At 33.4% G+C, this 461373-nt stretch carries 433 protein-coding genes, 1 tRNA gene, 1 other RNA gene, 6 pseudogenes and 5 riboswitches (2 of these 446 running past the window's edge); of the genes and pseudogenes, 168 read left to right on the forward strand and 273 right to left on the reverse strand.

What is annotated here, in order from left to right; all coding sequences use genetic code 11:
- The 4 genes from NGI30_RS04960 to gcvPB form a co-directional block, all read left to right on the forward strand.
- Positions 1 to 119, forward strand: partial view of a shikimate kinase gene (locus tag NGI30_RS04960; RefSeq protein WP_251943924.1) — the 3' end only. The gene continues 355 nt to the left of window position 1, outside the view; 119 of the gene's 474 nt are visible here — the last part of the coding sequence; the start codon falls outside the window, past its left edge; it ends in the stop codon at positions 117 to 119.
- Positions 116 to 256, forward strand: a riboswitch (glycine riboswitch). Its footprint overlaps the gene before it by 4 nt.
- Positions 257 to 330: 74 nt before the next feature.
- Positions 331 to 1422, forward strand: coding sequence for a glycine cleavage system aminomethyltransferase GcvT (gene gcvT / locus NGI30_RS04965; RefSeq protein WP_251520668.1), 1092 nt, complete (start codon positions 331 to 333; stop codon positions 1420 to 1422).
- A gap of 17 nt (positions 1423 to 1439) precedes the next feature.
- Positions 1440 to 2789 (forward strand): aminomethyl-transferring glycine dehydrogenase subunit GcvPA, encoded by a 1350-nt coding sequence (gcvPA, locus tag NGI30_RS04970; RefSeq protein ID WP_251942895.1) that lies wholly within the window; start codon positions 1440 to 1442, stop codon positions 2787 to 2789.
- Complete coding sequence (gene gcvPB, locus NGI30_RS04975; protein WP_251942897.1) at positions 2779 to 4251, forward strand: aminomethyl-transferring glycine dehydrogenase subunit GcvPB; 1473 nt, start codon at positions 2779 to 2781, stop codon at positions 4249 to 4251. The genes gcvPA and gcvPB overlap by 11 nt, the downstream gene beginning before the upstream one ends.
- Before the next feature lie 195 nt (positions 4252 to 4446).
- Here gcvPB and NGI30_RS04980 read toward each other — a convergent pair whose 3' ends face one another.
- Positions 4447 to 4833, reverse strand: a complete 387-nt coding sequence (locus NGI30_RS04980) for a rhodanese-like domain-containing protein (RefSeq protein ID WP_251520677.1) — start codon at positions 4831 to 4833, stop codon at positions 4447 to 4449.
- A gap of 167 nt (positions 4834 to 5000) precedes the next feature.
- Here NGI30_RS04980 and lipM point away from each other — a divergent pair, with 167 nt between their 5' ends.
- On the forward strand, positions 5001 to 5831 hold the full coding sequence (gene lipM / locus NGI30_RS04985) for an octanoyltransferase LipM (protein WP_251520681.1): 831 nt from the start codon (positions 5001 to 5003) through the stop codon (positions 5829 to 5831).
- 55 nt (positions 5832 to 5886) lie between these two features.
- Here lipM and NGI30_RS04990 read toward each other — a convergent pair whose 3' ends face one another.
- Both NGI30_RS04990 and NGI30_RS04995 read right to left on the reverse strand, forming a co-directional pair.
- Entirely contained in the window at positions 5887 to 6108 is a 222-nt protein-coding gene (locus tag NGI30_RS04990; protein WP_251520684.1) for an SA1362 family protein, read from the reverse strand.
- 23 nt (positions 6109 to 6131) lie between these two features.
- Entirely contained in the window at positions 6132 to 6719 is a 588-nt protein-coding gene (locus NGI30_RS04995) for a hypothetical protein (RefSeq protein WP_251520687.1), read from the reverse strand.
- 102 nt (positions 6720 to 6821) lie between these two features.
- Here NGI30_RS04995 and NGI30_RS05000 point away from each other — a divergent pair, with 102 nt between their 5' ends.
- The 17 genes from NGI30_RS05000 (at position 6822) to NGI30_RS05080 (ending at position 22911) form a co-directional block, all read left to right on the forward strand.
- Positions 6822 to 7880, forward strand: coding sequence for a M24 family metallopeptidase (locus NGI30_RS05000; RefSeq protein ID WP_251520690.1), 1059 nt, complete (start codon positions 6822 to 6824; stop codon positions 7878 to 7880).
- Between the two features lie 28 nt (positions 7881 to 7908).
- Positions 7909 to 8466 carry an elongation factor P gene (efp, locus tag NGI30_RS05005; RefSeq protein WP_251520693.1) on the forward strand — a complete coding sequence of 186 codons (558 nt, stop codon included), beginning with the start codon at positions 7909 to 7911 and terminating at the stop codon, positions 8464 to 8466.
- A gap of 199 nt (positions 8467 to 8665) precedes the next feature.
- Positions 8666 to 9142, forward strand: coding sequence for an acetyl-CoA carboxylase biotin carboxyl carrier protein (gene accB / locus NGI30_RS05010; protein WP_251942899.1), 477 nt, complete (start codon positions 8666 to 8668; stop codon positions 9140 to 9142).
- Positions 9142 to 10491 carry an acetyl-CoA carboxylase biotin carboxylase subunit gene (accC, locus tag NGI30_RS05015; protein ID WP_251942903.1) on the forward strand — a complete coding sequence of 450 codons (1350 nt, stop codon included), beginning with the start codon at positions 9142 to 9144 and terminating at the stop codon, positions 10489 to 10491. Before accB ends, accC begins: the two co-directional genes overlap by 1 nt.
- 22 nt (positions 10492 to 10513) lie before the next feature.
- Positions 10514 to 10876, forward strand: coding sequence for an Asp23/Gls24 family envelope stress response protein (locus NGI30_RS05020; RefSeq protein ID WP_251520702.1), 363 nt, complete (start codon positions 10514 to 10516; stop codon positions 10874 to 10876).
- A gap of 139 nt (positions 10877 to 11015) precedes the next feature.
- Complete coding sequence (gene nusB / locus NGI30_RS05025; protein WP_251520705.1) at positions 11016 to 11402, forward strand: transcription antitermination factor NusB; 387 nt, start codon at positions 11016 to 11018, stop codon at positions 11400 to 11402.
- A gap of 13 nt (positions 11403 to 11415) precedes the next feature.
- Positions 11416 to 12756: an exodeoxyribonuclease VII large subunit gene (xseA, locus tag NGI30_RS05030; RefSeq protein ID WP_251520708.1), complete on the forward strand. Its 1341-nt coding sequence runs from the start codon at positions 11416 to 11418 to the stop codon at positions 12754 to 12756.
- Entirely contained in the window at positions 12746 to 12982 is a 237-nt protein-coding gene (locus NGI30_RS05035) for an exodeoxyribonuclease VII small subunit (protein ID WP_251943927.1), read from the forward strand. Before xseA ends, NGI30_RS05035 begins: the two co-directional genes overlap by 11 nt.
- Positions 12960 to 13841, forward strand: a complete 882-nt coding sequence (locus NGI30_RS05040) for a polyprenyl synthetase family protein (protein WP_251520711.1) — start codon at positions 12960 to 12962, stop codon at positions 13839 to 13841. Before NGI30_RS05035 ends, NGI30_RS05040 begins: the two co-directional genes overlap by 23 nt.
- Before the next feature lie 287 nt (positions 13842 to 14128).
- Entirely contained in the window at positions 14129 to 14581 is a 453-nt protein-coding gene (ahrC, locus tag NGI30_RS05045) for a transcriptional regulator AhrC/ArgR (protein ID WP_251942905.1), read from the forward strand.
- A 23-nt stretch (positions 14582 to 14604) separates the two neighbouring features.
- A complete protein-coding gene (recN, locus tag NGI30_RS05050; RefSeq protein ID WP_251942906.1) occupies positions 14605 to 16275 on the forward strand; it encodes a DNA repair protein RecN in 1671 nt (556 codons plus the stop codon).
- A gap of 286 nt (positions 16276 to 16561) precedes the next feature.
- Positions 16562 to 17983 (forward strand): dihydrolipoyl dehydrogenase, encoded by a 1422-nt coding sequence (gene lpdA, locus NGI30_RS05055; protein ID WP_251942909.1) that lies wholly within the window; start codon positions 16562 to 16564, stop codon positions 17981 to 17983.
- Positions 17984 to 17999: 16 nt separating this feature from the next.
- Positions 18000 to 18998 carry a thiamine pyrophosphate-dependent dehydrogenase E1 component subunit alpha gene (locus NGI30_RS05060; protein ID WP_251942911.1) on the forward strand — a complete coding sequence of 333 codons (999 nt, stop codon included), beginning with the start codon at positions 18000 to 18002 and terminating at the stop codon, positions 18996 to 18998.
- Entirely contained in the window at positions 18991 to 19974 is a 984-nt protein-coding gene (locus tag NGI30_RS05065) for an alpha-ketoacid dehydrogenase subunit beta (RefSeq protein ID WP_251942913.1), read from the forward strand. Before NGI30_RS05060 ends, NGI30_RS05065 begins: the two co-directional genes overlap by 8 nt.
- Before the next feature lie 12 nt (positions 19975 to 19986).
- Positions 19987 to 21270, forward strand: a complete 1284-nt coding sequence (locus NGI30_RS05070; RefSeq protein ID WP_251520728.1) for a dihydrolipoamide acetyltransferase family protein — start codon at positions 19987 to 19989, stop codon at positions 21268 to 21270.
- Between the two features lie 205 nt (positions 21271 to 21475).
- Positions 21476 to 21913: a bacilliredoxin BrxB gene (gene brxB / locus NGI30_RS05075; RefSeq protein WP_251520731.1), complete on the forward strand. Its 438-nt coding sequence runs from the start codon at positions 21476 to 21478 to the stop codon at positions 21911 to 21913.
- An 11-nt stretch (positions 21914 to 21924) separates the two neighbouring features.
- Positions 21925 to 22911 carry an aromatic acid exporter family protein gene (locus NGI30_RS05080; protein WP_251942915.1) on the forward strand — a complete coding sequence of 329 codons (987 nt, stop codon included), beginning with the start codon at positions 21925 to 21927 and terminating at the stop codon, positions 22909 to 22911.
- A gap of 131 nt (positions 22912 to 23042) precedes the next feature.
- Here the strand turns inward: NGI30_RS05080 and prli42 are convergent, their stop codons facing one another.
- Positions 23043 to 23138, reverse strand: a complete 96-nt coding sequence (gene prli42 / locus NGI30_RS05085; protein ID WP_251520737.1) for a stressosome-associated protein Prli42 — start codon at positions 23136 to 23138, stop codon at positions 23043 to 23045.
- Between the two features lie 222 nt (positions 23139 to 23360).
- Here prli42 and NGI30_RS05090 point away from each other — a divergent pair, with 222 nt between their 5' ends.
- Both NGI30_RS05090 and gnd read left to right on the forward strand, forming a co-directional pair.
- Positions 23361 to 24494, forward strand: coding sequence for a M20/M25/M40 family metallo-hydrolase (locus tag NGI30_RS05090; RefSeq protein ID WP_251942917.1), 1134 nt, complete (start codon positions 23361 to 23363; stop codon positions 24492 to 24494).
- Between the two features lie 68 nt (positions 24495 to 24562).
- Complete coding sequence (gene gnd / locus NGI30_RS05095) at positions 24563 to 25972, forward strand: NADP-dependent phosphogluconate dehydrogenase (protein ID WP_251942919.1); 1410 nt, start codon at positions 24563 to 24565, stop codon at positions 25970 to 25972.
- 116 nt (positions 25973 to 26088) lie between these two features.
- On the opposite strand, the gene NGI30_RS05100 is transcribed toward gnd, so the two are convergent.
- Positions 26089 to 26943 (reverse strand): AraC family transcriptional regulator, encoded by an 855-nt coding sequence (locus NGI30_RS05100; protein ID WP_251520743.1) that lies wholly within the window; start codon positions 26941 to 26943, stop codon positions 26089 to 26091.
- Between the two features lie 222 nt (positions 26944 to 27165).
- Complete coding sequence (gene zwf, locus NGI30_RS05105) at positions 27166 to 28650, reverse strand: glucose-6-phosphate dehydrogenase (RefSeq protein ID WP_251942921.1); 1485 nt, start codon at positions 28648 to 28650, stop codon at positions 27166 to 27168.
- Positions 28651 to 28799: 149 nt separating this feature from the next.
- Here zwf and rnz point away from each other — a divergent pair, with 149 nt between their 5' ends.
- Positions 28800 to 29720, forward strand: coding sequence for a ribonuclease Z (rnz, locus tag NGI30_RS05110; protein ID WP_251520748.1), 921 nt, complete (start codon positions 28800 to 28802; stop codon positions 29718 to 29720).
- A gap of 95 nt (positions 29721 to 29815) precedes the next feature.
- Here rnz and proC read toward each other — a convergent pair whose 3' ends face one another.
- A complete protein-coding gene (gene proC, locus NGI30_RS05115) occupies positions 29816 to 30637 on the reverse strand; it encodes a pyrroline-5-carboxylate reductase (protein WP_251942923.1) in 822 nt (273 codons plus the stop codon).
- Positions 30638 to 30782: 145 nt separating this feature from the next.
- On the opposite strand from proC, the gene NGI30_RS05120 reads away from it, so the two are divergent.
- Complete coding sequence (locus NGI30_RS05120) at positions 30783 to 31535, forward strand: SDR family NAD(P)-dependent oxidoreductase (RefSeq protein WP_251942924.1); 753 nt, start codon at positions 30783 to 30785, stop codon at positions 31533 to 31535.
- A 93-nt stretch (positions 31536 to 31628) separates the two neighbouring features.
- On the opposite strand, the gene NGI30_RS05125 is transcribed toward NGI30_RS05120, so the two are convergent.
- A complete protein-coding gene (locus NGI30_RS05125) occupies positions 31629 to 32543 on the reverse strand; it encodes an aldo/keto reductase (RefSeq protein WP_251520757.1) in 915 nt (304 codons plus the stop codon).
- Between the two features lie 190 nt (positions 32544 to 32733).
- On the opposite strand from NGI30_RS05125, the gene NGI30_RS05130 reads away from it, so the two are divergent.
- The 3 genes from NGI30_RS05130 to xerD all read left to right on the forward strand — a co-directional run bounded on the left by NGI30_RS05130 (position 32734) and on the right by xerD (position 34874).
- On the forward strand, positions 32734 to 33276 hold the full coding sequence (locus NGI30_RS05130; RefSeq protein ID WP_251942926.1) for an NUDIX hydrolase: 543 nt from the start codon (positions 32734 to 32736) through the stop codon (positions 33274 to 33276).
- 104 nt (positions 33277 to 33380) lie between these two features.
- Positions 33381 to 33827 carry a ferric iron uptake transcriptional regulator gene (fur, locus tag NGI30_RS05135; protein WP_251520762.1) on the forward strand — a complete coding sequence of 149 codons (447 nt, stop codon included), beginning with the start codon at positions 33381 to 33383 and terminating at the stop codon, positions 33825 to 33827.
- Positions 33828 to 33986: 159 nt separating this feature from the next.
- Complete coding sequence (xerD, locus tag NGI30_RS05140) at positions 33987 to 34874, forward strand: site-specific tyrosine recombinase XerD (RefSeq protein WP_251520765.1); 888 nt, start codon at positions 33987 to 33989, stop codon at positions 34872 to 34874.
- A 98-nt stretch (positions 34875 to 34972) separates the two neighbouring features.
- Here xerD and NGI30_RS05145 read toward each other — a convergent pair whose 3' ends face one another.
- Complete coding sequence (locus NGI30_RS05145) at positions 34973 to 35488, reverse strand: DUF309 domain-containing protein (RefSeq protein ID WP_251520768.1); 516 nt, start codon at positions 35486 to 35488, stop codon at positions 34973 to 34975.
- Positions 35489 to 35580: 92 nt separating this feature from the next.
- On the opposite strand from NGI30_RS05145, the gene NGI30_RS05150 reads away from it, so the two are divergent.
- The 6 genes from NGI30_RS05150 (at position 35581) to NGI30_RS05175 (ending at position 41058) form a co-directional block, all read left to right on the forward strand.
- A complete protein-coding gene (locus tag NGI30_RS05150; protein ID WP_251520770.1) occupies positions 35581 to 36312 on the forward strand; it encodes a segregation and condensation protein A in 732 nt (243 codons plus the stop codon).
- A complete protein-coding gene (scpB, locus tag NGI30_RS05155) occupies positions 36299 to 36847 on the forward strand; it encodes an SMC-Scp complex subunit ScpB (protein ID WP_251942928.1) in 549 nt (182 codons plus the stop codon). Before NGI30_RS05150 ends, scpB begins: the two co-directional genes overlap by 14 nt.
- Positions 36840 to 37580, forward strand: a complete 741-nt coding sequence (locus tag NGI30_RS05160) for a pseudouridine synthase (protein ID WP_251520775.1) — start codon at positions 36840 to 36842, stop codon at positions 37578 to 37580. The genes scpB and NGI30_RS05160 overlap by 8 nt, the downstream gene beginning before the upstream one ends.
- A 111-nt stretch (positions 37581 to 37691) precedes the next feature.
- The gene (locus NGI30_RS05165; protein WP_251942930.1) at positions 37692 to 38417 is read left to right on the forward strand and encodes a response regulator transcription factor; all 726 of its coding nucleotides are present in this window, start codon (positions 37692 to 37694) and stop codon (positions 38415 to 38417) included.
- A complete protein-coding gene (locus NGI30_RS05170) occupies positions 38401 to 40167 on the forward strand; it encodes an ATP-binding protein (protein ID WP_286009875.1) in 1767 nt (588 codons plus the stop codon). The genes NGI30_RS05165 and NGI30_RS05170 overlap by 17 nt, the downstream gene beginning before the upstream one ends.
- 151 nt (positions 40168 to 40318) lie before the next feature.
- Positions 40319 to 40448, forward strand: a riboswitch (FMN riboswitch).
- A gap of 40 nt (positions 40449 to 40488) precedes the next feature.
- Positions 40489 to 41058, forward strand: a complete 570-nt coding sequence (locus tag NGI30_RS05175; RefSeq protein WP_251520782.1) for an ECF transporter S component — start codon at positions 40489 to 40491, stop codon at positions 41056 to 41058.
- Between the two features lie 216 nt (positions 41059 to 41274).
- On the opposite strand, the gene NGI30_RS05180 is transcribed toward NGI30_RS05175, so the two are convergent.
- A complete protein-coding gene (locus NGI30_RS05180) occupies positions 41275 to 41523 on the reverse strand; it encodes a ferredoxin (RefSeq protein ID WP_017637952.1) in 249 nt (82 codons plus the stop codon).
- Between the two features lie 108 nt (positions 41524 to 41631).
- On the opposite strand from NGI30_RS05180, the gene NGI30_RS05185 reads away from it, so the two are divergent.
- The 4 genes from NGI30_RS05185 to ypdA all read left to right on the forward strand — a co-directional run bounded on the left by NGI30_RS05185 (position 41632) and on the right by ypdA (position 46757).
- Positions 41632 to 42582, forward strand: coding sequence for a helix-turn-helix domain-containing protein (locus NGI30_RS05185; protein WP_251520786.1), 951 nt, complete (start codon positions 41632 to 41634; stop codon positions 42580 to 42582).
- Between the two features lie 39 nt (positions 42583 to 42621).
- Entirely contained in the window at positions 42622 to 44001 is a 1380-nt protein-coding gene (locus NGI30_RS05190; RefSeq protein WP_251520789.1) for a RecQ family ATP-dependent DNA helicase, read from the forward strand.
- 151 nt (positions 44002 to 44152) lie between these two features.
- Positions 44153 to 45529 carry a LysM peptidoglycan-binding domain-containing protein gene (locus NGI30_RS05195; RefSeq protein WP_251942933.1) on the forward strand — a complete coding sequence of 459 codons (1377 nt, stop codon included), beginning with the start codon at positions 44153 to 44155 and terminating at the stop codon, positions 45527 to 45529.
- Between the two features lie 241 nt (positions 45530 to 45770).
- Positions 45771 to 46757 (forward strand): bacillithiol disulfide reductase YpdA, encoded by a 987-nt coding sequence (gene ypdA / locus NGI30_RS05200; protein WP_251520795.1) that lies wholly within the window; start codon positions 45771 to 45773, stop codon positions 46755 to 46757.
- 59 nt (positions 46758 to 46816) lie between these two features.
- On the opposite strand, the gene NGI30_RS05205 is transcribed toward ypdA, so the two are convergent.
- Positions 46817 to 47785 (reverse strand): asparaginase, encoded by a 969-nt coding sequence (locus NGI30_RS05205; RefSeq protein ID WP_251520798.1) that lies wholly within the window; start codon positions 47783 to 47785, stop codon positions 46817 to 46819.
- Positions 47786 to 47863: 78 nt separating this feature from the next.
- Between NGI30_RS05205 and cmk the strand changes: the two genes are divergently transcribed.
- The 25 genes from cmk to NGI30_RS05330 all read left to right on the forward strand — a co-directional run bounded on the left by cmk (position 47864) and on the right by NGI30_RS05330 (position 72949).
- A complete protein-coding gene (gene cmk / locus NGI30_RS05210; RefSeq protein WP_251942934.1) occupies positions 47864 to 48520 on the forward strand; it encodes a (d)CMP kinase in 657 nt (218 codons plus the stop codon).
- 308 nt (positions 48521 to 48828) lie between these two features.
- On the forward strand, positions 48829 to 50022 hold the full coding sequence (rpsA, locus tag NGI30_RS05215) for a 30S ribosomal protein S1 (protein ID WP_251520804.1): 1194 nt from the start codon (positions 48829 to 48831) through the stop codon (positions 50020 to 50022).
- Positions 50023 to 50245: 223 nt separating this feature from the next.
- Complete coding sequence (der, locus tag NGI30_RS05220; RefSeq protein WP_251520807.1) at positions 50246 to 51556, forward strand: ribosome biogenesis GTPase Der; 1311 nt, start codon at positions 50246 to 50248, stop codon at positions 51554 to 51556.
- Positions 51557 to 51573: 17 nt separating this feature from the next.
- Positions 51574 to 52572 (forward strand): NAD(P)H-dependent glycerol-3-phosphate dehydrogenase, encoded by a 999-nt coding sequence (locus NGI30_RS05225; RefSeq protein WP_251942935.1) that lies wholly within the window; start codon positions 51574 to 51576, stop codon positions 52570 to 52572.
- A 171-nt stretch (positions 52573 to 52743) separates the two neighbouring features.
- The gene (hbs, locus tag NGI30_RS05230) at positions 52744 to 53016 is read left to right on the forward strand and encodes a non-specific DNA-binding protein Hbs (protein WP_251520812.1); all 273 of its coding nucleotides are present in this window, start codon (positions 52744 to 52746) and stop codon (positions 53014 to 53016) included.
- A gap of 278 nt (positions 53017 to 53294) precedes the next feature.
- Positions 53295 to 53858 (forward strand): heptaprenyl pyrophosphate synthase subunit A, encoded by a 564-nt coding sequence (locus NGI30_RS05235; RefSeq protein ID WP_251520829.1) that lies wholly within the window; start codon positions 53295 to 53297, stop codon positions 53856 to 53858.
- 10 nt (positions 53859 to 53868) lie between these two features.
- On the forward strand, positions 53869 to 54570 hold the full coding sequence (locus tag NGI30_RS05240) for a demethylmenaquinone methyltransferase (RefSeq protein WP_251520832.1): 702 nt from the start codon (positions 53869 to 53871) through the stop codon (positions 54568 to 54570).
- A 26-nt stretch (positions 54571 to 54596) separates the two neighbouring features.
- On the forward strand, positions 54597 to 55550 hold the full coding sequence (locus NGI30_RS05245; protein ID WP_251520836.1) for a polyprenyl synthetase family protein: 954 nt from the start codon (positions 54597 to 54599) through the stop codon (positions 55548 to 55550).
- 138 nt (positions 55551 to 55688) lie between these two features.
- Positions 55689 to 56138 (forward strand): nucleoside-diphosphate kinase, encoded by a 450-nt coding sequence (gene ndk / locus NGI30_RS05250; RefSeq protein ID WP_251520839.1) that lies wholly within the window; start codon positions 55689 to 55691, stop codon positions 56136 to 56138.
- Positions 56139 to 56429: 291 nt separating this feature from the next.
- Positions 56430 to 57596, forward strand: coding sequence for a chorismate synthase (aroC, locus tag NGI30_RS05255; protein ID WP_251520842.1), 1167 nt, complete (start codon positions 56430 to 56432; stop codon positions 57594 to 57596).
- Positions 57597 to 57630: 34 nt separating this feature from the next.
- Positions 57631 to 58698, forward strand: a complete 1068-nt coding sequence (gene aroB / locus NGI30_RS05260; protein ID WP_251520845.1) for a 3-dehydroquinate synthase — start codon at positions 57631 to 57633, stop codon at positions 58696 to 58698.
- Between the two features lie 9 nt (positions 58699 to 58707).
- Positions 58708 to 60006 (forward strand): 3-phosphoshikimate 1-carboxyvinyltransferase, encoded by a 1299-nt coding sequence (gene aroA / locus NGI30_RS05265; RefSeq protein WP_251520847.1) that lies wholly within the window; start codon positions 58708 to 58710, stop codon positions 60004 to 60006.
- A 3-nt stretch (positions 60007 to 60009) separates the two neighbouring features.
- A complete protein-coding gene (locus NGI30_RS05270; RefSeq protein ID WP_251520865.1) occupies positions 60010 to 61254 on the forward strand; it encodes a tetratricopeptide repeat protein in 1245 nt (414 codons plus the stop codon).
- A 21-nt stretch (positions 61255 to 61275) separates the two neighbouring features.
- Entirely contained in the window at positions 61276 to 61824 is a 549-nt protein-coding gene (locus tag NGI30_RS05275; protein WP_251942936.1) for a YpiB family protein, read from the forward strand.
- Between the two features lie 18 nt (positions 61825 to 61842).
- Positions 61843 to 62445, forward strand: coding sequence for a DUF1405 domain-containing protein (locus tag NGI30_RS05280; protein WP_251520976.1), 603 nt, complete (start codon positions 61843 to 61845; stop codon positions 62443 to 62445).
- A 37-nt stretch (positions 62446 to 62482) separates the two neighbouring features.
- Positions 62483 to 63181, forward strand: coding sequence for a zinc metallopeptidase (locus NGI30_RS05285; RefSeq protein WP_251520894.1), 699 nt, complete (start codon positions 62483 to 62485; stop codon positions 63179 to 63181).
- Positions 63182 to 63421: 240 nt separating this feature from the next.
- Positions 63422 to 63739, forward strand: a complete 318-nt coding sequence (locus NGI30_RS05290) for a nucleotide pyrophosphohydrolase (RefSeq protein WP_251520897.1) — start codon at positions 63422 to 63424, stop codon at positions 63737 to 63739.
- A gap of 30 nt (positions 63740 to 63769) precedes the next feature.
- A complete protein-coding gene (gene bshA, locus NGI30_RS05295; protein WP_251520902.1) occupies positions 63770 to 64918 on the forward strand; it encodes an N-acetyl-alpha-D-glucosaminyl L-malate synthase BshA in 1149 nt (382 codons plus the stop codon).
- On the forward strand, positions 64911 to 66119 hold the full coding sequence (locus tag NGI30_RS05300) for a CCA tRNA nucleotidyltransferase (RefSeq protein WP_251520904.1): 1209 nt from the start codon (positions 64911 to 64913) through the stop codon (positions 66117 to 66119). The genes bshA and NGI30_RS05300 overlap by 8 nt, the downstream gene beginning before the upstream one ends.
- Positions 66103 to 67074: a biotin--[acetyl-CoA-carboxylase] ligase gene (locus NGI30_RS05305; RefSeq protein ID WP_251520906.1), complete on the forward strand. Its 972-nt coding sequence runs from the start codon at positions 66103 to 66105 to the stop codon at positions 67072 to 67074. Before NGI30_RS05300 ends, NGI30_RS05305 begins: the two co-directional genes overlap by 17 nt.
- Before the next feature lie 21 nt (positions 67075 to 67095).
- A complete protein-coding gene (locus tag NGI30_RS05310) occupies positions 67096 to 69783 on the forward strand; it encodes a helicase C-terminal domain-containing protein (protein ID WP_251942937.1) in 2688 nt (895 codons plus the stop codon).
- A 99-nt stretch (positions 69784 to 69882) separates the two neighbouring features.
- Positions 69883 to 71175 (forward strand): asparagine--tRNA ligase, encoded by a 1293-nt coding sequence (gene asnS / locus NGI30_RS05315; protein ID WP_251520910.1) that lies wholly within the window; start codon positions 69883 to 69885, stop codon positions 71173 to 71175.
- A gap of 78 nt (positions 71176 to 71253) precedes the next feature.
- Positions 71254 to 71940 carry a DnaD domain-containing protein gene (locus tag NGI30_RS05320; RefSeq protein WP_251942938.1) on the forward strand — a complete coding sequence of 229 codons (687 nt, stop codon included), beginning with the start codon at positions 71254 to 71256 and terminating at the stop codon, positions 71938 to 71940.
- A complete protein-coding gene (gene nth / locus NGI30_RS05325) occupies positions 71930 to 72583 on the forward strand; it encodes an endonuclease III (protein ID WP_251520914.1) in 654 nt (217 codons plus the stop codon). Before NGI30_RS05320 ends, nth begins: the two co-directional genes overlap by 11 nt.
- 33 nt (positions 72584 to 72616) lie before the next feature.
- Entirely contained in the window at positions 72617 to 72949 is a 333-nt protein-coding gene (locus NGI30_RS05330) for a YpoC family protein (protein WP_251520916.1), read from the forward strand.
- A gap of 85 nt (positions 72950 to 73034) precedes the next feature.
- Here the strand turns inward: NGI30_RS05330 and NGI30_RS05335 are convergent, their stop codons facing one another.
- Together NGI30_RS05335 and recU are read right to left on the reverse strand one after the other, a co-directional pair.
- Positions 73035 to 75389, reverse strand: coding sequence for a transglycosylase domain-containing protein (locus NGI30_RS05335; RefSeq protein ID WP_251942939.1), 2355 nt, complete (start codon positions 75387 to 75389; stop codon positions 73035 to 73037).
- Positions 75386 to 76012, reverse strand: coding sequence for a Holliday junction resolvase RecU (gene recU, locus NGI30_RS05340; RefSeq protein ID WP_251520921.1), 627 nt, complete (start codon positions 76010 to 76012; stop codon positions 75386 to 75388). The genes NGI30_RS05335 and recU overlap by 4 nt, the downstream gene beginning before the upstream one ends.
- Before the next feature lie 382 nt (positions 76013 to 76394).
- Here recU and NGI30_RS05345 point away from each other — a divergent pair, with 382 nt between their 5' ends.
- From NGI30_RS05345 to NGI30_RS05380, 8 genes are all read left to right on the forward strand, one after another.
- Positions 76395 to 76733 (forward strand): DUF1798 family protein, encoded by a 339-nt coding sequence (locus NGI30_RS05345; protein WP_251520923.1) that lies wholly within the window; start codon positions 76395 to 76397, stop codon positions 76731 to 76733.
- Complete coding sequence (locus NGI30_RS05350; protein WP_251942940.1) at positions 76730 to 77293, forward strand: SLOG family protein; 564 nt, start codon at positions 76730 to 76732, stop codon at positions 77291 to 77293. The genes NGI30_RS05345 and NGI30_RS05350 overlap by 4 nt, the downstream gene beginning before the upstream one ends.
- Before the next feature lie 13 nt (positions 77294 to 77306).
- Positions 77307 to 77639 (forward strand): cell division regulator GpsB, encoded by a 333-nt coding sequence (gene gpsB, locus NGI30_RS05355; RefSeq protein ID WP_251520927.1) that lies wholly within the window; start codon positions 77307 to 77309, stop codon positions 77637 to 77639.
- Between the two features lie 105 nt (positions 77640 to 77744).
- An RNA gene (gene rnpB / locus NGI30_RS05360) (RNase P RNA component class B) lies at positions 77745 to 78120 on the forward strand.
- Between the two features lie 139 nt (positions 78121 to 78259).
- Complete coding sequence (locus NGI30_RS05365; RefSeq protein WP_251942941.1) at positions 78260 to 79396, forward strand: THUMP domain-containing class I SAM-dependent RNA methyltransferase; 1137 nt, start codon at positions 78260 to 78262, stop codon at positions 79394 to 79396.
- Between the two features lie 300 nt (positions 79397 to 79696).
- Complete coding sequence (locus NGI30_RS05370; protein WP_251520930.1) at positions 79697 to 80311, forward strand: SDR family oxidoreductase; 615 nt, start codon at positions 79697 to 79699, stop codon at positions 80309 to 80311.
- 395 nt (positions 80312 to 80706) lie between these two features.
- The gene (locus NGI30_RS05375; protein WP_251520932.1) at positions 80707 to 84147 is read left to right on the forward strand and encodes a dynamin family protein; all 3441 of its coding nucleotides are present in this window, start codon (positions 80707 to 80709) and stop codon (positions 84145 to 84147) included.
- 19 nt (positions 84148 to 84166) lie between these two features.
- Positions 84167 to 85054, forward strand: coding sequence for a 5'-3' exonuclease (locus NGI30_RS05380; RefSeq protein WP_251942942.1), 888 nt, complete (start codon positions 84167 to 84169; stop codon positions 85052 to 85054).
- 194 nt (positions 85055 to 85248) lie between these two features.
- Here NGI30_RS05380 and NGI30_RS05385 read toward each other — a convergent pair whose 3' ends face one another.
- Together NGI30_RS05385 and NGI30_RS05390 are read right to left on the reverse strand one after the other, a co-directional pair.
- Positions 85249 to 85659: a ribonuclease HI family protein gene (locus tag NGI30_RS05385; RefSeq protein ID WP_251517078.1), complete on the reverse strand. Its 411-nt coding sequence runs from the start codon at positions 85657 to 85659 to the stop codon at positions 85249 to 85251.
- Between the two features lie 144 nt (positions 85660 to 85803).
- Positions 85804 to 86508, reverse strand: coding sequence for a queuosine precursor transporter (locus tag NGI30_RS05390; protein WP_251517076.1), 705 nt, complete (start codon positions 86506 to 86508; stop codon positions 85804 to 85806).
- 221 nt (positions 86509 to 86729) lie between these two features.
- Between NGI30_RS05390 and NGI30_RS05395 the strand changes: the two genes are divergently transcribed.
- From NGI30_RS05395 to NGI30_RS05510, 23 genes are all read left to right on the forward strand, one after another.
- Positions 86730 to 86924: a zinc-finger domain-containing protein gene (locus tag NGI30_RS05395; RefSeq protein ID WP_251517074.1), complete on the forward strand. Its 195-nt coding sequence runs from the start codon at positions 86730 to 86732 to the stop codon at positions 86922 to 86924.
- A 12-nt stretch (positions 86925 to 86936) separates the two neighbouring features.
- A complete protein-coding gene (locus tag NGI30_RS05400; protein ID WP_251517072.1) occupies positions 86937 to 87194 on the forward strand; it encodes a NifU N-terminal domain-containing protein in 258 nt (85 codons plus the stop codon).
- A 13-nt stretch (positions 87195 to 87207) separates the two neighbouring features.
- Positions 87208 to 88323, forward strand: coding sequence for a conserved virulence factor C family protein (locus tag NGI30_RS05405; protein WP_251942944.1), 1116 nt, complete (start codon positions 87208 to 87210; stop codon positions 88321 to 88323).
- Positions 88324 to 88351: 28 nt separating this feature from the next.
- A complete protein-coding gene (gene brxA, locus NGI30_RS05410; protein WP_251517068.1) occupies positions 88352 to 88789 on the forward strand; it encodes a bacilliredoxin BrxA in 438 nt (145 codons plus the stop codon).
- A gap of 482 nt (positions 88790 to 89271) precedes the next feature.
- Entirely contained in the window at positions 89272 to 89424 is a 153-nt protein-coding gene (locus tag NGI30_RS05415; RefSeq protein ID WP_251517066.1) for a hypothetical protein, read from the forward strand.
- 137 nt (positions 89425 to 89561) lie between these two features.
- Complete coding sequence (locus NGI30_RS05420) at positions 89562 to 89765, forward strand: hypothetical protein (protein ID WP_251517065.1); 204 nt, start codon at positions 89562 to 89564, stop codon at positions 89763 to 89765.
- Positions 89766 to 90340: 575 nt separating this feature from the next.
- Positions 90341 to 91297: a thymidylate synthase gene (locus NGI30_RS05425; RefSeq protein WP_251517063.1), complete on the forward strand. Its 957-nt coding sequence runs from the start codon at positions 90341 to 90343 to the stop codon at positions 91295 to 91297.
- Positions 91298 to 91394: 97 nt separating this feature from the next.
- Positions 91395 to 91871 carry a dihydrofolate reductase gene (locus NGI30_RS05430; protein WP_251942946.1) on the forward strand — a complete coding sequence of 159 codons (477 nt, stop codon included), beginning with the start codon at positions 91395 to 91397 and terminating at the stop codon, positions 91869 to 91871.
- A 19-nt stretch (positions 91872 to 91890) separates the two neighbouring features.
- Positions 91891 to 92730, forward strand: coding sequence for a DegV family protein (locus NGI30_RS05435; protein WP_251942948.1), 840 nt, complete (start codon positions 91891 to 91893; stop codon positions 92728 to 92730).
- Positions 92731 to 92839: 109 nt separating this feature from the next.
- Positions 92840 to 93373 (forward strand): peptide-methionine (S)-S-oxide reductase MsrA, encoded by a 534-nt coding sequence (gene msrA, locus NGI30_RS05440; RefSeq protein WP_251517057.1) that lies wholly within the window; start codon positions 92840 to 92842, stop codon positions 93371 to 93373.
- Positions 93366 to 93794 carry a peptide-methionine (R)-S-oxide reductase MsrB gene (gene msrB / locus NGI30_RS05445; protein ID WP_251517054.1) on the forward strand — a complete coding sequence of 143 codons (429 nt, stop codon included), beginning with the start codon at positions 93366 to 93368 and terminating at the stop codon, positions 93792 to 93794. Before msrA (NGI30_RS05440) ends, msrB begins: the two co-directional genes overlap by 8 nt.
- A gap of 17 nt (positions 93795 to 93811) precedes the next feature.
- Entirely contained in the window at positions 93812 to 94312 is a 501-nt protein-coding gene (locus tag NGI30_RS05450; protein ID WP_251942950.1) for a PTS sugar transporter subunit IIA, read from the forward strand.
- A complete protein-coding gene (locus tag NGI30_RS05455; RefSeq protein ID WP_251517049.1) occupies positions 94312 to 94533 on the forward strand; it encodes a YozE family protein in 222 nt (73 codons plus the stop codon). The genes NGI30_RS05450 and NGI30_RS05455 overlap by 1 nt, the downstream gene beginning before the upstream one ends.
- Before the next feature lie 175 nt (positions 94534 to 94708).
- Positions 94709 to 96172 (forward strand): S41 family peptidase, encoded by a 1464-nt coding sequence (locus NGI30_RS05460; RefSeq protein ID WP_251942952.1) that lies wholly within the window; start codon positions 94709 to 94711, stop codon positions 96170 to 96172.
- 20 nt (positions 96173 to 96192) lie between these two features.
- Positions 96193 to 96702 (forward strand): GNAT family N-acetyltransferase, encoded by a 510-nt coding sequence (locus NGI30_RS05465; protein ID WP_251517043.1) that lies wholly within the window; start codon positions 96193 to 96195, stop codon positions 96700 to 96702.
- A 9-nt stretch (positions 96703 to 96711) separates the two neighbouring features.
- Positions 96712 to 97785 (forward strand): undecaprenyldiphospho-muramoylpentapeptide beta-N-acetylglucosaminyltransferase, encoded by a 1074-nt coding sequence (gene murG / locus NGI30_RS05470; protein WP_251519032.1) that lies wholly within the window; start codon positions 96712 to 96714, stop codon positions 97783 to 97785.
- Between the two features lie 14 nt (positions 97786 to 97799).
- The gene (locus NGI30_RS05475) at positions 97800 to 98414 is read left to right on the forward strand and encodes a phosphatase PAP2 family protein (RefSeq protein ID WP_251942954.1); all 615 of its coding nucleotides are present in this window, start codon (positions 97800 to 97802) and stop codon (positions 98412 to 98414) included.
- A 547-nt stretch (positions 98415 to 98961) separates the two neighbouring features.
- Positions 98962 to 99624, forward strand: a complete 663-nt coding sequence (locus NGI30_RS05485) for a response regulator transcription factor (protein ID WP_251517037.1) — start codon at positions 98962 to 98964, stop codon at positions 99622 to 99624.
- Positions 99621 to 100976, forward strand: a complete 1356-nt coding sequence (locus NGI30_RS05490; RefSeq protein ID WP_251942957.1) for a HAMP domain-containing sensor histidine kinase — start codon at positions 99621 to 99623, stop codon at positions 100974 to 100976. The genes NGI30_RS05485 and NGI30_RS05490 overlap by 4 nt, the downstream gene beginning before the upstream one ends.
- A 197-nt stretch (positions 100977 to 101173) precedes the next feature.
- Positions 101174 to 103975 carry a 2-oxoglutarate dehydrogenase E1 component gene (locus NGI30_RS05495; RefSeq protein WP_251516987.1) on the forward strand — a complete coding sequence of 934 codons (2802 nt, stop codon included), beginning with the start codon at positions 101174 to 101176 and terminating at the stop codon, positions 103973 to 103975.
- Positions 103976 to 103988: 13 nt separating this feature from the next.
- Positions 103989 to 105263 carry a dihydrolipoyllysine-residue succinyltransferase gene (gene sucB / locus NGI30_RS05500; RefSeq protein WP_251942959.1) on the forward strand — a complete coding sequence of 425 codons (1275 nt, stop codon included), beginning with the start codon at positions 103989 to 103991 and terminating at the stop codon, positions 105261 to 105263.
- A 1437-nt stretch (positions 105264 to 106700) separates the two neighbouring features.
- Positions 106701 to 106880: a hypothetical protein gene (locus NGI30_RS05505; RefSeq protein WP_251516937.1), complete on the forward strand. Its 180-nt coding sequence runs from the start codon at positions 106701 to 106703 to the stop codon at positions 106878 to 106880.
- 141 nt (positions 106881 to 107021) lie between these two features.
- The gene (locus NGI30_RS05510) at positions 107022 to 107201 is read left to right on the forward strand and encodes a hypothetical protein (RefSeq protein WP_251516934.1); all 180 of its coding nucleotides are present in this window, start codon (positions 107022 to 107024) and stop codon (positions 107199 to 107201) included.
- Positions 107202 to 107639: 438 nt separating this feature from the next.
- Here NGI30_RS05510 and NGI30_RS05515 read toward each other — a convergent pair whose 3' ends face one another.
- Positions 107640 to 107843: a Mid2-like cell wall stress sensor domain protein gene (locus NGI30_RS05515; protein WP_251516931.1), complete on the reverse strand. Its 204-nt coding sequence runs from the start codon at positions 107841 to 107843 to the stop codon at positions 107640 to 107642.
- Positions 107844 to 108050: 207 nt separating this feature from the next.
- Between NGI30_RS05515 and NGI30_RS05520 the strand changes: the two genes are divergently transcribed.
- From NGI30_RS05520 to NGI30_RS05535, 4 genes are all read left to right on the forward strand, one after another.
- Positions 108051 to 108863, forward strand: coding sequence for a VOC family protein (locus tag NGI30_RS05520; RefSeq protein WP_251942961.1), 813 nt, complete (start codon positions 108051 to 108053; stop codon positions 108861 to 108863).
- Positions 108864 to 108880: 17 nt separating this feature from the next.
- On the forward strand, positions 108881 to 109084 hold the full coding sequence (locus NGI30_RS05525) for a DUF6501 family protein (RefSeq protein WP_251516925.1): 204 nt from the start codon (positions 108881 to 108883) through the stop codon (positions 109082 to 109084).
- Positions 109085 to 109350: 266 nt separating this feature from the next.
- Positions 109351 to 110142 carry an ATP-binding protein gene (locus NGI30_RS05530; protein ID WP_251516922.1) on the forward strand — a complete coding sequence of 264 codons (792 nt, stop codon included), beginning with the start codon at positions 109351 to 109353 and terminating at the stop codon, positions 110140 to 110142.
- A 12-nt stretch (positions 110143 to 110154) separates the two neighbouring features.
- Positions 110155 to 112044 carry a vWA domain-containing protein gene (locus NGI30_RS05535; protein ID WP_251942963.1) on the forward strand — a complete coding sequence of 630 codons (1890 nt, stop codon included), beginning with the start codon at positions 110155 to 110157 and terminating at the stop codon, positions 112042 to 112044.
- Between the two features lie 103 nt (positions 112045 to 112147).
- On the opposite strand, the gene NGI30_RS05540 is transcribed toward NGI30_RS05535, so the two are convergent.
- From NGI30_RS05540 to NGI30_RS05550, 3 genes are read right to left on the reverse strand one after another with little or no spacing between them, the layout of a single operon-like run.
- A complete protein-coding gene (locus NGI30_RS05540) occupies positions 112148 to 113299 on the reverse strand; it encodes a toxic anion resistance protein (RefSeq protein WP_251516917.1) in 1152 nt (383 codons plus the stop codon).
- A gap of 23 nt (positions 113300 to 113322) precedes the next feature.
- Positions 113323 to 113943: a 5-bromo-4-chloroindolyl phosphate hydrolysis family protein gene (locus NGI30_RS05545; protein ID WP_251516914.1), complete on the reverse strand. Its 621-nt coding sequence runs from the start codon at positions 113941 to 113943 to the stop codon at positions 113323 to 113325.
- Between the two features lie 13 nt (positions 113944 to 113956).
- A complete protein-coding gene (locus tag NGI30_RS05550; RefSeq protein WP_251516912.1) occupies positions 113957 to 114226 on the reverse strand; it encodes an acylphosphatase in 270 nt (89 codons plus the stop codon).
- Positions 114227 to 114493: 267 nt separating this feature from the next.
- On the opposite strand from NGI30_RS05550, the gene msaA reads away from it, so the two are divergent.
- The 3 genes from msaA (at position 114494) to NGI30_RS05565 (ending at position 116431) form a co-directional block, all read left to right on the forward strand.
- Positions 114494 to 114799, forward strand: coding sequence for a regulatory protein MsaA (msaA, locus tag NGI30_RS05555; RefSeq protein WP_251942966.1), 306 nt, complete (start codon positions 114494 to 114496; stop codon positions 114797 to 114799).
- Positions 114800 to 114983: 184 nt separating this feature from the next.
- Complete coding sequence (cspA, locus tag NGI30_RS05560) at positions 114984 to 115184, forward strand: cold shock protein CspA (protein WP_002507639.1); 201 nt, start codon at positions 114984 to 114986, stop codon at positions 115182 to 115184.
- Positions 115185 to 115468: 284 nt separating this feature from the next.
- Positions 115469 to 116431, forward strand: a complete 963-nt coding sequence (locus NGI30_RS05565) for an NAD(P)H-dependent flavin oxidoreductase (protein WP_251942968.1) — start codon at positions 115469 to 115471, stop codon at positions 116429 to 116431.
- Positions 116432 to 116538: 107 nt separating this feature from the next.
- On the opposite strand, the gene lysA is transcribed toward NGI30_RS05565, so the two are convergent.
- The 10 genes from lysA to NGI30_RS05615 all read right to left on the reverse strand — a co-directional run bounded on the left by lysA (position 116539) and on the right by NGI30_RS05615 (position 128013).
- Positions 116539 to 117804 carry a diaminopimelate decarboxylase gene (gene lysA / locus NGI30_RS05570; protein ID WP_251942970.1) on the reverse strand — a complete coding sequence of 422 codons (1266 nt, stop codon included), beginning with the start codon at positions 117802 to 117804 and terminating at the stop codon, positions 116539 to 116541.
- 3 nt (positions 117805 to 117807) lie between these two features.
- A complete protein-coding gene (locus NGI30_RS05575; RefSeq protein WP_251516901.1) occupies positions 117808 to 118881 on the reverse strand; it encodes an alanine racemase in 1074 nt (357 codons plus the stop codon).
- Complete coding sequence (locus tag NGI30_RS05580; RefSeq protein ID WP_251516899.1) at positions 118881 to 120035, reverse strand: amidohydrolase; 1155 nt, start codon at positions 120033 to 120035, stop codon at positions 118881 to 118883. Before NGI30_RS05580 ends, NGI30_RS05575 begins: the two co-directional genes overlap by 1 nt.
- 191 nt (positions 120036 to 120226) lie before the next feature.
- Positions 120227 to 120946, reverse strand: a complete 720-nt coding sequence (gene dapD / locus NGI30_RS05585; protein ID WP_251516897.1) for a 2,3,4,5-tetrahydropyridine-2,6-dicarboxylate N-acetyltransferase — start codon at positions 120944 to 120946, stop codon at positions 120227 to 120229.
- 23 nt (positions 120947 to 120969) lie between these two features.
- Positions 120970 to 121692, reverse strand: coding sequence for a 4-hydroxy-tetrahydrodipicolinate reductase (dapB, locus tag NGI30_RS05590; RefSeq protein WP_251942972.1), 723 nt, complete (start codon positions 121690 to 121692; stop codon positions 120970 to 120972).
- Positions 121689 to 122576 carry a 4-hydroxy-tetrahydrodipicolinate synthase gene (gene dapA / locus NGI30_RS05595; RefSeq protein ID WP_251516893.1) on the reverse strand — a complete coding sequence of 296 codons (888 nt, stop codon included), beginning with the start codon at positions 122574 to 122576 and terminating at the stop codon, positions 121689 to 121691. Before dapA ends, dapB begins: the two co-directional genes overlap by 4 nt.
- A 1-nt stretch (position 122577) precedes the next feature.
- Positions 122578 to 123567 carry an aspartate-semialdehyde dehydrogenase gene (locus NGI30_RS05600; RefSeq protein ID WP_251942974.1) on the reverse strand — a complete coding sequence of 330 codons (990 nt, stop codon included), beginning with the start codon at positions 123565 to 123567 and terminating at the stop codon, positions 122578 to 122580.
- Between the two features lie 50 nt (positions 123568 to 123617).
- Positions 123618 to 124820, reverse strand: coding sequence for an aspartate kinase (locus tag NGI30_RS05605; RefSeq protein ID WP_251942976.1), 1203 nt, complete (start codon positions 124818 to 124820; stop codon positions 123618 to 123620).
- A gap of 89 nt (positions 124821 to 124909) precedes the next feature.
- Positions 124910 to 125088, reverse strand: a riboswitch (Lysine riboswitch).
- A 301-nt stretch (positions 125089 to 125389) separates the two neighbouring features.
- A complete protein-coding gene (locus NGI30_RS05610) occupies positions 125390 to 126220 on the reverse strand; it encodes an aldo/keto reductase (protein WP_251516883.1) in 831 nt (276 codons plus the stop codon).
- Between the two features lie 179 nt (positions 126221 to 126399).
- Positions 126400 to 128013: an ABC-F family ATP-binding cassette domain-containing protein gene (locus NGI30_RS05615; RefSeq protein ID WP_251942978.1), complete on the reverse strand. Its 1614-nt coding sequence runs from the start codon at positions 128011 to 128013 to the stop codon at positions 126400 to 126402.
- 141 nt (positions 128014 to 128154) lie between these two features.
- Between NGI30_RS05615 and cvfB the strand changes: the two genes are divergently transcribed.
- The 7 genes from cvfB to NGI30_RS05650 all read left to right on the forward strand — a co-directional run bounded on the left by cvfB (position 128155) and on the right by NGI30_RS05650 (position 134873).
- The gene (gene cvfB, locus NGI30_RS05620; RefSeq protein WP_251516828.1) at positions 128155 to 129054 is read left to right on the forward strand and encodes an RNA-binding virulence regulatory protein CvfB; all 900 of its coding nucleotides are present in this window, start codon (positions 128155 to 128157) and stop codon (positions 129052 to 129054) included.
- A gap of 439 nt (positions 129055 to 129493) precedes the next feature.
- Entirely contained in the window at positions 129494 to 130486 is a 993-nt protein-coding gene (locus NGI30_RS05625; RefSeq protein WP_251516825.1) for a PstS family phosphate ABC transporter substrate-binding protein, read from the forward strand.
- A 203-nt stretch (positions 130487 to 130689) separates the two neighbouring features.
- The gene (pstC, locus tag NGI30_RS05630; protein ID WP_251516823.1) at positions 130690 to 131619 is read left to right on the forward strand and encodes a phosphate ABC transporter permease subunit PstC; all 930 of its coding nucleotides are present in this window, start codon (positions 130690 to 130692) and stop codon (positions 131617 to 131619) included.
- 2 nt (positions 131620 to 131621) lie between these two features.
- Positions 131622 to 132533 carry a phosphate ABC transporter permease PstA gene (gene pstA, locus NGI30_RS05635; RefSeq protein ID WP_251516821.1) on the forward strand — a complete coding sequence of 304 codons (912 nt, stop codon included), beginning with the start codon at positions 131622 to 131624 and terminating at the stop codon, positions 132531 to 132533.
- 85 nt (positions 132534 to 132618) lie between these two features.
- Positions 132619 to 133503 (forward strand): phosphate ABC transporter ATP-binding protein PstB, encoded by an 885-nt coding sequence (gene pstB, locus NGI30_RS05640; RefSeq protein WP_251516819.1) that lies wholly within the window; start codon positions 132619 to 132621, stop codon positions 133501 to 133503.
- Between the two features lie 6 nt (positions 133504 to 133509).
- Positions 133510 to 134160 carry a phosphate signaling complex protein PhoU gene (gene phoU, locus NGI30_RS05645; RefSeq protein ID WP_251516817.1) on the forward strand — a complete coding sequence of 217 codons (651 nt, stop codon included), beginning with the start codon at positions 133510 to 133512 and terminating at the stop codon, positions 134158 to 134160.
- Positions 134161 to 134294: 134 nt separating this feature from the next.
- A complete protein-coding gene (locus NGI30_RS05650) occupies positions 134295 to 134873 on the forward strand; it encodes an ATP-dependent Clp protease proteolytic subunit (protein WP_251516815.1) in 579 nt (192 codons plus the stop codon).
- 64 nt (positions 134874 to 134937) lie between these two features.
- Here NGI30_RS05650 and pepF read toward each other — a convergent pair whose 3' ends face one another.
- The gene (pepF, locus tag NGI30_RS05655; RefSeq protein WP_251942979.1) at positions 134938 to 136749 is read right to left on the reverse strand and encodes an oligoendopeptidase F; all 1812 of its coding nucleotides are present in this window, start codon (positions 136747 to 136749) and stop codon (positions 134938 to 134940) included.
- Positions 136750 to 136989: 240 nt separating this feature from the next.
- On the opposite strand from pepF, the gene NGI30_RS05660 reads away from it, so the two are divergent.
- Complete coding sequence (locus NGI30_RS05660) at positions 136990 to 137355, forward strand: DUF2651 family protein (protein ID WP_251516811.1); 366 nt, start codon at positions 136990 to 136992, stop codon at positions 137353 to 137355.
- 670 nt (positions 137356 to 138025) lie between these two features.
- On the opposite strand, the gene NGI30_RS05665 is transcribed toward NGI30_RS05660, so the two are convergent.
- The 11 genes and pseudogenes from NGI30_RS05665 to NGI30_RS05715 all read right to left on the reverse strand — a co-directional run bounded on the left by NGI30_RS05665 (position 138026) and on the right by NGI30_RS05715 (position 149232).
- Positions 138026 to 139285 (reverse strand): aminoacyltransferase, encoded by a 1260-nt coding sequence (locus NGI30_RS05665; RefSeq protein ID WP_251516809.1) that lies wholly within the window; start codon positions 139283 to 139285, stop codon positions 138026 to 138028.
- 27 nt (positions 139286 to 139312) lie between these two features.
- Positions 139313 to 140572, reverse strand: coding sequence for an aminoacyltransferase (locus NGI30_RS05670; protein ID WP_251942980.1), 1260 nt, complete (start codon positions 140570 to 140572; stop codon positions 139313 to 139315).
- 406 nt (positions 140573 to 140978) lie between these two features.
- Complete coding sequence (locus tag NGI30_RS05675) at positions 140979 to 141638, reverse strand: type 1 glutamine amidotransferase domain-containing protein (RefSeq protein ID WP_251942981.1); 660 nt, start codon at positions 141636 to 141638, stop codon at positions 140979 to 140981.
- Positions 141639 to 141768: 130 nt separating this feature from the next.
- Positions 141769 to 142515, reverse strand: a complete 747-nt coding sequence (gene trpA / locus NGI30_RS05680) for a tryptophan synthase subunit alpha (protein ID WP_251942982.1) — start codon at positions 142513 to 142515, stop codon at positions 141769 to 141771.
- Positions 142508 to 143722 (reverse strand): tryptophan synthase subunit beta, encoded by a 1215-nt coding sequence (gene trpB / locus NGI30_RS05685; RefSeq protein ID WP_251519030.1) that lies wholly within the window; start codon positions 143720 to 143722, stop codon positions 142508 to 142510. The genes trpA and trpB overlap by 8 nt, the downstream gene beginning before the upstream one ends.
- Positions 143712 to 144353: pseudogene (locus NGI30_RS05690) on the reverse strand (phosphoribosylanthranilate isomerase). The gene trpB and the pseudogene NGI30_RS05690 overlap by 11 nt, the downstream one beginning before the upstream one ends.
- Positions 144350 to 145132, reverse strand: coding sequence for an indole-3-glycerol phosphate synthase TrpC (gene trpC / locus NGI30_RS05695; RefSeq protein WP_251942983.1), 783 nt, complete (start codon positions 145130 to 145132; stop codon positions 144350 to 144352). Before trpC ends, NGI30_RS05690 begins: the two are co-directional and overlap by 4 nt.
- The gene (gene trpD / locus NGI30_RS05700) at positions 145116 to 146132 is read right to left on the reverse strand and encodes an anthranilate phosphoribosyltransferase (RefSeq protein WP_251943929.1); all 1017 of its coding nucleotides are present in this window, start codon (positions 146130 to 146132) and stop codon (positions 145116 to 145118) included. Before trpD ends, trpC begins: the two co-directional genes overlap by 17 nt.
- Positions 146110 to 146703, reverse strand: coding sequence for an anthranilate synthase component II (locus NGI30_RS05705; protein WP_251516797.1), 594 nt, complete (start codon positions 146701 to 146703; stop codon positions 146110 to 146112). Before NGI30_RS05705 ends, trpD begins: the two co-directional genes overlap by 23 nt.
- Positions 146700 to 148106: an anthranilate synthase component I gene (locus NGI30_RS05710; RefSeq protein ID WP_251942984.1), complete on the reverse strand. Its 1407-nt coding sequence runs from the start codon at positions 148104 to 148106 to the stop codon at positions 146700 to 146702. The genes NGI30_RS05705 and NGI30_RS05710 overlap by 4 nt, the downstream gene beginning before the upstream one ends.
- Positions 148107 to 148677: 571 nt before the next feature.
- Positions 148678 to 149232, reverse strand: a complete 555-nt coding sequence (locus tag NGI30_RS05715) for an NAD(P)H-dependent oxidoreductase (RefSeq protein ID WP_251516793.1) — start codon at positions 149230 to 149232, stop codon at positions 148678 to 148680.
- Positions 149233 to 149523: 291 nt separating this feature from the next.
- On the opposite strand from NGI30_RS05715, the gene NGI30_RS05720 reads away from it, so the two are divergent.
- Complete coding sequence (locus NGI30_RS05720; RefSeq protein WP_251942985.1) at positions 149524 to 150615, forward strand: prephenate dehydrogenase; 1092 nt, start codon at positions 149524 to 149526, stop codon at positions 150613 to 150615.
- Positions 150616 to 150709: 94 nt separating this feature from the next.
- Here NGI30_RS05720 and NGI30_RS05725 read toward each other — a convergent pair whose 3' ends face one another.
- Complete coding sequence (locus NGI30_RS05725) at positions 150710 to 151972, reverse strand: Y-family DNA polymerase (RefSeq protein ID WP_251942987.1); 1263 nt, start codon at positions 151970 to 151972, stop codon at positions 150710 to 150712.
- A 147-nt stretch (positions 151973 to 152119) separates the two neighbouring features.
- Between NGI30_RS05725 and thmT the strand changes: the two genes are divergently transcribed.
- A complete protein-coding gene (gene thmT / locus NGI30_RS05730) occupies positions 152120 to 152308 on the forward strand; it encodes a 2-hydroxymuconate tautomerase (RefSeq protein ID WP_251516786.1) in 189 nt (62 codons plus the stop codon).
- Positions 152309 to 152376: 68 nt separating this feature from the next.
- Here the strand turns inward: thmT and NGI30_RS05735 are convergent, their stop codons facing one another.
- Positions 152377 to 153393, reverse strand: a complete 1017-nt coding sequence (locus NGI30_RS05735; protein WP_502960378.1) for an LCP family protein — start codon at positions 153391 to 153393, stop codon at positions 152377 to 152379.
- 105 nt (positions 153394 to 153498) lie between these two features.
- Here NGI30_RS05735 and msrA (NGI30_RS05740) point away from each other — a divergent pair, with 105 nt between their 5' ends.
- Entirely contained in the window at positions 153499 to 154014 is a 516-nt protein-coding gene (gene msrA, locus NGI30_RS05740) for a peptide-methionine (S)-S-oxide reductase MsrA (protein WP_251516782.1), read from the forward strand.
- A gap of 449 nt (positions 154015 to 154463) precedes the next feature.
- On the opposite strand, the gene NGI30_RS05745 is transcribed toward msrA (NGI30_RS05740), so the two are convergent.
- The 4 genes from NGI30_RS05745 to parE form a co-directional block, all read right to left on the reverse strand.
- Positions 154464 to 155690, reverse strand: a complete 1227-nt coding sequence (locus NGI30_RS05745; protein WP_251943931.1) for an AI-2E family transporter — start codon at positions 155688 to 155690, stop codon at positions 154464 to 154466.
- Positions 155691 to 156083: 393 nt separating this feature from the next.
- Complete coding sequence (gene alsT, locus NGI30_RS05750) at positions 156084 to 157526, reverse strand: glutamine transporter AlsT (RefSeq protein ID WP_251516778.1); 1443 nt, start codon at positions 157524 to 157526, stop codon at positions 156084 to 156086.
- Between the two features lie 241 nt (positions 157527 to 157767).
- A complete protein-coding gene (gene parC, locus NGI30_RS05755; RefSeq protein WP_251516776.1) occupies positions 157768 to 160170 on the reverse strand; it encodes a DNA topoisomerase IV subunit A in 2403 nt (800 codons plus the stop codon).
- The gene (gene parE, locus NGI30_RS05760; RefSeq protein WP_251519027.1) at positions 160167 to 162161 is read right to left on the reverse strand and encodes a DNA topoisomerase IV subunit B; all 1995 of its coding nucleotides are present in this window, start codon (positions 162159 to 162161) and stop codon (positions 160167 to 160169) included. The genes parC and parE overlap by 4 nt, the downstream gene beginning before the upstream one ends.
- Positions 162162 to 162359: 198 nt before the next feature.
- On the opposite strand from parE, the gene plsY reads away from it, so the two are divergent.
- Both plsY and NGI30_RS05770 read left to right on the forward strand, forming a co-directional pair.
- Positions 162360 to 162968 (forward strand): glycerol-3-phosphate 1-O-acyltransferase PlsY, encoded by a 609-nt coding sequence (gene plsY, locus NGI30_RS05765; protein WP_251516774.1) that lies wholly within the window; start codon positions 162360 to 162362, stop codon positions 162966 to 162968.
- A 404-nt stretch (positions 162969 to 163372) separates the two neighbouring features.
- Entirely contained in the window at positions 163373 to 163669 is a 297-nt protein-coding gene (locus tag NGI30_RS05770) for a HesB/YadR/YfhF family protein (protein ID WP_251942991.1), read from the forward strand.
- A gap of 90 nt (positions 163670 to 163759) precedes the next feature.
- Here NGI30_RS05770 and menI read toward each other — a convergent pair whose 3' ends face one another.
- From menI to NGI30_RS05785, 3 genes are all read right to left on the reverse strand, one after another.
- On the reverse strand, positions 163760 to 164212 hold the full coding sequence (menI, locus tag NGI30_RS05775; protein ID WP_251519025.1) for a 1,4-dihydroxy-2-naphthoyl-CoA hydrolase MenI: 453 nt from the start codon (positions 164210 to 164212) through the stop codon (positions 163760 to 163762).
- A gap of 149 nt (positions 164213 to 164361) precedes the next feature.
- Positions 164362 to 167067 carry an aconitate hydratase AcnA gene (gene acnA / locus NGI30_RS05780; protein ID WP_251942994.1) on the reverse strand — a complete coding sequence of 902 codons (2706 nt, stop codon included), beginning with the start codon at positions 167065 to 167067 and terminating at the stop codon, positions 164362 to 164364.
- A gap of 355 nt (positions 167068 to 167422) precedes the next feature.
- Positions 167423 to 169078, reverse strand: coding sequence for a glycine betaine uptake BCCT transporter (locus NGI30_RS05785; protein ID WP_251516768.1), 1656 nt, complete (start codon positions 169076 to 169078; stop codon positions 167423 to 167425).
- A gap of 210 nt (positions 169079 to 169288) precedes the next feature.
- Between NGI30_RS05785 and mscL the strand changes: the two genes are divergently transcribed.
- Positions 169289 to 169648: a large conductance mechanosensitive channel protein MscL gene (gene mscL, locus NGI30_RS05790; RefSeq protein ID WP_251516766.1), complete on the forward strand. Its 360-nt coding sequence runs from the start codon at positions 169289 to 169291 to the stop codon at positions 169646 to 169648.
- Positions 169649 to 169848: 200 nt separating this feature from the next.
- Here the strand turns inward: mscL and sbcC are convergent, their stop codons facing one another.
- The 5 genes from sbcC to NGI30_RS05815 form a co-directional block, all read right to left on the reverse strand.
- Positions 169849 to 172878: an exonuclease subunit SbcC gene (sbcC, locus tag NGI30_RS05795; protein ID WP_251942996.1), complete on the reverse strand. Its 3030-nt coding sequence runs from the start codon at positions 172876 to 172878 to the stop codon at positions 169849 to 169851.
- Positions 172879 to 174009, reverse strand: coding sequence for an exonuclease subunit SbcD (gene sbcD, locus NGI30_RS05800; RefSeq protein ID WP_251516762.1), 1131 nt, complete (start codon positions 174007 to 174009; stop codon positions 172879 to 172881).
- 143 nt (positions 174010 to 174152) lie between these two features.
- Positions 174153 to 174620 carry a CcdC family protein gene (locus tag NGI30_RS05805; RefSeq protein WP_251516760.1) on the reverse strand — a complete coding sequence of 156 codons (468 nt, stop codon included), beginning with the start codon at positions 174618 to 174620 and terminating at the stop codon, positions 174153 to 174155.
- Positions 174621 to 174859: 239 nt separating this feature from the next.
- A complete protein-coding gene (locus NGI30_RS05810; RefSeq protein WP_251516758.1) occupies positions 174860 to 175045 on the reverse strand; it encodes a hypothetical protein in 186 nt (61 codons plus the stop codon).
- Between the two features lie 184 nt (positions 175046 to 175229).
- Positions 175230 to 175580, reverse strand: a complete 351-nt coding sequence (locus tag NGI30_RS05815) for a hypothetical protein (protein WP_251942997.1) — start codon at positions 175578 to 175580, stop codon at positions 175230 to 175232.
- 339 nt (positions 175581 to 175919) lie between these two features.
- Between NGI30_RS05815 and NGI30_RS05820 the strand changes: the two genes are divergently transcribed.
- Complete coding sequence (locus tag NGI30_RS05820; RefSeq protein ID WP_251516754.1) at positions 175920 to 176159, forward strand: YneF family protein; 240 nt, start codon at positions 175920 to 175922, stop codon at positions 176157 to 176159.
- A gap of 320 nt (positions 176160 to 176479) precedes the next feature.
- On the opposite strand, the gene tkt is transcribed toward NGI30_RS05820, so the two are convergent.
- From tkt to sosA, 3 genes are all read right to left on the reverse strand, one after another.
- On the reverse strand, positions 176480 to 178468 hold the full coding sequence (tkt, locus tag NGI30_RS05825) for a transketolase (protein WP_251943000.1): 1989 nt from the start codon (positions 178466 to 178468) through the stop codon (positions 176480 to 176482).
- A gap of 92 nt (positions 178469 to 178560) precedes the next feature.
- Complete coding sequence (locus NGI30_RS05830; protein ID WP_251516750.1) at positions 178561 to 178794, reverse strand: DUF896 domain-containing protein; 234 nt, start codon at positions 178792 to 178794, stop codon at positions 178561 to 178563.
- Between the two features lie 113 nt (positions 178795 to 178907).
- Complete coding sequence (gene sosA / locus NGI30_RS05835) at positions 178908 to 179141, reverse strand: DNA damage-induced cell division inhibitor SosA (RefSeq protein WP_251943002.1); 234 nt, start codon at positions 179139 to 179141, stop codon at positions 178908 to 178910.
- Between the two features lie 141 nt (positions 179142 to 179282).
- On the opposite strand from sosA, the gene lexA reads away from it, so the two are divergent.
- Positions 179283 to 179906 (forward strand): transcriptional repressor LexA, encoded by a 624-nt coding sequence (gene lexA, locus NGI30_RS05840; RefSeq protein ID WP_251943003.1) that lies wholly within the window; start codon positions 179283 to 179285, stop codon positions 179904 to 179906.
- A 199-nt stretch (positions 179907 to 180105) separates the two neighbouring features.
- Here the strand turns inward: lexA and NGI30_RS05845 are convergent, their stop codons facing one another.
- The 3 genes from NGI30_RS05845 to rpsN all read right to left on the reverse strand — a co-directional run bounded on the left by NGI30_RS05845 (position 180106) and on the right by rpsN (position 182708).
- Positions 180106 to 181089 (reverse strand): CAP domain-containing protein, encoded by a 984-nt coding sequence (locus NGI30_RS05845; RefSeq protein WP_418128581.1) that lies wholly within the window; start codon positions 181087 to 181089, stop codon positions 180106 to 180108.
- A gap of 52 nt (positions 181090 to 181141) precedes the next feature.
- A complete protein-coding gene (gene guaC, locus NGI30_RS05850) occupies positions 181142 to 182119 on the reverse strand; it encodes a GMP reductase (protein WP_251516744.1) in 978 nt (325 codons plus the stop codon).
- A 319-nt stretch (positions 182120 to 182438) separates the two neighbouring features.
- On the reverse strand, positions 182439 to 182708 hold the full coding sequence (gene rpsN / locus NGI30_RS05855; RefSeq protein WP_251943005.1) for a 30S ribosomal protein S14: 270 nt from the start codon (positions 182706 to 182708) through the stop codon (positions 182439 to 182441).
- Positions 182709 to 183039: 331 nt separating this feature from the next.
- On the opposite strand from rpsN, the gene rpmG reads away from it, so the two are divergent.
- Positions 183040 to 183189 carry a 50S ribosomal protein L33 gene (gene rpmG / locus NGI30_RS05860; RefSeq protein ID WP_251516740.1) on the forward strand — a complete coding sequence of 50 codons (150 nt, stop codon included), beginning with the start codon at positions 183040 to 183042 and terminating at the stop codon, positions 183187 to 183189.
- A gap of 197 nt (positions 183190 to 183386) precedes the next feature.
- Here the strand turns inward: rpmG and NGI30_RS05865 are convergent, their stop codons facing one another.
- The gene (locus NGI30_RS05865) at positions 183387 to 184874 is read right to left on the reverse strand and encodes a catalase (protein ID WP_251943007.1); all 1488 of its coding nucleotides are present in this window, start codon (positions 184872 to 184874) and stop codon (positions 183387 to 183389) included.
- 216 nt (positions 184875 to 185090) lie between these two features.
- On the opposite strand from NGI30_RS05865, the gene NGI30_RS05870 reads away from it, so the two are divergent.
- Both NGI30_RS05870 and NGI30_RS05875 read left to right on the forward strand, forming a co-directional pair.
- Positions 185091 to 186539, forward strand: coding sequence for an amino acid permease (locus NGI30_RS05870; RefSeq protein ID WP_251516736.1), 1449 nt, complete (start codon positions 185091 to 185093; stop codon positions 186537 to 186539).
- 351 nt (positions 186540 to 186890) lie between these two features.
- Entirely contained in the window at positions 186891 to 187205 is a 315-nt protein-coding gene (locus tag NGI30_RS05875) for a hypothetical protein (protein WP_251516734.1), read from the forward strand.
- A 65-nt stretch (positions 187206 to 187270) separates the two neighbouring features.
- Here the strand turns inward: NGI30_RS05875 and NGI30_RS05880 are convergent, their stop codons facing one another.
- Genes NGI30_RS05880 through NGI30_RS05895 form a run of 4 tightly spaced genes read right to left on the reverse strand, consistent with a single transcriptional unit; the run spans position 187271 to position 191390 of the window.
- Positions 187271 to 188074, reverse strand: a complete 804-nt coding sequence (locus NGI30_RS05880; RefSeq protein ID WP_251943009.1) for a Cof-type HAD-IIB family hydrolase — start codon at positions 188072 to 188074, stop codon at positions 187271 to 187273.
- Positions 188075 to 188119: 45 nt separating this feature from the next.
- Positions 188120 to 189040, reverse strand: coding sequence for a homoserine kinase (gene thrB / locus NGI30_RS05885; protein WP_251943011.1), 921 nt, complete (start codon positions 189038 to 189040; stop codon positions 188120 to 188122).
- Between the two features lie 2 nt (positions 189041 to 189042).
- On the reverse strand, positions 189043 to 190104 hold the full coding sequence (gene thrC, locus NGI30_RS05890) for a threonine synthase (RefSeq protein WP_251943013.1): 1062 nt from the start codon (positions 190102 to 190104) through the stop codon (positions 189043 to 189045).
- Between the two features lie 5 nt (positions 190105 to 190109).
- Positions 190110 to 191390: a homoserine dehydrogenase gene (locus NGI30_RS05895; protein WP_251943015.1), complete on the reverse strand. Its 1281-nt coding sequence runs from the start codon at positions 191388 to 191390 to the stop codon at positions 190110 to 190112.
- A gap of 187 nt (positions 191391 to 191577) precedes the next feature.
- Between NGI30_RS05895 and NGI30_RS05900 the strand changes: the two genes are divergently transcribed.
- On the forward strand, positions 191578 to 192945 hold the full coding sequence (locus NGI30_RS05900; RefSeq protein WP_251943016.1) for an aspartate kinase: 1368 nt from the start codon (positions 191578 to 191580) through the stop codon (positions 192943 to 192945).
- A 62-nt stretch (positions 192946 to 193007) separates the two neighbouring features.
- Here NGI30_RS05900 and NGI30_RS05905 read toward each other — a convergent pair whose 3' ends face one another.
- Complete coding sequence (locus tag NGI30_RS05905) at positions 193008 to 193601, reverse strand: hypothetical protein (RefSeq protein ID WP_251943018.1); 594 nt, start codon at positions 193599 to 193601, stop codon at positions 193008 to 193010.
- A 102-nt stretch (positions 193602 to 193703) separates the two neighbouring features.
- Entirely contained in the window at positions 193704 to 194162 is a 459-nt protein-coding gene (locus tag NGI30_RS05910; protein WP_251516692.1) for a sugar phosphate isomerase family, read from the reverse strand.
- A gap of 296 nt (positions 194163 to 194458) precedes the next feature.
- On the opposite strand from NGI30_RS05910, the gene NGI30_RS05915 reads away from it, so the two are divergent.
- Entirely contained in the window at positions 194459 to 195319 is an 861-nt protein-coding gene (locus tag NGI30_RS05915) for a hypothetical protein (RefSeq protein WP_251943020.1), read from the forward strand.
- A 148-nt stretch (positions 195320 to 195467) separates the two neighbouring features.
- Here NGI30_RS05915 and nucI read toward each other — a convergent pair whose 3' ends face one another.
- On the reverse strand, positions 195468 to 195998 hold the full coding sequence (gene nucI, locus NGI30_RS05920) for a thermonuclease NucI (protein ID WP_251516671.1): 531 nt from the start codon (positions 195996 to 195998) through the stop codon (positions 195468 to 195470).
- Positions 195999 to 196166: 168 nt separating this feature from the next.
- Here nucI and NGI30_RS05925 point away from each other — a divergent pair, with 168 nt between their 5' ends.
- Positions 196167 to 196346 carry a LapA family protein gene (locus NGI30_RS05925; RefSeq protein WP_251943022.1) on the forward strand — a complete coding sequence of 60 codons (180 nt, stop codon included), beginning with the start codon at positions 196167 to 196169 and terminating at the stop codon, positions 196344 to 196346.
- 78 nt (positions 196347 to 196424) lie between these two features.
- Here NGI30_RS05925 and NGI30_RS05930 read toward each other — a convergent pair whose 3' ends face one another.
- From NGI30_RS05930 to hflX, 5 genes are all read right to left on the reverse strand, one after another.
- On the reverse strand, positions 196425 to 196622 hold the full coding sequence (locus NGI30_RS05930; protein WP_251516665.1) for a hypothetical protein: 198 nt from the start codon (positions 196620 to 196622) through the stop codon (positions 196425 to 196427).
- Between the two features lie 271 nt (positions 196623 to 196893).
- Entirely contained in the window at positions 196894 to 198234 is a 1341-nt protein-coding gene (gene glnA, locus NGI30_RS05935; protein WP_251516662.1) for a type I glutamate--ammonia ligase, read from the reverse strand.
- Positions 198235 to 198251: 17 nt separating this feature from the next.
- Positions 198252 to 198623: a MerR family transcriptional regulator gene (locus tag NGI30_RS05940; protein WP_251516659.1), complete on the reverse strand. Its 372-nt coding sequence runs from the start codon at positions 198621 to 198623 to the stop codon at positions 198252 to 198254.
- A gap of 253 nt (positions 198624 to 198876) precedes the next feature.
- Positions 198877 to 200115 (reverse strand): methionine gamma-lyase family protein, encoded by a 1239-nt coding sequence (locus NGI30_RS05945; RefSeq protein WP_251943025.1) that lies wholly within the window; start codon positions 200113 to 200115, stop codon positions 198877 to 198879.
- A 15-nt stretch (positions 200116 to 200130) separates the two neighbouring features.
- Positions 200131 to 201366: a GTPase HflX gene (gene hflX / locus NGI30_RS05950; protein ID WP_251519021.1), complete on the reverse strand. Its 1236-nt coding sequence runs from the start codon at positions 201364 to 201366 to the stop codon at positions 200131 to 200133.
- Positions 201367 to 201469: 103 nt separating this feature from the next.
- Here hflX and NGI30_RS05955 point away from each other — a divergent pair, with 103 nt between their 5' ends.
- Positions 201470 to 201943: a glutathione peroxidase gene (locus NGI30_RS05955; RefSeq protein ID WP_418128572.1), complete on the forward strand. Its 474-nt coding sequence runs from the start codon at positions 201470 to 201472 to the stop codon at positions 201941 to 201943.
- A 155-nt stretch (positions 201944 to 202098) separates the two neighbouring features.
- Here the strand turns inward: NGI30_RS05955 and hfq are convergent, their stop codons facing one another.
- From hfq to NGI30_RS06040, 17 genes are all read right to left on the reverse strand, one after another.
- On the reverse strand, positions 202099 to 202311 hold the full coding sequence (hfq, locus tag NGI30_RS05960; RefSeq protein WP_251516650.1) for an RNA chaperone Hfq: 213 nt from the start codon (positions 202309 to 202311) through the stop codon (positions 202099 to 202101).
- An 8-nt stretch (positions 202312 to 202319) separates the two neighbouring features.
- Entirely contained in the window at positions 202320 to 203264 is a 945-nt protein-coding gene (gene miaA, locus NGI30_RS05965) for a tRNA (adenosine(37)-N6)-dimethylallyltransferase MiaA (RefSeq protein ID WP_251516647.1), read from the reverse strand.
- Between the two features lie 5 nt (positions 203265 to 203269).
- Positions 203270 to 204199: an alpha/beta fold hydrolase gene (locus NGI30_RS05970; RefSeq protein ID WP_251516643.1), complete on the reverse strand. Its 930-nt coding sequence runs from the start codon at positions 204197 to 204199 to the stop codon at positions 203270 to 203272.
- Positions 204200 to 204418: 219 nt separating this feature from the next.
- Positions 204419 to 206092, reverse strand: a complete 1674-nt coding sequence (locus NGI30_RS05975) for a glycerol-3-phosphate dehydrogenase/oxidase (RefSeq protein WP_251516640.1) — start codon at positions 206090 to 206092, stop codon at positions 204419 to 204421.
- Positions 206093 to 206236: 144 nt separating this feature from the next.
- On the reverse strand, positions 206237 to 207736 hold the full coding sequence (glpK, locus tag NGI30_RS05980; protein WP_251943027.1) for a glycerol kinase GlpK: 1500 nt from the start codon (positions 207734 to 207736) through the stop codon (positions 206237 to 206239).
- Between the two features lie 168 nt (positions 207737 to 207904).
- Positions 207905 to 208723 carry an MIP/aquaporin family protein gene (locus NGI30_RS05985; RefSeq protein WP_251516634.1) on the reverse strand — a complete coding sequence of 273 codons (819 nt, stop codon included), beginning with the start codon at positions 208721 to 208723 and terminating at the stop codon, positions 207905 to 207907.
- Between the two features lie 364 nt (positions 208724 to 209087).
- Complete coding sequence (locus tag NGI30_RS05990) at positions 209088 to 209621, reverse strand: glycerol-3-phosphate responsive antiterminator (RefSeq protein ID WP_418128566.1); 534 nt, start codon at positions 209619 to 209621, stop codon at positions 209088 to 209090.
- A 12-nt stretch (positions 209622 to 209633) separates the two neighbouring features.
- Entirely contained in the window at positions 209634 to 211598 is a 1965-nt protein-coding gene (mutL, locus tag NGI30_RS05995) for a DNA mismatch repair endonuclease MutL (protein WP_251516628.1), read from the reverse strand.
- A 12-nt stretch (positions 211599 to 211610) separates the two neighbouring features.
- A complete protein-coding gene (gene mutS, locus NGI30_RS06000) occupies positions 211611 to 214259 on the reverse strand; it encodes a DNA mismatch repair protein MutS (RefSeq protein ID WP_251943031.1) in 2649 nt (882 codons plus the stop codon).
- A gap of 418 nt (positions 214260 to 214677) precedes the next feature.
- Complete coding sequence (thiW, locus tag NGI30_RS06005; RefSeq protein WP_251516620.1) at positions 214678 to 215166, reverse strand: energy coupling factor transporter S component ThiW; 489 nt, start codon at positions 215164 to 215166, stop codon at positions 214678 to 214680.
- A gap of 29 nt (positions 215167 to 215195) precedes the next feature.
- Positions 215196 to 215555: a YlbF/YmcA family competence regulator gene (locus NGI30_RS06010; protein ID WP_251516617.1), complete on the reverse strand. Its 360-nt coding sequence runs from the start codon at positions 215553 to 215555 to the stop codon at positions 215196 to 215198.
- Positions 215555 to 217096, reverse strand: coding sequence for a tRNA (N6-isopentenyl adenosine(37)-C2)-methylthiotransferase MiaB (gene miaB, locus NGI30_RS06015; protein WP_251516614.1), 1542 nt, complete (start codon positions 217094 to 217096; stop codon positions 215555 to 215557). Before miaB ends, NGI30_RS06010 begins: the two co-directional genes overlap by 1 nt.
- 287 nt (positions 217097 to 217383) lie before the next feature.
- Positions 217384 to 217680, reverse strand: a complete 297-nt coding sequence (locus tag NGI30_RS06020; RefSeq protein ID WP_251943034.1) for a thiamine-binding protein — start codon at positions 217678 to 217680, stop codon at positions 217384 to 217386.
- A 70-nt stretch (positions 217681 to 217750) separates the two neighbouring features.
- On the reverse strand, positions 217751 to 218374 hold the full coding sequence (locus tag NGI30_RS06025) for a poly-gamma-glutamate hydrolase family protein (protein WP_251516608.1): 624 nt from the start codon (positions 218372 to 218374) through the stop codon (positions 217751 to 217753).
- 111 nt (positions 218375 to 218485) lie between these two features.
- Positions 218486 to 219352, reverse strand: a complete 867-nt coding sequence (locus NGI30_RS06030) for a 2-oxoacid:ferredoxin oxidoreductase subunit beta (protein ID WP_251943036.1) — start codon at positions 219350 to 219352, stop codon at positions 218486 to 218488.
- Positions 219353 to 221113, reverse strand: a complete 1761-nt coding sequence (locus tag NGI30_RS06035; RefSeq protein WP_251943038.1) for a 2-oxoacid:acceptor oxidoreductase subunit alpha — start codon at positions 221111 to 221113, stop codon at positions 219353 to 219355.
- A 111-nt stretch (positions 221114 to 221224) separates the two neighbouring features.
- The gene (locus NGI30_RS06040) at positions 221225 to 222016 is read right to left on the reverse strand and encodes a TIGR00282 family metallophosphoesterase (RefSeq protein WP_251516600.1); all 792 of its coding nucleotides are present in this window, start codon (positions 222014 to 222016) and stop codon (positions 221225 to 221227) included.
- A gap of 164 nt (positions 222017 to 222180) precedes the next feature.
- On the opposite strand from NGI30_RS06040, the gene NGI30_RS06045 reads away from it, so the two are divergent.
- Positions 222181 to 222396 carry a hypothetical protein gene (locus NGI30_RS06045; RefSeq protein WP_251516598.1) on the forward strand — a complete coding sequence of 72 codons (216 nt, stop codon included), beginning with the start codon at positions 222181 to 222183 and terminating at the stop codon, positions 222394 to 222396.
- A gap of 213 nt (positions 222397 to 222609) precedes the next feature.
- Here the strand turns inward: NGI30_RS06045 and rny are convergent, their stop codons facing one another.
- The 43 genes and pseudogenes from rny to ylqF form a co-directional block, all read right to left on the reverse strand.
- Complete coding sequence (gene rny, locus NGI30_RS06050) at positions 222610 to 224169, reverse strand: ribonuclease Y (protein ID WP_251943040.1); 1560 nt, start codon at positions 224167 to 224169, stop codon at positions 222610 to 222612.
- Between the two features lie 281 nt (positions 224170 to 224450).
- Positions 224451 to 225497, reverse strand: coding sequence for a recombinase RecA (gene recA, locus NGI30_RS06055; RefSeq protein WP_251516594.1), 1047 nt, complete (start codon positions 225495 to 225497; stop codon positions 224451 to 224453).
- A 171-nt stretch (positions 225498 to 225668) separates the two neighbouring features.
- Positions 225669 to 226811: a CinA family nicotinamide mononucleotide deamidase-related protein gene (locus NGI30_RS06060; RefSeq protein WP_251516592.1), complete on the reverse strand. Its 1143-nt coding sequence runs from the start codon at positions 226809 to 226811 to the stop codon at positions 225669 to 225671.
- Positions 226812 to 227110: 299 nt separating this feature from the next.
- Positions 227111 to 227695, reverse strand: coding sequence for a CDP-diacylglycerol--glycerol-3-phosphate 3-phosphatidyltransferase (gene pgsA, locus NGI30_RS06065; RefSeq protein WP_251516586.1), 585 nt, complete (start codon positions 227693 to 227695; stop codon positions 227111 to 227113).
- A 25-nt stretch (positions 227696 to 227720) separates the two neighbouring features.
- Entirely contained in the window at positions 227721 to 228113 is a 393-nt protein-coding gene (locus NGI30_RS06070) for a helix-turn-helix domain-containing protein (RefSeq protein WP_251516584.1), read from the reverse strand.
- 33 nt (positions 228114 to 228146) lie between these two features.
- Entirely contained in the window at positions 228147 to 228989 is an 843-nt protein-coding gene (locus NGI30_RS06075; protein WP_251516582.1) for a YmfK family protein, read from the reverse strand.
- Positions 228990 to 229143: 154 nt separating this feature from the next.
- Positions 229144 to 229848, reverse strand: a complete 705-nt coding sequence (gene ymfI / locus NGI30_RS06080) for an elongation factor P 5-aminopentanone reductase (RefSeq protein WP_251516578.1) — start codon at positions 229846 to 229848, stop codon at positions 229144 to 229146.
- A gap of 3 nt (positions 229849 to 229851) precedes the next feature.
- Positions 229852 to 231138 carry an EF-P 5-aminopentanol modification-associated protein YfmH gene (gene yfmH / locus NGI30_RS06085; protein ID WP_251516576.1) on the reverse strand — a complete coding sequence of 429 codons (1287 nt, stop codon included), beginning with the start codon at positions 231136 to 231138 and terminating at the stop codon, positions 229852 to 229854.
- A complete protein-coding gene (gene yfmF / locus NGI30_RS06090; RefSeq protein WP_251516574.1) occupies positions 231131 to 232402 on the reverse strand; it encodes an EF-P 5-aminopentanol modification-associated protein YfmF in 1272 nt (423 codons plus the stop codon). Before yfmF ends, yfmH begins: the two co-directional genes overlap by 8 nt.
- A 31-nt stretch (positions 232403 to 232433) precedes the next feature.
- The gene (locus tag NGI30_RS06095) at positions 232434 to 233147 is read right to left on the reverse strand and encodes a GntR family transcriptional regulator (protein WP_251516572.1); all 714 of its coding nucleotides are present in this window, start codon (positions 233145 to 233147) and stop codon (positions 232434 to 232436) included.
- 2 nt (positions 233148 to 233149) lie between these two features.
- Positions 233150 to 234847, reverse strand: a pseudogene (locus NGI30_RS06100) (DNA translocase FtsK); the annotation flags it as partial.
- Between the two features lie 297 nt (positions 234848 to 235144).
- Positions 235145 to 235516: pseudogene (locus NGI30_RS11510) on the reverse strand (cell division protein FtsK); the annotation flags it as partial.
- A gap of 401 nt (positions 235517 to 235917) precedes the next feature.
- Positions 235918 to 237591, reverse strand: a complete 1674-nt coding sequence (rnjB, locus tag NGI30_RS06105; protein WP_251943044.1) for a ribonuclease J2 — start codon at positions 237589 to 237591, stop codon at positions 235918 to 235920.
- Between the two features lie 251 nt (positions 237592 to 237842).
- On the reverse strand, positions 237843 to 239942 hold the full coding sequence (gene pnp, locus NGI30_RS06110) for a polyribonucleotide nucleotidyltransferase (protein WP_251943046.1): 2100 nt from the start codon (positions 239940 to 239942) through the stop codon (positions 237843 to 237845).
- A 349-nt stretch (positions 239943 to 240291) separates the two neighbouring features.
- A complete protein-coding gene (gene rpsO, locus NGI30_RS06115; RefSeq protein ID WP_251516562.1) occupies positions 240292 to 240561 on the reverse strand; it encodes a 30S ribosomal protein S15 in 270 nt (89 codons plus the stop codon).
- Positions 240562 to 240665: 104 nt separating this feature from the next.
- A complete protein-coding gene (locus NGI30_RS06120; protein WP_251516559.1) occupies positions 240666 to 241637 on the reverse strand; it encodes a bifunctional riboflavin kinase/FAD synthetase in 972 nt (323 codons plus the stop codon).
- A 13-nt stretch (positions 241638 to 241650) separates the two neighbouring features.
- The gene (gene truB, locus NGI30_RS06125) at positions 241651 to 242568 is read right to left on the reverse strand and encodes a tRNA pseudouridine(55) synthase TruB (protein ID WP_251943048.1); all 918 of its coding nucleotides are present in this window, start codon (positions 242566 to 242568) and stop codon (positions 241651 to 241653) included.
- A 123-nt stretch (positions 242569 to 242691) separates the two neighbouring features.
- A complete protein-coding gene (gene rbfA, locus NGI30_RS06130) occupies positions 242692 to 243039 on the reverse strand; it encodes a 30S ribosome-binding factor RbfA (RefSeq protein WP_251516553.1) in 348 nt (115 codons plus the stop codon).
- Positions 243040 to 243447: 408 nt separating this feature from the next.
- A complete protein-coding gene (infB, locus tag NGI30_RS06135; RefSeq protein ID WP_251943050.1) occupies positions 243448 to 245547 on the reverse strand; it encodes a translation initiation factor IF-2 in 2100 nt (699 codons plus the stop codon).
- A gap of 4 nt (positions 245548 to 245551) precedes the next feature.
- Entirely contained in the window at positions 245552 to 245869 is a 318-nt protein-coding gene (locus NGI30_RS06140) for a L7Ae/L30e/S12e/Gadd45 family ribosomal protein (protein WP_251516549.1), read from the reverse strand.
- On the reverse strand, positions 245866 to 246150 hold the full coding sequence (gene rnpM, locus NGI30_RS06145; RefSeq protein WP_251516547.1) for an RNase P modulator RnpM: 285 nt from the start codon (positions 246148 to 246150) through the stop codon (positions 245866 to 245868). The genes NGI30_RS06140 and rnpM overlap by 4 nt, the downstream gene beginning before the upstream one ends.
- Before the next feature lie 17 nt (positions 246151 to 246167).
- A complete protein-coding gene (gene nusA / locus NGI30_RS06150; protein WP_251943052.1) occupies positions 246168 to 247397 on the reverse strand; it encodes a transcription termination factor NusA in 1230 nt (409 codons plus the stop codon).
- A 20-nt stretch (positions 247398 to 247417) separates the two neighbouring features.
- Complete coding sequence (gene rimP, locus NGI30_RS06155; RefSeq protein WP_251943053.1) at positions 247418 to 247885, reverse strand: ribosome maturation factor RimP; 468 nt, start codon at positions 247883 to 247885, stop codon at positions 247418 to 247420.
- 150 nt (positions 247886 to 248035) lie between these two features.
- A complete protein-coding gene (locus tag NGI30_RS06160; RefSeq protein ID WP_251943056.1) occupies positions 248036 to 252352 on the reverse strand; it encodes a PolC-type DNA polymerase III in 4317 nt (1438 codons plus the stop codon).
- Between the two features lie 249 nt (positions 252353 to 252601).
- Positions 252602 to 254322 (reverse strand): annotated as a pseudogene (locus NGI30_RS06165) (proline--tRNA ligase).
- 18 nt (positions 254323 to 254340) lie between these two features.
- On the reverse strand, positions 254341 to 255627 hold the full coding sequence (rseP, locus tag NGI30_RS06170; RefSeq protein ID WP_251516536.1) for an RIP metalloprotease RseP: 1287 nt from the start codon (positions 255625 to 255627) through the stop codon (positions 254341 to 254343).
- 254 nt (positions 255628 to 255881) lie between these two features.
- Positions 255882 to 256664 carry a phosphatidate cytidylyltransferase gene (locus tag NGI30_RS06175; protein ID WP_251943057.1) on the reverse strand — a complete coding sequence of 261 codons (783 nt, stop codon included), beginning with the start codon at positions 256662 to 256664 and terminating at the stop codon, positions 255882 to 255884.
- Between the two features lie 16 nt (positions 256665 to 256680).
- The gene (gene uppS, locus NGI30_RS06180) at positions 256681 to 257445 is read right to left on the reverse strand and encodes an undecaprenyl pyrophosphate synthase (protein WP_251516530.1); all 765 of its coding nucleotides are present in this window, start codon (positions 257443 to 257445) and stop codon (positions 256681 to 256683) included.
- A gap of 223 nt (positions 257446 to 257668) precedes the next feature.
- Complete coding sequence (frr, locus tag NGI30_RS06185; RefSeq protein WP_251516527.1) at positions 257669 to 258223, reverse strand: ribosome recycling factor; 555 nt, start codon at positions 258221 to 258223, stop codon at positions 257669 to 257671.
- A gap of 16 nt (positions 258224 to 258239) precedes the next feature.
- Positions 258240 to 258962, reverse strand: a complete 723-nt coding sequence (pyrH, locus tag NGI30_RS06190; RefSeq protein ID WP_251516523.1) for a UMP kinase — start codon at positions 258960 to 258962, stop codon at positions 258240 to 258242.
- Between the two features lie 133 nt (positions 258963 to 259095).
- Complete coding sequence (tsf, locus tag NGI30_RS06195) at positions 259096 to 259974, reverse strand: translation elongation factor Ts (protein ID WP_251516519.1); 879 nt, start codon at positions 259972 to 259974, stop codon at positions 259096 to 259098.
- 92 nt (positions 259975 to 260066) lie between these two features.
- Positions 260067 to 260855: a 30S ribosomal protein S2 gene (rpsB, locus tag NGI30_RS06200; protein WP_251943059.1), complete on the reverse strand. Its 789-nt coding sequence runs from the start codon at positions 260853 to 260855 to the stop codon at positions 260067 to 260069.
- 443 nt (positions 260856 to 261298) lie between these two features.
- Positions 261299 to 262072: a GTP-sensing pleiotropic transcriptional regulator CodY gene (codY, locus tag NGI30_RS06205; RefSeq protein ID WP_251516513.1), complete on the reverse strand. Its 774-nt coding sequence runs from the start codon at positions 262070 to 262072 to the stop codon at positions 261299 to 261301.
- Positions 262073 to 262096: 24 nt separating this feature from the next.
- Complete coding sequence (hslU, locus tag NGI30_RS06210) at positions 262097 to 263503, reverse strand: ATP-dependent protease ATPase subunit HslU (RefSeq protein ID WP_251943061.1); 1407 nt, start codon at positions 263501 to 263503, stop codon at positions 262097 to 262099.
- A gap of 101 nt (positions 263504 to 263604) precedes the next feature.
- Positions 263605 to 264147: an ATP-dependent protease subunit HslV gene (hslV, locus tag NGI30_RS06215; RefSeq protein WP_418128544.1), complete on the reverse strand. Its 543-nt coding sequence runs from the start codon at positions 264145 to 264147 to the stop codon at positions 263605 to 263607.
- Between the two features lie 3 nt (positions 264148 to 264150).
- On the reverse strand, positions 264151 to 265074 hold the full coding sequence (xerC, locus tag NGI30_RS06220; protein WP_418128542.1) for a tyrosine recombinase XerC: 924 nt from the start codon (positions 265072 to 265074) through the stop codon (positions 264151 to 264153).
- Between the two features lie 84 nt (positions 265075 to 265158).
- Entirely contained in the window at positions 265159 to 266466 is a 1308-nt protein-coding gene (gene trmFO / locus NGI30_RS06225; protein ID WP_251516506.1) for an FADH(2)-oxidizing methylenetetrahydrofolate--tRNA-(uracil(54)-C(5))-methyltransferase TrmFO, read from the reverse strand.
- Positions 266467 to 266611: 145 nt separating this feature from the next.
- Positions 266612 to 268678, reverse strand: coding sequence for a type I DNA topoisomerase (topA, locus tag NGI30_RS06230; RefSeq protein ID WP_251516504.1), 2067 nt, complete (start codon positions 268676 to 268678; stop codon positions 266612 to 266614).
- A 159-nt stretch (positions 268679 to 268837) separates the two neighbouring features.
- Complete coding sequence (gene dprA / locus NGI30_RS06235; RefSeq protein WP_251943064.1) at positions 268838 to 269719, reverse strand: DNA-processing protein DprA; 882 nt, start codon at positions 269717 to 269719, stop codon at positions 268838 to 268840.
- Between the two features lie 211 nt (positions 269720 to 269930).
- Positions 269931 to 270836 (reverse strand): succinate--CoA ligase subunit alpha, encoded by a 906-nt coding sequence (gene sucD, locus NGI30_RS06240; protein WP_251516500.1) that lies wholly within the window; start codon positions 270834 to 270836, stop codon positions 269931 to 269933.
- Between the two features lie 21 nt (positions 270837 to 270857).
- The gene (gene sucC / locus NGI30_RS06245; RefSeq protein WP_251516498.1) at positions 270858 to 272024 is read right to left on the reverse strand and encodes an ADP-forming succinate--CoA ligase subunit beta; all 1167 of its coding nucleotides are present in this window, start codon (positions 272022 to 272024) and stop codon (positions 270858 to 270860) included.
- Positions 272025 to 272125: 101 nt separating this feature from the next.
- On the reverse strand, positions 272126 to 272896 hold the full coding sequence (gene rnhB / locus NGI30_RS06250; RefSeq protein ID WP_251943934.1) for a ribonuclease HII: 771 nt from the start codon (positions 272894 to 272896) through the stop codon (positions 272126 to 272128).
- A gap of 14 nt (positions 272897 to 272910) precedes the next feature.
- A complete protein-coding gene (gene ylqF, locus NGI30_RS06255) occupies positions 272911 to 273771 on the reverse strand; it encodes a ribosome biogenesis GTPase YlqF (protein ID WP_251516494.1) in 861 nt (286 codons plus the stop codon).
- 359 nt (positions 273772 to 274130) lie between these two features.
- Here ylqF and NGI30_RS06260 point away from each other — a divergent pair, with 359 nt between their 5' ends.
- The gene (locus tag NGI30_RS06260; RefSeq protein WP_251943066.1) at positions 274131 to 276701 is read left to right on the forward strand and encodes a YfhO family protein; all 2571 of its coding nucleotides are present in this window, start codon (positions 274131 to 274133) and stop codon (positions 276699 to 276701) included.
- A 61-nt stretch (positions 276702 to 276762) separates the two neighbouring features.
- Positions 276763 to 279390, forward strand: a complete 2628-nt coding sequence (locus tag NGI30_RS06265; protein ID WP_251943068.1) for a YfhO family protein — start codon at positions 276763 to 276765, stop codon at positions 279388 to 279390.
- A gap of 428 nt (positions 279391 to 279818) precedes the next feature.
- Here NGI30_RS06265 and rplS read toward each other — a convergent pair whose 3' ends face one another.
- The 6 genes from rplS to NGI30_RS06295 form a co-directional block, all read right to left on the reverse strand.
- The gene (gene rplS / locus NGI30_RS06270) at positions 279819 to 280169 is read right to left on the reverse strand and encodes a 50S ribosomal protein L19 (protein WP_251516488.1); all 351 of its coding nucleotides are present in this window, start codon (positions 280167 to 280169) and stop codon (positions 279819 to 279821) included.
- A gap of 103 nt (positions 280170 to 280272) precedes the next feature.
- Positions 280273 to 281010, reverse strand: coding sequence for a tRNA (guanosine(37)-N1)-methyltransferase TrmD (gene trmD / locus NGI30_RS06275; protein ID WP_251516485.1), 738 nt, complete (start codon positions 281008 to 281010; stop codon positions 280273 to 280275).
- Complete coding sequence (rimM, locus tag NGI30_RS06280; protein WP_251516482.1) at positions 281010 to 281516, reverse strand: ribosome maturation factor RimM; 507 nt, start codon at positions 281514 to 281516, stop codon at positions 281010 to 281012. Before rimM ends, trmD begins: the two co-directional genes overlap by 1 nt.
- A 214-nt stretch (positions 281517 to 281730) precedes the next feature.
- The gene (rpsP, locus tag NGI30_RS06285) at positions 281731 to 281997 is read right to left on the reverse strand and encodes a 30S ribosomal protein S16 (protein ID WP_251516480.1); all 267 of its coding nucleotides are present in this window, start codon (positions 281995 to 281997) and stop codon (positions 281731 to 281733) included.
- A gap of 182 nt (positions 281998 to 282179) precedes the next feature.
- Positions 282180 to 282683, reverse strand: a complete 504-nt coding sequence (locus tag NGI30_RS06290) for a hypothetical protein (protein WP_251943071.1) — start codon at positions 282681 to 282683, stop codon at positions 282180 to 282182.
- Positions 282684 to 282688: 5 nt separating this feature from the next.
- A complete protein-coding gene (locus NGI30_RS06295; protein WP_251516474.1) occupies positions 282689 to 282877 on the reverse strand; it encodes a helix-turn-helix transcriptional regulator in 189 nt (62 codons plus the stop codon).
- A gap of 153 nt (positions 282878 to 283030) precedes the next feature.
- Positions 283031 to 283130, forward strand: a riboswitch (TPP riboswitch).
- A 110-nt stretch (positions 283131 to 283240) separates the two neighbouring features.
- Between NGI30_RS06295 and NGI30_RS06300 the strand changes: the two genes are divergently transcribed.
- A complete protein-coding gene (locus NGI30_RS06300) occupies positions 283241 to 283993 on the forward strand; it encodes a 3-oxoacyl-ACP reductase (protein WP_251943072.1) in 753 nt (250 codons plus the stop codon).
- 27 nt (positions 283994 to 284020) lie between these two features.
- The gene (locus NGI30_RS06305; protein ID WP_251516468.1) at positions 284021 to 285325 is read left to right on the forward strand and encodes an LLM class flavin-dependent oxidoreductase; all 1305 of its coding nucleotides are present in this window, start codon (positions 284021 to 284023) and stop codon (positions 285323 to 285325) included.
- Positions 285326 to 285439: 114 nt separating this feature from the next.
- Here NGI30_RS06305 and ffh read toward each other — a convergent pair whose 3' ends face one another.
- From ffh to NGI30_RS06380, 15 genes and pseudogenes are all read right to left on the reverse strand, one after another.
- Positions 285440 to 286807, reverse strand: coding sequence for a signal recognition particle protein (ffh, locus tag NGI30_RS06310; RefSeq protein WP_251516465.1), 1368 nt, complete (start codon positions 286805 to 286807; stop codon positions 285440 to 285442).
- A gap of 23 nt (positions 286808 to 286830) precedes the next feature.
- Complete coding sequence (locus tag NGI30_RS06315) at positions 286831 to 287163, reverse strand: putative DNA-binding protein (RefSeq protein ID WP_251943073.1); 333 nt, start codon at positions 287161 to 287163, stop codon at positions 286831 to 286833.
- A complete protein-coding gene (gene ftsY / locus NGI30_RS06320; protein ID WP_251516461.1) occupies positions 287150 to 288382 on the reverse strand; it encodes a signal recognition particle-docking protein FtsY in 1233 nt (410 codons plus the stop codon). The genes NGI30_RS06315 and ftsY overlap by 14 nt, the downstream gene beginning before the upstream one ends.
- On the reverse strand, positions 288379 to 291948 hold the full coding sequence (smc, locus tag NGI30_RS06325) for a chromosome segregation protein SMC (protein ID WP_251943075.1): 3570 nt from the start codon (positions 291946 to 291948) through the stop codon (positions 288379 to 288381). The genes ftsY and smc overlap by 4 nt, the downstream gene beginning before the upstream one ends.
- A 74-nt stretch (positions 291949 to 292022) precedes the next feature.
- Positions 292023 to 292733, reverse strand: coding sequence for a ribonuclease III (gene rnc / locus NGI30_RS06330; protein WP_418129362.1), 711 nt, complete (start codon positions 292731 to 292733; stop codon positions 292023 to 292025).
- Positions 292734 to 292960: 227 nt separating this feature from the next.
- Complete coding sequence (locus NGI30_RS06335; protein WP_251516455.1) at positions 292961 to 293194, reverse strand: acyl carrier protein; 234 nt, start codon at positions 293192 to 293194, stop codon at positions 292961 to 292963.
- 160 nt (positions 293195 to 293354) lie between these two features.
- Positions 293355 to 294089 (reverse strand): 3-oxoacyl-[acyl-carrier-protein] reductase, encoded by a 735-nt coding sequence (fabG, locus tag NGI30_RS06340; RefSeq protein WP_251516453.1) that lies wholly within the window; start codon positions 294087 to 294089, stop codon positions 293355 to 293357.
- Positions 294082 to 295008: an ACP S-malonyltransferase gene (gene fabD, locus NGI30_RS06345; RefSeq protein WP_251943937.1), complete on the reverse strand. Its 927-nt coding sequence runs from the start codon at positions 295006 to 295008 to the stop codon at positions 294082 to 294084. Before fabD ends, fabG begins: the two co-directional genes overlap by 8 nt.
- Before the next feature lie 3 nt (positions 295009 to 295011).
- Positions 295012 to 295986, reverse strand: a pseudogene (plsX, locus tag NGI30_RS06350) (phosphate acyltransferase PlsX); the annotation flags it as partial.
- Positions 295979 to 296548, reverse strand: coding sequence for a transcription factor FapR (fapR, locus tag NGI30_RS06355; RefSeq protein WP_251516446.1), 570 nt, complete (start codon positions 296546 to 296548; stop codon positions 295979 to 295981). The pseudogene plsX and the gene fapR, both read right to left, overlap by 8 nt.
- 166 nt (positions 296549 to 296714) lie before the next feature.
- Positions 296715 to 298760: an ATP-dependent DNA helicase RecG gene (gene recG / locus NGI30_RS06360; protein WP_251943078.1), complete on the reverse strand. Its 2046-nt coding sequence runs from the start codon at positions 298758 to 298760 to the stop codon at positions 296715 to 296717.
- A 1-nt stretch (position 298761) separates the two neighbouring features.
- Positions 298762 to 299631 carry an L-serine ammonia-lyase, iron-sulfur-dependent, subunit alpha gene (sdaAA, locus tag NGI30_RS06365; protein WP_251516401.1) on the reverse strand — a complete coding sequence of 290 codons (870 nt, stop codon included), beginning with the start codon at positions 299629 to 299631 and terminating at the stop codon, positions 298762 to 298764.
- A gap of 13 nt (positions 299632 to 299644) precedes the next feature.
- Entirely contained in the window at positions 299645 to 300310 is a 666-nt protein-coding gene (gene sdaAB, locus NGI30_RS06370; RefSeq protein WP_251516398.1) for an L-serine ammonia-lyase, iron-sulfur-dependent subunit beta, read from the reverse strand.
- A 311-nt stretch (positions 300311 to 300621) separates the two neighbouring features.
- On the reverse strand, positions 300622 to 302283 hold the full coding sequence (gene fakA / locus NGI30_RS06375) for a fatty acid kinase catalytic subunit FakA (protein ID WP_251943080.1): 1662 nt from the start codon (positions 302281 to 302283) through the stop codon (positions 300622 to 300624).
- Between the two features lie 14 nt (positions 302284 to 302297).
- Positions 302298 to 302669 (reverse strand): Asp23/Gls24 family envelope stress response protein, encoded by a 372-nt coding sequence (locus tag NGI30_RS06380; RefSeq protein ID WP_251516392.1) that lies wholly within the window; start codon positions 302667 to 302669, stop codon positions 302298 to 302300.
- A 241-nt stretch (positions 302670 to 302910) separates the two neighbouring features.
- Between NGI30_RS06380 and rpmB the strand changes: the two genes are divergently transcribed.
- Positions 302911 to 303099 carry a 50S ribosomal protein L28 gene (gene rpmB / locus NGI30_RS06385; protein ID WP_002483503.1) on the forward strand — a complete coding sequence of 63 codons (189 nt, stop codon included), beginning with the start codon at positions 302911 to 302913 and terminating at the stop codon, positions 303097 to 303099.
- Positions 303100 to 303176: 77 nt separating this feature from the next.
- Here the strand turns inward: rpmB and NGI30_RS06390 are convergent, their stop codons facing one another.
- The 16 genes from NGI30_RS06390 to gmk all read right to left on the reverse strand — a co-directional run bounded on the left by NGI30_RS06390 (position 303177) and on the right by gmk (position 319306).
- The gene (locus NGI30_RS06390; protein ID WP_251516389.1) at positions 303177 to 303812 is read right to left on the reverse strand and encodes a thiamine diphosphokinase; all 636 of its coding nucleotides are present in this window, start codon (positions 303810 to 303812) and stop codon (positions 303177 to 303179) included.
- A gap of 5 nt (positions 303813 to 303817) precedes the next feature.
- Complete coding sequence (gene rpe, locus NGI30_RS06395) at positions 303818 to 304462, reverse strand: ribulose-phosphate 3-epimerase (RefSeq protein ID WP_251943082.1); 645 nt, start codon at positions 304460 to 304462, stop codon at positions 303818 to 303820.
- A gap of 1 nt (position 304463) precedes the next feature.
- Positions 304464 to 305339, reverse strand: a complete 876-nt coding sequence (rsgA, locus tag NGI30_RS06400) for a ribosome small subunit-dependent GTPase A (protein WP_251943084.1) — start codon at positions 305337 to 305339, stop codon at positions 304464 to 304466.
- Positions 305340 to 305574: 235 nt separating this feature from the next.
- Complete coding sequence (locus tag NGI30_RS06405) at positions 305575 to 305979, reverse strand: SRPBCC domain-containing protein (protein ID WP_251516381.1); 405 nt, start codon at positions 305977 to 305979, stop codon at positions 305575 to 305577.
- Positions 305980 to 306265: 286 nt separating this feature from the next.
- On the reverse strand, positions 306266 to 308293 hold the full coding sequence (pknB, locus tag NGI30_RS06410; RefSeq protein WP_251943086.1) for a Stk1 family PASTA domain-containing Ser/Thr kinase: 2028 nt from the start codon (positions 308291 to 308293) through the stop codon (positions 306266 to 306268).
- The gene (locus NGI30_RS06415; protein ID WP_251943088.1) at positions 308290 to 309033 is read right to left on the reverse strand and encodes a Stp1/IreP family PP2C-type Ser/Thr phosphatase; all 744 of its coding nucleotides are present in this window, start codon (positions 309031 to 309033) and stop codon (positions 308290 to 308292) included. Before NGI30_RS06415 ends, pknB begins: the two co-directional genes overlap by 4 nt.
- A gap of 4 nt (positions 309034 to 309037) precedes the next feature.
- Positions 309038 to 310132, reverse strand: a complete 1095-nt coding sequence (rlmN, locus tag NGI30_RS06420; protein WP_251516372.1) for a dual-specificity RNA methyltransferase RlmN — start codon at positions 310130 to 310132, stop codon at positions 309038 to 309040.
- Positions 310133 to 310135: 3 nt separating this feature from the next.
- On the reverse strand, positions 310136 to 311449 hold the full coding sequence (gene rsmB, locus NGI30_RS06425; protein ID WP_251943090.1) for a 16S rRNA (cytosine(967)-C(5))-methyltransferase RsmB: 1314 nt from the start codon (positions 311447 to 311449) through the stop codon (positions 310136 to 310138).
- The gene (fmt, locus tag NGI30_RS06430; RefSeq protein WP_251519017.1) at positions 311446 to 312378 is read right to left on the reverse strand and encodes a methionyl-tRNA formyltransferase; all 933 of its coding nucleotides are present in this window, start codon (positions 312376 to 312378) and stop codon (positions 311446 to 311448) included. The genes rsmB and fmt overlap by 4 nt, the downstream gene beginning before the upstream one ends.
- Positions 312371 to 312859 carry a peptide deformylase gene (locus NGI30_RS06435; RefSeq protein WP_251516366.1) on the reverse strand — a complete coding sequence of 163 codons (489 nt, stop codon included), beginning with the start codon at positions 312857 to 312859 and terminating at the stop codon, positions 312371 to 312373. Before NGI30_RS06435 ends, fmt begins: the two co-directional genes overlap by 8 nt.
- A 287-nt stretch (positions 312860 to 313146) precedes the next feature.
- Positions 313147 to 313839: a GNAT family N-acetyltransferase gene (locus NGI30_RS06440; protein ID WP_251516364.1), complete on the reverse strand. Its 693-nt coding sequence runs from the start codon at positions 313837 to 313839 to the stop codon at positions 313147 to 313149.
- A gap of 119 nt (positions 313840 to 313958) precedes the next feature.
- Positions 313959 to 314153, reverse strand: a complete 195-nt coding sequence (locus tag NGI30_RS06445) for a helix-turn-helix domain-containing protein (protein WP_251943092.1) — start codon at positions 314151 to 314153, stop codon at positions 313959 to 313961.
- Between the two features lie 256 nt (positions 314154 to 314409).
- The gene (gene priA / locus NGI30_RS06450) at positions 314410 to 316818 is read right to left on the reverse strand and encodes a primosomal protein N' (RefSeq protein ID WP_251516361.1); all 2409 of its coding nucleotides are present in this window, start codon (positions 316816 to 316818) and stop codon (positions 314410 to 314412) included.
- A gap of 1 nt (position 316819) precedes the next feature.
- Entirely contained in the window at positions 316820 to 318028 is a 1209-nt protein-coding gene (gene coaBC / locus NGI30_RS06455; RefSeq protein ID WP_251516358.1) for a bifunctional phosphopantothenoylcysteine decarboxylase/phosphopantothenate--cysteine ligase CoaBC, read from the reverse strand.
- 451 nt (positions 318029 to 318479) lie between these two features.
- Positions 318480 to 318683 (reverse strand): DNA-directed RNA polymerase subunit omega, encoded by a 204-nt coding sequence (rpoZ, locus tag NGI30_RS06460; protein WP_251516357.1) that lies wholly within the window; start codon positions 318681 to 318683, stop codon positions 318480 to 318482.
- Positions 318683 to 319306, reverse strand: a complete 624-nt coding sequence (gmk, locus tag NGI30_RS06465; RefSeq protein WP_251516355.1) for a guanylate kinase — start codon at positions 319304 to 319306, stop codon at positions 318683 to 318685. The genes rpoZ and gmk overlap by 1 nt, the downstream gene beginning before the upstream one ends.
- Before the next feature lie 159 nt (positions 319307 to 319465).
- On the opposite strand from gmk, the gene NGI30_RS06470 reads away from it, so the two are divergent.
- Positions 319466 to 321163, forward strand: coding sequence for an Rqc2 family fibronectin-binding protein (locus NGI30_RS06470; RefSeq protein WP_251516353.1), 1698 nt, complete (start codon positions 319466 to 319468; stop codon positions 321161 to 321163).
- Between the two features lie 101 nt (positions 321164 to 321264).
- Here the strand turns inward: NGI30_RS06470 and NGI30_RS06475 are convergent, their stop codons facing one another.
- The 30 genes from NGI30_RS06475 to bshC all read right to left on the reverse strand — a co-directional run bounded on the left by NGI30_RS06475 (position 321265) and on the right by bshC (position 354504).
- Positions 321265 to 321672, reverse strand: coding sequence for a VOC family protein (locus tag NGI30_RS06475; RefSeq protein WP_251516350.1), 408 nt, complete (start codon positions 321670 to 321672; stop codon positions 321265 to 321267).
- A gap of 396 nt (positions 321673 to 322068) precedes the next feature.
- Positions 322069 to 322446: a VOC family protein gene (locus tag NGI30_RS06480; protein WP_251516347.1), complete on the reverse strand. Its 378-nt coding sequence runs from the start codon at positions 322444 to 322446 to the stop codon at positions 322069 to 322071.
- 464 nt (positions 322447 to 322910) lie between these two features.
- Positions 322911 to 323096, reverse strand: a complete 186-nt coding sequence (locus tag NGI30_RS06485; RefSeq protein ID WP_251516323.1) for a hypothetical protein — start codon at positions 323094 to 323096, stop codon at positions 322911 to 322913.
- Positions 323097 to 323121: 25 nt separating this feature from the next.
- Positions 323122 to 323733 (reverse strand): orotate phosphoribosyltransferase, encoded by a 612-nt coding sequence (gene pyrE / locus NGI30_RS06490; protein ID WP_251516320.1) that lies wholly within the window; start codon positions 323731 to 323733, stop codon positions 323122 to 323124.
- Between the two features lies 1 nt (position 323734).
- Positions 323735 to 324427 carry an orotidine-5'-phosphate decarboxylase gene (gene pyrF / locus NGI30_RS06495; RefSeq protein ID WP_251943095.1) on the reverse strand — a complete coding sequence of 231 codons (693 nt, stop codon included), beginning with the start codon at positions 324425 to 324427 and terminating at the stop codon, positions 323735 to 323737.
- Between the two features lie 83 nt (positions 324428 to 324510).
- On the reverse strand, positions 324511 to 327684 hold the full coding sequence (gene carB, locus NGI30_RS06500; protein ID WP_251943097.1) for a carbamoyl-phosphate synthase large subunit: 3174 nt from the start codon (positions 327682 to 327684) through the stop codon (positions 324511 to 324513).
- Positions 327677 to 328777, reverse strand: a complete 1101-nt coding sequence (locus tag NGI30_RS06505) for a carbamoyl phosphate synthase small subunit (protein WP_251516311.1) — start codon at positions 328775 to 328777, stop codon at positions 327677 to 327679. Before NGI30_RS06505 ends, carB begins: the two co-directional genes overlap by 8 nt.
- Positions 328777 to 330051 (reverse strand): dihydroorotase, encoded by a 1275-nt coding sequence (pyrC, locus tag NGI30_RS06510; RefSeq protein WP_251943099.1) that lies wholly within the window; start codon positions 330049 to 330051, stop codon positions 328777 to 328779. The genes NGI30_RS06505 and pyrC overlap by 1 nt, the downstream gene beginning before the upstream one ends.
- 5 nt (positions 330052 to 330056) lie before the next feature.
- Positions 330057 to 330947, reverse strand: coding sequence for an aspartate carbamoyltransferase catalytic subunit (locus tag NGI30_RS06515; RefSeq protein ID WP_251943101.1), 891 nt, complete (start codon positions 330945 to 330947; stop codon positions 330057 to 330059).
- A gap of 28 nt (positions 330948 to 330975) precedes the next feature.
- Positions 330976 to 332283: a uracil-xanthine permease family protein gene (locus tag NGI30_RS06520; RefSeq protein WP_251943939.1), complete on the reverse strand. Its 1308-nt coding sequence runs from the start codon at positions 332281 to 332283 to the stop codon at positions 330976 to 330978.
- A gap of 293 nt (positions 332284 to 332576) precedes the next feature.
- Entirely contained in the window at positions 332577 to 333104 is a 528-nt protein-coding gene (gene pyrR, locus NGI30_RS06525; RefSeq protein ID WP_251516304.1) for a bifunctional pyr operon transcriptional regulator/uracil phosphoribosyltransferase PyrR, read from the reverse strand.
- Positions 333105 to 333483: 379 nt separating this feature from the next.
- The gene (locus tag NGI30_RS06530) at positions 333484 to 334401 is read right to left on the reverse strand and encodes an RluA family pseudouridine synthase (RefSeq protein ID WP_251516302.1); all 918 of its coding nucleotides are present in this window, start codon (positions 334399 to 334401) and stop codon (positions 333484 to 333486) included.
- A gap of 20 nt (positions 334402 to 334421) precedes the next feature.
- The gene (gene lspA / locus NGI30_RS06535) at positions 334422 to 334898 is read right to left on the reverse strand and encodes a signal peptidase II (RefSeq protein WP_251516300.1); all 477 of its coding nucleotides are present in this window, start codon (positions 334896 to 334898) and stop codon (positions 334422 to 334424) included.
- A gap of 223 nt (positions 334899 to 335121) precedes the next feature.
- On the reverse strand, positions 335122 to 337872 hold the full coding sequence (ileS, locus tag NGI30_RS06540) for an isoleucine--tRNA ligase (protein ID WP_251943103.1): 2751 nt from the start codon (positions 337870 to 337872) through the stop codon (positions 335122 to 335124).
- Between the two features lie 255 nt (positions 337873 to 338127).
- The gene (locus NGI30_RS06545) at positions 338128 to 338775 is read right to left on the reverse strand and encodes a DivIVA domain-containing protein (RefSeq protein ID WP_251516295.1); all 648 of its coding nucleotides are present in this window, start codon (positions 338773 to 338775) and stop codon (positions 338128 to 338130) included.
- Positions 338776 to 338920: 145 nt separating this feature from the next.
- Positions 338921 to 339700 carry a YlmH family RNA-binding protein gene (locus tag NGI30_RS06550; RefSeq protein WP_251516292.1) on the reverse strand — a complete coding sequence of 260 codons (780 nt, stop codon included), beginning with the start codon at positions 339698 to 339700 and terminating at the stop codon, positions 338921 to 338923.
- Positions 339701 to 339791: 91 nt separating this feature from the next.
- A complete protein-coding gene (locus NGI30_RS06555; protein WP_251516290.1) occupies positions 339792 to 340082 on the reverse strand; it encodes a YggT family protein in 291 nt (96 codons plus the stop codon).
- A 10-nt stretch (positions 340083 to 340092) separates the two neighbouring features.
- On the reverse strand, positions 340093 to 340695 hold the full coding sequence (locus NGI30_RS06560) for a cell division protein SepF (protein WP_251943105.1): 603 nt from the start codon (positions 340693 to 340695) through the stop codon (positions 340093 to 340095).
- A gap of 5 nt (positions 340696 to 340700) precedes the next feature.
- Complete coding sequence (locus NGI30_RS06565; protein ID WP_251943108.1) at positions 340701 to 341375, reverse strand: YggS family pyridoxal phosphate-dependent enzyme; 675 nt, start codon at positions 341373 to 341375, stop codon at positions 340701 to 340703.
- Positions 341376 to 341393: 18 nt separating this feature from the next.
- A complete protein-coding gene (gene pgeF, locus NGI30_RS06570; protein WP_251943110.1) occupies positions 341394 to 342182 on the reverse strand; it encodes a peptidoglycan editing factor PgeF in 789 nt (262 codons plus the stop codon).
- A gap of 180 nt (positions 342183 to 342362) precedes the next feature.
- Entirely contained in the window at positions 342363 to 343538 is a 1176-nt protein-coding gene (gene ftsZ, locus NGI30_RS06575; protein WP_251516280.1) for a cell division protein FtsZ, read from the reverse strand.
- Positions 343539 to 343567: 29 nt separating this feature from the next.
- Entirely contained in the window at positions 343568 to 344989 is a 1422-nt protein-coding gene (gene ftsA, locus NGI30_RS06580) for a cell division protein FtsA (RefSeq protein ID WP_251516277.1), read from the reverse strand.
- A 103-nt stretch (positions 344990 to 345092) separates the two neighbouring features.
- Positions 345093 to 345986: a cell division protein FtsQ/DivIB gene (locus NGI30_RS06585; protein WP_251516274.1), complete on the reverse strand. Its 894-nt coding sequence runs from the start codon at positions 345984 to 345986 to the stop codon at positions 345093 to 345095.
- Positions 345987 to 346001: 15 nt separating this feature from the next.
- On the reverse strand, positions 346002 to 347351 hold the full coding sequence (gene murD, locus NGI30_RS06590) for a UDP-N-acetylmuramoyl-L-alanine--D-glutamate ligase (protein WP_251516271.1): 1350 nt from the start codon (positions 347349 to 347351) through the stop codon (positions 346002 to 346004).
- A 1-nt stretch (position 347352) separates the two neighbouring features.
- Positions 347353 to 348318, reverse strand: coding sequence for a phospho-N-acetylmuramoyl-pentapeptide-transferase (gene mraY / locus NGI30_RS06595; protein WP_251943113.1), 966 nt, complete (start codon positions 348316 to 348318; stop codon positions 347353 to 347355).
- 211 nt (positions 348319 to 348529) lie between these two features.
- Positions 348530 to 350968, reverse strand: a complete 2439-nt coding sequence (locus NGI30_RS06600; protein WP_251943115.1) for a penicillin-binding protein — start codon at positions 350966 to 350968, stop codon at positions 348530 to 348532.
- Positions 350949 to 351347 carry a cell division protein FtsL gene (gene ftsL / locus NGI30_RS06605; protein ID WP_251516262.1) on the reverse strand — a complete coding sequence of 133 codons (399 nt, stop codon included), beginning with the start codon at positions 351345 to 351347 and terminating at the stop codon, positions 350949 to 350951. Before ftsL ends, NGI30_RS06600 begins: the two co-directional genes overlap by 20 nt.
- Before the next feature lie 12 nt (positions 351348 to 351359).
- On the reverse strand, positions 351360 to 352295 hold the full coding sequence (rsmH, locus tag NGI30_RS06610) for a 16S rRNA (cytosine(1402)-N(4))-methyltransferase RsmH (RefSeq protein WP_286009865.1): 936 nt from the start codon (positions 352293 to 352295) through the stop codon (positions 351360 to 351362).
- 14 nt (positions 352296 to 352309) lie between these two features.
- Complete coding sequence (gene mraZ / locus NGI30_RS06615) at positions 352310 to 352741, reverse strand: division/cell wall cluster transcriptional repressor MraZ (protein WP_251516259.1); 432 nt, start codon at positions 352739 to 352741, stop codon at positions 352310 to 352312.
- A gap of 149 nt (positions 352742 to 352890) precedes the next feature.
- Positions 352891 to 354504, reverse strand: a complete 1614-nt coding sequence (gene bshC, locus NGI30_RS06620; RefSeq protein WP_251516256.1) for a bacillithiol biosynthesis cysteine-adding enzyme BshC — start codon at positions 354502 to 354504, stop codon at positions 352891 to 352893.
- A 246-nt stretch (positions 354505 to 354750) separates the two neighbouring features.
- Here bshC and NGI30_RS06625 point away from each other — a divergent pair, with 246 nt between their 5' ends.
- Complete coding sequence (locus tag NGI30_RS06625; RefSeq protein WP_251516253.1) at positions 354751 to 355191, forward strand: N-acetyltransferase; 441 nt, start codon at positions 354751 to 354753, stop codon at positions 355189 to 355191.
- A 334-nt stretch (positions 355192 to 355525) separates the two neighbouring features.
- On the opposite strand, the gene NGI30_RS06630 is transcribed toward NGI30_RS06625, so the two are convergent.
- From NGI30_RS06630 to NGI30_RS06655, 6 genes are all read right to left on the reverse strand, one after another.
- The gene (locus NGI30_RS06630) at positions 355526 to 355660 is read right to left on the reverse strand and encodes a beta-class phenol-soluble modulin (RefSeq protein WP_251516251.1); all 135 of its coding nucleotides are present in this window, start codon (positions 355658 to 355660) and stop codon (positions 355526 to 355528) included.
- Between the two features lie 43 nt (positions 355661 to 355703).
- Complete coding sequence (locus NGI30_RS06635; RefSeq protein WP_251516249.1) at positions 355704 to 355838, reverse strand: beta-class phenol-soluble modulin; 135 nt, start codon at positions 355836 to 355838, stop codon at positions 355704 to 355706.
- 39 nt (positions 355839 to 355877) lie between these two features.
- A complete protein-coding gene (locus tag NGI30_RS06640; protein ID WP_251516249.1) occupies positions 355878 to 356012 on the reverse strand; it encodes a beta-class phenol-soluble modulin in 135 nt (44 codons plus the stop codon).
- A gap of 40 nt (positions 356013 to 356052) precedes the next feature.
- Entirely contained in the window at positions 356053 to 356199 is a 147-nt protein-coding gene (locus NGI30_RS06645; RefSeq protein ID WP_251516247.1) for a beta-class phenol-soluble modulin, read from the reverse strand.
- Positions 356200 to 356806: 607 nt separating this feature from the next.
- Positions 356807 to 358459 carry a glycosyltransferase family 2 protein gene (locus NGI30_RS06650; RefSeq protein WP_251943117.1) on the reverse strand — a complete coding sequence of 551 codons (1653 nt, stop codon included), beginning with the start codon at positions 358457 to 358459 and terminating at the stop codon, positions 356807 to 356809.
- Positions 358460 to 358705: 246 nt separating this feature from the next.
- A complete protein-coding gene (locus NGI30_RS06655) occupies positions 358706 to 358891 on the reverse strand; it encodes a hypothetical protein (RefSeq protein WP_251516240.1) in 186 nt (61 codons plus the stop codon).
- A 262-nt stretch (positions 358892 to 359153) separates the two neighbouring features.
- Between NGI30_RS06655 and NGI30_RS06660 the strand changes: the two genes are divergently transcribed.
- A tRNA-Arg gene (locus NGI30_RS06660) sits at positions 359154 to 359227 on the forward strand.
- Positions 359228 to 360290: 1063 nt separating this feature from the next.
- Here NGI30_RS06660 and NGI30_RS06665 read toward each other — a convergent pair.
- The 6 genes and pseudogenes from NGI30_RS06665 to NGI30_RS06690 all read right to left on the reverse strand — a co-directional run bounded on the left by NGI30_RS06665 (position 360291) and on the right by NGI30_RS06690 (position 364996).
- Positions 360291 to 361441, reverse strand: a pseudogene (locus NGI30_RS06665) (ABC transporter permease).
- Positions 361438 to 362118, reverse strand: a complete 681-nt coding sequence (locus NGI30_RS06670) for an ABC transporter ATP-binding protein (RefSeq protein WP_251943119.1) — start codon at positions 362116 to 362118, stop codon at positions 361438 to 361440. The pseudogene NGI30_RS06665 and the gene NGI30_RS06670 overlap by 4 nt, the downstream one beginning before the upstream one ends.
- A complete protein-coding gene (locus NGI30_RS06675; RefSeq protein WP_251943121.1) occupies positions 362115 to 362957 on the reverse strand; it encodes an efflux RND transporter periplasmic adaptor subunit in 843 nt (280 codons plus the stop codon). Before NGI30_RS06675 ends, NGI30_RS06670 begins: the two co-directional genes overlap by 4 nt.
- 507 nt (positions 362958 to 363464) lie before the next feature.
- Positions 363465 to 364076 carry a hypothetical protein gene (locus NGI30_RS06680; protein ID WP_251516232.1) on the reverse strand — a complete coding sequence of 204 codons (612 nt, stop codon included), beginning with the start codon at positions 364074 to 364076 and terminating at the stop codon, positions 363465 to 363467.
- A 138-nt stretch (positions 364077 to 364214) separates the two neighbouring features.
- Positions 364215 to 364838, reverse strand: coding sequence for a membrane protein insertase YidC (yidC, locus tag NGI30_RS06685; protein ID WP_286009866.1), 624 nt, complete (start codon positions 364836 to 364838; stop codon positions 364215 to 364217).
- A 14-nt stretch (positions 364839 to 364852) separates the two neighbouring features.
- The gene (locus NGI30_RS06690; protein WP_251943123.1) at positions 364853 to 364996 is read right to left on the reverse strand and encodes a lipoprotein; all 144 of its coding nucleotides are present in this window, start codon (positions 364994 to 364996) and stop codon (positions 364853 to 364855) included.
- A 165-nt stretch (positions 364997 to 365161) separates the two neighbouring features.
- On the opposite strand from NGI30_RS06690, the gene NGI30_RS06695 reads away from it, so the two are divergent.
- The 4 genes from NGI30_RS06695 to NGI30_RS06705 all read left to right on the forward strand — a co-directional run bounded on the left by NGI30_RS06695 (position 365162) and on the right by NGI30_RS06705 (position 368396).
- On the forward strand, positions 365162 to 365386 hold the full coding sequence (locus tag NGI30_RS06695; protein ID WP_251516226.1) for a putative cyclic bacteriocin: 225 nt from the start codon (positions 365162 to 365164) through the stop codon (positions 365384 to 365386).
- A 349-nt stretch (positions 365387 to 365735) separates the two neighbouring features.
- Positions 365736 to 367157 carry a hypothetical protein gene (locus NGI30_RS06700; RefSeq protein WP_251943125.1) on the forward strand — a complete coding sequence of 474 codons (1422 nt, stop codon included), beginning with the start codon at positions 365736 to 365738 and terminating at the stop codon, positions 367155 to 367157.
- Positions 367158 to 367176: 19 nt separating this feature from the next.
- The gene (locus tag NGI30_RS11455; protein ID WP_353505253.1) at positions 367177 to 367659 is read left to right on the forward strand and encodes a stage II sporulation protein M; all 483 of its coding nucleotides are present in this window, start codon (positions 367177 to 367179) and stop codon (positions 367657 to 367659) included.
- A gap of 17 nt (positions 367660 to 367676) precedes the next feature.
- Positions 367677 to 368396: an ABC transporter ATP-binding protein gene (locus NGI30_RS06705; RefSeq protein WP_251516220.1), complete on the forward strand. Its 720-nt coding sequence runs from the start codon at positions 367677 to 367679 to the stop codon at positions 368394 to 368396.
- A 215-nt stretch (positions 368397 to 368611) separates the two neighbouring features.
- On the opposite strand, the gene NGI30_RS06710 is transcribed toward NGI30_RS06705, so the two are convergent.
- The 12 genes from NGI30_RS06710 to zapA all read right to left on the reverse strand — a co-directional run bounded on the left by NGI30_RS06710 (position 368612) and on the right by zapA (position 381802).
- Positions 368612 to 369121 carry a YfcE family phosphodiesterase gene (locus tag NGI30_RS06710; protein WP_251516217.1) on the reverse strand — a complete coding sequence of 170 codons (510 nt, stop codon included), beginning with the start codon at positions 369119 to 369121 and terminating at the stop codon, positions 368612 to 368614.
- Positions 369121 to 369702, reverse strand: coding sequence for an XTP/dITP diphosphatase (locus NGI30_RS06715; RefSeq protein WP_251516214.1), 582 nt, complete (start codon positions 369700 to 369702; stop codon positions 369121 to 369123). Before NGI30_RS06715 ends, NGI30_RS06710 begins: the two co-directional genes overlap by 1 nt.
- Before the next feature lie 17 nt (positions 369703 to 369719).
- Positions 369720 to 370514, reverse strand: coding sequence for a glutamate racemase (racE, locus tag NGI30_RS06720; protein ID WP_251943127.1), 795 nt, complete (start codon positions 370512 to 370514; stop codon positions 369720 to 369722).
- Positions 370515 to 370874: 360 nt separating this feature from the next.
- Positions 370875 to 371693 (reverse strand): succinate dehydrogenase iron-sulfur subunit, encoded by an 819-nt coding sequence (gene sdhB, locus NGI30_RS06725; RefSeq protein ID WP_251516208.1) that lies wholly within the window; start codon positions 371691 to 371693, stop codon positions 370875 to 370877.
- Positions 371694 to 371695: 2 nt separating this feature from the next.
- Positions 371696 to 373459, reverse strand: a complete 1764-nt coding sequence (gene sdhA / locus NGI30_RS06730; protein WP_251943129.1) for a succinate dehydrogenase flavoprotein subunit — start codon at positions 373457 to 373459, stop codon at positions 371696 to 371698.
- Positions 373460 to 373501: 42 nt separating this feature from the next.
- On the reverse strand, positions 373502 to 374113 hold the full coding sequence (locus NGI30_RS06735) for a succinate dehydrogenase cytochrome b558 subunit (protein ID WP_251516203.1): 612 nt from the start codon (positions 374111 to 374113) through the stop codon (positions 373502 to 373504).
- A gap of 330 nt (positions 374114 to 374443) precedes the next feature.
- Positions 374444 to 376234, reverse strand: coding sequence for an excinuclease ABC subunit UvrC (gene uvrC / locus NGI30_RS06740; protein ID WP_251943948.1), 1791 nt, complete (start codon positions 376232 to 376234; stop codon positions 374444 to 374446).
- A gap of 183 nt (positions 376235 to 376417) precedes the next feature.
- Positions 376418 to 376732: a thioredoxin gene (gene trxA, locus NGI30_RS06745; RefSeq protein ID WP_251516200.1), complete on the reverse strand. Its 315-nt coding sequence runs from the start codon at positions 376730 to 376732 to the stop codon at positions 376418 to 376420.
- Positions 376733 to 376814: 82 nt separating this feature from the next.
- Complete coding sequence (locus NGI30_RS06750; RefSeq protein WP_251516197.1) at positions 376815 to 379163, reverse strand: endonuclease MutS2; 2349 nt, start codon at positions 379161 to 379163, stop codon at positions 376815 to 376817.
- A gap of 9 nt (positions 379164 to 379172) precedes the next feature.
- Positions 379173 to 380885 (reverse strand): DNA polymerase/3'-5' exonuclease PolX, encoded by a 1713-nt coding sequence (gene polX / locus NGI30_RS06755; protein ID WP_251516195.1) that lies wholly within the window; start codon positions 380883 to 380885, stop codon positions 379173 to 379175.
- Between the two features lie 128 nt (positions 380886 to 381013).
- Positions 381014 to 381535 (reverse strand): CvpA family protein, encoded by a 522-nt coding sequence (locus NGI30_RS06760; protein WP_251943131.1) that lies wholly within the window; start codon positions 381533 to 381535, stop codon positions 381014 to 381016.
- A gap of 3 nt (positions 381536 to 381538) precedes the next feature.
- Positions 381539 to 381802 carry a cell division protein ZapA gene (zapA, locus tag NGI30_RS06765; protein WP_251516190.1) on the reverse strand — a complete coding sequence of 88 codons (264 nt, stop codon included), beginning with the start codon at positions 381800 to 381802 and terminating at the stop codon, positions 381539 to 381541.
- A 276-nt stretch (positions 381803 to 382078) separates the two neighbouring features.
- On the opposite strand from zapA, the gene rnhC reads away from it, so the two are divergent.
- Positions 382079 to 383005 carry a ribonuclease HIII gene (gene rnhC, locus NGI30_RS06770; RefSeq protein WP_251516188.1) on the forward strand — a complete coding sequence of 309 codons (927 nt, stop codon included), beginning with the start codon at positions 382079 to 382081 and terminating at the stop codon, positions 383003 to 383005.
- A 103-nt stretch (positions 383006 to 383108) separates the two neighbouring features.
- Here the strand turns inward: rnhC and pheT are convergent, their stop codons facing one another.
- The 5 genes from pheT to NGI30_RS06795 all read right to left on the reverse strand — a co-directional run bounded on the left by pheT (position 383109) and on the right by NGI30_RS06795 (position 388643).
- On the reverse strand, positions 383109 to 385511 hold the full coding sequence (gene pheT / locus NGI30_RS06775) for a phenylalanine--tRNA ligase subunit beta (RefSeq protein ID WP_251943133.1): 2403 nt from the start codon (positions 385509 to 385511) through the stop codon (positions 383109 to 383111).
- Positions 385511 to 386569 carry a phenylalanine--tRNA ligase subunit alpha gene (gene pheS / locus NGI30_RS06780; RefSeq protein WP_251516185.1) on the reverse strand — a complete coding sequence of 353 codons (1059 nt, stop codon included), beginning with the start codon at positions 386567 to 386569 and terminating at the stop codon, positions 385511 to 385513. Before pheS ends, pheT begins: the two co-directional genes overlap by 1 nt.
- A 343-nt stretch (positions 386570 to 386912) precedes the next feature.
- On the reverse strand, positions 386913 to 387653 hold the full coding sequence (locus NGI30_RS06785; protein WP_251516183.1) for a TrmH family RNA methyltransferase: 741 nt from the start codon (positions 387651 to 387653) through the stop codon (positions 386913 to 386915).
- A 179-nt stretch (positions 387654 to 387832) separates the two neighbouring features.
- Entirely contained in the window at positions 387833 to 388006 is a 174-nt protein-coding gene (rpmF, locus tag NGI30_RS06790) for a 50S ribosomal protein L32 (RefSeq protein WP_002435373.1), read from the reverse strand.
- Positions 388007 to 388091: 85 nt separating this feature from the next.
- Entirely contained in the window at positions 388092 to 388643 is a 552-nt protein-coding gene (locus NGI30_RS06795; protein ID WP_251516181.1) for a YceD family protein, read from the reverse strand.
- 126 nt (positions 388644 to 388769) lie between these two features.
- Between NGI30_RS06795 and NGI30_RS06800 the strand changes: the two genes are divergently transcribed.
- Positions 388770 to 389906: a nucleotidyltransferase gene (locus NGI30_RS06800; RefSeq protein WP_251516179.1), complete on the forward strand. Its 1137-nt coding sequence runs from the start codon at positions 388770 to 388772 to the stop codon at positions 389904 to 389906.
- Positions 389907 to 389984: 78 nt separating this feature from the next.
- On the opposite strand, the gene coaD is transcribed toward NGI30_RS06800, so the two are convergent.
- On the reverse strand, positions 389985 to 390467 hold the full coding sequence (coaD, locus tag NGI30_RS06805) for a pantetheine-phosphate adenylyltransferase (RefSeq protein WP_251943134.1): 483 nt from the start codon (positions 390465 to 390467) through the stop codon (positions 389985 to 389987).
- A 1-nt stretch (position 390468) separates the two neighbouring features.
- Complete coding sequence (gene rsmD, locus NGI30_RS06810; RefSeq protein WP_251516175.1) at positions 390469 to 391011, reverse strand: 16S rRNA (guanine(966)-N(2))-methyltransferase RsmD; 543 nt, start codon at positions 391009 to 391011, stop codon at positions 390469 to 390471.
- A 66-nt stretch (positions 391012 to 391077) separates the two neighbouring features.
- On the opposite strand from rsmD, the gene NGI30_RS06815 reads away from it, so the two are divergent.
- The gene (locus NGI30_RS06815; RefSeq protein WP_251516149.1) at positions 391078 to 391467 is read left to right on the forward strand and encodes a DUF7147 family protein; all 390 of its coding nucleotides are present in this window, start codon (positions 391078 to 391080) and stop codon (positions 391465 to 391467) included.
- A 97-nt stretch (positions 391468 to 391564) separates the two neighbouring features.
- Here the strand turns inward: NGI30_RS06815 and NGI30_RS06820 are convergent, their stop codons facing one another.
- Entirely contained in the window at positions 391565 to 391816 is a 252-nt protein-coding gene (locus tag NGI30_RS06820; RefSeq protein ID WP_251516134.1) for a YlbG family protein, read from the reverse strand.
- 131 nt (positions 391817 to 391947) lie between these two features.
- Between NGI30_RS06820 and NGI30_RS06825 the strand changes: the two genes are divergently transcribed.
- Positions 391948 to 392868, forward strand: a complete 921-nt coding sequence (locus tag NGI30_RS06825) for a glycerophosphodiester phosphodiesterase family protein (protein WP_251516131.1) — start codon at positions 391948 to 391950, stop codon at positions 392866 to 392868.
- A gap of 79 nt (positions 392869 to 392947) precedes the next feature.
- On the opposite strand, the gene NGI30_RS06830 is transcribed toward NGI30_RS06825, so the two are convergent.
- The gene (locus tag NGI30_RS06830; protein ID WP_251516129.1) at positions 392948 to 393382 is read right to left on the reverse strand and encodes a YlbF/YmcA family competence regulator; all 435 of its coding nucleotides are present in this window, start codon (positions 393380 to 393382) and stop codon (positions 392948 to 392950) included.
- Between the two features lie 15 nt (positions 393383 to 393397).
- Positions 393398 to 394447 (reverse strand): CAP-associated domain-containing protein, encoded by a 1050-nt coding sequence (locus tag NGI30_RS06835; RefSeq protein WP_251516127.1) that lies wholly within the window; start codon positions 394445 to 394447, stop codon positions 393398 to 393400.
- A 171-nt stretch (positions 394448 to 394618) separates the two neighbouring features.
- On the opposite strand from NGI30_RS06835, the gene NGI30_RS06840 reads away from it, so the two are divergent.
- Positions 394619 to 396877, forward strand: a complete 2259-nt coding sequence (locus NGI30_RS06840) for an ATP-binding cassette domain-containing protein (protein ID WP_251943136.1) — start codon at positions 394619 to 394621, stop codon at positions 396875 to 396877.
- 59 nt (positions 396878 to 396936) lie between these two features.
- Here the strand turns inward: NGI30_RS06840 and NGI30_RS06845 are convergent, their stop codons facing one another.
- Both NGI30_RS06845 and cyoE read right to left on the reverse strand, forming a co-directional pair.
- Complete coding sequence (locus NGI30_RS06845; protein ID WP_251516123.1) at positions 396937 to 397398, reverse strand: DUF420 domain-containing protein; 462 nt, start codon at positions 397396 to 397398, stop codon at positions 396937 to 396939.
- 25 nt (positions 397399 to 397423) lie between these two features.
- Positions 397424 to 398335 carry a heme o synthase gene (cyoE, locus tag NGI30_RS06850; protein ID WP_251516121.1) on the reverse strand — a complete coding sequence of 304 codons (912 nt, stop codon included), beginning with the start codon at positions 398333 to 398335 and terminating at the stop codon, positions 397424 to 397426.
- 279 nt (positions 398336 to 398614) lie between these two features.
- Between cyoE and NGI30_RS06855 the strand changes: the two genes are divergently transcribed.
- Complete coding sequence (locus NGI30_RS06855; protein WP_251516119.1) at positions 398615 to 399523, forward strand: COX15/CtaA family protein; 909 nt, start codon at positions 398615 to 398617, stop codon at positions 399521 to 399523.
- Between the two features lie 50 nt (positions 399524 to 399573).
- On the opposite strand, the gene NGI30_RS06860 is transcribed toward NGI30_RS06855, so the two are convergent.
- The 3 genes from NGI30_RS06860 to NGI30_RS06870 all read right to left on the reverse strand — a co-directional run bounded on the left by NGI30_RS06860 (position 399574) and on the right by NGI30_RS06870 (position 405269).
- A complete protein-coding gene (locus NGI30_RS06860) occupies positions 399574 to 403023 on the reverse strand; it encodes a pyruvate carboxylase (protein WP_251943139.1) in 3450 nt (1149 codons plus the stop codon).
- A 420-nt stretch (positions 403024 to 403443) separates the two neighbouring features.
- A complete protein-coding gene (ftsW, locus tag NGI30_RS06865; RefSeq protein ID WP_251516115.1) occupies positions 403444 to 404664 on the reverse strand; it encodes a cell division peptidoglycan polymerase FtsW in 1221 nt (406 codons plus the stop codon).
- Positions 404665 to 404993: 329 nt separating this feature from the next.
- On the reverse strand, positions 404994 to 405269 hold the full coding sequence (locus NGI30_RS06870) for an Fpa/YlaN family protein (RefSeq protein ID WP_251516113.1): 276 nt from the start codon (positions 405267 to 405269) through the stop codon (positions 404994 to 404996).
- 291 nt (positions 405270 to 405560) lie between these two features.
- On the opposite strand from NGI30_RS06870, the gene NGI30_RS06875 reads away from it, so the two are divergent.
- Both NGI30_RS06875 and NGI30_RS06880 read left to right on the forward strand, forming a co-directional pair.
- Positions 405561 to 406043 carry a hypothetical protein gene (locus NGI30_RS06875; protein ID WP_251516111.1) on the forward strand — a complete coding sequence of 161 codons (483 nt, stop codon included), beginning with the start codon at positions 405561 to 405563 and terminating at the stop codon, positions 406041 to 406043.
- The gene (locus NGI30_RS06880) at positions 406044 to 406217 is read left to right on the forward strand and encodes a DUF2197 domain-containing protein (RefSeq protein WP_251516109.1); all 174 of its coding nucleotides are present in this window, start codon (positions 406044 to 406046) and stop codon (positions 406215 to 406217) included.
- A 51-nt stretch (positions 406218 to 406268) separates the two neighbouring features.
- Here the strand turns inward: NGI30_RS06880 and typA are convergent, their stop codons facing one another.
- Complete coding sequence (gene typA / locus NGI30_RS06885; protein WP_251516107.1) at positions 406269 to 408116, reverse strand: translational GTPase TypA; 1848 nt, start codon at positions 408114 to 408116, stop codon at positions 406269 to 406271.
- Positions 408117 to 408213: 97 nt separating this feature from the next.
- Between typA and NGI30_RS06890 the strand changes: the two genes are divergently transcribed.
- Positions 408214 to 408405, forward strand: a complete 192-nt coding sequence (locus tag NGI30_RS06890) for a DUF5325 family protein (protein WP_251516106.1) — start codon at positions 408214 to 408216, stop codon at positions 408403 to 408405.
- 90 nt (positions 408406 to 408495) lie between these two features.
- On the opposite strand, the gene NGI30_RS06895 is transcribed toward NGI30_RS06890, so the two are convergent.
- Positions 408496 to 409311 (reverse strand): inositol monophosphatase family protein, encoded by an 816-nt coding sequence (locus tag NGI30_RS06895; RefSeq protein WP_251516104.1) that lies wholly within the window; start codon positions 409309 to 409311, stop codon positions 408496 to 408498.
- 229 nt (positions 409312 to 409540) lie between these two features.
- Here NGI30_RS06895 and NGI30_RS06900 point away from each other — a divergent pair, with 229 nt between their 5' ends.
- Positions 409541 to 410152, forward strand: a complete 612-nt coding sequence (locus NGI30_RS06900) for a YktB family protein (RefSeq protein WP_251516102.1) — start codon at positions 409541 to 409543, stop codon at positions 410150 to 410152.
- Positions 410153 to 410214: 62 nt separating this feature from the next.
- Here the strand turns inward: NGI30_RS06900 and NGI30_RS06905 are convergent, their stop codons facing one another.
- The 8 genes from NGI30_RS06905 to NGI30_RS06940 all read right to left on the reverse strand — a co-directional run bounded on the left by NGI30_RS06905 (position 410215) and on the right by NGI30_RS06940 (position 418775).
- Complete coding sequence (locus tag NGI30_RS06905) at positions 410215 to 410694, reverse strand: DUF4064 domain-containing protein (protein ID WP_251943140.1); 480 nt, start codon at positions 410692 to 410694, stop codon at positions 410215 to 410217.
- A 273-nt stretch (positions 410695 to 410967) separates the two neighbouring features.
- Positions 410968 to 412143 (reverse strand): lipoteichoic acid stability factor AuxB, encoded by a 1176-nt coding sequence (auxB, locus tag NGI30_RS06910; RefSeq protein WP_251943142.1) that lies wholly within the window; start codon positions 412141 to 412143, stop codon positions 410968 to 410970.
- A gap of 374 nt (positions 412144 to 412517) precedes the next feature.
- Entirely contained in the window at positions 412518 to 412799 is a 282-nt protein-coding gene (locus tag NGI30_RS06915; RefSeq protein ID WP_251516096.1) for a UPF0223 family protein, read from the reverse strand.
- Between the two features lie 141 nt (positions 412800 to 412940).
- Positions 412941 to 414347 (reverse strand): dihydrolipoyl dehydrogenase, encoded by a 1407-nt coding sequence (gene lpdA / locus NGI30_RS06920; RefSeq protein ID WP_251943145.1) that lies wholly within the window; start codon positions 414345 to 414347, stop codon positions 412941 to 412943.
- Between the two features lie 4 nt (positions 414348 to 414351).
- Positions 414352 to 415659: a dihydrolipoamide acetyltransferase family protein gene (locus NGI30_RS06925; protein ID WP_251943147.1), complete on the reverse strand. Its 1308-nt coding sequence runs from the start codon at positions 415657 to 415659 to the stop codon at positions 414352 to 414354.
- Positions 415660 to 415787: 128 nt separating this feature from the next.
- A complete protein-coding gene (locus NGI30_RS06930; protein ID WP_251943149.1) occupies positions 415788 to 416765 on the reverse strand; it encodes an alpha-ketoacid dehydrogenase subunit beta in 978 nt (325 codons plus the stop codon).
- 3 nt (positions 416766 to 416768) lie between these two features.
- Positions 416769 to 417881 (reverse strand): pyruvate dehydrogenase (acetyl-transferring) E1 component subunit alpha, encoded by a 1113-nt coding sequence (gene pdhA, locus NGI30_RS06935; RefSeq protein WP_251943151.1) that lies wholly within the window; start codon positions 417879 to 417881, stop codon positions 416769 to 416771.
- Positions 417882 to 418148: 267 nt separating this feature from the next.
- Entirely contained in the window at positions 418149 to 418775 is a 627-nt protein-coding gene (locus NGI30_RS06940; RefSeq protein WP_251516086.1) for a YkyA family protein, read from the reverse strand.
- Between the two features lie 124 nt (positions 418776 to 418899).
- On the opposite strand from NGI30_RS06940, the gene def reads away from it, so the two are divergent.
- On the forward strand, positions 418900 to 419451 hold the full coding sequence (gene def / locus NGI30_RS06945; protein WP_251516084.1) for a peptide deformylase: 552 nt from the start codon (positions 418900 to 418902) through the stop codon (positions 419449 to 419451).
- Positions 419452 to 419514: 63 nt separating this feature from the next.
- On the opposite strand, the gene NGI30_RS06950 is transcribed toward def, so the two are convergent.
- Positions 419515 to 419787 (reverse strand): hypothetical protein, encoded by a 273-nt coding sequence (locus NGI30_RS06950; RefSeq protein ID WP_251516082.1) that lies wholly within the window; start codon positions 419785 to 419787, stop codon positions 419515 to 419517.
- Between the two features lie 461 nt (positions 419788 to 420248).
- Here NGI30_RS06950 and NGI30_RS06955 point away from each other — a divergent pair, with 461 nt between their 5' ends.
- Positions 420249 to 420464 carry a DNA-dependent RNA polymerase subunit epsilon gene (locus NGI30_RS06955; protein WP_251516080.1) on the forward strand — a complete coding sequence of 72 codons (216 nt, stop codon included), beginning with the start codon at positions 420249 to 420251 and terminating at the stop codon, positions 420462 to 420464.
- Positions 420464 to 422275, forward strand: a complete 1812-nt coding sequence (rnjA, locus tag NGI30_RS06960) for a ribonuclease J1 (protein WP_251516078.1) — start codon at positions 420464 to 420466, stop codon at positions 422273 to 422275. Before NGI30_RS06955 ends, rnjA begins: the two co-directional genes overlap by 1 nt.
- 56 nt (positions 422276 to 422331) lie before the next feature.
- Here the strand turns inward: rnjA and NGI30_RS06965 are convergent, their stop codons facing one another.
- The 3 genes from NGI30_RS06965 to NGI30_RS06975 form a co-directional block, all read right to left on the reverse strand.
- Positions 422332 to 422991: a potassium channel family protein gene (locus NGI30_RS06965; protein ID WP_251943153.1), complete on the reverse strand. Its 660-nt coding sequence runs from the start codon at positions 422989 to 422991 to the stop codon at positions 422332 to 422334.
- 95 nt (positions 422992 to 423086) lie between these two features.
- Entirely contained in the window at positions 423087 to 424103 is a 1017-nt protein-coding gene (locus NGI30_RS06970; RefSeq protein ID WP_251516074.1) for a cytochrome d ubiquinol oxidase subunit II, read from the reverse strand.
- Positions 424100 to 425455, reverse strand: coding sequence for a cytochrome ubiquinol oxidase subunit I (locus NGI30_RS06975; protein ID WP_251516073.1), 1356 nt, complete (start codon positions 425453 to 425455; stop codon positions 424100 to 424102). Before NGI30_RS06975 ends, NGI30_RS06970 begins: the two co-directional genes overlap by 4 nt.
- Positions 425456 to 425654: 199 nt before the next feature.
- On the opposite strand from NGI30_RS06975, the gene NGI30_RS06980 reads away from it, so the two are divergent.
- Positions 425655 to 425885, forward strand: coding sequence for a glutaredoxin family protein (locus tag NGI30_RS06980; RefSeq protein ID WP_251516071.1), 231 nt, complete (start codon positions 425655 to 425657; stop codon positions 425883 to 425885).
- A 129-nt stretch (positions 425886 to 426014) separates the two neighbouring features.
- Here NGI30_RS06980 and ptsP read toward each other — a convergent pair whose 3' ends face one another.
- From ptsP to auxA, 5 genes are all read right to left on the reverse strand, one after another.
- Positions 426015 to 427730, reverse strand: a complete 1716-nt coding sequence (ptsP, locus tag NGI30_RS06985) for a phosphoenolpyruvate--protein phosphotransferase (RefSeq protein ID WP_251516069.1) — start codon at positions 427728 to 427730, stop codon at positions 426015 to 426017.
- Between the two features lies 1 nt (position 427731).
- Positions 427732 to 427998, reverse strand: coding sequence for a phosphocarrier protein HPr (locus tag NGI30_RS06990; RefSeq protein WP_251516067.1), 267 nt, complete (start codon positions 427996 to 427998; stop codon positions 427732 to 427734).
- Between the two features lie 336 nt (positions 427999 to 428334).
- A complete protein-coding gene (locus NGI30_RS06995) occupies positions 428335 to 428877 on the reverse strand; it encodes a DUF697 domain-containing protein (protein WP_251516065.1) in 543 nt (180 codons plus the stop codon).
- Between the two features lie 57 nt (positions 428878 to 428934).
- Positions 428935 to 430104: a class I SAM-dependent rRNA methyltransferase gene (locus NGI30_RS07000; RefSeq protein ID WP_251943155.1), complete on the reverse strand. Its 1170-nt coding sequence runs from the start codon at positions 430102 to 430104 to the stop codon at positions 428935 to 428937.
- Positions 430105 to 430353: 249 nt separating this feature from the next.
- The gene (auxA, locus tag NGI30_RS07005) at positions 430354 to 431655 is read right to left on the reverse strand and encodes a lipoteichoic acid stability factor AuxA (RefSeq protein ID WP_251943157.1); all 1302 of its coding nucleotides are present in this window, start codon (positions 431653 to 431655) and stop codon (positions 430354 to 430356) included.
- A gap of 266 nt (positions 431656 to 431921) precedes the next feature.
- Between auxA and graF the strand changes: the two genes are divergently transcribed.
- The 4 genes from graF to NGI30_RS07025 all read left to right on the forward strand — a co-directional run bounded on the left by graF (position 431922) and on the right by NGI30_RS07025 (position 435429).
- On the forward strand, positions 431922 to 432056 hold the full coding sequence (gene graF / locus NGI30_RS07010; protein WP_251516059.1) for a glycopeptide resistance-associated protein GraF: 135 nt from the start codon (positions 431922 to 431924) through the stop codon (positions 432054 to 432056).
- A 389-nt stretch (positions 432057 to 432445) separates the two neighbouring features.
- A riboswitch (TPP riboswitch) is annotated at positions 432446 to 432547 on the forward strand.
- An 82-nt stretch (positions 432548 to 432629) separates the two neighbouring features.
- Positions 432630 to 433205, forward strand: coding sequence for an ECF transporter S component (locus NGI30_RS07015; RefSeq protein ID WP_251516057.1), 576 nt, complete (start codon positions 432630 to 432632; stop codon positions 433203 to 433205).
- A 12-nt stretch (positions 433206 to 433217) separates the two neighbouring features.
- Positions 433218 to 434630 (forward strand): ABC transporter ATP-binding protein, encoded by a 1413-nt coding sequence (locus NGI30_RS07020; protein WP_251516054.1) that lies wholly within the window; start codon positions 433218 to 433220, stop codon positions 434628 to 434630.
- The gene (locus NGI30_RS07025; protein WP_251516051.1) at positions 434623 to 435429 is read left to right on the forward strand and encodes an energy-coupling factor transporter transmembrane component T family protein; all 807 of its coding nucleotides are present in this window, start codon (positions 434623 to 434625) and stop codon (positions 435427 to 435429) included. The genes NGI30_RS07020 and NGI30_RS07025 overlap by 8 nt, the downstream gene beginning before the upstream one ends.
- A gap of 57 nt (positions 435430 to 435486) precedes the next feature.
- Here the strand turns inward: NGI30_RS07025 and purD are convergent, their stop codons facing one another.
- The 11 genes from purD to purE are packed head-to-tail and all read right to left on the reverse strand — an operon-like array spanning position 435487 to position 446713.
- On the reverse strand, positions 435487 to 436728 hold the full coding sequence (gene purD, locus NGI30_RS07030; RefSeq protein WP_251943158.1) for a phosphoribosylamine--glycine ligase: 1242 nt from the start codon (positions 436726 to 436728) through the stop codon (positions 435487 to 435489).
- Between the two features lie 21 nt (positions 436729 to 436749).
- Entirely contained in the window at positions 436750 to 438228 is a 1479-nt protein-coding gene (gene purH / locus NGI30_RS07035; RefSeq protein WP_251943159.1) for a bifunctional phosphoribosylaminoimidazolecarboxamide formyltransferase/IMP cyclohydrolase, read from the reverse strand.
- Positions 438229 to 438243: 15 nt separating this feature from the next.
- Positions 438244 to 438810 (reverse strand): phosphoribosylglycinamide formyltransferase, encoded by a 567-nt coding sequence (purN, locus tag NGI30_RS07040; RefSeq protein ID WP_251943160.1) that lies wholly within the window; start codon positions 438808 to 438810, stop codon positions 438244 to 438246.
- Entirely contained in the window at positions 438807 to 439841 is a 1035-nt protein-coding gene (purM, locus tag NGI30_RS07045) for a phosphoribosylformylglycinamidine cyclo-ligase (RefSeq protein ID WP_251516039.1), read from the reverse strand. The genes purN and purM overlap by 4 nt, the downstream gene beginning before the upstream one ends.
- Complete coding sequence (gene purF / locus NGI30_RS07050; protein WP_251516036.1) at positions 439834 to 441321, reverse strand: amidophosphoribosyltransferase; 1488 nt, start codon at positions 441319 to 441321, stop codon at positions 439834 to 439836. The genes purM and purF overlap by 8 nt, the downstream gene beginning before the upstream one ends.
- Positions 441300 to 443489: a phosphoribosylformylglycinamidine synthase subunit PurL gene (gene purL, locus NGI30_RS07055; protein ID WP_251943161.1), complete on the reverse strand. Its 2190-nt coding sequence runs from the start codon at positions 443487 to 443489 to the stop codon at positions 441300 to 441302. Before purL ends, purF begins: the two co-directional genes overlap by 22 nt.
- Positions 443482 to 444153 (reverse strand): phosphoribosylformylglycinamidine synthase I, encoded by a 672-nt coding sequence (gene purQ / locus NGI30_RS07060; protein ID WP_251943162.1) that lies wholly within the window; start codon positions 444151 to 444153, stop codon positions 443482 to 443484. The genes purL and purQ overlap by 8 nt, the downstream gene beginning before the upstream one ends.
- Positions 444153 to 444413, reverse strand: coding sequence for a phosphoribosylformylglycinamidine synthase subunit PurS (gene purS / locus NGI30_RS07065; protein ID WP_251516028.1), 261 nt, complete (start codon positions 444411 to 444413; stop codon positions 444153 to 444155). Before purS ends, purQ begins: the two co-directional genes overlap by 1 nt.
- A 2-nt stretch (positions 444414 to 444415) precedes the next feature.
- Positions 444416 to 445117, reverse strand: a complete 702-nt coding sequence (gene purC, locus NGI30_RS07070; RefSeq protein WP_251516025.1) for a phosphoribosylaminoimidazolesuccinocarboxamide synthase — start codon at positions 445115 to 445117, stop codon at positions 444416 to 444418.
- Positions 445117 to 446244 (reverse strand): 5-(carboxyamino)imidazole ribonucleotide synthase, encoded by a 1128-nt coding sequence (gene purK / locus NGI30_RS07075; protein ID WP_251516023.1) that lies wholly within the window; start codon positions 446242 to 446244, stop codon positions 445117 to 445119. Before purK ends, purC begins: the two co-directional genes overlap by 1 nt.
- Positions 446234 to 446713, reverse strand: a complete 480-nt coding sequence (purE, locus tag NGI30_RS07080) for a 5-(carboxyamino)imidazole ribonucleotide mutase (protein WP_251943163.1) — start codon at positions 446711 to 446713, stop codon at positions 446234 to 446236. Before purE ends, purK begins: the two co-directional genes overlap by 11 nt.
- 198 nt (positions 446714 to 446911) lie before the next feature.
- Between purE and folD the strand changes: the two genes are divergently transcribed.
- Entirely contained in the window at positions 446912 to 447769 is an 858-nt protein-coding gene (gene folD / locus NGI30_RS07085) for a bifunctional methylenetetrahydrofolate dehydrogenase/methenyltetrahydrofolate cyclohydrolase FolD (RefSeq protein WP_251516017.1), read from the forward strand.
- A gap of 301 nt (positions 447770 to 448070) precedes the next feature.
- A complete protein-coding gene (locus NGI30_RS07090; RefSeq protein ID WP_251943164.1) occupies positions 448071 to 448418 on the forward strand; it encodes a DUF3139 domain-containing protein in 348 nt (115 codons plus the stop codon).
- Positions 448419 to 448633: 215 nt separating this feature from the next.
- On the opposite strand, the gene NGI30_RS07095 is transcribed toward NGI30_RS07090, so the two are convergent.
- On the reverse strand, positions 448634 to 449032 hold the full coding sequence (locus NGI30_RS07095; protein ID WP_251943165.1) for a DUF3139 domain-containing protein: 399 nt from the start codon (positions 449030 to 449032) through the stop codon (positions 448634 to 448636).
- A 503-nt stretch (positions 449033 to 449535) separates the two neighbouring features.
- A complete protein-coding gene (locus tag NGI30_RS07100; protein WP_251516013.1) occupies positions 449536 to 450681 on the reverse strand; it encodes a globin domain-containing protein in 1146 nt (381 codons plus the stop codon).
- A 244-nt stretch (positions 450682 to 450925) separates the two neighbouring features.
- On the opposite strand from NGI30_RS07100, the gene NGI30_RS07105 reads away from it, so the two are divergent.
- The 6 genes from NGI30_RS07105 (at position 450926) to rihC (ending at position 456524) form a co-directional block, all read left to right on the forward strand.
- Positions 450926 to 451243: an immunoglobulin-like domain-containing protein gene (locus tag NGI30_RS07105; protein ID WP_251943166.1), complete on the forward strand. Its 318-nt coding sequence runs from the start codon at positions 450926 to 450928 to the stop codon at positions 451241 to 451243.
- A 255-nt stretch (positions 451244 to 451498) separates the two neighbouring features.
- A complete protein-coding gene (gene qoxA, locus NGI30_RS07110) occupies positions 451499 to 452620 on the forward strand; it encodes a cytochrome aa3 quinol oxidase subunit II (protein WP_251516009.1) in 1122 nt (373 codons plus the stop codon).
- Positions 452620 to 454608 carry a cytochrome aa3 quinol oxidase subunit I gene (qoxB, locus tag NGI30_RS07115; protein ID WP_251943168.1) on the forward strand — a complete coding sequence of 663 codons (1989 nt, stop codon included), beginning with the start codon at positions 452620 to 452622 and terminating at the stop codon, positions 454606 to 454608. Before qoxA ends, qoxB begins: the two co-directional genes overlap by 1 nt.
- Positions 454598 to 455203 (forward strand): cytochrome aa3 quinol oxidase subunit III, encoded by a 606-nt coding sequence (qoxC, locus tag NGI30_RS07120; protein ID WP_251516005.1) that lies wholly within the window; start codon positions 454598 to 454600, stop codon positions 455201 to 455203. Before qoxB ends, qoxC begins: the two co-directional genes overlap by 11 nt.
- Positions 455200 to 455490, forward strand: coding sequence for a cytochrome aa3 quinol oxidase subunit IV (qoxD, locus tag NGI30_RS07125; protein ID WP_251515980.1), 291 nt, complete (start codon positions 455200 to 455202; stop codon positions 455488 to 455490). The genes qoxC and qoxD overlap by 4 nt, the downstream gene beginning before the upstream one ends.
- 128 nt (positions 455491 to 455618) lie before the next feature.
- Entirely contained in the window at positions 455619 to 456524 is a 906-nt protein-coding gene (rihC, locus tag NGI30_RS07130) for a ribonucleoside hydrolase RihC (RefSeq protein WP_251943170.1), read from the forward strand.
- 348 nt (positions 456525 to 456872) lie between these two features.
- Here the strand turns inward: rihC and NGI30_RS07135 are convergent, their stop codons facing one another.
- Positions 456873 to 458528, reverse strand: coding sequence for a phospho-sugar mutase (locus tag NGI30_RS07135; protein WP_251515922.1), 1656 nt, complete (start codon positions 458526 to 458528; stop codon positions 456873 to 456875).
- 312 nt (positions 458529 to 458840) lie between these two features.
- On the opposite strand from NGI30_RS07135, the gene NGI30_RS07140 reads away from it, so the two are divergent.
- The 4 genes from NGI30_RS07140 to NGI30_RS07155 form a co-directional block, all read left to right on the forward strand.
- Positions 458841 to 460061, forward strand: a complete 1221-nt coding sequence (locus NGI30_RS07140) for an LCP family protein (protein ID WP_251943172.1) — start codon at positions 458841 to 458843, stop codon at positions 460059 to 460061.
- 40 nt (positions 460062 to 460101) lie between these two features.
- Complete coding sequence (locus tag NGI30_RS07145) at positions 460102 to 460572, forward strand: DUF2538 family protein (protein ID WP_251515916.1); 471 nt, start codon at positions 460102 to 460104, stop codon at positions 460570 to 460572.
- 72 nt (positions 460573 to 460644) lie between these two features.
- Complete coding sequence (locus NGI30_RS07150; protein ID WP_251515913.1) at positions 460645 to 461067, forward strand: GNAT family N-acetyltransferase; 423 nt, start codon at positions 460645 to 460647, stop codon at positions 461065 to 461067.
- 215 nt (positions 461068 to 461282) lie between these two features.
- A protein-coding gene (locus NGI30_RS07155; protein ID WP_251943173.1) for a GW dipeptide domain-containing protein crosses the window boundary here: on the forward strand, positions 461283 to 461373 show its 5' portion. It continues 4535 nt past the right edge of the window; only the first 91 of its 4626 coding nucleotides appear in the window; it begins with the start codon at positions 461283 to 461285; the stop codon falls past the right edge of the window.

The raw sequence follows: 461373 nt of genomic DNA on the forward strand, positions 1-461373 counted from the left end.
ATGACTTGTATTTGAAAAGGGTTTCAAGATATAATGAAATCGCATTCACGAAATTAGATAGTGCAAATCCAATTTCAATCTTATATGAAGTTGTGATGAATCATATTAATAGCGATTGATCAGTATTAGAGAGAATGTGGTTGGGCAAAATATCCCTAAATTTTTTGTATTTTAGGTTTTATCATTTTGTTCAATACCCATCGCCGAAGGTGCAAGTTATACGAAACTCTCAGGCAAAAAGGATAATACTGTGACGCAAACCTGAAAATTATTAACAGGGTAGGCTTTGTCTACTCTGTTTTTTTAATATCAAATGTAGGAGGGGTATGAATGTCTAGTGAATTAAAGAAAACACCTTTATATCAAAGTTTTGTTGATGCTGGTGCTAAAATTGTTGAATTTGGTGGTTGGGCAATGCCTGTTCAATTTTCAAGTATTAAAGAAGAACATAACGCAGTCAGAAACAGCATGGGTTTATTTGATGTAAGTCATATGGGTGAAGTACTCATTAAAGGTAAAGATGCATCAAAGTATGTTCAATATTTATTGACGAACGATACTGACAAAGTTACTACAAGCAAAGCTCAATATACTGCTTTATGTAATGATGAGGGCGGTATCATTGATGATTTAATCACATATAAATTAGATGAAAATGTTTATTTGTTAGTTGTGAATGCAGGCAATACTGTAAAAGATTTTGAATGGATTCAACAACAATCAGAACAATTTGACGTTGAAGTACAGAATGTATCAGATAAATACGGTCAATTAGCCTTACAGGGTCCTGAGGCAAGAGCATTCGTAAAAGAGCATGTCGACACCGACATCGATGAAATGAAGCCGTTTGATTTCAAACAACATGTTTCATTTTTTGATAAAGAAGTGATTCTTTCCCAGTCTGGATATACTGGTGAAGATGGATTTGAAATTTATTGTAATTCTGAAGATTGTGAATTCTTATGGGAAAAATTATTATCATTTGATATTCAACCATGTGGTTTAGGCGCAAGAGATACTTTAAGACTTGAAGCTGGGTTGCCATTGCACGGCCAAGATTTAACAGAAGAAGTTACACCATATGAAGCAGGAATAGCTTTTGCAGCTAAACCCTTAATTGAAGCTGAATTTATAGGAAAATCTGTGTTGAAAGATCAAAAAGAACATGGTTCAAAAGTGAGAGCAATCGGTATTGAAATGATAGATAAGGGTATCCCAAGAACGGGATATATTATATTTGATAATGATGAAAATGAAATTGGTATAGTCACTTCAGGTACTCAGTCACCTTCAAGTGGAAAATCAATTGGTTTAGCTCAAATTGACCGTGAAGCATTTGAAATGGGTAAAGAAATCATTATTCAAGTTAGAAAAAGAAAAGTAAAAGCAAAAATTGTAAAGAAAAATCATATAACTGAATAAAACAAAGGGGTGTTATTGTGAGTCATCGTTATATACCACTTACAGAAGAAGATAAAAAAGAAATGCTCAGTACCATTGGTGCGCAATCAATTGAAGATTTATTTGGTGATGTACCAGAAAATGTACGTCTGAATAGAGAATTAGCTATACCGGATGAAGAATCAGAAACTACTTTAACAAAAAGATTAAGTAGAGTCGCTCAAAAAAATGTTACGAAAGAAACACATACATCATTTTTAGGTGCAGGTGTTTATGATCATTATGCACCATCTGTTGTAGATGCTATGATTTCACGTTCAGAGTTTTATTCTGCATATACACCTTATCAACCTGAGATTTCGCAAGGTGAGCTTCAAGCTATTTTTGAATTTCAAACTTTAATTTGTGAATTAACTGATATGGATATTGCAAATTCTTCTATGTACGATGGGATTACGAGTTTTGCCGAAGCATGTATCTTAGCATTTAATCAAACTAAGAAAAATAAAATAGTAGTTTCTAAGGGGATGCATTATCAAGCGTTACAAGTCCTTAAAACTTATATAAAAACACGTAAAGAATTTGAAATTGTAGAAGTGGATTTAGATGGTACGATTACAGACCTCACTAAATTAGAAAATGCAATTGATGATGATACAGCAGCAGTAGCGGTTCAATATCCGAATTTCTATGGTTCAATTGAAGATTTAGAAAAAATACAATCATTCATTAAAGACAAAAAAGCATTATTTATTGTATATGCTAATCCATTAGCGCTCGGTTTACTTACACCACCTGGAAGTTTCGGCGCAGATATTGTGGTAGGGGATACACAAACTATCGGTATTCCTACACAATTCGGTGGTCCACATTGTGGCTTTTTTGCTACTACAAAAAAGTTAATGCGTAAAATACCAGGTCGTCTAGTAGGCCAAACAGAAGATAAAGATGGTTACCGTGGATTTGTTTTAACACTTCAAGCACGTGAACAACATATTCGCCGTGATAAAGCCACATCAAATATTTGTTCAAACCAAGCATTAAATGCGCTTGCGTCATCTATATGTATGTCTGCTTTAGGTAAACAAGGTGTTTATGAAATAGCAGAGCGCAACTTTGAAAATGCTAATTATGCAAAAACACAATTCAAACAAGCTGGTTTCGAAGTATCAGATGCAACATCATTTAATGAATTCGTAGTTAAATTCGATTCACCAATTAAAGATATCAATGATGCTTTAATTCAAGAAGGTATCATCGGTGGTTTTGATTTAGGAGAAGCTGATTCAAAGTTTAATAATCATATGCTCATTGCAGTTACTGAATTACGAACAAAAGATGAGATTGATACATTCGTTAAGAAAGCAGGTGAAATCAATGGTAAGTAAATCTAGTCCACTTATATTTGAACGTTCAAAAAAAGATCGTTTTGCATATTCATTGCCAAAAAAAGAAATTGATAATAATGCAGTTGAAGACTTATTAGATGATAAATTTGTCAGAAAAAATAAAGCAGAATTACCTGAAGTTGCAGAATTAGACTTAGTACGCCATTACACAGAACTTTCTAATAAAAACTTTGGGGTTGATTCAGGTTTCTATCCACTCGGTTCATGTACGATGAAGTACAATCCTAAAGTCAATGAAAAAGTAGCACGTATTCCTGGCTTTGCAGAGTCTCATCCTCTTCAAGATGAATCTCAAATACAAGGCTCATTAGAAATTATTCACAGTTTACAAGAAGAGTTAAAAGAAATTACTGGTATGGATGAAGTCACTTTACAACCTGCTGCTGGCGCCCACGGTGAGTGGACAGCACTCATGATTTTCAAAGCATATCATGAAAAAAACGGAGAAGGTCATCGTGACGAAGTGATTGTGCCAGATTCAGCACACGGAACGAACCCAGCTTCTGCAGCATTCGCTGGTTTTAAATCTGTAACTGTTAAATCGAATGAACGAGGCGAAGTTGACATTGACGATTTAAAACGTGTGGTAAGTGGTAACACAGCCGCGATTATGTTAACTAACCCAAATACACTAGGTATTTTCGAAAAAAATATTATGGAAATACGTAATATTGTACATGAAGTTGGCGGGCTATTGTATTATGATGGAGCAAACTTAAATGCAATTATGGATAAAGTTAGACCAGGAGATATGGGCTTCGATGCTGTTCATTTAAACTTACACAAAACATTTACCGGTCCACATGGAGGCGGTGGCCCTGGTTCAGGTCCTGTTGGTGTAGTTAAAGAACTTGCAAGTTTCTTACCTAAACCAATGGTCGTTAAAGACAACGATGTTTATAAATATGATAATGACATCAAAGATTCTATTGGACGTGTAAAACCATTTTACGGAAACTTTGGTATTTATCTGAGAGCATATACTTATATCCGTTCTATGGGGAATAAGGGCTTACAAGAAGTATCAGAAGCAGCAGTCCTCAACGCAAATTACATTAAAGCTCGCTTAAAAGATCATTTTGAAGTGCCGTACGAACAATTTTGTAAGCATGAGTTTGTATTAAGTGGTTCTAAACAAAAAGCTGAAGGTGTGCGTACACTAGATATGGCAAAACGTTTACTAGATTTTGGTTTCCATCCACCAACAATCTATTTCCCACTTAATGTCGAAGAAGGTATGATGATTGAACCAACAGAAACTGAATCTAAAGAAACGTTAGATTTCTTCTGCGATACAATGATACAAATTGCAAATGAAGCTAAAGAAGATCCAGATAAAGTATTAGTAGCTCCGCATACAACAATTATTGATCGCTTAGATGAAACTCAAGCAGCACGTAAACCAGTATTAAAATTTGAAGGATTAAAAAGCGAAAAATAAATAAACCTCAACTTTAAAAAATTGAACTAACAAAAATAAAAATAAGCGCATGAATAACATCAATATAGATGTATTTCATGTGCTTATTTTGTAGTGTCAGAAAATAAAAAACAACTGTCGAGTGTGAGACGAATGTGCACAATCGAACAGTTGTGTAAAATGATTTATAGGTTTTGTAATTATTAAAGCTAGATTTTATTTTTTCGACTTAATTTTACCAGTCCATTTTTTATATCCGCCTTTTAACATATAAACGTCAGTATAACCATTTTTCTTTAAAATTCTAGCAGCGCGATAGCTCGAAATACCATTACCATCACATAAATAGATAGGTTGATCTTTTCTCAATCCTTGGAAACGTTGCTTAAACATAGTGATTGGAATATTTCTTGCACCATTGATATGACCGTAATCATAGTCAACTTTTTCTCTCACATCTATGACTTGAGCTTTCCTTAATCCATTATGGAATTCATTTTGATTTAATTCCGTTACTGATCTTTTATTAACAAGATAATAATATAACATGTAAGCTATAATGGCAATGAGAACAGCTAGCGCTATAAACCAAAGATTACTCATCTTGCATCCTCCCTAAAATACCGATATTATATATTATAAGACTGTTAAACATATTTATCAAAAGTTTTTTACTATTAAATTGAAATAAATTACGCATAGTTACAATGAATTGTAAACGGTCTCATTGTAGATGTTTGTATTTATTAATTTTGTTAGGAGTTTTTCGCATGACTGAAACATGGAATTTTATAAATACGGGTAGTCGAGACCCGTTTTATAATATGGCTTTAGACGAAGCATTACTCAATTTTGTATCTCGTGGGGAAATTGACCCAGTGATACGTTTTTATACATGGGATCCCGCTACTTTATCTATTGGTTACTTCCAAAGATTAACGAAAGAAATAGATATAGATAAAGTAAACGAAAAGGGATATGGTTTAGTACGACGTCAAACTGGTGGGAGAGGCGTTTTACACGATAAAGAGTTAACATATAGCGTGATTGTACCGGAATCTCACCCAGAAATGCCTTCAACTATAACAGAAGCGTATAGAGTTATTTCTGAAGGCTTGCTTCAAGGATTTAAATCGCTCGGTTTTGATGCACATTTTGCGATACCTCGTACTAAAGAAGAAAAAGATAAGTTAAAACAGCCACGAAGTGCAGTTTGTTTTGACTCACCAAGTTGGTATGAACTCGTTGTTGAAGGCCGAAAGATTGCTGGAAGTGCACAAGTAAGACAAAAGGGCGTTATTTTACAACATGGTTCTCTGCTTCAAGATATAGATATAGAAGATTTGTTTGATATGTTTAAATTTAAAAATGACCGTCTTAAAGCAAAAATGAAAGAAGCATTTGTTGAAAAAGCGGTAGCTATTAATGATATTTCTGATCGACATATTACCATTGATGAAATGGAAGAGGCTTTCGAGCAAGGTTTTAAGCAAGGCCTTAATATTGATTTCAAACCATTAACATTAACTGATGCACAGCAACAAGAAGTTAATGAGCTAATTGAAAAATATAAATCAGACGAGTGGAATTATCGTAAATAAATAAAAAAGCAGTCGTTACTTTTCAAAAGTAACGACTGCTTTTTATTATAATTACTTATCTTCTACGATTTTGTCGTTTGTGTTTACGTAGGGCTCTTTTATATTTGCGCTGATCTTCTGTTAAGAAGAAGAAATAATAAATTAAATATATGATACCTACGATAATTGCTAAATTAATTAACATAGAAACAAAGCTAAATAGAAAATGATTTATATTTAATATTAAACCGACCGCAGCAACGGCCAGAACAATATAAAATAATATTTGTTTAAACATGCTTTAACACTCCCAAAACAACGTCAACTTTGTAAGTTACTTAAACTAATTTCTGACAAGGCTTGTTGTCCTTTTTTTAATTTCTTCTTGTCTTTGCCGTTATATCCGTCTCGAATATCATTCATAGCATCACTTAGTTTTTTATTTAACTTACCAATTTTTTTCTTTTCATCTTTTGTATCATCACTCATTTTTTCATTGTCGATGTCGCTTTTATAATTGTTGTACGCGGATTCCATTTTATTAGATACATCAGTTAATTTATCTTGAATTTTGGAATTCCCTTTATTTTTAGAGACATCGCCCTCTATTTTATTATATTGAGAAAGGGCTTTTGTGACTTCATTATAGTAAGCTGATGATGCTTTTAAATTAGTGTATTTCTTCTTATTAGATTTTGCTTGCTTTTCATTGTTTTTATCTTTTTCTAATGCACTAATTTTTTCTTTTTCACTATTAATGCTATGTTTTAAGTCTTGGATATTACTTTTTAATTTATGGTTTTCTTCTTGTAATTTAGTCGATTTATCTTCTAACGGCGTTAAATTTTGGCTCCCACACCCGGCTAAAAGACAAGATGCACCTAAAAATGCTACAATTTTTTTCTTCATTATTTTCTCCTAATTCAAAAACTGTAATTTTCTATATATATTATGCTATCATTTTATAGTATATAAAGAAAATGTACAAATTAATTGTATAGGGGGAGCGCAATGTCAAGAATAGATAAATTAATTTCAGAATTAACTTCAAAAGAAATTGAAGGTGTTGTCATTTTATCAGATTTTAATAGACGATACTTATCTGGATTTACTGGAACGAGCGGGGCATTAATTATTACTGAAAATGATAAGCGATTAATTACAGACTTTAGATATATTGATCAAGCAACGAGACAAGCTCCAGATTTTGAAATCGTTAACCAACAAGAAACACCAACAAATGAAATACTGAACCAATTCAAACAGTTAAATATTAAAAATATTGGTTTTGAAGGTAATTTACTAAGTTATGATATGTATGAAGCGCTCAATCAAAGTCAAACAAGATTAACAAGTGTCTCAGGCTTAGTTGAAAAAATTAGAGAAGTGAAAGACGCCTCTGAAATAGAAATTATACAAAAAGCTGCAGAAATCGTAGACGAAACATTTGAATATATATTAACTGTGGCTACAGCAGGTATGACAGAACAACAACTTAAAGCAAAATTAGAAAGTAAAATGCTTGAGTTAGGCGCAGAAGGAACATCATTTGATACGATTGTAGCTTCTGGTTATAGAGGCGCATTACCTCATGGCGTGGCGAGTGATAAAGTCATTGAAAAAGGTGACATGATTACTCTAGACTTTGGTGCATATTATAAAGGTTATGCTTCTGACATCACTAGAACATTTGCAATTGGTGAACCTGATCCAAAAATGAAAGAAATTTATCAAATTGTACTTGACGCTAATGAAAAGGCTATTGAAGCAATAAAACCAGGAATGACTGGTAAACAATTAGACGCTATTGCACGAGATTATATTGCTGAAAAAGGGTATGGAGAATTATTCGGACATTCATTAGGGCATGGTATAGGTTTAGATGTACACGAAGGTCCAATGCTTTCAAAAAGATTTGAGAATGAATTAACCATCAATAATTGTGTTACAATTGAACCTGGCATATATGTCGAAGGTTTAGGTGGCGTTCGAATCGAGGATGATGTACTAGTCACAGAAAATGGCTGTCAACGCTTTACTAAATCCTCAAAAAATCTTATTATTTTATAGAAGACCTTACAATTTAGGAGGAAACTAAATGATTTCGGTGAATGATTTTAAAACAGGATTAACAATTTCAGTAGACAATGGTATTTGGAAAGTTATTGATTTCCAACATGTTAAACCAGGTAAAGGATCAGCATTTGTGCGTTCAAAATTACGTAACTTAAGAACAGGTGCGATTCAAGAAAAAACATTCAGAGCTGGTGAAAAAGTTGAACAAGCAATGATTGAAAATCGTCGTATGCAATACTTATATGCAGATGGTGAAATGCATGTGTTTATGGACAATCAAACGTTCGAACAAACAGAATTACCAGAAGATTACCTTAAACATGAGTTGAAATTTTTAAAAGCAAATATGGAAGTTCAAATCCAAAGCTATGAAGGTGAAACAATTGGTATTGAATTACCAAAAACTGTTGAACTCGAAGTAACTGAAACGGAACCTGGTATTAAAGGTGATACAGCTACAGGAGCTACAAAATCTGCTACAGTTGAGACAGGTTATTCACTTAATGTACCTTTATTCGTAAATGAAGGTGACGTACTTGTAGTAAATACAAGTGATGGTAGTTACATTTCAAGAGCGTAAACATATCGTGCAATTTACTTTGCAATTTTTAAATCAGCCTGGGACCCCAAATTGTCTCAGGCTGAATTTGTTTTGACGGAGGTTATTCGACCATCAAAATTGTAATAATTCATTTTTAAGTAATTATATGCTTGAATTGAATATTTTGCTAAAGTAAAATACAATAGGTAAATGATTACAATCTAAAGGAGTCTGTAATATGAACTTTAAAGAAATAAAAGAATTGATTGAAATTCTAGATAAATCAAGTCTAACTGAGATTAATGTTGAGGATAAAGGAAATCATATTAAATTAAAAAAAGAAAAAGAAACTGAAATCATCACTCCACAAATCGGACAACAACAACCTGTTCAACAAGTAGCTCCACAACAAAATGCAGCTTCTGCACCAGCAGATGCACCGGCTAATGAAGGTCAATCTAAGACTGAAGTTGATGATAATTTACAAACAATCAATGCACCAATGGTAGGTACATTCTATAAATCTCCTTCACCAGAAGAAAGTCCATATGTAGAAGTAGGCGATTCTGTTTCTAACGAGTCAACCGTATGTATATTAGAAGCAATGAAGTTATTCAATGAAATTCAAGCTGAAGTCTCAGGAGTTATCGCTGAAATCTTAGTAGAAGACGGTCAAATGGTAGAGTATGGCCAACCGTTATTTAAGGTGAAATAATGAAGAAAATATTAATTGCTAACCGAGGAGAAATTGCGGTAAGAATTATCAGAGCGTGCCACGATTTAGGTTTACAAACCGTAGCGATATACTCAGAAGGAGATAAAGACGCATTACATACTCAAATTGCTGATGAAGCATATTGCGTCGGACCAACGCTTTCAAAAGATTCGTACCTTAATATCCCGAATATTTTATCTATTGCAACTTCAACAGGTTGTGATGGTATCCATCCAGGTTATGGATTTTTAGCAGAGAATGGTGATTTCGCAGAATTATGTGAAGCCTGCCAACTTAAATTTATCGGACCAAGTCATGAGTCTATACAAAAAATGGGGATTAAAGACGTTGCAAAAGAAGAAATGAAACGTGCCGATGTGCCTGTTGTTCCAGGTAGTGAAGGTTTAGTTGAAGATATTAAAGCAGCGAAAACGTTAGCTAAAAAAATTGGCTACCCAATTATTATTAAAGCTACTGCAGGTGGTGGTGGAAAAGGAATTCGTGTTGCTCGTAACGAGAAAGAATTAGAAACTGGTTTCAAAATGACGCAACAGGAAGCTGAAACTGCATTCGGTAACGGTGGACTTTATCTAGAAAAATTTATTGAAAACTTTAGACATATTGAAATCCAAATCGTTGGGGACAGATTTGGTAATGTGATTCATCTAGGTGAACGTGATTGTACAATACAACGTAGAATGCAAAAACTAGTTGAAGAAGCCCCATCACCTATACTTTCTGAAGCTCAACGTCAGGAAATGGGAAATGCGGCTATCAGAGCTGCGAAAGCAGTAAATTATGAAAATGCAGGTACAATTGAATTTATTTATGATTTAAATAGTAATGATTTCTACTTTATGGAAATGAATACACGTATTCAAGTTGAACATCCTGTTACCGAAATGGTTACAGGTATTGACCTAGTGAAACTACAATTGCAAATTGCAATGGGAGAAGCTTTACCTTATAAACAAGAAGATATTAATATACAAGGCCATGCAATAGAATTTCGTATTAATGCAGAGAACCCGTATAAAAACTTTATGCCTTCACCAGGTAAAATATCTCAATACTTAGCACCAGGTGGATATGGAGTCAGAATTGAATCAGCATGTTATACTAATTATACAATCCCACCTTATTATGATTCTATGGTCGCTAAGTTAATTATTCACGAGCCGACTAGGGACGAAGCTATTTTAGCAGGCTTACGTGCACTAGGTGAATTCCTAGTTTTAGGCATCGATACAACGATACCATTCCATATAAGACTGTTAAATAATGATATTTTCAGAAGTGGAGAATTTAACACAAACTTCTTAGAAACATACAATATTATGGAAGATTAATTTATTAGGAGGTATGTTGTCCATGGTCAAAGTATCTGAAACTACTAATTCCAATTTAGGGAATATAGAAATTGCACCAGAAATTTTAATTGTCATAGCAAGTATCGCAACATCAGAGGTAAAAGGGATACGAGGGCATTTTAAAGAAATTCAAAATAGCCGTATTGAAGAAATTAGTAAAAAGCAACTCAACAAAGGAGTTAAGATTGAAACTAAATCAGACGGTATTAAAATAGATATATATTGCCCTATCTCATATAATGTAAATATTTCAGAAACAGCTAGAGAAATACAAGAGACCGTATTTAATTCAATTGTTAATATGACTAAGATTCAGCCAAGTCAAATTAATGTGCACATTACAAATATAGAACATACTTCTTAATATTTATAAATTAATAGTAATTTCAACTTTAAAGAAATAGAGAGTACACGTTGCCGATTGCATTGATATAAAATGCATCATTGACAACTGCTCTCACATCTTTATTGTTCAATAAAATAACCATTTGAAGGAGTATAAAATGAGTCGAAAAGAATCAAGAATTCAAGCCTTTCAAACTCTATTTCAATTAGAAATGATTAATAGTGATTTAACAATCGAAGAAGCAATAAGCTTTATTAAGGATGATAATCCAGATTTAGAATTTGATTTTATACATTGGCTCGTAACTGGAGTGAAAGATCACGAAGCCGTATTAGATAAAAAAATAGAGCCACATTTAAAGGATTGGAAAATGGATCGATTATTGAAATCTGATCGTATTATTTTACGTATGTCTACATATGAATTACAACATGGTTCTACACCTCATAAGGTCGTTATAAATGAAGCAGTTGAATTAACAAAGCAATTTAGCGATGAAGACCATTATAAATTTATTAACGGTGTTCTAAGCAATATTGATTAAAAGAGTGAGATAAATGACTGAATATTTAAGTGTTTCTGCAATTACAAAATATATAAAGTATAAGTTTGATCAGGATCCCCATTTGCAATCAGTGCTAATTAAAGGCGAATTATCAAACTTTAAACAACATAGTAGCGGACATCTATACTTTAATGTCAAAGATAAAAATAGTGTTATCCAAGCGATGATGTTTAAAGGGAATGCTTCAAAACTTGATTTTTCACCAAAAGAAGGGGACGAAGTTTTAATAGAAGCACGTATTTCGGTTTATGAACGTCGAGGAAATTATCAAATCTACGTTAATAAAATGCATATCGATGGTGTAGGTAACCTATACCAAAAGTTAGAACAACTTAAGAAGAAGCTTACTAAAGAAGGCTACTTTGATCAAAATATTAAAAAAACGATACCTCAATTCCCTAAAAAAATAGCTATATTAACTGCGGGGACTGGTGCAGCAATTCGTGATATACATAGTACTATAAATAGTAGATACCCGCTTGTGGAACAAATACAAATCAATACGCTCGTACAAGGCGAACAAGCAAAAGATAATATCGTGGAAAATATCAAACAGGCGGATCAGCTTGACGTCGATACGATTATTATTGGTAGAGGCGGTGGCTCGATTGAAGATTTGTGGAACTTTAATGAAGAAGCAGTCGTACAAGCAATTTACCAATGTCGTACACCCATCATTTCAGCAGTGGGACACGAAACTGATTTCACATTAAGTGATTTCGTTGCAGATGTAAGAGCTGCCACACCAACTCAAGCTGCTGTAATTGCCACACCTGATCAATATGAAATTAGACAATATTTACAACAAACGCAATTGACATTGACACGTTTTATAAAACAATTCGTTATAAAGCAACGTAAACAATTAGAACACTTAAGTAGTTATTATAAATTTAAAACACCGTCCTTATTATATGATCAACAAATTCAAAGAAGAGATGATCTCGAGAAGCAAATAAAGTTAAATATGGAACTGAAGTTGAAAAATCATAAACAACAACTCCAATTATTAAATAACCGTATTAATCTCAAAGATTTTCAGCATTTTATCAATCGAGAGCAACGTTCTTTACAACAACAACATGTTTCTCTAACAAAAGTGATGACACAAAATATCGATCATTTAAAAAACCAACTTGCAAGAAAGCTGGAGAATTTAAATAATTTAAGCCCAACGAATACGATGTTACGTGGATATACTATTGTGAATAAGGGTAATCAAGTGGTGACAAGCGCACATGATTTAAATCAAGATGATAATATTGTGTTGACGATGAAAGATGGTTCAGTAGATGCACAAGTTAAGAAAGTTAGGTGTAATGATGACGAATGAAAATCAAAGTTTTGAAGATATGATGAAAGAGTTAGAAAATATTATCCAAAAGCTTGATAATGAGAATGTTTCATTAGAGGAATCACTCAACTTATATCAACGTGGCATGAAACTTTCAGCAAATTGTGATGAAACGTTGAAAGAAGCAGAGCAAAAAGTTAATGAATTAATGACAGAAAACAATGAGGAGCAAACAAACAGTAATGATGAACCAAAAGATGCATAATTTGACTGAAGAAATGAACACTTTGCTAGCAAATTCTATACCCAATTCTAATTTAGGTACCGATTTAGAAGAAAGCATGTCTTACTCTTTAAATGCTGGTGGAAAACGTATCCGTCCTGTCTTACTACTACTAACTTTAGAAATGTTAGAAGGAGACAAATCTAAAGGGTTAGCAACAGCTACTGCCTTAGAAATGATTCATACGTATTCTTTAATTCATGATGACTTACCAGCTATGGATGATGATGATTATCGTCGTGGTAAATTAACAAACCACAAGGTATATGGTGAGTGGAAAGCCATATTAGCAGGAGATGCTTTATTAACGAAAGCATTTGATTTAATTGCTAATGATCAATCACTTAATTCAGATATAAAAGTGAGACTCCTGCAAAGATTATCATTTGCCAGTGGACATCTTGGAATGGTCGGTGGACAAACATTAGATATGCAAAGTGAATCTCAACAAGTAAATTTAACAACATTAGAACAAATTCATCATGCAAAAACGGGCGCATTATTAAAGTTTGCTGTTATGGCTGCAGTCGATATCGCACAACCAAACGAAAATATTGCATCTTTACTAGAGACTTATAGTGAACATTTAGGTTTAATGTTCCAAATCAAAGATGATTTATTAGATATTTACGGTGATGAACAAAAGTTAGGTAAAGCTGTAGGTAGTGATATCAACAATGATAAGAGTACATACGTATCGTTGCTAGGTATCGAAGGTGCTGAAGAAAAATTAGCACAACATAAAACTGAAGCATATGAATGTTTAAAACAATTATCATCCGAATATGATACTCAATACTTAGATGCAATTGTAAAATTATTTAGTGAACGCGAATCTTAATTATCCAATTTATAAGTTATTAATAATAGAATAAAATGTTAAAATCATACTGCTGTAATGTAGTGTGATTTTTTCTATGATATGTAACTTTTTTATATTTATTCATAAGATACATATTCAATTTTTAGCTATGGAATTATGGTTATATTAAAAATGTTAATGTTAAAATTTTAATATAACGATAGTCACGCATTTTATCTCATAATATATACATTATGATTAGTAGTAGTCAAAGTCTCCATATGTTAAAATATTTGTATAAATATTCGTATATGAGGTGTATAAAAATGGCTAAAAAATCTGTGAGGCATATAAAAATTAGAGAAATCATCTCGAATGAAAAAATTGAAACACAAGATGACTTAGTAAAACGTTTAAATGAATATGAATTGAACGTTACGCAAGCAACGGTTTCAAGAGACATTAAAGAATTACAACTAATAAAGGTGCCAACACCTACAGGTCAATATGTTTATAGCCTTCCAAATGATAGAAAGTACCATCCACTTGAAAAATTAGGACGCTATTTAATGGATTCATTCGTAAATATTGATGGTACTGATAATCTATTAGTATTAAAAACGTTACCAGGAAATGCGCAGTCCATAGGTGCAATTTTAGACCAAATTGATTGGGACGAAGTATTAGGAACAATTTGTGGTGACGATACATGTTTAATTATTTGTAAGGACCAGAAAGCTAGTGAAAGCATCAAGACACGTATCTTTAATCTATTATAAGTTTTTAAGGAAGTGATTTCGTAATGTTACAAACCTTATCCATTAAACAATTCGCCATTATTGATGAATTGGAAGTTCATTTTGGCGATGGATTAACTGTGCTCAGTGGTGAAACTGGCTCTGGTAAATCAATAATTATAGACGCAATAGGTCAATTAATTGGTATGCGTGCTTCATCTGATTTCGTTAGACATGGAGAAAAGAAATCAATTATAGAAGGTATTTTCGATATAGATGAAAGTAAAGAAGCTATTTCATTACTTCACGATTTATCTATCGATATTGATGAAGATTTTCTACTTGTTAAAAGAGAAATATTTAGTTCAGGAAAAAGTATTTGCCGTATCAACAATCAAATCGTAACTTTACAAGATTTGAGAAAAGTAATGCAAGAGTTGCTAGATATACATGGTCAACATGAAACGCAATCTTTATTAAAACAAAAATACCATTTACGCTTATTGGATCATTATGCTGAGGATCGTTATTCGAAACTTTTAAAACAATATGAAGATACATTTGATGCATACAGTGCTAAAAAGAAAGAGCTAGAAGAGTTAGAAACGGCAGATCAAGCACTCTTACAAAGATTGGATTTGTTAAAATTCCAACACGAAGAATTAAAAGAGGCAAAGTTAGTTGAAAATGAAGTTGACCAATTAGAAAAAGATATTAAACGCATTCAAAATTCTGAAAACTTAAGTCTTTCGCTAAATAGTGCACATGTCACGTTAACTGATGAGCATGCCATTACTGATCGGCTTTATGAATTGAGTCAGCAACTTCAGACTATTAATGAAATCATACCAGGACAATATGATCAATTGAAAGAGGAAGTAGACCAGTTTTATTATACGTTAGAAGATGCAAAGCATCAGTTGTATGATGAACTCTCAAATACGGAATTCGATGAACAATATTTAAATACACTAGAAAGCCGTATGAATTTATTAAATAACTTGAAACGTAAATATGGTAAAAATATCAATGAATTAATCGTTTATCAAAGTAAGCTAGAAAATGAAATCAATAAAATAGAAAACTACGAAGAAAGTACTTCAGATTTACGTTTACAAATTGATCAATTATATGAAAAAGTGATGGATTTTGGCCAAAAACTTTCGAAAGAACGTAGAACTGTAGCACAGTCGTTACGTGATCATATCGTAGAAGAAATTCATAATTTACAAATGAAAGATGCAAATTTAGAAATTTCATTTAAACCGCTAGAACAACCGACACGTGAGGGTATTGAATTTGTTGAGTTTCTCATCAGCCCAAACAAAGGTGAACCTTTAAAAAGTTTAAACAAAATAGCTTCAGGCGGAGAATTATCAAGAATCATGTTAGCGTTAAAATCTATTTTCGTTAAAACGAGAGGTCAGACTGCGATACTTTTTGATGAAGTTGATTCTGGTGTGTCTGGACAAGCTGCGCAAAAAATGGCTGAAAAGATGAAAGACTTATCGCAACATATTCAAGTTATATGTATTTCTCATTTACCACAAGTTGCAGCGATGAGTGATCATCACTTATTGATAAGTAAAGCATCAGAGGATGATCGCACAACAACACAAGTAAAGGAATTAACGGGTGAAGGATGTATTGAAGAAGTGGCACGAATGATAGCAGGTGCAAGTGTTACAGAACTCACTAAACAAAATGCCAAGGAAATGATTCAACAAAATAAATAAACAAAATGTCAGCATGAAACTCAATCATTTTGTACAATTATGAAATGGAATAAGCTGCTTATTCAACATCAAAATGAGTAATAATCTTTTAAAATTAATTGCTAAATAAAATGCATTCATTTGATAAATGTAATATTAAATCATAGAATTAAAATTGAAAATGTGAAACAAAAAGTCAAAAAAAAGTTCGAACTGTAATGACTAGAATAGAATTTTATAATAAATCTAATACGCGAATTTACACGAAGTATGTATGATAAATAGAAATTGTTAGGAGTCACTTAAAATGTCAGAAGAACAATATGATTTAGTTATATTAGGCGGAGGGACGGCTGGCTATGTATCCGCAATTAGAGCATCTCAACTAGGTAAAAAGGTAGCTCTAGTCGAAAAATCATTGCTCGGTGGTACATGTTTACACAAAGGTTGTATCCCTACAAAAGCATTGTTGAAATCAGCAGAGGTTGCTAGAACAGTGAATGATGCAAGTGACTTTGGTATAGATGTGGATAGCTTCAAATTAAACTTTAAACGCATCCAAGAACGTAAAGCTGAAATTGTTAATCAAATGTTTCAAGGGGTAAACCATTTGATGCAACATAACAAAATAGATGTCTTCAACGGAACTGGTAGAATACTCGGCCCTTCAATATTTTCACCGCAAAGTGGAACAGTCTCTGTAGAATATGAAGATGGGGAATCAGAGCTCTTACCTAATAATAATGTCTTAATAAGCACAGGTTCTACACCTGCTGAGTTACCATTTTTACCGTTTGATCATAACGTTGTGCTTTCAAGTGACGATATTTTAACGATAGACGAACTTCCGCAATCATTGGCGATTATAGGCGGAGGTGTAATTGGTTTAGAATTTGCTTCCCTAATGACAGATTTCAATGTGGAAGTAACTGTGATTGAAGCAGGAGAACGCATCGTGCCAACTGAAAGCAAGCAAATAGCTAAAACACTGAAAAGTGAACTGACTGAGCGCGGTGTCAATTTCTTTGAAAACACACAACTGACTGAAGAAGATGTAACTGTTGAAGACTCAAATATTAAACTTCAACTCAACCAAGAAACTATTACTTTCGATAAAGCATTAGTTTCAATTGGCCGTAGCCCTAATACTTCAGATATTGGCTTAAATAATACAAAAATTAAATTAACTGAAAAAAATCACATTATTGTAAATGAATTCCAACAAACTGAAGATAAACATATATACGCTGCTGGCGATTGTATAGGCCAATTACAGCTTGCGCATGTTGGTTCAAAAGAAGGGATTACAGCAATTGATCATATGTTCGATGCATCACCAATTGCTATAGATTATTCTAAAATGCCTAAATGTATTTATACTGAACCAGAAGTTGCAAGTATCGGGCATAATATTGATGAGGCTAAAGCACAGAACATTAATGCTAAAGCAATTAAAGTACCATTTAAAGCAATAGGTAAAGCAGTAATAGAAAATGTACAACAACAAAAAGGATTTTGTGAAGTAGTCATTGACAAGGACAATGATGCAGTCATCGGAATAAATATGATTGGCCCACATGTGACCGAACTCATTAACGAAGTCTCATTATTCCAATTTATGAATGGTTCAACTCTTGAACTAGGTTTAACAACACACGCGCATCCTTCACTTTCTGAAATTTTGATGGAATTAGGATTAAAAGTAGAAAATAGAGCGATTCACGTGTGATTAGGAGGAAATATATATGTTTGATTATGAATCAGCTGGTTTAGACAAATCAGATCTTAAAACAATGTACAAATGGATGGATTTAGGCCGTAAAATTGATGAACGTATGTGGTTACTCAATCGGGCAGGTAAGATACCATTTGTAATTAGTTGCCAAGGCCAAGAAGCCGCGCAAATAGGTATGGCTTATGCTATGGAACAAGGAGATATTTCATCTCCGTACTATAGAGATCTAGCTTTAGTAACCTATCTAGGGATGACACCACTAGATTCTATGTTAGCTGCGTTTGGTAAAAGAGATGATATCAACTCAGGCGGAAAGCAAATGCCTTCACATTTTGGCAAAAAAGAAAAAGGCATTCTTTCACAAAGTTCTCCGGTCGGCACTCAAATCGTTCATGCAGTAGGGGCTGCACTCGCTTTAAAAATGGACAATAAACCTAACATTGCGATGACAACAGTAGGCGAAGGTAGTTCAAACCAAGGTGATTTTCACGAAGGTTTAAACTTCGCTGGAATACATAAATTACCGTTTATTTGTGTGATAGAAAATAATAAGTATGCGATTTCTGTACCAGACTCATTACAATATGGGGCTGAAAAGCTCTCGGATAGAGCTATTGGTTATGGTATACATGGTGAACACGTTGATGGCAACGACCCAATTGCAATGTTTAAAGTCATGAAAGAAGCAAGAGAACGTGCTTTAAATGGTGGCGGATCAACATTAATTGAAGCAATGTGTACAAGAATGACAGCTCACTCTTCTGATGATGATGACAAATACCGTACAATTGAAGAACGCGATGAGCTCAAAACACTTGATTGTAACTTAAGATTCAAATCATTTTTATTAGAAAATGAAATCATCGATGAAACATGGTTACAAGAAATAGAAGATGAACATAAAGCGCTCGTTAATGAAGCGACAAAAGAAGCAGAAAAAGCACCTTACCCGTCCGCAGAGGAAACTTATACGCACGTATATGATGAAGGGAGCTTAAACAATGGTTAAATTATCTTATTTAGAAGCAATTCACCAAGCCATAGATCAGTCAATGGAACAAGATGATAACGTCTTTGTATTAGGTGAAGATGTTGGGAAAAAAGGTGGCGTATTTGGTGTAACATTAGGCTTGCAACAAAAATATGGAGAAGCACGTGTGTTAGATACGCCTTTAGCTGAATCGAATATAGTAGGAACAAGTATTGGTGCAGCGATGTTAGGTAAAAGACCAGTAGCAGAAATCCAATTCGCAGAGTATATATTACCTGCAACGAACCAAATTATGAGTGAAGCTGCTAAAATGCGTTACCGTTCAAACAATGATTGGGATTGTCCTATTACAATTCGTTCACCGTTTGGTGGAGGTATCCACGGTGCATTATATCATTCACAAAGTATTGAATCTGTCTTTGCTTCAACGCCTGGTTTAACAATTGTAATCCCTTCAACACCTTATGATGCTAAAGGTTTGTTGCTCGCATCCATTGAGAGTAATGATCCTGTTCTTTATTTTGAACATAAAAAAGCTTACCGTTTACTTAAAGAAGAAGTTCCTGAAACGTATTATACTGTACCTATTGGAAAAGCAGATGTAAAAAGACAAGGTGATGATTTAACTGTCTTCACATATGGATTGTGTGTGAATTACTGTATTCAAGCCGCTGACATGTTAGAAGAAGATGGCTTTAATATTGAAGTAGTGGATTTGCGCACGGTTTATCCTTTAGATAAAGAAACAATTATTGAACGTGCTCGTCGTACGGGTAAAGTTTTATTAGTTACTGAAGATAATTTAGAGGGTAGTATTATATCAGAAGTAGCGGCGATTATTGCTGAGAACTGTTTATTTGATTTAGATGCACCTGTGATGCGCTTAGCAGGACCAGACGTGCCATCAATGCCGTTTTCTCCAACTTTAGAAGATGAGTTTATGATGAACCCTGATAAAATAAAGGTAAAAATGAAAGAACTAGCAGAATTTTAAGGAGGCTCAATTATGGAAATAAAAATGCCTAAACTAGGCGAAAGCGTACATGAAGGTACAATTGAGCAGTGGCTTGTGTCAGTTGGGGATACAATTGAAGAATACGAACCACTTTGTGAAGTGATTACAGATAAAGTAACAGCAGAAGTCCCATCGACATATGCTGGAACGGTAAAAGAAATTGTCGTCGATGAAGGCACAACAGTAGCTGTTGGTGATGTGATTTGCCATTTAGAAACAGATGAAAATGAAGCCGATACAACAGAAGAAGTTGAAAAAGATCAATTTGAGGAATCTGAAGATACTACACAACAAAACAATACCACTAATGGAGATGCCACGTCTGTTTCAAAACCTCAAACATCAAATGATACAAATTCAAAAAATAACGGTAGATATTCACCTGTTGTCTTCAGACTCGCATCAGAAAATCAAATTGATTTGACACAAGTTGAAGGTACAGGATTTGAAGGACGCGTTACGAAAAAAGATATTGAAAAGGTGATTGAGGCCGGTACTCATAAAATTGGCTCATCAACTCATGTCCCTAAAGATTCACCTCGGGTAGAACAACAAGTTAAATATAATGAGCCTTCTCCTGGAACTTCTATTCCTGTCGACGGAGTTAGAAAACAAATAGCGAATAACATGGTGAATAGTGTTAACGAAATCCCTCATGCTTGGATGATGGTAGAAGCTGATGCTACTAATCTTGTTAAAACGCGTAACTACCATAAACAAAATTTTAAAGATAGCGAAGGATATAATTTAACGTACTTTGCATTTTTCGTTAAAGCTGTCGCAGAAGGTCTAAAAGCTTATCCATTGTTAAATAGTAGTTGGAAAGATAAAGAAATTATTATGCATAAAGATATTAATATTTCAATTGCAGTAGCCGATGAAGATAAACTTTATGTTCCAGTTATTAAAAATGCCGATGAAAAATCAATTAAAGGCATTGCTAGAGAAATAAATGAACTTGCGTTAAAAGCAAGAAATCAAAAATTAAAATCAGAAGATATGCAAGGTGGTACTTTCACCGTTAATAATACGGGTACATTTGGATCCGTCTCTTCTATGGGTATAATTAATCACCCTCAAGCAGCAATATTGCAAATCGAATCTGTAATTAAAAAACCAGTTGTCATCGATGATATGATTGCAATTCGTCATATGGTAAATATGTGTATTTCCATTGATCATCGTATACTTGATGGCTTACAAGCAGGTAGATTTATGAATTTTGTAAAAACACGTATTGAACAATATACAATTGAACATACAAGTATATACTAAATGCGACAATAGATTAACTGTAGCTACAGCGTAATTCTGATATTTTAATTGCTCTGAGCTACAGTTTTTTTATTAGTAAATAGTTCAAAGTCAAATTATTGCTAATTCTGATAAGCACGCTATTGTTTATAAACTCACTTGTTGAACTATGAAGTAGATATTAGTAAAATAGGACTATCAATTCAATATGAAAGGTGTCGATAACATGGATTTAAACTTCGATTTATATATGACAGATGTTGTCAATCAAGCTAGAAATGAAATAGAAGATGCAGGGTATGAACAATTAACTACTGCAGAAGAAGTTGATAAAGTATTACAACAGCAAGGTACATCATTAGTAATGGTCAATTCTGTTTGTGGTTGTGCGGGTGGTATTGCAAGACCAGCTGCAGCACATGCACTTCATTACGATAAATTGCCAGATAGACTTGTGACAGTATTTGCTGGTCAAGATAAAGAAGCAACACAACAGGCAAGAGATTATTTTGAAGGTTTTGCACCATCTAGTCCTTCATTTGCATTAGTTAAAGATGGTAAAATTACAGAAATGGTAGAGCGTCATCAAATAGAAGGACACGAAGTCATGGACGTTATTAATCAATTGCAATCACTATTTGATAAATATTGTGAAGAAAGATAGAGAAAAGATCAATGCCTCATTTAAATCCATATCGGATCGGCTTTAGAACAATAAAAACGGCTATTGGAATGGCACTTGGAATAATGATTGCTCAATTCATGGGCTTACAAAATTTCGCTTCGAGTGCCATATTAGTAGTACTATGTATAAAACATACAAAAATTCACTCAGTTAATGCAATCGTTTCTCGATTTGTATCATGTATAATGATTTTGATACTCGGTTCGCTCGTGTTTAGTTTATTAGGACAAAATGCACTTGTGCTCGGTTTGATTGTCTTATTATTCATTCCATTAACAGTGGTATTTAAAGTTCAAGAAGGTATTGTGACGAGTTGTGTCATTTTACTTCATGTATTTAATGCTAAATCCATAGATTTACATTTATTTATAAATGAAATTCTATTATTAATTGTAGGGCTAGGCATCGCATTCTTAATGAATCTCATTATGCCAAGCTTAGATAAAACTTTAAATAACTATAAAACTCAAATTGAAGAGCAATTCACCACTATCTTTGAATCTTTTAAAATGACTTGTAATGTCCCACATGACTCATTAGATATTAAATTCAAAAGTTTAGAAAAAACAATTAGTGCAGCAAAATCGACAGCCTTTAGAGATGTAAAAAATCATTTTGTCCGAAATGAAAATTCTTACTATCATTATTTTGATATGAGGGAAGAACAACTCGAGCTGATGAAAAGAATGACTTTTTTACTTCAAAATCTTGAAACTGATGACCATATGTTAACGAAATTTGCTGATTTATTCGGTGAACTCGCTCATAATGTTAATAGCAATGATTACACGGCGTTACGTTTACATTCTTTATATCAATTACGTTTAGAGTTAAACAATTTAGAATTACCAAAAACACATGAATCATTTAGAACAAGAGCGAGTTTATTTCAATTATTAAATGAATTGGAAGAATATTTAATGATTAAATCTGAGTTTGGTTCATTAAAGTTACACAGTGATTTATACAATAAGTAATGAAATTTTAAATTATAGAAAACAGCCCACCTAAAAGGTTAAAAATAATCTTTTAAGTGGGCTGTCTTTATATTTCTATAGTCAAAAAATACGTGTCTAAACCAAATTTCGATTCAGACACTTAATTCCTACTATCCCATAATAGGTGCAACACTTGATAAAATTAATGCAAGTACAACTGCAACTAACATGACGATGATAATAATTCTTAAAACTTTATTATCCAAATTAACTCCTCCATTACTCATCCAGTTATAAGTTATATAATAAAATTAAAGGTTAGTTGGATTTATCTTTTAGGTAACTGATACCTTAGTTTATTTATGTATTATAACATATTTTCCTGTTACTACAGAAACAAAATATTGTTATCACTCGATTATTTTCAGTAAACTATATGATATACAAGCAATATAATAACGTCAACTCTTTAAGAATGGGTGATGAAAATGGTAAACAAAGAAAGAATCATTCATACATTTCTAGAACTTGTACAAATTGATTCTGAAACAGGAAAAGAACAAGAAATTCAACCAATTTTAAAATCCAAATTTCAATCTTTAGGATTAAATGTTGTTGAAGATAATGCAAATGAAGATCCTAGATTAGGTGCTAATAATTTGATTTGTACGTTAGCGTCTAACATAAATAAAAATGATATCGATAAGATATATTTTTCAAGTCATATGGATACTGTCGTACCTGGTGTCAATGTTAAACCAACTATCAATGATGATGGCTACATTTATTCCGATGGTACTACAGTGTTAGGGGCGGATGATAAAGCAGGGCTTGCTGCACTGATCGAATTAATTCAAGTAATGCAAGAACAAAATACACCTCATGGACAAATACAATTTATTATTACAGTTGGCGAGGAATCAAGTCTTTTAGGTGCTAAAGCTATCAATTCTGAACTTATTGATGCAGACTTTGGTTATGCTGTTGATGCAAGCTCTCCAATAGGGTCTACAGTCATTGCTGCTCCAACACAAATGAAAGTCGATGCAACGATTTACGGCAAAACTGCACATGCCAGCGTGCCCGATCAAGGCGTAAGTGCCATCAATATTGCAGCCAAAGCCATCAGTAAAATGCATTTAGGAAAAATTGATGAAGAAACAACTGCAAATATTGGAAGATTTGAAGGTGGTTCGGCAACGAACATCGTTGCTAATAAAGTAACATTAAATGCTGAAGCACGCTCACACTCGGATGAGAAAGTAGAATCTCAAGTCGCACATATGAAATCTGTCTTTGAAAATACTGCACAGTCATTTGGATGTTCAGCAGATGTACGTGTAACTAAAAGTTATCCAGGCTTTCAAATCGATGAAAACGATCATGTAATAGATATTGCTAAAAAAAGTGCGTCTAGTTTAGGACTTAACCCTAAAGCAGTTATTGCAAATGGTGGTTCAGATGGAAATATTTTCAATTTACTCGGTGTTCCTACAGTAATCATCGGCATCGGTTATGAAAATATTCACACGACTAAAGAACGCATTGCTACACAAAACCTCGTTTTACTAGCACAACAATTATTGAAAATAGTTGAGCTCGTCACAAATGAATCAAACTGATTAAGTGAATGTAACTTTCGCTTTATGGTACAATATAGAAGAAATTTTTAATAAGAGAGGTAAGTAATATGTCACAAGAAATCGGTGTAGTAGGTTTAGCCGTAATGGGTAAAAACCTTGCTTGGAATATTGAATCACGTGGATATCATGTTTCTGTATTTAATCGTTCATCTGAAAAAACAGATGAAATGGTTGAAGAATCAAAAGGTAAAAATATACATCCAACTTATTCATTAGAAGAATTTGTAAATTCTTTAGAAAAACCACGTCGTATATTAATAATGGTTAAAGCTGGTCCTGCAACAGATGCTACAATTGACCACTTATTACCATTATTAGATGATGATGATATTTTAATTGATGGCGGTAACACAAATTACCAAGATACAATCAGAAGAAATAAAGCGTTAGAAGAAAGTAATGTAAACTTTATTGGTATGGGTGTTTCAGGTGGAGAAGTCGGTGCTTTAACAGGCCCTTCATTAATGCCAGGTGGACAAAAAGCTGCCTATGATAAAGTAAGTGATATTTTAGATGCTATCTCAGCAAAAGCAGATGATGGTGCTTCTTGTGTAACGTATATCGGGCCAAATGGTGCAGGGCACTACGTGAAAATGGTTCACAATGGAATTGAATATGCTGATATGCAGTTAATAGCTGAAAGTTATGCAATGATGAAAGACTTACTAGGCATGTCACACCAAGAAATTGCACAAACATTTAAAGACTGGAACGCAGGTGAGCTTTCTAGTTATTTAATCGAAATCACTGGTGATATTTTTGAAAAGATAGACGATGAAACGAATGAACCATTAGTAGAAAAGATCTTGGATACTGCTGGTCAAAAGGGTACAGGTAAATGGACGTCTATCAACGCCTTAGAATTAGGTATTCCACTAACAATTATTACGGAGTCAGTTTTTGCTCGTTTTATCTCTTCAATTAAAGAAGAACGTGTAAAAGCTTCAAAACATTTAAATGGACCAGAAATTAAATTTGATGGTAACAAAGATGAATTTTTAGAGAAAATAAGAAAAGCGCTATATATGAGTAAAATCTGTTCATATGCACAAGGTTTTGCACAGATGAAAGAAGCTAGTGACAACAATGAATGGGATTTAAAATTAGGTGAACTTGCAATGATTTGGAGAGCTGGTTGTATAATTCGTGCTCAGTTCTTACAAAAAATTAAAGAAGCCTATGATAATGACAATGAATTACAAAATCTTATGTTAGATCCATATTTCCACGATATCGTTTCTAATTATCAAGATGCACTACGAGACGTTGTGGCTACTGGAGTACGCAACGGTATACCAACACCAGGTTTCTCAGCTAGTATCAATTATTATGATAACTATCGTTCAGCAAACCTACCAGCAAACTTAATTCAAGCACAGCGAGACTATTTTGGTGCACATACTTATCAACGTAAAGATCGTGAAGGCGTGTTCCATACACAATGGATTGAAGAATAAATACATTTATTCAGTACAAATTCAAAATAGCGTAAACATTAGCCAATAAAATAAAGCCCTACAAAAGGTAAAATGAAAACCATTTTGTAGGGCTTTTTTTTCTAAAAAAAAACGTATTAATTTTTCTTATTTACTGGCATCCATAATTGCACTTTATTGAAACTATCCTCAAAAGAAAAATCTAACGGATATACTTCGATATAAAGACTGTTACGTTCATATGGCAATGTCATTTGAAGTGTTGTTTCGATATAATACCATGCTTCGTTGACTACGTAATCAAGTTCACCTTGTAGATTGAATTTTGCATATTGCCTTTCTGGTAAAAACCTACTCTCTAAGTGGTCAGGATAACGTTCACTTGGTACACCAACAAATATTTCCATACCTTCATCCAAAGGACAATTAACGACAAATAATTCATGAGGACTTATATCGTTGTAGCGTTTTATATCATCAATAATGCCGTCAAATTGTAAATCTTCTAATAAATCTGGTACTTTAAATGGATCTTCTAACTCGCTAGCATCGAGATACTTTGAATATCCGACTAGCGATATACCTTCATTTTGTTCTAAGCGATAAGGATAAGGGGATTGCTCAGTAACTGATAATTTAATATACAACCTTGATTTCATATTTAATTGATCACGCTTAGTATTCACTTGAATAGGTGAAACCCCATGAAAGTCACTAAAATCATTGGCAAACGCATTGGCATCTTTATATTTATATTTCTTTGCAATATCGATTAACCGACTTGAACCATGAATTAAATCATTTGCAGCCAAGGTCATTCGACGTGCATGTGCATATTCGCTCGGTGATTGTCCGACAATCATTTTAAATGATTGATCAAGGTGAAAAGGTGAAAGGTTAACGTAATCACTGAGTTCTTGTAATTGAACTCGGTCTGGCAAATGATCTTCAATATACACAATTGCCTGTTGTATTTGTTTGATAACGTCCAATACTTTCACTCCTAATTAATCCAAAAACTTGTAAATTCATTTGTTGTATTCATATTATGCTAAATTACATTTTTAAAGTTCGAATTGTCTTCTTTAATCAGATTTATTAATAAAATCGTCATTTATCTCATTTAATAATATAAATGATACCACAAAACGACATTAATAAAAAAGCGACAACACATATGTAATTTTACACATGTGTTGCCGATTCAAACTAATTTAATTTATGCCGTCCCACCAATGATAACCATCTTTGCTTAATAATAAATCACTTTCTAATGGTCCATTTGTACCAGCTTTATAATTTGGAAATTCTGGTTCATGTTGATCCCATTCTTCTTGAATCGCATCAACAAATTTCCAAGTTGATTTTAATTCTTCCCAATGTGTGAAGTTTGTCGCATCACCATTCAGACAGTCAAATAATAAGTTTTCGTAAGCATCTACCGTATTCATTTTATCTTGAGCGCTCATAGCATAAGATAATTGTACTGGTTCTGTATCTATTCCTTGAATATTACGTTTCGCATTCAAATGTAATGATACGCCTTCGTTTGGTTGAATATTGATAACGAGTAAATTAGAATCTAACTTTTTGTCAGTTTCATAATATAAATTCATTGGGACTTCTTTAAATTCTACAACGACTTGGATTGTTTTACTTGTCATCCGTTTACCTGTACGGATATAGAAAGGAACACCAGCCCATCTAAAGTTATCAATCGTCAATTTACCGGCTACGAAAGTGGGGGTGTTAGATTGGTTATCAACCCTATCTTCGTCCCTATAACCTTGAACCGGTTGTCCTTCTATTTCGCTTGCATCATATTGACCACGTACGAAATTGTGTCTCACTTTATCATTTTCAAACATTCTTAATGACTTTAAGGCTTTTACTTTTTCAGCTCGAATATCTTCACTGTTCAAACTAATAGGAGGCTCCATCGCTAATAACGCAACCATTTGTAACATGTGATTTTGTACCATGTCTTTTAATGCGCCATTAGAATCATAATAACCGCCACGTTCTTCTACACCTAATTTCTCTGAAGAAGTGACTTGAATGTTGGAAATATATTTATTGTTCCATAATGGTTCAAACATTGCATTAGCAAAACGTAACACTTCAATATTTTGAACCATATCTTTACCTAAATAATGGTCAATTCGGTAAATTTCTTCTTCAGAAAATGATTTACGTAACTGATCATTCAATACTTTGGCAGATTCTAAATCACTGCCAAACGGTTTTTCAATCACTAAACGTTTGAAACCTTTTGTATTTGTTAATTCGGCAGATTTTAAACAATCAGATATAACTCCGAAGAATTTAGGCGCCATTGCGAGGTAAAATAATCGATTACCTTGTAATTGGAACTGTTGATCTAAACGTTCACTTACTTCTAAAAGTGATTCATAGTTAGCTTTATTTGTTACGTCTAGTTTATGGTAAAAGATATGCGTAATGAATTTATCAAGGTGTTTTGTATCTTTAACATGTTCTTGAATTGATGATTTCACTTGATTACGGAAATCATCATTGGTTAAATCTCTACGACCAATTCCAATGATAGCAATATGTTCATTTAAATTTTCTTGCTGATAAAGATGAAATAATGATGGGAATAACTTTCTGTGACTTAAGTCACCTGTAGCGCCAAATATCGTAATTAGGCATGGTATATCCTTATTTCTAGTATTCAAGATCAAAACCTCAATTCTTTTTATAAATCTGTTCTCATTATAGAACAATATTAATAATGGTTCATATAATTTTGCTTAAAAGCTTTAAAATTCGATATATTTTTGATGTTTGTATATGATAAAATATGTGGAGAAGAGGAGGCATATGCATGGAGATAACGTTTTTTGGTACAAGTGCGGGTCTACCAACTAAAGAAAGAAATACGCAAGCCATAGCATTAAATTTAGAACCTTACGCGAACAGTATATGGTTGTTTGATGTCGGAGAAGGTACACAACATCAGATTTTACATCATTCAATAAAGCTAGGTAAAGTAGACCATATATTTATAACGCATATGCATGGTGATCATATATTTGGGTTACCGGGAGTGCTAACTAGCCGTTCATTCCAAGGTGGAGAAGGTAAACCACTTACAATTATAGGTCCTAAAGGGATTAAATCCTATATCGAAACTAATTTATCATTATCTGAATCTAAATTAAACTATCCGATTACTTACATAGAAATAGAAGATCATTTATCATATCAACATAACGGTTTTAGTGTTACAGCGCAAATTTTACATCATGGTATACCATCCTTTGGATATCGCGTAGAAGTACCTTACACTTCAGGTAAAATTGATGTAGAAGCACTTAAAGCGATAGGTCTTCAACCAGGTCCGAAATATCAAGAAGTTAAAAACAACGAAACATTTGAATATAATGGTTTAATTTACGACTCAAATCAGTTTAAAGGTGATGCAAAAAAAGGACCTGTGATAGCTATTTTTGGAGATACAATGCCTTGTATTAATGAAAAATCTATCGCTCAAGATGCAACAGTAATGGTGCACGAAAGTACATATATAGAGGGTGATATGACTTTAGCTAAAAGATATCATCACAGTCACATTAATCATGTATTTGATTTAATTGACGAAGCAAATGTTGACTATAGTTTGATTACACATTTAAGTAATCGATACACTTTAGAAGAAGTTGAAGAAATAGAAAGTGAGATTAAATCCAGACCAGAAACACCACCATTTGCTTTCGTAAAAGACTTCGATTCATATCAATTTTAAAAAACTATTAAAAATTAACAGAAAAATAAAAGCCAACCCAAAAACTTAATTTCAATTGGGTTGGCTATTGTTTATTAACATTTCAATGTGAAAACTTACTTACTTTCATCATCTTGATTTGATAGTTCAACACTTCTATCTACTGCAGATTTTAAACAATCTTCGAAAATACTTTCTAAATCATATTTAGATAGTGTATTTAATCCCGCTTGTGTCGTGCCACCTTTAGAAGTAATATTTTTACGTAACTGATCCATGCCGAGATCTGAACGCTCAATCATTTTACTTGTCCCTATAATTAAATTACGAATAGATTCTTCGACTTGTGATTTTTCCAAACCTAATCGTGTTCCAGCAGTAACATACTGCTCAAATACATGATATAAAAATGCAGGTCCACTACCTGTAATTGCTGTAACTTGGTGTAAGTTATCTTCGGATACTTCAACAGTTGAACCAAATGAATTAATGAGTTCATCAACTTCATCTTTTGATTTAGGTCCGAAATTATTAGAATAACTAATACCAGTGACTGAATGTCCTACGTGAGCATTTGTGTTTGGCATAATTCGAGCAATTGGATTATCTGATTGAAGTTGTTCTCTAATATAAAGTATAGGTAGACCTGCCATTATAGAAATGAACTTATTATCGCTTTGAATATAAGGTCTGATACGTTCAGCAAGTAAGTCGAAATCATATGGTTTTGTCCCTAAAAATATATAATCGGCGTCCTTTAATAGTTCTTGATCATCATAGCTATAATTAACCCCTAATTCATCAACATATGATTTAAGTGCCTCTTCATTTGAACGGTTAGTTAAATAAATATCTTTTGGGTCTACCATTTCTGATTTCACTATGCCAGAAAAAATGGCGTGTGCCATATTACCTGCACCATAGAATACTAATTTCATGACTTAAACACGCTCCCTCAAAGTTTTATGATTCTATATTAACATAGTATAAAAACTTGGCTAGTCTTTAAAAGGGACAATGACAATCGTGTTTACTATCATATATAATATATCTAACTATTTAATATAGAAAGGGGTGTGCACAATGATAGGGAAGCATTATGTACTAACTGGTGGTACGAGTGGTTTAGGGTATGCTATTTTAAAGCAATTAATCGGAAAAGGGGCACACGTTACAGTATTAGCGAGAAATCCTAACAAATTAAGACAAATAAGTAGTAATCAAGTCACATTCATCAAATGTGATTTACAATTAAAACAAAATATTGTTGATTTAAAAACACATTTTTCTAATCATAAAATTGATGGCATTATTTATAGTTCAGGTGTAGGATACTTTAAATCTATTGAAGAACACAGTGAAGAAGAAATGATTGAGACTTATACATTAAATGCAATACATTTTAATTTATTACTTTCAACTTTAAGACCTTGTTTATCTCAACATCCGACTATTGTAGGTATAGGAAGTCAATCTGCATTTTTAACACAAGCGCATGCAGCACATTATGGCGCAAGTAAATCAGCATTTAACCAAATATTAAATGCATTACGCATAGAACACCAAGACTATCACGTATTAACAGTAAATACGGGTCCAATCGCTACACCTTTTCATGAAAAAGCAGACCCCACTTTAAATTATGCTAAAAAATATCAACATATGATGCTCGATGCAGATGATTTAGCAATTAAAATAATTCAAGCAATGATTCATCATAAAAAAGAGATAAATGAACCTAAATGGATGCATATCATGTTAAAGGTATATAATATTGCGCCACGATTTTTCGAAAATAATTTTACTTTCTTATTCAACAATAAAAAAAGGGAGTAGGACCGAAATCGAATTTTCTGTTAGAGATTTTGTAGTCCCATTAATTGAAAAAGAGTCTGAGACATTTTTTTGTCTCAGACTCTCTTTTTTAATTTATTTTAAGTGTTGTGTATATTCTAAATTTTTAACGCGTGCACGTGCTGCTTTTACTTTTTCACGGTTGAGTTTTTTAGAGAATTCGTAGTTTTTAATATTTTCATCTAATTGTTCTACAGAGCTTGCACCTACAATGATTGCTCCTAATGCATCTTGAGAAGCTAGATAGTTAAACGTTAAAGCAGTTAAATTATTCTCAATTTCTTTAACTGATGCAATTGTTTCTCCTAGTTCTTGATAATTATAATCAAAAATACCGTCAGCAAATTTTGAATCTAGTGCATCATTACTTTTTGATGTTAATAAACCTTTAAATACAGGTCCTCGTGCAAGTAGTTTTACATTTTTAGCCGCTACGTCTTCTAATAATGATTCTGGGCGATTATCAATTAAATTAAATTGGGACATTAACGTTTCTATATCACTATGTTCTAAGTAATAATTGATTACATTTGGGCGAATAGATGAGATTCCGTAAGCACGGATGGTACCTTCTTGTTTTAATTCATCGAAGGCACTAATTGTTTCATCCATTGGATCGTCAATAGTACCACCGTGTAGTTGATATAAATCTATATGATCTAAATGCAATTTACGTAAAGACTCTTTAACTGAATCTTTAATATGGGCTTTAGATGGATCCCAAAATGTAGAACCATCATCTTGTAAATGATTACCAACTTTAGTTCCTATAACGATATCGTCTCTATTTTGATATTTTTTTAAAACATCTCCGACGATTTCTTCATTTACACCTTTATCATAAATATCAGCTGTATCAAAATAAGTGATGCCATGATCGATTGCTCTTTCAATTATTGGTTCAGCCTGTTTTTTATCTGTACCTAGGCTCATGCAACCAAGACCAACCTCTGAAATTTCAATACCACTTTTCAAAACATTCTTTTGCATGTCTTTTCTCCTTTCGATACACTAAAATCATAAAGATTATTTAAATTTGTTTACCATTTTATTGTACCTGTTTATTTCGCCAAGAAAACATTATATAAATACATAATTTGATTATATAATCTGCCTCCATAAAGCGACAACATATTAATTTTAACAATAACATTAAATAAATAAAAGGAACGTGATGACAATGGAACTCTTCGAAAAAACTTTAAAACGTACACCTATCTATCAAGGAAGTATTATAGATTTAGAAGTACATGATGTAGCTCTACCAGATGGCAAAGAATCAAAACGAGAATTAATATTTCATAATGGGGCAGTTGCAGTTTGTGCGATAACTCCTGAATCTGAGGTTATATTTGTAAAACAATTCCGTAAGCCAGCTGAGAAACCGTTGTTAGAAATACCTGCCGGTAAATTAGAAAAAGGCGAGGAACGAGAAGCAGCAGCAAAAAGAGAGTTAGAAGAAGAAACGGGATATATTGCAGAGAACTTAGAACTCATTGCGGAAATGTATGGGTCTCCTGGATATTCAAATGAAAAAGTAACGATTTATTTAGCGAAAGATTTAAAAACAGGTGAAATGCATTTAGATGAAGACGAATTTATCAACTTAGAAACATATTCACTTGAAGAATTAAAACAATTATTAGATGACAATGAAGTGGAAGATGCTAAAACCATCATAGCTATTCAACATTTATTGCTTAATTATAATCATTTTAAATAAAAATAGGCCTGTACTTGATAATCTTATCAATTACTGGTAATTTATAGTTATAAATCATTCGACAAATTAAAATGATTATAATTATTAGTAGAGGTGAAGCTTCCGTGGAAGAACGTTTAAATCGCGTGAAGCAACAATTACAGCAGTCATCTTATAAATTAACGCCACAAAGAGAGGCGACATTAAGAGTCTTAATTGAAAACGAAAAAGATCATTTAAGTGCTGAGGATGTATATTTGAAAGTAAAAGATAAAGCGCCTGAAATTGGCTTAGCGACTGTATACCGTACACTTGAATTACTTGCAGAACTAAAGGTAGTCGACAAGATTAATTTCGGTGATGGCGTCTCTCGTTTTGATTTAAGAAAAGAAGGTGCGAAGCATTTTCACCACCATCTCGTTTGTATGGAATGCGGTAAAGTTGAAGAAATTGAAGAAGACTTGTTACCTAAAGTTGAAGAAAAGGTCGAACATGATTTCAACTTTCGTATAACTGATCACCGTTTAACATTTCATGGTGTTTGTTCAGATTGTCAATCTAAAGGAAAGTAAATACGATGAATAAGGATAGGATAGAGACTCAAATTACTCATGACTACTCAGTGTGGTAATCACGTGGTTAATTATCGTCCAACCTTATCATCTATGCTATAGATTTGAAGTATAATCCAAATTGAGAATTGCTCTAATTGGTAAAGGTGAGGCGATAACGTGAATGTTATTATAGAAGAATATTTGAAATTTATCCAATTGGAAAAGGGATTGAGCGCAAATACAATCGGTGCATATAAAAGAGATTTAAAAAAGTATCAGTCTTTTCTAGAAGAACAAAATATTAGCCATATCGATTTTGTTGATCGACAAACGATTCAGCAGAGTTTAGGTTACTTGCAAGACCAAGGTATCTCAGCAAAATCACTTGCACGTTTTATTTCGACGATACGTAGTTTTCATCAATTTGCACTTAGAGAGAAATATGCTGCGAAAGATCCTACTGTTCTGATTGAAACGCCTAAATATGATAAAAAGTTACCAGACGTATTAGAAGTAGACGAAGTACTCGCATTGTTAGAAGCTCCAGATTTATCTAAAAATAATGGCTACCGAGATCGAACGATGTTAGAACTACTCTATGCCACAGGTATGAGGGTGTCAGAACTCATCCAAATAAAAGTTGAGGATGTCAATATTATTATGGGATTTGTTAAGGTCTTTGGTAAGGGAAACAAAGAACGAATTGTTCCATTAGGTGAAACAGTGATAGATTATCTTGAAACTTATATGGAAACAGTGAGACCACAGTTGTTGAAAAAAACAGTAACCGATACATTATTTTTAAATATGCATGGGAAACCCTTATCAAGACAAGCTTTGTGGAAAATGATTAAACAAAACGGTATCAAAGCACAAATTTATAAAACACTTACACCACATACCTTAAGACATTCCTTTGCAACTCACTTATTAGAAAATGGCGCAGATTTACGTGCCGTTCAAGAAATGTTAGGCCATTCTGATATTTCTACAACACAATTGTACACACATGTATCAAAATCACAAATACGAAAAATGTATAATGCTTACCATCCACGTGCTTAAACACAGATTCGTCCAGTAAATAACGAGTCTGTGTTTTATTGTTTAGATTTTCAGTTGAACCTCATCATTCATGCAAATATTACTGTTTATCTAAGCCGTCATTTATTATTTTGGCGGTTTTGTTGTCTTTCCATCAAGGCGTAATGACGCGCACGATGTACTTCAGTTCTATCACGCTCTAAATGGTGGTTTATAATATAACTATCAACAGCCGGTTCCACATTAAATGTAAAATCAGGATAATGTTTTATAATTAAACAAACCATATCTTCTGTTAGAGGCAAATGCACGGGTTCGAATGGTTGTTTACGCTCGATATTAAATATAAGTTGCTGAATCTCGCTCCGATATTCCTCTAACTTTAATCCTAAATGTACTTCTTTATCAAATAGGTTGATGATGCTCAATGCTTTTTGTGCCGATCTTTTTGCGCCAACTGTATTACCTCTTCGATAATGATAACAAGCAGTTGAAAATAAGATTAAACTCACCACATCATCTTCTTTACTATATCGAGGTTGCGCTTTCCACGCTTCTTCTAATATATCGTGACATAGAAAGTAATGTTGATTGATATGAAATTGATAATAAAATTCTATTAATGCTTGTTCCATTGTTAAACCGCTCCAAATTTAAATGTTTACTATAAACATGCTATAATATTTTAGTGAAAAACGCACATAACTAGTAATTTGAGGTTGATAAAATGTATGAAGTCAAATTAGATGCCTTTAATGGACCTTTAGATTTATTATTGCATCTTATACAAAAGTACGAAATTGATATTTATGATATACCTATGAAATCTTTGACAGCGCAATATATGCAATATATACACGAAATGAATCATCTAGAAATAAACATAGCTAGTGAATATTTGGTCATGGCATCTGAATTATTGATGATTAAAAGTAAAATGCTTCTACCTCAAATGGCTGAAGCCGAAGACCTTGAGGATGACCCTCGTGAAGATTTGGTCGAAAGGCTAATTGAATATCAAAATTATAAGGAATATACAGAAATATTACATGAACATCGCTTAGAACGCGAACACTACTATTCAAAACATCCAACAGACTTATCTGCTATTGAAACGACCGAACAATGGGATGAAAATCAAACTATTGATTTGACTGAACTTATCATCGCTTATCAAAAAGTTAAAAATAGAGTTGAATTTAATAAGCCTAAAACAGTAGAAATACACAAAGAAACATTTACGATTCAACAAGCAACATCACAGGTTCATACAAGATTGAAAGAAGAAGCTTCCTTTAATTTTTTCAGTTTGTTTAACTTTACAGAACCCATTGAATTTGTAGTCACACACTTTCTAGCTATTTTAGAAATGTCAAAATCAGGCATCGTAAATATAGAACAAGTGAAGAGTTTTGAAGACATCAATATCGTTAGAGGAGTTAACTATGGCATTGAATGACACAGGTAAATTAGAAGCTTTATTATACACTGCAGGTGACGAAGGTTTAGATGAAACCCAAATATTAGATATACTAGAAATAGACCAACAAATACTAACTGAATTGGTTGAAGATTTTACATCTCCAGGTCTATGTATACAACATTTCGGAAATACTTATGTATTAACGACGAAAAAGGAAGCTTCAAGTTATATTGAACTTCTCGTTCAACAAAAAGCCAAAATGAAATTATCACAAGCTGCGATGGAAACTTTATCAATAATTGCTTACAACCAGCCTGTTTCAAGAAGTGATGTAGAAATGATTAGAGGCATTAATTCTGATGGCGCTGTAAAAACTTTGATCGCAAGAGGTATGGTAGAGGCTAAAAATGAAACTGACTCCAGAAGTCAGCAACTTTATACTACAGAATTATTCTTAAATATATTTGGAATTGAAAAACTAGAAGATCTCCCTACAACTGAAGAAGATGAAGCAGAAATTGAAGATTTCTTTAGTAACTTAGTAAATCAAAAAGGAGAAAATGATGAATAAAGAACAAGAAAGATTACAAAAACGTATTGCAAATAGTGGCTATACTTCACGCCGTAAAGCAGAAACTTTAATAGCAGAAGGAAAAGTTAAAGTGAACGGGCAAACAGTAACAGAATTAGGTACCAAAGTACGTCCATCAGACACTGTTGAAGTTGAAGGCGTGAAAATTGAACAAGAAGATAAAATTTATATTTTATTTTATAAACCGTCACAAGTTATAACAAGTGTCTCAGATGACAAAGGTAGAACAGTAGTCACAGATTACTTTAAACAACTCGAAACACGTATTTATCCAGTGGGTCGTTTAGATTATGACACTTCTGGATTATTGCTACTTACTAATGATGGAGATTTCACAAATTTAATGACGCACCCACGTTACAAAATTCAAAAAAAATATGTTGCAAAGCTGAAAGGTTATTTAATGCGTGAAGAAGTGAAATCGCTAGAACGTGGCATTCAATTAGAGGACGGAATGACACAACCAGCAGCAGTAAAAATTAAAAGTCAAGACAAAGAAAAAAATACGACGCTGGTTGAAATCACAATTTCTGAAGGAAGAAATAGACAAGTGCGTCGTATGTTTGAACACTTTGGCTACCAAGTATCAAAATTGCAGCGTATTGAATTTGGACCTTTAAATTTAAAAGGTTTAAACGCCGGTGATGGAAGAGTTTTAACACCACATGAAGTAAAGATTATGCGTCAACTTGCAGAGCATGGAAATAAGTAGAGAAATATTGAGAAAAAATTCACAAACTTTCTATAGAAACCACTTTTTTGAAATAACCTATGATATAATTAAGTAGAAATAGAAAGTTAGCACTGTGGGAGGGCATAAGTTATGTCAAATTTAATATTAATCGTCGATGATGAAGATCGAATCCGCAGATTAATGAAATTATATTTAGAACGAGAATCTTTTGAAATAGACGAAGCAAGAGACGGAAACGAAGCTTATAAAAAAGCGATGGAAAATGATTACGCATGCATTTTATTAGACCTTATGTTACCAGAAATGGATGGTATCATGGTTGCTTCCAAACTCAGAGAGCATAAAGACACTCCAATAATTATGCTAACTGCTAAAGGTGAAGAAACGAATCGTGTTGAAGGATTTGAATCAGGGGCAGATGATTATATCGTTAAGCCATTTTCACCTCGTGAAGTAGTGCTACGTGTTAAAGCACTTTTACGTCGTACACAAGTGGGGCATACTGAACAAAGTGAACCACACGCAAGAGATTTAATTGAATTTGAACACTTGACGATTGATAATGATGCGCATCGCGTTTTAGCTGATGAAAAGCAAGTCAATTTAACACCTAAAGAATACGAACTACTCATTTATTTAGCTAAGACACCAAACAAAGTATTTGATCGAGAACAATTATTGAAAGAAGTTTGGTACTATGAGTTCTACGGAGACTTGCGTACTGTAGATACTCATGTTAAAAGATTAAGAGAAAAATTAAATCGCGTGTCAGAAGACGCTGCTTCAATGATACAGACCGTTTGGGGCGTCGGTTATAAATTTGAGGTTAAATCAGATGATGAATCGCTTGAATAATGTAGTAATTAAACTGTGGTTAACTATAATTCTTATAGTAACGACAGTTTTAATTTTACTCAGTGCCGCGCTTATAACTTTCATTCAATCTTATTATACGCAAGAAACTGAAGATACTTTGACGAAAGATGCGAAAAGAATTAGTCACTTATTAGAGCATTCAAAAGATAAAGAAACAGCAATTTCTCATAGCCGTAAGCTTATCGAAGGGCCTGTCGGTCTTATTATCATGAACGATAAAGATATGAAAACACCTCACGATAATTCTACCAAGAAAAAGATGTTGGAAGAAATTAAAAAAAATAAACAATATGAGTTCGTATTTGATAAACAACAAAAAATATCCAATCATGTCACTTTAGATATAAATGGTAAAAAAAGAAGTTATGTACTGATTGGTTACCCCACAAAAAACCTTAGCTCACACAAAAAAGAAAACGGTGGCGTTTTTATCTACCAAGATTTAAAAACAACAGAAGATACGAGTAATTTAATTACGGTTATCATATTAGCGATTGCTGTAATTTTCTTAGCAATTACTACAGTATTTGCTTTCTTCTTAACTTCGCGAATCACCAAACCTTTACGTAGTTTAAAATCTCAAGCAATGAAAGTTTCGAAAGGTGATTACACACAAGTCGTACCAGTTAATTCTCGTGATGAAATTGGTGAACTCGCACGCACATTTAATACGATGAGTACAGAAATCCAACAACACATCGACGCATTATCATCTTCAAAAAATATTCGAGAAAGTATTATTAATTCAATGGTTGAAGGCGTTGTAGGCTTCAATGAAAGTGACGAAATTATACTATCAAACAAAGTAGCACAAGACACGCTACAATTGTTAGATGAATATGCGAAAGATAAATTATATAAGCAACGTAAAAAAACATTCGAAAGTAAACATACACAATTTGAAGAATACGAAATCAATACACGTTACTTTGTCATTATCACTAGTTACATTGCGCAAATTCAACCAGACGGTCGAAGTGGTATCGTAGCTATTATTCGTGATATGACGAATGAGCATAATATCAATCAAATGAAAAAAGACTTTATCGCTAACGTTTCACATGAGTTAAGAACGCCAATTTCATTGTTACAAGGTTATACTGAATCAATTGTTGATGGGGTTGTAACCGAACCCGATGAAATTCATGATTCTTTAACTATTGTATTGGACGAAACGAAACGCCTAAATAGACTAGTAAACGAATTATTGAATGTTGCGCGTATGGATGCTGAAGGTTTAACTGTTGAAAAAGTGGCACAACCAATCCAACCATTATTAGATAAAATGCAACGAAAATATGAACAACAAGCAAGCGATTTAAAGTTGACGATGCATTTAAATCCAAATACGCATAATCAAACTTGGTATTATGATGCAGATCGAATTGAACAAGTATTGACGAACTTAATTGATAATGCAACGAGATATACCGAACCAAATGACACACTTTCAATTGAAGTTGAAGCATCTAAAACGGTAGATATTTTATATATTTCTGATACTGGTACAGGTATTGCGCCAGAACATTTACAACAAGTTTTTGATCGCTTCTACAAAGTAGATGCCTCTAGAAAGAGAGGTAAGCAAGGAACTGGTTTAGGTTTATTTATTTGTCGTATGATTATTGATGAACATGAAGGCACAATAGATGTTCAAAGTGAGCTTGGGGAAGGTACAACATTTATTATTAAATTACCTAAGCCACCAAAACATGAGTTAACTCATTAAGCATTCATCACGTTCATCTAACATCTAGTTAGTAATTTTTAAATTTATATTTTTCTATAGAATTTAAAAATGCGAATAACCTTAAACTCATAAACAATTTGATTGTATTAAATCAAAATTTAAGGTAAGATATTTTTACTAAATTTAACGATTTCATCTTCGGGGTAGGGTGCAAATCCCAACCGGCAGTAAATAAAGCCTGCGACCTGCATTTGAAAAAATGTGGCTGATCTAGTGAAACTCTAGAGCCGACAGTATAGTCTGGATGGGAGAAGATGGAGGTTTTGTGTTGTTACACCAATCCTCCTATTCTTAAGTAAGATGAATGGAAGGAGAACATTGAAATTGCAACAACAAACCAAAAGATTGATTACGATAAGCATGTTGAGTGCTATTAGTTTCTTACTCATGTTTATCAAAGTACCAATTCCTTTTTTACCACCATATCTCACTTTAGATGTGAGTGATGTTCCAGCATTATTGGCTACATTTACAATGGGCCCATTTGCCGGAATTACAGTAGAATTTATTAAAAACTTATTGAACTTTTTCGTTAATATGTCAGATCCAGTAGGACCTTTAGCTAACTTCTTAGCAGCTACAAGTTTCTTATTGACAGCATATTATTTTACTAAAAATAAAAACAATAATACATCTCTAATAATTGGATTAAGTATAGCTACGATAGTCATGACAATCGTATTAAGTATCCTCAATTACTTTGTACTATTGCCATTGTATGGCACGATAATGAATTTAACGAACGTGGTAGAAAATTTAAAAATCATTATCGTTTCCGGTATTATTCCTTTTAATATTATTAAAGGAATTGTAGTTTCAATCTTATTTATGCTACTTTATCGTCGATTGAAAAACTTACTCCCTAGATAATTTTTAATATAAACTATTCAAATTGATTTTGAATATAATAAAACCCTCAGATAAAAAATATCTGAGGGTTTATTACATCATTATCAGTAGGTTTATGACTACTACATAATGTTACATATTTATATTGAATTGAATGTTCTATATCTTAAGATGAATTTGTATCGGTTAGATAAATAACTCCACGCAATGACAATTCATCATTTTATCGAAATAAATTTATTCAAATTTTAATGCATCGCCATCGAATGGTTCTTCTTCGATTTTGATTGAATCAGTCGGACAACCTTCTAAAGCATCTTCCATGTCTTCGTATAATTCTTCTGGTACTTCAGCAGTACCTTGGTTGTCGTCTAATATAACATATGCAATACCTTCATCATCATAGTCATATATATCAGGAGCAGCTGCACCGCATGCGCCACATGCAATACATGTATCCATATCTACAATTGTATATTTAGCCAATTACTTCGCCTCCTTTAGATAAAAATGCTACAATAATAACAATTACTATTGTAATCACTGAAATATATTTTTTCAAATGTTATTGATTTACAAAATGAGGGAATATGAATGAATCACATTATCCACCATGCATATCATCATGCACATCATTATAAATCAACAAAGAGTATCTATAATATACTCATTGGTAAAAAATCTCATCAAACTTTCTTTGATGCTTGTAGTCAAAGCTTATTATCATTATATCATAGCCTACCACAGTTAAAATATCCGTCATTTGAACGATGTATCAAACAACCACCACAATCAACTTCTACGATAATGACACATCCTCGTTATACATATGACAGCATGAATAATACCTTTAAAGCCATGCAATTATTAATCCAAACAATATCTAATACGCAACATGATGTCTATCAGTTCACGCCGATTACTCAACAACGTTCAATACATAGTAAAGTCAAAGCGGTTTACCAAAAACTGAAAACTTCAGAAAATATTGTTGCATGCCAGCAAGAAATTGAGAACTTATTTTATTCTATTAAGGATAAAAACGGATTTACTTATCTACATTACTACTTACAAGGCTTTGAAGAAAGTATGTATACGCGACAACAAGTAAGCCTTATTGAAGGTGTTTCTCAAATAGAGTTATTTGAATATGAAATGATGGATTTAGTGCAGATGCTTTATGAAATAGAAGATAGCGAGAAATACCCTATATTGCATCAATTAATTGTCTTACCGAAGTTATTAAATAAAACGAGGCTATCCTATAAAGGTATATTAGAAGGTAAACATATGGATCAACTCGCGCAAGAACAAAATGTAAAAATAAATACCATTGAAGACCACGTATTAGAACTTTTTATTAAAGGTTATTTAACCAATTACGATAATTATTTAGACACAAATAAGTTTGACACATTTTCTCAATATTATATTAAAAATAAGAGTGAAAAATTAAAAATATACAAAACATTAACCCCTGAGTTAAGTTATTTTGAAATTAAAATGGCAATTGTAGGTATCGAAAGAGGATTTTTCGATATTTGATTTCTTTATCTCATGATTTTTATTCGGCAGGTGAAATATATGTTACATCAAGAACTAGATAAATGGTTTGGTTTTACTTCATTTAAACCAGGACAACAAGAAGTCATACAAAGTGTAATCGATGGGCAGAACACATTAGGAATCTTACCAACGGGTAGTGGGAAAAGCTTATGTTATCAGTTAACCACTTATATAAAACAAAAGCCCACACTTATTATTTCCCCATTAATTTCTTTAATGGATGATCAAGTCATGCAGTTGAAGATACAAGGTGAGAAAAATGTGGCGTGTATTCATTCAGGTTTAGATGAAGAGGAAAAGCGATTAAACATTCAGGCCCTTACTTCTAGTAGGTTTATTTTTCTTAGCCCAGAATTTTTATTACAACCACATAATTTTAATTTAATTAAAAGTTTAAATCTCGGTATGATTGTACTTGATGAAGCACATTGTTTATCTGAATGGGGTTATGATTTCAGACCGCATTATGCATTAATCGGTAGTATCATAAAACTCTTTCCTTCTGCGACAATACTCGCTTTAACGGCTACAGCACCACCGTATTTAACTCAAGATTTATTTCAAATGTTACAAAAAGAATTTAAAGTTATTAAGACGCAGATGAATCGAGATAACATTCGTTTTTCACATAAAAATTTCAGTGATGATGATGAAAAAAATGCATGGTTATTACCAACATTAGAAACTTCTGGTCCTACGATAATATATGTATCATCCAAAAAGGTCTGTTTATCATTGGCCAAACAAATTTATCATTATGGGTTTTTAACTGGTATTTATCATTCAGATCTTTCTTATCAAGAGCGACAAACAGTACAACATCAATTTATAAACAATGAAATCCCAATTATTGTTGCAACAAGTGCATTTGGCATGGGTATCAATAAAAAGGATATTCGAACTGTTATACACTATCATTTACCTTCTAGCCCCTCTAATTATATACAAGAAATAGGGCGAGCAGGACGTGATGGCAATCCAAGTCAGGCTATTAGCATGTACCAACCTGATGATCAATATTTATTAGAAACGTTATTATTTACAGATATAATCACTGCTGAGGATGTAAATGATTTTGAATTAGGTGGGTTTGTAGATCCTTATAAACAAGAAATATTAAATTTATTATCGTCATATTACTCATTTTCTCAACTGAAATCCATTTTCGAAAAAACCTACCAACGCAAGTATCATGGCTTTATTAGAATGTTGGGGTATAAATCGTTAGATCAATGCCGTCGTGCGTACATGATGGAGTTCTTTGGAGAAACCTTACTAAATAAACCTGACCCTTGTTGTGATAATGATAGTAATATTCAACCGTTTAACTATTTCAATCGCAAAAAAGTTAAAAGAAAGATAGAATATCAAGAAAAGTTAAAAAATTTATTCAAATAACTTACTATTACTTTACTTAACTTTTTCACACAGGCTATAATACGCATATGGTTATAGTAAGAAATAATATTCAAATTTATAAAATGTACATATTTACCGCTTTTTTGGGTAAAACAGTATATAATTAAATAAATTGAATAAAGAAAGGATGATGAATTTGTCTAAAGATAATTATAAAGATGATTTCGAAAAAAATCGTCAATCCATTGATCCAAAAGAACATCTAGACAAAGACCAAGAGACACATGATGGTGTTAATAATGCTGTCGATAACGAAAAAGAGGAAGTTTCTCGTCATAGTAAAGAACAGTTTCCTCCAAGAAACGCACAAAGAAGACGTCAACGTAGACGTGATGTAGCGACAAATCAAAATGAACCAAATGAACGTAACAACAATCAAGACGTTCGTGGAGAAAGACATCATGACAACGATTCATCATCAGATAGATTCAATAATGATGAAGATCGTCGTCAATTTTCAGAAGACGAACGTCATCGACATAATACAGAAGATGACCAACATCTTCAGGATCGTGATTTAGATGATCGTCACCATGATGAGGACAAAGGCTCTAAGAAGAAAGGCGCTGCAGCAGCTGGTGCAGCAGGCGCGGCTGGAGCTGGTGCTTATGCAACTAAGAAAAAGAAAGATCATGACCATAAAGAACATGATCGTGACCATGCAGATCGCGATCGAAAAAATGAAAGCCGTGATACATCTAAGAAGAAAGGTGCAGCAGCAGGTAGTGCAGCTTCAACACGTAAAAACAATGTAAGAGACGATGATTATGAATATAACCATCGCGATACGAAAAAAGGTGGCTTATTAGGTAAATTATTACCTATCATTGCAGCAATATTATTATTAGCTATATTAGCTATTATCGGTGGTATGTTCTTAAATGGTGGTAAACATGACGAACATAAAGAAGATGATAAAAAAGTAACTGATGATGCTAATAAAGATAAAGCAAACAAAGATAAGAAAAACAATGACGACGCTGACAAAGATAAAGCTGACAAGGATGCAGACAAAGATAAAGCAAGCAACGATACTAAAGAAGATAAATCATCTGAAGATTCAAGCAATAGCAGTGATTCTAGTCAATCTAGTAACGACTCAAACAGTAATGACCAAGCTACAAATGGTGCAGCTGGTTCTGCAGGTAGTCAAGGTAATTCTAATAGCAGTGGTGCTTCAGATAAACAACAAGGAACTAGCCAGTCAAGTGATCAACAAGGTCAAAGCAATTCAAGTCAATCACAAGGTAGTTCATCAAGTAATTCAGGTCAAAGCTCATCATCAAATAGCTCAAATCAATCACAAGGTTCTTCATCAAATGGTTCTGGCCAATCATCAAGCAACAGTGGTCAACGTACAGTAACAGTACATGATAAGAACTTATACAGAGTAGCTATTAAATATTATGGTGCAGGTACACCTGAAAATGTTGCAAAAATTAAAAAAGCTAATAACTTAAGTTCAAACACTATCCATGATGGTCAACGTTTAGTTATTCCACAATAATAGTGTTATAGGACAAACAATTTATTAATAACAAACCTTGCGCATATATTTGCGTAAGGTTTGTTTATTTTTATCAACAGACTTCTATTGATTTAAATAATCATTTTATGAGAAAGGCATGCATATTTAATAAAATATTATCGATTGATTAAAAATTGTCCAAAAAACTAAACCTTCAATTATTTAGTTTTCAACTAACTCTTGATATAATATATAGGTGGTTAAAGGAGGACAGTAATAAATGCAAACAGTAGAAAGTATCATAATCGGCGGCGGCCCATGTGGATTAAGTGCCGCAATAGAACAAAAGAAAAAGGGAATTGAAACGCTAGTAATCGAAAAAGGGAACGTAGTTGATGCGATTTATAACTATCCAACCCATCAAACGTTCTTTTCATCGAGTGATAAACTAAGCATAGGAGATATTCCTTTTATTGTAGAAGATAGTAAACCGCGTAGAAATCAAGCGCTTGTGTATTACCGTGAAGTCGTTAAACATCATCAACTGAATATTAATGCTTTTGAAGAAGTCCTCACTGTGAAAAAGATCAATAACCGTTTTACACTTACAACGACTAAAGATGTTTACCAGTGTCGATTTTTAACGGTAGCGACAGGTTATTATGGACATCATAACGAACTAGAAGTCGAAGGTGCAGAATTACCTAAAGTAAAACATTACTTCAAAGAAGCACATCCATACTTCAACCAAGACGTAGTGATTATTGGTGGTAAAAATTCAGCAGTCGATGCAGCATTAGAATTAGAAAAAGCTGGTGCCAACGTCACTGTACTTTATCGTGGCTCTGTTTATTCAAAAGCAGTAAAACCTTGGATCTTGCCTAACTTTGATTCTTTAGTTAGACATGAAAAAATAGATATGGCATTCAATGCAAATGTAATAAAAATAACTGAAAGCTCTGTAGTATATGAACATGAAGGCCAAACGATAGAAATACCTAATGATTATGTATTTGCTATGATTGGATATCATCCAGACTATGAATTCTTAGAATCTATAGGTATCGAAATCAATACGAACGAATATGGAACAGCTCCCGTTTATAATAGAGAAACTTACGAGACAAATGTAGAAAATTGTTATATTGCAGGAGTTATTGCTGCAGGTAATGACGCAAATACTATTTTCATAGAAAATGGTAAATATCACGGTGGAATTATTACACAAAGTATTCTTACAAAGAAACAAACACCATTAGAATCATAGAATAAAAAGAGTGAGTCACAAATAGTGACTCACTCTTTTTATTTATCTAACTTTTTAATTTAATAATCAAAGTATTTCGTTAATGCTTCTTTATCTAGGTGATTGCTCAATCCTACGAGTAATTTCAGACGTGCTTTAGGACCATTCAATCCGTTAGAAAAAATAACGCCTTTTTTAAATAACTCAGCACCGCCACCTTCATAATCATAAATAGGACCAACGATACCATTAAATGATCGTGAAACAAGTACTAGAGGAATGTCATTTTTAATACAATTGTTTAAACCTTCTAAACATGTCGGTGGTAAATTACCTTGTCCTAATGCCTCTATTATAATTCCATCAACATGATTATTACTATAAAAGTTTAATATGTCACTATCCATGCCCATATATGCCTTTACAAGAGGGATATTTAAGTTAACATCAATATGTTTAAGTATTTGATTAGAAAATGGTCGGTGGTGAAATTGAACTCTATTTTTCGTTAGAACACCAAGTGGGCCATGGTTTGGACTTTGAAATGTATTAATATTCGAAGTATGTGTCTTCGTTACATTACGTGCGGTGTGAATCTCATCGTTAAAGACAACCATTACACCCATGTTTAGAGCTTGATCAGAGGTTGCTACATTTATAGCTGAAATATAATTATATAGACCATCAGAGCCAATTTCATTTGAAGAACGCATCGCACCTGTAATTACGACAGGTTTTGAAATATCTAATGTTAAATCAAGTAAATACGCTGTTTCTTCTAAAGTATCAGTACCATGTGTAATGACAAAACCATCATATATATCTTCTGAAACTGCTTGTTCGATAATTTCTTTGAGTTTTACGACATATTCTGTATTCATATGTGGAGATGGAACATTAAATGGTGTTAATTCGGTAATTTCAGCATATTGTTGAATAATATCTTGATGTTGTGAAATTGGATTATCATCATTAGTCGTAACTTGGTTTGTTTCATTCTGAGACATACTAATCGTACCACCAGTATGTATAACGAGAAGTTTTTTCATGTAGGCATTCCTCCTATTAATGTAATACTATTTTATGATAAAATATTATTCATCAAACAACAAGGAAGGTTTATTGTAATGAAGCTAATCAATATCGCGCTCGATGGTCCTGCAGCAGCAGGGAAGAGTACAATCGCAAAAAGAGTAGCAGAGCAATTATCTATGATTTATGTAGATACAGGTGCGATGTATCGTGCGATTACATATAAATATTTAAAACAAAATAAAACAGATGACTTTGAAGCACTTATAAATTCTACTGAACTGTATTTGACCTATGATAACGAGAAAGGCCAACGTATAATACTTGATAATACAGATGTAACTGATTATTTGAGAGAAAATGATGTAACACAAAACGTTTCATACGTTGCTTCAAAAGAACCCGTACGAACTTTTGCTGTTAAAAAGCAAAAAGAACTGGCTGATAATAAAGGCATCGTTATGGACGGTAGAGATATTGGAACAGTTGTGTTACCAAATGCTGAGCTGAAGGTTTATATGATTGCCTCTGTTAAAGAACGTGCCCAACGTCGTCAAAAAGACAACGAATTGAGGGGTATTGATTCGAACTTAGAACAATTAAAAGAAGAAATCGCAGAACGTGATCATTATGATATGAATCGTGAAATTTCTCCTTTAACTAAAGCTGATGATGCAGTTACTTTAGATACTACTGGAAAAAGTATAGAAACAGTTACGGATGAAATTTTAACGATGGTGAAAAATATTTAAAATTATTACATGACGCGTAAGTCGAATGCACATCTATAAAATCTTTTTTAGTTTTGTATAAAAACGTTAGAATAGTAACAAAAAGGGTAAATAAAAAATGCATATTTTAAAACATATAGTTATGTTGCATGAATAATATGTTTGTAAAATTAAAGTAAAAAAATTTAATTTTAGCTAAAGAATCAACTGTGATTTAACACTAAATTTACATTGATAAACAAGCTTATTCAATCAAAGGATAATTTCTTGACAATTGTATCAGATTATTAGATGTTATAATTATGTAGTGTAATAAGGAGGCAGACAAGATGACTGAAGAATTTAACGAGTCAATGATTCATGACATTAAAGAAGGGGACAAAGTTACTGGCGAAGTAATTGAACTTGAAGAGAAACAAGTAATTGTACATATCAACGGTAGCAAATTCAATGGAATCATCCCTATAAGCCAACTATCAACGCATCATATTGATAACCCAAGTGATGCTGTTAAGGTAGGCGATGAAGTCGGTGCTTATGTTACAAAAGTAGAGTATGACGAAGAGAATGAAACTGGGAATTATATCCTCTCTAAACGTCAACTTGAAACTGAAAAATCATATGAATTTTTACAAGAAAAGCTAGACAATGATGAGACAATCGAAGCAAAAGTAACTGAAATTGTGAAAGGCGGTTTAGTTGTAGATGTTGGTCAAAGAGGTTTCGTACCAGCTTCATTAATTTCAACTGACTTTATAGAAGATTTCTCTGGTTTTGAGGGAGAAACACTTAAGTTGAAAGTAGAAGAGCTAGACCCAGCAAATAATCGCGTTATTTTAAGCCGTAAAGCAGTTGAAGCAATTGAAAATGCTGCTAAAAAAGAATCATTACTAGATTCTCTTAAAGAAGGCGACGTAATCGATGGTAAAGTAGCTAGATTAACAAACTTTGGTGCTTTCATTGATATTGGTGGCGTAGACGGCCTTGTACATGTATCTGAGTTATCTCATGAGCATGTTAAATCTCCGGAAGATGTCGTTAATATCGGTGAAGATGTGAAAGTTAAAGTTAAATCTATAGATAAAGATTCTGAACGCATCTCATTATCTATTAAAGAAACTTTACCTAGTCCATTTGAATCTATTGAAGGTGAAATTAGCGAAGGCGACACAATTGAAGGTAAAGTCGTAAGATTAGCTGATTTTGGTGCTTTCGTAGAAATTAAACCTGGTGTTCAAGGACTAGTTCATATTTCTGAAATTAGTCATAAACATATTGCGACGCCAAGCGAAGCATTAGAACCTGGACAAGAGGTTAGAGTTAAAGTTCTAGGTGTAGATATTGAAAATGAACGTATTTCATTATCTATTAAAGCTACAGAACCTAAAGACGATGACAGCAACAACCAAGGTCCAAGTGATGAAGAATCAACAAACTCTTACATCGACAATGCAGCTGATGATGAAGACAACCCTACATTAGGCGATGTATTTGGTGATAAATTAAAAGATTTTAAATTTTAATATTAACGTTCAAACATTTATATAACCTTGTCTTATTCTAATGAATAGGACAAGGTTTCTTTTTTACCTATTAGAATTTTATAGAAATACATGTCTCAAACACTTAAACTTTATTATTTGGCACTCTATCGCTTATTTTTAAAACAATAAAATTCAATTATTCTTTTGAATTTATTTCCCGTATGATAGAATTATATAGATTAAAAAAGAGAGGAAGTTAGTTATGACTAAACCTGTAGTAGCAATCGTAGGTAGACCAAACGTAGGTAAATCTACAATTTTTAATAGAGTCGTAGGCGAACGTGTTTCTATAGTAGAAGATACACCAGGTGTAACACGTGATCGTATTTATTCTTCAGGGGATTGGTTAACACACGATTTTAACATCATTGATACTGGTGGAATTGAAATTGGTGATGCTCCATTTCAAACTCAAATAAAAGCCCAAGCTGAGATTGCAATTGACGAAGCAGATGCAATAATTTTTATGGTGAACGTAAGGGACGGCTTAACCCAAGGCGATGAATTAATTGCCCAAATGTTATATAAATCCAAGAAGCCAGTCGTACTTGCAGTAAATAAAGTAGACAATCCAGAAGCACGCAATGACATTTATGACTTTTACTCATTAGGATTTGGGGATCCATATCCAATTTCAGGATCACATGGTTTAGGTTTAGGTGATTTATTAGATGAAGTGGTGAAACACTTTAAAGAAGATACACCTGATCCCTACGATGAAGACACTATTCGTCTTTCTATTATCGGAAGACCTAATGTAGGTAAATCAAGTCTCGTAAATGCAATTTTGGGAGAGAAACGAGTTATTGTTTCAAACGTTGCTGGTACAACAAGAGACGCTATCGATACAGAATATCATTATGATGGACAAGATTATGTACTCATCGACACAGCAGGGATGAGAAAGAAAGGTAAAGTATATGAAAATACTGAAAAATATTCAGTATTGCGTGCATTAAAAGCAATAGAACGATCAAATGTAGTACTCGTCGTTATCGATGCAGAAGAGGGTATTATCGAACAAGATAAAAAAGTAGCTGGTTATGCACATGAAGAAGGTAAAGCAATTGTGATTGTTGTAAATAAATGGGATACTGTAGATAAAGAAACAAATACCATGAAAGAATTCAAAGACGAAGTACGCAAAGAGTTTCAGTTTCTAGATTATGCGGAAGTGGCCTTTATTTCTGCCAAAGAAAACCAAAGACTTAAAACGTTATTCCCATATATTAATGAAGCGAGCGAAAATCATAAAAAGCGTGTTCAAAGTTCGACATTGAATGAAGTCATCACTGATGCGATTTCTATGAATCCGACACCGACAGATAAAGGTCGCAGACTAAATGTGTTCTATTCTACACAAGTTGCAATTGAACCACCAACCTTTGTAGTGTTTGTAAATGACGTAGAATTAATGCATTTTTCTTATAAGAGATACCTCGAGAATCAAATTAGATCTGCGTTCGGTTTTGAAGGCACCCCTGTCCATATTATACCGAGAAGAAGAAACTAACGAGTGGAGGAGATACTATGACAAAAATTACTGTTTTTGGAACTGGTAGCTTTGGTACAGCTTTAGCCCATGTACTTGCAGATAATAGTCACCAAGTTTTGATGTGGGGAAAAAATGAACAGACAATTAACGAATTAAATGATAGCCATAAAAATAGCAAATATTTAAAAAATATCGAGCTAAATAAACAACTTAAAGCAACAGGAGATATAGAAACTGCAATTAATTATGCAGATGTCTTTTTAATCGCATTACCAACTAAAGCGATTCGATCTGTAGTTTCAGAAATCGACAGTAAACTAACTACTAAAAAGACTTTTATCCACGTTGCCAAAGGTATTGAAAATGATACTTATAAACGTGTTTCAGAAATGATTGAAGACACATTAGATCCGTCACATAATGCAGGTATTGGCGTATTATCTGGACCAAGTCATGCAGAAGAAGTTGTTGTCAAGCAACCAACAACAATTGCAGCATCTTCTAAATCTTCAGAAGTAAGCTTACTCACTCAAGATTTATTTATGAATGATTATTTACGTATTTATACAAATGATGATTTAATCGGTGTTGAGTTAGGCGGCGCTTTAAAAAATATCATAGCCGTCGCAAGCGGAGTACTTTCTGGTCTTGGTTATGGAGATAATGCTAAGGCGGCACTCATGACTAGAGGTTTAGCTGAAATTAGTCGTTTAGGAGAAAAACTCGGCGCAAATCCTCTTACATTCCAAGGTTTAGGAGGAATCGGTGACTTAATCGTCACATGTACTTCTACTCATTCTCGTAATTATACGTTGGGATATAAATTAGGTGAAGGAAAGTCATTAGATCAGGCTTTAGAGGAAATGAATATGGTCGTTGAAGGTATAAATACTACGAACTCAGTTTATCATTTAGCACAATCACAAGGTGTGGAAATGCCAATTACTGAAGCATTATACAGTGTTTTATTTGAAAATAGACCCGTTGAAGAAAGTGTTAAAGATCTAATGGGGCGTGGCAAAAAGTCGGAATAAGTTTGCGACTTTTACACTTTTTAATTAATTTATTACAAATTAAGGTCTAACACCCTATTATTTCAAGGTCTTTTACACATAAATCGTTGCAGTTCAAGTTCTCGTTGTGTTAAAGTCATAGCATAATGATATTGCGATATCATTATAAACCCTAGGGGAGGTGAATTCATAATGAACAAAACAGATTTAATCAATGCTGTTGCTGATCAAGCAGACTTAACTAAAAAAGAAGCTGGTTCAGCTGTTGACGCAGTATTCGAATCAATTCAAAAATCACTTTCTAAAGGTGAAAAAGTACAATTAATTGGATTCGGTAATTTCGAGGTACGTGAACGTGCTGCTCGTAAAGGTCGTAATCCTCAAACAGGTAAAGAAATTGACATCCCTGCTAGCAAAGTTCCAGCATTCAAAGCTGGTAAAGCTTTAAAAGACGCAGTAAAATAATTCTTTACGTAAAGCCCTTTTAAAAGGGGCTTTTTCTTTTTATCTCATATTAAATTAAAACATAACATATCATAAATATATTTCTATATCGTATTATACATAATAATAAAACTAACGGAAATCAACCCGTTAAACTTAAAATACGAACACATAATTAAACTTTCCAAATAATAAGCAAAGTTCCAGCCGAGCAAAATAAAATTTCATTAATAACCGTTGATTTTATTTTTCTTTATATAATGTTAAGATATAATTGGATTATGACGTGAGGTGTGAACATGGAAACAACTGTAAATTTACTAGAAAAACAAATATCAAATAGACTTCATGGAGTGAATCATTTTGAATCAATATACATTAACCCTGTATTAGGTGAAATGCTTGATTCATTCGATATACCTAAAGAAGCAAAACTTGCTTGCCTCACAATAGATACTGCCATGCGTCATTTAGACGCAGTTGAATCAACGCTAACTTCAAAGCAATCAATTTTAATCGGTGATTTGTTGAGTGCACATTTTTACACGATATTAGCTCAATTAAATGACCCAATTTTCCAAAAAGAAATTTCAACTGCTATAGTTAAAATAAATGAAATAAAATCATCCATACATAATGATGAAATACCCAAAGCACAAATGGGTCATAAAATACTTTTAGCAGAAAATACATTTCCTTTCATTACTTTAAAAAGATATGCTCCAAACTTTAATAAACAAGCATTAAACCGTCTTTTACTTGAGCATATCCAACAAAAAAGACCCGCATATTTAAATAAATATTCTAATGAAGATATGCAACTGTTTATATCAAATATAAAAACAGAAATAGATGATAAATGAGGTTAAAATTATGAAAGATAATAATGCAAAAAAAGAACAAGTACACAATGTATTTCAAAATATTTCAGGTAAATATGATCGTCTCAATAACATAATTAGCTTTGAACAGCATAAGATTTGGCGTAAACAAGTGATGTCTGAAATGAAAGTGAAACAAGGAAGCAAAGCTTTAGATGTGTGTTGTGGCACTGCCGATTGGTCCATTGCATTAGGAAAAGCTGTGGGACCCAATGGTGAGGTTATCGGTTTGGACTTTAGTGAAAACATGCTCGAAGTAGGTAAATCTAAAACCAAAGATATGGATAATATTCAACTCGTCCTTGGAGATGCAATGAATTTACCATTCGAAGATAACTCATTTGATTACGTTACAATAGGGTTTGGTTTAAGAAATGTTCCCGATTACTTGGCCACGTTAAAAGAACTAAATCGTGTACTTAAACCTGGGGGAATGGTTGTATGTTTAGAAACGAGTCAACCAACTGCACCTGTATTTGCGCAAATGTATAAAGTTTATTTTAAATTTATAATGCCTATTTTTGGTAAAGTTTTTGCAAAATCAAAAGATGAATATGAATGGCTACAACAATCTACTTTTGATTTCCCTGATAAGGAAAAACTGAGAAGACTATTTGCCCAAGCAGGATTTAGTCATATTAAAGTTCGTAGCTTCACAGGTGGCGTTTCAGCAATGCACCTTGGCTATAAATAATTATGAAACAACCAAAGGTGATTAGCGTGTCAAAGTTAAATTTGAATTCTGAGATAAAGAAAGTTGAAAAACAAATAGCCCAAGCCATTAAAAGTGAGGACCCTGTGCTAGAAGAAGCTTCATTTCATTTACTATCATCAGGTGGAAAACGTGTACGTCCCGCATTCGCAATTTTGAGTAGTCAATTTGGTGATCATAAAAATGAAGACGTCTATCGCGTTGCAGTTTCTCTAGAACTCATACATATGGCGACCCTTGTGCATGATGATGTAATTGATCGTAGTGATCGCCGTCGTGGTAGACTCACGATTTCTAAAAAATGGGATCAACCGACAGCAATTCTTACAGGGAATTTCCTGTTAGCATTAGGATTAGAATATATTTCCAATATAGAAGATAACCGTGTACATGAAGTTATTTCTAGTGCGATTGTTGATGTGTGTAAAGGGGAATTATTTCAATTTCAAGACCAGTTTAATAGCGAACAATCGATTATAAATTATTTGAGAAGAATCAATAGAAAAACAGCGCTATTAATTCAATTGTCTACAGAAGTAGGTGCAATTGCTGCAGGTGCAGATAAACGAACTGTACATCAACTTAAAATGATAGGGCATTATATTGGAATGAGTTTCCAAATCGTAGATGATATTTTAGATTTTACAAGTACAGATAAACAATTAGGCAAACCATCTGGCAGTGATTTAATGAATGGTCACTTCACATTACCTGTACTTTTAGAAATGAAAGTTAATGAAAGATTTAAGAAGGAAATCCAACAGCTCAATGCATCAAGTAGTAAAGAATCTTTTGATTACTGCATCGAAACGATAAGAAATTCAGATGTCATTCAACAATCACAACAAGTAAGTGATAAATATTTAGATAAGGCTCTAAAACTTATTAATCAGTTGGAAAATGATGAGGCAAAACCACTCTTTAAAAAGATAATTAAAAAAATGTCTAAAAGAAAGACCTAACTTTACCAAAACTATTGAAAGCGCTTTACAATACTGTTATTATGATAGTTGTTCTGACAGTTATTCATGTCAGTTACACATAATAAAATATTTGTTTATTCAAGCTTATATACATAACAATAGGGGGATACAATCAAGATGGAACGTACATTTCTAATGATTAAACCAGATGCAGTACAAAGAAATTTAGTAGGGGAAATTATTTCACGTGTTGAACGTAAAGGACTTAAATTAGTTGCTGGTAAATTAATGTCAGTACCAAAGTCATTAGCTGAAGAACATTATGGTGAGCATAAAGACAAACCATTCTATAATAGCTTAATTGACTTCATCACTTCAGCACCTGTATTTGCAATGGTAGTCGAAGCAGAAGATGCAGTTAGCATTTCTCGTCATATTATTGGTACAACAAACCCAGCTGAAGCTGCACCAGGTACAATTAGAGGAGACCTAGGTCTTACAGTTGGCCGTAATATTATCCACGGTTCTGATTCTGTTGAATCTGCTAAAAAAGAAATCAATCTTTGGTTCAAAGAAGATGAATTAGCTGATTATGAAGGTAACAGCGAAAACTGGTTATACGAATAATCTTATAACTTTAACAAACACCTGTTAATATTTAATTAATAAAATAAAGAGTTTTTAAATGATGATTTTTATTGTTTGCGCAATAAGAATCATCATTTTTTATTTGGATAATTTAACAAAACGACTAACTGTAACAAATGAAATATGAGATGTTACAATATAATCACTTATTATTCTAATCATTCAAAATAAACAATTATATTCATATATCACTATTAATTTGATTTTATGAAAATGATAAGTTACATTATATATACTAATTTAAAGCACTAAAGAACGGAGTGGTAAACAATGAGATATTTAACTTCTGGAGAATCACATGGACCTCAGTTAACAGTTATTATAGAAGGCGTACCCGCAAATTTAGCTATTACAGCAGAAGAGATCAACGAAGAAATGTTTAAAAGACAAGGTGGCTATGGCCGTGGTCGTCGTATGCAAATTGAAAAAGATGCAATCGACATTGTATCAGGTGTGCGCAATGGCTATACATTAGGTAGTCCAATCACGTTAGTAGTTACGAATGATGATTTCACACATTGGAGAAAAATCATGGGTGCTGCTCCGATATCAGAAGAAGAACAAGAAAATATGAAACGCGTGATTACAAAACCACGCCCGGGACATGCAGATTTAGTCGGTGGGATGAAATATAACCACAGAGATTTAAGAAATGTACTTGAACGTTCATCTGCAAGAGAAACCGCTGCACGTGTAGCAGTTGGTGCTGTTTCTAAGATTTTATTAAAACAACTGGATATTCATTCATATAGTAGAGTAATAGAAATTGGTGGCGTGAAAGATGAAAACGAATATGACCTCGAAACAATCAAAGCGAATGTCGATACAAATGATGTACGTGTGATTAATGAGGACATCGCTCAACAAATGCGTGATAAAATCAATGAAGCGAAGAAGGCTGGCGATTCAGTTGGTGGTGTTGTTCAAACAATTGTAGAAGGTTTACCAGTCGGCATTGGAAGTTATGTACAATATGATAGAAAGTTAGACGGTAGAATAGCTCAAGGTGTTGTGAGTATCAACGCCTTTAAAGGTGTAAGTTTTGGCGCTGGATTCACGGCTGCGAGTAAACCAGGTAGCGAAATTCAAGATGAAATTTTATATGATGCAACAACAGGTTATTACAGAGGCTCAAACAATTTAGGTGGCTTTGAAGGTGGTATGTCCAATGGTATGCCAATTATCGTCAATGGCGTAATGAAACCTATCCCAACTTTATATAAACCATTAAACTCTGTGGACATCAATTCGAAAGAATCATTTAAAGCTTCTATTGAGCGTTCAGATAGTTGTGCAGTTCCTGCAGCAAGTGTTGTAGCCGAAAACGTAGTAGCATTTGAAATCGCAAGAGCTGTATTAGAAGAATTTCAATCTAACCACATGGAACAGCTTAGCGCCCAAGTTGAACAACAACGTCAATTGAATATCGAATTTTAAATAAACAAAATAGACATGACTGTAAGGTGAGTTTATGAAATTAGAAACAACTTATCAATCTAATAATTATCCAATCATTGTAGAACACCATGCTTTAGAGCAATTACACAAATATATAGATAGCTATAAAGATATTGTCCTTATCATTGATGAAACCGTATATCAACAATGGGAGCCTTCTATTAAATTTTTATCGGCAGAATACGAAGCACATCAAATTATTATCCCATCAGGTGAAGCGACAAAAACGATGGCTTTCTATGAATCAACAATTGAACAATTATTAAGTTATCAACTCACACGTAAAACTTGTTTAATAGCAATAGGCGGTGGTGCTACTGGTGACTTTACAGGATTCCTCGCTGCAACGCTATTACGAGGTGTAGATTTTATACAAGTACCAACTACAATTCTTGCGCACGATTCAAGCGTAGGTGGGAAGGTTGGTATTAACTCTAAGCACGGTAAAAATTTAATTGGTGCATTTTACCGACCTAAAGCTGTAATATATGATTTAGATTTTTTATCAACATTGCCGTATTCTGAAGTGATTAGTGGTTATGCCGAAGTATATAAACATGCACTGTTAACAAATCAACAAGCCCTTGATGAAATAGAATCACATTTTCCTGATCAAAATAGTTTATCTTCACTAAAAGGTATAGATTACTATCTATTTAAAGGCATTGAAACGAAATTAAATATTATTATACAAGACGAAAAGGAAGCAAATGTACGTAAATATTTGAATTTGGGCCATACATTTGGTCACGCAGTGGAGTATACTTTAAAAATTCCACATGGTCATGCTGTGATGATTGGTATTATTTATCAATTTATTGTAGCGAATAAAATATTTAATCATAACAATGATATCAATCATTATATAAAATACTTCGAATCATTAGGTTATCCATTATCGTTGATAAAGAAATTAGACTTTGAAGATTTATACACATTGATGCTTAAAGACAAGAAAAATGATCAAAATGGCATACAGATGGTGTTATTAGAAAGTATCGGTCAACCTGTTGTAAAACACGTAGATTATGAAATATTATATTCTGCATTTACATCGTTATTATCACATTTGAAAAAGTAGGTGTTTGAAATGGTAAATAATAAAGTTATTCAAATTAAAGGTCCTCTAAAAGGAGAATTAGAAGTACCTGGAGATAAATCCATGACTCATCGTGCAATTATTCTCGGTTCACTTGCTAACGGTGTGTCTACCATCCATAAACCGTTATTAGGTGAAGACTGTTTACGCACAGTTGAAATCTTTAGACAATTAGGGGTCGATATCACTGTTGGAGAAGAGAAAATTGTCATTAACTCTCCAGGATATCAACATTTCAACACACCACACCAAGTCTTATATACAGGTAATTCAGGAACTACTACGCGTTTAGTGGCAGGGTTATTATGTGGCTTAGGTTTAGAAACTGTTTTGTCAGGTGATGAATCAATAGGCAAACGCCCTATGGACAGAATTATGAAACCTTTGCGATTAATGAACGCAGAGATTTCTGGAATTGACAATAATTATACACCACTTATCATTAAACCATCTATAATTCGTGGTGTGACATATGATATGGAAGTCGCAAGCGCCCAAGTTAAAAGTGCTATTTTGTTTGCAAGCTTATTTGCACGAGAGGAAACTCGAATTAATGAAATTGATATCACACGTAATCATACTGAGACAATGTTTCAACATTTTAATATACCTATTGAAACACAAGAACAATCGATTTCAATGCCAGCAAATGGCATTCAACATATCAAGCCATCTGAATTCCATGTACCAGGAGATATTTCATCTGCGACTTACTTTATCGTAGCTGGGTTAATTACACCAGGAAGCGATATTACAATTCATAATGTAGGTGTAAATCCAACACGTTCAGGTATTATTGATATCGTTAAACAAATGGGTGGTAACATCCGCTTACTGAATTTAACTGATGATCCAGAACCAACCGCTTCGATACATGTTACATATTCTCCAAATATGAAAGGTATCCAAATAGATGGTAGTCTCGTTCCTAGAGCCATTGATGAAATCCCTAGTATTGCACTTTTATGTACACAAGCTAATGGTAAGAGTATCATAAAAAATGCAGAAGAACTTAAAGTTAAAGAAACGAATCGTATTGATACCACTGCAAATATGTTAAACTTGTTAGGTTTCGCATTACAACCTACAGACGATGGGATGATTATCGAACCTTCTACATTAGTTAATGAAACAGAGGTCGATAGTATGACGGACCATCGTATTGGTATGATGCTAACTATCGCTAGCCTGTTGACGAATGAATCTATTACGATTAAACGCTTTGATGCAGTTAACGTCTCATTCCCAGGCTTTTTAGAAAAACTACAACAATTACAAAATGGAGGCTAAAGCATGCAAGATATCTACAAACTTATTGATGATATCAACTTGCAAAAGTTAGATAACTTAGATACACGTGTCAATGATGCATTAAGTTCTACAAACGACGATGCGTTATTTATACTTGGCGAAACTTTATACAATTATGGTTTGACGCCTCAAGGTCTTGAAGTCTTTCGAACGTTATATCATAAATATCCCGACGAACCGGAACTATTGATTTATTTTATCGAAGGGCTTATTTCTGAAAATCAAACTGACGATGCATTAGAATATTTAAATGAAGTCGAAATCTCACCTGAACGACTCATGTTAGAAGCAGATTTATATCAACAACTTAATATGATGGAAGTCGCAATCGATAAATTAGTGGAAGTAATCGATTTAGAACCTAACGATCCAATTACGCATTTCGCACTTGCGGAACTGCTCTATTATGACGGCCAATATCTAAGAGCGACTCATGAGTATGAAACTGTATTAGATACTGGTGAATATGAAATCAATGGCGTTAACTTATTCTCACGCGTAGCTGATTGCAGTCTCCAAAGTGGTAACTACACTGATGCAATTAAAATGTTCGACGAGATCAGTGAAGATGAAATGGTCTCAGAGGATTACTTGAAAAAAGCCATTGCTTATGAGAAAAATGAATTAACTCAAGAAGCGATTAAACTCGTTCAAGAATTGTTATCTAAAGATCCTGATTTTATCCAGGCTTATTTATATTTGCAACAACTATACGAAGATGAACATAATCATGCAGATGCAATAGAAATTGGTAAAGAAGGTTTACGACTCACGCAATTCTATAAAGAACTTATGGTTTCAACGGGTCGCATTGCGATCGAGCATGGAGACGCTAACGAAGGCGTCGACTTATTAATCCAGGCGTTAGAAGTAGATCATGCATATCATGAACCACTACTTATATTAAGTGAATTATATCGTCGAGAAGAAGATTACGAAGCAATTATAGGTCTGTTAAAATATGTTGATGAAGAAGATTTAGATCCAATTTATATGTGGCATTTAGCTTATGCTTTAGGACAAGAAGAACGAGACAAGGAAGCACAACATTTCTTTGAATTGGCATATGATACATTGAAAACACAGTCAGCATTTTTAGGTGATTATTATTTCTATTTAATTGAAATTGGTAAAACTGAGAAAGCAAGAGAAATATTAAATAAATTACTCGAAATGGACCCAAATAATGCGACTTGGCACGACGAATCTGAACGACTCTCATTATGATAGTTGAGTAAGGAGGGCATTATGACTGATTCTATTAACAAAATGAAAGTAACGTTTATAGAATATTTGCTATTTCATTATCATTTTAAATCACGAATAAGTATTTGGGTATTAAATTATATAAAGTCCTCTGAAGAAACGATTAAGCATATTCACTTCGTCGATGAACTTGTACCCGAACACAATACGTTAGAAATTGCTTTTTCCGAGTCACATGCCCATGGAATTCAACTAACTCTGGATCATACTGTACTTATTAATACAGATGAAATTTTTCATCACATTGTAAAACAGGGGATAAATTTTGATATTAAAATACACTTCCCTGAATCACAAGAGAGAGAAACTAAATTAGATGATTTATTAATCGCGCAGTTAGTTCACTCGCCTAATTATATGTTGTATATCCAAGATATATATAGCATACCTTTATCTCAGCAAAGTGAGTCTTCAATTATCCAGCACTTACAAGAAAATATTGACTTAAGTTTACAACTTCACGACAAAACATTATTTTATCAACTTTCACAAATACTCAATACGTTCAAATTGAGAAACGTTAATAAATAACAATGAAGGACGGACATGATGAATATAAAGTCGCTATGGAATTTAATCATTTATAATAAAGCTATTTTGATATTTTTATTAGTTTGTAACGCTCTAGGTACAATATATGGTTATATTTGGTATGGAACACAATTATTTGTTACACCTTGGTACTTCATTCCTTTCGTACCAGATAGTCCAACAGCCACATTATTTCTATGTATCGCTATCATCGCTTTGCTATTCAAGAAAAACTTACCAATCATTGAATGTCTAGCATTTGTCACTTTGATTAAATATGGTGTCTGGGCTGTATTAATGAACATTATATTGATGTTTGTGAATCACGAAATTTCAGTGATGAGCTGTATGTTAATACTGTCTCATGGCATCATGGCATTACAGGCATTTATTTTCTATCCAAGATTTAAAGTAACTTTAGTCGCATTTATTGTTACGATGGTTTGGGTATTCCATAACGACTTAATTGACTATGTCTTTATGCAATATCCTGTATATGATTTTATAGAAAAAAATGTCCCAACTGTTGCTTATATCGCATTTATATTAAGTATTATTTCTTTAATTCTTTATTTATTTTTAAATCGATTTAAACGGTCTAAAATAATTGACCTTTCTTAACGTTCACAGTAGAATAATACTAAAGGAGTGAGGATTTTTGTCTTTTATCTATATGATTATATACTTTGTTATTTTAATGATTATTCCTTTATGGGCCCAACACAAAGTTAAATCTAATTACGAGAAATACTCTCAAGTTAGATCAACAAGTGGAAAGACAGGCCAAGAGGTTGCACTTGAAATCTTACATGCCAATGGTATTCACGATGTAGACGTCGTTAAAGGCGACGGTTTTTTAACTGACCATTACGATCCTAGAAAGAAAGTATTAGTACTATCACCAGCCAACTTTGATAGACCTTCAGTTGCTGGTACCGCAATTGCAGCACACGAAGTAGGCCATGCTATCCAACATGCTGAAGGTTATTTCTTCTTAAGATTTAGAGCTGCACTCGTACCATTAGCTAACGTAGGAAGTTCAATCGGTTACTTAGCTGTGACTGCTGGAATCTTCTTAACTATCTTCCATAGTGCTCTTGGTAGTACAGCGTTATGGATTGGTGCTGGATTTATGTCACTTGCAGTATTATTCTCAATCATCACGCTACCGGTTGAATTTAATGCCAGTAGCCGAGCGATGAAACAAATCACGAGTCTCGATATTGTAAACGAAAAAGAATACAGACATGCTAAGAAAGTACTTTCAGCAGCAGCAATGACATATGTTGCTTCTACTGCAGTAGCATTAGCCGAACTAGCACGAATCGTCCTTTTAGCTAATTCAAGTGAAGAATAAGAACATATTCTAACTGTATTGCTAATATAAAATACAACAAACCAGATGCTTTATTAAGCATTTGGTTTGTTTTTTTGTGGAAATTTCTTTAAAACAAAAATAATCATTTGAAATTGTTTATATAATACTAAACGTTCTACCTGATTTAAGGTATAAAACAATGTGAATGTGTTGCAGTAACAATGCATGACCCGTAAAATTAAGATATACTATAATATGTCGTAATAAGAGAGGTAAATTATGAAATCTATGAAAATGATGCAAACTGAAGTAGATGAATATATTAGCCAATTTAAGGCAGGTTATTTTTCCCCATTAGCAAATCTTGCGCGACTAACGGAAGAAGTCGGCGAGTTATCACGTGAAATCAATCACGTATACGGTGAGAAAAAGAAAAAATCTTCGGAAGCTGACAATACAATTAAAGCCGAACTCGGAGATAACTTATTTGTATTACTATGTATTGCAAACTCATTAGATATAGATATGACCGAAAGTTTCAATGAAACAATGGATAAATTCAATACTCGAGATAAAGATCGGTTTGAAAGAAAGTAATTCACCATAACAAATAGGGGGAATGGCACTATGAAAATAGGAATCACATGTTATCCGTCGATGGGTGGTTCAGGAATCATAGCTACTGAATTAGGTATCAAGTTAGCTGAACGAGGTCATGATATCCATTTCATTACTTCAAATATTCCTTTTAGAATACGTAAACCGCTACCTAATATTACTTTTCATCAAGTGGAAGTCAATCAATATTCAGTGTTTCAATACCCGCCATATGATATTACACTCAGTACAAAGATAGCTGAAGTTGTAAATGAATACGACCTTGATTTATTACATATGCATTATGCAGTACCACATGCAATCTGTGGCATTCTTGCAAAACATATGTCTGAAAAAGATATTAAGATTATGACAACGCTCCATGGTACAGATATAACTGTCTTAGGTTATGATCACTCTTTAAAAAATGCAATTAAATTTGGAATTGAAGGCAGTGATATTGTGACGAGTGTAAGTCAATCACTTGCAGATCAAACGAAAGAAATCATTGAAACTGACAAAGATATCGTCCCAATTTATAACTTTGTTAGAGAAAATGAATTTCCTACAAAACCAACTATACCTACTGAAAAAAATGAAAAATTAAAATCCTGCTATGGCATTAAACCTGAGGAAAAGGTTTTGATTCATGTTTCTAACTTTAGGTCTGTTAAACGTATCGATACGATTGTAGATACATTTGCTAAAGTGCATAAACAAATACCATCCAAACTATTGCTTCTAGGAGATGGACCTGAACTCATGAACGTGAAAAAGCAAGCGAGGTCACTGAATTTAGAAGATAAAATTTTATTTTTAGGTAAACAAAACTGGGTAAGTGATTTCTACCAAATTTCAGATATAAAGTTACTCCTAAGTGAAAAGGAAAGTTTCGGTTTATCATTGTTAGAAGCAATGAAAACTGGCGTAGTACCAATTGGTTCCACAGCAGGCGGAATAAAAGAAGTAATCAAACATAACGAAACAGGTTACATCGTAAATGTTGGAGATAGCGAAGCTGCAAGTAAATATGCGATTGAATTGTTAACAAAACCTGAGCTTTATAAATCCATGCAAGAAAAAATGCTAACGGATGTATCAGAACGTTTCTCATCTGAATTGATTACTGACCAATACGAGTACTATTACAAGAAAATGTTAGAGGGATACAATGACTAAAACTTTATTTGAAACAGCAAAACCGATTCTAGAACAATTAATAGACCATCAATTTCAAGCATTTTTTGTAGGAGGGTCCGTGAGAGATTATCTCATGGGAAAGTCTATTCATGACATAGATATCACGACAAGTGCAACACCCGATGAAATAGAAAGCATATTTCCTAGAACTGTTCCTATCGGTCGAGAGCATGGAACTATTAATGTTATATTTGAAGACGACCAGTACGAAGTGACCACCTTTAGAGCTGAAGGTCAATACAGCGATCATCGTAGACCAAATGAAGTATATTTTGTGAGGGAATTGTACGAAGACGTTAAACGAAGAGACTTTACAATGAACGCAATCGCAATGGATATAAATTACCACATTCACGATTACTTTGAAGGTTATAAAGATATAAAAAATAACATCATCAGAACGGTTGGCGATCCAATAGAGCGTTTTACAGAAGATGCTTTACGAATCTTAAGAGGTTTACGATTCCAATCACAACTATCATTTAATATTGAACCCTCAACCTACGAAGCGATGAAAAGAAGTATTCAAGATATATCACATTTGTCGATTGAGCGTATCGTAGTTGAATTAACAAAGTTAACGCAGGGCACAAACGTAGAACAAAGCTTTGAAAATTTAAAGTCGTTTAATGCTTTTGAATATATTCCTTTCTTTAAACAATACGATTTAACGAAAATTGAGTTAACCGAATCAACAGATTGGTTACTATTTCTAGCAATTTTGAAAGCACAACAACCACAGGTAAATGCAAATTTATCCGAATTAAAAATAAGTAATAATGATAAAAAACAAGTGAGCCATTATAAAAGTTTAATCCAAGCTTTACCTAAGGTTCAATCTAAAAATGATTTGAAAGTGTTTGTCTACGATTTCGGTAAAGCAAACATCCTTCATGTGTTATCTCACCATACGCAACTAAATAAAAATAATATTGCAAAGTATTCACCACTGATTATCAACAAAGAAACGATTGAGGAAATTGCAGCACAATTACCGATAATGCAAAGGAAAGATATTGATATTAATGGTAAAGATATGATTGAATATACAGATAAAAAAAGCGGACCGTGGATTAAAGATGCACTAAGACAAATTGAAATAGCAATTATTAAAGGCGAAGTAAAAAATTTAAAAAGTGATTTATTAGAATGGGTGAAAGTGAATGTCAAAATATCTTAAGGATGTTATAAATATTTTGTATAAACAACGGCCAGATTATGTTTCAGGTCAATATATTGCAGAACAACTAAAAATTTCACGTACTGCTGTTAAAAAGATTATTGATCAGCTCAAAAGTGAAGGTTGTGAAATTGATTCAATTAATCATAAAGGGCATTGCTTAAATACGCTACCTGAAAAATGGTATAGTGGCATTGTTAAACCAATGTTACAAGCAAATAATGTATTTGATCACATTAAAGTGTTAGAAACTACACCATCTACACAGATTGAAGCGAAACAAAAATTAGTTGGTAATTCAGACACATTTTTAATTTTAAGTGATGAACAAACAAAAGGGAAAGGGCGTTTTAATCGACCTTGGTCCTCATCTAAAGGTAAAGGCTTATGGATGTCAATTGTTTTAAGACCTCAAGTACCTTTCAATATGCTTGCTAAATTCAATCTTTTCCTTGCACTTGGCATTCGTGATGCAATTCAACAATATAGTGATCATCACGTTTCAGTAAAATGGCCAAACGATATTTATATTGATGGCAAAAAAGTATGTGGCTTTTTAACTGAAATGGTTGCAAATAGTGATGGTATTGAAGCAGTAATATGTGGAATTGGTATTAATATGAATCATTTACCAGAGGATTTTACTGGAGAACTACAACAGAAAGCAACGAGTGTGAAAATACATGCTCAATCTGAATTTAATCGTTATGAATTTCTCAATACGTTAGTAAATAATATAGAATATCGATATAACCAGTTTTTAGAGGAGCCTTTTGCGACGATAAGAGATGAATATATTAATGCTTCCAATATATGGGGCAGAGAACTGAAGTTCACTGAAAATGACAAACAATTCTATGGTGAAGCTAAAGATATAGATGAAGATGGATTCTTAATTGTGATTGATAAAGATCACAATCAACATCGATTAATTAGCGCTGATATTGATTGGTAATAATAGAAAGGAGGAATAAACATGAATAAACCTTGTTATGCAGTGATAGATTTAGAGACAACAGGTAACCAACTTAATTATGACGATATTATTCAAGTTGGCGTTACTTTCGTCCAAGACAACAAGATTATAGATAGCTATCACTCTATGATTAAAACTGACCTAGAAATTCCTCCTTTTATACAAGCTTTAACGTCTATTGAAGAAGATATGTTAACACAAGCACCATATTTTAAAGAAATAGCCTCTGAACTCTATAGTAAAATAAAAAATTGCGTGTTCGTTGCACACAATGTATCGTTTGATCTTAACTTTTTAAAGAAAGCTTTTAGTAATTGTCATATAAAATATCAACCACGAAAAGTATTAGATACTTTAGAGTTATTTAAAATTGCGTTCCCTACTGATAAAAGTTATCAGTTAAGTGAATTAGCCGAAGCTCATCATATTCAATTGAATCATGCTCATAGAGCTGATGAAGATGCTGAAACAACAGCACAGTTAATGGTTAAAGCATTTAATAAACTAGAAGCTTTACCGACAGATACTTTAAAGCAACTTTATTATTTAACGAAAAACTTAAAATATGACTTAAATGACATCATTTTTGAAATGGTAAGAACGCAGCCTCAACAGTTATTAGGGGATAAATACGAACAATTTGAACAAATTATATATAAAAGACAAACCGATTTTAAAGCACCCATTTTAGATTTCGATGGCACTTTAAAAGATTTATACACTCTGATTACTGAAAAGCTCAACCTTACATATCGTCCTCAGCAGTTATATTTATCTGAAATCATACTTGAACAATTAATGCATAATGAAAAAGCAATGATTGAAGCACCATTAGGAAGCGGTAAATCATTCGCATATTTATTAGCTGCCATTATGTATTATATTGAGACAGGTAAACACGTGATGATTTCGACAAATACGAAATTATTACAAAATCAACTTTTAGAAAAAGATATACCTGCATTAAAACAAGCGCTTAACTTTAAAATCAATGCCTATTTAATCAAAAGTCGAAGAGACTATATTTCCTTAGGTATGGTAAGCCAAATTTTAAAAGAAGGCTCAAATAACTATGACGTTAATTTATTAAAGATGCAATTACTCGTTTGGTTAACCGAAACTGAGACAGGGGATATACAAGAATTAGGGTTAAAAGGCGGCCAAAAAATGTATTTTGAACAGCGCTTAGACACATATGTGCCTGTGCGCAATGATTTGCATTATTTCAATTTTATAAAACGAAACACACAAAATATACAAATCGGTATTACGAATCATGCACACCTCATTCATGCTATGCCTGACAATGCAATATACGAATTGTTCGATGATTGTATTATTGATGAGGCACATAGACTGCCTGACTATGCATTAAATCAAGTCACAAATGAACTGAGTTATTCAGATATAAAATACCAACTTGGCTTAATCGGTAAAACAGAACAAGAAAAATCATTAAAATTAATAGACAACCTAGAGCAACAACGCATATTGGAGAAACTTGACATCCCACCTATAGATGTATTTGGTCTTAAAACGATGATAAATGAAGTACATGAATTAAATGACCGTTTATTTAATTCATTGTTAGAAATTGTTCAAAAATCAAATGTTTATGATGATGAAATAAATAGGGAACATTTTGTCTATCAATTTGACGTCAATATTATTATCGAGCATTTACAACATATTATTCATAAATTAAATGTTACGTTGGAGTTCTTCAATGGAATGAGTCACCCAACAATTAAAACAGTCCGTAAACAATTGCTTTATATTAACGATCGATTTAAAGCGATTGAACAGAGTCTCACAAATGAACATGTTAGCTATTTATCAATTAAAAATTTAAATCAAAAATCAACAATTAAGTTGCATGTAAAAGACTACGAAGTCAAAGATATTTTAACAAAACAAGTGCTAAACCAGTTTAATTCACTAACATTCATTTCAGGGACTTTAACGTTCAATCATTCATTTGATCATTTTAAACAGTGGTTTACAGAAGACATAACTTTTAATACTTATGAATTAGATCATAAAATGACATCTTCGAATCAAACTACGGTATTCTTGCCAAATGACGTAACATCATATAATTATAAAAATACGGAAGCATATGTATCTTCAATCGTTAATTATATCGTTGAATACGTAAATGTAGTTGAATCAAAATGTCTCGTACTTTTCACGAGCTATAAAATGATGTATATGGTTCAAGAATTATTGTTCGACTTACCTGAACTTGATGATTATGTGATATTAAGCCAGCAACAAAATCAAAATTATAAAATAGTGCAACAATTTAATAGTTTCGATAAATCTATATTGCTCGGTACAGGAACGTTCTTTGAAGGCTTTGACTTCCAATCTACGGGTGTGAAATGTGTAATGATTGCAAAATTACCATTTATGAATCAAAATAACGCGAAATATTGGTTAATGGAGTCAGAGTTCGCCTCAACATTTAAAGAATATATTTTACCTGATGCTGTGACTCGCTTCCGACAGGGCTTAGGTCGCTTAATACGTAATGAAGATGATAAAGGTATTATTATTTCGTTCGATGATCGATTAATTAGAAGCAATTACAGACAATTTTTCAAACAAACATTAGAAAATTACCAACAACGAAAAGGAAATATCAAACAATTTACTAAAATATTAGAGAAATTAAATAAATCCTAGTTTTAAATATTTCCTTTCAGTGAATCAACTAGAACTTAAATACGTATTTTGTTAAAATAAATAAGTGTTAAATGAAGAAATAAAATTAGGAGTTTGGTTATGAATACTACAATTAAACAAGCAAAACAGCATCTCAATGAAGAAGTAACAATCGGAGCGTGGTTAACGAATAAACGCTCAAGTGGGAAAATTGCTTTCCTACAACTTAGAGACGGAACAGGTTTTATGCAAGGAGTAGTTGTAAAAAATAATGTTTCAGAAGAAGTTTTCCAACTTGCAAAAGACATTACGCAAGAAACTTCTTTATACGTGACAGGGGAAATAACAGAAGATAATCGCTCAGATTTAGGTTACGAAATGCAAGTTAAATCAATAGAAGTCATTGCTGAAGCGCATGATTATCCAATCACACCAAAAGACCATGGAACAGAGTTTTTAATGGATCATCGTCATTTATGGCTACGTTCAAAGAAACAACATGCCGTTATGAAAATTCGTAATGAAATCATTCGAGCAACTTACGAATTCTTTAATGATAATGATTTCACTAAAATTGATCCACCGATATTAACTGCAAGTGCGCCAGAAGGTACAAGTGAATTATTCCATACAAAATATTTCGATGAAGATGCGTTCTTATCTCAAAGTGGTCAATTATACATGGAAGCAGCAGCAATGGCACATGGTCGTGTATTTTCTTTTGGTCCAACGTTCAGAGCCGAAAAATCAAAAACACGTCGTCACTTGATTGAATTTTGGATGATTGAACCTGAAATGGCTTTTTGTAATCATCAACAAAGTCTAGAAATTCAAGAACAATATGTAGCTCATGTCGTTCAATCAGTATTGAAGAACTGTAAATTAGATTTGAAAGCATTAGATCGAGATACTACGAATCTTGAAAAGGTAACAACACCTTTCCCACGTATCACTTATGATGACGCAGTAGAATTCTTAAAGGAACAAGGTTTCGATGATATTGAATGGGGCGAAGATTTCGGAGCTCCACATGAAACTGCGATTGCCAATCACTATGATTTACCTGTATTTATCACAAATTATCCAACGAAAATTAAACCATTTTATATGCAACCTAATCCAGATAATGAGGACACAGTGCTTTGTGCCGATTTAATCGCACCAGAAGGATACGGTGAAATCATTGGTGGTTCAGAGCGTATCAATGATTTATCTTTACTAGAACAACGTATTGATGAACATCAGTTAGATGCAGAAAGTTATAGTTATTATTTAGATTTACGTCGTTACGGTAGTGTACCGCATAGTGGATTTGGTTTAGGTCTAGAAAGAACTGTAGCTTGGTTAACAGGTGTAGAACATGTAAGAGAAACTTCACCGTTCCCACGTTTACTAAACCGTTTATATCCATAAACAGTACGACTAACATTACGTCCAGTCTGATTAAAAGACTGGGCGTTTTTCAAAATGTAAACCATTGAGGTGATTAAATTGAATATAGAATTTTTAAAAAGTAGACCCGTCATTATCCATAAAGAACTACTTGAGCACTATAATGAGTTCGGATTAACAGAAACGGATCTCGTTATATTGATTAAACTCATATATGCTTCTGAAATTTCAAAAAAGCAACCTACAGTAGAGTCATTACAGCAAGGTACAACATTAGATTCGCGTGCAATTACCTCAATTATCCAAAATTTAATTCAACTTGATTTATTAGATTTAAATGTTAGCAAAGATGAAGAAGGTAAATTCACTGAATACATGAATCTTGATAAATTTTATGAAAAACTAAATGAACTATTTGAGCAACTTAATGTGAAAGAAGCATCAAATCAAGATAAGATTGCGTTTCAAACGTTATTTCAGCAATTTGAACAAGCATTTGGAAGACCATTGTCACCGTTTGAAATAGAAACGCTCAATCAATGGATTGATTATGATCAACATAGTTTAAATATTATTCAAGCTGCACTTGATGAAGCAACGATGCAAAGTAAAATGAGTTTCAAATATATTGATCGTATCTTATTAAATTGGAAGAAAAATAATGTGGAAACCATTGAAGATTCTAAAAAAGTAAGTCACCAATTTCACAAACCACAAATGAAACATAATGTGAAGAAAGTTCCGAAATTTGATTGGTTGAATGGAGAGAATTCAAATGATAAGTAATAAAAAATCCCTTGAAATGATAGACATCATTGCAGATATGTTTCCAAATGCACAAATTGAACTCGTACATGACAATGCATTTGAACTTACAATTGCTGTACTTTTATCTGCACAGACTACCGATAATTCAGTCAACAAAATAACTAAATCTTTATTTAAAAAATACAAAACACCCCAAGACTATATTGATGTAGATATTTCAGAATTAGAGAATGATTTACGCACAATCGGTTTATATCGAAATAAAGCCAAAAATATAAAAAAATTATGTCAGTCATTGTTAGAAAAATTTGATGGAAAAATACCAAATACGCACAAAGAATTAGAAAGTTTAGCCGGTGTAGGTAGAAAAACGGCAAATGTTGTAATGAGTGTTGCCTTTGATGAACCCTCATTAGCCGTTGATACACATGTAGAACGTGTTTCAAAAAGGTTAGGTATTTGTCGTTGGAAAGACAACGTAAGACAAGTAGAAGATAGATTATGCAAAGTTATTCCTAAAGAACGTTGGAATAAATCACATCATCAACTTATTTTTTTCGGACGTTATCATTGTTTAGCTCGAAAACCAAAGTGTGATATTTGTCCATTATTAGAAATGTGTAGAGAAGGACAAAAGCGTATCAAAGCTGAAGCAAAATAGTTTAAAACAGTAACTAAGAGGTGTGAATTAAACATGACGGATAAAGATCGTTTTACACAACTTGAAGAACAATTGGATAAATTTGCACAAGCCAAAAAATTAAAAACTCCAGAAGCAAAAGATTTATTAGATCAATATTTCGACTTAATTATCAATTACTTTAAAGAAATAAATGATGTCGCTTCAATCGATTTTGATCAAATGGAAGATTATCCAGTTGTACCTATGAATTTCGAAGAACGTTATCATTATATGATTGAACGTAAATATCACTTCATGGGCTATAGACAAATGAAAACTTTAAAAACGGAGTTAGTTAAAATGAACGCCTCATATAAAATCCGTTCAAAAAATAAACATTCATAATACAGATTAAGTAAGCTACATTTACAAAATTAAATTGATAAGAAAAAAAACCCGATTCCATATTGGAATCGGGTTTTAAACTAACTTAAGATGCTTTATTATTACCAAAAATTGCATTTAAGTTAAATAAACTACTTAAAGCGTTTGAGCCACTAGAACCATTTGAACTGCTTGAATTTTGTTGGTTAGCACCAGCATTTTGTTGGTTATTACCACTTGCATTACTAGCACTACCATTTGTTACAGTTCCACTATTTGATGTACCACCGCTCGAGTTATTGCTTGATGATCTAGATTGTGAAGATGAATTGCTACTTTGTTTATCATCATCTTTTTTGTCTGAGCTTGAAGAACTGCTTGAACTACCTTGTCCTTCTGGTTTATCACTCGTTGTATTGTGGTCTTCATGACCTTTAACAGATAATGAATCTTTGTCAGATCCTTCAACAGAATCTGGTTTCTCGAAGTCTTTACCATTTTTAGAAGCAATGTCACCCATAACATCTTCAAGTAAATATTGTGGGTATTCTTGTTCTTTGTGTCCGACGAATGAATTTGTTCCACCTTGTTTAACTTGGTTGAAGCCCATCCATACAGACATACTGTATTTAGGAGTGAAACCGTTAATCCAAACGTCTTTGGCAGCATCATCAGGTAAGTTATATTGTTTATAAGTTTGGTCGCCATACGTACCAGTACCTGTTTTAGCTGCAAGGTTAACACCAGAAACGCCATGTCCATAAGCAGAACCATAAGGTTCAAATGTACCTTTTAATACTTCTGCTAACATGTAAGCTGTGTAATCTTTCATAGCTTTCTTACTTGTATGTTCATATTCCACAGTTTCACCGTCGTCTTTAACAACTTTCTTAATTGAATGCGCGTTGTTATAGTCACCGCCATTGGCAATAGATGCAAAGGCTGATGCTAATTGAGTAGGTGAGAATTCTGAAGATGAACCACCAAGTACTTCAGAAGCGCCGATTTTACTTTGATAATCTAAGCCAACATTCTCGGCAAATTTCTTAGGTGCATCTTCGCCTGCATCTTCTTTAGATGCTTGCCAAGCTTTAAGCGCTGGAATGTTGAAACTTTCACGTAATGCATCGTATAATCTTACATTTCCGTGACCATTACCATCGTAGTTTTTGAAGCCTACACCATCAACTTGATAATTGGCCTCATCTTGGATTTCATGGTTTGTTGCCCATTGCATATTTTCAATCGCTGGACCGTATGCTAAGAATGGTTTTAATGATGAACCAGTAGGGTGAGGATCCGTTGCTAAGTTTCTATCTTTAATATCTTCGTAGTCACGACCACCAGATATCGCAACAAGTCCGCCACTCTCACTATCGACAATACTTGAACCTACTTGTTGGTCACCGTTTTTATAGTAATTACCATTGTCGATACGGTTTTGCAATGTTTTTTGAACATCTTTATCCATGTTTGTGTAAATCTTAATACCGCTGTTTAATACATCGCCAAGTTTTTCATTTTTGAATTCTTTGTTGTTCATTAACTCTGACTTAACGAAGTTGATGTATGAATCGTATTCTTTATTAGATTTATCTTCAGTAACTTGACGTTGTTTATCAGTACGTTTTACTAAAGTATCTTGTAAAGAAGTTTTTTGTGCTTTTTCTTTTTGTTTTTCAGTAATTCTGCCATGTTTGGCCATTAGATAAAGCACTGTATCTTTACGATTCTCAGCTTGTTTTGGATGATCATAAACATTGTTTAGGTTCGGAACCTGTGGTAAACCTGCAAGATAAGCTGATTCTGCTAAACTCAAATCATCTAAATCTTTGTTGAAATAATATTTAGCAGCAGCTTTAACACCTGTCACACCATCAGAGTAATAAATTTTGTTCAAGTAAATTTGGAAAATTTCATCTTTACTATATTCTTGCTCTAGACGGTATGAAAGATATGCTTCTTGAGCTTTACGGCCGATAGATTTTTGGTCATTAAGGAAAGTACGTTTAACAACTTGTTGTGTTAACGTAGAAGCACCTTGTGAACCAAATCCACCTGTAACGTTTTTAGCTACAGCGCCAAATAAACGTTTGTAATCAATTGCTCCGTGTTTGTAGAAACTGTTATCTTCAGTTGCTAATACAGCATCTTTCATCTGTTTAGGTACTTTGTCAATGTCAACGTGCTCTTGTCTGGCACCATTATCAAGTGTCTTAACTAAGTCGCCATCTCTGTCATAGATTTTAGCTGGCTTGTTATCACTTAATTTTGCATCTGTAAATGCAGGTGCTTTCCAAGCATAATATGCAAAGAGCAAAATACCAATAAGAGCTAATGCAATAAAGGCGATTACAAGAAAACCAAAGATTTTGATAATCGTTCGCTTCACATTTCTATTATTCTTTTGTCCGGACTCACTACTTTTATTAGTATGTGAAGTCCCTTTCTTTTCCGTCATACGCGGTCCTCACTTTCATCTAATATCAACTTATCAACAGCATTGATGTAATTCAAACGTGGTTGATACTGATAGGGAATATAGTAACCATTTTTTTTAATTTCTTCAACCGTTATAGACTTTTTAATTCCATTTAAATATCTTTCCCAAAAATATTTAAAATTAGCATAAGGCAAAAGATAAACTTCATCTAATGTTTTAAATCTAATGAGTAAAAACACAACTCCATTTTGATTGAAACATGCATCCATATGTTTAACTTGATGTTTATGCATATTACTTAATGGAAATGAAGTTTTATTTTTCGTCTCTTTTGCTTCAAAGTCTAAATAATACCCATTATAAATTCCATTATAATCGGTAGTTGAAGGTGTTCTGAAATAAGCCTCGTTTATGACAGCCTTACTTCTCATGGGGTAATGAACATTTACTATTTGCACTGGGGTAGGTTTCTTATGAATGACAGCGATTTCGTTATCCAAATAATATTTGTTCGATAATTCTATGTCTTTTTCTAATGACATACCTCTACCACCGTAATTAATATTACTAGATTGCGTGGTATTTGTACGTCCGACCTGAGTCTTATTTCCTTTAAATGGTCTTCCATTAGGATAATTCAATGTATTATCACCACTTTTTGTTTGGTTTACAAAACCTTTTCCATTATAACCGAAGTCAAATGGAAATACCAAACTACAAATTAATGTATTTAATGGAGTATAAATACATTAGTTATTATTTTAACGTGCTTTCTCTAAATAAACAATAAAGATTGTAAGAACTAACATATATGTTAGTTTTAGATACGCAAAAAAGATTTAAGGCTTGTTATCTGCACCCGATATATTAGCACTACTTTTCGACTCTATTTCTAGAAAATGCTATTCATTTATGCCAGACAACAAACCGAAATCAACTTATTAAAGTTTTATAGTTGATTGCCACACTTAAAATGACTAACAACTTTTTTTATGATAAATTTAAGTTGTAGGAGGGAACTTCATGCATACCCTTATTTCTCAACTTTTACATAAAGTTCAGACGATGCAGGAACGATACGAAGAAGTAAAATCAACAAATTCGGATTATGATTTTTATAATGACGTCGTTCCGTTCACACAAGAAATAGATGCACTTCTAAAACAGTTTATGTATTATAAAACAAGTATCATCGACTTACCTTATATGAACTTACAAAAGTATCAATTATTAATATCAAACATTGAAGAATTATCCGTTGAATGTCATTTCCAACGTACGAGCCGCAAACTATTTACTGAAAAATTAAAAGCCGTTCAGTATGATTTATCATATATACAAAGAAGTGAAACTCAATTATGATTAAGACAGTTTATGTAACAGGTTATAAGCCTTTTGAACTTAATATATTTAAAGAAGATATTCCAGAAGTGGCATATCTTAAACAATTTATTCGCCACAAATTAATTTTACTGATTGAAGAAGGTTTAGAATGGGTATTAATACAAGGTAAGTTGGGTATAGAATTATGGGCAGCAGAAGAAGTACTTGATTTAAAAACTACATACCCGGAGTTGAAGTTAGGTATTATTACTCCATTCTACGGGCATAGCGAACAGTGGAATGAGCAAAACCAACTAAAATACCAAAAGATTTTACAGCAAAGTGATTTTGCTGAAAGTGTATTCCACTCATCATATGAAGGGCCTCATCAATTTAAACAAACTGATCAGTTTATGTTAGATCATACAGATCAAACATTATTAATATATGATGAAGAACAAGAGGCGAGCCCAAAGTATTTTAAACATATGTTAGTTGATTTTATGGACAAAACAAATTATACTTGTGACATTGTTATGTTTGATGAATTGACTGAGTTTATCAACGATTTACAGTGGTCTCAAGATCAAAGTTTCTAATGAGGTGAAAAAAATGGCAGATGTTTCTTTAAAATTATCAGCAAAAGATATTTATGAAAAAGATTTCGAGAAAACAATGACACGTGGTTATAGAAGGGAAGAAGTTGATGCCTTCTTAGACGACATCATTGCAGATTACCAAAAAATGTCAGATTTAGATAGCCAAGTCGTTAAATTATCAGAAGAAAACAATAAACTTAAAAAAGAACTTGAAGAATTACGTTTACGTGTGGCAACTTCACGCCCACAAGAGAATAAAAACTTCTCATCTAACAACAATTCAAGTAATAATGTTGATATTCTTAAAAGAATTTCTAACTTGGAAAAAGCAGTTTTCGGTAAGTAATACCACTTTTAATATTGCAATATCGATTTAAACAAGTTTTGTTTTCAAACAAAACTTGTTTTTTATTGTTTCAATCTAAGAAAAATGATACAATTCTAAAGATGGTGTTTCGGGTAATCGCTATAGCGATATAGAGGAAAGTCCATGCTCACACAATCTGAGATGATTGTAGTGTTCGTGCTTGACGAAACAATAAGTCAAGGCATTAAATTGACGGCAACGAAATAACCTAAGTCTTTTGATATGGTTAGAATAGTTTGAAAGTGCCACAGTGACGTAGCTTTTATAGAAATATAAAAGGTGGAACGCGGTAAACCCCTCGAGTGAGCAATCCAAATTAGGTAGGAGCACTTTTTTAGCGGAATTCAACGCATAATTAAGCCATTCTTTAGTGAAGAATGGAGACAGATGATTACCACCTGCGTACAAGTGTGACTAGTGCACGTTCGTAGTACAATGGTACAAAACATGGCTTACAGAAATACCATCACTAGACCCAAGCTCTCCCATTTCGGAGAGCTTTTTTAATTTTAAAATATTACAACTGAATCTACACATATCTATTTAAATGAACTTTTGATAAAATAAATACATAATTACTTTTAAGAAGGAGACATAACATGTACCAACTACTAGCCGTATGCCCAATGGGATTAGAATCCGTCGTGGCAAAAGAAGTCCAAGAATTAGGGTACGAAACAACTGTCGAAAACGGTCGAATCTTTTTCGAAGGTGACGAAGAAGCTATCGCAAAGTGTAATTTGTGGTTACGTACTGCAGATAGATTAAAAATTGTTATGGGACAATTTAAAGCAACAACATTCGATAGTTTATTTGAACAAACAAAAGCGTTACCTTGGGAGACAATTATTGAAAATGGTGGAAACTTTCCAGTTCAAGGACGAAGTGTAAAATCCACTTTATATAGTGTACCTGATTGCCAATCTATAGTTAAAAAAGCAATCGTTGAACGCTTGAAAGAAGCATATCAACAAAGTGGTTGGTTAGATGAGACAGGAGCGAAATATCCAGTCGAAGTAGCCATATTAAAAGATAAGGCATTATTAACAGTCGATACATCAGGTTCAGGTCTCAACAAACGTGGATATCGTATGGCACAAGGGGAAGCACCAATTAAAGAAACACTTGCTGCAAGCCTTATTCGGTTAGCTAACTGGACAGGCGATACACCGTTAATAGATCCCTTCTGTGGTTCAGGGACTATTGCCATTGAAGCTAGTTTAATTGCACAAAATATAGCACCTGGCTTTAATCGTGACTTTGTCTCAGAATCTTGGGACATGATGCCTGACCAACTCTACAACGAAATGCGTGACGCAGCTGATCAACAAGCAGATTACGATAGGAAAATTGAAATTTACGCTTCGGATATTGATCCTGAAATGATAGAAATTGCGCGTCGTAATGCCGAAGAAGTTGGACTTAGTGATATCATCAACTTTAATATTAAAGATGTAAATACATTAACTGTTGATAAAGATAAACCCGTTGCACTCGTTGGTAACCCGCCTTATGGTGAACGTATCGGAGACCGCGACGAAGTAGAAGAAATGTACCGTTATATTGGTAAATTGCTTAATGAAAACCCATATTTATCTGCATATATACTAACAAGCTATTCTGAATTCGAACATTTAGTAAATAAAAAAGCTACAAAACGCCGTAAATTATTTAACGGCTATATCGAGTGTACTTATTTCCAATATTGGGGTAAAAAACTGCCTAAAAAAGATTAATAAAAACGTAAACATCAATTCATACGACGAATCAGTTTGTTGCGACAAATGTATTCGTCGTATTTCTTTTTCAGTAAACTTAATCTATCTAAAAATTTGAAACTTACACATTTCATAACTTAATTTGATTCATGCGACTTTAAGCGTTTATCATTAGAATAAAAGGTCAAACTATAGTAGTGTGAGGTAAAAGGATAATACTTTCTTTTATAAAACGCTAAATTTATATTAATCATCAATAAAAGAAAATAAATGTTTAAGATATAAAATTATAAATAATTACAGATTAGGAGTGATTAAATGGCAAGAGTGTTAATATTAGGTGCAAACGGAGAAGTTTCAAAAGCTGCAATAAATTCATTTCTAGAAAATACATCGTTCACTTTAAGACTATTTTTACGAGACGCAAATCGATTACCTGATTATGCTTCTGATAGAATTCGAGTTCGTGAAGGAGATGCAACAAATTATGAAGATGTAAGTCATGCAATGAATGATGTAGATATTGTTTTTGCAAGTCTCTCCGGAGAATTAGATAAAGAAGCGCAATATATTGTAAAAGCAATGAAAGAGAAAAATGTAAAACGACTTATTTTCGTTACAGCTTTAGGTATTTACGATGAAGTTCCTGGTGAGTATGGTGAATGGGTTAAACAACAAATTGCGGAAATGTTACCTATTTATAAAAAGGCAGCGGACATCATTGAACAATCAGGCTTAGATTATACAATCTTCAGACCTGCTAAATTAACACAAATGAATGAAGTTGATTATGAAATAACACAAAAAAATGAACCATTTAAAGGTAAAGAAGTTTCAAGAAAGAGTGTCGCTGAAGTCGCAGTGAATATCGCTAAAAATCCAGAATTACACCTTAATAAAAACATAGGTATTAACAAACCGATAAAAGAATAAGTTATAGAAATTTAGAATAATAATAAAAAATAATGATGCGTTTCGGAAACTTTGAGTAATAGTGATTTACGTTCAAAAGCCTCTAGTTATTAAGTTTCCGACCTATACAAAAGGAATGAACTAGGAGTGCAAGCTAAGTATTAGCACATTTTCTATCCAGCTACCTACTGCCTAGTCGACAAAGAGTCTGAGACATATTTTTGTCTCAGACTCTTTTCTCGTTTATTTAGGAAGGGATATTATATTCTTAAAACGTAATATTTCAATGATTTGTTCATTTTTAAACAACTTAATCAATAATGTTTCATAAATATGTATAGTCTTCCTTTTGACAGAGAGGAATTTATTATACAATGTATGTAATTACATAATCAGTAATAAAAGGGGATACAATAATGAATTACACGCAACAACTCGATATATTATATAAATTAAAAAAGGAAGTAGAAAAATCAAATAATGATAGGCTTGTTCATATTATTAATCAAGTTATTAAAAAGGTTTATTTAGAACAATATACTGTCACATTTGTAGGACATTTTTCTGCTGGTAAATCGACTTTAATCAATACACTATTAGAAGAAAGTATCTTACCTAGTTCACCTGTACCGACAACGAGTAATACAGCAATCGTTTCAATTACTGATGAAAAAGGTATTATCGCTAATTTGAGCAATAAAAAGTACACTGAGTTGAACAACTACGATGAAGTAAAACAAATGAACAGAGAGAATATTGATGTTGAATCTGTGGAAATAAAATCAACTTCTAATAAATTTAACAATGGATTCACGCTACAAGACACACCAGGCGTTGATTCCAATGTAGCAACGCACCAATCAAGTACCGAAGAATTTATGTATACAAGTAATTTATTATTTTATACCGTTGATTATAACCATGTTCAATCTGCCCTTAATTTCCAATTCATGAAACAACTGAATCAAGCCGGAGTACCAGTAGTCTTTGTAATCAATCAGATAGATAAACACAATGACGATGAAATTAGTTTTGATACATTTAAATCACGTGTCGAACAATCAATTAGCGAATGGGAAATTGATCTTGATCGAATATTCTATGTATCTAAATTTGAACATGAACATAATGAAATTAATGCTCTGTCAGATTATTTAATTGAAAAAGATAATAATAGAGAGTCAATTGAATCTTATGTGGACAGAATTGTAAATTTCATTACTAAGGAACAATTATCTTATATCCAAGACGAAATCCATGACACTTTAGACGAGCTAGATATTAAAGAAGAAGATTTTGACCAGGCTTATATTAATTTCCAACAAAATCAAGAAGTGAGCGAAGAAGCGAAGTTATTAAATGATCCTGAAAAACTTTATGAATTTTTAAAGCAAAAACGTAAAGATATTTTAGAAAATGCTTATATCATGACGCATGATACGAGAGAAAAAATTCGTTATTATCTTGAAAGCCGAACAAAAGACTTCAAAGTAGGTGGATTGTTTAATAAAAAGGCAAAAACTGAACAAGAACAACAACAAAGACTTGATGCAGTTGTTGAACAGTTACAAGAGAAAGTGAATCAAGAAGTTCGCCAACCATTACGTAGTGACATGGCATTTTTAACACGTTTCATCAATTCTTCTGAAATTAAAAATGAAATTTTAAATCAGCATTATACGATAAAGCCTGAGTTAATTACAGATTTATATCAAATGCAAATTAGTATTAGTAATCAATATGTACTCACATTTTCAGACGATTTAATGAAATCTCTTAAACAGTATATCGGTAAAGAATCAGATCCGTTATTTAAAAAAGCGATAAGCCATTCAGAAGCTTCAGATATGTCTGTAGAGCAGCAAGAAGACTTTAATGACTACGAGAAATTTATGCAATTACGCAATTTAAGAGAATCTCTTGAAACTGAAAATTATCAGCATTATTATATCCATATTGATGATTCATTAGATAAATTAATCGGTAGAACACAAATTGATTACACACCTAAAGCCCATGAGGAACAAGAAACACAACGTCGTCAAACACAAAAAAGTGAACTGAATCAACTGACAGACCAAACACCTCGCATAGAAAAAGGTTTAAAACTTATAGAAGATGTGCCTTTATTCGTACAGACGAAAAAAGATATTAACGACACGTTAGAACGACTTGAAAATAAAGTTATTAAAATTGGTGTGTTCGGTACATTCAGTGCAGGTAAGAGTAGTTTGATTAACGCATTATTAGGTGACCATTATCTCGTAAGTTCACCAAACCCAACAACTGCTGCCATGACGGAGTTAACTTATGGTCATGAAAATCAAATAACATTAAAATCAGAAGATCAACTATTAGATGAACTTAACCAAGTCTTCCAATTTGAAAATAAATCGTTTGATAGCGTGGCATCATTTTTACAAAAAAATACGAAACAACTTAAATCTAAACTAGAAAAAAATAAATTAGCATTTGTCAATGCTATTGAACAACATTTCGATATGTACCAATCAATGTTGAACGACGGTCTAACACATACAATTTCTAAAGATGATGTGAAAAAATGGAGTGCCGAAGATGCTTATGCGACATTCGTAAATACCGTTCACATTAAATTACCTTTAGAATGGTTAAAAGATAAAATCATCGTCGATTCTTTAGGTTTACACTCAAACAACCAACGCCATACAAATGAAACTGAAAAAGTGCTAACTTCATCAGATTTAATCTTGTATGTAAGTTATTTCAACCATTCATTCACAGAAAATGACAAACTCTTTATTGAACATATGAAAGAAATGAATCAACTGAACGAAAACCAAGCATTCAAAATGATTATTAACGCTACGGATTTAGCAGAATCCGAGGAAGACTTAAATGCAGTTACAGACTATGTGGAAGACGCATTAGCAAAAGTGAATATGCAATCACAAATCTTCCCCGTATCTAGTAGAGAAGCCTTAAAGTCAGGAGACGAGGGCATAAAAGAATTAACGCAAAGTATAGATTACTTTGCTGAAGTTGAATCAAAAGATATATTACAAAGTCAAATGTTACAACAACTTCAACACATTTCAAATGCATATGAGCAAATGATAGAGGACGCACATAATAATAAAGCCCAAATTGAAAAACGTAACCAACAGTTAAAGCGTTATGATGAATCACAAATTATTGATCCAAGTATTTTACAAACGGCAGAACAAAGAACGAACAATGAAGTCGAAGACCAAGTTTATCATTTAAATGAACGTTTAAAAATTCAACTATTGGATGAAGTAAAATCAATTTATAACGGACAGATGACGAAAAATAGTAACTTTAAAGAAGAAAAACGTCATTCAACGCAAATTTATTTAGATCAAATACATCAACGTCTGTATTTAGAACAAACATTATTATTAGAGCGTATTAAAAAATACTACCATGAACAATTACATGCAGAAATTGCACCACTTAAGAAAGATTTAGCACATTTACATGTCTTTTTCGATCCAGAATTTGATAGTAGTCAAATTGAAATTAATGAACCATTATTAAAAATTGAATTAAATCAAATGGTAGATCAATTACCTAAATCATTATCTAAGAAAAATATTTTACAACCTAAAATGCAAAGTGAAATTCAATCAAAAATAAATGAAACAACTATTGAATTACTTGCTCCAGGTATTAGCCATTTACGTGAAACATTGTCTCAAATCGTTGAACAAATGGACGATAATGCTCAAACAAGATTTGATAATTATGAAACAGACTTACATGACCAAATTAAAGAATTGTTATCATTCGATTTAGACGAAACACTGATAAAACAATTAGAAGACACGAATGCTTCATTAAAAGAACTCGTGTAAAAGAAAGAGGTACAATATCATGGCAAATAGAATTTTACTCGTGGATGGTATGGCTTTGTTATTCCGACATTTTTATGCAACGAGTATTCATAAACAATTTATGCGCGATAGCTCTGGTACTCCAACGAATGCAATCCAGGGCGTACTGCGCCATGTTTATACAGCAATACACGAAATAAATCCAACGCATGTTGCTATTTGTTGGGATATGGGAAAAGTGACATTCAGAAATGATATGTTTGAAGGTTATAAACAAAATAGGCCTCAACCACCGGAAGAATTAATACCTCAATTCGACAAAGTGAAAGCCATCACTGAAGAACTAGGTTTCGTTAATATTGGTATAGATCATTACGAGGCAGACGATGTCATAGGTACTTTGGCACATGAATATTCTACGTCTAATGAAGTTTATGTCATTACCGGTGATCGAGATATCTTACAGTGTCTAAACGATAATGTAGAAATATGGTTAACTAAAAAAGGATTTAATATATACAATCGTTATACATTAGATCGTTTTAAAGAAGAATATGAACTTAATCCGAAACAACTCGTTGATGTTAAAGCGTTTATGGGTGATCCTTCAGATGGTTATCCAGGTGTGAAAGGTATCGGTGAAAAGACTGCGATTAAATTGATTCGCCAATATGATACTGTTGAAAGCGTACTAGATTCACTTCATGAGCTTACACCAGGTCAGCGTTCAAAAATTGAAGCAAACATAGAAGATTTAAAATTATCAAAGACTTTAGCACAAATTCATCTTCACGTACCAATCTCAACAACACCATTATTGGAACGTATGGACTATAAAAATCATAAATCTTTAGCCGAAATTCTCAACATTTGTGAAAATCACGAATTAAAAGTTACGCATAAATATTTGGTAGCGAACTTTAAATAACTTAGCAAAAGAACTTTCAACAAATTAAACAAAAAACATCTTAGAATAGAGATCTCAAATTCTTTATAAAAAGCCATGGAAAAGATTGTTGTAACAATCTTTTCCATGGCTTTATTTATATTCTCACTTCGAATTATATGCGAACTCAGACCTATATGTTAGAAAAGTAAGACAAATAATACGCCGTTATTTATTTAATGCTTTTTTGAATTGGATTTCGTAAACTTATATAACGCGTTTTTTGCATGATGGTTTGCTTCTTTATTTTTATTGCGTGGAATCCAATTTACAAAAAATAAATCAAACTGCTGAGATAACTTGATGGCTTGATTAAAATATGGTCTGAACTTTTCAGATTTCACTCTACCTCTTTCAATACTATCTTCTACTAATTGTGAATCAGTATAAATAATTGCAGTATCAATTTGATGTTTGATTGCACATTCCATAGCATAAATCAAAGTAGCCCATTCTGCACTATGATTATCGAGTGTGCCTAATGATTGTTCATAATGAAAGCGATTATCTTCCGTAATAATTACCACTGCTCCAAAACTTTCACCTGGATTGCCAGCAGTTGCTGCATCAAAATAAATTTTCGCCATAAACTTCACCTTTATGATTAGTACTACTCTAATATTATCAAAGCCATAGATATGATACCAATTATCGTAATTTTAATATAAAGAAAGGTTTACCAGATACTGTTAGATATCCAATAAACCTCTTAAAGTTATATATATTATAAATTAATAACCTTCGTCTAAGTGTTTAATTTTACCTTTACGGTACAATGACTTCGCCCAATAACCAAAGGGCACATTAAATACTGTTGAAACCATCTTCAATACATATGTTGTAATAAAGATTTCAAACACTGCTCCTAATGGCATTGTACCTAAAAATGCAATCGTTACGAATAAAGCTGTATCTAATATATTACTAATAATCGTACTTCCATAAGCTCTTAAAATAAATGTTTTATCCGAATTAAATGTTCTCTTAATTAATGAAAAAATAAAGACATCTAAATGTTGCCCAATAATATAAGCAATAATTGACCCAAGTGCAATTCTTGGAACTAGATTAAAGATTGTATCTAAAGCTGATTGAGATGTATCGATATCAGCAGGAATAAAATGTAACGACATTTGCATCACAATAATCATTACTAAAGTTGAACTAAAACCTAACCAGACAGCACGTTTAGCAATCTTTCTTCCATAAATATCATTTAATATATCAGTAGCTAAATAAATTGATGCAAACATCACATTACCCAATGTTGCGGAAATGGTGAATATATCAATTGTTTTTATAACTTGAATATTGGCGATTACTGTTCCAAGTGCAATCCAGACAATCAAACCTTGTTTCCCAAAAAGTCTGAACATCGTAACTAACAATAGAAATGTTACAATAAAGGTAAATATGCCAAAAATTTCATTAAACAATTTAATTACCTCCTAAATTTTGTTACAGCGGGTGTTTAGAAACCGCAATTTCGACAACTTTGTTATTCTACCAAAAAAGTGCGTTTTTGCATATAGTTTATTTTATATTTATAATTATTCTAATTCATTCGTAAATTTAAAATCATATATTAAACAAAGTTTGGTTCAGATGCTATAATGTGCTCAAGTGCATTTCAAATTAATTTTAGCATTATAGGAGTGTGGCTGTTATCCTAACTTATTCTGAAAAAGAAGCAATCAATGCGATTGATCATTTGATGAACACATATTGTAACCAATGCTTATTAAAAAATCATTTACGCAAAACAGAAGGAAAAACACACGCACACCATTTTTGTATTAGTGAATGTTCCATTGGTAAACAAATCAAACAATTAGGTAATGAATTACAATAAGGAGGAACTATTTTGGATTATAAATCAGTAACATCAACACCAAGTCCGGATACAATTAAAATCGTTTTAAATAAAGAGAGAGAAGATAACCAATCAACAACTTATACAAAGTCACAAGAAGGCCAACCTCTATTTATAAATGAATTGCTTCAAATTGAAGGTGTAAAATCAATATTTTATGTGATGGATTTTATCTCAATAGATAAAACACCAGAAGCAAATTGGGATGATTTAACTCCTAAAATTACTGAACGACTCACTGAATTATAAAGGAGGTAAGCATATGGAAATCGTTCGCGTAGAACCAACACCAAGTCCAAATACAATGAAAGTCGTGTTGGACGAAAAGAGACAAGATAATCAATCAAACACTTATAATAAACCTCAAGATAATCAACCACAATTTATCAATGATTTATTATCAATTGACGGAGTAAAATCTATTTTCCATGTGATGGATTTCTTAGCGATAGATAAACAACCAAAATACGATTGGGAAGATGTATTACCTATCATTACTTCAACTTTAAATGATGAAAGTGAATCAGCTAAAGATGAGCCGGTACCTGATGAACACTTTGGTGAAGTTAAGGTTGAAATTTTAAAATTTAAAGGTATCCCATACCAAATCAAACTTACTGATGCTGAACACGAAGAGCGTCAACAATTACCAGAAAAGTTTGTCGATAGTATGTTGTCTGCTCAAAAAGAACAAGATAATGTAGTATTTTTACGTAAATGGGATGACTGGGGCGTTCGTTACGGTGAAATGGACGAGATCATGAATTCAATTGTTGAAGAAATTCATGCTATTTATCCAGATCAAACATTAAAAGAACTTGTAGATAAAGCGTTGTCTACTGATATCGTGATGCCAGAGGATAAATATGTTCACGTGACACTTGAAGAATATAGAGCTGCAGAAGATTGGAAAGCTCGATTACGCATGTTAAAATCATTCCCAACACCTACTGAAGATGACATTCCGTTATTATCTGAAGCATTAGGGGAAAGTAAAGTCCCGCTTAGACGTGAAGCGATTGTTTTAATAGGTATGATTGAAGATGAAAGCATATTACCTTACATGTATAAAGGTCTCAATGATCCAAGCCCAGCAGTGAGACGTACAGCTGGAGATTGTATTAGTGATTTAGGATTTAAAGATGCTTTACCTGAAATGGAAAAGGCATTAGATGATCCACAAAAAATCGTACGTTGGCGTGCAGCGATGTTTATGTTCGATGAAGCTGGTCCGGAACAATTAGAAACATTAAAAGCGCATGCTGATGATTCAGCATATGAAGTTAAATTACAAATTGAAATGGCCATTTCACGTATAGAAAATGGGGACGAGGCTTTAGGATCAGTTTGGAAACAAATTGCAAATAGAAATAAATAAATCACATCGTGAATTGGAGTGTTAAAATATGAATGCTTATGAAGCTTATATGAACGAATTAGCAAATGAAATGCGAAACGAATTAACGAATAGAGATTTTAAAAGTTTAGAAACATCAGATCAAGTTTCTGACTTTATGAACACAGTCGGTGAAGAAGAAACGACTTTTGTTGTTGTTAACTCTACATGTGGTTGTGCTGCTGGCTTAGCAAGACCTGCAGCTGTAACTGTAGCTGAACAAAACGATAAAAAACCAGATTATAAAGTAACCGTGTTTGCTGGTCAAGATAAAGAAGCAACAGAAGAGATGAGATCATTTATCCAACAAGTACCATCAAGTCCATCTTATGCATTATTCCAAGGTCAAACTTTAAAACATTTCATCCCACGTGAACATATTGAAGGTAGAGACATTCAAGATATTTGCATGGATATTAAAGATGCATTCGACGAACATTGTAAGTAGACCTCCTTTAAAACTTAATCGTTTAATATTTAACACAACTAGCGATTTTTTTAAAAATCGCTAGTTTTTATTTTACTAAACTTACTCAAACAATCATTATAAATTGAAATAAATGTGCAAATGAACTCATTCAATAATTGCTTTTAATAATCTTACTTATTGCGAGTGCAAAAATATAAATGACTGTGACCCAGGAGTGGGTGGTTATATGTTTATAACTGCCTATCTTTTATAGCAGATAGCAGATTCTTGAATAAGTTTGTTTATTATATCTTTAGAAAGTGAGTAATCACTTATAATTTAAACATTTAAAAAAATAGATGTTACATACCGAAATAGAGTCCTTGAACTACTAGGAAAGTACAATACTTTATTTACAGATTGACATTACGTGAATGATGGAGAGCCTGTAATTCTCTTATTGATGATATACCTGACAATGATTAACTGTTACACTGTAGTTAATTAGGGAGATGATATAAATGGAAAATATTCGGTTAGATGGCGAAATGACTTATGATGAATTAATGGCAGAACTTGAACAAGGTCTTAAAGATGCAAAAGAAAATGAGAAACTAATTAAAGAATTAGAAGAAAAAGAACGAAAAGAAAAAGATAGAGGATCTAAAAAATGAAACCATTACAATTAGATGGAGAATTATCCTATGATGAGGTAATTGCAATACTTGAGCAGACTATTGAAGATGCAAAAAAAGAATCTAAAGAGTGAAATTTATTTGTGTATAATTGTATAGTAATAAGGTGGGATAAAATGAAACTATGGGAATATGTAGGTAAAAAAGTTAGAGTATATTTTAAAGATGGAGATATTTATGATGGTATAGTTATAGATTTTGATCACGATTATGATACTTATAACGGACAAAATGCCATATTATTAAGAACAGATGACAGTATGTTTAGTATTGACGAAAACGAAATTGAATCAATTAAAGTAATTGAATCCGAAGAATAACTTTTTTATTGTGTATAGCACAAAAGTGTATTTTTATATTTTTATTTAGAGGCTTAGCCCCTAATACCTATTTTAAAAGTGTTTCAAGCTTGATAACAATGTTTTTAGCAATGTCTGTTATCAACTTAAATTTGCGAAAGTTCAGTATTACTATAATTATAAATACTATAACTTTTATGTAATACTTATTTCCCCATCTATTAAGTTAGGTGGGGTTAGTTGCGTACTGAGAGGTCCTCTTTTGTACAGTGATATTTGTTGGTACATTGTTCGTTATAAATAAATCATTACCCCGATATAATTAAAGGGTGGCGTATTAGTTTTTATTTTTCCTTAACTACTGAATACTTAATTGTATTCAGTAGCTTTTTTATTCTATAATGTAGATTACGTATGTTAACGAATTATACAATATATAGTTAATTGTACTTTTACAATACAATTTTAAAGGCAAAAAGGACAAGAAAATAAATATAATCAAAATATAGTTATAACCCTTGATATATAAGGATTTAAGAAGATTTATAAAAGTTCTAGATATTTAAATACAGTACAATAATTGGAGTGTGAGTAATATGTTAAATGATTTCGATAAAGTGTATCATGACCTATGTGAAGAGGTATTAGAGATAGGGAATAAACGAAATGATAGAACAAATACGGGAACTATTTCAAAGTTTGGCCATCAAATGAGATTTGATTTGAGTAAAGGATTTCCTTTACTTACTACAAAGAAAGTATCCTTTAAACTCATAGCAACCGAATTACTTTGGTTCATTAAAGGGGATACAAATATTCAATATTTACTTCAATATAATAACAATATTTGGAATGAATGGGCTTTTGACAATTATATTCAATCTGACGATTACAATGGTCCGGATATGACTGACTTCGGTCATAGAGCTCAAGTAGATTCAGATTTCAAAGAACAATATCAATCACAAATGAAACAATTTAAAGAAAAAATATTAAATGATGACGCATTTGCACAAAAATACGGGGATTTAGGTAATGTTTATGGTAAACAGTGGCGAGATTGGATTGATCAAAACAGTAATCATTTTGACCAGCTCAAAACAGTAATTAACCAAATCAAAACTAATCCAAATTCAAGAAGACATATCGTTTCAGCATGGAACCCAACTGAAATTGATACAATGGCCTTACCTCCTTGCCATACGATGTTCCAATTCTACGTTGAAGATAACAAACTCAGTTGTCAGCTTTATCAACGTAGTGGTGATATCTTTTTAGGTATTCCTTTCAACATAGCAAGTTATAGTCTATTAACACACTTAATCGCTAAAGAATGCGGTCTAGAAGTAGGTGAGTTCGTCCACACAATTGGTGATGCACATATTTATTCCAACCATATTGATGCCGTGAAAACGCAACTCGAACGTAGCAGTTATGCACCACCAAAACTAAAAATTAATTCTGATGCTTCTATCTTTGACATCAATTATGAAGATTTAGAAATTGTAAATTATGATTCCCATCCTTCAATAAAAGCACCTATAGCAGTTTAATTTTTAGATATCATTTAATATACTGCTGAATTTATTATATAATGGGCGTTATATAAGTATTAAATCGTTTTCATAAATTAGTTTAGGGAGGTAAATCATGACGCTATCAATACTTGTTGCTCATGATCAAAATCGTGTTATAGGTAAAGATAATCAATTACCATGGCATTTGCCAAATGACTTAAAGCACGTTAAAGCTTTAACAACAGACAATACTTTAGTCATGGGAAGAGCAACATTTGACTCTATAGGTAAACCATTACCGAATCGTAGAAATATTGTATTAACTAGAAATAAGGCTTTTAAACATGAAGGCGTTGAAACGATACATTCTATTGATGAAATTTATCAATTAACCGGTCACGTTTTCATATTTGGAGGACAGTCATTATTCGAAGAAATGATCGACGAAGTTGATGATATGTATATTACTGTAATTGAAGCAAAATATAACGGTGATACATTTTTCCCTAAATATACCTTTGAAGATTGGGATGTAATATCATCTGAACAAGGTCAATTAGATGATAAAAATACGATTCTTCATACTTTTTTACATTTAAAACGAAAGTAACGTTAACAGGAGGATAATTATGCCGATTAAAAAAATAGTAACTGACTCGACATCTGACTTATCAAAGGAATACTTAACTTCAAAAAATATACATGTCATTCCATTAAATTTAACAATAGATGGTCAATCATATGTAGACCAAGTAGATATTTCATCAGAAAGTTATATAGAAAAATTAGAAGCAGGCGCTGATGTTAAGACCAGCCAACCATCTATTGGTAAGTTTATTGAACTATATGATGAACTTGGTGCCGATGGTTCTGAAATTATTAGTATTCATCTAACGTCTGGTCTCAGTGGTACGTATCAAACAGCTTTGCAAGCGAGTCATATGACGGATAGTAATGTAACGGTTATTGATTCAAAGTCCATTTCTTATGGACTCGGTTATCAAATTCAACACATCGTGGAGTGGAATGAGGCCGGAGAATCAACAGCAACGATATTAGAAAAAATCAAACAATTACAACAAAATATTAAGCTATTTGTCGTTATTGGCCAACTGAGTCAACTTATTAAAGGTGGCAGAATAAGTAAAACAAAGGGTCTCATTGGAAATATGATGAAAATAAAACCAATAGGGACATTAGTAGATGGAAAAATTGAACTCATCCATAACTCAAGAACCCAAAATGCGAGTGTTCAATATTTAAAAAAAGAAGTTAATGCTTTTGTAGAAAATAGCAGCATTAAATCAATTGGTATCGCGCATGCAAATATTCTAGAATTTGTCGATAAAATTAAAAATCAATTTTCTACTGAATTTAACGTTACTCACTTTGATACTAATATTACTTCACCTGTTATATCTACACATACTGGTCAAGGTGCCATTGGACTTGTTATACTAAAGCACTAAACATTAATAGGTAGAGTTACAAACTCAATTAAAAATTAGACATAAGTCAATTTAATAGAAGAATTGATATAATAATGATACATTTATTATAAAAATAAGTATAAGGAGGTTGGTTATGGCTTACGCGACTTTAGCTGGTGGATGTTTTTGGTGTTTAGTTAAGCCGTTCACATCTTTCCCTGGCATTAAACAAGTTGTATCAGGTTATAGCGGTGGTCATACAGAGAACCCAACTTATGAAAGTGTTAGTACAAATCAAACCGGACATGTAGAAGCTGTGCAAATCGAATATGATACTGAAACAACTTCGTTTGAAAATATATTAGATGTATATTTCAAAACATTTGATCCTACAGATAATGAAGGGCAATTCTTTGATCGCGGTGCACATTATCAACCAGCTATTTTTTATCATGATGAGCATCAAAAAAAAGCTGCTGAAGCTAAGATACAACAACTTAATGAACAAAATATTTTCGAAAATCCAGTTATCACACCCATCAAACCATATAAAAATTTCTATCCTGCAGAAGAAGCACATCAAGATTTTTATAAAAAGAATCCAATGCATTACGAGCAATATCAACGTGGTTCAGGTAGAAAAGCTTTTATAGAAAAACATTGGGGGAAACAAAATGATTAAAAAAGATAAAAATGATTTAACTGACATGGAATATCTCGTAACTCAAGAAAATGGAACTGAACCTCCATTTCAAAACGAATATTGGAATCATTTTGAAAAAGGTATTTATGTTGATAAAATATCTGGCAAACCATTATTTACTTCAGAAGAGAAATTTGAATCTGATTGTGGTTGGCCTAGTTTTTCCAAAGCATTAGATGACGATGAAGTCATTGAATTAGTAGATAAGACGCACGGAATGATTCGAACTGAAGTCCGTTCTGAGAATGCCAATAGCCATTTAGGTCACGTATTTAATGATGGCCCTAAAGAATCTGGCGGTTTACGCTATTGCATTAATTCAGCTGCGGTTCAATTCATTCCATATGACAAATTAAAAGACTTAGGCTACGAAGATTTAATATCACATTTTGAGAAATAATAAGGAGCGAATGACTTATGTTTAAAAAATTATTTGGTAAAGGTAAAGAAGTGAAAAAAGAAAGTGAAATTTATGCACCAATGACTGGTGAATACGTTAAGATTGAGGATATTCCAGATCCAGTATTCGCTCAAAAAATGATGGGCGAAGGTTTTGGTATTAAACCTACTGAAGGTGAAGTTGTATCACCAATCGAAGGTAAAGTTGATAACGTGTTCCCAACAAAACACGCAATCGGTTTAAAAGCTGATAACGATCTTGAAATTCTTGTTCATATCGGTTTAGATACAGTTCAATTGGACGGTAAAGGCTTTGAAATCTTAGTAGAAAGTGGCGATACAGTTAAATTAGGTGACCCACTTGTAAAATTTGATTTAGATTATATCAACGAACATGCAAAATCAGTTATTTCACCAGTAATTATTACAAACTCAGATAGTTTAACTGATATTAGTAGTGCAGAAGTTTCATCATTAGTAAAAGGTGAAACGAAAGTTATTGATGTGACAATTAAATAATGAAAGATTATTCTTTTTATCAATTTGCACTAGCTGTACGGGGAAGAAAAGATATAAAAGGCGAATTTGCAGAGCAAGTTTTCAATGATCTTTCTTTCCCTAAGCATGAAAAGGATTTTAATGCTTTGTCAGATTATATTGAAACACAAAGCGATATTACAATTTCAATGTCAGTGTTCGATGATTTATACGAAGAATACTTAGAATGGTTAAAATTCTAATACATGTTTTATTTGTGCAAAACTTATGAATTATATTAAAATAAAATGTATCAGTATAGATAGCTAGGGTTAATCCAAAACGATTCAATCCTAGCTTCTTTTATTTTTACTGTTTAACCACAAACCAATTTATTTTCAGTGGATACATTATACATATGTTTTAGGAAGTGATTAAATGTCAGAGGATAATAACCTCAATAATCAACAGAAAGAACATCAAAGCCAACCGTCTCATAAAAAAATTCATTTTAAACGTCGTAATTTTATATTATTACTTCTATTAACAATTTTAATCACCGTTATATTAACTGCCTTTCTAACCATGGCAGTATTAAATTGGAAAAGCGGATTAAATAAAGACCAAAGAGCTGAAATGAAGAAAATTGAGAATGTCTACAAAACTTTAAACGATGATTATTATAAAAAAACAAGTTCTGAAAAATTATCTAATGCCGCGATTAATGGAATGGTTAAAGAACTCGGTGATCCATATTCAGACTATATGACGAAGAATGAAACTAAATCATTTAATGAAGATGTTTCAGGAGATTTTGTAGGAATTGGTGCAGAAATGCAACAAAAACATAATAAAATAGAAATTACGAGTCCTATGAAACATTCTCCAGCAGAAAAAGCAGGCCTTCAACCGAAAGATGTCGTTAAAAAAGTCAATGGCAAATCAATTAAAGGACAACCACTTGAAGCCATTGTTAAAAAAGTTCGTGGTAAAAAAGGAACTAAAGTAACTTTAACAGTAGAACGCGCACATCATGAACATGAGGTTACGATGAAACGTGATACGATTCATGTGAAAAGTGTCGAATACGAAAAACATAAAAACGTCGGAGTCTTTACAATTAATAAATTCCAAAACAGTACAGCTGGAGAACTGAAATCAGGTATTTTAAAAGCACATAAAAAAGGTGTACGAAAAATTGTCATTGATTTAAGAAATAATCCAGGTGGATTATTAGATGAAGCAGTTAAAATGGCAAATATATTCATTGATAAAGGTAAAACAGTCGTTCAACTTCAAAAAGGTGATCATAAAGAACAGATTAAAACTTCAAATGACGCTTTGAAAGAAGCAAAAGATATGGACGTTGCTATATTAGTAAATAAAGGTTCAGCAAGTGCTTCAGAAGTATTTACCGGAGCGATGAAAGATTATAATAAAGCAGATGTTTATGGATCTAAAACTTTTGGTAAAGGAATCGTACAAACAACTAAAGAATTTGGCGACAAAGCATTATTAAAATATACGAATATGAAATGGTTAACACCTAAATCACATTATATTCATGGTAAAGGAATAAAACCTGATGTAAAAATAAGTGAACCTGCTTATCAATCTTTAACTGTTATTCCAAATGATAAAACTTATCAGTTGGATGACAACAATAAAAATGTTAAAACTATGAAAGTAGGTTTATCAGCTTTAGGTTTTAAAGTAGATGATCAATCAAATGAATTTAATCATTCATTAAAAAATGCGATCACCTCTTTCCAAAAAGAAAATAACCTACAAGAAACAGGTACTTTTAACAAGAAAACAAATGAAAAGTTCACTGAACAACTTGTCAAAAAAGCGAATAAAAATGACACTGTACTCAACAAATTGCTTAAAAAAATACAGTAAAGGTCAAGAGGTGTATAATAATGATTAGAAATGGTGAAATTAAAGATATCCCTAAAATTATTCAGATCGTTGATGAAGCTAAGAGATTAATGAGAGAAGATGACAACACACAATGGGATGAATATTATCCTGTTGAAGAACATTTTGAAGAAGATATTAAAACCAATACACTCTTTGTCCTAGAAGAGCAATCAGAAGTTATAGCATTTATTGTTGTCGACCAACAACAATCAGAATGGTATGATTATTTTGAATGGCCAATAGATAGAGAAGGCGCATATGTTATTCATCGATTAGCTGCACTTCCTGGTTATAAAGGAGCTGCAACACAATTATTCGATTTTGCTGTTAATATGGCACTTGAACATGATATTCATGTCATGTTAACTGATACATTTTCATTAAATAAACGCGCTCAAGGTCTATTTACTAAATTTGGCTTTACTAAAGCAGGTGAAGCTGAAGTTAATTACCATCCTTTTGATAAAGGTAAACCATTCTATGCATATTACAAAACAATTAAGGAGTAGTGGGAATTGATGACGAAAATTGCATTTACTGGTGGAGGCACAGTCGGTCATGTCTCTGTTAATTTAAGTTTAATTCCAACCGCCTTGGAACAAGGTGATGAAACATTTTATATAGGATCTAAAAATGGTATTGAACGTGAGATGGTTGAATCACAATTACCTAATGTTAAATACCATGCGATTTCAAGCGGGAAATTGAGACGCTACCTTTCATTCGAAAATGTGAAAGATGTCTTCAAAGTACTAAAAGGCATACTAGATGCACGTAAAGTACTGAAGAAAGAAAAACCAGATATCTTATTTTCAAAGGGTGGATTTGTCTCTGTACCTGTAGTAATAGCTGCTAGATCTTTAAAAATTCCTACAATTGTACATGAATCTGATTTAACACCTGGTTTAGCGAATAAGATTGCACTTAAATTTGCTAAAAAGATTTACACAACTTTCGAAGATACTAAGCAATACTTACCTGAAGGCAAAGCAGACTTTGTCGGAGCAACAATTCGTGAAGATTTAAAATCAGGTAACAAAGATCGTGGCTACCAACTGACATCTTTCAAAGCGAATAGAAAGGTATTGTTAGTTATGGGTGGTAGTTTAGGAAGTAAAAAGTTAAATAGCATTATTAGAGAAAATTTGAAATCATTACAAAAAACGTATCAAATTATTCATTTAACTGGTAAAGGTTTGTTAGATACAAGTTATAATGAAACAGAAGGTTACGTTCAATACGAATTTGTAAAAGATGATTTAACTGATTTACTCGCAATTACTGATACCGTAATTAGCCGCGCTGGTTCAAATGCAATATATGAATTTTTAACTCTTAAAATACCAATGTTATTAATCCCATTAGGTCTTGATCAATCAAGAGGAGATCAAATCGATAATGCTAAAAACTTTGAATCAAAAGGATTTGGCCGAACAATTCCTGAAGATACACTAACTAAAGATCAATTAATTGATCAGTTGTATGATATTGAAAAAAATCGTCAAGATATCATTAATCAAATGAAAACGTATAAAGAAAGCTATACCCGTCAAGAACTATATAATAAAATAATTCAAGACGGTCGAAGTTAATTGGAGGTTGTGCAATGAGTCGTTGGAAAAGAATTTCATTACTAATCATATTCACTTTAATATTTGGCCTCATTGCATTTTTCCATGAATCAAGATTAGGAAAATGGATAGATAATGAAGTATATGATTTCATTTATTCTACGGAAAGTTTCATTACTACAACCTTCTTTCTTGGTGTCACAAAGATAGGTGAAGTTTGGGCAATGATTTGCTTATCATTAATGCTTGTCGCTTATCTTATGTTAAAGAGATTGCATATTGAAACATTATTTTTTGCAATCGCTATGATTTTATCTAGTACTTTAAATCCATTATTAAAAAATATCTTTGATAGAGAAAGACCTACGTTATTACGTTTAATAGATATAAGTGGATTTAGTTTCCCTAGTGGCCATGCTATGGGTTCTACAGCCTATTTTGGCAGTATTATGTTTATAGCGAATCGATTAATGAAAGGGAAGTCAAAAGGCTTTATGATTGGCCTTTGTGCGCTCTTTATTTTAATGATATCAACATCAAGAGTATATCTAGGTGTACACTATCCAACTGATATTATTGCAGGAATTATCGGTGGCGCATTTTGTGTTGTATTATCAACATTAATACTCAATCAAAAATTACAACAATAAATATAGAAAAAACGAGCAGATTATTAAGGAATCTGCTCGTTTTATATTAGATTGAATTTACACCTAATTAAAAGCTAGGAAATTATTTTTGCGTTAGACGGTTTGATAACCATACCTTACATAACAAGTATAGAATTTAATTCTAATCATTATGCATAAGGACTTATCTTCCTATCATGCTTAAAATTTTGGTATCCGCAAACAAAATAATTAAGCAACAAATCATGTAAGTATCCGCATTTAATAATTTCCATAACTTACGTATCTAAGGGCATATAAAAAAGGGGATATTTCTGAAAACGATTCTTCCAAATAAAAGAAATTAAATGTGGGGGGAATATCTCTTAAAGGAATGATAATCATTTTCAATTACTATTATACATCGTTGAGAATGATTGTCAATTAAAAATTAAAATTTTCATTCTTATTTTTTCTTAACAAGTCTTTGTCTTCTTTAAATGTAAGATAATTGCTTGTTATTAATTTATCAATGAAATACTTTCTTGAAGTGATATTTTAATTTATTATAGTAAGTGAGGTGCATCCAATGACAAAGATATTAATAGTAGAAGATGAACAAAATCTTGCTCGATTTATAGAACTTGAACTTAAACATGAAAATTATGATGTCGACATTGAATACGATGGTAGACCGGGGCTAGACAAGGCTTTAAACCATGATTATGACTTAATATTACTAGATTTAATGCTACCGAATATTAATGGTTTAGAAATTTGTCGACAAATACGCCAAGATAAATCTACACCTATTATAATTATTACCGCTAAAAGTGATACATATGATAAAGTGGCTGGTTTAGATTACGGAGCAGACGATTATATTGTTAAACCATTTGATATTGAAGAATTACTAGCTCGAATCCGTGCAATGCTACGTAGACAACCTCAAAAAGATGTCATTGATATCAGAGGCCTACAAATTGATAAAGAAGCATTCAAAGTAACTGTCGATGGCGTCCAACTTGACTTAACGAAAACGGAATACGACTTATTATATTTACTTGCTGAAAATAAAAATCACGTCATGCAAAGAGAGCAAATCATTACTGATGTATGGGGCTTTGACAGTGAAGTCGAAACAAATGTTGTTGATGTCTATATACGATATTTGAGAAATAAACTTAAACCATTTGGCAAAGATAAATATATAGAAACAGTCCGTGGTGTAGGTTATGTGATTAGACAATGAAACAGAGAAAATTAAGAACACAATGGATGTTAATTACAACGACAATCACTTTTTTAACAATTTTCTGTTTCAGTATTATCATTACTTTTTTTCTCAGTAGTTCGTTACGACATAGTGAATTTAACGAGGCTCAAAGAAGTTCAAATGAAGTTTATAAGTTATTTCAAACGAAACAATTTAATGAAATTACACCGTTAGATTTCAATGCTTCTTTAGGTAATTATCAAAAGGTTTTATTATTTAATGATCACGGTAAAAAATTATTTGAGACTTCCAATTTGGATTCTATAGATTACTCGCCACCATTTTCAAAGGATGAAGTCGATAGAGTCACAATAAAAACACATCATAATAAAGAATATTTAGTAATTACAGAACCTATTAATGCTTCCAACTTCAAAGGTTATAGCATCATCGTGCATTCATTAGAAGAATACGAAGCACTTGTTAATTCGTTATATTTGGTAGCTTTAATATTTGGAATTATCGCTACTTTAATTACGACAATTATAAGTTATTATTTTTCTTCACAAATAACAAAACCTTTAGAACTCATGTCGAATAAAATGCAACAAATCAGACGAGATGGTTTCCAGGAAAAGGTCGAACTTACTACAACTTATGAAGAAACTGATAATTTAATTATTACCTTTAATGCAATGATGTCACAATTAGAAGAATCCTTTAATCAACAACGACAATTCGTTGAAGATGCATCACATGAATTACGTACACCATTACAAATCATTCAAGGGCATTTAAACTTAATTCAACGTTGGGGTAAAAAAGACCCTGAAGTGCTTAAAGAGTCATTAGATATTTCTCTTGAAGAGATGTCGAGGATTACAAGATTAGTAGAAGAATTATTGATGCTAACAAAGGAAAATAACAATCTTCAAATCAATGAGCAAGAAGATGTAAACATCAATCAAGAAATTGCTGCACGCATTAAATCACTGAAACAATTACATCAAGATTACACGTTTGAATTTGAACCATCGGCTAAACCACTTAATTTAAAAATAGATCGATATCAATTCGAGCAAGTGTTAATTATTTTCATAGATAACGCGATGAAATACGACCAACAAAATAAGCATATTCATATTCAAACAAACCTTAAGAATAAACAAATCTCCATTGAAATAACCGATCATGGTGTAGGAATTCCGAAAGAGGATATCGACTTTATCTTCGATCGCTTTTATCGTGTTGATAAATCACGTTCAAGAAAATTAGGTGGAAATGGTCTTGGTTTATCTATTGCCAAAAAGATTATCGAATTAAATCATGGCACAATAAATGTGGACAGCGAAGTAGGAAAATATACAACATTTAAAATTACTTTTTAACAGTGATTTTACAACATATATAGTTGTTAATTTACGCTTTTTGTATGTTACACTATCATATGCAATGGAACAAAGCAGAACCACCATTAAAATGGTTCTGCTTTTTCATAATCTAACGCTTTTCGTACTTTAATTTAAACAAGTTTAATGCTATTATTTACTTGTAAGCGTTTCAACTATTTTGTGGAGGGTGTAATATGAGCAACGATAAACAGGTTTCCGAGGCACCTGTGAACTTCGGGGCAAATTTAGGATATGTTTTAGATTTATATGATATTTATCTACAAGATCCTTCATCTGTACCTGAAGATTTACAAGTCCTTTTTAGTACAATAAAAAACGGTGAAGCTCACATCGAATCAAAAGCAACTACTCAATCAGATTCTGGTAAAGGTGATAGCACGATTAAACGCGTTATGCGCCTTATCGATAATATTCGTCAATATGGGCATTTATTGGCAGATATCTATCCAGTAAATAGACCGAACAGAGAACATGTTCCAAAATTAGCAATTGAAGATTTTAATTTAGATAAAGAAACGCTCGAATCTATCTCTGCTGGTATTGTTTCTGATCACTTCGAAGATATTTACGATAATGCATACGAAGCCATTTTACGTATGGAAAAACGCTATAAAGGCCCAATTGCCTTCGAATATACACACATTAACAACAGTAAAGAACGTGTGTGGTTAAAACGTAGAATCGAAACACCATACAAAGCTAATTTAAATGACGAACAAAAGATTGAATTATTCAAAAATTTAGCACATGTAGAAGGTTTCGAAAAATATCTTCATAAAAACTTTGTTGGAGCGAAACGTTTCTCAATTGAAGGTGTAGACACACTTGTTCCAATGCTACAAAAAACATTAAGACTTGCAAGTGATGAAGGAATTCACAATATTCAAATTGGGATGGCTCACCGTGGAAGACTAAATGTCTTAACACACGTTTTAGAAAAGCCATATGAAATGATGATTTCTGAATTCATGCACACAGATCCAATGAAATTCTTACCAGAAGATGGCAGTTTAAAATTAACTTCTGGTTGGTCAGGTGACGTGAAGTATCACTTAGGCGGTGTGAAAACTACTCAATCATATGGTATTGAACAACGTATTTCACTAGCTAATAACCCAAGTCATTTAGAAATCGTATCTCCTGTAGTACTAGGTAAAACACGTGCAAACCAAGATGATACAGATCATGCTGGCGCAGTGACTACAGAATACAATGATTCTATGCCAATTATTATTCATGGTGATGCAGCATACCCAGGTCAAGGTATTAACTTTGAAGCTATGAACTTAGGCGACTTAGACGGCTATTCAACTGGCGGTTCATTACACATCATTACTAACAATAGAATCGGCTTCACTACTGAACCTGAAGATGGTCGTTCTACAACATATTCATCAGACGTAGCCAAAGGTTACGACGTGCCAATTATGCACGTAAATGCTGACAATGTAGAAGCAACGATTGAAGCTATTGAAATTGCTATGGCGTTCAGAAAAGAATTCAAAAAGGATGTCGTTATTGATTTAGTAGGTTACCGTCGTTATGGTCATAACGAAATGGATGAACCATCAATTACTAACCCAATACAATATCACAATATCCGCAAACATGATTCAGTTGAATTATTATATGGAAAGCAATTAGTTGAAGAGAATATTATTTCTGAAGATCAAATGAATGAAATTCTTGATCAAGTCCAAAAAACATTACGTGCAGCACACGACAAGATTGATAAAAACGATAAAATGGACAACCCAGAAATGCAAAAACCTGATACCCTTGCAGAACCATTACAACCAATTGATTCTGACGTAAGTTTCGATCATTTAAAAGAAATTAACGACGCAATGCTTTCATATCCAGAAGGCTTTAACATCTTGAAAAAACTTAACAAAGTATTAGAAAAACGTCGTGAACCTTTCGAAAGTGAAGATGGTTTAGTAGATTGGGCACAAGCTGAACAGCTAGCATTTGCTACAATTATGCAAAACGGCACACCAATCCGATTAACAGGACAAGATACTGAACGTGGTACATTCAGTCATAGACATGCGGTCTTACATGATCCAGATTCTGGCGAACAATATATTCCGCTTAATCATGTTCCTGATCAAAAAGCTACGTTTGATGTTCATAATTCACCATTATCAGAAGCTGCCGTAGTTGGTTTCGAATATGGTTATAATGTTCAAAATAAATCTTGTATGACGATTTGGGAAGCACAATACGGAGACTTTTCAAATATGGCGCAAATGATATTTGATAACTTCTTATTCAGTGCAAGAGCTAAATGGGGAGAACGTTCAGGCCTTACATTATTCTTACCACATTCATACGAAGGTCAAGGCGCAGAACACTCATCTGCACGTTTAGAAAGATTTTTACAACTTGCTGGCGAAAATAACTCCACTGTTGTTAATTTATCAAGCTCAAGTAACTACTTCCATTTATTACGTGCACAAGCAGCAAGCTTAGGCACAGAATCTATGCGTCCTCTAGTAGTAATGTCACCGAAGAGTCTATTACGTAATAAGACAGTTGCTGATACAATTGATAAATTTACATCAGGACAATTCGAACCTATCTTACCTGAACCAAGTAATAAAGATAGCGTGAAGAAAGTTATTCTAGCATCTGGTAAAATGTTTATAGATTTAAAAGAATATCTAGCTAAAAATCCTGATGATTCTATTTCACTAATAGCAGTGGAAAGATTATATCCATTCCCTGATTCAGAAATAGAAGCAGTATTAAATGAGTTACCAAACTTAGAACATGTTGCTTGGGTACAAGAAGAACCTAAAAACCAAGGTGCATGGTCATTCGTTTATCCTTATCTGAAAGATTTAACGACAGATAAGTATGATTTAAGTTATCATGGACGTATACAACGTTCAGCTCCTGCTGAAGGAGACGGCGAAATTCATAAACTCGTTCAAAATATGATTATAGAACAAAGTACAAAATTAAATTAGGGGGAAATTAAGCATGCCAGAGGTAAAAGTACCAGAATTAGCAGAGTCAATTACAGAAGGTACCGTTGCAGAATGGTTAAAACAAGTAGGAGATAGCGTAGATAAAGGTGAAGCTATCTTAGAATTAGAAACTGATAAAGTTAACGTTGAAGTTGTTTCTGAAGATGCAGGTGTATTACAAGAACAACTAGCTGAAGAAGGCGACACAGTTGAAGTTGGCCAAGCAGTTGCTAAAGTTGGTGAAGGTAGCGGTAACAATTCAGAATCTTCTTCTAGCCAAGATGATTCAAAAGAAGAATCTAAACAACAAGATTCTAAACAAGAATCTTCATCTGATTCACAACAATCAGAATCTAAATCAGATTCAAGCTCATCAGATGACAGCAATAATCAACGTATAAATGCAACACCATCAGCACGTAGATATGCTCGTGAAAAAGGTATTGATTTATCAGAAATTGCTCCTCAAACGAATGATATCGTAAGAAAAGAGCATGTTGATCAAAATCAATCACAACAACAATCTTCACAATCTTCTTCATCTAAAGAAGAACCTAAACAATCAGCACCACAAAAACCATCAAAACCAGTCATCAGAGAAAAAATGTCACGTCGTAAGAAGACAGCTGCTAAAAAATTATTAGAAGTATCTAATAATACAGCAATGCTTACTACATTCAATGAAGTAGATATGACAAACGTTATGAACTTACGTAAACGTAAAAAAGAACAATTTATTAAAGATCATGACGGTACAAAACTTGGATTTATGTCATTCTTCACAAAAGCATCAGTTGCAGCATTGAAGAAATTCCCTGAAGTAAATGCTGAAATTGACGGCGAAGACATGATTACTAAACAATTCTATGATATCGGTGTAGCTGTATCTACAGATGATGGTTTACTTGTACCATTCGTAAGAGATTGCGATAAGAAAAACTTTGCTGAAATTGAAGATGAAATTGCTAACTTAGCTACTAAAGCTAGAGATAAAAAGCTTGGTTTAGATGATATGGTAAATGGTTCATTTACAATCACTAACGGTGGTATCTTCGGTTCAATGATGTCAACACCAATCATCAATGGTAACCAAGCAGCAATCTTAGGTATGCACTCAATCATTACTCGTCCAATTGCTGTTGATAAAGATACAATTGAAAACCGTCCAATGATGTACATCGCATTAAGCTATGATCACAGAATCATTGATGGTAAAGAAGCAGTTGGATTCTTAAAAACGATTAAAGAATTAATCGAAAACCCTGAAGATTTATTATTAGAATCTTAATCCACAACACAAAATAGTTTATTAATCCAAACACAACGGCGCTCAGCGTCGTTGTGTTTTTATGCTTTGGTGTATTTTGAAAAAGCAACCCAAAATCCCCCATAACATTATTATTTCTCTTTAATATTCATTAAAAAAGTGCCTAAATTATAGACACTTATTACTGTACTAATCTTTAATTATTATATCCGTAATTATTAATAAACTCTTCGTCATATTCTTCTAATTCATAAATTAAGTTTTCAGCCATACTATCTGTAACGTGTGTATAAATTTTTAGAGTCATATTCCTATCAAAATGACCTACGTGCTCAGCACTTGTATTGCTTTTAATGGTATTACATGCTGTTAGTATTGAACTATGGGTATGGCGGCATTGTATGCGCGGTTACACGCTTTGTGATACTGGTAATCTCCGACGCTTCTTTTAAGATATAATTTATCTTATTATTTGAAAGAAGGTTACCTTTTTATTTGTGAAAATAAAATCTCCTTCTAAAAAGTCAGGAACAAATTTATTGAATTGTTTATAAAAGAACAGTAAAATGATTCTAAAGATTTTGACAATAAAACCTAGAAAAGATAAATCGTTCCTTAAATGAACAAGGATATTAAATTAAATATTTTTTATGTATTTGTACAAAATGTAACACTATGTATTATTTACAGTGTTACTTATTAACAGAATATAAGTGGGTGTAACACATGAAAAAGAACAGGCATAGGCAATTAACTTTACATGAAAAATGAGCTTTAGACGGCGAGGCTATACGTAAATCAAATCCTGAAAAATACAATGGAGAAACAACAAACGAAGAAGTAAAAGAATTTGCTAAATTTTTAGACATGTTAAAAAGTAAGAGAGAAAAAAGGAATATGTATAATTCCAAAGAAATGACTAGAGATGAGCGACAGGCATTAGCAGATGAGTTTGAAAAGTTTAAAAAGTGAAAGAAGAAAAAGAGGATATGAATAATAACATTAGCTTATAATCGTTGTAGAAAGCAAAGAGACAAATTAAATAATTTTTATATGTATGCATAAATCGTTTTATTTTGTGTATCTTTGCTATTATCTGTATTGTTATTTATTTCAAAAGATGAGAGGGATTAGTACATGGATAAAGATAATAAAAGACCTTTAACCTTACATGAAAAATGGATTATAGACGGTAAGATTATAAAAAAATAGGCACCAGAAGAATATACTAAAGAAATGACTAGAGAAGAACTACAAGCTTTCGCTGATGAATTAGAACAGTTAAAAAGTGAAAGAAGAAAAAGAGGATATGAATAATAACATTAGCTTATAAACATTTTAGAAAGCAAAGAGACAAATTAAATAATTTTTATACGTATATAAAAATCGTCACATTATATAGTATCTTTGCTATTATCTGCATTGTTATTTATTTCAGAAGATGAGAGGGATTAACACATGGATAAAGATAATAAAAGACCTTTAACCTTACATGAAAAATGGATTATAGACGGAGAGATTATTTCTAAATTAGAGCCAGGAAAATACGATAAAGAACTGACTAAAGAAGAGATACAAGCATTTGCAGATGAATTAGAACAGTTAAAAAGGGACAGAGAAAAAAAGGGTTATAAGTAATTCAAATAGCTTATAAACATTTTAGAAAGCAAAGAGACAAATTAAATAATTTTTTTACGTATATAAAAATCGTCACACTATACAGTATCTTTGCTATTATCTGCATTGTTATTTATTTCAGAAGATGAGAGGGATTAACACATGGATAAAGATAATAAAAGACCTTTAACCTTACACGAAAAATGGATATTAGACGGAGAGGCTATTAAAAATGCCGCTCCAGGAAAATACGATGAAGGTTTGAGTGATGAAGAATTCCAAGACTTTAGTAATCGATTAGAAAAACTAAAAAGCGACAGAGAAAAAAAGGGTTATGAGTAATCACAATAGCTTACAAATATTGTGTGAAACAATTAAATAATTTTTTGCATTTGTACAAATAATACATTAGGTACTATGTATTAAATATGTACATTCTTTAGCATTATATTTATTTACAATAAAGGAGCTACTAAACATAGCACAAGACAGTACTATACATCTTGTGCAGACTTTGAAAGATTGTATAATAGTAGCAAGCAACGACGTATTGAGCAACAGTCAGACAGTTCTTATTATGTTAATCGTAACCGGACTAGCTTTATCGCATTTGATTGAGTATTTAAAGGATTCTAATGATTATATCAAGGAAATTAAATACTAAAAGTCATAGCGATTTACTAATAAAGTAGTTCGTTTTTTTATGATTGTATTTAGGTAAAAAAAGGAGTCTGAGACAAAAATAGGTGTCTCAGACTCTTTATTAATGACCGAAAAATTTTATTTAGCTAATAAAGCTATAATTTCAACAATAACTAAGATTAAAAATAGAATAAAAATAATGCCGTAAATTTTATTTTGTTTTGCTAACTTTTCGTTATTATTTTCACCTTTATTTTTCTTACTGGCATTTGTAATTAAACTGATTGCTGCATACACTGCAACAAGTACGGTGATGGCGAATATAATCCATGTACCTGACATATGTGACACCCTCCTAAATTGAACATAAAATGATTATTTAATGACATTTTATAGTTATATTAATTACAGTTTAATATATTTCGTTGTTATATCCAATGACGAAAAACCAAAAATTAATAAAGTCGTTTTCTTTCGGAGTTCATCATATAAATAATAACGAAAATACGTTATAATGGTTGCAAAGACATAGGTAGAGGGGTTATTAACATGAATGGTCTTAGAAGTGTTACGACAGGTACAAATGATTTATTCCAAACTAAAAAGATTTTTAATGAAATAATTGGACTCAACGTTAATGAAATGGGAAACGCATTACGATTTGGTGATGCAGAACTCAGTTCAGGAACGCGATTACATTTTGTTGAAATTCCAAATTATTCAATTGAAAATAATAATATAGATGAAATCAGTGTACGTGTACCTAGTGATGAAGGTTTAATTGAATATAAATCTATTTTAGATAAACTTGAATATAACCATAGTGATATTGCAAATTTGAATGGACATTCATATTTTAATTTTCAAGATCAAAATGGACAAACATTTAATATTTTTTCAAACGAGCACAATACTGGTGCACCATTAGGAATGCCTTCTTTTGAAAGTTCAGTCAATCCGTTACATCAAGTTCAGGGACTAGGGCCAGTGTTAGTAAAAGTCAATCAATTACTAATTACGCAATCAATACTTACACAAGTCTTCGGACTAGATCACTTTGCTGAATATACTCCTTCAAGTGAACAATCTAAAGCAATTCAAGTATTTCGTATTGGTGATGGTGGACTAGGCGGAGAATTACATATTTATGAGGTTGAAGAAGAATTAAAAATGCCTGAACATGGTATTGTAGAACAAATTGAATTTGCAACTGAATCAAAAGAGCAATTTCAAAACGCCATGCAACAACTTGAATCTATAGGGATTAAGTACCAAACATTGGATCAAGGCGGAGAACAATCTTTAAGAATCACTGAAAATAGTGGGCTAACATTTATTTTAACTTTGGAAAATAATAAATAATAGAAAGGTCGATTCAAATGTTACATGAAACTTGGAAGGATAAAGAACCAGTTAAAAAAGTTGAAGTTGTACATACGGATGCTCAAAAGTTTAAAGTTTCCGATATGTTAACAGTAGGTAAACAATATGATGTTGTAAACGAAACAGAAGAATATTATCAAATTATAGATAATTCAGGCTTAGTAGGCGGATACTTTAAAACTTATTTTAAAGAAGTTTAAACCATTATACATTTACACCTTAAGTTTAGATTAAACAATACAATACTAAAATAAATGAGTGGGTGGGACAAAAATTCAATTTTCTAATAGAGTTTTCGTATTCCACCCTGGCAAGGATGACTAGGATTAAAAAGGCTTAATACAAGCGCATTTTCAATTCAGACATCTACTGCCAAGTTGCCAAAGAGTCTGAGACACCTATTTTGTCTCAGACTCAGTCTATTTTAAAAAGCGTTAAAAATGTAATTAACTAAAGGAGTATAGATATGGATCAAGCGCGTTATATCAATAAAGATGAAACAGTATTTAATGATGCACAAGCGTTAATGCAATTAAATAAAAACTTATTATTAAAAGGGCCGACAGGTTCAGGTAAAACAAAATTAGCTGAAACATTGAGCGAAACGTTAAATCGTCCTATGCACCAAGTAAACTGTTCAGTAGATTTAGATGCAGAAAGTTTACTAGGCTTTAAAACGATTAAAACAAATGAAGAAGGTTCACAAGAAATTGTTTTCATTGATGGCCCAGTGATTCAAGCTATGAAACAAGGTCATATATTATATATCGATGAGATTAATATGGCTAAACCCGAAGCATTACCAATCTTGAACGGTGTATTAGATTACCGAAGAAAATTAACTAACCCATTCACGGGAGAAGTTATTGAGGCTGCCCCTGGTTTCAATGTCATCGCTGCAATTAACGAAGGTTATATTGGTACTTTACCGATGAACGAAGCTTTAAAAAACCGTTTCGTCGTAATTCAAGTGGATTACATTGATGGAGAGACATTATTTGACGTTATTAAAAATCAAAGTAAATTACAAGATGATACACTTATTAACAGTATTATTAAATTTAACGAAGATTTACGAACAATGACGAAACAAGGACAAATATCAGAAGAAGCTTCAAGTATCAGAGCGCTCATTGATTTAAGTGATTTAGCAACAGTGATGCCTATAGAAAGAGCGATTAAACGCACAATCATTGATAAATTAGAAGATACACGTGAGCAACAAGCAATCGTGAACGCAGTAGAATTGAACTTTTAGTGAGGGATATGTATGAGTGATCGTTTTATTAAGTTTAATGACGAACAAGTAGACGCCAAACAAATCATGATGTTACAAGATTTAGCGCGTTTATTGCTAAAAAATGAACAAACACAAGTAAAAATACAGAAGTTCCCTTATTATGATCCAATTTCTAATACGTTGGTAACAAGTTCATTTTGGTCCCATAGGTCAGCTCAAATAGAGCAACTCGGTTTAAAGTCCGACATCATGTTAGCTGCTTATGGTTACTCTATGATGGATCAGAGCATTGTTAATCAGGTCATCCATGAAACTGAATTTGGACATCGTAGTTTTTATCAACAATTATTTAAATTACTCGAAGATCAACGTGTACTCAATGAAATAATAAAATTACGCCCAGCGAGTAAACCTATGATTCAAACACGCATCAACGCACGCCTGAAATTTAACCAAAGTCAACTTAATGTCTATAAAACAAAAATGACCTTCACTGATTTAGTCTTTTTATATATAGAGCGCTCATTTTTACTAGAAAATTTCTATGACGCCCCACAAGTACATCCACAAATAGATGATGTATTAGTACAAATGTACCAATACTTGCCTAATTTCTTCTATAATGAGTCATCAGAAGATAATATGTATTTGGCACAAAGAATGATGTTTCAAATAGATGATTTACTCAAAGAAGATATGCTCAATGAATATTACCATTTGCCTAAAAAGGTTTACGAATCGATTGAAGCACTACAATTTGAAGATATAAAACGAACGGATGCCAGTCAAACCGATGGAAAATCAGAAGAATCTAATGACGATGATGTAGTTTCAGAACAAATGGAATCTAAAAATCAAGATAGTGCATCAGAAGGCGGGGCTTATTTAGAAATGGAGCTCCATGAAGGTGAAAATAGCGATAACGCCATTGATGAGGAAAACGCCCGAGAAGGTGATGCCAGCGATGATATAACAGATGTTCAAACTAAAAAAGGTAAAGGATCTACACAACAATTAGATAGTGATGAAGGTGAAGCAACGGGTACTCATCCAGCACTTACATTATCTGGAATAAATAAAAACGTTGAAATTATATGGAATACACCTGTAATCCAAGACCAAGATATTATTAAATATGAAGACTTTGTATCTCATGTGCAATTTGAAATAAAAGACCTAATACAAATTATTAAAAAAGCCATAGACCGTGCACATCAAGATGAACGTCGTAATTTAACTAAAGGGCGTTTACAAAGAAATCTAATCAATTGGTTTATTGACGACCAATATAAGTTATTTTATAAAAAACAAGATCTAAGCCAAACATTCGACGCTACATTTACTTTATTAGTGGATGCATCAGCAAGTATGCATGATAAGATGGAAGAAACTCAAAAAGGGGTCGTACTCTTCCATGAAACGTTAAAGTCGTTAAATATTAATCATGAAGTACTTGCCTTTAATGAGGATGCATTTGATGCTGATGATAAAAAGCAACCAAATATTATCGATGAAATTATTACTTATCATCATTCTACCTTTGAAAAAGATAGCCCTAGAATTATGTCACTGACGCCTCAAGATGATAATCGAGATGGCGTTGCAATTCGAATAGGGGCGAACAGACTAATTCGTCATGCACATAAACAGAAATTCTTGATTGTCTTCTCTGATGGAGAACCGTCTGCCTTTAATTATGCTCAAGACGGTATATTAGACACTTATGAAGCTGTTGAATCAGCACGTAAACTTGGAATTGAAGTATTTAATGTATTTTTAAGTCAAGAACCGATTACCGAAGATATAGAACAGACGATTCATAATATTTATGGTCAATATGCACTCTTTGTTGAAGGTGTAGAACATTTACCAAGTCATTTATCTCCATTATTAAAGAAATTATTACTAAAATCATTTTAAATGTTTAAAAATCTCAAACTAAACAAATACTTATGTATCTTAAATATTTAGCATACAAAAAGAAGCACGAAATCTAATTTTTTAATAGATTTCGTGCTTTGCTTTAATATTTATCTGTTATACGATGTTGTTGTTTCACATCGATGAGGTGCTCTTGTAATTCTGATTCTAACGATTGTAAATCAGATTCAGCTTGTTTTCGTTTATTTCTACCATCTTCTTGGATTTTTAACGTTTGTTCTATCGTTTCAATAATATCACTTTGCGTTGTTTTTAAAGTTTCAATATCTACAATACCACGCTCATTTTCAGTGGCAGTTTCAACCGCATTTTGCTTTAATAGCTCTGAATTTTTCAATAACAAATCATTCGTCGTGTCAGTAACTGCTTTTTGAGCAGAAACTGCATTACGTTGTCGCATCAATGTTAGGGCGATTGACATTTGATTTTTCCATAAAGGAATACTAGTTAATATTGAACTTTGTATTTTTTCAGCAAGTGCTTGATTCACATTTTGAATCATACGAATTTGTGGGGCAGTTTGAATCGCAATTTGTCGAGATAATTGTAAGTCATATACACGTTTATCTAATCGATCTATAAATTGTTCCATATCAGATGCAGCTTGCACATCCATTTGGTTCCCCGTAGATTTTGCTTTGTCCATTAATTTAGGCACTTCTTCTTCTTTTAATTGTGCCTGCTTTAACTTAGCTGCTTCGATATATATAGACAACTCATTAAAATAATCTTTATTCATATCATATAGTTCATCTAACATTTCAACATCTTTATTTAAATTGCGTTTATGCTTATCTAATTCAATAGAAATGCGATCAATTTGAGAGCCGACAGATTGCATTCTAGAAAAAATTTCATTTGCCGATGCTTTCGTACGTTTGAACAATCTTTTTAATTTTGATTGGTTTTGCTGATTGAGTTCATCAGGGTTTACAGACTTTAACTTACTCATTAAACCATTAAGTGATTCACCGACCGGTCCAACGTCTCCCGTTTTTACTTCATTTAATATACGATGAGAGAAATGTGACATACCTGATTGAGCTTGTGTACCATAATTTAATAATCCTTCGTTATCCATTGGTTTTATACTTTTACTGAGTTGTTTAATTTTTTCTTGTTCTTCTTCTGAAAATTGTTGTCGCTGTTCTATAATATTTGAATTGTCATTTGAATTATTATCAATATATTTATCCAATGGGTGTGAATTTAATAAGTCGTGTTCATCTGGCATCTTTCTATCACTCCGTATAAATATTATTTGTGTCGTTTTTGTTCCATTTTATTTACTTCAATTTCAACGTCTAATTTATTAAAGTCGCTTTCATTTACTCTTTTTAAATCGGCTACCATCGTTCTTCTAACTTCTTCTAAAGTAATACGTGTTTGTTCGAGCTTCTGCTTTTCTTCTTGTGATTTTTTTGGGGATTTAGCTAATCTCGTATATGATTCTATTAAGATTAAAGCATTATCAATATGTGAATAGAAAAAGCTTTCCACATTGAAAAATATAGCCGGTTGTTGTTTCACTGATAAGAAAATTGCACGTGAAATTCGGTATATATCATTAATTTGTTTAAAGTCTTTTAACGATCTTATATTGACAAATGATTTTAAAATGCGCTTATTCTTTTCTTGAACTTGCTTTAATTGATTTTTAACAAATAGGTAATCTCTTCTAGATAATCCAATTTCTTTTAAATACTTTCTTGAAGTTAAGCGTTGGGTAGGGAAATAGACGAATAAAAAAGTTAATGCTGAAATTAAAGCATCAAAAACCATTTGAATTTCAAGTGCAAACACACTAACAATCCAAGCAATTATTGCAATAGGAAATCCAATGATTACTCCCAAAAGTCGAGAAATATTATATCTCAATTGTCATCTTCCTTTATATCGATTTAAATTTTGTCCATGAATTTGTCGTATCCAATACATCTATCGTATAATCCTTAACTTTAGAAACGGGTGAAGCTCCATTTACAACTGCATCTATAAATGCATTTAAGTCTTCCTCTTCACCTTGAGCATATATTTCAACGTAATTATCTACGTTTTGTACTGTACCTACAATTTGATATCGCTTTGCAATCTTAGCAGTATAATATCTAAAACCGACACCTTGTACAGTACCAAATACTTTAATATGCTTACATTGCATATAATCACCTCTTACCTTCATTATACGAAATTTAACAGTTCAACACTAATAATTGCGTTTATAAAGTATCTAGGCATCCGTCAAAAGTATGAGCCGTAAAACTTGATTTTACATTGTATGTCGTTACAATATAAAACATAATCTAATGGTATCCGTAAATAACGAAATGATAAACAATTTGATTAATTATAATTGAATAATGAAGTAACAAGTCAATTCTCAAAACTACCAAGTTGACTTTGCGCCGAATATGAAAGGGTGGAAAAAATGTGGACTGTAACAAAAATTCGCGCAGATTATGAAGGATGGTGGTTATTCGATAATTGGAAAGATCAGATTATAGAATATTACAACTTCGAAACGTATAACGAAATGATAAATAAATATATTGAACTCATTGAGTTAAGTAAAGATAAATATGATAATCATTTAGTTGGCAAACACAATATTCATGCATTTTTTAACAATTGTGATTTAAAATTTTGTGAAGACTGTGATGAAGATCTTCAAATATTTTATAGTTTTATAGTTCTAAAAAATAATGAAGTTTATTATAATTTGCCTCTTTATTAAAAATTACTTTTTTAATATTTGTATTGCATTTCACCTCAAAATGCCTTATAATACGTATTAAGCAATTGTTTTATTCCATATTGCAAAGAATATTGTGTGACAGATAATAGCTGTGAAATTGTATTTTTTGTAATATGCGAATAACGCATATTGAATGAATTTTAGTCTTGGAGGTTTCACAGTTATGAAACAAGGTACAGTAAAATGGTTTAACGCTGAAAAAGGTTTTGGTTTTATCGAAGTTGAAGGAGAAAACGACGTATTCGTACACTTCTCAGCTATTAACCAAGAAGGTTACAAATCATTAGAAGAAGGTCAATCAGTAGAATTTGAAGTAGTTGAAGGCGACCGCGGTCCTCAAGCTGCAAACGTTGCTAAACTATAAATATAAATTGAAATATTGATTAGACAAAGAGCCTTCTTTAAGGTTCTTTTTTTATTATAAATATAAACGTTGTCAATTTATAATTTAGATACAAATTTTTTTAATTGACAAAGAGTCTGAAACATTTTTTGTTTCAGGCTCTTTTTAATATATATTGCTTCATATCAATCTAAATACTATAGGTACATAAATTCGTACTATGTTAATTAATATTGCCTTCTTCAAATCACAAACTTACTATATTACTATCTCATTTATCAGATTAAATAAAGAAGGGTAGATATATGAGAAATAGAGTAAGTGACATTTTAAATATTGAAAAACCTATTATTCAAGGTGCGTTAAATTCTTTAACAAATCCAGAATTTGTTGCCGCAGTAAGTGAAGCAGGAGGCCTCGGTATTATGGGGCCTAATGCTGGAGAAGCAAGAAATACGCGTTCGGCAGTTGAAACAACAGAACGGATGAGAAAGGAAATTAGAAAAATTAAAGCGCTAACTGATAAACCTTTTGCATCTACAATTATGGTGAATACACGTATGAACTTTACTTATCGTATTGTAGATATGCTAATCGAAGAAGAAGTCCCTGCAATTTTAGTGAATGAAATACTAGATGAAACAATTTATAATAAAATTAAAAAACATAACATCAAAATTATATACCGTCCGATTACTCCTACAACCGAAAAAGCCAAAGCTGCAGAAAAACTAGGTGCAGATGTCTTTGTAGCAACAGGTTTTGACGAAGGCGGTTCTGTACCAGAGCGAATTATCGGCACATTCTCAATAGTACCGATGATTGCCGATTCGATTGATATTCCAGTAATTGCTGCTGGTGGGATAGGTGATGTTAGAGGAGTTAGGGCTGCATTTGCACTCGGCGCTGAAGCAGTATATATAGGTAGTGCCTTTATTCCAACATATGAAAATCCAGCTGCTAAAAATGTAAAACAGTATATCGTAGATTCAAAAGCTGAAGACATTCTTCTTTTTAGAAGCGAACCTGCTTATTATCGTTCACTTCCTGGCAAATTGGCACACGAGTTGGTCGAAATGGACAAAGCTGGTGCGACAAATGAAGAATTAGCCAAACATATGGGTGCAGGTAAAAAAATGCGACTAGGCATGGTAGAAGGTGATACAGATAACGGTTATGTTTCTGTGGGTACCGGAATAAGTCCAATAAAATCTATTCGAAGCGTTAAAGAAGTAGTAGATGATTTGATGCAGGACTTTAACGATTAAATATAGAGGTTGAGTTGAATTGTTAAAACCCATGAAAAGTTTTATAGTAACATCTTTTCATGGGCTTATTTTATATTCATAATTCAATCAATAAATGTATTTTATATTTATTTTGTATCATTAATAATTAATTGGCGAAGTGATTGACGCTTAATAACTTCTCTAGCTTTACCATCCTTAATAAAGAAGACTGAAGGCTTTTGCATTTGATTGTAATTTGAAGCCATAGAATAGTGGTAGGCACCTGTTGATAATATTGCTAAATAATCTCCACGTTGAACAGAACTTGGTAACTTCGCATCTTTAATAATAATATCTCCAGACTCACACAATTTACCAGCAATCGTTACTGTTTCATCCGCTTCCTCATTTCTATTTACTAATAATGCTTCATACTTTGCATCATATAGTGCAGTACGAATATGATCACTCATACCACCATCAACGGATACATATTTATTTACATTCGGTATTTCTTTAATAGTACCAACCTCGTATAAAGTAATGCCCGCTTCACCAACAATTGATCTTCCTGGTTCAATACCAATTTCTGGTACAGGATAGCTTAATTCTTCTGTAATTTGCTTGATTGCATCTGTGATTTCAGCAATACCTTCTTCGATAGGGAAACTAACATCACCCTTGACATATTTAATACCGAATCCACCACCTAAGTTAAGTAAATCAACTTCAATGTCATTTTCTTTTAACCATTGTAATACTAAACGGGCAGTTTCTATCATTGCTTCCGTTCCTTCAATTTGTGAACCAACATGGAAGTGCACACCTTTTAATGATAAGTGCTTAGAAGTTTGAACTTGTTCTACAGCTTGTTGTGCTAAACCATGCTTAATAGATAAACCAAACTTGCTATATTCCTGACCAGTTTGTATAAATTCATGTGTATGTGCTTCCACACCAGGATTCAAACGAATAACAACATTCGTAGTTTCACTCGCATAGCTATCAATTAAAGCTATTTCATCTAATGAATCAATAACGATATAACCGACTTTATTTTCTAAAGCATAGCGGATTTCTTGTTTCGTCTTATTGTTACCGTGGAAGTGAATATGTTGAGGGTCAAACCCTGCAGCAAGTGCTGTATATAATTCACCTTCAGAAACGACATCAAGTTCTAATCCTTCTTCCTCAACTAATTTCACCATTTGTAAACATGTAAATGCTTTAGATGCATATGAAATATTATATTTTAAACCACTTTTCTTAAATGCATCGTGGTAACGTTGCATCTGATTTCTTATTTCTGTCTCATCATAAACAATTGTTGGTGTACCAAAACTTTGAGCGACTGTTTTAAGGCTTGTACCACCCATTGTAAGTTCACCGTTATTATTATATTCAGTTACCATAATTTATCTATACTCCTTTATTAATGAATCGTGATTCATTGCACTTAATTGTTCGGAATTTGCACCTACACCTTTAAAGGTATATTCGTCCACGCGTATGTCATTACTGTATAATGTAACTTCATCTTGCGCTTGAACTTGCTCATCAACTTCGACAAACATATGGCTCATCATCAAGGCTCGAATAGGGTAGCGTTTGCCATTGATAAGTGCTTCATGTTTAGCTCTTGATTTTAAAATGCCATCGCCATAACCAACATCAACCACCGCCAGGCGAGTTTGATCATTTTGCGCTTCAAACGCAAAGCTATATCCACAAAAATCTCCGGCATTAACTTCTCTTATTTGAATAATATTACCTTTGACGGTTAGAGACTGGCGAATCTCGTCTTCGTTTATTGTACTATACGGTCTTGAACCATACAAAGCAATACCGATTCGAGCATGTGTGTGATGGGGGAGGACGTCATTTTCTCTATAATAACTGGCGCTATTTTGGGCATGTATCATCTCAAATTGATAGCCTTCACTTAATAAAGTTTCAACTACATCTAGCCATGCTTGACGTTCAATTGAATATTCAGGTACATCAAATTCATCTGCATAACCGAAATGTGTCCATAAACCTGCAATTTTCATTTTATGTACATTATTATTTTGAGCATGATGTTCTAACACTTCTTTAATTTCTGAAAGAGATTTAAACCCAGAACGATGTAATAGATTTTCAAATTCTAAGTGTACATGAATATCACGTAAATCTTCTAAATGTTCATAGTAAAATGATAGGGAAGGTAAAGTCATGTGAATATTATGTTCACGTACCTTGTCAAACTCGTAAACTGCATTCATCAAAAATATTGTTGCATTTGGTGCTAATGCACGCACACGAATAGCCTCTCTTAAAGATGTCGTACTAAATGTATTGATACCTGCTCGTAAAAACTGTTGTACAGCAAATTCTAAACCATAGTGATATGCATTATTTTTAACTACAGCCATAATAGAATTTCCTTTAACAACGTTTACTGCATTTTTATAAAATTGTTCTGTATCTACCGACCAAATCGCAGTCATTAACCATGCACCTCATCATAAGTTGATAATATTTGTTCATAATAATCTGCTATACGAATGAGCATATGCTCATTAAAATTCAATGTAGCAGTATGGAGACCTGTTACAAATCCTTTTTCTTCATCTCTTGTACCTACAAATACAAAGTAACTTGGAGCCATACGTTGATAAAAGCTAAAATCCTCACCGAATAAAAATGGAGTTGGTTTATCAATGATTTCCAAGTCTGAGCTTTCTAAACCTCGAACCACATGTTTACGTAAAGAAGGATCATTATACGTAGGCGGATAACCTTCTGCAAATTCTACTCTACATTCAACATTAAATAGCAAAGCAACACTTTCAGAAATTTTGTTCATTTGATTTTTAACAATTTCTAAATCCTTTTCATCATAAGTACGGATTGTGCCTTCTAAATAACCGTGACTAGGGACAGTATTAATCGCTTCACCCGCTTCAAAGTGCCCCATGTGTACAATGTTACGTTTTAATCCATTTAAATGATATTGTTGAATTTGTCCTACTTGAGTCAACACGTGTTGTAACGCTTCACCACATGAATGACCTTGTTCTTTATCAGCTACATGACTAGATAGGCCATGTAAGTAAAAACGGTATTCTGTTGCACTTGCAGTAATTTCTTCATCTCTAATTACAACTTTTCCTTCATTTTCAAATGGGTTAACGTGAACACCAAACACTGATTCAATAGGATACTTATCAAATGCGCCTGCTCGAATTAATCGATTCGCGCCGCCACCTGTTTCTTCAGCTGGTTGAAAGATAAAAACGACATTTTGCGGTAATGTACCTTGATCTGCCATAGCTTTACAACGTTTAACAAATAACATTAACGCTGTAGTATGCCCATCATGACCACACGCATGCATCACATTGTCTGTTTTACTTTTATATGGCACCTCATTTTCCTCAAATATAGGTAGCGCATCTATATCTGCACGAAAAGCAATAGTATGGGTACCGTTTCCTGGTAAATATGCGATGAGACCTGTTTCTAATGGTCGTTCATATTCGATTCCGTATTCATCTAAAAATTTGGCAATATATGTAGTTGTTTCAAATTCATGCAAGCTCAATTCTGGATGTTGATGTAAATGACGTCTATGTTTAGTTACAAATTCTAATTCGTTCATGGTTATCAGATCCTTATAAAATAATATTCAATTGAAAATAGGTATCACGTTTAATCAATACCATATTTTTATGTATAAAAATTTAGAAGCCAATAGGGTGGGGCATTTAAAAATAAGTCATTGCTTATTTTGGATTAGAGTCCGCCCCGACCTCAATTGCTTCTAATGTGTTTTGACTTTAGCTTAAAGTATTAGTCATTTAATTTTCTTAATGCAGATACAATTTCACGTTTAGAATCTTCCACTTCGTGAGATTGCTTGATAACTTTAGCTGGCGTACCTGCAACAACTGCGCCTGCTGGAACATCTTGCGTTACAATAGCACCCGCTGCAACGATGGCACCTTCACCAACTGTTACACCTTCAAGTATTACTGCATTTGCTCCAATTAATACATTATCTTCAATAACAACAGGAGAGGCACTAGGGGGCTCAATCACACCAGCTAATACTGCACCTGCGCCAACGTGTACATTTTTACCAGTTGTCGCACGACCGCCTAAAGCAGCGTTCATATCAACCATTGTACCTTCACCGACAACAGCACCAATATTAATTGTTGCGCCCATCATGACTACAGCACCATCTTCAATGATTGCTTGTTCGCGTATGAATGCGCCTGGCTCAATACGTGCATTTGTATTTGTTAAGTCTTTTAAAGGAATTGCTGAATTACGACGATCCATTTCGATTTCTAAATCTTCAATAACGTTTTGGTTTGACTCATAAAATGCTTTCCAATCATCTGATTCACAGAAAATAACTTTCGAGTTATCTCCACCAAATACTTTGAAGCTTTCTGGGAATTCAACGCTTTCAAAGTTCCCGTTTGCATAAACTTTAAGTGGTGTAGATTTTTTTGCATCACTAATATATTGAATAATTTCCTCTGCTGATAAATGTTGTACCATAAATTTAAACACTCCTTATTATTTTATAAATTATCAAATGTGTAATATGCATTAGGTTTATTTACTAATTTCTCTGCGGCACCAATGGCACCGTTTGCAAAGATGTCTTTAGACTGCGCACGATGTGTAATTTCAATCGTTTCATCAGTACCTGCGAACAATACATCATGTTGGCCTACAATCGTGCCACCACGTACTGCATGAATACCGATTTCGTCTTCAGTACGTTTATCTGTTTTTTCGTGACGGTCATACACTGGCGTAGATTGTTGTCTCAGTTCCTTTATAACATCATATAACTTCACCAAAGTGCCACTTGGTGCATCTACTTTTTTATTGTGATGCGCTTCAATTAACTCAATATCAAAGTCTTGTAATAGAGGAACTGCCGCTTCTAAAATCTTCGTTAACGCATGTACCCCGTAACTCATATTCGCACTGAAGAACACTGGCATATCTTCACTTAATGATTTTAATTTATCGATTATTTGTTCTTTTTCTCCAGTAGTAGCAATTACTAAAGGTAAGTTAAATTCTTCTTCTAACAATGGTAATAATAATTCTGGGTTTGAAAAATCAATCGCCACATCAGCATCTTTAGCATCTGCTATGTGTTCAACAGTAGGGTAAGGATATGATTTAGAACTATCCCTAACAATAATACCTACAATTTTATGACCATTTTCTTCTGCTAAACGTGCAACACGTTGGTTCATTGCACCATATCCGATTAATAAGATATTCATCCATTGTCACCTGCTTTATATTGTTCGTATGCTTGTTCTAATTGTTGACGCTCATTATCTTCTAATGGAACAAGTGGAAGACGTAATTCATAATTGCCGAATCCTTCTACTGTAGTTAATACTTTGATCGGAATAGGGTTCACATCGACAGCAAGTGCATCTAACAGCGTTTCAATCGGTTTAAAGTCTGATGCTATATCTTTACCATTTTTACTATCATCATAAAGAGATTGGAATGCTTGAGGAATCACATTTGCGACCACCGAAATTACACCGTGTCCGCCTCTGTTATAAAACTCAACAACATTGTCATCATTTCCACTTAATAAAGTGAAGTTATCTAAATCTACACGTTTTTTAACATCTTCTAGGAACTCAAAATCGTTCGTAGCATCTTTTATCGCAACAATATATTCATTTTTACTTAGAGTTTCTACAGTTTCAGCTTCAATTGTCATATTCGTTCTTGAAGGCACGTCATATAATACAACTGGTAATTTCACAGCATTTGCAATTTTTGTAAAATGTTCAATTAAACCGCGTTGATTCGTTTTATTATAATAGGGTGTAATTAACATAATGCCATCTGCACCTAACTCTTTAGCACGAATTGATGCTTGAATTGACTTTTGTGTACTGTTTGTTCCTGTACCTGCGATGACTGGTACATTACCATTGACTTCGTTTACAACAACTTCAAGAATGCGATCTTTCTCTTCATCTGACAAAGTTGGATTCTCTGCTGTTGTACCATTGACAACGATTGACTTTGCGTTATTTTCTAATAAGTAACTAACGTGCTTTCTTAGTGCATCATAATCAACCTCATTATGTGTAAATGGTGTAATTAACGCTACACCTACGCCTTCAAAAATGTGTCCCATATTATTTTACTCCTTTCAAACTCTTTACTTGTTCAAGTATTTGTACGGCATTGAGTGCTGCACCTTTCAATAAGTTGTCTGAAGTACACCATACATGGAAAGTATTATCTAATGATTCATCGCGACGAATACGACCTACAAAGATTTCGTCTTTACCTGTTGAGTGAATAGCTAATGGATATTCATTTTTCACAGGATTATCGATGAGAACAACTCGATTATCTTTTTCAAATAATGATTGAATTGATTCAACCGTGGCTTCATTATTCAAAGTTACACTCATGTGTACACTGTGACTATCTTGTACGGGTACACGTACACACGTTGCAGTCACTTTTAAATGATCATCGTGTAAAATTTTGCGTGTTTCGTCTATCATTTTTTGTTCTTCTTTTGTATACCCATCTTCTAAGAAAATATCTATATGTGGTAAAACGTTATTATAAATAGGGTGTGGATACGCCTGTGGTTCTCTACCATTTGCTCCTTCAGCTAAGTCCTCTTTACCTTTAACCCCCGAGCCTGATACCGCTTGATACGTCGTATATGCAACACGTTGTAAACCGTATGCCTCTTGTAACACCTTTAACGGAACAACTGATTGTATTGTTGAACAGTTGGGGTTAGCGATAATCTGTCTATCAAGTACGGGTTCATTGACTTCAGGTACGATTAAATCAATACCGTCTGTCATTCTCCATTGACTTGAATTGTCAATAACTATAGCGCCAGCTTGCTCAAAAATAGGGGAGAAGTGTGCACTTGTACTACCACCTGCACTCATTAATACATAATCAAAATGCTCACTTGCTGCCTCATCTGTTAGTTCTTGTACAGTATATGTTTTTCCTTGAAACTCTATTTCTGTTCCTGCTGATCTTGCTGATGAAAATAATACTAATTCATCATAAGGAATATTTTTACGATCTAATGTTTGTAACATATTTCTTCCAACTAAACCTGTTGCTCCAGCTACTGCTAATCTTGTCATAGTTCTACACTCCATTTTCTATTATTTAATTTTGTTGAAATTAGGAAAATTCAGATTTCGAAAGCTTGATATAAAGCACTGACAGCACGTTTACCATTGTCAGCATCAATTACACACGAAATACTTATCTCTGAAGTTGTTGTTTGGTAAAACTCAATATCGTTTTCAATCAATGTGATAAATGCTTTTGATGCAACACCTGACATATCACGCATGCCTGAACCTATTAATGAAATTTTTACATAATCTTCGTTAATTTTGAAATCTAAAGCGTTAAATTGTTCAGTTAATGATTCTAAAATTTTTGTTAATTGAATAGCATCTGTATCTTTAAATGTGAATGACATTTGCAGACCTTCTAAATTAACAATTTGCGAAATCATGTCGACGTTGACGGCGCCTTCTTCTAATTTATTAAATAATGCTGTTAATAAGCGATCATCTGGTAGGGGATAACTAATCGTAACATGCATCATATGTGTATCTAATGCAACCCCTGTAACGGCTTTCTTTTCTAATAATTCTGTTTGAGACATAATCCATGTTCCTTTCACATTTGATAAAGTTCTGCCTAAATATAGCGGTATATTATAATTATGAGCGAGTTCGACGCTTCGTGTTTCTAAAACACCTGCACCTAAAGCACTCATTTCCATCATTTCTTCATAAGATACGTATTCAAGTCGTTTCGCATCCTTATAAACACGAGGGTCTGTAGCATAAACACCATCAACATCAGTGTAAATTTCACAAGGTGTATTATTACTCGCTGCTAAAGCTACTGCTGTTGTATCTGAACCACCACGTCCAAGCGTTGTAATTTCCATATCTTCGTTAACACCTTGAAATCCTGCAATAACCAATACATCATTGTCCTCAAAAGCTTGATTAAATGTTTCAGGATTTATTTCTGCAATTCTACTCTTTAAATGATGTCCAACAGTTTTGATACCAGCTTGATATCCGGTCATTGCTCTTGCATTAACGCCGATATCATTTAATACCATCGACATATATGAAACTGTTTGTTGTTCTCCAGTCGTTAAAAGTAATGCAAGTTCTTGTTCCTTAGGTTGAGTCGTTAATGAAGAAACATTGTCCATAAGTTGATCGGTCGTTTTACCCATCGCACTTACAACGACAATGAGTTGCTCGCCATTTTCGACCCTTTGTTTTAACATACCAGCGATATTTTTAATTTTTATAAAATCACTTACAGATGATCCACCAAATTTCAAAACACTTCTTTCCAATTACATATCCTCCTCATATCAGTAGGGGAGAATCACAATAATATAAAAAAAGAACATGTTCGGAATGCGAACCTGTTCTAAAATTTATATACAAGTGATGCACTCCATTATTTAACAATAATGACAGACTCTCAGCTCTTAACCATAAAGTCCAACATGTTATAAACTGCTATTATAACTGTTTCGGCATCTCACCCTTTCAAAATTAGCTGCTAGCAGGCAGATACTTCTAAAATTTACTCATGATTGATGCGCCTCATCAATAATTATTTAATTGTTATTTATGGTACTTATTATACATACAGGCTATAGTACTGTAAACTGATTTGAGCAAATTTTTTAAATAAACTGAAAAATTTGTGATTTAAAGTATGAAAGTGCTCAAAAGGTATATATTGTATATGCGGATCAATGGATTTGCTTTTAATCCATGCGAAAAAAGTGGGGGAAGTACTTATAAAAACATGATTTTCGTATCATTTAGTAAATAAAAAGACAATTTCTATACATTTAAATAGAAATTGCCTTTAAATTGGTCAAGTAACTTTATTTCCAATACTGAAAGAGATTTAAAATTCTTCGTAAGTAGCAGGGTCTTGACCTTTTCGTCGACCATCAGCTTTCGTTAATTGATCAATTTGAGCTAAATCCTCATCATTTAAATAGAAATCAAATAGGTTTTTATTTTCCAATTGTCTTGAAATAGACGTCGCCTTAGGAATAGGAACAACACCATTTTGAATATGCCATTTTAAAATAATTTGCGGAACAGATTTATTATACTTTTCAGCAATCGTGACTATTGTTTGGTCATGCATAACATCCGAAGCACGACCAAGCGGGCTCCATGCTTGTGTAATAATACCTTTATCATTATGGTATTGAATCATTTCTTTTTGATTAAAGTAAGGATGTAATTCAATTTGGTTTACAACAGGTAACACACCAGTTTCTTTTTCTAACCTTTCAATATGCTCTGGAAGGAAATTACATACACCAATAGATTTTATTAAACCTGCTTTTTGAGCTGCAATCATCGCTTTCCATGCTTCTACATATTTTCCTTGCTTAGGATTTGGCCAGTGAATTAAGTATAAGTCAATATATTCAACATTCAGACGGTATATAGATTCTTGAATCGCAGTGAGCGCTTCATCATAACTCTGATAACGACCAGGAAGTTTAGAAGTAACAATAATTTCATCTCTTGAAACGTGACTATTTGCGATAGCACGTCCAACCGTACCTTCATTTTCATAATTATAAGCAGTGTCTAATACAGAATAACCATTCTTTAATGCATTGCTAATTGCGTGCATTCCATGTGTCCCATTTAACTTATATGTACCGAAACCAATTTGTGGCATTACTTGTCCATCATGCATAAAATAATTTTCCATTACTACATTCCTCCTATTTCAATTCAATACTTATTATAAAAAGTCATCTAATTAAATTCAAAATATTAAGCACTGTCACAAAAGCATTCGTATAAAAAAGTGGGGCAGAAACCTCGCTTTTAGCTGTAGGTTTCTACCCCAAAATTTAAATATATGTGTTATAAAATTATGATGTAAATTTAAGCATTTGCTTGTGTTAACACACCAGTTTCTTTTAAGTACTCTTCATAAGAAATTTCTTTAGATAATGTACCTTCTGGATTTAGATCAATGACACGATTTGCGATTGTATTGATAAATTCGAAGTCATATGAAGTGAAGATAATTGAACCTTTAAATGCTTTCAAACCATCATTTACTGCAGTAATACTTTCTAGGTCTAAATGGTTTGTTGGTTCATCTAGTAATAGGACATTTGCACTAGATAACATCATTTTACTTAACATACAACGCACTTTCTCGCCACCTGATAAGACGCTAGCTTTTTTCTTAACTTCTTCGCCACTAAATAACATACGTCCTAAGAAACCACGTAGGAATGTTTCTGTTTGTTCATCTTCAGGAGCATATTGACGTAACCAGTCAACTAAGTTCATATCAACGCCTTCAAAGTATTCTGAGTTATCTTTCGGTAAATAACTTCTTGAAGTTGTCACACCCCATCTTACTGTTCCTTCATCTGGTTCCATTTCACCAGCTAAAATTTTCAATAGAGTTGTTTTAGCAATTTCACTATCTCCTACAAGTACAGCTTTATCGTTAGGGAACATAGTGAATGAAATGTTATCTAATACTTTTTCGCCGTCGACTGTTTTAGAAACATTTTCAACGAATAGTAAATCATTACCAATTTCTCTTTCAGGCGTAAAGTTTACAAATGGGTAACGACGTGAAGAAGGCTGGATGTCATCTAATTCAATTTTTTCTAATTGTTTTTTACGACTTGTTGCTTGTTTAGATTTTGACGCATTCGCTGAGAAACGTGCAACGAAATCTTGCAATTCTTTAATCTTTTCTTCTTTTTTCTTGTTTTGCTCTTGCGCCATTTTCATTGCTAATTGACTTGATTGATACCAGAAATCATAGTTACCAACGTAAATTTTAATTTTACCATAGTCTAAATCAGCTATATGCGTACACACATTATTTAAGAAGTGTCTATCATGTGAGACAACAATTACAGTATTTTCAAAATTAATAAGGAAATCTTCTAACCAGCTAATTGCAGGAATATCCAAACCATTGGTAGGCTCGTCGAGTAGTAATACATCTGGATCACCGAATAGACTTTGAGCTAATAATACTTTCACTTTTTGGTTGTTTTCTAGTTCAGACATTGTTTTATCTTGAAGATCAGCACTAATACCTAATCCTGAAAGTAATGAACCAGCATCAGCTTCAGCATTCCAACCGTTCATTTCGGCAAATTCACCTTCAAGTTCAGCAGCTTTGATACCATCTTCATCACTAAAATCAGGTTTCATATAAATTTCATCTTTTTCTTTCATTACCTTAAATAAACGTTCATGACCTTTAATAACTACATCAATCACGCGTTCATCTTCATAAGCAAAGTGATCCTGTTTTAAGATAGCCATACGTTGATCTTTACCTAACGAAACGTGACCAGTTTGGGCATCAATTTCTCCAGATAATATCTTTAAGAATGTTGATTTCCCAGCACCATTCGCACCTATAAGGCCGTAGCAATTGCCATCAGTAAATTTTATATTTACATCTTCGAATAATTTACGATCACCAAATCGTAAACTTACATCAGTAACTTGTAACATGCATTTTCTCCTTTTCCGTTATTCTAACGGTCAAATTATAACACACTTACTTAGCTCTTTCGACCAAAGTTAAAGTAGTCAATGCCATAAAACAATTTGCATGTTATAATAGGAAGAAACTAATGTGCGAAGGAGAACAATATGGCTCAAGATGAAAAAGATATTGTAGGTTCTATAGAATTTCTACAAGTAATGGGTGTAGAAGGGTCCACATACAAATTAAAGGGACCAAATGGAGAAGACGTAAAACTCAATAAATCAGAAATTAATGAAGAAGACGATTTAGAAATAGGAGAAGAGTATAGCTTTTTCATTTATCCAAACCGTTCAGGTGATTTGTTTGCCACACAAAATATGCCTGATATTACAACAAACAAATATGATTTCGTTAAAGTATTGAAAACAGATCGAGACGGCGCTCATGTAGATGTAGGTTTACCGAGAGAGGTATTAATCCCATGGGAAGACTTACCTAAAGTAAAAGAAATTTGGCCAACTCAAGGCGATGAACTACTTGTCACACTGCGTATAGACAGAGAAAGAAATATGTTTGCACGACTTGCAACTGAAACAATTGTTGAGCAAATGTTCACGCCAGTTGACAATGACGAAATGCACAATCAGGTTATTGAAGCTCGTCCTTATAGATTATTAAGAGTAGGTAGCTTCCTTCTATCTAAAGATGGTTACAAAATCTTTGTTCATGAATCAGAAAGAAAAGAAGAACCACGCTTAGGTGAAAATGTCTCAGTACGTATAATCGGTTACAACGAAAAGGGTGAACTTAATGGTTCTTTTTTACCACTAGCACATGAGCGATTGGATGAAGATGGTCAGCACATATTTGATTTACTTGTCGAATATGACGGAGAATTACCTTTTTGGGATAAATCCAGTCCTGAAGCTATTAAAGAAGTGTTTAATATGAGCAAGGGTGCCTTTAAACGTGCAATCGGTCATCTATACAAACATAAAATTATCAATATCGAAACAGGTAAGATTACGCTAACTAAAAAGGGTTGGAGTAGAATAGAAGAGTAATCTATCTTAGTAATTATTTAGTAGAAAATAACTTCACATGATTTAAGTTGAAACATAAATATTAGCATTAAGTCCATCAATGGTTAAAAACTTTTGGTGGACTTATTTTTTATACCAATATTCATATTTTGAGTTTCTTCTATAATAAAGAAACAAATATACATCAATTTATATAATTTGATTTTAATGTTCAGTAACAATAAATAACAAATACATAAATCTAGTGAAATACAGTCTCAACCTACAAATACCAACAAACATTAAAACAGTTATCTATTCAGTTGCTGGCCAAATAATAAGAAAAATATTTCGTTGGCAAGCTATCTTAACAAAATATTTACATTAAAGTCATTTGTAATTAATATACGATGTGTAGTATAAGGGTTGTAAGAAATACATATAACTTTTTGGGTTATTTATTTATTAGGAGGATGTTTCAATGAAAAAATGGCAATTATTTGGTACTACAGTAGTTGGTGCTTCACTTTTATTAGGAGCTTGCGGAGGTAACGGTGGCTCTGATTCAGGTTCAGGAGAAGGTAAAGACGTTAAAGGAGAAGTTAAAGGCGATGGGTCATCAACAGTAGGTCCAATCATTGAAAAATTAAACGAAAAATTCAACAAAAAATTTCCAAATGTAACTGTTTCAAATGCACAATCAGGTACTGGGGGCGGATTTGAAAAGTTCATTTCTGGAAGTACTGATTTTTCAAATGCATCTAGACCAATAAAAGATGACGAGAAGAAAAAATTAAAAGACAAAGGTATCGATTATAAAGAATACAAAATCGGCCAAGATGGTGTAACAGTTACTGTAAACAAAGATAATGATTTCGTTAAAGAATTATCTAAAAAACAATTGAAAAAAATCTACTCTGGCGAAGCTAAAACTTGGAAAGATGTTAATTCTAAATGGCCAGACAAAGAAATCAAACCATTCTCACCTAACCAATCACATGGTACTTATGACTTCTTTAGTGAAGAAGTAATGGACAAAGGTGATATCAAAGCTGATAAGAACTCAGATACAAACCAAATCGTATCTAACGTAGACAAAAACAAACAAGCTATCGGATACTTCGGTTATGACTACTACAAAGAAAACAAAGACAAATTAAAAGTAGTTAACATCAAAGACGAAAAAGGTAAACTTACAAAACCTTCAGAAAAAACTATCCAAAATGGTTCATACGTATTAAGTAGACCATTATTCATCTACGCTAACGAGAAGAAATTAAAAGATAACAAAGGTTTACAAGAATTCTTGAAATTCACATTAAAAGATAAAGGTAAATCAGCTGAAGATGTAGGTTTAGTTGCATTACCTAAAGACAAATACACTAAACAACTTGATAAATTAAATAAATTTATCGACAAAAATAGTGATAGCAAAGACAGCAAAAAAGACGACAGCAAAAAAGAAGATAAGTAAACATAGCTTTATTTCTTAAAGGTTGGGAATTTGGAAGTGGGGGGCGAAAGTGACAGTTTTAAATGTCACTTTCCTCTACATTCCTTGTTCTGTAAGACTAATGTATACAAGTGCTATCCATTTCGCTTGTATGCAATTAGTTAACAGAGACTCCCAACCTTTTTTAATAATTTGGGAGACAAATAAAGAAGGAAGGTATTGAAATGGCGAATTCGCAACCATCAGTAGGTGAGATGATTAAAAAGAATAATGCTAAAAAGAAAGGCCTTAGTGATAAAATTGTACCTTTAATTTTAGGTATCATCGCATTATTCTCAATATTAGCTACAATCGGTATTATTGTTACGTTATTGACAGAGACAATTACATTTTTCACACGCGTACCAATCACACAATTTCTATTTAAAACACAATGGGATCCAGCAAGTTCAGAACCTAAATATGGTATATGGGCATTAATACTAGGTACTCTTAAAATCACATTTATTGCAACAATTGTTGCAGTACCTTTAGGTTTAGGTGCAGCACTTTACTTAAGTGAATATGCTTCAAGTCGTGCAAGAAGAATTATTAAACCTATTTTAGAAATATTATCTGGTATTCCGACTATTGTATTTGGTTTCTTCGCAGTATCATTCGTAACTCCTATATTAAGAGCAATCTTCCCGTTCATTGATAGTTTAAACTCTATCAGTCCAGGGATTGTTGTAGGTATTATGATTATTCCATTAATTTCAAGTATGAGTGAGGATGCAATGTCATCTGTACCTGACAAAATGCGTGAAGGTGCACTTGGTTTAGGTGCTACAAAATTTGAAGTAGCAACAAAAGTTGTGTTACCAGCAGCAATTTCAGGTGTTATGGCATCAATTGTATTAGCGATTTCTCGTGCTATCGGTGAAACTATGATCGTATCGTTAGCAGCAGGTAGTTCACCAAAATTCGATTTAAGTCTTACTAATTCAATTCAAACTATGACAGGCTACATTGTAGAAATCGCATCAGGTGATGCAACATTTGGATCAGACCAATATTACAGTATTTACGCTGTTGGGTTCACATTATTCTTATTCACATTAATCATGAACCTATTATCACAATGGATTACGAAACGCTTTAGAGAGGAGTATTAATTATGAGCGAGTCTAATAATAAAACACTAGTCGATCAAAATACTGTAGACAACAAGCTCTCTGGCAGACTTAATAAGAATAAATTCAACAAAGCAGCGTTTTTCGCTTGTACATTAGTTGGTTTAATCGTTCTTGCTGCTTTAATTATCAATACATTAATCCAAGGTGCAGGGCATTTAACACCTAAATTCTTCACAAGTTTCTCATCTTCTACGCCATCAATGGCCGGTATTAAAGGAGCGTTAATGGGAACACTTTGGTTAATGATAACTATCATTCCAATTTCAATCATCTTAGGTGTCGGTACAGCAATCTATCTTGAAGAATATGCAAAAGATAATGCTTTTACAAAATTCGTAAGACTTTGTATTAATAACTTAGCCGGTGTACCATCTGTTGTATTCGGTTTACTTGGTTTAACGCTTTTCGTAAGAGGTATGAATGTTCCAGCTTTAGCTATGCATGAAACAGTTATTGCAGCCGCATTAACAATGTCATTACTAATTTTACCTGTTATTATCGTATCTAGCCAAGAAGCAATAAGAGCGGTACCTAATTCAGTAAAAGAAGCTTCATATGGTTTAGGTGGTAATAAATGGCAAACAATTCGTCGTGTCGTATTACCAGCAGCCATCCCTGGTATTTTAACTGGATTTATCTTAGCTTTATCAAGAGCATTAGGTGAAACAGCGCCATTAATCTTGATTGGTATTCCAACAGTTTTATTACACGTACCAACAAGTATCTTTGATAAATTCCAAGCATTACCAATCACGATTTACAACTGGGCAAAAATGCCTCAAGACGAATTCCAAAACGTTGCAGCAGCCGGAATTATAGTATTATTAGTAATCTTATTATTAATGAATGCAGTTGCAATCTTCTTACGTAATAAATATAGCAAGAAATATTAATGAACTTTTCATATAAACAACAGTGAATTGATGGGGAAATCACTTAAACAAGAGATATAAATGAGTTCAAAAAGGAGTTTTAATTATGGATAAAAAAACAATCTCAGAAGATAAAAAAGAACTTGAATCAACAACTAATGAACAGTCAGCACCAGCGACTACAATCGACACAAATAATACAAACAAAAAAGAAAGCTCAATTCCAGATAGCCAAAAAAACATTGTTTATTCAACTAAAAATTTAGACTTATGGTATGGTGAAAATCATGCTTTAAAAAACATTAACTTAGATGTTTTAGAAAACACAGTTACTGCAATTATCGGACCTTCAGGTTGCGGTAAATCAACTTACATCAAAACATTAAATCGTATGGTTGAATTAGTACCTTCAGTTAAAACAGCTGGTAAAATTATGTATCGTGATCAAAACATCTTTGATGATAATTATTCAGTTGAAAAGTTAAGAACAAACGTAGGAATGGTCTTCCAACAACCAAACCCATTCCCTAAATCAATCTATGATAATATTACTTACGGACCAAAAATTCACGGTATTAAAGACAAAAAGGTTTTAGACGAAATCGTAGAAAAATCATTACGTGGTGCAGCAATTTGGGATGAATTAAAAGATCGTTTAAATACGAACGCATACAGTTTATCAGGTGGTCAACAACAACGTGTTTGTATCGCTCGTAGTTTAGCGATTGAACCAGATGTAATCCTAATGGACGAACCAACATCAGCTTTAGACCCTATTTCAACATTAAAAGTTGAAGAATTAGTTCAAAACTTAAAAGAAAATTACTCAATTATTATCGTTACACACAACATGCAACAAGCAGCACGTGTTTCTGATAAAACAGCATTCTTCCTTAACGGTTATGTAAATGAATATGATGATACTGATAAATTATTCTCAAATCCTTCTGATAAACAAACAGAAGATTACATTTCAGGTAGATTTGGTTAATACCGAATGGTAATAATTCGAGAAAAATATGAAGGCCAATTAGACGATCTTGTTAAAGATTTACGTCGACTTGGCCTTTACGTTTATCAGCACATATCATATGCCCTACAATCGTTAAGCGAAGAGGACCGTAATTATGCACGACAAACAATTGAGAGAGATAAAGTTATCAATGCTTTAGAAACTGATATTAACGAAAAGGTCATCATGCTTATAACAAAGCAACAACCCATTGCTACAGATTTACGATTAATGATGGCCTCTCTGAAAATCGCGAGTGATTTAGAAAGAATTGGCGATAATGCAGCAAGTATTGCTAAAATACGTTTGCGTGCAAAAATTACCGATCACTATGTACTAACACGACTTAACACGATGGGTAAATTGGCATTGTTAATGCTTAAAGATATGAGAGATGCAGTAAAACACAACGACATCACGTTAATTAAAGAAATTATAGAACGTGATAAAGATATTGATGATTTATATAAAAACATCGTAAATACAACGTATTTAATTGACAATGACCCATTTGTGGCAGGACAAGCACATCTTGCAGCACGCCATTTAGAAAGAGTAGGAGATCACATCGGTAATGTTGCTGAAAATATTTACTTTTTCATTACTGGTGAACGATACGAAACATACAATAAATAAATTAAATGCTTACAACCCAAAATATAAAAGGATCAATCAGACCAAGAGAAGGTTATGATTGATTCTTTTTAATGTTTAATTGTATTTTAGTCGTGTATGATAAAAGAGTAAAATTTTTTAGAGAAGGTGATGACATGGCAGAGAATAAAAACTTCGATAATCAAAACAATTCCGATTTATTAACACAAAAAATGTTAGAAACGCGTACGGTTATTATTTCTGGTGAAATTAATGATGAAACGGCGTATGACGTAGCAAATAAATTATTATTATTAGAAGCAACGAGTGATGAACCAATCAACTTGTTCATTTCTACTCAAGGAGGCCATGTTGACTCTGGTTTCTATATTCGTGATATGATTAACTTTATTAAACCAAAAGTGAACATTATTGGTTCAGGTTGGGTAGTAAGCGCAGGTATCTTTATCTTCTTGTCAGGAGAAAAAGAAAGACGCTATAGTTTACCAAATACACGCTTTATGATGCATCAACCGAGTGGTGGTGCACAAGGTCAATCAACTGAAATTGAAATTACTGCACGTGAAATCGTAAGAACACGTAAACGTATCAATGAAGTTATTGCTCAAGAAACAGGTCAAAAAATTGAAAAAGTTGAAGAAGATACGAACAGAGATTATTGGTTAAGTGTGGAAGAAGCCGTTGAGTATGGAATTGTAAATAAAATTATAAGTAGCAGAGATGAACTTGAATAACTCAAAAATAAATTAATATATAAAAACGGACTGAGTAATAACAGTCCGTTTTTTATATATTGAATTACTCACTTTGTTCAATTTCATCAGTTAACTTTTCTAATTCATCCACGAGATGACCAATATAGCGAATTGTCGAACGTAATGGTTTATCTGTACGAATATCAATACTAGCGGTATCTGCCAAGTCAATTGGTGATTGACTACCACCAGCACTTAAAGTCTCTAACCATTGATCCACAGCCTGTTGGCCTTCTTTTTTAATTTTTTGAGACATCACTGTCCCAATCGTTAACCCTGCTGAATACGTATACGAGTATAATCCCATATAATAATGAGGTTGGCGCATCCAAGTTAATTCGACGCCATCTGATAATTTAACCGCATTTCCGAAGAATTGACCATAAACATCACGCATAATTTCATTAAGTACAGGGGCTGTAAGGGATTCACCATTATCTACCTTATTATATACTTCTCTTTGAAACGCTGCTTCTAACAAATGCGTTACCATATTATGGTAATAAGTTCGTGAAATAATAGAACCGATTACCCATCTTTTGAATTTTGGGTCGTCACTTGAATCGATTAAATAATTAGCCATTAACATTTCATTCATCGTAGAAGGTGCCTCTACAAAGTACATAGATGGTTCTGATTCTAAATAATTTTGATGTTTTTGAGCCAGCGTAAAATGTCCTGCATGACCTAATTCATGTGCCAGAACAAAAGTTTCTGTCATCTTACCAGTCCAAGAAATAAATACATACGAATGCGTAGCATAGGGACTAGCACAATATGCACCCGTCTCTTTACCTTTATTTTGTGCAAAATCAATCCATCTATCTTTATAAGCACGTTCAACCATATTTAAATAATCTTGGCCAAGTATTTTTAAAGCGCCAAAGATATACTGTTTTGAATCTTCAATTGAAATGGATGGTTCATAATCAGGGTCAATCGATACTTGTAAATCTTCAAAACGCATCGTATCTTGTCCATGAACACGTTTTAGTAACTTTGCGTATTTCTGCATAATTGGCGCCAGGTCACTCATAATAACATCGATTTGACGGTCAAACATTTCACGTGTCACTTCTTGCTCTGATAACAAATAGTCGATAACAGAATCATAACCTCTAAGATTTGCTTCAATTTTTTCTTGTTGAACATGCATATTATATGTAGCCGCAGTAGTATGTTGGTATTTACTGATTGCATGACTAAAATATTTAAAGCTTTTTCTGCGGAATTCTGTATCTGGATCATCCTCATATTCATTTTCAAAAGTTGTATAATCCAATGGATAAGTTTGGTCTTTATATTTAAATGTACCAAAATCAATATCTAACATTTTTGTAATGCCATACAGCTCAAAAGGACTGTCAAAAGTAGGGGATAAACTAGCTAAAGTACTTTCAACTTCAGGTGATAATTGATATTGTTGCTTATCTTTCAACTTTTTTAAATAATGTGGATATTTACTGTTTTCAATTAACTCATTGATTAATGATTCAGGTTGTTGCAAAATTTCTGATTCAACAAAAGTTAGTTCACTAGCAATTTTCCCATTGTAATTAGTTAGCTTTGAACTTAACGTTTGTGCTGCTTCATTTGTAACATCAACACTTAATCTTAATTCTGCATAGTTACTCATTCGATCAACATTTATTAGTATTTCCACATATGTATCTAATGCATGTTCAATCGTTTTTATATTATTGAGCGTGTTATAAAATTGCTTGTGGAAATCCTGGGCTTGTTTTAATGTGATATCTAACATTTCATAGAATTCAGCATCTGTTGCAAATAATTCTGTAATATCCCAAGTTTCTTCTTGAGGGACATGTTTTCGTTTTGGTAAAGATTCGACCATACAATCACTCCTTAAGCATACTTTATATCATTATTCACTGTTAATTATACTAGAAAACACCACAAAAAATACACTACAGGGCTTACATTTCATCGCTAATAGAGCATCAATATTAAATTTATCTAAAATACAATAATTATTTTCGATTGTACAGCTAAAGACTGAATGAAAATCTTAATAAATTTAGTATAATAATATTAAGATTAATTATGCATACTATAATATTAAGGAGCGCTAAAGATGACATTAACCGATTTACCACACTACTTATGGATTACTGTAATTGCTGTCATATTATTAACTGTATTTAATACACTCGTGTTGCATAAATGGTTTGCTACACCAATCATTACATTTCTTATATTAACTATAGCAGCATTTTTCATTCCAATATTCTATGATATATCTTATAAACCGTTATTCGGTTATGCGATGTTCATGTCTATCATAAGCATAATTATAAGTTTCTTAATATGGTTCTTTACGAGAAATTGGCGACGTCAACGTGAACAAAAGAGAATTGAAAAAGTTATACGAAAGCATCATCATTATTATGGCCAAAATCATTATCCAAGAAATGATTTCAATCATCATTATCGTTACTAATAGAAACTCAATTACAAGATTTAAAGTTCAGTGCATAAGGTACTGAACTTTTTTATATACACGATTAAACGAAATGAACATAAATCTCATAAATGGGGCACCTTTTTTTAAATATATATAACGTCCTATAATATATATTATGTAAACTAAAAAGAAATTGAAAATCTATACTCAATAATTCAGCATTATTTATCATGCATTATCAATAAATTACAATTTGTAAGTTGTCATGCATGTATCCATTAATCATTTCGTAAGATGCATCAATCTATAAACTTTCTAATCACTATGGTTATGAAATTTGCACTGAGCTTTATACTGATATGCAAAATCATTTTTCGATGCAACTCACGTTAAATCTCAGCATTACTCCTAATATTTAAATTAAAAATTTAATATCAGAAACCTGTATATATGCAAATGGCTCAAGATTTATTAGAAATAATTATATAATTAATAGAATCAACAATATAACAATAAACTTGCTATGAAATAGTACTAATAAACTCATTATTTTATAAGTAATCCTTAATTACAGTAAGTTTCAATTAAAATAAATATATATAGTTTACATAATATTTCTATAGTTAATTTAATTCCTACTAAAAGAAAAAGCTTATAGGCATTTTCATATACCTATAAGCCTTAAATATAATATCTAGAACTTATGTTATTTCTTAATTTTCTTTCTTGCTTTGTTTAATGTATTGAATAACCAATATTTTGTTTTCTTAATTGGTTTATAGAAGTCGCCGATAAGTTCTTCGATTTGAACATTGAAACCACGTTTAAAGCGATATACGCCGTAGTCTTCACTGTTTTCTGTGAAATCTCCTGATAAACCGTAGAAATTGTAACGTGTATATCCATGCTCGAAACAGTAATTAATCATGAACCAATGCATCATATATGGTCCCATATATTGGTTATACTTTTCTGAAGAACCGCCAGAGAAGTAGTTCACTTCATAAGCATTTGTAAAGTAAACGCCTGATGCTAGGTTTAAGACTGAACCGTCTGTTTGTCTTAACTCACTCGCTTGTAACAATTCTTTCTTGTCATGTTCAATTTGTTTATCGAGTTCAGCAATTTTCTTTAATTGTTTATCTGATTTATTTTCTTTTGCCATCATTTGATCACGACGAGATTCTTTATCGTTTAATGACTCTTGTGTGTTGTTAATATATTCATCTAAATCGATATATGCTAACGGTATTAATGCTTTATCTCCGTAATTATCGATAAAGTTATAGAAATATTCGTCTGTTTTTGAAACGAAACCAGTACGTGCTTCAGTTTCACGATAAAGCTCTAAAAATTGATCAAATTCATCACGTTTAAGGAAACGAACTTTTACGCCGTAGTTAATTGCTTTATTGACATTACGCTTTCTTTGGCTATCAAATTGCTTTTTAAGTGAGGCTGGTGTTTCATTTTCTAAGTTTAACACGCCCATCCAACGAACTTGACTTGAACTATCATACTGAGTTGTGAATCCGTGATGCGTATAGCCATGTGATTTAAACAAGTTCACTAAGGCGTCATTTTTATCTCGATCTGGGAATTGATTAATATCTTTATCATAAATATTGTAAATCCAGTATGGGTCTAATTTTACATATAAGCAGTTATGTTGTTGTAAATAACTATCGAGTTCACGTAAGTAGAAATCGATTAATCCTAAATCATTATAATCCATCACAGGACCACGGTTAGAATAATAAACATAGCTACCCATAGTAGGAATTTTTGAGAAAAGACTAGCTGCAATAACTTGATTATCATCATCTTTTAAGCCCAGTAATACAACTTGAAATCCATCATTTTCTCTTGTCGCAATATTTTCTTTCACTTGGAAATAATGACTTTCTAACGCTGGATTCTGTACAAAATTTTCGTATTCTTTGACAGTTAACTCAGTAAATTTCATTCTAGCTTAGTTCCCTTCTATATATGTTTACTTTTTGTCCTTAATATCTTTTAATTTCTTATAAATGTTATAAATAGGTTTGTTAATCGGTTTAATAAAGTCACCAACATATTCTACAACGTCTGCGTTATAGCCTTTTTTAAATTTAACAACTCCCGCATCTTCTGCATCTTCTGAAAAATCACCAGTAATTCCATAGAAGTTATAACGATTAATTCCATGTTCTAAAGCATAGTTAATCATTTTCCATTGAATTGCGTAGCTTCCTGCAAAGTGTCTAAACTCATTAGCTGTACCACCAGCATAATATACAACTTCAAATGGATTAATTATGAAGAATGCAGCCGATATTGGTAATTCATTCCCATGTTCTTCTTGTAATGCTTTCGCTTCGTCAATTTTTTGTTGATTTGCTACAAGTTGTTTTTCTAAATTGTCTCGCTTATTGTACGACTTTTTATTGTCTGGTCGTTTTTCGATATCTTTTAATGCTTTATTAATATCTTTAGTTAAAGCTTCTCGATCAAGTTTCAACTCTTCGATGTATTCATCAAAGTCCATGTAAGCTAATGGTACTAAGACACGATCCTTATAATACTTCAAACGATTGTAATAGAAACTATCATTTCTATCGTCGAAGGCTTTCGTCTCAGAAGTTTCTTCCATAAATTGGCGGAAAATCGGTAATTCTTCTTTATTTAAAAATCTAATCTTAACGCCATTTTTCTGAACTTTTTTAGTATTACGTTTTCTTAAACTATCCATTCCTTTTAAAACGTCTTTTTCAGTTTTATCTGTTAAATCTAAAACAGAATGGAACCGAACTTGTTTGTCAGAATGGAAACCTGTGAAAAATCCTTGGTGTTTAAATCCAAGTTGCTTCATCTTATCAAAGAACCAATCATTTCCTGCATTTTCAAGTACGTCACCCTCGTGGTTACGATACTGATATGCTAAATATGGATCTACTCTTAAATAGATTGCATTATGTTTTTTTGCATATTGTGCCAATTCATTAAAGAAAAAATGAACAAGTTCTTTATTATCAAAATCTATAACAGGTCCTCTGTTCGTATAGAAAGATTTGAAAAAACGCATTACAGGTATTGCTGTCATTAAACAAGCTGCAATAACTTGATTATTATTATCCTTTATACCTACTAAATGCGTTTCAGCACCTTCTGCAACCTTTAATTCATAGTTCGCAGTCATTTGAGTGAAATGACTGTTGGGCATTTTATCTGTAAATTCCCCGAATTCTTTAGCGGTTAAATTTGTAAATTTCATTTTTTAATAAACTCCTAATTGTCTATAGTACTTTGATACAATGTTTGCTCTTAATCTCGATTATTATACAATAATCGTTCATAAAACAAAATCAATACCTATTTTGTGCATCGTACCTATCACTTTTATATAACATAAACAGATTTTTCCACTATAAGTATCTTTATATCCTTTATTATATCATTCATACAAATTTATCAAAGAATAAACTATTATGAATATGACTTATCTTTATTTCAATTATTACTTTAAGCATCATTATTTAATTAAATTGTAAAATAATACTATAATTGCTATTTTAAATAATACTGACTATGTACATAGGTCAATTGAAAAAATAAAAACTGGAAAACACTACGTTCTCCAGTTTTTTATAATACTTTTAGCTTAAGCTTCAACTTTCATATTATTTTAAAGCATCTCTTAATGCTTCACCGATTGCAACGCTTGATTGTGGATTTTGACCTGTAATAAATTGTCCATCTTTTTCCACGTGTACTGAGAAGTTATCATCGGCAACAAATTTAGCACCTTGGTTTTCTAATTCCGTTTGAGTTAGGAAAGGTACTTTTTCGTCTAATTTCATCGTACGTTCTTCATCATCTGTAAATGAAGTTAATGTCACGCCGTCAACTAAGAAATTACCATCGTTGTCTTTGGCACCTACAAAAGCACTTTGACCATGACAAACTGATGAAATATACTTACCTTCACCTTTAAATTGTGCAAGAATTGCTGCAAGCTTTTGATTGTGTGCATAATCAAATACTGTGCCGTGACCACCAGGTAAATAAACAGCATCGTAATTATCAACATTAACATCATCTAAACTAGATAATTGTTTAATTTTTTCAACGAAGTCACTATATTTATTTAATTCATCGTTTTGAGTAGAATTAGGGTCAATCGGTACTTCCCCACCGTTGATTGAAACAAGATCTACATCAACACCTGATTCCGTTAAAATATTATAAGGTTCACTCGCCTCTTCTAACCATAATCCTGTAGGTGTACCGTCGTCATATTGATCTCTGCTTGTTAAAACAAACAATACTTTTTTAGTCAAAATTGTCACCTCTATATAATGAATTTGAAATTAGCTTAAGTTATTACTATACATGCGCTTTTTATTACTTAGCATGATGCTAATTTCTCTTCAAAGATTCTAATGATACTTTACCCGTATTATTTATATGTTATTCATTTTGATCTAGAGGTTTATCTAACGCTTGTCGAATAGATTTTAGAAATTGTATAGTTGTTTCCACATTATCATTTTCAAAGCGTTTGACAATTTCACTCCCCATAACGACACCATCTGCTACACTCACAATATCAGTAACATGTAACGAGTTACGAATGCCGAAACCAGCTACTACTGGTATATCTGTTAATGTTTGAATGTGTTGAATCGTACGCTTTAAATCTGGATGGAATTTACCATTTTCACCCGTAGTTGCATTCATCGTCACTGTATACATGAACCCTTCAGCGTCTTTCGCAATTTGTTCAATTCGTGATTCAGAAGTAGTCATCGCAATTAAAGAAATGATATTTACAGTACGATTTGGATGACGTTTCTTCAATTGTTGTATGAGTTCATGTGGTAAATCTGGAATGATTACACCATAAATACCAGCTTGCGCACATGCGTTGAAAAATTCAGTTTCGCCATAATGTTGAATGATGTTGTAATAGGTCATTAGCACATAGTTACTCGTAATTTCTTCTTGATGTTTTTCTAATTGATCGAAAATATACTGTACATTCACACCTTCTTCTATTGCTTTAGCCCCAGCATCCATAATTACCGGTCCATCAGCTACCGGGTCCGAGAAAGGCACACCGATTTCCACAATATCGGCTCCAACTTCATTTAATGTCTTTAAATTATCAATAAATGACGTATTTCCCATAATGTATGGTATAAATAGTTTACGCATCGCCTTCACCACCTTTATTCATATATGCACGGATTGTATCCATATCTTTATCTCCACGACCAGATACAGTTACTACAATAATTTCATCTTCGCTCATTCGAGGTGCAAGCTCCTCAACGTAACTTAAAGCATGCGCACTTTCAATAGCTGGTATAATACCTTCTGCTTTAGTAAATCGTACAAGTGCTTCCATTGCTTGATTATCACTCGCCGTCACATAATCTACTCTTCCAATATCATGATAATACGAATGTTCAGGACCAACCCCTGGGTAATCTAACCCTGCTGAAATTGAATGTGCTAGTTGAATTTGACCATCTTCATTTTGTAACAAATACATTTTAGTCCCATGTAGCACCCCGACTTTGCCTTGCGTGATTGCTAATGCATGACGATCCGTTTTTACACCTTTACCAGCAGCTTCTACACCATATAATTTAACGTCGTCTTTTATAAATGGATAAAACGTGCCTATCGCATTGGATCCTCCACCTACACAAGCAACGATTGCATCAGGTAAACGCCCTTCTTTATCTTGTATTTGACCTTTGATTTCTTCTCCGATGACACTTTGAAAGTCTCGTACCATTGTTGGAAATGGATCAGGTCCAAGCGCAGAACCTAACAAGTAATGCGTATCATCTACGTGACTCACCCAGTATTGTAGTGCTTTATTTACAGCATCTGACAACGTGCCTTGCCCTTCAGTTACTGATTTAACTGTCGCACCTAACAATTCCATTCTAAATACGTTTAGCGATTGTCGTTTAATATCTTCTTCACCCATAAATACAACGAGTTCCATATCAAATAACGCGGCAACAGTTGCACTCGCAACCCCGTGCTGGCCTGCACCAGTTTCTGCTACGAGTTTCTTCTTGCCCATGCGTTTTGCAAGTAAAGCTTGTCCTAATGCGTTGTTGATTTTATGCGCGCCAGTATGGTTTAAATCTTCTCTTTTCAAATAAATTTTTGCCCCACCTAATGTTTCCGTATAAGATTTCGCATACGTTAACGGTGTTTCTCGCCCTACATATTCTTTTAAATAATACGTTAATTCTTCTTTAATTTGTGGGTCTTCTTTCGCTTTGTTATAGGCTTGTTTCAGTTCTTGAATTGCTGGCATTAACGTTTCTGGTACAAATTGTCCCCCGTATTCACCGAAAAAACCAAATTCATCTGCTTGCGTTTGAATATTACGTTGCATCATATTTTTTCTCCTTTACTTTTAAAATAATGTCTTTCATCTTATTTATATCTTTAACATCTTCACTTTCGATTCCACTCGCAATGTCGTATCCACTATGCGCTAATTCTAATTGCTCTAGTTTGTTAATATTTTCAAGATCAATTCCGCCTGCAATCAAAAATTCAATTCCTGTGAGTCCTTGCAATATTTCCCAATTATAAACTTTACCTGTACCACCATAACTTTCTGAAGGTGTATCTATAATAAATAGGTCGATATCAGTGCGATAATATTCAATCGCGTTTGATAAAGCATCTTTGTCTTAAGCGGGCAGTGCTTTAATTAATTTAATGTGCGGAAAAAGTCGTTTTATTTGTTGAATGAATTCTATACTTTCTGAACCGTGTAATTGTATAGCCGTTAATGAAGTCGATTCGATAAGGTTTGAAATTGTATCAAAATTAGGATTAACGACTACCACAACCTTTTCTATATGCTTTGGAATTATATCCGTAAACTGTTTGATTGTCGGAACGTCGACATATCTTTTACTTTTGGGATAATGTATAAACCCAATTGCGTCAATATTTAAATCTCTAACTTTAGCAACATCTTCCAACGTACGAAATCCACAAAATTTTAATTTCATCGTTGGACCTTCTCTAATTTTAAACTTGGTAAAAATTGACTCAAGTCATCGCAAGTCATCAATGATTCCCCTATTAACATTCCGCTTATACCTGATGCTACAATATTTTCAACATCACTTCGGTTACGGATTCCACTTTCTGAAATATAATTCACATTGGGTTGATAATCTTCTAAAATTTCGTTTGTATGCAATACATCAGTAACAAAACGTTTTAAATCCCTATTATTAATACCGATTAATTCAGCACCAAGTTGATGTGCTCTCTTAAGTTCTGCTTTATCATGCACTTCAACTAACACTTCTAAGTTTAAAGATCGTGCGTAATGATAAAGTTCCTGTAATTCTTCATCATTTAATACGTTTACGATGAGTAATATAATTGATGCGCCAGCCTTGCGTGCAACATCAATTTGTATTTTTTCAACTATAAAATCTTTACATAACACCGGTAAATTCGTCTCGATAGTTAACTCTTGTAACCTTTCAAAACTACCTTCAAAATACTGTTCATCTGTAAGTATTGAAACTGCATTCGCACCATATTGTTCATATTGCTTAACCTGTTGTATTAAATTTCTTTCAGGTAATCTATCAATAGATGGACTTTTAGATTTTATTTCAGCAATGATGGCTAATTCTTTTGAAGACTTTATTTGGTCGTTTAATGTTTGTTTATGTGAAACGTCAACGGCTGTTAAAGTTTTTAATTTATCTTCGTAATATCCTTGTGCTAATAAATCTCTTTTATAAGCTACAATTTCATCCAATATAGTCATATTGATGTCCTCCCATTTTGTTATATTGTGCTAATGCTGCTCCATCATTTATTAATTTACTAGCTAAATGTACGCCTTGTTGAATCGAGTCAGTTTGTTCAGCTACGTACAAAGCGATACCTGCGTTTAACACGACGACATCTCGTTTTGCACTTTGTTCTTCACCATTAAGAATACGTTTAGTGATTGATAGATTATCATGAGCCGAGCCTCCAACGAGATCGCTATTCGGTGCATAGTCAAATCCTAAATCTTGTGCGTTAAGCGTATAATGTTGGATTTGTCCATCAGATGTTAGTTCATAGATAATATTATCTCCTGATAGAGTGGCTTCATCCATACCATTGGCACCATGCAATACGATTGCCCGTCTTCTACCTAAGTCTGAAAGCGTTCGAATGATTTTTTCTAACTTTGAAGGTTCATACACGCCCATAACTTGATAATCTAACTGGAACGGATTAATCATCGGGCCTGTAATATTAAAGATAGTTGGTTTATCGATGCCTTTTCGTATAGGTTGAATATGTTTCATCACAGGATATGTTTCAGTCGCACTTAAAAATGCTAATCCTTTCTCTCTCACTTGTTCTATCGTTTTTTCAACCGAGGTCGTTTTGATGTTCATCGCTTTTAACAAATCGGTACTCCCTGAAGCGGAAGTTATGCTCTTATTACCATGTTTAATAACAGGAACACCCGCACTTGCAACTACGAAAGATACCGTTGTTGAAATATTGAAACTATGCGATTTATCTCCTCCTGTACCACACACACAAATACTATTAGGAAACTGAGGTTGTTGTTCATACATTGTCTGAATTAAACTGTTTGCGATATAAGTTAATTCATTTTGGGTAATTTCTTTATTTGAGAACGTAGACAATAACTGCTTTTTTGTCTCTTCCTTTGCTGTTTCATCTAGTAAAAAGGTAATAAATTGATTCATTTGTTGTTGATTCAACGGTTCATGTTGATTAATTTGTTCTTGAAGTCGCATCATGTTTCACCTCTTGGGTTATTTTTAAGAAATTGATAATGATTTGAGTGCCATGTTCAGTTGCAAATGATTCTGGATGATATTGAATACCAAAGTGCGGTTTCATCTTGTGTTGTAAGCCTTGTATACAATCTGGCGTTTCTGCCGTCACGATTAAAGATGTTGGTAATGATTTAGGATCAGTAATTAATGAATGATACCTCATAATTTCTGAATATTCTGTAATATTTTCGTATAGTTGCGTTCTTTTTACAATCTTCATTCGATCTGTTTTACCGTGTTTTATATTTTCACCTTGTATGACTTCCCCACCATAAAAACATGATAAAGCTTGGGAACCTAGGCATACTCCTAATATTGGTTTATGTTGATAGTGTTCAATAATTCTCATCAAGAGATTGGTATCTAACGGATGACCTGGACCAGGCGAAATAATAATGCCGTCAATCTCATTTTGATAGTCAAAAACTTTAGGGTCATCAGGATACTTCACTATAACCTCTGTTTGTTGCGCAACCATATCAACTAAATTATAAGTAAACGAATCATAGTTATCGACGATGAGTATCATGGGGACACCTCCAAAAGACTTTTAGCTTTAAGTTGGGTTTCTTGGAATTCTTTCTCTGGGACTGAATCATACACTACGCCACAACCTGCTTGAACATTGATATTGTGCTCATCTATCATCATTGTACGTATTGCTAAGGCGAAATCTAACTCATGATTACAATTGATATAGCCTATTCCCCCACTATAAACACCACGTTTATGAGGGTAGTTTTCGTAAATACGTTGAATTGCTCTCAGTTTCGGTGCGCCTGACACTGTGCCAGTTGGTAATAAACTTGCAATGACCGACATAGGAGAATAATTATCAGGAACTTTACCACTTACTTCACTAACGATATGCATGACATGTTCGTAACGCTCAATTGCCATTAACTTTTCTAACTTTGAAGTCCCTGTAAGACTAATTCTATGAATATCGTTTCTTCCTAAATCCACTAACATACGATGTTCGCTTATTTCTTTTTCATCATTTTTAAGTTGTTGTTCATTAGCATAATCTTCTTCTTCAGTTTGCCCTCTTTTAATTGTTCCAGCGATTGGGTTGGTTACGACTTTCTGATCTTTAACTTTTACAAAGCTCTCAGGCGAACTTCCTACAATAATAGGTTGATCTATATTCAAGTAATACATATAAGGACTAGGATTTTGTCGTTTTAAATTTTGATAGAGTTGATATGACAACTGTTGTAATTTACTTCCAAAGTGATGTTCATAACTATAAATGATTGATGGGACTACTTGGAACATGTCCCCTTGTCTAATGAGTGATTTCATATTTCTAACCGTTGTTTCAAATTGTTCTGGCGTAATATTAGACTTAATTTGTTTATCGTTATTTTCATAATTTATTGTTGGCGGATAAATGTTAATTTCTTTTAATTCTTCAACTCGACGATCAATTCTAGCTTTCAACTGTGCTTCATTTTGATTTGAAAATAAATTGGTCGCAATCACATATAGGTGTTCTTTATAATGATCAAATACGTAAACATCCTCGACCATGTGTAAGCGCACATCGTGTTGCTGATGATCTTCAAGGGGGTGTTGCTTTAACTTTGGAAATTCATGTCTCACTAAGTCAAAGCTACACGTACCCACAAACCCAGAAATAAATGGTAAATCTGCGAGCGACTCTTCTTGAATATTAACTTTATAACGATCAATAAACTGTTTTAATTTGTCATACGGTTGGTCATTTTCTACGATTTGTTTTTCGTTCTTTTCAATCGTCAATGTTTCGTCATCTAACGTGATAGAACCATACGTATCAAATATCACCATAGAATAACGGCCCTTCAATTTAGATTGTTCCGAACTTTCTAATATGATTTTATGTTTTTTAAGTCTTGCTAGCGCTTCAGGTGTAACTTCGGCGTGCAATTTTTTATATTGTATCAACATCTGATTTGCCTCCCTTTTGAAAATTAAAAAAACAGCATCCTTAAAATAAAGGACGCTGTTGCGTGGTACCACCTAAATTAGCAGAATATTAAACTCTACTCACTCAAATCATTTTATAAAATTATGATCCAACAAAACCCAATTTCAGTATATGTGCGTGTTAGTTTACATCAACCACTAACTTTCTGAGACTACGTTTACATAACTTACTACATTTTGTTTTCTTTAAAAATTTCCAAATAAAAAGCACCACAATAACACGTACTATAAGGACGCGTTACCGTGGTGCCACCTTAGTTAACATTCTTCATGTTCACTTTCAATTGCTCTATTTATAGTGACGTTTAAAAGCCCAATTCACGATATATGCAGTGCTAATTTCCATCAACCATTAGCTTTCTGATTAACTACTCAACATATACGCTACTCATACTTTCAACATTTAACTTCAATTTCTGAAGTAGTAATTAACTAGTATAGTACAAGCAACATTCTCTTTTGTCAACAATGAATTCTTATTTTTCTAAATATTTCAATATCTATACCTTGTGTATAAATTCTATCTCCATGGTTACATTCTGTCAAAAACTTCTTTTACGTGGCCTGCCAATTTTATTTTATAATGTTCTATATTTGTGTGTTTCACGACGTTATAAATTGCAAATGTTGGCAGTGATGTCATACCAATATATTGATTCATTTTGTGTAAGTGTAACATCGCCTCATCTAAAGAACGTCCGTCATAAAATGCCTCTTTATTATCAAAAATGGCCTCTGGCGCATTCCATGTTAATGAAAGTAAATATTGTTTATCAGTAAACTGTCCACCTTGTCCATATTGATCTGACCCTTTAAAGAATATGCGATCCATATATACTTGATCGATATATTGCTTGAACTTACCAGGTATACTAAACCAATATATTGGTGTCTGCATTATAATTATGTCTGCACGCAACCATTTTTCAATTTCCTCATCTACATCATATCCTTGATCTACTATCGTTGTTTCAACATTAAATTTATCTTTTAGTAATCTTTCCCATTCTTCAAAAATTGTTTGGTTCAACTGCCCTTTTGATTTTTTATAGTATTCGTGACCATTAATGATTAATATATTTTTCATTTTCTTTCCACCTTCGTGTTTTATTATGTATTAAAATTATAAATTGATAGTATCTTTTTGAGAAGTACGCACTTTTTTGTACTATAGGCACATTTTAGTAACTATTGCGCTACGCTTTTAATTGAACTACTTTAAAAATTAATTTATTTAGAGGTTTTACCTACTTTTTGTACATCTCAAAACGTCATTCCACGTTTTGCTTCTAACAAATGTATTAAACTATTATTGCTAATTATCTATCGCTCATTTACAATATAAATATTCTGAAAAATTAGACAGAGGTGATCGTTAATGCAAAACATTTTATTTGTAGGTTTAGGATTAATTGGCGGAAGTTTAGCTAGCAATTTGAAATACTATCACGATGATATTTCTATTACTGCCTACGATGCAGATACGACACAATTAGATAAAGCTTTATCCATTGGGATTATAGATCATATTTCTACAGACTATAAAATGAGTGTGCAAGAAGCAGATATGATTATATATGCAACACCTGTTAAGCAAACTGTTCAATATTTACAATCGTTACCGCACTATCAAACTAAAAGTGGTCTAATCGTTACTGATACAGGTAGTACGAAATCCACAATTCAACAATTTGAAACCTCACTTTTACAACACAACATTCATTTAATTGGTGGGCACCCTATGGCTGGTAGCCATAAGTCTGGCGTACTTAACGCTAAAAAACACCTATTTGAGAATGCCTTCTACATTCTTGTGCACAACGAATCTGACAATGACGAGGCCTCTACTGTCGTGAAAGAATTATTACAATCTACTGCAGCTAAATTTATTACTACAACTGCGGATGAACATGATTTTGTAACGAGTATCGTCAGTCATGTTCCTCACATTATTGCGTCGAGTCTCGTTCATCTAAACGCCAATCACGTTAAAGATTCATCTTTAGTTAAGACACTTGCAGCGGGAGGCTTTAGAGATATCACTAGAATTGCTAGTAGTAATCCAATTATGTGGCGTGATATCACCCTTGAAAATAAACATATCATCTTATCTATGTTACAAGAATGGAAATCACAAATGACTGAAGTCATACAATTAATTGAGAGCGACCAACCAACGGCGCTCCATGATTTCTTTAATGAAGCTAAACTTTATCGGGATGAACTTCCCCTTAAATCACAAGGTGCCTTATCTATCGAGTATGATCTATACGTTGATATCCCCGATGAACCGGGTATGATTAGCAAAGTTACAAACATTATAAGTTTACATAATATTTCTATTAGCAACTTAAGAATATTAGAAGTACGTGAAGATATTTATGGCGCCTTGCGTATTAGTTTTAAAACGCCTGAAGACCGTAAAAAAGGTGCGCTTGCCTTAGAAGACTTTGATACGTATATTGCTTAACCCATGCATACACAATAATAACCAGTAAATAAACAACCTTATGTTTATTTACTGGTTATTTAAATACATGATTGTATTGTAGTTATTGTTTATATTACATCTTATGGCCAGCCATTAGTCCTAAACGGCCATTCTTCGTTCCTGCGTCTGTATATGAAACCGCCCGTGATACAATGCCTTTACCATATTTTGAATGTAACTCGTCAATCGTTTTCGCTAACCGTTCTTTTCTCTTTCGTTCATACTCATTAATAAATAAATTCAGTTGACGATCTTTCTCATCGATAAATTGCGTTAATGACACACTTACTGTTCTATAAAGCGCTTGCTTATCACATAACTTATCTGCAAAATGTTCAATTACTTTAAATATATTCTCATCTAAATTTGTCGGATCTTCTAATGTATATTGTTTGTTAACCCCACCATCATCACTATAACCAAATGAAAAATGGATCGTTTTTGCTAATTGATTTCTAGCTCTTACACGACTAGCCACATCTTCAATTAACTCTCTCATAACCACTTTTGTTTCCTCAAAACGGTAATCTCTCATCAAAATCTGACTTTTACAAATGGAAGGATTTACTACTTCATATTTATCTCGTATTTTACTCTTGTCTATTCCATTCGCATGTAGATGTAAATCTGTACCTATAATGCCAAAATCTCTCTTTAAATATTGATGAGGATAATTAGCTAAATCACCTACCGTAAAAATACCTCGTTTATTTAATTTGGCTTCCGTACGTGAACTAATACCCCAAAATTCACTCAACGGTTGAATGGGCCAAAGTTTTTGAGGTACATCATGGTAACGCCATTCTGCAATCATACTTGGAGAATGTTTCGCTTCTACATCCATCGCAATTTTACTTAGCAACATATTCGAACCAATCCCTATCGAACAATCGATATCGGTTTCTGCCTTTATTTCAAATTGAAGCTTCTTACAAAATGATTGGATTGTCGTGCTAAAACGATGATAACTATCGGTTACATCTATAAAGAACTCGTCGATACTGTATTGATGTAAATCTTCCGGAGGGACATAACGTAATGCAATCTTAGAAATAGCGATTGAAACTTCTAAATACTTTCTCATACTTGGATTAATAATATAAATGTCATTTCTATGAGGGATTTCAAATAATCTAGAGCCTGTTTTAATTCCTAGTTTCTTTAACGGTGCCGTAGCTGCTAATACAACTGAACCTTGTCTCTTTGTATCTGCAACGACTGCTAACTTCTCTTCTCTAGGGTCTAATCCTTTCTCGACACAAGAGACGCTAGCAAAAAAACTCTTCTGATCCACACACAATATATCTCTTTCTTCCACTAAATTATAATCATACATCCCAGCAAACCTCCTTGATGATTTAATTATATACGAACACTTGTTCTTTTTCAATACCTATAAGAACACTTGTTCTATTCTGAATTTTTGTAATATTATAAAAATTAATGGTATAATCATAATCAAATAATTAAGGAGGAAAACAACATGCCGATTGTAAATGTTAAATTATTAGAAGGCCGTTCTGACGAACAATTAAAAGATTTAGTAGCTGAAGTTACTCAAGCGGTTGAAAAAACGACTGGAGCAAACAAACAAGCGATACAAGTTGTAATAGAAGAAATGAAATCAACACATTATGGCGTTGCCGGTGTCAGAAAGTCAGACGAAGCATAATAAAAAGAGGTTGGACATCGTGTCCAACCTCTAAATTATGCTCATAAATGATTTAATGCTACCCATTTTTATTCTTCTAAGAACTTTTCGACTTCCTTTTTATTGGTAGCTTGATCAATTTGTAAAGCACTACCATCAGCAGGTGTTTGAATATCATGGTATGAACCTTTAACCGGTAACGTAGTAGATTTAATATTTTTATCCCCACGTAATCCGAAGCTCAATCCTGTTTGCATCAACGTTTTATCTTGCATGTTCGTATTCATATATCCTCTTAATATACCTGCTACTTTTGGTAATTTTGGTAAAGTACTGAAACTTACAAGTTCATGTTTCAATGCCTGCATCACTTGTTGTTGTCTACGAACTCTTCCAAAGTCTCCTTCTTCATCATGACGGAATCTAGCGTAACCAAGTAACTCTTTACCATTTAATAAACGATGACCTTTTTTCAGAGATACACCGATGTTTTCAGACATATTCTTTTCAACATCCATAGGTACACCATTAGGTTCTAATTCGTCTACCATTTTTTCAAAACCTTTAAAATCCAAAATAGCGTAATATTCAGGATTTATACCTAAGTTTTTATTTAAAGTTTTTCTTAATAATTCTGGTCCGCCCATAGAATATGCAGAATTAATTTTATGTTTTCCTTTACCAGGAATATCTGCATAAATGTCACGCATGACTGACATGATTTTCATTTTTTTATGAACGTAATCATATTGAGCAATCATAATTGAATCCGTTCTTGAAATGCCACCTTGCTCTTTATCGGCCCCTAATACCATAATGGTTAATTTACCGTCATTTTTTACTGGGCCATTAAATTTATGTTCTTTCATTGTTTTACCCTGGTCTTTCGCATATTTAATACCAGAGTTATATCCATGAATGACATAACCAATCAATATTGCAAAAACGATTAAAATACCCAAAATTATAAATGGAAACTTCTTAATACGTCTCTTTGTCGAACGACGGTTTGATTGGTCTAGATTGTCTTCATGATTTGCATAATCTGTGTTGTTTCTCTTTTGTCTCTTCACTTGTATCAACCTTATATCTTCAAAATTGCACATGTATGTACTATAATTAATATATACTAACTTATATAAAAACTGTATAAAAATCAAGTCTAAACTGAATAAATCAGACTAAGGTCCAATAATGAAAGGAAGTTAAACATGAATATAAATAAAGCCTATTTCGCAGGTGGTTGCTTCTGGTGCATGGTAAAACCATTTGATACATTTGAAGGCATAGAGCAAGTGACTTCAGGATATATGGGCGGACACGTAGACAACCCTACATATGAACAAGTCAAAACGGGTGAAACTGGCCATTTAGAAACAGTTGAAGTTGAATACGATGTGGCCCTATTTTCTTACCATAAATTATTGGAAATTTTCTTTTCTGTAATAGATCCGACAGATTCAGAAGGCCAATATCAAGACAGAGGATCCCAATATAGAACAGCAATTTTTTATACGAATGAAGATCAAAAGGAAGTTGCAGAAACTTATATTGAGAAGATGAAACAAACTATCGATAAAGATAAAGCAATCGCCACAAAAATCTTACCTGCGACAAGTTTCTATAAAGCAGAAACAGAACACCAAAATTTTTATAAGAAAAACCCAGAACGATATGCAGAAGAACAAAAACAACGTGAAGCATACGCAAATAAAATGAATAAATAATAAGACATAAAAAGGAGTGGAACTGAAATCGAATTTTTTAATAATGATTTCATAATCCCACCTAATTGACTAAGAGTCTGAGACATCTATTTTTGTCTCAGACGTTTTTTATTTATTTCAATGTTCACTTTACAGATATTGAAAGCGTTTTCTATTAGTGTTATATTAGTTGAGTAACTTAATTACATGCGTATTTAAGTTCAACTCTTTAAGTCAATGATATTTAAAAAGTTTACGTTAGTTTATTAAGTAACTAATCACTTCTCCTTTAATTAGTTACAACCTTATATTAATTAATACTCCTAAGCAAAGAGGTCGGGAAAATAGTGCTAATCAGTGTAGAAATCACTTAGCTATTTAATTCCCACCTCTTATTTTTAACTCCAAATTAAAAAGGCTGCCAATGAACTCAACTAAGGTTTCACTGACAGCTGTTTTATTATAAGCATTTAACGAATAACTTCTTCATCTTTAATTTCATATTCGCCCGCATCATTACCATAATATTTATTATATCTACGTTTATATAATAAGAATAAATGTGATACAAGTACTTTTAATATAGCATAACCAGGGATACCTAAAATCACGCCTACAACACCTAATATATTTCCTGCGCTTAATAAGATAAATATAATTGTTAAAGGATGAATTTTTAAAGTTTTCCCCATTACATTTGGTGAAATAAAGTGTCCTTCCACAAATTGTACCAAAGTCCAAACCACAACTAATTTAAGCAACATTATAGGTGAAGTGATTAAGGCAATAATGATTGCAGGTGAAATGGCAATTGTGGGACCAAGATAAGGTACAACGCTTGTCACTGCTGCAATACACGCTAAAATTAATGAATAATCTAAACCGATAATACTATATCCAATAAATAAAAGAATACCTATACAAAATGAAACGATAATTTGACCTTGGATATAAGAACCAACTTGTTCACTCATTTTATCTAATAAATCGTGATAATCTTTTCGGAATTTTGGAGGTATCATATTTGTAGAAAATTCTTTAAAACGATGCCCATCTTTTAACATAAAGAATAACACAAATGGTGTGGTAACGATCACAACACCGATGTTAACTAATGCTTCCGCAAAGACTTTAACTTTAGAACCAAAATCATTAAAGTAACTTGAAATCATAGATGGTATCTTCTTAGCTAACGTATCTAACTGATCTTGAATTTGACCATAAAAATTTGAAATAACAGAGTTTTTAGTCACACTATCAATAAAATCATTTATTTTATCAACGTATGTAGGGAAATTATTACCAAAACTCTTCAACTGTGTACTAATTAAAGGGATAAGTAAATTAACGGCTAGCGTAATGACCCCTATAATTAATAAGAATAAAATCGTTACGCCCCACACTCTTGCAATGTTATATCGTTCCATCAAGTTCACTAACGGGTTAAATAAATAATATAAAATGAGAGAAACGACAATAGGTGCAGCTATCGTATTAAAGACAATGATGAAAGGTTTAAAGATATAAGATACTTGGTCAAAAATAAATATCGCAACACCTAGCAATATAAGGATTATTAAACCAAATATTATATCTTTACCTCCTAGAAACTTCATAAAGCGGGTTTCTGGAAAACTCAAAGGTAATTTTCCTTTTTTACCTTGTTGATCTTGCTTTGTTTCGTGTTCAGTTGTCATCAAATTCACCAATCCTTAAATAAATTCTTACTATTACGTCAAAGCAAGGACAAAAGTAATTTAATTTTAGGCTCCGAAAATGGTGCACATATCACAAATTTCAAATGTCCTAACATCAATATGCTTATTATTTAACATATTTATTAATACACATTCGTATATAAATCTAAACTGACTATTGTAAGTATTATACACTGTAAAGGTTATATTTAAAAGTTCTATTATAAAACCTTAAACAAACTACGTGGGCATAAACGCCTTAGTCATACTCATTAACGATTTCATTTTTGTCATTTCTATATAATTAAGCTAAATGGTCAAAATATTATAAAAAAAGCGGGATAGAAATCTATATAAAGCCATAGATTTCTAAATCCCGCCAATTAAACTTTATTATTTTTTCATGCCCCAACTTTCAATACCAAATAAATTTATTTCTAAATTTTCTGGTCTAAAGACAGGCTTTCTACCTGCTTTACGTTGTTTGTTGTAATCTTTCATCACAGCAAATGCAATATTGGATAGACCTATAATTGCGACTAAGTTCACTATAGCCATTAGACCCATAAATAAGTCTGCAGTACTCCAAACAACTTCAGTTTTAACGACTGCACCAATAAATACTAATACTACAACTAGACATCTGAAAATGAATAGGATTACTTTATTACCAGACAAGAATTCAATATTTGATTGTCCGTAATAATAATTACCAACTACAGATGAAAACGCAAATAATGTAATTGCAACGGTTAAGAAAATACCACCGCCACTACCTAAATGCTCATTTAAAGCTGATTGCGTAACGGCTACACCTTGTGGTGCTTTTTCACCGAACTTCAATCCAGAATATAGTAAAATCATAATCGCTGTTGATGTACAAACAAGCATAGTATCAAAGAATACACCTAAAGATTGAATTAAACCTTGTTTTACAGGGTGTGGCACTGCTGCAGTTGCTGCTGCATTAGGTGCAGAACCCATACCAGCTTCATTTGAGAATAAACCACGTTTTACCCCTTGTAATATAGTAGCACCAATCGTACCACCTGTTACTTGTTCTAGACCAAATGCGCTCTTAATAATAGTTAAAATCATAGGAATAATTTGGTCAAAATTTAATAATAAAATAACGACAACGATTAAAATATATAAAAGTGCCATAACAGGTACGATTACGGATGATAATTTAGCAATACTTCTTACACCACCAAAAATTATGATGGCAGTAAATACTGCTAAAACAATACCAGTGATAAAAGGACTAACGTGATATTGTGTCTTTAATGACTCTGCAATTGTATTAGACTGTACCGTATTAAAAACAAACGCGAAAGTAACAGTAATTAAAACCGCAAATACAATACCTAACCATTTTTGATTTAAGCCTTTAGTTATGTAATAAGCAGGGCCTCCACGGAAACCACCATCTTTGTCAGGTACTTTATACACTTGTGCTAAAGTTGCTTCAATAAAAGCACTGGCTGCACCAATTAATGCAATAATCCACATCCAAAATACAGCCCCAGGTCCACCTAGTACAATTGCAGTTGCAACACCGGCTATATTTCCGGTACCAACACGAGATGCTGCACTGATTGCGAACGCTTGGAATGGAGCAATACCTTTCTTACCATTGTCTAAAGTTTCCGGTTTCTCACCCACAGCACGGAACATTTCTGGAAATGTTCGAATTTGAACAAATTTAGAGCTGATCGTGAAAAATATCCCTGCTGTTAATAACAGACCAATGAGGTATTGCGACCATATTAAATCATTCCCGACTTGGACAAATGCTTTGAACCAACCAGGAATTAAACTATCAAAATCTTTCAAGTAAATCCCTCTCATCTCTTCATTTAAATTTTTATATAAGCAAGAGACTTAAAGCTATTAGGTAAATCGTCTTAAGATAACATACCTAATATAAACAAATTAAAAATCTACCGTCATTTAAAACGTTCAGAATTTAAATTTATTTCCACACTATAAATCTCTTGATTTCTTAAATATAGATGTACTTAAATGATATTTTATCACTAAATCAGTGTATTGACTAATTAATTTTTAAAAGCAACTATTTTACGGTTAATTGTTCAACTTCTCCAAATTCATTTATATCTACAACAAAGCTACCATTCGTGTATTGTTCAGAAAGATGAATGCTATTAATTTCGCCTGTTTCTTGTTGATCTTTAGAGTAAAGTGTATACTGCGTATGCTCAGGAGTAACAACTTCAGCCGCAACAATTCTATGAGGCGCTTTCTTTAACTCTTTCAATAACGTAATACCACGTTGGGCACGTTTAGCGACTTGTAATACTTTAAAACTTATACGTTTCAGCGCACCGCGTTGTGTCGCCATTAAAATAGTTTGTCCCTCTTCTACTAATTGTGTCATCACTACATGGTCGCCATCCTTTAAATTAATAGATTTAACACCAGCCGCTCTTAATCCAGTATCAGACAATTCATCGCTCATATATGTGAGTGACATACCTTTGTTCGTGAGCACTGTAATCAATTGTGATGAATCGATACGCATTACATTGAGCAATTCATCACCTTGCTTTAATTTCATTGCAATAAGTGGTTTATTAAAACGTGATGTTTTAAACATTGAGACATTGCTTTTCTTAATCATGCCATTACGTGTCGCAAGGATATAATATGCATCTGTCTCAAATTGACGTTCAAACTGCATATCAATGACGTATTCGTCCTCGTCTATTGAAACGATTTGTGAAACGTGTTGACCTAACTCTTTCCATTTTACTTCAGCCAATTTATGCACAGGAATAAACAAATAACGTCCTTTATTCGTAAATATTAACACAGTATCTAGTGTGTTCACTTCCGCATGTCTAAACAATGCATCACCAGATTTAACACCTACCTCTTCAACACCACTGGCATTGTAACTGCGTAAAGAAGTACGTTTAATATAACCATGATTTGTCATACTCACGATTACGTTTTCACTAGGAACCATAACTTCTTTATCGATTTTAATTTCTTCAATTTCAGCTTCAATTGTTGAAAGTCTGTCTTGTTTAAAACGCTTTCTAATATCAGAAAGTTCTTCTTTGATAACATTTAATAATGCGTCATGATTATCTAAAATATTTCTAAGTTTATCTATTAATGCCTTTAGTTCATCATGTTCTTCTCTTAGTTGAACAATATCCGTATTTGTTAAACGGTATAATTGTAACGTTACAATCGCTTCAGCTTGTGCGTCTGTAAAATCAAATTCATCAACTAAATTGACTTTAGCATCTTGTTTATTTTTTGAATTTCTAATAATGTGAATCACTTCGTCAAGTACAGATAAAGCTTTCATTAAACCTTCAACGATGTGCATTCTACTCTCAGCTTGATCTAGTTCATGACGAGTACGTCTTGTAACAACATCAATTTGATGATTTAAATAACTATCGATGATTTCACGAATACCCATTAATTTTGGTCGTCCGTCACTAATCGCAACCATATTAAAGTTATATGCTACTTGTAAATCAGTATTTTTATACAAGTAATTTGCTACGGATTCACTATTTACATCTTTTTTCAATTCAATAGCGATACGTAACCCTGTGCGATCGGTTTCATCTCGTACTTCAACAATGCCATCAACTTTTTTATCCGCACGGAGCTCATCAATCTTTTTAACAAGGGAACTTTTATTAACTTCATACGGAACTTCAGTCACTACTAATTCTTTTCTACCATTTCGTAATGTTTCAACATCAACTTTAGAACGTACGATAATCTTACCTTTACCAGTTTCATACGCTTTCTTAATTCCATTTACACCTTGAATAATACCACCAGTTGGAAAGTCTGGTCCCTTCACATATTTCATTAATTGATTAACAGTAATGTCAGGGTTATCAATATATTTTAACGTCGCTTGAATAACTTCAGCTAAGTTATGTGGTGGAATATCTGTCGCATACCCAGAAGAAATTCCTGTACTACCATTAATTAATAACTGAGGTAGTCTCGCAGGTAATACCATAGGTTCAGTTGTCGTATCATCATAGTTAGGCATAAATGGTACAGTATCTTTATTAATATCTCTTAGCAGTTCAGCAGAAATTTTACTTAATTTAGCTTCAGTATAACGCATCGCTGCAGCTGGATCGTTATCAATACTACCATTGTTACCTTGCATTTCAATTAATACATGACGTAGTTTCCAGTCTTGACTAAGACGTACCATTGCATCATAAACAGATGTGTCACCATGAGGGTGATACTGTCCGATAACATCACCGACAGATTTCGCACTTTTTCGGAAACCTTTATCATACGTATTCCCACTTGAATACATCGCGTATAAAATGCGTCGTTGAACAGGTTTAAGTCCATCACGGACATCAGGTAGTGCACGTTCTTGAATGATGTATTTACTATATCTACCAAATCGGTCGCCTATGACATCCTCTAGCGACAAATCTTGAATTATTTCACTCAATTTACTTCCTCCTCATCGGAACTGTCCTGTTCTAAAATTTCCACTGCTTGATTATCTAAAATACTTTGATCTTCTTGTAGACCAAATTCAACGTGTTGTTCAATCCATTCACGACGTGGTGCAACTTTATCACCCATCAATGTAGTCACACGCTTAGATGAACGCAAATCATCTTCAACTTGGACTCTTATTAAAGTACGAGTTTCAGGATTCATCGTTGTTTCCCATAGTTGGTCTGCATTCATTTCACCAAGACCTTTGTAACGTTGTAATGAAAATCCTTTTCCAAGTTCTTTTTGTAATTTCTCTAGTTCTTCATCTGTCCATGCGTATTCAATCTTTTTAGATGCACCTTTACCTTTTTCGAGTTTGTATAAAGGAGGTAACGCAATAAATACTCTTCCGGCTTCAACGAGTGGTTTCATATATTTAAAGAAGAACGTTAAAAGTAATACCTGGATGTGAGCTCCATCCGTATCAGCATCGGTCATAATAATGATGCGATTATAATTACTATCATCAAGTTTAAATTCGTGTCCTACACCGGCACCAATTGTATGAATAATTGTATTGATTTCTTCATTTTTGAAAATATCATCAAGTTTAGCCTTTTCAGTATTGATAACTTTACCACGTAACGGTAATATTGCTTGATATTTACGATCTCTACCTAATTTGGCAGAACCACCTGCTGAATCCCCTTCGACTAAATACAGTTCTTTTTTCTCCGTATTTTTACTTTGCGCTGGTGTTAGCTTACCAGATAATAACGTATCTTTACGTTTATTTTTCTTACCTGAACGAGCATCTTCACGTGCTTTACGTGCAGCTTCTCTCGCTTGTTGTGCTTTTACTGCCTTTTTAACGAGTGATTTGGATAGCTGGCCTTTCTCTTCGAGGTAATAAGGTAATTTTTCAGCAACGACTGAATCTACAGCACTTCTTGCCTCTGAAGTTCCTAATTTAGATTTCGTTTGTCCTTCAAATTGAAGTAATTCCTCTGGAACACGAATAGAGATAATTGCTGTTAAACCTTCCCTAATGTCGCTACCATCTAAATTCTTATCTTTCTCTTTTAATTCATTAATGCGTCGCGCATAATCATTAAACACACGTGTCATAGCCGTTTTAAAACCTGACTCATGTGTTCCACCATCTTTTGTTCGAACATTATTTACGAAACTTAAAATACTTTCAGAATATTGATCGTTGTATTGGAATGCAACATCTACTTCAATACCGTTTGCTTCCCCCACAAAATTCGCAACATCATGAAGAACCTCTTTACCTTCATTGACATAACCAACGAAGGCTTTAATGCCATCTTCATAGTGGAATACATCTTTACGCTCTTTCCCAGATCTGTGATCTTGTAAGACAATTTTTAAATCCTTTAATAAAAACGCTGATTCTTGTAAGCGCTCACTTAATGTTTCATAATTAAATTCAGATGCAGTTTTAAAAATTTCATCATCCGGTTTAAATGTTACATTCGTTCCGGTACGTTTTGTTTTTCCTTGTTTAATTAAGCCTGAGGCAGGTACGCCTCCATTTTTAAATTGTTGACTATATTTATAACCATCTCTATGGATTTCTACTTCTAACCATGAACTTAATGCGTTTACTACAGAAGCACCTACACCATGCAATCCACCTGATGTTTTATAGCCACCTTGTCCGAATTTCCCACCTGCATGAAGCACAGTGAAAATGACTTCTACAGTTGGCTTTCCTGAAGCATGAATTCCCGTTGGCATACCACGGCCATTATCTTCAATAGTAATACTTTCATCTTTATTAATACTAACTGTAATTTCATTTCCGAAACCATTTAATACTTCATCGACGGAATTATCGACAATTTCATACACTAAGTGATGTAAACCACGTTTATCGGTAGATCCAATGTACATTCCTGGTCGTTTTCTAACTGCTTCAAGCCCCTCAAGCACTTGAATCGAATCATCCGAATAATTATTTTGTTTATTCATTGTCAATCGTTTCGCCCTCCTACAAACGTACGTTCGTTTTTAAAACCATACAATAGTTATTTTTATATAAAACTTACTAAAATGCAAGCATCAAATTAATATTTAAGTTAAACTATAAAATGTGAGAAATTTATTCGTATATCGTCGTTCAAATGTGATAAAATGAATTTAATGTCATTAAAGGATGTGTGATTAAATATGATGATTGCAGTCATGTTAATACTCAGTTACCTCGTTGGTGCTTTTCCAAGTGGCTTTGTTGTAGGTAAATTATTTTACAAAAAAGATATTAGACAATTGGGGAGCAAAAATACAGGTGCAACGAATAGTTTCAGAGTACTAGGTAAACCGGCAGGATTTTTAGTGACTTTCCTAGATATGTTTAAAGGTTTTATTGTAGTATTCTTCCCTTTATGGTTCCCTATACACGCAGATGGCCCAGTTAGTTCATTCTTTACAAACGGACTTATTGTTGGTGTATTCGCTATTGCGGGACATGTTTATCCTATATATTTAGGATTTAAAGGTGGTAAAGCAGTTGCAACAAGTGCAGGCGTAATATTCGGTGTTAATCCAATATTATTATTAATACTTGTAGGTATATTCTTTATTATTCTATATTTAACAAAATACGTTTCACTATCTAGTATTACCGCAACGATTTGCTGTGTCATTGGCGCATTATTAATTCGAGACTATATTCTAGTACTCGTTAGCTTTGGCGTTGGATTGTTATTAATCATACGCCATCGTACAAACATCGTTAGAATCTTTAAAGGTGAAGAGCCTAAGATCAAATGGATGTAAATAAATTTAAAGATATTAACAGAGAAAGTGCATTGAGCACGCATCTAATTATGGCTGGAACATATATTTGTTCCAGCTTTTTTGTACTCTATAAGAAATAAATTAAAGGTCAGGCATAAAACCAATAAGTTACTATTAACCAATCTAAGTTCAATACTTACCACTTAATAATACAAAAATTATTTTATAACTTTTCCTTTACATCAATTATACGCCTTTTACTTTTATAAAAACAAGATAAATTTATTTTATTATTAATAATCAAGTTGAATTGACTTATTATAAAAGTGCACAATTTTAATGTTAAAATAGTTCATAACGGGTATGGATATAAATAATGTATTTCATATAGTAAGTGTTCAAAAATATTACGCTACTATAGCGAAAGGAGACTGTATAACGTCATGAATATAGAATTATCAGATGAAGCAGTAAAATGGTTCAAAGATGAATTAGAATTGCCAGAAGAAGGTAAAGTGTTGTTATTTTACGTAAGATACGGTGGCGAATTCCAGTTAAAACAAGGATTCAGCCCAGCATTCACTGTAGATAAAAGAGAAGACATTGAAATTGGTTTTGAGAATGAATTTAATGGGTTGAACATTGCTATTGCTGAGAAAGACTTATGGTACTTCGAGGACAATCACCTTTATATAGATGTAAATGATTCCATTGATGAAATTGCGTATAGCACTAAATAATAAATCTTAAGAAAATATAATTGATCATATAAAGAGGAGCTGGATAGAATCTTAAATTTTTAAGATTCTATCCAGCTCCTCATTTTACAGTTATTTTGTTACTTCGTAAGTTTCCCCTGCTTTGTTTCTTTTTTCAATTTCCTGGTATTTCTCATGCCATTCAGGGAAATATTTATCTAGTCGAATAGGTTTAAAATCACTTTTCTTAATACATGTAAGCGTCGTTGAACCTGTTGTAGCAAGCTCCCCTGCTTCATTATATATTTCATAGCGATAGCAGGATCTCAAACGAGAATATTTTTCTACCCATGTTTTTATTTTGACCTTTTCAGGATATGTAATGGATTTAATATACTTAATATCTAAATCTGTTACTGGTGAAATAATGCCACTATCTTCCATGTCTTTATAACTAAATCCTAATTTATAAATATAGTCTGTTCTAGCTACTTCAAACCAAGTAGGATAGTTACCATGATAAATAAACCCCATTTGATCCGTTTCCTGATAACGAGATTCAATTTCTGTAATACTGTAAATCATCATTTATTCCTCTTTTCAAACATCTTTGCTATTAGCAATATTAACATACAACGTGAAAAATACAGAAACTTTATCGCTCACATAATAAAATAAAGGCTAGGACAATGTTTGCCCTAGCCTTATTTATAGATATAATTTCAAAATATATCTTATGAGTTAGCTAATTTCTTTCTTAGAACAAGTTGTAAGATACCACCGTGACGATAGTAATCTAATTCAACGTTTGAATCGAAACGAGCAATAGCTTCGAATTCTACAACTTCACCACTATCTTTCTTAGCTTGGACTTTAATTAAGTCATGTGGTTTCACATCTTCAGTAATTTCTACTGAGATTTCTTCTGTACCGTCAAGGCCTAAGCTATCTGCTGATTCGCCATCTTTAAATTGTAATGGTAATACACCCATCATAACTAAGTTTGAACGGTGAATTCTTTCATAGCTTTGAGCGATAACTGTTTTAACACCTAATAAGTTTGTACCTTTAGCTGCCCAGTCACGAGAAGAACCCATACCGTAATCGTTACCAGCTAGTACTACTAAACCAGTGCCATCTTCTTTATATTTCATAGCTGCATCGTAGATAGGCATTTGTTCACCAGTTGGCCAGTAAGTAGTAAATCCACCTTCTGTACCTGGAGCTAATTGGTTCTTAATACGAATATTAGCAAATGTACCACGTACCATTACTTCATGGTTACCACGACGTGAACCATAAGAGTTGAACTGACGAATAGGTACATTGTGATCTAATAAATATTTACCTGCTGGTGTATCTTTACCAATCGCACCTGCTGGAGAAATATGGTCAGTTGTCACTGAATCACCGAATTTACCCATTACACGTAAACCATTTAATGGTTCGATAGTGCCAGGTTCTTTAGACATATCTTGGAAGAATGTTGGGTTTTGGATGTAAGTAGATTCAGGATCAAAGTCGTAAAGTGGACGATCAGTAACATCGATTTCATTCCACATTTCGTTGTTGTTGTATACAGTTTCATATTCTTCTTTGAATAATTGTGGTGTAACTGCATTATCAACTGTATCTGCAACTTCTTTAATTGATGGCCAGATATCTTTAAGGTAAACATCTTCGCCGTCTTTACCTTTACCTAATGGTTCGTTTTGTAAGTCGATATCTACAGTTCCCGCTAAAGCATACGCTACTACTAATTGCGGTGATGCTAAGTAGTTCGCTTTTACTAATGGATGGATACGACCTTCGAAGTTACGGTTACCAGATAATACTGAAGTAACAAGTAAGTCTTCGTCAGCAATTGCTTTTTCAATTTCTTCCATCAATGGACCTGAGTTACCGATACAAGTTGTACAACCGTAACCAACTAAGTTAAATCCAAGTTGATCTAAATAAGTTTGTAAACCTGAATCTCTTAGGTAACCTGTAACAACTTTTGAACCAGGTGCTAGTGATGTTTTTACGAAATCAGGTACTTCTAAGCCTTTTTCTACAGCTTTTTTCGCTACTAATCCTGCACCTAACATTACATATGGGTTAGATGTATTAGTACATGACGTAATTGCGGCAATCGCAATGTCACCTGTTTTCATTGTTGAAGTATGACCGTCATTGAATTTGATTTCTGCAGTCTTATCAAATTCTTCTTCTGTTAATCCATGTCCTTGGTTACCAGCTGGAGCTGTAACTGATTTTTCGAATTCTTCTTTCATATCACTTAAGAAGATTAAATCTTGTGGACGTTTTGGACCTGATAATGAAGCTTCTACAGTAGATAAATCTAAATCAACAACGTCAGTATATTCTGGTTCGTCATTATCTACAGTAAAGAACATATCATTTTCAGTTAAGTATGTTTTTACAAGATCGATTTGTTCATCAGAACGACCTGTTAAACGCATATATTTTAATGCTTCTTCATCAACTGGGAAGAAACCACAAGTAGCACCATATTCTGGAGCCATGTTAGCAATTGTTGCACGGTCAGCTAATGGTAAGTGTTGTACACCAGGACCGAAGAATTCAACAAATTTACCAACTACGCCTTTTTTACGTAATTCTTGAGTTACGCGTAATGCTAAGTCAGTAGCTGTAGAACCTTGTGGTAATGCGTTAGTTAATCTTACACCAATAACTTCTGGAATTGGGAAATATGAAGGTTGTCCAAGCATACCTGCTTCGGCTTCGATACCGCCGACACCCCAACCTAATACACCAAGACCGTTAATCATAGTTGTATGAGAGTCAGTACCTACAAGTGTATCTGGGAAAGCAACTGTTTCACCTTCGTCTTCACGTGCGTGAACAACATTTGCTAAATACTCTAAGTTAACTTGGTGTACGATACCTGTTGCAGGTGGTACAGCGCTATAGTTATTAAATGCTTTTGTAGCCCAGTTTAAGAATTGGTAACGTTCATAGTTTCTTTCGAATTCTAATTTCATGTTACGTTCTAATGCATCTGGGTTTGCGTAACTATCAACTTGTACAGAGTGGTCGATAACTAAGTCAACTGGTACTTCTGGGTTGATTTTGTTTAAGTCCCCACCTACGTCGTTCATAGCTTTACGTAATGAAGCTAAATCAACTACGGCTGGAACACCAGTGAAGTCTTGTAAAATAACTCGTGAAGGTTTGAATGGTACTTCGCCCTTAGAACCCTCAGCAAAGTTAGATAATGATTTAATATGTTCATCAGTAATTACAAAGCCATCTTCTTGTCTTAACACAGATTCTAAAAGAACTCTGATTGAATATGGCAATTTAGAAATTTTAGTCAAACCTTGTTCTTCTAAAGTTTTTAAATCATAGTAAGTATACGATTTACCATTAAGGTCGAACGACTTTTTAGCTTGTTGCTTAATATTAGAAGCCATAATATTCCCCCTGAAAATTTTTAAAATATAAAGTTGTTACCTAAATTGTATAATTATATAACGTTTAAAACAACTGAATTACCTAAGAAACTATGTATTTTTGTATTTGAATTTTAAATAGGTACATATAACAAAAACTTATCACTAATCATGTGTGTAATAAGTTATTATTATTAATTGATAATCATTTTCAGTTAAATAATAAATGATGCTGCTTTAATTTCTTTGAAACTGAACTTTTACATTTTGATTTTTGATTATTTTAAGTATTGGTATAAAAAAATCCTAGAAGATTAAAGTAATCTTCTAGGATTTCTCTATTAGAATCTAGGATCTTCCCAGTCTCATTAAGTTATTATTTTTCTGAGTGTTCTTCGTATTTTTCTGCATTTCTTAATGAACTACGTCTTTCAATAATATCATCTTCATAATCATCTTGTTGATGTTGAACGTAATCTTGTAAACGATGTTTATTCGGCGTTAGTGTTAAGCCTAAGAATTTACGTTCTTGGTTCGCATCTTTATAGAATGATATCATCATCATTATTACTACAAAGGAGAACGGCAAGGCACTGATAATCGCAGCACTTTGTATAGCGTTTAATGCTTTAGTACCATCTCCGCCACCAGCTAATAATAATACGAATGCGATAAGTGATTGAGCAATACCCCAAGTTACTTTGACAACATTAGATGGTTCTAATGATCCGTAACTTGTTTGCATTCCTAATACGAACGTAGCTGAATCGGCTGAAGTAATAAAGAATGAACCAATTAATAGTAAGGCAATAATTGATAAAATCATGCCTAAAGGTAAATGATGGAATACCCCGAATAATTGAGTTTCTGGTGTCATTTCAAATAATTTAGGGTGTTTTTTACCTGATTCAATACCAAGTACACCAAACACACTGAACCAAATGAAACTTACGAGAGCTGGAACTAAAAGAACACCTGCGATAAACTCACGAATTGAACGTCCTTTTGATACACGTGCGATGAAAATACCAACGAATGGGCTCCAGCTTAACCACCAACCCCAGTAGTATAATGTCCAACTAGACATCCATTTTTGTTTCTGAGGGTTTTGTGCGGCAGTATCAAATGTATTTAATAAAAATGAATTTAATAGACTACCTGTTGAGCTTGTCATCATGTTTAAGATTAATACTGTAGGGCCGATAATTAATACCGCAATCATTAAAATGGCACCTAAGCTGATATTCAAGTTACTTAAATATTGAATACCTTTACTTAAACCAGACCAAGCACTCATTAAGAATAAAATTGTAACAATTAAAATAATGATGGCTTGTACCCATACATTGTTTGGGATATCAAATAAGTAGTTTAGTCCACCATTGATTTGTAATGCACCCATACCTAGTGATACGGCTACACCTACGACTGTAGCAAATACTGCTAAAACATCAATGATTGTCCCTATTGGACCTTCTACTTTATTACCTAAAATAGGGCGTAATGTTCTTGAAATCAGTCCTGGTTCTCCCTTTCTAAATTGTGCATAAGCAAGTGCTAATGCTACTACACCATAAATTGCCCATGCATGGAATCCCCAATGGAAGAAAGTTGAACGTAAAGCTTCAGTGTACGCCGCTTTAGTTTTAGGATCTGCACTTGGAGGTGCTGCGAAGTCTGACATTGGTTCTGCAGCGCCATAGAATACAAGTCCAATTCCCATACCTGCACTGAATAACATTGCAAACCATGAAATCGTGTTAAACTCTGGCTTGTCGTTCGGTTTACCGAGTTTCAGCTTTCCAATTGGGCTAAAGATTAGGAAAATACAGAAGAATACAATAAACGTAGTAAGAATTAAGTAATACCATCCAAGGTTAGTAGTAATCCATAGCTTAATCTTGTTAGTAACTGTGTCGAATTGAGTTGGTAAAAAAGCACCAATCAAAACAACAATCGCAACAACGATTGCACTATAGATAAAAACAGGAGATATCTTCTTACCGCTTACTTGTTTATCAGAAGAATTCATAATTAATTACTCCCTTTCTTATTCATATGAAATTTTTTAAAATCTAAGCAGAAAAATTGCAAACACTAAACAATTCTACTTTCGATTAACCATTAATTAGAATAACAAACCGAAGTATTATAATCAAATTTAGGTAAAAAAACTATTTTCTTAATATTTCATATGTTGTATAATCAATTTTATATTTTTTAGTTAAGAAAGGATCAGTGTATGTTTAAAGAATTCAAAGAGTTTGCATTTAAAGGTAATGTATTAGAATTAGCAATTGCGGTTGTTATGGGGGCTGCCTTTAATAAAATAGTGACAGCTTTAGTTACATATATCATCATGCCTTTAATCGGATTAATATTTGGTACAGTTAATTTTGCTAAAAGCTGGTCATTTATGGGCATTAAATATGGGATGTTTGTGCAATCTATTATCGATTTTATCATTATTGCTTTTGCATTATTCATCTTCGTAAAAATTGCTAGTACCATTATGAAAAAAGAAGAAGAAACTGAAGAAATTGACGAAAATACAGTGTTGTTAACTGAAATTCGTGACTTATTACGAGAGAAAAATAATTAGAGGTAAAGCGGGAGTGGCACAGAAATCGAATTTTCTAATAGAGATTTCGTAGTCCCACCCCAATAATGATGTCTAGGATTGCAAAAAGCTTGATCTAAGCGTATTTTCAATTCAGACATCTACTGCCAAGTTGAAAAGAGTCTGAGACACCTATTTTTGTCTCAGACTCTCTTTATTTTATATAAAGGAATATTATTAAATCACTGCATTTTGAAACGCGTTGTACTATGATATTGCTTTGTTTCTACTTCTAAAATCAATGGGATACGTTGTTTTAATTCGCTAACATGAGATATGATGCCAACCATTCTACCTGTTGATTTTAAACCAACTAATGTATCTAAAGCTGTCTCTAGTGTTTCTTGATCTAAAGTACCGAATCCTTCGTCAACAAACATTGAATCAAGAGATATACCTCCCGATTCCTCTTGGACGACTTCACTTAGCCCAAGCGCTAAAGCTAAAGAAGCTTGGAAAGTTTCACCGCCTGATAATGAAGTAATATGACGTGAACGATTTGAATGATTATCAAAAACATCAATTTCTAACCCACTGTAACCTTGAGAAACTTGTTGACGTCTAACTAACTGATATCTTTGTCCTGACATTATAGCTAAACGTTTATTAGCTTGAATAAGTATACGTTGTAAATAATGAATTAAAACGTAATTTTCTAAAGTTAGCTTTTGTGGATTCTTTCCTGATAATACTTCTGACAATTGGAATATCTCTTGTTGTTCTTTTAAATCTTCTTCTAACTTTTCCACCATTTGTTTAATAATTTTTATTTTTGTCTCATTAAATTCTACTTTATATTCATGTTGGCTGAGTTGTGAGGCAATTTGTTCATATGATTGTTGCTGTTCTTGTAGTTGTGATTTTAGTTGAGTAATATCTTCTAATTGTTCATTTTCTGTTTGTTTTTTCAATTGCTCAATTTCTATTTCAAGCGTCTGTCTATTCTTCTTATATTGTTCAATTGTGCGTTCCAATTTATCTTTTTCAGGTAAACGTTCCATTACGATTTTTATCTGATCAATAGAATCAAAGCCAATTTTTTTCATCTCTGAATTGATTTGGTTATCCATTTGTTTTAATTCTGCTTTTGTTTCAGAAACGTTTTGACTTAGAAAATGAACATTGTTCTGTTCAATTGATAATTTGTTAGTTAAATTTTGCACAGTGCGCTCTAGTTCAGATAAGGACGTGTCATAGTCTTGTACAGTTTTCAACTCGTGCTTATAATTTTGTACAAATAACGTTACGTCTTGGTATTGTGTTGTTTTTTCAAAATCTTGTATAGTAATTTCGTTTTGTTTGATTTCATGATCGATATTTTTTAATTTCAATTGTGAATCATGTTCAGCTTGATTAAGTTGTTGTAAATGCTCTTTGAGTTGCTCGACTTGTTTATTTTCTTCATTTAACTGCCGTTTCTCATTTTCTTTATTTTGAAGTTGATTTTCTAAGTCATCAGTTTTTGTGTCTGTTTTGATATCTGTTTCGAACTTTGATAGTTGCTCCCTTTTTATACGTAATTCACTCTCGTATTGAATTTTTTTATTTTGTTGTTGATTTAATAAATTTTCTAATTCTGCAATCTCTTGATGTCTTTTCGATATGTCTTCAAAATCAACATGTTGTTCAACTTCTGTTACTTCATGACCACAAATAGGACATTGCTCACCTACTTCTATAGCAGATTGTATATTGGCTATAATTTCTTGTTTATTATTTAAATCAATATTAGATTTATCAATTGATGCATATTTATCTTTTAATAATTGGATTTCATTTAAACTTTGTTCTAATTTTTCTTCAATTTGTATTGTTTCTTCTGCTAATTGTTGATGTTCTTCTTTTCTTTTATCTATTTGTTTTAATTCATTAATATGGCTAGTCAATTTATAAATCTCTTCATTTAAACTTTCAATTTTCGAATAATCTGCTTTCCTATTATTCAATTTATTTTTTTGCTCATTCAATTTATTTTGCTGTTGCTGATACTTATTCGCCATTTCATCATATGTTTCAGTTAATTGTTTTAAGCTATGATATGATGTTTGATATTTTTGAGCATTTTCATAAAATAATTTGCACTGATTTAAAAATTCTCTTTTTTTCTCAATTTCCTCATTATTTGTCTTATATTGATTTAATTCTATTGAATGCGTTTCTAGTTGTTTCGAAATATCAATAACAATATTTTGCTTTTCTTCTAATTCAGTTGTTGTCTTTGCAGTTTTGTCTAATAACTTTTGCTGGGTATCAACAAGTGTTGCAATAGGTCTTACTTCGTTAAGTTCTTTAACTAATTTTTCTTTTGTCTTTATCTCTGATTCTTCAGTTATTAGTTTTTCGTACTCTTCATTTTTAGTTTTTAAATTTTTAAATGCCTCTTCTAACTTTAAATTTTTTTCTAATTTAATTTCAGCATCTTTAAGCATTTTACTTTGAAAGTCTTTTTGTTGTTTTAATTCGTTCTTAATTGAGTGACCTATTTCAGTATATTCTGGTAATAATTCTAGTATTTTTTGTGTCTGTCTAGCTGTGATTTGTTTATGCGCATTCAGTATTTCATTATCAAAAGTATTGATTTCTTGCCAATTTGATTCTAATAATTGATATTGTTGTTCGATATGGGACTTTACTTCATTAATGTCCTCAGATAATTTATTTTGAATATCTACGAATCGTTGACTATTAAATAACGTTCTTAATATCTCTTGTTTCTCTGAACTTTTAGAAAGTAAAAATCTCTTGAATTCACCTTGAGGCAAAATAAATAACTGACGAAATTGTTCAACGTTAACACCTAACAAATCAATTAGATAGCGTTTTCCACTACTAATTTTGCTTTCTATCAATTTATATTGATTATCCACCAATTCATAAATTGATAATTGACCTAATGTTGGGCTTTTATTTCCTTCTTTATGGAAAGCACCTTGGCGAATGATTTTAAATTGTTGATTTCTAATCTTAAACTCGAATTCTACTATCATTGGTGATTTACCATCTGCGAAATGACTGCGTAATTCTCCTTCTTTTCTATCTTTAGTTGAGGCCTCACCAAATAATGCAAACACAATAGCATCGAAAATCATTGTTTTCCCTGATCCAGTCTTTCCACTAATTAAAAACAAATGATTTTCTTGTAACTGTCGAAAGTCTATCGTTTCATTTAAAAAAGGGCCAAAGTTTTTTAATTTAACAACTAATGGTTTCATTTACGCGTCACCTCCATTAAGAAAGTCATTTAATATATAGTTTAATTTATCGTTTTGAGCAGACGTTAACGTTTCATCCGTTATTTCTTCATAAAACTTTTTAATAATCGTTTCGTCTTCAAACTTTTGAATTTCTTCATCTGATTGATAAATAGAAGTATTAAATTCGAATGATTGGTTTGTTAATGCTAAAGTATTTTTATAAATTTGCTTTAAGTGCATCATTGGATCAGTCACATGAGACATATGCTTTAACTTAAAATGCAAATAATTTTCTTTATTTTTTATAGCAAGTCGCTCATGTATAGCATCTTCATAATCACCTTCTACAACTTCCAGTTCTCTCCTAGGTTTTAATGGTATAAACTGATCTTTGATTTGATGTTCCTCTATTTCAACACGTCGATAACCTTTCGCTTGGTTAACTTCTGAAAAAGAATATTGAAGTAAAGAACCACTATAATTAATAAAATCAGAATTAATACTAAATGGATGATGTAAATGACCTAACATGACTTTATCAAACATGTTAAAAGTGTCCTCTTCAACGGATTCCACAGTGCCAATCGTTAAAGGTCTTTCTGATTCAGACCTAATGCCGCCTTGCACTGTTAAATGTCCAATTAATATATTAATATTTTCGTTATTAATTGATTGTTGTATGTATTTCAGGCATTTACTTACTGCTTGTTGATGTGTTGTTATCGAATCATCACTAAAGTAATCCTGAATTTCGTTTATTGTTGCAAATGGCATTGTATAAAAATCAATACCATTTATAGAGATAGGCTTATTCATATCTTCTAGTCGCGTACGAATATAAAATTGTGATCTTTCAAACCAACGTGAACCATAATCTAGTCGTTCTTTACCATCATGATTACCACTAATAATGATTAAAGGAATATGCATTTCTAAATTTAATTTGTTTATTGTTTTTTCAAGCAACTGTATAGCTTCTTTATTTGGATAACTCGTGTCGTACAAATCCCCCGCAATAACAATTACGTCAGGTTGCTCATTGTGCATAGAATTTATAAATTGATCTAAAATATACGCTTGGTCTTCTAATAAAGATTTACCATTAAGTATCTTACCTAAGTGCCAATCACCTGTATGAATAACCTTCATCTTTTCACCTCTTATAGAACGTTTGTTCGTATTAATTTCATTTTATAACATTTTCTTACTCGTTACAAGTACTATATCGAGTTTAAACAAAAAAACTACCAGCCATTTAAGGCTGGTAGATACATCATTACATCTGCTGTTTATTATTTAACTAATGATTTCTTTACTTTTTTAAATTTATAAAGCATGGCTAATCTCCAAGGTACAATCATACAAAATGCTAATAAGAAAAACATACCTGCAACTTCGCCAGGTTCAATTTGGTTACTGACAAAGATTTTAATAACAGTTCGAATTACTAATAAAGAAATTAAAATAATTGGAAAAGCTTTAGAGCGTTTCATATAAATTTCTGTACCGTCTGTTTCAAATCTTGAAGTCCAAATAAGTACAATAGAAAATAAAAATCCTAAGATAATACATTCTAAAATTTCTAAACCTGTTAATCTAAAATACGGAATTACATACATTAATGCACCTGTGGCCATAAAAAATGGTGGTAAAATAATTTTCTTTTCATTGACTGGAAATTTCTGTGCTTTCATACGAATGATTACGACACCAATCCCCATTAAAAAAGCAAAGACAATCGAAAAGACTAAATAGAGCATGCTACACCTTCTTTAAATTTCTATATGTTAAATCACTTTGTTAGTATATCACTTTACACTTTTTAGGTCAGTACCTACTTACTTTATTTCACTATTTACTCACAAATTCACTCTAATATAATTAAAATTTTTCATAGATTAATTTAAAAAGAAAACCTTTCATAGCTACCTAATTTCTAGGAACTGTGAAAGGTTTAATCTCAAAATCAAATTTCGGCTAAATTGATTTTATTATATATTTACATTGTTTGCGTTACATCGTTAGAATTGCATACATCATTTAATAAGTCTCTTAAATAATCCATGTCATGTATTTGCATGGCTTGATGATATTTCTTGAATGAGGCTTCATTAGAAAAATTAATATGCATGTTTGCAAGACGATCTAAAACTTCTTTATCATGCATGGTATAAGCGTCTTTCACTTATTACTACCTCCTTTATGGTTAATTATTATATCAAATATATACTCCGATTTAAAATAATTATTCTGAATATTTAAAATTAAAAAAGCTCGCCGTGATTTTAAACCACGACGAGTCTTATTTCAGCAAATTAATCTCAACATTTTATAACTTTTTTATCTTTATAAAAGGACTTTATTTCAAACTAGTCTAAATCGTATTTACTTAAATCTAAATAGCCTGCACTTTCATATGTTGCAGGTGTAGTATCACCATAATAAACTTTACCAGTATTTTTCATAATTTTAATTTCATACATACCACCAGCGCCAGCTGAATTAGCTAATGAAATTGAGTAATAATCACCTTTATCTACCATACCTTTACCTAATACATCTACGTTCCCGTCTAAATGGAATTCTGTTTCTACACGTTGTAACGCATCATTTTGTAATTCATTTTCACCTTGTGTAGATGCTTGTGCTGGTTGATTAATAAGTAACATCGCTCCTGCAACTAAACTAGCTCCAATTAAACCAAAATTTTTCTTAAACATGTAACATGTTTCCCCTTTCACTTATTTTGTAATCTAAATGTAACATTCTGTAATATTATAGTCAACTAAATGTAATAAATTTATATAAGTTGTATTATTCTGATTAATTTTACACTCAATTAATGATTAATTAAATTTATTTACGAGAGATATTTAATTCTATTCATGAATATACATTAGGCCATTTATAGTTTTAAATGTCGAGTTCTAATTCATTTATTTACAAAGTGAAATTAAACTTGATATAATACTTGGGGTCAGTATATATGATTGGTTTAACCCTTGAAAAAAGGTATAACTTTTAGTAAAATTCATATCGATAGGAAAGTGGGTGAAACAATGCCAGTATGGATCGCTATAATTATCATCGTTTTAGCACTTATTTTAGGATTGGTCGGTGGATTTTTCCTTGCTAGAAAATACATGATGGATTATCTTAAAAAGAACCCACCAATTAACGAAGAAATGTTACGTATGATGATGATGCAAATGGGTCAAAAACCATCACAAAAGAAAATCAACCAAATGATGACAATGATGAATAAAAACCAAGATGCACAATTTAAAAAGGCTAAATAGTCTATGAATAAAGGGATTGAGTGAACTTAAAAAAGTTCGCTCAATCCCATTTTTTTGCCTTAGTAAAAATTTATTTAGCTACATGAAAAATATAATGTATATTATCATTACAATACTGATAGCACTTATAAAATTATTGAAAAATGTTTGTAGTTTTAACTTTTGTATTTTCGTCACTTCTTTTGTCTCTTTTCTGTTAGTGACATATTTTCTATTAATTACATTATATAAATTTATCCAATATTTGTGTATAAAAAAACGATCCGATAGTAAATATCAGACCGTTTTTCAACTTAATTTAAAGTTTTATTTTATATTAATTAAAATGTTTGAATTTGGTTTAATACATTTTCTTTAGTAAAGCCGTATTTTTCTACGACTAAATTGCCTGGAGCACTTGCACCAAATCCATCGATACCAATCACTTTACCTTCTGTTCCAACGTATTTATGCCAACCTAATGGTGATGCCATTTCAATTGCAACACGTTTAGTGATTGAAGAAGGAATGACTGATTCTTTATATTCATCTGATTGTTGATCAAATGCGTGCCAGTTTGGCATTGATACAACACGTACACCTTTTCCTTGAGCTTCAAGATCTTTAGCTGCTTCAATCGCTAAATTAACTTCAGATCCTGTCGCTAATAATAAGAATTCAGGTTCTTGTTTTGATTCAAATACTGTGTAAGCGCCCTTTCTTACACCTTCTTCAACTGTTTCTTTAGATAAGTCCATCGTTGTAAGATTTTGTCTAGTTAAGACAAGAGATGTCGGAGTGCCTTCAGATTCGAGAGCAACTTCCCAAGCAACACGTGTTTCATTACCATCTGCTGGACGGATAACATTCATATTTGGAATTGCTCGTAAACCTGCTAATTGTTCAATAGGTTCATGAGTTGGACCATCTTCACCTACTGCAATTGAATCATGAGTAAAGATAAATGTTGAATTTAATCCCATAATTGATGATAAACGAAGCGCAGGTTTTAAATAGTCACTGAAAACAAAGAATGTAGCCGCATAAGGATGTAAACCACCGTGAGCAGCCATTCCATTTACTGCTGCGCCCATCGCAAATTCACGAACACCAAACCAAATATTTTTACCTTCTGGTGTATCTTTATCAAAGTCAGTTGCTTCTTTCACGTTAGATTTATTTGAACCTGCTAAATCTGCTGAGCCACCGAAGAATGATGGAACTGATTTACTTAAAGCTTGAATAACTTCACCTGAATCAGCACGAGAAGCACCACTATGACCTGCTTCAAATTCTGGTAATTCATCTTTGTAGTTTTGAGGTAATTTACCACTAATAGCTAATTTGAATTCTTCTGCAAGTTCTGGATATTGTTTACTGTATTGTTCTACAAGTTTATCCCAATCATCTTCTTGTTCATTAGCACGTTTTAACATTGTTTGCTGGAATATTTCATAAACCTCATCTGGAACATTAAAACGTTGTTCAGGGTCTAAACCATATTGTTCGAGTGCTAATTTTCTTTCGTCTTCACCTAAAGGTGCACCATGTACCCCATGTGTACCTTGTTTGTTAGGAGCACCAAAGCCGATAACTGTTTTTATTTCAATCATTGTTGGTGCATTTTGTTTTTTAGCTTTTTCAATCGCCTGATCTATCGCATCAATATCGTTACCATCTTCAACTAAAATGTGTTCCCAACCATATGCTTCAAAACGACCTTTAATATCTTCAGAAAATGCTTTATCTAAGTCGCCATCTAAAGAAATATCATTTGAATCATATAGCACAATTAATTTGTCTAGCTGACTATGACCTGCTAATGAAGCAGCTTCATGAGAAATACCTTCCATTAAATCCCCATCAGAAGCAAGTACATAAGTATAATGATCTACAACATTTGCATCTTCTTTATTAAATTTACCTGCTAAATGTTTTTCAGCCATTGCCATACCAACAGACATAGCGAAACCTTGTCCAAGTGGACCCGTTGTAACTTCTACACCGTCTGTATGCTTATATTCAGGATGTCCAGGTGTTTTAGAACCCCATTGTCTAAATTGTTTAAGCTCTTCAAGTTCTAAGCTTCCTGAAACATGCAATAAACTGTAAAGTAAAGCCGATCCATGCCCAGCTGATAACACAAAACGATCTCTATTAAAGAAATCTTTAGATTGTGGATTAAAGTTTAAATGGCGTGTCCATAATGTATATGCCATAGGAGCTGCGCCCATCGGAAGTCCAGGATGCCCTGAATTCGCTTGTTCAACTGCATCGATACTCAAAGCTCTTATTGTATCAATCGCTAATTGATCTTTCTCTCTATTCATCTATATTACTTCCTTTCTACTTGCAAATTTCATAATCATTATACACGATTGATCTTATCTTTAACAAAATAATGTTTATGTTAAAATGCTATCTATTTTTTTGAATCTAATTTTCTCTTAACTTTGTCAGGAGTAACGTCATTCCCTTCTGGGTCAATAACGCGGGTATTTTCAATTTGTTGTTTGAAACTTTTTCTAAAAGAATCTAAATATGCCTTTCTTAATTTAGATTGTTCTTTGGCTTCAGTTTCTGTTAATCCAGTTTCTTTTTTCTTTTTTGCTAATTCATTTATTCGTTTAATATCTACTTGATCTTTGTTACCCATTGTTAACCTCCGTCTTTCATAATATAAAAAATATAACAAAAAAGTGAACGAAACTAAATAGTTTCGCTCACTATCTCCCCAATCCTTAATAATCAAATTGACTTAGAAAAGTTTTAATTCACAGCTAACATCATAGAATGATGATCATGTTCGGTTTCTTTCTTCTCATCTATCGATAATTGATGTTGCAATGAATCTTGTTTAGACACTTGATGATCTTCTAATTCGTACGGATGTTCTGTATTTGCATTATGGTATGCATTTAAGATAAATATACTAAAAATGACCATAGTTACTATCATTACAATTAAATAATTCATAATTTCTTCTTTATATATAGAAAACATTTAACTCACTCCTAGAACGTTTGTTTGTATTTTTAATATACCAGAACGAATGTTCTAAGTCAACACCAAAACGAACAAACGTTTGTAAAAGGTGTTTAAGCATGCTATAATGAAGACAAATTAAATTAGGGAGTGCCTATTATGAAAGAATTAACTAAACGTCAAACTGAAATTTTTGATTTTATTAAGCAAACTGTACAATTAAAAGGTTATCCACCAAGTGTGCGTGAAATTGGAGAAGCAGTCGGATTAGCATCAAGCTCAACTGTACATGGCCATCTATCTCGACTTGAAGAAAAAGGATACATTAAGAGAGACCCGACGAAACCTCGTGCGATAGAAATAGTAAGCGAACAGTTAGGCGAACCAATCAACATGGAAGAAACAATTCATGTTCCTGTTATTGGTAAAGTCACTGCCGGTATTCCAATCACTGCAGTAGAAAATGTTGAAGAATACTTCCCGTTACCAGAACACTTCACATCAACACATAACAGTGATATTTTTATATTAATTGTCATAGGTGATAGTATGATAGAAGCTGGAATTTTAGATGGAGATAGAGTAATCGTTAGAAGTCAAACAATCGCTGAAAATGGTGATATCATAGTGGCTATGACAGAAGAAAATGAAGCGACAGTTAAACGTTTCTACAAAGAAAAAACACGCTATCGTTTACAACCTGAGAATTCAACGATGGAACCAATTTATTTAGAACAAGTGACAGTATTAGGAAAAGTAGTAGGTCTCTTTAGAGAAATGTAATACTGCAAATAAGATATAAAGACACTCTCAAAAAACAAAGAGGTTGAGCGTTATGCTCAACCTCTTATTTTTCATCTTTAATTTCTAAAACTTCTTTTACTTTTTCTAATATATCTTCTGTTTTTTCTTCTTTGTTTGTAGACATATCTTTCTCATCCTCACAAAAGAAATGATACCCATTCAAATTTTCATTTAAACATTAACCGGTATAATCTTCAGTCCAATATGGCTGACGCTCATCATTAAAGTCACTGCCTACCCCTAATGTTTTAAACTTACGATTTAAGATATTTTTCCTATGTCCTAATGAGTTCATTAAGCCTTGATGAGCAAATATACTACTTGTTTGGCCATATGCTAAATTTTCTCCAGCCGTATTAAACTCATGGCCATCCGCTTCCATTCGGTCAAATGGAGATTCTCCTGATTGATTATCATGAGCAAAATATTGATGCTCTGCCATATCTTCACTGTGTTTTCTCGCAGTATCAGATATGCCTGAACTATAATCTAATGTCGAAATACCATGTTGTACTCTTTCCGCATTTACGAGATCAAAGTTCTGTAATTCAAAGCTTTTAGCTAAATTATCTGAAGGTGCACCATATTGTTGTTGTAAACGATTTTCCATTTGATCACTCACTTGGAGCATCGCCGTTAAATTATTGTCATTATGTTCATCATAAAATGCAGTTGTATAAATTTTATTATCATGGAATGTATCATATTCTTTATCTTTTATTTCATATCTTACGAAACCTTTTCTCTTGGCATCTATCGGTTGACCTAACCTATTTCTCACTTTGTCTTTCGGTGTACCATACTTAATCTTTGATTTAGAAGAGATGACATTCTGATTACTATATAAAGCGTTAACTTTATTATCTATATAACTTACCATCACAAATGAACGATAATTATCGTTATAGTAAGTATACCAATTTGTACCATATTCATTTGACGTTACGCGTTTAGCTTTACCTAAATTACGTTCTACTTTACTTTTCGACATATGCATTTGAATATTGTTAAAAGCAAATGCTTGTTTTTCAGGTACTTTTAAAGTCTTTTGAGGTTCTGACGTATCTGATGTCCAACTTGCCACATGAGACTTCACTTGTTGTTCAAATGATTGAATTGGTTTAGGTTCCTTTATAGGTATAATTAACACAATGAGTAACAATGCGACTACATATAATACAAACTTTTTAATCGTTTACACCTTCTCTATGGAATTAGTCTCTATCCCCATTGAAAATTGAATTACGAACAATTACATAGTCTACTTTTCTAAGTGAATTTAAATCTTTCCCACCTGCGTATGAAATTGAACTTTGTAAATCTTGTTGCATTTCAATTAAAGTATCATTTAATGAACCTTTATGTTCAACAAACATTTTTTTACCTTCAACGTTTTTATGTTCACCTTTTTGGAACTCTGATGCACTACCGAAGTATTCTTTATACAATTTTCCATCTAATTCAACAGTTTCACCAGGTGATTCTTCATGCGCGGCAAATAGTGAGCCAATCATTACCATTGAAGCTCCGAAACGAATTGATTTTGCAATATCACCGTGTGTTCTAAGACCACCATCAGCGATAATTGGTTTACGAGCTGCTTTACTACACAGGTTAAGTGCAGATAACTGCCAACCGCCTGTTCCAAATCCTGTTTTAATTTTTGTAATACAAACTCGCCCTGGACCGATACCTACTTTCGTTGCATCAGCACCAGCATTTTCTAGTTCACGAACGCCTTCAGGTGTACCCACGTTACCTGCAATAACAAAACTTTCTGGAAGATGTTGTTTAATATGTTTAATCATATTGATTACAGAATCTGAATGACCGTGGGCGATATCAATTGTAATATATTCAGGCACTAAGTTTTCACTAGCTAATTCTTTAATAAAATCAAATTCACGTGCTTTTACCCCAACTGAAATTGAAGCAAATAATCCGTTTTCTTGCATTTCTTTAATGAAATTATTTCTTTTATCTTCTTCAAAACGGTGCATGATATAGAAATAATCGTGTTCAGCAAACCATTTTGCTAGTGATTCATTCATAACTGTTTGCATATTTGCAGGTACTACTGGTAATTTAAATTTTCTTGGACCAAACTCTACTGTAGTATCACATTCACTTCTACTTTCAACGATACATTTATTTGGTATTAATTGTATATCTTCGTAATCAAATATTTTCATAGTATAGAAACCCCAATCTCTTAATTATTAATATTGTTTGGCAAATTCGTTCAATTATTTATTAATTGTCGCTCAGTCTTACACATTCTGGCTCAATTTCTAAATAAAACTATATCTCTTCTTAACCATTAGATAATATACATTGTTTTTGAACAAATGTAAATGGACTAAGGTTGTATCATCGTAACAATATATTATGAAAACAAAATTAATGATTTCATCTTGTTACATTCTATTTTTTTATGACTCATGGGGTTATACAAATAAAAAGGGCTGTGTCATTATTTCGAGTCACAGCCTTTACTATAAAATCATAAATTTACCAGCTTGATTTCTTAACGCCAGGAATTTGACCTTTGTGTGCATAATCTCTTAAAGCAATTCTTGACATGCGAAATTTACGATAAACACCTCTTGGTCGACCAGTAACTTGGCAACGTCTTGTTAAACGTGTCGGTGATGAATCTCTTGGTAGCTTTCTTAAAGCTTCATAGTCACCTTTTGCCTTTAGTTCTTTTCTTAATTCATAATATTGTTCAACCAAAGCTTGGCGTTTTTGTTCTTTAGCTATTTTTGATTTTTTAGCCATTCCATAAAACCTCCTCTATTAAATCGTAATGATTACGTTTTATTATAGTAACACACATTTTTATATAGTCAAATAGCACATTGAAATATTTTTCTTATGTATTTCTTTGATTGCTATATATGACTATGCAACTTTGAGCAAATATAACTTGTTTCTACTATTGTAATGTCTAAAATTTCAAATTAATTACACATCTACCTATAAACCTTTTATTCATTGTTAAAAGTTTAAAGCTATTATTTATAAAATGTAAAAATGGAGTTGATTCCCTTGTCACTATATGCTAAAATTTTAAAACGTAATCATTCCTGTTAAGAAAGAGGTGTAAACATTGCGCGTAAATATCACATTAGCATGTACAGAATGTGGAGATCGTAATTATATTTCTACTAAAAATAAAAGAAATAATCCTGAGCGTATTGAACTTAAAAAATACTGCCCTAGATTAAATAAATATACATTACATCGTGAAACGAAATAATCTCCTCCAAATAATAACTTTTAAAATGCGACATGTTTTAAAATTAAATTTTAATAAAGACCGACTACGAACGCATTACAATTGCAAACACTCGTAGCCGGTCTTTTTATTTTACTCTGGTGTAATAACTAAAATGTAATTAAGGATAAAGTGTATTCAACGTTAGAAACGTACTAACGTAAGGTAAATCGCTTCGCTTAATCAGGTAGGTTTAAATCCACATTACTAATATCAATACCTAAAGCATTAGCAACACCTTTACCGTAATCTGGATCTGCTTTAAAACAATGTCGAATATGACGATGTTGAACTTCTAAAGTTGTACCTTGCATTTCATCAGCTGTATTTTTAAAGATACGTTCTTGTTGTTCTTTCGATTGTATACGGAACAGTCGTCCAGGTTGTTCGAAGTAGTTGTCATCATCTTCACGATAATTATGTTCATATACATCGCCTTCTACTTGTAAAGAAGGTTTCTTATATTGTGGTTGATCTTCAAAGGCACCAGTACTATTTGGATAGTAATGTGTGCTGCCACCTTGATTATCATCTAAAATTCTCATTTGTCCATCTCTACTAAATGGACAGATATTTTCTACGCCGACCCCTTTAGGTTGGTTAACAGGTATTTGCCAATGATTAACACCTAGTCTATAACGTTGGGCATCCCCATATGAGAATATTCTACCTTGCAACATTTTATCTGGTGAAAAATCAATACCAGGCACAATATTTGTTGGTGCAAATGCCGCTTGCTCTACATCTTGGAAATAGTTGTTTGGGTTACGATTAAGTTCAAATTCTCCAACTTCTATTAATGGATAATCTCCTTTGTACCATACCTTAGTTAAATCAAAAGGATTATCTTTATGATTTCTTGCCTGTTCCTCAGTCATAACCTGGATATACATTTTCCATTTAGGAAAATCACCACGTTCAATTGCTTCAAATAAATCACGTTGAGAAGACTCTCTATCATTCGCAATGACTTGAGCCGCTTCATCTTGTGATAAATTTTCTATACCTTGTTGTGTTCTAAAATGAAACTTCACCCAAACACGTTCACCTTGTTCGTTATACATAGAATATGTGTGTGAACCAAAACCATGCATATTTCTAAACCCTTTAGGTATACCGCGGTCAGACATTAATATAGTCACTTGATGCAATGCTTCTGGAAGTGACGTCCAAAAATCCCAATTATTTTGTGCACTGCGCATATTTGTTCTTGGGTCGCGTTTAACTGCATGGTTTAAACTAGCAAATAGTTTTGGATCTCTGAAGAAGAATACCGGAGTATTATTTCCAACTAGATCCCAGTTCCCTTCATCAGTGTAGAATTTTAAAGCAAAACCACGAATATCTCGCTCTGCATCAGCAGCGCCTCTTTCGCCAGCTACAGTTGAAAAACGTGCGAACATTTCAGTCTGTTTTCCAACTTTTGAAAAGATACTAGCTGATGTATATTGCGTGATATCATTTGTCACTGTGAATGTACCGAATGCACCTGAACCTTTCGCATGCATTCTTCTTTCTGGTATGACTTCCCGATCAAAATGAGCCATTTGCTCTAAGAAATACCAATCTTGCATTACAAGTGGACCTCTAGGCCCAGCAGTCATACTATTTTCTCTATCTGAAACTGGAGCTCCGAATAAACTAGTTAAATGTCTTCTATTACTCATATAGGTTCCTCCTCAGTTGTCCTCAACTATAATTATTATAATCTAGCTTAATAGTAATCTATCGCCTCCTTAAAATCAACAAAATAAACTAGAATGATTATAAATTTCTGAATATTCTAATTTTAATTCCTAGTTCATTAAAAAAGCATTGCCATAAGGTAGTAAAAGCATTAAAATGTAACTTATATAAATTTTAAGAATATAGGAGACGCATACATGACAGAAAATAAAAATAACATGAAACGTGGTCTCAGTTCTCGTCATATTTCGATGATTGCTATAGGAGGTGCCATTGGTACAGGTTTATTTGTAGCAACAGGAAGTGTTATTGCTCAAGCAGGACCTGGTGGCGCAATACTGGCTTATTTAATTATCGGTGTGATGTTGTATTTCCTTATGTCTTCGATTGGAGAGCTGGCAACCTTTTACCCTGTATCGGGTTCGTTCAGCTCATACTCCACTCGATTCGTAGACAGTTCCCTAGGATTTACAATGGGCTGGTTATACTGGTTGATGTGGTTACTTGTTTCAAGTGTCGATATTATCATTGCAGCAAACGTATTAAATTATTGGGACGTATTTCACTTTTTTAATCCAGTAATTTGGAGCATAATCTTTTTAGTTTTATTATTTTTACTCAATATCTTTTCAGTTAAAGCTTTCGGCGAAACTGAATTTTGGTTATCTTTAATTAAAGTAGTAACAATTTTAATATTTATCGTCGTCGGTATTTTAACAATTGTAGGTATTTTAGGCGGAAAAACTTATGGAACACATAATTTCATAACGGGGGAAGCTCCTTTTGTTGGAGGATTTTCAGGATTTTTAGCTGTGTTACTTATTGCTGGTTTTTCTGTCGGTGGTACAGAAGTTGTGGCAGTCACAGCTGGGGAATCATCAAATCCAAATAAGTCTATGCCAAAGGCAATTAAACAAGTATTCTGGAGAATATTGTTATTCTACGTCCTTTCTATCGCAGTGATTTCGGCAATTATCCCTTATAATGATTCATTATTATTAAATAAACATGAATCAGTTACACAAAGCCCGTTTACAATTGTTTTTGATCGTATCGGTATTGCATTTGCTGCCTCTGTGATAAATGCTGTTATATTGACCTCACTATTATCAGCTGCTAATTCAGGAATCTATACGACAAGTCGACTGTTATTCTCATTAGCTGAAGATAGCCAGGCACCTAAAGTCTTCGGCAAACTGCAAAAAACAACGAAATTACCTATATTATCTATTTGCATGAGTTTTTTAGTGATCTTTACAGTTATTATAATCGCGCAATTTAAGTCAGATATTGTCTTTTCGTTATTAAACATTATTGGATCGCTAGTCATCGTGGTTTGGGGATCAAGTATTTTAGCTCAAATCAGATTACGTCGAGCAATTAAAAAGCAACACAAAAACCCAGATGATGTTTTACCTTATAAAGCACCATTTTACCCATTGGGTCCAATTATTGTTATTGTTGCTATACTTATCTTATTTGTAGGTAACTCAGTCGGAGCAATGATTTCAGGTGACTATATGGCAGTATTACGTAATGTTTTACCGATAATAATTTTAATGCTCGTTTATTTATCGCATAAATTTATCAAAAAAACTAAAGTTGTGAAACTCAACGACATTAATTTAGAGCAACATAAATATTAATCAATATTGCATTGAAATAGACAAACTTAAATTGTCTGTTTCAATGCATTTTATTTTTTGGGAGTGGGACAGAAATCGAATTTTCTAATAAAAATTTCGTAGTCCCATCCAGGCAAGGATGACTAGGATTGGATAAGCTTGATATAAGCGCATTTTTATTTCAATCATCTTCTGCCTCATTGACAAAGAAGCTGAGACAACTATTTTTGTCCCAACCTCTTAGTTGAAGTCCCTTTATATATTGCGATTAATTATTTTTCACGATGTGCAAAGTATGATTAATTATTTTTCACGATGTGCAAAGTATAGTATAATAATGTGCAAGAGCAACATATTTTAGAGGTGGAAATTATGATTGGGCAAACAAATTTATTTGATGATGTATTAGAAACTGAAGAACGTTTCGTTATAGTCGTACAATCACTAGAAGAAAAAAATAATCGCCTTATTAAACGTACATTAAGAGAATACAGTGGTTTAGATCATTCCCAAATGGAAAGTCTATTTGAACATTTAAAAGATTTATTTTTAGAAGAAGAGTTCGAAGAAAATCAATCAGCATTTTCAATTACGATTTATACTAATTTAGATTATGCAGCAGATCATGTGTATGCACTTGTTAAACGTCACCGAGGTAAAAATGAATGGACACATACAGCTAAATAACATTATATGTACATAGAAAATCCCATCAGTTATATAACTGATGGGATTTTTTTATTTATTTTAAATTATAAAATTTGTTTAAGTGCATATGGGATACCATCTTCATCATTACTTAAAGTAACGGAATCTGCTACTGATTTTATTTCATCGTTTGCGTTAGCCATTGCGATACCTTTTCCTACTTCTTGTAGCATTGATAAATCATTGGAACTGTCTCCAAACGCTATCACTTGTTTGATATCGATATCTAACTGTTCACACAAACTTGAAACTGCATTTGCTTTAGAAACACCTTTAGCCATAAATTCTAAAAAGATTGGCTTATTTGTAGTTACATCTACCTTATCATTAAATTGGTTACCTAATTCATCGAGTAATTCTTTAATATGTGATTCGTAATCTACGCCCATCACTTTAGGTACATCAGTTTGAATATACTCTTTTATATCGTCAACTTGTTTCATAGGTAAACCAGTGAGTTCAGATTCTTTGTTCATATATTCATGTTCACCATCATAGACAATATAACCATCATAATAAGTAAGCGTAAATAATTCATGTTCTCGACAATAATCTATAATATTATCAAATTGCTCTTTCGGTATAGTTCGACTCGTTTCTACCTTTCCATCTTGTACGCGAGATGTTTTACCTCCGTTATAACTAATAATATAACTGTTAAATTCATCTAATTTTAGTGATTGAGCTGTAGGTAGCATGCCGTCTGTAGGACGACCTGAAGCAAGAATCACGTGATAACCTTGTTGTTGAATTTGAATAAGATAATCAGCTGTATCTTTACTTACCTTGTTATCGGAAGTTAATAAAGTGTCATCCATGTCTAACACAATGTATTGATATTGATTCATGTGGTCAAACTCCTTTCAACGCCTTGTATTATAAAGTATCACACTTTAATCGCGTTGGTAAAGTATCTTTGATTTCACACCTGTTACATTAATTGTTACTAATTCAGAGCTACAGTCATTAAATTCACGTTTTAAAGTTCTTACAAGTTCACCGCTTTTTTCTGGTGCAATTAATGTCAAGATTGTTGGTCCAGCACCGCTTATAACCGTGGCGTATGCTTGAAATGACTTAGCCATAGCTTTAACTTGTTGGAATTGAGGTATAAGGTGTTGACGATATGGCTCATGAAAACCATCTTGTTCCATCATTTTACCTGCAAGTGAATAATTATGTTGAATTAATGCACTAATCATTGTATTACTGATTGCACTGTATTGTACTGCCTTTTTATGTGAAAAATTCGAAGGTAAAGCTTCACGTGACGCTTCCGTCTTTAACTCATATGAAGGTATTGTCAAGATACAATCTACTTGTGGGATATCGATGTATGAAACGTCAGTGACATTTGTTTCAGGATTATAATATCCAAGCACTAGTCCCCCATAAATGGTTGGTGCTACATTGTCAGGATGACCTTCAAATTCTGTGGCAAGTTGTAATAATTCATATTTAGACAATTCTATATCACCAAAATAATTAGCGATATAGAGAGCGCCCACTAATGCTGATGCTGATGAACCCAAACCTCTAGCTAATGGTATTTCGCTTCTCATTTCTATATTTAAACCAGGCAATTGAACATCAAATTTCTTCGCAACTTTTTGTGCTATTTGATAAATGTAATGTGTCGTATCGGTAGGCAAACCTTCCAAGTTAGGACCGATATGATGAAACTGCCATTCATTTGTATCATTTGTGGTAACGTCTAAAAATAAAAATTTATTCAAAGCCATACCTATTGAATCAAAACCAACACCTAAATTAGCTGTTGATGCAGGTATTTTCAAATGAAGCACATCTTTCATAATTAAAGTTTCTCCTTAATATACTTTAAAATACTTTGTTTGTCGTTGGCTAATGGTTGGATAGGATTGTCTAACAATGAAATTGCTGTGTCTGGATCTTTTAAACCGTTACCCGTTAATACTGCAACAATTTTTTTACCTTTAGGTAATTTACCCGCACGATGTAATTTAATTAAGCCTGCAATAGAAGCATTACTTGCTGGTTCACTAAACACGCCATCATTACGGGCCATCATTTGATAAGCCTCTAAAATTTCATCATCTGTAACACTATCAATATAACCATCAGATTCAGCAAGTGTATGTTTGGCTTTATCCCAACTTGCTGGATTACCAATACGAATCGCAGTCGCAACTGTATCGGGATTAGTAACTACTCTATCTTGAACAATTGGTGATGCACCTTCAGCCTGGAATCCATACATATTTGGCAATTGCGTGCCATGACTATCATGGTATTCTTTAAAGCCTTTCCAATAAGCAGAAATATTGCCCGCATTACCTACAGGAATTGCTAAAATATCTGGCGCCTCTCCACCAAGTTGTTCGATAACTTCGAAGGCACCTGTTTTCTGGCCTTCAATTCTGTATGGATTGACTGAGTTCACTAGTGCTATTTCACCATTTTGAGCTACTTCCTTCACAATTTCTAAAGCTTCATCAAAGTTACCATCTATAGACACAATTTCCGCGCCATACATTACGGCTTGAGATAATTTACCGAGAGCAATTTTGCCTTCTGGAATAACAACAATGGCTTTTAACCCTGCACGTGCAGCATAAGCAGCTGCAGATGCAGAAGTATTACCAGTTGAAGCGCAAATGACTACTTTTTTGCCTTCTTCCTTTGCTTTAGCCATTGCCATAACCATTCCTCTATCTTTAAATGAACCAGTTGGGTTTGCACCTTCATATTTAACATGAAGTTCAATACCTAAATATTCTGACATTTTTTCGCAATAAATCAGTGGCGTTTGCCCTTCTTGCAATGTTAATTTAGGTGTATTTTCATTTACTGGTAAATGTGACTCGAATTCGCTGATTAAACCTTGCCATTGTTTCATATTTATTAAACCCCTTCAACTGGATAAATTTTTTGTACTTCAAAACCAGAATCATTTAGTGTTGATGCTTGTAATTCATCTATATCTTCTACGATAACTGCTACAGTATACGTATCTCGACCACTTAATTGCAGTGATTTATGAAGTGGAAGCTTGGATTTTAATTCGTCTTCTAAATTATTCAAATCTTGATCTTTAGTATTAAGTACAACGTAGTAACTTAATTTTTCTTTGATTGCCACTTCACTTTCATCTTCCATCATTTCTTTTGTTTCATCAGTTTTTAATTCAAAATGTGGTGGTAGTGTATGCAAGTTTGATTCAAACTGAAGCGTTACATTCAATAAGTCACTTACAACAGCACTACCTGTTGCTAAACTACCTGCACCTTTACCATAAAACATCGTTTCTCCGACAGCATCACCAATAACATAAATGGCATTATACTCGTCTTCAACAGCAGCTAATTGATGTTGTTTACTAATTAATGTTGGTTCTACTGAGGCACTTACTTTGCCTTTTTCATACGTACCTTTACCAATTAATTTAATTTTATAGCCTAACTTATCTGCAACTTTGATATCTGATAATTCAATATCACGCATACCATGAAGTTCAACATCTGATAAATTAATAACTTGATTAAAAGTTAAATAAGAAGTGATAACAACCTTTCTAGCTGCATCAATACCTTCAACATCATCTGTTGGGTCAGCTTCAGCAAAACCTAATTCTTTTGCTTCAGAAAGTGCGTCTTCGAATGTTTTTTCATTTTTAGTCATTTGGCTCAATATAAAGTTAGAAGTACCGTTTAAAATACCCATAAATTTAGTAATATTGTTTGCATTCAAACCATTGTTGATCGCATTAACAATAGGTATTCCTCCTGCCACACTTGCTTCATATTTCAGTGCGACATCGTTTTCTTGTGCTAAATCTTCTAATACGTTTAAATGTACTGCTAATAAGTCTTTATTGGCAGTAATGACATGTTTCTTAGAATTAAGTGCACGTTTTAACCAATCTACAGTTGGTTCAATACCACCCATAACCTCAACGATAATATCAATCGTATCATCATTTAATATTTCATCTATATCTTCTGTTAAATGATACTTTGAGATATTAATTGGTCGTGATTTTGATTTGTTACGTACAAGAATGTGGCCAATATTAATATCTTTGTCCATCGTATCTTTAATTTGTTGTTTATTTTCTTCAATTATTTTAACCACACCAGAACCTACAGTTCCTAAGCCTAACAAGGCTACATTTAATTCTTTCATGTCATCATTCCTCCGATTGTTTTTCTTAAAAATACAATTGTACAGTTGAAATATACTGAGATATGGTATAGTATAAATTCATTCCTTCTTTTTGTAAAGGACGAAACAAAGCGTATTTATATATTATCATTCAGAAGATAAAAACTAAACTAAATTTTCAGATTTTTGTGAAAGGTTGTATGACACTATGAAAGTAGCGAAGTTCGGAGGAAGTTCTGTTTCCAATGCAGAACAAATCAAAAAGGTATTAGACATCGTAAATGCGGATAAAGATAGAAAGATTATTATTGTATCTGCACCAGGCAAACGACACAAAGAAGATGTAAAAACGACTGATTTATTGTTGCGTCTTTATGAAAAAGTCCTCGCAGGTATTGATTACACTGCAAAGAAACAAGAAATTATTCAAAGATATGCGGATATTATTAATGATTTAGAAATGTCAGACGATTTACTGGAGCAAATTGATGATACTTTAGAATCATTTATTAAACAGTTGAAAGATAAACCTGAACGTTTACAAGATGCATTGTTGTCTTGTGGTGAAAACTTTAATGCACAACTCATCGCAACCTACAATAATAGTCGTGGTATTCCAACACGTTACATTTCACCTGGTGATGCGGGTATTACAGTCACTGATTTACCACAAAACGCACAGGTCCTCGATCAATCCTATGAAGCTTTATACAAACTGCGTGATTATGATGAAAAGTTAATTATCCCTGGTTATTATGGTATGTCACGTCAAAATTATGTAGTCACCTTCCCTAGAGGTGGGTCAGACATTACTGGCGCAATTGTTTCTCGTGGTGTTCGCGCTGATCTTTATGAAAACTTTACAGATGTTTCAGGTATTTTTAGAGCAAACCCTACTATCGTTCCAAATCCACTCTCTATAGATGAGATTACATATCGTGAAATGCGTGAATTATCATATGCTGGATTTGGCGTATTTCATGATGAGGCATTACAGCCACTTTATAAAGATAGAATTCCAGTTGTAATTAAAAACACGAATCGTCCAAATGATACAGGTACTTTTATTCGACATGATCGTGAAATAAATTCTAACAATGTCGTCAGTGGTATTAGCTGTGACAAAGGATTTACGGTATTAAGTATTAAAAAATATTTAATGAACAGACAAGTCGGTTTTACTCGAAAAGTATTAGGAATTCTTGAGGATTATAATATATCATTTGATCATATGCCATCTGGAATTGATAATATCAGTATTATCATGCGCTCAAAAGAGATAGAAAATGTTGAACAAAAAGTGTTAAATGATATCCGTCAAAGATGCGATGTCGATGAATTAAGTGTAGAGCACGATTTAGCTATTTTAATGATTGTTGGCGAAGGCATGCATCGCATAATTGGTACGGCTAATATGATTACGCACGCTTTAGCAGAATCAAAAATCAATTTAAGAATGATGAACCAAGGTGCATCAGAAATCTCAATGATGTTTGGAATTGACGTAGATGATGCTGATAAAGCCGTTAAAGCGACATACGAATATTGTTATAATGGCGAAGCACTACAAATATAAAAAAAATCCTTCAAATCTTAAATGCTATAACTAACGTTAACATCTTATGATTTGAAGGGTTTTTATATTACTCTTTTTTCAAAACGAACAGCTTGATTAATGCGATCGTCTCCTACAATTGTACGTAACGTCATAAATTGATAGTAACTTAGAGCATCTAACACCGATCTATAATTAGGTATTTGATGGTAGTTTGTAGGTTCTAATAGCTCATACATCAATACAATTTCAGGTTTGATATAATCTACATCCCATTTAATTGAGTGAAAATAAATGTGCTTTTCAGGGAGTCTAATATTATGATTCCATCTAAACATCCACATTTCATCTTCGACATCGTAAACGATGATGGTCATGATGAGATTATCTTCCTCGAAAATATTTGCGTGTTGAATAGTTGAGAAGTCGGCTTCATGAAAATTTGTTGTCGTGCAATGTTCATCTACTAATTCAATCTTAAGTGAGTCAGGAATATACTTTAAAATTTCACCTAAATACTTTCTTTCTGCACTGATATCTACACGACCTTCTATATTAAAACCATCAGTTAAAAATAATTGCTTAGCAATTTCACCGTGGTATTTAAATAGATTTCCAACTTTCTCATTTAAATTGGTAACTAATGATTTTATTGTACTCTCTTGGCGATTATCCACGTAAGACCTCCTTAGGAAGTAAGCGCTTCCATTAATATCTATTATATAATTTGTGCATGGATATTTCAATGTATTACTTTTACTTAAATGAAATGGTGCATATTAATACAGCTCTGATATCATATGGTATTCATTTGATGAGCTAACATTTACTTTTTCTGGATTGTTTATAACTACAAACTCAGTCGTCTGGTTAATTAATGCGCGTTGTATTGTCGCCACTTCTGGCATTGTATGTAATAGGTCGTTGCCATCTATGTATGGTATCACTGCAAAATAAAATTGGATCTGATATTTTTTATATGTATTGGTCTCATTAATTCCTGTGATAACGTGAAATGCATGATTAACTTTTCCATTTGGTAAAATGAGATTAAAATTTGTATACTTTGCTACATATTGAATAACATCGGTAGAAATACTAATAATTGATACTTTTTTATTTTCATTTTTTAATGTATCAATTATATAATAAGCCATTGGATCATTATCCAAAGCAATAATATCTCCTTTATTTATTTCTTTTATTAATTTGTTAAAATAATCCTTTTTAGAACTCATTTACTGTTCCTCCATATTTATCATGCATTTGAATCGCTTACTTTCTATTTTTACCATACTTTTAATGTAAATTATATATTAATATAGCTATTTATAAGTTTAATTTTTACAGAAACGTACAATAATTATAATGGGATGTGTTTTTGTCTAAAGGTATAAATATATTTTATTAGTTAGCACTTGATTAATTAATTACCCATCATTGATTACGTCTAATGATTAAGTAAAACTAATGAGAATTTTTTGATGCCTTTACGTATAAGTACACAAATTATTAACGATGAGGATGATTTTTTATGGTATTAGTCAATTCATTAATAGTTGTCATAATTATTCTAATTGCGGCAATTTTCATTAACAAACATTTTTTACAACGACGTATTGATGCAGAAAATTACGCCAATAATCAAATGGTGGCTAGACTCAGTTCAATTAGAAGAGAAAAACTATCGCTTAAAAATCAGATGTTACATTTTGATGGGAATACAGATGTACATCATCATGGTTTACGCAAAGCAAAGCACGTATTAAACGATATCTTTTCTGAGTATAAAGATAATCATACGATTGAACACTTTGAAATTATAGGCACTGATAAACTTGCAGTAAAGCACCCTCTTTTTGAAAATATGAGACCTTTTGATTATGTTGTTATTTCTGACAAAGGTATTTTCAATATTGATGTGAAAAGTTGGAAACAGAAAACATTTTACCACTTTACAATTGATCCTAAAGCTGACCTACCACCAGAACGTATCGATTTAAATCAAATTGTTGGGCGTTATGTTGCTACACAATATCATAGTCAATTCCAATCATCACGCCCATCAACTTATACTTTCACCGAACAAATTAAGCAACATTCTGTTATTTATGATTTTTACGATTATGATCCTTATGAAACAGCAGCTGTTAAAACAAGAGAGCTTGAAAATAAACTCGATCAAAATTTATCATCTAAAATCAAGAGTGTCGGATTAGTTTACTTTACTGATGGTAGTGTAAATATTATTGAAGGACCTAAAGAAAAAGAAAACAATGCCGAAACAGTTTCTTCAAAATCATCATTAAGAAACGTAATTGGTGAAACAATTAATCAATCAAAAACAGGTCTATCTAATGAAGAATTTGATAATATCGTTGCACAGTTTCATTAAGTATAAGTGACTAATAAAAAACCCAATCTCATATAGTGAGGTTGGGTTTTTTATACGCACAAACTGAGGATACTGCATTATCGAATCAGTTGTCGTATACTATCTCTTCTTCATTTACACAAAAGCCTTTGTGAAAAATTGTTACTTATTATGAAGCCCAGATGTTAATATTTTTTTGTTGAGCATGGCGTTCTTCTTTTTCTAACAGACTTCTATATTTATTATTCGGCGCATAGTATTTTTCTCGAGCCAGTCCTTTTTCAATTAACTCTTGATTATACATGTTCTTTTTATCCATCCACACGTAAGCTAACGTTCGTCCATACTGGTCATGTTTCTCTTGATCATATTCTAAGTATACATTCTTGTTTGTTAGATGTGATTTACTATAATTAGACGCCTTCTTACCATATGGTTGAACAGCTGTATGTGGTTTCACTGTCTCAGGTGTATCAACTCCAATGAGTCTCACTTTAAGTTTATGATGTTGTTGGTCATGCGCTACAAAAGTATCACCATCTACCACTCTGTCCACATGAACGCGATCCATTGACTTTTTGTCTTTTGTGCCAGTATGATTTCCTTTAAATGGACCAGAATGGTTAATAATTTGGAAAAATAATACACCTACAATGATAATTAAACTAACAATTGCTATTATTTTTTTCGAATTTTTCATTTTTACTCCTCTTTAAAAAAACATTCCAAATTATCATAAATAAATCTTTTTTATACGTCAATAACTAATAACTTAACCAATCAACTTTCGATTAGTCTAAAATAGACTCGCTTTATTTCAATAATATCTTCATATATAATAGTTATGTTAGGAGTGAACGTGTTAATTATGAAAAATGAAAATTTAGTTTCTACTATTGCAATTATAGTTGCAATTATTATTGGAATCATATTACAAGTACAGTTTCAATTACCTTTATTAGTTTCTGCTGTTGTTGCAGTTTTCTTAGGGATTTTCGTCGGTTTTATAATAGTAATGGTGCAATCGATTATAAAAAAAGAACAATAAATAAAGTTACAGCGATGCCAGAAATCATTAAAAAATAATGGATTTCTGGCATCGCTCTTTTTATCTCTTTATTTTTATTTAAGCTTCTTTCACAAATGTTAGAATCGCATTAAATTCTTGTTCTTCAGCTGAAAACTTAGTGATACTTTGTTGATTAATTGTAGAATCTAGTAATTTATAATTTGAAAGTTCTTCTTGTCCGAGCATTTCATTTATCTTTTGCTCTAATTGTGTAAGTTCACTAGCATTTACTGTCATTAATTTAACTTGTTGCATATGGCACGTCTCCTTTATTAAATTTTCATTATAAAAAATACTATTTTTATATGAGTCTAAGACAAAAATAGATGCTTCAGACTCTTTAACATTGAGTGGGAATACGAAATCTCTGTCCCATTTCTTAATTTAATTTCACTATATAGTTATTGTACCCATTTTGCACCCAAATGACTCCAAAATATATGTGGGTACAAAAAAACGATTCCCATTATCCAAATTGAATAACACGAATCGCTTATTATCAGTAATTTTCCCTCTTGTTTAGCACCTAGTATTGTTTAATATATTGTTCTCTTTCCCATTCAGAAACTTGAGTTCTGTAATAATCCCATTCGATTGATTTTGAGTTAACGAATTGATTATAAATATGGTTACCTAATGCATCTTTAATAGATTCATTGTCTTTCATAGCTTTAATTGCTGTATATAAAGTAGAAGGTAAATCTTGGATACCAACCGCTTCACGTTCTTCACGATTCATTTCATAAATGTTTTGATTTACTGGTTCAGGTACTTCTAATTTATTTTTAATACCGTCTAGACCTGCTTTTAAGATAGCTGCAAGTGCTAAGTAAGGGTTAGCTGCTGGGTCTACTGAACGTACCTCAACACGTGTTGATAACCCACGAGAAGATGGTACACGAATTAATGGAGAACGGTTCTTACCACTCCAAGCAATGTAACAAGGTGCTTCGTAACCAGGTACTAAACGTTTATATGAATTTACAAGTGGGTTACATACTGCAGTGAATCCACGTGCATTTTTCATAATACCAGCTAAGAAGTGGAATGCATCGTCTGTCATTTGCATGTCGCCATTTGGATCGTAGAATGCATTTTCATCACCTTTGAATAGTGATACGTTGAAGTGCATACCACTACCGTTCACACCGAATAATGGTTTTGGCATAAACGTTGCATGTAAGTTATGTTGACGCGCGATTGTTTTTACAACTAATTTGAATGTTTGGATGTTGTCACAAGCTGTAATTGCATCAGCATATTTGAAATCAATTTCGTGCTGACCAGGCGCTACTTCGTGGTGACTTGCTTCGATGTCGAAGCCCATGTCTTCTAATTCTAATACGATATCACGTCGACAATTTTCACCTAAGTCTGTAGGTGCAAGGTCGAAGTATCCACCGTCATCGTTTAATTCTAAAGTAGGTTCACCTTTTTCATCTAATTTGAATAAGAAGAATTCTGGCTCAGGTCCAAGATTGATATCTGTGTAACCTAATTCTTGCATTTCATCTAAAACACGTTTTAAATTAGCACGAGGGTCACCTTCGAATGGTGTACCGTCAGTTTTATAAACATCACAGATTAAACGCGCAACTTTACCTTGTCCAGCTGTCCATGGGAAGATTACCCATGTATCTAAATCTGGGTATAAATACATATCTGATTCTTCGATACGAACGAAACCTTCAATTGAAGATCCGTCGAACATCATTTCGTTGTTTAATACTTTATCTAATTGACTTACTGGAACCTCTACATTTTTAATGATACCTAAAATATCTGTAAATTGTAGACGTAAGTATCTTACGTTTTCTTCCTTAGCAAACTTTTGAATATCTTCTTTACTAAAAGTACGTTCTGGCATAATCTATGTCCTCCAGTCTATTTTTTGATAAAACGTGATAAATCACCACGATTTATCGGAATCGCTTCTCGTTGCGGTTTCTGTGTAGCTTCTACTATCATTTTTTTCCGTGTTAGTTGTTCATCGTCAGAGAGATGTTCTTGTTCATTATGTATGATTTGTTTTATGCCTCTCATATTAAAGCCTTTTTCAATGAGGCTTTTTATTTCTAAAAGGCGTTCCAAATCATTTAATGAAAAAAGTCGTTTATTCCCTTCTGAACGTTGAGGTTTAATTAGTTCATGTGTTTCATAGTAACGAATTTGTCTCGCAGATAATTCGCTTAACTTTGTGACAACACTCATAGAGAAGACAGGCATATTTCGTCTTAATGTATCATTGGACTGCATTCCTATCACCTCTACTTTTGAACTTGTATTTAATTTAGCACATTCAACATGCAATTTCAAAAATATGTCAGGTTTTCTAACATCATTGCCAAAACGTTGATATAACTGTGATTCAAAAGCTAATTTTTATTTCAGATAAAAAAACAACCGAAAGTTATGTTAAAAAATTAAAAAAATCCATATTCATTCACGAATAATTAACGTAAATTTTTCGTGAAAATATGGATTTTACATCTGACATTATAATACGTTATTAAATTAATTGCTCTTTTTGAAGTCTTTCTGCTGCTCTAGATACTGCAAGTTTAACGTGTTCATATGTTAAACCACCTTGTACGTAGGCTTCATATGGTGGTCGAATAGGTCCGTCTGCCGAAAGTTCAATAGAGGACCCTTGCACAAAAGTACCTGCAGCCATAATGACATCATCTTCATATCCTGGCATATAGGCAGGTTCAGGGCTAAAGTGTGCATTAATTGGTGAAGCATGTTGTATGCTTTGGCAAAATTGAATCATTTGTTCTTTTGTATCAAATTCAACCGTTTGAATTAAATCGGTTCTCGGTGCGTCATATTTAGGGTTTGTTCGCATGTTCATTTTCTCTAATAATAAACTTGTGAATAGTGCACCTTTCAAACTTTGGCTTACAACGTGTGGCGCTAAGAAAAATCCTTGATACATTTCTTGTAATGAATTCAATGAAGCACCTGCTTCTTTACCTATACCTGGTGCTGTGAGGCGATAGCCACAACGTTCGATTAATGATGCTTTACCGGCAATATAACCCCCAATTTTAGCTAACCCGCCACCTGGATTTTTAATAAGTGAACCAGCAATTAAGTCAGCTCCACATTCAATCGGTTCACGACGTTCTACAAATTCTCCATAACAATTATCTACAAAGATAATAATATTAGGGTAATGTGTCTTGATTTTTTCTATTGCCGCTTCAATTTCATTTAACCCTATTGATGGGCGTTGATCATAGCCCTTTGATCGTTGTATGGCAATCATTTTAGTTTTGTCATTTATCGATCGTAATACACGGTCAACATCAATGGTACCCTTGTTTAAGTCAACTTTGTTATAGCTCACACCGTGTTCCTGCAAACTTTCAATACCATTACCATTTATACCGATGACTTCTAATAAAGTATCATATGGATCACCAGTGATATATAATAATTCATCACCATATTTCAAAGTGCTTTGCAAAGCAATAGTAATCGCATGCGTGCCTGAAATAATCTGAGGTCTTACAATCGCATCTTCAGCTTTAAAAGTACGAGCATATATTTCTTCTAAATGATCACGGCCGAGGTCATCATAACCATAACCTGTTGTACCTTGTAAGTCACTTTCTGTTGCTTTCACTGCATGGAATGCATCTAAGACCTTTTCTTGATTTTCATATGCGATTGTTTCTATCTCTTTAAAATACGGTGCTAATGTTGTTTCAACTTCATTTATTAACTTCTTTATTTCAGTCATGATGTATAACTTCCTTTAATCATTTTTATAGCCTTTAATAATAAATTGTTCATTATCTTCATCAAAGTTTAACTCACTCACTAAAGTATGTTGCTTTAAATAATACAATCTTTCGGCATCAGCACTTGCTACATGTTCTTCATAGTATGTGAGCGTTTGTTTAATTTGCTCGAATAAAAAGTCTTTCACTTTTTGAATATCTTCTTGATTTGTAGTAGAAACAAAAATAGATGAAGGAGAAGCTGGAGGCTCTACCTCTGTACATAAATCCTTTTTATTGTATATCACCGCTTGTGGTATATCTCCCATATCTAGATCTTTAATAATTTCATTTACCGTTTCATATTGAATACGGTATTCTGGATGACTGCGATCCACGACATGTAGCAAAAGATCAGCATCTTTCGCTTCTTCCAATGTAGATTTAAACGCGGCAATTAATGTTGTTGGCAACTTCTGAATGAATCCAACCGTATCCGATAAAATTAGATTGAAACCTTCATTAATTTGTATTTGACGCGTCTTAGGATCAAGTGTAGCAAATAGTAAATTCTTTTCATATGTTGATTCGTTTGCCAATACGTTAAACCAAGAAGATTTACCTGCGTTTGTATAACCAACTAACGCTATCTGATAAACATTGTTTTTTTCTCTGTGTTCTCTATAACGTTCACGATGATCTATGACTGTTTGAAGCTGATGTTTAATTTCGTTCATTCGTGTTCTAATATGACGTCTGTCCATTTCAAGTTTCGTTTCCCCAGGACCACGTGTTCCAATACCGCCGCCTAAGCGAGATAAACTACGACCATGTCCTTGAAGTCTTGGCATAAGATATTCTAATTGTGCTAATTCAACTTGTAATTTACCTTCTTTACTTCTCGCTCTTAAGGCAAATATTTCTAATATTAACTGTGTACGATCAATAATTTTTACATTTAAATTACCGTTTAAAGTTTTCGATTGTGCTGTCGTTAATTCATCATTAGTGACTACTACGTCAACATCATGATGTTGAATATAGGCTTGTATTTCTTCTAATTTACCTTTACCTACATAATATTTATGATCGACTTGATGTCGATTTTGTGAAAATTGTGTTTGCACGTTTAGTTGGCAAGTCTTTGAAAGTGATTCAAGTTCTACCATTGTCGAATCAAAGCGATTTTCATCTTCTGATTGCACATGTACGCCAACGAGTATGGCTGTTTCGTATTGTTTATCTGTAGAATGTAATTTTTGTTGGGTCATCATATGCACCTCGTTTCATAGTTTTCTTAGCCATTCTATCATAGTGTGTACTTCAAGACTATAGGCTTCAATTGTGTTAAATTTAATTTAAGAGGTGATGGAAATGAATATTTATGATATTGAAGTTCAAAAAACAAATGGAGATACGTATCAATTAGAGGATTACAAAGGACAAGTAATGTTAATCGTTAACACTGCGAGTGAATGTGGTTTCACGCCTCAATTTGAAGGTTTGCAACAACTGTACAATGAATATAAAGACCAATCGTTTGTTGTTTTAGGATTCCCATGTAACCAATTTGGCGGTCAAGAACCAGGTACTGGTGAAGAGGCCACACATAATTGTAAAATCAACTACGGTGTTACCTTCCCTATGCATGAGAAGATTGATGTTAAAGGCGAGCATCAACATCCTTTATTTAAATTTTTAACTGAAGCACAAAATGGCTTTTTAAATGAAAAGATTAAATGGAATTTCACAAAGTTCTTGATAGATAGAGAAGGTAACGTTGTTAATCGTTTCGCACCACAAAAGAAACCTGAACAAATTAAGGCTGAAATTGAAGATGTACTTTAATCGTAAATTTTGAGACAAAATTTTATATTAAAAATAATGAGAGTCTGAGACAATAAATTATTGTCTCAGACTCTTTTTCATTAAGTGGGACTACGAAATGTCAGTTAAAAAAATCGATTTCAGTCCCATTCCATCGTTTTGTTTTTAATAATTAATTATTCTTCAGCATCATCAATGGTAAATGTACTAATAGCATGCTTATAAATCAGATGTTGTTTTCCTTGTGATTGTAAGCAAACTAAGTACTTGTCATAATCCTCAATGATTCCTTTCATTTGGAAGCCATTGATTAAAAAAACGACGACTTTCGTTTTTTCATCCCTAAATTGGCCTAGGAATTTGTCTTGGATGCTTTCATGTTTAATCATTCTTTGTGTTACTCCTTTGTCTTTATTAGGGCGGAAACTTCTTCTAACATTAATGATAGTGAACGCTGCTCTTTATCTAACCATACAACATCTAGTTTATTTTTAAACCATGTCATTTGGCGCTTTGCATAATTTCTTGAATGCTGCTTTAAAATAACTGCTGCATCCTCTAAATCCATCTCGCCTTTCACTACGGGCACCATTTCTTTATAGCCAATCGCTTGCATACTTTGACATGATTCGTATCCTTGGTTAACGAGCTGTTCAACTTCATTTAATAATCCGCGTTCCAACATTATATCAACGCGTTCATTTATGTTTTGATATAAAGTATTACGCGACATTTCTATCCCTAGTAATAATGTATCATAAATTAGGTCGCCATGTTGCATTTTCTTGCGAGAACTTAAAAGTTTTTTTGTTTTTAAATAATATTGTATGGCTCTTACTACTCTTTTTCTATTATTAGGGTGAATATCGCGTGCCGAATCTTTATCAAATGTTGCCAAATATGCATGAAGTTCATCATTAGACAATTGTTCTAGTTGCTTTAATTTCGCTTCAACACGTTCGTTCTCTTCATCAGAAATCGTTTCATCATCGAAGTCGTAATCATAAATTAATGATTGAATATACAAGCCAGTCCCACCTGCAATGATGGGTGTACGACCTCGCTCAGTAATTTCAGATATGAGTCGTTGTGCTCGTTCTTTAAATGCATAAGCTGAAAAGTTATCGTCTGGTTCTAAAATATCAATCATATGATGTGGTACAGTATTCATTTCTTCCTTAGAAACTTTGGCAGTACCTATGTCCATCTGTTTGTATACTTGCATCGAATCGCCACTAATAATTTCACCATTGAAACGTTTTGCAAGTTCGATACTGAAGTCGGACTTCCCCACAGCTGTCGGGCCTACGACAACTATGATAAAAGGTTTACCGTCTCTCATATAAGTCAACTCTCTCTATCTTTTAAAATTTGTTTCTCTATCCATTCATACATATGTTGCCAAGTTGTTTCACAATCATTTTCCAACAATATCTCATGTCTCTTATTTTTATACAATTGAACGGTAATATGTTGAATACCAGCTTGTTTATAAATCTTGCCTAATCGACGGATGCCATTGCCATATTCACCTAATGGATCTTCTTTCCCTGATATAAGTAAAATAGGTAAATTTGGATTCAACTTTTTCATTACTTTAGTTTTGCTTGTAGTAATTTGTTGTTTAACAACTTGGTATATTAATTGGTTGGAAACAAGAAATCCTGAGTTAGGATCCTTTTCATAACGTTTTACTTCATTTCTGTCACTTGAAAGCCAATCATTATCTGAATGAACGTTTTTAATATTTTTATTAAACGATTTATACATAGAATTATTTAACCATTTCATGCGACGATTTTTGCCGCAGAAAATTGTAATTAACTTTAATGCAATCATAGCCGGAATACTCTTTAACTTGGAATGTTGCATTGTACCGATGAGGATTAATCCCTGTGCAGCATGAGGATATCTATAGGCAAAAACTCGTGCAACCATGGAACCCATTGAATGACCTATCACAATATAAGGTATATCATTATAACGTGTGCAAATCGTTTGTGCGATTTCATATGTATCGTCAGCAGCTAACTCTAAATTTTGAATATGTCCTTTTTGCTTTTCATCGAGGTGTTTACCATGACCTCTATGATTATGCCTAATAACATCGTAGCCTTGCTGATTCAATGATTTTATTAATTTATCGTATCTACCCATATGTTCAGACATTCCATGCAGAAAATGCACAACACCAATTGTGTCATGCTTTGCTTTGTCTCGTTTAACTTCTAACATGGTCCCATCTGAAACTGTGATAAAAAATTCATTCTCATTCATTTCTTTGCCCCCAAAAACAAATGTCAATTCATATGTATTGTATGTTCAATATACCTTTAAGATACTATGTTATCAAATAGTTAGCAACAAGTTAATTGATTTAAAATTTTCTAATTCGTTATCTTAACACTCAAAAAAGCCAATCAGAGTAAAAACTCTGATTGGCTAACCATATGCAATATTTCAAACTACCATTCATTATTAGGTACAGAAGCTTTATTATTCTTTAACAGCTGGTTGGTTGTTACCTGATTGAGCTTCATCAATAGCTACTTGTAATTCTTTAGTATATTGAACTTTCTCGATGTTTGAGTAACCTAATAATTCAGTCATAATATCGATTACTCTATCTTTATATTCTAATACGTCATCGATTTTGAAGTATAATTTACCTGTACGACGGATAAAGAAGTCAGTTGGACGATAAACCATTTCATTTTGAATTGAATAAACAAGTTCTGTATAAATATCTAATGGAATACCTGACTCTTGATATTGTGCCGTTTGTGCGATCTTGAATAAATCTTCAGCATTTGAACCGTATTTTGAAGCGAAATGACGAGCAATATCTTCATCGATTTGATAAGCTTGAGCATCTTTTACTTTTTCTTCTACAAAATGTTCAAAGTTTTTACTGCCGCCAACATCTCCGCCTGAAATTGGTAAGTTTTTAGTTTCACATTTTTTGAATTTTAATCCATATTCTGATTTTAAGCGTTTAGAAAGTAAGTCAACGATTTCTAAAGCCATGTGACGATAGCCAGTTAATTTACCGCCAGCGATTGTAAGAAGACCTGATTTACCTTCCCAAACTTCGTCTTTTCTTGAAATTTCAGAAGGGTCTTTACCTTCTTCTAAAATTAACGGTCTTACACCAGCCCATGATGATTCAATGTCATCATCAGTAGCTTCAACTTCTGGGAACATGTAATTGATAGCATCAATTAAATAATCTCTGTCTTCTTGTGTTGGTAGTGGTGATGTTTTGTCATTATCATAGAATGTGTCTGTTGTACCAACATATGCTTTACCTTCACGTGGAATCGCAAAGATCATACGGCCATCTTTTTCAGTATCAAAGTAAACTGCTTGACCTAATGGGAATTTAGATTGATCGATAACAATGTGAACACCTTTAGTTAAACGTAATTGTTTATTGTTACGAGCATAGTCTCCGCTACGTACTTCATCTACCCATGGACCACTTGCATTAATTACTTTTTTAGATTTAATTGGATAAGTTTCACCATTGATTTGGTCTTCTACATGAATACCATTAACTTTTTCATTTGTATCATAAGTGAAATGTACTGATTTAGTATGATTAAGAATTGTCGCGCCTTTTTCTTCAGCACGTTTCATAACTTCGATTGTTAAACGTGCGTCATCTGTACGATATTCAACGTAAGAACCGCCACCTTTAAGACCATCTTTTTTAACTAATGGTTCTTTTTCTAAAGTTTGTTTTGAGTTTAACATTTTCTTACGTTCAGATTTTTTTACACCAGCAAGTCTATCATACATTGCAAGGCCAAGTGATGTTGAGAATTTACCGAATGTTCCACCTTTATGCATAGGTAAAAGCATACGTTCTGGTGTAGTTACGTGTGGACCATTTTCGTATACAATCGCACGTTCACGACCTGTTTCAGCTACAACACCAACTTGGAATTGTTTTAAGTAACGTAAACCACCGTGTACTAATTTAGTTGAACGAGAGCTTGTTCCTTGTGCAAAGTCTTGCATTTCTACTAAAGCTACTTTCATACCTCTTTGGCTAGCATCTAAAGCAATACCAGCACCAGTAATTCCGCCACCAATAATGACAACATCATAAGTTTCGTTTTTTAAATCATGCTTGATTTGTTCTCTTTTTAAAGTTGATAAACTCATACCTTTGCGCCTCCTAATATATTAAAAAAAGAGAGACCCTTCCCATACATATATAAATTGTACGAACAGAGTCTCTCTTTTCTCGTGTCTTATTATTAACTTACCCTTATTATAGCATAATTAACAAGAAATAGTCTAATTTTATTATTCTTCAGGTTTGAATACTTGTGTAGCTTCTACTGCTTTCTTCCAACCTTTATATAATTTTTCTCTTTCTTCTTCTTGCATTTCTGGTTTAAATTCTTTTTCGATTTTTCTACGATCTTCAATTTCGTCTTTATTTTCCCAGAATTCAACTGCAAGTCCAGCTAGATATGCTGCACCTAAAGCAGTCGTTTCATTAATCTCAGGACGTTCAACACCTACATTTAATAAATCTGATTGGAATTGCATGATGAAGTTATTTTTAACAGCACCACCGTCAACACGTAAACTATTTACTTTGATGCTTGAATCTTTTTCCATTGATTCTAAAACGTCACGTGTTTGGTAACAAAATGATTCCAATGTAGCACGGATGAAATGTTCTTTTTCAGTACCACGTGTTAATCCGAATACTGCTCCACGTGCTTCAGCATCCCAATATGGTGTACCTAGACCAACAAATGCAGGTACGACATATACACCTTCAGATGATTCTACTCGCTCTGCATAATTTTCAGATTGTGGAGCTGAATTAATCATTCTTAATCCGTCTCTTAACCATTGAATTGCTGAACCTGATACGAAGATTGAACCCTCAAGTGCATAATTTACTTTTCCATCTAATCCGTATGCAATAGTAGTTAATAATCCACTTTCTGAGGCTACTGCTTCTTCACCAGTGTTCATTAACATGAAACCGCCAGTTCCGTAAGTGTTTTTAACGTCTCCACGGTCGAAACAAGCTTGACCGAATAATGCAGCTTGTTGGTCACCTGCGATACCTGCGATTGGTACCTCTTGACCATAGAAATGATAATCGATTGTGTTCGCGTAAACATCACTTGATTCTTTAACTTCAGGTAACATTGATTTAGGGATGTCTAATATTTCTAATAATTCGTCATCCCATTCTAAATCATGGATATTGTAGATTAATGTACGGCTAGCATTTGTATAGTCTGTAATGTGGGCTTTACCGCCTGATAACTTCCATACTAACCATGAATCAATTGTACCGAATAATAAGTCACCATTTTCAGCTTTTTCTTTTGCACTGTCAACATTGTCAAGAATCCATTTAACTTTTGTTCCTGCAAAGTAAGGATCTAGTAAAAGACCAGTCTTTTTACGGAATTTATCTTCCAATCCTTTATCTTTCAACTCTTGGCAAATACTTTGTGTCTGACGAGATTGCCATACAATCGCATGATAAATTGGACGGTTTGTCTTTTTATCCCAAACTACTGTCGTTTCACGTTGGTTTGTAATACCGATACCTGCAATTTGATCTGCACCGATATTTTGTTCATTTAACACTTCAGCAATAACCGCTAAAACTGAAGTCCAAATTTCATTCGCGTCGTGTTCAACCCAACCTGATTTTGGAAAATACTGCTTAAATTCACGTTGCGCAACGCCTACAATTTCACCATCTTTATTGAATAAAATTGCTCTAGAGCTTGTTGTACCTTGGTCAATTGATAAAATATACTTTTCCATCTTCATACACTCCCTATTACTTCTGTTTGATGACACAATCTTATATGTAGTAATCAGACATCAATTACAAATATTACACTCAATAATATATTCCCATCAAGTTTTTTAATCAAACTTTTACTAGAATGATTGATTGTAACTTACTAATGTTCGACATACCCAATAAAATTAATAGACAGATTCAATATCTTTATTTTTTTTAGATTTATTTAACACAACGCCTAGAACTAACGTTAAGATTAATACTACAATCCCTACAACTGACATTGCATCAAATGCACCTTTATAAAATAATCTATAAATTACCGCACCGATCATACCACCAGCAATAGGTCCTAATACCGGTACAATCGCATAGCCCCAATTTGATTCACCTTTACCTGCGATTGGTAAGATAGCATGTGCAATACGAGGTCCTAAATCACGAGCAGGGTTAATCGCATAACCAGTTGGTCCGCCTAAACTTAAACCAATTGCTACGATTAATCCACCAACGATTAATGGGTTTAACCCATCAGCAATTTTATTTGTTCCAATGAAAAGTAATCCTAATGTTAAAATTGCAGTCCCAACAATCTCAGTTAAGAAGTTTGCAAAGTAGTTCTTAACAGTCGGTGCTGTAGAGAAAACGCCTAATTTAGCATCTTTATCTTCTGTATGTTTCCATTGTGCTAAATACGCTAACCAAACTAGAAACGCACCAAAAATACCACCAAGAATTTGACAAATAATATAACCTGGAACCATTGACCATTTCAATGCTCCATCCATGGCGAATGCTAACGTTACAGCGGGATTTAAATGTGCACCAGATACGCCACCTACCGCATAAGCTCCCATAGTAACTGCAAGTCCCCAACCTGCAGCAATAACAATCCAATCAGCACCGTGTCCTGCACTTCTCTTTAAGTTAACGTTCGCACAGACACCGCCACCGAACAAGATCAGAATTGCTGTTCCCAAAAATTCAGCAAAAAATACATTCATTTATATTCCTCCTAAAAAGAGACAAGGAGATCCCCACAATTGTATCCAGTGATGAACAACCGTTCTCGATACTGTAGAAATCTCCTATCTCTGTTCTAATTATTAACTTGATTTTATATTATACTTTCTTTGTAAGCGTTGTCAACATCTTTTTTATTTTCTCTCTCATTTTAAAAATTAAAAACTTTATCTTAATATTGGTTTAGTTTGTTTTTATAAAAATTGAATGATGTTAAATTATTTGATAAACCAAGCGTTTTCAAATGATTTAAAACTCATTTATACATATTTAATTACCAAATTGATGATGTTTATTTTAAAAATAAATCTCAATAATAATAAAAAAAGCGCAGAACTTTATGTTTTACCATAAAGTTCTTGCACTCGTAGTAATATATCTCGCACCATTTTCAATGGCTAAATCCACTTCTTCTACTTCATTTATTAAACCGCCTGCGATGACATCTGTTTGGGTCTCTTTATTAATGATATTTATAGCTTTAGTAGCTATTCCAGGTAACACTTCAACGAGATCAGGCTCTACGCGTTTAATAAGTTGAATGCTGCGTTGTAACGCTTGGCTATCTAATATAAATACGCGAAAAACTGTAGTAGTGCCTAATGATTTGGCTTTATTTATTACTTTCGTCTTTGTAGAGATGATGCCCTTAGGTTTATATGTTTGAATTAAATATTCACAAGCAAATTCGTCGTGACTCATACCTTTGATCAAATCAACATGTAAATAAAATCCTACATGATGTTTATTTAATAATTCTATAATGCTTTTAACATGACCGACATGCATATCCAACAAAACACAAGAAGTATAATCCGTTTTGATTAGCTTTTCTAAATCTTTCATTGACCTTACAGCTGGTAAAATATGGGGTTTCACTTTTTTCATCTCCTACATAATTCGTTTAAAGAGTCGTTCCAATTCATAATTTGAAAAGTTAATAATAATCGGTCTACCATGCGGACACGTAAATGGATCTTCAGTTTCACGTAATTGATCAACAAGATCTGACATTTCATTATTTTTCAAATAGTGATTGGCCTTAATTGATTTTTTACAGCTCATCATTATAGCCGCTTCTTCACGAATCCTTTTAATATCTACCTTTTTATGTTCTAATACATATTCAATCATATCTTTAATGATTTCTTCTACTTCAACACTTGGAAACCATACAGGATAACTATCAACGATATAATCGTTGCCACCAAACGGTTCTAAATGCACGCCTACTCGATCTAATTCATTAATATGTTGTTGAATTATGAACATTTCATCTTTTGAAAAATGGAAAGTTAATGGTATCAATAAGTTTTGTACTTCGTTTGAAACTTCCCCAATTTTTTCACGGAAATATTCATATTTGATTCGTTCTTGTGCTGCGTGTTGATCAATCATATACATGCCATTTTCATTTTGTGCAATGATGTAAGTCCCATGAACTTGCCCAACGACTTCCATATATGGTACACGGCGAGATGGATCTTTACTTATAGCACCTTTGATATCTGATTGTTCAGCAATATCATCATTTTTTTCGTCTAATTGTTGATGTTCTAAGTCATACAATATTTCGCGTTGAGATTTAGTATATCCGTCTTTATTCGATAATTGTTCTTGTATTTTTGAGTCTTCTTTTGTTGTTGATTGATATGACATATTATCGGAATCTTCATATTCCATGCCTGATTTTTTAGCGTCGTTATTTTCTGCATCACCTTGCTCATCATTTTCCTGTTGTTGAGCAACCTTGGTGTCATTTAAATGTGATTGTTGTTGTCTTTTTTCAAAATCAATCTTTTGTTGTTCAAATTGGTCGAGTACTTTATTTTTTTGTGCTATTTTATCCATATCATTGTGAGGGATTAATATACGATCTTTAAAAGCTTCCCTAATTTTATCCACAATAAGTTCAAATAATTGATCCTCTTTTGATAATCGTACTTCTAATTTAGTCGGATGCACGTTCACATCAACTAATATTGGATCCATCTCAATATTAATATAACAAATCGGATATCGACCAATCGTTAAAAGCGTATGATACCCTTCTAAAATTGCTTTATTTAACAAAAAGTTTTTAATGTAACGGCCATTAATGAAAATAGAAATATAATGTTTGTTACTTCTAGAATGTTCAGGTTTAGCAACAAATCCTTCTAAATGGTAGTCACTTGTATCACCTGAAATGTGAACGAGGTCTTTCGCAACCTTCATACCGTAAATTTCAGCCATAACCTCGTTTGTTCGACCTGAGCCATTCGTTTTGATGATTGTTTTGTCATCAGAAACAAGCGAGATTCGAATATCTGGATGACTCATTGCCATGCGATTAACGATATCAGTAATTTTTCCTAATTCTGTATATAAACTTTTAATATATTTTAAACGCGCGGGTGTATTATAAAAGAGCGATTCAACTAAAATATCTGTGCCTCTTTTAGCTTTTGCTGGCTTGCGTTCAAGTATTTGACCATTTTCCACATAGATCTGTTGTCCTTCTTCTTCATCAGTACAAGTTTGTAATGTAACTTTAGCTACTGACGATATACTGGCTAATGCTTCACCTCTAAAACCTAAAGTCCTTATATGAAATAGGTCATCGTCAGCGTCTAACTTACTCGTAGCATGACGATGAAAGACTAAATCCAAATCATCTGATTGAATACCTGTTCCATTATCAACGACACGAATAGATTGTACACCCGCTTCTTTTACTTCAATATTAATTTCTGTTGCTTTCGCATCAATCGCATTTTCAAGCAATTCCTTTACGACAGAACCGGGTCGCTCAACGACTTCACCGGCTGCGATTTTATTTGCCAAAGAGGTTTGTAATTCTTTAATTTTACCCATGAAACTTCACCTCTATTTTAATTCTTTTTGTAATTCACTCAATTTTATTAATGCCTCAATCGGTGTCATATTTGAGATATTTAAAGACTTTATTTCATGTTCAATTTCACTATATTGTGCTGGTTTATCAAATAAATCAAATTCTGGTTGTTCGAATTGATTTTCGTAATTATGTTCGTTTGCGTGGTTTTCAGTTTGATTTAGGCGTGCATTTTGAAGGTTTTGTTGGTTAACATTTTCAGAAGATGCATCAGTTTCAGATTGAAGTTGATGTACAGCAACATCAGTTTGGTGTTTATCTTCGGTTTCAAATGCTTCTAAAATGACTTGTGCTCTGTTAATAATTTCATCTGGTAAATCTGCTAGTTTAGCTACTTGAATACCATAACTATCATCTACAGCCCCATCTTTCACTTTATGCAAGAAGATTAACTCTCCATGATATTCGTTCGCTGCGACGTGTACATTTTTCAAACAAGGTAATGACTGATCTAATGTTGTTAATTCATGATAATGTGTTGAGAATAATGTCTTAGCATGAGAAGTGTTGGCCACATATTCAATCATCGCTTGAGCCAATGCAAGACCATCATACGTTGATGTACCACGACCGATTTCATCAAAGATAATTAAACTATCTTCGGTCGCATTTGCAAGTGCTTTCTGTGCTTCTATCATTTCTACCATAAATGTACTCTTACCAGAAACTAAATCATCTGCGGCACCGATACGTGTAAATATTTGATCGAAGATAGGTAAAGTGGCGTCATCACATGGTACAAAAGAACCCATTTGAGCCATAATACTTATAATTGCCACTTGTCTCATGTACGTAGATTTACCCGACATATTAGGACCAGTGATTAAGTAAATAAAGGTTTCTTGATCTAAAGCACAATCATTTGGTACATAATCATTATGATCCATGACACGTTCAACAACAGGATGACGTGAATTGGTTAAATTCAAGGTCTTATCTTCACTAAATGTAGGACGCGCGAAATTATATTTTTGTGCTATTTCTGCAAAGCTTTGTAAACAGTCAATTTCTGAAATAACTTTAGCTTGTTGTTGTAATTGACTCGTATATGCTTTAATTTGTTCTCTTAATTGTACAAACAATTGATATTCTAATTCAATCGCCTTATCTTCTGCACCTAAAATAATATCTTCTTTCTCTTTTAATTCATCCGTGATAAAACGCTCAGCATTTGAAAGTGTTTGTTTGCGTTGATAACCATATTGAGTTGGGTCAAAACCTTGTAAATTTGCTCTTGTTATTTCAATAAAGTAACCAAAAACCTTATTAAAACTAATTTTTAGTGATTTTATACCTGTGCGTTGTCTTTCTTTCGTTTGTAATTCTGCTAACCAACTTTTACCATTTTTAGACGCTTCTAGAAATTCATCTAATTGTTGATTAAACCCATGTTTAAAGAGGCCACCATCTTTAACAGAAATAGGTGGTTCTTCAACTAAACTTTCTTCTAATAACGAAAGTAAATCGTCCAATGGCTCCAATTGCTGAAATTGAGTTGTAGTTTGAGAATCGAAAGTATCAAGTAATGATTTAATATTTGGTATTTCAGCAATAGAATGCTTGAGTTGAATTAAATCACGCGCATTGACATTCCCATAACTTACGCGCCCAACAAGACGTTCAATATCATAAACTTGATTTAAATATCCTCTTAAAGTATCACGTTCAATAAAGTGATTCATGAATTGGTCAACAGTTTCTAAACGTGCATTGATTTGTTGCTTATGAATTAATGGGCGATCTATCCATTGTTTAAGACGACGTGCTCCCATTGGCGTTTTCGTTTCGTCCATTAACCATAGCAATGTTCCTTTTTTACTCTTTAAACGAATACTTTCAGTTAATTCAAGATTACGTTTTGCATAGAAATCCATTTTCATAAAGTCAATGGCTTCATATTTTACAACATCTTCTATATGTGAAAGATCTCTTTTCTGAGTATGATGAATATAGTCTAATAAAATTTGTGTTGCTTTATACATGACGCCATCTTTAGATGTATTGACCTTATACATAACATCTGATATTTCAGGTGTCACAGTAATCGTCTCTGTTGTTAGACTGATTTGTCGTTTTAAGGCTTCCGTCAACGCTTCATGTACAACAATTTCATTCGGATTGATCGTTGTGATCTCATTCATTAAAGTTGCTTCGTCTTTAAAATGAGTCACCTTTAATTCACCTGTTGAAACATCACAATAGCTTAATGCGTAATCCTCATTGCTTTTAATAAAGCTTAAAATATAATTGTTTTGTTTTTCATCGATACCATTTTGATCCATTACTGTACCTGGCGTTATGATGCGAACAACTTCACGATGTACCATACCTTTGGTCTGTTTAGGATCTTCCATCTGCTCGCATATCGCAACTTTATAGCCGTTTTGGATTAACGTTTCTATATAACTATCTGCTGAATGGTAAGGTACACCACACATTGGAATTGGGTTGTCTTTTTTAGCATCTCTCTTTGTCAAAGTAATTTCAAGAACCCTCGCTGCTTCTTTAGCATCTTCAAAAAACATTTCATAGAAATCGCCTAATCTAAAAAAGAGTAAACAATCTTGATATTGTGATTTGATCTTCAAATATTGTTGCATCATTGGCGTTTGGTTTGTCATTATCTATTTCACAATCCTTCTGAATAGTATAGTATAAGCATTTTTAATTTGGGTTATGTAATGCTTTCTATATTAAAGTGTTACAGTAACACTAATTATTTCGTTTGATATTCATACTTATTAAATGTTGAAATTTTATTTTTTATCCCGTACACATTTGGAAATGAGGCAGAAATCGACTTTTCTTTTAGAGATTTCATAGTCTCACTCCGTTTGTAAAAAATCTGAGACATCTATTTTTGTCTCAGACTCTATTAACTATTAAATTTTAACATATGTTAAATCTCTAGCCCATTTATTTATTTTTCAGCAATGTTTATTTTGTTTACTAATATAGCCCTCATTTTAATAAAACCTATATGCTAAACACAAAAAGCACGTTTAGACTCATTCACCAATCTAAACGTGCGCTTTCAAATTATAAATAACGTTGTAATATGCCTCGACGTTTCAATATCATTAATATCATATAACTGATGATTGCACCGATGACACTTGATACGACGAACGCTAACATTAATGGTTTAATTGCGACATCACCGAATCCTAACACCCAAGCCAATGGGATACATAAAATACTTCCGATGATGCCAGTACCAATGATTTCACCTACTGCCGCCATAAATATATGCTTTCTATAATGATAAAAACCACTTGCAAGTAGTACACCGATCATACTACCTGGGAATGCAAACACACTACCTGTACCAAAAGTGATTCGTAAAATCGAGGAAATCAATGCTTGTGCAAGTCCAAACCATGGCCCGACAAAGACCGCACATAATACATTGATTAAATGTTGGATTGGTGCAGCTTTAACGGGTCCTAACGGAATGACTACAATGCTACTTAATACTACATTGAGGGCAATGAATATTGCTGTAAATGTAAATTTTTTCATTGGCATGTGTATCATTCCCTTTCTCTTAAGTATTTTCAGTCATTCTTTTCTTGTTCTATATTTAATCGATCAGCCATTGTGTCGATCATCATTTGTAATAATTCATTCGCTTCTGCCTGTGATTCCCTAAATTCTTCTACAATTGGCATTACGTTGATGTTTTCTTCTATATCTTGAATTTTATTTTCTGATTGCTTAAGTGCTTCAAGCTTACCGTAGTTTTGTAAATTAACTGATTGCTTTTGGTTTTTCTTTAAATCTTTCATACGGTCAGCAACCCGTGGATTGTTGTGGATTTGTTGTTCAACATTTTGATAGGCTTTAACTGTTTCTAACGCTTCAATTTGCTTGCTTAAATCATCCGCCGCTTTAAGAATTTCATCTTTTTCATACATTATACTGTCACCATGTTGCTTTCGCTTTCACGCAAATACGTACCATTTAATGAGTATTGTTTCGCTTCATCAACTTGAACTTCAACAATTTTACCGATTGCAGACTTCGGACCTTCAAAGTTAACTAATTTATTTCTTTCAGTATAACCTGCAAGTACATTATCGTCTTTCTTACTTGTACCTTCACACAATACTTTGACTACTTCACCATCGTACTGTTGGAGAGCTTTTTCAGAGTAATATGAAACCTTTTTATTTAAGCGCTGTAAACGTTCTTTTTTCACGTCTAATGGTACATTGTCTTTCATTTTAGCGGCTGGCGTACCATCTCTTTGTGAATAAATGTAAGTATAAGCATGTTCGAATTCAACTTCATCATACAATGTCAATGTTTCTTCAAACTGTTCTTCAGTCTCATTTGGATAGCCAACAATTATATCAGTTGTTAAGGCAACGTTAGGAATCTTAGCTTTAATACGTGCTACTAAATCTAAGTAACTTTCACGTGTATATTTACGTCCCATAATTTTCAATACGGCATCATTACCTGATTGTACTGGTAAATGAATATGAGGAACGATGTTGCCGCCTTCAGCAATAACATCAATCATATGGTCTGTGAAATCCCATGGGTGACTCGTTGTAAATCTAACGCGTGGAATATCAATTTTACTAATATCTTCTAATAAATCTCCTAAACCATATTCTAAATCATCAATATCTTTACCGTATGAGTTAACGTTTTGTCCAAGTAGCGTAATTTCTTGATAACCTTGGCGGGCTAAATCACGCACTTCTTCGATAATATCATGAGGACGACGGCTACGCTCTTTACCACGTGTAAACGGCACTATACAATATGTACAGAATTTGTCACAACCGTACATGATATTGACCCAAGCCTTTATGTTGCCTTCTCTTACTTTAGGAAGATTTTCAATGACATCCCCTTCTTTAGACCATACTTCAACGACCATCGCTTTAGAAAGATATGCTTCTTCTAAAATTTCTGGTAAACGATGAATGTTATGCGTACCGAAAATCATATCGACATTTTGGAATGACTTTAAAATCTTGTTTACGACAGACTCTTCTTGTGACATACAACCGCAAACGCCAATAACTGTTTCTGGTTTTTCTTTTTTTAAATGTTTTAAATTACCAATTTCACTGAAAACTTTATTTTCAGCATTTTCACGAATCGCACAAGTATTGATCAATATAACATCAGCTTGATTAATGTCATCAATTGGAGTATAACCTAGAGCACCAAGTATACCCGCCATAACTTCTGTATCATGTGCATTCATTTGACAACCATATGTTTTTATTAAAAATGTCTTACCTTTACCCATATTGCGATATTTCTCATCGATATGGAAATCATGATTATATTTAACTTCTTCTTTACCACGCTTTTTAGCTTGTTTTAAATTAGGTGGCTGATAAACGTGTTCAAAGTACTTACTATAATCTTTTTCTTTTTTATCACGTTCGGCTAAAATGTCGATCGAAGTACCTTTTCTTTGTTCTTCATTCACTTTACAAAATCCTTTCTATATCATAAAAAACTAAACATATCCCTTAATATGATCTATTTATATATGCAAAATTATTATTAATTCTGTTAATTTCTATGCGTAATCATTACTACATTATATTAAATATTTAGCTAAAGTGCAAAATGTCTTTGAATATGTACGTGATAGATAAATAGAAGTTCAGTAACAGATAACAATATATAGAGAGTGCACTAAAAATAAAACACTATCTACTCCTTTAATGAATAGATAGTGTTTTCGACATAATGTGATAATCTAAAAATATTTTAGTTTTCGTCATATTTCCCTGTTAATATTTCTATTGAGATACCTTCAGGAACGTGATAAAACTTCACTTGACTAATGGTACTTGGAACTTCTAATTCAACCATACGATCATGTAATTTTTGAATAAGTATTAGGCACTCGCTCATTTCACCTTGAACCGTTGTTTCTAAAGCCCCTACTCTATACTTTAACCCAGATTGATCAATAATTTTAATTGCTTCATCTACATAAGGAATAACGTCTTCACCGTTAGCTGGTTTTGGGATAATTTGAATACTCATTAATGTATCATGCATATAAGACATCCTTTACTTTAAGTTTATTTGCTCAATTAATTATTTCTTTCTTAATATCATCATATGCATATTATCTTTCTTGTTCAATAGCTTTTATAAGTGCCTCTGCGAAATCAAACATGAAATCGTCCCAATTATCTTCATTTTCTCTATGATGTAGGCTGAACTTTTTATTTTTAAAGAAATCTTTTCTTAATTGTTCTGTTAACTCAAGTTGTACGCCTGCACCTTTTTGACAACGATTTACAAAATTTGCTTTCCCTTTACCATCAATGTGACGCGGCGCTGGCTTAACTACAACTTCAATTTCGGATAAAGTTTGCTCTATTTTTTCAATAAGTGAATCATCATTGCCACCAATATAAACTTCAGGTTGATCTCCTTTACAACCATGCAAAGAAACAGCAATGTCGTTTTGCTCTACCATTTCATTTAAAGTCGGGTCATCAAAGTGTTCAGACGTAACATGTAATTCATTATTTTTATTCTTTCTAATACCTTTAAAAGTGTAAAAGTTGTAATCTCCTTTGTCACTTACACAACGTCCTAGTTCAGTCGTCCCTCTCTCAATCGCACCACCGTGTACAGCAGTTATGAGAATAGGTTGATCTGACTTACGTACTTGAACTTCCCAGTCTACGCCTTGTTCCATTTCATCAAAGAGTTCAGTCATCGATTTAAAACGGTCTACCATTTAAAACGCTCCTTTAAAGTTTAGTAAAACAAAAAATAGTCGACACTACACAAATATTTCGTTTATATCTGTATAGTATCAACTATTTAATTAAGTTAGTAGTTTAACCGTTTATATAAATTGTTTTTTCAATTCTTCAAATTGATTTGCTTCTAACTGAATATCTTTTTTAGCTAACGGTTTGCCTTCCATTTCAGCAATTTGTGACTCAAATGAAGGGGTTTCTTTATCTTGATATACAATGCCTTTAATTAACGAATCATATTCAAGTACTTTTTGAGAAGCTACTGATTTATCTGTAACATCGTATCCTTCAATATCCTCGATATCAGTTAAATTTTCTTTAAACCAATCATACGTATTCACTTTATTGTATGTGACACATGGTGAGAATACATTCACAAATGAGAAACCATCATGGTTTATAGCTTCTTCTATCATTTTCGTAAGTGCTTTAATATCACTTGAGAAGCCTTGTGCTACAAATGTTGCTCCAGAAGATAGTGCAAGTTCTAATGGTGCGACATTTTGCTCGATATTACCTTTTGGCGTAGATTTAGTCACGAATCCTTGCGCGGAAGATGGTGAAGTTTGGCCTTTTGTAAGTCCGTATATCTGATTATCCATTACTATATACGTAATATTCATATTTCTACGTAAGGCATGTATCGTATGTCCCATACCTATTGCGTAACCGTCACCATCGCCACCTGATACAATGACATTTAAATCTCGGTTAGCCATTTTCACACCTTGAGCTAGTGGAAGTGCACGACCATGAATACCGTGCACGCCATAAGCATTCACGTAACCTGATAAACGCCCAGAGCAACCGATACCTGTAATTAATGCAACTTCTTCAGGTTCTAACCCTACATTTGCTGCTGCTTTTTGAATTGCTGCTTGTACTGAGAAGTCACCACAACCAGGACACCAATTCGGTTTAACATTGTTTCTAAAATCTTTAAATGTTGCCATTTATACCAACTCCTTTAGGTCTTTGGCAATTTCTAATCCCTTTGTCTCAATTTCTTTAGGAAGGAATGGCGTACCATTATATTTCGTTTGGTTTACTAATTTATCGCCTACATTGACATTCATCTTAATTATATTTGCAAGTTGTCCTTGGTAATTGTGTTCAATGACAACCACTTTAGATGCTTTATCTATTGCTTGTTGAATTGTTTCTTTCGGGAATGGATGGATTTGTCTAATTTGTAAATGGTTCACACTTACACCTTGTTGCTCTAATCGTTGCTTACCTTCTTGAATCGCACCTTTAGTTGAGATAAATCCGAGATATAAAATATCTGCTTCGTCGTGTTGCGTATCTGCTTCTACTGGATCTTCTATGAGTAAATGCTCAGTTTTACGCATACGTTTTTCCATTTGTTGTTGTCTATTTTCTGCCGCTTCACTCGTTTTACCTTCTTCATTGTGTTCAACACCTGTTACATGGTGAATACCACCTTTTGTTCCTGGAACAGGACGTGGTGATATACCACTTTCAGTTAAAGCGTAACGTTTAAAGTATGCTTTATCTCCTTCATCTCGTTCAATTTCTGAATCGATAAGTTCACCGCGGTTGATTGAGATTTTATTATAATCTAAATCTTCAACTGTTTGTTTACCTAATGATAATTGTAAATCACTTAAAATGATTACAGGACACTGATAAATTTCAGCTAAGTTAAATGCCTCTGTTGTTAGATAAAATGCATCTTCTGCATCAGTAGGTGCCACAACAATCTTAGGTATATCACCATGTGTACCATAAATCATTTGCATTAAATCAGACTGTTCTTGCTTAGTTGGAAGTCCAGTAGATGGTCCACCTCGTTGTGTATTAACGACAACAAATGGTGTTTCAGTCATCCCCGATAATCCGATTGCTTCCATCATTAATGACAATCCTGGTCCAGCACTCGCTGTAAAGGCACGAACGCCTGCATAGTTTGATCCAATTGCCATATTAGCAGCAGCAATTTCATCTTCAGTTTGTACGACCGTACCACCAACTTTAGGTAGATTTTCAATCATATATTCCATGATTTCTGAAGCAGGTGTAATTGGGTAAGCAGCCATAAATCTAGCACCGCCTGACAATGCACCTAATCCTATCGCATCATTACCTATCATATAAAGATGAGGTTGCTTCGTCGTTGCTTCAAGTTCATAATCACCTTTGATTGTTTCTAGATGCTCAGTCATTAATTTATATCCTTCATGCAGCGCTTGTATATTCATCTCTACAACTTTTTCACCTTTTTTACTAAACATATTAGTGATGAGAGATTCAAAATCTTCAGTTTCTAAATGCATTACTGCACATGTAGCACCTATAGCAACCATGTTTTTCATTAAAGCTGTGCCGAGTTCTTTTGCGGTTGCTGTAAATGGTAAATCTATTAATTGAGCCTGACAGTCTTCTGGTTTTTCAGGCTTTGCTTTACTATCCGCGATAATAACACTATCTGATCGCATTTCATGGTGGTTAACTTCTATTGTTTCTTGATCAAATGCAATCAATATATCTAAGTCGTCACTTATTGCATGAACGGGTGTTGTAGATACTCTAATTTTATTATTGGTATGTCCGCCTTTAATTCTACTTGAAAAATGACGATAACCATATAAATAGTATCCTTTACGGTTCATTGCAGTTGCGAAGATTTCTCCTGTTGATTCGATACCTTCACCTTGTTGACCGCCCACTTTCCATGATACTTGTGATTTCATATCATCTTGCCTCCTAGTGGTAATTTCTTTTATATTTAATGATATCAAAATAAACCACCTTTATACTACGATAAAAGTGGTACAATACTAAACTCATACTAATGGACGATACTATGTTAAAGGATGATCGTCATTAATTAAAACACGTTCAATGTGTTTTGTCTTACCGTTTTTATCAAGGTCAATAATTACACCTGATAATACACTACGACCTGTGTCAGGTACGACATGTCTTTGTGGTAAGCTCGTTAAGAATCGGTAAATCACTTCGTCACGATTAATACCTAATATACCATCATAATAACCAGTCATTCCGACATCTGTAATGTAACCTGTACGACCTGGTAAGATTCTTTCGTCCGAAGTTTGTATATGTGTATGCGTACCGACAACGGCACTCACTCTTCCATCTAAATACCAACCCATTGCATTTTTCTCAGATGTAGTTTCCGCATGAAAATCCACGAAGATGTAATCCGTTTCTTTTTGAGCTTCTTCAATTAGTGCATCCGCTTTTTTAAATGGATCATCTATATCTTGCATAAATGCACGGCCTTGTAAGTTAATAACCGCTAACTTTATATCGTTAATTTGGACAAATCTCATTCCCACTCCCGGTGCTTCTTCCGGATAATTTGCTGGACGTACCATACGTTTTGCTTCATCAATAAAATCATATATCTGACGTTGACCGTATGTATGGTTGCCCATCGTCATAAAATCTACGCCTTCGCGTAATAATTCTTTATATATTTTTTCAGTGATACCTTTACCGTGGGCAGCATTTTCAGCATTTACAATTGTAATTGTAGGTCTATGTGTTTGTTTTAATTTGGATAGATAAGTTGAAATGGCTTCTCTACCAACCTTACCTACGATATCCCCAATAAATAATATTCTCATTTATAAGTTCATCCTCTCTTACTGCTAGTTTAAAGTAAATGAGATATGAAGAAAAGTATCTTCTAAAAATATCTAAAATAAATATAAGTTTTAATCATTGTTCAAGTGGTATCAATAATAGTAGATTAAAATTTTTCTAAACCAAAACATAGGAGTTGTAATATATGTCAATTAACATTGATCCACAACATTTTGCTGATTTAGTAGTTACAGCAAATCCATCTAAAAGTGAAGACGCAGAAGATATCGCTAAAGAAAGTTTAGAACTATATATCAATGCGTACCGTTTAGCTGAAAGATATGCTAACATCGCAACTAATTGTTATGATACTGCTGAAATCATTCAAGAAGTAAAATCTGCAGACTTAGAGTTAAAATAAGTTAAATATAAATTGAATCTCATTTTTGAATAATAAGTAGATTAGAAATATATTTAAATTGAGAAAGAGGCTGGGACAAAAATAGTTGTCTCAGCTTCTTTGTTAACTAGTGGGACTACGAGATCTCTATTAGAAAATTCGATTTCTCTCCCACACCCATTTTTCATAGAATTTATGTACAAATAAAAAAGCTAGCCCGAATTGGCTAGCTGATTATTTTGCATATTCAATTGCTCTCGTCTCACGAACAACTGTCACTTTTATATGACCTGGATATTGAAGTTCATCTTCAATTTGGTCTTTGATATCTCTTGCTAAGCGATGAGATTTTAAATCGTCGATATTGTCTGGTGATACGATTACACGAATCTCTCTACCAGCTTGGATCGCAAATGCCTTTTCAACACCATCATAGCTTTCAGATAATGTTTCCAATCTTTCCAATCTTCTAATATAATTTTCTAACGTCTCTTTACGAGCACCTGGTCTAGCTGCAGATAATGCATCGGCTGCTGCAACTAATATAGAAATAATAGAAGTTGGTTCTACGTCCCCGTGATGTGAATGAATAGCGTTAATAACTATTTCTTTTTCATCATATTTCTTAGCTAATTCGACACCAATTTCAACATGGCTACCTTCGACTTCATGATCGATTGCTTTACCAACATCATGTAATAAGCCGGCTCTTTTAGCTATTGTAACGTCTTCTCCTAGTTCAGCTGCTAACATTCCACTTAGGTGAGCAACTTCAATAGAATGTTTTAAAACATTTTGTCCATAGCTTGTACGATACTGTAATCGTCCTAAAATTTTCACTAAATCTGGATGCATATTATGAACGTTAATTTCAAATGTAGCTTGTTCACCAGCATCTCTAATAATATCATCTACTTCTTTACGGGCTTTATCGACCATGTCTTCGATGCGACCCGGATGTATACGACCATCTGATACTAGATTTACTAAAGCTGTTCTAGCAATTTCTCGACGAATTGGGTCAAATCCTGAAAGTATTACTGCTTCAGGCGTATCATCTATAATTAAATCAATGCCTGTTAATGTCTCTAATGTTCTAATATTACGGCCTTCTCTTCCAATAATTCGACCTTTCATCTCATCATTCGGTAAGTTTACAACAGAAACGGTTGATTCCGTTGTATGTTCAGCTGCTAATCTTTGAACAGTAGTAGCTAATAATTCTTTCGCATTTTTATCGACCGCTTCTTTAGCTTCTCTTTCTTTTTCCTTAACAAGTACTGCAATATCTTGTGACAATTCATCTTCGACTCTTTGAAGTTGCTCTTGGGCAGCTTCTTCTTGAGTGAGACCAGAGATGCGTTCTAATTCTTGTTCATGCTTATTTATTAATGATTGAACACTACTCTCTTTTGCATCTACTTGTTGTTGTTGTTCTTCAAGTTCAGATTCTTTTTGCTCTAAAATCTCATCTTTTTTGTCTAAGAGATCAGATTTTCGATCTAGATTTTTTTCTTTTTGAAGAAGTCGGGTTTCTTGCCTTTGAAGATCACCACGTCTCTCACGAAGTTCATTTTCACTTTGTTCTTTTAAGAATTGATTTTCTTCTTTAGCTTCTAAGAGCTTTTCCTTCTTAATATTATCTGCTTCTTTTTTACCGTGAGCGATAATATCTTCGGCAGTTTGTCTTGCTTGTAATTGCTTTTGATGCAATAAATTACGGGCTATCATATACCCTACAACAACTCCGAGAATAATACCTAGCAAAACGAGTAGGAGGTTTAATAAATCCACACAAACACCCCCTTTTCTAGGATTTTTGCTCTTTATATCAAATTCAAATATGATTATATGAAGTTATATAAGAATCATACAACTACAATTGTACGGTCTTAAGTAAATAAGTGTCAAGGTTTCCATTTCAATAATTTACCTACTTATAACAACACTTAAATACAACTTCATAATTCAAAAAATAAGATTTATTCTAATATAAAAAGAGCGTATACCTTATATATACGCTCTAACTATAGAATATCATATATAACTATTATATTGGTGGTTAAACTCTAATTTTATTCATCAAAAAGTGTTTCAGGAGTACTTTCTTCTTCTGACTCTTCTACATCTCCATCAAAAATACCCAATTTCTCGCGTAATTTCTGATCGATGTCGTTTTTCACTTCTGGATTTTCTTTCAAGTAAGTTTTAACATTTTCCTTACCTTGACCCATACGGTCACCATTATATGAATACCATGCACCTGATTTATCAACAATATCGTTTTCTACACCTAAATCGATAAGCTCTCCTTCTTTAGAAATACCTTTACCATACATAATATCAACTTCTGCTACTCTGAATGGTGGAGCAACTTTGTTTTTAACTACTTTAATCTTAGTTCTATTACCAACAATATCTTGACCTTGTTTCAATTGTTCAGCACGGCGAACTTCAATACGAATAGAACTATAGAATTTCAATGCACGACCACCAGGTGTTACTTCAGGGTTACCGAACATAACGCCGACTTTTTCACGTACTTGGTTGATAAAGATTGCTGTAGTATTAGATTTAGAAATAGCTGCAGATAACTTACGTAGTGCTTGTGACATTAATCTCGCTTGTAAACCTACGTGCGTATCGCCCATTTCACCTTCAATTTCAGCCTTTGGTGTTAATGCTGCAACAGAGTCAACTACTACAATATCAACAGCGCCACTTCGAACGAACGCTTCTGCGATTTCTAAACCTTGCTCTCCGTGATCTGGTTGTGATAAGTAAAGATTATCAATGTCGACACCTAAGGCTTGAGCGTATACAGGGTCTAATGCATGCTCAGCGTCGATAAATGCTGCGATACCACCATTTTTCTGAACTTCAGCGATAGCGTGTAAGGCAACTGTCGTCTTACCAGAACTTTCTGGACCATAAATCTCAACTATACGGCCTTTAGGGTAACCACCTACGCCTAATGCGTTATCTAATGTTACTGACCCACTTGATACACTTGAAACTCTGCGACCTTTATTATCACCGAGTTTCATTACTGCACCTTTACCAAATGATTTCTCCATATTCTTTATAACTGTATCTAATGCTTTTTGACGATCGTTATCCAATGCTGGACCTCCTATACGAGAATAATCTCTGTAAAATATCTTACTCATACTATACCTTGAATTTAAACATAGTTCAAGTATTTTACGAATATTTGTTCGTTAATTTTATAGGCGAAAAGACTCAAAAGAGAACAAACGTGCTATTTTTGAATTTTGTAGTCAATCATCTATTTAATTTAGCCAATTTAGTAATCTGATGAGTACATAGTTTTGTGTTCTAGATTTTTGTAATTTGTTCCTTTTTGACATTTTAAATGTTTGGATTTTAAGTTTACCCTTTTCTAAAATACCTAAATACACATTTTCGTCTTTATTTAATATGGCGATACCTATATCAGTTTTATATAAATCTTTTACAATTGTCGCTCCAACTGACAATTGTCTCTCAATCGTTGCATCATCTTGAACAAATTGTGTGTGATGCGGTAACATGCCTTGTAATTTATAATCCTCGTTAAAGTTTTGTAATCTTGAATATAACTCTCCATCAGTGACACCATCATAAATCGCAAATGATTGTTTCATTTCGTTCATAAATGCTTGTTCGATAACAATGTCATCTGAACCATAATAATATTTACCCACACGTGAAAGTATTTCTTTTTTTATAGGCTTTATTAACTTTTCACATTTCTTAACTGAAGTTGCATTTGCAGTAAGACGTAAATTAACTTCGTGAGCACCCGCTAAAGGAGCAAGCGTCGGATTCGTCTGTTCATCGATAAGATCAAGCAGCTCAGTCTCCAACTTAGATTCTCCAATACCAGCAAATCGTAATAATTCTGAATGTATTATACGTTCGTCATCCATGAGATGTGGTAACAGTTCTTCCTTTGCCATCGGTTGCATTTCTCTAGGCGGTCCAGGAAGTAAGGCAATCTTTTTATCATGATGATCTACAAGCATACCTGGTGCCATACCAACTTTATTCGTTAATACGTGTGAACCTTCTATGACAAGTGCTTGTTGACGATTATTCGCAGTCATCTCAACTTTTTGATCGTTAAAATATTGTTCGATACTTTCAAGTGCCGTTTGATCGGTAACAAGTTCACGATCTAAACATTTGGCAATTGTATGTTTCGTTAAATCATCTTTCGTTGGTCCTAATCCTCCTGTAAATATTACAGCATCATGATTATTCAGTGCATTGTTAAAGACACGTTCTAATCTTTGCGGATTATCACCTACTACAACGTGTTCAACAACACTATGCCCTATGCCGTTTAATAATTTAGATAGATATTGACCATTTGTATTTACAATTTGTCCTAGCAGTAATTCTGAACCAACAGCAATAATAGATATTTTCACTTTATGCCTCCTTACGCTTCTTATATAAATTTATAACTATAAAATTTCTACATTCCTTATTATAAAGCGAGAAGCGTATAAAAACTAAAATTTCGTTTTAACTCTATTAGTTTTTGAAATTTTATATAAAAAAAGGATGGGACAGAAATCAATTTTTAATAGAGATTTCGTAGCCCCACCTCGGCAATGATGACTAGGATTGAAAAAAGCTTGGTATATGCACATTTTCAGTTCAGACATTTATTGCCTAGTTAACAAAAGTCTGAGACATCTTTTACTGTCTCAGACTTTTTAATGAATTATTGATGTTTCGCTTTAAATACATCGCGACCTTTATAGAAATACTCAATACCAGATAAAATGGTGAAGAATACACCGATATAAAGTAAAACTTGTCCTATAGGGAAGCCAATCCAATGTGCAAACGGATCTCCGAATAAAATCCATATAATTGCAACCATTGTAACAGCTGTCTTCACTTTACCTAATTGACCTGCAGCACTCACAAAGCCTTGTTCAATTTGTAATAGACGTAAACCTGTTACTGCAAATTCACGTGCGATAATAATAATCGCAACAACTGAATTAGATAAACCAATTTCAATAAGTACAATCAGTGCACTTGAAACTAATAATTTATCCGCTAGAGGATCTAAAAATTTCCCCATATTTGTTACAAGTTGCCATTTTCTAGCTAAATAACCATCGACATAGTCACTTAGTGATGCAACTACAAAAATAATACCACTGATTAATAATTCAATTCTAATTTCGTATCCACCTAAAATCGATACTGTACCAAATCCAAAATTACATAACGCAAATAAAATAAAAAACGGAATCAAGATAACCCTAAACAGTGTTATCCAATTCGGTATATTCATACTAAATCCTCATTTCTATAATAACTTAAAACAGCAATACTGCTATAATCCACAAGATAACCGTGATAATGACAACAAAGCTCATCGTAATTGCTAACTGCCATGGTTCATTGTCTTTAGAGCGATATGTAGGTTTCTCATCTTTAGAAAAAGCTGATAGTGTTCGATCTAATTTATGATTACTATCGGGAATTTCGTCTCTATGCGAATCAATTAATTGATTCGCGTCAACATTAACCGCATTAGCATATTTTTTAATAAAGCCTTCAGCATAATTTTCGTTTGTTAAAGAAGAAAATTGATTTTGTTCAATTAAAGTTAAAGTACTGCGTTTAATCTGCGTACGTGATTCTAATTCATATAACGTCATGCCTAAGCTTTCTCTATTACTCTTTAATGTTTGACCAATCGACTTCAAGATGTAAATCCTCCTCAACACTTATCAAATATACTATTCTAATAAACCAAAACCGTCACCGAAACCATCGCCAAAGCCGTCACCACTAAAGTCCAAGTTATTTTTACTCTTGACTGTTTGTTGCTTCATCGCTTCGTATTGAATTTCTTGGTTTTCATTTTCTCTTAATTCAATAATATAGTCAAAGTCGTTCATTTCATAATCACTCGTCTCTACGAATAAATCAGGGTGTTCTACTACCTTAACAGCAGGTAAACTCATAACTTCTTTAACGAGTTCTTGGTGTTTTTGGCTTGATTCTCTTGCTGTCACAGCGCCATCGATAATGTAAACATGATCTGAATCATATTCCCCTTTGATTAATGAACTTCTCACAGTTTGCTTAATTAAAGTAGAACTGATAAATAGCCATCTTTTATGCGCACAGACGCTGCCTGCAACTATAGACTCAGTCTTACCAACACGTGGCATACCTCGAATACCTATTAACTTATGTCCTTGTTCTTTAAAGATTTCAGCCATAAAATCAACAAGTAAACCTAAATCATCACGTTCAAAACGGAATGTCTTTTTATCATCAGCATCTTGTTCAATATATCGCCCATGACGTACTGCCAAGCGATCTCTCAATTCAGGCTGACGCAACTTCGTGATAGAAATATCTTCAATTTCTTGTACGATTTTTTCAAATCTTTTAACCTTTTCTAAATTATCTGATTTGATTAATAAACCTCTACGGCCTTCATCTATACCATTTATCGTAACAATGCTAATTCCCATCATACCAAGTAAACTAGATACATCCCCTAAAAGACCAGCACGGTTGATAGAAATTTCATATTCAAGATACCATTCTTTTTTTGTTGCAACTGCCATACAGCTTACACCCCTTCGTTTATCCAATGGTTATATACTATTATAATAGACTTGTAAAAATAATACGTCTAGCATTTTTAAAAATTTAGTGTAAAAATCATTTAAAAAACAACCAAACTAACCATTCAATATAAATTAAATCAGCGTCTATCGTTTATAAATACCAAGCGCCATTTACCTTTTGAACAGTGCCCGTTATGCTTTGTGACATAGGATTACACAAATAACTACAACAATGTGCGACTTCTTCTGGTTGAATCAAACGTTGTTGCGGTAATTCTTGTATCATTTGTGCAAGTTCGTCTTCTGACCAAGCTTGCGACATTGCACCATCCACGAACCCTGGGGCAATTGCATTTACTGTAACTCGTGTCATCGCTAACTCCTGGCTTAATGCTTTTACAAAGCCTATTTGAGCAGCTTTCATAGCTGAGTATACAGATTCAAAACTCGCGCCTGTTTCACCCCAAATTGAACTGATAACTATCAACCTTCCAGTGTCACTTTGTCGCAGTATATCTACAAAATACCTACATATTCTAATTAACTGCCGAACATGAATATGATAACTTTGGTCAATCTCGTCATCAGTCATATCTTGTATCATCCCGTATAAAGCCGTTCCAGGTGAATAGATTAAACAATCCAACTGTTTTATAAAACCAAAATCATGTGCTAAATCGATTGACTTATGTAAATCACTCTGTACGAACTGAACCGGTTGTTTTTTATAAGTTTCCTTTAAATATTCAATATCAGCAGTATGGTAGTGAACAATAACTTCATAACCATCTTCTAATAACCGTTCTACAATTGCTGAGCCGATTGTACCTGAGCCACCGAGAACTAACGCTTTCATAGTTTATTTCATCTCCAGACGACTATCTACCATTTGATCTATATCTAAGCATAACTTAGCTGTTTCATTGACACTTTCCAACGTAATACTTTCTACAATTTCTAATAAATCGAAGAAACTGACCCCTTCAAAGTAAAGCTTAGTATATTGATTGGCGATATATTCAGGCGAGTTCAGTCCTGAAATAAATTCTCCTATAAATTGTTTTTTCAATAATTCAAATGCTTCTTGATCATTTAACTTGCCTTGATACTGCTTTAATTCATCTAATAACAGCGTCTTTAATTTGTCAGGCTCTTCAGTGGCACTCGTAATTAATGAAAAACTATACGATGGTTCAAGCATAAATTGATAACCAAACGTTTCATCTATGAGTTGCTGATTTAATAGGGTTTGGTAAAATTCAGTTTCTTCGCCAAACACAAGTTCAAAAAATAAAGTCATCTCTAAATCACGTTTTACAAATTGTTCAGCATGGATATCATCCATAACTTGGTTTTTAAATCCTAACATAAGACGTGGTGATTGTATCTTCATCTTTTCACTAACAAAAGACTGATTAACCTCTCGTTTTTCATTTAAAGGGTCACGCACAATCTTTGGTTGATTCGTTTTATTTCTATTATTTTCATGATCTGCAATAACATTATAAATATGCTCTGGATCAACATCGCCTACGACAAATAACACCATATTAGAAGGATGATAAAATGTTTCATAACATAAATATAAATCATCTTTCGTAATATTATATATACTTTCTTCGCTTCCAGCTATATCTACACGTATTGGGTGTGTCTCATACATTGAACGTAACGTATTAAACATTAATTTATAACCCGGTTGTTCTTGATACATTTTTATTTCTTCAGCGATGATACCTTTTTCTTTATCAACGGTTTCCTTAGTAAAGTAAGGCGTTTCCACCATCTTTAATAAACGTATGATATTACGTTCTACATGATCCGTTGCACTGAATAAATAGCTTGTGCGATCAAAACTCGTAAACGCATTCACTTGTGCGTTATCTTCAGCAAATGCTGTAAATAAATCTTCGTCTTCATTTTCAAATAATTTATGTTCTAAAAAATGAGCTACACCATCTGGTACGTTCACATACTCATCACTACCGTGTGGCTTAAAACGACTATCAAGCGAACCAAACTGCGTTGTATACGTTACGAATGTTTTTTGGAAACCAGGTTTAGGGATGATAAATACTTTCAAACCGTTATTTAATTGGTCATCATATACGTGTTCATCTATTTGTTGGTAGTAGGTTTTATTCACTTTGTTCCCCTCCTTGCGTCAAGACATATACTGTATCCAATATCGTTTGTTTGGCCACTTCCGTCACGTCTTCTTTAGTCACTTGTTGAATTTCTTTAATAATCATCGATTCCGTAAGTGGTTCATCGAGTAAAATATTATTATTTAAAATTTCGATCATACTTTTTGGACGGTCTTGGGATTCTTGGCGTTGAGAAATAATAACTTTTTTAGCTAATTCTAATTTATCTTCAGAGAATTGGCCTTGTTGTAATTTCTCAAATTCTTTAATAACCGTTTCCTTTGCAGTTTGCACTTTATCTACGGAAACGCCACTTAATACAAACATGTAACCATTTTTAGCATCAATTTGAGAGTGAATTGAATATGCTAAACTTTGTTTCTCTCTAACTTCGTTAAATAGAATTGAAGAAGGGTCTCCACCAAAAATCATATTTAACACAGCAATTGCAAAATATTGAGTATCCCCGAAAGTTGCCGGTAATTTATAACCAAAGTTAATTTTAGCTTGGTCTACTTCGTCATATTCTTCTATTTCCTGAGGTCTTTGATGTTCTTGCAATTGTGGTGCTTCAAGTGATAATGCATATGATTTAGAATTAAGATTAAAATATGTATTAACCTGTGATTTCACAGTTTGTTCATCCACATTCCCTACTACATAAACCGCACAAAAATCATCTTGCAACATAGATTGATATGTATGATATAAATTCTCAGCCGTAACGTGAGGTATGTAATCCACTTGTCCTGAAGATAAATGTCTATACGGTTGTTCACCAAACATGTATTGTAGTAAATTTAAGAACGAAATTTGTGATTTATTGTCTACAATAGATTGTAACTTTTTTGTTAGTAATGCTTTTTCTTGAGTAACAAACGTTTCATCGAAGGCTTCGTCATTAACTAACGGGTTCCAAATCATTTCTTTCAAAAGATTTAAACCTTTTTCGAATAAAGGCGTTTTATCTGTTAAGTATTTTTCGTTTACTAATTCTAATGTAAACGTAATGACATGTTTATCTTTAAATTTGGAAACATAGCTATTTACGTAAGCACCATATAATTGAGATAGCTCCTTACTAAATACTTTATCGGAAGGCCATTGTTTCGTAGCACGTATTAAAACTTTGCTTAATATCGACCTTGCCGTCATTGTTTCACTGTCCATAGGTGCCATGAATTTTAACGCTATGGTTGTAGTTTTAAATTTAGATGTAGGCATAACTTTTATATGTATATTATTCTGCGGTTCAATATTCAAATGAACTTGCCTCCCTTGACTATATGGTTATTTATAATTTCTTTCTTACCGTTTTAAATTTCACTAAACTACTTTTAAAATAATTAAATGAATAAAATATAGGTTGATTCAATTCATCATAGTGTATGATTTTTAAAAGCATTAAACCTTCATGAGGTGAAGCGTCTAATAAATCAGAAATATGCGGCTCATAACTGATTGCTTCCAATTCAGTCTCAGCAAATTTAACACGTTTCTCTGTATGTTGTTCAATCGCTTCTATTAAAGATTCGTCACTATTCTGATATTGCATACATGTTATAAAATCAGTTGGCACTTTATCTAAACAGTAAACTAATGGCATTCGGTTTGCAGTTCGAATGCGTTCTATAATCGTCACATAAGTTTTATCAGGTACATTTAATTTTTTTGCATCCAGTGAAGTGGCTGGCTTTTCGTCAAAACTAATGAACTCTGTACCTGCACGATAACCATGTTGTTCAATCATATCACTGATACTGACAAGTTCCCCTAAGGGATAGAAGAATGGGTGCTGTGATTTAACGCTCGCACCCTCTTCTAAATGATTTGATAATACCTGCTCAGTAATTAGCTCATCAATTGCATCAAACACATCGTCTGTTTTAACTTTAAGTTCACGTGCAATTGCGAGGTGGCTCGGTAGTTGCGCACCGTCTTGAAGCTCGCCTTGATTGATTTGTTGTAAAATCCATTCTTTAACTTTATAAACAGATGTAAGCTCCACAATTACACCTCCTCGTTATTTAAATCGACTAAAATTTGTCTTGGTTTACTACCTTTTTGTGGGCCAATAACTTGATTACGCTCTAAATCATCCATGAGTCTAGAAGCTCGGTTATATCCGATCCTAAACTGACGTTGTAGTAATGAAGTACTCGCTTTTTGTTTCTCAATAACGAATAAATATGCTTCATCGTATAAGCTATCTTCACTTTTCATTTCAGATTTTTCTACTGGTGCGTCAGGTTCCATTTCCTTAACGTAATTGGCTTTTTGTTGTTCAACCACGAAATCCACTACATTCTGTACTTCTTTTTCACTTAAGAATGCACCTTGGACACGTGTTCTCGTTGAACCACCATTCGCAACGTATAACATATCACCTTTACCGAGTAATTTATCAGCACCCGCACTATCTATGATTGTTCTTGAGTCAGTTTGAGAACTAACTGCAAAGGCAATTCTGGTTGGGATATTATTTTTAATCAATCCAGTTATCACGTCTACAGATGGACGTTGTGTGGCAATAATTAAATGAATACCTGCAGCACGCGCAAGTTGAGTGAGTCGTTGAATAGAATTTTCAACTTCTTTTCCAGCTACCATCATTAAATCTGCCAACTCATCGACGATAACTACAATATAAGGTAATTCTGGCTGTTTTTCATCAAGTTCTTCATTTTGACGTCTAATGATCTCATTATACCCTTCAATATTCTTAGTAGACGCATGGTGGAATAAATCATAACGACGTTCCATTTCTGCCACTATTTTTTCTAGTGCTTGTGATGCCTTATGTGGGTTTGTCACCACGGGTATCAACAGATGGGGAATACCATTATATACGTTTAACTCAACCATTTTAGGGTCAATTAACATGAGTTTGACTTCATGTGGCTTCGCATTTAATAAGATACTGGTAATAATACCATTGATACAAACAGATTTACCACTCCCTGTTGAACCAGCGACAAGTAAATGCGGCATGTTATTTAATTGTACTGTGACTGGATTTCCCGAAATATCTCTACCTAACCCAACTTCGAGTTTATTCTTAGCTGGGAACTTTTCATCTAATACTTCTTTAAGTGAAACAAGTGATATTTTGTCATTAGGTACTTCGATACCTACAGCCGAACGACCAGGAATCGGTGCTTCAATTCTTATATCTTTAGCTGCTAAAGCTAACGCAATATCGCTGTGCAAGTTAACTATTTTACTTACTTTCACACCTTGTGCAGGTTGAACTTCATACTGCGTCACAGCTGGACCAATTTTAATTTGAGTTACACGTGCATCTACACCAAAGTTCTTCAATGTTGTCTCTAACAGTTGGCCTTTTTTCTGAACTTCTGTTTTAGAGGTCGATTGTTGTTTTGTAGGTTGGTCAAGTAAATCTAATGGTGGAATCGTATACGATGCATTACCTACCTCTCCTGCACCTTGAATAGAACTATTCGAAGTATCCGATTCATTATGTTCCTCATTTTTATCAGGCTCAGCGTTGTAAGATTGTGCATGACTATTAGTATTTCCCACGTTTTCTTCACCAAAATTGCGTTTCTTACGTGTACGTTTCGCAGTTGATGAAGCTTGCGTTACATTTGAATCTTCACTATCACCGTGACCATAAATCGGTATATTAGATTGTTGTTCTTTATCTGTTATTTCAGGAAAATCTGAAACATCTTTTACATTGTCTTGTTCTTCTTGTTGTTGTTTAGCTTGTTGCTCTCTTTCAGCCTTTTTCTCTGCTCTCACCCGGGCTTTGGCATCTCTTTTCACTTTATTATGTTTACGTTTTTCTTGTAGACTTTCAGATGCATCTTGCCCTTTCGTTTTCATATTTTCAAAAAAGATTTTAGATACATCACGGTGTTTTTGTTTCATGAGTAAAATAATGCTTGAAATAAACAATAAAAGTGTCATGAAAATAACGCCTGCGATTGAAATAAGCGGAATACTTAAACTTAAAAGATAATGCCCGAGTAAACCACCACCGAAATTTGGGAAGTAAGTATCTTTGTATGAGTGATATACATGAGATAGCACCGGTTCTCTTTCGGCTTTCGCTCTATGTGTAAAGTAAAAAACGATATGGGAAACAAGTAGAAGTACTACTTGTAAAATAAATGCTCCGACCGTTCGTCGCGTTTTTGGTAAAGCTTTAAAATAAGTTAAGAATACTGTACTGATTAAGATGAGTACGTATGTTAAGTAACGACTAATCCCAAATAAATAGTTGAAGAAACTATCTACCATTGTACCTACAATGCCTAGTTGAAAAGCACCTAACACAATTAATATAAATATAATAATTGCGACTATATATCTAATTGGGCTATCTTTTTGGTTTTTCTTTCGATTTGTCATCTTTTTCTTTCTAGTTGGTGTTTTTCTTTTGGTGTTCGTTCTTTTTTTAGTTTGGGCCACATCTTGCACCTTCTTTTCAAATATAATTTCTTTGTATTGTAAGTATGTTTAACTAAAAAATAGTACGTTTCAATTTTTTATTCTATTGTCTTCGTTATATGTATCGTTCACCATTTTATTGCAACGACTTTATAACAATTATCATATCATATTGAACAAGTTAAAATGTTTAAAATTTAAGTTTCTATGTAAGTGCTATATGCTTATCATAATATCATAAAAGAGGTAAAGACAATGGGCGCTTTTAAATATAAGTTTAGTAGATTAATGCAGGTTCATCATCTACTATCATATATTTACCTAAGCGTTTGCCTTAACCTCTTTGTTTATTAATTATTGATTTAAATTTCAGAAATAACTGGAATAATCATTGGTCGACGTTTTGTGTTTTCAAATAGTAATTTACTAATTTGATCACGCATATTTTGTTTTATTTCTGACCATTCAATTCTTTTCTCTTGCAGTCCTTCTTCAACAATTTCTCGTACTTTTTCTTCAGCTTCGTTTAACAACTCTTCGCTTTCACGAACATATACGAAACCTCTTGATTGAATTTCAGGGCCTGCACAAATGCGTCTGTTTTTCGGATCTAACGTTACAACAGCGATAAATATACCATCTTCTGCTAATAAATGACGGTCTCTTAATACGATGTTGCCTACGTCTCCAACGCCGATACCATCAATGAGTACGTTACCTGAATTAACCTTTTCGTTTAAAATCATTTCCTCGCCGTTATAATTAACTACATCGCCTTTTTCAACTAAGAATATTTTCTCAGGTGAAACGCCAGCTTCATTTGCGAGTTTCGCATGAGCGATTTGCATCTTGAACTCACCATTAACTGGAATGAAATATTCAGGTTTCATCATATTAATCATCATTTTTAATTCTTCCATGCATCCATGACTAGATGCGTGGATTTTCTTATTATTTGGAATGATTTCAGCGCCAGCACGCACTAATTCATTTAGTGTATTACCAACGATTACTTCCATATTTGCTGAAGCTGTAATCGCTAAAAATACTGAATCTCCTGGTTCAATGTTCATAATTTTATGTTTTTGTTGAGCCATTTGATTTAATGCTTCAACCGGTTCACCTTGCATACCCGTTGCAATGATAATCACTTCATTTTTAGGATAATTTTCAACCTCATTAATTGGAATTAATAAATCTTTAGGTATATCAAAGTATCCCATTTTACGAGCAATGTTAAACGAACTTTCTAATGAACGACCAAGGAATGATACCTTTCTATTCAATTTGCTCGCTAAATTTAACACTTGTTGGATGCGTATAAAGTTTGATGCGTAGCAAGATACTATTAATCTTCCCTTAACTTTTGTAAATGCATCATGCATATGTGACTCGATAACATTTTCAGGTGTGATATAGCCAGGTTTCTCTGCCTCTGTAGAATCACTGATTAATGCAAATACACCATCTTCACCAATTTCAGTCATTTTCTTCAAATCCGGTGCATAATGCTCATGTAAACTTTGATCAAATTTGAATTCACCAGTATAAACAATGGCACCATATGAAGTATGAATACAAACACCTAAACTGTCAGGGATACTATGTGTCGTATTAAAGAATGTCACATTTACACCTTTAAAACGCATAATTGACTCATTATTAACTGTATAATATCTAATCTTTTTGTTGATATTACGTGCCTTCATATTCTCTTTGATTAAGCCAATCGTTAGCTTTGAACCATATACAGGTGCATCTACCTGTTCTAACACGTAAGAAACCGCACCAATTGCATGTTCGTGCCCATGTGTTAGGAAAATTCCTTTTAATTTTTCTTTATTATCGATGACATACTGAATGTCAGGTATTACGATGTCTACACCTAGCATTTCGTCTTCGGGAAACATCAAACCTGCATCTAACATAAACATTTCATCGTCTACTTCAACGATATACATATTCTTCGCAATTTCTCCTACTCCGCCTAGAGGGATGATGCGAATATTTTTATTCTTTTTCTTTATTAAACTCAAAATGTTACCTCCTATGTAAAATCCCCGTCCGTAATAAACTCATATTTCATTATAAGTTAAAATATGCCTTATGTACACTATTAAAGTAATAGCTATCAACTTCGTAAAATTATTAATATGGCCCTTATTTTTCAAAAGATTGCCAGGGCTTTTTTTATACCGCATTAATAAAATGAGCTATTCGCAATGTTTAGTATTTAAACACTGCGAATAGCTTAAAAATAATTATTAAATTTACTTATATAAAGACATTAATCATTTAAAAGCACTTTATGAGATGCGTTCACGCGACCTTGTTTATCGATTTCAGTCACTTTCACTTTAAATGTGTCGCCTACTTTTAATACATCTTCTACTTTATCAATGCGCTCTTTAGCAATTTGTGAAATGTGTACTAAAGCATCTTTACCTGGGAATAATTCGACAAAAGCACCATATTTTTCGATACGTTTGACTTTCCCATCGTACACTTGACCTACTTCCGCTTCACGCGTGATATCTTCGATAATCTTACGCGCAGCTTCTATTGCTTCTTTATCTACAGCACCGATAATAGTCGTACCATCTTGTTCAATGTCTAATTTAACGCCAGTTTCATCGATGATTTCATTAATTTTCTTACCACCAGGTCCAATAACGTCACGAATTTTATCCGGTTTAATTGTCATCTTTTCTACTTTAGGTGCATACATACTTAGTTCAGTACGTGGTGTATCTATCGTTTGCATCATATGATTTAAAATCGTCATACGGCCTTCACGTGCTTGATCTAAGGCTTCTTGAATAATCTCTTTCGTTAAGCCATCAATTTTAATATCCATTTGAATCGCTGTGATACCTTTAGAAGTACCTGCAACTTTAAAGTCCATATCTCCTAAAGCATCTTCCATACCTTGAATATCTGTTAATATTGTATAACTATCATCACGTGTCACGAGACCCATCGCAATACCAGCTACAGGTGCTTTAATAGGAACACCAGCGTCCATTAATGCTAAAGTAGATCCACAAATTGATGCTTGTGATGAGGAACCGTTTGATTCTAATACTTCACTTACAACTCTCACAGTATAAGGGAATTCAGTAACATCAGGTATAATATGTCGTAGTGCACGTTCACCTAATGCACCGTGTCCAATTTCTCTACGACCTGGTGAACGAACAGGACCTGTTTCACCAACTGAGTAATTTGGGAAGTTGTAATGGTGCATGAAACGTTTTTGTTCTTCTTCACCAAGTCCATCTAAGATTTGATATTCACTCATTGAACCTAAAGTTACAACAGATAACGCTTGAGTTTGTCCTCTTGTAAACAATCCTGAACCGTGCGCTCTTGGTAATAAGCCTACTTCAGTATCTAGTGGTCTAATTTCATCTGTTTTACGTCCATCTGGTCTGATTTTTTCTTCAGCAATTAATCTTCTTACTTCTTCTTTAACAAGGTCATTTAATATGCTATGCACTTCTTCGATTAAAGATTCATTCTCTTCGTCTTCTTCATCTACGAATTCGGCAACGACTTTATCTTTAAGGTTATCGATATTGTCATCGCGTTGTTGTTTATCAAATGTAAGCACCGCTTCTTTTAATCCATAAGATTCAGTAAGTGATTGTACTTTTTCAAACAACGTTTCATCTTGTTCTTCTGGAATGAATTCTTTCTTCTCTGGTTGAAGATTATCAATGATTTCTTCTTGGAATGCCACTAAGCGTTGAATTTCACTATGTCCAAAGAAGATTGCATCTAACATTTCTTCTTCTGTAATTTCACTTGCGCCAGCCTCTACCATGTTGACAGCATCTTTATGACCCGCAACTTCTAAATCTAGTAATGAAACTTCTTTTTGTTCAACAGTTGGATTAATGATATATTCACCATCAATATATCCAACATTTACACCAGCGATTGGGCCTTGGAATGGAATGTCTGAAACACTTAATGCCATAGATGAGCCAATCATTGCTGCCATTTCTGGTGAACAATCTGGATCTGCACTTAATACAGTATTCATTATTTGAACATCATAACGATAGCCATTTGGGAATAACGGTCTTATCGGTCTGTCAATGAGACGAGCAGTTAAGGTCGCTTCATCACTTGGGCGTCCCTCACGCTTTTTAAAACCACCTGGTATTTTACCTGCAGCGTACATTTTTTCTTCGTAGTTTACCATTAATGGGAAGAAATCACCTTCACGTGGTTCCTTAGAAGCAACTGCCGTAGATAATACGACTGTATCACCATATCGAACGAGAACTGCACCATTTGCTTGTTTAGCTAATTGACCAGTTTCGATTGTTAATGATCTATTCGCCCATTCGGTTTTGAATACTTTTTTCTCTTGAGACATTGCGAATCTCCTCTCATATATCTAATACATCTATCATATCATTTATTACTTTATTTTTATAATGGAACTTATTATTTTTGGTCACAATTTGATTATATTAAAATGTAGAGTGCATAACTGTATAACTCGTGAATAAATGTAGGTTTTCTCTACATTTCGAATTCAAATTTAAACGTATTTTGAATATTGATACAACTAACTCTTCAATACATTTTTCAGTTCATTATGTATATTATAACTAACAACTTTTTATCGTAGTTTCAATTTAATATTTTCAAAAGGCTCATAATATAGAATTAGCCTGAGACACACGTTGATGCCTCAGGCTTAATTAAATATCCGTGTAGAATTAACGACGGATGCCTAATGATTTAATTAATTCACGGTAACGTTGAATGTCTTTCTTACGTAGGTAGTTAAGTAAATGTCTACGACGACCTACCATTTTTAATAATCCACGACGTGAATGATGGTCTTTTTTGTGAATACGTAAATGATCGTTTAATGCACTGATTTCCGCAGTTAAAACAGCTACTTGAACCTCTGGAGACCCAGTGTCTGCTTCGTGTGTACGGTATTCTTTGATTAATTCATTTTTACGTTCTTGTGAAATTGCCATAATCAATTTCCTCCTTAATTAGTTTTTACGTGCCTCAATCTGAGCAAAACGTCGGAGTCTCGAAATGCCAAGATAAAGGTCCTATATGTCATTTAAATACTGACTTAAATATTATATGATAAATCATCACCAAAATCAACCGCTAATAAATACTTTGCACGCTCTTTATCTTTATTCATTTGTTCAACAAGTGGATCAATACCATCAAATTTTATTTCTGGTCTTAAAAAATGGTGCCAGTAAACAATAACTCGTTCACCGTAAATGTTTTCATCGAAATCAAACAGGTTAACCTCGATAACGATTTGTGCTTTGGCTGGATCATGGAATGTTGGCTTAACCCCTACATTTGCTACGCCACGATACAATTTAGATTCGGGACCAATTTCCATCGTTACAGCGTATACGCCCTTTTTCGGTAACACGTAATCATCACTTGGTTCTACGTTAGCAGTAGGAAATCCAATAGTACGACCGCGTTTTTCTCCTTGAACTACTGTACCTTTAATTCGATATCTATAGCCTAGAGAGTCATTCGCGTCTTGTAATTCCCCTTCCTTAAGCGCCTTACGTATATCCGTAGTTGAAATTTTTTCAGATTCTCTTTCTTGTTTATAAACAGTCGTAGTATTAAAGTGTTCAACTTGATCGAGAATCATCATATTGCCTTTTCCATACTTTCCAAAGGTAAAATCAAAGCCAGCAACACATTCTTTAACATGGTTGTTGATGATATAATTTTCAATAAAATCTTCCACACTGACTGATGCAAATTTGGAAGAAAAATTAATAATTAAACAATAATCTATACCATACGACTCCATAATTTCTACTTTATCTTGTATCGGCGTTAAATAATCAGTACGTTTACGCTCAGGGTTCAACACTACAGAAGGGTGAGGATCAAAAGTCATGACAGCTTTCTTTAAACCAGTTTCTTCTGCTCTTTGGTTTAAAGTTTCAAAAACTTTGGCGTGGCCTCGATGCATGCCATCAAAAAAGCCAAACGCCATCGCCACATCTTCTTTAATATATTGATCTTCCTGTATTGGATGTGTGATTTCAATCACTTTCATGCTACATTCTCCTTTAATTAAATACCTTTTTCGGTTTGATTTCATTGTTTTTTTCAGGATGGGGTTCATATATCGCGTATACTTGTTTAGTTTGTTGATCCACCATGACTACATCAGTAGTAATATTGATATCAAAATCGGTTTTATTAAATTTCTGACCATGTTGGATTTTAAATTTCATTGTTTCATTATCAACGAAAATATGCGTTAACCCTTTCAAACCATATTCTATAGGAAAAAGCTTCTGATGTAATGAACCTTGCTCATGTAATCGACCTACATCTTCCAATGTTAAACTTTCATCGATTTGAAATCCCCCACTTGAAGTTCGTGTGAGCTGAGACATATGTGCAGGTAATGTTAGTGCTCGACCAATATCTGTTGCTAAAGTTCTAATATATGTACCCTTTCCACATTCTACAATGATGTCGAAATGACATAAGTTATCTTCGAAACGAAGATCAGAAGTACGTTCAATTTGATAAATGTCCACTTCTCGTTCTGGACGCTCTACTGTCTCATTATTACGAGCGTATTCGTATAGTTTTTTGCCGTTTACTTTTACTGCAGAATAATACGGAGGAATTTGCTTAATCGTCCCTTTGAATTGCTTAAGTATTTGATCTACTTGGGAGGCGGTTAAATGGTTAGAGGTAACAGATTGACGTTCCAACACTTCACCTGTTTGATCTTCTGTCGTCGTACTTAACCCTAACGTCACTGTGGCACGATAGGTTTTACCCATCTCCATAATGTAGTCACTGACCTTGGTTGCTTTCCCTATACATATCGGTAGGACGCCTGCCACTTCGGGATCTAAAGTACCTGTGTGGCCTATCTTTTTTAATTTTAAAATCTTGCGTAATTTAAACACAATATCATGACTTGTAAAGCCTCTGTCTTTATATACTGGTAAAATGCCATTGTACATTGCTATGATGCCACCTATCATTTTTGTTATTTAATTAATATCTTATCATGATGACGAATGATATGACATAACGAAAAAGCCGAAACATAAAATCTCATCGTTTATGTTCCAGCTTTTAATAAATTATTGATCTTTTTTGTGTAAATCTTGGATAAGTTTTTCAATTTTATTACCGTAATCGATGGACTCATCATATTCAAAGTATAATTCCGGTACTACACGTAATCTCATACGTGAACCTAATTCTGATTTTATATAACCAGTTGCTTTTTCTAATCCTTTAAACGTATCATCAACTTGTTTCTCGTCTCCAAGGACTGTTAAATATACAGTTGCCATAGACAAATCATTCGTTACTTTAACATCAGTAATTGTGAGAAATCCAATACGTGGATCTTTAACTTTGTTATTTGCAATATCCATGATTTCTTGTTTCATTTGTTCTCCAACACGTTCTGCTCTCATATTCATTGTTATTCACCTCTTCCTTTTTCGTATCTCTTTCAAATTTCTTCTTATACACACCATACGAATTATAAGACATTGTATTTAAAGACGTCAACGATAATAGTTTTATATACATGCTATATGCGTTGTTTGAAACATTAATACAAAATATTTTCAATTTCAACACTTAGGCATTATTTTATTTCTTAAGTGTTTTGATACAATTCGAAAATGAAATAAATACAAATAAAATATACCGTCCAATTCCTAACTGTCGTATTATAGTTCTTAATTGTATTGATTCATACATTTTTTGTAACAATATTTGATTGAACGTAGCATTAATTTCATTTTTGAAAAACGAAAACCATGATTTTCAGCTAGATTGTGAAAATCATGGTTTTCAATGACTATAATTGATAAGCTACTATCTTATCTTTTAATTTCAACCATTTCAAATGCTTCAATAATGTCGCCTTCTTTAAGGTCATTGTATTTTTCAATTGTAATACCACATTCATAACCTTGAGCAACTTCTTTAGCATCATCTTTGTAACGTTTTAATGTATCAAGTTCGCCTTCGAATTGTACAATGCCATCGCGGATTACTCGAACACCAGCATTTCTTGTAATCTTACCATCAGTCACGTAACTACCAGCGATTGTACCGACTTTAGAAACTTTAAATGTTTGACGTACTTCAGCTTGTCCAATGACTTGTTCTTCATATTCTGGATCAAGCATACCTTTCATTGCCGTTTCAATTTCTTCGATTACGTTATAGATAACACGGTGTAAGCGCATATCTACACCTTCTTGTTCTGCAGCGCGTTTAGCACCTGCATCTGGACGCACATTAAATCCAATGATAATACCATTAGAAGCATTTGCTAATGTAACGTCTGATTCGTTAACTGCACCGACAGCAGTATGAATGATACGTACGTTTACACCTTCAACATCAATCTTCATTAATGAAGCGGCTAAAGCTTCTACTGAACCTTGCACGTCACCTTTAATGATAACATTAAGGTCTTTCATTTCACCTTGTTTCATTTGCTCGAATAAGTTATCTAGAGAAACATTTTTACTCTCTTGTCTTTGTTGTAAAACGTTTGTTTCACGACGTGCTTCACCGATACGACGTGCTTGTTTTTCATCTTTAAATACTACGAAACGGTCACCAGCTTGTGGTACATCATTGATACCAGTAATTTCAACCGGTGTTGATGGGCCTGCTGATTTAATACGCTGACCTAAATCATTAACCATTGCACGAATACGGCCATAAGTATTACCGACTACTAGTGAGTCACCAACATTTAATGTACCGTTTTGAACGAGTAATGACGCAGCTGGTCCACGTGATTTATCTAATTCTGCTTCTATCACTGTACCAACAGCATGTTTACTTGGATTAGCTTTTAACTCTGAAATTTCAGAAGTTAATACAATCATTTCAAGTAAATCGTCGATACCTTCACCACTTAATGCAGAAAGCGGAACAAAGATTGTGTCGCCGCCCCAATCTTCTGGGATTAAACCGTGTTCAGTAAGTTCTTGCATCACTCTGTCAGGGTTTGATGTTGGTTTATCGATTTTGTTTACTGCTACGATTGTAGGCACATCTGCTTCTTTAGCATGGTTAATCGCTTCAATTGTTTGAGGCATAACACCGTCATCGGCCGCAACAACTAAGATTGTAATATCTGTGACTTGGGCACCTCTGGCACGCATTGTTGTAAATGCTGCGTGACCTGGTGTATCAAGGAATGTGATTTTTTTGCCGTCATTTTCAATTTGGTAAGCACCGATATGTTGTGTGATACCACCTGCTTCACCGGCTGTTACTTTTGTATGGCGGATTGAATCAAGTAAAGTTGTTTTACCATGGTCAACGTGTCCCATGATAGTAACTACTGCTGGACGTTCTACTGTGTTTTCTTCATCGTCCTCGTCATCGAAATAAACTGATAAATCTTGTTCATCGACAACAACTTCTTTTTCCATTTCAACGCCATAGTCATCAACGATGAGTTCTAATGATTCTTCATCAAGAGATTGGTTAATATTAGCCATTATGCCTAGCATAAATAATTTTTTAATGATTTCAGATGAATCAACATTTAATTTTTCAGAAAGTTCACCTACTGTGATGCCTTCTTGGTACGTAATTTTAGATGGCATTTCTTTTGGTTCTTCTGACTCTTGTGGTTTATTACCTTTGTTGTTTTTATTATTCTTTTTGTTGTTCTTCTTATTTTGTTTATTATTCTTTTTATTTTGATTACCTTTTTGTTTAGGTTTATTTGAATTTGCTTGTTGTTTATTTTGGTTGTTTTGTTTAGATGGTTGTTCAGATGATTTTTGTTCATTTGATTTATATTTTTTGTCTAATGCTTTAATTTGATCATCTTCTAAAGCTTGCATATGGTTAGAAACTTCAACGTCCATTTTTTTAAGTTCGTCAATAATTTCTTTACTCTTTAAATTTAATTCTTTTGCATATTCGTAAATTCTTTTTTTACTCATATAGTCACTCCTTACGATATTCATCTATCATTGATATCAGTTTCTTTGAAAAACCATCATCAGTGATTCCTATATTCACACGTTCTTCCTTGCCTAAAGCTTGGCCTAATTCTATTCTCGTTCCAAAAACACGCAAAGGTACGCCATAACTTTCACATTTATCTGTAATGGTTTTAGTTGAATTGACAGAAGCATCTGTAGCAATAATGACAAGTTTTAATTTATTCTTCTTTAAGTCATTTAATATGACGGATTGACCTGTCTTCACTTTTCTTGCACGCATTGCTAAACCTAAAAAATTTACGATTTGAAATTTGTTCATTTAGGAATCTCTTCACGATATATGAGACGTATAATTTCTTTGTAAACGGGTTCTAGCGTCTCTTGACTCGCTTTAAAATATTTTTCTAACACTTGTTTTTGTTGTGCTTCTTCTACTAATTTAACATTTTTAGAAACATATGCACCGCGACCTTGTTTTTTACCAGTAGCATCTGCAAAGATCTCGCCTTCTTTGTTGATGACTACGCGTATTAAATCTTTTTTAGGATGCATTTCGTTAGAAAGTATACATTTACGCATTGGAATTTTTTTCTTTTTCATAAAGCAATCACTCCAAATTATTTCTCAGCGTTTTCATCTTGATCAGTAGCTTCAGCTGTTTCGTGCTCTTCAGTTGTTTCAGTGTCGTCATTCGCTTGCTCTTCTGTTAATTCTGACTCATCTGATTCTGAGTGAATATCATGAGATGATGCAAATGCTTCGCTTTCGCTGTCTTCCATTTCTAACTCATCGTTAGGATAAATCCCTTCTTCACGTGCATCTGATTCTGATTTGATATCAATCTTCCAACCTGTTAATTTTGCAGCTAGTCGTGCATTTTGACCACGTTTACCAATTGCTAATGATAATTGATAATCAGGGACAACAACGATTGTTGATTGATTTTCTTCATCAACAATGACTTGTAATACTTGGGATGGGCTTAATGCATTTTTAACGAAAATCTTAGGATCATCATTCCATTGAACAATATCAATTTTTTCGCCACCAAGTTCTTCAACAACCGCTTCAACGCGTACACCTTTTGAACCTACACAAGCACCTACTGCATCGATGTCTGGGTTATCTGCATGAACACTTATCTTAGAACGGTCTCCAGCTTCACGAGCTACAGATTTCACGATAACAGTACCATCAAATATTTCTGGTACTTCTTGTTCAAATAAACGCTTTAACAAACCAGGATGACTTCGAGACACATAGATTTGAGGTCCTTTTGTTGTTTGTTCTACTTTATTTACATAAACTTTGATTCTTTCATTCGGAATGTATTTTTCATTTGGACTTCTTTCCGCTTCTGATAATACCGCTTCTGTACGGCCTAAATTTACGTAAACATAGCGGTGGTCAACTCTATCAATTAATCCAGTCATGATGTCTTCTTCTTTATCGATAAATTCATCATAAAGAATTTCGCGTTCAGCATCACGTAAACGTTGCATAACAGCTTGTTTCGCTGCTTGAGCACCGACACGACCAAAATCACTTGGTGTAACGTCTTCTTCATAAATATCTCCTACTTCATAAGCAGGGTTACGCACTAAAGCAGTACTTAAGTCAACCTCATCACGATTGTCGAATACTTCTTCAACGACTTCTTTTCGTGCGACAATTTTGAACGTACCTTCATCCATGTTTAACTCAACACGTACGTTTCGCGCACTATCATAATTTTTCTTATAGGCAGTAATTAACGCTGCTTCAATAGCATCGATTAACACTTCTCTTGGAATTTTCTTCTCTTTTTCTAAATATTCAGTAGCTAACAATAATTCATTACTTGACACAATTAATCCTCCTAATCACGTTAAATCATAACAGCATGACGTGCTTTAGCGATTTTATTTCTTGGAATTGTAACTTTTTTCTTTTTAGATTTCTCTTTAACTTCCATCACAATTGAATCGTCTTCAACTGATTGCAGAATACCTAGCCACTCTTTTGCACCTTCAATTGGAGCATATAATGAAACATATACAGGGTTATTGACTGCATTTTGAAAATCTTTTTCCTTTTTAATAGGTCTCTCCGCACCTGGAGATGCTACATCAAGATAGTACATCTCTTGAATTGGATCTTCAGCATCCATGACTTCACTAATTTTTTCAGATGCTAAAGTACAATCATTTAAATCTACGCCGCCTTCTTTATCAATTGCTACACGTAAAAAACGATCTTTTCCTTCTTTTGTAAATTCAACATCAACCAATTCGAAATTCAATTCATCCAACACTGGTTCAATCATTGCTTCAATTTGCTCAGTTAATTTATTCATGCTGACCTCCTTTTATGGCAAATAGAAAAGAGCGGGAAAATACCCCACTCTTTCTGCCTGAGTCTAATTTTTTAAGCACGTTTATTATATCACATGTTATTGCGCTGTACAAATGCGCACACGATCTATGATAAAACATGTGCTTTTTATCTACATATCAAAAATAGAAAGTTGTGCTTTCTCAGGTAAATCTGGTAATGAACCTAGTTCATCTAAATAATCAATAACTTTTTGTGACAGACCTGCTTTTTTATTTAATTCCTCTTTTGATAAGAATGGTCCTTCGTCTCTCGCATCTACAATTCTTTGTGCAACATTTTCACCGAGACCAGGAACTGCAATAAATGGCGGAATTAACGTATCGCCTTCTATGATAAAGTCATACGCTTTACTCTTTTCTAAACTGATAGGTTGAATACGAAATCCACGTTGTGCCATTTCATTCACTAATTCAAGTACGGTTAACGTGTCTTTTTCCTTTTTAGATAAATCCATATAACGACCATACATCTCTTTCACAGTGTTACGGATACTTTCTTTATCCTTTATCATTGAAATAAGATCAAAGTCAGAAGCACGCACTGTAAAATAACTAGCATAATAATAAAGTGGATAATGCACTTTGAAATATGCAATACGTACAGCCATCAATACATATGCAGCCGCGTGGGCTTTAGGGAACATGTATTTAATCTTTCTACATGAATCGAGATACCAATCAGGAACATCATTCCCTACCATGGCTTCAACCATTTCATCAGTTAAACCTCTACCTTTACGTACGAATTCCATTGTTTTAAAGGCTAACGGTGGTTCAATTCCATTATACATAAGATATACCATAATATCGTCACGACAACATATAACGCTCGATAAGTCACAAGTGCCTGAGCGAATAAGGTCTTGGGCGTTACCTAACCATACGTCTGTACCATGTGATAACCCTGATATACGTACCAATTCAGAGAAAGAAGTTGGTTTCGTATCTTCTAACATTTGACGCACGAAACCTGTACCGAACTCAGGTACACCAAAAGTTCCAGTCTTACAAAGTATTTCATCTTCTGTAACACCTAAAGACTCTGGAGAACTGAAGATGCCCATTGTTTCTTTATCATCTACCGGTATTGTCTTTGGATCTATACCAGATAAATCTTGCAACATACGAATCATAGTAGGGTCATCGTGTCCGAGTATATCTAGTTTCAATACGTTGTCATGAATAGAATGGAAATCGAAGTGTGTCGTTTTCCATGCTGAAGATTGATCATCAGCAGGATATTGTACTGGTGTGAAATCATAAATATCCATATAATCAGGTACAACGATAATACCACCAGGGTGTTGCCCAGTAGTTCTTTTGACGCCTGTACAACCTTTAACTAATCGATCAACTTCAGCTCCACGTTTATGAATGCCTTGATCGTTGAGATAGCCTTTTACGAAACCAAATGCCGTCTTTTCAGCTACTGTACCTATCGTACCAGCTCTAAACACTTTATCTTCACCGAATAATTCTTTCGTATAATTATGAGCATGTGGTTGGTATTCACCACTAAAGTTTAAGTCGATATCAGGTACTTTATCTCCTTTGAATCCTAAGAACGTTTCGAAAGGAATATCTTGCCCTTCTTTAATTAATTCAGTACCACATGTTTCACATTTTTTATCAGGTAAATCAAAACCTGACCCGACAGAACCATCGTCAAAAAATTCACTCGTTTTACAGTGAGGACATATATAATGTGGTGGTAAAGGATTGACTTCTGTAATTTCAGTCATCGTCGCTACGAAACTCGAACCAACCGAACCACGAGAACCAACTAAATAACCATCATCTAATGATTTTTTAACCAGGCGTTGTGAAATTAAGTAAATAACTGAAAATCCATTTCCGATAATACTTTCTAATTCTTTCTCTAATCGATCGATAACGATTTGTGGTAAGTCTTCACCATATAGTGCTTTCGCATTAGAATAACTCAATTCACGAATTTCCTCGTTTGCGCCATCCATTCTAGGGGTGTAAAGTTCATCTTTAATCGGAACGACACGTTCTATACGATCTGCTAAAGCATTCGTATTTTTCACAACGACTTCATTTGCTTTTTCTTCACCTAAGAAATGGAATTCATCTAACATTTCATCTGTTGTTCTAAAATGTGCGTCAGGTAAAGTTGTACGGTTCAATGGATTACCTGGTTGAGATGCAATTAAAATCTTACGTGCAATAGCATCATGTTCATGTAAAAAATGCGCATTCCCTGTAGCAATAACTGGGATATCATTGACGCTACCCGCTTCGATTAATCGATCATAGATTTCATGTAATGTATCAGTATCACGTACGAGTTCGCGGTCAATTAAATCTTGATAAAGTGCAGGTGGTTGTATTTCTATAAAATCATAGTATTTAGCAATGCGTTCAACTTGAGATTGATCTTTTTGCATCACTGCAGTAAACACTTCACCTTCATCACATGCTGAACCTACAAGGATACCTTCACGATATTCATTCATTAATGAACGCGGTATTCTAGGCGTTCTATAATAATATTTAACTAATGAATCGCTGACGATTTTAAATAAGTTCTTCAAACCTTGTTGGTTTTGGACAATGAGATTGACATGGGTAGGACGAGCACGCTTATAAGCATCTTCATTCGAAAGTGACTGATTAATGTCTTGGTGATTGTATACTTCAAGCTCTTCTAACTGTTTAAGCATTTTGATAAAAATGTATGCTGTCGCTTCCGTATCATAAATCGCACGGTGGTGTTGCGTAAGTTCTACACCGTATTTCTTAGCTAAGAAATTTAATCCATGTTTACCAAACTCAGTGTTTATCGTACGTGATAGCTCTAACGTATCGATAACTCCATTTGTCGATTCACCAAGGCCAACACTTTCATATCCTGTATCTATAAAGCCCATATCGAAAGAAGCATTATGAGCTACGAAAATGGCATCGCCAACCCATTCCTTAAATTCTGTTAACACTTCGTCAATTTCTGGTGCATCGACTAGCATATCGTCTGTAATATGCGTTAAGTTTTTAATCGTTTCAGATAGACGTTCGTGTGGATTACTAAAGCGTTCGAATTTATCTACTATCTCACCATCTTCAACTTTAACGGCTGCGAGTTCGATAATTTTGTCGTATTGGTTGGATAAACCCGTTGTCTCGACGTCAAAAACAACATATGTTGCTGATTTCAGGTTACGGTCTTTGGGCTTATAGGCAATTGGCACGCCGTCGTCAACGAGCATACCTTCCATACCGTAAATCATTTTTATATCATTTTTTTCAGCTGCTGCATGGGCATCTGGAAATGCTTGAACAACATTATGATCCGTCACAGCTATTGCCTGGTGGCCCCATTTAGCTGCTTGCTCAACGTATGAACTGATATTCGGTATACCATCCATTTGACTCATTGAAGAATGCAAGTGAAATTCTACGCGCTTTTCTTCAGCCTTATCTTGTTTAGGATTTTTCTTTATTTCCTCAATATCAGACATCATCATCACGAGATCACGCACGAATGTATCTTCTTCAATACGTCCTTGTGCACGTACCCATTTTCCTACACTCAGTGCTTTGAGATGATCTAAGTCATCTTTATTTTTACGTGTGAACATTTTTAATACGAGTGAGTCCGTATAATCAGTAACTTTAAGTTCTACAATATGACGTCCACTTTTTAGTTCTTTAAGATTAATATCAAAAATAACACCTTCAACTGCTACTTTAAATTCTTCTTCTAAGATAGACTCAATCGGACGTACATTTTCAATTTGAATTGGTTTTCCAATCTGACATTTTGATACTGAACTTTCGTTATTATCTTGTTGTTTGGCTTTTTCAGCTTTCATTTTTTCTAATTTCTCAGTTGCTTCGCGGGCACTTTTTTGATCTTCTTCTTGAATATGTGCTTCTAGTGATGCTAAATTTTCGTCATTTTCTGTATCATCTGTTTCAAAAATAACTTGGTTAATGTCAAAACCACACTTCTTATAAGCATCTGTTAAATGACCATTACATGCTTTATCAAAATGTTGACGTTCGATATCATTTTGACAAACAACCTTTAAAACATTTCCAGACATGATTAATTTCTTTTGTTTTAACTGCCCTTTCACTTTTGGTGACAGTTGTGTTTGATCGATACAATGACTGAAATATTTTATCGCTAGCTCATCTTGAGGTGTCGTATCACGTACAGAAATATTATAATCAACTTCCGCAATTGGACTGAACTCTTCTTTAACTGCATGGGTAAACAGTAAATAATCTTCTACTGATAAAAAATATGGAAACACAAATTGAAACAGCCATGTGCGTTTAGATGTCGACACATCTACACGTGTTAATTCGCTCTGTTCGATAAATGAGGCATCTAACTGATTTTCCATTTTAATTTGATCTACAAGTACTTTAAATTTTTCCTGATTTGTCATTGTCATGACATGAACCACCTAACTTTCAATAACACTACACTTTTTCAATATTTGTATGGGTCTCGGCTATGTATTTATACAAGTTCTATAATATTATGTTTATTTCTAAATATCTAATAGTTAAACTTAAGTTCTAATTTCGTCCACTTTTCAAAATAGTAAGAGGTTAGGACGATAGCATTGTATTCAAACTATACGGTGTTTGAATCAATTTGCAGAACTTTGTCCCAACCTCTTAAACCTGTTCAATCTAGATCACAAAATGAATTTGAATATTAAATTTGAGTATATAAATTTTAGATATAATTTACTAATTGATCCACATGAACATCTTCGCTATCACCTGTATCACGTCGTTTCACTTCCACGATACCTTCTGAAGCATTTTTTCCAACAACGATACGGATTGGTAATCCAATTAAGTCTGCGTCATTGAATTTCACACCTGCACGTTCTTTTCTATCATCATAAAGTACTTGATAACTTTCTTTAATCTGTGCATAGAGTTGGTCTGCTAATTCACGTTGATCATCTTTTTTAGGGTTAATAGTGATTAAGTGCACATCATATGGTGTCACTGATTTTGGCCAAATGATACCATTTTCGTCACTGTTTTGTTCAACAATGGCACTTAATGTTCTTGAAACCCCAATACCATAACAACCCATTAATAGTGATTGAGCTCTTCCTTGATTATCTAAAATCGTAGCATTCATTGACTCAGAATATTTTTTACCTAATTTAAAGACTTGGCCTACTTCAATACCTTCTGCAAAATGCGCTTCACCTGAACCATCTGCGAGAGGTTCACCTTCTAAAATAAATCTGAAGTCTCCAAAGGCTTCTACCTCAAAGTCTCTTCCAACATTCGCATTCAATAAGTGATATCCATCTTCATTAGCACCTACAACGATATTATTTAAGTCTTGTATATAGTTATCAGCGTATACTTTAATATCTTTGTCAAAGACTGGACCTAGTGATCCAGGTTTCGCACCTAATAAGTTCACTATTTCATCTTCAGTAGCAAATTCGATATTATCAGTTTCGAAATAACTCTTAAGTTTCACATCATTTATTTCATGGTGACCACGAATTAGGACCATAATAAATTCTCCCTCGACTTTAAACACCATTGATTTTGTCGTTTCGTCTAATGGTTTTTCTAAAAAGTCTGCTAGTGCTTGTGCTGTCTTCACGTCTGGTGTTGCTACTTTAGTTAACGATTGGATTTCATCGTGTTTTTCATTTGGACTATAAACAACTTCCGCTTTTTCGATATTCGCAGCGTAATCACTTTGCTGACTGTAAACGATGGTGTCTTCACCGATTTCACTTAATGCCATAAATTCATGTGTATGACTACCTCCAATTGCACCTGAATCAGCTACTACAGGTCGTGCATTTAATCCAACTCTACTAAATATACGTTTATACGCATCATACATTTGTTGATAAGCTTCATCCAATGACGTTTCGTCAGCATGGAACGAATAAGCATCTTTCATAATGAATTCTCTACCACGGAGTAAACCGAAGCGCGGACGTTTTTCATCTCTATATTTAGACTGGATTTGGAATAAAGTTAATGGCAGTTGTTTATACGATTTAAGTTCATCACGTACGAGTGACGTCACGACTTCTTCATGTGTTGGACCTAAAGCAAATTCACGACCATTGCGATCTTTTAAACGCATAAGTTCAGGACCATATGCATTCCAACGCCCTGATTCTTCCCAAAGTTCAGATTGTTGTAATGCCGGCATTAATATTTCTACCGCATCAATATTTTCCATTTCTTCTCTAATAATTGCTTCAATATTGTTTAACACCTTTGTAGCGAGAGGTAAATAACTGTAAATACCACTCGTGCTTTGTTTAATAAGTCCGCCTTTTAATAATAAACTGTGACTTCGCGCTTCTGCACCAGCTGGTTCTTCTTTCATAGTTGGTATAAACACTTTGGATTGTTTCATGCTTATAAATCCCCTTTCTTATAAGAAATAGCGTTGGATATCATTCCATGTTACGAGCACCATTAAAATTAAAACGAATATTGCGCCTACAGCAATAATGGCTGTCTCGGCCTTTTTGTTTAATGGCTTTCTAAATATAGCTTCATAAAATACGAATAAAATACGTCCACCATCTAATGCTGGAATTGGTAATAAGTTCATTAAACCTAAGTTAACACTTAATAATGCTGTCCAAGAAATTAAATTAATAATACCTGTTTTAACGACAGTGTCTACATTATGATAAATACCTACTGGGCCATTCAACATATTCAGTGAGAAGTGTCCCGTAAAGATACTAGCAATCATACCTACAATAGCCGTTAATACGATTTTTACTGCGAAAATCGTTCTATTAAATCCATCAACGATTGGTTTAAATAATGTATGTTCAGTTGAAGGTTGATAACCTAATAAATATTTTGTTTCTTTTTGTGTTTTTGATAATTTCACTTCTTCTTTCTTAGGTTTTACGTTAAATGTTTTTTGCTTACCGTCTCTATCAACCGTAAGTTTTACTTTATCACCTTTGCTTTTCTTAAGTGCGTTACTAATAGCGTCTTGATCATTTGTCTTTTTGTTATCTATTTTAACAATCTTATCTCCTGATTTTAATCCTGCATGTTCGGCTGGAGAGTCTTTACCTACTTTATCCACGCCATTCGTAGGAGTACCTTGGAAATAAGCTAAACCAATAAATAAAACGAGCGCTAGTAAAAAGTTAAATAACGGACCGGCAAATAGTGTTAAAAATTTCTGGAAAGGCTTTTTGTGAGTGAATTGACGATCTCTTGGGGCAATTTGAATCAAACTACCATTTTCTACATAATACGCTTTCTTAGCAATTGAATAATGATGTCTTTCTTGGTCATATGACGTGACACCTTCCACAAATAAATCATCTTTAAAATCACATGATTTCACTTCGATTGCTTCAATTTGTTGGAATTTGTGTTGATCGTCTAAAATAATATGAGTAATTTCATCTTTATCATTAACTTTGATTTTTACGTGCATACCTGGTTTGACGAGTGGTTCTTCTAAACCATCACCAGCCATACGTACGTAACCACCTACTGGTAATAAGCGAATTGTATATAATGTTTCATTCTTTCTAAAGCTAAATATTTTAGGTCCCATACCAATCGCAAACTCTGGACACATAATCCCTGCGCGTTTAGCGAAAAACATATGCCCATATTCATGCACTGATACAAGCAAACCAAAAACAATAATAAAAGCAACAATTGTTACAAGAAAACTCAATTAAATACACCTCATATTTTATATTAAACTTGGCAATTCGTTAAATTGATATATTCACCAATAAACATACCATATTTTATGTAAATATCTGTAGTTCATATATACATGAATTCATTTCAATTTACTACTAAAAGCTATCTGAAAACTCTATTTCATTTAACAAAAGGAGTTAAGAGACAAATTCAATTAATATTTAACAGTGAAATTATCCCATTAATTCCTATATAAAATCATATCTCATTGTATTGTTTATATTACATTTGTATCAATAGAATATTTAATAGTGGTAAAACGAACATAAAACTATCAAATCTATCTAATATCCCACCATGACCTGGCAATAAACGTCCTGAGTCTTTAACTCCAAAATGACGCTTGAAACCAGATTCAACGAGATCACCCAATTGACCAAACATACTTAAAATAATTGTAAAAATAATTAACAACCAAAGAGGAATATTAAAATCTACAAAAATAATCATTACCAATGGTACGGTAATACTACAAATTAGCCCACCAATAAAACCTTCAATCGTTTTATTTGGACTAATCACAGGCCACAATTTATGTTTCCCCATCAATCTACCAAAGATATAAGCACCTGTATCCGTTAACCACACTACTAGGAACGCAAACAATATGTATTGTAAACCTTCTTCACGTGTTTCATAAAAATACATGAACCCTATACCTACATAGGCAATTGACATTAAACAGAAAGCCGCATCCATAAAGCTAAATCTATTTTTCGATAGCACTGTATAACTTAACAATACAAAACTCATTCCTATAAGTCCCTTTAATTGTAAGTCACTTACCCATTCGCCTGCATGTTGAGGTAACATAATAATCAACACACCAAGTGCACTTATAATACCTGGAATAGATAAAAATTTAATCATATTCATATTTAAAAGCTCTTTTAACCCAATAAAAGCGAGTAAATATGAGAATAAAATTAAACTGATGCCTCCCTTCAATAAGAAAGGAAGAAAGACGATAAGTGCAATAATTGCCGTTAAAGTTCTAACTTTCATACTTTTCTCCTCACTATTATAATCCACCAAATCTTCTTTGGCGTGATTGATAGATTTTAATACAATCAATTAAATCATGTTTATCAAAATCTGGCCATAATTTTTCATTAAAAATAAATTCGCTATAAGATGCTTGCCAAATTAAGAAGTTACTTATACGTTGTTCTCCTGAACTTCTTATTAAAAGGTCAGGATCTGGATAATTATGCGTCATTAAATGTTCGTTGATCATATCTTCTGTTATATCATCACTAGACATTTGATTGGCAGCGAGTTTTTCGTAAATTGATTTTACACTATGTACAATTTCTGCACGTCCGCCATAATTGAGTGCAAAGATTAATTTGAGTCCCGTATTATGTTGCGTTTCTACTTTCGCTTTATTAATCGCATTTAAAGTTGAATTAGGTAAGTCTTCAAGAAATCCAATTGTTTCTACTTTTACATTATTTTCAATTAATTCTGGTAAAAATGTTTTTAAAAAATCGACCGGTAAATTCATTATGTAATTAACTTCACTCTTAGGTCGCGTCCAATTTTCCGTTGAAAATGCGTAAAGTGTTAAATATTTAATACCTAAATCACTAGCTTCACGTGTAACTTTTTTCACCGTTTGCATACCTTGATAATGCCCTTTAATACGTGGTAGCTTTCTTTGTTTTGCCCAACGGCCATTACCATCCATGATAATTGCGACATGTTGAGGTATATTATCTAAATCTAGTTCAATATTGGAGTGATCTGATTCATTTCTTTTTTGCTTTCTTGACTTTTTAAACATGGTATTTCCTCCGAATGTGGTCCTAACTGTTTATTATAAAAAGTATATAATACATTTAACTATCATTTTATCATAATAGAAATCGTGGTTGAATAAACAAATAAAAAACTGTACCAAAGTATGATTTGATACAGTTCAGACAAAAATTTGGAAATACTTTTATTCTTACATAAAGCTGAATAAATATTCGCCATATTAAACGTAAGTAAATCCGTTGACCACTTTAAACTGACATAATATCTTGCTCTTTTTCTTCTAGTAATTGATCAATTTCTTTAATTGAATCATCAGTTAGTTTTTGAACATCATCAGTTTGTGATTTTAAATCATCTTCAGTGATGTCTCCGTCTTTTTCTTGTTTCTTAAGTGTATCGTTAGCATCACGACGTACATTTCTTACTGCTACTTTCGCATTTTCACCAGTTTTTTTAACTTCTTTAACTAACTCTTTACGGCGTTCTTCTGTTAATGCCGGAACACTAATACGAATTACTTCGCCATCACTTGTAGGATTAACACCTAAGTTTGCTGCATTAATTGCTTTTTCAATTGTTTCAACGGAAGATTTGTCATATGGTGAAACGACAAGTAAACGTGCTTCTGGTACGTTAATGCTTGCTAATTGTTGAACTGGTGTTGAAGCACCGTAATAATCAACATTTACACCATTTAATAAATTAGAGTTCGCTCTTCCTGCATTAATGTTTGCTAATTCTCTTGATAAATTATCAACAGATTTTTGCATTTTTGATTTAGTATCATTCATAATGTCACTCATTGTCATACACCTCTGATTATTTTGTAATTAATGTTCCTATTTTTTCACCCGTCACTGCACGTTTGATGTTACCTTCTTCAGTAATAGAGAATACATTCAATGGAATATTGTTATCCATACAGAATGATGATGCAGTAGAATCCATAACTTGTAATCCTTCTTGTAACATTTGGATATGTGTTAAATGATCATATTTAACTGCATCTTTATCTACTTTAGGGTCTGCTGAATATACACCATCAACATTATTTTTACCCATCAAGATTACATCAGCTTCAACTTCTGCTGCACGTAATGCTGCTGTCGTATCTGTTGAGAAATATGGATTTCCAATACCTGCCGCGAAGATAACTACGCGACCTTTTTCTAAATGTCTAATTGCACGGCGTCTGATATAAGGTTCAGCTACTTGTTTCATTTCGATTGATGTTAACACTCTTGTATCACATTCTAGCTGTTCTAAGCTATCTTGTAATGCTAATGCATTCATTACAGTGGCTAACATGCCCATGTAATCCGCAGTACCACGATCCATTCCTAAATCGCTTCCTGTCTTACCTCTCCAAATATTTCCGCCACCAACGATAACTGCAATTTCGCAATCCATTTTTGATACTTCTGTTAACTGTTCAGCAATACTTTTGATGATGATTGGATTAATACCAAAACCGTCATTTCCTGCTAGTGCTTCGCCACTTAATTTTAAAACAACACGTTTGTAATTAGAAGTTTGAGCCATTGTCTTATCCTCTCTATTGTAAAAATATGTAAATGATACAAGTAAAGAAGACACAATAGTGATTCCGATACAAAAGCGTTCCTCTCATATGGATTACAGAAGGTGTCTTCTTTCTTGTTCTAATTATAATTAATTATTTCATTTGTCCTTTAACTTCATCAGCAAAGTTTTCTTCGCGTTTTTCCATACCTTCGCCTACTTCGTAACGTACGAAGTCAACAAGTTTACCGCCTTTAGATTTTAAGAAACCTTCTACTGTTTGGTCAGGATCTTTTACAAAGTTTTGGTCAACTGCACAAATTTCTTGTAAATATTTACGTAAACGACCTTCAACCATTTTTTCTACGATGTTTTCAGGTTTACCTTCGTTTAATGCTTGTTGTTTTAATACGTCTTTTTCATGTGCGATTTCATCTTCGCTAACTTGCTCAGATGATACATATTTAGGGTTGATTGCAGCGATGTGCATTGCAACATCTTTAGCGGCATCTGAATCATCAGTACCTTCTACTACTGATAATACACCGATACGTCCACCCATGTGTAGGTAAGAACCGAATGCATCATTGTCTGATTTAGTTCTTACTGCGAAACGACGGATGCTAAGTTTTTCACCGATTGTTGAAATCGCTTCTTTCATGCGTTCGTCAACTGATTTACCATTTGGTAATTTAGTTTCTAATAAAGCTTCTACAGTTTCTGCTTTAGTTTCTAGAACTTGAATAGCAATTTCTTTAACTAACTCTTGGAAACCTTCGTTTCGTGCTACGAAATCTGTTTCAGAATTGATTTCTACGATTGCTGCCTCGTTACCTTTTTGTTCAACATGTACTAAACCTTCAGCAGCGATACGGTCTGACTTTTTAGCAGCTTTAGCAATACCTTTTTCGCGTAGGAAATCTACCGCTTTATCGATATCACCATCAGTTTCTGTTAGCGCTTTTTTACAGTCCATCATACCTGCGCCAGTTTTTTCACGTAATTCTTTTACAAGTTTAGCTGAAATTGCCATTACATATTCCTCCAATGTTAATAATTTTCAATGTATTTATTTTAAAAAAAGGTGATAAGCCTTTTTATCTTATCACCCATTTTACATTATTCTTAGTTTGATTCAACAGAAGTGTTTTCTTCAGTTGTTTCTTTATCAGTAGCTTCTTCTGAATCTTTCATATCGATGTTCTGTTCTGCAGCTACTTCTTCATTTGATACACCTTGTTGACCTTCTAAGATTGCGTCTGCCATCTTACCAGTTAATAATTTAACGGCACGGATAGCATCATCGTTTGCAGGGATAACATAATCTATTTCATCAGGATCACAGTTTGTATCCACGATACCTACGATAGGGATGTTTAATTTACGTGCCTCTGCAATTGCGTTGCGCTCTTTACGAGGGTCAACAACAAATAATGCTTCAGGCATTGATTTCATATCACGAATTCCGCCTAAGAATTTGATTAAGCGATCGTATTCTTTTTTAAGTTCTACAACTTCTTTTTTAGGTAATACTTCGAATAAGCCATCTTCTTCCATTTTTTCAATTTCAGAGATGCGTTTGATACGTTTTGAAATCGTCTTGTAGTTAGTTAAAATTCCGCCTAACCATCTTTGGTTAACGTAGAATTGACCTGAACGTTCAGCTTCTGCTTTAACTGACTCTTGAGCTTGTTTCTTAGTACCTACGAATAATACTTTACCGCCATCTTCTGATAATTGCTTAACGAAATTGTAAGCTTCTTCTACTTTCTTAACTGTTTTTTGTAAGTCGATAATATAGATACCATTTCTCTCAGTGAAAATGTATCTTTTCATTTTTGGGTTCCAACGGCGTGTTTGGTGACCGAAGTGAACACCTGCTTCTAGCAATTGTTTCATTGAAATTACTCCCATGATTAAATTCCTCCTATTGGTTAATTACCTCCACAAAAAGCTCATATAAACACGATACATTTGTACCGCACCCTTTATACTTACACTCTTTGTGTGTGTATTGGCTTTATAGCCGTGAACTAATATACCACATTTATGTGTTTTCCGCAAGCATTTCATTTTCACATTTATAAATATTTTTGAAACCCCCGGAAAATTATTTGAATTTCAACTATTACATAAATTATTTATAAATAACATACCCTCTCAATTTTCTAGGACTTTATCTGAGAAAAAAATTAGCCTATAAATTCACAAAAATAATGGAAAAAACAATCCCTATATGTTTTCAATAGAAATTGTCTTTTCCACTCATAAGAGAACTTTAACTCCTAAGCTCAATTAGATAAAAGTAATTGTCAGCATTTATATATTAATTCATCAACTTAATTTACGATTAAAAATTATTTATTTCGTTCTAACTCATCTAAAAACTTATCTTTTTTAACTTTAATGAATGTACCTTTCATACCTAATGAACGTGATTCAATGACACCAGCACTTTCAAGCTTTCTTAACGCATTTACGATTACTGAACGTGTGATGCCTACTCTGTCAGCTACTTTTGAAGCGATAAGCAAGCCTTCATTACCACCTAATTCTTCGAAAATATGTTCAATTGCTTCACTTTCTGAATATGATAATGAATTGATAGCCATGTTGATTGCTGCTTTGTCACGTGCTTCTTTTTCTACTTCATTATGTTTTTCACGTAAGATTTCCATACCGATAACTGTTGACGCATATTCACCGAGTACTAAGTCGTTTTCAGAGAAATCATCTTGCACTCTTCCAAGTACTAAAGTACCTAAACGTTCTCCACCACCTAAGATTGGGAAAATTGTAGTTCTACTATCAATGAAAAAGTCTCTATTTTCAGGTGGAAAAACAGTTAACACGTTATCGATATCGATATTTGATTGTGTTTCTTTAACATCCATTAATTGGTCTGTATATTCCCCTGGAATATGACGATTTTCTAGCATTTGGATGATACGTTCATGCTTTAAAAGTTCATTTAAACTTGACCCAAGTATTTTACCTTTTCTTGATACGATGAATACGTTAGTTACAGTAACACTACTGATTGTTTGGGCAACATCTTTAAAGTCAACCGCAATTCCTTTGTGCTTTTGTAAAAGTGTATTTAGTTCTCTCGTTTTTGATAGTAAACTCATATTCCTTCTCCTTTGTGATAAATTTTATAAGATAAATGCACTTAAATCTTTGTTGGTTGAAATTGATTTTAATTTGTCATCAACGTATTGTGGCGTAATGTCAACAGCTACGTCTGGCATGCTTGGTGCTTCAAATGACAAGTCTTCTAACATTTTTTCTAATATTGTATGCAATCTACGTGCACCAATATTATCAGTATCTTGGTTAACTTGGAAAGCTATTTCTGCTAAACGTTTAATCGCTTCATCAGAAAAGTTAACAGTTACTTGTTCTGTGTGTAGCAGTGCTTCATATTGTTTAATTAATGATAATTTAGGTTCAGTTAATATTCTTACAAAGTCATCTACTGATAGACTTTCTAATTCTACACGAATTGGGAAACGACCTTGTAATTCAGGTATCAAATCACTTGGTTTCGCAACATGGAAAGCCCCTGCTCCGATAAATAGCATATGTTCCGTATTTACAGTACCATATTTAGTTTGGATCATGCTACCTTCAAGTATAGGTAAAATGTCTCTTTGAACGCCTTGCCTAGAAACATCTTGTCCTGAATTTTGGTTGTTCGTTGCAACTTTGTCAATTTCATCAATGAAGATGATGCCCATTTGTTCTGCAAGCTCTAACGCTTCTTGATTTGCTGATTCATGATCAATTAATTCATCAGCATATTGATCAGTTAAAATCTTACGCGCTGACTTAACTGGGATTTCTTTTTCTACCTTTTTCTTTGGTAAAAGTTGATTCATCATATCTTGCATTTGTTGATTTTGATTTGTTCCTAACATACCCATAGCACCTGGGTCTTGTTCAACTTTTATTTTCACTTTTTCATTTTCTAGCTCGCCTTGTTCAAGTTGTTTTTTAATTTCTGAACGTTTTGTTTTAATTTCTTCTGTTGGAGGTTCTTCTTCCTCATCATTGTTTTGACCAAAGTTTGGCATTGCGCCACCGAACAGTGATTCAAGTGGATTACTACTATTTTGACTCGCTTTCTTCTTCATGCTTGGAACTAATAATTTTACTAACTTATCATTGGCCTTAACTTCAGCTTCATCTTGTACGACTGCTTTCTTTTGATCTTTGACTAAGCGTACAGCAACATCAACGAGATCTCTCACCATACTTTCAACGTCACGACCAACATATCCCACTTCGGTAAATTTCGTTGCTTCAACTTTTATAAAAGGAGCACCTACGATTTTCGCCATACGTCTTGCTATTTCTGTTTTACCTACACCAGTTGGTCCCATCATTAATATATTTTTTGGTGCAATTTCTTGTTTTTCTTCTTCAGATAATTGGCTTCTACGATATCTATTACGTAACGCAATTGCGACTTTACGTTTCGCGTCATCTTGACCCACAATATATTGATTTAATTCGGAAACAATATCTTTTGGGGTTAAACTTATACCTTTCGTCTCCATTATAAAACCGACCTCCGATTTTTAATACTTACTTCTTATTTAAATAAATCTATAACTTTAAAATAATTGTATTATTTTCCCTAAATAGCGAATGACTTTCGTTATAACTCTTCTACAACAATCTGATCATTTGTAAACACACAAATATCAGAAGCTACCTTTAGACTTTCATAAGCCATTTCTTTAGCGCTTAAGTTCGTAGCATGTCGTTTCAATGCACGTCCTGCACTTAATGCATAATTACCGCCTGATCCTATTGCAATAATATCATCATCAGGAGCAATCACTTCACCTGTTCCGCTTACTACAAGAATAGCATCTTTATCCATGACGATAAGCATCGCTTCTAATTGGCGTAATTGTTTGTCACCACGCCATTCTTTAGCTAATTCAACAGCTGCTCTTTCTAGATTCCCGCTAAATTGTTGTAATTTCGTTTCGAACTTTTCAAATAACGTGAATGCATCTGCAACACTACCAGCAAATCCAGCCAGAACTTTATCATTATATAAACGTCTAACTTTTCTAGCTGTCTGTTTCATTATAACTTGTTCGCCTAATGTGACTTGCCCGTCGCCAGCCATCGCTGAGTGGCCATTATGTTGCACTGCGTAAATAGTAGTTGCATGAATTGAAGTACTCATAATTTAATTCTCCTTTTTAGCACGTGGATGTGCGTTTAAATAGGTTTTACGTAATTGTTCATTTGTTACATGTGTGTATCGTCCTGTAGTTGATAAATTAACATGTCCTAACAGTGACTGGACAGTTCTTAAGTCTGCACCTTCGTTCAACATGTGTGTTGCGAAAGTGTGGCGCAACTTATGTGGATGAATATCCGTTACGCCTGATGTTCGCTTAACGATATCATTAAGCACGTAACGTACCCCGCGTTCAGTAATAGGGGCACCATTCATATTCACAAGTAAATAATTGTGATCTTGGTAATTGAGTGGTGAGAACATCGATTGATAACGTTCAATACTTTGTTTACAAAACTCCCCAAAAGGAATAAAACGTTCTTTACCGCCCTTACCTAACACTTTAACGCCTGGTAAATTCATATCCAAGTCAGTAATTTGTATATTCACTAATTCTGAAACCCTGATACCAGTAGCATAAAGTAATTCTAAAATCACTCTATCGCGTAAACCTTTTTTTGCGTCTTTTTCAACGGTTTCAAACAAAGCTTGCATTTCGGCTTCGTAAAAGAAGTGCGGTAAATACTGTTCTTTCTTTGGATGTACAAGTTGTACGAACGGATTAACGATCGTGTCATCTTGCGTCATCCAATATTCATAAAAACTTCTTAGCGTAGAAATTTTACGAGAAACAGTAGTTCTTTTCAAGCCTTTTGAATATAAAAAACTCAAATAGTTTCTAGCATCTTTGTATTGAAATGTATTCAAATTTAAAAGTTCTTGTTCTAAAAAAGTATTAAACTGATGTAAGTCGTCATGATATGACTTTAATGTGTGTTGAGAAAATTGTTTCTCTGTTTTTAACATATATAAATATGATTGTTGGATTTCTTCCAAAAAAATCCCTCCATACAATATGAATTGTAGCATATTGATAGAGGGAACTGCGAAAAATAACTATAAAGTTGTATCATATTTTCAAAATATTATAATCAATCTGTCGCAAACGTTATATTAAAGTGTTTTCTTGAAATTATCTAAATAATCTAAAGCACGATGAGCTAATTTTTCATAGCGTTCTTTTTTATCTTTAATTCGTTTTTCAAATGCAGGTAGTAAACCAAAGTTTGCGTTCATTGGTTGAAAGTTCTTATCATTTTTGGCATTTGCAATATAGTGAGCCATACTTCCGAGCATTGTTTCTCTAGGGAATATAACTTCACCTTTTTCTTGTAGTTTGTGTGCTAAGTTGATACTAGCGATTAAACCACTTGCTGCACTTTCAACATAACCTTCTACGCCAGTCATTTGACCTGCAAAGTATAAATGCTCGTGACCCATTAATTCGTATTTCTCGTTTAACACATCAGGTGAATTGATAAATGTATTACGATGCATCACGCCATATCTTACAATATCAACATTTTCTAATCCTGGAATGAGATGAATAACTTCTTTTTGTGCGCCCCATTTAAGGTGCGTTTGGAAACCTACGATATTGTATAACGTTCCAGCTGCGTCATCTTGTCTTAATTGAACAACTGCATAAGGTCTTTCACCTGTTTTAGGGTCTTCTAATCCTACCGGTTTCATAGGTCCAAAGAGTAATGTTTTACGACCACGCTCTGCCATAACTTCAAATGGCATACAACCTTCGAAATATTTCTCTTTTTCAAACTCATTAACGGGTGCAACTTCTGCTTCTAGTACCGCATCATAAAATCGATTGAACTCTTCTTCTGTCATTGGGCAATTTAAATATGCTGCTTCGCCTTTATCGTAACGTGATTTTAAATAGACTTTATTCATATCAATGCTATCTTTCTCAACAATTGGTGCAGCCGCATCATAGAAATACAATTGATCTTTACCGGTAATGTCTACAATTTCTTGTGCTAAGTTTTCAGTAGTTAACGGACCAGTTGCAATAATTGTATAACCTTCTGGTATATGATTAACTTCTTCATTCAATACTGTAACGTTTGGATGATTCTTTAAAGTTTCCGTAATATATCCTGCGAAATCATGACGGTCTACCGCTAATGCGCCACCAGCAGGTACACGCGCTTTATCCGCTGCACTTATAACAAGCGAATCTAATCTTCTCATTTCTTCTTTTAAAACACCTACTGCATTCGTTAGAGCATTACCTCTTAATGAATTTGAACAAACAAGTTCAGCAAATTTATCTGTGTGATGCGCTGGTGTTTGTTTCACCGGTCGCATTTCTATTAAATTTACCTTTATTCCTCGTTGCGCTAACTGATAAGCTGCTTCTGAACCAGCTAAACCAGCACCAACGACGTTAACAGTTTCTACCATAAATTTTCCTCCATTTCATTAAAAAAGCAACTCAGACACGTTTATAAGTAAAATCCACTCCTACTTTATAATCTTCGGCCTGAAGTTGCTTATCATATTGTTTATTTAAAAGCTTGTCATACATAACAGCTTAAATGATATAAAATTATTTTTGTTCTTCTTCCTTGTAATCGCAGTTTGAACAAACCACTTGGCTCTTTCGTCTTTGTTTTTTCTCAACTAAGTAATGTTCACACTTAGGACAAGATCTTCCTACTGGTTTATCCCATGTAACGAAGTCACATTCTGGATATCTAGAACAACCATAAAATACTCTGTTTTTCTTAGATTTTCGTTCTACGACTTCACCTTTGTGACATGTTGGGCATTTTACTCCAATTTCTTTTACAATCGCTTTAGTATTTCTACAATCAGGGAAATTTGAGCATGCCATAAATTTACCATAACGCCCCATTTTAATTACCATAGGGGAACCACAAACTTCACAATCTTCGCCTGCAGGTTCATCTTTTATTTCAATTTTTTCCATCTCTTCTTCCGCACGTTCAACGTCTAGTTTAAAACTACTATAAAAATCAGAGATAACTTTCTTCCAACCAATATCACCAACAGCAATTTTATCTAAAAGCGTTTCCATATTGACAGTGAAATCTACATCGATAATTTCAGGGAAATAATCTTTCACTTGTTCATTTACGATTTCACCTAATTCTGTTGGTACGAAACGTTTACTTTCATTTTTAACGTAATTACGTTTCTGAATTGTATCAATTGTTGGTGCATATGTTGATGGTCGTCCGATCTTTAACTCTTCTAATGTTTTGACTAAACGTGCCTCTGTATAGCGAGGAGGTGGCTGCGTAAAGTGTTGTGAAGGTTCAATCTTAGTTGCTGTAACCATTTCGCCTTCTTCGATATTAGGTAATTTATTTTCTTTACCATTATCATTATCATCTTTTGATTCTACATAAAGCGTCATGAAACCTTTAAATTTAATCGTTTGACCATTAGCTCTAAATTTAATGTCGTTTTGAGTTAAATCTAACGCTACAGTATCTAGTATAGCTGGTGCCATTTGACTAGCAACGAAACGTTCCCAAATTAACTTGTATAATCTATATTGATCTCGAGTTAAAAACTGTTTCATTTCGCTTGGCGTACGATTTGAACTTGTCGGTCTAATCGCCTCGTGCGCATCTTGATCGCCTTGTCCTTTAGCCTTTCTACGGGAGACATAAGATTTTCCATAAGTTTCCTCGATGAAGGACTTAGCTTCTGCTTTTGCTTGATCTGAAATACGTGTAGAGTCTGTACGCATATACGTAATTAAACCAACTGTACCTTTACGTTTCAAATCGATACCTTCATATAGTTGCTGGGCTAACATCATTGTTTTACGTGCTTTAAAATTCAATTTTCTTGCTGCTTCTTGTTGTAATGTAGAAGTAGTAAATGGATTAGATGGTTGACGCGTCTTTTCTTTTTTAGTGACTTTCGTTACTTCAAATTGGTCCCCATCTAATTGAGTCGTAATTTTATCTACTTCATCTTTATTTGGTAATTTAAACGGTTTATCTTTTAAATGTAAAAATTTAGCATTGAATTTAGAACGTTTATATCTAAATTCACCTTCAATTTTCCAATATTCTTCCGGATTGAAGTTTCGAATTTCATTTTCACGATCAATCACTAATCGTAGTGCCACTGATTGTACACGTCCGGCAGATAAACCTTTTTTAACTTTTTTCCATAAAACCGGTGAAATATTGTATCCTACAAGTCGATCTAGCATACGACGTGCTTGTTGTGCATCTACAAGCTCCATCTCAATGCCTCTTGGATGTTTAAAACTATCTTTAACTGCGTCTTTTGTTATTTCATTAAATACTACTCTGTTTTCTTTTGAATCCTCAATGTTTAAAATATTCGCCAAATGCCAAGCAATTGCTTCACCTTCACGGTCGGGGTCACTCGCTAAATAGACTTTTTTCGCTTTTTTAGCATGTCTTTTTAATTCTTTAACAACTGGGCCCTTCCCACGTATTGTAATATATTTTGGTTCATAATCATTTTCAACATCAACACCCATTTGACTACGAGGCAAATCTCGGACGTGCCCCATCGATGCGATGACTTTATATTTTTTACCTAAATATTTTTCAATGGTTTTAGCTTTTGCAGGCGATTCAACTATGACTAAATTTTCTGCCAAAGTAGTTACCCCCTTGCATTTCTAATTACAAAGATAAATGATAAACGTTGTATTTTGATTTTGTCAATATTTTTAACGTTTATTATATCAAAACTAATACGATGGCAGTAGAAATTTTAAAAAATTTTCATAATTTTTTTGAGATATTTATAAAAAATATCAGTGAAATCTAAGTAAAAAATCTTCTAGAAAATCATTTTCTTTAACGATGATTTTAGCACCTTGTTGTGCGCAAAGTAAATTTCCTTTAGTTAATGGATTGAACAGAGACCCTGGCAACACATACACATCTCTATTTTGATCTAATGCAAATTGAGTTGTGATACATGTCCCACTTTTTTCAGTTGATTCTGTGATTAATACGCCTCTTGATAAACCACTGATGAGACGGTTACGTTCTGGAAAGTGATGTTTTAATGGCTTTTCATATGGTGTATATTCACTAATAACTAAGCCATCTTTTTCTAAGTGGGTTCTCAAATGTCGTGTTTCCTTTGGGTAATGGTTCAAATGACCAAAGCCTAACACAGCAATCGTCTTCATGCTAAAATCGAGAGCACATTGATGCGCCATTTGATCAGCGCCTTTTGCTAAACCAGATATAATTGTGAAATGATGCATATTAAATGAAGGAAATAGCTTATTGAGTGCACGTTGAGTATAATTAGTTGCCTGTCTTGAGCCGATGATTGCTAACGTTCTCTTTTCATTAAATAATTGAGGATTACCTTTGTAGAATAAAATTAAAGGTGGATGATAAATTTCTCGCAATAAAGTAGGATATGTAGATTGATAAATTGAAGTATAATGGATTCTCCATTTTTTTAATGATTGCTCGATGTCTTCATTTGTACATTGTATAAATTGATTATGTATTGCTTCCTTATACTTTGATTTAATTCGATTGAGAAACAAACTTAATAAGTACTGACAACGTTTTTCACTCATTTCTAGAAAATTGGGATATTCAGATAGGAGTTGATAAATACGTGTCGTAGTTAATCCAGCGAACCTTAATCTTAGTAAACATTTTGTTTTCATATAAATACGCCCTTTCACACGTATTATACAGTGAATAAGGACATTGTTCCTTTACATAATGGTGTCAAAAATTCTATTAATTTAATGGATTTTTAAAGAGTAAAATTAAAATCCAAAAATAAGTTACTTACAAAAACAAAATGAAACAATGACAAAAAGCACAAACCCTAAATAAGGGCTTGTGCTTTTTCATTTATATCAATCTAACCAATTATTTTACAGTTAATAATTCGTCGTAGATGCCAGCTTTTTTAGCAGCATCGATTAATGTAGTACCGATTTCTGATGGTGTATCAGCTGTTTCAACACCACAATCGTTTAAAGTTTTGATTTTTTCAGATGCAGTACCTTTACCGCCTGAAATAATCGCACCAGCGTGTCCCATACGTTTACCTGGAGGAGCTGTTTGTCCACCGATAAATCCAACTACTGGTTTGTTCATATTTTCTTTAATCCATTGAGCAGCTTCTTCTTCGGCAGTACCACCGATTTCACCGATCATAACAACTGCTTTAGTATCGTCATCTTCATTGAATGCTTTCAATACATCGATAAAGTTAGTACCGTTAACTGGGTCGCCACCGATACCAACAGCAGTAGATTGACCAATACCTTCTTCAGATAATTGATGAACTGCTTCGTAAGTTAAAGTACCTGAACGAGATACAACACCTACGTGACCTTTTTTGTGGATATAACCAGGCATGATACCAATCTTAGTTTCATCAGAAGTAATAACACCTGGGCAGTTAGGACCAACTAGGCGAGTTTTCTTACCTTCCATGAAACGTTTAACTTTAATCATGTCAATTACTGGAATATGCTCTGTAATACAGATTGCTAAATCTAATTCAGCGTCTGTACATTCTAAAATTGCATCAGCAGCAAATGGCGCTGGTACATAAATTACAGATACATTAGCACCAGTTTCTTCTTTAGCTTCTTGAACTGTATTGTATACTGGCACACCTTCAACAACTTGTCCACCTTTACCTGGTGTAACACCTGCTACGATTTGTGTACCATATTCTAACATTTGTTTTGTATGGAAAAGGGCAGTAGACCCTGTAATACCTTGTACGATTACTTTTGTATTTTTATCAACAAATACACTCATTATTGTGCTCCCATCCTTTCCTTACGCTTCGTTTACTAGTTTAACAATTTTTTGAGCGCCTTCAGCCATAGTTGAAGCTGATTCGATTGCTAAACCAGAGTCTTGTAAGATTTGTTTACCGATTTCTACGTTTGTACCTTCAAGGCGAACAACTAAAGGTAAATCTAATTCTACTTCTTTGACTGCCGCTACAATACCTTCTGCGATGACATCACAACGCATGATTCCACCAAAGATATTTACGAAAATACCTTTAACGTTTTCATCACCTAAGATGATTTTGAAAGCTTCTGTAACCTTTTCTTTTGTAGCACCGCCACCAACGTCTAGGAAGTTAGCTGGGTTTCCACCGAAGTGGTTGATTGTATCCATTGTTGCCATTGCAAGACCTGCACCGTTAACCATACAACCGATATTTCCGTCTAATGCAATGTAAGATAAATCATATTTAGATGCTTCGATTTCTTTCGGATCTTCTTCGTCTAAGTCACGTAATTCAACGATATCTTTATGTCTGAATAAAGCGTTGTCGTCGAAGTTGATCTTAGAGTCAAGCGCTAAAACTTCACCTTCACCTGTTGTAACAAGTGGGTTAATTTCAACGATTGAACAATCTTTTTCCATAAATACATTGTAAAGACCCATTAAGAATTTAGCTGCTTTACCAACTGATTCTTTAGGGATATTAATGTTGAAAGCAATACGACGTGCTTGGTATGGTGAAAGACCAACAACTGGGTCGATTACTTCTTTAAAGATTTTTTCTGGAGATTGTGCTGCTACTTCTTCGATTTCTGTACCGCCTTCTTCAGATGCCATTAAAGTGACTCTGTCAGTTGCACGGTCGATTACGAAACCGACATAGTATTCTTTTTGAATGTCGCAACCTTCTTCGATATAAAGACGTTTAACTTCTTTACCTTCTGGACCAGTTTGATGCGTAACTAAAGTGTGACCTAATAATTCTTTTGCATAAGTCTCAACTTCAGAAAGAGATTTAGCGATTTTAACACCGCCAGCTTTACCTCTACCACCGGCATGAATTTGAGCTTTAACTACGTAAACCTCTGAGTTTAATTCTTTTGCCTTTTCAACTGCCTCTTCAGCAGTAAATGCTACGCGTCCTTCTGGGACAGCAACGCCCATAGAACGAAAAATTGCTTTACCTTGATACTCGTGGATATTCATTCTCCATCCTCCTGTTTCTTAGGTTAAGTTCATATTTAATTATAAGTAATGAAAGCGCTATTGTAAACTGATTTACTATGTTATTTTAAAATATTTATTAATCAAATATTCTTATAAAGAGATCGAATTGGTTCAAATGACTTTCGATGATGTGCAAGGACACCTTGTTGTCTAATTGCTTCGAGGTGTTGTTTCGTGCCATACCCCGCATTTCGTTCGAAACCATATTCGGGATATCGCTCGCCTAAATCACGCATATAACGATCACGATGTTCTTTAGCTAATACACTCGCAGCCGCAATTGAAACACTTCTTGAATCACCTTTTATAAGTGATTGCTGTTCAATTTCAACATCTAATTCCATTGCGTCAATAAGTAGATGCGTTGGTTGTATTTTTAAACTATCAATAGCACGTTTCATTGCTACTTTTGTAGCTTCATATATGTTCATTGAATCAATCTCTTCTACTGATGCATAGCCGTAAGCATAATCACGCAATGTCTCCGTAAGTTGACGCTCTAAGTGTTGGCGCTTTACGTGAGAAAGTTTTTTCGAATCATTTAAACCAGTATATGCATGATCCTCATTCAATATGACTGCACAGGCAACAACCGGACCTGCAAGCGGGCCTCTACCCACTTCATCTATACCACAAATCAATGCATTTTCATCATTTTTTAAAATATTATTCTCAAATTGCGACATTGTTTCATATTCTTCAAGTAATCGTTGCTGTTGTTCTAGTTGCTTAACTCTTGATTTAATTGCTTGTTGTACACCTTTTCGTTGGTCGTTATATATTGATAACTGTTGAATTTCATTTATTGTATATACAGATTGTAATAAACCTTTAATTTCCTTAATCGTCATCTTGTCATTCAAAGTTACACGTCCATTTCATCATATAAATCAAAGGTATACGTACCAACTTTTGCATTGCGTACATCATAAATAATTGCGTCTATCACCGCTTCATAATCTACTTCGTTTCCTTTTTGTAGCATACCTCTTCTTCGTCCAATAGCTTCAAACCAATCTAAATTTTCATCTTCGTCAGATAAATCAACATCAAAGTGTTGTTTCAGCCCTTCAATATCATGCGCTTTTAAAAAGTCTAAACCGTATATCGCGACTTCATCTAAATGCACGATACTATCCTTAATCGCACCTGTTATACTCAATTTCTTACCAATTGTTTGATCTTCGAACTTAGGCCACAATATACCAGGTGTATCTAATAGTTGTAATGATTTGCCTACTTTAATCCATTGTTGTTGTTTCGTCACGCCTGGCGTATTACCAGTTTTTGCGATTGATTGCTTGGATAATTTGTTTATGAGTGTTGATTTACCTACATTTGGTATACCGACAATCATCGCTCTAATCGCTCTCGGTTTTAAACCTTTCGCTTTTTCTTTCGCAAATTTTTCTTCTGTTGCTTTAGTTGCGGCTTGCTCTACTTGTTTTAGTCCTTTACCGTGTTTCGCGTCTATTGCGACTGGAAAGTAACCTTGTGCTTTAAAATAAGTTTCCCACTTTTCCAGTTCTTTTAAATTAGACATATCTTTTTTATTTAAAATTACGACACGAGGCTTTTGTTGGATTACTTCATCTATTACAGGATTTCGAGAGCTATATGGAATACGTGCATCGACAAGTTCAAATACAACATCGACCTTTTTTAATTGTTCGGCAACTTCTCTTTTGGCCTTTGCCATATGGCCTGGATACCATTGAATTACCATTTTTATCACCTTTCTATATTCAATTAAACACATTTACAAAATCACTTTTTTCACCATTGCATCATAACATGTGATGCGAACGTGTATAAATTTTGTAGAGAAAGTTTGTTTATTACTTATTATTATAAATGAATTTCTTACAAATAACCTCACTTTTCATAACTCTATTCCTTTTTTAAGGTTAGACTTTTACTCATGGTGATTTTCAAAAATACCATTTTCTTTGCATTGTTACTATTAAAAACGATAATTTTAAATGAGGAATACATATTTTTAAGTAGATTTTAATATTTTATTTTAACTTAATTAAAGAAACATAGTTAAAATGATTATATATCTAAACTTTTAGGAGATCGCATATGAATCGTAACAAGTTATATATATTTTTATTCTTATTTTTAGCTATCATTGGTCACGGATATATCATTTATCGTTTTTTCCATGATGGCGTTCTTTTCACAGGACCCAATGATGGCATGGAACAAATGGTTCCGATTCAAAAATATTTATATAACCAATGGTCGCATGGCAATTGGTTTTACTCTACTGATTTTGGCTTAGGTGGCGATTTCTTTACTGACTTAAGCTATTATTTCACCACTAACATATTATTTATTATCAATGTCATCATCATTGCATTTTTAAAGATTTTTATTCCGTTAGATACATCTTCTATGATGTTCTGGATGACGAATGCGCTTATAGTTTCAGTCATCAAATCAGCAATTGCAATGTATGCAACGTATCTATATGTAAATTACATTACACATAATAAAAAAATATCACTTTTCACAGCATTTATTTTTGTTGTTTCACCTTTATATTTCCGATTTACAGTCTATTGGCCATTTTTCAGTGACATATTTATCTTATTACCATTATTACTATGGTCAATTGAACGTTATTTAAAAAACGGGAAAATTGGTTGGTTTATAGTTATCAGTGCACTTTCATTGGTAAACAATTTTTACTTTGCATATTATCAATTACTTACAGGTCTCATCTATCTTATTGTAAGACTCGTCTTTAAACATAAAGATGATATATTACCTAGGCTTAAAGCACTGAAAACAATAACAATTGCAGCAATATTAGCGTTAATCTGTAGTTTATTCACCTTTTCACATGGAATTCAAAGCTTTTTAAATAACCGACGCGTACCATTTCGCGGACATGTGGATATGTTTGAAAAATTTAATCAAAATACAGATATTTTTTATGATAATTATTTAATCGTCATATTATTCGTCACTGTACAAGCATTGTTGGCTTTCAAATTGTATAAACATTACTATTTTAGATTATTTGCGGTACTTACTATTATTTCAATCATCGCGAGTTTTGTACCATTTGTTGATCAGTTATTTAATGGTTTATCAGCGCCTCAAAAGCGTTGGCATTACTTGTTAGCATTTAATTCAGCCATGCTTATCGGCTTATACGTTAAACATTTTCGTTCAGTTTCAATAGTAAATTATGTGGTAACGTCTATTCTTGGTTTAGCTATTATCTTCATAAGTGCGTGGCGTTTCGATAATTATGTGGCATGGCTATGGTTTGCACCCGTTGTGACATTGGTCGGTTTATTAGTTTTACTTGTTAACCATAAAAATGAACGTAAAAAACTAAGTTATTTTTATGCAATTGCAATTATGATACTTACTGTTTTTGTTTCAATCGTATTTACACGAAATCAAATTTTCTTCCAAGATCACGTAGAACGTGCGAGCAAATTTTATACGAATGCGAGTAAGTATAGTACGCCATTACAACGACAACTCGTGTCAGAAATGAAACACGATAAAAATGAGGATGAACGCATAGATTGGCGTGTAAACGAACAAGATAATACCCCAATGTATCAAAACTTTAAAGGTTTAAGTCTATATTCAAGTATTTTCGATCATAATATACTTGATTTTTACTACGATGCTATGAAGATCAACTTAAAGAACGAATCACTCAGCAGGTACCAAACTACTAATGGACGTCAAAATATAGCAAGTTTGTTCTCTGTACGTTATTTAATGTTGAAAGAATATCAACATAACGTTCCTGAACATTTTAAACAGATAAAATCATCAGGTCAGTATAGAGTGTTTGAAAACACATTGAACTTACCTGCCGTTTCTGTAACGAATAACGTATATAATGCGCAAAGCATACATTCTGCCATAGATAGAGAGCATGCTATGATGGATGGCGTTATTATGGAAAATCAAGGTAAAAAATACGATGATCAATCACCTAACCTTTTTAGAGAGTCCAAAACAACGTACGAAGATATGAAAAAAATTAGCCATGATAAATATCAACTGAGTAAAGCTGAAGGCCGTTTCAAAATCCATATCCCTAAAGATGTACGTAAACGTTATGAAGATTACTATGTGACTATGAAAATAAACCGCGGTCAACCAGATAGTAATTATACTGTCAATGTTAATGGTTATCTCAATAGTAGACTTTTCAACAATTCTACTTATCGCACAGGGGTTGATACACAACTTTATAGAACCAAACCAGATAAAAATGGTAATATATATATTGAACTGAGTCCTAAAGGCACATTTGATGTGAAGTTTCTACGCCTTGATGGTGAAAATTATAAAAAATTAAAACAAGCGAAACAAAAGCGAACGCAAGGTCATCACTATCACGATATTAAAAATGGCGTTAAAGTCAATTTAAAAGAACATAACAAGGGTACAGCAGTAGTTAATATTCCTTATCGTGAAGGGATGGTCGCTTACGTTGATGGAAGAAAAGTCTCACCTAAAAAAGTCAATTATATGATGACGGGCGTGCCAGTTTCATCAAAGGACAAAGAAATAATCATTAAATATCGCCCTAAACTTTGGTATACAATGTTAATTGTTTCTATAATCGGGATCGTTGTTAGTGTAATTTGGGTACGTCGTCGAAAGGACTAACATTCATATGTTAGCTAAATTTAAATTAATAAAAGGAGAATTGCAGTTATGAGGTATGACCATGTTAAATAAGATCTGGTCTAATAAATTTACAAGATTGCTAACCATATTAGCATTAGGGGTCGCCGTAAGCTTTATGGCTTACGCCCCTTATATTTATCGTTACATTACTCAAGGCATTGTCTTTAGTGGATCTGGTGATGGCTATCGACAAATGATGCCTTTCCAAATGTATTTATATGAGCATATTTCCCAATTCAAGAGTTTTTATGATCATTCATTTGGTTTAGGCGGCGATTACATAAAAGATTTATCATATTATTATGCCACATCACCATTTACTTACATTAATTTTATTTTTGTGTGGATTAGTGAAACAGTATTTCATGCTAATCCGCATTCATTACATTTCTGGGCGACAAATCAACTCATTGTTTCATTTTTTAAAGGTGTCGCAGGGTTTGTTATAGCGTTCTATTATTTTAGATATTTGAGATTTAAATTTGTTACCACTTTTATAAGCGCTATGCTATTTGGCGCTTCAACGACAATGATACATTTTAATTTTACTTGGTCTTATTACGGCGATTTATTTATTTTCTTACCTTTATCTTTATGGGGATTGGAACGCTTATTTAAAGAAAGAAAAGCAGGATTATTTATTTTCGCTATTGCTTTAACACTATTTTCAAATTTCTATTTCAGTTACTACGAGGCTATAGTTGTTTTAGCATATTACATATATAGATGTGTTTATCCTCACCCTCAAGATAGCATTACACGCAAACAAAAATTATGGGTTATACCAATAGCGGTGTTCATAAGTACATTAATAGGTATTTGGGGATTCTATACTGGTGTTTCTTCATTTTTAAATAATGATCGTGTCAGTAATCCCCATTTTAAAATTGAAATGTTTACAAACTTTGCTAGACAGAAACATTTCTTCAGTAATGGTTTTTACATAACCGTTTCAATTATTGCCGTCGTAGCACTATTATCGTTTAAGCTATACCGTCATTACTATTATCGTTTATTCGCTGTTGCAACATGGATTATGTTAATTGGTTCATTAACGCCCTACTTCGATAGTATGTTTAACGGTTTTTCAACACCAGAACGACGTTGGGTTTATATCTTAGCATTAACGACGGCTGGTCTGATTGCATTATTTATTCAACATTTATCGGAACTGACATTTAAAGATTATGTCTATGCCTGTACACCAACACTACTCATCATGTTTGTCATGTCATTAGTTGTTAAAAATGAAGTTATGACATGGATGTACGTTTGCTTAGTTCTCATGTTGTTTATCGGTTTGATACTGTTCAAACGTAAACTAATGACGAAACCTTGGACTTTAATAACATTAGTCGCCCTATTACTAATTCAACAAATCGTCATTTTAAGTAATGATCACCATAATAATGTAGTAAGATATGAATCAACTTTAAATAATATGAATGATTCAAGTTATAAAAGTAAAGCACTCAATCAAAGCATTAAACAAGTCAATGAAAAACACAGTGACGATCCTTTATCACGTATAGATTACATGTCGGCATATGGATTGAACTCACCAATGATTTATCATTTTGATGGGATTGCACTATATTCAAGTATATTTGATGGAGATATTTTGAAATACTATGATAAACAACTTCAAATTAATATGCCGGTGGATAAAAATAGTACCTATCGATTAATGTCAAATAGAGCTAACGAGATGGCTTTATGGGACGTCAAAGACCGCTTTAGAAGACCGAATGATTTAAACATGTCTTATGGGTTCAAACAACACGATATTGTAAAACACTCAGATAAAGAATCATTTATTCATTCAACAAACCAAATTGACTATCCAAGTGCACATATCGCACATAAAGTTTACGATAAAGATGAACTGAAATCACCGCTGGACCGTGAACAAGCTATGTTGAAGGGTGTCGTGTTTAACGATAATAAACATAAAGCAAACAGCCATTTAAAATTAAATCAAAATTTATTAAATAAAACTAAATCTGAATTACACAATGCACATCGAGATGATAAAGGTCATTTAATCATCGAACAAGATAAAGGCGGCGTTTCTTATCACCTTCCATCTTCAATTGCTAATAAATATAAAGATATGTATGTTGAGATGGATGTAGAGTTACTCTCTCCTGACAAACAACATGATGTAGCTGTAAATGAATATAACCAACACCGTAATGAACTTTCTTATAAATATAGACGTTTTGTATCGCCTGTAACTATGCGCGTTAAAGCGAATCAAAATTTAGATATTAAATTATCTAAAGGACAATACCGCTTTAACATTAAAGGCATTTATGGTGAAAATTATCATACATTAAAACAAGCTACACATAGGCTAGATAAAGTAGATGTTAAGCAAACACGTTCAGGTTATACAATTCACAAAGATAAAAATGATCATGGTTATATCGTGTTGCCAATGGCCTATAGAGAAGGTATGCATGCACAAGCAAATGGTAAGCAAGTTCCAGTACAACAAGGTAACGGTATAATGACCGTGATCCCAGTAGAAAAAGGACAACAAACGATTAAACTCAGTTATACACCACCACACACACTTTTATTAATTCTCCTAAGTAGTATTGGAATCATACTCAGTATTGGTTTCACATGGTGGTTGAGACACAAGTTAAAAGTTAAAAAATAATTACGTAACAATCCATTTAATTGTTCCGTATAATAAAAAAAGGACGAGTCTGAGATAAACATAGGTTTCTCAGACTCTTTATCAACTTGGCAGTAGATGTCTGAATTGAAAATGCGCTTATAATAAGCTTTTTTCAATCCTAGTCATCCTTGCCGGGATGGGACTGCGAAATCTTTAATAAAAATTCGATTTCTGTCCTACTCCCACTTTTTTATTAACAATTTCAAAATTTGTTCATACATCTATATTTAAACTGACTATTATCGTTTTCGTCTCGATTTCATCAAGTCATCCTTCACAATAAAATGTACATCATAAAATGAAATTTATTATTATACAAAAAAGGTCTGAGACACTGAAAATGTCTCAGACCTTTTTTATATCGTAAATTGCTTAAAACTGTACTTTGTTTAAACCTTATTTGCTGATTAACGAATTTCTTTGATTCGAGCAGCTTTACCACGTAATTCACGTAAGTAGTATAATTTAGCACGACGTACTTTACCACGACGTCTAACTTCGATTTTTTCGATTTTAGGTGTGTGTAATGGGAATGTACGTTCAACACCTACACCTGAAGAAATCTTACGTACTGTGAAAGTTTCTGAAATACCTCCACCGCGACGTTTGATAACTACACCTTCGAATACTTGGATACGCTCACGGTTACCTTCAATAATACGTACGTGTACTCTTAAAGAGTCACCTGGACGGAATGAAGGGATATCTGTGCGTAATTGTGATTGTGTAACTGCTTCGATTAATTTGTGATTACTCATAATTTATTCTCTCCTTCAGCCTATGTTCTTGCCTCGACAAAATATAGCAGCGGACCATAGTGATTTTTCGTGCTTCGCACACTTAAAATATATTAGCACACTGCTATTTATTTTTCAATTGCTTTTTGTGATTTTCCAGTATCTTTTTATCATTATCTGAAAGATCATAATGCTCTAATAAATCAGGACGTTTCTCCCATGTTCTGATTAACTTTTGTTCGTGTCTCCAAGCATCTATATGGGCATGATTTCCTGATAATAACACTTCAGGCACTTCCATATCATTATAATTTCGAGGACGTGTGTATTGAGGAAATTCTAATAAGCCGTCTTGAAAAGAATCATCTTCATGTGACTGTTGATTACCTAGCACACCTGGTAATAATCTTACGATAGCATCTGTCATTACCATTGCCGGTAATTCTCCACCTGTTAATACATAATCACCCATAGAGATTTCATCGGTTACTAAATGTTCACGTATACGTTCGTCATAACCTTCATAATGACCACAAATGAACACAAGATGATCTGATTCACTCAATTCTTGAGCAATTTCTTGACTGAATGGGCGGCCTTGAGGGCACATTAATATAACACGTGATTCAGCTGTTTGTTCAATGTGCTCTAAAGCATTAAACATTGGTTCAGGCTTCAATACCATACCTTGACCCCCACCAAATGGATAATCGTCTACCTGATTGTGTTTATTATTAGCATAGTCACGAAAATTATGCGTATGAACTTGTAATAATGATTTATCTTGCGCTCTTTTTAAAATTGAATGATTTAAAACGCCATCAAACATTTCTGGAAATAATGTTAAAAAATCTATTTTCATTAGTCTAATAACCCTTCCATTGGTGTAATTGTAATACTTCTACCTTCTACGTCTACATCTTTCACCACATCTGCAATATATGGGATTAAATATTCTTTCTCACCTTTGACAATCCAGACGTCATTTGCACCCGTTTCCATAATATTAATCACACGTCCAATTGGCGTGCCCTCATCGTCAAACACAGTACAACCAATAATATCAGAATAGAAGTATTCATGTTCCCCTAATTCGATTTCTTCGTGATCGCGTTCTTGTAATAAAGTTTCGCCCTTTAAATATTCGATATCATTAATATTGTTTACACCTTCAAATGTAACTAAATGAAATCCTTTATGTACTCGGTGTGAAGCGATTGTGAATTCGATAGGTTGTTGATCTTCACGTTCGATTGTCACAATTTCTCCTGGTTGAAAACGTGTATCTGTAAAATCTGAATTTGATTTTATTTTAATTTCACCTTTTACACCATGTGTATTAACGAATTTACCTACTTCAACTTTCATATTCTGTCCCTCCGCTTTTTAAAATTCACACGGATACCCATTACTGGCCATGTTCCAAACTCACTATATTATAACACGTATCATTACTCAAAGTATTACCTAAATCATAAGCTATAGTTAGATCAACCATAGCAATTTCTAAAATTTAACTTACTAAGTAAAGAAGGCTGAGACAAAAAATGTCTCAGCCTTTAAACTTGCTATACATATCAAACTATTTTAGTTCGTCGAATTTTTTCATAATACCTTGTTTAGATAAGATATTGTGAACAGTGTCAGTTGGTCTTGCACCTTCTTTTAACCATTTTAATGCTAGCTCTTCGTCGATTTTAACTTCTGGAGCTTGAACATTATTTGGGTTGTAAGTACCAATTTGTTCAATGCTACGACCATCACGTGGCGCACGAGCATCAGCTGCTACAATACGGTAGAATGGATTTCTTTTAGAACCTAAACGTTTTAAACGTAATTTAACTGCCATTTATATTCTCTCCTTTAATATGTTTTACTTTTTATTTTCTACAAGAAGTAATGATAACAGTTAAATATCTACTTGTAAAGAGTTTATTCTTTACCATTTCAAAAAATATTGTTTTGTATCATGTCAGGCAGTTAGTGCTATGGAATAATGGATCGAAAGGTATTAACTATTTACCCATGACACTAGTCTTCAATTTTAATTTTACTTTTCGCTACAAAGTAAGATAGAAAACTAAAGACAAAACCAGCTATAAATGAAGAAAAGAGAGTATAACCTTCAATTTGCAGCTGTTTAGTTATGCATAGATTGAATACTATGCTAAATATTAAATACGTAAATACAATGAATATACCGGAAATAAAACATTGAAATCGTATCTTTTTCAATAATTGTCGATATTCGTGCTGAGAAGTAACTAATTCATCTCTTACATCTTCCTTTCTCAAGGAAATCATAACTGTCAATGTTTCTACAAACCCTAAGACCATGAGTAAAATGCTACCTAAAGAAATTTGCTTGAAGTAAGCATCAAAACAAATACTTATAAATGCGAATAAAATTGTGAGATAAAATGAAATAAAAAAGACGCTTACTATCTTTGAATAAATGATTTGTAATTCTCTCTCGTCCTTATCATTAATGAAACCGAGAAAACGTTTCATATGCTTCTGATTGTTTTCATTCATTTTAATTACTCCTCCCAAAAAATATCGTCTAATGTTGCGCCTAATGCTAGACAAATGTTAATACATAAATTTAATGAGGGATTGTACTTATTATTTTCAATTAAATTAATTGTCTGTCTTGAAACATTTACCTTTCGAGCTAATTCTAATTGAGATAATTGATTCTTTTTCCTATATTCATTAAGTTTATTCAAGCAATCACACCTCAAAAATGTCATATATATTGTACATTAACGATAGTATATACTGATGTTGATGTCAAATATATATGACAAAAGGACATACATTCTATTTCACAAAGCTTGACACAACAGTCGATTAACTTTACATTGAAGTTAAATTAAATAAATAGACACTAGGGGTGTTTTTAACTGAGATGAGCTTTAGCTCAAACCCTTCGAACCTGATTTAGTTTGAACTAGCGTAGGAAAGTGTGGATGATGTTATCGTTGATTTAGAATTAAATTCTATTGATATAAACATGAATTTCTCATACACAACTTTCTTTTTATGAAAGTTGTGTTTTTTATTGATTAAATATTTTAGGAGAGATGTATATGCGTAAAACAGTATTAGTTACAGGTAGTAGCCGTGGATTAGGTGCAACTACTGTTAAAACATTGGCTGAGCAAGGACACAACGTTGTAATTAATTATTTTCAAAGTGAATCAAAGGCTCAACAGCTCGTGGAAGAAATCGGTACAGATCAAGCGATTGCTATTCAAGCCGATGTAACAAAAAGAGATGAAGTAGAAGCATTAGTTCAGAAAGCGTCACAACATTTCGGTCAAATTGATGCTATCGTGAATAATGCACTCGTTGGTTTCAAATTTGACCCGACACAACAAAAGGCATTTAAAGATTTATCTTGGGAAGATTACCAACAACAACTTGATGGTACGTTGAAATCAGCTTTTAATGTGATACAGAGTGTATTACCTCAATTTATAGATAGACAAGATGGTGCAATTGTTTCTATCGGTACTAACTTATATCAAAATCCTGTTGTTCCCTATCATGAATATACAACAGCTAAAGCAGGTCTCATTGGTTTAACTCGTAATGTATCCGCTGAATTAGGTCAACAAGGCATACGAGCTAATGTAGTTTCTGGTGGGTTACTAAAGACAACAGACGCAAGTGCAGCGACGACGCCAGAGGTATTCGATATGATTGGCCAAACTACGCCTTTAAGAAAGGTTACAACACCACAAGATGTAGCAAATATGGTAGCTTATTTAATTTCTGATCAAGCTACAGGTATAACAGGTCAAAACTTTACAATTGATGGCGGTTTAACGATGAATTAATTTTTCTTATGTATGAGGTGTGAGTTTATGAATAATGAAGAAACAAAGGAAATCAATATAGGGATATTAATCATTGCATGTGGACATCATCAAGCAGCATGGTTAATGCCCGATTCTAGTATCGAACGTGTAGGAGATATGACTTACTATCAAGAATTAGCACAAATCGCAGAACGCGGTCTATTTGATGCGGTATTTTTTGCAGATAATCAAGCTTTCCCTGCAAATTCAGATAGCGATATGCCTGCGTTTTGGTTTGATCCTATTGTCAGTTTATCTGCCTTATCTCAAGTAACAAATCATGTGGGACTAGTTGCAACCATTTCGAGCACTTTCTCAAATCCATTTACCGCAGCACGCCAAATATTGAGTTTAGATCATATTACTGGTGGGCGTATCGGATGGAATCTTGTGACTTCCATGACAGACTTAGAAGCATGGAATCATAATTTACCTGAACTTCCTGAACGTGCTTCACGTTATGAAAAAGCAGATGAATTTGCAGAATTAATGAATAAGTTACTCGTTTCATGGGATGAAAAAGACTTTATACATGATAGACAAAATCAACGTATCATCAACTCAGACGAGATTAATGCGTTTAATCATCAAGGTAAGTATTTTAACGTTAATGGTCCTCTGACTGTTCCAAAAAGTCCTCAACAAAAACCAGTTGCGATGCAAGCAGGTGCATCAAAGCAAGGTGTAGCTTTAGCCACTAAATATGCAGACGCAGTTTATTCTGTATCATGGAACTTAAAGCAAGCAAAAGCCTTTCGTAAAAAACTAGATACCCAAATAGAAAATAGCGATGTAGAACAAAGACATATTAAAATCTTCCCCGGTTTAGTCACATATGTAGGCGAAACGACGGAAGAGGCCTATGCTAAAAAGGAACGATTAGATCAATCGCTACCAATTGAGGCAGCTTTAAATCAACTCAGTTTCTTTATACAACAAGATTGTAGCGACTGGAACTTGGATGAACCTGTACCACCCTTACCGCCTGTAGAAGAATTCACGGGTCCAGTTGGGCGTTATGAGACAGTTTTAGAAATTATTCGTGATACCGAACCAACATTACGTGAATTACTCGGTTACCTTAGTGCAGGTGGCGGTCATTTAACACTTATCGGTACTCCTAAAGAAATTGTAGATACGATGCAAGAATGGATTGAACTTGGTGTGGCTGATGGCTTCAATTTAATGCCACCAGTTCTCCCTAATAGTTTAGAAGATTTCGTAGACTATATCATACCTGAATTGCAAAGAAGGGGCTTATTTAGAACAGCTTATGAAGGTTCTACGTTTAGAGAAAATTTAGGCATTTAATTTACGATTCCGTAAATCTTAACTTATCCCACTTTTTTTAAAAATAGATGCAAAATAAAAACACGGTAGCTCGCGCATTGCGATTACTACCGTGCTTTTTTATATCTTTATTGCTTAGAATGGTAAATTCATACCATTAAGCATGTTTTCCATTTGTTTACGTTTACCTTTTTTACCTTTGCCGCCACCAGTGAATTGTTTCATCATTTTCTTCATTTCATTGAATTGTTTCATAAGACGATTCACTTCTTGTAATGAACGGCCAGAACCTTTGGCAATACGTTTCTTACGAGAGACATTAAGTGTTTCTGGATTGCTACGCTCAGTCGCAGTCATTGATTGAATAATTGCTTTAATATGGTCTATCTGTTTGTCGTCCATTTTAAGATTGTCTAGACCTTTCATCTTATTCATACCAGGAATCATTTTCATAATGTCATCTAATGGTCCTAAGTTCTTCACTTGGTCTAATTGTTCAAGGAAATCATCTAGGGTAAATGATGAAGTTCTCATTTTTTTCTCAAGATTTTTCGCTTTTTCTTGATCTACATCTTGTTGTGCCTTTTCAATGAGACTAAGAACGTCTCCCATTCCGAGTATACGTGATGCCATTCGTTCTGGATGGAATAGTTCTAAACCATCTAATTTTTCACTCACACCGACAAATTTGATAGGTTTCTGCGTTACAGAACGGATTGAAAGTGCTGCACCACCACGTGTATCACCATCAAGTTTTGTTAATGTTACACCAGAAATTGTGAGTTGATCATCGAATGATTGTGCTACATTAACAGCATCTTGACCTGTCATGGCATCAACGACTAACATAATTTCATCAGGTTTCGTAATTTCTTTAACGTCACTTAATTCTTGCATCAATGCTTCATCTACATGTAAACGCCCAGCAGTATCAATAATTACGAAATCTAAATGTTCTTCTTTTGCATGTTTAATCGCATTGTCCACGATTTGTTGTGGTTTAACTTGGTCACCTTCTGTATATACTGGAATGTCGATTTGTTTACCGACAGTTTCCAATTGGTCAATTGCAGCTGGTCGATAAATATCTGCTGCAACGAGTAATGGCTTTTTATTATATTTTTTACGCATTAATAGTGCTAGTTTACCAGCAGTTGTCGTTTTACCTGCACCTTGTAAACCAACCATCATTACAACAGTTGGCGGCTTGTTAGCCATCTTTATGGTAGAGTTCTCCCCACCCATCAGTTGTGTTAGTTCGTCTTGTACGATCTTGATGACTTGTTGACCAGGTGTAAGAGATTTCATTACATCTGAACCCAAGGCTCTATCTGATACAGTCTTTACAAATTCTTTAACGACTTTAAAGTTAACATCGGCTTCTAATAACGCTAATCTTACTTCACGCATCATTGTTTTAATATCAGCTTCAGTTACTTTACCTTTGCCTCGAATTTTTTCCATCGTTCCTTGTAAACGATCGGATAATCCTTCAAAAGCCATATTAATTCCCTCCTTTAACTAATTTATTCTAAATCCTCAAGTTGTTGAATGTATGCATTCATTTTATGTGGATCATTTGTATATTTTTTCATTTCATCATATATCAATTTTCGTTGTTCAAAGCTTTTATACAATCCCAATTTGGCTTCGTAATCTTCTACTAAATCGCCAGTTCTTCTTATGTTATCATACACTGCTTGTCGACTCACTTCAAACGTGTCAGCAATTTCACTCAGTGAATAATCTTGAAGGTAGAATAATTCTAAGTAATTGCGTTGTTTCTTTGTGAGAAGTGATTGATAAAAATCAAACAGGTAATTCATGCGAATCGTTTTAATTAAATCATTTTGGCTCATGGTATTGACCTTCTATCTCATTATCAGTTGACTCTGATTGTTCCTCATTATGGTCAATTTCAGATTCATCTACATTTTGTTCTATCATATCAGCGAATAATCCATAGACATAACTTTCTGGGTTAAACGGTTGTAAGTCGTCTAGTTTTTCACCTAAACCTACGTATTTAACTGGTATGTGTAATTCATTTCGAATTGCTAATACAATACCACCTTTAGCTGTACCATCTAATTTAGTTAATACGATACCTGTTACATTAGTAACTTCTTTAAATGATTTTGCTTGTGATAAGGCATTTTGACCCGTTGTTGCATCTAAACATAATAATACTTCATGTGGTGCGTCTGGTACTGCACGACCAATGACACGTTTTACTTTCTCTAACTCATTCATCAAGTTAGCTTTATTTTGTAAACGACCTGCAGTATCGCAAATTAATATATCTGCACCCTTACTCTTCGCAGCGTTAATCGCATCATAAATGACAGCAGCAGGATCTGAACCTTCACTTTGACTCGTTACTTCGACACCGACACGGTCTCCCCAAATATTTAACTGTTCAATTGCACCTGCACGGAAAGTATCACCGGCAGCAAGCATAACTTTTTTACCTTCTGATTGGTAACGGTGCGCTAACTTACCAATTGTCGTTGTCTTACCTACACCGTTTACGCCTACCATTAAAATCACATTTAATCTACCATCTTCTAAATCCATTGCTTCTGAATTTTCTTCATCTTGATGGTAAATATCAACGATTTTTTCAACGATAACTTCACGTAAATCTTCTGTTTCAGTAATATTACGTTTTTGCGCTTCAAAACGTAACTCTTCCACGAGTTGCATCACTGTATCAAAACCAACATCCGCAGTGATTAACATTTCTTCTAGCGCTTCGAAAAAGTCTTCGTCAACTTTACGGTAACGTGCGATTAAGTTATTTAATTGTTCTTGGAAATTTTCTCTCGATTTCTCTAAACCAGCTTTAAATTTAGCACCAATTTGTTGCGCTTCAATTTCTTCAAAATCTTCAATCGAAATTAAGCCATCTTCATCAAAATCAGCTTCACTTAATTTTCTAGGAGCTTTCTTTTTCGGTTGTTCTTCTTGGTCATCTTCTAGAGGTTGTTCCTCATCTGAATCTAACGGTTCTAACTCATCTTGCACGTCTTCTGGTGTACCAGAAAATTTATCTTTTAATCTTTTAAAAAAGCTCATGCTTGATCCTCCTCCATCACTTTATCTATCGTATTTAGATTAACACTGACTAATTTTGAAACACCTGATTCTTGCATAGTCACACCATACAATCTGTCTGAAAATTCCATTGTGCCTTTTCGATGCGTAATCACAATGAATTGTGTTTGATCTGAAAGTTGCCTTAAATATTGTGCATATCTAATCACATTCGCTTCGTCTAAAGCCGCTTCCACTTCATCTAAAATCACAAATGGTGCTGAACGTACTTTTAACATTGCAAACAACAATGCAATAGCACTAAGCGCACGTTCTCCTCCACTTAATAATGATAAATGTTGTAACTTTTTCCCTGGGGGTTGAACAATAATATCCACGCCTGCAGTTAAGTAATTATCATCCGTCAAACGTAATTCAGCTTGTCCACCACCAAAAAGAGATTTGAAAACTTGAGAAAAATGGCCTTGTACAGCATGGAACGTCTCTTTGAAACGATCTTTTACTTCCTGATCCATTTCATCTATGATTTGTTCTAATGTCGCTTTGGCTTCTCTTAAATCAGTACGTTGCTCGTCTAAAAATGTATAGCGTTCATTAATTTCTTCAAACTGTTCAATCGCATTTAAATTCACTGGACCGAGTTCTTCAATTGACATTTTAGTGAGCTTGACTTTCTTACGCAAATCTTCAATTGGCTGATCTAACTCATATTGCTCACGTGCACGTTCAAAAGTTAAGTGATAATCCTCACTTAAATGATCTATCGCATGATTGATTAATACATCCAAACGAGATTGCTCTGATTTAATGTCTTGGTAATGATTTTCTATTGATAGTATATCTTGGTTTGCTTCTTGGAGACTTTGCTCTGATGTTTCAATTGTATCATTCAATTCTATTCTACGCGATTTAATTTCTTGGAGTGAATGAGATAATTTTTCTTTTTCAGATTTACTCTTGTTGATATTATTTTGAATTGTATTAAATGCGGTTTCGCCTGTCATTTCTTCTGAATTAAATAATTCTATTTGTTCTTTTAATCTCTGTTGTTGTGACTCAATCTCATTGAGTTGTTTTGTTAATCTTTTTTCGGATTGCTTTTGTGAACTTAATCGTTCTTTAATCACCGCTAAATCCGATTGTTGTTGATGTAATTGTTGTTGTTGCTGTGTTGTATTTGCTTTACCTTCTTTAGATAGTTGTGTATAACGATTGATCTCTTCTTCATATTGTTTTAAAGCGTCTTTAATTTCAGTTAATCTTTGTTGTTTTTCTGCTAAAGTCTGTTTACTTGTTTCACTTTGGTAACCGTCATTAAGTTCAAATTCAAATTCTTCATGTGTCTCTTTAAGTTCCATCTCACTTTTTTTCAATCGCTCAATTTCAAATTCTTCATTGCGCACACTTTGTTTTAATGTATTTAAGGATTGGCTCGTCTCAAAATAGCGTTCACTTAAATGCTCTGCTTGTTCTTTAACAGATTGACATTGCTGTTCTAAGTTACGTGTTTGTTTTTGATAAGTCGCAAATTGTTCACGCATCTTTGATAATTCATCTTTTTGAGCTAAAATGCTTTTAGATTTACGCGAGCCACCACCAGTCATAGAACCACCTGGGTTCACGATGTCACCTTCTAATGTTACGATTCGCGTACGGTAGCGTATCATTCTTGCTAGTTCGTTTGCATTTTTTAAAGTATCAACAATTATCGTATTACCTAGTAAGTTTTGAACAACGTTTTGATATGCTTTATCCGCTTCTACCGCTTGTGCACCTATATTGATAAAACCATCGGCATGTTGTGCAGACATTAATATGTCATTACTCAACTGTCTCGGCTGAATTACATTTAATGGTAAAAATGTTGCTCTACCTAAACCTTGTTGTTTTAAATATTGAATCGCTTGTCTACCATCTTTCTCTGTATCAACGATGACATGTTGTAAAGAAGCACCTAAGGCAGTTTCTATTGCTTTAGTCAAATCTGAAGGTACATTGATAACCTCAGCTACTGCACCATGAATCCCTGAAAGTTGCTTGTTCTTCGCTTTGAGAACATGCTTTACACCATTGAAGAAATAACTATAATCCTCTTCTTGAGTAGCAAGACTATCAATACGTGTTTTTAATTTTTCGTTATAACGATATGCTTGGTGTAATTGATCTTCATAATTTGTCTGTTGTTGTTTAAGTGACTTCATTTGTTGTTCATATTCGTTTAATTGTTGTTGCACTTTATTGAGTTGATCTTTTTCAGATTTGTAATGTTGTTGCTTAACACCTAAATCATTTTGAATCTGTTTCAACTCTTCAAAAGCTTCAACCAAACGGGAATCTAAACGTGATTTTTTGGAGTCATTCTCTTTAATTGTATGCTCTAAAAACCGAATATCATTGTTAACATCCGATTGTTCGGACATAAGTTGATAATAGTGATCTTTAATGTTTTCTAATTTTTCATCATGATCCTCATCAGACATAACTAGCTGTGATTCTAAATCCTGAATACTTGAAGTTAACGTGTTTTGTTTTACTTTTAAAGTATTAATTTGTTCACGTACTGTTTCACGTTCTTGAATATACGTGCTATGTTGATCGTCTAAACTGGCTTGTTCTTCTTCAAATCGCGCATTCGTTTCTGATTGGTTTTTCTTTCTTTCTTCCAATACGTTGAGTTGACCTGAATACTTTTCAACTTCTTCCGTTGCTTTAACTAATTGCGCATTGAGTGATTCGATTTGCTCATCAATTTGCTGTCTTTCAGCTTTATATTTGTTTAAAGCTTTTGTAAGAGTCGTTTGTTCAGCTTCTTTATTTTGTTGTTGGCCTTTTAATTGATTCAACTTACGATCGAGTTCATGTATATGATTATGATATTGTTCAATATCATAAACTGTGACTAAGACATCACTCTTCTCCATTTCTTGAGACAGATGTTTATATTCTTTAGCAATTGCTGCCTCTTCTCTTAATGGTTCAACTCGTCCTTCTAAATCATATAATATATCTTCGACACGATTAAGGTTATCTTCTGTTTGATCTAACTTTTGAACTGACGTTGCTTTTCGTTTTTTATATTTTAAAACGCCTGCAGATTCTTCTAAAATTTGTCTACGGTCAACAGGCTTTGCATTTAAAATCTCATCTACACGCCCTTGTGAAATAATGCTAAATGCTTCCTTACCCAGACCTGAATCTAACAATAATTCGGTAATGTCTTTTAAACGTGCACGATCATTATTAATATAATATTCGCTTTCGCCACTTCGATACAATCGACGTGTGACTATCACTTTTGAAGCGTCAACTTGCAGTAATCCTGAACTATTATCTAATTCTAACTTCACTTCCGCAAAGTTTTGAGCGGATCTATGTTCTGCTCCGGAAAAAATAATGTCTTCCATCTTAGTGCCTCTAAGTGATTTGGCTGATTGCTCACCTAGTACCCATTTTATTGCATCCGTTATATTACTCTTACCACTACCGTTTGGGCCAACTATCGACGTAACGCCTTTATCAAACTGGACATTGGTGTGTTCTGCAAAAGATTTAAACCCAACGGCATCTATTGACTTTAAATATACCATGCTATTCTCCTTAAATTTACATTCCCTATCAGAGATTGTGACAAGATCATTTAATATAATACGTTAAAATAAATCTAATTTTCTTCTTTTTTCATTTCTTTATATGCACTTTCTGCTGCTTTTTGTTCCGATTCTTTTTTGGTTTTGCCTTGTCCTTTTGCTACCGCAATTCCTTCTAACAAGACTTCTGAAGTAAACAATCGATGATGTGCAGGGCCTTCCTCATTAATTAAGCGATAGGTTACTTCACCTTTATTTCTTTGATGCATATATTCTTGGAATTGAGTCTTAAAATCTACGACCCCTTCTAATTCATTTTCTTCTACGTAAGGGAAGATAATTTTTTTAGCGAATGACCATACTGAATCTAAACCTTGATCTAAATATAATGCGCCAATAAATGCTTCAAACGCATCTGAAACTAGGGATGGTCTCGTACGTCCACCTGTTTTTTCTTCACCTTTACCTAGTAAAATAAGTTCATTAAGTTGAATTTTATTTGCAAATATTACAAGTGAGGGCTCACAAACAATTGTTGCACGCATCTTCGTCAAGTTGCCTTCTGGTAACTCTGGATACTTATCAAACAAATAACGTGAAACCGTCAATTCTAATACCGCATCTCCTAAAAATTCTAAACGTTCATTGTGATCTAACCGATTCATATTGAAATCATTGATAAAGCTAGAATGTGAAAAAGCTTGTTGATATAATTCAATATTATCGTGATTTAATTCCAAGGCTTTCATCTTTTGTTTAAAATGCTTTTGGAATTGTTGTATCATCTCTTCTTTTTTTAAATTGGTCAATCTATGTCCTCCTAAATAATTCTGAAAATGTACGAATACTATTATATTTTACGTGATTTTACTACAAAACTAAAGAGAAAACCTACCATTTTACACCTACGAAATGAGTTATATTTTGGACAGGCGTGTAGTTCAGTTTTCTCACGTTTAACATTAAATTAAAAAAACTGAGCCGTTGTAAAAACGACTCAGATATGAATTTATTATTTTTCTAAGTTATTGATAAATTGAACTGCGTCACCAACAGTGTTGATTTTTTCAGCTTCTTCATCAGGAATTTCAGTGTCAAATTCATCTTCTAATTCCATAACTAATTCAGCTATATCAAGTGAGTCAGCGCCTAAGTCATCTTTGAAAGATGCATCTTCAGTTACTTTGTCAGCGTCAACACCTAAACGGTCAACGATGATATCTTTTACTTTGTCGAAGTTTTCCACGTCGATTCACCTCCTTTTAAAAGCAAGTTAAAGACTTTTACATTTTCCCATTTTCTGAAATGAAATACAAGTACTATTATTGATGATTATTATACATGACAAATAGTATTGGTTACAGGAATAATATTATGGGATAAAGTCTTCTCACTTGTTGAGAATATTACATGTACATACCACCATTTACATGAATTGTTTGGCCTGTGATATATTTTGCTTTATCTGACGCTAAAAATGCTACTGTATTTGCGATATCTGTATCTTCACCAAATTTAGCAAGTGGAATTTGCTCTAGCATTTGATCTTTAAGTTCGTCACTAAGTGCATCTGTCATATCTGACACGATGAAACCAGGAGCTACAGCATTCACGGTAATGCCACGAGAAGCTAATTCACGTGCAGATGATTTAGTTAAACCAATTACACCCGCTTTAGTTGCTACGTAGTTTGCTTGACCTGGATTTCCTACAGCACCAACGACACTAGATAGGTTGATGATTGATCCGCCTTTTTGTCTTAACATTTGTGGTGTTACCTTTTGAATACAATTGAATACACCTTTTAAGTTTGTATCGATCACGTCATCCCATTCATGTTCTTTCATACGCATCAATAAGTTGTCTCGAGTGATACCTGCATTGTTTACAAGCACATCTACAGAACCGAATTGGCCTACAACCTCTTTAATCATTGCTTTAACTTCATCGCCATTCGCAACATTTGCTTGAATTGCGAAACTGTCTACACCTTTTGCTTTGATTTCTTCAACTACGGCTTCCGCTTTTTCTTTATTTCCAGCGTAGTTAACTGCTACATTATAGCCTTCTTCAGCAAGTTGAATCGCAATACTACGTCCAATACCTCTTGAAGCACCTGTAACTAATGCACTTTTACTCATTTTCATTCCACCCTTTTACATCTTCTAATGTTTGAATTGAAGTTACTTTAACATCTCTGTTTATTTTCTTAATGAGTCCTGATAATACTTTGCCTGGTCCAATTTCTATGAAATGATCCACACCTTGTTCAATTAACCATTGTGCAGATTCAATAAATTGAACTGGAGAATATAATTGCTCTATCATATGTTGTTTAATTACTTTAGCGTCTGTTTCGCCTTTTGCATTAACATTTTGAATCACTGGAAATTGTGCATCTTGCCATTCAAATTGATCAATAAATTGTGAGAAATCTTCTTTAATAACTTCCATCATTGAAGAATGGAAAGGACCTGATACTGCAAGTGGTAATACACGTTTAGCACCAAGTGATTTTCCTTCTGCCACTAACTTATCGATTAGCGTTTTGTGACCTGACACAACAATCTGACCTGGAGAATTGATATTTGCAGGTTCAATAATTTCATCTTCTGTAGATAGCTTTTTACAAATATCTTGAACATCTTCTAAATCCAGACCTAATATTGCTGCCATACTGCCTACACCATCTGGGAAGGCTTCAGCCATCAATTGGCCACGTTTACGTACAATTTTCACAGCGTCTTCAAACTTTAACACGCCACTCGCAACGAGACTGGCATATTCTCCTAAGCTATGTCCCATTGTATAATCTGACTTTATGTCATTCAAACTATTTAGTAATGCAATACTATGAGTAAGTAATGCAGGTTGTGTATTCTCAGTCTGACCTAGTTTACCTTCTTCATCTGTAAACATTGTTTCTAATAAATCAAAATCCATTTGTCCTTGCGCTTGGTTTAGTATGGCTGTCGCGCTTTCTGATTCGTTGTATAAATCTTGTGCCATTCCTACTTTTTGTGAGCCTTGTCCTGGGAAAATAATTGCTGTTTTACTCATTTTTTCACCTACCGTGTTTTTCATTATAGATACGATATTTTGCTCGCCAGCGATTTTTGCTTGTCTAATTGCTGAATAAAATGCTTTAGCACTTGAACTACCATGTGCTTTTACTACAATACCATTTAATCCTAATAAAACCGAGCCACCATATTCGGCATAATCTACTTTTGACGTTAACTCGTCTAAATCTTTTCTTAATATAAGCGCTGCAATTTTATTTTTAAAGTTACTTAATAAAGTAGATTTAAGCATTTTTCCGATTGATTTAGCGACACCTTCTAAGTTTTTAAGCACCATGTTACCAGTGAAACCATCCGTAACAATAACATCTGAAACATCGTCCATTAATCCTTTGGCTTCTACATTACCAGTAAACCGGAAACCATTTTGTTCATTCATAAGTTTGTAGGCTTTCTTAGTTAAAGCATTACCTTTAGCATTTTCAGTACCGATATTTAATAAACTTACAGATGGGTTATCTATCCCGCGTATTTTTTGAGCATAAATATTACCAAGTTGACCATATTGCAATAAATGCTCCGCTTTTGCGTCAGCATTAGCGCCTACATCCATAAAGACAAAGCCTTTACCTGAAATCGTAGGTAAAGTAACAACTAAGGCCGGGCGTTCAACGCCTTTAATTCTACCAACGATGAATAATCCAGCTGACATTAAAGCGCCTGTATTCCCTGCTGATACACAGCCATCTGCTTCACCTGATTTCACTGCCTCTGCTGCGCGAACCATTGAGCTATCTTTTTTACGTTTAATCGCTCGAACGGGTTCATCTTCCATTGAAATTGTTTCTGTGCAATGACGTACTTCAATACGTGAATGATTTAGTTGGCATTTATTTTTATCTCCAAATAAAATCACTTCTAAATCTTCAAAATCTTTCACCGCTTTTTCAACTGCTTCTAAAACGATGTCAGGTGCGTTATCTCCGCCCATCATATCAATTGCAATTTTAACCATTCTCTTCATCCTCACTTGTATAATACATTTTGAATGTACCTCTAAAAACTAACGCATTTTTTACATACGATTCCACTTTGATCGTAAAGTATTTGTTTGTTATATCAAGCGTTTGTGCTTCAGCTCTAACTGTATCATTTAGTTTTACAGGTTGTAAAAATTCCACCTTACTATCTCTCGTTAAAACGATTGGTCTATGTATAAGTGCAACGCATAATGAGTTCGCTTGGGCAAATAAAACGTGTCCTCTGGCAATTTTATTTCTCGTAAAGACAGAGTCTTCATCTACTTTGATAATAGACGTTGCATGCTTATCAGGACTAACGTTAATAACATCCCCAATTATCTCACTACCATCTATTGAGCGAATGCGTTCGTGATTTTTTCTAGCTACTGTTTTAATGCGTTTTCTTAATTCAGGAATATTTAAGTGTGTGCGGTCCAGTCTAATTGTTTGAATGCTTACAGAAAATAGCATACTTAAATCTTGATCAGTAATAAAAGGGTTTTTTTCAATTTCTTTTTTAATTGCATTTCTACGTTCTATTTTACGTAATTTCATTTTATAACTCCCTTTTTTAGTACCAAGTCTTAAACATTCCTCAAATATAATAACACTTTCTATTAAATATGCTCAACAAATAACATTGATTTACGGTATATTAATTTAAATTCAATCTTAGGAACGTGAATATCATGTGTCATTTAATTAAGAATTTCACAAATCTTTAATCAAAATTCATGTGTAATAAATGTGTTTCTATAAATGTTCTTAACCGATTGTATTGATCGTTAAAGAATTCACCTGATTGTATGAGCTCAGCAGCTTCATCACGTGCCACTTCGAGCATTTTATAATCTTCGACGATATTTGCAACAAGAAAATCAGGTAACCCACTTTGTTTTACACCGAAGAAATCTCCTGGACCTCGCATCTCTAAATCTCTTTCACTTAACTCGAATCCATCAGTGGTTTGTGTCATTATATTCATGCGTTCTATACCCGTTTCTGTCTTTGGGGAAGCAAGTAATACACAATAACTTTGATGTTCACTACGACCAACGCGCCCTCTTAACTGGTGTAACGTAGATAAACCAAAGCGATCTGCATCATAAATCATCATAAATGTTGCATTAGGAACATTGACTCCAACTTCAACCACTGTCGTAGAAACAAGAATATCAATGTCATGGTTACTAAATCGATGCATGACATCATCCTTTTCTTCAGAACTCATCTTTCCATGTAACAATCCGACACGATCAGGTTCATAATATGCTTGCAACGATTCATAAAGCGCAACTACGTTTTGAACTTCTTCTAAATGTTCAGAGCTTTCAATGAGTGGACAAATAACATATGCTTGTCTTCCTTTTTTCAGTTCTGTGGTCATTTGATTGAGGACTTGTTCATAGGCTTCATGCTTAGACCAAGTCGTAATGATCTGTTTACGGCCTTTTGGTAATTGTTTGATGGAAGAAACATCCATTTCACCAAATACTGAAATAGCTAACGTTCGTGGAATAGGCGTTGCTGTCATAAATAACACATTGGTCATTGCACCTTTTTCTCTCAGTAATTGACGTTGATTCACACCAAATCGATGTTGTTCATCAGTAATCACTAAACCGACATTATCAAATTGAACATCATCTTGATTAAGTGCGTGTGTCCCAACCACACAATCGATTTCATTTTTATGTAATTGTTCTAGCAGTAATTTTCGACGTTTCCCTTTCACCGAACCTGTCAGTAAGGCAATATTCATACGATCACCAAATAGTTCTGATAAACTTTCTGCATGTTGTTCGGCTAATATTTCAGTAGGTACCATTAATGCCGATTGATAGCCAGCAGTTTTTAATGCATACATACAAATCGCCGCTACAATTGTTTTACCTGAACCAACATCACCTTGTAGTAAACGATGCATACGTATTGGTGCCTTTAAATCTCTAAAAATTTCATTAACACTTTGCTTTTGAGCATCAGTCAACTCAAACGGTAATTCACTAATAAATTGTTTCACTAGTGGCAAATCATAAGCTACTTCAATTGCTTCGTCAGAAGTCTTCTCTAAACGATTGAGCCATTGCATACGCAATTCAAACATAAACAATTCAGTAAATGCGTAAGTACGACGTGCATGTAACAAAGATGTCTTATCAGGGGCAAAATGTAAGGCGTTAATTGTGTTAGAGAGTGATTCTAACTTATATTTATTACGTAACTCATCTGATAACCATTCGTGTATCGTAACATGGTTCAAAGTACTTCTAATCATATCTCTAAGCGGCTTTTGTTTAATGCCTTCTTTAATTCGATAGACAGGCTCATACTGTTCCTCTTCAGATGATTGTTTGTTAAAGAACATACGATTACCATTTATTTCTTGTTTACTCCGATTCCATTTACCTTTTATAGTCACCGTGTCATGTAATGTTATTTTCTTTTTCAAATAAGGTTGATTGAAAAATATACATTTTACAGCGATTTGATTGACCATTAAATGCACCGTTAATTTAGATTTATTTCTACCAAAAAAAGCGACAGTTGGAGTTGAGTAGACCTCGCCTTCAACTGTCACTGTCGCTTGATCTTCAGCCTCATTTAAATTGACAATCGTATTATCTTCATAACGAATTGGAAAATATAAAATTAAATCTTCAACGGTGTGTATATTTAATTCATTCAATACAGATAATCTCTTGGGCCCTAAACCTTTTATTTGAGATAAAGGGAATGGATTATCAATCAAATTGACTTTAGACATGTTAATCACCAAATATTTCTTGTTTTAGTTTCTGTCCTGTAGGTGTACCTGCAAGTCCACCACGTCCAGTTTCACGTAGTGCAGATGGCATTGTTTGACCAATCTTATACATTGCTTCGATAACTTCATCAGTTGGAATTCTTGAAGTTACACCAGCTAATGCCATATCAGCAGATACGATTGCATTTGATGCACCTGCTGCATTTCTTTTTACACATGGAACTTCTACTAAGCCTGCAACTGGGTCACATACTAACCCGAGCATATTTTTTAGGCAAATCGCAAAGGCTTCAGATGATTGTCTAGGTGTTCCACCTGCAAGTTCCACTGTCGCTGCTGCTGCCATTGCTGCCGCGGAACCAACTTCGGCTTGACAACCACCGGCTGCACCTGAAATTGAAGAATTGTTAGCCACTACATATCCGAATGCACCAGATGTTAATAAGAAGTTTAACATATCTTTACGTGATGGTTCTAAACGTGGTTTAAGTCCAAATAACACGCCTGGTACAACACCTGCTGAACCTGCTGTTGGTGTAGCACAAATTTGTCCCATCGCTGCATTCACTTCATTTGTAGCAACGGCTTTACTTACAGCATCTAACAACGTTGCCCCAGCTAATGATTTGCCTGTTTCTAAATATTTCTTAATTAATACTGCATCTCCACCAGTCATACCAGTCTTAGAAGTTACACCATTTAATCCATCTTCTAAAGCTTTTTCCATAGTTTGTAAATTATGATCCATATGGTCATAGATTTCTTCTTCTGATTGACCTGTAACTTCTTTTTCTTGTTCCATCATTACTTCATGAATACTCATATCTTTTTCTTCACATAAAGTAATTAACTCTTCAACACTTTTAAACATTAGTAAACCTCCATTAGGCGTTATCCATAAGTGAAACAGTCTGTACGCCTTTTACGTTTTTTATTTTATCGATAATTTCATCGTTAACATTTTCATCTAATTCGCAAGTCATTAGTGCTTCATCGCCTTTTTCTTTTCTTGAAACTTGCATACTCCCAACGTTTATATTTGCATCTCCAATAATGTTTGCAACTTTACCTATTGTGCCAAACGTATCTTCATGGAAGACGAGTAATGCTGGGTAATTTCCACTAATCGCAATATCAAATCCATCAATCGCTGAAATTTCGATTTTCCCGCCACCGATTGATACACCTTCTACTGATATTTCTTTATCATCATCTTTCATATTAATCGTAGCTGTATTTGGATGAGATTTTTCTTCTGACATCTCTATGAAATTGACTTTCATTCCTTCTTTTTCAGCCGTTTCTAGACTATTTCGTAAACGGTCATCATCAGTGTCGTACCCCAATAAACCACCGACTAAAGCTACATCTGTACCATGTCCTTTGTATGTGTCTTTAAAAGAACCATATAAATATATATCTGCCTGTTTTGGTAATGTGTTAAATAAATTTCTTGCCACAAGTCCAATTCTAACTGCACCTGCTGTATGTGAAGATGACGGACCTACCATTGTCGGTCCAATAATGTCAAATACTGATTTAAATTTCATAATTTTACCCCACTCTTATTTATAGTGTTTCTAATGTGTTGCGCTTACATTACAACATTTTATATAGTATAACAACTACACAGATGTTTATAAACCATTATAACTGTTTTAAAAGATTTCATAATTTTGTAAAATTAAGTTAATTATTAATTCTAAGTTGTTATATCACTGTTATTAAATCTAACTTTAAAAAATACCATTTAGAAAAAAGATAAAAAATTGATGGAAGTTATCATTTCCGTAAAAAACCTATCAGTTACCTTTCGATAACTGATAGGTTAAATGTAATCATATACTCAAATAACTACAATTTATTCAACAGAAAATAAATATTGATATACTGGTTGGTTACCCTCGTGTTGTTCCACTTCAATATCTGGATAATTGGAATTCATCCATTCTTCTATATGGGAAGTGACAGAAGCTTCTGCATCTTCACCCACAATCATTGTCATGATTTCACTTTCATCTTCAACCATGTTCTCTAATAATGATTTCACTGTTTCAAATAAATCTTGCTCACTAGTGACTATTTTTTCATTTTTCAAACCAAGGTATGAATCTTTTTTAATATCAACGCCATCAATCGTCGTATCACGCACTGCATGTGTCACTGCACCAGAAGTCACCAACTCGATTGAATCCAACATGCGCTGTTTATTGTTTTCAAGAGAATCGCTTTCATCATAATTAAATAATGCAGCAATACCTTGAGGGATTGATTTTGTCGGAATCACAATGGTTTCACATTTAACGATTTTCGCTGCTTGTTCACTTGCCAGTATAATATTTTTATTATTTGGTAAAATAATCGCACGTTTACATTGTGATTTTTCAATGACTTTAACGATATCTTCAGTAGAAGGGTTCATCGTTTGGCCACCACTAATGATGTGTGTGCCGCCCATTGATTTGAATAAATCTGATATGCCTTCACCCATTGAAATTGTAATAACTGCAGTTTCTACCGTTTGAGGTTGTTCTTCTGCTTTGTTTTGATCTTTTGATTGCTCGCTTTTTTTAACGACTTCACGGTGCTGTTCACGCATATTTTCTGCTTTCACTTTAATAAGTTCACCATATTGTTGGCCATAGTTAAATACATTACCTGGCGTTTCAGTATGAACGTGTACCTTTACAATTTCATCATCATTTATCACTAACAATGAATCACCGAACTCGCTCATATCTTTTCTAAATGTTTCTTCGTCAAATTGGCGTTTGTTTTTACCAAAGCGCACCATCATCTCTGTACAATAACCGTAAACGATATCTTCGGTGTTAATTACACCATGAAAATCATGCTCGTCATTAACGAATGATTCAGTATCTATTTTTTGTACTTTAGTTTCTACTTTTTCACCTTTAAGTGCTTTAAGGAAACCTTCGTATACTACGACTAATCCTTTACCACCACTATCGACAACACCAACTTCCTTTAATACTGGTAAAAGATTCGGTGTGTTTTCTAGTGAATCTTCTGCAGCTTTTAGCGTTGCTTCCATGAGTTCAATGCAGTTGTCTGTTGATTTTGCTGTTTCAACAGCAGCTTTGGCCGCATCTCTAGCTACAGTTAAAATTGTTCCTTCTACGGGTTTCATAATTGCTTTATATGCAGTTTCAACGCCAGCGTCAAAACTTTCTGCTAATTGTTGGGTATTAATTTCATCATATGTTTTTAAATTTTTGCTGAATCCTCTAAACAATTGAGAAAGAATGACACCTGAGTTACCTCTTGCCCCCATAAGTAACCCTTTAGAAAATGTCTTTCCTAATTCACCTATGTGTTGAGATAAATTACTTTCCACCGCTTCTTTTCCTGAAGTCATTGTTAAATTCATATTCGTTCCAGTATCGCCATCTGGCACTGGATACACATTTAATGAATCCACCAATTCTGCATGATTTGATAAATTTTGCGCCCCTTGAATAATCATATCCGCAAATAATTTACCATTTATATTCCTAACCATTTCACAATGTCCTCCTAGTGTTTCGTACCATTATTAACACGTACGCCTTGTACAAATATATTTATTGAATTCACTTTAACCTTTAATGTTTTCTCTAATGTATATTTCACTGTTGATTGTAAATTACTTGCTACTTCAGATATTTTTGTACCATAACTTACTATGATATACATATCAACATTGATAACGCCGTTATTATCTTTTACTATTATCCCTTTTGAATAGTTTTCCTGCCCTAAAATTTCAGCAATTCCATCTTTTACTTGTTGTTTAGAAGCCATACCTACAATTCCATAACATTCTACTGCTTTGCTACCTACTACAGATGCAATCACTTCATTTGAAATGTCAATACTGCCGTAATCATTCGTAATTTCTAATGTCATTTTATTAGGGCCTCCTAATTAATGGTTGTTCCACAATTTTCTATTAATATTTATTCTTTAAGTAAAATACACTATTTATTCGGATTTTACAATTATATCACATATTAATTTTAACAAAAGTTCTAGCAATGTAAACTAAGAATGTATTTTCATGTTGAAATCTTTCCCTAAATGTGGTACATTATTCAAGTATGTAGTAGATACGTGTATTTATATTTATTAAATTAAAGGAGGTACTTTCATGGGCAAACAATGTTTCGTAACAGGTCGTAAAGCCTCAACAGGAAACAATCGTTCACACGCTTTAAACTCTTCTAAAAGAAGATGGAATGCTAACCTTCAAAAAGTTAGAATTCTTGTAGACGGTAAACCTAAAAAAGTTTGGGTTTCTGCACGTGCTTTAAAATCTGGTAAAGTTACTAGAGTTTAATAAATATAATGCACGCATAAAAGACCAGTCCTTATGTGGAGGACTGGTCTTTTTAATTTATTATAATTTTAAATTGATTAATCCTTACTGCGTATCATCAACACACTACCTTCGATGATTTCGACAATACCTTCTTTCTCGTTCAATTCATTGGATATTGTTAATGTCGAGCCTTGATGTAATGTTTCTTGTTCCAAATTATATTTGAAGTTTGATAAGCTAATCGTCGTTTTATCATGTACTGGTATAAACGAAATATAGTGATAAATATTAGAATAAGCGACTTGATTTATAGTGTCAGTTAAATATTGTATTTCATTTTTATCATCAATTAATTTAATCACGACATTCATTTCTTGATATTGTGGTTTTTCTAATATTTGTACAGCACCTAAAAAATGATCTAAACGACCACCCGTTGCGCCATACACATCAATTTCTTTATAACCACTTTCAACTGCTTGTTCTATACCTAAAGCTAAATCAGTATCGTTTTTTTCTGGATTTAAAGGGTTTAATTTTAACTGATTTGACAATTTACGTTGTTCTTCCTCATCTATAGAATCAAAATCCCCTACAGCAAAAAGTTGGTGTATGTCATGGTTATATAAAATAAGCGCCCCTCGATCAATACCTATCCACGATTCAGACTGTTTTTCTTCCAAAATATTATCCGGTAGGTTACGGTTTCCACATAGTAAATTTACTTTCATCAGTTTCAACCTTTCAGTGTTTGTGTAGCTACATTAAAGTCATCATGATTAAAATAATATGAGCCTGCTACTGCCATTGTCGCCCCTGCTTCAACGACTGAGTGTATCGTTTGATCATTAATACCACCATCTACTTCTATATCGAATTCTAAATTTGATTCAGCTTTGATATGTGATAAGTGTGATACTTTTTCAAGACAATTATCGATAAATGTTTGACCACCAAACCCTGGATTCACTGTCATCACTAACACATAATCTACCATTTTCAATACGGGTAAAATTGAACTTACAGGTGTACCAGGATTTATAACAACTCCAGCTTTTACATTTTCAGCTTTGATTCGTTCTATTAAGCGATGGATATGAGGTGTTGCTTCAACGTGTACAGAAATCATATCTGCACCATGGTCGGCAAACATTTTAACGTAATCTTCTGGCTTTTCAATCATTAAGTGTACGTCTATCGGCAAAGAGGTCGCCTTACGAACCACATCTAGAATAGGGATGCCTATTGAAATATTCGGTACAAATTGTCCGTCCATAACGTCAAAATGCACACCATCTACCCTTGCATTTTCTAAGTTTACCAATGTTTGTTGTAGGTTTAAAAAATCTGCTGATAATAAAGATGGATATAATTTGACCATTTTAATATCGTTCCTTTCTCTCTGCTATTTCATTGTAAAGTTGCAAGTAATGGTCATAGCGAAAATCAGCTATATTTCCGTTTTCTAATTCAGTTTTTACGTTACAATGAGGTTCTTTCACGTGATTGCAATTTCGGAATTTACAATAATCACCATATTCGTTTATCTCCATAAAGTAATTTTTTACTTCATCCTTTTGAATATGATTAAAATCTAACGAACTAAACCCAGGTGTATCCGCAATATAACCATTTGCACGGGGATACAACTCGACATGTCTAGTCGTATGCCTACCACGATTTAATGATTGTGAAATATCTTGGGTTTCGATGTGTAAATCTGGGAATAATTGGTTAAGCAATGTAGATTTACCTACGCCCGACTGCCCACTTAAAACGGCTAAACCTTCTCCCCACTGATTACATATCAATTCAATGTCATCATTCATACTTACAAATTGCGTTTGGTAACCCATAGATTGATATACATCTAAAATTTGTTCGATTTGTTGAATTTTTTCATCTGATGCTAAATCTTTTTTGGTTACCAGGATTCTAGGGCGTAAATGATAGGAATGAGCAATAACTAAGTATCTGTCTAATAATTGCGTTGAAAATTCTGGTTCAACTGCACTCATAACAATAATCAAATGATCAATATTACTAACGGGAGGTCGTTTTAATGCATTTGTCCTTTCGTGTACATGATGTATATAACCTTCTGTAATATTTTCTACTTCGAAATCAACAACATCTCCCACTAAAGGAGAAAATTTCTTTTTACGAAATAACCCTCTAGGTTTCGTATCAAATAATTCTCCATCTACTTCCACTTGATATACTCCGCTGATTAATTTTATGATACGTCCTGTTTTCACTGAAACACCTCTTTTCGTTGTTGCATATATTTTCTTGTTTAAAATAAAAGACTTAAAACTATTTTATATTAAAAAATCAACTTCGTCAGTTACTATAGCTTAAAATTAAAAACGATTACATATGTAAAAGCTGAGACAAAACAACTTCATTTAATTAGTGTTTACATCTATATTAAATGAAACCTACAAGTCTTGTCTCAACTTTAGTATTATTAATTAAAATTATATAGGGCGTTTATCGTAAAGCTGCACGAATTTTATTACCAAATTCAACATAACTCTTAAGACAACTTAACATATAAACCCAACCTTCTTTTTGTCCTAAAATGAAATCCACATTATTATCATCTAAACCTTTTTCAGTTGCAGTCACAAGTGTTTGTCCTGATTCCTCTTCAAATGAAATAACAATTGTGCGCCCGTCCCATTTAAATTCTATCAATTCATTTGGAACCACTTTTGTAATATCTAAATTAATTACTGCATCATACTCTTTATATTCAACAGTCACTGTTTTACCTGTTTCCCATCTTTCAGAACTAGATGAAAACCAAAATCCACCTATTTGTTCCGGATCAACAATCGCTTCAAAAACCTTACTTGCATCTGATTCAACAACCATTTTTGTATCTATTTGCACTAACCAACACTCCTTTGTCTTTTGCTTTTAATTATAGTAGCCACAGTTAAGATTTCAAAACGTTTAAATCATCTGACACCTTCAAACAAAAAATGGGAGTGGGACAAAACTCAATCTTTCTAATAAAGATTTCGTAGTCCTGCCCCTGCAAGAATGGCTAGGTTTGGTAAAGGTTAATATAAGTGCATTTACAATTCGGTCATCTACTGTCTAATTAACAAAGAAGCTGAGACAACTATTTTTGTCCCAGCCTCTCCTAGTTTTATTTTATGATAAAATTCATCTTTTATTCATACGGAATGTCTTTATCGGCAACAATATCTCCGTCTACACGTACGGTATAACCAGCAGTTTTACCTTTCTCAATCGTCATCGGAATCTTAATCGTTTTATCCTTTTTAATTTTGAAAGTTTCAGCCGCAGAAGTACCATCATTATCTTTGTCTCGAATATAAACTTTTACTTCTTGACTATCATCGTCTTCTCCTGTATACGGCACATCTACAGATTCGGTATATTTTTTCGTGTCCGTATCGTCTGATGATTTTTCTTTCTCTTCATCAGCACTCGCTTTACTATCAGCTTTGTCTGGCGATCCTGTCGACACAGTCAATTTAACTGTAGAGCCTTCTTTCACCTCTTTATCTTTAGGTGTTTGGCTAATGACATTATTCTTTTTAATATCTTTATCCGCTTGTTCTTTATCAACAACTACATTTAAGCCTTTTTGTTCAAGTTCAGATTTAGCTTTATCCACTGGCTTATTGACATAGTCGTCTACATACACTTTTTTAATACCTAAAGATTCAGTTAAAGTAATATTACTATCATTAACTTTAACTCTTTTACCTGGATCAATATTTTGCTTTTCAATCAAGCCTTTATCTAAATTATGCGTCGTATAACTTTGTTCAAAATTGATATCATTTATACCTAGGTTTTTCAGTTTATTTATAGCTTCATCTTTCTTTATACCATAGAGGTTTGGCATATCGACCATTTTAGGGCCTTTAGATAGAACGATATCAACTTTACTACCTTCTTCTAGTCGTTCACCTTTTTTAGGGTTTGTTTTAATAATTTTATTTTCCGGATACTTGTCACTATATGCTCGTGACACATTACCTACTTTTAAATTATTTTTTTCTAAAATATGTTGACCTGTTTTTTCTGTTTTACCTACTATGTCAGGAGAAACCAAGAATTTGTGACCGAACATACCTATCGCTAAAAATGCGATGAGTGCTAGCAATAATAGTGTCACAATAGTAGTATAGAGAACTATTTTTCGTTTTGATTTTTTTTGTGGTTTTTTTGGACGTTGATGTGATTCATCTGATTGAAATTGTTGTTGATTTACAATAGGAATCTCCATCGTTTTTTTTATATTTTTGCCTTGTGTTTCTTTCTTTGTTTTTTCGTTAATTTCTGATTTATTAATCTTCACAGTTTCAGCACTGTCATCAGAAGAATTATAAACCTTTTCATTTTCACGTTGTGTTGACAATACAGTATCCAAATCACGTTGCATTTCTTCAACCGATTGATAACGATCTTCTTTATTTTTCTCAGTAGCCTTTAAAATGACATTACTTAAAGCTTGAGGTACAACATGTCGTTTCTCTGTAGCATTTGGCATTGGCGTTTGTAAATGTTTGATTGCTATACCGATAGCAGTTTCTCCAGTAAATGGCGGTTTACCAACTAACATTTCATACAACACAACACCAATTGAGTATATATCTATACCATTATCTGTTGTTTCACCACGTGCTTGTTCAGGAGAAAGGTATTGAACCGTTCCCAATACATGGTTCGTTTGTGTCATTGTGGTTTCACTTAACGCCTTAGCAATACCAAAATCTAATATCTTTAACGTCTGATGTTGATCAACGAGTATGTTTTGCGGTTTAATATCACGATGGACGATTTTAGTGGCGTGAGCATGTTTAATACCTTCTAATATTTGGTTAATAAAGTTCAGTACTAATTTTAAGTCTAAAGGTTTGTGTTTCTGAATATACTCAGACAATGTTAAACCTTGTATATATTCCATAACTAGAAAAAAGTTGTCATCGTTTTCCGTCACATCAAACACGTTTACAATGTTCGGATGTGAAAGTTGAGTTAGATTATGGACTTCACGCTCAAATCGCATGATTGTGTCATCTTTTTCATTTGCGGGTATATTGATGGCTTTCACAGCTACTTTACAATTTAAAATTGTGTCATTCGCAAGGTAGACTGTGCTCATGCCACCGCCACCAAGTTTATTTAATATTTCATATCGGTCATTAATCACTTTGCCTATCATACTTTATCACCTTCAATTTCTGCCAATATCAGGCTGACATTATCATTGGTGTCAGATGATTTAGCAAGTTCGATTAAATTTTGACCTTGTTGGGCTAATTCATTTGGTTGTTGCAATGCCTCTTGAATCGTTTGATCATGTACAAAATCTGTTAAACCATCTGTATTTAATAATATATAATCGTAAAAATTAATTCTTTTTACAAAAATATCTGGTGTTACTAATTTGTCTGTCCCCATCACTTTCGTAATGATATTACGTTGTGGGTGGTTAAATGCTTCTTCCGGTGTAATTTGTCCCATCATAACGAGATGATTTACAAATGAATGATCATTAGTTATTTGTTCTATTTCTCTGCTGTTAATAATATAAGCACGAGAATCACCGATATTAGCCACTACGGTAAATCGATCGTAGATTAAAGCACAGACACAAGTTGTCCCCATACCTCTGTATTCAGGGGTTTCTACTGATTTTTGATACAACTCTCGATTAATCGACTTTAAGGTTGCGCGCAACCAATTTTCAGCTTGATCTGGCTCTATAAGGTTTTCTGATTCAAAATATCTTTGCAATTGTTTCGTTACGAATTGACTCGCCACTTCTCCTGCGCGATGATCACCCATGCCATCACACAAGACGAGTAATTGTTGATCAGTTTGATTATAAAAAACGCCACCAGCATCCTCATTCTTTTCTCGAAATTGACCTGTATCAGTAAAAAATTGTGCTCTTAGCATATCTCTACCTCGTTTCTACTTGTCTTTCCTTAGCACGTAATTGACCACAAGCAGCATCAATATCTGCACCTTGTTCACGTCTAATTGTAGCATTGATTCCTAAACGTTTTAATTCCTTTTCAAAGTTAAATATATCATCTTTTGGTGTCTTAACGTAATTTCTTTCAGGTACGTGGTTGACTGGAATTAAGTTGACGTGACAATTTAAGTGTTGGATTAGGTGTGCTAATTCACGCGCGTGTTTAGGTTGATCGTTAACGCCTCCGAATAACCCATATTCGAAAGTGATACGTCTATTCGTTTTCTCTTGATAATAATTAATTGCTTCCATTAGTTTTTCTACATTATAAGCTCTATTGATAGGCATTAAACGAGAACGTATTTCATCGTTTGCACCATGTAAACTTACAGCAAAGTTTATTTGGATGTCTTCTTCCGCAAAGTCATATATACGAGGAATGATACCCGATGTTGATACAGTGATATGACGTGCACCAATATTTAATCCATTATCATCGTTAACAATTCTTAAAAAGTCCATCATTTCATCATAGTTTTCAAATGGTTCGCCAATGCCCATAATAACAATTTGTGAAACACGCTCTTCAGTAGCGTCAAGCGCTTTTTGAACTGTTAATACTTGAGAGACAATTTCACCTGCTTCTAAATTACGCTTTAAACCGCCTAAAGTAGAGGCACAGAATGTACAACCGATACGACAACCAACTTGGGTTGTCACACATACTGAATTTCCATATTCATGACGCATTAAGACAGTTTCAATCGTATAACCATCTTGAAGTTCAAACAAGAACTTAATCGTACCGTCTCTACTTTCTTGTTTAACAACTGTTGAGAGTGTTGTCATAGCAAAGTTTTCTTTCAATAATTCTCTTAAATCCTTAGATAAGTTTGTCATTTCATCGATGTCATCTACACGCTTTTCATAAAGCCATTCAAAAATCTGCTTTGCTCTAAATTTTTGTTGACCCTTTTCTACTAACCAATTTTGCATTTCATCGTATCTTAACGAATAAATTGATTGCTTTTCAAAATTTGGCAAGAATTTATTCTTTTTCTTCTTTTCTGAGGTAATCATGTATTAATTTTCCTTTCTTTTAATTCTAGTTATAAAAAATCCATCAGAGTTAAAGTCTTGGGGTAGTATTTGCATCGTTTTTACAAGTTCACCAGTAATAGGATGAACAATAGGATCAAATTCAAAGTCTTTATTAGCTTTTAAAAATGTATAAATAACGTTCTCATTTTCCATTTGTTCTATCGTACAAGTTGAATACATTAACGTGCCACCTGGTTTCACGCTATCTTTGACATTGTCTAATATAGCTAACTGAGTTTCAACAAGTGAATCAATGCTTGTTTGTGACTGTTCGTATTTAATTTCGGGTTTATGGCGTAATACACCAAACCCACTACACGGAGCATCAACTAAAATCTTATCATATACTTTAGCGTACTTTGTAGTAGCATCATGTTCAAAAGAGGAAATGTTAGATAATCTTAACTTTTTAATATTAAAGTCGATTAAATCTATTTTGTGTTCGTGAATATCTGTCGCACCAATATAACCTGTATCATTTAATATTTCTGCCATATGGCATGCTTTACCACCCGGTGCACTACAAGCATCTAACACTTCATCGCCCTCTTTAAGATCCATTAGATGCGCCACAAACATCGAACTTTTATCTTGAATCGAAATCAAACCGTCTTTAAACAGACGCGATTCAATAATCGGCTTACTACTAATATGGAGACAATAAGCTAAATGTGGATCGACCTGCACACTATAACCTTCTTGTTCTAACCTTGATTGTGCTTCAGATACCGTAATTCTTGTGAGATTTACCCGCACAGTTTGATCTACCTTTGTTAACAGTGACTGTGCGATTGTTTCAGTTTGTGGTATATCGTGATGAGTCACCCAATGATCGACTAACCATTTTGGTAAACTATACTGTAAGGCAATTCTCTTCTTATCATCAGTGATCTCTGAAAAGTCGGGTAACTCACTACGCATGATTGATCGCAGTATACCATTGACAACATTTCCGTTATGCGGTCCACCTTTTGATTTAGCGATTTCAACAGCTTCATTGATAATCGCATGTTCTGGCACTTTATCTAGATAGACATATTGATAAATACTCATCCATAGTAACTGACGTACCCAACCTTTCAACTTCGTTTGAACAAAGGGTTTTAAATAATAATCTAAGGTGAACTTTCGCTTTAAAGTTCCGTAAACGAGTTCTGTAAATAAAGCTTTATCTGAGCGATTTAATTCATTATTTGAGAGCACTTCGTTAATGACGATATTACTATAGGCTTTATCGTTTAAAATATCTTGTAAGGTTTCAAATGCTAATGATCTTACTGTAACGTCTAATGTCATGTTAATTCCTTTCCTACGAGTGAGTCTTGAACGCCACTCAAGTAACTTGCAGCTAACATGCGTTTCTTACCGGCAACTTGAATATCTGTTAATGCAATCGCATCATCAGAGCCTGTAGCTACAATAATAGCCTTTTTAGTCGTTTCTATAATTGTACCCGGTTTACCAGATTTACCTTTTTCAATACGCGCTGCAAATAATTTCATATTTCCATCATCCATTTTTGTATATGCTACAGGCCAAGGAGATAATCCACGTATATGGTTGTATATTGTTTCAGCAGATTGAGACCAATCAACTTTTTCATCTTCTCTACTTATGTTTGAAGCAAAGGTTGCTGCTGTTTCATCTTGAGGGATGCTATCGTTCGTACCATTTATAATTGAAGGCAATGTTTCTTTGAGTAAATCTGCACCTAAAAAGCTTAATTTATCGTGCATAGAACCTACATCGTCTTGTTCTTCAATGGCGATAGATTGTTGAGAAATGATATTACCTGCATCGAGTTTCTTAACCATATACATGATGGTAATACCTGTTTCCTTTTCGCCCTCGATAATCGCTTGATGTATAGGTGCACCGCCTCGATATTTTGGTAATAATGAGGCATGCACGTTAATTGCTCCTAACTTTGGTGCATTTAATAAAGATTCAGGTAGTAATTGACCAAATGCTGCCGTGACGATTAAATCCGCATCTAAATCAATTAATTTTTGTAAGTCATCAGATTGAGATAGCTTTTCAGGCTGATAGACAGGTAGACCGTGATCAACTGCGACTTGTTTAACTGGTGGCGATGTGAGTTTACGCTTTCTACCAACAGGACGATCAGGTTGTGTTACGACTGCTATCACATTGTGTTCTGCAATTAGCATTTCTAATACTTTTGTTGAAAAATCTGGTGTACCCATAAAGATTACATTACTCATTTTCAAAATACGCCTCCACTTCTTCTTCATTTAATATTTTTTCAGCTCGTTGCGTAAATACAATTCCTTCAAAATGATCCATCATATGTAAAATCATACGTGCAACGTCATCGTGAGCTGTCATTTCTACTTCATTACCTTTTTTATCATTACTCTTTACGACAATCATTTTACTACGTTTCACTTCACCGAATACATCAGGAAAACTCACAGACCCTTCTAAATCTGTATCTGTTTCTTCTGACGCACTGACTAATTGTGGGTTAATCAATTGTAGTAAGCCATCAACTTCCATATCAATCATCGCAACCTGTTGAGATATTCCAATCTGAGGTGCACATATTGCAGACGCTTCTTCTGCGTACATCGTATCTTCTAAATCAAGTAATAATTGTTCTAATTGCGAATCAAATTGCGTTGTTTGTGGGATCTTTTTAGATAATATTGGATGTTTTGCTGGCACAAGTTTTTTTATCGTCATCTTGCTTACTCCTTAGAAAATTTCATCATGTCATTATAACTTACTTTTACTAGATTTGCACCCTGTTCTTCGACACTCAATCTATATTCTTATAGTAATATGATATGAAGTTGAATGCTAAAGATAAACAATGTTTATGCTGTATTATAATTTTAAATATAATTTTAGTTTACATAATAATGTTATGGTTTTAATATTTTTAAAATAAAACTAGAACATATCTCTATGCTCTAGTCGGTGTGTAATAATATTTAACTTTGTAGATGTATATGCCTTCGATCGTTACTTTATTTAATAGATAAAGTTGTTCGCTGACGCCCTTCTTCATCAAAGTTCGTAGGGTCTAACCATCTTTCATAAAACGGTTTAATGTTATACCAATCACTATCTGTCATTGCAAACCAACTTGTATCACGTGTTCTCCCTTTATATATAACATGGTTTCTAAAAGTACCTTCATATTGGAAACCAAGTCGTTGTGCTGCTTTTTTAGAGGGTTGATTGAGTGCATCACATTTCCATTCGTACCTTCTATATCCTAAGTTGTCGAATACATGTCGTGCTAATAAGAATTGTGCTTCCGTAGCAATCCGACTTTTCTGTAATTGATTTGAATAATGAATATGTCCTACTTCAATCGTACCGTGATTACAGTTGATACGTAACAGTGATACAATACCTAATGCTCGATTGGATGATTTATCAATTACAGCTATATAATAAGGGTCTTTACTCGTAATTTTCTCTCTAAATTGCTCTTTAAATGCAATATACGTTTGTGGTTGATCATCTGGTAAATATGTCCAATTAGGTGCATCTGATTCTTCTTTAAAATGCATATATAAGTCATCAATATGATGCTCTGTAAACTTTTCCAATCTGCAATAAATCCCAGTTAATGTTGAAAAATGTGGCATAGGTGGGTTATTAAAATCTGTTATTGATTCCCCAATAGGTTGATTAAAACGATTATATTGCATATTTGCTAGCCCCCTTTGTCATTAAATAAAATATATATTGTTTGACTAAAACTATTTGAAATGCAATCAAAATAATATTTTGTCATTTAACTAGGATTATAACTCAATCATACTTATGATTAACCAACATCATCTGCTGTCGTATTGAAAAACTCAGCTAACATCTTCGCATCCTCTTCTTTCAACATTTCTTTTTTAGCTTCAATATTTCTTATCATGTCCTTACTTAAATTTGAATTATATAATGAAGCTAAACGATTCGATAATTCTTCTATGCTCAAACCGGTAGCTTCTCTATTACTCATTAAACTCATAAGCACACCCCTCTGCACGAAAAATAAAATGTTATCCTTGAACTATCACAACATCTAAAACAATTGAAAAATTAAAATATTCTGAATATTTACTCGTTATTAATTAATATACCTTTATCATGGTTTAAATGCAATCCATGTTTAGTTCTATTTTAAATATTTTTAGAGTAAATACATTCAAAAAAATAGTACCTGAAACATCAATCAAAAAATAAAATCCCACTCAAAGATTTAAATTCTTTGAATGGGATTGTATTTACATTAACATTTGTGGGTTGATATCAATTTTTAATGAAAGTTTATCTTTAACATATAAATCATGGTAGTATTCATCTAAATATTTTAGGGCGTCTACTAATGCTGGCTCTTGTTTGTATTTGATTAATATTTGGAAACGATATTCTTTATTTATTCTTGATAATGCTGCAGGTGATGGCCCTAATACGAGCGATTTATCAGTTAAATATTGCAATAAAATTTTATGAATATGTTTTGAAGCTTCCATGACTTTTTTCATGTCTTTATGTGAAATCGTAAAGTTAATTAAAAAGAAATATGGAGGGTATTTTCCAAGTTTACGATAATTCATTTCTTTATCATAAAATTCTTTGAAGTTATTAGCTTGAACGTCTTTAATTGCATAATGTTCCGGATTATAAGTTTGTATAATTACCTGTCCTTCTTTTTCATGTCGTCCGGCACGACCTGCAACTTGGGTCAACAATTGGAATGTTCTTTCACTTGCTCTGAAATCTGGTAAATTTAACATCGTATCGGCATTCAACACACCGACTAACGTGATATTTGGGAAATCTAATCCTTTGGCAATCATTTGTGTGCCTAACAAGATATCTCCTTTACCTTCGCCGAAATCTTCTAGTAACTTTTCATGGGCGCCTTTACGTGAAGTCGTATCGACATCCATACGTATGATTCGAGCCTCTGGAAATGTTTGTTGTAATAACTCTTCAACACGTTGTGTCCCTGTCCCAACTTGTCTAATATGGTCACTCTCACAGTTTGGACATTGGTTCGAAGGTGTAGCTTGGTAACCACAATAATGACATTTCAACTGATCCGTTGACTTATGATAAGTTAAAGAAATATCACAATTTGGACATTGTGGTACGTGACCACAATCCCGACAAAGCATAAATGAAGCATAACCGCGTCTGTTTAAAAACAACACGATTTGTTCTTGTCGAGCAAGTTTTTCTTCAATTGCTTGATGTAACTGTTTAGAAAACATGGAACGGTTACCCGAGCTTAATTCCTCTCTCATATCAACAATATCGACTTCAGGTAATATCTTTTGATTAACTCTAGAAGGTAACGCTAACAGTTCATATACACCCTTTTCAGCACGTGCAAAGCTTTCTAAACTTGGCGTCGCACTCCCTAAAATTAATGGGCAATGATGATACTGACTCCGCCATTGTGCGATATCTCGTGCATGGTATCGTGGATAATCTTCTTGCTTATATGAAGATTCATGTTCTTCATCGATGATAATCATGCCTAAGTTTTTAAAAGGGGCAAAGACACTCGAGCGTGCACCTACACTCACACTTGCTTTTCCGTCACGTATTTTTTGCCACTCGTCATAACGTTCGCCTTTCGATAATCCCGAATGCAGTACAGCCACATCATCACCAAACCGACGTTTAAAACGCAATACCATTTGTGGCGTTAACGCAATTTCAGGTACGAGCATCATCGCTTGTTTCCCAAGATTAAGCACCGTTTCAATCGTCTGTAAATACACCTCGGTTTTACCTGATCCTGTTACGCCGTGAAGTAAAAATGTCCGTTGTTGCTGAGATTCAATCGTTTCTATTATTGAATCATAAGCTACTTGTTGCTCGGTGGTTAGTACTTGTTTTTCATCTTGTTCAAACACACGCGTTTCAAAAGGATCTCGATCAATGATGGCATCATATTTTTCAATAAATCCTTTACGAATTAATGTATCGATACTAGATTTAGAAAAGGACATTTCATCTAATTGTTTCAGAGTTACAGTATGGTGTTGTTCATCAATCAAATAAGCATAAACATCATATTGTTTCGGTGACTTTTCTAATGAACCTAACACTGCATCAACATCAAAGCCTTCAATTAACCTTACCGCTCTTTGTTTCTTTTTTGATACATTTTGCGTCAGTTTCGTTTCTTCTGAAATGACACCTTGCTTTAATAGAGGTGTTATAGCCGTTAAATCATTATTAGATTGAGCTTCTTTGTATGGGTATAACCCTTCGTTATTAAATTTTAGTTGTAGTTGTTGGGGTACTTCTGAAAATGATTCAATTTTAAAGTATTTCGTATACTTTGCTTTTATAGCACTCGGTAACATTGCCTCTAACATCGAAATACGTTTCGTAACAAAATATTGGTTGTACCACTCTGTTAATTGAATGAGTTCTTGTGTTAACTCAGGTTGGATATCTTGAATCTCTTTAATTTTCTTTAATTTTGAAATATCCATATCCGAATCAGGTTGGTCAGTCAGAGACATAATGTATCCTTGTACAGTTCGTGGACCAAATGGCACAATCACACGCATCCCAACTTGAATCATGGCTTGCATTTGATCCGGAATTAAATAATCAAAAGTGAAGTCAACACTTTTTGACGGAATGTCTACTATGACCTTTGCTATCATACTAATGCCACCTTGCTTCTACACTATCTACAATCATTTCTGCTAACTCTGTTTTTTTCTTTTTACCTAAATGTATATCATTACCATCTTTAAAGTACATCGTATAATCATTGTCGTCTGAACTAAATCCTATAGATAAATCTCCAACGTTATTAGCAATAATTACATCTGCTTTTTTACGTTCTAGCTTTTGCTTAGCATAAGCTTCAATATTTTGAGTTTCAGCTGCAAATCCAACTAAATATTGGTGTGTTTTATGTTCTCCTAAATATTTAAGAATATCCGGCGTACGTTTGAATGTGACAGATAATGTACCATCTTGTTTCTTCAATTTATGGTCTAGTGGTGTTTCTGGAGCATAATCTGAAACTGCTGCAGCTTTAAAGATAATGTCTTGGTTCTCGAAATTTGATTTTACAGCTTCAAACATTTCATCGGCACTCTTAACTTGAATTAAGTTGACCTGTTCTGGTGCTGTGAGATTTGTCGGTCCTGAAACAAGTGTGACAAGTGCACCACGTTGTTGAAGTGTTTCAGCTAAAGCATAACCTATTTTACCTGATGAACGATTAGATAAATATCTAACAGGATCAAGCTCTTCGACAGTCGGTCCTGCAGTAATTAAGACATGCTTACCTTTAAAACGACTTGGTTGTTCATGTGTAGATTCCTCTTCATTTTTGAAAAAGTGAGTCAAACGTTCAACGATTTGTAATGGTTCTTCCATACGTCCTTTAGCTACATAGCCACATGCTAAAAAGCCTTCACCAGGTTCTAAAAAGTGATATCCATCTGAACGTAAAATTGACATATTATGTTGCGTTCTATTGTTTTCATACATATGAACATTCATTGCAGGTGCAACGAACTTTGGTGTTTCTGTAGCAAGTAGCGTTGAAGTGACCATATCATCAGCAATACCATGTGCTAACTTTGCAAGGGTATTGGCAGTAGCAGGTGCGACAACGATGGCATCCGCCCAATCACCTAAAGCAACATGTTGTATTTCTTCTGGATTTTGTTCAATAAAGGTACTTGTATAAACCGTATTTCGACCAATCGCTTGAAAAGCTAAAGGCGTAACAAATTCTTGAGCATGATCAGTTAACATTACTCTGACATCGTAACCCGCTTGAGTGAGTTTACTCGTTAAATCAATCGCTTTATAAGCTGCAATACCGCCAGTAACGGCAAGTAATATTCGTTTCATTGCACATATCCTCCAACTAGAAATTTGTATCATACTTTTCTATTTATTTTAAAATTAAAGAAAATTTATCGTCATTATTTAATTTATTACTTTGTATTATACACAAAAGCTCAACAAAATTAAAAAGGGAGCAAGACAGAAATCTCATGGAAAAGATTTCGTCGTCTTGCCCCGGCACAGGTGACTAGAAATGAAGCAAGTGCTAACGCAGCTTCAATTCAGTCAGCCACTGACCCCATTTATGGGGAGCGAGACAGAAATCTCATGGAAAAGATTTCGGCTAGAATATCAGATTTCATTTTTTAAGCTCACTACCGTGCTAAAAACAATAAAGAAATCTTATTGAACAAAGTGATATAAGTAAAGGTAGAGACCTCAATTGCCTCTACCTTCACTCATGTTATTAAATTATGTGTAATGTATTAACTTAAAAAAATTGCATTTTAACAGTTTATTTAACTGTTCCGTTTGGATATACTTCGCCGTTAGCAATTTCTTCTAATGCTTTACCAACAGGTTTTTTTGATTCATAACTTGCTTGTACTTCTGTTTCAGGTTTTTCATCAATTTCACGTGCACGTTTAGCAGCTGTAGTTGCTACTAAATATTGTGAGTTAACTTGCTTCATTAATTGGTTTAAAGGTGGATTTAACATTATTTTTTCGCCTCCAAAATCATTTTTCTATATTTCGCTTCAATTCGTTCTCTTTTCAAATGCTCAGCGTCGACAATGGATTGAATACGTTGCTTTGCTAAATCTATTTCATCATTAACGACGACATAATCATACAAGTTCATCATTTCGACTTCTTTACGCGCTTCAGTAACGCGGCTTTGGATCTTTTCATCTGATTCCGTACCTCTGCCAACCAAGCGTTCACGTAAATCGTCTAAGCTTGGTGGCGCCAAAAAAATAAATAATGCATCAGGAAATTTCTTACGCACTTGTTTTGCGCCTTCAACTTCTATTTCTAAAAATACATCATAACCATCATCCATCGTGTTCTTAACATACTCAACAGGTGTCCCATAATAGTTTCCTACGTATTCTGCATATTCTATAAATTGATCTTGTTTAATTAGCTCTTCAAACTCAGCCTTTGTTTTGAAGAAATAATCAACACCATCCTCTTCGCCTTCACGCATATTACGTGTGGTCATAGAGATAGAATATTTGTATGAAGTAGACGGGTCTTCAAATATCTTCTTTCTAACTGTACCTTTGCCCACACCAGATGGTCCAGATAATACTATCAACAAACCTTTCTCATTATCCATGAATTACGACCTCTCTAAGCTATTCTTCTATTATTAACACATGATACCATATTCCCTATTTAATTGTATAGCTCTTTTAGGCTTAAACTTTGACGATGACCTATCGTTTTCTACATGTTACAATACAATGAATGACTAAAAATAAGGTGGCAGATAATCATGGCATTTGATGGCTTATTTACAAGAAAAATGGTGGAATCTTTACAAGATCTTGTCGATGGTCGTATTCATAAGATTAACCAACCAGAAAACGACACAATTATACTCGTTGTACGTCAAAATAGACAAAATCATCAACTCTTACTTTCTATTCATCCTAGCTTTAGCAGAATGCACATCACTGCTAAAAAATATGATAATCCTTTCGACCCACCTATGTTTGCACGAGTTTTTCGTAAGCATTTAGAAGGCGGTATTATCAAGGCAATTAGACAAATTGATAATGATAGACGTGTAGAAATTGATGTACAGAGTAAAGATGAAATTGGCGATACGATGCATCGTACCATCATTCTTGAAATTATGGGAAAACATAGTAACTTAATCCTCGTAAACGAAGAAAGAAAAATAATTGAAGGCTTTAAACACCTCACTCCTAATACAAACCAATATCGTACCGTGATGCCGGGCTTTCAATATGATGCACCACCTACACAACATAAAATGAACCCTTATGAGAAAACAGGTAATGATGTACTATCTTATATAGATTTCAATAGTGGCAAAATCGCCAAACAATTGCTCAACCATTTTGAAGGATTTAGCCCATTAATAACAAAGGAAATCGTCAATAGAAAGCAATTTATGACGACCGAAACATTACCACAAGCTTATGATGAGGTCATGGCCCAAACCGAGCAAGCACCTGTCCCAGTCTTCCATAAAAACCATAAAACGGGTAAAGAAGACTTTTATTTTATGGAACTAGACCAATTTTATGATGATGTAGTGAAATATGATTCTTTACACGATTTGTTAGATAGATACTTTGATGCACGTGGCGAAAGAGAACGCGTGAAACAAAGAGCAAATGATTTAGTTAAATTTGTGCATCAACAATTAAATAAATACCAAAATAAAATTTCTAAGTTATATGCAGAACAAGAAGGCACGAAAGATAAAGAACTCCAACAACTATATGGAGAACTTATAACAGCAAACATTTACCGTATCAATCAGGGAGATGAGGAACTAACTGCTTTAAATTACTACAATAATGAAGAAGTCACGATTCCTTTAAACCCAACGAAATCACCTGCAGTTAATGCTCAATATTATTATAAGCAATACAATAAACTAAAAACGCGTGAAAGTGAATTGCACCATCAAATCCAATTAACAAAAGAGAATATCGCTTATTTCGAAGGTATTGAACAACAACTCAAACATATTTCTGTTGATGATATAGATGATATTCGTGACGAATTATCAGAACAAGGTTATATGAAACAACGAAAGCAAAATAAGAAAAAACGAAAACAAAAAATTCAGTTACAAGAATATCGTTCTTCAGATGGTGATACAATACTCGTTGGTAAAAATAATAAACAAAATGATTATTTAACGAACAAAAAGGCTGATAAAAATCATATTTGGTTCCACACAAAAGATATACCAGGTTCCCATGTTGTGATATTAAACGACCAACCAAGTGAGACGACGATTAAAGAAGCGGCTATGTTATCAGGGTATTTCTCCAAAGCAGGTAATTCTGGTCAAATACCTGTTGATTATACTTTAATTAAACATGTTCATAAACCGTCTGGTGCGAAACCAGGGTTTGTCACTTACGATAATCAAAAAACTTTATATGCAACACCAGATTATGACTACATTCAACAATTAAAGGTCAAATAATGAATGGTTAAAGTCTTAATAATTTTAAAAAGCACCTTAGTTTGTACACTAAGGTGCTTTTTGTATATTGTAATTTTGAGCTCGTATAATGGTTACTTATACTACTGTTGTTCCGGTAAAGCTAATTGGAAATTAACACCAAATTTATCTTGAATCCAAGCAAATTCACGGAATGGTGGCATCTCTGTTTTAGGCATAAGAATTGCACCTTCACGTTTCAATTTACTAAATAATTGTTCCATTTCCATTGCGCTATCTACGGTCACGTATAATGACATAGCTGGATTCATTTCAATGTCTACATTATTCACATTATCAATGGCCATAAAGATTTGATCTTTTAATCTAAAGATTGCATGTTGAACCGTTCCTGTCGGTTCTTCATCATCTTCCCCATATCGAACAATATTTAATATTTCTGCATCTTCAAATGCATCAATGTATAAATTAATGGCTTCTTCTGCTTCGCCATTAAACATTAAAAACGTAGTTATTTTTGGAATGTTCATCATTTCCCCTCCTTGACCACTATGGTAACCTATCACATCTGATAATTCGAATATTTTACGTATATCTAACATGCATTTATAAAATGTTGAAAGTTACATAATCTATGAGTTAAAGACGTTTCCTTTCTTTTTAAACCAAATATCGTTAAAATATATACAAAGTCTAACGGAGGTATCACAATGTTACATTATCTAATTCCCCTATTAATTGCCGTATTAGTACTACTTATTGGCTACATCATTATAAAAATCATGATTCGATAGTAATTTTTAAGTAAGAATAAACAACCCAAATATATTATGGACTAATTTCAATCCGTGTGAATATTAAAAACCTCCGTATCATTCATTTAAAAATGAGTAATACGGAGGTATTAGTCTATAAGCAAAGTAGATTTATTTAACTTCTTTTACTGCAAAATAATTATCTTCTGGGTCAGCAAAGTTAAATACTCTGCCCATCGGTAAAGTCATCACTTCTCCGACTGTAATATCATTATCTTTTAAATGTTGATACAAATCATCAAATTGTGTAGTTGCAAACATGAGTGATGGTGTTGCAGTGCTTACGCCCATATCCATTTCATCAACTTTTGCCTTGTCTTGTAAGACAATCGCAGTTTCTGCTTTGTCTTGTGGTAGCAACTTAACTATACGCATGCCCATTTCTTCTGTATCTTCAGAAACTGTGAAATTTAAATATTCAGTCCAAAACTGCATCACTTTATCATGATCGTAAACGTAAATCATTACTTCATCTAATCTTTTTACCATATAAATAATCTCCTTAAATAAATTGTTGAAATTACAAACTATTAAAATTAAATAGAAGCCAATCATCAAAACCTATATACATGTCACACTTATATTATATCATGGTCGCGCTATATTCACTCTGTACGTCCTTTTTAACCTACCTCCTTAATTTATAAATCTACAATGTTCAAGAGAGACTCTACTAAACTATATAAGCGTGGTTAATTCAAAAAGTATGGATTATCACTGTAATTTCTATTGATTCGATTTTTTTATTAATAACTAGGTCTACACGTACTTACATTTCCATTTTCACTATAGTGTTCAAAACCAGTATACTCCTTTGTCAACGAACATTGCCAAATCGAAATCAACCTTCATATTTAACAAAAATCAGGCTACTTATCTCCTGTTTATTACAGAAAATGAGTAGCCTGATTCGAGTTCATTATTTAACTTTCAATTAAATAGTAAGAGCCATTCTACAAGTTCTTTTTATCTTTGATGTTTGATTTTGATTGTTTGTAAAAGTCGTTTTCTTCTTTATCTTCTGAATTCATTTCTTGCTTATACTTATCGTCATCGTGTTTTCTATAGTCATCATCTTTTTTCAAAAAATCATTGATATGTGAAAAATTTTGATAGGATTCTTCTGGGCTTTTTGTCATACATGTACCCCCTTTGGGTTACATATTATGACAAGTTGTCTCTCCAATCAACTAAAGTAGTAATGTCTGATTCAGAAATTTGCCCATTTTCTTTTGCAACTTCAATTAATTCATTATAATTACTGAGTGTATAAAATGGTACTTGCGCTTCTTCAAATTGATCATCGGCTTTCTTTAAACCGTATGTGAAGATTGCTACGACACCTAATACTTCAGCGCCTGCTTCTTTTAAAGCTTCAACTGCTGTAATAGATGATCCACCTGTCGAAATTAAATCTTCAATTACAACCACTTTCTTACCTTCACTTTGAGCACCTTCTATTTGATTTTGTTTACCATGGCTTTTACTCTTAGAACGAACATAGTTCATAGGTAAATCTAATACTTCAGATACATATGCTGCATGAGGGATGCCTGCAGTTGCAGTCCCTGAAACGATTTGACCTTCTGGAAATTGTTGTTGAATTAAGTCACTTAAACCATCTCTAATATCACGTCGAACGCTAGGGAAACCTAGAGTAACTCGATTGTCGCAATAAATTGGTGATTTTATTCCTGAACTCCACGTAAATAAATCATTTGGAGATAACGTTACTGCTTCGATATCTAATAATGCTTTCGCAATGTTTTTCGCCATATTAACTTAACCAACTTTCTTTTATTTTTTGATAACTTGCGAGCGGATCGTCACTTTGAGTAATAGGTCTTCCGACAACGATATGTGTCGAGCCCATTTCTTTTGCTTGTTCTGGTGTCGTCACACGTTTTTGATCGTTTACAGCTGCATCAGCAGGTCTGATACCAGGTGTAACTTTTAAAAATGATGTGCCTAAGTGTTCCTTTAACAATGCCGTCTCTAACGGTGAACAAACAACACCATCTAAGCCTGCCTTTTTTGCTAGTTGAGCATAATTTAGTACAGCTTCATCGATTGTAGTTTGTATATTTTGTTCTTGTTGTAATACCGCTTCAGTTGTTGAAGTTAATTGTGTGACTGCGATAATCTTTATATCTTTATTATGCTTTTTAATACCTTCTAATGCACGTTCCATCATAGCAGTACCACCTGCAGCATGAACGTTTACTAAGTCGACATCTAATTTACTCAAACCTTCCATTGCCTTACCGACTGTATTTGGAATATCATGCAATTTCAAATCTAGAAATATATCATGACCACGTGCTTTAATCGATTCAATCAATTGCGGTCCAGTTTGATAAAATAGTTCCATACCTACCTTAACAAATAATGGTTCATCAAATTGATCTAAAAACTGATTTACTGACTCTATTGAGTCAAAATCTAATGCAATAATTGGTAAAGTCTTCATTATGTTAGTACACCTCAAATTGATTACAAATAGTTGAAATCAAGGGCTATGCAAATGTTAGCCCGTTGATTCAATCAAATGATTTACATGTTTTTCATAGTGAAAGTCATACTTTCAATGACATTCGTTAATGCATTTGCTGTATCTAATGAAGTAAGACAAGGTACACCGTTTTCTACTGATGTTCTTCTAATTTGGAAGCCGTCTCTTTCAACTTCTTTACCTTTTGTCATAGTATTTACAACAATTTGAACTTCACCTTGTTGAATGCGCGTTAGAAGATCATCTTCGCCGCCAATTTTGCCAACCACTTCAGCAGGAATTTGATGTTCTTTAAGTTTTTGTGCCGTACCTTCTGTTGCTAAAATCTTATAGCCTACTTCGTTAAGTCGAGCAGCAATACTTACTACTTCGTCTTTATCTTTATCACTCACTGTCATTAATACAGTATCATGGTCTTTAACTTCTACACCACTTGCTGTTAAACCTTTGAATAATGCTTTTTCCATCGTTGCGTCTTTACCCATTACTTCACCTGTTGATTTCATTTCAGGTCCAAGCGTAATATCTACGTTTTTCAGTTTGTTAAAACTGAACACTGGGGCTTTTACAAAGACGCCCTCAGAATATGGTTGAATACCTTCCTTGTAACCCATGTCGACAAGTTTCTCACCGATAATTGAACGCATTGCAAGTTGAGCCATTTGAATGCCGGTAATTTTACTTAAGAATGGTACAGTACGACTAGAACGTGGGTTAACTTCAAGAACATATACCCCATCATGTGCTACAACAAATTGAATGTTGATAAGGCCAACAATATTAAGCCCTTTCGCAAGTTTAACCGTATAATCTTCTAAAATTTCCATTTCTTCATTTGATAATGTTTGCGGAGGATAAACTGCGATTGAGTCACCTGAATGGACACCTGCACGTTCAATGTGTTCCATAATTCCTGGGATAATTACTGTATCTCCATCACTGATTGCATCGACTTCAATTTCTTTACCTGTTAAATATCTATCGACAAGTACTGGATGGTCAGGGCTTGCTTTAACTGCTTGATTCATATAATTTTTAAGCTCGTCATCACTATTTACAATTTCCATAGCTCGACCACCTAATACATAAGAAGGTCTCACGACGACAGGATAGCCGATGTTACGTGCATTTTCTAAAGCACCTTCTGGAGATGTAGCTGTTTTACCTTTAGGTTGTGGCACGTTAATTGTGTGTAACAATGCTTCGAATTCCTTACGATCTTCAGCACGGTTTAAGTCTTCTAATGTCGTACCTAAGATATTTACACCACGATTCGCAAGTTTATCCGCTAAATTAATTGCTGTTTGACCCCCGAATTGGACAACGACACCTTTAGGTTGCTCTAAGTTGATGATATTCATTACATCTTCTTCAGTTAAAGGTTCAAAGTATAATTTATCTGAAATTGAAAAGTCTGTTGAAACTGTTTCAGGGTTATTATTGACAATAATAGCTTCGTAGCCTGCTTTTTGAATTGCCCAAACCGCATGTACAGTTGCATAGTCAAACTCAACACCTTGACCGATTCTAATCGGACCTGAACCAAGTACTAAGATTTTTTCTTGTTCTGTCACGTTCGATTCATTTTCTTGTTCATACGTACCATAGTAATACGGTGTTGTTGATTCGAATTCAGCAGCACAAGTGTCGACCATTTTATAAACAGGTGTAATACCATGTTGTTGTCTTAAATTAAATACTTCTTCCTCTGACATATTAAAACGGTGTGCAATGACACGGTCACTGAAGCCATAATCTTTAGCGAATTTTAGATAATCGATGTCGCCACTATTTGCTTTTAAATCATGTTCAATATCAATAATATGTTTAAATTTATTTAAGAAGAAATAATCAATTTTAGTCATTTCATGTAATTCTTCTAACGTTGTTCCACGACGAATCGCCTCTCCAATAAAGAATAAACGTTCATCATCTTGGTCTTTAATACGTGTTTTGATGTAATCTAAGTCGAATGTTTCACCATTTGGTAAACCTAAATGATGTACACCATATTCAAGTGAGCGAATAGCCTTTAATAGAGATTCTTCATATGTTCTACCAATAGCCATTACTTCACCAGTTGCTTTCATTTGAGTTCCTAGTACACGTTCACCTTTTTCAAATTTATCGAATGGGAAACGTGGAATTTTTGAAATAACATAATCAAGCGAAGGTTCAAATGCCGCGTATGATGTACCTGTTACTGGATTTAACATTTCATCAAGTGATAAGCCGATAGCGATTTTAGCTGCTAGCTTAGCAATTGGATAACCAGTTGCTTTGGAAGCTAATGCTGATGAACGTGACACACGTGGGTTAACTTCGATGATGTAATAGTCCATTGAATGCGGATCTAATGCTAGCTGAACATTACAGCCACCTTCAATTCCAAGTGCGCGAATAACCTTTAATGAGACATCGCGTAACATTTGATACTCAACATCAGATAAAGTTTGACTCGGTGCAACTACGATTGAGTCACCCGTATGGATACCCACTGGGTCAATATTTTCCATGTTACATACTACAATGGCGTTATCATTTTTATCACGCATAACTTCATATTCAATTTCTTTGAAGCCGGCGATTGATTTTTCAATTAAACATTGTGTAGCTGGGCTATAGTGTAAACCATTTGAAACGATTTCTTGTAGTTCTTCATCGTTGTGGCAAATACCGCCACCAGTGCCACCCATGGTAAATGCTGGTCGCACGATAAGTGGATAACCCACTTGCTCCTTAAATGTAAATGCTTGTTCTACCGTGTTAACAATATCACTTTCAGGCACTGCAACGCCTAGTTCGTTCATTAAGCTTCTAAATAATTCTCTGTCTTCGGCTTGTTGAATAGATGATAGCTTTGTGCCTAGAAGTTGTACATTATTCGCTTCTAACACACCACTATCATTTAATTGAATAGCCATGTTAAGACCAGTTTGGCCACCTAATGTAGGTAATAATGCATCTGGTTGTTCTTTACGTATAATGCGCGCAATGAAATCATGCGTTAATGGTTCGATATAAACTTTATCCGCGATTTCATTATCTGTCATAATTGTTGCTGGGTTTGAATTTACTAAAATAACGCGGTAACCTTCTTCTTTTAATGCTAAACACGCTTGTGTTCCAGCGTAATCGAATTCCGCAGCTTGGCCGATGATAATAGGTCCTGAACCTATAACTAATATTGTTTTGATATCTTCACGTTTAGGCATTGATTGTATGCTCCTTTGTTTGATATTGTTTCATCATTTTTATAAATTCATCGAATAAATAGTTTGAATCAGTTGGTCCTGGGCACGCCTCTGGGTGATATTGTACTGAAAATGCTGGCAATGTCTTATGGCGTAAACCTTCAACTGTATTATCATTAATTGCGATATGCGTCACTTCTAATTCCGTATCTTTTAACGAATCTTTATCTATCGCATAACCATGGTTTTGACTTGTTAAGGCGATTTTACCTGTTTTCAAATCTTTAACTGGGTGGTTCGCACCACGATGACCGAATTTCATTTTAAATGAAGTAGCACCTTGAGAAAGTGCAAAGAGTTGATGTCCTAAACAGATACCGAAGAACGGAATATGTCCTAATATACCTTTAATCATTTCAACTGCTACTTGAACTTCTTCTGGATCACCAGGACCATTTGATAACATTACGCCATCCGGTGTCATACGTTTAATCGCTTCAGCTGAAGTATCATATGGTACAACTGTTACGTTACATCCACGCGCGTTCAGCTCTCTGACGATGTTTTGTTTTTTACCGAAGTCCACTAGTACAACACTTAAATCATAACCCGTTGAAACATAAGGTGATTTGGTTGATACAGTTGTAACTTCGTTTCGAGGTAATTCTAATGTTTTTAATCGTTCAATAACTTGATCGATTTGTGCTTTATCATCGGTAAATGCAGCTTTAAGCACACCGAATTGTCTAATCTTACGCGTGATACTACGTGTATCGACACCTTTAATACCAGGAATATTATATTCGACAAGAATTTCATGGAACGTCTTTTGCTTTCTGAAGTTACTTGGGTGTGTACTTGCTTCTTTCACAACAACTCCATTTAATGTTGGTACAAGTGATTCAAAGTCATCTCGATTGATACCATAATTTCCAATTAATGGATATGTGAATGTAATAATTTGACCTGTATAAGATGGGTCTGAAATTGTTTCTTGATAACCTGTCATCGCAGTATTAAATACGATTTCGCCTTCTGTAACTTCATCTGAACCTATTGGATAACCTTCATAGTAAGAACCATCTTCTAGCACAAGATATCGTTTTTGCAACATTATTTTTCCTCCTTAAATTTAACTTCACCTTCAACTAATGTTAATACTGGAGTGCCGTATACTTTATTTCCTAAGAATGGTGTGTTCGTTCCTTTTGATGCGAAGTCTTCAGCTTTAATTTCTCTTTCTTCATCTAAATTAATAACTGTTAAATCAGCAAGACTACCTTCTTCTAAAGTACCGTATGGTAAATCAAAAGTTTGTGCTGGTTTGATTGTTAAATAATCAACAAGTTGTTGTAATGACCAGTCACCATTTTTAACAAAGTTTGTATATAATAATGGGAATGCTGTTTCACTACCTACGATACCGAATGGTGCTTTCGTCATTGGTTGGTCTTTTTCTTCAGCTGCATGTGGTGCATGATCCGTTGCGATACAATCAATCGTACCATCTAATAAACCTTCTAATAATGCATCACGGTCTTCTTTACTTCTTAGTGGTGGATTCATTTTATAAATCGCATTATCACCTGGTACATCATCTTCAGTTAATAATAAGTGATGTGGTGTGACCTCAGCTGTCACGTTGATACCAGCCTTTTTAGCATCGCGAATTGTACGAACACTTTCTTTCGTAGATACGTGACATACGTGATAGTGTGCACCAGTTGCTTCAGCTAATAATACATCACGAGCTATTTGAACCGCTTCACAAATATTTGGAATACCAGGGATATCTAATTCTTTACTACGTTTACCATCATGCATTGCTCCACCATAGATTAAGCTATTATCTTCGCAGTGTGCGACAACGGCTTTATTTTGCTTCGCTGCTGCTTTCATTGCTTCATACATCATACTCGCTTGTTGGACACCAACACCATCATCTGTGAAAGCAAATGCGCCTTGTTGAGTAAGTGCTTCGAAATCTACATGTTCTTGACCTGCTTGTCTAACTGTAATAGCTGCATATGGTAATACACGAACTTGAGCATTCGCTTCGATTAACGCGTTTAAATGTTGCATATTGGCTACTGAATCAGGTACAGGTCTTGTATTTGGCATTGGGCAAACAGTTGTAAAGCCGCCTCTTGCTGCTGCTTTCGTACCTGTTTCAATTGTCTCTTTATGTTCTCCGCCTGGTTCACGTAAATGTACGTGTACGTCAACTAAACCTGGTGCAACGAATTGGCCTTGGGCATCAATGACTTCTGTGTTGTCATCTACTTCGATTTGTTGACCAATCTGTTTAATTTTCTTTCCATCAATTAAAATTGATACGTCTGTAAGTTCACCGTTTTTTAATATTTTAGCATTCGTTATTAATTTCATTTTAATTACCCCTTTTTCTGTAAAATATAATCAATGACTGCCATTCTTAAATACATGCCATTTTCCATTTGTTCAAAAATACGAGACTGTGAAGCTTCTACAAGAGAAGCATCGATTTCTACACCGCGATTGACTGGTGCTGGATGCATCACAATCGCATGATCTTGCAATTGTTCGTAACGTTTTAAAGTCAAACCAAAATGTTCATGATAATCGTTCACTTCAAATTGCTTACTTTCACTTTGTTCATGTCTTTCATGTTGTACTCTTAATAACATGACGATATCAACTTGATCAATCACTTCATCAATATCCACATACGGTGCATCTAAACGCTCATCTTTCCACGAGTCAGGACTTGAAAACATCACGTTAGCGCCTAAAGCTTTTAAACTATGGTAATTGCTTCTCGCTACACGAGAATTTTTAATATCGCCACAAATCAAAATATTCAGTCCTTCAAATGAACCAAATTCCTCATTAATTGTCATTAAATCAAGCAAACTTTGTGTAGGGTGTTGGCCACTTCCATCTCCACCGTTAATAATAGGTATATTTAATGAAGCTAATTCGTCGTAATAAGCATTTTGTGAGTGACGAATGACTAACACATCTGCACCGACCATCTCCAGCGTTTTACATGTATCATAGAGTGACTCACCCTTTTGCACTGAAGAAGTTGAAGTTTCAAAATCAATTAATTTTAGTCCTAGCTTTTGTTCAGCTACGAGGAAACTGCTTTTGGTACGTGTTGAATTTTCAAAGAATAAATTTGCGACAAATTGCTTGTCATACTGTTGTGGCTCATATTGACCATTCTTAATCTCACTTGCACGCTGGATTAATGTCTTTATTTCTGTATTTGAAAGATGTTCCATAGATAATAAATTTTCCAATTTAAGACCTCCATTTAAGCACATTTTCTTACTGTTGAGCCTTAGAAGTTTCGGGTAATATCAAATTCAATATGATGCCTGCTAACGCAGCTAATGCCATACCTTCAATTTCTAATTTGATACCCACTCCATTTAAGTTAAATACTAAATTTCCAATACCGATGACTAAGATGACCGACGCGATAACTAAATTACGATTACTTGAGAAATCTACATTACTTTCTACCAGCATTCTCAATCCACTTGCCGCAATAATACCGAAAAGTAGAATTGATACGCCACCCATAACGGGTGTTGGTATTGATGACACAAGTGCCGTAAATTTTCCAATAAACCCTAATAAGATTGCGATACATGCCGCCCCACCAATTACATAAATACTATAGATTTTAGTAATTGCAAGTACACCGATATTTTCACCGTATGTCGTACTTGGTGGACCACCGATGAGACTAGCAAACATCGTCGATACACCATCACCTATAATTGACCTATCGAGCCCTGGATCTTCAAAGAAGTTTTTACCTACGATTTTATTAATTACTAGTTGGTGGCCAATATGTTCACTAACAGTCACAAAGACGATAGGTATTAAAACTAATATCAAACCTAGATTGAAAGACGGAGTGTAATCTTTAAACGGTAAATAAATTTCAGGAAACTGTAACCACTTCGCTTCGGCGATAGAGCTAAATTTAACTAAGCCCATAAACGCTGATAATATATAACCGGTAGTAATGCCGATAAGTACCGGTATTAAAGATAGAAAACCTTTAAAGAATCCTTGAACGATGATTGTGACTAACAATGTTACCATTGCGACAACAACATAACTTAAGTTATAGCCTTTCATATCTGCAGAATTTTCAAACATGGCCATATTGACTGCAGTAGGTGCTAAACTTAAACCGATAACCATGATGACTGGTCCTACCACAACAGGTGGTAATAAACGCATCAACCATCTCGTACCGCTCAACTTAATAGCTAAACCAATTAAGATGTACATTAACCCACTCATGAATAATGCAATTAACATGTCACCTAAACTGTGAGAATGTAATCCAGTGATTATCGGTGTGATAAAAGCAAAGCTTGAACCGAGATAAGCTGGAATCTTAGCTTGCGTAATTAAGATGTACAATAGTGTCCCAATACCTGATGCAATTAATGCTGAGGATATCGGTAAACCTGTTAAAAATGGAACTAATACGGTAGAACCAAACATCGCAAATAAATGCTGTGTACTTAAAAAAGCCCACTGACTCAATTTTGGTTTGTCTTTTACATCTAATATTGGTTTAACCGTGCGTTCAAACATCGCTTCATTTTTCATCATTTTTATATATCCTTCCATAAAAAAATCTCTTTACATTTATTTCATGTAAAGAGACTAAAAAGTAGACAAAATCCTAATTTAATGAATCAACTGTGCGACGCAACTATATTCGCATGTAGTTTATAAATCATTAAAATATATAGATTATGCTTTGAAATGTTCAATTTACGTTTCACCTAAATATATAGCTTAAGTTTAATTGAGAAAGCTTTTCGAATACTTAAGTTTTTATGCAAAAACGTAATATTTGAACATCCCCCTTTTCAGTCTCTCGTACTGAATTAAAGGTGCTATTCAATTACTACAGCATTTCTTGGATCGATTTCTTCAAGAAACACTGATACTGCTTCTTCTCTTGCAGTTGGTATGTTCTTTCCAACAAAGTCAGCACGTATTGGTAGTTCACGATGACCTCGATCGACTAATGTGGCGAGGCCAATTTTCTTAGGTCGTGCGTATTGCAATACAGCATCTAGTGAAGCTCGAACCGTTCGCCCTGTATATAAGACATCATCGATAATGATAACAACCTGATCGGTAATATTCACATCGATTTCGTATGTTTGTTTGCCAATAGGTGTGCGCTTTTGTTCCAAGTCATCTCGAAATTGTGTAATATCTAGTGTTCCTGTAGGTACAACAGTATCTTCTATACGCTCGATCTTCTGTTGAATTCTTCGTGCTAAAAATGCACCTCGTGTTTTAATACCTAACAGAATTAAATTATCCGTACCTTTATTATATTCTAAAATTTCATGTGCGATACGTGTTGTTGTTCTTTCAATAGCTGCTTCATCCATAATAATTCTCTCTGACAATTTAGGCACCTACCTTCGTAGCAATAATTTATTATTTATGTATAATAAAAAGAAAACCTCATGTCTTTGGCTTAGACATGAGGTTTATCACAAGTTAATTTATTCTCAAACATCAAACACCATCGGTTAGGTGTCTAAAGATACAGATTGATATCATCAGTTAGACGCTAAGTTATGCATATTAATATACATCCTAACCATTAGTCTAACTACTTAACTGTGTGTACATTCATGTCTTTGAAGCCTCTCTGGACTGCAATTAAAGACGTACGTTTTCATTATTAAATTATATTCATGATACCATGATTTAAAATGTCATGCAAATGAATTTCGAATATAATTTTCAATAATATATTTAGCGTGATACGAACGTTGATGTTTATTTGTCGCTCTTACGAATGTCTTCTAATACCTTTTGGAATTCCTCAGGTAGCTCTGATGTTTGCTCTGTATATTCGCCAGTCACTGGATGTTCGAAGCCTATTACGCCTGCATGCAATGCTTGACCACCTATATCTAATGTCTTTCTAGGTCCATATTTTGGATCCCCTACAAGTGGATAGCCAATATATTTCATATGCACACGTATTTGATGGGTACGCCCTGTTTCAAGCTGACATTCAATTAATGTATAGTTATTAAAATGTTCCAATACATTAAAATGTGTAATCGCTTCTTTACCTTCGTCAACAACGTCCATAGATTGACGATCTTTCGTATTTCTCCCTATTGGTGCGTCAACTGTACCATAATCATGTGGAATATTTCCGTGGACTAAAGCGACATATTTACGTGTAACTGATTTTTCTACTAATTGATCTACAAGGCTTCGGTGCGCTTGATCGTTTTTAGCTACCATTAACAACCCAGAAGTATCTTTATCAATACGGTGAACAATGCCCGGGCGGATTTCCCCATTTATTCCTGATAAATCTTTCATTTGATACATCAATCCATTAACTAATGTACCTGAATAATGTCCAGCTGAGGGGTGTACGACCATCCCTTTAGGTTTATAAACTACAGCCACATCATCATCTTCATAATAAATATCTAAGTTTAAATCTTCAGGTTCAATGTCTGCTTCAACTGTTTCTTTTTCCGTAACAACGATTTGATCATCAAGCTTTACTTTGTAGTTTGATTTAACTACTTTATCATTAACTTGAACGAGCGACTCTTTTATCCAGTCTTGAATTTGTGTACGTGACCATTCGCCATTAAATTCTGGTAATATTTTGTCGATACGTTTACCGACATCTTCTGGAGTTTCTACTGTAAAATTAAAGCTTTGCATTCATAACTCACTCCTTTATGTTATTTTTCTTTCGACGAATCTTTGAATAAAGCAATAATGATTAAAATTACGCCAATAGTTAAGCTTGCATCTGCAATATTAAATATTGGGAAATCATAGCCAAATATATATGTATCAATAAAATCGACTACTTTTCCATGTATGACACGATCAATAAAGTTTCCAAGTGCACCTGCAAATATTAAACTAATCGCTATTTGCATAAATAAATTATTTTTCGCTTCTTTCACATAGAAATAGACGAGTACGATTAATACGATAATAGTAATAATATAGAACAAGCCCATCTTACCGCTTAACATGCCCCAAGCAGCTCCGTCATTTCGGTGAGAGGTAATATTTAAAAATTGAGGAATCACTTCAAATGAATCTCCAACTTTCATCGAACTTGCGATAATCAACTTTGTAATTTGATCTGCTATTATAATAAAGAGTGTGACAAATAATGTAATTCCGATATAGTACTGACGTTTCATGTCGTACCTCCTGTTCTTAGTTCCTTCAGTTTAACAATCTTTATTATATCTTACTCAAAGTGATAAAAAAAGTTAGAGTACGTATTAATCATTCTCGAATGATTACGTCATACGTTGTTCATTTTTAAAATGAGTTTCCAATAAAAAAGTGACTGCTTGTCCTCGAGTCAAAATAAGACAAGCAGTCACTATAAAGTTATTATTAAAGATAATACGTTGTCACTTATACAAGTGTTTTAACAACTTCTTGGCATCGTGGACATAAATCATCTAGCTCTCCTACAGAACCTAGTGTTTCACTATAGTTCCAGCAACGTTGACATTTTTCGCCATGTGCGTGTTCAATACGGATATCACCATATTGATATGATTCACCATCATTAAGCGTATCCACGACTTCAACTTGAGAAGTTATAAATAATTGTTGTAAATCATCGAATTGTTGTAAGAATGAAGTTGCATCAAAGTTATCATTACTAGCGATTGTAACTTTTGCTTCAAGTGATTTACCGATTGTTTTATCGTTTCTAGCTGATTCTAATGCACGGTTAACATCGTCACGTAAATGCATTAATGTATTCCATTTTTCAACGAATTCTGTATCCACATCTTTGACTTCAGGCATGTGTGTTAAATGTACACTTTCAGCTTCAACATGAGGGATGTGTGACCAAACTTCATCAGCTGTATGCACTAAGATTGGTGCTAATAAACGTGTCATATCAACGACAATTTGATATAGCACAGTTTGCATGCTACGACGTTTATGTGAGTCACGTTCTTCGATATATAAAATATCTTTACCGTAATCTAAGTAGAAATTACTTAATTCTACGTTAATGAAGTTTTGAACTTCTTGATAGATATCTAGATAATCGAAGTTATCATAGTGTTCAAGTGTGTTGGCAGTAAATTCTCTTAATCTATTTAAGATATAGCGATCTACATCAAGTAATTCATTTTCAGCAATAGCATTCGATTTCGGATCAAAATCATTCACATTACCTAACATGAATCTCAATGTATTTCTAATCTTACGATACACATCGGCAGTTTGTTTTAAGATTTCATCTGAGATACGAACATCATTTAAGAAATCAACACTACTTACCCATAAACGTGCAATGTCAGCACCTTTTTGTTTAATGATTTGATCAGGCACAATCGTGTTACCTAATGATTTACTCATTTTCTTACCTTCGCCATCCATAACGAAACCGTGAGAAAGTAACATTTTATAAGGTGATTTACCTCTTGTAGCCACAGATGTTGTGATTGAAGAGTTAAACCAACCGCGATATTGGTCACTACCTTCAAAGTATAAATCTGATGGGAATGATAAATTATCTCGTCCTTCTAATACTGCTCTATGAGATGAGCCTGAATCGAACCAAACGTCCATGATATCTGTTTCTTTCGTAAATTCACCATTCGGGCTTCCTGGATGCGTAAATCCTTCTGGTAATAACTCTTTAGCTTCACGTTCAAACCAAATATTTGAGCCATGTTGTTCAAATAAATCTGCAACGTGGTTTACAGTTTCTTGTGTCATGATGATGTCACCGTTTTCAGCATAAAATACTGGTAAAGGTACACCCCATACACGTTGACGTGAAATTACCCATTCGCCACGATCACGGATCATGTTGTAGATACGCGTTTTTCCCCAATCAACTTTGAATTGAGTATCGTTGATTGCATCTAAAATATCGTTACGTACCTTATCAATTGACGCAAACCATTGTGGTGTAGCTCTGAAAATTACTGGTTTCTTTGTACGCCAATCATGCGGATAACTGTGCGTGATAAATTCTAGGTTTAATAATGCACCATTCTCTTTAAGCAAATCAGTAATTTCTTTATTTGCTTTATCGTAGAACATACCTTCAAATTGACCAGCTTCTTCAGTAAACACACCTCTACTATTAACTGGGCTAATAACAGGTAAATCATATTTTTGACCTACGATGTAGTCATCTTCCCCGTGTCCAGGTGCAGTATGAACGCAACCAGTACCTGCATCTGTCGTAACATGTAAACCATTAATAACTAATGAAACACGATCAACAAACGGATGTTGCGCTTCTACATATTCTAACTCTTTACCTGTAAATTCTTTTTCTAATTCAATTTCATTTTCGTCCCAATTTAGTGCTTCGGCTACATCATCAGCTAAATCTTTACCGATAATATATTTTTCACCATTCACTCGGTATTGGCCGTAAGTTAAATCAGGATGTACAGTGATTGCAACATTTGATGGTAATGTCCAAGGTGTAGTTGTCCAGATAATGAATTTTGCATCCTCATCCACTGTACCTTTCGTATCTTTCACATCGAAAGCGACGTAGATAGAAGGTGAACGTTTATCGTGATACTCGATCTCTGCTTCTGCTAAGGAAGATTCACTTGAAGGTGACCAGTAGACTGGCTTTTTACCTTTATAGATTAATCCTTTGTCAGCCATTTCACCAAATAAACGAATTTGTGCTGCTTCGTATTCTGGGTTTAAAGTAATATATGGATTATCGAATTCACCATTAACACCTAAACGTTTAAAATCTTTTTTCTGAATTTCAACTTGTTCTAGTGCGAATTCTTTACATTTTTCTCTGAATTCTGCAACTGTCAATTCTTTACGTTTTACGCCCTTTTTCGTTAATGCTTGTTCGATTGGTAAACCATGCGTATCCCAACCTGGAACGTATGGCGCATAAAAACCACGCATCGTTTTATAGCGAGTGATAAAATCTTTGATGATTTTATTTAACGCATGACCCATATGTAAACTACCATTCGCATATGGTGGTCCATCGTGTAAAATGTATGACTCTTGTCCTTCGTTTTGTTTTAATGCTTTTTCGTAAATTGATTTACTTTCCCACTCTTCTTGGATTTTTGGTTCTTTATTAGGTAATCCTCCACGCATTGGGAAAGCTGTCTTTGGCATGAGTAACGTCTCTTTATAATCCATAATTTACACTCCTTATTGATAATATTCTGGCTCATTTGTGGTTAATTTAAAACAATAAAAAGAACCCTAAGTTCAATTAACAAGGACGATCGATTAACCGCGTTACCACCCTGATTAACTCAACTTAGAGTTCTCTCATTACAATTTATATTTTGAATAACAGTGATATAAATAACATACATATGAAAGGCTCTCACCATCCCTAACTCGCTTTGATATGTACCATGTTACTTACGCGTCTGTTATTAACGTGTATTATTTTTTATCTGTATCGTTATTCGTGTTTGTATTAGTATTAGCATTGTTTTGTTGTGTCTTATCAGTTGAATCAGTAGTTTGTTTATTTTCTGCTTCAGCTTTTAATGCCTTTTCTTCATCTGTTAAATCTCTTTCATTTAAATGATTTACATTTTCTTCTGTAACTTGCTGTGCATCTAAATCATAATTTAATAAATAATCCCAATCATCGTTTTTCAATAAGTCCAACTGTGCTTCAACTAGCATACGGAAACGTGATCTGAAAATCTTTGATTGACGTTTCATATCTTCTGTTTGGAAAGATAGTCGACGTGATTTCTCGACAGCATCATTCACAATACGGTCAGCTTCTGCTTGTGCTTTAGAAATTGTAGCTTCTGCGTCTTTCTTTGCAGCAGCTTTCGTTTCTTCACCACTTTGTTTCGCTTGAATTAGAGCGTCACTAACTGATTGATGCACATCTTTGTAAGACTGAATGTTCGTTTTCTTTTCTTCAATGACCTTTTCTAATTGAATCTTATCTTCTTTTAAACGTTCAATCTCATTACTAAGTTGCTCTAAATAACTTTGTACTTCAGATTCAGAAAGACCATTTTTTTCACGATTAAATGTTTTATTCTTAATTTCACTTGGTGTAAAAGGCATGTTTTATCCTCCCTATATCATACACTATTTCAGCGTTTCATTAAACGCATAAAATAATATTCTTTGAGTTGTGTGTTTGAAATAACTTAATATTGTGAATTTCGTGTCACGTCATCACTTATTACATACATCATACATTATAACATCATTTGAATAAAGTTTCGTATGAAATTCTCACTTTATCTTTTTTGGTTTTGCCACCTAGTTCAGTGATCTTTGCTCTACCAAAACCTTGAATTGACAATAAATCATCATTATCTAATTGGAAGTCAGTCTGCTCGATAATCGTGTGATTCACTTTCACCCGTTTTTTATCAATCAGTTGTTTCGCCACTGTACGCGGCTTACGTATAATTTCTTTCAGCACGACGTCTAAACGCAAACTACTTACTGTCGTATTGAAAGATTTCCATTGCTCATTTGATTGTATCATATCTTTAATTGGAAAAGAATTAAGTTTAACTTTAGCCCCTCGAATGCGTGTTAACTCTTGGATTATGTATGGTTCTAATTGCTTTGATACCGTCATTTGTATTCTATTATTAACGATAATATCACCCAATTGTTCACGCTCAATACCTAATGACATCAATGTTCCTAAAACGTGTTGGTGTTGAATCGTGACAAACTTTTGTGGGTAATCTATTTCAAGTAACGCAATTTCGAAATCCTCTTCATCTGGTGAATAATAATCAGGTGCAATGATTGCACGTTTACGTTCAGCAATTGGTCCACCAAAGAAATTTACTTCAATATCTTCAAAACTTCCCACAACTACGTTTAATATATATTGACCACGGGGATCTAAAAATGCTGTTAATACAGGTGCATATTGCTCACTAGCTTGGCGACATTTGTCTATGAGCATATCGATGATTGTATGTTCTTCTCGCCTAAAGTGTTGATAAATATCGATGTTAACCACTCCAATATAATATAAAGCACCTCCCGTTTAATCACGTAAGGTGCTCAATAAGTTTTCTTTTATATAAATCATACTATTTTACTTCAAATTCCTACATCATACTTTTCAAAATAAAATCAAAAATGCTTTCTAATCCCTTTTGGAAAAGTAACAATACGATAATAGCGGCAATAGATGATATATCTATCATACCTATCGGAGGAATTATCTTTCGGAAAGGTTCTAAAAACGGTTCGTAAATCTTTTGTAAAAACTCACCGAATTTACTTTCACGTGCATTTGGGATCCATGAAAGGAAAAAGTATAATATCATTCCCCAATAATACACCGATACCAAGAAAATAATAAATTTAAAAATAGTGCTTAGTAAACCAATATCCATATTATTCCCTCTATTCGCCTTGGTATTCCATGTTATCAATTTGGTCTGTTATGTTACCAGATACTTCTACGTTATCTGGCGTACATAGGAATATATCACTACCTACGCGTTGGATATCTCCACCAATTGCATATACAGTACCACTTAAGAAATCAATAATACGTTTGGCTGAAACTTTATCAATGCGTTGTAAATTTACAAGTGTTGCACGACGATTCTTTAATTCATCAGCAATATCTTGTGTGTCCGAGAATACGCGTGGTTCAAATAGACACATTTTTGAACTTTCTTGCATTTGATTGAAGCTTGATTGATTTTGATTGTTCATGTTCACAACATTTCTTGTGTTGTTTCTAGGAACGTTTTGGTTCATTTGATACTTCCTTTCACCAGTTGATGACTGTAATTTAGATGACTGTGATTGTGGTACGGATTGTATCGATTGGGATTGTTCAGAATCTACATTATTTGACGCTTGCTCTGAATGATTTGATTGTGCTTGCGCCTTATTATTATGCTTTCTGTCGTTGCGATCTTCCTCTGGTGGCGCTTCTAGTTCGTCATCTTCTTCCTCTACTACGAAAAAACCATTAAATAAATCTTTTAATGCCACGTGGGTCACTCCTCTTTTCCTACAAGTTTTGTACCAATTCTTACAAATGTAGCACCTGCTTCGGATGCGATATGATAATCATTACTCATACCCATTGAAAGCTCTGTACATGGTGCGTGTTTTAAATTTCGTTTCTTAATTTCATCTCTTTTTATTCTTAATGATTGAAATAAATCTTTAATATATGACTCATCATCTGTAAATGGTGCCATCGTCATCAGTCCAACCACTTTAATTTTTTCAAATTGTTCAAGTTCATCAATAAAATTGTCGACTTCTTCAAGTGTGATACCTTGTTTAGATGACTCACCTGAGACATTCACTTGCACAAAACATTTTATTTCGTGTTGCGCTCTTTTATTAATTTCACGCGCGAGCTTGAGTCTATCTAAAGCATGAAAGTAGTCAACATCATTGATGACTTCTTTCACCTTTCTTGTTTGCATTGTCCCGATAAAGTGCATAACCACGTCATCAGGTAATGCGTCATGCTTTTGTTGAAAACCTTCCAAACGATTCTCACCAAAATGTCTAATTCCTGCTTCATATGCATCATTAGCTCGGTCTATTGTAACATACTTTGTCACAGCAATCACGTTAGGCAATGTAGAAACCTCGCCTTTTTTACAATGTTCAGTTATTTGCTGATTGATTTGTTCTAAATTTTGTTTGACGTTCATGTTCGTAACACCTCATTTTCATTGTCCTATAAAAGCTAACATTCTTCCAGTATTCCCTTTCTCTACTCTATATGAGAAAAATAGTGATAAATCTTCGGAAGTGGCATATTCAGTAATATAAATATTATCATGTGGCACACCTTGTTGCTCAAGCAATAGAGCGTTCGCTTTCTTTAAATCAATGCGATGTCTATCTTCAGCAACTGTTTCAATATATTGTGTGTGGTCGATTGGTAAAGTTTCGAATTTACTTTTAATATCGTCATTTATTTCATAAGACATAGATGTTGCAGGTCCAATTACAACCTGTAAATCATCGTAATTAAAGTTAATTTGCTTTAACATTTCGCAAACAATTTGTCCTACTGTACCTCTCCAACCCGCATGTGCCAATCCAATGTAATGGTGCTTTTCACTGTAAAAATAAATGGGTACACAATCTGCATAACACATAGTTAATAATAAATTTGAATCATAAGAATATATGCCATCGATACTATGTAATGTTTGTGTTAATGCATCAATATTTGATCCTCGATCAGCTTGTGTCACCTCTACCACATTATTTTCGTGTGTTTGAATCGGAAAAACCCATTGGTCTCTTGAGTAATTAATGACTGAAGCAAGTTGTTCTTGATGTGTCGTGATATTTTGACTGTCATCATCTATGTATCTCGCCATATTAAATGCGTTTTTAGGATAATCACTCAAACCGTCTTCTCTTGTAGTCATTCCTATTAGGACATTGTTAAGTGACTCGTCTTCATATTTTAAAATATGTGGATGTTTTTTAAATTTGTCTTGCATTAAAGGCACCTCCATTTAAATTTACCATCTTATTTATTTCTCACTCAGTAGTATATCACGGAAGATTATCAATAAAGTTAAAAGTATTTGATTTTAAAAAAAGTCATCAGATCATTTGACCTGATGACTTTTTCAATATGTTTCACACTTATAAGTTATGAACATTCAACTATAAAGTTATTATCTTCTAGTTCTTCTTGAACGTCTCTCTTCTCTATTTCTGATGAAACTAGGAATATCGTCATCATTCGTGCTATGGCTTCTTCCTTCACTTTTACTTGGTTGTGAAAGTGAATCAGATGATGATTTAGAAGCGAATGATGATTCTTCTTTAGCTGAAGTGGTTCCAGCAACGCTACCACCAAAGCCAGTGTTTGAAGCTTTACGTCCTTGAGCTGAAGGTTTATCTTCAAAACCTGTTGCAATAACAGTTACAACAATTTCATCTTGTAATTCTGGATTGATTACTGTACCAAAAATCATATTTACATCTTCATCAGCTGCATCTTGTACAATATCTGCTGCTTCTTGAGCTTCAAATAGTGATAATGATTCTCCACCAGTAATATTCATAAGCACACCTTGAGCACCAACAATTGATGTTTCTAATAATGGAGAAGAAATTGCTTTTTTAGCAGCTTCAACCGCACGATTTTCACCAGATGATACACCGATACCCATTAATGCTGAACCTTGGTTAGACATGATTGTCTTAACGTCTGCAAAGTCAAGGTTAACCTCACCTGATACGGCGATTAAATCTGAAATACCTTGTACACCTTGACGTAACACGTTGTCTGCTTCTTTAAATGCTTCCATCATAGGTGTAGATTTGTCAACGATGTCTAATAAACGATCGTTAGGGATAACGATTAATGTATCTACTGCAGCTTTCATTGATTCAACACCTGCAGCTGCTTGCGTTTGACGTTTACGACCTTCAAATCCGAATGGACGTGTTACAACACCAACTGTTAATGCGCCCATTTCTTTAGCAATCTTAGCAACTACTGGCGCTGCACCAGTACCTGTACCGCCGCCCATACCAGCAGTTACGAATACCATGTCTGCACCTTGAATTGCGTCCTCGATTTGTTCACGTGATTCTTCAGCTGCTTTTTTACCAATTTCAGGGTTGGCACCAGCACCTAATCCACGTGTTAATTTTTCACCAATTTGAATCTTAGACTCAGCTTTAGATAAGTTTAAAGCTTGTCCGTCAGTATTGATTGAAATAAATTCTACGTTATTCATACCATGATCAATCATTCGGTTTACAGCGTTGTTACCGCCGCCCCCTACACCGATGACTTTTAACGTCGCTAAATGATTAAATCCTTGTTCAAATTCTAACATTTGTATTTCCTCCTAGTTTTAATGGCCAATCATTCGAATAGTGATTTCATCAGTTTTTTAAATTTACTATCTTCTTGGTTATCATTTTGTTGAGGTTTACTTTCAGAGTCTTGATCGACTTCTGTATGTTTATCATATCCCTCATCTGAATCGGAACGAGTTTCTACTGAATCATTATCTGAAGGTTGTTTGCTTTCTGATTTGTTTGATCTCTTCTTAAACCAATCAAATCCTGATGATTTTGTCGTATTTGAGTTATCTTCAGATTCAATAACTTCTTCCTCGAATTCTTCACTGTCATGATTATTTATTGTAACATAATCAAGTAATTCATCGAAAGTAATGCTACTAGAAATCGTAGATATTGCAGAAGAATATTCAGGTTTTCTAATACCCATTTGTGATGGCGTATGTACTCTTACCTTTTCATTAACTAAATCTTGTAACAATTCTTTAATTCCTAATAAGTTCGATGATCCACCTGTAACAACGAATCCACCATTAACTTTCGTCAATTGTAATGCTTGCAATACATCAAATACTTCAAAGAAAATATCTTCAACACGTGCTTCCACAATATCTGCAAGATCTTTTTGAGTGAATTGTGCGTCTTCGTCTCTATCAACTTGATCCACACTAAACACATCTTGATCTGAAGCAGAATCATAAAATGCATGGCCGTATTGATGTTTAATCTTCTCAGCTGTTTCGTATGAGGTATTTAAACCTTTAGCGATATCTTCTGTAATATCTCTACCTGCCATTTCAACCGCGTCACCATCAACAAGTTCACCGCGCTCATAAAAAGCAAGTTGTGTAATATCTTCACCGATATCAATAACGCATGCGCCAAGTTCTTTTTCAGTTGCTGATAAAATAGAACCATAGTTATAAGCATCAGAGTATACATCTAATACATCAACACCACATGCTTCGACACATTTTATCATGTTTATTAAGATTGATTTCTGTATTGCAATGACACCAGCTTCTACTTCTAAACTGTGTCGTGCAATAAGTTCTTTTGGATCTGAAACTTCATTATCGCCATCTACAATAAATTGTATTGGAAACGCGTTTATAATTTCAGTTTCAGGTACGTCGTTCTTTTCGCGTATACCTTCTAGTACACTTTCAACATGTGTACCATCTAGTTCTGTATCTTCTTGAAATTCAATTTTATTTGATTCATCAAATACTTCAGTTCCGATAATTGGAAGTTTTAAAAACACTTCTTTAATATCTATACCGGAAGCAATAGAAGCTTTTTTTATAGTATCTTTGACTGCTTGTTTCGCAACGTCAAAGTCATCGATTAGTCCATTTTTTATCCCACTCGTGTAGGTTTGTCCTGTACCTATCACATTGATGCCATTGTGAAATTTCTCGCCTACTATTGTTTTAACACTTGATGAACCAATATCTATACTTACATAATAATGCTCTTCCATAGATAGGCACCTCCTGACAATTACTTATTAAAATTCACACTACCTATAGTTTACAATAGGTTGCAATGCTTGTGAACTATAAACACATACATTTGTCTAAATTTTAATTATTTTTGTCCGTTTTCTTTTTAATATTATTTAATGCATCTTGTAATTGATTTTTAGCTTTATCTTGTTGTTGAGATCCTTTTTCTACATTTTGATCTGTGGCTGATCTTGAATCATTTTCTCCAGCGTTACTATATGGAATAAATGAAGCGCCAACCGATAAATCTATGTAGCCTGAATTTTTAAGCTCTCCCGTTTCATCACGCTCTAATGATTGTGACATTTGAGGATAATATTTCATCTTGTTTCCGAAAGTATTCATATCTCCGACAATTTGAAGTCCATCTGTTGTATATATTTTAATTTGGTTAGTTGATTCTGAATCTTTATCGTAACTTACTTCAGAAATTGATGATCTAATATTAACTGGGATTTTTGCTAATTGTTTAATAATAAGGTTTTTTTGCTCATTATCAAACCCATCTAAAATCGGACCATCATCAGAAACATCGGATTTGTAATTTTCTAGCTCAGTTCCATCTTCAGTAATTGGAACATATTTATCTTTTTTGTTAATTAATCCAACGACTTGGTCTTCGGTAACTTCAACTGTCAATTTGTTGGGCAAATGCTTTGTGACTTTAGCTTTTTTCATTAATGTTTCTTTTTTAAGTCTTTGCTCAGCACTTGAAGTACTGTACGTATACATTCGCGAATTGTCATTCACTTTAAGCGCTTTTTTAATATCACTATTTGAAACATTGTGATTACCTTTAATTTCAATATTGTTAATCTTACTTAATGGTGTAAACATATAAATTAAAATTAACAAAATAATTAAAAGTAACACGCCAAATATAGAGTATTGAATTTGTTTTTGCCTCTTTCGACGTTTCTCGCGTTTTTCTTTTAAGTATTCGGAATCAAACTTACTAACTTTGTCAGACAATATATTTCACATCCTTTAGAAAGACGGTAAATGCGCTTTGAAACGATTTATAAATTTATTTCCACGCTCTTCAAACGTAGAGTATTGATCCCAACTTGCACATGCTGGTGAAAGTAATACAACATCATTTGTTTCAATAATTTCTTGAATTTTGTCTACAGCGTCTTCAACATCGATGGCTTTAATTACATATTTACCTTGGCTTTCACCCAGTTTAACAAATTTATCTTGGGTCTCGCCGAAAGCGACCATCACTCTAACATTTTCCATGTAAGGAATAAGTTCATCGAAGTCATTACCGCGATCTAATCCCCCACATAACCAAATAATAGGTTTATCAAACGCATTTAAAGCGAACTGAGTTGCTAATGTATTTGTAGCTTTAGAGTCATTGTAGTATTTATTTGTTTTATTTGTACCTACATATTGTAATCGATGTTCAATACCAGAGAATGTTGTTAAACTCTCAATAATCGCTCTGACTGAAACGCCAGCAAGTAATGCTGCCAATACTGCAGCTAAAATATTTTCTAAATTATGTTCACCTGGCAATACGAGATCATCCGTATGAATGATTCTAAATCCTTTAAATTCAATATAGCCATCTTTTACATAAATACCATCAACTTCTTGTTGAGTTGAGAAGTATAATACTTTTGAATGCAGTGATTCGGATTCAATTAAATGACGTTGATGATAATTACAAATTAAATAATCATTTTCTGTTTGATTCTCATAGATACGCTTTTTAGCATTTTGATAATTTTCCAATGATTCGTGATAATCTAAATGTGCGGAATAAATATTCGTAATGATTGCTATATGTGGTTTATACTGTTCAATTCCTAACAACTGGAACGAAGAAAGTTCAGTTACTAAGTAATCGTTTTCTGTTACCTCTTGAGCAACTTTTGATGCCACAAACCCGATATTTCCGGATAAACGACCTGTTACTCTACTATTTTGAAACATGTCACCGATTAATGAAGTGACTGTTGTTTTACCGTTTGTACCTGTTACACCTATAATTGGCGCTTCTGATACAAGATAACTTAATTCAACTTCTGTTAGAATTCTTAACCCTTTGTCCATAGCAGCCTTGATTAAAGGTACCGTATAAGGAATACCAGGATTTTTAACAATAATTGGGTCTTTGTCTAGCAATGATAGTGGATGTTCTCCACCTATTACGGTAATACCCATGTTTTGTAAATCCTTTGCATGTGAATCATGACTTAAATCTTTACCATCATTGACAACCACTTTTGCACCGAGTTTATTCAATAACTTTGCAGCTTCATACCCGCTCTTTGCTAAACCGACGATTAATACATCTTTATCTTCTAATCCAGTGTAATTCAACAATTTAATTCACTCCAATCCATAAACCTAGCAATCCTGAAATTAGTCCCACTGTCCAAAACACTGTTACAACCTTTTTCTCATTCCAACCAACAAGTTCAAAATGATGATGCAACGGAGCCATTTTGAAAATACGTTTTTTCGTTAATTTATATGAAGTAACCTGTAGCATAACTGATAAAGTTTCTGCTACAAAGACCAACCCAATAAATATAAGTGACAATTCTTGGTTTAACATGATTGAAATCGTAGCAAAAATACCACCTAACGCTAAACTACCTGTATCTCCCATAAATACTTTAGCTGGATTTAAATTGAAAGGAAGGAAACCAACTAATGCGAAAATCATAATAACACAGAAGATACCAATAGATGACGCACCTTGGAAATATGACATAATCGCAAACATTGTAAATCCAATGATAGATAATCCAGTTGCTAATCCATCTAAACCATCTGTTAAATTCACTGCATTTGAAAAGCCAACTTGCCAAAAAACAATGAATATAACGTAAGCTAATGAAAGTGGTACCTCAATACCAATAAATGGAATATGAATACCTGTAGAAAAATCAGTTAAGTTAAATACTTGGCTCAGTATAAAAAAGATAACTGCAATCCCAATTTGTGCGAAGAATTTTTGTTTACTCGTTAAACCTTGGTTATTTTTCTTAACTACAATAATATAATCATCAATGAACCCGATTAAACCAAAACCAATTGTCACAAATAATAATAAAATCATAGGATTAGAATTGTCTGTGAATATAATTGCGAGTAAAGTAGTAATAATAATACTTATCAAGAATGTCAGGCCACCCATGGTTGGTGTGCCGGTCTTTTTCATGTGACTTTGAGGCCCTTCTTCTCTAATACTTTGGCCAAATTTCATTCTTTTTAGAGTAGGTATAAGTACTGGGACTAATACAAATGTAATGATAAATGCAATGATTGCGAGTAAATAAATCATATTATGCTCCTTTTTATATTTAATTGGATTATGTCGAAATGCACTTGTCGTATACTGTAATTTTAGTAAATGACGAAGTATATCAAAAGAAGTAAGGATGGTAACTCTAATGAAAAGACTGGCCCGAAATGAACCCGTCAAATCATTAAATGTTACCCCTGACCTCTTTCAAATTACTCCTAGGTGTGCGCTGCGTTTTCAAAGTTCTGCTTTAATTATTTCCATTCTCGGTTGATTGTGTTTCGGTTGAATTGCTATTAGATGTATTCTCTTCGTTTGATTGATCTGTTTCATTTGATGGTTTTTCTTCAGATTGTTGGTCTTCAGAAGATGAATTATTGGTTTCATCTGCTGTGTTGCCTTCGTTTGAATCTTTATTCACTGATGCATCATCTTTCTCATCTTCTTTTGACTTATCTTTATCATCTTTTTTCGCTTTATCTTTCGATGACTTTTTAGGTTGTGGTTTAGTTTCACCACTTATTTGTTTTGATGAAAGTGTAACTTCAATTTTGTCATTCTTACCGATGTTTTGACCTTTATTTACAGATTGTTTTGACACAAATCCGCTACCTTTCATTGTAACTTTCGTATGCGTCATTTTTTCAAATGCGACTACTTCTTCTTTAGTCCAACCTGACATATCAGGCATTGTTAAATCTCCATCAGTTAGCAATAATACCTTACTATTTGGAAGTATCTGTTTATTCGCTTTAACAGACTGTTCTTGAACTTTTTCTCCGTTACCGATAACAACTGGCTCAAGTGATTTGCCGTTAATTGTGTTTTCTGCTTTATCTACGCCTTGGCCTTCTACACTTGGCACCTTACTATATTTAACGTCAGCTTTACCTTTTGATTTTTCATCTGTTTTTAAGTAGTTAAGTGTATTTTTCATGATTGGTTTAAATGCTTTACTTACACCCATTTCATAAGCTTCTTTATCATTTTTCTGAGCTAAACTCATACCAGCATAAACGATGACTTTTGGATTCTTCTTCGGAGCATCACCGATGAAGCTTACGAAGTATGGGTTTTCACCTTTAACATAACCGCCATTATCAGAGTCAGCTACTTGTGCAGTACCTGTCTTACCTTCCATATCGTAACTATCATCTCGATAGTTTTTAGCGTGACTATCTTTACTGTTAACTACTTTATCTAATTCAGTTCGAACTTTTTTAGCAGTATTCTTAGTAATTGGCTTGCCTGCAAACTGTTTTTTACCTTTATAAAATGTCTTATTACTTACTGGATTAGTAACACTGTTAACATACCAAGGTTTAAGTATTTTACCGTCATTTAAGAATGAAGATTGCGCTCTTAACATTTGTACAGGCGTAACTGTTGTTGATTGACCGAATGAAGTTGTTTTTTGCTGAGCTTCATTATCCCAAGCAATGCCACCTTCAGCTTCACTATCAAACATACCGTTTGTTGATTTACCGAAACCAAATTTTTCATACCAATGTTTCATCTTATCAGCACCAACGAGATCTTGTAAGTGCATCATTAATGTATTTGATGAGTAAGTAAAACCAAGTGTCATTGGGATATCGCCCCAACCGACTTTATTCCAGTCAGAGATTTCATCTCCCATAACTTTTCTAGGTCTCGCTTTATATTTCTTATTAGGTTTAAATTTACCTTCTTGAATTGCAGCTGCTAAACCAAATGATTTAAATGTAGAGCCTGGTTCATAGGTATTTTGATATAAATCATTTGCCCAGTTTTTACCAAAATCTTCACCTGTTTCAGGGTTAAATGTTGGTCGTTGACTATAAGCTAATATCTCTCCAGTTTTAGCATCCATAACTACTGCAAATAAGTCCTTAGGTTGATAGTGATCGACCATATCATTTAATGCTTCTTCGACGAACACCTGAATATTAGAATCTATTGTTAAATGCACGTCATCTCCGCGTTGTGGTGTCTTTTCTTTTTTAGAACTTGGAGCAATGTAACCCCAGATGTCGTGAATATAAGATAACGCACCTTTTTTACCTGCTAAGTTCGTATTAAATATTTTTTCAACACCCATAGCACCTTTAAGTTCACCGCTATCTGGGTCTTTTTGTGCAATACCAATTAGATGTGAAGCGAATTTACCATTTGGATAGAAACGTTCAGTTTCAGGATATAGCGTTATACCTGGTAAATGCATTTTTTCAATCTTTTGTTTATCTTTATATGTTAAATCTTGTCCTTTTCGACCAAATTCAACTTGGAATGCTTTTTTATTATTCAATCTTTTTTCTATTTCTTCTGGCGTCATGTCGATTACTGTAGATAGCTTTTTAGCTGTTTTCTTCTTATCAGTAACGTGTTTAGGTTTATCGCTACCTTCACTCGCCTTTTTATCAATGATTGCAACAAGTTTATATCTTTCAACGTCTTCGGCTAATATTTTGCCTTTTCTATCGTAAATTTTACCGCGTTCTGCTTGTTGTTGTTCTTTCACCATATACTTTTGGTTTGCTTTCATGATTAAATCTTGTCCAGCTGCATGTCCAGTTAACATGATATAAGAATACCTTAAAACCAACGTAAAAAAGAGCAGTCCGAATCCAAGGATGAGTAGGACTGCCCCTATTTTATTTTGTTTTATAGGTAATTTTGGTTTTTTAAATTTAATTTTTCGCTTCGCCATTATTACGCACTACCTTTACATTATCGTTCTTAAGGCTCATACCTTGATCTTTAGCCTTGTCGTAAATGCGTTCATATGATGAGTTCTTTTTAATTTCAGATTCGATAGCGCTATTCTCACTTGCTTGTTTTTCGATTTTTGAATCTAAATCTGCAATTTTGCCTCGAGTATCATACGCATCCATTTTTAAAGATAGCATATAAATACTAATTAAAGCAATTAAAGTTATAAGTGATATGTATAACATCTTTTCAAATTTAGTAAGCTGTACAACGACTTTGCGTTTGACGCTCTTCTTTTCTTTTTGGGTATTCGGTTGCGAGTCCGGAATTTGATGTGCTGTATTATCGTACGGTTGATATATCTTTTCTACGGCCACTCTTTTCACTCCTTATTTTAATATTTCTGCTACTCGTAATTTTGCACTACGGGCACGATTATTATTTTCTAAATCTGTCTCACTTGCGACAATTGGTTTGCGATTTACTCTTTTTAACTTTGGCGTATATGCTTCAGGAATTACTGGTAAACCTCGTGGTGTTTCAGGCCCCTTTTCATATTCTTGAAACATTTGTTTACACAAACGGTCTTCAAGAGAATGGAAAGTGATGACCGATATTCTACCTTCTACGCTCACATGTTCAATCGCTTGCTCTAATGATTCTTCAAATGCCGCTAATTCGTCATTAACAGCAATTCTGATTGCTTGAAAGATTCTTTTAGCCGGGTGACCGCCTTTACGTCTTGCTTTAGCAGGTATCCCTTCTTTAATTACATCTACAAGCTCTAGCGTTGTTTCAATACTTTTAACTTCTCTATTTTGCTCAATTCGTCTAGCGATTTGTTTAGAAAATTTCTCCTCACCATAGCGGTGGAATATTCTTACTAAATCTTCAAATCGCCATTCATTTACTACTTCATATGCTGATAGGGATTGTGTTTGATCCATGCGCATATCTAATTTTGCATCTTGATGATAACTAAAACCTCTTTCAGGCACATCAAGTTGTGGACTCGATACGCCAAGGTCGTAATAGATACCATCCACTTTTTCAATATTTAATGATTTCAAAATGTTGTCTAATTCTCGGAAATTGCTGTGAATGAATGTTACTTTATCTAAATGGTCTTTCAAAACTTCTTTCGCATTTTCAATTGCTTGTGTATCTTGATCGATTGCAATTAGTTTGCCATTGTCATTTAACTGTTCTAGTAAATATAAGGCGTGACCTGCTCCACCTAATGTACAGTCCACATACACACCATCTTCTTTTATATTTAAGTAATCAATGGTTTCTTTAAGCATTACACTGACATGATGAAACACGTTAACGCCTCCGTTTAAAATTCAAAATCAATCAAATCTTCTGCAATATCTTCAAAGCTTTCTTCAGATTCTTCATAGAAATTATTCCAAGTTTCTCTATCCCAAATCTCAATTCGATTTGAAACACCGATAACTGTACATTCTTTGTTCAAATTGGCGTATTGTCGTAAATTCTGAGGGATGTTGATACGCCCTTGCTTGTCTAACTCCACCTCAACGGCTCCTGAAAAGAACATACGCATAAATTTACGTGCATCCTTTTTCGTCATAGGTAAGGTTTTCATTTTTTCTTCGATGACTTGCCATTCTTCTAAAGTGTAGCCAAACAAACATTTATCAAGGCCTCTAGTAATTATAAAACGTTCATTTAAGTCATATCTAAATTTGGACGGAACAATCATGCGTCCTTTTGTGTCCAACTGATGATCGTATTCTCCCATGAACATTTTATAATCACCTCACCTTCTTATATCTATAATTTACCACATCTCACCACTATCCTCCACTAATTATACAAAATTCCCCAAAATTTATCATAATACAAAAAAATAACCCGATTCATCTCGAAGATGAATCGGGCAAATCCCAACGCGCTCTAAGGTTTTATGATTATATGGTCAAAGGTGTAGGAAAGTGGAGGGTAGGTGGAGGGACTGAACACATCCAGCCCAAATTCATTTAAAATTTGGAGCGGATTCCATATTCTTTCTTGCAAACCACCCATTGGATGTAGCACATGTTTAATTTCTCTAAAATGTTTCATACTTACATCATTTTCTCTTTCAATATTAAGCAAATACCTTTTTAGCAAATAATCGAATTGTTGTTGATGAATTTCATTATTTTTAGCGAGTAAATTTTTATTATCATTATTATTCTCTACTTTGGATTCTAATGATTGATATAAGTTCGCTTGTTCTTCTTTTAAGGCACTCACACGCTCAATAAAATCTGTAGAAGCTCTAGCTCTAATAAATTTATCTTTATCTTCTACTATGCCATTTTCGATAATTTGTGCTGTATTGAGCTCGTACTGGGAAATTAATTTTTCAATTCTTTCATTTAAATAGCTAATACGTAGACGTGGCATTACGATTGGCAAAGGTATATTTAACAGAGTGAAAATATCATTTAACTCTGTCCAATATTTTATTTCACTTGGACCACCTACAAAGGCTACCGTGTTAAATAACCATTCTTCCATTAATGGACGGGTCACAACGTTATTTGAAAAACGGTGAGGTTCTTCATCTAATATTTTGAAAAGTTGTTCCTTCGTATATTTCTCATCCGATTTAGACAAATAATAGTAGTCATTTTCAAACGTCAATAGTTGACGCTTCTCATCTTTTTCTAAAAATAGATGTACATTACTATCAGTTTGAATCATTTGTTCGATATTATTTGCCATCGTATCCTGCTGTGTCTTTCTAAATGTTGAATCAATTTGTTGATGATTTTCAATTATTGTTTTGAAAAATGGACGTTCAAATGATCTTAACTTTTTATTATTCGCATCAATTAATAAGAGACCGTAATCTTTGAACACTTCATGGATAAGCGCCTTAAACATATCAGACCAATAATCATAACGCTCGATAATATTTGTACATATCTCAATTAATGGCTTTGTATGTTTCGTTTCTTTTAATTCTTTAAAGAAACGGTTCAAACTATTTAATAATTCGTCCTTGTCCGGCTTATAATTGGAAACGCCATTTTCTGGTGGTTCTAACGTATGATATTTAACTTTTTTCAACTCTGCTTTCTGCCGATTGTATACATTGAAATGGTTAACTTCTTCGAAATCATGATCTTCTCCAGCTATCCAAAATACCGGTACAACATTGAAATCATACTCTTTTGAAAGTTGCTGACTTAAAGTAATAATGGAAAAGATTTTATGGAAAGTATATAACGGTCCACCAAATAGTCCAGCTTGTTGACCACCTATTACTACTTTAGCGCCCTTAGACAAGGATTGAATATGATCTTTTTGAAGTTCAGTAAGGTCTAAATCATTCATATAATCGTTAATAATATTCGCTAACTTTTGTTCCCTACCATTATTTTCGCTTTTTAATTTATTGAGATAATCGGTTGAATGCATCGCATTATAATGAAAAAACTGAGTAACCTGTTTATCGTCTTGTTTTATTTTAGAAATAAATTGATCTTTTTCATTAAGTTTCTTTATCAGACAATCCATTTATATATTTCTCCTTATGTAATCTGTTCTTAATTAGTATAAAGCGTAAGGCGTTTATTGACAATTTAACGGCTTAAATTGACTTTTAAAACTTAAAATCTTATGAATGTCTAAAAATCTAAACAAGTATTTATGCAGTGAAACTATAATTTTGGAAAATGAAGTAAGTTAGTTAAACAGTAATTATTGTGAAATTCGCTTAAAAATCATGTATAATGGTAATATGATAACGAAGGGGGAACGTCTATGAGTAATGTAAAACGTCTTGATATTAACTACAAAACAGACGAGCTTTTTAAAGACTTTAGAAATTTTGGAAATGAAAATTTATACTTTGTCGATGAACTTCGTGGTGAAATGATCGACGCAAGTTCAGAGTCACCTTTCTATGGAATTTATGTAGGTGATCGATTAGGTGCAAGGATGGCCTTATATAGAAAAGGCGAAGTCGAAGAACAGCACTTCCCTGATTTCGATGATTATAATATCCTTTGGAAACTCGAAGTATTAAAAAATTTCCAAGATAGAGGATATGGTACAGAATTAATTAATTTTGCAAAAGAACAAGGACGCCCAATTAAAGTGATCGCTCGTAACCAATCAAAAGATTTCTTCATTAAACATGGTTTTGAAGATTTAAATAAGAAGAATAAAGATGATCACGATATCTTAATTTGGACTCCATAATAGAGTTGTGCTATGTAATTAGCACAACTTTTTTACTTTATATATGCTTAACTTTTGTATATATAATGGTAGAAACGCGACACAGCCATTATTATTTATAGCAAATCATTGTTAAAATCTATTGATTTCGCTCTAAATGTACAAGCGAGTTTTTCTTAGAACACAAATAGTCCATCTAATTTAATAGATGGGGTTGTAAATGCAAAGACGTTAAATATTACATAAAATTGGATAGGTTAATCATTCCAAACTCCCATCATCCCCATAAAAATTTTTTTAATACAAAAAAACGACCAAGGTTATTACCCTGGTCGTTGCTTATATTAATTCAATCTTATAGTCCGAATGCTTTTGAGATTAAGCCAGCTGCGTTTTCGATGATTCCAACGATGCTTGTACCTAATTTAGCGTTGTCTCCTGCTTTACCTGCTTCGATTGCTGCTTTGATGTTTTCGATTAATTTTTCCATGATTAATAACTCCTTTATTTTTTATTTTAATTTAAAGTGTAACTTATAGTCCGAATGCTTTTGAGATTAAACCTGCACCAGCTTCAACGATGCTTACGATGTTTTTACCTAAGTCTGCACCGTTACCTGATTTTGCCGCTTCTACTGTGTTTGCGATTGCTTCTGCTAATTTTTGCATGTTCATTACTCCTTACGTTTTAAATTTTTTAATTATATCTTATAGTCCGAATGCTTTTGAGATTAAACCTGCACCAGCTTCAACGATGCTTACGATGTTTTTACCTAAGTCTGCACCGTTACCTGATTTTGCTGCTTCTACTGTGTTTGCGATTGCTTCTGCTAATTTTTGCATGTTCATTACACCTCTGTTTATAATTTTAATTTTTAATTAATTATTGACCAGTTGCTTTTGAAATTAAATCTGAAGCTACTTCTGCACCTTTTGTTACGATGTCTACAATGCTAGTTCCTAATTTAGAACCGTCACCTTTGATTGCAGCATCTACAGTGCTTCTAATTGCATCGAATAAACCTTCCATTATAAACACTCCCTGTAAATGTTATCTTAATGACAATAAATGTTAAAAACGAAGCTGAATCATTAATTTGTTTAGCTATCGTTTCGACAACTATAATATAAAATATTTGAGACAAATTTTGGTCAATTATTCCTACTTCGGTACATTTTAGCAATTTCTGTACACGAAATTAGCGCAAAGTACAGTTTTGAATGCCTAACTGTATTTTACGCCATTCAGTTTCATGTAATTAAGTTAACGAATTATTAATTGAATTTTGCGTGATTGTAAATATCGTCATAATTTTCAGATTAATATAAGGTTTGATATGTTTTTCTAGATATAATCGGCTATTTCGAGTGGTTTTTCGTGTGGTTTACCAAATTGTAAGTAATTTGATTTATTAAAAAGAGTGTTGAGAAGGTTTTATATGATAAGTAATCGCTTTCATTTTCTTCATACCTTTTAAGTTAATGGATTAAACATTTTTTATACATTTAATATAAAAAGTGCAAAAATCTTTAATTTTATCCCCATTAACTCGAGGTTTGGCGTAACTTTGAATACATAAATTGACGCCTAACTGTTATAGAAGAACAGTTAGGCGTATATAAATGTGTTGAAAGGTTTAATTAATAACTTCATCGACGAATGCTTTATTTGCAGTAATGACTAATCCATCTTCTGTTATAAGTCTAGGAATGCCTTTTTTAGTAAATTCAGTATCAACTATATTAAAAGTATCGCCAATATTTACTTCGTGATTCGTTCTATGTTTAAACTCTATATCTTTATATTGGTATATTTTTTTAATAACTTTAACTTTTAATGGTTGATATTTAAAATATTGAGCAGGTTTTTTAGATTTTGTTTTTTGTTTATTTAAAAACTCTGCCTTAAACTTTTGTCTTTTCAGTTTAGTATTTTTACTTGCATTAGGCATATTCATATTAACAATACATGGTTTATACTCATCGTGAATAATATTAATATTAAAATCAAAATCACATTGACTGAGTGTCTCAGAATCTAAATAAATATAGTTTCCTTCTTGTGTATATGGAATTTCTTGTTCATTTGGTTCATTATAAAGTTCCATTAATACAACTTTATTTATATGAACTTGGCTATTTTTATAAATCCTTATTACTTCTTTTAGAGAATGATCTATAAAATGTGTACCCTCATATACTGCAAACATTTCTTCTTTAACTGGTATACAATGACGTAAATGTTCAGGCATCGCAAAATAAATTTGATTATCTTTTACAAACTTATTAGCATTCCCACCTTTTGTTAACAATTTTACGTAATCATGTAACAAGTCATATTCCTTGTTTATAAGGAATTGATAAATATTTTTATATTTATCAGCTGTTATATAGTTCTTACCGTTTTTATTATATCTATCTAGGATAGCTAGCATTTCATCAAAAAGTTGATAAAATATTTCCTTATTTGGATGTTTTAAAAATCTTTTCCTATTAAACAGTCTTGCTATAAAATCGACTTCTATAATTCTGCTTAAAGCTTGAAACTCAGTAGATTTTGGTAAAGATAATTTCAACACTTCTTCCAATATTTCCAAGTTACATTCTGTTTTTTCTATAATACTTGTTTCACCTACAAGTGATTCATTTTGACTAAAGCGATTGACATGATATACAGGCATTGGATTCATAGAAGCGTTTTGACACTTTGAGATTGCTTCGATAAAAAATAGCTTATCTTCTCCAAATTTATAATGTTGAAACTGAATATGATTTTGTTTCAATATATCTGTTTTTATAATTTTTCCAGGAGGCCCTACCGCTCTGAATATTTTATTAATCTCATATGGAACGAGATGATTTGCTTCTTTATACGAAGTAAATCTTCCTAACTTCGTCACTGCTTTTTCAGTATGTTTGATACTGTGGCCAAAAGCCACATCTGCATCATTTGCTTGTGCCTGTTTAACTAATTTTGGTAATCCAGTTTCATCAAGCCAATCATCTGCATCGAGGAAGGTAATATATTTACCTTGTGCATCGTTTATACCAATATTTCTCGGTACTGCAGGACTACCTGTATTTACTTCCATGATCACTAATTTTAAAAAGTCATATTTATTTAAATATGATTTAATTATTTGTTGTGATTTATCATTTGAACAGTCATCAACAAATATCGCTTCTATTTGCTTTTTATCTATATTTAAATTATTAATTGATTCAATACAATTTTTTAAAAACAATTCCTTATTGTAGACCGGTACAATAATTGACAATAATTTTTCCAATTGTAACTTCCCTTCTTACTTTAAGCAATTTACAAATCCGAAATGAGTTAGTAATTTATTTTTTAATTTAACTTCCCACATTAAATTAAAATACACTCAAATATTCTTTGTTTTTGCAATTTTCTAAATTTTAATTAAAGTATTTATATATTAATAAAACCACCCAATATTGCCCTGGGTGGTTCAGTGAATATTGAACTAGCAAAGTAACAAAACGTCTTTCATATCATTAAAGTTATATAACTTTTACGATTCTTTATCTGAATTTGATTTACTGTTCTTTTTCAAGAACCCCATTGCTTTATCGATGTATTTTGAATAATCTTTACCTTTTTTCTTTTTAACTTGATCATTAACTTTATTTAATCCTTGCTCAAGTTTCCCGTTTTCGACATATTTATCAACTTGCTTTTTCACATCGTCTTTATTCACTTAAAATAACCTCCTATAAAGAATTTTTTATCATTTACCCACGTCAAACAATAGTAAAACGGGGTAATTTCATATCATTTTATATTAAACCGTCGCATATATTCAAATAATTTCATATACAGATAAAGACCTTTACAGGAGTATTTTATCAAAATGATGATAAAAACACCAAAATAGTGAAAAATCATATATATTTTTGAATCTCATAGTATTGCTTTATAAAGCTAGTTTAGATATAATAATATTTGTGTTAAAAAATCATGTCCTGGTAGCTCAGCTGGATAGAGCAATGGCCTTCTAAGCCATCGGTCGGGGGTTCGAATCCCTCCCAGGACGTTTATAAGTTTCCTATATTAGCTGAAACCCCATAACTAAAGGGATTCAGCTTTTTTATTTACTAACTAAGCCTAATAAAATACAACTAAATTCACATATCTTTGTCACGTGCATGACACAAAAATAACCACCTAGTCGTTTAGGTGGTTCCTCGCATATTCATATAATTTTTCGGTTGTTCTTAATTTTTGATTATCATATCTCGACTACCATTTCTAATTGAAGCTAGTGCATTATGACTAACTCCAATGTATTTATGAATTAAAAAACTTTTTATTACTTCCATCAAACTTGTAATAGTTTAGAGGTATTTACCCAAATTACCTTTGTCCGTTGTTTTTAACTTTTTAGTTTTTCTTAATTATTTTTAATTTTTTTATTACACTTCTCATTAGAAATATCGTTGCTAAAATATTAGTAACAATACTTATTATCGTTAGTATCTTATCTGTTTTATCCAAAAATCTCAGCCCTATTTACTAAAAGTAAAAATCCCAATTAATCAATAAGAATCTCCGATTTTATATCAAAAGTTTTTAAATGATATTTAGTATGAGATTCACAAATGAAAGAATTAAAGTAATTATCATGATAATTAAAGTTGATTTCTGTTTCTTTTCTTGAGTCATAAATAATTCCCCTTTATTAAAATGAACCTTGAGTGCAATTAACTATTCGAATTCTATTTCTTTTGAGCTAAATGCAATAGGTTTTGTAAAACTAATTATACCACAATATTTATTGTATAAACTATTGTGTTAAAATTTAACTACAAATCTTTTATATGGAGGAATTAATTGTGTCTTTAATCCTTTATATCCTTTTAATTATTATTGGTGTTTTTGGATTTATCTTTTTAATAGATTATTTCTTTAATAAACGAAACTAACAAAACTGTAAGGTCTGTTTTTATTTGTAAATATTCATGTTTTAATGTAACTAACAAAAGTTTGTTAAAGGAGTGATTGTAAATGAGTTTAGCCGCTTTATTCATTTTATTTGTGGTAATTTTAACTATTGCGGTAGTTTTAGGCATTAAAAATGCTTAATTTTAGTTAGAAAGTTATTTGATAATATCGATAAGTTCTTTTTTGGCAGCTGCACGTGCAGGTACCCATCCGAATATTATACCTATGAGTGTGGAAACACCTACCGCTATAAGTATTGAACTAAAACTCACCACACTTGTAATATATTTTGGCGTCAATAAATCAATAAGTGAAGCGAATATTATTCCTAATGTTAGACCAATTACTCCGCCTAAGACACATAGAACCACACTTTCTATGAGAAATTGCAACTCTATATCTCGTGCTTTTGCTCCGAAAGCCCGTCTTATTGCTATTTCTTCGGTACGTTCTGATACAGAAATATACATGACGTTCATTACACCAATACCAGCTATAAACAGAGAAATACCTGCGACAGCGGCTACAAAATATGTAATTGCGTCAAACACTTTACCAATACCTTTTAACATGTCTTCAGTATCATTATAACTGTAGCTACCATTTCCGCTTCCAGACCCCTTTTTATTTAATTGTTTAACTACTTGATTAGCAATCTCTTTTTTAGAAGAACCATCTGTAACAGTTATTTGTAGGGTTTGCATTGCTTGGTTAAGGTTCACCAAATATCTATTAAAAGTTTGGCTAGGCATTTGAATTAAAGCTTCATCCATCGGGTCACTTTCAATACCTACAACTTCAAACCCTTGATTTTCTATAAAAATAATCTTTCCTATTGCATGATGTTTAAAGATATTTTTCGCAATATCCTTACTTATAATGACAACTTTCTTGAATAGATCATTATCCTCTTTACTAAAGCCTTGTCCTTTTTTTTAATATTTACTTCACCTATATGTTGAGGATTCGTCATTTTTGCACTATAACTTTCGTCCTTATCAACTTTCAATTTAGCTTCTGAAACGCCTTCTATTTGTTTTACTAAACTTAAATCTTCTTGTTTAAAAGGATTCTCTTTTGTATCTTCTCCATCCTCAGTCATAAAACTAATTGTAGCAATATTTTGAGCAGCCCCAGAATCTTCAAATTCCTTTGTTGTCGTTTCCTTAAATCCATTACCCAAAGACATAATCGTTATTACTGCCGCTATCCCAATAATAATACCTATCATTGTAAAGATATTGCGACGTTTATTTTTCAAAATCGATTTTAAAGAAATTATTATAATGTTAGTTAAACGTGTCATCCAACCACCTCTTCTCGCTGGATCTGCCCATCATGTATATGAATAATACGATTTGCTTTTTCGGCAACTGCTCGATCATGTGTTATCAATATAATCGTCGTCCTATATAGCTTATTTAACTTAATAAACAAATCAATAATATCTTTTGAGGTTTTAGAATCGAGTGCACCGGTTGGTTCATCAGCAATAATAAATTTAGGACGATTGATGATTGCACGTGCGATAGCCACGCGTTGTTGTTGACCGCCAGATAATTTATTAGGCACGAGGTGTTCTTTTTCCACTAGGCCTACATCATTTAAAGTTTGTATCACTTGTGCATGAAATTTCTGTACATTATGTCCTGAATACATAAGAGGAATACATACATTTTCATAAATTGTGTTATTTTGTATTAATTTGAAGTTTTGAAAGACAAACCCTACCGTTTTATTTCGAATTTCGGCGATTTGATTATCGGTACCCGTTTTATAATTTTCACCGTTAAAAATATAATCTCCTTCATACCCACGATCAATCAAACCTATAATATTGATGAGCGTACTTTTTCCTGAACCAGATGGACCCATAATCGCAATAAATTCTCCCTCTTGGATATGCAAGTTAACATCTTTCAATATATGTTTTTGTTCACTGCCATTTTGAAAGAATCGATTGATATTTTTAAGATTTATCATGATGATACCTCAACTTTGTCCCCATCATTCATCGTTTTCGCAGGTTTAACAATTAGCTTTTCACCAATTTTCAAGCCTTTTTTTACGAAAATCTCACCATTTTTACGTTCAATGAGAATATCTCTTCTTTCAACTGTATGATCCTTTTTAAGGACAAACACATCATGATTTCTATTAAGTACTGATCTAGGTAACTTTATCGTCTTTAAAGGGACTTTAATTTCTGTAGAATATCCTGAACGAATCGACGAACCGAGATCTCCAATCACAACATTATATTTTGAAAGATCGTTGTTATCACTATTAGAAGTATCATTTAATTGAATACCCGATAGCTGGTCGCTACTTTGACTACTCTGGTTCATATCATTATCTGCTAATTGTGTTGATTCTTCGTCGTACGAAGTTGGCAATTGAGAAATTTTCTTTATTTTTCCTACTGTAGATTTACCTGTACTTATAACCTTAATTTTTACTTTCTTTCCTACTTTCAATTTTTTTAAATCGAATTCCGAAACAGGTGTAGAAATTTGAGTTTCAAGTGACACTAACTTTAGTATTGGCGCACCTACAGCGATTTCTTCGTTACTATTTAAATCAACCTTTCCATTAAACGGGGCATATATATTGGCATTAACTTGTTGGTCAAAGTGATTTAATTGACGTTGTGCTTCAAACAAGGATGATTCATCACGATGTAACTTATTTTGTATAAGTTTACTATTGGGTTGATGGTTTAAACGTCTATAATCAATATTTATTTTATTTTGTGCATTATTTATCTTTCGTTGAAGTTCTTCACGGTGAATATTATTTATTTGGTAATTGATTAATGGCATCCCTTGTTTGACCGATTGACCATTCGTTACTTTCGTATTGATAAATTGCCCTACTTTAGAATTATTTCTAAATGTTTTGATGGCTTGTGGTGATGCTTTACCTTTTAAATTGATTGGTGTATCGTATGCTACTTTATATGTTTGATATACTTATTGTTTATTTGATTCACCTTTACTTAGTTTTAAAATAAAAGCAATAATTAAGAGTATGAGAATTGATGCTACAATGATCCAAATATTTTTGTTTTTCATAGTTGTTTTCTCCATTCTTCTAATTCCATTGCAATAACATATACAACCTTTGTTATTCCAACTTTGTAGAAAATAAGTTATGCATTTATTTACTAAAGTAATTTTTAAAAAACAGACTACCACTTACCTCAGTAATTGTAGGTTCTGGTAGCCTGTCTGACTTAAATTATTTATTTTTATTTCATATTAATTGTCAAAACAGGAGGTAATCAACATTAAAATAAAAATAACTTAATCCGAGTTATGCAAGCTATATTAATTGAATGAAGCTCCTAAAATAGCTAGTCCCATACTTATAATTAAATACAAAATACCAAAGATGAGAGATGTTTTTTTACTAAATCTACACGTTGCAAATAAAATTAGTCCGAATAGATAGGCAGATAGTATAGTTTGTAAATTGATTGCACCTAAAATTTTATTTCCTTTATCAAAAATATTTAAGCTTGTAATTGTATAATCCGTTAAGGATAAACCGAAAACTAACTGTATAGTAATGAAAACCAGACTAAATATCGTAATAATAATGGATTTTAAAATAGCAGCCGAGAAAATACTCGTTCCTGAGACTTCATATTTCGCTATCTTAGAAATAATAACTATGAGTATAAAAATACTTAAAAGTGATACCAAACTAGAAAATATACCACCTATAATCGCACCATACATCATGATGTTTTTTGCATTGTCCAAATCTTTACCAACAATATCATTTTTTTGTAATGTCTTATCAAAATCTAAACCCATTGTAGTTACAACAGTTAACAAAATAGTAAGTATAATAAATATTAATAATTTTAATGCCCATTTACGATGTTGTCTTAAATTATAAAAGTGTTTTGCGAAAGGCAAAGAAGAATTTTCCAATAAATTGAACCTCCAGTATTTAATATTAACTTTACTATTGATACTAAAATTAGGTGAACCCTTTTAATACATAAATATCGTTGATAAAAACATGAACAATATTTCCTTATTCTATTACAATATTCATAATCATAATGGTTATGAGATTGATCTAGAAACCTCTCTCTTGGCTTTCTTCGAATAAACTATGTATGCGATATATATTTGTATAGTTAAGAAAGCAGAATTAACAATCCAATATAAACCAATTGCAGATGGGAATATCATGCCCCACCATATGTAAATAGTTGGTGTTAATAATAGAGTGAACTGCTTTGATTGTCGTTCTTGTTTAGACTCTGTAAGTAAACTCGATAATGTTTGTGTGAATTTAAAAAAACCTGCAAGTAACGCAATATAAAAATCTGGTTCTTTCAATGAAAACCAAAGAAACTGTGTGTGTGACAAATTCTCACTATAATGTGGGTACTTTAATGCAAAAAATAGACCTATAATTATGGGTAGTTGCAAAATAATCGATATAAATGTAAAAGCATTTTTCGCATAACTAATTTGGTGCAGTTTATAAAGCTTATGTTTTTCCTTTTTTAATTTAATCATTTCTTTGAAAGAATCTGCAGACTTCATCTTGTTATCAATTTTTATTAATTCTGGTTTTAATCTCTTTTTCTTTTCACTATTAAAGTACATATTCTTAACGCTTATTAACATGAATGGTAAAAATATTATCCTCATTATGATAACGAGTAAAATAATCGCCAAACCATAACTGTTATTTAAATATTGACTATATAATGCAATGTGGCATCCATCGGTGCAACGAACGTACGGTAAAAGAAATCGTTATGACTTTCTTCGTTTGAATAATCACAACCACTTAAAATCAAAACTACAGAAATTAATAAAATAAATTTCTTCATATTTTCACCTCAACTTTAATTACCTCCCACATTAATTTATCATAGTTTCAATTATTTTTATATCAACTAAAATAAATTTACTATATATTTTTATTACTAATGAGCGGAGTATATTTACTTTTAAAATGAGGATGCATATACTTACTTTGAAGAAAGGAGGGATCAATGATGTTTGAATTGTACAAAAAAATTAGATGGACTGGTATTTCAAAAAACACTGTGAAATCATTCATTAATGCTTTAATTCACGGTAATAATATTTGGACTGCACTTCAAATTGCCGGCGTAGTATTTTCTGGTGGTGTGGCAACAGCAATTTCTGTTATTGGAAGAGTTGCAATTGTAAAATTCGTTAAGCGCTATGGCATTAAAAAAGCGATTGCTTGGTAAAATATATAATATAACTAATATTGAGGTCTTCTATGTAAATATAGAATTAGAAGGTCTCTTATCATTTTTAAAGGAGTTTTATATGGGTTACATTTTAAAAAGGTATATTATCTTTAATATTTCCTATTATGTAAAGCGTAAGTTTGAATTTATAAAATACAAAAAGATTAGAGAACTATACAAACTTTTATTCGTCCTTTCATTATTCATATCGACTATAGGTATGTTGAGCTTAGGCTTAGTGCTTGGTAGCAGTTTTATACATAATATGACTGAATTGTTATTTTATTACCTATTATTTACATTTCTATCTATTGTTTTTTTACCTATTTATTCAAGAACTATGATAATGATAGATCCTATGGATAAAGAATTGTTGTATAGAACCAAACTGTCAAATCAGTCGTTATTTTTACTCATTTTTATTACTGACGCAATAAAAAAATCACCAACATATGTAAATATATTTGCATTAGGTTTAGGTATTTCGATAGCAAGTCACGACACATTTATCAATATCTTAAAAATTATTGCTAGCATTTCCCTATTTCTAATTATTTCTTTTATCGTGCAAGTCCTTTATATCAATCTTAAAGTTAAAAGTATGAAGAGGTTGTTTAGTTTTCAATATCTTATACTAAACATAGTTATTGGCTTTTTATTTTCTATTATCGGATTTTACGTGAGTCAATTTTTTGTTAATTTCATCGCTAAACCATTTATTCAATTTATTATTCAAACTGCACATAACAAAACTTTTTTTTCTTGGCCCAAGTATTACTCAAATTTAAAAAACAGTTTAACAGAGATTCATATACATACTGTACATATCCTTAATACAATTTCACCTCATTTTATTTTTTATAAATTTAATTTAATTGCAACGATTGAACTTTTAATTCTTTCTATATTGTTGGGTTATTTAGTTTTTCGACAAAAGATTGGCTTTTGGTACAGATACGATCATGAATTTATTAAATCAATTAAACCCCAAAGTTTACCTATATTATTTAATAGGAAAGATGTTTTAACTCACATCCAATGGAACAACTTATTTAAAAATATTGAAGAATGTCAGTTACATAAATCATTCTTTTATATCAGTTATACGATTTGGTTTCTTTTTGGTGGTAGTTACTGTTTAAGTTTATATAATCATCATCCTTTAGTTAATGCTTTTATAGTTATTATTTTAATCAACAATATAGTAAGGGATGCATTTTCTTCAGGTGTTGACTTCTTCACAAAAACGTTACGGTTCGACGCTGAAAGAGAGAGTATTGCACTATATAGAATGAGTAATACAAACTTTGAAAAGTTATATCATGCCAAAATCAATGTCATCAGAGAACTAGGTTTTAAAGAAGCGCTTTTAACTATCATCATAGTTTTAGTTTTTTTCGATTTTGATTTTTACTTAACTATACTTTCTACAATTGTAGTTTTAATCAATATGGTATTTATTCCACATTTGGAATTACTTCCATCTTATCTATCGCCACATTTTAATCATCAGCATTACTCTGAATTTGAAAGTTTTGAAGATCAACATATTATAAATGAAACATTATTTGGCAAAATAAAAGATGGTATATCACTTTCATATGCATTTATCTTTTTAGTCGGATTTATTGGAAATAGAAGTTATGAAGATATTCTAATTTTCTTGATATGCTGGTCAATTTGTATGTTAATTGCACTGTTTATATTTATTTTATTATCGAAAAAAGCAATTACTAAAAAATGGGAAAGCAGGGATCTCTATTTATAATATAAACTTCAAACAAATCGTGCTTGTTTGTCTCTCTAAATTTTTTATTGGAATTCTAATTGGGGTGATGTTGTATTATTTTTCGGGGATTAACCTTGGTCATATGTATCTAAATAATGACTTAAATTTTATTGATATTTTACTAAATAACTTACTGTATTTTTCTATTTCTACCTTTGGTTTCTTAACATTGGGTTTAGCAAACGTGTTTTTATTACTTTTGAACGGTGCACTGATAGGTTTTATTTTTGCGCATTGTTTCAAGACAAATCAATTATTACATGCATGTATTTATCTTGTACCACATGGTATTTTGGAAATATGCGTGCTGATACTCACTTCGACCTTTTCTTATTACATCATTTTAGTGGGCTATAATAGGTTTATTAAAAAAGACTCTGCCAAAAGTCACATAATTAAGTTTTTCACCTTCACTATAGGAGTTTCAATTTTTTTGCTAATTATTGCAGCGACGATAGAAACTTACTTTAAACCACTTTAATTTAGGAGGTTTCAATATTGTTAGAATTAAAAGACATAAGTAAAATTTTTGAAAGTGAGCATGATGTATTAAATAACGTTAATGCAACCTTTCGAGATGGAACGATAAATTGTATAGTTGGTAAAAATGGTGCAGGTAAAACAACCTTGCTCAATATATTAAGTAGTATAATAATGCCAACTGAAGGAGTTATTTACTATAACAATAAAAATATAATAGAAAACACAAACCTCAGAAAACAAATATTTTATATCGCAGTCAAACCATTTTTCTATGAAAAGTTGACCGCTCAACAAAATGTGGAACTCATTTGTAACTTGTATGAAGTACGTGTAACGCGAACTGAAATTAAACATACTTTCAACAAAGTTGGACTAGATGACGGAGATCGAAAGAAAGCTGTAAACACATTTTCTTCAGGAATGAAGCAAAAGCTAAATTTTGTTGCAATGTTATTGGTTAACGCGCCAATTGTTTTACTAGATGAGCCGTTTAATGCTTTAGATACACAAACTCAAGATTTGTTTTTAACACTACTTAAAACACTCGCTGACCATAACCATACTATTATTTTCACGAGTCACATTACAGAAACAATTTTCAAATTAGCTGAAAATATTTGTGTATTAAAAGAAGGACAATTTCAAACAATTGAATCTGCTTCAATATTTGAAAGCACAGAACAGTTAGAACAATGGATTAATAATCATATTTACGAAAATTTCGAAGAAAGTTAAATGCGAAAAAAGAGTCTGAACACTTACTAAATGTTTCAGACTCTTTATCAACTTGGCAGTAGATGTCTGAATTGAGAATGCACTTATTTCAAGCTTTTTCAATCCTAGTCATCCTTGTCGGAGTGGGACTACAAAATCTCCATTAGAAAATTCGATTTCTGTCCCACTCCCAAATTAAGTTAGATGTGGGAGTTATTATTTCTCAAATCATTTACTTATAATTCAAATGATTCACTATCAATTTCTTTATGCTCTCTATTACGGAATACGACAGTTGCCTTTTGTTCTGTTTCATCGATGCGTATTTCAGCATATGTTTCTTCAATATTACTGCGTGATTGTGAAATACTACCTGGATTTATAACATGTACGCCACCGATATTTTCATATTTTGCGACATGTGTATGACCATAAAATGCGAATTGGCAACCTAATGATTTTGCTTTTTCTGCTAATTTCATTCTTGTCGCATTTACACTATATAAATGCCCATGTGTATAAAAAGCTTTAACACCGTTATTCTCAGTAATCTCTTCATTTGGGAATTCCGGGTAAAAGTCTGTATTACCTTTCACGCGTTTATAATGGCTTAGTTCTGTATCATCATAAGCAAACTCAGAATCACCTAAATGTATAGCTACGTCTGCATCTTCATGTTCGTTTATAACATCAAATAAAATACCTTGTTCACTATGGTTATCACTGATTAAAATCCATTTTGTCATTATTGATCATCCTTAAAATGAGCTTTTAATTTTTCAATCGCTTTGGCACGATGACTAATTTCATTTTTATCTTCTGGTGAGATTTGCGCCATTGTTTTATTTTTTTCAACAACATAAAAGATTGGATCATAACCAAAGCCATTTTCACCAATTTTATTTAAAGTAATTTCACCTTCAATAATTCCTTCAAATAATTGCGTTTCTTCGCCTGGTGCACTCATACTTACTAAACAAACGAAACGAGCGCGTCTGTCTAATTCATTGTCTAAGTTTTCTAACAACTTATCGATATTCGCATCATCATCTTTACCTTCTCCAGCATATCTAGCAGAAAACACACCTGGTTCACCATTTAGCGCAAAGACTTCAAGTCCACTATCATCTGCAATCACACGTTTGTTTAACGCACGTGCCGCAGCTTCCGATTTAAGTTTTGCATTTTCTTCAAATGTTTCACCGGTTTCTTCTACATCAAAGTCTTCAATGAGATCAGAAATACCGATTACATTATATTCTGGAAATATGACTTTAAACTCATTTATTTTACCTTTATTATTTGACGCAATAACTAAATCTTCCATTTATTTCGCTCCTCACTTTATAATACTATTCTTTCAACTTTTACAGTCATGTTTAACCATTCTTGTATAATACTTTCAATTTGTTCTGTATTACCTGTTGAGAAAAATTGATGTTTGGGTTGTTTTTTGTAACCAGCATGTTCATTACTAAAAGTTAATAATGCACTAACTTCACGTGCAGTTTCTAAACCAGATGAGATAACTACTTTTTCTTCGCCAAAGTATTCGTAAATGTATTGATATAGTAAAGGATAGTGTGTACAACCTAAAATAACAGTATCTGCTTCGCTATTTCTCCATTGTTTTAAAGTTTGATGCATAATAATACTAGTTATCGTCGGATCTTTATATCTCATTTTTTCAACGAGTGGTACAAAGCCAGGGCATGCTACTCCTGAGACTTCAACTTCAGGATTGATATTTTTAATATGGTTACGATATGCCTCTGATTTTATCGTACCTTCTGTACCAAGAATTAAAACTTTTTTATTATTTGTAGTCATAATAGCTGTTCTTGCACCTGGCTCTATTACCCCAATAACGGGAATCGGTAAAATATCTTGTAAATGTTTTAAAGCAACAGCAGTGGCTGTATTACATGCTATTACTAACATCTTTATACCAAAACTCATTAATTTAGTAGCCAATTCTGTAGTAAAGTTCTTTACTTCTTCAGGTTCTCTTGGACCATATGGGCAACGTGCGATATCCCCAAGATAATATATAGTTTCATTTGGTAATTGGCGCATAATTTCTTTGGCTACTGTTAATCCACCAACGCCCGAGTCTATAACTCCAATCGGTTTATCCATTCGTCTTCATCCTTATTTATATTACTTGTTTTTTATTTTAGCATAGTCGACTTTTGAACGTCATTAAGCATGTTTATATTCAAATTATTATTGAATAGGATGAAGCTGTTATAAGCTATTTTTAAAAATCACTCGAAAATAACATTACCGAAAGAATAAAATAATTTTCTTCCAATGCTATTTTATATTTTCTATTACTCATTTACCTTAGTAGCTAGTTAGAGCCATGATCTTGAAATATACCTCATTTCCTAGAGTGTCTAGAAAATGATAATGAGACGTTATGGGAATATCTTTAATAAAAAAGCGGGAAATCATTACAATAATGATTTCCCGCTTTAAATACTTCCATATTTTTTATTAATTTACTTGATGGTCTGAACCGAAGAATGATTTGAACATATGGAATGAAGTTTCTCTGTTTAATGCAGCGATTGATGTTGTCAATGGAATACCTTTTGGACATGCATTCACACAGTTTTGAGAATTACCACATTCTTGTAATCCTCCGCCGCCCATTAAAGCTTCTAGACGTTCGTCTTTTGTCATAGAACCTGTTGGATGTAGGTTGAATAATCTAACTTGTGAAATTGCTTGTGCCCCAACAAAGTCGTTTTTAGGTGTTACGTTTGGACAAACTTCTAAACAAACACCACATGTCATACATTTTGAAAGTTCGTAAGCTGTTTGACGTTTTTTCTCTGGCATACGAGGACCAGGACCTAAGTCATAAGTACCGTCAATTGGTACCCAAGCTTTCATACGTTTCAAGTTGTCGAACATTCTTGAACGGTCAACTTGTAAGTCACGAATAACTGGGAACGTACTCATTGGTTCTAATTTGATTGGTTGTTCTAATTGGTCAACGATCGCTGAACAAGATTGTCTTGCTTTACCGTTGATAACCATTGAACAAGCACCGCAAACCTCTTCTAAACAGTTCATGTCCCAAATTACTGGAGTTGTTTTTTCACCTTTACTGTTTACAGGGTTACGTCTAATTTCCATTAGACATGCAATAACGTTTAAATTTTCACGATAAGGGATTTCAAATTCCTCTTCGTATGGTTTTGATTCTGCATTATCTTGACGTTTTATGATTAATTTAATTGATTTTTGTTTTGGTTGTTGTTGCTGTTGTTGGTCTTGCACTTCGTTTGTTTCTTTAGTTTCAGGCATGATTATTTACCTCCTTTTGATTTAGCAGAGTAATCTCGCTTACGAGGCGGGATTAAACTAATATCGACAGGTTCGTAAGTAAATTTAGGTGCTTCATGTATACCTTGATAAGATGCCAACGTTGTTTTTAACCATTCTTCATCATTACGGTCTGGGAATTCTGGTTTGTAGTGTGCACCACGTGATTCGTTACGGTTGTAAGCACCGATTGTAATAACACGTGCTAACTCTAACATGTTCCATAATTGACGTGTGAAGAAAACAGCTTGGTTACTCCAAGTTTGTGTATCTTCGATGTCGATGTTTTTATAACGTTCCATAAGATCAAGGATTTTCTTGTCTGTTTCTAATAAATTCTTGTTATCACGAACAACTGTAACGTTTGCTGTCATGATTTCACCTAGCTCTTTATGAAGTTTGTAGGCATTTTCGTCACCTTTCATATTGAGCAATTCATTGAATTTATCTTGTTCAGCTTTAACGTGTTTTTCATAAATGCTGTCATCTAAATCAGTATATGATTTTTCGATGTTTGAAATGTAGTCAATTGCATTTGGTCCTGCAACTGTACCACCGTAGATTGCAGATAATAATGAGTTCGCACCTAAACGGTTACCGCCGTGTTGTGAGTAATCACATTCACCTGCTGCGAATAAACCTTTAATGTTTGTCATTTGATCATAATCTACATATAATCCACCCATTGAATAGTGAACCGCTGGGAAGATCTTCATAGGTACTTTACGTGGGTCATCACCAGTGAATTTCTCATAAATTTCGATGATTCCGCCTAATTTAACATCTAATTCATGTGGATCTTTATGAGATAAGTCTAGGTACACCATGTTTTCACCGTTAATACCTAATTTTTGGTTTACACATACATCGAAGATTTCACGTGTCGCGATATCACGTGGCACTAAGTTACCATAATCTGGATATTTTTCTTCTAAGAAGTACCATGGTTTACCATCTTTATATGTCCAAATACGACCACCTTCACCACGTGCTGACTCACTCATTAAACGTAGTTTGTCATCACCAGGAATGGCTGTTGGGTGGATTTGGATGAACTCACCGTTCGCATACATAGCACCTTGTTGATAAACAATTGATGCAGCTGAACCAGTGTTGATCATTGAGTTCGTTGTCTTACCGAAGATTATACCTGGGCCACCTGTCGCCATAATAACCGCATCTGAACCAAATGATTGGATTTCAGAGTTTGTCATGTTTTGTGCGACAATTCCACGTGCCATATTGTCATCATCTTTAACAATACCTAGGAATTCCCATCCTTCGTATTTTGTTACTAAACCGTCAACTTCATAACTTCTTACTTGTTCATCTAACGCATATAGTAACTGTTGACCTGTCGTTGCACCTGCATATGCTGTTCTGTGGTGTAAAGTACCACCGAAACGTCTAAAGTCTAATAAACCTTCGTTTGTTCTATTAAACATAACACCCATACGATCTAGTAAATGGATGATTTGTGGTGCAGCTTCAGTCATTGCTTTAACTGGTGGTTGGTTAGCTAAAAAGTCCCCACCATATACTGTGTCATCAAAGTGAATTGCTGGTGAGTCACCTTCACCTTTCGTATTAACCGCTCCGTTTATACCACCTTGTGCACAAACAGAGTGTGAACGTTTAACAGGAACAAGTGAGAATAAATCAACATGTGCTCCTTTTTCTGCAGCTTTGATTGTTGACATGAGACCAGCTAGTCCACCGCCGACAACAATAACTTTCTTCTCTGCCATAAAATGTCACTCCCCTAAATATAAAAACTATGTCTTCTTAAATTATAAAAATGCAAACGTAGCACTTAAACCGATATATGAAACAACGATAAACACGATTAATGAAACCCATGTGAATACGCGTTGTGATTTTTTAGATTGTAATACACCCCATGTTACTAAGAATGACCATAAGCCATTTGCAAAGTGGAATGTAACAGCAATTAAACCGATAATATATCCAATTAAGTTTAATGGATTAGTTAAAATTTCGTGCATCATATCAAAGTTTGGTTCTTTACCAAACAATAATTGAATACGTGTTTGCCATAAGTGAATTGCAATAAAGATAAACGTGATAACACCTGTAACACGTTGTAAAAAGAACATCCAGTTTCTGAATCTAGAATAATGTCCAATGTTTTCCTTTGCTGTGAAAGCAATATGTACACCGTAAACTGCATGATATAAAATCGGAATGTAAATTAATAAAAATTCCAATACAATTAAGAATGGTAAAGATTCCATAAATGCAGATGCTTGGTTAAATGCTTCTGCACCTTTAGTTGCTTGGTGATTGACAAGCAAATGCACTAATAAGAATCCACCTATTGGAATAACGCCTAGTAATGAATGTAAGCGTCTTAACATGAATTGATTTTTCGAATATGCCAAAAGGAAGCCCCCCTGTGAAACAATTAAATTATTTGGTGTTCTTTCTTTGAATTTGTAATTTACGTATACTTCATTCAACTAATTTCAGTTACTATAATTGTTTATGTCGTATGGTAATTGCAAAGAAATGTCGTTAATAAATATTATCTCTACGTTAATTGTTTGCAATATAGGGTCATGTAACTAAAAATTTTAAATGATAACATTTATCAATTAGTAAACGCTTCCATATACAAACAAAAAAAGAACGCCTGTTATTTGTTATTGTAACACTAAAATATAATTTTTTGGGCATGAGAATGATTCTCATGCCAAAAAATTGCCACATCTCTATTTTTTTAGTGCCTCCATCAGATTTTTAGCTACTTTTTCTGGTAGCCCACTCGCTCTAAAATCTTCAATTGTAGCTTCTTTCATCTTTTTTATTGAACCGAATGTACGCAGTAATTTAGTCTTACGTTTTGATCCGATACCATCAACAGTATCTAACACAGAATGAAGACCCGTTTTCTGACGTGTTTGTCTGTGGAATGTAATTGCAAAGCGATGTACTTCATCTTGTATTCTATGCAATAAGTAAAATGCTTGGCTATTTTTCTTCAATGGTACAATTTCTGCATTTTCACCATAAAGGATTTCAGATGTTTTATGTTTTTCATTTTTACGCAAACCAGCTACAGGAATATCTAATCCTAGCTCGTTTTCAAGCACATCGATAACACCTGACATATGACCTTTACCGCCATCAACGAGTATTAAATCTGGCAATGGTGAGCCTTCGTTTAATACACGCGTATATCTTCTACGCACTACTTCTCGCATCGATTTATAATCGTCTGGGCCCTCTACTGTTTTAATTTTATATTTGCGATAACCTTTTTTATTCGGCTTACCATCCACAAATGAAACCATTGCTGATACAGGATCGACACCCTGAATATTAGAATTATCGAACGCTTCAATTCTTATTGGAGTTTGAATACCCATGGCCTCACCGAGCTCTTCGATTGCTTTTACTGTACGAGACTCATCTTTTGATATCAATTCGAATTTGTTTTCAAGTGTTACTTTAGCATTATGACTCGCTAAATCGACCATTTCTCTTTTCTTGCCACGTACAGGTTGTACAATCTTCGTATCAACAACTGACTGAATGACATCTGGATCTAACTGTTTAGGCACATGTACTTCTTTCGGTAATAAATGTTGATTTAAATCATAAAACTGTCCAATAAACGTATAAAATTCTTCTTCCGGTGTTTGTTGGATTGGAATCATCGTTGCATCTCTTTTGATCATGTCGCCTTGACGAATAAAGAACACTTGCACACACATCCAACCTTTAGAAACACTATAACCGAATACATCTCGCACTGTATTATCAGTTGTGGTCATTTTTTGTTTCTGTTTCTTAGTCAAATTCTGAATATGTTGAATTAAATCACGATATTCTTTTGCCCTTTCGAAATCAAGCTCTTCACTCGCAGCATTCATTCGTTGTTCCAAATTGTTAAGAATCGTTTTATCTTCACCATTTAAAAATTCAGTTATTTCTTTCGTCATTTGGGCATATTTATCTAAATCAACTGGATAAACACATGGCCCCATACATTGACCGATATGATAATACAAACACAATTTATCTGGCATTTTATCGCATTTTCTAAATGGATAAATGCGATCCAATAACTTTTTCGTTTCTTGCGCTGAATATGCGTTAGGGTACGGGCCAAAATATTTACCACTATTTTTCTTTACTGTACGGGTAACCATAAGTCTTGGATGCTTTTCTTTCGTTATTTTTATAAAAGGATAACTTTTATCGTCTTTCAATAGGATATTATAACGAGGTTGGTATTGTTTGATTAAATTTAGTTCAAGTAGTAGAGATTCGGTTTCACTCGAAGTAACGATAAATTCAAAATTGCGGATTTCTCCTACTAACCTAGTAGTTTTAGCATCATGTGCACCTGTGAAATAGGATCGTAAACGATTGCGTAATTTTTTCGCTTTCCCTACATAGATGACTTGATTTTGTCTATCTTTCATTAAATAACAACCTGGTTCCATTGGAACGACTGATAATTTTCGCTTTATTTTTTGGTGAGTTTCCGTATCCATCATATAATTTCCTCCTTTCTTTGAAATTGGTTATTGTAATATTTAATATGTATCGTTATAAGATTTGCATACATTTTCGTAATTTATTCAATATTGATATTCAATCGACACTCAATATTTTTTCTAAAAAATGGAAAACTGGGACATTAATTTAATTAATGTCCCAGCTAATCTTAATGAATTTTATAGATGTTTATCAATCACTTCAGCTAAGTTTTCTTTAGGTTGGAAACCTACGATCTTATCAACTGGTTCACCGTCTTTAAATACGAGTAATGTTGGAATACTCATTACTTCAAATTTGGCAGCTGTTGATGGGTTTTCGTCGACATCTAATTTTAAGATATCTGCTTTACCATCGTAATCTCCTGCTAATTCTTCTAAAACTGGCGCAATCATTTTACATGGGCCACACCAAGTTGCCCAGAAATCTACTAATTTAACGCCAGATTGGATATTTTCATCAAAGTTTGAATCTGTTACTTTTACAAGTGCCATATATGCCAATCCTCCTTAATATTCAAATGATGAGGAAATTATAACAGACTTTTTATAAATCTGCATACCTCTTTGCTCATTATTATTTTAACGTTGCTACTGTAACGCCAAAACCACCTTCACTAGGCATGCCGTTTCTAAATGATGACACATTTTTATGTTGTTTTAAATGATTTTGCACACCTTTTTGTAAAGCACCGGTACCCTTACCGTGAATAATGTAAACCTGTTCGTAGTTACTCAACACAGCTTGATCTAAATATTGGTCTACTGCAACCATTGCTTCATCGTAACGATAACCACGTAAATCTAGTTCCATTTTAATGCTTTGTCGATTTTGACGTTTAACCATTTTTGTTGGTTGTGGTTTTGTTTTCTTCGTTTTCTCAAGATCTGATAACGGTAATTTCATTTTGATAATACCCATTTGAACAACCGCTTCGTCATTATCTACAAGTTCAAGCACTTCGCCTTTTTGTCCATATGTGAGTACTTTTACTTCATCGCCTGCTTTGATTTCATCATATTTTTGTTTTTGGACTTCTTTTTTAATTGATTTCGCTTCATATTGATCATCTAGTTGCTTTTTCTTATCGATTAATTCGTGTTCTTTCACGTCAGCGCCTTTTTTATCACGTAATTGTCGTAATTCTTTTAATATAGTATCCGCTTCTTTAGTTGCTGTTTTCACGCGTTGATTAGCTTTTTCTTTAGCTTGTTCGATGAGTTGCTTTTGGTAATTCTGGTACTGACTATATTGTTTAGCTAAATCATCGTGTACACTTTGGGCTTCTCTTAATAGTTGATCTAACTCGATGCGTTGTTCGTCTACACGTTTTGAATTATATTCTAATGATGCAATCATTTCGTTAATTTCTTGTTCGTCTTGACCAATCATAGATTTGGCTTTTTGTATTATTTTAGTTGTTAAACCTAATTTTCTGGAAATATCGAAAGCGTTTGAACGCCCTGGCACACCCATCAATAACTTATATGTTGGACTTAGGCTATTTACATCAAATTCTACACTTGCATTCATAACACCTGTTCTATTGTAACTATAGGCTTTCAGTTCTGGATAGTGCGTTGTTGCCATCACAAGTGCACCAATTTCTTGGACATAGTCTAATATACTCATCGCAAGAGCCGCACCTTCACTTGGGTCTGTTCCTGCACCTAACTCGTCAAATAGAATAATGCTTTGTTTATTGGCATCTTGTAATATTTCTACAATATTTTTCATATGTGATGAGAATGTAGATAAAGATTGCTCGATAGATTGCTCGTCTCCGATATCACAATAGACATTATCAAATACGCCCAATTTACTACCATCTAATGTCGGAATTAACAAACCTGATTGAGCCATTATAATGATGAGCCCCAACGTTTTAAGGGTTACCGTTTTACCACCTGTGTTTGGCCCCGTTATGATTACGGTATTAACGTCTTCAGCAAATTCAATCGTATTTGCAACAACAGTTTCTTGATCTAATAAAGGATGAAATGCTTTAGGTAAATATACAGATCTTTCTTCTGTAAATTGAGGTTTTGTACCTTTAATATCACGTGCATAACGTGACTTGGCAGTTAAGAAATCAATTTGTCCCATAATTGATTCAGACGTTAAACATTCCTCTGCATTTTCGGCTACAAGTGCAGTGATTTCTGTTAAAATTCGTTCTCGTTCTGCCGCTTCATCATTTTTTAATCGACTAATTTGATTGTTCATCTCAACGATAGAAGTGGGTTCGATATATAAAGTTTGACCTGAGGCAGATTGGTCATGCACAATCCCTTTAAAATCTTGTCTATACTCTGCTTTGACAGGAATTACATTACGTTCATTTCTCACTGTGACAATCGCATCAGACAGTTTCTTCTGATTTGCTTGGCTTTTAACGATTTTATCAAGATTTTGTTTGATGCGTTGTGTCGTAGTTGAAATCTTACTTCTTATACCTTGTAATTCATAACTAGCATGATCATACAAATCATGGGCATCACATTTTTGATGAATTTCTTGATATACATTTGTTAATACCGGTAGTTGATTCATTCGTTCATCTAGAATAGGATATTTAACTTCTTCATCTTCTTCTAATAAGTTATTGTAGAATGTTTTATATTGATTTTGTACTTGAATAAGTCGTTTGATTAAATTAAGTTCACGAACATTGAGTACACCACCGATAGTTGCTCGGTGAATGTAGTGAGAAATTTTTGATAGACCGCTTAAGCTTGGTAAGCGATGTTTATTATAGATTTGTGCAATTTCATCAGTTTCATTAATCTGAAATTCCACCGTTTTAATATCTGTAGCTGGTGACATTGCTTTGATTTTTTCAACACCGATATCACTCATTGCTTCTTTTTCTACCAGTGCTTTAATTTTATCGAATTCTAAGACATCTAATGATTTCTGTCTCATACAATCCCTCTATTTCTTCAATTTAATGTTATTTTCAATGAAATCTTTAAAATCTTCACGAGATAAAGTATTAATAACACGCTCTTTATGCACAAATCCTTTTTGAGCAGTAGCCACACCATATTCCATAAATTCTAAATGATCTACATGGTGAGCGTCTGTATTAATCGTCAATCGAATATTCGGATGTTTACGTACAACTTCAGCGTTTAAATCTAATCGTTTCGGATTTGCGTTTATCTCTAATATTGTGTTTGTTGCCTCCGCCATTTCACACAATTTGTCTATATCAGGTTCATAGCCTGGTCTTTTACCTATAATGCGACCGGTTGGATGTGCAATATGGCGTACATATGGATTTTTGCAGGCATTTTCAAGTCGTTTCATAATTTCTTCCTGAGGTTGATTAAAGCTTTGGTGAATTGCTGCAATCACATAGTCTAATTGAGCTAATACCTCATCGCTATAATCCAATTCTCCATTAGGTAAGATATCCATTTCAATACCTGAATAAATATCAATTTCATCATATTTATCATTGAGCGTTTTAATTTCTTCATTTTGACGTAATAGTTGCTCGACTGATAACCCATTCGCAACCTTTAAACTTTGTGAATGGTCAGTGATAACCATATATTGGTAACCCTTTTCAATATTTGCTTTCACCATATCTTCTATACTAAATGCACCATCACTAAAGGTTGTATGCATATGCAAGTCACCGTTAATATCGTCTAATTGAAGTATATTTGTAAGTGATTTATCAAATTCACTACCATCTTCTCTCATAGCAGGTGCAATCCAATTCACTCCATAATGTTCATATATTTCTGCTTCACTTTGATATTGAATCAACTCACCATTTTGCTGTTCTATACCGTATTCACTAATTTTTTCATTTCTTTCTTTAGCTAATTGACGAATACGAATGTTGTGATCTTTAGAACCCGTGAAATGTTGTAACGTATGATAGTACGCCGATGGTTCAATAAGTCTAAAGTCCACTCCAATTGTTTCATCGTCGTATGAAAGTTCGAGCGATATTTTAGTATGTCCTATCGCTACTTCTTTAACTTTATTTGGTATTTCTAACAATGCTTGTTGTACTGTTTCAGGATCATCGGTACTAATAATATAATCAATATCTTTACTAGATTCTTTAAAACGTCTAAAGCTACCTGCTACATTAAATTGATCAATAGCTTCAATCTCGGACAAATAGCTATCAATTTCTAGACTTAACCCAGCAATTTGGTCAATCGGATAACGATCTTTTTTAGCACCCAAAGCTTTAACAGCTTCTAATATATTTTGTTCTGTCTTTTTAGCAAATCCACTTAGTTCGCTCACTTTTCCTGCCTCACAAGCTTGTTGTAAAGCATCCTTACTATCGATACCAAGTTCTTTATATAACTTTGCTATTTTCTTACTACCAAGACCTTGAATTTTTAATAGTGGGATTAAACCAGCAGGTACTTCATCTTGTAGCGCTTCAAGAGTTGTTGATTTACCTTGTTCTCGATATTCATTAATTACTTCGCCTACACCTTTTCCAATGCCTTTAAGTTCCGTCACGTCATCAATTTCATCTAATGGACGTTCATCCGTTTCTAAACTTTGTGCTGCTTTACGATATGCAGAAACTTTAAAAGTGTTCTCCCCTTTTAATTCCATATATACAGCTATTTTTTCTAGTAATTTTATAATTTCTTTCTTTGACATGACATTCCCTCCATAAAAAAAGGGGCAACAACAATTACTGCTTTAAATTAACCAGTAAATCGAATATGCCCTTAAAGTAAAATATGTTCAAAATACGAAACATGACATTTTAACAATAGTGCTTACTATTATAGTTCGTTAATAAATTGGGATAATAACGGTATATGATTTACAAAATGTCTCGCAATTAATGAATTTGATAATTGTGATTGGAAAATATCTAAAGGATACAGTGATATGCAATATAAAAATATCACACTAAAAATACAAGAAGATATAAAACTTAATGCAATACCACCATAACGACTAAATTGTGTAATCGACAATTGCTTTATTACATAATCAAACGATACAATCATGCAATAACAAATTACTTTCGTTAAGATAAATATAATGACAAAAGCAATAATATGATTAAACCTTGTCTCAATTTCATCATAATGAAATGTATAAGTCATGTGATATGCATGTGTTATTGGAAAAGGAATAAATAAATCTAACCTCGCTGCGACTAGATTATATAATGTTGAAGATAGCCACAATGCAAACAATGTAGAACTTAAGTGTAAGGCACTAAGCCATAACCCTCTCCTAAAACCAATCACACCTATGTAACAAATAAACAATATAACAAGTAAATCAAGTAGCATGGTTTACTCTTGATTTTTTAATTTCTTAATTTCTTGTTGTAATTGGTAATTTTCTTCTTCTACTTGAACTTTTTCATGCATGATATTCACTGCAGTTAATATTGCTTTTCGTGTAGTATCAAGCCCTGTACTCATTCTACCTAACTCTTTAAGTCTATCATCTACTAAATGTGCAACATAGCGAATATGTTCAGGGTTGTCTTCACCGACAATTGTATAATGCTGATCGTTGATAGTTACATTAATTCGATTTTTAAACTCACCCATATTATAACTCCTGACTTTAAATATATTTCCGAACAATCTCATTCATTCTTTTAGTATTATACTATTTTAGAATATTTATCACGAACCATTATACACGAGTCATTATTATTTTGTAAGAGGTGTGAATTGTTATATTTAAATATTTTATTACTATTTTAACTAGAAAACTTTAATTTCCTTTTAACTACATTTTATAACTATTTCGTATATGAATTCACACGTGATATGATGTATATTGTTTAATTTAAAGTATATGGATTAAAGAGAGGCTAAACAATGACAAACGTTGTACTAAAATTATCCGAATCTGAGATACAGAAACTTATCTCTAAATTATCATTTGAACAAACTCATCTGCCACAAGGCATGAAAGCGAAAGTAAAACATCAAGGCACATCAATTTCGATTTACAATTCGAATAAGGTTATGTTTCAAGGCAAAGATGCTCAAACGATTGCATCACAATTATTACCAAACCATACATCTGAGAAACCATCGAAAGAGTCATCAATTAAAAATAACACTCCAAAATATAATCAATATCATTGTATCGGTAGTGATGAAGCTGGTAGTGGTGATTACTTTGGTCCTTTAACTGTATGTGCAGCCTACATTTCTAAAGAGCACGTCGAGTTATTAAAAACATTAGGCGTTGATGATTCTAAAAAATTAACCGATAAAAAAATTGTAGAAATTGCTGAACAACTGATTACATTTGTTCCCCATTCGTTATTAACTTTACAAAATGATAAATATAACGAAAGACAAAAATCGGGTTGGTCACAAGTTAAAATGAAAGCAGTGTTACATAACCAAGCTATCCTTAATGTTACACAAAAAATTGATAACGAAGCATTAGATTACATAGTTATCGATCAATTTGCACAACCAGGTGTTTATAAACGATATGCATTAACCGAAATACCTTTTAGTGAAAAAACAAAATTCGAAACGAAAGGTGAATCTAAATCTTTAGCCATTGCTGCTGCGAGCATCATTTCTAGATATGCATTCGTTAAATATATGGATCAAATTGCTAAAGAAGCTCACCTAGAGATACCAAAAGGTGCGAGTAAAAAGGTAGACCTTGCCGCTGCAAAAGTGATTGAACGCTACGGTATCAATTATTTAGATAACATCTCTAAAAAGCATTTCGCAAATCGTAATAAAGCTCAAAACTTAGTTCAACAAAAGCATAAATAATTATTATAAACAAAGTAACCCAACTTACTATATTTCACCCATAAATATAAAACCCCCCCGTTAAGGGTTTGTTTCCTTAACAGGGGGTTATTTATAAATTCATCTATCTAATTGTAGCACCAATTTCTTGTAAAGAAGTTAAAATTTCTTCATGTACTGCATTAACTTTTTCATCAGTTAACGTTTGTTCTGTATCTAAATATGAAAGTCGAATAGCAATTGATTTTTCATCTTCAGCAACATGTTCACCTTCATAAACATCAAAGACTTCTGCATTTTGTAAAATATCACTACCATGTTCACGGATAACTTGAATTAAACTTGATGATGGCATTTGACGATTAACGAGTAATGCAATATCTCTAGATACACCAGGATATCTTGGGATAGGTTGATAATTGATATATCCAACAGACACGTCCATGAGCTTATCGTAATTTAATTCGAATACATACGTTCTATCCAAGTCATTCTCTTTAGCAACACGAGGATGTAATTCACCGATAAACCCTACTGTTTCGTTATTCAACTTGACGATAGCAGTACGTCCTGGATGTAAACCATCCACTTCACCAGCTTCGTATTCAAATTGTATATCAAGCTTTTCAGCAATACGATCTACAACACCTTTAGCAACGAAGAAATCAATCTGTTCCTTCTTACCTTGCCAAGTATTCCAAGTATAATCACCTGTTAAAATACCACTTAAATATTCTACTTCATCAGGTAATTGGCCTTCCCCATTACTAAAGAATACGCGTCCTAGTTCATATAGGCGAACATTTGTATTTTTACGGGCCACATTGTAAGCTACAGCGTCAAGTAAATGTGGGATTAAACTTTGACGTAATACTGCATGCGCCTCACTCATTGGCATTAACAATGAAATTGTAGATCTATCGACTAACGCAAAATCTTTCGCACGATTCTCATCAACTAATGAGTAAGTAATAGCTTGACTTAAACCAGCACCTTCTAAAGATGCTTTAATGACACGTGATTTTGATTGTCTATCTGTTAACGCACCATTTGTTACTTTATTGAATGTTGGTAATGTAGATGGTAATGCGTCATAACCGTAAATTCTTGCGATTTCTTCAATTAAATCTGCTTGAATTGTAATGTCTTTACGTCGTGATGGTACATACACTGTTAATGCTGAACCATTACGTTTTGTTTCAAATCCTAATTGTACAAAGATTGATTCAATTTCATCTTCTGATAGAGATAAACCGATTGTCTGATTAATTTTGTCTACAGTTATTTGAATTGGTGTCGTAAATTCTCCTAATTCACCTTTAGCTACACGTCCTTCTGTGACGGTGCCACTCGCATATGTTTCTAATAAATAGCATGCTCTGTCAACCGCTTCATCAACGAATTCTGTAGCGATACCTTTTTCAAAACGACTTGAAGATTCACTCTTTAAGTTTAATCGTCTTGATGTATGACGAATTGATACTGGGTCGAATATTGCCCCTTCAATCACTACATTCTTTGTATTCTCTGTAACTTCTGAAAAATCTCCGCCCATTACACCAGCAATCGCAATAGGTTTTTCACCATTTGTAATTACGATATCTGAATCTACTAATGTTCTTTCTTGGTCATCCAATGTAGTAATTTTTTCATTGTCATCAGCTCGTCTTACCTCAATCACTTCTGAACCAATTTGATCTTTATCGAACATGTGTAATGGTTGACCATATTCTAGAAGAACATAATTCGAAATATCTACGACGTTATTAATTGGTCTGATACCTGCTTTGATTAATCGCATTTGCATCCATTCTGGTGATGGACCAATTGTTACGTTTTTAACTACTCTTGCACTATAGTATGGAACTTTATCTGTGTTCTGAACATTTACAGACAATGTATTTGATGCTTCTTCAGATGAAGCTTTACTTGTTGTTTTAGGTTTAGTTAATGGTAAATTGTATAACGCCGCTGTTTCGTATGCGGTACCAATCATACTTAAAGCATCGGCTCTATTTGGTGTTAAATCAAATTCCATCACTTGATCATTTAAATAAAGTGCTGTTAACGCATCTGTACCTGGTTGAACTTTTTCTGAAAATACATAAATACCATTTTCAAATGCTTTTGGAACTAAGGCAGCTGGAATGCCTATTTCTTGAAGTGAACAAATCATACCTTCAGAGCGTTCTCCACGTAATTTAGCACGTTTAATCTTAATGCCACCAGGTAATCTACCCCCTACAGTAGCTACAATAACTGTTTGACCTGCATCCACATTTGGTGCACCACAAACAATTTGTACAGATTCTTTTTCACCGATATCGACTTGGCAAATGTTTAATTTATCTGCATCAGGATGTGCTTCGATTGATTCAATATAACCGACAACAATATTCTTTATATCTTTTGTATAATCGACGATATCATCGACTTCAATACCTGTGCGTGTAATTTTCTCAGCTAATTCATCGACAGGTTGATCGATATTTACGTACGTTGACAACCATTCTTTTGAAATAATCATTATTTTTCACCTCTATCTTCTACTGCTTTAAATTGATCTAAGAAACGAATATTATTCGTGTAAAAATGACGGATATCTTCTATACCATATTTCAACATAGCAATACGATCAGGTCCCATGCCAAACGCAAAACCACTATATTTATCTGAATCGAATCCTGCCATTTCTAATACATTTGGATGGACCATACCAGCACCTAAAATTTCAATCCAACCTGATTGTTTACATACGTTACAACCTGATCCACCACATTTGAAGCATGATACATCAACTTCAACTGATGGTTCAGTAAATGGGAAGTAACTTGGTCTTAGTCGAATTTCTCTATTTTCACCAAATAAGTGCTTTGCTAACAATTCTAACGTTCCTTTTAAATCGCTCATTTTAATATTTTCATCTACGACTAAGCCTTCAATTTGCGTAAACTGGTGACTGTGTGTCGCATCATCTGAATCTCGACGGTAAACTTTACCAGGGCACAAGATTTTCACCGGACCTTCGCCATTACGTTGTTCTAGCGTTCTAGCTTGTACTGGTGAAGTATGTGTACGCATTAAGATTTCTTCAGTAATATAGAATGTATCTTGCATATCTCTAGCTGGGTGTGATTTCGGTAAGTTAAGTGCTTCAAAGTTATAGTAATCTTGCTCAACTTCATAACCATCAACGATTTCGAAGCCTAGACCTAAAAATAAATCTTCAATTTCTTCAATCGTACGTGTTAATGGGTGTTTCGCACCAATCGCTACTTTACGACTCGGTAAAGTGACATCGATTGTTTCACTTTGCAATTGTTGTTCTAATTGTTGATTCGCTAATAGTTCACGGCGTGCTTCAATTTCTCCTTCAATCGTTTGTCTTACTTCATTTACCTTTTGACCATAAGCAGGCTTTTCTTCATTTGGTAAATCTTTCATATGTTTCATTAATCCTGAAACAGAACCTTTTTTACCTAAGTATTTAACTTTTACATCTTGTAATTCTTTTTCATTTTGAGCTTCATTTATGTCTACTAAAGCTTGTTGTTTAAGCTCAGTCATTGTCTCAGATTGTGTCATCCAAAATCCTCCTATATTTAAAATGTATGACTTAACATCTATATGTAATCATTAAAAAAAGACTTCCATCCCTGAAACTGGGACGAAAGCCTTCCGTGGTACCACCCAAATTTATGCATATGCATACACTTGATATCTTTGATAACGGAAATGATTTCCGACTTAAATTTCTTTAAGTAACCAAAAAGATGAAAAAAACTAATCGCAAAGGAATCGCTTTCAGTCTATGGCTCTTCTCCCTTTCACACTTGCTGAATATCAGTTTACGTCTTTTTCTCGGTTTATATTTATTTGTCTTTAGTCATAATATCAACTTTATTATATACGATTTTAAATGTAAGGGTCAACCTTTCAAATGATACATCATAATACTTCCAGCAATAGCTACATTTAAACTTTCAGCTTGACCATATATTGGAATAGTTAGATTTTTTGTAGTGTGTTCAAGTAAATCTTGGTTAACGCCTTCTCCTTCGTTTCCTAATAACAAGGCAAAACGATTTTGACTTTCAACTTGACGATAAGATACCGCACCTTCAACTGTTGTACCATACACATCACCATCAAATTCGTCCATGAATTGTTTTAAATCCGTCGTAATTATCGGTATATGGAAGACACTACCTTGACTTGCACGTAACACTTTATCTTGATAAGGGTCAGCAGTCCCCTTTTCTAGAACGATTAAATCTAACCCTACTGCATCAGCTGTTCGAATTAACGTTCCTAAATTACCTGGATCTTGTATGCGATCAATTAACAAGACTTGTTGATGTTCATCTGGTGCAAATTGCGGTTTCTCGATGACCGCGAATAAACCTTGAGGTGTAACTGTACCTGATAACACTTCAGCAACCTTTAAGTTAATTTCATACACTTCTTGGGCAGCTTCAAGGAGTTCACCATCAATACGGTCTATATCTATTATAAATAATTGGTTAATGACAATATTACTTTTGGCAGCTTCTTCAATGAGATGGATACCTTCTATTAACGCGTTTCCAGTTTTATCTCTTTCACGCTTCTTTTTTAACTTGTTTGCTTGTTTAATTTTACTATTTTGTGCTGAAGTAATAGATTCCATTTTCATACCTCATTTATAATTATTATCTTTTATTCCATGTTTACATTGAGCGACGGACATATGCTTTCCAACATAGAAGTCGGATATTCCACTTATATAATATATAAAAAAATCGTTCAAAAATTATTTCACAAATAATTAATGAACGATTATACAATAGCTTATACTAGCCATTAAAATTATTTAGATACAACTTCTTCACCATTGTATGATCCACAGTTTTTACATACGCGGTGAGATAATTTGTATTCGCCACAACTTGGGCATTCTGTCATACCAGGTACAGAAATTTTAAAATGCGTACGACGTTTATTTTTTCTTGTTTTTGACGTTCTTCTTTTTGGTACTGCCATGATTAATCCTCCTTATTTTTCAATTACGCAATAATTCTACTCGAATCCAATAATCTATTATACTATAAAATATTTAGATTCGCTATTACTCTTTGTCATATAATTGTTGCAGTTTTTGAAGCCTAGGGTCGACCTTTTGAGAACTTGCATCCTCATCGTCATTCTCATTAGCGATTTCGGCCGCTTGTTCTTCGTCAATAACTTCCCAACCATTACCTTCTGTCAACATTTGGTCACTATCTTCAGATACAACGCGCATTGGTTTCTCAATAATAACGAGTTCTTCTGCAATGTCTTTAAGATTAATCATACCATCTGATGCATCGTGATAATGTTCATCTTCTTCGTCATCACTACCAAATTGCTCGTATCCTTCTAAATCGAAAACTTCTTGAGAATATATATCTAAAGGTACATTAACAGGAACTAATGTACGTGCACATGGCATTGTATAAGTTCCTTTAATATAAATATCTGCAATAACTTCATTAGATTTCACGGTTAATTCACCGTCTACATTTATCTCAGATAAATCAATTAAATCCAATGTTTCTACAAGATGATCAAATTTCACCGTATGGTGGAATTCGAATGGTTTATCTTGGAATTTTCTTAATTGTGTTATCGACCATTTCATCTGGCTTCACCTCTAACAAGCACAAAATTTATTTTAACTTTATAGATATAAGTTGTCAAGATTTTTTCTTAACACATTATCATCTGTTACAATATCTATAATGAATACTGAAAGGAAGAAATGCAAATGAAAAGTGTCGCACTAATCACTGAATACAATCCTTTCCACAATGGACACTTATACCATGCAAAAAAGGCAAAGTCAATGACTGATGCCGATGTTTCTATAGCTATCATGAGTGGTCAATTTGTTATGCGAGGCGAACCTGCCATTTTTAATAAGTTTATTCGGACAAACATGGCACTTCAAGCGGTTGACTTAGTTGTAGAATTACCTGCACTTGCATCACTTTCAGCAGGTCCTTATTTTGCTACTTCAGGCGTTAAAATTGCGGATTACTTAGAGGCCAATCACTTAGTCTTTGGTAGCGAATCAGGCGATATCGACGCATTTAAATCATTAAGTACAGAATTGAGTCACATTGAACAGTCAACCGAATTTCTAAAAAAATCCAAAGAAGGTAAAAGCTATCCACGAATCATTGATGAATTAATGCCAGATACAACGTTACTTTCTTCTCCAAACAATATTTTAGGACTATCCTATGTCAAGGCGATCAACAACGAAGAGTCTGAAATGAAACCATGGACGATTAAACGCGTACACAGCGACCATCATAATTCAACTATTGCTAATAATACTTTTGCCAGTGGAACTGCGATACGCAAATCTATATTTGATGGTAATGAGCTTTGGCAACATGTTACTCCTTTCCCACATACGCTCATAAATTCAGCACCGCCTATCACATCTGAAGACACTTTTAATTTTTTAAAATATGCAATCCTCACTCATAGTGTAAACGAACTTAAACAAATTTATACGATGAGCGAAGGGTTCGAATATCGTCTTAAGGGATATATTAAAAAAGCCAACTCCTTTGGTGAATTGGTCAACATGTTGAAGACAAAACGTTACACTCATACACATATTCAACGACTGTTAATGAATGTTCTGTTAAATAATCAAAAAAATGACTATCTTGAAGTCATCCCTGCCGTTAGAATATTAGGTATGAATGCTACTGGGCAAGCTTATTTAAAATATTTAAAGCAATCATTTCCAGAAAGAAATTTTATTACTCAAGTGAACCAGAAAAATAATCATTTCTTTAAAAATGAAATTCATGCTACAGAAATTTATAATTTACTTTCACCACAATTGGAGCAAACTGACTTCAATACACCGGTGATACGAAAATAAACATTACCTGCAACAATTTTAAATAAAAAAGTACCAGCCTCTAATTAAATTTCCTCTATTTAGGGCTGGTTTATTATATTAATTAAATTTCTTGTCTAAGGCTTTAGTGACGTGTGGAGGTACAAAATTGGACACATCGGCTTTATATGCAGCGACCTCTTTCACAATACTTGAACTGATAAATGAATAATTAGTACTAGTCATCATATACATCGTTTCCACATCATGATTTAGTTTCTTATTCATTGAAGTTAACCGTAATTCATATTCAAAGTCACTTACAGCTCTCAAACCTCTTATAATTGTTTCTGCACCAATTTCATTACAAAAATCAACGAGCAATCCGTTAAAGTGATGCACTGTTACATTATCTAAATGTTTAACAGACTCCTCAATCAGTTCAATACGTTCTTCAACGGAAAAAGTACCCGACTTACTACTATTTCTTAATACACAAACATGTAACTCATCAAATCTGTTGGCACTTCTATCAATAATATCGATGTGACCGTATGTTATTGGATCAAAACTCCCTGGGATAACTGCTTTTGTTGTAGACATATTAATCTCCTTTTTCTAATAACAATGTATCTGTTAAACCATAATGATAACGCTTTATTTCTTGGAAAGGCGCTATTTCTATCTCTTCTTGATGCTTGAACTCACACACGATAATACCATTTTTCTTTAATAAATCAAACTTAGCAATACCTTCTAAAGCGAAATCAATGAGCCCCTTTTCATAAGGTGGATCTAGAAAAATGATATCAAACTGAATATCTCTTTTTGATAAAGCTTTTAATGCACGATCTGCATTATTCTTATATACTTCTGCATGAGATTCGATATTTAAATTTTTTAGATTACTTTTAATGACTTTAACTGCTTTGAAGTTTTGGTCTACGAAAATCATTTTCTCCATACCTCGAGATAAAGCCTCGATTCCTAAAGCGCCACTACCAGCGAATAAATCTAAGCCAATACCTGAAATATCCTGTAAGCTATTGAACATACCTTCTTTTACTTTATCCATAGTCGGACGTGTATTGCGACCTTCTAAACTTACAAGGGGTTTACTTTTATGGATTCCTGAAATTACTCTCATTTAATTTACACTTCCAATCTTATAATATATTATATATATTGTTTAGTTTAAAAGGAGGTCAACAAATTGAAACAATCATTCATCCCGTTAGGCGAAGGGCTAACAGATTTATTTGAATTTACTACGCTAATTGAATATAACCACCAACGCATCAATCATATCGTTTATTTCCATACTCCTGAGTCAAATAAACGACTTTCTTCTGTTGCCATTGTCATGGAACCAACGAGTGGCAAACATTTTCAAGCAATGTATATTATGGTCAATGCTTTAAATTACCCACACCCTGAACCTAATAAAAAATATAACATCATTAATAAGCAAGCAGAACAGTATAATGTAACTATCAAAGAAATAGATGTTCAACCACCTGAAACATTTCACCAAATTGAACTATATTTCAATTATTTAACGAGTGTAATACGTCTCCAAAGATGGATTCCACCCTTACAATAATTCATCTATACCGAGGCCATTAAAAATACTATACCATTATACAATTTCTAAACTGAACATCAGTCTAATAGCTTTCTATCCCCCGATCAAGCTTGAATTAGGAATATTCGTGGCGTTCACGTTCGTAGTTCTTTTTCAATGTCTTGTATGGGGATCCTTCAATTTGCATGACATACTTTAAGCCCATGAGTTTGCTTACAATTTGATCTGCATCTGATTCATTAATATACATAATGACGAAACGTTTTTGTCTATTACTATGAACGATATGGCCAAACTTTCGAATTTGTCTTTCATGTTTCATATGCTTCAAATATATAATTAAACTTGTCCTAGATATTATCTCCATATTTATCACTCCATCTATTAGCCCTTATATAATATCATGGTCACTCTTATTAATAAATGACAATCGTTTTAAAGTTTGTGAAACATTTGCTATATTTATGAATATACACATGTTAATAAAGGGGACTGACCATGGCAACAATCAACAAATTCTTTAAGCACACATTTCTTGGCATCACAGGCATTGTTAGCAGTCTTTTATTTATCTCCAAGTATAAAAATAAACCGAAACGTCTACAAATCCCACCGTTTTTCTCTAAACCAGCTCCATATTTTTTTGCTCATATTGGCGGAAATCACCACGTTCCTGGTAATACGAAACTAGCCTTCCATCATGCAAATAAACATAAAGTAGATGGTTTTGATATCATTTTAAGAATTACTAAAGATCATCATTTCATTGTATTTAACGATATAGACTTGGATGCTTCTACGAATGGGTCAGGTAAGGTTTCAGAACATACACTTGCTGAATTACAAACATTAGATGCAGGATATCATTACGTAGATATCAATGGTAATAAACCATTCGTAGGACACCCAGATGCTAAATTACAGACTTTGGAAGAGTTATTGCAAGCTTTTCCCGACAAGCGATTCATTATTCATATTAAAGATAATGAAAATGATCCAGAAGGACTTCCTGTCCCTGAATTATTGCTTGATATTATAAAGAAGTATCAAGCAGAATACCGGGTCTTAGTTACGAGCGAACATGTAAAACAACTCGAACGTTTCAAAGTCATCAGTGAAGGTCATATTGCATTAGGTGCGAGCCAAGGTGAGATATTAGAAGCCTTTGTAAAATATAGATTCGGTGCGAGCAATTTATTTGAAGCACGTAGTCACGCATTTCAAATGCCAATCGAAATACAAGGTATTAAAATAACATCACCAAAATTCATTTATTGGTTAATCGAACGAAACATTGTCCCTGGTTTTATTCATATTAATAATTTAGATTTAATCGATGATTTAATAGTGCTTGGCGTACATACTATTATTACCGATCGACCAGACCTCGTCGATCGATATAAACAATCAAATTACTAATTGAGAAAGACTAGAAAAAGCACTCAGTACAAATGTACTAAGTGCTTTTTTGAATTTAAAATTTGTCTGTGTTTTAGTTCTATACCGAACAGTTACATGAACCTCCAGTTGAACATCCGCTTTCATCTTTTTGGAAAAATGGATTTCCTGTTTCAATTTTTACATTATCTGAAACTGCATAAGCTATTTTAACAATGACTTCGTCTATTAAATTTTGCAGAGCTACTTCTTTTTGTTTGTATTCGATAACAACTGGTAACATTTCATAAGCACGTTTTCTCTTTCGTGTTTCGAGCATAATTTGACGATAATCGGGATGATATTTACCGAAACGCATCACTTCATCGTATTGACCTTTCGACTTCAGAAACGCTTGATATAATAAGTGCGCTTCTTCATCAGATTCTAAGTTGCTTTCAGCTGTTTTGAATTCCATGAAAATACGTGAAGACATGATCTTATCTCCTAGTGCTTCAATATCATCAAGTATTGTCAGTGTTTCTTCTGTAATCATCAAATGCGCTCCTTTCTATTTTTCCTTTACAAATATAAGTGTATAGTAACCATCCATTACTTCGCCACCCATTGAATTGTACTTGGAGTTAAGGATTCTTGATCTGTGTATGTCAGAGTTTAACCAATTATGCATAAGTGTAGGTACATCATTAAAGTCGTAGCCGACATTTTGGCTTGCAGAAGTGAATGAAACATGTTGATTATTTAATTGTTGTTTTAAAGCATTTTCTGTGAATTCAACACTTTTATTATCAGTGGCTTCATACAAGTTAAATGAGGCGATATGTGCTATTTTATTATTTATTGTTAAAGGTTTTACATGTTTTAACTTACGCATTTCATTTGTAATCTCATATAAAGTAATGAGTTGATTTGAATTTTGTTCATAAGGCACATCATTATTGTCATTCTTAATTTCTTTATTTCCTCCAGAAGCTACCATCCGATAAGGTTTAATCGTTGCTAGAGCATCACTATCTAAATAGCGTACAGCAACAATTTTATTAGATTGCTGATCCATAAATATTTGTGCGTAAGTATCGTCAAACTTTACTAATGCCTGTGTTTTCATATCTGAATCAGATAATTCTAAATCATAACGCTTACCGTTTGACTTCACTGTTGGTTCAGGATTTACACTGAATTTTTCAAAAACTTTAGATGCCTCATCATTAATATGTATTGGATCTACATGTGCCCCTTCTCCAGTTGCATAAACAGATTTAATAATTCCTTTTTTCGCTGAAACGATATAATAAGAATCTTTATTTTTAAATACGTAATTTTTATATTTCTTCTGATATGGATATACTCGGTCAGCTTGGCCGTAACGTTCAGTCAATTTGCTCACGTGTTGGCCTACCCACGTCCCCACACCTTTTTTAGGTTTTGGGTTATTTTCTGTGACATCACTCTTTTTCAAATCCTTCTGTTGATTCTTATTTGTCGTTGTTTCGTTTGGATTTTCTAGTACATCAAACTGTAAACGTGGTGAGTAAAATAAATAAATTATGAAACTCATCAATAGAAGTACACCAATAACTTTAATTATTAGCTTTGTCATCGCCCACCCACCTAAACATTCTTTCGTTTATTGTACATGTATCTTGTTCAAACAAGCAAGACAAGTCTATGTAAATTTTTTATAAACTTTTGATTTATTATTTTTTCAACTTTTACTAAAGTGACTAACATTTCAATTTCGGGTATACACATCAGTGTGAGGTGAAAATTTATGACATCAATTAATATACAAGGTGCCAAGCAAAATAATTTAAAAAATATTTCAGTGGATATTCCCAAACATAAAATAACTGTTTTTACAGGACGTTCTGGTTCTGGAAAATCTTCATTAGTGTTTAATACAATCGCTGCTGAATCAGAAAGATTATTAAATGAAACATATTCTACATATATTCAACATCAGTTAACTCAATATGCAAAACCTAATGTAGATCATATTGAAAATTTACCGGTAGCTATGATTATTAACCAAAAGCGCCTAGGTGGTAATTCACGTTCTACAGTGGGCACAATTTCCGATATTTACGCGTCTGTACGCTTACTTTGGTCACGAATTGGTGAACCATTCGTAGGCTACTCCGATATCTTCTCCTTTAATAACCCGAAAGGTATGTGTGAACAATGTTCAGGTTTAGGTTATGTGGAAGATATTGATTTGAACGAGCTATTAGATTTTGACAAATCTTTAAATGAAGATGCGATACGATTCCCATCATTTAGACCAGATAGTTGGAGAGGTAAAAGATATGTATATTCTGGTTTATTTGATAATGATAAAAAACTCAAAGACTATACTAAAGAAGAGTTAGATACATTCTTATATACTGAACCAACTAAACTTAAAAATCCACCTGAAGAATGGCCTAGAACAGCAAAATTTGAAGGACTGATTCATCGTTTCCGCCGTTCGTTTTTACTTAATGATAACTTTGAGAAAAAACGTTTTAAAGAAGCGATAGATCGAGTTGTTACTTCAAGTAAATGTCCAAAATGTGAAGGTAAACGTTTAAGTCAAGAAGTTTTAAAATGTAAAATCAACGGTCTAGATATAGCAGATTTTACTGCTTTAACAATTGATGAAGCGCTGAAGTTTATTCAACAAATTAAATCTGAAAAGGCTCAAGTCATCATAGAACCATTAAAAAATCAACTTGAATCACTCAGCTATATCGGGCTTCATTATTTAACATTATCGCGTGAAACGAACACGTTATCTGGTGGCGAATCTCAAAGAATCAAACTTATTCGTCATCTTAATAGCCCTTTAACAGATTTAGTTTATATTATAGACGAGCCGAGTATTGGTCTGCACCCAGATGATATTGAACGCATAAATGAAATCATCTTGTCTCTGAAATCTAAAGGTAATACGGTACTCGTAGTTGAACATGACCCTGACGTTATTCGTATCGCTGACCACATAATAGACTTAGGTCCGTTAGCTGGTAAAAATGGAGGCGAAATTACATTTACTGGTGACTACCAATCATTGATAAACTCCACAACAAGTACTGGACATGCACTGAGACAACAACATCATTTTAAAAATGAAATAAGAAAACATGAAAATTTCTTTAAGTATGCTCATATTAAGCACAACAACATTAACGACATTTCATTTAAAATTCCGGAACAAGCAATGACGGTTGTTACAGGTGTAGCAGGTTCAGGAAAGAGTTCACTAATCCATGCTGCACTTAATCATTCTGAACAATCTATATTTATTGATCAGAAGCCCGTTCATGCATCTAACCGTTCTAACTTGCTCACTTATCTTAATATTTTTGATGATGTGAGAAGTTACTTTAGTGAAAATACCAAGCTCAAGAAGTCTATGTTTAGTTATAATTCAGAAGGTGCTTGTCCAGAATGTAATGGTAAAGGTGTATTAAAGACAGAATTAGCATTTATGCCAGATTTCACACAAGTTTGTGATGTTTGTAAAGGTAAGAGATATAAACCGGAAGTATTAGAAGCTACAGTAGATGGTTATTCAATAGCAGATATTCTCGATTTAACTGTTGATGAAGCTATTCATTTCTTCAAAGAGAAACCTAACATTTCAACGCCATTGCAATCTTTAAAATCTACAGGACTTAATTACATGACACTCGGACAGTCTCTAGATACATTATCTGGTGGTGAAGTACAACGCGTTAAATTAAGTAGATATATGACACATACGGTTCAAGATAAAATATTTATCTTCGATGAACCTACTACTGGTTTACACGAAGAAGATATACCTGTGTTATTGGAGTGCTTCAACAACTTAATCGAACAGGGCAATACGTTAGTGATTATTGAACATAATTTAACAATGATGACGTTTGCAGATTGGATGATTGATATTGGTCCATATGCAGGTGAAAACGGAGGCCAATTACTTTATGAGGGAGAGCCAAACGGTCTGTTAGATTGCAAAGACTCAGTAACCGCAAAGCATTTACAACGCTATATTTCTAATTAATGATATTTAAAAAGACCCAGCCAATGTATATAACATTGCCTGGGTCTTTTTAAATGAAATTATAAACCTAAGGTCGCTTTCAATAATGAAGTTGTGTGTCCACCTGGGTAAAGTACATATAATAATATATATACTGCTACGCCCGTAATTGCTGTAAAGAACCATACAATCGAAGCAATTGGACCAACAAATCGATGCACTTTAAATTTATCTTTAAATGCAGTTATGATTTGGATTAGTCCAAGTACCCCACCAATTGTCGCTAAGTTGATATGGAATACAAGGAAAATCGTGTAGTACGTCTTTATAGAATCTGGACCACCGAATGCTGTATTTCCAATAAATATCGTTCTTGAAACGTATATGATGAAGAACGAAAGTGCGAATACAGCAGCGGTTAACATGATTTTTTTATGACTTTCAATTTGTCTTTTCCAAATTTTGCGCCAACCTATTGCAACAAGAATGGCACTTATAACTATGAAACTGGTACTTAATGTAGGTAATATTGGTAAATTCATAAATTTCATCCTTATAAATATATAATTAGAACATTTGAATAAGTGAGACCACAACTACGAGTACAAAGAATACTACTAAATAATTTAAGGAATAAATAAACATCTTTGTAGCCCATTTCGTTTGATCTGAATCCTTTTTAAAGCTTGTTAATCCCATATAAATCCAACCGAGATTTAGTAATGTCGCTAATATAATAAATGTAACACCTAAATCGCTTAATAGGAATGGTAATGGAAGTAATAGTACAAGCCAGATAAACATGCTTACTCTCGTACGTTTAAATCCTTTAACTGAAGGTAGCATCGGGATATTAGCTAATGAATATTCATCTTTTCTCTTGATGGCTAAAGCGTAAAAATGAATTGGTTGCCAACAAAATACGACTAAAAATAATGCAATAGCTACCATACTGATATTTCCTTCAATAGCAGTCCAGCCAATTAACGGTGGAACTGCACCAGGAAAACTACCTATTACAGTATTCCATACAGTGTGTCGCTTAGACCAAATTGAGTAAAAAGAAACATATCCTACAATGCCTAACAGACCAATGACCCCTGATGGAATATTTAGTGCAAACAATAATGCTTCCCCAATAAGCATCATCCCAAAACTTAAAATTAATAAGTTTCTATCGGAAATACGTTCATTAACTGTGGGTCTTTGTTGTTTACTAGGCATGATACGATCGATATCTTGATCGTAATAATTATTTACAGCACATGCCCCACCCATGATTAACGTAGATCCTACTATCATCATTAATATTTGTGGTACAGACGAGAGAAAGGAGTGGTTTGCCAACACTATCGCAAGCCAAGCACCTGCAAATGCAGGAATTAAGTTACCTTGTACAAGCCCCATTTTAATAATTTGCTGTAACTCTTTAAAAGTTAATCGGCTTGTGTCATGTGACAAAGTGATATCTTTGTTCATAATCTCCCTCCTAAATTTTTCATATAATACAATGATATATTATTTTATAGTGATTTACTACATGTTTATCTAGATATTTGTGACACTTTAAAGACATTCAAAAATCGTCAATTTTATGACACAATTACTATATCATTTATTGTTATAATTATAGTTAAGGTTTATTATACGTTAAACAAAGATTATATTTGGGAAGTTAAAGCGCAATATTATCATGTCTTTATACGCTATTACATTTTATAAAGTCCCAATAGTTATTTTTAAGTGGGGTGTTCATTATTGTTTAACAAACGAAATCTCAAATGGTTATCGGTAACAGCTACACTTATCATGGTATGGGTACAACTTGGTGGAGCATTAGTGACGAAGACGGGTTCAGCAAATGGTTGTGGCTCTGATTGGCCATTATGTCACGGTGCGCTCCTACCCCAAAATCTACCGATACAAACGATTATTGAATTAAGCCATAGAGCTGTTTCTGGATTATCATTAATAGTAGTTATCTGGCTCACAATAGTAGCATGGAAACATATCGGTTATATCAAAGAAGTGAAGCCATTATCACTTATATGTATCGCCTTTTTATTGTTGCAAGCACTTATCGGTGCAGCAGCTGTCATGTGGCAACAAAATGCATACATTCTTGCCTTACACTTCGGTATTTCTTTAGTATCTTTCTCTTCTGTATTTGTATTGACGTTAATCATATTCGAGGTGGATCGAAAATACGAAGCAGATGAGCTATTCATTAGAAAACCTTTGCGTATCTATACATGGATTATGGCAGCAATTGTTTATTTAACGATATATACGGGCGCACTTGTACGCCATAAAAAAGCAAGTCTAGCATATGGAGATTGGCCATTACCGTTTCAAGACATTATCCCTCATAACTCACAAGATTGGGTTAATTTCACTCACCGAGGTATGGCATTAATCGCATTTATTTGGATTATGCTCACGTTTATACATGCGATTAATCATTATAAACATAATCGCACTATTCGTTATGGATATACGGCATCGTTTATTCTTGTGATATTGCAAGTGACAACAGGCGCACTATCAATCATTACACATGTGAATTTATTTATTGCACTATTGCATGCACTATTTATCACACTGCTCTTCGGATTAATTACGTACTTTATCGTACTCATGTTAAGAACAATACGCAGTGCAAAGTAATTCAATTTAGGAAAAAGGCAACGTCACATCAATACGTGACGTTGCCTTTTTTACTCTTCAGATTCGAATTCTACTAATAAATCTCCTGTTTCAATTGCATCATCTTGTGCTACCGTAATATTTTTAATCACGCCATCAAATGGTGCTTGAATTGTTGTTTCCATTTTCATTGCTTCTGTAATAATGAGTGGTTGTCCACTTTTAACAGTATCACCAATTGTCACTTTCACTTCATTTACTGATCCTGGCATCTGTGCACCAATATGGTTTGGGTTAGATTTATCGGCTTTAGGTTTCACACTTGCGTTTGTTTGTGCGTTTTCATCAGTGATATAAATACGACGCGCTTGACCATTCATATCATAAAAGATAGTACGCACACCCTCTTCATCAGGTTCATTGATAGTTTTGAGCGTAATAATTAAACGTTTACCTCTATCGATTTCAATCTCAACAGTTTCATTAGCACGCATACCAAAGAAAAATGTTGGTGTATCTAATAAAGATATATTACCAAATTGTTCTTGAGTTGCTCGATATTGTTCATAAACCTTTGGATATAGTACATAACTGATAATGTCTTGCTCGGTAACCTCATTTTGTTGTTTATTTTCTAGTTGTTTACGAATTTGTTCAAAGTCCACAGGTTCAAGATATTCACCTGGTCTCGCTGACAATGGCTTCTCACCTTTCAATATGACATCTTGTAATTGCTTGTTGAAACCATTAACCGGTTGACCAATTTCACCTTTGAAAAAGGATACCACAGATTCTGGAAAATCTAATTTATGTCCTTGATCAATTACTGATTGTTCGTCTAAGTCATTTTGTACCATATATAATGCCATGTCTCCGACTACTTTAGAGGATGGTGTAACTTTTACCAAATCTCCGAATAGGAAATTCACACGTCGGTACATATCTTTCACTTCATTAAATCGATGACCAAGTCCTAAACTTTTAGCTTGTTGACTTAAATTAGAATACTGTCCACCTGGCATTTCATGTTGATAAATTTCAGTATTCGGCGATTTTATATCACTTTCAAAATCACTATAATATTGACGAACAATATTCCAATAATGCGATAGCGATTCTAAACCGTTTACGTCGGTACGAATGTTACGTTCAAAACCATTGAGCGCATAAGCTAAGGAATTACCACTTGGCTGACTCGTTAATCCGCTCATTGCAGCCACTGCAGTATCTATAATATCTACACCTGCATCTATCGCTTCTTTATAAATCATTAATCCGTTACCACTCGTATCATGTGTATGCAAATGAATTGGTAAATCAATAGCCGCTTTCAATTCACCTACAAGTTCATATGCTGCTTTCGGCTTTAATAAACCAGCCATGTCTTTTATCGCTAACATGTGGAACCCTTCTCGTTGTAAGGTCTTAGCCATTTTCACATAGTAGTCTATCGTATAAATATCAGATCTGTTTGGATTTAAAATATCACCCGTATAACAAATAGTACCTTCAGAAATCTTACCGGCATTGAGCACCGCTTCATTGGCAACTTTCATTTGATCTACCCAATTTAATGAATCAAATATCCTGAAGACATCAATACCCGCTGCTGCACTCTCTTTCACGAACTTTTTAATCACATTATCAGGATAGTTTTTATAACCAACAGCATTTGATGCTCGTAACAACATTTGGAATAACACATTCGGAATAGCTGTTCTTAATCTTTCTAAACGATCCCATGGGTTTTCTTTTAAAAAGTTATAAGCCACATCAAATGTTGCACCGCCCCACATCTCTAAAGAAAAATGATCTTGCATTACATCTGATGTTTTCGAAGCGATATTCATCATATCTTTCGTACGAACACGCGTAGCTAATAATGACTGATGGGCATCTCTAAATGTCGTATCAGTCAATAGCACATCATCTTGGTCTTTAACCCATTTAGCAACTGCTTCAGGTCCCTTTTGATCTAATAATTGCTTAGTACCTGAAAGACTTTCAATGTATTGCTTCGACACAGTAGGCGTTTTAAAAGTTTCAAAATGAGGTTTCGGACGCTTATCTACGTTTGGAAATCCATTAATCGTGACATTACCAATGTATTCTAGTGTCTTTGTTCCTCTATCTAAAGAAGGTTGGATATCAAATAATTCAGGTGTCTGTTCAATAAATTTCGTTGTATAATCTCCCGTTTTAAAATTTGGATGACGCATCACATTAATTAAAAATGGTATATTCGTTTTGACGCCTCTTATACGCATTTCTTGTAACGAACGATCCATTTTTTCTTCGGCCTGCTTGTAGGACATGCCATGGGTAGATAATTTTACTAATAATGAATCATAAAAAGGTGATATTTCTGCACCTTGGAAACCGTCACCAGCATCTAGTCTCACACCGAACCCACCACTTGAACGATAAGCGATAATTCTCCCTGTATCAGGCATAAAGTCATTTAACGGATCTTCTGTTGTAATACGACATTGAATAGCATACCCTAATGTCTGAATCGAATTTTGTTGTGGCATTGAGATAGCTTCGTCAAAGAGTTTCTCACCATTCGCAATTAACAACTGCGTTTTGACGATATCGACACCTGTAATCATCTCAGTAATGGTATGTTCAACTTGTACACGCGGATTCACTTCAATAAAGTAGAAGTCTTTACCCGATACTAAGAATTCAACAGTCCCAGCATTAACGTAACCGATATTTCTCATGAGCTTAATTGCTTCCTCACATATTCGCTCTCTCAAATTGTCCTTTAAAGCAACAGAGGGTGCTACTTCAACCACCTTTTGATGACGTCGCTGAATAGAACAATCTCGCTCATATAAATGTACGATGTTCCCATGTTCATCACCAATTACTTGGACTTCTATATGTTTTGGATTATCAATATATTTTTCAATATAAACTTCACTGTTGCCAAATGACTTTTCAGCTTCTGATTTAGCTCGGTAAAATGCATCTTCTAATTCTGATTCAGAATTAACTATACGCATCCCTTTACCGCCCCCACCACTTATTGCTTTAATCATTAATGGGTAACCAGCTTCTTCAGCGAAAACTTGCGCCTCATTATAACTTTCAATTGGTCCATCTGTACCAGGAATAACCGTCAAACCTGCATTAATCGCAGTCGTTCTTGCTTTAACTTTATCCCCAAACATATCAAGATGTTCAGTGTAAGGACCTATAAACTTAATTCCTTCTTCGGCACATCGACTGGCAAATGTTTTATTTTCACTTAAAAATCCATAACCAGGATGTATCGCATCAACGTCTGCATGTTTAGCAACCTCAATAATCCGTTCAATATTTAAATAGGATTCAGCCGGTCCAAGATCCTCGCCTACTAAATACGATTCATCTGCTTTATATCTATGTAAAGCACCTTTATCTTCATTTGAATATATTGCTACCGTTTGAATGTTTAATTCTGTTGCAGCTCTGAAAATTCGTATTGCAATTTCTCCTCGGTTAGCTACTAATAGTTTATTGATTTTTTGCACAATAAAGCCCCCTTAAAGTGATTGAATATTCAAAAAATTAGGGATGTGAATTTATTAAGAAAAATCAATTGCTTATGAATGAAACATAAAATACTGGAAAGTGAATACAGTACGACTGAGTCATCACTCCATGTATCAGTTTTTCCTCATATATTCGTAACAACTTTACTTACCTATCAAACATACTTTAAATTTACTTATTTCCTACATCTATTTTTCTTAATCCCTAGAGAAAATATTTTATCATAAATATTGCATAATTAGAAGTTATACAAAATCATAATGAAAACTTATGTAAATAATTTATAGCTTACGACTGTTTTACTCTTACATATACACAGTGTATAAACGCTAATTGAAATTTAGCATGAACTAAAATAGGACTAGAACATTTCCTGTTCTAGTCCCTTTATTTATACATTATTTAACTACATTGAATCGTTTGGAACCTTGCTTTTTCTTAGCTTCATCTTTCTTGATTTGCTTAGCTGTTATTAATAATAGACCCATGGCTATACTTAAACTGATCATTGAAGAACCACCGAAACTAATGAAAGGTAATGGCACACCTGTTAATGGAATCGTGCCTGAAATACCGCCTAAGTTTACAAATGTTTGTGAACCGATATAACTTGCAATACCTACACAAACTAATTTATAGAAAAATGAATTCGTTTTATTAGCTAATTCAAAAGCTCTATAGACGATATAAAATAATAAACAAATGACAAATAATCCACCAAGTAATCCTAATTCTTCACAAATAATTGAAAAGATAAAGTCGGTGTGTGGTTCAGGCAAGTAACCTAATTTCATAATACTGTTACCTAAACCTTTACCAAATAAACCACCATTACCAATTGCGATTAATGAGTTAGAAATATGGTAACCCGTACCTGATTCCTTATTGAATGGATTAGTCAACGTACTAAAACGTGCTGTTAAATAATCAGGCACTAAACCAACGAGTAGTAATAATGTTCCTATAATTGCGATTGCTAATAATATGACTAAACCAAATTTAATTGATTTTTCAACTCCGATTCCAGCATAGAATAGTATAGAGAAGAAAATAATAACAATTAATAAAGTTTGTCCAATGTCACCTTGTAAAAATACGAGCGCAATACAAAACGCCATTAAAATAATTGGTGACGTTAATAGTTTGGGTTGTTTAAAAATCTTTGGCCGTTTTTTCTCAATCATGTATGGTAAGTAAAGAATTAGTGCAATCTTTAATAATTCGGAAGCTTGTAAGTTCATAAATCCTAATTTAATCCAACTTCTTGAACCATTGATATTACTTCCGATTGCTAATGTTGCAACTAAAAGCACAATAATTCCCAGTATCATAATCTTTTGAAAGCGTGTTGTTTCAAGAATTTTAACATTCATGAAAAAGGCCATAAAGAACACGAGTATTAAACTCATAATTACATACACTAACTGTCGTGTGTAAAAGTAAGTCCCCGGCACGGACACCCCACCAGTCAATGAACCTTTCGTAGCAGGTACCATACTCGCACTATATACCATGACCAAACCAATGAGACATAAAAGTAGGTATGTAATTACTAATGGGAAATCGATATATTTGACGTTACTGCCTATATATCGAAAAAATTGCTTTATGTTATTCATTTGACATATCATCCAATTCTACTTATTATTCATATCAATTTTGTTATGTTCACAGTATAAATTAAATTTAAAAGCGAAATTTATCTAATAAACAGTGAGCTTGTTTCATTATATCAAACTTAGTCGTATTTTCTCGAATAAATATATCTTAAATTTAATATTTCAGTTTAACTATTGTTGTTTTGCCGTCAAAATTAAGAAAAGTGACTAAAAGATCATCAATGAGTTTGATATCCTAGTCACTCTTCATTATTTATATCGATTTATATTTATTGTTACTGTCAATTTCTTAAATAGATTTAAAATCAATATAATTTATCTTAGACCAATTATACATTTGTAAATGCATCGTGCAATTTAGAAAGTTCTTTCTCTAATCGAAGCATTAAATCTTTGCCCGCTTCGCTTTCTACTAAACCTAATTCGACTGCGAAATCTACTTCCTTTTGCAAACCATACATTTGCGTGTCAAGAACCTCTTCGTATAATGGGCATTGAGGTAAAGTAAGATTATCCATCTGTACTTTAATGAGTTGTAGAATACGATTTGCATCTTTATTTAATTGGTCATATGCCGCATTATTAAGCTGATCACGCTTGGCCATGACATACTCCCCCTATCAATTGTAACTTTATAATTAAAAGTGTATCTTACTAAATATTAAAAAGCAAGTAAATTTCCTAATATACTTTAAACGATTTTATGTGATAAAATGGACATTAAAGAAAAATTTATCCTTACTATTTATAGTTCTCAGATGAGTGTTTTAACTTAAAGTTAATAGAAAATTGAGAAGTATTCATTTTAAATTAATGATTACCTATTTTTTTCTGTTACTTAACTACATTTTATAAACAAACTATAAATAAATTAAATATATATTAGGAGTGGAATTATGATTCAAATAACGGGTGCAGTAAATTTTCCAATTACGTTAGATAGTACGACTTGGATTTTTGATGATCGAAAGGTTCAATTAGAAGATTTAGAAAATGGTGTCTTCGATGGTACTAAACCAATTAGCTTTGATGATAATCGCGAATGGAACCGTGCAATTTTAGAAGGTCAAACAAATCCTCCTACATTAAACTCAGAAATTAAGTATAAAAAACGTGCAGTATTAGAAGGTTCATTCGTTATCAACATGACACCATTCTTTAAAAATGCTGAAGTCAAACCGAATGGGACAGCAATTCGACTTTTCAATGATGAAAATCATATCGAAGTACCAATCGATTTATTACCATATTTATTCTTCCAATTTGCTAAAGATGGAAAGAAATTATATTCAGATAACGCCGTAGATAGTTTCGTATATATTCCTGAGGAAGGTTATTCTTATCAGTTCGAACACGTAACAAATATAGAGGTGATTTAAATGAAGAAAGTTCAATGTATCATTTGCGATATTGAAGTATATATCGATGAAAATACATTAGAAGCTAAACGTTTACGCAACGATCCTATGCATACATTTATGTGTGATGAATGTAAGAGTAGGCTTGATACACCAAAACATCGAAATCAAGAAACGACTTTCAATCACCATTAAAGATAAAAAAAACCTGAAGTACAGTAATTGTACTTCAGGGCTTTTTTATCTTTATTCTTCCTCTTGCATCATTTGTTTAACACGTTTTGCTTCTTTTTCACGTGCTGATTTATTAAGGATTTTCTTTCTAATACGAATTGTTTCTGGTGTCACCTCAACAAGTTCGTCATCATCTATAAATTGTAATGCTTCTTCTAAAGTCATAACTCTTGGACGTTTCATTGTTACTGTTTGGTCTTTGGTAGCAGAACGTACGTTAGTTTGGTGTTTTTCTTTTGTGATATTAACAGTTAAGTCATTTTCACGATTATGCTCACCAACAATCATACCTTCATAAACTTCAGTTCCTGGTTCCATGAAGTTTGTTCCACGATCTTCTAAGCCCATGATTGCATATGAACTTGCTTGACCTTTGTCTAATGAAACGAGTGCACCATTTCTACGACCACCTAGACGACCTTTCACGCGAGGTTTGAACTCTTCAAATGTATGGTTAATAATACCATAACCATGTGTTTGTGACATGAATTCAGTAGTGTAACCGATTAAACCACGTGCTGGAACCATAAAGATAATACGTGTAAGGCCATTGTCAGTTGTAACCATATCTAACATTTCACCTTTACGTTGTCCTAATGATTCAATTACTGCACCTGTGTACTCTTGTGGTACCTCACATTGTACACGCTCAAATGGTTCACATTGAACGCCATCGATTTCTCTTAAAATAACTTGCGGTTTAGAAACTTGTAACTCATATCCTTCTCTACGCATGTTCTCAATGAGAATAGATAAGTGTAATTCACCTCGGCCTGCTACTGTCCAAGTGTCAGGTGATTTCGTTGGTGTAACCTTTAATGAAACGTCTGTCTCTAATTGTTGATCTAGACGTTCTTCGATTTGACGTGCAGTAACGTAGTCACCTTCTCTACCAGCAAATGGTGAGTTATTTACTTTAAATGTCATTTCTAATGTTGGTTCATCTATTCTTAATACTGGTAATGGTTCTTGATTGTCGTGAGGCGTTACTGTTTCCCCAACGTTAATATCTTCCATACCTGAAACGGCAATTAAATCTCCTGCTTGTGCTTCGTTTACTTCTTCTCTTCTTAGACCGAAGTAACCGAAAATTTTCGTAACACGGAAGTTTTTAACTGATCCGTCAAGTTTTAATAGTGATACGTTGTCACCAACGCGCATCGTACCTCTAAATACACGTCCAACGCCGATACGTCCTACATAATCGTTGTAGTCTAATAATGCGACTTGGAATTGCAATGGTTCATCTTTATTATCAATTGGTGCTGGTACGTATTCAATAATTGTTTCATATAATGATTTCATGTTTTCATCTTGTTTATCTGCTTCTAAGCTCGCAGTACCATTCACAGCTGAAGCATAAACTACAGGGAATTCTAATTGTTCGTCAGAAGCTTCTAATTCGATGAATAAATCTAACACTTCATCAACTACGCCTTCTGGTCTCGCTTCGGGTTTATCAATTTTATTTACGACCACTACTGGTTTTAGGTCTTGTTCTAACGCTTTTTTCAATACGAAACGTGTTTGTGGCATCGTACCCTCATAAGCATCTACAACAAGGACAACCCCATCAACCATTTTCATAATACGTTCAACTTCGCCACCGAAGTCAGCGTGTCCCGGAGTATCTAAAATGTTGATACGTGTATCTTTGTAATCAACCGCTGTATTTTTGGCTAAAATTGTAATACCACGTTCTCTTTCTAAATCATTAGAATCCATCGCTCTTTCATCTACATGTTCGTTTTCACGAAATATACCAGATTGTTTTAATAATTCATCAACTAATGTTGTTTTACCATGGTCAACATGGGCGATGATTGCTATATTTCGAACGTCTTCTCTCTTATTAGTCATTTTACAATTTCCTTTCTAGAATAGATTCCCACTTTTCTTTGCAACTTATTTATTATATCATATAATATGTTAAAGAAAACTATAAAGGTGTGGTTGGATGCAACAAAAAAAATCAAAATCAATATTTTGGATTTTAGCAATAGTTGCAATTTTATTCTTGCTATTATTTAGCTTTAGTTTAGCTGCTTCTAATGTTCCAATGATGATTTTAACACTTATATTGTTCATTGCAACATTTGGTGTTGGCTTTACGCTTAAAAAGAAATACAGAGAAAATGATTGGTTTTAAATCAGTTATTTTGAGCTATACAACTTTTTGACGCAAGATCCTATGTAAAGGGAACTTGCGTCCTTTTTTATCAACATTAATAGTAGACATTTAGTTATTTAAACGTTCATGTAATAAATTTATCGTTGATTGATGTTTACTAAAATGTTGTTGCATTAATTCTTCATGTAATGATGGATTTGCGATAACTACAGAGTTTGCTTGATAAATAGATAAATCGCCACCCTTCAAGTTAGAGGCTTTACCATTTACTTCATTTAAAATAATAACGCCGCCTGCAAAATCCCAAGGCTGTAATCGTGGTGTCATATATGCTGCTAATTTACCAGTAGCAACCGCTACAATTTCCAAGGCTGCAGATCCGTATGCTCTAGAACTTCGAGCGGATTCAACAATTGGTTTAAACATTTCTCCTAACTTTGGTTTCGTTAGCCAGTTTGGATTGATTCCAATAATACTACGGTGCAGTTGAGTAGCTTCTATTTGAGGTAAAGGTTGTTCATTTTCAAATGCACCTTCCCCTCTTTTCGCATGATACAACACATCATTCATGACATCATACACGAAGCCAGCATAGGGTTGCCCATCTTGAAAAATTCCAATAGAAATGGCGAAATTTTCTTGTTGATGCACAAAGTTTAATGTTCCATCAATCGGATCAACTACCCATGTGATGCCTTCCACATTTGTTATATCGTGACCATGACCTTCTTCACCTATGATGGAATGGTTCGGATATGTTTTATTAACATTTTCTACGATATAAGCTTCAGTTGCTTTATCTACGTTTGTCACTAAATCATTTGGATTCGATTTAGTTTCAATATTAATATCTTCTTTCATTATTTTTTTAACGTTATTACCTGCCTCAATGATGAGCCCTTTCGCAAATTCATATACAGACATACAATCAGCTCCTTTTACACCTTTATTATAAGTTAAAAGCACAATAAATGCTGTTAATTATATAAAGGAATAATGTATGTACTTTAAAGCTTTATAATCATCGTTACCCTATTATCTTCCCGTTTACACTTACGATATTAACAGAACAAATATTAGCTAATCCTATGCGATGAGCCGTGATAAAATCTATGCTACAATAAATAAAAACGTGAAAAGATAGGAGAATTTCATGACTAAATATACTTTTAAGCCGAATGATTTTAAATCGTTTGAAGTTGAAGGTCTTAATGAACGAATGGAAGCCCTTGATAAACATGTTCGCCCACAACTCAATGAACTGGGGACGTATTTTGCAGAGTATCTAGAAACAACCACTGGTGAAACGTTTTACCCACATGTAGCCAAACATGCGCGTAGGAGTGTCAATCCACCAGTAGATACATGGGTTGCTTTTTCCACTAATAATCGAGGTTATAAAATGCAACCTCATTTTCAAATAGGTTTATTTAGAGATCAATTATTTGTAATGTATGGCGTCATGCATGAGGCTAAAAATAAGGCTGATCAAGTAAAAGTGTTCGAAGATCAATTTAATAAACTGAAAAATTTACCCGACGACTATAGTATTAGCTTAGATCATATGAGTCAGAAAAAGACCTATATCAATGAAATGACTGACGATGACATTAAAAAAGCGATAGATAGAGTTAAAAATGTTAAAAAAGGTGAACTCTTTATAGCTCGTACTTTATCACCACAAGACAAGCAATTAAAAACTGATAAGGCTTTTCTAAGCTTTATCGAAGACACTTTTGAACATTTCTTAATGTTTTATCGATAAAGCGAAAGAGGTGTGGGCATGTAAGTAAATGCCCACACCTCTTTTTCGTTAAATAACGATATTTAATAAATATAAGGGTCGTTTTCTTTTTTCTGTTGATGTTGGTGGTTCATATCTTGTTCTTTATTCGTAAATTGCTGATTTTGATGCGTAGTGTGCTTTTTGCCATTACGTACAATGAGCATAATCGCTACGACCACCCAAAGCAATGCTGAGAGTAGATTCATAGTGAAAAAGACTAAAAGAGCAATAACAAAAAATAAGCATATACATAACACACGCTTTTTCTTCATAATCAATGTCGCAATGATTCCTAAAATAACAACCGCACCTAATATTCCTAAAAGGACAGGCATCGCCATTTGCGATTGTGCCATTGTTTGATCAGCATTAGCCCCTAATTGATTTGAACTTTTAAGACTAGCTTTAAATTGAGGCGCGTTATTCATGAATAAATAGGATATGAGTAATATTATAAAATATATTGCACTTATCCCTATAGCAATCCAAGAAATAATTTTCTCTGGCATTCTGTTCATCATAATTCCCCTTTCAAATATGTAGTTCAATCATATCAAAATTAAAACAATATCACTAACGACTATAACAAATTTAAGCAATCATGATTCAAAAAAAGAGTCTGAGACAAAAATAAGTGTCTCAGACTCTTTATCAATTTGGCAGTAGATGTCTGAATTGAAAATACGCTTAGAACAAGCTTTTTCAATCCTAGTCATCCTTGCCGGGGTGGGACTACGAAATCTCTATTAGAAAATTCGATTTCTGTTCCACTCCCTTTTACATTAAAATCGATATTATTTTTCTTCGTCGTTGTTAGTTTTTGAATTCGTCTCTACGTTTTCATCTTGAGTTGAATCATGAGAATGCATTTTTTTACGTTCATCAAAATTCATTCTACGTTGATTGACTGCACTTGGTTGTTGCTTTCTCAATTCTTTCTTACGACGTTTTCTTTCTTTCTTTTCTTGTTTGATACGTTCTTTTTCCTCAGCTTTTTGTTGTTTCATTCTCGCTGCTTCTTCACGTTCTTGTTGTTTACGACGCTGTGCCTCTTCACGTTCTTCTTGCTTTCTACGTGCTTCTTCTTCGGCTTGTTGTTGTTGCTGTCTTTGACGTTCTTCTTCAGCTTCTTGTCTTCTAAGTCGTTGTTCTTCTGTCTCTACGTGATTGCCTTTTTCATCATAAACATTGCTCACTTGACCAAACTCGTCTTTACTATTTTCAATATCATCACTATTGTCTTTTTGAGCTTTATTTTTATAATTGTATTTAGCTTGTCGAGACAACACTTGAGGTTCATCATCATCTTTTTTATTGTAGTCTGAATTAACCTTTTCTGCTACTGCTGAACTATAACCACCTCTTCTAAGTTGTTGATCTTGATGATCGTCTTCATATGCATCAGAAGTAGGTTGATGTTTATAATGATTGTCTGCTTCAGGTTCATAATCATAGTCATAATCTGAATCATATTCATGTTGGTTACCAGCGTAATGCGCAGGCACGATTTCAGATTTGTCTTTTCTAGCAAACATCATAATTGCAATAATGAAAAATAGCACTGGTATAATTAATGTTACGAGTGGTACAACAAGTGGTAAAGTTATAACCATCGCTAATAAGAATAAAAATCCTGATAAAATTCTAATGTTCATGGAAATTAAAGCCAAGAATGATATTAATAAACAAATGATTAAATATACAATTAATGCCCAAATACCATTTTGCAACCATATAACAAATTGTGTCGTATTAAAATTACTTGTTCCAAGAATTTGTTGGATTAAATCATTATTATTTAAAAAGCTTTCTAAATTTCGAATTGAACTGTCATCACTAAATGATACTAATGCGATAAACATCGTTGCAATAGTTAAAAACAGTAAAAACAGCCAACTCAACCAACCCAATACCTTTTCTGCAAGACGGCTCAAAGGACGTCTTACTTGAGTATATTGCTCTCCTGACATGTTTTACAACTCCTTACGTTTCTTATCAAACTATTATACCGAAATCATTATTAAATAACTACTCACATCTACTTAATTGAAACACTTTTAACCTTGGAATGAGGACATGTTTTAAGTGTTACGTTATTAAATTACATGTTTTGTTTTGCATAAAAATAACATATTTAGCTCATTAATGAAATCAATAAATAGTAATATATGTTTTACAGTAACTCTCACTTTAATAAACACTTTCATTATTTAAATAATTTCTAAAAAGACAAATACCTCTAAAAATTATCATACAAAAGTATTTTTTGTGTTTTAACCATTATAACATTTTTTTACATATGAAATGTATACTACTTATATACGAGATAACAAAATTTCAAATATTAAATGCCTGAAGAGTTAAAGTATTTTTGGTCGTCATTTGAAGTTTGCACAGTTTTTACGGCTTTATAACTGTCATACCCACTACTCTTTTCAAAAGTTTTAAAAATTTGTTTTTCCTCTGCCTTACCTGGCACAATTTTTTTAAATTGCTTATAACGGTTTAGCAATGTTGTTCCTTCAACACGATCTTCATAAAATGATTCTACCGCATTAAAAAATGAGACAACTTCCATCATTTCCTCATTGGTCCAATCTAAATCTATCGGATATTGATATTCCATAATGAAATTTCTCCTCTTAATTTTTATTAAGTTATTTAAAGTAATTGAATGGTGCACCATAAATTGAAAAATAACCACTAGTAAGCATACCAGTGGTTATTTTCTGTAGATTATTTAAAAGTTCAGTTGTAATTATATAAATTACATAGTGTGGATTGGTAAACCTAAAGCTTTTTCAGCAGCTTCCATTGACATTTCACCTAAAGTTGGGTGAGCATGTACTGTTAATGCTAAGTCTTCAGCATTCATACCTGATTCAATTGCTAAACCTAATTCAGAAATAATGTCTGAAGCACCAGAACCAACAACTTGAGCTCCTACTAAAGTATTGTCTTCTTTAAGTGTTAACAATTTAACGAATCCGTTTGTATCATCTAGTGATAATGCACGGCCATTTGCTGCGTAAGGGAATTTAGCAGCTTTCACTTCTAAACCTTCTTCTTTAGCTTGCGCTTCTGTATAACCAACTTGAGCTAATTCTGGTTCAGTGAAGCAAACTGCTGGCATACCGATGTAGTCAACTTCTGCAGCTTCACCTGAAATAGCTTCAGCTGCTACTTTCGCTTCATAACTAGCTTTATGTGCTAGTGGTAATCCTGGAACGATATCACCAATTGCATAAATGTTTTCAATTGAAGTACGGCTTTGTTTGTCTACTTCGATTAAACCACGGTCAGCAAATTTCATACCTAATTCTTCTAAACCAAGTTCGTCTGTATTTGGTTTACGACCTACAGTTACTAATACGTAGTCAGCATCGATTGTTTGCTCTTCACCGTTAACTTCGTAAGTAACTTTAACGCCGTCTTCAGTTTCTTCAGCTGATTTAGCCATAGCTTCTGTGACGATTTCAACGCCTTTTTCTTTCATACCTTTCTTAACTGGTTGAGTCATTTGTTTCTCGAATCCACCTAAGATATCTTTAGCGCCTTCTAAAATCGTAACTTCTGTACCGAAGTTTGCGAATGCAGTACCAAGTTCTGAACCGATATATCCGCCACCAACAACAACTAATTTACCTGGTACTTCTTGTAAACCTAAAGCACCTGTTGAGTCGATTACGCGATTACCGAATTCGAAGTTAGGGATTTCAATTGGTCTTGAACCAGTAGCAACAATAGCGTTTTTGAAGTTATAAGTTTGTGCACTTTTTTCGTCCATAACGCGTAAGCTGTTATTGTCTACGAAGTAAGCTTCACCTTTAACAATTTCAACTTTGTTGCCTTTTAATAAACCTTCAACACCACTTGTTAATTTGTGAACAACTGATTGTTTGAATTCTTGAACTTTGTCAAATTTAAGTGAAACACTTTCAGCAATAACACCTAAGTTTTCAGAGCTCTTTGTTTCATCGTAACGATGAGAAGCATGTAATAATGCTTTAGAAGGGATACAACCAACGTTTAAACATACCCCACCTAGTTCACCTTTTTCTACGATTGTTACTTTTTGTCCTAATTGTGCTGCACGAATTGCTGCAACGTATCCTCCTGGTCCTGCTCCGATAACTATAGTATCTGTTTCAATTGGGAAATCTCCAACTACCATAATTTTACCCCTCCATTAATAATAATTCTGGATTATTTAATAATCGTTTGATGTGATTCATTGCGTTTTGTCCAGTAGCACCATCAATTTGTCTATGGTCAAAGCTTAATGATAATGATAATACTGGAGCTGCAATAATTTCTCCGTCTTTCACAATTGGTTTTTGTGCAATACGGCCAATTCCTAAGATTGCTACTTCTGGGTGATTGATAACTGGTGTGAACCATTGGCCACCAGCTGAACCAATATTACTAATTGTACAAGTTGCACCTTTCATTTCTTCTGAACTTAGTTTACCATCTCTTGCTTTAACTGCAAGTTCATTGATTTCATCTGAAATTTGGAACATAGATTTGCGATCAGCATGTTTAACAACAGGTACTAATAAACCTCTGTCTGTATCTGCTGCGATTCCGATATTCCAATAATGTTTATGCACAACTTCTCCAGCTTCTTCGTTGAATGAAGTGTTAAGCGCTGGATATTTCTTAAGTGCAGAAACAAGTGCTTTAACAACATACGGTAAGAATGTTAATTTCGTACCTTGTTCTGCTGCAACTTCTTTGAACTTCTTACGGTGATCCCAAAGTTCTTGTACATCAATTTCATCCATCAACGTAACGTGAGGAGCCGTATGTTTTGAATTAACCATTGCTTTTGCAATTGCTTTACGCATTGCAGGGATTTTTTCTGTTGATTCTGGGAATTCTCCTTCAGTTGAAACAGGTGCAGATTGTGCTGACTCTGAACCTTGAGCTTGACTTTCTTCACTTTGATCAGAAGATGCTGCTGCATCGCCATTTAAGTAAGCATCGATGTCTTCTTTAGTTGTACGACCATTTTTACCTGTAGCAGCAACTGCTTTGATGTTAACACCATTTTCACGTGCATATTTACGCACTGATGGCATTGCTTTAACACGTTTATTTTCATCTACATCTTCATCAGAACTTTCTGATTTAGCTGGTTCTTCAGATGTTTCTGATTTTTCTTCTTTTTCTTCTTGTGGTTCTTCTTTAGATGAATCAGCTGAATCGTCACTATCGCTACCTTTAAATTGCATTTCTTCAGCATCAGGTGCGTCAATCTTAACGATTGTGTCACCAACGACCGCTACTGTCCCTTCATCAACTAATACATCTTCAATTGTTCCAGAAACAGGTGACGGGATTTCAACAACAGATTTATCATTTTGAACTTCTGCTAAAACGTCGTCTTCTTCAATTTGATCTCCAGCTTTAATGAACCATTTTACTATTTCACCTTCGTGGATACCTTCACCAATATCGGGTAATTTAAATTCAAATGACACGTTATTATCCTCCTAATATTCAATTTAACTCTAAATGAGACAAAGAACGTGTGACAAAATGTCAGTTCTTATCTTTTATATAAACGCTAATGAGAGAGATAAACGTCATCTGCTCTCATTAGTAGTTATTAAAATTCTAATGTTGCTTTAGCTTTTTCAATAATATCGTTTTTGTTTGGTAACCAAACATTTTCAGCTTGAGTGAAAGGATATACTGTGTCAGCAGCTGCAACACGTGCAATAGGTGCTTCTAATGAAAGGATTGCACGTTCTGCTAATTCAGATGCTACTGTAGCACCTACACCAGCTTGACGTTGAGCTTCTTGAACAACTACAGCGCGTCCAGTTTTTTCAACTGAAGCTACTAATGTTTCAATATCGATTGGTTGTACTGTTCTTAAGTCGATAACTTCAACAGAGTATCCTTCTTTTTCTAACTCTTCAGCAGCTTTTAATGATTCTTGAACCATTGCACCGTAAGCGATTAAAGTAATGTCATTACCTTCTTGCTTCACGTTCGCTTTACCGATATCAATTGTATATTCTTCTTCAGGCACATCTTCACGGAATGAACGGTATAATTTCATGTGCTCTAAGAATACAACTGGATCGTTACTGCGAATTGCAGAAATTAATAATCCTTTAGCATCATATGGGCTAGATGGGATTACGACATGTAAACCTGGTGATTGAGATAAGATACCTTCAAGGTTATCTGCGTGTAATTCAGGTGTATGTACCCCACCACCAAATGGTGCACGAATAGTTACAGGTGCTTGTTTTGAGTTACCTGAACGGAAACGTGTACGTGCAATTTGGCCTGCAATCGCATCAAATACTTCAAATACGAAACCTAAGAATTGAATTTCCATTACCGGGCGGAATCCTTCAGTCGTTAAACCTAAGGCTAACCCACCAATACCTGATTCTGCTAATGGTGTATCGAATACTCGGTCTTCACCGAATTCTTTTTGTAAACCTTCAGTTACACGGAATACACCGCCGTTTACACCAACGTCTTCACCGAAAAGTAACACGTCTTCATCGTTTTGTAATTCAGTTTTAAGCGCATTATTTATCGCTTGAACCATTGTCATTTGTGCCATCTGTTACTTCGACTCCTTTTCTTTATAGATTTCATATTGTTCTGCCAAATGTGAAGGCATTTCATCGTACATAATCTCCATGAGATCAGTAACAGATTGTTTTTCTGTGCTGTCTGCTTCTTTAATTGCAGCTTTAATATCAGCTTTCGCACGATCGATGACTTCGTTTTCTTTTTCTTCTGACCAAAGATCCTTAGCTTCTAAGAACTTTCTGAAGCGAACAAGTGGATCTTTTTTCTCCCATTCAGAGTCTTCATCTGAAGTTCTGTATTTTGTAGGGTCATCACCAGCCATTGTATGTGGGCCGTAACGATAAGTCACTGTTTCAATAAGTGTAGGACCTTCACCATTTACAGCACGTTCACGCGCTTCTTTAGTAGCTTGATAAACAGCTAAAGCGTCCATGCCGTCAACTTGCAATCCAGGAATACCAACTGCGATAGCTTTTTGCGCTAATGTTGTAGCAGCAGTTTGTTTACTACGTGGTGTTGAAATTGCATAGTTGTTATTTTGAATTACAAAGATAGCTGGTGCTTTATATGCAGAGGCAAAGTTTATACCTTCATAGAAATCACCTTGTGATGAACCGCCATCACCAGTATAAGTGATAGCTACAGCTTGTTTACCACGCTTCTTAATACCTAGTGCAACACCTGCTGTTTGTACATATTGTGCACCGATGATGATTTGTGGACTTAATGCGTTAACGCCTTCTGGCATTCTATTTCCTTTGAAATGACCTCTTGAGAATAAGAAAGCTTCTGTTAAAGGTAATCCGTGCCAGATGATTTGTGGTACGTCACGGTAACCTGGTAATATAAAGTCTTCTTTCTCTAATGCATATTGTGAAGCGATTTGAGAAGCTTCTTGACCTGCTGTAGGTGCATAGAAACCTAATCTACCTTGTCTGTTTAATGAAATTGAACGTTGGTCTAAAATACGTGTCCATACCATTCTTTCCATTAATTCAGTAAGTTCTTCATCTGATAAATCCGGTAATAAATCTTCGTTTGTAACATTACCTTCTTCATCCAAAATTTGTATCATTTCAAATTGCGATTGAGTATCGTTCAATACTTTCTCTGCATCGAATTGGGCTTGTAATTTCGGTGCCATTCAATTCACCATACCTTTCCCGTATAATAGAAATTCATTTTATCCTTTAATATTGTATCACAAAACTGTTATACTGTTAAACAATTATAAAAAGTTCTGTAACACTTGCAATGACTACAGTTAGAGAACTGTATTATTATTTATGAGCGGTCTGTATCACTCAATTTGCAAACATACATAAAACAGTGTGTTCTTTTATGTAAGCGCCCTCATCTAATATTTTATATCTTCACCTTTTAAATTTCAAATCAATATACTTGTTCAACTCTAAGCTAGCGAATCGACATCTGCCTTTTCTGTTTTCACTTTATTTGTTGCTTTGGAGTAATCTTTAAACGCTTTGTTCATCTCTTTATATGCTTTTGATACTGATTTTGATTTTTCATTAATTGTATTTTGGTCAACTTGACCTTTCGCTGTGTAGTTGAACATATCTTTTTCTTTTTTCATGATATTTTCGTAAACTTCAGCGTACTTATCGTGTGCTTTATATTTGTCTTTCATTGCATCGTTGAGTTGTTTAACTTCTTTTTTCTTTTTCTTATTTTCTATTTTACCTATGTGTTTTTCAGCTTTTTTAAATTCTTTTTCAGATTTAGCCATTGCATCTTGCTCTTTCTTAAATTGCTGTTGACGATCATCAACGTTTTTTACTACCTTATTAGATGTTTCTTTTACTTTTTGTTCATCTTTTCCATCAATATTTTGTACTAATTCTTGTTTCTTCTCTTCTAACTTGTTTAGTTTTTTACCTACTGATGTAAGAGATTTTTCTTCATCAAATGCACTTTGAATATTTTTATTATACGCTTTGATTTCTCCCTTATCAGTCGTACAACCTGCAACTAACAAAGTAGATGCTAACACAGCACCGATGCCATACTTTAATTTCATTTTTGAAAAATCCTCCTTTATTTGAATGTAATGTTATATAATAATTTATTATAAATCAAATGTATCACTGTATTTTACTGCCTAATCTTTGGTATATTTTACAATAAGGAAGGTGTATGAATAAATGTTAACTATGAAAGATATTATTCGAGATGGACACCCTACACTTCGTGCTAAAGCCGAAGATGTTCATTTCCCTTTATCAGATGAAGATCGAAATACTTTAAAAGAAATGCGTGAGTTTCTTATTAACAGTCAGGACGAAACGACAGCTAATAAATATGGTCTACGTTCTGGTGTTGGTCTTGCCGCTCCACAAATCAACGTTTCGAAAAGAATGTTAGCGGTATATTTACCAGATGATGGAAACGGTAAGAGCTACGATTTAATGCTTGTCAACCCGAAAGTAATGAGCCATAGTGTACAGGAAGCTTATTTACCGTCTGGAGAAGGTTGTTTAAGTGTAGATGAAAACATTCCTGGTCTTGTGCACCGTAAAAACAGAATCACGGTGAAAGCTTATGACATAGATGGAAATGAAATTAAGTTAAGATTAAAAGGTTATCCTGCCATCATATTACAACACGAAATCGATCATCTTAACGGTGTAATGTTCTATGACTATATCGATCAAAACAATCCACTCCAACCACATGATGATGCCGTTGAGGTTTAACATTCTTATGAAAATAGTTATAGCCATCAACTCTAGCGTAAAAGTTAGGTTGATGGCTTTTTCTTATAAAAAATCATCTCGACGTTCTGTGTACTCAACATTTATACCTTCTAATTGCTGTTTTATATGTTTGAGTTTATTTGTATCTATAAATTCAGGATCATGGTTGTGTTTGACATATACTTGATCCCCTTCTACGTTATCGATAATTTCGTCATAGTTAAAAAACATTATGACTTGTTCAGATCTAATTTCAAATGTAATTCCTGTAAATATTTTGTCAGAGCGTTTTTTCTCAACTTTAATATCCTCAATAATTTGCGTTACATGATCCAATGTTATCACCCTTACTTTTCTTTCTATAATGGTGCCCAATTATTCTAAATATATCGGACGCTTCACTTTAATCATAATGAACTTCTCACACTGACTCAAGCACAAATATATTCAATGTTAAAAATATTTTCCATTAAATGGAATTTAGTGTATAGATATTTATTTCAAAGCATTCATATTAAAAGAACAACAAAAATAAAACTGCTTTATTTATTTCTTCACATCATGTAAAATGAGTAATAACTGAAAATACATAGCTTAATAATGTATTTTTTTAGCGAACGAACAACAATAAATCCTAGCAACATACTTGGCACATTCGCTAGTATGTTATTTTATATTCGGTAATAAAACGATATAACAATAAAGTATTTTTTATATAGATCGTACGTTTTAATCGATGAATTTATAGGATTCAAATAAATAATAATTTCTAGTTATTACAGGAGGAACAGTCAATAATGGCAGTATTTAAAGTATTTTTTCAACATAACAAATCTGAAGTAATCGTACGTGAAAAGACACAAACGATTTATGTCGAAGCACAATCAGAAGAACAAGTAAGACGTTATTTAAAAGATAGAGACTATAATATCGAATTCATTACTAAATTAGAGGGCGCACATTTAGAATATGAAAAGCAATCAGAAGACTTTAACGTGGAGCAAGCGCAGTAATGAAACAAATCCAAAAAAATGAAGTTGCGATATACGCACTTGGTGGTTTGGGTGAAATCGGTAAAAATATGTATGCCGTTGAATACCAGAACGAAATTGTAATTATCGATGCAGGTATTAAATTCCCTGATGATAATCTTTTAGGTATAGATTACGTCATCCCAGATTTCACATATTTAGAACAAAACCAAGACAAAATTGTAGGATTATTTATAACGCATGGACATGAGGACCATATTGGTGGTGTGCCCTACCTATTAAAACAAATTAACGTGCCAATTTATGGTGGACCTTTAGCATTAGGTCTAATTAGAAATAAATTGGAAGAACATCATCTATTGAGAACAACAGAACTTATTCCGATAGATGAGTCCAGTGTTATTAAGTCTAAACATATGGAAGTTTCTTTCTATTTAACGACACATAGTATACCTGAGGCTTATGGTGTTATAGTAAATACGCCAGAAGGTAATATCGTGCATACTGGTGATTTTAAATTTGATTTCACGCCAGTTGGTGAACCAGCAAATATAGCTAAAATGGCAAAACTTGGTGAAGAAGGCGTACTTTGTTTACTTTCAGATTCAACCAATTCGTTAGTTCCAGATTTTACATTAAGTGAACGTGAAGTTGGACAAAATGTCGAAAAGATTTTCCGTAATTGCACAGGAAGAATCATATTTGCAACCTTTGCATCAAATATATACAGAGTCCAACAAGCTGTCGAAGCTGCAATCAAATATAACCGTAAAATAGTTACGTTCGGTCGTTCCATGGAAAATAATATTAAAATTGGAATGGAACTCGGTTATATTAAAGCGCCACCTGAAACGTTTGTAGAACCAAATAAGATTAACAGTATTCCGAAACATGAATTACTCATCCTTTGTACTGGTTCTCAAGGTGAGCCAATGGCAGCGTTGTCTCGTATTGCGAACGGTACGCATAAACAAATCAAAATTATTCCAGAAGATACAGTGGTATTTAGTTCTTCACCAATTCCTGGTAATACGAAGAGCATTAACCGTACAATTAATGCGTTATACCGAGCTGGTGCAGATGTCATCCATAATAAGGTTTCAAATATACACACTTCTGGTCACGGTTCCCAAGGCGACCAACAATTGATGTTACGATTAATTAGACCTAAGTTTTTCTTACCTATTCATGGTGAATATCGTATGTTAAAAGCCCACGGTAATTCCGGTGTCGAATGTGGCGTCAATCCAGACAACGTCTTTATCTTTGAAATTGGTGATGTTTTAGCACTTACGAAAGATTCAGCTCGAAAAGCCGGAAGAATCCCATCTGGTAATGTACTTGTAGATGGTAGTGGTATTGGAGATATCGGTAACGTCGTGATTCGAGACCGTAAATTATTATCTGAAGAAGGTCTTGTCATTGTAGTCGTTAGTATCGATTTCAAGACAAACACTCTACTGTCTGGGCCTGATATAATTTCACGAGGTTTCGTTTATATGAGAGAATCAGGTCAATTGATTTATGATGCTCAACGTAAAATCAAAACTGATGTTATTTCAAAATTAAATCAAAATAAAGATATTCAATGGCATCAAATTAAATCATCAATCATTGAAACGTTACAACCTTATTTATATGACAAAACAGCACGTAAACCAATGATTTTGCCAGTAATTATGAAAGTCAATGAAGATAAAAATAACCAACCTTCCAAAAAATCACAAAGCAATTCACATAAATCAAGTAAAAGAGATACTAAATCTGGACCTAAGAAGTTTAAAAACTTCAAGAAGAATAAAAAAGAATTGACTGATAAAAAACAGTCATAATCAATAAAAAGCACGTGAATGATTTATAATCATTCACGTGCTTTTACTATATTCAGTTATCTGACAACCTTTTTCTCGAAACGATTTAAGTCATTATCGTGACCTATCATGATGAGAATGTCGCCTATTTCAACACTAATATTAGGATCCGGTGATACAAGAATTTCTCTACCGCGTTTAATTGCAATAATACTTATACCGAATTGTGCACGAATATCTAAGTCAATAATTGATTGTCCGGCCATCTTTTCACTTGCTTTAATTTCAACAATTGAATGTTCATCCGCAAGTTCAAGATAATCTAACACACTCGCACTTGCCACATTATGTGCAATACGACGACCCATATCTCTTTCAGGGTGTACAACTGTGTCCGCGCCTATTTTATTTAATATTTTAGCATGATAATCATTTTGGGCTTTGGCAGTAACCTTTTTAACCCCTAATTCCTTTAAGATAAGTGTAGTTAATGTACTAGATTGAATATTTTCCCCGATTGCAACAATCACGTGGTCAAAATTTCTTATACCTAAACTCTTCATTACAGTTTCATCCGTTGTATCTGAAACTACAGCATGTGTAGCGATATCACTGTATTCGTTCACACGTGCTTCATCCATATCAATCGCCATAACATCCATATCTAAAGCGTTAAGTTCTCTTACAATACTTCCGCCAAATCGGCCTAAACCAATGACTACATATTCTTTATCCATAATTGTCCTCCAACTAAAAATCGAGGTAAGTTGATCCAGTTCGTACGTAAGATACGTAAAGTATGAATCAAACTCACCTCAGCATTATTATATGGTTATTTCTTGCCTCTCACATAAGAGGTATCAAAGATAAATAATCTCATTAACAATATTAACGATGGTATGAGTAAAAGTAAAGCAAAAATGAATACAACGATTAACGTAATCGCCATGCTTGGATTCGTAACGCTTTGATTAAGTTTAATATAAGGGTCTAAAATATAAGGCAATTTACTCATGCCATAACCGAAAAATGCAAAAGCCATTTGGAACATGACCATGATAAATGCGATACCATGATATTTCTTAATTAACGTTAGTATCATTGCGATTACAAAGAAAATAAAACTTAGTAAAAACATCCACCAGTAATGTGTAACAGCAACTTCAAAATGGTGTTTGTTTTGTACACGTAATGATAAAAATACAAATAATGAAATAGCTATCATCGGTGGCCCCCAGAACAAGAACCAGTATCTCAACAATTTATATGCTTCAGTATCTTTAGCTTTAGAAGCATAGTAAGTTAAAAATCCTGAAGAAATATATAATACCGAAACAATGGCTAAAAATACTACTGCCCATGCGTACGGGCTTAGCAATAATTCTGTCCAATTTAAATCTAAATGCGATTCTTTTCCAGTTATATAACCACCTTCAGATATTGTTAAAACCGTTGCCAGTGAACCTGGAATAAACAATCCTGCTAAACCATACATAATCAACCAAGGTAGCTTTGTATCTGGGCCATAATTTTCAAAGGCATAAAAAGCACCTCTAATTGAAAGGAGTAATAGTGCTACAGAAGCTGGTACCAACAAGACTGTCCCGAAATATTTAGCTGTATCCGGGAAGAATCCAACCATCCCAACAAAGAAAAATACAAAGAATACGTTCGTTACTTCCCAAACTGGGTTGAGATAACGTGCGATAATATGATTAATCTTCTTATCCTGTTTCGTGATTTTAGCATGGACCGTAAAGAACCCAGCACCAAAATCAATAGATGCCACGATGATATAACAATATAAAAATACCCACAATACTGTAATACCGATATATGAATAAATCATGACTTAGCACCTCTTTCGATTTTCACTTTTTCAACGTCTTTATATGCAGGATTGTTTCGATACATTCTTATTAACACATAAGCACTTGTGAATAATAATACAAGATACAATAACGCAAACATAATTGTGACGAGTGCTAAGCCCCCTGCTTGTGTTGCGGCGTCAGCAACTTTTAGATATCCTCGCACGAGCCATGGTTGACGTCCTTGCTCAGTTAAGAACCAACCAAATTCTATGGCTAATATTGATGCAGGCCCTGTTAAGATTGTGCCAATCACCATCGCTTTCGAAAATGTAAAGCGTCTTAATTTTTTTATTAATAAGGTAAGGATAAAGACACCTGAAATAATGAAACAAAATACGCCCATAAATACCATCAGATCAAAGAAGTAATGCACCATCATTGGTGGACGTAATTCTTTAGGGAAATCATTGAGTCCCTTCACCTTAGTATTTACGTTATTATCTGCTAAAAAGCTAAGTACACCTGGTATTTCTATAGCGCCTTTTACTTTTTCAGTTTTCTCATCTAAACTACCAAATAAAACTAAATTTGCTTTAGATTGGGTATCAAAATGCCATTCATATGCAGCAAGTTTTTCAGGTTGTTCTTTGTGTAAAAATTTCGCCGATGCATCTCCAGCTATCATAGCACCTACAGTAAACACAATACCTAGTATCATCGTTAATTTGAGTGCTTTTTTATGATAAGCTGTATCTTGTGAAAATTTATTTTTTAATAATTTATAAGCGGCAATACTTGCTAATACAAATGCCATCGTCATATAAGCAGTAGCAACAACATGGAATGAACGAATAATAAATGAATCATTAAACATTGCTGCCCATGGTTGAACATTAACCATTTTTCCATGTTTCATTTCAAAGCCAGCTGGTGTGTTCATAAATGAATTCACTGCCGTAATAAAGAATGCTGAGAATGAACCACCGAGAATAACTGGTAAACTTATGAGGAAATGCGTCCATTTATTTTTAAATCTATCCCATGTATATAAATAAATGCTTAAGAAGATTGCTTCGAAGAAAAATGCGAAAGTTTCCATAAATAATGGTAAAGCTATAACATGACCACCCATTTGCATGAAGGTCGGCCATAGTAATGAAAGTTGTAATCCAATAATTGTACCGGTTACAACTCCAACTGCAACCGTAATCGTATAACCTTTAGTCCAACGCTTAGCTAAAGCAATATACTGATAATCATTACGTTTCAAGCCTATAAACTCGGCAATCGCGAACATTAATGGCATACCTACCCCAATTGTTGCGAATATGATATGCACAGCGAGTGTCATGGCTGTTAGAAAACGTGCGATTTCAATTGAATCCATGTAATCACCTTTTTTCTATATATTTGTGATAATCACATTAACACTTTTAGTATATTCCTTTTTAAATCATTTTAAAATTATATATAACACAAAAGAGTGACAAATTAGTGGCGTATGTATAGAGAAATCATATACTTGAATTTCTTTAAAATGTTACCTATATTAAAATGAGTTAAATTATATTGAAGGGATGATGAAGATGACAAATATCGTAATATATACTCAAGATGACTGTCCACCTTGTGAATTTATAAAAAACTATCTTTCCGACAAAGACGTTTCATACACAGAAAAAAATATTTCAAATTCACAATATAGAAATGAAATGATTGATTATGATGCTTTTGCAACTCCTTTTATCTTGTTAGATGATGAACCTATGTACCAAGTAGATATGGACAAATTGAATAAGAGATTAAATATTGATTAATATACAAAAAAGAGTCTGGGACAAAATAGATGTCTCAGACTCTTTATCATTAAGGAGGGACTACGAAATTTTTGTTTGAAAATTCGATGTCTGTCCCACACCCGATTTTTATTTATCATGTAATTGCGATTATTTTGCGTAATGATCAACTAATGTTTGAACTTCTTCAGTTGTCGCACAGTTAATTGCTTTAGCAGCTAATTCTTCCATTTCATTTTGACTTAAACCTTTGATTTGGCGACGTGCTTTAAGTACAGATGTTGCACTCATTGAAAACTCGTCTAAACCAAGACCTAATAATAATGGTATTGCTGTAGCATCTCCTGCCATTTCACCACACATACCTGTCCATTTACCTTCTTTATGTGAAGCGTCAATGACTTGTTTAACTAAGCGTAAAATTGAAGGGTTATATGGTTGATATAAGTATGAAACACGTTCAGACATACGATCTGCTGCCATCGTATATTGAATTAAATCATTCGTACCAATACTGAAGAAATCAACCTCTTTAGCAAAGATATCTGCTAAAGCCGCAGTTGAAGGTATTTCTACCATGATACCTAATTCGATATCATCAGAAACTTCTACACCTTCATTTTGTAATTTTTCTTTTTCTTCAAGTAATAATGATTTTGCATCACGGAATTCTTGTATTGTTGCTACCATTGGGAACATAATATTTAACTTTCCGTAAGCAGATGCGCGTAACAGTGCTCTAAGTTGTGGTCTGAAAATATCAGGCTGATCAAGACATAGACGAATTGCACGGTATCCAAGGAAAGGATTCATTTCATCCGGTAAATTAAGATATGGTAATTCTTTATCCCCACCGATATCTAACGTACGCACAACGACGCGTTTGTCTTCCATTGTTTCAAGCACTTTTTTATAAGCTTCGAACTGTTCATCTTCAGATGGTAACTCATTTCTACCCATGTAAAGGAATTCAGTACGGTAAAGACCGATACCTTCTGCACCATTATCCATCACACCAGTTAAATCATCAGGTGTTCCGATATTTGCTGCAAGTTCTGCATGTTTGCCATCTAACGTTTTTGTTTCTTCATCACGAAGTTTTTGTAATTCTTTTTTATCTTCAAAGAAACGTTCACGCTTGTTTTCATAAGCAATGACTTCATCATCAGTAGGGTCAACTATAACTTCACCTGTTAAGCCATCTACAATAATCATGTCACCTTGTTTAACTTCTTTGGAAATTGTTTTAGTACCTACTACGGCAGGTATCTCTAAAGAACGACTCATGATAGCTGAATGCGATGTTCTTCCACCAATGTTCGTAACAAAACCTTGCACGAACTCTTTATTTAATTGTGCAGTGTCTGAAGGTGTTAAATCGTTCCCAACGATGACAACGCTTTCATCAATCATACTAGGATTTGGTAATTCGACACCTAATAAATGTGCTAATACACGTTTAGAAACATCGCGGATATCAGCAGCACGTTCTTTCATGTATTCATTATCCATAGATTCAAATATAGTAATGAATTGACCAGTAACATCTGTTAATGCAGTTGGTGCGTTAACTTTTTCATTTTTTATTTTTTCTTCAATCGGTTGAATTAATTCTGGATCATCTAACACAAGTAAATGTGCATCAAAAATAGCTGCTTTATCAGCACCTATATTTTTTTCAGCATTGTTTCTAATCTTTGTTAACTCAACTTTGGATGTTTCGATAGCCTTTTTAAACAATTGTAGCTCTGCGTCTACATCAGTAACCTTTTCATTGTTAAATGACAAATCCGGCTCAACAATTAGATAAGCTTTGGCAATTGCTACACCATCAGATGCAGCAATCCCATTAATATAATTTGCCATATTATTCAGTTAAACCTTCTTTAGATAAGATTTCAGTTACTGCTTCAATTGCTTCTTTTTCATCGCTACCATCAGCATAGATGTTGATTTCAGCATCTTTACCTACGCCTAAGCTCATAACACCCATGATTGATTTTAAGTTAACTTTTTTACTATTATATTCAAGTTGAATATCTGAATCGAATTTAGATGCAGTTTGAACAAGCATCGTAGCTGGTCGTGCGTGAATACCTGTTTCGTCAATGATTATATATGATTTTTGTTCCATATTAAGATTTCTCCTTCGCATAGTTAGACTCGTTAGTTTATTATAAAACCTATCAATGTTTTATACAAATAAGATTACCAAAATATGCATGTAAATTCAATGCGTTATACCTGTGATGTAGCGTAATTTGGGCCAAATGCGGTTAAAGTGTAATAAAATTCTAACTATTCAAACATCTTTCTGTAACGGATGTTTTGAGTTTCTAATTTTAAAATTGATAAAAAAGAGTCTAAGACAAAATAAATGTCTCAGACTCTTTCTCAATAAGTGGGAGTAAGGAATCTCTATTAGAAACTTCGATTACTGTTCTACTCCTTTAATTTCATATTTATTTAATTAGACAATTTCTTTTACTACTTTTTCACATTTTTCAATGTGTTCATCGCCCATTTTTTTCATGAAATAATAACTTAATGATGCTGAAATAGCTTGACCTACAATTGGGAACCATTTCGTTTGTTTAGCTGCTACTCTTTTCGCAACATCTTTAACAACCATTTTTAATAATGCTTCTGAAATTTTTTTCCCAATAAATTGACTACCTTGAACAGCTGCGGCAGCAAATACACGTTCTCTCATGTCGTCGCCCATTGTGCTTACTTGATTATGATCTACACCATAAATTTTGTTTATATCTTCTATGATGTCTTTCATTAATTTAATATCCACACCAAAGTCTAAACCAGGAATCGGAACGACACTTACGCCTGATGAAAGCATTGATTTCTTTTTAACTAAAGTTTGCGCACGTTGACGTCTTTCAGCAATATCATCACTTGTTACTGGTAAGTTACTTTTTTCACTAATTTCTTCTATATTTAATACTTTATTACCAACTTTTTGTGTGAATTTATTCGTCACTTTATTTTTTATACCCATGAATTTCACTCCTCGTTAATATATTCATATTGAATGAATTACCCTATTTGAAGAAAATTATTGTATTTTAACGAAAATCGCTTTTAAATATTTTGAAGGTTTATAATGTGGATGTGTTTTAAAATCTTTCGGCAAGCCCATAACTTCTGCTAATTCAAAGTCTACACCAGCTTGTGTTAAAGTATCTTTCACTACCTTTTTAAAAGCTTTCAAATTAAATGTACTATTATTTGTACATAACAACATTGTGCCTTGAGGTGCGAGTACCTGCAAAGCGCCTTGAATCAATTTATCATAATCTTTCGTTACAGAAAATGTTTTCTTTTTATTTCTAGCAAAACTAGGCGGATCAACAACGATGGTGTCATAATCAAATTGATGTCTACTCGCATAATTGAAAAAGTCAAAAGTATCCATAACGAAAATATATTGTGATTTTGGGTCAATACCATTAAGACCAAAGTTTTCTTCCGTTAAAGGACGTGACCGGTTAGCTAAGTCCACACTCGTCGTTACTTTTGCATGTTCAACAGCAGCAACTGAAAATGCACCTGTATAGCTAAAAACATTTAATAAACGCTTATTTTCGGAAAATTGATCTTTTAATTTCTTTCTTACTTCTCTTTGATCAAGAAAAATACCTGTCATTGGACCATCATTTAAATCAACATTATAAAATGTGAAGTTTTCTTCTATTACAATTGGAAATTCTGGATCTTCTCCGTCAACAAAGCCACCATCAATTTGTGCATCTTTAAAACGTGTTTTCTCAAAAATTGAAGTATATTCAAATACATTTTTAAAGGCTTGTAATACACTGTAACGGAATTTATAAATGCCTTTTGAATACCATTGAATTAAAAAATGACCATCATAATTATCAATAGTCAAACCACCGACGCCGTCACCTTCACCATTAAATATTCTAAACGCATTCGTACCTTCTATATTATAAAAATATTGACGATCTTCTTTCGCGATTTCAAATAGTCGTTCGAAAAATTGTGTATTAATCACTTCATTTTTATCGTAACTTAACACCCAACCTATACCTTTATGTTGTTTACCAACGTATGCTGTAGCAATATAATTACCTTGATCATTTACGAGATGAAACAGTTCTCCATCCTTTAAATGATCGTATGCATATAAATCTTCTTCTTCAATTAATGGATATTCATTTAAATATTTCGTTTCTTTACCTTTATTTAATGTGGCAGTCTTCATTACATTTTGTCCGCCTTTCCTAATTTATCTGTTATTTATTCATTTTATCATCTTGGTGAGGTTAAATACCATGTTCATTTAAACATATTTAAATTACTGAAAAAAGTTAACCCAATATTGTTATATATAGTTGTAAATTTAACGATAAACACTATCTTTTCATTTGATTGTAGCTCAATAAAAAAATCGACAAAGTACATTAATCATACTTTGTCGATTATTTCTTAAGTTAATGAGTAATTTCATCGATTAATCTTTGGATGGTTCTCGCAATTTAATTACGAAAGCTACTGTAATTGTAATTAACATTAATAATAATGTTGGCGTAATAAATGTTGAGAATAATGAACCATGGACCATGATGTTTGCGAATTCTGTTAATAATTTGAAGAATAATATACTTACTAAGAATAAATGTAAGAAGTAGAACTTACCTCTTAAATAATTCGTTAATGTAGTTAAAATGTAAGCAATCATGATTAACATTAGAATTAATAATGTTACCCATTCTATGACTACTTGTGTTTGTGATAAATCCCAAGAATCACTTGTGAAGATTTCGCTTCGGTTACTAAATTCAAATAAAGTAAAGAATAGTAACACTGCCCCACAGAAGAGCTCTACGTAAAATGTTTTAAGCCATTTTGGTTTTTTCATCCAATTTGGAATATCATCTTCTTGAATATCAATTTTCTCTTTCCATTTAGTGATAAACTTATCTTTTTTATCTCTAACCTTTTGTAAATCAACGCTTCTTCTTGTTTTTCTAGTAAACTCTGTTGTTTTGTCTTGTATACTTTTAAAGTGTTCTTTAGTTTGATTAGACATTGATTCTTTTTTAGTTCGTGATAATTCCGGTTCTTCTTCCCCTAATTCCTGTTTCGTTAAAGGCAATGATCTTCTTAAGAATAAGAAATTCCAAATCGCCATTTGACCTAATAACCACATAATTAAGAAGAAAGTGTTCACACTTAAGATGTCTACAGGTACAATCTGTTTATCATCTATACGACCGTATAGTACAATTTGCGTTAACAAATAGGTAATACCATATAAAAAGATTATCCATAAGAAATGGGCTTTTCTACGATTAGGATTTAATTCATCCTTATAAATAATGTAACCTATATGTATAGCAAACGGTATGATGAATATGATTGCAAAGAAACTATAAACTTGCGTCATTAATGCAATTGTAATGATGAAGAATAAAACACCTATGACTAAAAAGAAAATAGAAATATCGTAATCATAGCTCGTTGTTCTAAAAAGTGTTACGCCAATATAAATTAATGCAATTCCAAATAATATTATTAAAATAGCACTGATAATCGGGAAACTCCCAATATAATTACTCATCACACGAATTATTTCTCTAAAAAATGCATTTATAAAGTCCCATACATTATGAATATGTAAGTCAATCTTACCTTTACCATTTAATTTGTTTATTAATGATAAGTTCACTAAAATAATGAGACCTAAAAATAGAGAAACAATGCCAATAATATAACTGTATAATATCTCAGCGTGCTTCTTTAAAAAGGACATACCATTCACCTCAAGGTTATTATATATGAACATCGCGTTCTTGTCTTTAATAAATTAGCAAATAAGTCTTTAGTATGATATAAATACCTTATAATTTGCATATTTAAACTTCTACAATACATGTGACAAAAATTTTTAGTACAGAAATTCCAACGTCCTCCATTATATCGTCGACGTTATAACAATTGTTAGTGGTTTAATTTTATCGAAACGGGTAAATATAGAGTGAAACATATTTTACAAATATGGTAAGGAGTGTATGTGATATGAGTAAAGAAGAACAAAACAAACAAGCTGCCGAAGAAGCAAAAAAAGCTGAAGATAAATTAAAAGAACAACAAGAATCTAAAGATGAAGGTTCTGAAGAAACACAACAAGATATTCAAGACACATTAGACTAAAAAATAGATTAACGTCATTCCCTTTTACGTGAATGGCGTTTTTTAATTCATGATTTTTCTTATATTCAAATTACCACAAACATCTGCGTCTGAGACAATAATAGGTTTTTCAGACTTTTTATCAACTTGGCAGTAGATGTCTGAATTGAAAATGCGCTTATAACAAGCTTTTTTCAATCCTAGTCATCCTTCCCGTGTGGGACTACGAAATCTTTATTAGGAAATTCGATTTCTGTCCCACTCCCTTTTTGTCAATGAGTGAAACTACGAAATCTCTATAATAGAAATTTCGATTTCTGTCCCAGTCCCAATTTACGAAAAGAACATTCCATGATAACCTTGACAGGATGTAACAAAAGGCATACATTAGAATTAAAATTTAAATATAACATTCGCACTAGGGGTGTTTTGTGACTGAGATGAGGTAAACCCTCAAACCCTTCGAACCTGATCTAGATGAAACTAGCGTAGGAAAGTGTACCGAATCAATGTGTATACACAAACTGTGATTCGGATGCTTTCGTACGCACAATCTATTTTAGGTTGTGCGTTTTTATATTAGGAGGAAGAACAATGTCAAAAGGACTCAAATTATCAGAAATACTTGTTACCGTATTAATTGCTGTTGTCTTTGCGGTCATATATAACCTTTGGTATGTAGTTTACAATGCAATGAAAGTAACTGGGCTACATATTGAAGAGCTTTCTTATGGCGCATGGTTTATGGCTGCTGTTGTTGCGTACTTAATTATTCCAAAAGTAGGAATCGCATTATTAGCAGAGTTTGCTGCAGGCGCTGGGGAAACAATCATTACAGGAAAATTCGATCCCGCCGTAATGATTTATGCCTTTATCCAAGGTTTAGCTTGTGAGATTATATTCGCTATCTTTAGATATAAGTCTCGTTCAGCAATGGTCGCAATGCTCGCCGGATTATTAACAGCTATCTCTACATTACCTTTAGATTTTGCATATGGTTATTTAAATGAACTAGCAGGATGGAATTTAGCATTATATATTATTTTCCGTCTCATCGGAGGCATCGTAGTAGCTGGTTTATTCTCTTACTTAATCGTTAAGGCATTAGATCAGACAGGAGTAACGAGATTGTTTAGAACTTCAAACAAAAGTGACTACGACAATTTATAAGGGGCTCTTAATGTGATAATCGCAAAAAATTTACGACTTAAATATCCAAGTGTCGATCATAAAACATTTGATAATTTAAATTTAGAAATACCTGATAAACAAAAGGTATTACTTGTTGGTCCATCTGGCTCTGGCAAAAGCACTTTATTGAATGTTTTAAGTGGAATTGTGCCAGAATTAATCGATTTACCAATGAAATACGATAAACTCCAAATTGATAAACATTGTGGCATGATATTCCAAGATCCCGATGCACAATTTTGTATGCCTAAAGTATACGAAGAACTTGCATTTGTGTTAGAAAACCGTCAAGTGCCCAGAGATGAAATGGACAGACACATTGAAGAAGCCTTATCAGCTGTAGGACTAGATGTCGATAAAGAACAATACATTAACCATTTAAGTGGCGGTATGAAACAGAAGCTTGCAATAGCTGAAACATTATTGCAACAAGCCGACACACTGTTTTTAGATGAACCAACCGCGATGTTGGATATCGAATCTACCGCTGATTTGTGGAACAAAATTAAGGACTTATGGTCAAATCAAACTGTCATTATTGTCGAACATAAAGTTGAACACATTTGGCAACATGTGGACCGCGTTATTTTAATTAACTATGATGGTGCGATTGTTGCAGATGATACACCGATAAATATTTTAAACAATTATGAACATCTGTTATCTGAATATGGTGTTTGGCATCCGAAAGCATGGAACGCAGCACCACAACCTATTAAATACCAACCGCAAATAACAGATGATGATAAATTTGAATTTAAAGATACTCATATAAAACGGAGTAAACATGAACTCATCCACATCCCCTATCGAGAAATCGACTCAGGTGAATGGATTACGATTACTGGACGTAACGGCTCGGGTAAAACAACTTTACTTGAATCAATGATGCAGTTAATTAAATACGATGGGAAAATGTATTTTAATCAGAAAAAATTGTCTAAAATTAAAGAAGCAGCTCAACATATGTATCTCGTATATCAGAACCCAGAATTACAATTTATGACGAATTCTGTATATGAAGAAATCAATATTCAGTTTAAAAATCATAAAACAGATGAAAAGAAAGCGGACGCGTTAACACTATCAATGTTACAAACATTAGATTTAGAAAGAGTTAAATCTCAACACCCATTCGAGCTTTCAGTGGGTCAGAAACGACGTTTAAGCGTTGCGATTGCTTTAAGTTCTAATTCAAAGTTTATTATATTAGATGAACCTACATTCGGATTGGATAGTCATAATACATTCAATTTAATCAATTTATTTAATGAACGTATTACGAAAGGTCAAACGATTATCATGGTAACACATGATCCTGAAATCATATCACGCTACCCTACACTTCGTTTACATGTAAATCAACAACAATTGGTTGAAGTCGAGGAGGTAGCTCATGTTTGATATTTGGAAAAAACATTATACATTTGTTGATGACGTCAACATTATCACCAAACTTACTTTAGGTATCTTATTGTTCTTTTATGTCATCTTTATACACCAGTTTGATTATATGTTATATCTAGGAATATTCATGTTGGTGTTCTTGTTATTATTTAGTGGTTTAAAGATGAAAGTGACACTATCATTTATCGTCGCCACGATATTTTTCTGTTTTTTATCTTGCCTCTTCATGATTTTTTATGGTGAAGGCACTCATGTCATTTTCAAATTCGGATTTATAAAAATCAGTGTGGAAAGTTTATATCGAGGGTTGCACTTAGCTTTACGTTCATTTACTGTCGCAACTTATGGTATGGTGCTTGCCTTCACATCTGAAATAGTTATGATTTTTTATAGTCTTATGCAACACTTAAAGGTAAAACCTAAGTTTGCATACGCCTTTATGGCAGCTATCCGTATGGTTCCACTTATGATAACTTCACTCATTCAATTAAGGCGCTCTTTAAAAATGCGTTATCAAATGATAGATGCCAAAAATTATAGAGGTTTTAAGAGACTCAAACATTTACTTATTCCTTTATTAAGTCAAAACATCCGCAAGGCTCATCAATTATCCGTTGCGATGGAGAAAAAAGGATTCCAAGATGGCAAGCGAACATATTATTACTATGCAGGTTTCTCTTACAAAGATTTAATCTTTATTATAGTAGTGCTATGTATTGTGCTTGTAGCAGGTATATGTGCACATATGCTTCCAATATCAGGCATCCATGATGTGCGTGTTTCAAATATGTATTAATTTAAATTAAAAAATCGACGACATCAAAACGCTTTATATGATGTCGACGATTTTTATTTATTTTTTTATTGCTTTATCACTAATATCTGAACGATAGAAGAGTGCATCACTTTCTATTTTATCAACCGCTTCATAGGCTTGTACTTTCGCTTTTGCGATATCATCACCTTCACCTATCGCTAAAATAACACGTCCACCAGAAGTTACATATTTGTCTTGCTCTTTCTTTAATCCACTTACAAAATACTTACCATCTAAAGTGAAACCTGATACTTGTTTACCCTTTTCATAACTACCAGGATAGCCTTTTGATGCTAACATTACACCAACAACTGATTGTGATTTCCATTTAAATGTAATGGGTTGTTTTTGCTCTAAATCAATGATGTGTTGCATTAAGTCGCTTTCCATACGCGTTAATAATACTTGTGCTTCAGGGTCTCCAAAACGTGCATTAAATTCAATTACTTTTGGACCTTCTGACGTTAAAATCGCACCAATATATAACAGACCAAAGAACGGTGTACCTTCCTCAACCATCGCTTTTGCAATAGGTTGCGCAATCTTGTCGTTTGTTTGTTGTAACACATCTTCACCGATATGTGGCACTGGACAATAAGCACCCATACCACCTGTGTTTGGACCTTCATCATGATCGAAGGCACGTTTATGATCTTGAGCAATACAATCGAATGGAACTGCATATGTTCCATTAACAAATGTCATTAATGAGAACTCTTCACCCTCTAAAAATTGCTCAAAAACAACGATACCGTCTTCTTCAGGATAAAGTTTCTCAACAGCTTCATTTGCTTCTTCTAAATTATTAGCAATGATAACGCCCTTACCTGCAGCTAACCCGTCTTTTTTCAATACAATTGGGTATTCACAACGTTGGATATAATTTTGAGCCTCGGTTTTTGTTTTGACTTCTTTGTATTCTGCAGTAGGTATGTCATATTTTTGCATGAGTTGTTTGGCAAATAGCTTTGAACCTTCGATTTGGGCTGCTGCTTTTTTAGGACCAAATACTTTTATGTCATTTGCTTCAAGTTTATCTGCTAAACCTTCAGTTAAAGGTTGTTCAGGCCCAATAACTGTCCAATCGATATCATGTTCTTGTGCAAATGACACGATTGTATCATGGTCTGTTTCAGCTATATCACTTTGCACTTGTGCAATTTCTGACATTGCATCATTTCCTGGTATGGCAAATAATTCATTGACGAGTGGAGATTGATGTAATTTATGCGCTAGTACATGCTCTCTACCACCTGCACCTATGACTAAAATTTTCATACTTGATTTACCTCCATAATATTAGTGTTTAAAATGACGTACGCCAGTTGTTACCATTGCAATTCCGTGTTTGTTTGCCATCTCAATAGAGTCTTTATCTTTAATAGAGCCACCAGGTTGAATAATCGCTTTGATGCCTGATTGTGCCGCAAGCTCTACTGTGTCATCCATAGGGAAGAAACCATCTGAAACCATAACGACTTCATCATTAATTTCGATTGCTCTTTCGATGGCAATTTTTGCTGAACCAACACGATTCATTTGACCAGCACCAATACCAACAGTTTGTTTAGGGTTCGTTAAAATAACTGCATTACTTTTAACTGATGCAACGACTTTCCAACCTAATAACATTGCATCCCATTGAGCTTCCGTAGGTTCTGCTTCGGTAACGACTTCCATCTCTTCACGATTTGTAACGACGTTATCTTTATCTTGAACGAGATATCCTCCTGAAACAGATACAACCTCTTTTTCACTATTATCAATCGTCATATCAATTTCTAACAATCTAATATTTTTCTTCTGACTTAATACATCGAACGCTTCTCGCGTAAATTTAGGTGCGATGACTACTTCTAAAAAGATTTCATGAAAAGACTGTGCTAATTCAGTATCTACTGTTCTATTGAATGCTACAATACCACCAAAGATTGATTGACTATCCGCTTCGTATGCATATTTGTAAGCTTGTTCAATTGTATCTGCTACCCCTACACCACATGGATTCATATGTTTAACTGCAACAGCTGCTGGTTTATCAAATTGTTTTACTAATGAAAGTGTAGCGTCTGCATCTTTAATATTATTGAAACTTAACTGTTTACCATGTAATTGTTTTGCACCAGCTAATGTATGCAATGCGTCTGAAGTACGTACGAAATGCGCAGATTGTTGTGGGTTTTCACCGTAGCGTAATTGTTCTTTATTATCTTTGAAGAACTCAACAATTGCAGCATCATATTGATTTGTGTGATCAAATACTTTAATCATCAATGATTTTCTGAAATCTTCATCTAAATTATCGTTTTCTAATCTTTCGATTACGTCATTATAATCAGATGGGTGTACAACAGTTGTGACATGTTTAAAGTTTTTAGCTGCTGCACGTAACATTGTCGGTCCACCGATATCAATGTTTTCAATTGCATCCATTTCAGTAACATCAGGATTAGCTACTGTTTCTTGGAACGGATATAAATTCACAACTACCATATCGATTAAATCAATATGTTGTTCTTTTAACTGTTCAAGATGTTCAGGTTTATCACGATCTGCTAAAATGCCACCGTGTACTGATGGATGCAATGTTTTCACACGTCCATCCATAATTTCTTCAAATTGCGTTAAATCTGAAATTGATTTAACAGGGACATCAGCATCGACTAAAGTACGCATTGTGCCTCCTGTTGAATACAACTCATATCCTAATTTGTTTAAAGATTGAGCAAACGCAACAATGCCACTTTTATTTGATACACTTAAAATTGCTTTTTTCATGTTACTTAGCACCTCTTATTGAATGATTTTTGATATAACTTCTGGATATAATTGATGTTCGATTGCTTTGATACGCTCTTCCAATTGTGCTTTCGTATCTTCTTTATAAATTGGACAAGTTCCTTGTTCGATAATTTCTCCTGTGTCCATCCCACTGTCTACATAATGTACGGTTGAACCTGTCACCGTATCTCCACTTTCAAATGCTTGTCCAACTGCATCTTTCCCTTTGTATTTAGGTAAAAGGGACGGATGTATATTTAGAATCCGTCTATCATATGCATTGAGTATATGCTCACCGATAAGCTTCATATAACCAGCTAAGATAATCCACTCTACTTTCTCGGCAGTTAACCATTCTATAATCTTTCGTTCGTAATCTGCTTTAGAATCAAAGTTCTTCAACTCATTAATATGCACATCGAGGTTGAATTTTCTAGCGCGTTCGATACAATAAGCATTAGCTTTATCAGTATATAAAGCTGTTACTTCAATATTTTGTAACTTTCCTTCTTCGATAGCATTCATGATGCTTTCAAAGTTACTGCCTGAACCGGACGCAAAAATAGCTATTTTGGTCAATTTTCTACCCCCGTTAACTCTATTGACTTCTCGCCTTCTACAATTTCACCAATTTGATATGCATTTACTTGATGCTTATTTAAGATTTCTAAAGTTTCTGTAGCTTTATCTTCATCAACAATGAGTGTAAAACCAATTCCCATATTAAATACGTTGTACATCTCATCAGTTGAAATTTCGCCTTCTGATTGAATCCAATTAAAAATTTCTGGTGTTGGGAATTGAGTTACATCTACTTTCGCTGTTACACCTTCTGGTAATGCTCTAGGAATATTCTCATAAAATCCACCGCCAGTAATATGTGTCATTGCATGGATTTTAATTTGCTCTTTTACTGCTAATACAGGTTTTACATATAATCGTGTAGGCTCTAAAAATGCTTCTAAATAACTTCGGTTGTCATCAAATTGATCGTCTAAATTAATATTTGATTGTTTAATTAATCTTCTAACTAAACTATAACCATTTGAATGAACGCCACTTGATTCAAGACCAATGATTACTTGACCTGGCTTGACTGAAGAACCATCGATATAGTCATCTTTTTCAACTGCGCCTACTGCAAAACCAGCTAAATCATATTCACCTTCATGGTACATTTCGCCCATCTCAGCTGTTTCTCCACCGATTAAAGCAGTGTTTGTTTCCTCGCATCCATCACTAACACCTTTAACAATCTGTTCAATTACCTCAGGAACCACTTTGTTTGTCGCAATATAATCTAAGAAGTATAAAGGTTCTGCACCTGTCGTTAAAATGTCGTTAACACACATTGCAACAGCATCGATACCAATTGTGTCATGCTTATTATGATCGATAGCAAGCTTTAATTTCGTACCTACACCATCAGTTCCAGATACAAGTAAAGGTGCTTTCATCTCTAGCTGTGATAAATCAAATGTTGCTCCGAAACCACCCAGTCCACCTAGTACTTCTTTACGCATCGTGCGTTCCACATGGCTCGACATACGTTCAACCGCTTCATAACCTGCGTTAATATCTACACCTGCTTTTTGATATGCTTTAGACATTCAAATTACCCTCTTTATCAAAGTATTGTTTGTGATTTGCTAAATATTCTTTTTGTCTTTCGCTCAATTGATCTATGAAATTCGGTTCATAATCGTATAATCCGGCTGGATAATCACCTGTAAAACTTTCTACACATAATCCACTGTATGGGACATCTTCATCTAAACCAATAGAGTCAATTAATCCATCTACTGAAAGGTAAGCAACAGAATCAGCACCGATATGTTCGCTTATTTCTTCTGGTGATTTATTTGCTGAAATTAATTCTGACGTAGTAGAAACATCAATGCCGTAAAAGCTTGGGAACATAAATTCAGGTGATGCAATACGTACATGTATTGATTTCGCACCTGCATCTTTAAGCATGCGCACAATTCTACGGCTTGTCGTACCTCTTACAATTGAGTCATCAACTAGGACGATATTTTTATCTTGTACAATATCTTTCACAGCTGATAATTTTACGCGTACACCTTGTTCACGGAGTTCTTGTGTCGGTTGAATAAAAGTTCTTGCAACATATTGGTTTTTTACGAGTCCCATTTCATAAGGTAAACCACTTTCTTCGGCGTACCCAGATGCAGCAGAAAGTGATGAATTCGGTACACCAATCACCATGTCGGCATCTTGCGCAGGACTTTCAATCGCTAATTGTTTACCAGATTGTTTACGTACGGCGTGTACGTTTTTACCTGCAATTGTAGAATCTGGTCTTGCAAAATAAATATATTCCATAGCTGAAATCGCTGTCGTAGTATGATGTGTATATGATTCCACTCGAATACCGTCATCATTTATTACAACATATTCACCTGCATGGATATCACGAACGAATTCGCCACCTAGTACATCTATTGCACAAGTTTCACTTGCTAATATATACGCACCGTTTTTCATTTTACCGACAACTAACGGTCGGATTGCATTAGGATCGACTGCCCCGTATAGTGCATCTTTTGTTAATAATGCAAACGTGAAACCACCTTTAATCTTTCTTAAGCTTTCTTTTAATGCTTCTTCAAATGAAGGTGCTTTACTTCTACGAATTAAGTGCATAATTACTTCAGTATCTGATGAAGAATGGAATATAGATCCTTGATGTTCTAATGCTTTTCTTAAACTTTGCGCATTGATTAAATTACCATTGTGACAAACTGCTACACTCATATCATAGAAATGATATACGAACGGTTGAATGTTTTCGATGCCTTTATTTCCAGATGTTGCGTATCTCACATGGCCGATTGCATGTTGGTGCGATTTTAATGATTCTAATTTAATGTCTGATATAGCTTCAGTTAATAAACCTAAACCGCGCTCACCTTTAAGTGTTTCTCCATTTGAAACTGCAATACCGGCACCTTCTTGACCACGATGCTGTAAACTATGCAGTCCCATATAAGTTAATTGTGCTGCCTCGTTATGATTCCAAATACCAAATACGCCACATTCTTCATTTAATCCACTGATGTCATACATTGAGGAATTGCTCCTTCCCATATTTCATTCAGATTTGAAACTTCGCGTTCCACATTCGTTTGTTTATTTGTAACTTTGAAACTGTTATCTGATGTTAATGTTCCAATTTCAACTGCATTATCTATGTCTAATGACTGACCTTCTTTAACTGTTACGATATAGCGTCCTTGTGTTTCACTAAATAATTGTTCATTCGTAACATCTAATTCAACATCCATACCCAATTGGTAATGTGCACTTAATTTAGCTAGTGTAATTAATAAACCACCTTTACCAACTGTTTGTACATGTGATGCTACGCCATTTCTAATTGCAGATTTGATCGCTTCACCTTTTTGAATTTCATCTGACAAATCAATGCTTTCAAATTCGTGATTGACTTTATCAAATAATAATTTCTCAATTTGACTTCCACCAAAGTCATTATTTGTTTCGCCTACCACATATACTTTTTCATTCGCTTGAGGTTTAAAGTCATTTAAATAATTGATATCTTCAATTAAACCGACCATACCAACTATTGGAGTTGGGAATATAGAAGTCTCACGTGTTTCGTTATATAATGAAACATTTCCTGAAACGACTGGCGTTTCTAACGATCTACAAGCTTCCGCCATGCCTTTTGTAGAATCATTTAATTGTTGATAAATTTCTTTTTTCTCTGGTGAACCGTAGTTAAGACAATCCGTCATAGCTAATGGTGTGGCACCTACTGCGATTAGATTACGATAGGCCTCTGCTACAACCATCTTTCCACCTTCATAAGGATTATTAAATACATAACGTGCTTCACCATCAATTGTTGAAGCTATAGCTTTATTTGTGTCTTCCACTCGTACTACAGATGATTGAAGTCCTGGTTTGATAATTGTATTCGCACCAACTTGTTGATCGTATTGTTCGTATAAATAACGTTTAGATGCTATCGTTGGATGTTGTAACAATTGATCAAAGACATTGTTAACGTCGATATCGCTGTAATCATTTTTACTTTGGTTATACTCAGGTGCTTCACCTTCTAAGACATAAACAGGAGCTTCACCAGATAATGGTTGAACAGGAATATCTGCATAAACTTCATCTTCATAAGTTAATACGAATTGATCTGTATCTGTAACTTCACCAATAACTGCACTATCTAATTCATGTTTTTCAAATAAATCTAAGAACTTATCCTCAGTGCCTTTTTCAACTACGAGTAACATACGTTCTTGCGTTTCTGATAACATCATTTCGTACGGTGAGATGCCTTCTTCTCGTGTTGGAACCTTTTCTAATTGTAAGTGTAGGCCACTTCCACCTTTAGCTGCCATTTCTGAAGAAGATGATGTTAAACCAGCAGCACCCATATCTTGGATACCTATAAGTTCATCGTACGTAATCGCTTCTAAAGTAGCTTCCATCAATTTCTTACCTACGAATGGGTCCCCGATTTGAACAGAAGGTCGTTTACTTTCGCTATCTTCACTCAATTCTTCAGATGCAAATGTAGCGCCGTGAATGCCATCACGCCCTGTTTTAAGACCGACATAAATTACAGAGTTTCCTACACCTTTAGCTGTACCTTTTTGTACCATGTCGTGGTCGATAATACCTACACACATTGCATTTACTAAAGGATTGCCATCATAGCGATCGTCAAATTCAATTTCACCAGCTGTAGTTGGAATTCCGATACAGTTACCATAACCACCGATACCTGCAACTACACCATTTAATAAGCGACGATTTTGTTTTTCTGTTAATTCACCAAAACGTAAACTATTTAATAGATTAATAGGTCTTGCACCTATTGAAACGATATCTCTAATAATACCTCCGACACCAGTTGCTGCACCTTGATATGGTTCAACGGCTGAAGGGTGGTTATGTGATTCAACCTTAAATACTACTGCTTGATTGTCGCCGATGTCTACAACACCTGCACCTTCACCAGGACCCATTAATACATGTTCACCTGATGTTGGGAATTGTGTTAAAAACGGTTTTGAATGTTTATAAGAGCAATGTTCACTCCACATAACTGAGAAGATACCAATTTCAGTAAAATTTGGTTCTCTTTCTAATATTTCACAAACTTTATCGTATTCAGCATCACTTAAACCCATGTCTTTATACAAACGTTCTAATTTAATTTCTTCCGCACTAGGTTCAATAAATTTAGACATTTTGTTCCCTCCAACTATTCACCATTGCTTCAAATAATTTTATACCACTATCTGTTCCTAAAATAGACTCTATTGCGCGTTCAGGATGTGGCATCATTCCACAGACATTTCCTTCTTTATTTACGATACCAGCAATATCATTGTATGAACCGTTAGGATTGTCTTCGTATTTTAAAATAATTTGATTATTTTTTTCTAAATCTTCGTACATTTCTGACGTGCAATAATAATGTCCCTCACCATGTGCAACAGGATATACTACGACTTCATCTTTATCGTATAAATTTGTATACGGTGTTTCATTATTGATAACTTTTAGTGATTCATTACGACTAACAAATAGATGAGAATCATTGTGTAATAAAGCACCAGGTAATAAACCTATTTCAGTTAAAATTTGGAAACCATTACACACACCTAATACAGGTTTACCTTCGTCCGCTAAACGTTTTACTTCCTTTATAATAGGTGCCACACTAGCCATTGCACCTGATCTTAAATAATCACCAAATGAAAATCCTCCAGGGATAAGCACCCCATCAAAGCCTTCTAAAGATGTATTACGATAATCAACGTAATCTGCATCTACGCCAGATTTTATGGCTGCATTGTACATATCACGGTCACAGTTTGACCCTGGAAATTTAAGCACTGCAAACTTCATTATGCTTTCTCTCCTTCTTCCACGACTTTGTAGCTATATTCTTCGATAACCGTATTTGCAAATAGTTTCTCACTTAATGTAGTTACGACATTATTTACCGCTTCATCTGTCGCTTCATCTACTGTCATGTATAAAACCTTACCAACGCGAATATCATTCACCTGCGTATAACCTAAATCATGTACCGCACGGTTTAACGCTTGTCCTTGAGTATCTAATACTTGTGGTTGTAATGTGATATGCAATTCAATAGTTTTCATTTTTATAATGCCTCCAATTTATTTAAGAAAGTTTCATATGTGTCAATAATTGAACCTGTGTCTTCACGATAAACGTCTTTATCTAAGTTTTTATCACTATGCTTTTCCCAAATACGACATGTATCAGGAGAAATTTCGTCTGCTAGTAATATTTTACCCTCTGGTGTACGGCCAAACTCGATTTTAAAATCTACTAATCTTAAATTCATTTCATCCATTAAGTTAACTAATGCTTGATTTACTTCAAGTGCAGCTTGTTTTAAATGACCTACTTCTGCTTCAGAAGCAAGGTGCAATAATTGGATATGGTCTTCGGTAATTAGTGGATCATTGAGGTCATCATTCTTATAGAAAAATTCGACTAACGGTGTGTCAAATTCGTGACCTTTTTCAAAACCAAGACGTTTTGTAATTGAGCCAGCTGCAATGTTTCGGACTACTACTTCTAATGGGATAATTTCTACTGATTTAACAAGTTGTTCCGTTTCAGAGAGTTGCTTTACAAAATGACTATTTACGCCTTTAGATTGAATATATTCAAATATTTTTGAAGTAATCAGATTGTTTAAACGACCTTTCCCTTCGATTGAATCTTTCTTAGCACCGTTTCCTGCTGTCACTTCGTCTTTATACTCAACGCGTAATACATCAGATTGCTCAGTTGAATAGATACGTTTTGCTTTACCTTCATATAATAAAGACATTAATTATATCTCCCTTCAAATTTCTCTAACATTTCACTCTCAGTTTGATTAACATCATCCGTTAAGATTGTAATGTGTCCCATTTTTCTATCAGGTTTACGCTCAGTCTTTCCATATACATGGACATGCCATTCAGGATGCGAACTAAATTGATCTTCAAGTAAATCTAAATCTCTGCCTAATAGGTTCATCATGACAGCTGGTTTAAGTAATTCAATATTCGCAGGTAATTGTTGACCAGTCACAGCTAAAATGTGTGTGTCAAATTGCGAATAATCACACGCCTCAATTGAATAATGTCCAGAATTGTGAGGTCTTGGTGCAATTTCATTAACGTATAAATTATCATTTACATCAATAAAGAACTCTACTGTAAAAGTACCTACAAAGTGAATATGATTGATAATTTTTTCAACTTCTTCACGTGCTTCCTGCGTTTTATCTGATCGTGCAGGAACGATTGTTTTAAATAATATTTGATTTTGATGTTCATTTTCCTGTAGTGGGAAATACGCAATTTGGTTATCGTTACCGATTGTCACGGTTAGAGATACTTCCTGTTGTAATGCTAAATATTGTTCAGCCACGCATTCTTGTTCTTTTACAAGTTCAGTAGCTTCATCTAATGCACTCTCATCTTCAACTAATATTTGACCTTTACCATCATATCCACCGAATCTCGTTTTTAAGATAAAAGGATAACCGATTGTATCTATAGCCTCTTGTAAATCACTAGGCTCAGATATTTGTACGAAAGGAGCAATTTTCGTTTGAGCCGCTTGGAGTGATTCTTTTTCCGTCAATCTATCTTGTAGTAATTGAATAGCTTCGTATCCTTGAGGAATATTATATGTTGAGACTAATGTTTGTAACTGTGTTGCTGAAATATTTTCAAATTCATACGTAATTACATCTGACAGTTTACCTAATTTATTCAGTGCATCAATGTCGTCATAATTCGAATTGATAAAATCATTGGCAACATACTGACAAGGACATGCTTCGTCCGGATCCAATACGATGACCTTGTAACCCATCTTTTGTGCTGACTGGGCCATCATCTTACCAAGTTGTCCGCCGCCTATAATTCCAATTGTTGAACCAAAGTTCAATGTTTTAAAGTTCACGTTGCATTTCACTCACTTTCTCAACCAATGATCTTTCATAATTTTCTAATTTTTCACGTACTTCATCATTTTGAATACTGAGCATTCTTGCAGCTAAAATGCCTGCGTTTTTGGCTCCTGATTTACCTATAGCTGTTGTTGCAACAGGAATACCACCTGGCATTTGAACGATTGATAATAAAGAATCTAATCCTTTCAAGCTCTTAGACTCAATTGGCACACCTATAACTGGTAAAGTTGTCATAGACGCAACCATACCTGGTAAATGAGCTGCACCACCTGCGCCAGCTATAATAACATCGTAACCATTTGCTCTTGCTTCATTTGAAAATTCAAACATTAATTGTGGCGTACGATGTGCTGAAACTACCTTTTTATCGTACGGAATTTCGAATTCTTCAAGCATTGCGCAACTTTCTTTCATTGTTTCCCAATCTGAAGAACTACCCATAATGACTACCACTCTCAAATTGAACACCCTTTCAGAAATTTGAAATAGTACTACTAATCGTTGTATATTACAAATATAGCATAACAATTAAACCATGGTTTTTCAATCAAAAATCGAACTTTAAAACAATTTTCGTTCTTAATCTACGTCTTTTGGTTGATATTCGGTGTACATTTTATGTTAAAGTTAAGTTAATCACTTCGAGGAGGAATATACATGGTCGCAAAAATTTTAGATGGTAAGCAAATTGCTAAAGACTATAGAGCAGGACTTCAAGAACAAGTTGAAACATTAAAATCACAAGGTTATACACCTAAATTATCAGTTATATTAGTAGGTAATGATGGTGCTAGCCAAAGTTATGTAAATGCAAAGAAAAAGGCAGCAGAAAAAATTGGTATGATTTCTGAAATCGTACATTTAGATGAATCTACGAGTGAAGAGGAAGTATTAAACGAACTAAACCGTTTAAATGAAGATGATTCTGTAAGTGGTATTCTCGTTCAAGTTCCACTACCTGAACAAGTTAGCGAACAAAAAGTATTAGAATCAATCAACCCAGATAAAGATGTGGACGGTTTCCATCCTATTAATATTGGTAAATTATATATCGATGAACAAACTTTCGTTCCGTGTACACCATTAGGTATTATGGAAATTTTAAACCACGCAGATATGGATATCGAAGGTAAAGATGCGGTCATCTTAGGTCGTAGTCACATCGTAGGGCAACCAGTTTCTAAACTTTTACTACAAAAAAATGCTTCAGTTACGATACTACATTCAAAAACAAAAGATATGCATCAACATTTAAAAAATGCCTATATCATTGTAAGTGCGGTAGGTAGACCTGGATTAGTTACTAAAGATGATGTTAAAGAAGGTGCAGTTGTAGTAGACGTTGGTAACACACCAGATGAAAATGGAAAATTAAAAGGTGACGTTGAATACGAAGACGTTAAAGAAATTGCAGGTGCAATCACACCAGTACCTGGTGGCGTTGGCCCAATGACAATCACAATGGTGTTAAATAATACATTAATCGCAGAAAAAATGCGCAGAGGTATTAAATAGATATAAAGTTGTGCTTAGGCATAAATATTACTGATTAAAAATAAACGTTAATTTCTATTGAGATATAAATAGAAATTAACGTTTTCTTTGTTTTATGCAATTTTGAATCAAGTTCCCTTCACTTCTTATACTCTTAAAAATATCCCTAATGTTTATGTTACATTACAATTAAATAAGAACATAAAATGACCTAAAATTATACATAATTTCTCTCAATGAAAAAACAACTAAGTTATCGTATAAGGTTTGTACTAGTTATATTGATTTCACCGGAAATGTAAAAAGGAGAAGTAAATAAAAAATGAACAAGACCTTAAAAATTTTAATAATTTCTATTATTTGTATCATTCTTACCTTAACAGTTTGGATTTTAAGTGTGATTTCTTATCAGAAACATAAGAGTGAGAAAATTATCGATCATGTCATAGAACGTAAAGGTTGGGACAAAAAAATAAAACACGAAAAGATGAGCTTTAATATAATGATGGGCGACGCTGAAAAATGGGTTGTATATAAAGATCAACCTAATGTTCATTATTGTTATGTAGTAACCCCAAAACCTGCACTTAGTAATAGTGACAATGATTATGTTGTTACTGATATGACTGAATTAGAAAAAAAAAGGAATCTTACTATAAATATATTTTAGAGGAAGAACCCTATGTGTCTAAGAACAAATCGTAAAATGTTTTCAAGATTAATGAAACGAGTATAAAACCTAGCTTTCTATAATAAGAATTATGTTATCGTATATCGTTATTACAGATTATATTTTTATAAATTTATAAAAATATAAATTATTACATAATCAAATTAGTAATAAATATAAAACAGACTAGCAAAAATTTGCTAGTCTCTTTCCATTTATTTCAAATCATATTTTTCATCAAAGTGATGTCTCTTTTTATATTTTTCACGCTTTTTCTTATTATTCCAATATTTATTATATTTATCTTTTAAATTTGCATCACCAGTTATTTTACCATTATCATCAACATCATATTGATATGTATTATAAGGTTCATCTTTATAAGTGACTTCTAAATAGTTATATCCAGTATTTAACGTGAAAGTGGGCTCTTCTGTTTTGATTCTCTTTTCCCACCCTTTTTTCTTAAGTACACGATGAACTTTCTCTTTGATTTTAGCTTCTTCATGTTTTTGATAATTTAAATACATATGTTTTCCTGCATAGATAATTACGACTAAAGCAATAATTAAAATAATGACGACAATTGAAATAATTTTAAATATTTTTTTCATATTAAGCTCCTAAAGTAAATTTTTATTCTTGTTAATATTTTGTAAAAAATAAATATTATTCTACCTTTTTATGATATGTTTTTAAATGTAATAAAGTCAAATCAATCGAAGAAATTAATGAAAAAGTTAGTTAAGAACTTATTATGTGGCACTGTTTTAACTACAGTAAGTGTCAATGTACAAGATGATAGCTCAAATAACTTGAGTCGTTGAAAGAATTGCAAGAAGAAGGTGGTGTTTCTAAATCAATTGAGGTTAAAAATTCCAATGCATATTATATACAACGTCACTACCTATAACAAAACATTATATTAATATTAATAAACGCCTAAACCTTTATTTCACAAGGTTTGGGCGCTTTCGGTCATATGTTGTTTTTACATCTGTAATAAATAGTTGATGTAAATCGTTTTCATTTGTACATGTTTTGTATCTTTATTTAATTTGTGGGGTTTAAGTTTTACTCGTGCCTCCCCCAGTTTTTTAATATCTTTTATAGTTATTTATGCTTGTATGCTTAATTTAGGTATAAATGATTCGAAATGAATTTTCGAAGGCGCGATGCCCATAGCTTTCAATGTTTCAATCATAGATTGTAAAAATGATTGGCCACCGCACACATAAATTTCAGTTTCATCATTAATATAATTTTTTAAATAGCTTTCATCAATATAGCCATTTTTACGTTTATCATATATTACATAGCTACTATTATTTCCAGATTCTGCAATTTCAGTTAATGTTTCTTCAAAAGGAACATCATTTATATCAGAAGTGTTTTGAATAAAATTAACTTCATTTTCCCCTTTCGAAAGTTGTTTGAACATTGGAATTAATGGCGTTACACCTATACCAGAACCAATAAATAGTTGTGGATGCGTTTCATTTTGAATAGAAAAAGCGCCTACAGGTGCAGATAATTGAATTTGATCACCGACTTTGTATTCATCATGTAAAACGGTAGAAACTTCACCTTCATGTTCTGTTGACGTATCTCGCTTTACTGCGAAAGTTAATGTATCATTATTTCCTTCAATAATAGAATAGTGTCGTTTTGCACGGTATGGTAGATGTTCACTTTCTATATCAACTGTAATAAATTGACCTGGTGTAAAATGACTGAAATCGAACTGTTCTGATTTTACTGTGAATGATTTAATATCTGTTGAAACTTGTTCAATTTGTAAAATTTCGAATGATTCGAATCCTTCCCAAGCCATTTGTTCATATATTTGTTGTTCTACTTTAATAAAGACATCAGCGATTTCTTGGTAAGCTTTTCCCCACGTTACGACGATTTCATCCTCGCTATCTAAATCTAATACTTCTTGTATAGCTTCTAACAAATGCTTTCCTACAATGTCATATCCAGCTGGTGGTACTTGTAATGCACAATGTTTATACGCTATTTCTTCTACAACAGGTAATATACGCGTTAGATCTTCAATATTCATTGCTGCTGCGAGAACGCTTTGTGCTAATGCAGTTGATTGTAAACCTTTTTTCTGATTCGTTTGATTAAACATATTTTTTAGTTCAGGATGCTGATTAAACATGCTTTTATAAAAATAAGAAGTGATTGCTACGCCCTTTTCTTGTAAAACTGGTACTGTTTGTTGAATAATATTTTTTTCATTTTCATTTAACATTTTAAGCTACTCCCTTATTCAAAATATATATCCTTCAATAATTATTATAATACAAAACATCGTTCAAAATAGTTTTATGTGATAATATTCATAAATATGTCACTTTACTTAATTTTAACTCAAATTTTTATACTAGTTAAAATTCGATGGTTATATTGGTACTATAGTATGATGTTAAATATATTCATTTATCGTATATTGATATTAAATCAACTAATGGTTTTTCAAAGCGGAGGTTAACTTTATGAATAAATTAATACAATCATTATCAGCAATTGGCGTTTCAGCTACATTAGTAACCCCTAACCTAAGTGCTGAAGCTACTGACAATACAATTCCCCAACTCAAAGGCACAAAAGACACAGTTATTGAAAAAGGAGAAAATTACAATCTACTTAAAGGCGTAAGCGCTTATGACAAAGAAGATGGTGATTTAACTCACAAAATTACTGTTGATAGTGACATTAATACAGATAAAGTTGGTAAATACAAAGTCGTTTATAAAGTTGAAGATTCTGATGGTGCAGTCAATGAGTCAACGCATTATGTAGAAGTAAAATAACATTACATAAAATATTACAATTAATGTTAAATCGTTCTATATAATAGTTATATTTTATGACTGAATAGAAATATGGCACTTTTCACAAAATGTACACATAATTTTAACAAATCCCAAAATGCCCGACAGACCTTGATTCTGTTGGGTTTTTTAATTTTTTTAAATAATTTTTTTGTGATAAGCACTTGTAAATATCGCGTAATATCTTAAAATTGATGATAAGCCCTACAATTGTAGTATTAGGAGGTCAATAAAGTGTCAAAATTTAAGTCTTTGCTTCTACTATTAGGGTCACTTATGTTACTAAGTGGTTGTTCTAATGTAGAAGTTTTAAACCCAAAAGGGCCAATGGCAAGCGATTCTAGATTCTTGATTATCTATTCAATTATCTTCATGCTTGTTATCATTGCCGCGGTGCTTATAATGTTCGCGCTATTCCTATGGAAATATAGAATAGGAAACACCAAAGAATCTGGTAAAATGCACCACAATTCCTTAATGGAACTTATCTGGTTTATTATTCCAGTCATCATCGTAATTGCTTTAGCTATTCCAACAGTTAAATCACTTTACGAATATGACAAACCAGTTAAGAAAAAGGATGACCCGCTTGTTGTTTATGCTACAAGTGCTGGTTTTAAATGGTTCTTCAGTTATCCTGAACAAAAGGTAGAAACGATTAACCATTTAACAATTCCTAAGGATCGTCCTGTTGTCTTCAAACTCCAATCAATGGATACGATGACAAGTTTCTGGATTCCTCAACTAGGTGGTCAAAAATACGCTATGACAGGTATGACAATGGATTGGACCTTAACAGCTAGTGAAGAAGGTAAATTCAGAGGACGAAACTCAAACTTCAACGGTGAAGGTTTCGCCCGTCAAACTTTCGATGTTAACTCAGTCAGTCAAAAAGATTTTGATAAATGGGTGAAAAAAGCTCAATCTAAGAAAAAATTAAAACAAGATACATTTGATAAGCAACTTTTACCTACGACTGAAAACAAAAAATTAACATTCAGTGGTACGCATATGGCGTTTGTCGATCCTGCAGCTGATCCAGAATATTTATTCTATGCATACGATCGTTATAACTATGTTCAAAAAGATCCAAACTTTAATTCTGAAAAACAAATTAAAGAAGATGTATTAGATAAACCTGATCAACCTGCACGTAAGCCTAAGATCACAAACCCTAACTATAAACGTCATGGCATGACACCTACGATTCTGAAAAATGACGAACCATATGACAGTGAATTCAAAGAAAAAGAATCACATAATATGGATGAAATGGAAAAACTCTCTGAAGGTGCTAAAGACAAAGAAGCATCTAAAATTGAGAAAAAAGACCAAGAAAATGGAGGTGGACATTAATGAACTTTCCATGGGATCAATTGATCGTTCATGGTAACTGGATGATTACAATGGCACAGATTGGTGCCCCATTCTTTATCATTGGACTCATTGCCGTTATTACGTACTTTAAATTATGGAAATATCTTTACAAGGAATGGTTCACGTCTGTCGACCATAAGAAAATTGGTGCGATGTACTTAATCTGTGCTGTACTGATGTTTGTCAGAGGTGGTATTGATGCATTATTACTACGTGCTCAATTAACGATTCCAGATAATAAATTCTTAGAATCTAACCACTATAATGAAATTTTCAGTACGCATGGTGTTATCATGATCATCTTCATGGCAATGCCTTTCGTATTCGGTTTATGGAATGTCGTAGTACCATTACAAATTGGTGCACGCGACGTAGCATTCCCAGTATTAAATAGTATTAGTTTCTGGTTATTCTTCTCTGGTATGGTGTTATTCAACCTATCATTCATTATCGGTGGTTCACCAGCAGCTGGTTGGACTAACTACGCACCACTTGCAGGAGAATTCAGTCCAGGACCTGGTGTTAACTATTACTTAGTAGCCATACAGATATCCGGTATTGGTTCACTGATGACCGGTATTAACTTCTTCGTAACGATACTAAGATGTAAAACACCTACAATGAAATTTATGGAAATGCCAATGTTCACAGTAACAGCATTCATCACAGCATTAATCGTTATCTTGGCATTCCCAGTACTTACAGTTGCGTTAGCATTATTTACAACTGATAGAATATTCGACACTACATTCTTTACAGTTGCAAATGGTGGTATGCCAATGCTCTGGGCAAACTTCTTCTGGGTATGGGGGCACCCTGAGGTTTATATCGTTATCTTGCCGGCATTTGGTATATATTCAGAAATCATACCTACCTTTGCCCGTAAACGTTTATTCGGACACCAAAGCATGGTTTGGGCAACAGCAGGTATCGCATTCTTAAGTTTCTTAGTTTGGGTTCACCATTTCTTCACAATGGGTAATGGTTCTTTAATTAACTCATTCTTCTCAATCACAACAATGTTGATAGGTATACCAACTGGTGTAAAATTATTCAACTGGTTATTCACTTTATATCAAGGTCGAATTACTTTCGAATCACCAATGTTATTCTCATTAGCTTTCATCCCTAACTTCTTATTAGGAGGAGTTACAGGTGTCATGTTAGCGATGGCAGCAGCCGATTACCAATACCACAATACGTACTTCCTAGTGGCACACTTCCACTACACATTAGTAACAGGTGTTGTATTCGCGATGTTAGCTGGTTTAATATTCTGGTATCCTAAGATGACTGGTCATAAGTTAAATGAAACATTAAATAAATGGTGTTTCTGGTTATTTATGATTGGCTTTAACGTTTGTTTCTTACCACAATTCGTATTAGGTCTTGATGGTATGCCACGTCGTTTATACACTTACATGCCTGAAGACGGCTGGTGGTTATTAAACGCAATCTCAACTCTAGGTGCCCTAATGATGGCACTAGGATTTATGTTCTTAGTAGCAAGTATCGTATACAGCTTCTTCAAATCACCACGTGAAGCAACTGGTGATAACTGGGATGGCTTAGGACGTACTTTAGAATGGTCAACTGCTTCAGCAATGCCACCTAAGTACAACTTCGCTATTACTCCAGAATGGAATGACTATGATACTTTTGTTGATATGAAAGAACACGGTAGACATTATTTAGATAATCACAATTACAAAGACATCCACATGCCAAACAATACAATTGTTGGTCTATTGATGGGTATATTCTTCACAATCGGTGGTTTCTTCTTTATCTTTGAAACTATGGTTCCAGCAATTATTTCATTACTTGGTGTCTTTGGTACTATGATTTACCGCAGTTTCCAAATTGATCATGGTTACCATATCCATGCATCAGAAGTTAAAGAAACTGAAGAACGTTTACGTCAAGCACGTATTAAAGAAAAGGAGGCTGTAAGACATGAGTCATAATGCAAATACGATAGATTCTCGTTCGCATGAAGGAAATTTAAACAAACTTGGATTTTGGATTTTCCTTACAGCCGAATTCTCACTATTTGGTACGTTATTCGCAACATTAATTACGTTGCAACACGGCGGTGATTACGCAGGCAAATTAACTACCGAATTATTCGAATTACCACTTGTTCTTATAATGACATTCTCATTATTAATTAGTTCTTACACTTGTGGTATTTCAATTTATTACATGCGACAAGAAAAACAAAATTTAATGATGATTTGGATGATCATCACAATCTTACTAGGTGCTGTGTTCGTAGGATTCGAAATTTACGAGTTCGCCCACTATGCCCATGAAGGTGTTAACCCTACTATTGGGTCATTCTGGTCAAGCTTCTTCATCCTATTAGGAACACACGGTGCCCACGTAACATTAGGTATCTTTTGGATTATTTGTTTATTAATTCAAATTGCAATGAGAGGTTTAAATAAAGATAACGCTCCTAAATTATTTATAGTAAGTTTATACTGGCACTTCTTAGATGTTGTTTGGATCTTCATCTTCACAGCCGTATATATGGTAGGGATGGTGTTTAGCGGATGAATACAATAGTAAAACACACAATCGGTTTTATCGCCTCTATTGTTTTAACGATTTTAGCAGTATACGTAACACTGTATACGTCAATGGCACTTAACGCTAAGATTACTATCATCTTTGGTTTTGCTTTCATTCAAGCTGCAGTTCAATTATTAATGTTCATGCACTTAACTGAAGGTAAAGATGGTAACTTACAAGGTTTCAAAGTGTTATTCGCAATTATCATAACGTTAATTACTGTTATTGGTACTTATTGGGTTATGCAAGGCGGACACTCAGGTCACCTTTAATAAAAGACGAACAAACCAAATGCTTTAAGCATTTGGTTTGTTTTTTTATGTATATACATCTTTTTAGACTTACACCTATAAATGATATAGTGGATGTATAAACTTTAATACTATAGGGGGATGAAACGTTGAAACAACCAATCATTATTGATACAGATCCAGGAATTGATGATGCAGCCACATTAAGCATCGCTTTAAATCATCCGAATTTCGACCTAAAAATGATAACAACTGTAAATGGAAATGTAGGTATCGAAAAAACTACAGCAAATGCATTAAAACTTAAAAAGTTTTTTAACAGTGATGTGCCTGTACATCGCGGTGCTTCTCGCCCATTATTAAACGATTTGTATGATGCAAGTATTGTTCATGGTGAATCAGGTATGGACGGTTATGATTTTCCAGAAATTAATGAAAAAGATTTAGCCTCCTCGCATGCAGTAGAAGTCATGCGTCAAACTATACTTAATTCTGAAGACCCTATTACATTGATTCCTATAGGGCCACTTACAAATATAGCGTTACTATTATCTACTTATCCTGAGGTTAAAGATTATATAAAGGAAGTCATATTAATGGGTGGATCAACTGGCAGAGGAAATGTGACTCCCCTAGCTGAATTTAATATATATTGTGATCCAGAAGCAGCCAAGATTGTGTTTGATTCAGGATTGCCAATTACGATGGTAGGCTTAGATGTTGCTAGAAGTTCAACTTTAAGTCACGATAGTTTAGAAAAACTCAAATCACAAAACGACGCAACACAAATGTTATATAAAATTTTCAAACATTATAAAGGTGATGACTTCGAAAAAGGATTAAACTTATACGACGTTTATACAGTGCTTTATTTATTACATCCGGAAGAATTCGAAGTTGAAGAAGCAGATGTTCAAATTGAAATTTCCGGCGAGTTAACTCGTGGTGCTACAGTTACAGATTTCGCAAGTCATTTCCCTAACTGTTCTGTTGTAAAATCAATTCACCCTCAAACTTTAGAAAAGCTATTTTTCGAAGCACTAGAATATTGCTAAATATTAACTTTAGATATATTTAAACTGAGAAATTTAACAGCAATTAAAATTCTCAATATCAAGTTTTCAAAATGATTTTGACAAAAACTTTAATAAATCTATATAAAAACGAGTCTGAGACAAAATAGGTGTCTCAGACTCGTTGTCAACTTGGCAGTAGATCAGTAGATGTCTGGATTGAAAATGCGCTTATATCAAGCTTTTTCAATCCTAGTCATCTTTGCCGGGGGTGGGACTATGAAATCTTTATTAAAAATTCGATTTCTGTCTTCCTCCCCTTTTTATTGTTATATGAATATTTAATTTTAACTTAGTCAATGGAGACAAGCGTTTCACACATAGTGAATTTTATACAGTCTCAATATATTCTTTCATAAATTGGTCTGTAATTTCATCTATATTTTCTGCTTTTAGTGAAAAATACACTTTTAACTTTGGCTCTGTGCCTGATGGTCGTAATGCAATAAAACCATCATCAAAAATAAATCTAACCAAATTCGTATTTGGTAATGTAAGTGATTCTGTCTCCCCTGTTTCAAGATTTTTAACAGAACCTTTTTGATAGTCTTCTATTTGTTTAACGTCTATACCACAAATTTGAGTTTGTGGTTCATTTCTAAATCTTTCCATGATATTCACTATTTTACTTCGACCAGCTTCACCTTCAAACTCTGGCGCTAATGTACGATTCTCAAATTTACCAATATTTTGATAAATATCATTCATTTCATCTTTAAAGGTAAGACCATTTTTTGCAAGTAAGTTTTTATATTTGATTAATAAAGGCGCAATTTGTATTGCATCCTTATCTCTAGAAATTGGTTTAGCTAAATATCCATGACTTTCTTCAAATGCAAGTAGTAATTGGTCTTTCCCGTCGGATTCTTTTTCCTCAATTTTATCTGAAATAAATTTAAAACCTGTCAACACATTGTTTACTTCTACATCTAATGCATGTGCAAGTCTATCAGCAAGTTCACTTGTTACGATAGATTTCACAATATACAATGGTTTACCTTCATCCACTAGTACTTGGAATCTTAACTTCATCAATAATAATCCAATTTCATTACCGTTAAAATATTTATAATCATTATTGCCATATCTTTCTATAAATCCTAAACGATCGGCATCAGGATCAGTAGCTATGATTAATTGTGCATCTCGTTCTTCTGCTAATTTTAAGCTACGTTCAAATACTGCTTCTTCTTCAGGATTTGCTGCTTTCACTGTTGGGAAGTTTCCATCAGGTTTTGATTGTGTGTCTTCTATTACATATTGATTGAAGTCAAGCTCATCTAAAATTTCAGAAAGTATCGGTAAACTCGTTCCATGTAAACTCGTTAATACCACTTGTGTTTCATTACCTTCAATTGTACCAACTAAATCTTTAACTTCTTGTTTATATTCTTCGATTAAATCCTGATTAATAAATACAATCGCATTTTCATCTACTAATGCATTGAAATTTCCCTTTTCGATCGTTAAAGGCTCTTTGATGTTATTAATATACTCACTCAATGCTTCTGAAGTATCTGGAAGTAATTGGCCACCTTTTTCATTGTAAACTTTTATTCCATTATATTGTTTAGGATTATGACTTGCTGTAATCATTACACCTGCATCAGCTTTTAAATGTTTTACTGCAAATGATAATTCAGGTGTTGATTTATAGCTGTTAGCAAGTATAACTTGAACACCAAAAGTGCCCATTACGCTAGCCATTTCTACACTGAATTCATCAGATAGTAATCTTGTATCATAATATATTACTGCTTTAGGTTCATCAGTTTGTGCCTTTAAATACTTTGCTAATCCTAATGCAACTTTTCGAACTGTGAATGCATTCAAATAGCCTGGTCCTAAACCGATCTTGCTACGTATACCAGCCGTACCAAAACTTAAAATATTTTCGAATCCTTCATGTTGTTCATTTTCTGATTGTTGATCATAAAATGATTTCACTAGACTTTCATCAATCTTGTCCAACCACTGTTGTTTCATAATTATCCTCCTTATATTTTAAGCACAAGGTTTATATATCATCTATATAGATCTTCTCAATTTCAAAGTCATTGCATTCCCCATTATATCGTAAGTTACGCAAGAAATCATTTTATACTAACACCTCGATTAATTAAGATGATTTTCACCTAAATTGAGATATTTATTTGACAAATTTTATTTCTTTATTGATAAATTACTCTATTAGTAATAGAATAATAAGTTATAGCACATTTATACTTTACAATAAATTTACATTCTTAACATTGTATAAAAATTCCAAATCAATCATATATTTAAGGAGCTTCAAACATGAATAAATTTTTTAAATACTTTCTTATATTACTCTCATTAATTCTTGTAGTTGTTCCAATTATCTTTGCTATTACTATACTAAAATCTTCTGAAAAAGCATTTGAAAACTCATATAACCAAGATGATTCTGATCGAACTTCAAATGTAAGAAAATCAAAAATAGATCCTTCTAAGGACCCTTTTACAATTTTATTTTTAGGAATCGATGAAAATAGTGGTAGAGAAGAAAATGGACAGACAACTGAACATTCTAGAAGTGATGCAATGATCCTCTCTACATTTAACGCAGATAAAAATAGAATAAGATTGTTAAGTATTCCAAGAGATACGGTAAGTTATATTCCTAAAGTTGGCTACTATGATAAAATCACACATGCTCATGTATTTGGTGGACCTACTTCCTCAATGGACGCTGTAGAAGCAACATTAAATGTGCCTGTCGATTATTATATAAGAATAAATATGGATGCCTTCGTTGACGCAGTTGATGAACTTGGCGGTATCAAATACGATGTACCTTATAATTTAGATGAACCAAATACGAATGACGATGGCAATATTAAAGTTAAAAAAGGTTACCAAACATTAAATGGTGATCAAGCGCTTGCTGTAGCTCGAACAAGACATCATGATTCAGATCTAAAACGCGGCGAACGTCAAATGGAACTTATTAAAATATTATTCGCCAAAGCACAACAGACAAATTCATTCGATAAATTGGATAACGTCATTAGCATTGTAGGTAAAAATTCTAAACATAACTTTAGTCAGAAAGAAATGGAAGGCTTTGTTTCAACTTACATGCGTCATGATATGGATATAAAAAGTAAACAACTCAAAGGTAAAGATGATTATCTAAAAGGTATTTACTATTACAATCCTTCAATAAAAAGTATCCAAAATACTTCAAATTTATTGCGTAATGATTTAAATCTCCCTAAAATTAGTGATAAAGATGCATTTTTAAATCAACGTGTAACTGATTTTTATGGTACACTCGTGCCACAGACTAAAATTGATAGTAGTTTACTTAAAAAGAATCAGAACGATACTTCTGATGATGAAAATAATAATAACGAAAACGACAATGAATCAAATCAAAATACTAATAATACTCAAACTAACGACAATCAATCTATGGATTCACAAACACAACAATCCACTGGTAATTCAAACTATCAAGAAGGTCAGACACAGCAACAAAATGCAGTTTACTAATTTTCAACTTTAATACTCAAAGTAGAGAGGAGTACGCGACATGTCACGTAAAACATATGAAAAAATTGCTCATATCAATGGTATGTTCAATATTCTGGAACAACAATTAATCCACAGTAAAGACATGGCTCTATTTAGAAATGAATTCTTTTACGTCAACCATGAACATCGTGAAAATTATGAAGCCTTAAGAATTTATTATAAGGATAGTGAACACAATCCAATCGTTGATGGCGCATGTTATATCGTAGCATTACCAGAAATCTTCGATAAAGTCGATGTGTTTGAAGCAGAGTTACCATTTTCTTGGGTTTATGATGAAAATGGTATTACTGAAACGATGAAACAGATTAGTATCCCAATCCAATATTTAGTTGCTGCTGCTTTAGAAGTTACTGATGTGAATATTTTCAAACCATCAGGTTTCACTATGGGAATGAATAATTGGAATATTGCTCAGATGAGAATATTTTGGCAATATTCAGCGATTATTCGTCAAGAAGCTCAATAATTTAATGGACGTTGCCCTATCATAGCTACTATGGTAGGGTTATTTTAATTATATTAAACGAGGTGTTGAAGTATGTTTCAAAAGGTAACAACAAATAAAATGCTGGAAGACGCTTTCGAAGTACGTAAAAAAGTCTTTGTAGAAGAGCAAGGCGTTCCACTAGAAAATGAACTTGATGCACATGATAAAACATCCACTCATTTTATCGGTTATGAGGAAAACATCCCTTTTGCTACAGGACGATTACGTGCTGTAGATGATAAAGCAAAGATCGAAAGAGTCGCAATCACAAAGCAATTTCGTAAATCAGGTAATGGTAAAAAATTAATGAATTTTATCGAACAGTACGCTAAAGATGAGGGTTTCTCTAAAGTAACACTCAATGCCCAATGTCAAGCGCAGAAGTTTTATGAAACTTTAGGATATCAAGCGGAGGGTTCTGTTTTTATGGAAGAAAACATTGAACATATCGTTATGTCCAAAAAATTTTCTTAATATATTACACAATTTACAAATTTTATAAAACAATGACCCCCTAGCGTTTACATAAAATTAATAACATCTATTTAACCTACACCATGTTCAATAATTCACCAACATACCTTAACCGAAAACATTACTTTTTTATTACAAAACGATGAAATCAAACCACGTACGATTTAAACGTATTATAATGACACTAAATTAATTTTGTTAAAGGGGCATTAATTATGACTAATAAAAAGTTTAATTACAAGGTACCGTCAATCTTAGCTTTAACTTTGGCTGGTACTGCGTTATCAACACATCATGCACAAGCAT

Origin of the sequence: Staphylococcus sp. Marseille-Q5304 (assembly GCF_943737015.1) — a bacterium.
GTDB lineage: Bacteria > Bacillota > Bacilli > Staphylococcales > Staphylococcaceae > Staphylococcus > Staphylococcus hsinchuensis.

Bases quoted from the DNA above. Each gene is read 5' to 3' on its own strand.
- NGI30_RS06030 (WP_251943036.1), bottom strand. From the start codon at position 219,352: ATGGCAACATTTAAAGATTTTAGAAACAATGTTAAACCGAATTGGTGT.
- hfq (WP_251516650.1), bottom strand. From the start codon at position 202,311: ATGATTAAACATGAAAGCATCCAAGACAAATTCCTAGGCCAATTTAGG.
- NGI30_RS05300 (WP_251520904.1), top strand. From the start codon at position 64,911: ATGACTAAAACTTTATTTGAAACAGCAAAACCGATTCTAGAACAATTA.
- NGI30_RS05535 (WP_251942963.1), top strand. From the start codon at position 110,155: ATGAGTGATCGTTTTATTAAGTTTAATGACGAACAAGTAGACGCCAAA.
- bshA (WP_251520902.1), top strand. From the start codon at position 63,770: ATGAAAATAGGAATCACATGTTATCCGTCGATGGGTGGTTCAGGAATC.
- NGI30_RS06010 (WP_251516617.1), bottom strand. From the start codon at position 215,555: ATGTATGAAAAAGATGAAATTCTTAAAGCGGCGGATGATTTAAGCAAG.
- NGI30_RS06380 (WP_251516392.1), bottom strand. From the start codon at position 302,669: ATGACATTAGAAATTACGAATGATTACGGCAGTATTGACATTTCAAAT.
- rlmN (WP_251516372.1), bottom strand. From the start codon at position 310,132: ATGATTACCTCAGAAAAGAAGAAAAAGAATAAATTCTTGCCAAATTTT.
- NGI30_RS05170 (WP_286009875.1), top strand. From the start codon at position 38,401: ATGAATCGCTTGAATAATGTAGTAATTAAACTGTGGTTAACTATAATT.
- NGI30_RS06845 (WP_251516123.1), bottom strand. From the start codon at position 397,398: ATGAATTTACCAATATTACCTACATTAAGTACCAGTTTCATAGTTATA.
- NGI30_RS05745 (WP_251943931.1), bottom strand. From the start codon at position 155,690: ATGACAACTGAACACGAAACAAAGCAAGATCAACAAGGTAAAAAAGGA.
- pnp (WP_251943046.1), bottom strand. From the start codon at position 239,942: ATGTCTCAAGAGAAAAAAGTATTCAAAACCGAATGGGCGAATAGATCA.
- priA (WP_251516361.1), bottom strand. From the start codon at position 316,818: ATGATAGCAAAGGTCATAGTAGACATTCCGTCAAAAAGTGTTGACTTC.
- uppS (WP_251516530.1), bottom strand. From the start codon at position 257,445: ATGTTTAAAAAGTCAAGAAAGCAAAAAAGAAATGAATCAGATCACTCC.
- NGI30_RS05550 (WP_251516912.1), bottom strand. From the start codon at position 114,226: ATGCAATGTAAGCATATTAAAGTATTTGGTACTGTACAAGGTGTCGGT.
- NGI30_RS06140 (WP_251516549.1), bottom strand. From the start codon at position 245,869: ATGAACAAATTTCAAATCGTAAATTTTTTAGGTTTAGCAATGCGTGCA.
- tkt (WP_251943000.1), bottom strand. From the start codon at position 178,468: ATGAATAGAGAGAAAGATCAATTAGCGATTGATACAATAAGAGCTTTG.
- NGI30_RS05120 (WP_251942924.1), top strand. From the start codon at position 30,783: ATGATAGGGAAGCATTATGTACTAACTGGTGGTACGAGTGGTTTAGGG.
- mraY (WP_251943113.1), bottom strand. From the start codon at position 348,318: ATGATTTATTTACTCGCAATCATTGCATTTATCATTACATTTGTATTA.
- NGI30_RS05280 (WP_251520976.1), top strand. From the start codon at position 61,843: ATGAATATAAAGTCGCTATGGAATTTAATCATTTATAATAAAGCTATT.
- scpB (WP_251942928.1), top strand. From the start codon at position 36,299: ATGGCATTGAATGACACAGGTAAATTAGAAGCTTTATTATACACTGCA.
- sbcC (WP_251942996.1), bottom strand. From the start codon at position 172,878: ATGAAACCATTAGTTGTTAAATTAAAAAACTTTGGCCCTTTTTTAAAT.
- lspA (WP_251516300.1), bottom strand. From the start codon at position 334,898: ATGAAACGTCAGTACTATATCGGAATTACATTATTTGTCACACTCTTT.
- rimM (WP_251516482.1), bottom strand. From the start codon at position 281,516: ATGAAAGTTGAAGTAGGTAAATTCGTTAATACACATGGTGTAAAAGGT.
- NGI30_RS06260 (WP_251943066.1), top strand. From the start codon at position 274,131: ATGAATCGTAACAAGTTATATATATTTTTATTCTTATTTTTAGCTATC.
- tsf (WP_251516519.1), bottom strand. From the start codon at position 259,974: ATGGCAATTTCAGCTAAACTTGTAAAAGAATTACGTGAAAAAACTGGC.
- NGI30_RS05240 (WP_251520832.1), top strand. From the start codon at position 53,869: ATGAAAGATAATAATGCAAAAAAAGAACAAGTACACAATGTATTTCAA.
- parE (WP_251519027.1), bottom strand. From the start codon at position 162,161: ATGAATAAACAAAATAATTATTCGGATGATTCGATTCAAGTGCTTGAG.
- NGI30_RS05520 (WP_251942961.1), top strand. From the start codon at position 108,051: ATGAATGGTCTTAGAAGTGTTACGACAGGTACAAATGATTTATTCCAA.
- NGI30_RS07135 (WP_251515922.1), bottom strand. From the start codon at position 458,528: ATGAAACAACAGTGGTTGGACAAGATTGATGAAAGTCTAGTGAAATCA.
- pepF (WP_251942979.1), bottom strand. From the start codon at position 136,749: ATGGTCGAATCTTTACCAAAACGAAAACATGTCCCTCAAGAAGAAACT.
- NGI30_RS06795 (WP_251516181.1), bottom strand. From the start codon at position 388,643: ATGAAATGGTCGATAACACAATTAAGAAAATTCCAAGATAAACCATTC.
- NGI30_RS06160 (WP_251943056.1), bottom strand. From the start codon at position 252,352: ATGACAATGACAAATCAGGAAAAATTTAAAGTACTTGTAGATCAAATT.
- NGI30_RS06900 (WP_251516102.1), top strand. From the start codon at position 409,541: ATGACTAAATATACTTTTAAGCCGAATGATTTTAAATCGTTTGAAGTT.
- ylqF (WP_251516494.1), bottom strand. From the start codon at position 273,771: ATGGTAATTCAATGGTATCCAGGCCATATGGCAAAGGCCAAAAGAGAA.
- NGI30_RS05715 (WP_251516793.1), bottom strand. From the start codon at position 149,232: ATGAAAAATATATTAATCATTAATGGTCACGAATACTATAAAAAATCA.
- NGI30_RS05575 (WP_251516901.1), bottom strand. From the start codon at position 118,881: ATGACTGCGATTTGGTCGGTAGATACAGAACAATTTTATAAAAATGCA.
- NGI30_RS05145 (WP_251520768.1), bottom strand. From the start codon at position 35,488: ATGGAACAAGCATTAATAGAATTTTATTATCAATTTCATATCAATCAA.
- NGI30_RS06035 (WP_251943038.1), bottom strand. From the start codon at position 221,113: ATGAAATCACAAGTATCATGGAAAGTGGGCGGTCAACAAGGTGAAGGT.
- mutS (WP_251943031.1), bottom strand. From the start codon at position 214,259: ATGACAAACCAAACGCCAATGATGCAACAATATTTGAAGATCAAATCA.
- pstB (WP_251516819.1), top strand. From the start codon at position 132,619: ATGGATAAAAAAACAATCTCAGAAGATAAAAAAGAACTTGAATCAACA.
- NGI30_RS05165 (WP_251942930.1), top strand. From the start codon at position 37,692: ATGTCAAATTTAATATTAATCGTCGATGATGAAGATCGAATCCGCAGA.
- trpA (WP_251942982.1), bottom strand. From the start codon at position 142,515: ATGCGTAAACTATTTATACCATACATTATGGGAAATACGTCATTTATT.
- NGI30_RS05900 (WP_251943016.1), top strand. From the start codon at position 191,578: ATGAAAGTAGCGAAGTTCGGAGGAAGTTCTGTTTCCAATGCAGAACAA.
- NGI30_RS06625 (WP_251516253.1), top strand. From the start codon at position 354,751: ATGAGTAATGTAAAACGTCTTGATATTAACTACAAAACAGACGAGCTT.
- lpdA (WP_251942909.1), top strand. From the start codon at position 16,562: ATGTCAGAAGAACAATATGATTTAGTTATATTAGGCGGAGGGACGGCT.
- NGI30_RS05945 (WP_251943025.1), bottom strand. From the start codon at position 200,115: ATGACTGAAATAAAGAAGTTAATAAATGAAGTTGAAACAACATTAGCA.
- NGI30_RS06470 (WP_251516353.1), top strand. From the start codon at position 319,466: ATGGCATTTGATGGCTTATTTACAAGAAAAATGGTGGAATCTTTACAA.
- NGI30_RS05975 (WP_251516640.1), bottom strand. From the start codon at position 206,092: ATGAGTTTATCAACTTTAAAAAGAGAACAAATCAAGCATGATTTAAAA.
- coaBC (WP_251516358.1), bottom strand. From the start codon at position 318,028: ATGAAACGAATATTACTTGCCGTTACTGGCGGTATTGCAGCTTATAAA.
- NGI30_RS05275 (WP_251942936.1), top strand. From the start codon at position 61,276: ATGACTGATTCTATTAACAAAATGAAAGTAACGTTTATAGAATATTTG.
- NGI30_RS06600 (WP_251943115.1), bottom strand. From the start codon at position 350,968: ATGGCGAAGCGAAAAATTAAATTTAAAAAACCAAAATTACCTATAAAA.
- NGI30_RS05875 (WP_251516734.1), top strand. From the start codon at position 186,891: ATGATTGGGCAAACAAATTTATTTGATGATGTATTAGAAACTGAAGAA.
- NGI30_RS06435 (WP_251516366.1), bottom strand. From the start codon at position 312,859: ATGACGATAAAAAAACTTGTGCCAGCAAAACATCCAATATTATCTAAA.
- NGI30_RS05770 (WP_251942991.1), top strand. From the start codon at position 163,373: ATGAATATAGAATTATCAGATGAAGCAGTAAAATGGTTCAAAGATGAA.
- NGI30_RS05705 (WP_251516797.1), bottom strand. From the start codon at position 146,703: ATGATACTCATCGTCGATAACTATGATTCGTTTACTTATAATTTAGTT.
- NGI30_RS06965 (WP_251943153.1), bottom strand. From the start codon at position 422,991: ATGGATAAAGAATATGTAGTCATTGGTTTAGGCCGATTTGGCGGAAGT.
- NGI30_RS07145 (WP_251515916.1), top strand. From the start codon at position 460,102: ATGTCACGTAAAACATATGAAAAAATTGCTCATATCAATGGTATGTTC.
- trpC (WP_251942983.1), bottom strand. From the start codon at position 145,132: ATGACTATATTGGATGAAATTGTAGCTTATAAAAGAGATTTATTAGCA.
- sucB (WP_251942959.1), top strand. From the start codon at position 103,989: ATGCCAGAGGTAAAAGTACCAGAATTAGCAGAGTCAATTACAGAAGGT.
- rpsP (WP_251516480.1), bottom strand. From the start codon at position 281,997: ATGGCAGTTAAATTACGTTTAAAACGTTTAGGTTCTAAAAGAAATCCA.
- NGI30_RS06750 (WP_251516197.1), bottom strand. From the start codon at position 379,163: ATGAGACAGAAATCATTAGATGTCTTAGAATTCGATAAAATTAAAGCA.
- NGI30_RS05510 (WP_251516934.1), top strand. From the start codon at position 107,022: ATGGATAAAGATAATAAAAGACCTTTAACCTTACACGAAAAATGGATA.
- miaA (WP_251516647.1), bottom strand. From the start codon at position 203,264: ATGAGAGACGGTAAACCTTTTATCATAGTTGTCGTAGGCCCGACAGCT.
- fabD (WP_251943937.1), bottom strand. From the start codon at position 295,008: ATGAGTAAAACAGCAATTATTTTCCCAGGACAAGGCTCACAAAAAGTA.
- cspA (WP_002507639.1), top strand. From the start codon at position 114,984: ATGAAACAAGGTACAGTAAAATGGTTTAACGCTGAAAAAGGTTTTGGT.
- NGI30_RS05130 (WP_251942926.1), top strand. From the start codon at position 32,734: ATGGAACTCTTCGAAAAAACTTTAAAACGTACACCTATCTATCAAGGA.
- NGI30_RS05735 (WP_502960378.1), bottom strand. From the start codon at position 153,393: ATGTGCAATTTTGAAGATATAAGGTTGATACAAGTGAAGAGACAAAAG.
- ftsA (WP_251516277.1), bottom strand. From the start codon at position 344,989: ATGGAAGAGCATTATTATGTAAGTATAGATATTGGTTCATCAAGTGTT.
- NGI30_RS06265 (WP_251943068.1), top strand. From the start codon at position 276,763: ATGTTAAATAAGATCTGGTCTAATAAATTTACAAGATTGCTAACCATA.
- thrC (WP_251943013.1), bottom strand. From the start codon at position 190,104: ATGAAACAATGGCAAGGTTTAATCAGCGAATTCGAGTCACATTTACCA.
- efp (WP_251520693.1), top strand. From the start codon at position 7,909: ATGATTTCGGTGAATGATTTTAAAACAGGATTAACAATTTCAGTAGAC.
- NGI30_RS07105 (WP_251943166.1), top strand. From the start codon at position 450,926: ATGAATAAATTAATACAATCATTATCAGCAATTGGCGTTTCAGCTACA.
- NGI30_RS05150 (WP_251520770.1), top strand. From the start codon at position 35,581: ATGTATGAAGTCAAATTAGATGCCTTTAATGGACCTTTAGATTTATTA.
- NGI30_RS05475 (WP_251942954.1), top strand. From the start codon at position 97,800: ATGAGTCGTTGGAAAAGAATTTCATTACTAATCATATTCACTTTAATA.
- NGI30_RS06890 (WP_251516106.1), top strand. From the start codon at position 408,214: ATGCAACAAAAAAAATCAAAATCAATATTTTGGATTTTAGCAATAGTT.
- zapA (WP_251516190.1), bottom strand. From the start codon at position 381,802: ATGGGTGAGTTTAAAAATCGAATTAATGTAACTATCAACGATCAGCAT.
- carB (WP_251943097.1), bottom strand. From the start codon at position 327,684: ATGCCTAAACGTGAAGATATCAAAACAATATTAGTTATAGGTTCAGGA.
- thrB (WP_251943011.1), bottom strand. From the start codon at position 189,040: ATGAAAGATGTGCTTCATTTGAAAATACCTGCATCAACAGCTAATTTA.
- qoxD (WP_251515980.1), top strand. From the start codon at position 455,200: ATGAATACAATAGTAAAACACACAATCGGTTTTATCGCCTCTATTGTT.
- NGI30_RS05540 (WP_251516917.1), bottom strand. From the start codon at position 113,299: ATGCCAGATGAACACGACTTATTAAATTCACACCCATTGGATAAATAT.
- NGI30_RS05820 (WP_251516754.1), top strand. From the start codon at position 175,920: ATGCCAGTATGGATCGCTATAATTATCATCGTTTTAGCACTTATTTTA.
- NGI30_RS04995 (WP_251520687.1), bottom strand. From the start codon at position 6,719: ATGAAGAAAAAAATTGTAGCATTTTTAGGTGCATCTTGTCTTTTAGCC.
- NGI30_RS05080 (WP_251942915.1), top strand. From the start codon at position 21,925: ATGCCTCATTTAAATCCATATCGGATCGGCTTTAGAACAATAAAAACG.
- rbfA (WP_251516553.1), bottom strand. From the start codon at position 243,039: ATGAATATGAGAGCAGAACGTGTTGGAGAACAAATGAAACAAGAAATC.
- sucC (WP_251516498.1), bottom strand. From the start codon at position 272,024: ATGAATATCCACGAGTATCAAGGTAAAGCAATTTTTCGTTCTATGGGC.
- NGI30_RS05420 (WP_251517065.1), top strand. From the start codon at position 89,562: ATGAAACTATGGGAATATGTAGGTAAAAAAGTTAGAGTATATTTTAAA.
- NGI30_RS05385 (WP_251517078.1), bottom strand. From the start codon at position 85,659: ATGGCGAAAATTTATTTTGATGCAGCAACTGCTGGCAATCCAGGTGAA.
- NGI30_RS04990 (WP_251520684.1), bottom strand. From the start codon at position 6,108: ATGTTTAAACAAATATTATTTTATATTGTTCTGGCCGTTGCTGCGGTC.
- NGI30_RS06485 (WP_251516323.1), bottom strand. From the start codon at position 323,096: ATGACAAAAAGCCCAGAAGAATCCTATCAAAATTTTTCACATATCAAT.
- NGI30_RS05625 (WP_251516825.1), top strand. From the start codon at position 129,494: ATGAAAAAATGGCAATTATTTGGTACTACAGTAGTTGGTGCTTCACTT.
- fapR (WP_251516446.1), bottom strand. From the start codon at position 296,548: ATGAAATTACGTAAAATAGAACGTAGAAATGCAATTAAAAAAGAAATT.
- auxA (WP_251943157.1), bottom strand. From the start codon at position 431,655: ATGTCCTTTTTAAAGAAGCACGCTGAGATATTATACAGTTATATTATT.
- polX (WP_251516195.1), bottom strand. From the start codon at position 380,885: ATGTCAAAGAAAGAAATTATAAAATTACTAGAAAAAATAGCTGTATAT.
- typA (WP_251516107.1), bottom strand. From the start codon at position 408,116: ATGACTAATAAGAGAGAAGACGTTCGAAATATAGCAATCATCGCCCAT.
- NGI30_RS06840 (WP_251943136.1), top strand. From the start codon at position 394,619: ATGACATCAATTAATATACAAGGTGCCAAGCAAAATAATTTAAAAAAT.
- NGI30_RS05235 (WP_251520829.1), top strand. From the start codon at position 53,295: ATGGAAACAACTGTAAATTTACTAGAAAAACAAATATCAAATAGACTT.
- lipM (WP_251520681.1), top strand. From the start codon at position 5,001: ATGACTGAAACATGGAATTTTATAAATACGGGTAGTCGAGACCCGTTT.
- pyrH (WP_251516523.1), bottom strand. From the start codon at position 258,962: ATGGCTCAAACTTCTAATTACAAACGTGTTGTTTTAAAATTAAGTGGC.
- NGI30_RS05915 (WP_251943020.1), top strand. From the start codon at position 194,459: ATGGTATTAGTCAATTCATTAATAGTTGTCATAATTATTCTAATTGCG.
- fmt (WP_251519017.1), bottom strand. From the start codon at position 312,378: ATGAGTAATGTAATCTTTATGGGTACACCAGATTTTTCAACAAAAGTA.
- ahrC (WP_251942905.1), top strand. From the start codon at position 14,129: ATGGCTAAAAAATCTGTGAGGCATATAAAAATTAGAGAAATCATCTCG.
- der (WP_251520807.1), top strand. From the start codon at position 50,246: ATGACTAAACCTGTAGTAGCAATCGTAGGTAGACCAAACGTAGGTAAA.
- msrB (WP_251517054.1), top strand. From the start codon at position 93,366: ATGATTAAAAAAGATAAAAATGATTTAACTGACATGGAATATCTCGTA.
- dapA (WP_251516893.1), bottom strand. From the start codon at position 122,576: ATGGGACACATTTTTGAAGGCGTAGGTGTAGCGTTAATTACACCATTT.
- dapB (WP_251942972.1), bottom strand. From the start codon at position 121,692: ATGAATATCTTATTAATCGGATATGGTGCAATGAACCAACGTGTTGCA.
- brxB (WP_251520731.1), top strand. From the start codon at position 21,476: ATGGATTTAAACTTCGATTTATATATGACAGATGTTGTCAATCAAGCT.
- NGI30_RS07025 (WP_251516051.1), top strand. From the start codon at position 434,623: ATGTTTGATATTTGGAAAAAACATTATACATTTGTTGATGACGTCAAC.
- NGI30_RS06640 (WP_251516249.1), bottom strand. From the start codon at position 356,012: ATGCAAAAATTAGCAGAAGCAATCGCAAACACAGTAGAAGCAGCAAAA.
- pdhA (WP_251943151.1), bottom strand. From the start codon at position 417,881: ATGGCACCGAAATTACAAGCCCAATTCGATGCAGAGAAAGTATTGAAC.
- ileS (WP_251943103.1), bottom strand. From the start codon at position 337,872: ATGGATTATAAAGAGACGTTACTCATGCCAAAGACAGCTTTCCCAATG.
- NGI30_RS06555 (WP_251516290.1), bottom strand. From the start codon at position 340,082: ATGGATATTGGTTTACTAAGCACTATTTTTAAATTTATTATTTTCTTG.
- NGI30_RS06870 (WP_251516113.1), bottom strand. From the start codon at position 405,269: ATGGCCAAGCGTGATCAGCTTAATAATGCGGCATATGACCAATTAAAT.
- NGI30_RS05815 (WP_251942997.1), bottom strand. From the start codon at position 175,580: ATGTTTAAGAAAAATTTTGGTTTAATTGGAGCTAGTTTAGTTGCAGGA.
- pgsA (WP_251516586.1), bottom strand. From the start codon at position 227,695: ATGAATATACCGAATTGGATAACACTGTTTAGGGTTATCTTGATTCCG.
- rpsO (WP_251516562.1), bottom strand. From the start codon at position 240,561: ATGGCAATTTCACAAGAACGTAAAAATGAATTAATCAAAGAATACCGT.
- NGI30_RS05070 (WP_251520728.1), top strand. From the start codon at position 19,987: ATGGAAATAAAAATGCCTAAACTAGGCGAAAGCGTACATGAAGGTACA.
- NGI30_RS05725 (WP_251942987.1), bottom strand. From the start codon at position 151,972: ATGTATGATTATAATTTAGTGGAAGAAAGAGATATATTGTGTGTGGAT.
- pstC (WP_251516823.1), top strand. From the start codon at position 130,690: ATGGCGAATTCGCAACCATCAGTAGGTGAGATGATTAAAAAGAATAAT.
- smc (WP_251943075.1), bottom strand. From the start codon at position 291,948: ATGGTATATTTAAAGTCAATAGATGCCGTTGGGTTTAAATCTTTTGCA.
- NGI30_RS05335 (WP_251942939.1), bottom strand. From the start codon at position 75,389: ATGACGGAAAAGAAAGGGACTTCACATACTAATAAAAGTAGTGAGTCC.
- glnA (WP_251516662.1), bottom strand. From the start codon at position 198,234: ATGCCAGAACGTACTTTTAGTAAAGAAGATATTCAAAAGTTTGCTAAG.
- NGI30_RS05205 (WP_251520798.1), bottom strand. From the start codon at position 47,785: ATGAAAAAACTTCTCGTTATACATACTGGTGGTACGATTAGTATGTCT.
- NGI30_RS06880 (WP_251516109.1), top strand. From the start codon at position 406,044: ATGAAGAAAGTTCAATGTATCATTTGCGATATTGAAGTATATATCGAT.
- gcvT (WP_251520668.1), top strand. From the start codon at position 331: ATGTCTAGTGAATTAAAGAAAACACCTTTATATCAAAGTTTTGTTGAT.
- NGI30_RS05650 (WP_251516815.1), top strand. From the start codon at position 134,295: ATGGCAGAGAATAAAAACTTCGATAATCAAAACAATTCCGATTTATTA.
- NGI30_RS05345 (WP_251520923.1), top strand. From the start codon at position 76,395: ATGCATACCCTTATTTCTCAACTTTTACATAAAGTTCAGACGATGCAG.
- purD (WP_251943158.1), bottom strand. From the start codon at position 436,728: ATGAAAATTTTAGTCATAGGTGCAGGTGGTAGAGAGCATGTACTAGCG.
- NGI30_RS06635 (WP_251516249.1), bottom strand. From the start codon at position 355,838: ATGCAAAAATTAGCAGAAGCAATCGCAAACACAGTAGAAGCGGCAAAA.
- NGI30_RS05930 (WP_251516665.1), bottom strand. From the start codon at position 196,622: ATGCAACAAGTTAAATTAATGACAGTAAATGCTAGTGAACTTACACAA.
- acnA (WP_251942994.1), bottom strand. From the start codon at position 167,067: ATGGCTTCTAATATTAAGCAACAAGCTAAAAAGTCGTTCGACCTTAAT.
- fakA (WP_251943080.1), bottom strand. From the start codon at position 302,283: ATGGTTAGGAATATAAATGGTAAATTATTTGCGGATATGATTATTCAA.
- rpsN (WP_251943005.1), bottom strand. From the start codon at position 182,708: ATGGCTAAAAAATCAAAAATAGCTAAAGAACAAAAACGCCAAGCTTTG.
- NGI30_RS05175 (WP_251520782.1), top strand. From the start codon at position 40,489: ATGAATGGAAGGAGAACATTGAAATTGCAACAACAAACCAAAAGATTG.
- NGI30_RS05270 (WP_251520865.1), top strand. From the start codon at position 60,010: ATGCAAGATATCTACAAACTTATTGATGATATCAACTTGCAAAAGTTA.
- coaD (WP_251943134.1), bottom strand. From the start codon at position 390,467: ATGTCTACAACAAAAGCAGTTATCCCAGGGAGTTTTGATCCAATAACA.
- ymfI (WP_251516578.1), bottom strand. From the start codon at position 229,848: ATGAAAGCGTTAGTTCTCGGTGGCTCAGGTACAATCGGCTCAGCAATT.
- brxA (WP_251517068.1), top strand. From the start codon at position 88,352: ATGAATGCTTATGAAGCTTATATGAACGAATTAGCAAATGAAATGCGA.
- NGI30_RS05670 (WP_251942980.1), bottom strand. From the start codon at position 140,572: ATGAAATTTACAAATTTAACCGCTAAAGAATTCGGGGAATTTACAGAT.
- NGI30_RS06990 (WP_251516067.1), bottom strand. From the start codon at position 427,998: ATGGAACAAAAATCATATATAATCATTGACGAAACAGGTATTCACGCA.
- dapD (WP_251516897.1), bottom strand. From the start codon at position 120,946: ATGGTACAACATTTATCAGCAGAGGAAATTATTCAATATATTAGTGAT.
- NGI30_RS06020 (WP_251943034.1), bottom strand. From the start codon at position 217,680: ATGCATGATACATTAATGAGTATTCAAATTATCCCAAAACCAGCTAAC.
- uvrC (WP_251943948.1), bottom strand. From the start codon at position 376,234: ATGGATACGGAAACTCACCAAAAAATAAAGCGAAAATTATCAGTCGTT.
- purM (WP_251516039.1), bottom strand. From the start codon at position 439,841: ATGTCTAAAGCATATCAAAAAGCAGGTGTAGATATTAACGCAGGTTAT.
- plsY (WP_251516774.1), top strand. From the start codon at position 162,360: ATGATGATTGCAGTCATGTTAATACTCAGTTACCTCGTTGGTGCTTTT.
- sdhA (WP_251943129.1), bottom strand. From the start codon at position 373,459: ATGGCAGAGAAGAAAGTTATTGTTGTCGGCGGTGGACTAGCTGGTCTC.
- NGI30_RS06980 (WP_251516071.1), top strand. From the start codon at position 425,655: ATGACAAATATCGTAATATATACTCAAGATGACTGTCCACCTTGTGAA.
- hslV (WP_418128544.1), bottom strand. From the start codon at position 264,147: ATGAGTACTTCAATTCATGCAACTACTATTTACGCAGTGCAACATAAT.
- sdhB (WP_251516208.1), bottom strand. From the start codon at position 371,693: ATGCCTGAAACTAAAGAAACAAACGAAGTGCAAGACCAACAACAGCAA.
- ffh (WP_251516465.1), bottom strand. From the start codon at position 286,807: ATGGCTTTTGAAGGATTATCCGATCGTTTACAAGGAACGATGGAAAAA.
- NGI30_RS05035 (WP_251943927.1), top strand. From the start codon at position 12,746: ATGACGAATGAAAATCAAAGTTTTGAAGATATGATGAAAGAGTTAGAA.
- NGI30_RS05460 (WP_251942952.1), top strand. From the start codon at position 94,709: ATGTCAGAGGATAATAACCTCAATAATCAACAGAAAGAACATCAAAGC.
- rplS (WP_251516488.1), bottom strand. From the start codon at position 280,169: ATGAGTAATCACAAATTAATCGAAGCAGTTACACAATCACAATTACGC.
- lpdA (WP_251943145.1), bottom strand. From the start codon at position 414,347: ATGGTAGTTGGAGATTTCCCAATTGAAACAGATACTATAGTTATCGGA.
- NGI30_RS06045 (WP_251516598.1), top strand. From the start codon at position 222,181: ATGTCAATTAACATTGATCCACAACATTTTGCTGATTTAGTAGTTACA.
- NGI30_RS07000 (WP_251943155.1), bottom strand. From the start codon at position 430,104: ATGAAGACTGCCACATTAAATAAAGGTAAAGAAACGAAATATTTAAAT.
- purQ (WP_251943162.1), bottom strand. From the start codon at position 444,153: ATGAAGTTTGCAGTGCTTAAATTTCCAGGGTCAAACTGTGACCGTGAT.
- accB (WP_251942899.1), top strand. From the start codon at position 8,666: ATGAACTTTAAAGAAATAAAAGAATTGATTGAAATTCTAGATAAATCA.
- mutL (WP_251516628.1), bottom strand. From the start codon at position 211,598: ATGGGTAAAATTAAAGAATTACAAACCTCTTTGGCAAATAAAATCGCA.
- NGI30_RS05720 (WP_251942985.1), top strand. From the start codon at position 149,524: ATGCAAAACATTTTATTTGTAGGTTTAGGATTAATTGGCGGAAGTTTA.
- NGI30_RS06545 (WP_251516295.1), bottom strand. From the start codon at position 338,775: ATGCCTTTTACACCAAGTGAAATTAAGAATAAAACATTTAATCGTGAA.
- rimP (WP_251943053.1), bottom strand. From the start codon at position 247,885: ATGAATAAATTAACTGAGCAAATTGAAGCAATGATTGAACCAGTGTTG.
- NGI30_RS06970 (WP_251516074.1), bottom strand. From the start codon at position 424,103: ATGATTTATTCATATATCGGTATTACAGTATTGTGGGTATTTTTATAT.
- guaC (WP_251516744.1), bottom strand. From the start codon at position 182,119: ATGAAAATATTTGATTACGAAGATATACAATTAATACCAAATAAATGT.
- purL (WP_251943161.1), bottom strand. From the start codon at position 443,489: ATGTCTAAATTTATTGAACCTAGTGCGGAAGAAATTAAATTAGAACGT.
- NGI30_RS05565 (WP_251942968.1), top strand. From the start codon at position 115,469: ATGAGAAATAGAGTAAGTGACATTTTAAATATTGAAAAACCTATTATT.
- NGI30_RS05830 (WP_251516750.1), bottom strand. From the start codon at position 178,794: ATGGGTAACAAAGATCAAGTAGATATTAAACGAATAAATGAATTAGCA.
- glpK (WP_251943027.1), bottom strand. From the start codon at position 207,736: ATGGAAAAGTATATTTTATCAATTGACCAAGGTACAACAAGCTCTAGA.
- rsmD (WP_251516175.1), bottom strand. From the start codon at position 391,011: ATGAGAGTAATTTCAGGAATCCATAAAAGTAAACCCCTTGTAAGTTTA.
- NGI30_RS05910 (WP_251516692.1), bottom strand. From the start codon at position 194,162: ATGAGTTCTAAAAAGGATTATTTTAACAAATTAATAAAAGAAATAAAT.
- NGI30_RS06075 (WP_251516582.1), bottom strand. From the start codon at position 228,989: ATGGCAGTTGCAACAAAAAAAGAATGGTATCTTGAATATGAAATTTCT.
- xseA (WP_251520708.1), top strand. From the start codon at position 11,416: ATGACTGAATATTTAAGTGTTTCTGCAATTACAAAATATATAAAGTAT.
- NGI30_RS05125 (WP_251520757.1), bottom strand. From the start codon at position 32,543: ATGCAAAAGAATGTTTTGAAAAGTGGTATTGAAATTTCAGAGGTTGGT.
- NGI30_RS05710 (WP_251942984.1), bottom strand. From the start codon at position 148,106: ATGTTGATACAATATAAAAAATTGCACGCCGAAGTTACACCTGAAGCG.
- NGI30_RS05310 (WP_251942937.1), top strand. From the start codon at position 67,096: ATGAATAAACCTTGTTATGCAGTGATAGATTTAGAGACAACAGGTAAC.
- accC (WP_251942903.1), top strand. From the start codon at position 9,142: ATGAAGAAAATATTAATTGCTAACCGAGGAGAAATTGCGGTAAGAATT.
- mscL (WP_251516766.1), top strand. From the start codon at position 169,289: ATGTTTAAAGAATTCAAAGAGTTTGCATTTAAAGGTAATGTATTAGAA.
- pheT (WP_251943133.1), bottom strand. From the start codon at position 385,511: ATGATTATTTCAAAAGAATGGTTGTCAACGTACGTAAATATCGATCAA.
- NGI30_RS05955 (WP_418128572.1), top strand. From the start codon at position 201,470: ATGAATATTTATGATATTGAAGTTCAAAAAACAAATGGAGATACGTAT.
- NGI30_RS05415 (WP_251517066.1), top strand. From the start codon at position 89,272: ATGGAAAATATTCGGTTAGATGGCGAAATGACTTATGATGAATTAATG.
- recN (WP_251942906.1), top strand. From the start codon at position 14,605: ATGTTACAAACCTTATCCATTAAACAATTCGCCATTATTGATGAATTG.
- NGI30_RS06835 (WP_251516127.1), bottom strand. From the start codon at position 394,447: ATGACAAAGCTAATAATTAAAGTTATTGGTGTACTTCTATTGATGAGT.
- purC (WP_251516025.1), bottom strand. From the start codon at position 445,117: ATGTCTTTATTATATGAAGGTAAAGCAAAACGTATCTATTCAACTGAG.
- thmT (WP_251516786.1), top strand. From the start codon at position 152,120: ATGCCGATTGTAAATGTTAAATTATTAGAAGGCCGTTCTGACGAACAA.
- purF (WP_251516036.1), bottom strand. From the start codon at position 441,321: ATGTATGACATCAGTGGATTAAATGAAGAATGTGGCGTATTTGGTATT.
- NGI30_RS06120 (WP_251516559.1), bottom strand. From the start codon at position 241,637: ATGAAAGTGATTGAAATCACACATCCAATACAGGAAGATCAATATATT.
- NGI30_RS06875 (WP_251516111.1), top strand. From the start codon at position 405,561: ATGATTCAAATAACGGGTGCAGTAAATTTTCCAATTACGTTAGATAGT.
- cmk (WP_251942934.1), top strand. From the start codon at position 47,864: ATGAAGCTAATCAATATCGCGCTCGATGGTCCTGCAGCAGCAGGGAAG.
- NGI30_RS05405 (WP_251942944.1), top strand. From the start codon at position 87,208: ATGGAAATCGTTCGCGTAGAACCAACACCAAGTCCAAATACAATGAAA.
- pyrC (WP_251943099.1), bottom strand. From the start codon at position 330,051: ATGAAATTAATAACGAATGCTAAAATATTAAAAAACGGTGAACTTACA.
- NGI30_RS06305 (WP_251516468.1), top strand. From the start codon at position 284,021: ATGAATAATGAAGAAACAAAGGAAATCAATATAGGGATATTAATCATT.
- NGI30_RS06895 (WP_251516104.1), bottom strand. From the start codon at position 409,311: ATGTCTGTATATGAATTTGCGAAAGGGCTCATCATTGAGGCAGGTAAT.
- NGI30_RS04980 (WP_251520677.1), bottom strand. From the start codon at position 4,833: ATGAGTAATCTTTGGTTTATAGCGCTAGCTGTTCTCATTGCCATTATA.
- NGI30_RS06175 (WP_251943057.1), bottom strand. From the start codon at position 256,664: ATGAAAGTTAGAACTTTAACGGCAATTATTGCACTTATCGTCTTTCTT.
- NGI30_RS06820 (WP_251516134.1), bottom strand. From the start codon at position 391,816: ATGGAGATAATATCTAGGACAAGTTTAATTATATATTTGAAGCATATG.
- NGI30_RS05365 (WP_251942941.1), top strand. From the start codon at position 78,260: ATGTACCAACTACTAGCCGTATGCCCAATGGGATTAGAATCCGTCGTG.
- NGI30_RS07095 (WP_251943165.1), bottom strand. From the start codon at position 449,032: ATGAAAAAAATATTTAAAATTATTTCAATTGTCGTCATTATTTTAATT.
- NGI30_RS06715 (WP_251516214.1), bottom strand. From the start codon at position 369,702: ATGGAAGATTTAGTTATTGCGTCAAATAATAAAGGTAAAATAAATGAG.
- NGI30_RS06290 (WP_251943071.1), bottom strand. From the start codon at position 282,683: ATGAATGAAAACAATCAGAAGCATATGAAACGTTTTCTCGGTTTCATT.
- rnhC (WP_251516188.1), top strand. From the start codon at position 382,079: ATGACAAACGTTGTACTAAAATTATCCGAATCTGAGATACAGAAACTT.
- pgeF (WP_251943110.1), bottom strand. From the start codon at position 342,182: ATGCAAGACAAATTTAAAAAACATCCACATATTTTAAAATATGAAGAC.
- ptsP (WP_251516069.1), bottom strand. From the start codon at position 427,730: ATGGCAAATTATATTAATGGGATTGCTGCATCTGATGGTGTAGCAATT.
- rpsA (WP_251520804.1), top strand. From the start codon at position 48,829: ATGACTGAAGAATTTAACGAGTCAATGATTCATGACATTAAAGAAGGG.
- rpmF (WP_002435373.1), bottom strand. From the start codon at position 388,006: ATGGCAGTACCAAAAAGAAGAACGTCAAAAACAAGAAAAAATAAACGT.
- NGI30_RS05330 (WP_251520916.1), top strand. From the start codon at position 72,617: ATGACGGATAAAGATCGTTTTACACAACTTGAAGAACAATTGGATAAA.
- lexA (WP_251943003.1), top strand. From the start codon at position 179,283: ATGAAAGAATTAACTAAACGTCAAACTGAAATTTTTGATTTTATTAAG.
- qoxB (WP_251943168.1), top strand. From the start codon at position 452,620: ATGAACTTTCCATGGGATCAATTGATCGTTCATGGTAACTGGATGATT.
- NGI30_RS07150 (WP_251515913.1), top strand. From the start codon at position 460,645: ATGTTTCAAAAGGTAACAACAAATAAAATGCTGGAAGACGCTTTCGAA.
- pheS (WP_251516185.1), bottom strand. From the start codon at position 386,569: ATGACACAATCTGAGACAATGACTGAGCTTAAACAACAAGCTTTAGTA.
- pknB (WP_251943086.1), bottom strand. From the start codon at position 308,293: ATGATAGGCAAAGTGATTAATGACCGATATGAAATATTAAATAAACTT.
- NGI30_RS05870 (WP_251516736.1), top strand. From the start codon at position 185,091: ATGACAGAAAATAAAAATAACATGAAACGTGGTCTCAGTTCTCGTCAT.
- NGI30_RS06300 (WP_251943072.1), top strand. From the start codon at position 283,241: ATGCGTAAAACAGTATTAGTTACAGGTAGTAGCCGTGGATTAGGTGCA.
- NGI30_RS06440 (WP_251516364.1), bottom strand. From the start codon at position 313,839: ATGCAATATAATCGTTTTAATCAACCTATTGGGGAATCAATAACAGAT.
- NGI30_RS05160 (WP_251520775.1), top strand. From the start codon at position 36,840: ATGAATAAAGAACAAGAAAGATTACAAAAACGTATTGCAAATAGTGGC.
- NGI30_RS06520 (WP_251943939.1), bottom strand. From the start codon at position 332,283: ATGAAAAATGAAGCGATGTTTGAACGCACGGTTAAACCAATATTAGAT.
- phoU (WP_251516817.1), top strand. From the start codon at position 133,510: ATGGTAATAATTCGAGAAAAATATGAAGGCCAATTAGACGATCTTGTT.
- gmk (WP_251516355.1), bottom strand. From the start codon at position 319,306: ATGGATAATGAGAAAGGTTTGTTGATAGTATTATCTGGACCATCTGGT.
- NGI30_RS05525 (WP_251516925.1), top strand. From the start codon at position 108,881: ATGTTACATGAAACTTGGAAGGATAAAGAACCAGTTAAAAAAGTTGAA.
- NGI30_RS07015 (WP_251516057.1), top strand. From the start codon at position 432,630: ATGTCAAAAGGACTCAAATTATCAGAAATACTTGTTACCGTATTAATT.
- cyoE (WP_251516121.1), bottom strand. From the start codon at position 398,335: ATGAACAAAGATATCACTTTGTCACATGACACAAGCCGATTAACTTTT.
- fabG (WP_251516453.1), bottom strand. From the start codon at position 294,089: ATGAGTAAAAGTGCATTAGTTACAGGTGCTTCAAGAGGTATTGGACGT.
- NGI30_RS05485 (WP_251517037.1), top strand. From the start codon at position 98,962: ATGACAAAGATATTAATAGTAGAAGATGAACAAAATCTTGCTCGATTT.
- sdaAA (WP_251516401.1), bottom strand. From the start codon at position 299,631: ATGTTTAAAAGTGTTGAAGAGTTAATTACTTTATGTGAAGAAAAAGAT.
- NGI30_RS06630 (WP_251516251.1), bottom strand. From the start codon at position 355,660: ATGGAAAAATTAATCGAAAACATCAAAGCAGCAATCGAAGCAGGTAAA.
- NGI30_RS06675 (WP_251943121.1), bottom strand. From the start codon at position 362,957: ATGCCATTAATCAATTACCAAATAAATAATATTCACCGTGAAGAACTT.
- NGI30_RS06955 (WP_251516080.1), top strand. From the start codon at position 420,249: ATGGCAGTATTTAAAGTATTTTTTCAACATAACAAATCTGAAGTAATC.
- aroA (WP_251520847.1), top strand. From the start codon at position 58,708: ATGGTAAATAATAAAGTTATTCAAATTAAAGGTCCTCTAAAAGGAGAA.
- NGI30_RS05430 (WP_251942946.1), top strand. From the start codon at position 91,395: ATGACGCTATCAATACTTGTTGCTCATGATCAAAATCGTGTTATAGGT.
- dprA (WP_251943064.1), bottom strand. From the start codon at position 269,719: ATGAAAACAAAATGTTTACTAAGATTAAGGTTCGCTGGATTAACTACG.
- NGI30_RS06480 (WP_251516347.1), bottom strand. From the start codon at position 322,446: ATGGTAAAAAGATTAGATGAAGTAATGATTTACGTTTACGATCATGAT.
- NGI30_RS05065 (WP_251942913.1), top strand. From the start codon at position 18,991: ATGGTTAAATTATCTTATTTAGAAGCAATTCACCAAGCCATAGATCAG.
- NGI30_RS06315 (WP_251943073.1), bottom strand. From the start codon at position 287,163: ATGAGCCAAAATGATTTAATTAAAACGATTCGCATGAATTACCTGTTT.
- NGI30_RS06695 (WP_251516226.1), top strand. From the start codon at position 365,162: ATGATGTTTGAATTGTACAAAAAAATTAGATGGACTGGTATTTCAAAA.
- NGI30_RS05940 (WP_251516659.1), bottom strand. From the start codon at position 198,623: ATGCAGTCCAATGATACATTAAGACGAAATATGCCTGTCTTCTCTATG.
- NGI30_RS06565 (WP_251943108.1), bottom strand. From the start codon at position 341,375: ATGAACGTCAAACAAAATTTAGAACAAATCAATCAGCAAATAACTGAA.
- gnd (WP_251942919.1), top strand. From the start codon at position 24,563: ATGTCACAAGAAATCGGTGTAGTAGGTTTAGCCGTAATGGGTAAAAAC.
- NGI30_RS06475 (WP_251516350.1), bottom strand. From the start codon at position 321,672: ATGAACATTCCAAAAATAACTACGTTTTTAATGTTTAATGGCGAAGCA.
- NGI30_RS05970 (WP_251516643.1), bottom strand. From the start codon at position 204,199: ATGAATGAGAATGAATTTTTTATCACAGTTTCAGATGGGACCATGTTA.
- NGI30_RS06800 (WP_251516179.1), top strand. From the start codon at position 388,770: ATGAAAAGTGTCGCACTAATCACTGAATACAATCCTTTCCACAATGGA.
- aroB (WP_251520845.1), top strand. From the start codon at position 57,631: ATGAAATTAGAAACAACTTATCAATCTAATAATTATCCAATCATTGTA.
- NGI30_RS06505 (WP_251516311.1), bottom strand. From the start codon at position 328,777: ATGTTGCAAAAACGATATCTTGTGCTAGAAGATGGTTCTTACTATGAA.
- NGI30_RS05515 (WP_251516931.1), bottom strand. From the start codon at position 107,843: ATGTCAGGTACATGGATTATATTCGCCATCACCGTACTTGTTGCAGTG.
- NGI30_RS06530 (WP_251516302.1), bottom strand. From the start codon at position 334,401: ATGCAAAGCTTTAATTTTACAGTAGAAACTCCAGAAGATGTCGGTAAA.
- NGI30_RS06975 (WP_251516073.1), bottom strand. From the start codon at position 425,455: ATGGATTCAATTGAAATCGCACGTTTTCTAACAGCCATGACACTCGCT.
- NGI30_RS05435 (WP_251942948.1), top strand. From the start codon at position 91,891: ATGCCGATTAAAAAAATAGTAACTGACTCGACATCTGACTTATCAAAG.
- sucD (WP_251516500.1), bottom strand. From the start codon at position 270,836: ATGAGTGTATTTGTTGATAAAAATACAAAAGTAATCGTACAAGGTATT.
- NGI30_RS05925 (WP_251943022.1), top strand. From the start codon at position 196,167: ATGAAAAATGAAAATTTAGTTTCTACTATTGCAATTATAGTTGCAATT.
- xerC (WP_418128542.1), bottom strand. From the start codon at position 265,074: ATGCTACAATTCATATTGTATGGAGGGATTTTTTTGGAAGAAATCCAA.
- ftsZ (WP_251516280.1), bottom strand. From the start codon at position 343,538: ATGTTAGAATTTGAACAAGGATTTAATCATTTAGCGACGTTAAAAGTC.
- NGI30_RS06700 (WP_251943125.1), top strand. From the start codon at position 365,736: ATGATAGATCCTATGGATAAAGAATTGTTGTATAGAACCAAACTGTCA.
- rnjA (WP_251516078.1), top strand. From the start codon at position 420,464: ATGAAACAAATCCAAAAAAATGAAGTTGCGATATACGCACTTGGTGGT.
- NGI30_RS05610 (WP_251516883.1), bottom strand. From the start codon at position 126,220: ATGGAAAATTATTTTATGCATGATGGACAAGTAATGCCACAAATTGGT.
- proC (WP_251942923.1), bottom strand. From the start codon at position 30,637: ATGAAATTAGTATTCTATGGTGCAGGTAATATGGCACACGCCATTTTT.
- NGI30_RS05490 (WP_251942957.1), top strand. From the start codon at position 99,621: ATGAAACAGAGAAAATTAAGAACACAATGGATGTTAATTACAACGACA.
- rnc (WP_418129362.1), bottom strand. From the start codon at position 292,733: ATGATACAACAATTCCAAAAGCATTTTAAACAAAAGATGAAAGCCTTG.
- infB (WP_251943050.1), bottom strand. From the start codon at position 245,547: ATGAGTAAAAAAAGAATTTACGAATATGCAAAAGAATTAAATTTAAAG.
- NGI30_RS05660 (WP_251516811.1), top strand. From the start codon at position 136,990: ATGACATTAACCGATTTACCACACTACTTATGGATTACTGTAATTGCT.
- pyrE (WP_251516320.1), bottom strand. From the start codon at position 323,733: ATGGCGAAAAACATTGCGAAAGCATTATTAGATATCGAAGCAGTAACG.
- NGI30_RS05225 (WP_251942935.1), top strand. From the start codon at position 51,574: ATGACAAAAATTACTGTTTTTGGAACTGGTAGCTTTGGTACAGCTTTA.
- NGI30_RS06690 (WP_251943123.1), bottom strand. From the start codon at position 364,996: ATGAAGAAATTTATTTTATTAATTTCTGTAGTTTTGATTTTAAGTGGT.
- NGI30_RS06915 (WP_251516096.1), bottom strand. From the start codon at position 412,799: ATGGAATATCAATATCCGATAGATTTAGATTGGACCAATGAGGAAATG.
- NGI30_RS05450 (WP_251942950.1), top strand. From the start codon at position 93,812: ATGTTTAAAAAATTATTTGGTAAAGGTAAAGAAGTGAAAAAAGAAAGT.
- nucI (WP_251516671.1), bottom strand. From the start codon at position 195,998: ATGAAAAATTCGAAAAAAATAATAGCAATTGTTAGTTTAATTATCATT.
- recG (WP_251943078.1), bottom strand. From the start codon at position 298,760: ATGTCTAAAGTCAATTTGATTGATAATCCATTCCCTTTATCTCAAATA.
- sbcD (WP_251516762.1), bottom strand. From the start codon at position 174,009: ATGAAGGTTATTCATACAGGTGATTGGCACTTAGGTAAGATACTTAAT.
- rsmB (WP_251943090.1), bottom strand. From the start codon at position 311,449: ATGACATTAGACGTTACAGTAAGATCATTAGCATTTGAAACCTTACAA.
- NGI30_RS05785 (WP_251516768.1), bottom strand. From the start codon at position 169,078: ATGAATTCTTCTGATAAACAAGTAAGCGGTAAGAAGATATCTCCTGTT.
- NGI30_RS05615 (WP_251942978.1), bottom strand. From the start codon at position 128,013: ATGTTACAAGTTACTGATGTAAGTTTACGATTTGGTGATCGTAAATTA.
- aroC (WP_251520842.1), top strand. From the start codon at position 56,430: ATGAGATATTTAACTTCTGGAGAATCACATGGACCTCAGTTAACAGTT.
- NGI30_RS05290 (WP_251520897.1), top strand. From the start codon at position 63,422: ATGAAATCTATGAAAATGATGCAAACTGAAGTAGATGAATATATTAGC.
- NGI30_RS05895 (WP_251943015.1), bottom strand. From the start codon at position 191,390: ATGAAAGAATTAAATGTAGCCTTGTTAGGCTTAGGAACTGTAGGTTCT.
- NGI30_RS06645 (WP_251516247.1), bottom strand. From the start codon at position 356,199: ATGGAAGGTTTATTCGATGCAATTAGAAGCACTGTAGATGCTGCAATC.
- NGI30_RS05530 (WP_251516922.1), top strand. From the start codon at position 109,351: ATGGATCAAGCGCGTTATATCAATAAAGATGAAACAGTATTTAATGAT.
- ftsY (WP_251516461.1), bottom strand. From the start codon at position 288,382: ATGAGCTTTTTTAAAAGATTAAAAGATAAATTTTCTGGTACACCAGAA.
- NGI30_RS06025 (WP_251516608.1), bottom strand. From the start codon at position 218,374: ATGGTAGACCGTTTTAAATCGATGACTGAACTCTTTGATGAAATGGAA.
- hbs (WP_251520812.1), top strand. From the start codon at position 52,744: ATGAACAAAACAGATTTAATCAATGCTGTTGCTGATCAAGCAGACTTA.
- hflX (WP_251519021.1), bottom strand. From the start codon at position 201,366: ATGACCCAACAAAAATTACATTCTACAGATAAACAATACGAAACAGCC.
- NGI30_RS07090 (WP_251943164.1), top strand. From the start codon at position 448,071: ATGAACAAGACCTTAAAAATTTTAATAATTTCTATTATTTGTATCATT.
- bshC (WP_251516256.1), bottom strand. From the start codon at position 354,504: ATGGATTGTCTGATAAAGAAACTTAATGAAAAAGATCAATTTATTTCT.
- NGI30_RS06670 (WP_251943119.1), bottom strand. From the start codon at position 362,118: ATGATAAATCTTAAAAATATCAATCGATTCTTTCAAAATGGCAGTGAA.
- rpmB (WP_002483503.1), top strand. From the start codon at position 302,911: ATGGGCAAACAATGTTTCGTAACAGGTCGTAAAGCCTCAACAGGAAAC.
- NGI30_RS05805 (WP_251516760.1), bottom strand. From the start codon at position 174,620: ATGCTCTATTTAGTCTTTTCGATTGTCTTTGCTTTTTTAATGGGGATT.
- NGI30_RS05375 (WP_251520932.1), top strand. From the start codon at position 80,707: ATGAATTACACGCAACAACTCGATATATTATATAAATTAAAAAAGGAA.
- rpsB (WP_251943059.1), bottom strand. From the start codon at position 260,855: ATGGGAGTAATTTCAATGAAACAATTGCTAGAAGCAGGTGTTCACTTC.
- pstA (WP_251516821.1), top strand. From the start codon at position 131,622: ATGAGCGAGTCTAATAATAAAACACTAGTCGATCAAAATACTGTAGAC.
- NGI30_RS06825 (WP_251516131.1), top strand. From the start codon at position 391,948: ATGGCAACAATCAACAAATTCTTTAAGCACACATTTCTTGGCATCACA.
- NGI30_RS05425 (WP_251517063.1), top strand. From the start codon at position 90,341: ATGTTAAATGATTTCGATAAAGTGTATCATGACCTATGTGAAGAGGTA.
- ftsW (WP_251516115.1), bottom strand. From the start codon at position 404,664: ATGAATAACATAAAGCAATTTTTTCGATATATAGGCAGTAACGTCAAA.
- qoxC (WP_251516005.1), top strand. From the start codon at position 454,598: ATGAGTCATAATGCAAATACGATAGATTCTCGTTCGCATGAAGGAAAT.
- gcvPB (WP_251942897.1), top strand. From the start codon at position 2,779: ATGGTAAGTAAATCTAGTCCACTTATATTTGAACGTTCAAAAAAAGAT.
- NGI30_RS07140 (WP_251943172.1), top strand. From the start codon at position 458,841: ATGAATAAATTTTTTAAATACTTTCTTATATTACTCTCATTAATTCTT.
- trpD (WP_251943929.1), bottom strand. From the start codon at position 146,132: ATGCGACTTCAAGAACAAATTAATCAACATGAACCGTTGAATCAACAA.
- purS (WP_251516028.1), bottom strand. From the start codon at position 444,413: ATGAAAACTATTGAATTGCATATCACATTACAACCACAAGTATTAGAT.
- NGI30_RS05190 (WP_251520789.1), top strand. From the start codon at position 42,622: ATGTTACATCAAGAACTAGATAAATGGTTTGGTTTTACTTCATTTAAA.
- frr (WP_251516527.1), bottom strand. From the start codon at position 258,223: ATGAGTGACATTATGAATGATACTAAATCAAAAATGCAAAAATCTGTT.
- NGI30_RS06390 (WP_251516389.1), bottom strand. From the start codon at position 303,812: ATGAAAGTAAATTTACTATGTGGAAACCGTAACCTACCGGATAATATT.
- pyrF (WP_251943095.1), bottom strand. From the start codon at position 324,427: ATGAAGACTTTACCAATTATTGCATTAGATTTTGACTCAATAGAGTCA.
- NGI30_RS06445 (WP_251943092.1), bottom strand. From the start codon at position 314,153: ATGAGTTTAATGAGTAATAGAGAAGCTACCGGTTTGAGCATAGAAGAA.
- NGI30_RS05455 (WP_251517049.1), top strand. From the start codon at position 94,312: ATGAAAGATTATTCTTTTTATCAATTTGCACTAGCTGTACGGGGAAGA.
- trmD (WP_251516485.1), bottom strand. From the start codon at position 281,010: ATGAAAATAGATTTTTTAACATTATTTCCAGAAATGTTTGATGGCGTT.
- NGI30_RS05505 (WP_251516937.1), top strand. From the start codon at position 106,701: ATGGATAAAGATAATAAAAGACCTTTAACCTTACATGAAAAATGGATT.
- msrA (WP_251516782.1), top strand. From the start codon at position 153,499: ATGAATATAAATAAAGCCTATTTCGCAGGTGGTTGCTTCTGGTGCATG.
- ndk (WP_251520839.1), top strand. From the start codon at position 55,689: ATGGAACGTACATTTCTAATGATTAAACCAGATGCAGTACAAAGAAAT.
- NGI30_RS05880 (WP_251943009.1), bottom strand. From the start codon at position 188,074: ATGAATCAATATCAATACATTGTGTTAGACATGGATGACACTTTATTA.
- NGI30_RS05580 (WP_251516899.1), bottom strand. From the start codon at position 120,035: ATGAACGAATTAGAATTTGTAACTAAACATAGACGTCATTTACATCAA.
- trxA (WP_251516200.1), bottom strand. From the start codon at position 376,732: ATGGCACTTGTAAAAGTAACAGATTCAAACTTTGATGAAAATATCCAA.
- rnhB (WP_251943934.1), bottom strand. From the start codon at position 272,896: ATGACGATTAAGGAAATTAAAGGTTTATTACAATCTGTATATACAATA.
- NGI30_RS05020 (WP_251520702.1), top strand. From the start codon at position 10,514: ATGGTCAAAGTATCTGAAACTACTAATTCCAATTTAGGGAATATAGAA.
- codY (WP_251516513.1), bottom strand. From the start codon at position 262,072: ATGAGTTTACTATCAAAAACGAGAGAACTAAATACACTTTTACAAAAG.
- thiW (WP_251516620.1), bottom strand. From the start codon at position 215,166: ATGCCAATGAAAAAATTTACATTTACAGCAATATTCATTGCCCTCAAT.
- rpoZ (WP_251516357.1), bottom strand. From the start codon at position 318,683: ATGTTAAATCCACCTTTAAACCAATTAATGAAGCAAGTTAACTCACAA.
- racE (WP_251943127.1), bottom strand. From the start codon at position 370,514: ATGGATAAACCGATTGGAGTTATAGACTCGGGCGTTGGTGGATTAACA.
- NGI30_RS05380 (WP_251942942.1), top strand. From the start codon at position 84,167: ATGGCAAATAGAATTTTACTCGTGGATGGTATGGCTTTGTTATTCCGA.
- nusB (WP_251520705.1), top strand. From the start codon at position 11,016: ATGAGTCGAAAAGAATCAAGAATTCAAGCCTTTCAAACTCTATTTCAA.
- folD (WP_251516017.1), top strand. From the start codon at position 446,912: ATGGTCGCAAAAATTTTAGATGGTAAGCAAATTGCTAAAGACTATAGA.
- NGI30_RS05370 (WP_251520930.1), top strand. From the start codon at position 79,697: ATGGCAAGAGTGTTAATATTAGGTGCAAACGGAGAAGTTTCAAAAGCT.
- NGI30_RS07100 (WP_251516013.1), bottom strand. From the start codon at position 450,681: ATGTTAAATGAAAATGAAAAAAATATTATTCAACAAACAGTACCAGTT.
- auxB (WP_251943142.1), bottom strand. From the start codon at position 412,143: ATGTCAGGAGAGCAATATACTCAAGTAAGACGTCCTTTGAGCCGTCTT.
- NGI30_RS06930 (WP_251943149.1), bottom strand. From the start codon at position 416,765: ATGGCACAAATGACAATGGTTCAAGCGATAAATAATGCGCTTAAAACT.
- nth (WP_251520914.1), top strand. From the start codon at position 71,930: ATGATAAGTAATAAAAAATCCCTTGAAATGATAGACATCATTGCAGAT.
- trpB (WP_251519030.1), bottom strand. From the start codon at position 143,722: ATGCAACGTAATATTCAAACGCAAGCAGATGAATTTGGTTTTTTCGGT.
- sdaAB (WP_251516398.1), bottom strand. From the start codon at position 300,310: ATGAAATTTAAATCAGTATTTGACATTATTGGACCGACAATGGTAGGT.
- menI (WP_251519025.1), bottom strand. From the start codon at position 164,212: ATGATTTACAGTATTACAGAAATTGAATCTCGTTATCAGGAAACGGAT.
- cvfB (WP_251516828.1), top strand. From the start codon at position 128,155: ATGGCTCAAGATGAAAAAGATATTGTAGGTTCTATAGAATTTCTACAA.
- NGI30_RS05865 (WP_251943007.1), bottom strand. From the start codon at position 184,874: ATGAGTAATAGAAGACATTTAACTAGTTTATTCGGAGCTCCAGTTTCA.
- asnS (WP_251520910.1), top strand. From the start codon at position 69,883: ATGAATACTACAATTAAACAAGCAAAACAGCATCTCAATGAAGAAGTA.
- hslU (WP_251943061.1), bottom strand. From the start codon at position 263,503: ATGGAGACGAAAGGTATAAGTTTAACCCCAAAAGATATTGTTTCCGAA.
- NGI30_RS05195 (WP_251942933.1), top strand. From the start codon at position 44,153: ATGAATTTGTCTAAAGATAATTATAAAGATGATTTCGAAAAAAATCGT.
- rnz (WP_251520748.1), top strand. From the start codon at position 28,800: ATGGAGATAACGTTTTTTGGTACAAGTGCGGGTCTACCAACTAAAGAA.
- NGI30_RS06830 (WP_251516129.1), bottom strand. From the start codon at position 393,382: ATGATTACAGAAGAAACACTGACAATACTTGATGATATTGAAGCACTA.
- NGI30_RS06940 (WP_251516086.1), bottom strand. From the start codon at position 418,775: ATGAAATTAAAGTATGGCATCGGTGCTGTGTTAGCATCTACTTTGTTA.
- NGI30_RS05495 (WP_251516987.1), top strand. From the start codon at position 101,174: ATGAGCAACGATAAACAGGTTTCCGAGGCACCTGTGAACTTCGGGGCA.
- rpe (WP_251943082.1), bottom strand. From the start codon at position 304,462: ATGGTCAAATTATATCCATCTTTATTATCAGCAGATTTTTTAAACCTA.
- NGI30_RS06785 (WP_251516183.1), bottom strand. From the start codon at position 387,653: ATGGAATCTATTACTTCAGCACAAAATAGTAAAATTAAACAAGCAAAC.
- NGI30_RS06040 (WP_251516600.1), bottom strand. From the start codon at position 222,016: ATGAGAATATTATTTATTGGGGATATCGTAGGTAAGGTTGGTAGAGAA.
- NGI30_RS06995 (WP_251516065.1), bottom strand. From the start codon at position 428,877: ATGGGTATAAAAAATAAAGTGACGAATAAATTCACACAAAAAGTTGGT.
- sosA (WP_251943002.1), bottom strand. From the start codon at position 179,141: ATGTTTTCTATATATAAAGAAGAAATTATGAATTATTTAATTGTAATG.
- NGI30_RS05465 (WP_251517043.1), top strand. From the start codon at position 96,193: ATGATTAGAAATGGTGAAATTAAAGATATCCCTAAAATTATTCAGATC.
- mraZ (WP_251516259.1), bottom strand. From the start codon at position 352,741: ATGTTCATGGGAGAATACGATCATCAGTTGGACACAAAAGGACGCATG.
- purH (WP_251943159.1), bottom strand. From the start codon at position 438,228: ATGAAAAAAGCAATTTTAAGTGTATCAAATAAAAGTGGCATTGTTGCG.
- NGI30_RS06905 (WP_251943140.1), bottom strand. From the start codon at position 410,694: ATGATGAACAGAATGCCAGAGAAAATTATTTCTTGGATTGCTATAGGG.
- rnpM (WP_251516547.1), bottom strand. From the start codon at position 246,150: ATGAAAAAGAAAAAAATTCCAATGCGTAAATGTATACTTTCTAACGAA.
- NGI30_RS05985 (WP_251516634.1), bottom strand. From the start codon at position 208,723: ATGAATGTATTTTTTGCTGAATTTTTGGGAACAGCAATTCTGATCTTG.
- lysA (WP_251942970.1), bottom strand. From the start codon at position 117,804: ATGGTAACTGAATATAATAATAACGGTGAACTTACAATGGGTGGTACA.
- murG (WP_251519032.1), top strand. From the start codon at position 96,712: ATGACGAAAATTGCATTTACTGGTGGAGGCACAGTCGGTCATGTCTCT.
- truB (WP_251943048.1), bottom strand. From the start codon at position 242,568: ATGTACAATGGCATTTTACCAGTATATAAAGACAGAGGCTTTACAAGT.
- def (WP_251516084.1), top strand. From the start codon at position 418,900: ATGTTAACTATGAAAGATATTATTCGAGATGGACACCCTACACTTCGT.
- NGI30_RS06760 (WP_251943131.1), bottom strand. From the start codon at position 381,535: ATGCTACTTGATTTACTTGTTATATTGTTTATTTGTTACATAGGTGTG.
- trmFO (WP_251516506.1), bottom strand. From the start codon at position 266,466: ATGGTAGAAACTGTTAACGTCGTTGGTGCTGGTTTAGCTGGTTCAGAA.
- NGI30_RS05060 (WP_251942911.1), top strand. From the start codon at position 18,000: ATGTTTGATTATGAATCAGCTGGTTTAGACAAATCAGATCTTAAAACA.
- ypdA (WP_251520795.1), top strand. From the start codon at position 45,771: ATGCAAACAGTAGAAAGTATCATAATCGGCGGCGGCCCATGTGGATTA.
- msaA (WP_251942966.1), top strand. From the start codon at position 114,494: ATGTGGACTGTAACAAAAATTCGCGCAGATTATGAAGGATGGTGGTTA.
- graF (WP_251516059.1), top strand. From the start codon at position 431,922: ATGAGTAAAGAAGAACAAAACAAACAAGCTGCCGAAGAAGCAAAAAAA.
- NGI30_RS06710 (WP_251516217.1), bottom strand. From the start codon at position 369,121: ATGACAAAATGGATTTTAATCAGTGATAACCATAGTGAACAAGGTATT.
- NGI30_RS05040 (WP_251520711.1), top strand. From the start codon at position 12,960: ATGATGAACCAAAAGATGCATAATTTGACTGAAGAAATGAACACTTTG.
- NGI30_RS06415 (WP_251943088.1), bottom strand. From the start codon at position 309,033: ATGCTAAGAGCACAATTTTTTACTGATACAGGTCAATTTCGAGAAAAG.
- NGI30_RS05350 (WP_251942940.1), top strand. From the start codon at position 76,730: ATGATTAAGACAGTTTATGTAACAGGTTATAAGCCTTTTGAACTTAAT.
- NGI30_RS05185 (WP_251520786.1), top strand. From the start codon at position 41,632: ATGAATCACATTATCCACCATGCATATCATCATGCACATCATTATAAA.
- NGI30_RS05600 (WP_251942974.1), bottom strand. From the start codon at position 123,567: ATGACAAGATTAGCAGTAGCTGGAGCAACAGGTTTAGTTGGAAGAAAT.
- gpsB (WP_251520927.1), top strand. From the start codon at position 77,307: ATGGCAGATGTTTCTTTAAAATTATCAGCAAAAGATATTTATGAAAAA.
- NGI30_RS05090 (WP_251942917.1), top strand. From the start codon at position 23,361: ATGGTAAACAAAGAAAGAATCATTCATACATTTCTAGAACTTGTACAA.
- NGI30_RS05000 (WP_251520690.1), top strand. From the start codon at position 6,822: ATGTCAAGAATAGATAAATTAATTTCAGAATTAACTTCAAAAGAAATT.
- NGI30_RS05665 (WP_251516809.1), bottom strand. From the start codon at position 139,285: ATGAAATTTACTGAGTTAACTGTCAAAGAATACGAAAATTTTGTACAG.
- NGI30_RS05305 (WP_251520906.1), top strand. From the start codon at position 66,103: ATGTCAAAATATCTTAAGGATGTTATAAATATTTTGTATAAACAACGG.